A 461,373-nucleotide genomic window follows, 5' to 3' on the forward strand; every position below is an offset into this window, starting at 1 on the left:
CCTTGACTACTTAATGAGTGACGATGTTCAATCAGGCTTACTTGCTGAACAAGGGTACATCGCCGCAACGAAGATGAAGGTTGAAAGAGACGCAGAAGGAAATCAAACAGACCTATAAGAAATAGTTGAACCCGGGTAGTGCATAAGGCACTACCCGGGTTTTGTTGATTGGAGGCTTGAGAGCGGTTCTTTAAAAGTCAAAGGAAATTCTATAGTTTTTATAGTTCGTTTTTTTGCTTTTGGCGTTATAGTTAAGAGTGGAAGGAGGTTAGTGTTGGAAAATTTGTAAGCGCTTTACTATAATTTGTCGAAAATTGTGGGAGGGAATGTAGTAAATGGGTAAAAAATTGAAAAAAAATATTTCGGTATTACTGATTATTGCTTTAGTTGTTCCATCAGGATTATTCGGACCACTATTGCAAGTCGATGCCACGTCTACTACCGTATATCAAGAAACATTCGCTAATGGTCAAGGAGCGGCAACGCAGTCTGGTAATGCGACATTAACAGCGGTTACGGACAAATTTTTCACTGGTAATGATGACGGGGCTGCTTTATATGTAAGTAATAGAACAAATTCCTGGGATGCAGCCGATTTTACTTTTGCTGATATAGGATTACAAGACGGCAAATCGTATTCGATTAGTGTAACTGGCTATGTCGATTCGGGTGTAACGGTACCAACTAATGGCCAAGTGGTTTTATCTGCAGTTGGTAGTTATTCTTGGTTATCGAACGTAAACTTCGTAGCTGGGGAAGCATTTACACTGACTGGTGAGTACACAGTTGGATCGAATGCTAGTGATACTAAATTTCGTGTTCAGTCCAGTGATGAAGGGGCTACAGTTCCATTCTACATTGGAGAAGTGATCATCACCGAGAATCCATCCTCAGGCACACAGACACCTGAGACCTCTAGAGAGCCAAGTATCGATTTTACTACGGTTACTTTTGAGGATCAAACAACGAGCGGGTTTGAAGGACGTGCCGGCACAGAAACATTGACTGTGACTAACGAAGCTAACCATACCGAAGGCGGTTCATATTCGCTCAAAGTGGAGGGCAGAACACAAGCGTGGAATGGTCCAGCGTTACGTGTTGAGCAATACATTGATGAGGGATATGAATATAAGATTTCTGCATGGGTGAAGTTGATTTCTCCGGAAAGCTCTCATCTTCAGCTTTCGACTCAAGTTGGAAATAGTAGCCCAAGCTATAATAATATATTGGGTAAAACGATTACAACGAATGATGGCTGGGTTTTATACGAAGGGACATTTCGATATAACACAGTAGCAGATGAGTATGTGACGATTTACGTGGAAAGCTCCAATAATAGTACGGCATCATTCTATATTGACGATATTAGCTTTGAGCCAACTGGTTCCGGTCCAATAGCTGTTCAGACAGACCTGACGCCGATCAAAGACGTTTATCAAAATGACTTTTTGATTGGTAATGCGGTATCGGCAGCAGATCTTCAAGGTTCTAGATTAGACCTGCTTAAGTTACATCACAATGTCGTTACGGCAGAGAATGCCATGAAACCAGGTAGTCTCCAGGCTGAAAAAGGTGTGTTTACGTTTGATGCGGCAAATGCACTTGTTAATGAAGCGCTTGCTAATGGTTTGCAAATGTACGGGCATGTCCTCGTTTGGCACCAGCAGTCACCTGATTGGATGAACCTAGCTGCTGATGGGACACCATTAAGCCGTGAGGAAGCGCTTACTAACATGCAAACCCATATCCAAACAGTGATGGAAAACTTCGGTGATAAAGTGATAGGTTGGGATGTTGTTAACGAGGCAATGAACGATAACCCTCCGAACCCAACGAATTGGAAGGCCTCATTACGTCAATCAAATTGGTACAAATCAATTGGAGCAGATTATGTTGAGCAGGCATTTTTAGCTGCGAAAGAAGTGGTTAAACAAAATGGCTGGGATATCAAGCTTTATTACAACGATTATAACACTGATAATCAAAACAAAGCGGAAGCGATTTACCAAATGGTTAAAGATATCAATGACAGATATGCAGCTAATAATAATGGTGATTTATTAATTGATGGAATTGGTATGCAAGGGCATTACAATTTAAACACAAATCCTGATAATGTCGATAGCTCTTTGGAAAAATTTATTTCACTTGGTGTCGAAGTAAGTGTTTCTGAGTTGGATATTCAAGCAGGAAGCAATGGTGTGCAAACAGAAGAAGAAAAAATCGCTCAGGGCTATTTATACGCTCAATTATTTAACATCTATAAAGAGCATGCTGACAACATTGCGCGTGTCACTTTCTGGGGCTTAAACGATGCGAATAGCTGGAGGGCTTCTGCTAGTCCATTAGTGTTCGATAAGGATCTCCAAGCAAAACCGGCCTACGACGCAATTATCGATCCTGAGGCGTTTATAACCGATAATCAGCCGGCGGAGATTGAAACGAAGCAATTGACAGCAGCTTTCGGTACACCAACGATTGATGGAACGGTTGACAGTGTTTGGGCGAATGCGACTGAAATTCCAGTTGATCAGTACCAAATGGCATGGCAAGGGGCAACTGGCACAGCAAAGGCGCTTTGGGATAGCGAAAATCTTTACGTGCTAGTCAATGTAAGTGACTCCCAATTGGACAAAACGAATACGAATGCTTGGGAACAGGATTCTGTCGAAGTTTTCTTAGATCAAAACAATGGCAAAACATCTTCATATCAAGGTGACGATGGTCAATACCGTGTGAACTTTGATAATGAAACTTCTTTTAATCCTACAAGTATCGCAGAAGGATTTGAATCAGCAACAAGCGTTTCTGGTACGAACTATACAGTGGAAATGAAAATCCCACTTAGTGATGTTTCACCTAAAAACGGCTCTACACTTGGTTTTGACGTTCAAATTAACGACGCAAAAGACGGCTCGCGCCAAAGTGTTGCAACATGGAACGACCCGACAGGAAGTGCTTATCAAGATACATCCGTGTTCGGTGAATTAACATTGACGGGTCTTGTGGCACCTTCTGCCCCAACAGCTTTAACTGTGAAAGTTGGGAACGATAAGTCAGTTATATTGGAGTGGGAGTATCCTGTTGACGACACAGTCACATTTACTGTTTATCGTTCAAACTCAGTGGATGGTACTTATACAGAAATAGCTACTAACTTGAGTGAGTCAATTTTCACGGATACTAATCTCGATTCAGACACAGAGTATTTTTACTATGTAAAAGCTGTTAGAGCATATCTGGAATCGGATGCAAGTCAACCTGTTTCTGCTTTAACGAAAATGGCACCAATGACAAATGTAATTGCATCTGCCTTGAATCATCATGTAATTAAAGTGAAATGGGATAAATTAGGTGAACCAGCGACCTACCGCGTTTACCGAAGCAGTAGTGCTGATGGGCAATACGTATTGATCGCAGAAAAGATGGATGACAATGTCTTTGTCGATAATAAATTGGATGCTTCAACGACTTATTACTATAAAGTGGTTGCAGTAACAAAAAACAATGTTTCTACACCTCAGATAACAGAAGCAATAACTAAAGCTAAACAAGGTAATCTAAAGAAAAATTAACAGATAGATAACAGGTTCCTCGAATTATTAACCGAGGAACCTGTTTTTTAAAAAAAATAAATCAATGATGACTTGTCCCAAGCAGACTGGATTCTTAAGTGAAGTATCTTTGGGAACAAAAGAGTCTCAATCCCCACCAGCAGTGCCTTCAGTTACTCCCTTGATTGCACGTTTTTCGATTCGGGTAAGTTCATTAATGGATTGTTCGATATCATCTAAAATTTCTAAGGTAATAGGGTTTCCCATCACAATTGGATAGATGTTTAAATCCCAGACATCATAGGCATAATGGTCAAGCGGCGTTGAGCGGCCTTGTGATGGCTTGTTCATTATTTTGTTGAAAATTTCATTCACGTCCTGGTAACCAAAGAAAGAATTCTGATCTGAATATTGATACATACCAGACATTTGTTTCGCTGTAAGTTGAATAAACTCCCATGCTAATTTTTTTTGATTACTGAAAGACGAGATGGCAAGCGACCTTCCTGTTTCTTTGTCTAGACCGTTCATTCCAAGTGGTAATTGTGTAATTCTCCATTTTCCACTTTGATTAGGAACCCAAGTTTTTAGCAAATCTACGCCATAAGAAGGTAAATAGAACATCACCTGTTTATCCTCAGCTAACGCTGTTGTTCCGTCCTCATTCCAAATATTCACTTTTGATTCTAGGTTACTTTCAACAGCCAAATTGATTGCTTTAGCTACTTCCCTAACACCCTGGTTATTGGCTAAATAATTTAACTCATCGTCAAAATAGTAAGTGGTACTATTCAAAATGGATAATAAACTATGATTTGTATCCATCATGTAATGACCATTTTCTTTTAACTTGGCGCCCATTTCTAACCAATTATCTGTCGTTTTGATAAAATTGGCTAATTGGACAGGGTCACTCGGGAAACCTTCTTCTTCCAATATGTCAGCCCGATAATAGGTGACATAAGGAAAGTGCATAAATGGTAATGCAAACAAGAAATCTTCATTTGCAAACTGCGTATAATTTTTAACTAAATCTGGTGAAAAAAATTGTAATGTTTCGTTTGCAAAGTAAGGTTCTTCATATAAATTTTCCAAACCATTTATTCCGGTGAAAGCACCCAGATAACGGTCTTCTATCATGAAAATGTCAGGTGTTTTTTGGTTAACAATACTATCCATATACGTTTCCACAAGTTCACGGCGGTCTATCTTAATTATTTCAATGTTTATATTTGGATATTTTTGGTTAAATTGCTCGACTGCATAGCTAAAGATGTCCTCTGTAGCCCAAATAGTTAAAGTAGAATCTGCTTTAGTTTCTTGATCAAACGTTTGAACAGTAGATTCATATTCTTCTAGTTGAATCGTTGCAGATGTAGGGCGACAACCGACTATGATTAATGTGATAGACATTATGACAATAATAGTCTTAATTCTCACATCTTTTCCTCCCCATCGCTAAATAGTTTAACGCCATCTCGACCACTACTTTTTACTTCGTACATAGCTGTGTCTGCATTGTTCATAAGTTCTTCCACATTTGTACCGTCTTCTGGGTAAAAACTAACACCTATGCTGATGGAAATTGTAGTGATTGTTTGATGGATGGTAACAGGCTGTTTGACCACTTGAATTAATTTTTCGCAAAAGTTCCTAATCTCTTGGGAGTTTGTCTCCTTATTAATGATGACAAACTCATCACCCCCTAATCGATAAAGGGCTACATTCTCGTAATCTATCAGAAATGCCCTTACTTTTTCAGCGAATTGTACTAAAAGTTCATCGCCACCAAAGTGGCCATATTGGTCATTAACTTGCTTAAACTTATCGATATCAATAAATAATAAGGCGAATTGGGATCGATTTGATTTCTGGTCCAACTCTGTCATCAATTTTTGTAAGTCCTTCTGAAACTTTTGTCGGTTAGGAATCCCTGTTAGTATATCAAAATGGGCAAGCTGGTAAAGCTTTTCTCGAGAAGAAATGAGTTGTTCTGTTCGGTTCGTTAAAAGCTCATTTTGTTCCCTTGCTTCTTGAAACATTTCCTTCAGTTTTTGAGCAATTGCTTCAATGTTTGTTCCTAAAAAGTTAAATTCCTGGATGGTGCTTTTTTCCCACGTTATCAGTTGATTTTTCTGAATCCGAGTAGGAATATTGGTTGCGAGCGTGATCAATCTAGTTAACGATTTAGAGAGTATATATTCACAAAGAAAGGTAAATAGATAGATAAGTCCAAACAAACTTAAAATAATTTTGAAATAGTCAGAAAATTTATTCGCTAAGGATACAAGCTCATTTTTGAGCGGAATGATAACGAAAAAGGTTAAATCATGTAAGTTAATTTGTGAATAAAAATATCCTTCTGACCAAGTGTATACAGTTACTGCTTGGCTTGGCATCCAAATATTAAACTTATTAGCTATTTCAGCCTGGTAACCGTTATCAAAAAGAGTAAAAGACTGAGTGGTTTGGGTATCCACCCCACTAGCTACGTAAATTTGATTGTAACGATCAACTACATAAATGGAAGCAGTCGTCACATCTGTAATACTATCAAAGAGTTCTTTCAGCACGCCTTTTTGAACAACTGAACCCAACTTTAATTGTTGCACTTCTTGATAATCCAGTTCGGTTAACTTATTTGTTATCTGATTCGTATAGGAGTCTATTTTCATTTTGTAGTAATCAACAATTTTACTTTCTTCATAGTTGCCGTTAAAAATCGTATAGTAAAACAAAGGAATAATGGCAGCGCAAAGGCTGATATGTGTCATGATTTTGCTGAGATGTAAACGAGGACTAGTGGATAATATATTTTTCATGACTGGAAGTGCTGGTAAGTACTCTGAGATGATATCAGCAATCAGCGCATTTAACAGGACATTAATTAATAGCTTTAAGGTAAGTAAGACTGTTATCTCTGATTCAAGACCTGGCATAATAACTGTAGGGAGTAGAAAGTAAACAGGGATAGTAAGAATTAACCAAAAGAGAGCATCCCAACTTAACATTGACTTCCCGTAAGAACGGTAAAGTCCACCAACAACAATAACCTCTAACACCATTAGGCTAAGATATACTGGATGTACGTTCATCCACACCCCAATTAAAACGTACAAACCAACTGTAAAAAGTGCTTTACGATACCCGAAAAGTCGGATGGATGTTAGGTAGAATACAGATACAAATAGAAATTGGATATTAAAGAACAAGTAAATGGGATAAAAGTAGACGATTATTCCTAAAATAATGAAGATAATATAAAGTAGTTGGTTATACCATGACCTTGCCAATGTTTATTACCTCCCCCTGAAACGCCCTGTGTCATTGAGTTTTTGTGAATCGATAGACTTATCTAAGAATAACGAAAAAAAGATACCTCCTTAACTAGGTACCTCTTGACTGAAAGTGTTCAGTTGTGGCAACCCAGCCATCTTAGCTTAAAAGCCTTAGACCTGTAGCTTTGCGCCCTTTACCTTTCGTAGTTTGCCATTATTCAACATAATTCGACCTTCATCTAAACTATATCATATCCATCAACCCATTCCAATAACAAATAGTGTTCGAGAGACTGACGACCAAAGTCGAATTGGATAAGTATTTACTTAATACTAGGAATATCGACCGTATATGCCAAAGGTTGGTATAACTTAAGTGTTAAAGGTAACTATAAGGAAAACTAGTTAAAGATAAGAAATAAAAAGTGTTAGAGGTGTGGTCGTATGAAAAATTATCGATGGTTACTTATTCTAATTATGCTTGTTCCGTGGTTAACCGTTCCTTTGCTAAAAAAAGAAGCAATCAAAAGATTTTTGCCAGCAACTATTTTTATTACGCTATTTGTGAGACTGGAAAATTATTTAGCTGACAGGTTCACTTGGTGGTTTTGGTATAAAAAGCTACACCCAAAGGTATGGGGTGAATTGCCAATGAATCTTGGCCCGTTTTTTGTTAGTTCGCTTTGGATACTAAAATGGACGTACGGCAAGTTTTGGTTATATCTTATAGTCAACCAAATCATGCACATTTTTTACGCGTTTCCAATTGTGGAACTTGCAAAGAAGAAAGGATTTGTCTCAATGGTTCGAATCAAGAGGTTCCAATTCATGCTCATTTTCCTGTTTAAAGCATTACTTCTTTATGGATTCCAATTTGCATATGAAGGCCTGACAAGAGAGAAGGGAAAGCGAAATGAACAGCAAGTTAACGGAGATGTTTCACCTCCGATTTGAACGCTTGCCTAGGGTAAATATGATTACAAGGTTACCTAATTTGAAGTGCACATCAATTTTGTGCACTATTTTAGTCAATATTGTTCCTCTTTTTTTGATGAGGTTGCCTTTATAATAAAACTTGTAAGCGTTACCAACAAGGAAAGGTAGTGTGAAATGATGAAAACAGATGTTGGTATGAAAAATACTAGTGAAACGGCAAGGGATACGCCTAAGGCACAAGTTAGGAATCGTCATGTGCGAATGAAAAAGGTTTTACTTTATGCGGCATTTGTTGGGCCGGCATTATTATTCTTTTTAACCATTCAAATCGCACCGTTCCTTATGGGGGTCTATTATTCATTTACATCATGGAATGGGGTCAGTTCTTCCATTGAATGGGTTGGTTTTGACAACTATGTCAAGATTTTCACAAGTGATGAAAAATTTCTTAATTCCTTCTGGTTTACAACTCGATTTATGCTCGCCGCTGTTGTGATCAGTAATTTAATCGGTTTCTGTTTTGCCTTATTGCTAAACGGACCGTTGAAATCGAAAAATGTACTACGGACAGTCTTTTTTATTCCAAATGTTATTGGTGGATTGTTACTAGGGTTCATTTGGCAGTTTATTTTCATTAAAGGTTTTTCTTCACTAGGTAACATGACAGGTTTATCCTTTTTCAATCAACCTTGGTTGGGCGATGAAGTGACAGCGTTCTGGGGCATTGTGATTGTGTTTGCTTGGCAGATTAGCGGTTATATGATGGTTATCTATATCGCTGCCTTGCAAGGGATGGACCGTTCGCTTATTGAAGCAGCTAAAATTGATGGTGCTTCACCATTACAGATGTTAACAAATATCATCATTCCATTAATTCTGCCTGCTTTTACGATTTGTTTTTTCTTAACGATTTCGATGGCGTTTAAGATATTCGACTTAAACATTTCTTTAACAGGTGGAGGACCATTTAACTCGACCGAATCGGTTGCGATTAATATTTATGATGAAGCTTTCCAAAACAATCGCTACGGGTTAGGTACAGCAAAATCGATTCTATTCTTTATCGTCGTTGCCTTGTTTACCACGTTCCAAGTAATGATGACGAAGAAGAAGGAGGTTGAGTCATAATGCGGGAGAAATATACGAAAAAAACGTTTCTGCTTGAAATAATTGGGATTTTGTTAGCTATTATCTTTCTTATTCCGTTTTATTTTGTGATAATCAATTCCTTAAAAGGCTTCTCGGAAATATTACTTGATGCTGCTGCTTGGCCAAAGGAACTGTTATTCAGTAACTATGCCAAAGTTTGGGATGTGCTGAATTTTCCGAAAGCGTTTATGAATTCGTTGATGATCACCGTATTTAGTATTGCTGGGATTGTTTTGATAAGTTCGATGGCTGCATGGAAAATGGTCAGAACACCGGGCAAACTTAGTTCGATTCTATTTATCTTGTTTGTCTCTGCAATGGTTATTCCGTTCCAAGCAGTTATGATTCCATTAATGAAACTTGGTGGTATGCTGGGGCTGATGAACAGTATTCCGGGTATTGTCTTGATGTATTTTGGGTTTGGAGTGCCATTATCACTCTTTTTGTTCCATGGGTTCGTTAAAACGATTCCACTAGAAATCGAAGAATCTGCGAAGGTTGATGGTTGTACACAATTTGGTGTGTTTTGGAGGATTGTTTTCCCATTATTAAAACCGATTACGGTAACAGTGATTATTTTGAACACGCTATGGATTTGGAATGACTACTTGCTTCCGTTACTAGTGTTACAGGATGCAGAGTTACGGACGATTCCACTTGCAACAAGTTCCTTCTTTGCCCAGTACACAAAACAATGGGATATGGGACTTGCTGGGCTTGTGCTTGGTATCGCACCAGTTATTGTTTTCTTCTTATTTTTACAAAAGCATATTATTAAAGGAATTGCAGCTGGGTCTATTAAGTAGTTATTAACTCTTGTAAACTAACAAGAGTGTAATAAATATAAACACATACACAAGGAGGTCAATTCGTATGAAACGTTATGCATTCTTATTATTATCGTTCATTCTTTTCGTTGGTTTGTTAGTCGGTTGTGGCTCTAAGGACTCAAACGACACTAGTTCAAGTGGTGGAGATTCAGAAGGTGGAAAATCGACAGAAAGTAATTCAGAAGGTTCAGATGATGAGGTAGTTACACTTAACTTTTTCCAATTCAAAGTAGAAATCGCTGACCAACTACAAGCGATGATTGATGAGTATGAAAAGGAAAATCCAAATGTAAAGATTAAGCTAGAATCTGTTGGTGGTGGTGCTGATTATGGTGCTGCATTGAAAGCGAAATTCGCATCCGGTGAAGAGCCAGATATTTTTAACAACGGTGGCTTTAAAGAGTTAGAACTGTGGAAAGAACGTTTAGCAGACCTTTCTGATGAGCCTTGGGTCGAGAACGTGCTTCCAATCGGAAAAGTTCCGATGACGGATACAGATGGTAAGCTTTATGGTATGCCTGTAAACTTAGAGGGGTATGGGTTCGTTTATAATAAAGATTTATTTGAGCAAGCTGGTATTACAGAACCACCAAAAACGTTATCAGAATTAAAAGCAGCAGCGCAAAAGCTGCAAGATAATGGAATTACTCCGTTTGCGGCAGGCTACGGTGAGTGGTGGGTAATTGGTCAACACCTGCTTAACATTCCGTTTGCCCAACAAGACGATCCAGTTGCATTTATTGAAGGATTATATGATGGATCAGAAACAATCGTTGGTAATGAGAAATTTGAACAATTCCAAGAAGTGATTGATACGGAAATTGGTTTTGGAAATGAAAATCCAATTACGACTGATTACAATACACAAGTAACGTTATTTGCATCAGGTGAAACAGCGATGCTACAACAAGGTAACTGGACGGAAAATATGATTTATGAAATTAACCCGGATATCAATATGGCATTTTTACCGATTCCGTTAAATGACGATGCGGATGCAGACCGTTTACCTGTTGGTGTGCCAAACAACTGGGTGCTTAACAAGAACTCTGAGAACTTAGATGAAGCAAAAGCATTCTTAAACTGGATGGTTTCGTCTGAAACAGGCAAGCGATATATCACGGAAGAATTTGCGTTTATTCCAGCATTCGATAACATTGAACCAACTGGCTTAGGTGCATTAGGTCAATCAATCTTAGAATATTCTAAAGATGATAAGACAATTCCTTGGACATGGTTTAGATGGCCAGATGGGGCAAATAAAGAATTTGCTGCTAAAATCCAAGAGTATGCTGCTGGAAGAATTGAGTACAGCGAAGTGTTAGAACAATTCCAAGCAATTTGGGATGAGATGAAGTAAGATGTTTTTTTCTAAGAGTTAGCTAGTGAGGAAAAGCATGTCCGATTGGGCATGCTTTTTCGCCTGTAAGGTAAGAAATTATAAAAAAATCCTAGCATGGATAACATTCAGGGATAGCCACGTCCAGCTTCCGCGCCTACCCCTCCCGAGTCGTAGTCAATCCTCTACATGGCACAGACCGCCATTCCCAGGCTTGTCTTACGCTTTTCGGGGTTGGACAAGTGCATTCTTGGGTTTTGTAGGGGATCTTAGATTCAGGATACTTTTTAACGCCCGATCGAGCCGTGCCAGCAGTCAAACGGTAGTCAAAGAACGCTAATGACGCCCGATCGAGCCCTGTTAAGTATCAAACGGTAGTCAAAGAACGCTAATGACGCCCGATCGAGCCCTGTTAAGTGTCAAACGGTAGTCAAAGAACGCTAATGACGCCCGATCGAGCCCTGTTAAGTGTCAAACGGTAGTCAAAGAACGCTAATGACGCCCGATTGAGCCCTGTTAAGTGTCAAACGGTAGTCAAAGAACGCTAATGACGCCCGATCGAGCCGTGTTAAGTGTCAAACGGTAGTCAAAGAACGCTAATGACGCCCGATTGAGCCCTGTTAAGTGTCAAACGGAAGTCAAAGAACGCTAATGACGCCCGATCGAGCCCTGCCAGCAGTCAAACGGTAGTCAAAGAACGAAATTAACGCCCAATCGAGCCGTGCCAGCAGTCAAACGGTAGTCAAAGAACGAAATTAACGCCCAATCGAGCCGTGCCAGCAGTCAAACGGTAGTCAAAGAACGAAATTAACGCCCGACCGAGCCCTGCCAGCAGTCAAACGGAAGTCAAAGAACGAAATTAACGCCCAATCGAGCCGTGCCAGCAGTCAAACGGTAGTCAAAGAACGAAATTAACGCCCGACCGAGCCCTGCCAGCAGTCAAACGGTAGTCAAAGAACGAAATTAACGCCCGACCGAGCCCTGCCAGCAGTCAAACGGTAGTCAAAGAACGAAATTAACGCCCAATCGAGCCGTGCCAGCGGTCAAACGGTAGTCAAAGAACGAAATTAACGCCCAATCGAGCCGTGCCAGCAGTCAAACGGTAGTCAAAGAACGATAATAACGCCCGATCGAGCCGTGCCAGCAGTCAAACGGTAGTCAATTGTGCTCCACTTCGTAGCTTGCCTAGTCTTCCAAGGCGCGACTTGCGCTTTTGTTATTGTTGCCTAGCGATTGATAAAACCTCGCTTGCTGTGGAATAAGGCTCACATTCTAGTAACTTGAACCTCTATTCCTGCACGTTTACCATTCATGTTAAACTATATAGTACTACAAACTTCGGAGGTGCCATATGTTTAAAACGAGTATTCGAAATCGACTAATTGCCATTTTACTTATTATTACAACAATTCCTTTTGGTACCTCTATTATCATCACTTATTTTTATACAAAGGATTCCATTAAAAATCAGTATATAGAAGAAAACGTCAACCTTCTCTATCAAGGAAGGGTAAATATAGAAAGCTACATTAATGATTTTAAAGATTTGACAGTCTCTTTTTATAATAATACGGACTTTATGAGATACATGAGGTCCAAAGGTGAAACAGCTGATTATGTTATGCTTAGTACACTAAAAGACGTGATGACTTCGATTTTATATGCGGATAGCAGCATTAACCGGGTAGTGATTTCATTCCCGGAAAATGAAATGGGGTTACAAAAGTACATCTCTGTTTCTAAACAGTCAACCTTGTCCTTTACTACAGTGAGTAATAATCCAAACAAGAAATATTTCCAAAAAGCTGAAGCCAATGAGTATTACATGTATATGGAACCGGCTGATCAGGGTCGAGATGTGATTACATTACACCGCGTGTTAATGGACGCCCCTTCTGTTGACGTATTAGGCTTTATTTCGATTGATATTTATCCTGAAAAAATAGCAGAGATAAGTAATAATTTGTACGATAAACGCGCCGAGGACTTTTACATTTTATCAGAGGAAGGCGACGTAATTTTTAGTTCTCAAGCTAATTCCGCAGCAAATGCGGATTTTGACTGGTTTGATAGTATTGTAACGAGCGGTAACGAACGGGGGATGCAAGAATGGAGCGACCCCACGTTTACCGGTATGATTGTCTATGATAAGCTCCCGGAGTCTTCTGGTGGGTGGTTGCTCGTGAAAAAAATTCCGTACACGACCTTGTTTAAAGATGCAATTAGTGTTGCGAAGCTTAATATTGTTTTCGGTGTAATTGGGCTAACGTTAGTTATTCTAGCCACGTTATTTGTTTCGTTTAAAATTACCTCCCCCATTCGCATCCTGCTAACCAACATTAAGCAAGTGGAACGTGGCAATATGGAAGTACAGTTTGAGTCATTGGGTCAAGATGAAATTGGTATTTTGGGTGAGCGGTTCCGAAAGATGATGAAGCGAATCAATGAGCTAATCAATCTTGAATACAAGTTGAAGTTAGAAAATAAGACGAATCAGTTGAAGGTGCTGCAATCGCAGTTGAACCCGCATTTTCTAAACAATGCCTTGCAATCGATTGGTACGCTTGCATTAAAGAACAATGTTCCGCAAATATACACGCTCGTTAATCACCTTTCAAAAATTATGCGGTATGGCATGAACATTGAGGAGGATATGGTTCCGTTAAAAAAGGAAAAAGATTATATCCAGGCCTATGTGTTATTGCAAAAAGAACGGTTCGGTGATGATTTATCTTTTTCGATAGATTTTGAACCGGAGATGCTCGATAAATTGATCCCGAAAATGCTTCTGCAGCCTATTGTGGAAAATTATTTCAAGCACGGCTTTGACATTCGTGATGGGCAAGGGGAAATAGATGTAAAAGGGTCGATGGAAACAGATCATCTAGTTATTACTGTTCGTGACACTGGCACAGGTGTTTCCGAACAGAGATTAAAGGAAATCACACATTACATTTATCAAGCGGAGTCACAAGGTGGTAAGGAAGCAAGTTTAGGTTTGAAAAATATCCATGACAGGCTTCATTTGTATTACGGCGAAAAGGCATCAATGACTTTTGCTAATCACCGGGAAGGTGGCTTTGTCGTAACATTAATACTTCCATTCGAACAGGTAGGTGAGATAAATGAAAGCAATCATCGTGGATGATGAGAAGCATGTGAGAGAAGGAATTTTACTTTTAGCGGATTGGAAAAAGCATGGGATTACAGAGGTACTTGAAGCGGTAGATGGGGAAGAGGCGATTGCTTTAATTGAAGCGCACCGTCCTGAGATCATTTTTACGGATATGAGTATGCCTAACAGAGATGGGATCTCGCTACTTCGGTGGCTGCATTCGGCAAAACTGGATAGTAAAGCAATCGTCATCAGTGGCTATGATGATTTTGACTATATGAGAAATTCAATTTTGTATGGAAGCTTCGACTATATTTTGAAGCCGATTGATCCGGATACTTTAAATGAAACGTTAGAAAGGGCTGTGGATAAGTGGAAGGAGCAAGTTGAGCATCAACAATCAATTTTGGAAAAGGACCAGGTCATTATTGATGTCAAAGAGTATTACTGGGATCAGTTATTTTCGGGATTAATCGATGAAAAGGCAAATGTGGCTTCAGTTCTGAAAAAGATAAAAAAAGCTTTTGGGATTGACATTGCCAGTGCGAGGGTGATGGTTTCGGTTCTTCCTGTCCATCCGTTGTTAGTCAACCGCTTCAACGCTGACAGGGACCTTCTTTCATTTGCATTGTTGAATGTAGTTAATGAAGTGCTTGAACAGGCAGGAAACGGTGTTGCTTTTCGAAACATTAATAAGGATGATGAGCTTAATATTCTTTTATGGAATGCAGTCCAGCCTGAGTTTGTGTTGGAGAAGATTCACCAGACGATTTATCAGTATTTGGAAGTGAGGTGCACGATTTTTAGTGGCGATGTGAAGGGTCATTTTGTTGAGTCGTATGCAAATGCAAAGCGGGCACAGCAGACGTATAACTTATTAACAGAACCTGCGCCAAAGCTGTACCGGGCTAAAGAAGTTGTAAATAAGCCGTTATTGCACTTGCTTGACCATGGGCAGGAAATAAAGTGGGCGTTACAAAGTGGCCGTGAAGAGCAAATCGATGCGGTATTAGACAAATTGTTTGAACAGCTAAAGGAAAACAACCATTTGTCATACGAGCAGCTTAGGTTATGGGAAAGTCAGTTTGGATTGCTCCTTGGGAATTGGCTTGAGGAATTTGGGATTAAAGAACAGCTCGAGGAGGAATGGATGCGGGATTATTGGAATGCGGATGGAACGTTTTCCTTTCTGAAATTCAAGCTGCAAGCGAAGCAGGATTGTTATCGGCTGATTGATGCACTAAAATCAATTAACTACCAAAAAGAGAAGGATAGTATTCAACAAATTGCAAGCTATCTAAAAGATAATTACCAGCAGGATATTACGCTACAGGACATTGCAGACAAATTTTTTCTTAGTAGGGAATATATTTCTCGGAAGTTTAAGCAAGTGTATAAAGTTACCATTACCGACTATTTAACAAAAATAAGAATGGAGAAGGCGTGTGAGCTGCTGAAAAATCCTAATCTTAAAATATACTACATCGCATTTGAAGTCGGCTATAAAAATGAAAAGTACTTTAGCAAAGTATTTAAAAAACAATACGGACTAACACCAAACGAATACCGGATGGGATAGTGTGAGCGAGGGACGGTTCTTTTGCTTCTGAAAGGAAGTGAAAGAACCGTTCATATATTTTTTGTGAGATATCCCAAATTGGTTGCGGATAAGTTTGGGAGTTCTACTATATTTTTAAGATTATTGATAATTTATTATGAAATTATTAGTTCAAATTTTCTGATTAAGGGGGAAAATGTATGAATATGAAAAAATTAGTCGTTTTTTTAGCTTTTTTATTTGTAAGTTTTGTCATGGTTGCATGTTCATCACCAGAGGGGACAGGCTCAGACAACAAGGAAGCAGATAACGGTAAACAAACCAACGATAGTAACGATGCGAATGAAAACAACGGAGAAGATCAACCTAGTGGAGAGCCGGTCGTAGGTGGTGAACTTTCTATCGCCGATTTAAATGACGCACAAGGGTTAGACCCACACAAGGAAACAGGCGCACAGTCGATGCGATACATAGAAAATATGTATAACACGCTGTTTAAGTACAAAACAGGTACTTACGGTGAAATCGAAGGGGAACTAGTCGAGGATTATGAAATATCTGAAGATGGTTTAACATACACTTTCACATTAGTCGATGGTGTTACATTCCACAATGGCGATCCATTAACGTCTGAGGATGTAAAATACTCAATCGAGCGGATTGTTGAGATGGTTTCTCGTGCGCCACAGTTTGAGCAAGTTGACAAAATTGAGACACCAGATGAGACAACAGTCGTTGTAACATTAAAAGAACCTGTCGCACCATTCTTAACATTTTTAGCCAATCCGATGAATGCGATTGTTAACAAAAACATCGTCGAAGAAAATGATGGTAGCTTAGACCGTGTTGATGCAGGTAGTGGACCATTCCAATTAGTAGAATGGAAGAAAGATGAGCAAATGGTTTTGGAGAAATATGATGATTATTTCAAAGAAGGTTTGCCTTATCTAGATAGGATAGTTTGGAAAGCTATTCCAGATGAGACAGCTCGTACAACAGCAATTAGAAATGATGAGTTAGATATTATTTTGCAATTGTCACCAAAAGACATTCAATTACTTGAAGGAAAAGATGGCATTAATGTTGAGTCTGTAACTGGAAGCTATTGGGAATATATTGGACTTAACGTAAACAGTGGTCCATTAAAGGAAAAAGCAGTTCGTCAAGCTATTGCGTGGGCAGTAAACCGTGATGAATTAAATGATGCTGTTAAGTTTGGCCAAGCTACACCATTAACAGGCGGACCAATTCCTCCGGGACACTGGGCATATGGAGAACTTGATACGTATCCAATGCAAGATGTAGATAAAGCAAAAGAATTACTAGCTGAAGCTGGATATCCAGATGGTTTTGACATAACGGTAAAGGTTGGACAAAACCAAGCACAAGTTGATGCAGCTCAAGTAATTAAACAGCAGTTAAAAGAAGTCGGTATCAACGTAAAAGTAAACCAATTAGAGGATAGTATTTTCTTCGAAGACCTAGGCAATAAAGAATTTGACATGGCTATCGTTGGTTGGGTTGGTTTTGTTGACCCAGACGAATTCCTGTACAACATTTTCCATACAGGGGCTATTTACAACCAACAAGGATATTCAAATGAAGAGGTCGATGCTTTACTAGAAAAAGGACGTAAAACAATCGGTGAAGAGGAACGAAAAGAGATTTACACAGAAGCACAACGACTTATCGTTGAAGATGCACCAATGGTATTTTTATATGCAAACCAACAAGCTTCTGCCCTACGCGATGATGTCAAAGGGTTTGATGTTAATCCAACAGTAACGACGATTTCTTTAGAAGAAACTTGGATTGAACAATAATTAGTTATGATAGGGGGTGGAAATCATCCCCTTATCCTTTTTACTATAAATCTATTGTCTAGCTGCGGCGCCTACGCTTTTCTATTATGTCTAGCTGCGGCGCCTACGCTTTTCTATTATGTCTAGCTGCGGCGCCTAGCCCCTCGAGGTCTTAAGTGAAATATCTTTGTGGCAAAGAGCACCACATAGATATTCCACTTAAGCTTGTCGGGTCTACCAAGGCGCCTACGCTTTTCTATTAAACTGGAGGTGAATAGGGTGGGTCGATATATTTTAAAGAGACTATTAATTGCAATACCGGTGCTGATTGGAATTTCGTTTATTTCTTTTTTTCTCGTAAGACTTGTACCAGGGGATACTGTTACTGCTTTGCTTGGATCGAATTATAATGAAGAACAGGCCCTGATATTACGTGAAAAATTAGGACTCGATCAGCCACTAATCGTTCAATATGGATTATGGATGGCCAATGTGTTACAAGGTGATTTAGGTTATTCTTCCTTCACTAATCAACCCGTAGCAACTGCACTAATGGAACGCCTTCCCATTACCATTGAACTGACTGTCATTAGTGTTGTTTTTGCACTCATTATTGCTATTCCACTTGGCACGTATGCAGCGGTAAAGCGTAATTCACCTATGGATTACGGTGCAAGTTTTTTTGGTATGTTTGGAATTTCGGTCCCTAACTTTTGGCTTGGGACAATTATGATTCTCGTATTCTCACTGCACTGGGGAATTCTACCATCTGGTGGATTTGTTGGACTTGCCGAGGATTTAGGTGGCAATATCCGGTCGATGGCGATGCCAGGGATTGCGCTTGGAACAGCGGTTGGAGCGGTTGTGATGCGAATGACGCGCTCATCGATGCTTGAAGTTGTTGGGGAAGAATATATGAAAATGGCAAAAGCCAAGGGTGTCTCGCAATCTCGGTGGATCTGGAAGCACGGATTAAAAAATGCGTTAATTCCAGTAATTACGGTTGTCGGGATTCAAACAGGTTATTTACTCGGTGGGTCAGTAGTTATTGAACAAATCTTCTCCTTACCAGGAGTTGGAAGACTAGCATTACAAGCGATTGCTAACCGAGACTATAGTTTACTGCAAGGTGCAATTCTATTAATTGCAACGACATTCGTTATCATCAATTTAATAGTAGATATTTTATATGCATATTTAAATCCGAAAATAAGGTATGACTAGAATGCCAATAGATTTGGAGGTGACAACATGATTGATTTTTGGAAACGATTTAAACAAAACCACATGGCTGTTATAGGCTTTGTTATTATTTTAATTATTTTATTAACTGCTATTTTTGCAAAATGGCTAACACCATATGACCCGTATGAAATGGATCCGGTCAACCGTCTTCAATCACCGAATGGAGAGTTTTGGTTTGGAACCGATCAATTTGGTCGCGATATTTTCAGTAGAATTGTGTATGGGGCAAGAATTTCACTTCAGGTAGGAATTATTGCCGTAGGTTTTTCTTTTATTGTTGGAACGATTATGGGACTCATTGCCGGCTATTCAGGTGGATGGGTTGACAACCTTATTTCGCGAATTACTGATGTCTTGTTTTCTTTTCCGGACATCTTACTAGCGCTAGTAATTATGGCTATTTTAGGCTCAAGCTTAAACAATTTGATGCTAGCAATTGGAATTGTCTATGTACCGATATTTGCCCGGATTGCACGGGGAACGGTTTTGAATATAAAAGATTCACTTTATATTGAAGCGGCGCGTTCGATGGGGGTAAGGCCAATCACAATTCTGTGGCGCCACATCCTGCCAAATGCGATGGCGCCACTAATTGTGCAAATTACGCTCTCGTTTGCGTTTGCGATATTGGCCGAAGCGGCATTAAGCTTCCTTGGCCTAGGGGTGTCTCCGGATACGCCGTCATGGGGGATTATGTTAAGTGAAGCAAAAGACTGGATGGAACTGTCTTGGTGGACAGCAATTTTCCCGGGGATAGCAATTACACTAGCCGTATTTAGTTTTAATATTATGGGTGACGGGTTGCGTGATGCCCTTGACCCTAGACTTCGAAATGAAAAATCATAAGGAAAGGAGAGGCTAGCCATGGAAGATGTCCTGTTGGATGTAAAGGAATTAAAAACACACTTTAAGACAGAAAAAGGCGTCGTCAAAGCCGTCGATGGCATCTCCTTTCAGGTAAGACGAGGAGAAATTCTTGGTATTGTTGGGGAATCTGGTTGTGGAAAAAGCATAACATCTCAATCGATTTTACGCCTAGTAGGCTACAAGCGAAATGAACTTGTTAGTGGGCAAGTTTTATTTGAGGGTGAAGATTTACTCACAAAGAAAGAAAAGAACATGCTTGCCATTCGTGGAAGTAAGATTGGTTTAATTGCCCAAGACCCGATGACCTCGCTTAACCCTGTATATACGGTAGGGAATCAAATTGCTGAGGTGCCGATGATCCATGAGAAGGCGTCAAAGAAATCTGCTTGGCAAACCGCGATTGCAATGCTTAAAAAGGTTGGAATCCCATCCGCGGAAGACCGAGCGGACCAATACCCACACCAATTTAGTGGAGGTATGCGCCAACGCGGTGTCATCGGTATGGCGCTTGCCGGAAACCCATCCCTATTGATTGCCGATGAGCCAACGACAGCGCTTGATGTGACCATTCAAGCACAAGTATTAGATTTAATGTTGAAGTTACGTGACGAGACAAATGCTGGCATTATTATGATTACCCACGACTTAGGCGTTGTTGCTGAGATTTGTGACAAGGTTGCTGTCATGTATGCGGGAAAAATTGTCGAACAGGCGCCAGTCGAAGAGCTATTCGCAAATCCTAAGCACCCATATACAAAGGGGTTATTAAAGTCCTTGCCAAAGCTTGGCGATAAGGAAAGGCTACAACCTGTTGAAGGTCAGCCACCAAACTTAAACGATTTACACGAAGGCTGCCGATTTGCTGATCGCTGTCCGTTCGTGTTTGATAAATGTCATACGGAGCACCCGCCGTTATTTTCAACCGATTCGAATCACCGTACCGCTTGTTATTTGTACGATGAGGAGGCAGAATAATGCAGACGAAAACAAAAGAATTAGTTCGAGTAGAAGGCTTAAAAAAGCACTTTAAACTAAGCGGCGGTGGCCTGCGTAAAGAGCCTGAACAAGTCGTTAAAGCAGTTGACGATCTAAATTTTTCCGTTTATGAAGGGGAAACGTTAGGGATTGTTGGCGAATCTGGCTGTGGGAAATCCACAATGGGACGCCTGCTGTTGCGGTTGTTAGAGCCGACGGAGGGAAATATCTATTTTGAAAACCGCGATATCACGACATTTTCAAAACAAGAGCTGAGAGAAAAAAGGCGTGAATTCCAAATGATTTTCCAAGACCCGTACGCATCGCTCAACCCGAGAATGACGGTCAAGGAAATCATTGAAGAACCGCTTCGAACATACAAGGAAAAGCAAGCTGAGCGCTCGAAGCGAGTACAAACATTGCTTGACGCGGTTGGAATACCAGAAAGCTACAAAAATCGTTATCCGCATGAATTTTCTGGTGGACAACGTCAGCGAATTGGGATTGCCCGTTCGCTTGCGTTAAATCCGAAATTCATCGTAGCTGACGAGCCGGTCGCTGCACTAGATGTATCGATTCAAGCACAGGTATTAAACTTGATGAAGGATTTGCAGGATGAGTTTGGCTTTACGTATTTATTCATTGCCCATGACTTAAGTGTCGTTAATTATATTAGTGATCGTATCGGTGTGATGTATTTAGGGAAAATGGTAGAATTAGCGGACAGTGATAAGCTTTACAACAATCCAGTTCACCCATATACGCAAGCGTTATTGTCGGCGATTCCGGTCCCAGATCCAACGCGGAAAAAAGAGCGAGTGATGCTTACTGGTGAATTGCCAAGCCCAGTTAATCCTCCTTCAGGCTGTAGGTTCCACACCAGGTGTCCATTAGCACAGGATATTTGTAAGCAAGTAGAACCAGAATGGATTGAAGTGGAAGAAAATCATTTTGCTGCATGTCACGTTGTTAAGGAGCGGTTATCATGACCTTTTCTATCGTCGCAAGGTGTAAAGAAACAGGGAATTTCGGTGCGGCAGTGTCCTCGTGTTTTCCGGCAGTGGGGGCCTATTCACCCACGATTAAACCAAATATTGGGATCATCGCTTCCCAGGGCTGGGTCAATCCAAAGCTTGGACCGGTTGGTATGACTTATTTAGAAAAAGGAAAGACTGCGAACGAAACATTAAATACGTTATTAATGAAAGATCCGGGCCGTGAGTTACGTCAGCTAATTGTGATGGATCACTTTGGCAACAGTGCAGTTTACACTGGGGTCGAAAATGACGATTATAAAGGGCACTTTGTTGGCGACCAATATGCGGTCCAAGGCAATTTGCTTACAGGTGAAGACGTACTAACCGTCATGGCTGAAACGTTTGAGCAGACAGATGGACTGTTAGAAGAGCGTCTGCTTGCAGCATTAGTTGCAGCTGATAAGGTCGGTGGTGATAAACGTGGAAAGCAAGCGGCGTTAGTAAAAGTTGTGGCAGAGGATGGCTTCCCGTACGTTGATTTTCGTGTCGATGATGACGATGAGCCTGTCCAATTGTTAGCGAAGATGTATGAGACTAACCGAAACGTATTGATTGATCGATATTATGAATGGGTGGAAGCAGTTAAGACGGGTGTGAAATTCCGTTAATTTAATTAAAAAGGAGAGAGTATCATGCGTAAGGATCAGTTAGAAAGATTAATTGCAAACTCTCTCCAAATGATCAATCAACTTCCAGGAAAATACAATAATGAATATTTTTACCATGAAGTGTTACAGACCGTTGTTGCGTTCCTTCCAAACGCGGATGCCGGTTTTTTCTTTATGTATGATCATAAAATGGGCAAGCTGCTCATCGAAGCAGCGATAGGCTATGATTCGGCAAGTTACCGGAAGACGAGATTGTCGGTTGGTGAATCTATTACCGGATCGGTTTATCAAACAAAACAGACGCGATTGGTGAACGCCCAAATCGATGTCATCGAGGCAATGGCTGCTATGACTGAGGAAAACAAAGTCTATTATGAGGAAGCATTGCTTGCGGATAACTACCCTGAAGCAGCTGTATCGTTTCCTATTATGTCTGGAGAAGAAGTATTAGCTGTCTTAACGATCAACAGCTTCACCGCTTCATTCGATGAGTCAATTACGCTGTTGCTTGATGAAATTGCACCGTATCTATCGGTGCTTTGTGCCCAGTATCAACTGAAAATTAAAGAGGCAGCGCTTGAAAAGGAGCTTGAGCTGACATATAACGCGTTAAGAAACGAGCATCAGCAGCTGCAACGTACGACCGATTTGTACAATAATTTGGCGTCGTTAATGTCACAAAACAAAAGCATTGATCAAATGATGCAAGCGATTAATATGAGTACAAAAACACCTGTTGCTTTTTATGATGAGTTACTGTATCCAATTGCTTCCTTTGGTAAATCAGCTGAACATCGCTTACCTGATAACTTTTTGGCATCGAGAGAAGTCCAGTATACGTTGTCAGTGAAAAAGTGGCAATTGATCAGTCAAGTGAACGAGTCGATTTTAGTTATGCCTGTTGTTGGTGCCCAAACGGTTATTGGCTTTTTGTGTGCGTGGATTGACGAAGAGAGCTTTAATGATGGAAACAGGCTGTTGCTTGAATACAGTGCATCGATGTTAGGGCTTGAATTAATGAAAAAGCGTTCGATTGAAGAGACACACCGGAAGCTCGCCGGGGATATTTTTGAACAACTAATTACCGGAAACTATAGCGATGATGTTGTCCGTCAGGCAAAAAATCTGGACCTCGATGAAACAGACTATTTTGCGATTTTAATATGCGAAGGCAAGCTAGAGACAACTGGCTTTAATCAATATTTTATTAAAGATTCGTGGACAAAGTGGATCCAACAAGCGATGAAAGTAGCGGGCATGGACGGACTCGTTACGCAACGGGGCATGGACGTTATTGCCTTTTTAACCGTTGATGGGGAAAAAGATAAATCGTTTGCTAGAAATAAGCTAAAATCCTTTACGAAGCAATTAGAACAAATCCCATTTCCGGTTAAAATCGGGATTGGCCGCGTGTATCAAGGCTTCGTTCATGTTCGAAAATCGTATGCCGATGCCAAGCAATGTATAGAAATGTTAAATAAAAAGAAGTCTGGCAAAGTATTACGCTTTTCCGATGGCGGTATTTATCGTTTGTTATTGGACCACGATAAGGATGAATTAGACTTGTTTGTTCATGACCACATAGGTCCATTGCTTGAGTGTAAGACAAAAAAAGATAAAGAATTACTTGATACGTTATTAGCTTATGTAACGTTCAATCGGGATTTAGCTACCGTCACCAACAAACTATCGATTCACCACAACACACTCTATTATCGGATTAAAAGAATTGAAGAAAGTTTACACGTATCCTTTGCCAATCATGACGAATGGTTCGACATTTCGGTTGCCTGTAAAATCTATTTATTTTTAACCGAATAGGTAGGTGCGTTTTTGCGGTTGAGGGATAAGAACTAAAAGAGAGAAGGCTTTACGATGAAGGGAATAAAAAATATTGCTGTCGAAACGGTGACAGCTGGGTTTATCGAAGATTGCGTTATTATTTATGATAAGACGATTAACTATATTGGTTCGCTTTCGGATGCGCCAGATTTTGCTGAAGAGATTGAATGGACAGACGGCAACGGGCAAATTGTTTTCCCAGGCTTCATTGACGTCCATACTCACCTCGGGATTGATGAAGAAGGTGTTGGTAAGGAGGGGGATGATTTCAATGAGACGTCTAACCCAATTACTCCTCATCTCCGGGCGATTGATGGGATTAATTCCTTTGATTCGGGGTATTATCGTGCCCTAAAGGCCGGGATTACGACGGTACAGGTGTTACCTGGCAGTGCTAATGTGATTGGTGGGTTAACGGCGATAATTAAGGTGAAGCCGGACCGTCCAATCGAACAGCAATGCATCAAGTCACCGGCAGCATTGAAAATTGCCTTTGGTGAAAACCCAAAACGTTTCCATGCGAATAATGGAGTGGTAACAAGAATGGGTGTAGCAGCCAAGATACGCGAGGCCTTTTGGCGAGCGAAAAATTGTCCACCACAGTCCTTAGCAGAGCAAGCTTTGGCTGATGTGTTTGCCGATGACTTGCCTGTTCGGGCGCATGCTCACCGTGCCGATGATATTTTGACCGCAATCCGGATTGCCGATGAATTCGGGTTTGCTTTATCGATTGAGCACGCGACCGACGGTATTCGGATTGTCGATCAAATTAAAGCGTCTGGCTACAATGTCGTTGTTGGGCCAACAGCAACAGGGAAATCCAAGGTTGAGTTAGCCAATCAATCATGGGATACGTACCAGGCGTTTGAGCGAGCGGGCATCCCGTTTGCAATTACGACCGACCATCCAGTCATTCCAATTGAGGAGTTGCTCACGGCTGTCCGCCATGCAATCGCACACGGACTAAGCGAAGAAGCTGCGCTGAAATCTATTACGATTCAAGCAGCCAAGCACCTCGGTATTGATGACTGCGTTGGGTCAATTGAGGTTGGTAAAGACGCTGATTTTGTCCTTTGGTCGGCATCACCATTTGATAATTTTCGTGCCAAGGCAACGACTGTCATTATCGACGGAGAAACAATCCAATAGTGTAAGCGAGGTGACGGTTCTCTTGTTTCCAACGGAAGTGAAAGAACCATCCCCACGCTTCCTATAATTCTAGGTTTAGGTTACTAGATTTCGTGATATAAACTAGTATCCGAATAATTCCAATAGAAAAGGGGAATAGGATGTCTAGTTTACATTCTCTTAGTAATCACCAGTTAATTGAGGCTTATCAAGATGCAATTAAAATGGAGTTGGATGCAGAATTTATTAATCTACTAGAAGAGGAATTGAAAGATAGAAATATAACCATTCATTCAATAAAAGCAATTAGTGTTTAATGGAATATAACAGGTTTAGTAGCTCCAAAAGGATAGAGCTATTAAACCTGTTTTTTATTTGAAGATAAGAAACCACCATAGCTTTTTGTTGCCACCATCTAGTATGAAAAAAGGATAGCATTTATTAATTTTGAGTATACTGTATCTTCGGTTAACCGGTAACAAAAAACAATATACACGCCCGAGTGAGCCCTTTGAATGGTTAACCGGTAAAGACTGCCACGTCATGGATTGTCTTATGTCTACCTTAGGCCCCTTAAGCTTTAGCTATAAAATCTTGTTCTCAAAACTTTGAAAACGTTTTTATAGTTAATTGCTGGAAATGTGATAAAATAGTTAAAAGAAGATCTAAGTTTAATCATTTTAAAAATGTAAGTGCATACATAGGGGATTGGTAAGCTATTTGCGTTTATCCCGCAAATCAAATTCGTTCGTGATTAAATTGTTTTTTACCCATTATTACAAGGAGGATTCCACTAATGAAAAGTATAGTTTTAGATAATTGGAAGTTCAAAGAAAGTACTAGTACAGAATGGCTTGAAGCTAAAGTTCCGGGCTGCGTGCACGCGGATTTACTACACAATAACAAAATAAGTGATCCGTTCTATGGTAAGAATGAAATGGACCTACAATGGATTGACAAAAGGGATTGGGAATACAACACAACATTTGATATACCAACAGATCTCCTCAATCAGCCCAATTTAGAGCTTTGTTTCGATGGACTTGACACCTATGCAGAAGTTTATTTGAATGAACAGCCCATTCTATCAGCACATAACATGTTTCGCGCTTGGACCGTAGATGTGAAGGATGTTGTGAAAAAGGAAGGTAACTCCTTACGCATTTATTTTCGCTCCCCGATAAATGAAGATTTAATCAAATTAGAAAAGCTAGGATATGGTTTGCCGGCGACGAATGACCATTCAGAAGACGGTGGACTTGGTGATAAGAAGTTAAGTGTTTTTGCTCGAAAAGCACCCTACCACTACGGTTGGGATTGGGGGCCAAGATTCGTTACTAGTGGAATTTGGAAGGAAGTGCGCCTAGCCGGGTGGACAGATAGTCGGATAACAGACCTCTATATTCAACAGAATAAGGTAACTGAATCTGTTGCAGAAATGACTGCTGTAATAGAAATTCAGTCTGATCGTACTGGCGAAGCAAAGATTCGCCTTGCAACAGAAGGTCTTCATATCGAAAAAGAAATAGCTTTAACTAAAGGAATAAATCTAGTAGAGGTGGACTGTAAAATAAACGATCCGAAACTTTGGTGGAGCAGGGGACTTGGCGAACAGAATTTCTACCAATTCACTGCAATAGTAACAAAAGAAGAGAAGGTTATTACAGAAAAGACAGTCAGGACTGGATTAAGATCGATTAACTTAATAAGAGCAAAGGACGATGAGGGAACGAGTTTTTATTTTGAATTAAATGGAGTCCCTGTTTTTGCTAAGGGTGCAAACCACATCCCAAATGACAGTTTTGTCACAGATGTAAGCTACGAGCGATATCGTCATGAAATAGCTAGCGCTGCTGAATCCAACATGAACATGCTACGTGTTTGGGGTGGTGGTATTTATGAGCATGACCTATTTTACGACTTATGTGATGAATATGGAATGCTAGTTTGGCAAGATTTTATGTTTGCGTGTAGTATGTACCCGGGTGATCAAGCGTTTCTTGACAATGTTCAAATAGAAGCGGAAGAGAATATTAAGCGCTTAAGAAATCATCCTTCGCTTGCCTTGTGGTGCGGTAACAATGAAATCGATGTTGCTTGGGCGCAATATGATGAACAGTTGGGATGGGGCTGGAAACAGCAATATTCCAAAGCTCAACGTGAAGAAATATGGAGCGCTTATGAGGAAATTTTCCATAAAATTCTTCCGGATGCTGTGGCGAGCCATGGCGCGACTATCGATTATTGGCCATCTTCACCAATGAGTGATTTATCCGGAACTTCTAAGCAACACTCCACTTATCAGTCTACAAGTGGGGATATCCATTATTGGGATGTCTGGCATGGGTTAAAACCAATGGAGGATTATAAGAATTATGTAGGTCGTTTTATGAGTGAGTACGGCTTTCAGTCATTTCCAGAGTTAAAAACAGTCAAGACCTATGCCGAAGAAAAGGATATGGAATTAGAATCAGATGTGATGCTACACCATCAAAAGAATGGTTCAGGAAATCGACTAATTAAAGAGTATATGGATATGTACTATAAAGAACCGAAGAATTTCCCTTCATTTTTATATATGAGTCATATCTTACAAGCGGATGCTATTAAGACAGCTATCGAAGCACATCGCATCAATAAACCTTATTGTATGGGCACGCTCTATTGGCAAATAAATGACTGTTGGCCTGTTGCATCATGGGCAAGTATGGATTATTACGGAAGATGGAAGGCATTACAGTATATTGCAAAACGGAGCTTCAAAGATGTTGCGGTAGCGATTGATCGGAAGGAAACCAGATTAGATTTCTATCTTATTTCCGATATTCTCTCCGATTTATCTGGGACATTAGCGGTTAAGCTTTATGATTTTGAAGGGAATCTATTAGTTGAAAAAAGCAAAGATGTAACGATTAAAGCTAATAACTCGAGTTTAGTAGAATCGATCCAGGTAAAAGCATTGCTAAACAATCAGGATGAGCATAAAGTAGTCGTTTATGCATCCGTTGTAACGGATGAAGAGGTGCTAGATAGTAAAGAATATTTCTTTGTGCCGATGAAAAACATTGACCTTACTAATCCGGTGATTACGGTGGAGGAAGTGGAAGGTACTGGTGGAACCGAATTCGACCTAACGACAAATGTCTTGGCCAAAAATGTTTGGCTTGATGCGGCCAATGAAGGCGTCTTTAGTGATAACTATTTTGATCTAATTCCAGGTATTTCAAAACGGATTACTTTTTTGGCACGTGGGAACGTGAATGGTCACAATGCCTTTGTTAAAGCAAGCCCTGGCAAGGTTTCGGTTAAATCGATGGTTGATTTCATTAGCCAAGATTAATGGAAACAAAGAGGACTAATTTCTCACCGGATAGAAATTATAAAAAAAACAAGAACTTTCCAGCTTCAGTGCCTAGCCCCTCGGGACATAAGTCAATCCCTTCTGTGGCAAGGACCGCCACATCAGGTCTTGTCTTATGCCTGTCGGGTCTACCAAGGCGCTTACGCTTTTCTTATTGTCTAGCTTCAGCGCCTAGCCCCTCGGGACATAAGACAATCCCTTTTGTGGCAAAGGCCGCCACGTCAGGGCTTGTCTTATGCCTGTCAGGTCTAGCAAGGCGCTTACGCTTTTCTTGAAAGGAGTAATGTATGTTGAGTGAAATGAAAAGTAGAACGATTACGGTCAATCAAATAGGATATCCAACAACAAGCAAGAAGATTGCGATGTTTACAGGACAAGGTGGAACATTTGAAGTAATTAATGAGGCTTCGGAAGTAGTGTTTCGTGGGGTAACAAGTAATCCAGTTAAGGATGAAGTAAGTGGAGTAATGGTCTGTTCAGGTGATTTTTCTGCGCTAACAACGACGGGGAAATATCGAGTAAGACAAGATGAAGCTGTTTCTCCTATGTTTTTAATCACGGAGAAACCTTATCAACATCTTCACCATGGGCTATTAAAAGCATTTTATTATTTCCGTTGTGGGATGGAGTTAGAAGAGGAATTCGCCGGTCCTTGGAAGCATAAAGCTTGCCATACAACGGAGGGTATTGTTCATGGACAACCAGATCGTAGGCTTGGAAGTTTCGGAGGTTGGCATGATGCAGGTGACTATGGGAAATACACAGTCGCAGCAGCTAAGGCGGTTGCGGACCTATTACTTGCTTATGACCTATATCCGAATGCATTTGCAGGACCTGTACCGCTTCCGGAAACAGATAATTTAACACCTGACGTATTACATGAATGCCGCTATGAACTAGAATGGCTGTTTACCATGCAGGAAACTGATTCGGGTGGTGTGTTTCACAAGCTTACCACATTACATTTTCCGGGGCTGGATGTGATGCCGGAGGAGGATCTAGCAGATTTGTATTTTTCGCCAATTTCAGCAACAGCTACTGGTAGCTATGCAGCGATCATGGCAATGGCGTCTCGTGTGTATCAGCCATTTGATGCTAGCTTTGCAGCGCGTTGCCTGAAAGCTGCAATCCACGCAGAGGAATGGCTGGAGAAGCATCCTGAAGTTGAAAGTTTCAAAAATCCAGTGGATATTACTACAGGGGAATACGGTGACTCCAAGGACATCGATGAGAGATATTGGGCTTTTTGTGAGCTATATCGAACAACAGGTGATGATAAATATCACCATAAAATTCAGAAACTAAGTAGACAACCATTTGATAAGTGTCAGTTAGGTTGGGCAGATGTCGGTGGTTATGGTACATTAGCCTATCTATTAAATGATGAGACGAATGTAGACCGCGCGCTTTACACGGAATTAAAAACCCTTTTTCTAGATGAAGCAAACCAACTTATTTCCCGAAGCAAAGAGGACGGCTATCTAATTTCATTAACAGAGGACGAGTATATTTGGGGAAGTAATATGTTAGTTATGAATCACGGAATGATCCTTTTGTTTGGTTACCACTTAACAGGTGACAAGAAATATGAAGCGTGCGCCCTCGATCACCTTCATTACTTGATGGGGCGAAACGTCCTCGATATTAGTTATGTAACAGGCTATGGTGAGCAACCAGTTATGCACCCACACCATCGTCCATCTGTTGCTGATGATGTCGTTGATCCTGTTCCAGGGCTTGTTGCGGGTGGCCCTGACAGAGGCCTACATGACGAATATGTAAAAGAACACTTACAAGGGAAAGCACCGGCCCAATGTTTTGCCGATCATGAAGATAGTTATTCTACAAACGAAGTAACAATTTATTGGAATTCTCCGGCAGTGTTTGTTGTGTCACATTGGGTGAGGTAGGTACTTACTTCTAGTTTTCAGCCTACTGAAATGAGTCACTTTAAGACTGATAATATAATAGTATCCTATAAAAAGGAGTGGCATTACAAATTGAAATTCACTAATGGGAACTGGCTAGTAAGGGAAGGCTTTTCGATTCATCATCCTCAGGTTGTCCATGATGTCGAGATTACAGATGAGGGTGTTACACTGTACGCACCATGTAAACAGATAAACCATCGAGGTGCTACGCTTGATGGGCCGTTGCTTACTATCCATTTATCTACACCAATGGAAAATGTAGTTCGTGTTCGTACCTGGCATTTTAAAGGTGGAGCGAAAAAATATCCTAATTTTAATGTAACCGATCACCATCGCTCCTATCAATTAGATACGAGTGATGAAGAAATCACTTTTACTAGTGGCGATTTACATGTGAAGATAAATAAAAATCAATTTGGTATGGAATTCTTTAATAAGGATCAAAAGCTAACCGAGGCAGATTCGAAGGGGTTAGCTTGGATTAAGGGGCCAGAGAAGACAACCTTTATGCGGGGCCAGCTTAGTTTGAAGGCTGGTGAACAATTATATGGCTTAGGTGAACGCTTCACGCCGTATGTGAAAAATGGTCAGTCTGTCGATGTTTGGAATGAAGACGGTGGCACAAGTTCAGAGCAGTCCTATAAAAATATCCCTTTTTACGTGAGTAACAGGGGGTATGGTGTGTTTGTTAACCATCCTGAGCAGGTTAGTTTTGAGCTGGGGTCAGAAGTCGTTTCTAGGTCACAGTATAGTGTGAGTGGCGAGTATTTAGATTACTATATGATCAATGGACCAACACCAAAAGAAGTGGTTAGTCGTTATACAGAACTAACTGGTAAACCAGCACTGCCACCAGCCTGGTCGTTCGGATTATGGCTATCAACGTCATTCACTACCGATTACAACGAAGAAACAGTAAACCATTTCGTTGATGGCATGGAAGAACGCGGTATTCCGTTAAGCGTGTTCCACTTTGATTGTTTTTGGATGAAAGAATTTGAGTGGAGTAACTTTGTTTGGGATGAAAGAAACTTCCCGGACCCCGAAGGTATGTTAAAACGACTAAAAGATAAAGGTCTTAAAATTTGTGTTTGGATAAACCCATACATAGCGCAAAAGTCAAAACTGTTTGCCGAAGCAGTAGAACATGGCTATTTATTAAAAAGGCCAAATGGCGATGTATGGCAGTGGGATCTTTGGCAGGCGGGCATGGGTATCGTCGATTTTAGTAATCCAAAGGCATGTAGCTGGTTTGCGGAAAAATTAAAAGTATTGCTAGATATGGGTGTAGATTCCTTTAAAACCGACTTCGGCGAACGGATTCCTACAGATGTCGTGTATGATGATGGTTCTGATCCATATAAAATGCATAACTACTATTCCTATAAATATAACGAAGTAGTATTTGATTTGTTGAAAAAAGAAAAAGGTGAAAAAGAAGCAATCGTGTTTGCGAGGTCTTCGACAGCCGGTGGTCAAAAGTTCCCAGTTCACTGGGGTGGAGATTGTGATTCCACGTATGAAGCAATGGCTGAGAGCTTACGCGGTGGCCTGTCGTTAACTATGTCTGGGTTTGGCTATTGGAGTCACGATATCGGTGGATTTGAAAATACAGCTACACCAGATGTGTTCAAACGTTGGACTGCCTTTGGATTGCTTTCTAGTCACAGTCGATTTCATGGCAGTTCATCTTATCGGGTTCCATGGAAGTTTGACGAGGAAGCAGTCGATGTTGCACGTCATTTTACTCAACTAAAAAATAGTCTCATGCCTTATTTATATCATGCAGCGGTTGAAAATAGCCAAACAGGTATTCCTGTGATGCGTTCGATGCTACTCGAATTCCCAGACGATCCTTTATGCGATACACTAGATCGCCAATATATGCTTGGTGAGTCTATCCTCGTTGCCCCGATTTTTAATGAGGAAGGAATCGGATCTTACTACTTGCCAAAAGGTAAATGGACACATCTTTTAAGTGGCGAAATAGTCGAAGGTGGAACATGGAGAAAAGAGTACTATAATTATAGGAGTCTACCTCTTTTTGTGAAGGAAAATACCGTTTTACCATTAGGTGCTGTCCATAATAAGCCTAACTATGATTATGCGGACGAAGTAACATTCCGTGTCTATTCTTTACATGATGGAAAAGAAATTCGTACCATTATTAACGATGTAAATGGAGAATTGGCAGGCTCCATTTTAATAGCACGCCAAGGCGGGCAAATTTTAGTTAGCGCAGATATGAATAATAAAGCATACTATATTGTTTTAAATGGACTAAGTTCGATTAAGTCAACAACAAGTGGTACATGGTCCAAGGAATCAGGTGGTGTAAGGATTACTCCAGATCCATCAATAGAATCATTTACGATTACGTTGGAATAAAGTTAAGTTATATAGCCACTTTGGCATGGTTAAAAATAAACTTATTAAGATCATTATGCAGGTAAGCTTGTAAGGACAGGTCACAGGCGCAAATAAGCCAAGAGACCTGTCCTTTTTTAGATGTTTGATAAGGATGGTGAGCCAATTGTCCTGATCTCTTGATTATCCAAATGATTCCAAGTACCGATTTTCGCTGAAAATTGTAGTAATAGTTTGAATATTATGCTATATTTCTTACATTCATTTACCATAAAAGGAAATGAGTTGCTATAATATTACATAATTTAGGAGGAATGTCATGTATAAGAAACTAACAGCAGTTGCTCTTTCATTAGCGCTCATCGGCTCACTCGGGGTTGCAAACGGCTGGAGCACAACAAAGGCAGAGGACACAGATCGTAATATTACACGTGCTAATTATGTTGGAGCTGCACCAGAACTAGCAGAGTTAGCGAAGGAATTGGGGAAGGATTTATCTAAGTCAGACCCGGCAGCAAAATTAGAAAATAAAGGAACAAAATTTGAACAAGCAGGAGAAAGCCGTGTTGCCACGCAAGAAGCTACAGGGGATGTACCTGTATTGGTTGTGTTGGCAAAGTTTAAAGATGGGGACGCACCGATTGGTGACCCAGAAGGAGTAGTACCAGCTAACTATTTTGAGGACTTAATATTTGGCACGGAATATAATCCATATGAATTGGAGCAGTTTGCTCAATATAAAGAATTTGATGGTGTGAAGGCACCAACTGATAGTACGATGCAAAATATTTATAAAGAATCAAGTTATGGAAAGGTCAATTTAGTGCGTAAGGAGGACACTGACTATGCTTGGGTAGAATTACCTAAAGGCGCATCCTACTATTTAGATCAAGATGGTACATACGCTGAAAATGGCACTTATGTAAACGGTAACGAAAATGGTGATGCACATATGGGCGAACTTGTTCGTGATGCACTAAAAGCTGCAGATGATCAAGTGGACTTTTCTAAATATGCAGTAGACGGCGAAGTACCAAATGTATTCATTATTCATGAAGGAACGGGGGCAGAATTTAGTCGGGATCCAGCCCAAATTTGGTCCCATAAATGGAACTTGTTGAGTGCGCTATATTATGGGAAGTATTATGAGACCGGTGAAACAGCACCAGTTGCAGAAGGCGTCCCAGTTAATGAGTGGATTAACGAAACAATTGCAGAAGACATGACCTATGATGGCGTAATTGTTGACAACTACAATATCCAACCAGAAATTGGTGGTAACGTCGCAGGTTTCGATTTAGCAACTGGCGAATATAAAGAAGAAAAGGTAACAGGACCATATCCGGCACAAGCAGGCGTTTATGCACACGAATTTGGTCATTCGTTAGGCTTGCCAGACTTCTATGATACGCTTTATAGCTCGGAAGGCGTTGGTAACTATTCAATGATGGCTGGTGGTTCATGGATGAGTTTTCCAGATGCAAATGCCTATGGCGGTAACTCACCAACCCATTTCGATCCATTTTCTAAGACATTCCTTGGATGGGTGAACCCAATTGAGGTAACACCTGAAGATGGCGTGCAAGAGCTCACCTTACCATCTATTGATCAAGCGAATGCAGATAACGGCATCGTGAAAATGGAAGTTCCGGGTTCAAATGGAACCGAATATTTCTTGTTTGAAAATGCGCAACAATCCGGCTTTAACAAGGGCTTTAGTAATCAAGGCGAAGACTCTCATGGATTACTCGTTTGGCATGTCGATGAGAATATTCTTAATTTATACCAAACGGCTGGTTTCCGCCCGAACAATGTGGAAAACTGGATGAACAAGCGTTTCCAATCAAATCAATCTGAGGTTGCATCAGATGGAACAGTTGTTACGCATTACGGATTATCAGTCGTGCAAGCTGATGGAAACTATGACCTTGAAAAATATGTGAATCGTGGTGATGCTGGTGACTTCTTCCAAACAGGTGACGAAATTACACCAAATTCTAGTAACGTTCACACTGGTTCTTATTATTTCTGGCAAGAAAATAGTGCAGTCCCAGCAAGCTCCGGCATTAATGTAACAGATATCGTTGAAAATGAAGACGGTAGTATCACGGCAAAATTTTTCTATCAAACAGACAAAAAATAATAAATGAAGAAGCACCCGCACGTAGAATAGTACGGGTGCTTCTTATTGTAAAGATAAAAAAATATCAAAATCTGTCTAGCTCCTCGGGGTCTTAAGCAGAGAAACTTCGTGGCAAAGAGCTCGACATAGATTTTTTTCTTAAGTTTGCCATAGCAAGGCCGCCCTACGCTTTTCTTAGTTTAACAGGTTAGTGATTAACTGTTTCAGGTGTTCCAATTGGCTAGAATCAATCGACTTTGCCTGGTTGAGTGAATTCACTGTCGTTTGGATTAAAAAGGCACGTGGATGTTTCGCTTGTAACAATTCCTCTTCGATTAAATCAAGCAGTTCGACATATGGACGTTGATCTTCTGCTATCAAAGATTTTTTCAAGCTGGTTAGTAATTGCTTCAATTCTTCTTGCAATCGGTTGCTATCTGTTTGGTCGTTTGGAAACCATTTGTCAACCAAGCTAGGCTGATTAAGTTGCTCGCGAGTGTGGGCAAGGTCCTCAACAATAGTTGCCATTCTTTTTACACTATATTGAACGACAGGATGAATGCTCGCGTCCTTGTCATGCCAGGTAATATAGTACTTCATATTTTGATGAAGGATGCCGACGAACATAATGGCTGAATCTAATAAATAAGGTTGTTTTTCCTCGCCGAAAATTTCAAGCAACCGTTCGTATATCCATATAACGACCTTCATTTGTGACTCTTTTACAAAATGCTTGAGCTCAGGATCGTTTGAAATCAATACCTCTTCAAACAGGGTGAAAATGCGATGTTGTTTGTTGATCTTCATCGATAGTTCAATTTGTTTGGTAAATACATCAAGGTCAGCAGGGTCTTGTCCTATCATAATTTCATTTCGTTTATCACTTAAAATTTCAGCCAACTCTTTAAAAATCGAAATAAGTAACTCATTTTTCGAACTGAAATAATTGTAAAAGGTCCCTTTTGAAATGCCGCTATAATCCAATATGTCTTGAATAGATGTCGCTTGGTATCCTTTTTCAATAAATAATTGCTGTGACTTCTTAATTACTTGCTGCTTCCTAGAATTCATTTCGATCACCTTTTTAAATAATTTAACAAGCGCACATGCTTGGAATTGTACTACTAGTCTACCATTATCATACCTGAACATTTGTCGGTTCACAAACCTAAATATAATAGGAAAAAATAGGTATTGCAATTACTGTACCGTTAGTATAATATATTGGAATGTGAACAACGAGTATAAAATAATGAACTCATAGTATAGGGGGAGCGTCAAATGAATGAAACAACACAGAAAGCAAGTGGTCCGAAGTATGGTGTGCTTGCGGTTTTAATGATTGGAGCTTTTATCGCTTTTTTAAATAATACGTTACTTAATATTGCATTGCCTTCCATAATGAAGGATTTACAAATAGAGACGGCGACGGTTCAGTGGTTAACAACAGGATTCATGCTTGTAAACGGCATTATGATACCAGCTACTGCCTTTTTAATTCAAAAATATTCTGTTCGCAAACTTTTTATTACGGCAATGGGTTTGTTTACACTCGGTACAGTGATTGCTGGTATGGCAGATGTGTTTCCGTTGTTACTTTCAGGAAGAATGCTTCAGGCATCAGGGTCAGCGATTATGATGCCATTATTAATGAATGTTATGTTAGTTAGCTTCCCAGTTGAGAAACGGGGAGCGGCAATGGGAGTGTTTGGACTTATTTTAATGGCTGCACCAGCAATTGGCCCGACTTTATCTGGATGGATTATCGAGCACTACGACTGGAGAATGCTATTTCATTTTGTGACACCGATTGCGGTTATTGTGTTACTTCTTGGTGTTTTCTTGTTGAAGGACAAGAAGGAAAAGGTAAAGATGCGTCTCGATGTCGTTTCTTTACTCTTATCAAGCGTTGGTTTTGGCGGGATTTTATACGGATTTAGTTCTGCCGGCAGTAAAGGATGGGACAGTCCACATGTGTACGCCACGATTATTGTTGGGGCTGTTTCCTTAATCACGTTTATTGTTCGTCAAACAAAGCTTGAACGACCAATGCTTAACTTCGGTATTTATAAGTATCCGATGTTTGCTCTTTCCTCATCAATTACGATGGTATTAAATATGGCCATGTTCTCAGGGATGCTACTGCTTCCAATCTATGTCCAAACAATACGGGGCATTTCCCCATTTGATGCAGGTTTATTGATGCTTCCGGGTGCATTAGTGATGGCGTTGATGTCACCAATTACTGGAAGGCTGTTTGATAAGATTGGTGGAAAAATTTTAGCTGTTGCAGGCCTTGCTATCGTAGTTGTGACAACTTATTTATTCAGTAAACTATCGTTAGATTCTACGTACAGCTATTTGGTTGTGTTGAATTCTGTCCGGATGTTAGGTATTTCGATGGTAATGATGCCTGTTTCAACGAATGGATTGAATCAACTACCGGCTAAAATGTACCCGCATGGAACTGCGATGAACAATACGTTAAACCAAGTTTCCGGTGCAATTGGAACAGCACTGCTTGTGACGATTATGTCAAATAAATCTGAATCATCTGCAACTAGCTTAGTCGCACAATATGGGGCGGATGCAGCAGCTAAACAGCAACAAATTATGCTTGAGTCGATGCTTGAAGGAATAAATTTTGCTTTCTACATTTCTTCCTTGATTGCCGTTGTGTCGCTAATTTTAGCCTTTTTTATTAAACGTGCAACACCAGCAGATGGACCAATCGAATTCAAACCATCCGATGATCAAGAAAGTAAAGTAGTTCCAGAAACAGTCTAACCTAGGCAGTATTCTAGCTTATAGTATGTTGAATGGAAGAACGGTTTTCATTTCCCTTTAGTAAAAGGATTTGAGAACCGTTTTTTCTTTTAGATAAGAGAAGAGGAAAAAGTGTCGATAAGGAGGCCTATTATCGACAGATTGGATTTGAGAAGAGGAAAAACTGTCGATAAGGAGGTCTATTATCGACAGATTCGAGTTGAGAAGAGGAAAAAGTGTCGATAAGGAGGTCTATTATCGACAGATTCGAGTTGAGAAAAGAAAAAACTGTCGATAAGGAGGTCTATTATCGACAGATTGGATTTGAGAAGAGGAAAAAGTGTCGATAAGGAGGTCTATTATCGACAGATTCGAATTGAGAAAAGGAAAAACTGTCGATAAGGAGGTCTATTATCGACAGATTCGAGTTGAGAAAAGAAAAAACTGTCGATAAGGAGGTCTATTATCGACAGATTGGTGAAGAGAAGAGGAAAAAGTGTCGATAAGGAGTCCTATTATCGACAGATTGGTGAAGAGAAGAGGAAAAACTGTCGATAAGGAGGTCTATTATCGACAGATTCGAGTTGAGAAAAGAAAAAACTGTCGATAAGGAGGTCTACTATCGACAGATTGGATTTGAGAAGAGGAAAAAGTGTCGATAAGGAGGTCTATTATCGACAGATTCGAATTGAGAAAAGGAAAAACTGTCGATAAAGAGGATTTTCACCTATTATGGCAGCGAAGGGAGAATATTTATTGATAAGTAGTAAATAACTACCTAAAACAAATAGAACGGGAGCGCTTGCATGAAAATATATTTGTTATTCGCAGATAGATTGTTGGCAAGCCATAGTCTTTTAGGGATGTTGGAACATGAATACTTACGATAAAATCATCCAAAACAAAAAAGAGGCGATCGAGTTACATAATAATTATTGGTTGAGTGAAGTTGTCTATAGTTATCAATGGTGGTTGATTATAACCTTATTAATTGTGCCTTGGATATTGTGGTTTATATTAACAGACCGAAGTAGGAAGAAGAAGCAATTAATTGTTGGTTTAATCGTGATGATAGTAAGTTACTTAATGGATCAAATAGGTTCTGCTATGCTATTGTGGCATTATCCATACACGTTAACACCATTAGAGAGATCTGTGTTTGACCCAGTAGACTTATCTGTTTTACCTGTTAGCTATATGTTGATTTATCAATATTTCACAAAAATAAGCAGCTACCTGACCGTTGCAGTCCTTTTCTCTTTTTGTGCTGCATTCATCGGTGGTAATTTAGCTGAGGCGATTCATGTCTATGACATAATTAATTGGCAGCATATATTTTCAGTTCCGATTTATTTTAGTATGTTTGTGCTATTACGGTTAATTGTCAAAAAACTCGAGTAATTCATTGGGGACGCGTTAACCAAATTAAGTACCGAATAAGCCGTCCCCAATAGTCAAATCAGCGGTATTTTAATCGAGTGACCATACCGCCAGGGGTTACGCCGTTGTTTGATTTGTGGAACATCCTTGTACCGTTTACTGGCCAGACACCCGGGTTATTAGCGATGAATTCGATATCATATCGTTTTCCTGACCCAATAATGATTGTATCATCATACAACCGGTCCCGTGGAAAACCGTCAATTTCAGCAATTTGAAAGTTATGGCCGTGGATATGCATCGTATGGTTGCCATTTGTTTTGTTTAGAAAACGAATACGCACTTTTTCACCATAAGATGTATACATCGGTGTTGTATACGGAAAACTTTTTCCATTTAATGTGAAAAAATTAGGGTTATTACAAAATTTATCAGGTTTATACGTTCCAGGGTAAACTTTACCTGTGTCTGGTTGGTCGATTTGCCACTGTTGAATAATCTGAACATAATCATGAGATGGAATAGAAGTAGGGTCTATATACCCATCTTGTGGTAAAACAACGAGTGGACCTAATAAACCAAGGTTTGCTTGAAATCCCATTGTAGAGTGATAGAAAAAAGTTCCGGTCCGAAGCGCTTGGAACTTGTAAGTATAGCTCTCCCCCGGGTTAATTTTTGGAGTTGGTTCAATGTCTGGCGCACCATCTTGGCTGTTTGGCTTTGGGATACCGTGGACATGGACAGCGGTAGGTTCGTCGAGGTTATTTTCCACCTCAAGAAACAACCACTCGCCGTGTTTTATAACTAAAAGTGGTCCAGGTGTTGATTGGTTAAACCCATAGGCATCTATCGTTATGTCTGATAGGATTGGTTGCTTAATCTTATCGACGGTTAATTTGAAGTATCGGAAATTTTGACCTTGCTGATACTTTGCAATTGCTAAATCAGGAATGCTCATCCGTTCTTCCCAGACAGTCATGATGTTTTTCCTCCTTAAAAAAGCTTCAACTAAACTATATGCAAGACTTGATTAAAATATTTCAACTGAATAGAATGACGTGGATTTTAATCATATGGGTTGACAAAAGATCCACAGCGCCTTACGATGGTATGTAATCGCTTCCATTTAACTGTATTGTAAAATGAGATTCTTTTCCAAAGTCCAGAAATTATACGAGTTTTATTTGGAGAAACTGCGTGGAGTGCGCTTAACTTTGCTTGTTATTGGAAAGTTATCTCTTTTAGAGTCCGGCTTAAATATAATCGTTTACAAAGATAGGTTTAATAAATTTTACATAAATAAAATAAAGGAGAGGTTCCGATGGAAAATAGACCAGTAGCAGTTCAAATGTTTACATTGCGCAATGAAAGTGAGAAGAACTTTGTTGGGACGTTAGCAAAAGTAGCAGAAATAGGGTATGACGGAGTGGAATTTGCAGGCTATGGCGGACTAACAGCGGTTGAACTTAGACAAGCGTTAGACGATCTTGGCTTAAAGCCTGCTGCAAGCCATGTGCCACTAACTATGTTAGAGGAAAACTTGGCAGAGGTGATTACATACCAACAAACACTCGGAAATAAGCATCTCGTCTGTCCATTTCTACTACCAGATAGACGCAGTCAGGAAGATTATCGACAACTTATTTCGACCTTAAATGAGGTTGGTCAAAAATGCCGTGAAGAAGGTATTACCTTTTCTTACCACAACCATGACTTTGAACTAGTGACATTAGAAAATGGGAAAAAACCACTCGAATGGTTACTTGAAGAAACAAATCCGGAATGGGTCCAAACAGAGCTAGATGTTTATTGGTTAACAAAAGCAGGGGAGGACCCGGTGAATTGGATAAAACGGTACCGTAACCGAACACCATTGATCCATTTAAAAGATATGACTACAGATGAGGAACAATTTTTCGCCGAATTAGGAACTGGTGGTGTCAATCTTGATGGTGTAATAACCGAAGCGGCCAAGTCAAATGTAGAATGGTGGGTTGTGGAACAGGACCAAAGCAGGCGCACGCCACTAGAGAGCATAACGATTAGTTATCAGTATTTAGCTGCACATCAAAATATACTTAAAAAGTGAGGCGTCCCAAGATGGGTGAAAAGTTAAACGTTGGATTGATTGGTTGCGGGAATATTAGCAGTATTTATTTAAAAAATTTGCCTACATTCGGTGTGATTGATGTCGTAGCATGTGCGGATATCGATTTGGAAAGGGCAAAAAAACAAGCAAACGACTTCGGTGTACCAAAGGCTTGCTCGGTGGATGAGCTTTTGCAGATGGAGGAAGTTGACATTGTTGTTAACTTGACGATTCCTAGCGTGCATGCTGAAATCTCGATTCAAGCATTAGAAGCTGGGAAACATGTGTATGTTGAAAAACCACTCGCTGTCACCAGGGAAGATGGGAAACGAGTGCTTGAGAAGGCAAAGGAAAAGGGGTTATTTGTTGGTAGTGCACCAGATACTGTGCTTGGTGGTGGCATTCAAACGTGTCGGAAGCTGATTGATGACGGCTGGATTGGTAAGCCTGTTGCAGCAACTGCATTTATGATGGGGCATGGGCCAGAGAGGTGGCACCCAAACCCTGATTTCTTTTACCAATTTGGTGGTGGGCCAATGTTTGATATGGGTCCATATTATCTGGCAACGCTCATTCATTTACTCGGACCAATTAGTAGAGTGACGGGATCTGCTAGCATTTCGTTTGAGGAGCGAACTGTGACCAATCCAGACAATTACGGGAAAAAGATTCCAGTTGAAATTCCGACACACATTGCTGGGGTATTAGACTTTGCTAGTGGTGCAGTTGGTACATTGATTACCAGTTTTGATGTGTGGGGGTCAAACACACCATTTATTGAAATATATGGATCAACCGGTTCACTTAGTGTGCCAGATCCAAATACATTTGGTGGCCCGATAAAAATTCGGAAACAGTTTAGCGCCGACTGGCATGAGATCCCAATTACGTTCGATTATACCGAAAATATGCGAGGACTAGGGGTAGCTGACCTTGCAGAATCGATTTTAACTGGTCGAAAACCAAGAGCAAATGGGGATGTTGGCTATCACATTTTAGATATCATGCATGCTATCCATGAATCATCGGAAATCGGAGCACATCGTGTGATAACAAGTGACTTAGAACGACCAACTCCAATGGGAGAGTAGTTCCCTGCTCCTTTCGTTACTTTTAAAGGAAGCGGAAGAACATGTCCCCCTTATCCGTCCGTGCTATAATAGCGTTAGGAAGGGGTGTGTATCGTGGGAAAGGGTTATTTTTTTGATTTATATTCTATTGCGTTAGCTGCTGGTAAGGAAATTATGTCTGTGTATAAAGATGATTTTGCTGTTGAGGTTAAGGCTGATGATTCGCCAATAACGGTAGCGGACAACCGAGCTAACCGTGTTATTCTAGATGGTTTAAAGCGATTAAATCCTGATATTCCTGTGTTAAGTGAAGAGGGGAACGAGACTTCTTTTGATGAACGCAAGTCTTGGCAAAAATTTTGGCTCGTTGATCCATTAGACGGTACGAAGGAATTTATTAAGAAAAATGACGAGTTCACCGTAAATATAGCTTTAATCGAGAGTAACTACCCAACACTTGGAATCATTTATGCACCGGCATTAGATGTTGTATATTTTGGTGCAGAAGGCGTAGGTGCATTTAAGCTAGAACACGCAAGTACTGCTTTTATTCAGGATAATGAAGATTTATTACGCAAAAGTGTTCGGCTTTCTGGGATTGGTTCAAAAGATGTGACACGCATCGTCGCTAGTCGGTCGCATATGTCGAAAGAAACAGAAGCATTTATTGAGGAAATTAAAGCAAAATATGGTCAGGTCGAGGCTGTCTCATCTGGGAGTTCGTTGAAATTTTGCTTAGTTGCAGAAGGGAAAGCTGACTTTTATCCAAGATATGCGCCGACAATGGAGTGGGACACCGGGGCAGGACAGGCGATTGTTGAAGCGGCGGGTGGAAAAGTGAGTCGCTATGAGGATGGCGCTCGGTTTTTTTACAACCGAGAGGATTTGCGTAATGGGTGGTTTCTTGTCGAGAACAATCATTGAAATGACTATTGAGAAAAAAGTGAAATGCGCTAAACATTAGTGACATACATAGTTGGTTATAAACCACTAGCTGCATATTTTCCTACTTCTGGGTTATTCTAAGATTGTGTTATGAAGGCTTTTCAAATGCTTTTGTTCTAATCTTAGAATCTAGATGGAGGGAATCACATGCCAGGTGAACAACATCAAGGAAAACCTAATTTTAAAACAACAAACCCGGATATGAAACGCCCGCCGGAACAACAAAGAGGGAAAGCGAAATCTAATTCTCGTGGAAAGCCACGCTAGGATGAGATTTGCCGTTGTTGTTAACACTACTCAAGGAGTCATGGGGATTGTCTCATGGCTCTTATTTGACTTATTTTTCCTGTCATGATATATTTGTTTTCGATATTTACTAACTGCAAAAGACAAACAAGTATGGCTTTTGCAGGGGTAAAGCATATATATAGTAATTGTTTTGCTGAATAGAAAGGTAATCCAAGGCTAGAAGATCATTCATTTACATGGATTTTCTAGTCTTTTTTGCTGTCTGGGAAATTATAATAATGAAAGCGTTGTCTGAAAAAGATTGAAAAAAAGAGGAGGTGGATATTGGTTGAAGACGAAGGAAATCGAAAACGAATTATCAAATCTTTTTTCTAAGTATTATAAGGAAGTAACTGGTAGAGGACCAATTGATATATCAACGAATATAGTTGGTCACACCATTTATATGAAAATGAATTGTTCGTTTACGTTGCTAGAAAAATCAATGTACCAATTCATTATCGATCACAACGGAATGCAGGTTTCTAATACACGGTTATTGGAAGAGGGGAAAAAGATTACCAATAAACTGTTAGAGGATTTTGGTTTTCCAATTAACACAGAGGATACGTTGGTTTTTCCTGACATTGAACGAGAATATGTCTATCTGATTTTAATTTTAAACGAAAATCTTGAAAAAGAGATTCGCAAGCTTTATGAAGGAAGGTAGGAGTAGGAGGAATGTCAGGTTCGTTAACGTCTTTGAATGATACTTGTTTGTTAAACGCATACGAAAAAGCAATATTGATAAACTTAGAGGATGATTTTATTGAGTTATTATACGATGAGATTTGTCGAAGAGGGTTAATAACTTGATGTCTAAAGCTAGAGAAATCATGACAAGCAAATGTTCTTTTTCGTCACATAAGAAACATCAAGGAGCGTATGTTTTCTTTTCTAAACAATAATTTTTTTTTGGAAGGTTATAAATGAATAATTTTACCATGGTAACACTATTGTTTATCGGTAAGACGGTATTTTTTCTTATTTTGTTCTTATTATTCAGGAAGTATCGTAATTGATCAAGCTATCTTCGAAAAAGATAGTGGCTAAAGGGATAAGTCCTATTCCCCAAGTTGGGCTAAAAGACTTCTCCCTTCGACCATTCTATCATTAACAGCAATTCCCTGTTTCACCTAACAAAGATAGGCCTTTACTGTCGCCGCTAAGGTCAACGACAAGGTCTTCGGTGTTTGGCTTAATCTTTGGGTCGATTGCTACTTTAACATCGTTAATTGTCTCGATTACATCATCTGTATTTGACTCATCCAGAGCCAGTGCTATTTTGGGTTGGCCTCAGCCAAAGCCATTGAAATAAACACGGATATTCTTCACCTTTTGAGATTGTAAGAATTCACGAGCGCCATCTGTGATAACCACTTTTCCTCCCCCTTTTTCTAAAAAACTAATTAACTAGTCTATCATAAAGGAAAAAAGTAGATTTGCCAACGAAGAGCAGTCTTACGATTTACTTTGAAACATGGTTGTCATCATTTTTTAATTATTTTGTTATTCTTTTTGGTGAAAACGCTTGATACAATAGGGGTAGGGGCAGAAGCAGTAACTAAGTCTTATAAAATTGGCATTATTCCTTATCCCTTATTCAAACCATCCATTGCATACACGAATCTTAGCTCCAAAAATTTTCTAGGAGGCGTATAAGTGAAGTGTAAAAGTTGTGAAGGTATCGGTATGATTAAATGTGATGCCTGTTCAGGTGAAGGGGTTGACTATGGTATTAGCAAGTGTAGTAAATGCTCCGGAGAAGGTGAATATACCTGTTCAACCTGTGAAGGTAAAGGTAAAGTCGGATTCTTTGCTTGGTTAAAATCTAGCTAAGATGTTCATGGGGCAGGTCTCTTGTATTAATCTGCAGGTGGTCTGTCGATGTTCCAGGACAGGTTTTATCCTCATCCTCCTCATCAGTTTAGCCAATAACTTATGAAAAATAGATTGGCTGGGAGCTGGAATATAATTATTTTAGTTTCAAATAAATTGAGCAAATAAAGGAGGTTGATGCCATCATTTATCGCTCCTAGTTTGATTTACAGTGTATCGTAACAAATCTTCTTCTTTGTCCATCCACCTTTTTATAACTTTTGTAATCTTCTTACCACAAGCATATCTTTCCTAGTTCAAGTATTCGGAAACTTATTTTAGTAAACAGATTTAATTGCATCTTTCATTTTTAGGAGGTAATTAATTTGAAGTGTAAAAAATGCGATAGTGCAGGTTTCACGTTGTGTAAGACATGCTCAGGAGATGGAGTTGATTACGCCAAAAGGAAATGTAATATATGTGGCGGAAAAGGTAAAATTGACTGTTCGGCATGTAATGGCAAAGGTAAAATAGGATTGTTTAATCGATTCAAAAAAACAAGTTAACGCTTTTTAATACATGATCTCATTGCCTCATCGGAGTGGGATCTTTTTTTTTGAAAGATAAGGTATAAAAAAGTCCAGGAGCTGTTTTTCGTAGTTAATCGATAAATATTCCTATTCTATGTTTCCCTCATTATAGCGATAGTGCTATGATATTGGAAATGGGTAAGAGGGGGACAACGACAATGCAGACGATAATATTCGACGTGGATGACACATTATATGACCAAGCCTTATCTTTTCATAAAACATTTAGAAAGCTAATCGATGAAAGCTTTACCTATGACGAAATAGATAAGATTTACCGGGCAAGCAGGAAGTATAGTGAAACATTATTTGATCAAAGTGAAGCTGGTGAGATTACAACCTTCGAATGGCAAATCGGTCGAATTATGATGGCCTGTCAAGATTTTGCAATTCCAATTGACGAGAAAAATGCGGCTTTATTTCATCAAACCTATGTTTCTGAGCAGAAAAATATTGAGATGTTTCCGGAGGTAGCCCAACTGCTCGATCTCCTCTCAAAGGAAGGGAAACAACTAGCAGTTCTTACTAATGGCGAGGAAAAACATCAATCAATGAAAATCAAACAGCTTGAACTTGAGAAATGGATTCCGAAACAAAACATTTTTATTTCCGGTACCTATGGTCATGCTAAGCCAAAACGAGAGATTTTTGAGATTGTCGAGCAACAGTTAGGGCTTAAAAAGGCAGAGACCGTTTATGTTGGAGATTCCTATGAAAAAGATGTGATTGGAGCAAAGAAAGCTGGATGGAAAGCAATTTGGGTGAATCACCGGAAGCACAAGTTGCCAACAAACGCTACCACCAAGCCAGATAAAGAAGTACATGATGTCAAACAATTGTTATCTGAATTTGGGGATAGTGGTGTGGTGTCTTTTAGCTAACACAAGTATCATCGTTAAGAAAATAAGTATTGTCCGCGAGTATTCAAAAAATGGGACTTAGTGTTGTCGAAATTTCCCAGGAAATATCTGACGCTAGGGAGAGGGCAAGATTTTTGTAGAATCGAGAAGGATGAAGAAAAGTTGCTTCACGCCAGGTCTAGTGGCGTGTCAAAAAGGAAAGGTGTAGTTACTTGAACTACAAGCTAACAAAAACCTTTTACAAAAAAACATAAAAAACAGCCCTTGCATGGGATTAACCAAGGGCTGTATGGAGAGCAATTGTTAAGTTTTTACATTAAGTCGTAAACGGATTCTTCGAAATAGAGCCAGTGGAAATACTCGATTTGTTCGTCAGTCATTTTGATGATCGTATCTTTGTTGAACTTATTCTTTTCCAATAGATGTTCGATTTTGAAATTACGTTCTGTTTGGCTCATCCTGAAATCCTCCTCAAACCTTCTGTGAAAGAAGTATTTGTTTTTTAGTTATTGTAATCGCTTTCTTGTTGTATTTTTATTATATATCTCATTTTGCGATAAAACAAATATCATTTTGAGATTGGATTTGCAGGAAGTCATATTAAGTGGTTATTGTTTAGCTTGAATCAGGCGCTACGACTGGGTTTGTGCAATTAATAAGATTAAACCCAATTGTGATTCACGGACTTTTTTCTTGAAAAGATAAAAAGTATAAAAAAACAATGCGCCTGCGCTTTTGTATTATGTCTAGCTCCGGCACCTAGCCCGCTTGAGGTCATAAGTCTGATCAAGGCGCCCTACGCTTTTCTTATATGTCTAGCTTCAGCGCCTAGTCCCTCGTGTCATAAGTCAATCCCCTCTGTGGCAAGGACCGCCACGTCAGGTCTTGTCTTATGCCGGTCGGGTCTACCAAGTCGCTTACGCTTTTCTTATATATCTAGCTTCAGCGCCTAGCCCCTCGTGTCATAAGTCAATCCCTTCTGTGGCAAGGACCGCCACGTCAGGTCTTGTCTTATGCTTGCCTTAGTCTGACCAAGGCGCCCTACGCTTTTCTTATTCAGTAACAACTAAATCCTTTAACACATAGTCTTCAACCACTTTTGCCACGCCATCATTCGTGTTTGTATCCGTGACAAGATCAGCTATTGATTTAATATCAGCTGGTGCATTGCCCATTGCGACGCCAAGTCCAGCAAATTCAATCATTTCTTGGTCGTTATAACTATCACCCATCGCAATCACTTCTTCCTGTTTTATACCAAGTGTTTCAATAAGCTTGTTTAAGCTAGTGCCTTTTGTTACCCCTTTTTCAGTAAATTCAAGGAAAAAAGGCTTGGAACGCATGATGCTAAAGTCAGACGCTAGTGCTGCTTTAAGCTTTGTTTCAATCGGTTTTAACTTTTCTTGCGCTTCAACCATCAACACTTTAACAACAGGCTCTGGTACACCTTCAACAAAGTTATCGACAACTGAAATCGGAAGTCCGGTTAGTTCTGATTCAATGGTTGTGTATGGGTTTGCTTTTTCCGTTATGATTTGATCGCCAACATAAGTGTGAATAAAAACATTCTCTTGAACACTAATCTCATACAATTTCTCAACTGCAGATACTGATAAAGTACTGCTAAACAGCTCTGTTTGCGTCTTCCAATTGATGATCTTCCCACCATTGAACGATAGAATAAAGCTTCCGTAGTCCGCTAAATTAAGCTCATCGGCAACTTGTCTCATACCAAATGTTGGTCTACCGGATGCGAGCACGACCTTTACGCCATGTTGTTGCGCTTGCATAAGTGCTTTTTTGGTGCGAGCAGAAATGGTGTGGTCATCACGGAGCAGCGTATCATCCATGTCTAAAACTACCATTTTATATGTCATGTTAGATTTGTCCCCTCTTTTTGCAATTTATCTCCATTATACCATAGGCAGTTTGGGTGAGCCCGTTCTCATTTTTTCACGTTTAAATTTTAAATTTAACAAAAATGAGACAATGAACAGGCCCTATGTCCGAATAGAAGCAATAGAACCGGCCCAGGTTATCGTCAAAACTCAATTTTATAGAAAAAATCTAATAACTTTCCTTCAATAATTGTCTGAAAAGTATTAAACTAGAATAGTTGATATAATTTTTTTGTTAGATTTTTTAACATGGTAGCTAGTGTGAATGGTATTGCATCACTTATACAACATTTAAGGAGGAGTAAATCTAATGTCTAAAGAGAATGAAGAACAGCAAGTGTTTTCAGATGCTGCCCAGGGGGAGCGTGAGCTGCTTGAGCAGTTGTTAGATCCTAAGGTGCAGGAATCTTTGACTGTACTTGTGAAGGAATTACCAAAGTTAACTGAATTAGTTAGCATTCTATCTAAATCCTATGATACAGTTCAGTCGCTAGCTGCGGATGATGTATTTAAGAGTGATACAGTTGGTGCTGTTTCTGAGATGGTTGGTCCAGTTAAAGGTTCTGTAAAAAACATTGCGGCTACTTTAATTGAAGCAAAGGATGAGGCTGACAATAGTGAAGAAGTAATAGGCTTGTTTGGCTTATTGAAAATGTTAAAGGATCCGCAAGCGCAAAAGCTTTTCCGTTTTGTAAATGCCTACTTAAAGGTCGCATCTGAAAAAAGTAATCAAAAGTAATTAACTGTAACAATAAGCTAAGAATGGAGGATTCATTAATGTCTAAAAAAATCGTCATCTTAGGTGCTGGTTACGGGGGTTTACTTTCTGCTTTAACTGTACGTGAACATTTTAGCGTTGAGGAAGCAGAAGTAACTGTTGTCAATCAAACACCAACACATCAAATCATTACCGAGTTGCATCGTCTTGCGGCAGGGAATGTTACTGAAAAAAGAATCTCTTTGTCCCTTGAAAAACTTTTTAAAGGGAAAGATATCGAACTTCGTGTTGACTCTGTTGATACGTTTAACGTGAACAATCAAGAAGTCATTCTATCTGAAGGCTATCACTTATCCTATGACGCGCTAGTGGTTGGGTTAGGTAGTAAAACAGCTTATTTCGGTATACCGGGTCTTGAAGAAAATAGCTTTGTTTTGAAATCTACTGAAGATGCGAATAAAATTCGTGCACATGTGGATGGGCGAATTAAAGAATATGCTCAATCGAAAAAAGAAGAAGATGCAACTTTCCTAATCGGTGGTGGTGGACTAACTGGTGTCGAGTTAGTCGGTGAATTAGCTGATGAACTACCTGATCTTTGCCGTAAGCATGGTGTCAATCCACAAGACATTAAACTGAAGTTAGTCGAAGCGATGCCAGGAATTTTAGCGATGCTCTCCCCTGAACTAGTGGAGCGTGCCCAAACTAGTCTAGAAAAACGTGGCGTTGAATTCATCACAGGCGTACCTGTAACTAATGTGGAAGGTAATGTTGTTGATCTAAAAGATGGCCAGCAAATCAAAACAAACACATTCGTCTGGACTGGTGGGGTCCAAGGCAATCCGTTAGTCGGTGAATCTGGACTAGAAGTTAATCGTGGTCGTGCATCAGTAAACCAATACTTACAGTCTGTTTCACATGAAAATGTATTTGTTGTTGGGGATAGTGCTGTCTACTTTAAACCAGATGCGGAACGACCTGAGCCGCCAACAGCACAAATTGCTTGGCAAATGGGTGAGTTAGTTGGCTACAACCTGTTTGCGTACCTTGAGGGAAGAGAAATGGAAACATTTAATCCAGTTAATTCCGGTACACTTGCAAGTCTTGGTCGTAAAGATGCGGTTGCAAGCGTTGGTGGGAACGGAACAGAAATGAAAGGATTACCTGCTTCCCTGATGAAAGAAGCAAGTAACATTCGTTATCTGACACATGTTAAAGGGCTGTTTAGTTTAGCTTACTAATTCATCTCGGTGTTAGCATAACAATTCTAATAAAGTAAGACAGAATGAAAGACCTTTTCCGATTCCGATTGGAAAAGGGTCTTTTTATGCGAAGATTTTTATGCGAAGATAAGAAAATATAAAAAAATCCAAGCGGGGATAACATCCAGCAACAGCCACGTCCAACTTAACTTATGTGCCTGTTTTTAAACCAGAACTAATAGGCAGTCTATTGTTAAATTTCAAAAAGCTATTGACGTTCAGTTAGCATGTCTGTTATTGTGTTAATTGTCTAATAATTTAAACCAATTAAATAGTATTAATTTACTCTTATCACGAGTAGGCTGAGGGATTTGGCCCTATGACGCCCGGCAACCGCCCTTTTGGGAATGGTGCTACTTCCAACAGGCAGAGATGTCTGAAAGATAAGGGGGCGAAGCGAGTACTTAATTTATGACTTCAACCCTCTTTCTTTTAGAAAGAGGGTTTTTTAACGGATTGCTAAATAAATAGGTAGGGGAAGAAACTGTCCCCAATCCAGGGAGGAGTTTGGTAAAGATGAGTGTTGTGATAGTAGGGGGGGTCAGGACGCCGTTTGGAAAGTGGAAGGGAATGTTGGCTGACCTAGATGCAAAAGAAATTGGCGCCTATGCGGTTTCCGAACTAATCAACCGCGTACCTGAGGCGAAGGAAGCAGATGGAGTCCTGCTTGCGCAAGTTCTGCAAGCGGGGCAAGGACAAAATCCGGCACGTAAAGTAGCTACAGATGCAGGGGTAAGTCTTTCAACTCCAGCAATTACGCTGAACAATGTCTGCATCGCCGGTCTTGCCGCTGTCTCTGACGCGGCCCGCCGCATTCATGTTGGTGAAGGAGACTTATATATCACTGGAGGATTTGATTCGATGACGAATGCTCCGTATGTGGCGCCGTTTCGAAAGGAGCAGTCGATTGGTGCACTTGCCTTAACGGACACCTTACTGCATGATGGGTTATGGTGTTCGCTGGCAGACCAGGGGATGGGACTTCTAACTGATAACAAAAACAAAGATTTTCAGATTGATAGAGAGGACCAAGATGCCTTTGCCCAGCTTTCACAAGAGCGAGCATCCGATGCACAGCAACAAGGACACCTTCAAGAGGAATTATTTTCACTTACGTTCAATGGCAAAGTACTCGATCAGGACGAAGGAATCAGACACCATTCTTCGCTTGAGAAATTAGCGACATTACGCCCAGCCTTTACTAAAACAGGAACGATTACTGCGGGGAATGCCTCGCAAATGACTGACGGAGCGAGTGTTGGAATTATCGCATCCGAACGAAAAGCAGAAGCACTTGGCAAGACGCCACTCGCTAGAATCGTAGGTTGGGCAGACGTTGCAGGTCCTGATACTAGTTTACACACGAAACCAGCGCAAGCAATTAAAGCTGTTTTGGCGAAAAACAATTTAAGCATGGATGATATTGATTTATTCGAAATTAATGAGGCTTTCGCCAGTGTGGTGGTGGCGAGTTGTCGCGAGCTAGGAATTGGCTATGACCGTGTGAATGTCAATGGTGGTGCGATTGCAATTGGTCATCCGCTCGGTGGAACAGGATTCCGCCTCGTGCTTACTCTTGCACACGAACTAAAGCGGCGTGGTGGTGGCAGAGGAATTGCCTCGTTATGCGGCGGCGGTGGTCAAGGCATGGCAGTGTTGATTGAAGTTCCGAAAAACTGGTAACTAGCAAGCTAACACACGAGAAGTTTTGCCTAAAACCAAGTTAACCTATCAAATTTATATAAATTCAAAAAAAGGGGATTTTATTATGTTTACTACTTATTTTAGTCTCATCGCATTATGCTGGGCAGTTGGACTTGTGATTTGGAAGATATCTTATTCATCTAAAGGGGAGGGGAATAAATAATGGAATCTGTTACAGGTACTTTATTTTGGACAATTATTATCATTTTAGTTGCTTATTTTGGAGTTGTTGTATGGATTGGGCAAAAAGGCAATCAGTTTAGTAAATCAATGACTGGCTTTGCGACTGCACGAGGTAAAGTTAACCCATTGGTCGTTGGTGCGAGTTTTGCTGCATCCTACTCTAGCGCGAACCTGTTTATTGGTGTGCCGGGACTAGCGTATCAATATGGTACATCGGTGCTATGGTACACATTAGGATGTTTTGGGGTATCTTGGATTGCCTTATTACTTTTTGCCAAAACATTTTGGCGTTACGGGAAAAAATTCGGTGGGGTATCAACGTTACCGGAATGGCTTGGTCGTCGTTACAACAGTAAAGCGTTACAAGTGTTAGTGACCTTATTAATTTTATTTAATGTTTACTATATTGTTGGTCAAAACGTCGGCTTAGCAACTATTTTTGAAACAGTACTTAATATACCGTACACTTGGGGAATTATTATTGGTGTAGTCATAACGATTGTTTACATTGGTCTTGGTGGGGCATTCGCCCAGCTTGTAACAGACGGGTTACAAGGGGTTTTGATGGCAATTACATCTGTACTTGTTTTAGTTTCTTTATTATGGACAATTGGCGGTGGGTTTAACGTATTTGGACAACTGTCAAATAAGCTTGAAGCAATTGACCCTAGCCTGATTGGCGCGTTATCCAACGGTGGACCTTATAATAGTACCGTAGCGATTGTAGCTGTTCAATTCTTACTATTTAGTTTCGTATTAATGCCACACCTATTAAATAAAGTATTATCAGTCGAAAAGGAAGAGGATTTAGCTCCGTTCACCTTATCAGCTGGAGTTGTTTTATTCTTAATTTCAACATTAATGGTTATTGGTGGCTTAGCAGCAAGAGTGGTTGCGCCAAACTTAGCAAGTGTTGACTCAGCAATACCTGTCTATGTCCTTGAGGCATTCCCTCCGTTTGTTGCAGCTATCATTGTCGTTGGAATTATTTCTGCGATTCTTTCTAGTACGGATAGCTTATATCTTGGTATCACTTCTAGTATTGGAAATGATTTTTACAAGGTATTGGCACCAATTTTTTCGAAAAAACAGCTCGCAGCAGACGTGCTTGACAAAAATGCCGTCCGTGTCGCAAAGGGTTCACTCGTGTTCGTTGGTATTGCCACGTTATACGTTTCCTTAGACAGACCTGATTCGTTAGCAGTTTTAATTCAGTTCAGCTTTTCGGCGATTATTAGCGGTATCATTGCACCAATCACACTTGGCTATCTATGGAATAAATCGAACGGTCCGGGAGCAATTGCTTCATTAATTACTGGTACAGCATTGTATGTTCTGTTTACTAGTCAAAATATTATTGAAAACATCTTTATCGCAATGTTCTTTGCTTCCCTTATTGCATTTGTAGTGATGGGCGTAGTAAGTTTGTTAACGCAAAAGCAAACAGTAGCAAATGATCAAGTATTGACGATTAACAAATAAGGGGCAATTGACGCATCGTTCACCAAGCCCCTTTGAACAAAATAGCTAGGCAAGATAATAAATTTGATTTTGAAAAACAGGGGCTTGGTGAACGTCCATTATTACCAAGGAGGAAGACAAATGATTGAACAACCGAGTGTAGTTGATTCTACTATATTATGGCAGCCGAATGATACATGGATCAATGAGTCCAATCTGAAGAAATTTGCAGATAAAGTTGGCTTAAGTGTCCAGCCCTATGACCGGCTGCACCGCTGGTCGATAGCTGACCCAGGTGCGTTTTGGTGTCATGTTTGGGACTTTGCTCAATTAGTTGGCGAAAAAGGAGAGGTTACCTACATCCCGGCTAAGGATGGTGGGATGCTTGGTGCTAAATGGTTCCCAGAAGCCCGTCTTAATTTAGCTGAAAATTTACTGCGTGGAGACGGACTACGCACGGTTGTTTATGAAGCGACAGAGCATGGCGTGACAAGAAGAGTAACGCTAGATGACCTCAGAAATTTGGTTGCCAAAGCCCAAACCGGTTTGCGAGCACTCGGTGTTGGGCAGGGTGATCGGGTCGCCGGTGTGACAACAAATGGTGTTGAAGGCTTGGTGGCTCTTCTTGCTACTTCTTCCCTTGGTGCAGTTTTTAGTTCATGCTCCCCTGATTTTGGTGCAAAAGGGATCATTGACCGAATTGGTCAGGTGCAACCGAAAGTATTCATTGCTTCTGTAAACTATGTGTATAATGGTAAATCTTTTGACATCACTGAAAATATTGCTGCGGTTTGTAACGAGCTTAATAGTTTAAATGCAATCGTAACATTGTCTGAAGCGGTTGAGCTCACACAAGCTAAAGCCACAGGTGCAAAGCAGCTAACATGGGCTGAATTAACCAAAAACGATGCCGATGAGCCAACGTTTACTAGGATGCCATTTAACAGTCCGCAATATATTTTATACACGTCAGGTACAACAGGCTTACCTAAAGCCATTGTTCACTCAGTTGGTGGGACATTGCTACAGCACGTCAAAGAACATCAACTACACTGTGACTTAAAAAAAGGTGATGTACTGTCGTGGTACACCAATACGGCGTGGATGATGTACCCATGGCTCGTGTCTGGTCTTGCTAGTGGTGCTGGGATCTTGTTATATGACGGCTCGCCAATTCCAAAAGACAGAGTCGGCATCCTGTTTGACATTGCTGAAGAAATTGGTATTAGCCATTTTGGCACAAGTCCTAAATACCTAGCAACCTTGCAGAAATATGGCTACCAGATTGGGCAAAAGCATCAGCTACCTGCCCTTCGTAGTGTACTATCGTGCGGTGCCCCACTAATGGATGAACAGTATGACTGGATGTATCAAACGATTAAACAGGACCTATTTTTGGCTTCGATTTCTGGTGGAACAGAAATCATTGGTTGTTTTGTAATGGGTTCGCCGGTCCATCCAGTCAGAAGAGGTGAAATTTCGTGTAAAGCACTTGGCATGGCTGTCGATATTGTTGACGAGCGAGGTGCATCGGTTATCGGCAAAAAAGGTGACTTAGTTTGCACCGAACCTTTTCCGAGCATGCCACTGACCTTCTGGGGTCATGGTGGGGATGAACGTTATTTCAACGCGTATTTTGCCGAAAGAGATGGGATATGGACGCACGGAGACTTAGCAAAGCAAACGATTAATGGCTCACTAGTTATTTATGGTCGGACAGACACGACGTTAAATCCTGGTGGTGTCAGGATTGGCACAGCGGAAATATACCGTGTCGTCGAGCAAATTCCTGAAGTGAAAGACTCGATTGTGTTTGGTTTTCCAATCGAGAATGATGAGGAAATTGTTCTTTGTGTGGTAACGGATAACGGTCAGTTAGACCAAGCTGTTGCCGAACAAATTCGTCTTGATGTGCGGAAAAAAGCTTCACCACGCCATGTACCGCGTCGTATTTTTGTCGTAAAAGAAATTCCTTACACGAATAATGGTAAGAAGGTCGAAGGTGCGGCCCGTTCAACGGTTCGCGGTGAAGAGGTGAAAAATAAAGCATCATTAGCAAATCCACAATGTCTAGCAGAATACGCTCGATTGTCTGAAAGGAGTTATTTTTAAATGGGGAAACGTAGCGGAGCTAAACCTGCGATTGTTGGTCTCGGAGAACTGAAGCCTGTTCGCTATACCGAAGGCCAAACGACGCTAGGGATGATTGCTGAATCGGTCAGGTTAGCGGCCTTAGATGCTGGGATTGAAAAAGGTCAGATTGACGGCTTGCTCGTTGGCCCACAAGTAGGGGAAACGCCACAGCACGTTCCGGCGACAGTTAGTGAATACCTTGGGCTAGAGCCGCGGATGTCCAATGTGGTGGACCTTGGTGGTGCAACTGGTGCTGGGATGCTGTGGCGCGCCCAAGCAGCAATTAATGCTGGTATGTGTGAAACAGTTGTCTGTGTCCTCGCCAATACCCATGAAAAAGGGAAAGTGTCCCGCTCACCTAACCGAAATCCAATTCGTGAATTTGATGTACCGTTCGGGGCTTCCGGTGCAAATACATCTTACGCTTTGCTTAAACAAAGGCATATGGAAGAGTACGGCTCGACCCAAGAACAATTTGCCTTGATTGCGCACTGGGCACGTAAAAATGCCCAGCTCCATCCGGATGCAATTTTTTACAGGAAACCAGCATCGGTCGATGATGTGTTGGCGTCACCTCTGATTGTCGATCCACTCCATTTGTATGAGATTGTCATGCCTGTTGGGGGCGGGGCTGCGGTTATCGTGACATCGAACGAGCGAATCATCGATGCTAATAAACATCCACCTGTCTATTGTTTAGGGGCAGGGGAAAAAGTTACTCATCGTGCCGTTAGCCAAGCACCAGCATTAGAAGCTGCCCCATTAAGCTATGCGATTGCACATGCCTTGGGTCAAGCTCGTCTTAAGGTGGAGGAGATGAATCTGCTTTCCTTATATGATTGTTATACGAGTGTAGTAGGAACAACACTTGAAAATGCTGGACTGTGTCCGCCGGGGAAGTTTGGCGAGTGGATGAAGCACCATTCGTTTGGTCATGATGGCGATTTCCCGCTCAACACCCACGGTGGGCAGCTTGGGTTTGGACAAGCAGACTTGGCTGGTGGGATGTCGCATATAATCGAAGCTGTTCGTCAGTTGCGAGGCGAGGCTTACGGTCGACAAATCAAGCGGGCTCGGTATGCGTTAGTAACTGGCAATGGCGCAACGTTAAGTGAAGCCACTGCTTTAGTGTTAGGAGGCGAAGCGTGATGGAGGATAAGTTTATCGATTTAACTGTTCCTGGCCCAACGATAACACCAGTAAGTAAGCCGTTTTGGGATGCGCTTAGTCAGGATGAGTTTGTCGTGCAAAGGTGTCTCGATTGCACACGTTGGGTCTTTTATCCACGGAATCTTTGCCCGCATTGCTGGAGTAACCAGTTGGAGTGGCAACAAGCTTCCGGTAAGGCTCGGCTAAAAACGTGGTCGATTGTCCATCGCCCCGGTCATCCCGCATGGCAAGCAGTAGCCCCATACGTCGTTGCCATCGTTGAACTAGAAGAAGGTCCATCGATGATGACTCATTTGTTAGTAGATGTGAAGCAAAAACTTGATATTGGTACGCCACTTGAGCTTTGTTTGACGAAGGTAAATGATAGGAACATGCCTTTCTTCCGAGTTGTCGATTAATAACAGTGTCAGTCAATTGCTGTTTTTAATCGGCTATTTTTTACTATGGTTCTGGCTAGTATAATCTGTCGATGAAGACCCCACTCATCGACAGATTCAGTTTCAATAAGTAAAAACTGTTGATGGATAAGCCTCTCACCACCGTTAAACCTAGGTGGCGGTAGTCCTGCTCCTGTCTTGCCACTATTCCCAATCCTCCTACTGAAAAATGAAACACAAGCAATCTCAGATGCTATGAATGCTTGTTCTACCAAGCTATAAAAGCCAACCCACAAAAACTTTGATCCTTGCGTAAATTTTCTTTTAATTTGTAATTGACATTGAGAATCATTCTCTATTATAATAAACACTGGAAATGCAATTGATATTCATTCTCATTAAATGGCGTGCATACATAGTATGAGAAATATATTACAGGGGGAAATGGAAATGACATTGAACAAGAAATTATTTAGTCTAATTACTTTACTATTTTTGGTTGCTTTATTAGCAGCATGTGGTCAACAAGAAACTTCAGGAAAGACAACGGACGAAGAAAGCGCTAGTGAAACAACCGATACATCAGCAGAAACAGAAGCAACGGAAGAAGAAGAGGAAGACGAAGAAGCAGAAGAAGAAGAGGTTGACGTTGCTGCTGTGTATCAGTCAGGGTTAGAAGAATTAGCGAAGGTTAGTGAAGGTGCTGAGGTTGATTTCCAAAAGGTAACCGATTTATATAATGAAAACTTACAAAGCCTTGTTCAACAACGTGATAGCCAAAATGAAACAACGATTGATCAACAAATTTTAGCAGCTTTATCTGCTGGTGCAGATGGAAGTCTAGATGGAAGTATTGTGAAACAAATTTTTGATAAATTACTGCAAAATGTTTTCTATAACACAATTAAAGCAGAATTTAATGAAGTAACAGAATACTGGGGAGATACAGAAGAAGTTAATGCAGAAATAGAAGAAGCAAAAGAATATTATGCCATATTAAAAGGAACGGTTGAAAAGCGCGACAATGCTTATGGTACGAAACTAGTTGACCAAATCGACGCTGGTTTTAATGAAATTGAGCAAGCAATCGCTAATGACGACGAGCTTGGATTCCAACTCGGCAAGCAGTTAGTTGATAAAACATTAATGAAAACATTTTATTTAGCAACAGGAGCCCTTGAAAATGGCTATGCATCGAAAGTAGCCAAAGCAGTTGAAGCTGGTGAACTAGACAAAGCACGTGCCGAACAAGCAGAAGGATGGGCGTTTTACCAATCGATTAAAGGATATATTACTCGCCACTCAGAAGAAGACGGGAATTTCATCGAACAACAATTCAATCTAGAAACAGATGCAGCGGAACTTGATCCAACTGCAGTAAATGATGCGTTTGTTCGTGGTTTTGCACAAATTGCATTTAACGAGTTCAAGGAAAGTGAAGAAAATATTACAAAAGATAAAGGTGTGATCACAGCGCTAGAAGGTGCGTTGTTCATTAACATAATTGACGGAGACATTAAGCGTATCCTTGGTGAAGAGGCGTTTGTAACCTTAGAGGAACAAGCGAATAGCTACCTGGAAGATGTAAAAGCAGGTAACAAGGATGAGGCATTAGCGACGTTAGAAGAGATGAAGCCAACGTTATCCGGACTACTTGAGCAAGGTAAATAAGCGGTTGGTAACACAAGCTAAAAAATAGCAACGTCACCTACTACTAAAGTGAAGCCTTGTTCTAAAGTTGAACAAGGCTTCCTAATATGACATGGACTAGACCGAGGAGAGAATAAACATGAATGTACTTGTTACCGGTGGAGCAGGCTTTATTGGGAGTCAATTAGTTCGGCGGTTGTTACTTTTAGGTCATCACGTGGATATCGTCGACAACTTACATCCCTATTATCGCAATAGTCGAAAAGAAGATCACCTTCGTTTACTAAAACAGACTGGTACGTTTCATCTATTCCAACAAGACTTACTTGACCAAGATGGCACAGAAGCATTATTTGCGAGACAAAACTATGACATCGTCTATCATCTAGCAGCCCTTCCAGGTGTATCCTATTCGATTGAAAAACCACTAGAATATGTCGACCAGGATATTAAAGCTACCATTAACGTATTAAAAGCTGCTGGTGAAGCAGGAGTGAACCATGTCGTGTTTGCCTCTTCCTCGTCGGTTTATGGTGACAAACACAGCCAACCGCTTCGGGAAGAAATGGCAGATGGAAGAGTAGTTTCGCCGTATGCTGCTTCGAAGTACGGTGCGGAGTCGTTTTGCCATGCCTACCAAAGCTTGTATCATTTCCAATTGTCGATTGTCCGCTTTTTTACTGTGTATGGTCCGTGGGGAAGGCCTGACATGGCTATTTCGAAATTTGCAAATAAGTTACTTAATCAGGAACCGATTGAAATTTTTGGGCAAAAAAGTGCACGCGATTACACATACATTGATGATATTGTGAGCGGCTTACTTGCACTTCTCACAGCCAAACACACTAGTGAAGTGTTCAATTTAGGTTCAGGAAGACCTGTTTCCATTGAACAATTATTGACGATTTTTAAACGCCATTTTCCGACAATGCAAGTAGTAGAGAGGCCATGGCGAACTGGCGATGTCACGACAACATGGGCGAATATTGATAAAGCAAAAGCATTGCTTGACTTTGATCCGACAACATCGATTGAAGTAGGAATTGAGAAGACGATCACATGGGCAAGCAATTATGGGCAAACATAAACGGTTTTTCTTTGTAACGATACGAATAGCGGTTGCATGTATTTTTCTGTTTTTAGTCGTTCAATTCTTTGACTTTGCCGAAATTAGTGAAAGTACTGGAAAACTGCTTGATCAGCCAATCTTGTTACTTATGATGGTAATTGGCTATTGGTCATCTTTTTATTTGAAAGCAAAGGCATGGATGGTTTATGTGGAAGACGATGGGCCGGTTAAAAATTACTTGGACGCCATTTTTTATAGCTTGGTCATCAATCATCTTTTACCAGTCAAAGGTGGCGAATTGGTTAGAGTCGGCTACATTCACCACAAGAACAAGCTAAGCTTATCACTTGCGGCCGAATCAACCGTAGCAATGCGTCTGTTAGATTTAGTTATTTTAGGAGTGATTGCTGCCTCGGGTTCATTTCTATTCGGCATTTCGATATCGTTTCAGTTAGTGGCAGGACTAATAATCGGCTGTGGATTGTTGTTACTCGGGTTAGTTGCCTATACAAGGTTCCGCCCATTCATAATTAGCTATTTAGAAAAACTAAGCAAAATCGTCCTGTCCAAGAAAGGCTTGAAAATGGTCACACTAGTGTTTGTGAGTTGGTTACTTGAAGCAATTGTCATTTACTTGATTGTCTTTGCGTCCTTTAAACCAATACCGATACTAGATGCGATTTGGGTTAACAGCTTTACTATTGCTGGCCAAGTCTTCCAATTTACACCTGGTGGGATTGGTACGTATGAAAGTTTTATGAGTATCGCGTTAAAGACTGTAGGCTATCCGTTAGCAACAGGGTTAACGATTGCCGTTGTTACACATGCGGTTAAATTTATCTTTTCCTTTGGATGCGGCTTGTATGTACTATTGTTTGCACCGATTAGATTGGAGCAAATCGTATTCTGGTTAAAAAAGAAAAGGGGTTCACAATGAAACAAGCATCTCGGTTTGAAGTTATTGCGGCACGTTGTTGGAATTTATTAAATGAGGGAAAACCATTTACGCCAATTTTTGTTGTCGGAACATTCTTGCTGTTCCATCTATCAGACTTGGCGTCACCGCTATTTTGGCAACAAGCGCTGCTTGGACTTATCCTCCTTGCACCGATAATCGCCATTTTTGTTTCCTATGATTTCCCACTTTTCCTACGTAATTATCTGTGGTTACCATTTATTGCTTATCTCATGATTTGGGAAAATGTCAATGTAGCTTTATTGTTTACTGCAGTCGGACTTTATTTCTTTTTTACCGTCTTTTTTTGGGGGACACTTTATTATCATTTACGGATTGGGACAGACTGGCTTAATTTCACACGATTTTGGAAGCTTGTCTTAAAAAATAGTGACTCAACGAGTGGGAATGCGCAAGAGCAGCTCCCTAAGTTCTTATTGCTTTTGACGTTTTGGGAGTTATTTGTAACTGATTTCCCTCAAGGAGGAGCGCTTGTTTCTTACGGATGGTTTGTTGTTGCATTAGTCGTGTTTAGTTGGATATTGCACCATTACCTGTTTGATTGGAAGCCGGTCGAGCATCTTCCATTTACTAATAATGCAGCAGAAAATAACGAGCCCCTAACGAAAAAGGTCGTAATGATTGTCGTTGATGGGATGCGGAAAGAACGGTTTCAAGAAGCTAATACACCTTTTCTTGATAGCCTCCGGAACAACGGGACGGAATACACACAAATGGAGACAGTTTATCCAGCGCGTACGGTTGTTTGTTTTTCTTCGATGATGACTGGTACGTATCCAAAAGAGCATGGAATCAAATCAAACATGGTTTGGAAACTTGGAGTTAACACAGAAACCATTTTTGACTCGTTACGAAAAATAAATAAAAAAGGCCGACTATTAGGGATTGCCCATTTGATTGATTCAATGGGTGATGATGTGGATGCAATTACGGCTGTGATGGATAAAGATGAAGCAGATCGTAACATTATCGAACGCGCTAAGCACATCATGCTCAATGAAGACCCTGATTTTATTAATATCCAATTAATTGGAACCGATCAAATCGGACATAGTCGCGGTGTATTGTACGATGATTATATTGAAAAAATTGAAGAAGCAGACCGACTAATCGAGGAATTCGTTAGCTTTCTAGACGAAAACGGACAGATGGAAGATACTACTATTCTGATTTGTGCTGACCATGGTCAAGCAGATGGTATTGGTGGACATGGCCATCTCGATGAGGGGGAACGGTTTGTCCCGTTTTTCTTATATGGTAATGCGATTGAACAAGGGAAAAAAGTTGAGGACCGTCATAGCTTAATTTCAACAGCTCCAACCATTGCCTACTTACTAGGTGCACCGTACCCAAGTCATAGTAGAGGACCAGTCTTACTTGAAGCTGTAAAAGAAAGGATGAACACCGAATATGAAACAAAAGTTAATCGTATTTCTTCCGGCATTTAACGAAGAAGAATCATTACCAATTGTGTTGTCAAAAATTCCAAGAAATATTAGTGACGATATCGATGTTGAAGTATTAATTATTGATGACGGCTCAACAGACAATACTGTCACAGTAGCAAAGCGTCACGGAGCAGACCACCTTGTTTCTTTTGCTGAAAACAGGGGGCTCGGTGCCGCCGTTCGAGAAGGTTTACGAAAAAGTGCGGAGTTAGGCGCTGATATTGCGGTCATGATAGATGCGGATAATGAATACCCGGCTTGGCAAATTCCTGAATTAATTGCTCCAATTGTAGCGGGGGAAGCAGATTATGTAATGGGCTCTCGTTTTTTAGGCACGATTAACGGCATGAAGCTGAATCGTAGACTAGGAAACTACTTTTTCACCGCACTCCAGTCGCTGTTATTACGAAGGTGGATCTATGATGGCCAATCAGGGATGCGTGCTTTTTCACGACAGGCAACTGCCCATGCGGAAATTATTCATGATTACAACTATGCCCAAGTACTGACTCTTAATCTTGTTCGGCAAGGGTTTCGGGTCAAAGAAATTCCAATTGATTATCAAGTCCGGACAACAGGGCAGTCGTTTATTAAATTTAAAGCGTACATGATGTCTGTTTTCCCTGCGATTATCCGTGAGATGCGAACGAAGCGGACGAAAGTAAAGGTTAATGATACTAGGAATACGGTAGAAAAAGAACGCCAAGTTGGTTAACGGCTAAAATAACAATGAAAAGGGCTATATGAAATAGCGCTGAAGCAAGACTTTGGATTGTATATCTTCTTAAAGCTTAACAAAAAAATCTGACATTTTTGCAAAAAACTAGTTGACTATGAAATTGATAATCATTATCATTGAAAGGGAGGAGTGAAGCTGGATGAAAAAAATCAGCTTTGGACTAATTACGATGCTTGTCGTATTTTTTTCCACTCAAATAACCGGATTTGCTTATTCTTATGGAGATCCTAATAAAGAAAAAATTGCAGATGTATATGAACAAATGGTTGTTAAATTAAATGAATCGCCACCAAACTTTGCTGATGCTAAGGCATTATTCGAAACGATTAGAGAAGAGGAAATTGTGCTTCACATGGGGGAGGCCCCAGCTCAGGTCGTGGAAAAAAACATAGCAGATGAAGATAAAGAAGCAGTTATAAGCAATATGCAAAAGATATTAACATTGAATATTTCTAGACGGCTCGAAGCATTAGAAGACGATTTTGAAAATTACGATTTAACTAAAAAACTGTTAGCCAAAGCATTCGCTACATATAAAGTAGTATCTCCTGTTGTCGAAGAAAAAGACGGGGAGCTCGATCAACAAATAAGAGACCAATTTGATCTTGCGCTAGAATCACTTGGTAATCCGGGTTTATTTGGAGTCGGGGAGAAAGAGCCAAACAAAGACCAGTTTATCGAAAGTAAGACATTTATTCTTGAAGCAATAAAAGAGCCGTTTGGCATTGAAGATTATACGACAGGCCACTTTGTCGACCAAGTTCAAAAGGCAGAGAAGGCGGAGCAAAATGAGGATAAGGCAGGAAGCACCTCAAACTGGACAGATTATTCTAATTTAAAAAACTGGTTACCTATTGCCATCATCGGCCTAGGGATCATCGTAGTAATTATTTATTTCATCCGTAAGCGGAAACGTTCATCCTAGATTGGTTTAGTAGAAGAGGAGGAGACTAGATGCAAATTCAAGCGTTACTTGTTATGTTGCGTGAAGTGTTTGAAGCAGCCTTAATTGTCGGAATTATTATCACGTATTTAAAGCGAACTGATAATGGGAAATTCACAAAATATGTTTGGCTTGGTACTGGGCTAGCCGTTTTAGCTAGTGCTGGTGTAGCGTTACTTTTTCAAGTGGTCCTAACCGGGTTTGCAGCAATGGCTAGTGAAATCTATCTTAAGGTTGCCATCATGCTCATTTCATCCGTTTTATTGACACAAATGGTGTTTTGGATGGCAAAAAACAACCGTGATATGAAGAACAACATTGAAGGTAAGTTAGGTGAACTAGTGACAGCGGGCAGTGTTATCGGCATGGTCATTCACACCTTTTTAGTTGTTGTTCGAGAAGGTGTCGAGACGGTCTTCTTTTTTGCTGCTATTACCGGAGGCAATATTCAGAAAGGCTTTGAAGGATGGGGCGCAATAAGTGGTGTTGTTATTGCATTGTTCATTGCCTATCTTTTCTTCAAAGGAACGATGCGGATTCCACTCAAGACGTTCTTTAAGATTACTAGTGCATTTATCGTGATGATTGCGGCAGGTTTACTCGTTCAAGGAATTGCAATTTTACAAGATTTAACGATTGTCGGAAGCGTCATGCCAGAAGTCTATAACTTGACTTGGCTGCTACCTGAGCATCCAATTGATGCAGCACAATATTTACGTAATACAGGTGTCGAACCACAACTTTCTGGTGAAGTTGGAATATTCTTAAAGGCCTTATTTGGCTATTCTGCGAATCCATCGTTAGAAGAGGTTGTTGCTTACCTTGGCTATTTTGTAGTCGTTTATCTACTTGTGACGGTTAAAAATAAAGAAGGGGCAGCAGTACGAAAGGTTGCAACCACGAAAGTTAAAAATCCCAAAGCGTTTACTAATGGTTCGATAAGCCAGAATGCTTATAAATAAAGACTAAAAAAGGTGGCAGTTGCCGCCTTTTTTAATTAGATAAGGAAAGTATAAAAAGATCCAAGAGCTGTCTAGCAACGTCAAGGCTTGTCTTACGCTTGTCGGGGGTGACCAAGGCACTTTCGCTTTTCTAATTGTCTAGCTACAGCGCCTACCCCCTCGAGTCGTAAGTCAATCCTCTACATGGCAAAGACCGCCATTACGAGGCTTGTCTTACGCTTGTCGGGGGTGACCAAGGCACTTTCGCTTTTCTTGTAAAGGGGGATTAGAATCAATGAGTAAAAAGCGGTGGTCAGCTGGTCTTATCGTTACAGGCATATTTACTACTGGTTTCATGGTTCTTCTTACATGGTTGCGCTATCGCTATGCTAGTTCCTATGCTCGGAGCTGGGATCAAGTTGATTTTGCGTTAGGGGTGCAAAGTTTTGACCTGTTTCAGATGCAACCTCATTTTCCAGGCTATCCGTACTTTATATTAGGTGGGACGCTCGTTAACCAATGGATACCGAACCCGGCTGAAGCATTAGCATACGTTAATATTACACTGATGACATTAGCAGTTATTCCTATCTTTCTACTATGTCGGAGAAGGTTATCTGTTGTATATAGTCTAATCGGAGTCGTTGCTGTGCAATCACTAGCATATTTGTCGATAATGACGGTGGAACCAATGAGTGGTGCTGCTGCCACAGCGGTATTGTGGTGGTATATTTGGAGCTTAGTCGTCGCTTGGGAGAAGAATCGTTCCAATCCGACTCGATTTTCAGCAATTGCTGAGTTGTTACCACCGTTATTGTTTAGTATTTTACTAGGTATAAGGCTTTCCTATTTTCCGTTTGGATTAGGTTTTATTTTGTTGTGGATTGTTCATTGGAAAAATGTACCCAATCGACGGCTCTTTTACGATTACTTAGCAAGACAAATCATTTTCACTGTTGTCTTTCAACTTATTTGGATTGTCGGACTGGTTGTATCGGTTGGAGGAGTTGATTTTTTTGTTGCTTTAGCTGCTGGATTTATCGAGGGGCACTTTTCCAATTGGGGTGGAGCTGTCACGACTGATTCGCAACCGGTTGGTAATCGCTTTATGAAATTAATCGGGGAAAACTTGGTTTGGGTAGGTATGACTTTAAAGTCAATTTTCGCTGCGATTACGTTTGGGCTAATGATCGTGGTGACCGCGATGACTAGATCGACACCATCCTCAGGTAGGAAGAGTGCACCGCCAATGGAGCGGTGGATAATCATCCTCTCAGTCGGCTATTTTGTCTGGGCTTTACTTGGCCAAAATGTAGACAAGACGAGGCATATTCTACCACTAATTGGATTAATTATGCTACTCCTTGTCTTGCGTTTATTGGCTAGTAAGTTTAAAAAGGTTGCGGTAGTTGTTGTCGTCCTATCTAGTATGCTGCAAGTCTATCAAGGTTATGGTTACATGAAAATCGGGGCGACGGAAAGGCCATCAACCTACCAGCTTGCTTCCCGGCTTGAACAGCTCAGGCAGCCGTTCATTGTTTATACGTGGGAAGAGGAAAGGGTGCTTGACTACCTAAACGCACCCTATGATTATAAAAAAATATACACGTATGAGTTGTTTTTAGCTGATATAAGCTATCGAGGCAACCGCGACGTTTATTTAACGAATATGGTAGTTGAGGGGTTTTTGCAACAAGGCCATGATGTCAGTGATTCGATTGAAGAGGTCGACGTATTTAAGTCCGACCCGATATTTGATCCTGTTTATCATACGATTACGTTATACAAATGGACAAACAATGGTGTTAGGGGTGGTTAATCATGCGCATTACGATGGTCGGGCTTGGGTATGTTGGGTTAGTTACTGCTGCAAGCTTGGCAGAAATTGGTCACCACGTTACATGTGTTGATCAAGATGAGAACAAAGTTCGTCAATTAAAGGAAGGTATTCTGCCATTCTATGAACCAGGCTTACGCGAACTGATTACAAACCTTACTAGTAAAAGCAGCTTAACGTTTACAACAAGCCTTGAGAGAAGCTGTTTAGGAGCAGAAGTCATCTATATTGCGGTTGGAACCCCGCCAAACGATGATGGTACGGTTGACCTAAGTAGTCTGGAAACCGTTGCACTTCAACTAGCTGGGTATATAAAGGCAGATGTCATTGTCGTGATTAAATCAACTGTTCCGGTTGGGACAAATGACTATGTTAAGCGGTTAATCGATGAACATTTACCTACACCTGTATCCGTTGATATCGTCTCGAATCCAGAATTTTTACGGGAAGGTACTGCCTTACATGACACCTTTTTCGGTGACAGGATTGTTATTGGGGCAAACAATCCCGATGCAGCTAAGGTGATAGAAGAAATCAACAAGCCGTTTAACGTCCCGATTGTGAAAACGACATTGCAAAATGCTGAAATGATTAAGTATGCATCGAATGCTTTTTTAGCGACGAAAATTAGCTTTATTAACGAAATAGCTAACATTTGTGAAAAAGTTGGAGCTGATATTGCTGATGTTGCCAAAGCAATGGGTATGGATAAGCGAATCGGTCCGCAATTTTTGCAAGCAGGGATTGGTTATGGTGGGTCTTGTTTTCCAAAAGATACAAGAGCACTAATGCAAATTTCTGGCAATGTGGCACATGAGTTTGCTTTATTAAAGGCTGTCATTGACGTCAACAATAAACAACAAACTTTGTTAGTTGAAAAGGCTAAACAACGATTTGGTAAATTAGACGAGCGACGGATAGCGGTGTTAGGCTTAGCGTTTAAGCCGAATACCGATGATATTCGGGAGGCTGCATCACTGGTCGTCATTGAACAGCTTCTTACGGAAGGGGCAACGGTTACCGTATATGACCCAGTGGCGATGAACAATGCAAAGCTGGTGCTAAACGATCAAGTGCTTTATGCCGAATCAGTCGAAGCCGCGTTGAAAGAGGCCGATATGGCGTTGATTGTAACGGAATGGGAAATAATTAAACAAGCTGATTTACCGAAATGGCGGAATCTAATGAACGAACCGATTATTTTTGATGGTCGCAATTGCTTTGACCCAAGTAAAATGGCGGAACACAACATCGAATATCACTCGATCGGCCGTCCTGTTTCGATGCATCTAAACTAAGACCCTAGCAAAAACGGAAGTGTACCGACAGTTAGGCTCGCTTCCGTTTTTGTTTGATGAGACCAGTGATATAGACGGTGGTTGGAATGACTAAACAGACGATGTAGGTGAATGGGTAGAAAAAGACTTCACTAAATTCCACTTGTTTCATCGTTGTTGAAAACATTAATGTAGCAGTAACAATAATGAGCATCCCGATTGGAAGAGTCAGTGGTCGGTAGTCTTTTAGTTTAAAAATAGATTGAAGCCCTGAAGTTAATACATATACCGTCACCGCCAGTTTAAAATAGATACTTAGAAACCAAATAATCGCGATAAACACTTCAACTCGTTCTAAAATGTCAGCAATCGTTACCTTTTTCCCTAATACATAAAAAGGAAAGGAATTTCTTTCGGTAAAGTCTGCGCCTAACACGAGTATGCAAAAGGTGATTGCAATCGTTAATACTAAACCACCAATTAGTACACCTTCCATAAACGAATGTTTTACCCTTTTTTTCGTTTTCACATAGGGTGTAATCATTAAGAATGTAAGTAATTCTAAAAACGGAAAGGATAAAAAATAATAGCTTCCATATACAATCGATTGGATTCCGCCTTCGAAAACCGGGAGCAGGTTTTCCGTTTCCAATGACCCGATAAGAAAAATTACCGTTAAGAACATCAAGCTTAATATCCATGGAATAAATATTTCGGATGACCGGGCAATGCTTTCAAGCCCTGCCCTGACACCAAAGATTACCGTCATCATAAACAGGATGAAAATAACTGTGATAGGAGTGTTGACTAGTATTTGCGTTTTTAAAAAATCACCGATATTCCATAAAACTAACACACTCAGAAAGAAAAAGAAGATATAAGTTATAGCGATGACGAAACCGCCGAGCCACTTACCAAGAATATGTTTAACGCAGTCGAAATAATGTTTATCTGGATGTAAACCAGCTATTTTACTGTAAAAAGTGACGAGAACAAGTCCGATAATAACGGTTAGAATAGCGGAAATCCAGGCGTCTTGCTCGGCTGCTTCCGCTAACTTTCTCGGTATAATCAAAATGGAGCTTCCAACTGTAAACAGGACAACGAGTGTGGAAAATTGTAGATTACTAATAATAATTTTCTGGGATTTCATAGCTTAATACCCCCCTTCACCTTAAAAGACGTCCTGTTTCTAACCCGATTGGTGAAAACAAGCGGATTAGCATGTCGGCTGGGTTTGGAACAGGGACACCTATCACCATCAAGACAGCTAATCCGGTACTGATCGAAAGGAAAAAAGTAAACAGGATTAGCTCCTTTTTCATTTTTTGCTTGCGCATTTTCGGTACTTCATACCAACAAATGAGGGTCACGATAATCAAAATACCAATAAGTTTCATTTAATCTTCACCATCACTTTGGAACGATTCGCCAATGGTACCTGTCCGCTTAATGTTAAATTCTGCCTTCACATCAACTTCTAAATTGACAAATCCTTCTTCATCCCAATTTTCTTTCACCCTTTGCCATAGCTTTGGCTTTTGTTGGTAGATTTTTTCGCCAAATCCAAAGATATCGGTTTGCCATTTTTTAGCTGTTTCAATCGTATCTAAAGACATCTTTTCCTTCTTTTTCGCAAAGGATGCCTCTAGTTCGTTGATCGTTCTTTCATCTAAAAATTGATTCTCGCACTGCACTTCACCAATTGCCGCCTCTGAAGTCAATGTTACTTTTACTTTTGGTTGGCCATTCTCTTCAACTACCTTTATATCTGTTGCAGAGTTGTTTATTTCAATCGTTACATTTCCACCTGTACACGACTGAACTGCGACGGTATTCGTTACATTGTCAGTCAAGTAATTATAGGCTTTGCTTTCGCTCTCAGTTAGCCAACCGACGAGTTTATCACCTTTAAAAGCTGCTAAGTTTTGCAGCTTTAACAGCGATGGTGACGGTATTCTTTCTACATTCTGTAGGCTTCCACCAAATTCAGTATCACCTTCGATATAGACTCCAGTCAAAACAGGATTGTTTCCTTCAGAAATTAACGTGGAAATTAATTGGTCTAACTTCACCCCTAAGGTTGGAGCCCAATTTTTTTGGGAACTCTCGATCGATTGATACAGTTTGTTTGTTGGAATTTTATCAATCGGTGTCAAGACTTTTAATATACTTGAAGCATCTTTTTCTTCCGAGACTAAAAGGAAAAAGTCAGTACGAACTTCATGGTCTCTTGATAAAAAATCTAACGTATCCTCAATTCCTTGTTCAGCTAATTGTTTGCCCAAAACAACAATTCTAAGATGGGCTAAATATAGCTTTCGCGGTGATGAATCGGTAATTTTACGTATTGCTTCGAATAGACTATCACCAGTTGCTTCATAGGTAGACACGGCAACACGGTTTGTTTGAGCCTCACCAGCGATTTCGGCTGGATTTAGTATTTGGGCTGTGACACGATACCCTTCTTCCGCTTGGTCGATAGCGAGACCAGTTAGGATAGCTAATTCATTTAATTCCTTTTTGTCCCAACAGCCAGATAAAACGGGCAGAAGTACCAAAAAGAATAAGATTAAGACAAGCTTTTTTCTCATAAGCTTACTCACCCTCACCTTTCAAATCTTCAGAATTTTTCGGCTCTGGTGCTGGTGTCTCCTCCCTGATGTAATCATCTTGTGCAATCATTTTAGGTCGGGAAAACAGTGCCCACTGTGGTAAACGGATAAGGCTGTCTTTTTGTCCCTCTTTGTTAAATGGTGCCATTGGTGATAAGTAAGGAACACCAAATGATCGTAAGCTTGTTAAATGAATCACCATCATGATCAAGCCAATAATAATGCCAAACATTCCGAATGATGCCGCAAGAAGCATGAAGAAAAACCGCAGTAAACGAACTGCAATTGCTAGGTTATATTCTGGTATGACAAAGCTACTAATCGCCGTAATCGATACGACAATTACCATAACGTTTGAGACAATACCGGCGTCAACCGCGGCTTGTCCTAACACGAGTGCACCAACGATGGAGATTGCTGAACCAATTGCTCGTGGCATCCGTACCCCTGCCTCACGGAGAATTTCAAAAACAATTTCCATTAATAGTGCTTCAATAAAAGCCGGGAACGGGACCCCTTCTCGTTGGGCTGCTAAACTTACTAATAAGGTGGTTGGAAGCATATCTTGATGAAACGTTGTAACAGCAATGTAGGAAGAAGGGATAAGTAATGCAAGCATAAACGCTACAAATCGTAATAATCGCAAGAAAGATGCCATATCTGCTCGTTGATAGTAATCCTCACTCGATTGTAAAAATTGGACAAATAGTGCAGGTGCAACTAAGGCGAACGGCGTCCCATCAATGATAATGACCACTCGACCTTCTAATAAATTAGAAGCGGCAGAATCTGGTCTTTCTGTGTTATAAATGGTTGGAAACGGTGTAAATGTTTCGTCTTGAATCAGTTCCTCGAGCGAACCACCTTCAAAAATCCCGTCAACTTGGACTCGTTTTAAGCGAGTTTTTACCTCGTCTAATATTTTTTGATTAACAATCCCGTTCATATAAAGGATCGCTATATCTGTTTTTGTCTTTTGTCCAATTTGGATTTGTTCAATCCAGAGGTCTTCGCTTTTAATTTTCCGCCGAACTAATGCTGTATTAGTCCTTAGCGACTCGACAAATCCCTCTTTTGGTCCTCTTACGACTGTTTGAGTGGATGGTTCTTCTATGCTACGGCTCGCCCAACCTTTCGTATCAATGGAAAAGCCGACACTCTCCCCGTTAATTAACAGAATCGTATTACCTGATAACAAATCATGCTTACTATTATCTAAATCGGTTACCTTTGTAATTTCACCACCTGGTAGCGTATGGTTCTCGAATAATTCTGAGAGCTTGGATTTGTTTTCGTTCTGTAAATAGGCTTCCCGTATGTCAACAAGTAACGTTTTTATAATCACGTTTTGGACCGTTTTTGTATCAACGAGACCATTCGTATAACAAATAGCAATTTGGTCGTTACCGCTTGAACCTATATTCATTTTTCGTATAACAATATCTGCACTATTACCTAAGTCCTGCTTAATCGTTTGTATGTTTTGGTCTATGTTGGTGGATAGAGGAATAGGTGTTTTGTTTTTTTTATCGGTATTGTTTTGCTGTTGTTCCTTTTGTTGCTGTTTTTTTTGCACTTTCACTCTTCTTAATTGAATACCTTTTTTCACTCCAAACCAACCCCTATAGACACATTACCGCTATTTTTTATCCAGTATGGACTAGAAAATAAATAATAAACGTTAGATTAAGAAAGGTTTTAAGTTAATAAAACAATCAAGTCCAAATGCGGTGCTTGAAACAAGGTTATTGCTTCTATTCAACTAATCTATCGACTCGGCAACAGGCAGGAAATTGGCCTGGAATGGAGAATATGTACAGTACAGTGCAGAATGATACAAGAGGGAAGTGGAGATAACGATGGATATGTTGAAAGTGATTGGCAATAAAATTACGCACCAAGATGGAAGCGCTGTCCAATTGCGAGGAACGTGTGTTGGTGGTTGGATGAATATGGAGGACTTTATTAATGGCTTTACTGGGTCAGAGCACGGGCTACGGGATACGGTTGCAGAGGTAATCGGTAAGAGTAAGGCGCACTTTTTGTTTGAGCGGATGCAGCATTATTTTTTCGGGGAAGATGATATTGAATTTATCAAAAGTTGGGGAGGTAATACGATTCGCCTGCCGCTTAACTATCGTCACTTTGAAGATGACGAGGCGCCATTTGTTTATAAAGAGGAAGGGTTCCGTAAACTGGATGAAATTGTTGCACTTTGTGAAAAGCATCGAATCTACATCATATTAGATATGCATGCTGCCCAAGGCTTTCAAAATACACATTGGCACTCAGACAACGATATCAGGCATAGCTTTTTTTGGCATGATAAAACGTACCAAGACCGTTTTATCGCGCTATGGGAGGAATTTGCGCGACGTTACAGAGGAAAAGCCGTTATTGCTGGGTATAATCTAATGAATGAACCGTGTGTCAATACACCACACGGCGATTATCCGCATACGTTTTTCGGTAAGTATAAGCCGGATTGGGAGCGGATGAATCGCATTTACCGTCGTTCGGTCGATGCAATTCGTAACATAGACCCTGAGCACATCATTTTTCTTGAAGGGGATATGTACTCGAAAGTATTTGACGGATTGGAGGCACCTTTTGCCGAGAATCTAGTGTACAGTAGTCACAATTATACAGCAGCAGGCTTTGGACCTGGCGAGTACCCAGGTATTTCCGATGCAAAAACAGCACGAATTGATAGTGGGTTGTACTGGGACCGTGACAAGCAGGTGCAAGTGTTTACTGACCATCAAGGGACCAAATATACAAAGAAGCACCAGGTTCCGCTTTGGGTTGGTGAATTTGGTTCGGTTTATAATGGTCCAGCAGAAGAAGTGCCGTACCGGTTACGGGCAATGGATGACCAGATCAGTATTTTTGAAGAATATGGTGCGCACTGGACAACCTGGACATACAAGGATGTTGGTGTAATGGGGCTTGCGACGTTGCATCCGGAATCTGAGTATATCGAACGAATTGCTTCAATTGTGAAGATGAAGCATCAGCTCAACACAGATGATTGGATGATTTGGCTACCTGGCATGGAAGCGCGGGGCCATGTTGATAGGCTTGCAACCCATTTGGAGGATGTGATTGGTGATGAAGACATCAATCATGCCTTTAATGTTGCGGCGTTGTCTCAACAAGTGTTAACCGTTTACACTGGCGCACTGATTCAACCAGCCTATGCGAAGCTATTCAAAGGCCTATCAGAGGAAAAGGTTGACGATATCATGTCATCTTTTGCTTTGAAAAACTGTAACATTAATCAAGGGCTTGTTGACGTCTTGAAAAAATATACCTAATCGATGAGGCGTGGAGATATGAGTAGGATGCCCTCTTTAGGCCTGCCTTTGCTGCGAGAGCTTTTCTCTATAGCCCATGGCAATAAACCTAGTATGCTATGTTCTAGCAAATGCCTAGTTTTTGTCTGGGGTAGCCGCTTTCGATTTACCTTTGTGGTCAAATATGATACAATGATAATAGCGTAATAGGGGAGTAGCTTTAGCAGTAAATGTCGTCATTTCAGAGCAGATGCTCTCGGCATTACTGGCGGCGACTTAATCGTTGTTAGCAAGACCTTTGCCAATTGGGGGCAAAGGTCTTTATTTTTTTCTAAAAAATACCAGTTCCCTGTGGTGCGCTACATATCTGGAAGTATTCCTGAGGGGTGAATAAAATGGATTCAATATGGTTGGAGTATGGATGGACCTTATTAGTTCTGATTGGACTAGAAGGTTTGTTGTCAGCAGACAATGCTTTGGTATTAGCAGTTATTGCAAAACATTTACCAGATGACGAGAAAAAGCGAGCAATAAGCTATGGAATAATTGGTGCTTTTGCTTTCCGATTTGCGGCAATTTTTGCTATTTCTTTTCTAGCTAACGTGTGGCAGGTGCAGGCAATTGGTGCAATTTATCTTATTTATTTAGGGTTAAAGCATGTATTTGGTCATTATTTTAGTAAAAAGAAAGCAGGAGAAGCTAAAGCAGATAATGGTGTACCGACAGGGAAGGGCTTTTGGCCAACTGTAGCTAAGATTGGATTGGCCGATCTTGCGTTTGCCATTGACTCGATTCTAGCAGCGGTTGCGCTTGCTTTGGCCTTACCAGATTCACCACTTCCTGCGTTTGGTGGTATGGACGGTGCTAAGTTTACGATTGTTGTGCTCGCTGGATTAGCGGGGTTAATTTTAATCAAATATGCTGCGACATGGTTTGTGCAACTACTGGACGTACGTCCGGGCTTGGAGACGACAGCCTACTTAATAGTTGCCTGGGTCGGGGTAAAACTCGGAATTATTACTCTGTCACACGAACGTGTTAATGTATTACCGAATGAATTTCCAGAAAGCTTAGCTTGGACGCTTGTGTTCTGGGGTGTCCTGCTTGGCACTGCGATTGGTGGCTGGTTCTTATCAGGAAAACCGGTACGTGAATCGAACCAAAGCAAGCATGAAGAAACAGAAACAAAACGACAAAAAGCTGCAAACTAGCTTGATCATCACAGGCGCCTTGCTCTACTACTAGAGTCAGGGGCCTGTTTTTTGTTTAAGTGAATAAAAACAGTCGATAAAGTGGGTAATCATCGACAGAAAGAAGTCCAAATTAATAAAAACTGTCGATGAAGCCCCTAATTATCGACAGAAAGAAGTTCAAATTAATAAAAACTGTCGATAAAGCCCCCAATCATCGACAGAAAGAAGTTCAAATTAATAAAAACCGTCGATGAAGCCCCCAATCATCGACAGAATTAAGTCCAAACTAATAAAAACTGTCGATGAAGCCCCCAATCATCGACAGAATTAAGTCCAAACTAATAAAAACTGTCGATGAAGCCCCCAATCATCAACAAAATGAAGTTCAAATTAATAAAAACTGTCGATGGAGCCCCCGATTATCGACAAAATGAAGTCCAGATTAATAAAAACTGTCAATGAATCCCCCGATTATCGACAGAAAGAAGTTTAAATCAGTAAAAACTGTCGATAAAGGCCCCAATCATCGACAGAAAGAAGTTCAAATCAGTAAAAACTGTCGATAAAGCCCCGATCACCGCTAAATTATTTTCCTTTGCCGTGAACAACGATTTAGGGCAAATCTACAGGCGAAGTTCCGGTGCTTTGGCTCCTTGACATCCGTTTGAAAACGTATTAATGTAAAGTTAACAAACTGGAACAGTGTTCCGTAATAAGGAACGAATGGGAGGCAGAGAGATGGGGGAATCGGTTCAGTCAGTCAATCGGGCCCTTACTATCCTAGAAATTTTGCGAAAGCAGCCAAATGGACTTGGGGTCACGGAAATTTCAAACCAGTTAGGGATTGCCAAGAGCACCTCACACCGGTTGTTAAGCTCCCTGATGCAACATGGTTTTGTACAAAAAGACACCAGTTCTGGAAATTACCGCTTAGGCTTAGCACTGCTTCATCTAGGTAGTGAAGTATCAAAATCCTTTGATGTACGACGAGTTGCCTTGCCTTTTCTGAATCAGCTAGTTACGGAGACAGGTGAGACGGCTCACTTAGCCATTTATGACCAGGGGGAAATCGTCTATATCGATAAACTAGAAAGCCCTGCATCCCTTCGAATGTATTCGCAAATTGGCGGGAGAGCACCTGCTCATTGTACAGGGTTAGGAAAGGCAATCCTGTCGTTTCAAGTAGAAAAAGAAATAGATTGGTTGATTGAGAACAAAGGGCTAAAGCAATTTACACCTACAACACTAACTTCTAAAGAAGCATTAATGAAAGCGTTAACCGAAGTGAAAAGAGCCGGGGTTGCGTTCGATGAGGAAGAACATGAGAAAGGTATTCGCTGTGCTGCTGCACCAATTTTTAACCATAACAATGAAGTCGTTGCTGGGATTAGCGTTGCAGGACCAACAACAAGAATATCAAAAGCAGAATTAACAAAACTAGCTAATCAAGTAAAAGATGTAGCACGCCAAATATCCCGGCAAATGGGTAGATAAATAGATAACTAGGATAATCAAGCTGTTGCTAAATACAATCAAGAGACAAAAAAACTGCAATTAAGATGCAAACCAACCAGATGTAGTTATCCTGGAGTAAAAGATATTTGGGACAGCTTCAGTGGCATTTGCGATAACGAACCAGGCATAAGAGCTGTCCCCCAATCATCATGTAGAAAGGAAGGCGAGACATGAATAAAGTGTTAGATGCGATTCATCAGCACAAAATCATTTCCATCATTCGGACTGATTCATCAAGGGACCTTGTAGAGGTTGCTGGCCACTTATATCGAGCAGGAATTCGTGTGCTTGAGGTGACGATGAATACTCCCGGTGCGCTAAAGGGCATCGAACAAATCAAGGAGACGTATTCGGATATGTGGATTGGTGCCGGAACAGTCCTCGATTCCGAGACTGCCCGACTAGCAATTTTAGCTGGTGCAACATTTTTGTTAGCGCCAACATTGAAACAAGAAACAATCGAGATGGGTAACCGCTATAATGTCCCTGTTATTCCTGGAGTTTTCACACCAACCGAAGTGTTAACAGCCTATGAATTAGGTGCTAATGTCGTCAAGGTTTTCCCGGTCGGCTCCCTAGGTGCAAAGTATATAAAAGAGCTAAAAGGTCCACTGAATCAAGTCGAAATGATCCCGGTCGGCGGGGTAACAACAGAAACAGCACTTGATTTCCTGCAAGCAGGCAGCTTCGCACTCGGTGTTGGCTCAGCAATTGTGAGTAACAAGCTTGTGGAGGAGAAAAAATTCACAGAAATAGGTAAACGCGCTAAACAACTAATTGACATTGTGAAGACATTTCCGAGTCGGTAAAAGTAGGTAGGTAAGCAAAGCTTTCACGGCCGGCCGATTGTTACTAAAAAAAATCTATAAATCAAGTAAACAGGAAAGGGTGGGGAAGATGAAGATTACGGGTTTTGAGCTTTACAAAGTTACACCTAGGTGGCTTTTTCTGAAAATTGAAACAGACGAAGGTATTGCTGGCTGGGGTGAACCAGTCATTGAAGGACGAGCGCATACTGTAAAGGCGGCAGTAGAGGAGCTGATGGAATATCTGATTGGGAAAGACCCGCTCCGAATCGAGGATCACTGGAACATGATGTACCGTTCTGGGTTTTACCGTGGCGGTCCAATTCTAATGAGCGCTATTGCTGGGATTGATCAGGCGCTTTGGGATATCAAAGGGAAATATTACAATGCTCCAGTCTATCAATTACTCGGTGGTGCATGCCGCGATTCGATTCGAGTCTACTCATGGATTGGCGGAGACCGTCCGTCAGATGTCGGTGAGGCTGCTAAAAAAGTAGTCGACGTTGGCTTTACTGCAGTAAAAATGAATGGAACAGAAGAATTACAATACATTGACTCTTACCAAAAAATTGATGAAACAGTCGAGCGGATTGCTGCCGTGCGTGACGCTGTCGGTAATGACGTAGGAATTGGTATTGATTTTCATGGTAGGGTTCATAAACCGATGGCAAAGGTGCTTGCCAAAGAGCTTGAACCATATCGACCAATGTTTATTGAGGAACCCGTTTTACCAGAAAATAACGAAGCGTTACGCGAAATCGCTAATCACACCCACATTCCGATTGCTACTGGTGAAAGAATGTTTTCAAGATGGGATTTCAAGACGCTACTCTCGGATGGATACGTGGATATCATTCAACCCGACCTATCCCATGCTGGTGGAATTACTGAAGTGAAAAAAATTGCATCGATGGCTGAGGCGTATGATGTAGCATTAGCGCCACACTGTCCACTAGGCCCGATTGCATTAGCAGCATGCCTGCAAGTCGATGCCACATCACATAACGCCTTTATTCAAGAACAAAGCCTCGGCATTCACTATAATCAAGAAAATGACATTCTTGATTACGTCAAAGATCGCAGTGTGTTTGATTACAAGGATGGCTATGTAAAAATCCCGCAAGGCCCTGGTCTTGGCATCGAAATAGACGAGGAGTATGTAAAAGAAAAAGCGAAAGAAGGCCATAACTGGAAAAATCCAATCTGGCGGCATAAAGATGGAAGCATTGCTGAGTGGTGATATTGTCTTAGAATTTACATTGCTACTTAACATGGCAATAACAGTAAAGTGCGCCAATGAAGTCTAAGACGTCATGTATACAGGGTTAGCAAGATACCCGCGCCTTTGTCGTTAAGAAATCAGTTGAACCTATCTTAAACATCCTCTCCCTTTTTTGATGTGAAACAAGTATAATAAAGAAACCAAATAGCGATACTAGAATACTATAAATATTCAGTGAAAATTTTATTACCTTATGTCTATCATAAAATGAAGATTTTTACCAATAGTTGAATAATTGACAAATGATTAAAAATAAGTAAAAATATTAGTAAAATATTTTACTAATTGCATGTGTGTGAATTACTGTTTATTGCAAGGAGTTCCTCTAGGGGGGATAAGATGGTGACAATAAAGGATGTGGCAGAGAAGTCAGGGGTTTCTATTACGACGGTTTCTCGTGTATTGAACAATGATCCAAATCTCTCTGTTACTGATGAGACGCGTGAAAAAGTTTATGAGGTTGCGGATAAACTGAATTACAAAAAGAAAATGGTAAGGCCACTTGTTAAGAATGTGGTGTTTTTATATTGGTTGACAGATGTTGAGGAACTTGAGGACGTTTATTTTAAAGCGATGCGATTGGAATTGGAAAAGCTTGCGAAAAACTTTAATGTTGAGCTAACGACGTATAAGATTGGTCAGGGGATAGGGAGTATTCCAAGAGATATAGAAGGCTTTGTTGCTGTTGGGACGTTTTCTGATAGAGAGCTTGCGCATCTTAGAAGTATTACTCAACACGGGGTTTTTCTTGACACCTCACCAGACCCGATTCATTTTGATTCGGTAAGACCAGATCTTGCTCAGGTCGTTCGAAGATCAATTGATTTTCTAGTAGGTAAGGGACATAAGGAGATTGGGTTCATTGGTGGAACTTATCATAACCCGAACACAGATGTCGATGAAATGGACTTGCGAGAAGTGGCGTTTCGTCAATACATGGCTGAAAAAGGTTTGCTTAATGAGAGAAATGTGTTTATTCATCGTGGGTTCTCGGTTGATAATGGGTATAAGTTGATGAAACATGCTGTCAATACACTAGGGGACGAGTTACCGACTGCCTTCGTTACGGCAGCGGATCCTATTGCAGTCGGTTGTTTACAAGCGCTAAATGAAGCTGAAATATCAATACCGAGTAGAGTGTCCGTCATAGGAATTAATAATATTAGTGTTGCCAAATACGTTTCACCACCACTTACTACTTTTGATATTGACTTACGTGAAATGTGCAAAAGTGCTTTACAACTCTTAGTTGAACGAATCGTTGAAAATCGAAAAATTACTAAAACATTATTTATTGGACCTGAAATGATTATTAGAAAAAGTACAAATTAGCGGATAGAAAAGAGACTGTCTAAGTGAAAAGCCTTAAGATTGTCTCTTTTTTTGTGTGCATCTGCATTGTTTTGTTTTGTTTAATTACGTTAGAAAACTCCATCCTAAATGTTTATATGCAAAACATCATTTAATCTTTTTAGTAAAAATTTTTACTTAAATGAGTAAAAAAATTGTTTACTAATTTTATTAGCTATGCTATATTAATTGCATAAAACGTTTTCATCTATTTTGGAAGCGTAATACAATACAACGATGAAGGGATGTTAATCGGTGAAAAACATCAAAAAGATTTTGGGGATTTTTAGTTTATTGGCTTTAGTTTTTGCTTTAGTAGCGTGTGGACCACAAGAAGATAGTGGACAAGCTACCGGTGATGAAGGAAAAAAGGAAGATAACAATAAAGAATATGATTTACTAGTGTGGGAAGATGTGGAAAAGTCTGAAGGAATTGCGGATGCAGTTGCTAAGTTTGAAGAAGAAAACGATGTTAAAGTAAAAGTGGTAGAGAAAGCTTATGCGCAACAAATTGAAGATCTACGTTTAGATGGACCGGGTGGAACTGGCCCAGACGTTTTCACAATGCCCGGTGACCAAATTGGTACAGCGGTTGTCGAAGGTTTACTAAAGGAACTTAACGTAGGAGAAGATGTAACTTCTATCTATACAGAAGCTGCAATGAATTCTCAAACAGTGGATGGAAAAGTTTACGGTCTACCGAAAGCGGTTGAAACTACAATGTTGTTCTATAACAAAGACATTGTATCAGAAGATGAATTACCTACTACTCTAGATGGTTGGTATGATCTTTCAAAAGAATTAACAGATGGTGAGAACTTTGGATTATTGGCATTGTTTGACCAAATCTATTATGCAAACAGTGTATTAAGTGGATATGGCGGGTATATTTTTGGTCAAGATGAAAATGGTAACTACATTCCAACCGATCTTGGACTAAACAATGAAGGTGCAATCGAAGGTGCCAATCAGATTCAAAAGTTCTATGCAGAAAAACTATTTCCATCTGGAATCATTGGTGAGCAAGGTATTCAAGTACTAGACTCACTTTTCTCAGAAGGTAAAGCAGCAGCTGTTATCTCAGGTCCTTGGAACTTAGGGCCATATGAAGAAGCAGGCATCGATTACGGTGTTGTAAAGCTACCGGAATTGGCTAACGGTGAAAATATGAGTGCATTCGTTGGAGTGAAAAGCTATAACGTAAGTGCTTACTCTAAAAATGCTGAACTTGCTGAAAAGTTAGTAGTATTTTTAGCGAATGAAGAAAACTCTAAAACAAGATATGAACTTACAAAAGAAGTACCAGCTGTAGCTGCATTAGCTGATGATCCGGCTGTAACAGAAAGTGAAGCAGCACAAGCCGTAGCTGAACAATCTCAGTTCTCTGAATTAATGCCAAACATACCTGAAATGAACTCTGTTTGGGATCCTGCTGATGCTGCACTTCAAACAATTGCAACAGGAAAAGCTGAACCTAAAGAAGCGTTAGACCAAGCTGTTGAAACAATAAAAGGATCGATTGAAGCTGCAAATAGCAGTAAGTAATTAAATTAGCATACATGGTGTCAAACTTATGTTTGGCACCATTCCATTACTAAGGTAATTTTTTCATTTATACTATCAGCTAGTTTGAAGCGGATAGCTGATAGTGTAAGTGGAACGACAAGACAAATACTACTTCTTAACTTTTCAGCATGAAAAAGCGAATAGCTCGGGCGCTTAGCTCCTCGGGGTCATAAGGTAATTCCTTTTGTGGCAAAGAACGCCACAGGGCTTGTCTTATGCCTGTCGGGTTTACCAAGACGCCTACGCTTTTCCTATAAAAGGGGTGAAATCATGCAACATCGTACACGTGCATTAATACTTTCGATTATACCTGGGTTTGGACAATTTTATAATAAGCAGTGGGTGAAGGGTCTTGTGTACCTGGTGCTAACTGCATCGTTCTTTATAGTATTTAAAGATCTGTTAAATATGGGATTATGGGGAATTGTTACGTTAGGTACAGAAGTGCCGAGAGATAACTCCATTTTCTTGTTAGCAGAAGGTATTTTAGCAGTAATAGTAACTGTAATGGGTTTATTTATTTACTATTTAAACTTAAAAGATGCATATAAAAATGGAAGATTAAGGGATGAAGGGAAACTTCCAAATACGTTACGTGATCAGTATAGAAATTTAGTAGAACAAGGCTATCCTTACGTCGTGGCCGGACCTTCACTATTTATTCTGATTTTTGCTGTCGTGTTTCCGATTCTTTTTAGCATTGCTTTAGCATTTACCAACTATGACTTATACCATTCTCCACCTGCTAAATTAATAGATTGGGTTGGATTAGATACATTTGCCAATATCTTCACTGTTGATATTTGGCGTTCTACTTTTTTTGATGTTCTTGCATGGACAGTTGTTTGGACGCTGTGTGCGTCGACACTTCAAGTAAGTCTAGGTATTTTCTTGGCAGTAGTTGTTAACCAAAAGGATCTACGTTTTAAAAAGTTTATTCGTACAGTTCTTGTCCTGCCATGGGCAGTGCCAGGATTTGTTACAATTCTAGTTTTTGCTGGTTTATTTAATGATAGTTTTGGTGCAATTAATAATGATATTTTAGCATTTTTCGGGATTGATCCCGTTCCATGGTTAACCGATGCCAATTGGTCAAGACTAGCGTTAATCATGATGCAAGGTTGGTTGGGATTTCCTTTCGTCTTTCTTGTAACAACAGGTGTTTTACAATCCATTCCTGAAGAATTATATGAGGCCGCAACGATTGATGGAGCATCAATTTTTGCGAAATTTAAAAATATCACGTTTCCAATGATTTTGATTGCGATGGCTCCAATTATCATTACACAGTTCACATTCAATTTTAATAACTTTAATATTATTTATCTATTCAACGGTGGTGGACCAGCGATGCCTGGAACAACAGCTGGCGGAACAGATATTCTAGTTTCGTGGATTTATAAATTAACCATGCAGTCAAGTCAGTACTCACTAGCTGCAGCACTTACTATTTTGTTATCCATTTTTGTTATCGCGATTGCGTTATGGCAATTCAGAAAAACGAATTCATTTAAGGAGGAATAAGAGATGATTTTAAACGTGAAGAAAAAGAATTTCATTCGACTATTCGTCTCTTATCTCATCGTATTTTTTATGGTCGTAGTCATTATCTATCCATTGATATGGACGGTGGGTGCAAGCTTTAATCCTGGTAACAGTTTGATTAGTACCTCAATCATTCCGAAAAATCCAACCTTGGATCACTATAAAGAACTATTTGCTGGAAAAGAAAGTTTGCAATACGGACAATGGTATTTAAACTCATTGAAAATTAGTATCTTTACCATGATTGGAACGGTAATTAGTGTTTCCTTTACCGCTTATGCCTTTTCTCGTTTCCGCTTTAAAGGTAGAAAAAACGGATTGGTCCTATTCCTATTATTGCAAATGATTCCGCAGTTTTCTGCACTAATTGCGCTATTTGTTTTTGCGCAAATGCTCGGATTAATGAACAGTCACTGGTTACTAATCTTCCTCTATATTGGTGGATTAATTCCGATGAACACGTATCTAATGAAGGGATACTTAGATGCCATTCCGGTGTCATTAGATGAAAGTGCTCGAATTGATGGGGCGAGTAACACAAGAATTTTCCTGCAAATTCTTATGCCATTATCAAGACCGATGATTGCCGTAATAGCGATGAACGGTTTCACAAACCCGCTCGGTGACTTCGTTTTATCTTCGGTGATTTTAAGGGATCCAGAATCCTATACGTTACCAATCGGCTTATATAACTTGGTCAATGACGTTATGGGTGCAAGCTACACAACCTTTGCTGCTGGTGCAATTTTAATTAGTATTCCAGTTGCTGTTATCTTTGTCATGCTCCAGAAGCATTTCGTTTCGGGACTCACAGCCGGTGGTACGAAAGGTTAAATCAGATCAAATAGGGCGAGTTTTCTTTATCGTTACGAATATAGAATGACCCGTCCTTTCCTAACCAGTGGACAAAATTAGAAATACGAGGAGAGGGTAATATGCCAAAACAACCAAAGAAATCAGTTACTAAAGCAGATTTTATGCTTCATGGCGGCGACTACAATCCTGATCAATGGCTAGATCGTCCAGATATTTTATCCGATGACATCAAATTCATGAAGTTATCGCATACCAATACATTTTCGGTGGGCATATTTGCTTGGAGTGCACTTGAGCCTGAAGAAGGTGTCTACACGTTTGAATGGTTAGATGAAATTATTGATAACATTTACAGCATTGGTGGTCGTGTTATTTTAGCTACACCAAGTGGGGCCCGTCCTGCTTGGATGTCGCAAAAGTATCCGGAAGTGTTACGAGTAAATGCAAGACGTGAAAAACACTTGCACGGTGCTAGGCACAACCACTGTTTTACATCCGAGGTTTACCGAGAAAAAACACAAACAATAAACCGTTTGCTTGCAGAACGATACGGGGAACATCCTGCATTAATCATGTGGCATATTTCCAATGAATACGGGGGGGAATGTCACTGTGGCAAATGCCAAAACGCCTTCCGTGAGTGGTTGAAAGTAAAATACAACAATGATTTAAAGGCATTAAACGACGCATGGTGGGGACCGTTTTGGAGCCATACCATCTTTGATTGGTCGCAAATTGATTCACCATCCCCAATTGGAGAGAATGCTGTTCACGGCCATAATTTGGATTGGAAAAGATTCGTAACAGACCAAACGATTGATTTTTACAAAAATGAAATTGTGCCTATTCGTGAGATAACACCAGATATTCCGATAACTACTAATTTTATGGCGGATACATTCGACTTAATTCCGTTCCAAGGCTTAGATTATAGTGAATTCGCAGAACACCTTGATGTAATTAGTTGGGATGCCTATCCAGCTTGGCACAATGACTGGGAAACTACTGCTGACCTCGCGATGAAGGTAGGTTTTATTGATGACCTTTATCGTAGCATGAAGCAGCAGCCGTTTTTGCTTATGGAGTCAACACCAAGTCACGTGAACTGGCATGAAGTCAATAAAGCAAAACGTCCAGGCATGCAACTCCTTTCATCGATGCAAATGATCGCGCATGGTTCAGATAGTGTCATGTATTTTCAATGGCGTAAGTCGCGTGGGTCATCAGAAAAGTTCCATGGCGCTGTTGTTGACCATGATAACAGCCCAAATAATCGTGTGTTTCAAGAGGTAGCTGAAGTTGGTAAGACGCTTGAAAAATTGTCAGATGTAGTTGGAACAAACCGCAAAGCTGATGTTGCAATTTTTTATGATTGGGAAAGTAATTGGGCATTAAACGATGCACAGGGATATGGATTAAAAACAAAGCGGTATCCACAAACATTGCAAGACCATTATCGTACGTTTTGGGAAAATGATATCCCGGTTGATGTCGTTACAAAGGAACATGACTTTTCTAACTACAAGCTACTAGTTGTTCCGATGCTTTATTTAGTTAGTGAAGATACGATAGCTCGTTTGAGAAAATATGTGGCAGCCGGCGGACGTTTAGTTATGACATACATTAGTGGCGTGGTGAACGAACACGACCTAACATACCTTGGTGGTTGGCACAAAGACCTGCGAGAAATGTTTGGTATTAATCCAGTCGAAACAGATACGTTTTTCCCGAATGATCGAAACGCGATTACCTATGCAGGTAAAACGTATGAAGTAAAGGATTATGCGACAGTTATTGAACTAGGAAATGCACAAGCGCAGGCTGTCTATCATGATGATTTTTATGCGAATACACCAGCTGTAACGAGCAATTCTTACGGTGAAGGAAAGACCTATTATATAGGTGCACGCTTAGAAGATGATTTTCATCGTAATTTCTATCAACAGTTGATTGCTGAACTAGGGCTTGCGCCAGTAGTAAAAGTAACCCATGGTAAAGGTGTTTCCGTTCAAACGCGCCAAAGTGAAGATACTAACTATGTGTTTGTGATGAACTTTACCGAGGAAGAACAAGTCGTTGGACTGGAGTCGCCAGTGACCGATCTAGTAACAAAAGAATCTCTTTCCGGTGAGATTACACTTAAACGATATGAAGTTCGTATTCTAGAAGCGAAATAATATTGGTTTTGGGCAGGTTCTTTGGTCAGAATGGCTGAGGGAACTGTCTTTAAAGCCACTCCGTTTGTAAGCGTTTCATAAAATTGAGGATTGAAAGGCGGAAGAGTGTTATGGGCATAAAAAAAATAGTTCGTTTGTTTCTTGTGTTTTTGTTAGTGTTTAGTACGCTTGGAGTTACTCCGAAAAAAACCGAGGCAGCTACGAATATACTAGATAGCGGCGGATTTGAGACTAATTTTTGGGAAGATGGGTCGTGGAATGTAACGACTTCAAATTGGGATGGTTTAGATATCCAGCATTTTAATTATACTGATGATCAATGGATAACAGCAGATACCGGAAACTATGCACTTAAATATTGGGTGAAAGATACGGTAACTGGTAATCAGTCCTTTTCAGTTAGCCAAACGGTTACAAGTCTTCCGGCTGGTAGCTATCAGCTTTCCGTTCGTTCGATGGGTGGCGCTGACAATGAGGCAGGTAGTATAACTGTATTTGCTGGCGACAGTACTACAGCTGCTACGTCAACAACTGGCTACAATAGCTGGGAAACAGTGACGTTAAATTTTGATATTGCTGAAGATACTACAAATTTCCAAGTGGGAGCAATAGTTGAAGGTGCCCCTGACGCTTGGGGTATTTAGATAGCTTTCAATTAGTAGAAAAAACTGATGATGGAGGTGATACGGTGCCGGTACCAGATCCAGTCCAGTCTGATATTTTTGTAGAAAGAGTAGATGGTATGACTGATGACTTTATTAAGGGCGTCGATGTTTCTAGTATTATTTCTTTAGAAAACAGTGGGGTAAAGTTTTATAATGAAGCAGGCAAAGAACAAGACATTTTTACCACGCTTGCAGATGCTGGAGTAAACTATGTTCGAGTTCGGGTCTGGAATGATCCGTATGATGCGAAAGGTAATGGCTATGGTGGTGGTAACAGCGATTTAGCAAAGGCTATCCAAATTGGACAAAGAGCTACAGCAAATGGTATGAAGTTACTTGTTAATTTTCACTACTCTGACTTCTGGGCAGACCCAGCAAAACAGCAGGCTCCAAAAGCATGGACTAATTTAAGCTTTAATGACAAGAAAACGGCGCTTTATAATTATACGAAAAATAGCTTACAGTTATTACTTGATGCAGGTGTCGACGTTGGTATGGTTCAAGTGGGGAATGAAACAAATGGCGGCGTTGCTGGTGAGACAGATTGGACGAAAATGAGTGCGCTATTTAATGAAGGAAGTCGGGCAATTAGAGCAATTGATCCAAACATTTTAGTTGCACTACATTTTACGAACCCAGAAACAACAGGGAGATATGCATCTATTGCTAAAACATTAGACGATAATAACGTAGATTACGATGTGTTTGCAAGTTCGTATTATCCATTCTGGCATGGAACGCTTGAAAATTTAACTGATGTTTTATCAAATGTGGCAGAAACATATGGCAAAAAAGTGATGGTAGCGGAAACATCTTATGTGTACACGGCAGAAGATGGTGATGGTCATAGTAATACGGCTCCACAGGATTCTGGACAAGTATTGAACTATCCAATTACTGTTCAAGGTCAAGCGAATGCTGTTCGAGATGTAATAGAAGCAGTTGCCAATGTAGGTGACGCTGGTATTGGTGTTTTTTACTGGGAACCAGCGTGGATTCCGGTGGGACCAGCTGAGCAATTGGAGCAAAATAAAGTGATTTGGGAACAATATGGCTCTGGTTGGGCGACGAGTTATGCTAGTGAATATGACCCGGAAGACGCTGGCAACTGGTACGGTGGTAGTGCAGTCGATAACCAGGCACTGTTTGATTTCACTGGAAAACCACTTCCGTCTTTAGATGTTTTTAAATATGTAGATACTGGCGCGGTTACGGAGCTTAAAGTTGACGTAGTTAATGACGTTTCAATAAGTGGAACAGTTGGTGAAGAAGTAGTGCTACCAGACGTTGTGACCGTTGTTTATAATGATGGTAGTGAAGGGCAAGTTCCGGTAACATGGGATGAGAAACAATTGAAAAGCGCAATGAAAGCAGGCGTTGGTAGTTATGCTATTAATGGGACAACACAGGACGGTCCAGCAGTAGTTGCAAAACTGGTAATAAAGCTGGAAAACTTTGTGGTGAATCCAAGCTTTGAATCGGGTGATCGTAGCATGTGGTCGATTGATTATCCTGGTGGAGTAGAAGCCCATACAGATTATCAAAATAAGGCGGCAGATGCTAAGACTGGTGACTACTCCCTGCATTTTTATTCAGGAATAGACGTTGACTTTACAGTTGAACAAACGATTACTGGATTAGAACCAGGTTATTATAACTTGTCTATGTTCGTGCAAGGCGGAGATGCTGATGGTTCAGAGATGTATTTATACGGGAAGACAGGTTCAAATACCTACCAAGCGGACACAAGTGTTAACGGTTGGGTAAATTGGAGTAATCCGGAAATTAAAGAAGTTTTAGTTCTAGATGGTACCATTACAATCGGTGCAGCCATCAAAGCGGATGCGGGCGCTTGGGGTACGTTAGATGATTTCGCGTTAACCTATGTTAGAGATTATAAAGTATCAGAGGATAAAAAGGCTGACATTGCTAAAGAAAGACAAAATGAACGTGCTTTATATAAGAAAAAATAGTTAAATTTCGAAGATGGTTTTTGCGGCCTGCTTTTTGGGACTGCATGAACCATCTTTTTTAAAAGATAAGAAAGTATAAAAAGATCCAAGAGCTGTCTAGCTCCGGGCGCCTACCCCCTCGAGGTCTTAAGCAGAAAATCTTTGTGTCAAAGAGCGACACATAGATTTTCTGCTTAAGCTTGTCGGGGGTGGGCAAGGCGCCCTGCGCTTTTCTTACTTGTCTTAGCTTCAGGACTAGCCCTCGACAGAATTGAGTTCAAAAAAGTAAAAAGAGTCGATGAAGGTGTTCATTATCGACAGAATTGGGTTCGAAAAAGTAAAAAGAGTCGATGGAGGTGTTCATTATCGACAGAATTGAGTTCGAGAAAGTAAAAAGAGTCGATGATGGGCTTCATTATCGACAGAATTGGGTTCGAAAAAGTAAAAAGAGTCGATGAGGGGCTTCATTATCGACAGAATTGAGTTCGAAAAAGTAAAAAGAGTCGATGGAGGTGTTCATTATCGACAGAATTGAGTTCGAGAAAGTAAAAAGAGTCGATGGAGGTGTTCATTATCGACAGAATTGGGTTCGAAAAAGTAAAAAGAGTCGATGAGGTGTTCATTATCGACAGAATTGGGTTCGAGAAAGTAAAAAGAGTCGATGAGGGGCTTCATTATCGACAGAATTGGGTTCGAGAAAGTAAAAAGAGTCGATGAGGGGCTTCATTATCGACAGAATTGAGTTCAAAAAAGTAAAAAGAGTCGATGAAGGTGTTCATTATCGACAGAATTGGGTTTGATAAAGCAAAAAGAGTCGATGAAGGTGTTCATTATCGACAGAATTGGGTTCGAAAAAGTAAAAAGAGTCGATGAGGTGCTTCGTTATCGACAGAATTGAGTTCGAAAAAGTAAAAAGTGTAGATGAGGGGCTTCATTATCGACAGAATTGGGTTCGAGAAAGTAAAAAGTGTAGATGAACGAGCCGATCATCGACAGAATTAGGTTCACATAAGTGAAAATTATCTACAATGACACCGATTACTATTTAAAGAAGCTTGCGTTGGCTTGAAATTAACGTACCCCATGATTGGACAGTATATCAAACGACAAGCTATAGAAAACCGCCCTAAATTAACAACGCCGTTCCATTGCACGATCTGTGTATGGATAGGGTCTTTATACCTGTAAGTTGACCTCTTACTAGAAATGGTCCTAGTTTGGAAGGGAGTCTCGAAAATTGTCGACGGAGTCATCTTTTTGTCAGGCGCGTCTTATGGATGGGCTTATTAGATTAATCAATTTTAATGCCGGAACGAGTTAATAGACTGACTTTTTGTGCCAAAATCTACTTAATATCGACAAACTAGCTAAAATGACCCATTAATTTTACAACATTTACAAAACTTCAATCCGTGCTATCATTTCTTATCTTTTAATTTGGAGGGAGATAAAGCCTTGGAAAAGAAAAAAGTATTGTCTATGTTGTCAGTTGGAACACTTGCTCTATCATTACTAGTCCCAATATCATCTAACGGTAGTCTTGAAGTACAAGCAGAAACAACTACACCCGAGTGGAATGTCGAACGTTATGGTGACCGTGTCGGTATTGATGAAAAGCTTGCAAGCCTTGCGAAGGATGAGGCATTTTTACAACAAGCAGAAGAAGGGATTAAACAACAAGCTGCTGAGTTATTTGGGAATGCTACCAACAAGAATACTACGAAAGGTAATGGTAAAGGTAAAAATGCAGATGAAAGCACTGCGACTGAAGGGTCATCTAGTGAGAGTAGCTTCACTTATGATGGTGGAACAAAATATTTTTTAAATCGTGATTTGGAGTTTAAAACATTTACACTCCGGAGCATTGGAGAAAACGTGGAGGTTTGGGTGGCAAACGATCTATCATTCCCAGATTCTCGTCCAACGCCTATAGTTACACAAGAGCAAGTCGACACGCTTCGTGACGAATTTGACAGTAATATTTATCCGGTCGCAACAGAGTTTTTCGGGACACCGGACCAATTGGATGGTTCTCGTTCTCCTTTAGTTGATTGGGGTTATTTCCCGGAAGGATATTATGAAACTAGTGATAAAGTAATTATGTTAGTAGACAATATTAAAGACGAAGGGTACTATGACCCGTCTTACCCATTCTTTGTTGCTGGGTTCTTTTGGCAAACAATTGAGAACTATATGAATAGAAATATCGTTACGATTGATACAAACAGCTGGGAAACGCGTTTAGAATCTACTTTCTTTGGAACTACGATTCATGAATTGCAGCATCTTATTCATGCTGATTACGATAGTGCTGAGGAATCTTGGATCAATGAAGGCTTGTCAACATTCTCTGAATTTCTTGGTGGTTATGGCCATGATGCAGGTTCGATTAATTTTTATTTAGATCATCCGGAAAACTCTTTAGTAGCTTGGGATGAACACTACTCTGCAGAAACTGGGCCAGAAACAATTGCTGATTATGGGCAAGCTTATTTGTTTACGCTTTATATGTACGATAAACTTGGCAAGGAATTTATTCAAGATGTTGTCAAGGAAAAAACTCAAGGGATTACTGGCGTCAATGCAGTTTTAAAAGCATATGGGTCTTCCCTTGACTTTGAACAACTTTATCAAAATTTTATTACTGCGGTAGCTATTGATAGTAGTGATAGTGACCATAGTGGTGTCTATGATATTGATAGTATTGACCTCCGTGATCTACCGGTTGATAGCGTGGGGACAAAGCGAGGCATGACGGTTAGTTATGAATCAGCATTAACGTATGAAAAAGAAGGTGTTCCTGCCTGGGGTGGCGACTTTAAAGAGTTAGATTTTGATGAAAAAATAAGAAACATTTCCTTTGATGGAGTAGACTTCTTAGCAACACCTTGGACATCTGTTTCAGATCCACTCGGCTCTAGTGACCAAGTGCTTTGGGGTGGGAATGGAGACGAGGTGGATAACGAAATTGTATTCAAAGCTGATTTAAGCTCTGTTAACACGGCAACACTAACCTTTGATAATTATATCGAAATTGAAGAAGGATGGGATTTTGGTGTTGTACAAGTATCGACTGACGGTGGCCAAACGTGGAACAGTCTAGCAAATGAAAATACTCGAAGTGATATTGTCGCGGAAGGTTATCCAAAAATCAAAGAAAACGTGCCAGGATTCACAGGTTATTATACTGATTGGCAAAAAGAAACATTTGACCTCAGTGCATATGCAGGCCAAGAAGTGCTCATCGCTTTCCGTTATATGACAGACTGGGGCTATAATGACGCTGGCTGGTACGTTGATGATATTGCTATTCCTGAAATTGGCCTGGAATTTGATGGAACTTCAATCGATGAATTTAAGTCGTTTGCAGAGTTAAGCGGTGAATATGTGGAGTACACCGTTACTTTCATCAATGAGAGAGAAGCTAGCTCTGGAACAAAATTTAGAACAGTAACTGTAGATCCGTTCCATGTGACAGAAGAAGATGCACTACAATTAAGACAGCTTTTCCAAAATGGAAGGAATACAATGATTACTTCCTATGCTGCACCAGTGGACAGTAAGATACCGGTCGAGTTCACATACGAAGTAACCCTTAAAGAACAAGGACCAAAAGAATAAGCTAGCAATACAATCAGGGACAGTAGATGTGGCCTTCACTAGTTGAAAGATTGGTCATAATCGCTGTCCCTGCTTTATTTTTTATCATTCATCCCACTCCATTGTTTGTCCATAACCTCTAGTATAAGTCTATCCAATTCTTGAGAAATTTTAATTACGTGGTCACCATCGGGATCATTGGAATAGGCTTTATACATTTCCAGCCGCAACTTTTCAATTTTGCTTTCCACACCTTTTTCCATTGATTCCACGACCTTTTCCAAATAGTAGATAGGTAGAAACACATACTAGTTAATAGTAACAGAATTTTATAAAAACTACCAGGATAGGCGATGATCCTTTCCTACTGTTACAGGAGGAATTATGACAAATTCAGTAGTTAATTGACAATCCAAGTGAAGTGGGACATGGGGACAGGCGCCGTGTCCCGTTACCTGTCTTTAGTTTCTTAGTTTCTTGAGGTTTGGCAGCAGAATATAGTGCTTATCATGCAAAAATTACCATATGACTACTACTAATCCTCTGATTTTGACCAATTACAATTCTTTCTTTTTAGTCTCTTAATTTATTTCAAGATCGTTATAAGAGTGAAGTGGTAGACACCTCTTGATATCTTTTATAACAGTACTAAGATATATCCACCAAAATCCTTTCAAAGCAGGAATGATCAATGCGTGGATGGTTGGAAAAAATTAAACTGACTGATGCTGAAGTTGGTGGACTAAATCGTAGTTTTGGTATATCTACAAGCATGCTTCAAAACATGGAAAAGTCCTCAGGGGATGAGATATTGTTAGATTTATAAAATATAGAAGGGATTTCAATCAGGCACCTGTCAAGAGTTACGGGGATATCCGAAAGTGTCATCTGTCGATTATTTTAATACGCAGCGTTTTGTAGAGGGACAGGTACTTTGTTTAGGGACAAGGTGCCTGTCCCTCTGTCCCTTTTGAATAGACGAATCGTTAAACAAACAGAGAAAAAACAAGGTGAATTTAACTTTGCGTAACCCTTGTGTATGAGGGGTGTAAACGGTTTGCTCATGAAACAATTATCTGAATAATCAACAAAAAGTATGTTAGATTATCTAACACCAATATAGAATTGACTTAACATCAAGTGTTAAGATGATGCTTGTAAGATAAATTAACAAAAAACTTTTGGAGGGGACAAAATTTGAAGAGAAAAATGTCAACAAAATATTTGTTATTATTGTTCGTCTTATCAATTTCCTTACTAGCAGCTTGTTCTGCGGCAGATAATGCAGCTAACGCTAACGAGCCAGAAGAAGACCAAGCGAGTGAAGCGACAGAGACAAAGGATAGCTCGAATCAGGAGTCTGAGGACACAATTAAAGTTGGGGTTTTGCATTCATTAAGTGGAACAATGGCGATCAGTGAAACATCTGTAAAGGATGCGGAACTTCTTGCGATAAAAGAAATTAATGAAAACGGTGGGGTGTTAGGCAAACAGATTGAACCAGTTATTGAAGATGGTGCTTCTGATTGGCCAACCTTCGCTGAAAAAGCAAAGAAATTACTACAACAAGATGAAGTAGCAACCATCTTTGGGGGATGGACTTCTGCAAGTCGTAAAGCGATGTTGCCAGTTGTAGAGGAAAACAATGGATTACTTTGGTACCCAGTTCAATATGAAGGAATGGAAGCATCTCCAAATATTGTTTACACAGGTGCTGCACCTAACCAACAAATTGTCCCTGCAGTGGATTGGTTGTTAGAAAATCGTGGAAAAAAGTTTTTCTTGTTAGGTTCTGACTACGTATTCCCAAGAACGGCCAATGCGGCAATCAAAGCTCAACTAGAAGCGAAAGGTGGAGAATTAGTTGGTGAGGAATACACACCACTAGGACACACAGATTACAACACATTGATTTCAAAAATTAAAAGTGTAGAGCCTCAAGTTATTTTCAATACGCTAAATGGTGATAGTAATGTAGCTTTCTTTAAACAATTGCAAGATGCTGGTATTACATCTGAGGATGTTACGGTATTGTCTGTAAGTGTTGCTGAACAAGAAATCAAAGGTATTGGTGCAGACGTAATCGAGGGTCACCTTACTAGCTGGAACTATTACCAGTCTACCGATACACCAGAAAATAAAGAGTTTGTAGCGAACTATAAAGCAGAGTACGGAGAAGACCGTGTTACAGCAGATCCGATGGAAGCAGGTTATTTCGGGGTGTACTTATGGGCAAAGGCTGTAGAAGCAGCAGGAACGACTGATGTTGATGCTGTTAAAGAAGCAATTAAAGGTTTAGAGTACGATGCACCAGGTGGCCCGGTTAAAGTAGACGGCGATAACCAACACGTCTATAAAACCGTTCGTATTGGTGAAGTCGGGAGCGATGGACAAATTAGTGAACTATGGAACTCAGGTGAACCAGTTAAACCAGATCCATACCTAGAAACATATGATTGGGCAAGCGAGTTAAGTGAAGCGTTAAGCCAGTAATAGAAGGAGACAAGCGGGGGGATTACCCCTTAACCTTTATTGATGAAATAATAAAAGCTGCTAGATGTGGGTATCAAGTGAAAATTGCCACGTCCAGCTTCAGCGCCTACCCCCTCGAGGTCTTAAGTCAACCCTCTATGTGGCAAATAACGCCACGCCGAGGTTTGTCTTAAGCTTGTCGGGGGTGACCAAGGCGCTTACGCTTTTGTTCTTACTAGGAAAGGAGCAGACACAAAATGACGGACTTAATGGTGACACTTTTTAACGGACTAAGTTTAGGTTCTATTCTTTTATTGATAGCTTTAGGGCTAGCAATAACATTTGGTTTAATGAACGTTATAAACATGGCGCATGGTGAATTAATTATGATTGGTGCTTATGTAACTTTTGTCATGCAAAACATCTTCATCAATTATATCCCCGAGCAGTACTTTGACTTATATTTTATTCTTTCTATTCCCATTGCGATGGTCGTTGCAGCTGCGTTCGGTATGCTGATGGAAGTTTCATTGATCCGCTATTTATATAAACGACCTCTAGATAGTTTATTAGCGACATGGGGTGTTAGCTTATTGCTTCAACAATTGGCACGCACTATTTTTGGAGCGCCAAATGTTGGGGTGAAAAGTCCCAGCTTTCTAGAAGGTGGCGTTGAAGTAGGTTCGATGTACTTTGCATATCCACGATTATTTATCTTAGGTCTAGCGTTAGTTTGTTTGGCTGGTATTTATCTTTACTTTTATAAAACAGGAAATGGTCGAAGGGTTCGTGCGGTTATGCAAAATAGACAAATGGCTGAATGTTTAGGTGTATCAACCAGAAAGGTAGACTTAATCACATTTGCGATAGGGTCAGGGTTTGCTGGAGTTGCAGGATGTGCCTTAACCTTGCTTGGCGCGATTGGACCAACGATTGGTACGAATTACATTATTGATGCATTTATGGTCGTTGTTGTAGGTGGTGTTGGTGCATTGTTCGGTGCGGTAGCCGGTGCGTTCGGAATTGGATTTTTTAATACGGTCTTTGAATTTTGGACAAATGCATCGCTCGGAAAGGTATTCATTTTCTTATTAATTATTGCTTTCCTCCAATGGAGACCATCCGGACTTGTAACAACTCGGTCAAGATCACTAGATTAATCGTTTCATAAAGAAGAAGGTAAGGCGTAATTCATGATACCAGTACGACTGGATATCTACGATGAAGGGCTCTTACTACAAAATATAAGAGGAGGAGCTGTTGGCATGAGTAAACTGCTTGTTCAGTCGTCCACGAACAAAAAAGTTATTTTATTGTTGATATTAGCCGTTTTATTATTGGCACCGTTATTTTTGTCAGATTTTCGTTTGAATTTATTAGGGAAATTCTTGGCGTTTGCCATCTTAGCAATTGGTTTAGATTTGTTATGGGGCTATACGGGTGTTTTAAGTTTAGGTCACGGGATCTTTTTTGGGATAGGTGCCTATAGTATGGCAATGTATCTAAAGCTCGAGGCAACTGGTGGAGGACTACCAGACTTCATGGCTTGGAGTGGAATGAAAGAATTGCCACTGATTTGGTTACCGTTCCAATATCCAATGATAGCCATTATGCTCGGAATGATTGTACCTGCAGCAATTGCCTTTTTATTAGGCTGGTTAACGTTTCGAAACCGTATTAATGGTGTTTATTTTACGATTTTATCTCAAGCGTTAGTTTTAGTAGTTGTTACATTGCTAATTGGTCAACAAAATTTAACTGGCGGTACAAGTGGATTAACTAACTTCCAAACATTTTTTGGTTATCCTGTAAACTCCCCGACAACACAAACCGTGGTTTATTTAGTTACTGTTGTTGCATTAGCAGCTATCTTTCTTGGTTGTAGCAAGCTAGTAAAAGGAAGATTAGGTCGAGTATTAGTTGGTATTCGTGACGGTGAAAACCGCATGCGTTTTTTAGGGTATAACACATCTGTTTACAAAACATTTGTTTACACAGTATCTGGGGCTATAGCTGGTTTAGCTGGTATGTTATTTGTGCTTCAAGTGGGAATTATTTCACCAACAATGATTGGCATTGTGCCTTCGATAGAAATGGTGCTTTGGGTAGCACTAGGTGGACGCGGTACTATCATCGGTCCAATTATCGGTGCCGTTTTTGTTAATGCTGCTAAAACAGGATTGAGTGAATCTTATCCAGATATGTGGACTTACTTTATTGGTGCCTTGTTCGTCATTGTTGTTATCTTCTTACCAAAAGGAATCGTGGGATTATTTGAGAAGTTTCAAGAAAGGTGGAAGCGAGCAGATGTCAAAGATGTCAAAGAGCCAAGCGGTGTTACAGTCAGAAAAAATTACAGTAGACTTTAGTGGCTTTAAAGCAATCAAAAATCTAGATTTTCAAGTGAAACCTAACACTGTTCATTTTGTTATCGGGCCAAACGGTGCGGGAAAAACAACATTATTAGATGTTATTTGCGGGAAATCAAAGGCAAGTGAAGGGAAGCTAACGTTTAAAAATAAGTATGATTTAACGAAGATGACGGAATATGGCATTGTCCATAAAGGAATATCACGCAAGTTTCAAGCGCCATCGATCTTTAGTAAGTTAACCGTGTTTGAAAACTTAGAAATTGCTATGAAACAGAAGAAGAGTTTATCCGGTATTCTTTTTGCAAAATTAAAAAAAGATAACAAGAAAAAAATTGATGACATGCTAAACTTAATCGGATTGTCAGAGGAGCAAGATAAAAAAGCAGGGTCTTTAGCACATGGTCAAAAGCAGTGGTTAGAAATTGCGATGGTATTAATGCAAGAACCGGATCTTGTTTTGTTGGATGAACCGATTGCGGGAATGACAAAAACAGAACGAATGAAAACTGGTGAACTGATTACACAAATCGCAAAAGACCGAGCAGTGTTGATTGTAGAGCATGACATGGATTTTGTAAAAGAATACGCGGATGTAGTTACCGTCATGCACGAGGGCCAATTACTTCGCGAAGGATCGATGGAAGAAGTGCAAAACGACCCGCAAGTTCGTCAGGTTTACTTAGGGAGAAAGGTTGAGGCACATGCTTAAATTAGCAGATTTAGAAGCTGGGTATGGCGAGAGCATGGTCATTCGTAACATTGATTTAGAAGTGAAAGAAAACCAAGTCGTCTGCATAATGGGGCGTAACGGTGTTGGCAAGACGACGCTATTAAAGACAATTATGGGAATAATTAGCCCCAAAAAGGGTGAAGTCAATTATCAAGGTAATGATATAACGAAAAAGCGGCCGTCTTTTCGTGCTAAGCAAGGGATTGGTTATGTTCCGCAAGGCCGTGAGATTTTTCCAAAGCTAACAGTCTATGAAAATTTATTAATAGGTCTAGAGGCTGGTAACGAGAAAGAAGTTAATGAAAAAGTATATGAATATTTTCCGATTTTAAAGGAGTTTCGGAATCGGAATGGAGGCGACTTGAGTGGTGGCCAACAGCAACAGTTAGCAATTGCTCGTGCACTTGTCTCCAATCCTTCTTTTCTTTTACTAGATGAGCCAACAGAAGGAATCCAACCGAATATTGTTCAAGATATACAAGGGGTTATAAAAGATATTAAGGAAAACTCTCAAACTTCAATGATTTTAGTAGAACAAGATTTAGAGTTTGTGAAAAGTGTTGCTGACTATGTGTATGTTGTCGATCATGGATCAATAGTCTATGAAAAAGCCGCACATGAAATCGATGATGAAGAAGTTTATCAGTACTTAAGCGTCTAAGTTAAAAGGTGGAATGATTTATGAAACTATCGCCAGTAGAGATGGAAAAATTGTTTCTGTTTATGGCAGGTGAATTAGCTCAAAAACGTAAGGATAAAGGAATTAAGTTGAATTATCCAGAAGCAACAGCTTTGATTAGCTGCTATTTATTAGAGGGAGCCCGAGAAGGAAAGACAGTTGCCCAACTAATGCAAGAAGGAAAGCAGGTACTATCAGCGGACGATGTGATGGAAGGTGTACCTGAAATGATAGAAAGCGTCCAAATTGAGGCGACATTTCCTGACGGGACGAAGCTCGTGACTGTTCATCAGCCGATTATTTGATTGAAAAGTAGAATAGCGACACGTTTATGTTAAGTCCTAAGATAGATTCATACAGATAGGACAAAAATAGTAACGAGGTTTGTGTTTTATAAAATAGAGACACAAGTTGGCTATGACTTTAAAAGAGGAGGACAAAAGCCGCATGATTCCGGGAGAGTATCGATTGAAGTCAGAAGATATAGAAATTAATGATGATAGAAAAACGTTCCAGCTACTGGTAGCTAATACTGGCGATCGTCCAGTCCAGGTTGGATCACACTTTCACTTTCCAGAAGTGAATCGTCACCTTGCTTTTCAGAGAGAGAAAGCAATCGGATATCGTCTAAATGTTGCTGCTGGGACAGCTGTCCGCTTTGAACCGGGTGAAGAAAAGGAAGTGGAGCTCGTTGAAATTGCAGGTAGTCGTCACGTTTACGGATTAAACAGCTTAACGGATGGAAGTGTGAAAGACGTCGAAACGATTACAAAAAAGATTCAAGAAAGCGGATTTAAAGGGATTGGTGATAAATCATGAAATTAACTCGTTCGCAATATGCAACACTTTATGGACCAACAGTAGGTGACCAAGTCCGACTAGGTGATACAGATTTATGGATTGAAATAGAAAAAGACTACACCACCTATGGGGATGAGAGTGTTTTTGGTGGTGGAAAAGTTATTCGCGATGGGATGGGACAAAGTAGCACGCGAACAAGAGACGAAGGTGTACTGGATTTACTATTAACGAATGCCATTATTATCGACTATACCGGAATCGTCAAAGCGGATATAGGTGTAAAAGACGGGCGAATTGTTGCAATTGGTAACGGTGGTAATCCGGACGTGATGGAGGGTGTAGATCCTAACATGGTCATTGGGGCATCCACAGAAGTGATTGCCTGTGAAGGGAAAATCGTAACAGCTGGCGGGATTGATGCACACATCCATTTCATTAGTCCACAACAAATTAATGTAGCGATTGCATCGGGCGTGACAACGATGCTTGGTGGTGGAACAGGACCTGCAACTGGAACAAACGCAACAACGTGTACACCAGGGGAATGGAATATTCACCGGATGCTTGAAGCTGCCGAAGAGTTTCCGATTAACATTGGCTTTTTAGGAAAAGGAAATGCATCCACGAAAGACCCACTTCGTGAACAAATCGCAGCAGGAGCAATTGGACTGAAGCTACACGAGGACTGGGGAACAACGCCAGCAGCAATCAGCCAATGTTTAGCGGTTGCTGATGAGATGGATGTGCAAGTTGCGATTCATACCGATACGTTAAACGAAGCCGGTTTTCTTGAAGACACGGTTAAAGCGATCGGGGAACGCGTTATCCATACCTATCACACAGAAGGTGCAGGTGGTGGTCACGCTCCAGATATTATGCAAATTGCATCGTATCCGTACGTGTTACCATCTTCCACCAACCCAACAAGACCCTACACAAGTAATACGATTGATGAACACTTAGACATGTTGATGGTTTGTCACCACTTAAGCCATAATGTACCGGAAGATGTTGCGTTTGCTGATTCACGAATACGACCTGAAACGATTGCAGCTGAGGATATTCTTCACGATTTAGGTGTGATTAGCATGATTGCATCTGATTCTCAAGCAATGGGGAGAGTCGGCGAAGTTGTGATTAGAACGTGGCAAACAGCTGACAAGATGAAGAAGCAACGTGGATTTTTAACAGAAGACGAAGCCGCACAAAACGATAATCATCGGGTCAAGCGTTACATAGCAAAATATACAATCAACCCTGCCGTTACGCACGGGATGGGACACGAGATTGGCTCGGTGGAACCTGGTAAACTAGCAGATCTCGTAATCTGGGATCGCAAATTTTTTGGGGCAAAGCCAGAAATTATTTTGAAGGGTGGTTTAATTAGCTACGCACAAATGGGTGACCCAAATGCATCGATTCCTACACCACAACCAGTGTTTATGCGCCCAATGTTTGGTGCATTAGGTAGTGCGAAATACAGCACAAGCTTAACGTTCATGTCCAAGGCTGCTTATGATCATAAGATTCATGAAAAATTAGGACTAAAAAAGAAAATTGGTATCGTAAGCAACTGTCGTGAGCTAACAAAGCAAGATTTGCCGTACAATACGGCTACACCAACGATTGATGTGAATCCAGAGACCTACGAAGTAAAAGTTGATGGAGAATTAATCACCTGTGAACCGTTCCAAGAAGTGGCGTTGGCACAAAGGTACTTTTTGTTTTAATTGACGCCCAAAAGCGCTCGCCCGAGAGTATTCGGTAGTCAAACGAATTAACCAACCTAATTTCTGTAGGTAATTTTATCAAAACTGCGCTATAAGCAACTTATTCAAATAACAGAGGTGACGGAGCATGTTAACCAAACAAGTAATTGGAAATATTGATAACGATGAAAACATCCATGCCAATCGAGAGTGGATCGAGCTTGATTGGGAGGAATTAAATAAACGAATTTTGCGTAAAAAAACCAATAAAGGTACAGATATTGCTATTTCATTAGAGGAACAAGAACCACTAAAGGTTGGTGACATTATTTATCAAGACGAATCAATGCAAGTGGTTATCCGGACCAAAAAGGAAAAAGTGTATATCATTTATCCAGTGTCGAATACCCAAATGGGCAAAATGGCGTTTGAACTAGGTAACCGCCATACCCAATGCTTGATATCGAGTGATGAAATTATTGTTCGCTATGACGAAACGCTAGTTAGGCTTTTTGAAGAAGTAGGTGTTAAATATGAAGAAACAGAGCGTAGATTCAAGCAGCCCTTTAAATACCGAGGGCATAAACACTAACTTTCTATATTTAATGCACATTCACGATTCTGCTTTTCCGATTGGATCTTATACGCAATCGTTTGGAATGGAAACGTATATTCAATCCGATGACATTCTAACTAAACAGAAATTATTTAGTTTTCTGAAAGCTTATGTAAGCGAAAATCTACTATTTACGGATGCAATTTTTGTTAAAGAAGCATACGAGCATTTTCAAAACGATGATTGGAACGCGATTGTACGGTTGGAAAACATCTGTGACGCGAGTAAAAATGCAACCGAAACAAGAGAGGCAAGTAAGATGATGGGTAAGCAATTTTTGCGAGGCATCTTACCTGTTTTTCCTGACGAAGGTTTAACGAAGTGGAAAGCAGCTTTAGATAATGGGCAGGTGAAGGGTCACTTCCCGATTGTTTACAGCCTGTACACGTTAAAAATGGCGTTTGACTTATTTACGACTATTTTAACTTATTTATATTCTTCGACAATTTCATTGGTTCACAACGGGGTTCGGGCCATTCCGCTTGGCCAAAAAGCCGGAATCGAAATTATTCATAAACTAATACCTGAAATTATCGAAGCTGCAAAAAAGGCGATGAATCTTAATCTGGACGATCTATCAAACCATGCAGTTGGTTTAGAAATTGCATCGATGCAGCATGCGTATTTACATTCTAGATTGTTTATTTCTTAAAATTAATGGAAAGGATTGTTAAACATGAAACCAGTTATTATTGGAGTTGGAGGACCGGTTGGTTCAGGGAAAACAGCGCTTGTCGAGCGACTTACTAGAGAAATGGCGGCTGATTACAGTATCGGTGTCATTACCAATGATATTTATACGAAAGAGGACGCGGAATTTTTAACAAAAAACGGTGTATTGCCGAAAGAACGAATTATTGGCGTAGAAACCGGGGGATGTCCACACACAGCAATTCGCGAAGATGCATCGATGAATTTTGAAGCAATTGATGAATTGAAGCGCCGTTTTGACGATTTAGATATTATTTTACTTGAAAGTGGTGGAGATAATTTATCTGCGACATTTAGCCCGGAGTTAGTCGATGGCTATATTTATGTGATTGATGTAGCAGAAGGTGGAGACATTCCTCGTAAAAGAGGCCCTGGTGTTGCACGCTCTGACTTATTAGTTGTTAACAAAATTGATCTTGCACCATATGTAGAGGTTGATTTGGATAAGATGCGCGAAGATACGAAAAACGCCCGTGAGGACCGCCCGTTTGTGTTCACCAATGTGAAAAAGGGTGTGGAAACAGATAAAGTAGTCAATTGGATTAAGTATTACATGTTGCTTGAGGACAGCACAGAAGAGGTTGCGAATGTCAGCAGTAACTAAAGCTGCACCGTCACACGGAAAACTAGATATAAAGTTTCGCAATGTTCGAGGTAAAACGAGTTTAGTTGATTGTTATCAGCAACCGCCACTGAAAGCCAGTCGTGCATTATATATAGAAGGAACTAGGAAAGCAACTGTCTATTTAATGGAGTCTTCTGGTGGCCTGGTTGCTGGTGATCGAAATGATTTTACTGTTGAACTAGAGGAAAATACAGAAGTCGTACTGAAGCCACAATCCGCAACAAAAGTATATCCTGCTTTTAATAATCAGCCAAGTGAGCAGACAATTACGATTCATATCGGAGAAAATAGTCATCTTGAATGGAATAGAGATGAAATTATTCCGTTTGAGCGCGCGAAGTTTAATGGTAAATCTCGCGTTCAAATGACCAATTCCTCAAGCCTTTTATGGAACGAAATTATTTATTCCGGTCGGGAAAAAAGAGGGGAAAAATTTGCTTTCCAGGAATGTAACACGCATCTTGAGGTATGGATGGAGGCAGAGTGTGTCGTTTATGATTCTCTGAAATTACATCCGAAAGAGCAGGAGCTTCAGCAATTGAGTGTGCTAGAGGACTTTAATTATATCGGGAATTTATGGTTTATTTGCTCAGAGGCAAGTAAGGTTGACAGTACGGAGTTTCAGAAATTACTTGTCCAAACCGAAAACCATAAATCAGGCATCTCCACACTAGACGGTAAAGGTATTTTAGTACGCTGGTTATCTAACAACTTACCACTGATAAAACGAGAAATGGAAACTCTAGATATGCATTTATTGACCAAGTAGCTACGAACAATGACTTATAGGTTCTTTAGCGCTGATTAAGGAGAGGGATCTGTCTTAATTTCTACAATAAATTTAAAATACTTCTCATTGAATTAAGATGCAAGGGAATGCTTATGGTGTATTGGTTCAAAATGATGCACGTATTAATGATGATCAGAAAAACTAAGAAATTTAGACCTTACAACATAACTCTTATTGGTGAAAAATTAATAAACTAGATAAAAGCCGTCTCTGTACATAACAAGTTCGAGTCGGCTTTTGGTGTTTTATAACTTCTGTCTGAGAAACCCTAGCTCGAAGACGAAGGAGCGACCGCACAGATGTTTCACTTATATAACTGAGCTCCCAAAATTAATGAATCAATAAATTATTAGTACAGATCATGACAAATTTAGTAGGTAGTTAATTGACAATCCAAGTAAAGTATTGGAAAATATTACTATAAATAATACCCGATACACAGTCTACCGTAGGAGGGATGTGTAAATTGGAATCTATCGCACATATCCGAGAAGATGATAAACAAATACAGACAGTAGAAGACCACTTATTAGAAGTTAAGGAATTGGCTGAATCTTATGGTGAGAAAATAGGAATAAGGCATATAGCTGGTCTTGCTGGAATGTTACATGATTTAGGGAAGTATACGCTTGAATTTAAATCATATCTTCTGGAAGCTGTTAATAATCCTGATCAACCACCAAAAAAAGGAAGTGTCGATCATTCGACGGCAGGGGGAAAACTTTTATATGAACTACTACATACCCAAGAGACTTTACGGGAGAACATGTATAAAGTTTTTTTATCGGAAGTAGTTGGTAACGCTATCATTTCTCACCATTCCTACCTCCATGATTTTCTAGACCCTGAATTGAATTCAAAGTATTTAAATAGGGTGGCAGACAAGGAACTTTCGGAATTCAATTTAACGAAACAATGTTTTTTTAATCGTGTCATAAGTGAAAAGGAATTTAGTCTTTATGTTGACCAAGCTGCTGAGGAATTAGAAGAATATTTGTCTAGACATCCACAAGATAAGTGGTGGGAACAACTCATGTTTTTAACAAAATATATTTTCAGCTCATTAATTGATGCAGATAGAACCAATACACGACTTTTTGAGGAAAACAATAAATTTAAAGAAACACTAGACGTCAATCAATTATTCCAGCAATATTACCAAAGGCTAATGAAAAAAATAGAATTCTTTAAAAATCAACAGAATGTAAATGAAAAAATAAACGTACTTAGAAGTCAAATGTCCGATCGATGCGATAAATTTGCTGAGAGACCTTCAGGAATTTATACGTTATCCATCCCAACTGGCGGAGGGAAAACGCTTGCTAGCTTAAGGTACGCGCTTAAACATGCAAAATCATATAATAAAAAACACATTATTTATGTTGTTCCTTATACAACAATTATTGAACAAAATGCCGAAGAGGTACGAACAATTCTAGAAGATGATGTTAACATTTTAGAACACCATTCCAATGTAATTGAAGATAGAAAAAATGATGATGAATCACAGGATGGTATGATTACTACCCAACAGAAGCTTAAACTTGCCAAAGATAATTGGGATTCACCGATTGTTTTTACTACATTAGTACAGTTTCTCAATGTGTTTTATGCAAATGGAAGTCGAAACATAAGGAGGCTACATAATTTAAGTGAGTCGATTATTATCTTTGACGAGGTGCAAAAGGTTCCTGTCTCCTGTATTTCTTTATTTAATCAAGCTGTGAATTTTTTGAAGAACAATTCCAATTCAAGCATCTTACTTTGTACAGCTACCCAACCAGCTCTTGACTTTGTCGAACATAAATTAGATATAACTTCAGATGCTGAAATAATTGAAGATCTTGATAGTGTAATTCAGGATTTTAAACGGGTAGAAATTGTAGATAATGCTAGCTATACATCCTTTACTAATGATAAAATTATAGATTTTCTAAAGAAGAAGGCTTTAGAGGTTCAAAGTATGTTAGTCGTTTTAAATACAAAATCAGTAGTAAAGAATCTATATAATCTTTTGAAGGAAACAGAATGGGATATACCAATCTATCATTTAAGTACGTCGATGTGTGCCGCACACCGGAACATTATATTGAAGGAGATTAGAGACTACCTAAATAAGGGCAAACCTATCATTTGTGTGAGTACGCAGTTAATAGAAGCTGGGGTTGATGTAAGCTTTGATTGCGTGATTCGATCTTTGGCGGGGCTTGATTCGATAGCTCAAGCAGCAGGAAGGTGTAACCGCCACGGGGAACATAGCATACAAAATGTCTATGTTATTGATCATGAAGAAGAAAATCTTAGCCGATTAAAAGAAATTAAAGTTGGTAAACAAATCGCTAAACAAATTCTTGTTGATATTCGCGGAGATCACAATGCCCACGGGGGAGATATTTTGTCGAAACAGGCGATGGACAGATACTTTAAAGAATATTATCAGATTCTAAAGTCGGATTTAAATTATTTTATTCCAAAATTAGATATCGAGATGACCGAGTTACTGACATCCCCAAGACATCTAAATAACTATCATAATGCTTTTCAAAAAAAATATAACAAATCAATCGAACTACTTATAACTAATAGTTATCGTACTGCTGCAGAAAATTTCCGCGTTATTGCTCAAAATACAATGCCTGTCATTGTGCCTTATGGAGAGGGAAAAGAGATAATAGCGGAATTAAATAGTTATCGTACTATTGAGGATCTTTCAAAATTATTAAAAAAAGCACAACAGTATACGATTAATCTCTATGATTTTGAAAAAGATCACTTGATTAAAAATGATGGGATAGTCAGTTATCTAGACGGTAATGTTTATGCTTTGAAAGACGGTGGATACAACAAAGAATATGGTCTTGTTATGGAGAATGACAATGATTTGGATTCCTTGGTATTTTAAAAACCTATCACTTAAAATGGATAGGTTTTTAAATCAAATCATATAATATATTTTTCAATCCACGCTTAAAAAGCGACACTGTAGTATATCATAAAATTAAAAAAATATATTAGTTCATATAATATATAATTTAAATTTTTTGATTATGGATGTATAGTTATTATAAAGTTTAAAGGAGGTGGTAAACATGAGAAATGCAATTGAATTCGAAGTTTTTGGTGACTATGCTTTATTTACTGATCCTCTCACGAAATTAGGCGGGGAAAAATTATCATACCAAGTTCCAACTTATCAAGCGTTAAAAGGTATTGTCGAATCAATATATTGGAAGCCGACACTACTAATGGTCATTGATGAGGTTCGTGTAATGAACGCAATTCGTATGGAATCGAAAGGTGTTCGACCAATTGAATACGGTGGGGGAAATACATTAGCTAATTACACATATTTGCGAGACGTAAGGTATCAAGTGCGAGCCCATTTTATGTTTAATCCGTATCGCCCTGACCTGGCTTTTGACCGAAATGAAAATAAGCACCACAACATCCTAAAGCGCTCGCTCAAAGCGGGAGGACGCCGAGATATTTTTTTAGGTGCTAGAGAGTGCCAAGGGTATGTAGAACCGTGTGAATTTGGTGAAACGGAAGGGTTTTATGACAATTATGGTGGTGAGATTCACTTAGGGACGATGGTTCATGGAATCAATTATCCAGATGAAACGGGTAGAGATGAAATGGAAGTTCGTCTTTGGAGTCCGGTAATGAAAGATGGCGTTATTTCTTTTATTAAGCCGAATGAATGTACGCAAATACGCAAGATTTCAGATATGCAACCGAAAGTCTTCAAAAAAAATAATATTGAATCTGTAGATGAGTTATTCAGCCAATTGGAAGAGAGGTGAAGCGATGAGCTGGTTATTACAATTGTATAAAACCTATGAGGCTAATCTTGACCAGGTAGGTATCATTGAAAAAAAGGCAAATGACAAAGAGTATACACTTTTACCTGTTGCTCACACGACCCAAAATGCACATATTGAAGTAAATATTACAGAAGATGGCAACTTCCATTCTGCTTTTGTAATTGACAAAATAAATACAGTGATTCCAAGCACAGAAGAATCAGCTAGTAGGGCAGGCTCAAAAATTGCTCCATACCCTCTCCATGACAAGCTAAGTTATGTGGCTGGTGATTTTGTTGCCTATGGTGGTAAGGTGAAAAAAGAAGAGCCCTTTACATATTATATTGAACAGTTAGAGAACTGGGCGCTATCACCTTATAGCAACGATAAAGTAAAAAGTATATATAGCTATTTAAAGAAACAACAATTAATAAAAGATTTAGTGAAGGAAAACATCCTCTATCTAGATAAGGATGAAAAGCTGATTGAAGCATGGGATAAGAAATACGAGTCGTTACATGGAGATAAACCGGCAATCTTTTCGGTAATAACAGGTGGACAAGAAAGTGCCTTTATTCGTTTTAATGTCCATTCATCAACGAGATTGCTAGAAAAGGTTTGGAATGATACGGCGATGTACGATTCCTTTATCAAGTATTATAACAACTTATTGGGGGGCGAGGATTTATGCTTTGTAACTGGACAAAAGCTACCGAGTACAGAAAAGCACGCTAATAAAATTAGAAATGCCGGAGATAAAGCAAAACTGATTTCTGCTAATGATAAAGCAGGCTTTACTTATAGGGGAAGATTTAATAAAAGTATTGAAGCGGCTAGCATTAGTTATGAAGTATCTCAAAAAGCTCACAATGCATTAAAGTGGTTAATTAATCGCCAAGGTAAAGCAATCGACAATCGTGTGTTTTTAGTTTGGGGAAACGAGGGTTCTCCATTACCTAGTCCGATAGAGGATACATTTGATATAAGTAGGATGATGCCTGGTTTATCCGGTGAACCAACACAAACGCTGTTTACAAATAAAGAGTTTTCTCGAGAGTTTGCAAAAGCACTAGATGGATATAAAAATGACTTATCCACCCAAGCAGATGTTAATATTTTGATACTTGATTCGGCAACTACTGGTCGCTTGGCGGTTCTTTACTATCGGAATTTTAATAAAGAAATCTACTTAGACCGTTTGAAAAAATGGCATTCGACATGTGTGTGGCACCATGGTTACAAAAAGGGTACTTCATTTATAGGTGCTCCTGCGACTAAAGATATCGCATATGCAGCTTATGGACCAAGGGCAAATGAGAAAATTGTCAAAGGATTAATGGAACGACTGCTTCCGTGTATTGTAGATGATAAAAGAACACCTAAAGATATCGTAAAAAGTTGCCTACAACGGGCATCTAATCCTGCTTCAATGGAAAAATGGGAATGGGAAAAAACACTAAGTGTAGCTTGTGCAGTCATAAATAGAGAGGAGGGGTTTGAAGTGGCTTTAGATAAAGAAAGTAAGGACCGTGACTATTTGTTTGGGCGTTTATTAGCAGTTGCAGATGTGTTAGAGAGAAGAGCATTGGGGTCTGAAGAAACAAGATCAACAAATGCGATCCGTTATATGAATGGGTTTTCTAAGCATCCTGCTCGAACATGGAAAACAATTCAAGATAGTCTTCAACCATACCAAGCACGATTAGGGACCAATGGGTTATATTTAACAAAACTAATGGATGAAATTGCATCGAAAATAGAACTAGATGATTTTAATAATAAACCACTTTCAGGAAAGTATTTGTTAGGGTTATATAGTCAACGTCATGAATTGTATCAGAAAAAGGAAGCGAAAGAACCAGTTGAAGAAAACTCAAAATGAGGAGAGAAAAAAATGACAATTTTAGATCATAAAATCGATTTTGCTGTAGTCTTATCGGTCTGCAATGCTAATCCAAATGGTGATCCATTGAATGGAAATCGTCCTAGACAAAATTATAACGGTCATGGAGAAATATCTGATGTTGCAATAAAAAGGAAAATAAGAAATCGTCTTCAAGATTTAGGAGAAGCTATTTTTGTTCAATCAAATGATCGAAATACAGATGGCTTTTCTAGCTTAAAGGAACGTGCAGAGGCAAACACTAAACTTGACGAAATATTAAAATCAAAAGAAAGCAAGAATGATGAATTTGCTAAAATTGCTTGTTCTGAATGGATTGATGTGCGTAGTTTTGGACAAGTTTTCGCTTTTAAAGGGAAAGGAAAAGGCTCAGGAGTTTCGGTTGGGGTAAGAGGACCGGTATCGATTCATACAGCTACAAGCATTGACCCAATTGACATTACAAGTATGCAAATTACTAAAAGTGTTAATTCAGAATCAGGTAAGGAGCGGGGCTCAGATACAATGGGTATGAAACATCGTGTTGATTACGGATTATATGTTTTTTATGGCAGTATAAACACACAGCTTGCTGAAAAAACTGGTTTTACCAAAGAAGATGCTGAAAAGATGAAGCAGGCATTAATTAGTTTGTTTGAAAATGATGCTTCAGCTGCAAGACCAGAAGGAAGTATGGAAGTTTACAGGGTTTATTGGTGGGAACACAATACTAAACTAGGACAATACTCCTCTGCTAAGGTTCATCGGTTATTACAAATAGAATCAAAAGTGGAAGAGCCTGCTACTCTTGCAGATTACCAAATTAATTTAGAGGAACTAGAAGGATTGGAAGTAGCTGTTTTAGATGGAAAGTAACAATCAAGAGGAAGATTTTTTGTTGTTATCAGGAATCCAACACTTCCAATTTTGTAAAAGGCAGTGGGCATTGATTCATATTGAACAGCAATGGGCTGAAAACGTAAAAACCACTGAAGGGCAGTATCTACATCGGAAAGCAGACCAACCACTTATCAGAGAAAAGCGAAAAAATAAACTTATAGTCCGCGCCATGCCGGTAAAGTCAAATGAACTTAAAATTAGTGGTGTGTGTGACGTGGTAGAATTTATAGAAGATAAAAACGGAATACCGATTAATGGTGCTGAAGGGAAGTATCTCACATATCCAGTCGAATATAAACGTGGCAAGCCGAAGATGAAAGATGAAGATGTTTTACAATTAACAGCTCAAGCTATCTGTTTAGAGGAAATGCTACTTTGTGAAATTGAAGTGGGATATTTATACTATAATGAAATAAAACACCGCGTAGAAGTCCCTCTAACAGTTGAATTGAAAAACAAAGTAAAAACTATTGTTACTGAAATGGAGAAATATTATAAAGACAGATATACACCGAAAGTAAAAACAGGCTCGTTTTGTAAAAGCTGCTCCCTTCAAAACATTTGTTTACCAAAGCTGATGAACAAAAGATCGGTGAAAAGTTATATTGAAGGGAAAATAAAAGATGAGAAAATTACTTAACACATTATTTATTACACAACCTGATGTATATCTATCATTAGATGGAGACAATATTGTTTTGCTTAAGGAAAAGGAGCAATTAGGAAGAGTCCCACTTCATAACCTAGAATCGGTAGTTTCTTTTGGTTATACTGGTGCAAGTCCAGCGTTAATGGGTTATTGCGCAGATAAAAGCATTGCTTTAGTATTCATGACGATAAACGGGCGCTTTCTTGCTAGAGTAATAGGTGAGAGTAGAGGAAACGTTGTGTTGAGAAAAAAGCAATATCGTGCTTCAGATGACGAGAAGATGTCTGCCGAAATTGCGCGAAACTTTATTATCGGTAAAATTTACAATAACAAATGGATTATTGAAAGGATGACAAGAGATTACCCTTTGCGTATCGATGTAGATAAATTTAAAGAAACTTCCAAACACTTATCGTCTATTATGGTAGAGGTAAGGGAGTGTATTGATCTTGAAAGGTTAAGAGGCTTAGAAGGACAAGCGGCTATAAGTTATAATAGATTAGTTGATGAGATGATTCTTCAGCAAAAGGAAGACTTTTATTTTCACTCACGTTCTCGAAGACCACCACTTGATAATGTAAATGCCATGCTATCTTTAGCTTATACACTATTAGCAAATGATGTTGCAAGCGCATTAGAGGGGGTTGGTTTAGATGCTTACGTTGGATTTTTACACCGCGATAGACCAGGTAGGGCATCGTTAGCACTAGACGTAATGGAAGAGTTGCGGGGTGTGTACGCAGATCGTTTTGTCCTTTCCTTAATAAATAAAAAAATTGTTAACAAAAAAGATTTTTTCGAGAAAGAAAGTGGAGCTATTATCATGACAGACGATGCAAGAAAAAAGTTCATAAGTGCATGGCAGAATAAAAAACAAGAAAAGATTACCCATCCATACCTTGGGGAAAAAATATCGTGGGGGCTAGTACCCCATTCCCAAGCTCTCTTGTTAGCGCGCTATTTAAGGAATGATTTAGATGAGTACCCACCGTTTTTATGGAAGTAGGTGATAGTTGTGTTAGTTTTAATTACCTATGATGTAAGTACGATAAGTAGTGCCGGTCGTAAAAGACTTCGTAAGGTAGCAAAAGTGTGTCAGAATCATGGCCAACGTGTGCAAAATTCAGTTTTTGAATGTGTAGTTGATTCAACTCAGTTTACTGCATTAAAATTTGAACTAATTGATTTAATTGATGAAAATCAAGATAGTCTCAGGTTTTATCAATTAGGAAATAATTATAAAAATAAGGTAGAGCACGTTGGGGTCAAAGATGCGCTTGATTTAGATGAACCGTTAATTTTTTAGTGCGAGTATATAGTGAACACGTATTACTTAGTAGTTTCGCACCATCTATTTGAATTTTTTAATCAATATTTGACTGTTTTTTTGTAGAAATTCGTTCTTTTAGTTAAAAAAATAGCAATTTTCTTTAAAAATAAGCTTCTATAGGCTCATTTTAAAGGAAAATCGCTGTCGCACCTAACATAGGTGCGTGGATTGAAATCGCTATAAGAACCAGTGATATGAGCGACAAGAAGTCGCACCTAACATAGGTGCGTGGATTGAAATATCTGCAAATGCTGAACAATATCTAAACTCGTCTAGTCGCACCTAACATAGGTGCGTGGATTGAAATCGTAACTTGCAGGGAGTTATTAAACTGGCCGGAGGTCGCACCTAACATAGGTGCGTGGATTGAAATTGTTAAATTTAGCGTTTCTAGTGCTTTTAAAATTGTCGCACCTAACATAGGTGCGTGGATTGAAATTAGGGTTGGGCGAGATGTTGGGGTTTACTGATAAGTCGCACCTAACATAGGTGCGTGGATTGAAATATGACCGAAATCCTGCCATTGTCCTTCAGGTGGTAGTCGCACCTAACATAGGTGCGTGGATTGAAATTAAAATCTTTTGTCGGCAATGACAAATGTTTAATGGTCGCACCTAACATAGGTGCGTGGATTGAAATTTCCCTTGCCCTGTCTTTGGCCCCTTTTTCAAGTGGTCGCACCTAACATAGGTGCGTGGATTGAAATAGGCATTTGTTAAACCTCCTTTTCATAAATTAAAGTCGCACCTAACATAGGTGCGTGGATTGAAATTGGCATGAACGAATGTTGTTTAACTGCGTACTTAGTCGCACCTAACATAGGTGCGTGGATTGAAATTGAACTTTGCCATAAGTACCACCATCCTTTTTTGGTGTCGCACCTAACATAGGTGCGTGGATTGAAATATAGTCTAGTCCGTGGGGAATGAAATGATTATTTGTAAGTCGCACCTAACATAGGTGCGTGGATTGAAATGTCCATAGATAGCTTTCTCAATCGTTTTGACATAGTCGCACCTAACATAGGTGCGTGGATTGAAATCTCATCATGAACCAGACAAGTGGGAACTATTTAAAGTCGCACCTAACATAGGTGCGTGGATTGAAATTTACATTGGTCAAGACAAGTAATTATCGATATGGGTCGCACCTAACATAGGTGCGTGGATTGAAATATTCCGTTATTATAAAATTATCTGCTCCATCTATCGTCGCACCTAACATAGGTGCGTGGATTGAAATTCTTGTAACATAAGAGGCAAACAATAGTATCTCTAGTCGCACCTAACATAGGTGCGTGGATTGAAATAAACCTAATATTGCTAACAACATTGATACGCAGGTCGCACCTAACATAGGTGCGTGGATTGAAATTGAAAGAGCATGCTATATATGAGGATAAATACTTTGTCGCACCTAACATAGGTGCGTGGATTGAAATTTACTAGAACTGTATAGGTGATAGTGCGGTCCAGCGTCGCACCTAACATAGGTGCGTGGATTGAAATATCACCAAGCTCTTTCATCATTCGGAGCTCGGTCTGTCGCACCTAACATAGGTGCGTGGATTGAAATTAAAACGGCCATACGAAGCTTATTTGCTGTTTCTGTCGCACCTAACATAGGTGCGTGGATTGAAATTTTGGTTTTTGATGGGGAAAGCACAGCCACTGTTAGTCGCACCTAACATAGGTGCGTGGATTGAAATAATTTATATAGCACCCCCTTTATCTTTTGGAATAGTCGCACCTAACATAGGTGCGTGGATTGAAATCCAGTCGTAAAAATCGACCAACACCACCGGCATTTGTCGCACCTAACATAGGTGCGTGGATTGAAATTTCTGGTTCGATATCCAAGGATGGAAACATGTCCGTCGCACCTAACATAGGTGCGTGGATTGAAATACCTTAAGAGACGGTAGGATGGCAACTTTCCGTTAGTCGCACCTAACATAGGTGCGTGGATTGAAATAGTTTTGATAGATTTCAAGATACAGAGGAATTTAAGTCGCACCTAACATAGGTGCGTGGATTGAAATAATATAGGATTAGAAGTGGAAGAAGGGACACCTAGGTCGCACCTAACATAGGTGCGTGGATTGAAATTATCAACGTGCACATGGCAGTGAAATTGCAAAAAGTCGCACCTAACACAGGTGCGTGGATTGAAATCCACATCTTGCCGAAGTCACCCGTAAAAAGACCTGCGTCGCACCTAACATAGGTGCGTGGATTGAAATATCCAAATCACGCACGACACGTATTACAACACGTCGCACCTAACATAGGTGCATGAATTGAAATAGGAGCATAGAAGCTGATTCCCGTCACAACTTTCATTGGTAACCGGTTAATCGGGGTGGGTCAATGAAATTGTTACGATAGTTCCAACAAGGAGTGGCTCTAGAATAGAGATAAGCGAATTCCTTGTGATAAATTCAGATTAGTTATAGGGTAACTAGAAGCTCTGGAAGCTCATCTTACGTGGATAAGAGAACAGGAGTTTTTTTGAAAAAGAAGAAACATAAAATTTAATCCCAAGCACCTAGCACCACAGAGTTCTTAGTCAATCCCTTCTGTGGCAAAGACTGCCACAGAAGGGATGTTTTATGCCTGCCTTAGGATAAACAAGACGTGCTGCACTTTTATTCAAAAACCTACATCTTAAAGTATAAGTGTGCATGGTTTTTACACCCAGGGTTAAACGAGCCTTTACAATCTGGACACGAGGAGTTATTTGTTAGGTACTCGTGAATAGTTAGTTCTGTCCCACAACTGCCACACAAAATAGCTTTCCCGTCAAATTGCTCTTTTTCCCACTGTTTTGCAGGGTGGTCGGCATGTTCTTGATGGCATTGGTAACAAGGATAGTAGGTTTGACAACATTTGAATTTTATCGCAATAATATCAACATCTTTCTGATAGTGGAGGCATCTGGTTTGTTGATCAAGTACAGCGCCATTCACTTTCACACCATGAATAAACATATTTATCATCCTTTCTATCAGAACTAATACGGTTCTGTCTCAGACGCTCTCTTGATTTAAAAGACTTGTAACTAAGCTATCGTCTCTTTGTCAAACACATTAGTAATCTTATGAATGTTCTTTCGCAAGCGAAGTGCTAGGACTCCAGCGGAAATGGTTAGGATAATGTCTTTAGGTAGTGGTACAATCATCCATGTCCATGCAAGTTTATAACTAATTGCGTCAGTAGAAGCTAACCATTTATAAGCAAAATACATCCAATTTGTGCCAAACCCATAATTAATTATCAATCCAACAATCGCTGCAAAAATGAAACTTGTGCGCGAAGAACGATTTTCTGCAATTTTACCTACGACAAACGCTACCAGAATATAAGATAAAATAAAACCAAACGTAGGGCTTACCATGACAGACAATCCTCCGGAAAAATTAGCGAAAACTGGTGCGCCAGCTAGTCCAATAAGTGCATAAACGGTCATTGAAACCGCCCCTAATCGACTACCTAATAATAGCCCTGCTAAAATACTAAAAAAGGTTGTCAATGTGATTGGCACGCCCCCAACAATAAGGAAAGAGGTAATGTTTGAACCAATCGCCATCAGTGCTGCAAACATTGCTGACATCGTTAAATCAATTGCTCGAAACTTCATATTAGTTTCCTCGCTTTCTTATAAACTTTATGTACGAGTAAACTATAGCGTAAATTTATTTTAATTGTCAACTATTAATTATTTTGGTTAACGTTAAAGGTGGAAAAGCTAAAGGAAATAGATTATGGGATGGAGTATTTATGGGATTGATATCTTAGAAAATGCACTTCTACAAACGCTTATATTACAATATTTTTCATGTTTTTCTTCATGCAAAAAACACGTTGTTGTGGGAATGATGGGGTCTGTGAAAGGCTAATAAACAACACTAAAAACGGTTGTCTTAGCTGTAGTGGGCTAAGACAACCGTTTTTTTTTGCCTCTATCACATCAATCCATAATTTCCCAATAAGCGGGCTTTACGTTGTAATCAGGATCAAACACAAATGGAGCGTCTTTACCAATACCATCATTGCTGTATTGGCTTGCCCGATCATCTAACCAAGTATGGTCGTCTGCAATGCCCCAAAAGGTTACATTACTAATAATATCCTGATTTCTTTCATATAATTTAAATAGGTCATTATATCGATCCGCTTGTTGTTGTAAAACATCATCTGTTATTTCTTCATAAGTATTAAATTCTCCACTCGGTGGCCAGCCATAAATACTTACATCAAGTTCGGTTATTTGATTCTCTAACCCTAGCTCAGCGAACATTTGATACGTTTCTTCCATAGCATCTGTAGACGGCCAACCTAATTGAATGTGTGATTGGTGCCCCACACCATCAATAGGTACTCCATCTTCGAGTAAATCTTTAACCAATTCGTATAGTGCAGTTCTTTTTGGATCAACTTCTGTATTATAGTCATTTATGAACAGTTTCGCATCCTCATCCGCATACTTTCTTACTGTTTCAAATGCAGTTTTAATGTAGTCCGTCCCAGTTATTTTGTACCAAGGAGATTCACGAAGATTTCCGTTATCATCAACTACCTCATTTACCACATCCCAAGAATCTACATCATCCTTATAACGCTTAACTATGGTTTTAATATGTTTTTCAAGACGTTTCAACAATAGTTGTTTATTTTTTTCTTGCTGTTTTGGATCAGTTTCATCTACCATTGAATTTCCTTTTTTATCGATGAAAAACCAGTCTGGCACCTGGCTATGCCATACAAGCGTGTGAAAACGTAACTCCATGTCATTATCTTTGGCAAACTGAACGATTTTGTCTGCTTCTTCAAAGTTGAACTTACCCTCTTCAGGTTGGATGGAAATTGGCTTCATTACATTTTCAGCAACAATGCTACTATAATGACGTTTGAGAATTTCTCCTTGCTCACCCTCTAATTGATATGGTTCTACTGCAGCGCCTATATCAAACGAGTCTTCGTACCTATCCTTGATAGGATCTGCTTCAATAGCGCTGACCGCTTCTTGCGTATCGCTTTGTGCAAAGATGTTAGTCGTTCCGATTGAAAGAATTAACGACAAAGCCATTCCTGTTATCACTGTATTACGTAATTTTTTGCTCAACATCTCCATTCTCCTTTTCCTTTTTATTGCTTATCAGCTGAAAGCACTTTCATTGTAACTTAGTTTGTTCAATATATAAACTAATATTCACATATTTACCAAAAACAGTAAATTAGTTCCAGGTCATAGTTCCTAAAGAAAGGATCATGTAGTAAAAAATAGAACTTAATTATTATTAGAATAATCAAATGACATCGCTTTCAATTAACGGTATAATAAACTATTATCACACTAGGGAGTGAAAGTCTATGATTAATATGGAAATGAAAATCTGGGAAAATACAAAGCAATGGAGAGTGGAAGATACTAATATACCAAGGCTAGAAACATACGTGTTAAAAGGGGAAACAGAGCGGCCGGCAGTTCTTATTTGTCCTGGAGGTGGATATGCCCATCTTTCCGAACGGGAGGCAGAGCCGATTGCACTGGCTTTTAATGAAGCAGGGTTTCATGCGTTCGTGTTGTATTATACGGTAACCCCGAAAAATTATGAACAACCAATCCAAGATGTTGCTCGTGCAATGTGCATCATTCGCGACCGTGCTGAAACTTGGAAGGTTCAGTCAGACAAAATCGCTGTTTGTGGGTTTTCGGCAGGGGGGCACTTAGCAGCGAGTCTTGGTGTTCATTGGGATAAAGAACACCTTTATCAAGTGGAAGGAATCGAAGTAGGGAAAAACAAACCAAACGCATTAATTCTTAGTTATCCTGTCATTAGTGCAGGGCCTAATCGTCATCAAGGTTCATTTGACAATTTATTAGGAGACAGTGCTTCTGAAGACTTGTATCAGGAAATGTCTCTCGAAAATCATATTAGCCCTCAAACGCCACCAACATTTTTGTGGCACACCGTTGAAGACGAAGCAGTCCCGGTTGAAAATAGTTTGTTATTTGCCCAAGGATTAAGGAAAGTTAATGTTCCATTTGAATTACATATCTATCCAAAAGGGGTACACGGGTTGTCACTCGCAACAAAAGAAACAGCTACCAATGAACGAATGGCAGATCCACATGTTGCTACGTGGATGAAACTTTGTAAAGAGTGGTTAACGGAGACTTTTGAATAAACAAAAAGTCCAGGTGGTGTCGTCCAGCCTGGATTTTGTTGATCTTAAAATGTTTTTAGGGTTTTAGACTTTCACCTCTAAGCGAAGCATAGTGGGAATTTCCAATCAGGTGGAGTCGAGACTCCATTTGATTCCCCTATGTTTCAGCTTGCTGAAACGAGTTCGCTTTGATTACCAACGATATATGTAAAGTGATGGTATAATTAAAAACGACTTGATTGCGAATGGCAATCAGGTCGTTTTTTTTCTTTTTTTTGCGTAGTGTACCCACAAGCCGTTAATTCAGTTGGTGGAAACCCAACCCAACCCGATTCGTCAAGAAAACCTTTGGAGGATTGTCTTTTGTAAAGAATGCAAGAGATATCTAGCTACAGCGCCTAGCCCTCCTTGAGGTCATAAGTCAAACCCTTCTATGGCAAAAACAGCCACGTCAGGTCTTGTCTTATGCCTGCCTTAGTCTGACCAAGGCGCCTACGCTTTTCTTAATTATTAATCACCAAAAGAACTACCTACTTAATTGATGGAACAAAATTGCACTAATATAAAAGATACCTTGTATGGAAGTAATAAAAAAGCTGATAGGTAGATCAGTATAATACCCGAGCGTTAAGCCAATCCAAACACTTGCAACAGATAAAAGAATGGAACAGATAATCATTTTAAATATAGAGGGAGTTATTAATCTTGCTGTTGATGCTGGTATGGTCATAAGTGTAAACACGAGTAAAGCTCCTACAATTTGCACAGCTTCTGCGACAGCGATGGATAATAATACAAGAAAACCGATAGAAATCTTGCGTACTGGTAGACCGGCAGCTTCTGCTCCTACTGGGTCAAATGAGTCGAACTTCAACATTCGATATCCTACAATCAAGCACATAAAAACAATCGATGATAATATTGCAATCTTCCATACTTCTTTCATTCCAATACCAACTACACTTCCAAATAAAATGTTGGAAACAAAAGAAGCTTGGTTCGTAGACAAGGCTAAAAATAAAATACCCATTCCTAAAAACACACTCAAAATAACATTAATTGATGCATCTCTACGAAAGTATTTGACACCAAGCTGACCAACTGAAACGGCGCTAAGTGTTGTGAAGAGAAGTAAACCGTTAAATGGGTTCCACCCCATGAATACTGCAAATGCTGCCCCAGAAAAACCAATATGCGAAAAAGTATGAGTGATAAAGGATAATCCTCTTGCTATCACAAAAACACCAATAAATCCTCCCATTATTGCTACGATCGTTCCTGCCAGAAAGGCCTGACGCATAAAATCGAAAGCAAACATGCAATCCCTCCTCTACTCCGTCCCATTGTAAGAATAACTACTGATGGGTTCACTTTGATTCGATTGAGAAATATGAAAAGAATTCCCATCCGCGTTTGCTTCCACTTTTGTTCCATACAATTGGGATAAAACAGATGACTTCATCATTTCCCCGACAGTCCCAATTGCATAATTCCCTTTTGTTAAATAGAGGATTCGATCCGCATATTGGGAAACAAGATTTAAATCATGGCTAATAAAAATAACACCAATTCCTAGCTTATTTGAAGTGTCTCGAACAATTGATGTTACTTGTTCCTGTGCAGCCGGATCTAAGTTAGATGTCGGTTCATCCAGAAGCATTATTTTTGGCTGCCTTGCCAATGCCTGTGCTAAATAGACTCTTTGCTTTTGACCACCTGACAATTCACTGATGGATTTATGAGAAAATTCACCGATTTGTGTCAATGCTATAATTTCATTCACCATATGCTTTTCCTTTTTTGTAAGCCATGGGCGAATAGAATGTGGTAAACCCATGCTAACAAAATCTTTAACCGCAATTGTATTTCCCATATCCATCGGCCTGGATTGTGGCACATATCCAATCACAGAATTTTTGTTCTGCGGGGTAATTCGCCCTTTATTCGGTTTAATTATCCCAAGTATTACCTTCAACAAGGTTGATTTCCCAGCCCCATTTGGTCCTATTACCCCTAAAAATTCTCCTGCATTTAGTGTAAAAGATACATCCTGTAAAACTTGTTCATTACCTAGGTGAACAGAAATATCCTCTAGAGAAAGTTGATAACCCATCCTCACGCCCCCCTCTCATTTTCATCGCTTGCCTTCAATGCTAAAACAAAACTATTTTTCCTTCATTACTTTTTCCATCTGTTTTAATAGGTCCGTTATCCATCGGACGTAATTCTTTCCCTTTGGATTTGTTTCTGTTACTTCAATAACGGGGACATCATTCTCTTTCGTTAGCATTACGAGATTTTGAATGATTGGACTATCACTTTGAATATTATTCACAAAAAATGCTATCCTTTTCTCTTTTATATCCGATTGGACGGCAGCTAAATCTTTTGGTGAGGGATCCGTTCCTTCCGCAATTGCTAATTCAAAATCCGGATTATTCACTTCAAAGTTCAGAGCCGCTAGCATATAATCAAACACTGGTTCCGATGTATCAACTAGAACAGGTTCTGATTGTTTTAGACGATCGATCAGCGTATTTAATGGCTGAAGCGAAGAAATAAATTCACTAGCATTCCGATTGAAAGTATCCTTTTTTTCTGGCATAATCTCCGATAGTTGAGCGGCCAATTCATTCGCGAGTTTGGGCATCGTTTCTGGATGATACCAAACGTGTACATTTTCACCCGGCTGGACTCCCATTAAATCTGGTGCAACGATTATTCTTTTGATATTTTCATTGTTGGAAGAAGCATTCCAAAGTTTTTCCATCCAATCGTCATAACCTGCTCCATTATAGACAATTAAATTGGCTTTACTAACGGCTTTAGACACTGAAGGAGTTGCTTCATAATCATGAGGGGCAATATTTGGATCATCGATAATAGACATAACTTCTACTAAATCTCCTCCAACTGCCTCTACAATTTCCCCATAGAATCCTTCCGCTGCAACAACACTGATGTCCGTTCTAGAAGATTGATTATCATTATTTGCACTACATCCTGCTAACAAAACGCTAATGATAATGGTAAATAAAAAATAAAAAACTTTCTTTTTCATCTTTTTCCACACCCTTGATTTACCCATTTATGATACATTAATGGTAAAGTTTACGATTAATCAGATGTGTTAATCATAATGATTACGATTAGTAGTGTCAAGATGTTTTTTTATTCAATTAATTGATTGACAGTGCTTTTAGTGTTGTTCATGATAAAAGAAACAGATATAGGGGGAAAAAAAGTGAGTCAAAGTGAAGTGAAAAAAGATATGCTTGGGGCTATGCGGACAAAGGGTTGGCGAATAACAGATCAAAGAAAAGAATTAGCTCGATTATTTTCAAATAAAGATTATTTAACTCCGATGAATGTATATGAAGAAATGTCAAAAAAATTCGCTAATATAAGCTTTAATACCGTTTATCGAAATTTAAACAGACTATTAGATATTGGTGTTTTAGAGCAGTTTCATTTTCCTGATGGCGTTAAATTTAAAATGTGTCATCTATCATCTCACCATCATCATGCTATTTGTTTAGAATGTAAAAAGACGATTCCACTTGAATTTTGCCCAATGGACATCACTCCTTCCTTACCTAAAACCTTTAAGGTAGATAGTCATCATTTTGAGATCTACGGCTATTGTAAGGACTGTAGAAGTTAATCCAGGGGCAGGACATGTGAGGGCCCACCTTCACAGATTCTACACATTTTCATGTTATTATATTAGCTGTTTATATGAAGCATAAATGAAGGGGTGACTTAAGTTGATAGGTAATGATTTGTTTAGTATAGGTGGTGTCACGTTATCCATGCACGGTTTAGGAATGGTTGTTGCGTTCCTTCTTGCAATGTGGTTATCAGTAAGGCTTGCGAAAAAGCAAGGCTTTAATCCCGACCTTGTGTATGATTTTATGACTTATGCGATGATTGGGGGGGTTTTAGGGGCGCGCTTATGGTATGTGCTTCTTAATATCGGTTATTATGGGCAGAATCCTGCCAAAATATTTGCTGTTTGGCAGGGTGGACTTGCAATTCAAGGTGGTATTTTAGGTGGTATTTTGGTCGGGTTTTGGTTTGCCAAAAAGCGGAAGATCTCTGCTTGGGAGTTTGCTGATCTCCTCGCACCAGGACTAATTCTTGGTATGGCAATTGGCCGCATAGGGGACTTCTTGGCGGGTGGGGAATACGGAATCGTATCAGAAACGTTTGGCTTTGTTTATCAACAACCCGGCACGGAAACATATATAGCTAATGGTCCTGTTCCTCTTATTCCAACGGTTTTATACGAAGCTGTTTTGGATTTAATGATTATGTGGTTCTTACTCGCTTTTAAAAGCAAAAAAATGTATGTAGGCTTTAGATTTCTTTGGATGCTCATTCTATATTCAATTGTTCGCTTTTTGACCGAATTTATCCGTGGTGATAGTATATTAATATTTTTTGACTTACGCAGCGCGCAGGTAACCAGTGTAGTGACAATTATAATTGCTGTGGCGATCATAATTCGACGCAACAAGCAAATAAGTATGAAAATCAGCTAGTGTTTTCAAATGATACTCTGTGATAATGAAGAAGGGTAGACAATTGAACAAAACACAGATTGTAATTTTGGTAGTGATAGTTTTTAGTTTTTTGTAACTGGTGGATTCTGAGTTAACAGAATTGCCAGTTTTTTATTTTTTTAAGATGGCGTAATCGAACAAGAAAATTATTATTATTTATCACAAAATTGATATGATCAAACAAAATTAACTATTGAAATAGTCGTGGAGAATGCTTTATTGCAAGGTTTTTGGAAATGTGTCGATTGATATTTAATGAATATTATTTCTGATAAGGCAGACATACTATACTCGATACGGACATTAAAAGTTGTCCTTATTGGCTATGATGAATGCGTTTACATGATTTACTATAATAACTAACCAATTGGTTGGGGGTGAGAGGTGCTCAGTAATAACAGTAAATAAGGATGAAAGGTGGGTCAAGATGTTAAAGGTTGCTGTCGTAGGGGTTAACAAAATAGGAAAACTCCATTGCCAATACTACCATTTACATCCTGAAACAATGCTCGTTGCTGTTTGTGATCTAGTAGAAGAGAGAGCTAAACATGCAGCAGAAGCATATGGTGTTGCTTGCTATACAGATTTACAACGGATGCTTGAAGTAGAAGAAATAGATATAGTAAGCGTTGCTACGGCAGGAGAAGAAAATGGTAGTCATCACTATTTACCAGTCATGACGGCAATTAAAGCTGGTAAGGATGTCTTAGTTGAAAAGCCAATCTCAAATAAGATTGAAGAAGCAAGGGAAATGGTTCAGCTAGCTAAGGAAAAACACGTTCGGTTCGGTTGTAACTTGAACCATCGATTTGTCCCTGCAGCCTACAAAGGCAAGAAGTTAATTGAAACTGGAGAATTAGGCTCGTTACTATTCATTAACATGAAGCTAACGATTCAAAATCCAAAGGACTTGACACCATGGTTCCATATGCGTGCCCTTCATCCCCATTCCATCGATGTGATGCGCTATTTTGGTGGCGAAATAAGCCGTGTTCAGTCCTTTATGACTAAAGCCCCAGGTAGGGAGACATGGTCAACAGTTTCTGTTAATATGGAATTTGAATCTGGAACTGTTGGACATTTGACGGGTAGCTATGATATGTCAAGAAGGCATCCAATCGAGTATTGTGAGGTTGCTGGTGACAATGGCCGGTTTGAAATTGATAATGTTTATGAAAGATTTACTTTTTATCCACACCAACGAGACGAACTTATTGCGACACGAAATTCTATTATGACAGGCGTTGGTAAATTCCACGATACATTTGCTAATCGTTTTGATCAGTTCATTCGTGAAGTGAAAAACGCCGTCCCACCTGAAGAGATAAGCGCTTCTGGAGCAGATGCTCTTGCCGTGCAAGAAGTGATTGAAGCTGCAATAAAGTCCCATAGTAACCAGGGGTCTGTAGTGGAAGTGCCACAAATAAATCAGCATATCATCTCATGAAACTCTACTAACTTATCCAAGTTTCTAAAAAAGTACCCTGAATAGCTAAGTGTAAAAAACAATTTGTAAGCGATTACAACTAATTAAGGGGTTGTATTATAAATAAAGGGAGGAATTGTTAATGCGTCAGGTCAAACTAAATTGGCTCACGTTTCTAGTTGGTGCAGTTCTATTTATGTTTTTGCTTGTAGGATGTAATAGCTCGGAAGGGGAAACTGCTTCAGGAGATGATAGTGGGGGAGAATCTGGTAGTGAAACATCTTCAGGCAGTGATGATGGAGGTACATCAGATGAGCCTGTTGAATTAAGTATTTTGGTTTCAGAAACTGCATCTACACCAGGTTTTAAAAAAGTTTTAGAGGGCATTGAAAGGGATTTGAATATTAAAACAAAAGTAGAAGTTCGCCCCGGTGGTCCTGAAGGGGAAAATATCGTTAAGACCCGTCTGGCAACTGGTGAAATGTCAGATTTAACTTTATTTAACTCGGGGTCTTTGTTAATGGCATTAAATCCAGAAAAGTATTTTGTTAATCTGTCTAATGAACCATTTATGGATCGTATTATGGATTCCTATAAACCTGTAGTTACAAGTAACGGAAAATTATTTGGAATTCCAGCGAGGTCAAGTCAAGTCGGTGCATGGCTCTATAATAAAAAGATCTATAAAGAGCTTAATTTGGAAGTACCAAAGACATGGGATGAATTAATGGAGAACAATGAAAAAATCAAAGCAGCAGGAAAAACAGCTGTTATTGGTACTTATGGAGAAACCTGGACTTCCCAGCTTCCAATTCTAGCCGACTACTATAATGTACAGGCTGAGGTTCCAGACTTTGCTGATAGCTATACAGAGGGTGAAGCAAAGTATTCTAATACCCCTCAAGCTTTACGTGGATTTGCTCGAATTCAAGAGATTGGTGAAAGAGGATTTATGAATGAGGATTATACTGTTGCTACTTACGATCAGGGGATGAAGATGTTAGCGGAAGGAACTGGTGCACATTATCCAATGCTGACACAAGTGTTGCCACTAATAGCTGAAAATTTTGGTGATAAGGTTAATGATATCGGTGCATTCCCGCAACCAAGTGACGATCCGTCAGTTAATGGTCATACGGTGTGGATGCCGGACGCTATAATGATTAATAAAGAGACTGAAAAATTGGAAGCTGCGAAAAAGTGGCTAGAGTATTATATTTCTGAAGAGGGAATAGCTGCATATCAGGAAGGTGACAAGAGTATAGGGCCGTTTGTTATAAAAGGTGTAGATTTACCAGAGGATGCTTATCCGGCTGTAAAGGAACTAGTTCCATATTTTGAATCTGGTAATGTTGCCCCGGCACTTGAATTTGTTTCTCCGATTAAAGGACCTAACCTACCGCAAATTTGTACTTCAGTTGGAAGCGGACAAATGACAGCTGAAGAAGCAGCTAAAATGTATGACGATGATGTAAAGAAACAAGCGAAACAATTGGGACTAAACTGGGATTAAGTTCCAATAAAATTTAATGGAACTCTGTATTTGACGGAGTTCCATTTCCTCTAAAGAAAGGAGCTGAAGATATTTGAACAACTCAATGAAAAAGATTTATCCGTTGTACTTTCTAATTCCTGCTGCTCTAATTTATTGTACGTTTTTTTTGCTTCCTACTTCAATGGCCTTTTTTTATGGTATGACTTGGTGGACATTAGATGATTGGGAATTCATATGGTTTGACAACTATATTCAATTTTTTAAAGAACCATCTTTACGAATTGGTTTTCAAAATACACTAATATACGCTTTTAGCACGATGGGTGGAAAGGTTATCCTTGGCTTATTATTAGCAGTTTTTCTTTGTTCAAAGATTAGGAACAAAAGCCTATTACGGTCAGTTGTATTCTTTCCAGCATTACTTAGTACGATTGCAGTTGGTTTCACATTTAGCGCCATGATGCATCCAACGAATGGCCTTATAAATAAAGCACTAGGAATATTGGGGATTGAAGGACCTAATTGGTTAGGTAATCCGAAAATTGCTTTATTATCTGTTGCATTAACTGATATCTGGAAAGGTGTAGGGATTGCGACTGTTATATTTATTGCAGGAATAATGGCTATACCAAAGCATTACTATGAGGCGCTGAAAATTGATGGCGGAAATGCTCTTCAATCATTTTTTCATATAACGTTGCCACTTTCCCGTCCAGCAATGAACACTGTAATCATTTTGGCTCTTATCGGTGGACTTCGTACATTTGATTTAGTTTGGGCAATGACTGGCGGTGGGCCAGGATTTAGTACGGACTTACTAGCCTCCATCGTTTATAAGCAGTACGCCAGTGGTTTCTTCGGATTAGCAACAGCAGGTAATGTGATGTTATTTGTCTTTGTTGCCCTAGTTGCATTCCCAATCTTCAGATTCCTAAATCGGAAAGAGGTGGATCTATGAGTTCAAAACAAGAAGAGATTATTACGCAATATCAACAGGAGTCTTCAGTTCAAGTGGTCAAAACAATGGCGAGGAAAAAAGTTAATAAAGGATTAATTCTAATTGAGTCCTTTGCGTTTTTAATTGCCATAATTTTTTTCGGGATTCCCTTTTATTTTGTCATTATTAATTCTTTGAAAGATAGTGGTGGGGCTGCGGAGTTAAATCTTTCATGGCCTGATAATTTTCAATTTTTACAGAACTATCAAGAGGTTCTTACACTTAATGATGGAATAGTTTTAAGAGCTTTTCTAAATAGTTCTCTAATTACTATCAGTTCTATTATTGTAATTATTTTCATTTGTTCGATGGCGGGGTTTATTCTTTCACGTCGTCAAGGAATGGCTAAAAAACTAAATTACGTTATTTTGATAGGACTAATGATTCCGCCTACTATTGTCCCTACCATTTGGCTATTACAAAAAATTGGGCTATTTAAGACATTTCCAGGGATTATTTTTTTGGAGTCCGCCTTACAATTCTCGTTTGCGTGTTTACTCTATACGGCATTTGTTGCAACGATACCAAAGGAACTAGATGAAGCTGCTCTAATGGATGGGTGTGGACCGTTTAGCTTATTTTTCAAAATTATTTTTCCGTTACTAAAACCTGTTACTTCAACTGTAATCGTGTTATCATCAATTCAAATCTATAACGATTTTGAAAACATGCTTTACTTTTTCCCTGGTGCAGATAATGCGACTGTACAGTTAACACTGTATAACTTTACTGGTATTTACGGAACGTCCTATCATTTATTATTTGCTGACGTCCTGTTAATTTCAATTCCTCCATTAGTTTTATTTATTTTCTTTAACAAAAAGATCGTTGATGGGATGACAGCTGGTGCTGTAAAGGGGTAATTAGAATCCTGTAGCAGCAGCTTGGGCTCTATTACCCAGCTTGTGTCCTCATTGACCAAGATTAAGGCGTAATAAACCATGAATGATTGCTCAGGAACCATTATGATAAATATATACCATAAGGTTTAGGCAAGACATCAGAAAGAAATGTCTTTTAATTGAAAATTGTAAGCGCTTAATAATGTTGAAAAAACAAGGGGGAAACGTGATGAAACTAGGTGTAAATTCAGTACTTTTTAGTGGTTATGACTTACAGACGGCAATTGAATACATCAAATTCAGTGGATATGATGGATTGGAATTGTCTTCTATTGTTGGAATGGTAGAACACCTGACTGATACGGCCGGTGATCATGAGTTAAATGAGATTAGAAAAGTGGTAGATGAAGCTGGATTAGAGCTATATTGTGTCGAGGCGGCTACAAATATTCTTGTTCCAGAGAATAGGGAACGAACTAAGCGTGTATTTGAACGTGCAGCAAAGCTCGGCATTCCGATGGTAACGACAGGAAGTGCTGGGAAATCGGATGATGAAGAAACGACAGAGGCTTCCATTCGAGCCATTGAAGAACTGGCGCAAGCAGCTAGTGACGTCGGTATACGCTATGCATTAAAGCTCCATTATGGTCAGAGCATTTATAACACCAAGACAGCACTACGTCTCATGGATGAAGTAAAACATCCAGGACTCGGACTCAATTTTGACGCGACACATGTCGGGCGGGTTGGAGATAATCCGGTCGAGGCGATTGGTGCCCTTCACAAATACATCATTCACACACACATTCGCGACACATTTATAGAACAATTGAAAATAGCTGCACCAGAGTTCCAGACTGCTGGTCGTGGAACAGTTCCATTAAAGGCCGTGGTAGACAAAATGATCGAAACAGGCTACGAGGGTGCGACTGTACTTGAAATTATCGGTGCAAAGGATTATAAGCTTCCAGAAGTAGTCGCAATTGCTGCTGAAAGCCGTGGTTACTTAAGTCGATTATTTGAAGAAGCAAAGGAAAAAAGGGAGGAATTACAAATATGAAGGTTGCAGTAATTGGTGTAGGAAATATCGGTAAAATTCATTGCCGTTATTATAGTGAAAATCCTGATGTTGAGCTTGTTGCAGTTTGTGATTTAATCCCTGAACGTGCAAAAGCGATGGCTGATTTGTACGGATGTAAAGCGTATGAAGACATGCACTTGATGCTAGAAAAAGAAGAGATTGATATTGTAAGTGTTGCTACAGCTGGTGAGGAAAATGGTGGAGATCACTATGAACCAGCAGTTCTTGCAATTGAGGCTGGTAAAGATGTGTTGGTTGAAAAGCCTATCTCAAATAATATCGAGCACGCTCGTGCATTGGTGCAGCTAGCTAGGAAAAAAGGAGTTCGTTTAGTGAGTAACTTAAACCACCGCTTCGTTCCTGCTGCGTACAAAGGGAAAGAATTGATTGAAAAAGACGAACTAGGCACGCTGCTATTCTTAAATATGAAATTAACCATTCAGAATCCACAAGAGTCTAGTCCATGGTTCCACCTAAGAGCACTCCATCCGCACTCTGTTGACGTTATGCGCTACTTTGCAGGTGATATTAAGCGGGTACAGGCATTTATGACTAAAGCACCAGGAAGAGAAATTTGGTCAACTGCATCCATTAACATGGAGTTTGAATCAGGGGCCGTTGGTCACTTGACTGGTAGCTATGACATGGCTGGCCGTCATCCAATTGAATACTGCGAGGTGGCTGGAAATAAAGGACGTTTTATTATTGATAACGTCTACGAAAATTTCACCTTTTATCCACATGCAAGTGATGAGCTATTAGTATTGCGTAATTCGATTATGTCTGGGGTTGGAAGCTTCCAAGAAACATTTAAAAATCGGTTAAACCACTTTATCCAGCAGGTCAAAGAAGGTGTTGCGCCTGAGGATATGGAAGCATCTGGTGCCCATGCACTAGCAGGCCAAGAAGTAATAGAAGCAGCTATTCAATCACATCTAACTAATGGTGCTGTAGTCGATGTGCCAAAATTAGGAGAGGAAATCACGTTATGATTGGAAAGAAAAAATGGATTATTCCTGATGGATTTTTGCAACCAAAGAGTACTGGAGACCAAATTAGTCATGAGGCTGTCTGTGTTCTTAATTTAGAGGATACGGATGCAGAAATTAAACTAACCTTTTATTTTGAAGACAGAGAGCCAATGACAGATTTTGTGTCAACCTGTGGTGCGAAGCGTACCCACCATATTCGCTTAGATAAATTAACAGATAAACAAGGGCAAGAAGTACCTAGGGGAATTCCTTATGCGATTGAGGTTGATAGCAATGTTCCAGTTGTTGTCCAACATAGTCGTCTCGATACCTCACAAGAAGCGCTGGCATTGTTTACAACAATGGCTTACTCGGGCTGAGCAGAATCTTTAGATTGGTTGAGCTGGGCGCTGTAGAAATATTGGAGTACGACTCGAATTCCTACTCCTAATCTACTTTACAAATTCCAATCTAGTAGAAGGGCGGAATGAATATATGAGGTTAAGAGGTAGTCAATTTATGAGTGAGAAGGATTTTCCCTTTTGGATTAACCATAAAATTCACACAGACAGAAACTTGCCTCCTATTCATGGACACGATTTCGTTGAGGTTGTTTATGTAACGGACGGAGAAGCAGAGCATATTTTTGAAGGGGAGTTGTATCACGTATCGGCTGGTGATGTGTTTATCATCAATCCTGGCGAGGTCCATACTTACAAGCTAAAAGAAGATAGTCAGCTAAGTATTATTAACTGTCTATTTATGCCGACACTATTTGATGAGGTTTGGTTGAGAGGATTAGGAATTTCTGAATCGATGGACTATTTTTACGTACACCCTTTCTTAGATAAAAGTGAGCGATTTCACAGGTGCTTAAATCTTCGTGGTCAGGAAGCAGAGGAGACGTATCGTTTGTTACAAAATATGATAAATGAGTTTGAGTCAAAAAGGAACGGTTATGCAACCTTGATTCGCCTTCAATTGGTGCAGTTGTTAGTCCAATTATCAAGGATGTATCAAAAGGTAAATGGTGATTCGCGACAAACGAACGTGAAAAGTGAGGAACGGAAAACATTTATTCAGCGCATTTGTGGATACTTGGAGAGACATTATGATCAAAAGCTTACCCTTACGATTCTTTCTGAATTATTCAATATCAGCTCAAGGCATTTAAATCGAATTTTTAAAGAAGAAACCGGTAAAACCGTTATTGAATTTGTTCACCAGGTAAGAATTAACCGAGCAAAAAAACTATTAACCGAATCCGATGCGAAAATTATTTGCATTGCGATGGATGTAGGATATGATGATCCAGCTTTTTTCACTCGTTTATTTAGTCGGATGGTTGGATGTTCTCCGGGTAAATACCGAGAAAAAATAAACGGTAATGTAGTTGTTAATGGAATCACTTTAGACGAAACGAGTGTAACCGAATCACATATCCAAACCATCTGTTAACCTATCAAGGTAATGATAACGTAAATAGGAATCGACAAAAAAATAGAGCTGACTAGCTTGTCTATTCCTGTCGGGTCTAGCAAGGCGCCCTGCGCTTTTCTTAAATAAAGGAGGATTTCTATGAGGAAACCAAATGTAATTGTTTTTGGGATTGATAGTTTACGTCGTGACTTTATGAGTAGTTATGGTTATCATCGCTTGACGACACCACATATCGATAAAATAGCAAGTGAAGGCGTATTATTTGAGAATCACTTTAGTCCAAGTATTCCAACAACTCCAGCATATGCTTCGATGTTAACTGGGATGGATTGCTTTGGCACGGATGTCGTTGCGCTTAGGCACCAAGGTGGGTTAGGTAATCATGTAAAGACACTTGCTGAAGTGCTAGAGGATAATGGGTATAACACTACTTGTGTTGGTTTTTCAAACAATCCATCTTCTCGTGGATTTCAGAACTACTTAGATTATGAAGCATGGGTAGCAGATGAAACTGGTAGATGCCCGAAAGCGGAAAATTTGAATGAGGTGGCTATTCCTGAATTAAGACGGTTAAATGAGGAAGGTAAACCATTCTTTTTGTTCTTACGTCATATGGATCCACACTCCCCGTACCTTCCGCCCAAACCATTTGAACGAATGTTTTATGATGATGATGAAAAGGATCCTGCCAATGATTCAATGGAACCGGTGTATAAATTCAAGCCTCATGCCGACTTTTTAAAATCATGGATTCCAGAAGGAGTAACGGATGAAAGGTATGTAACGGCACAATATGAGGGTGCAATTGCGTATATGGATGTGTGCATACAAAATATTTTTGCGACTGTAGAAGATTTAGGGATTGAGGAAGAGACGTTAATTGTGATTACATCAGACCATGGTGAGACGTTGTATGAACATGATTGTTATTTTGACCATCACGGCATGTATGATAACTGTCTCGTTGTTCCTCTCATTATGAAATATCCTGGTAAGCTTCCATCTGGAAAAAGGATGAAAGATGAAACATTAATCCAAGACATCATGCCAACTATATTGGATGTAATGGGAATTCAAACCGATATTCCTTTTACTGGTCGGAATCTAGTTGACGTTGTTAATGGGAAAGACTTGCCTCAAGTTTCTGAGTTTTACATTACAGAATGTACGTGGATGCGGAAGCACGGCTGGCGTACACCGGAATGGAAATTGATTCAATCGTTAGAGCCAGATTTCCACTTTAAACCCGAGATCGAGTTATATAACTTGATCAAAGATCCAGCAGAAAATCATAACGTTGCTGAACGCGAGCCGGAAGTAGTTGCTTTATTGCAAAAACGGATGGAGGACTATATCGTGAGGCGTGAAGCGGAAACTGGTCGAATAAACCCGATCTATACAAATGTTAATTATCATGGATTAGGGACTGGTCCATTTAAATCTTCGGAAGATGCCTACAATCATTTGTATTTAGGCTCGATTACGAATGCGCGGAAACTACAATCGAAATAGAACAATGTGAGGGGACTGTCTTTTAGGCAGCTCCCTTTTGGACTATGGGAATGAGTGCTTGAGCTTATAATTGGAGGCTTTTGATGGGGGCTGTTAATAAAGTGACAGCCATGAATAATAGGTTGCAATTGTAATCAAAGCAAATAGTTTGGGCCAGAAGTCACGTCTAACGAACTTGAGGGGGAAATGATGGGGATATTAAAAATTCCAGAGTGGATCATTAAGTTTACCTATGTGAATTTATTGTGGTATTGCTTTACCGTTGTTGGATTATTTTTCTTTGGCTTTTTCCCAGCAACAATGGCGCTCTTTGCGATAATTAGAAAATGGATCATGGGCGAAACGGACATACCGACCTTTCGAACATTTTGGCATTACTACAAAAAGGATTTTGTTAAAAGTAATGTTGTTGGGTTTATGTTAACGATTAGTAGTGCTATGCTTTATTTGGATTATGTGCTGTTAGAACAAGCTAGGGGTCTCATTTTTAACAGTTTGTTTGCGTTATTATTGCCGATTATTTTTATGTTTATCTTTACGATATGTTATAGCTTCTCCGTATTCGTTCACTATAATTTCCGTCCAGTAAAGGTAATCCATCAAGCCTTTTTGGTGATGATTGTTTCTCCATTATCTACATTGATGATGATAGCAGGTATGGTCATCCTGTATTTCTCTTTACGTGGTTTTCCGGGGTTAGTAGTCTTGTTTGGGCCGAGTTTGCTTGCATTATTAGTGATGTATTCGTCGTACCTTTCCTTTGAAAATATTTTGAATAGAAAACAGAAAGATTCAGTTGAGGTTGGTAGTGCACAAGATCATCATTCATAGATTATCGTTTATTAGTTATTTTAGCGTCAGTTGGCATCTCAACGAATCAAATGACTCCCGTTTACAAAAATGAAAGCCCGGCTTTAGTCCGGGCTTTTAACAATAGGTAAGAAAGTATAAAAAACCAAGAGCTGTCTAGCTCCGGGCGCCTACCCCGCATGAGGTCTTAAGTCAATCCTCTATGTGGCAAAGACCGCCACGTCGAGTCTTGACTTAAGCTTGTCGGGGGTGACCAAGGCGTCCTGCGCTTTTCGTATCATTTGCCATTAACTCATCCATTTTCCCCTTTGATGGATTTAGTTTCCACTCTTCAAAAGTAAGTCCTACTGTTGCTAGGATAGCTTCAATCCTTCGTCGAAAAGGCAATCCTTCTTTTTCGAGCTGGATTGTCAGTGGATCAGGCTTGCCTTGTAAGGTAAGCCTGACCCACTCATCTATTTCATGTTCAAATTGTAGGACTAATGGCTTATTTTGTTCCGCTAGATTATGAGATTCAGTTGGATCACTTGTAATATCATATAACTCACAAACTGGTCGGGTAAATGGACCACTGTCATAGTTTCGGATAAATTTATAACGGTCAGTTCTTATGCCACGGGCTGCTTGCCAGGCACACTCACTTAAGAAAACCTTGGATACAGTCCTATCTTTCTCACCAAATATTGTTGGCCAGAGACTTTTGCCATCCAAATTATCAGGGGGTAGTGGAGCTGTGACCGAAGGATGATTATTTTTTTCAATTGCCTCTAAGATAGTTGGTAATAGATCCACTTGTTGCGTCAGTCCCTTTACACGTTTTCCTTCAGGGATAACGCCTGGCCATCTTATTAATGTCGGTACACGAACGGTTGTGTCATACAATCCGCAATGGTCCCAGTAAATATCGTGTTCGGTTAAACTTTCTCCATGATCACCGAAAATAACGAGTAAGGTATCTTCCTTAATTCCTAAATCATCAAGGTGGTTATCCAATTCTTTTAACCGCTCATCGAGATAACGAACCTCGGCGTCATACAAAGCATTAACATAATCTGCATCGGTTACATGGCCAATCAAATCAAAGTGGTGGTGTTTAAAAAAAGGATAGGCGAGGTGATTATAGGCGCCATCCATACTGTTGTTTCCCTTGTCATAACGATCCTTTTTACTATCATAAAATTGGTCGATGTACTCCTTTGGTGGTAAATAGGGTGTGTGTGGATCCCAGTAGTGTAAAAATAAGAAAAAGTCCTCGTCTTTATGTTCTTTTATCCATGGTTTGGCTAGGTTGTTAACTGTTTTCCCGTCAATCCAGCGATTTTCACCTACACTATTAATGTAGTAACGAAATCCTCTGGCGAACCATTCTTTTAGCTGGTACAAATTGTCAACGGCACCAGTAGTGAAACCAGCGTTACGGAGCATGGTCGGCAACCATTCGGTAGATTTAGGTAAATGAGTTAAACTAGAGCCGTGCGAGACAATTCCGGTACGAAGGCCAACTTTGCCAGTGAAGATAGCGGTATGAACTGCTTCCGTTGGGATATCAGCTGCAAACATATTTTCAAACAATACGCCTTCTTCGGCAATTTTATCTAAATAAGGGCTCGTTGGTTTATGATAGCCATAACAGCCTAACCGATTAGCCCGGAGTGAATCGAGAGAAATCATGATAATTTTCAAAGCGAAGAACCTCCTTGTATCATACTACAGTAGGGAAATAGTAATAAATACGTTTACTCTATTTTACTATTTGTGATGACTATACTCGACCCTTATTCGGCCATTTGTCATGGTCGATTGCGCCATGGTTCGTTTTTTGTTTGATAAGAACTGGAACGAGTTTTGATTTTATGCCACAATAATGTTGGGATAAATGGAATAAGTTTGTATTAATTAGTCGTTGGAGGTTGAAACATGGCAGAGCCGAAAATTACGGTTGTTGGAAGTATTAATATGGACTTGGTAATTGGGACTGATCGAATTCCAAGGCAAGGGGAAACGATTATAGGTTCTGGTTATAGCACTTTTCCGGGCGGTAAAGGCGCTAATCAAGCAGTGGCTGCAGCGCGACTTGGTGGATATATGACGATGATCGGAGCAGTTGGCAATGATAGTTTTGGCAAAGAACTATTAAGAAACTTGACATTAAACAGGATTAATACAGACGCAGTTACTGTCTATGAGCATGAAAAATCAGGAATGGCGTTTATTATGTTGTCTAAACGGGATAACCGGATCATTGTTAGTCCAGGAACAAATCATCTTGTCGATAAGCACCTGATTAAAAAACATCACGAGATTATATCAGCTAGTGACGTTCTATTACTTCAACTAGAAATACCGCTTGAAGCTGTGATGGAGGCAGCAACAATCGCTAAGCAAAGTGGTGTGAAGGTTATCCTTAATCCAGCACCATATAGGTCTTTACCGATAGAATTACTCAATCAAGTTGATTATTTAACCCCAAATGATCAAGAAGCGGAAAGGTTACTATCTGAAATTGATGACCCGTCAAAAATCGAAGACAAGTTAGTCGTAACGAAAGGGAAACAAGGTGTTAACATGTTTGACCATAAGAAATGTATAACTATTCCCGGTTATGATGTCGAGGTGGAAGATACAACTGGTGCAGGTGATACGTTTAACGGGGCATTTGCTTATTGGATTGCTAAAGGTGATTCGCTTGAGATGGCGTGCCATAAAGCCAATGCTGCTGCAGCCTTATCAGTTACTAAAAAAGGTGCACAAAGTGGGATGCCGACGATGCAGCAGTTAGACAATTTTTTAGCTAATAACTAATAAGCAAACTTGTTCTAACAATAACTTCTTTGAAAGACTGCTCGGACGTTCTTGCAGTCTTTTGCTTTTAAAAAGGAACTACCTTTAAACAAGGTAGTTCAACTATACTCGTAAGATAAGATAGTCGCCATCCTTTGTTTTTACAGTATCAGCTTTCATAGCTTTGGCAAGGTCTTGTGCCATTCGCTTTTGTTGTTCCTCCTCCTCGGCAAACAAGGCAAGCGGGCTACCGGTAATCACTCGGTTTCTGGTCATCGTTACAATCGCAAGTATTTGATAATTCGGTCTTTCGGAAGATTCTCGCCCCATCTTTATTCCCTCCCAACATATTTCGTTTTCATCAATGAGCTACTTTTCTTAACACTTTCAAGCACTGGTGCGTTTTTAACTGTATCAATTAACTTGTTAATATCTCCAGTAATAGGGACTAGTGTGATGACAATTCTGCCCTCATCATATTCCTTTCTACTAAAATGATACCTTTTTCCACCCAATGCTCGTGTTGCCTCAAATAGAATGGCTTGTCTTTGTCCGAAATTATCTAACCCAATTCGGTAATGCTCTTGATGGGGGTAGATGACGACAGCAAGACCTTCTTCTTCGTACATCTTCGCTGCATTATCACTTCCAAGAAGATTAGAAACATATATACCATCAACAAATAGTTCCGAGCCTTTAATTTCTACTTTTCCTTGCTTTACATCAGCAATGTCACCAATGCTTTTCCCTTTGGAAAATCGATTAATGATATAGAAGGTAATTCCACCAACAACTATTGCAGCAATAACATTAATCCACATTTGATCAAGGTTCAAAATTTGGATCGTTAAGGAAGAGACAAGGGCCACAACTAATGCAAAATAATTTCTGGCTTCAAATGTTTTAGCGATACCATCAATGTAGGCATCCCCACGATATGTATATTCCGTGTTCTCAAGGTCTTTTAAGCTTTCTCTTTCTGACCTTCTTACGTCACGGAATTGTTGAATGGCAAGTGTTAAAAAAGTGACTGCGACAAAGTTTTTAGTCATTAATGCTGGTATTGCAACGGCTCCAAGCGAGGCTGCTATAAAGCCTGTTATTACATGAATTAAATATCCGTTTGGATAACTAGGGTATTGACGATAATCCGCTTTGATTGTTAGAAGTCGGGCCGTCGTTCCAAGAACTACTCCAGTTACAATCATTACGAGATACTGTGTTGAAATCATTTCATTTTCCATGATGAACCTCCTTGTGAAGGATATAGAGAAATTAGTAATCTTTAGTTATTATGTTACTGTAGGAAAAATTTATTCATTTTAATCAGTTATCCATGGTGTCTAACGTGACATCTGCATACAGCCTACATTAATCTGATATTGTATTTTATAAAAATAAAGAGAATTGAAGCATGAATATCTTTTTTCTTTGTTTATGCAGTAGACAAACTTTGAATGTCGTTGTTATAATAACTTTACATAAATTGTAATTGTAATAATTATTATGTAAACGCTAACAAATATTGAGTTGATTCTTTTATATGGTATTAATCATATGAATAACAAAATTGTTGACTTAATGACAATAGAAAAGAGGTAAAAAGATGGCTCGAGTTACAACTATTGGTGGCCTTTATCGCTTGTTGGAGTGGCTAATGTGGATTTGCTATATCAATTTATTGTGGATTGCGGCCTCCCTAATTGGGCTGCTGTTTCTTGGGATTTTTCCTGCAACGGTTGCTACTTTTACTGTTATCCGAAATTTACTACTTAAAGATAGTACCAAAGGAATATTTAGTTTGTTTATTAAAACTTACAAGCAAGAATTTTTAAAAGCAAATGCAACTGGTTATATTCTCTTATTAATCGGCTACATTCTTTACCTTGACTTTTTATTTATTGGTAATGTAAGTGGGATATTGTTCTATGCTCTGCAGACGGCGTTGTTATTCATTAGCGTGGTTTACCTAATTACCTTTCTTTATATTATTCCGGTATATGTACATTTTCAATTGAAATTTTTTCAATATTTTAAACAGGCTGCTTTGATTGGAATTTTTAGTCCGGTCATGACAATAATTATGGCTGTTTGCTTAGTTGTTCTATATTATATATTGCTGTGGATTCCTGGACTAATTCCATTTGTCACTATGGGAGTTGCTTCCTTTATCATAATGGGGATAGCTTTATTCGTTTTTAATAAACTAGAAACAAAACAACAGGACCTCCAAACACCTAAAAGTTGAGCTTCCTTAAACCAATTAAGGAGAGATGTTGATGGTATATCGAGTTTTTTTGGTCGACGATGACCGCTATGTTAGAAAAGGTCTTCGTAGTTTAATAGACTGGAACAGTTGTGGGTTTGAGGTTTGTGCTGAAGCAGATAATGGAGAGGATGCTCTATATTACATTAAAAATGAAAATCCTGATTTAGTTATTACAGATATCCGTATGCCAGTACTTGATGGTCTTGCATTAATTAAGCATACCGTTGAGTTAACCGACTCCAGTTCCAATTTCATTATTATTAGTGGATATAGTGATTTTAGTTACGCACAAAAAGCTGTTCGTTACGGTGTTCATGACTTTATTTTAAAACCTATTGATAAGGACGAGCTTGAATCCACATTGAAAAAGGTTTCGTATAAGATCAAGAAAGAACGTGAACGGAATGAAAGTAACGAGCACATGATTCGTAATTCAATTCTAAATGACTTACTAACAGGGAAAATGGAAGAAGCAATTCAGAAGGAAAACTTGGAAAAACTTCGTTTGCAGCAAGGAAGACTACTTTGTTACATGTTTTTTGAATTAAACAAGCCAGTTTCAATTTCATCATTTCGTGAGGTTGTTGATGGTGTTATTTCTTCAAATAAGCACTCTTTTTATATTCGGGAGCACAGTCGGAATGGAATTGGATTATTAGTTACGTTTGACCCAGACACTAACTTTATTGGTAGTAATGGAATAGCTGAAGTTTTACAAACTAGGCTGAGGAAAGAATTTGATACAGCAGTCACTGTTTTCGTCGGAAAAACGATTCAAGACCATGAAGAATTAAGACAGTCTTATGAAACAGCTGTTATGGCTCTCCAGTATAAGTTCATTGAACCTGAAGAAAACCCAATTATTTTTGAAAATATAGCAGAAAAAGCGATTAACTACATTGAACTAGATCAATCTTTTTACGATGCCTTTATGGAAGAGATAGAAGAATTCAATGAAACGTCGATTGTCGATACAGTTGAAAGAATGATGAGGGAGTTCCAAGAAAAGTCGTTTTCTATGTCAGCAGTGGAAACATCAATTAATCGTGTTGTTCATGAAGTTGTCACGAAAATTAAATCCTTAGATGGGGACGAGTCGCAGGTAACTACTTTACCGGCAATGCTGCACTGGGAAGAGCATCCACTAACTCATAAGCAAATCAAGCAGCTGTTATCAGATTTTGTGTTAGAATCAGCTGAATTGATTTTTGAATTAAATAAAAATAATGCAAAAGGGAACATTGTTCGCATTAAAAAGTACATTGATACAAATTTCCGAGAAAACCTAACCTTGAAAGGGATCGCAAAAGAATTTTATATGAATCCTGTTTATATGGGCCAATTGTTCAAAAACACTTTTGGTATATACTTTAAAGATTACTTCCTTCAAGTTAGGATGAATGAAGCTAAAAAAATGCTTCGACAAACTGATATGAAAATTTATGAGGTTGCTGAGAGTGTTGGATTTACCAATCCAGATTATTTTGTTATACAATTTGAAAAATTGGTGGGCATGTCACCGTCTAAATACCGCAACAAAGTGAAAGAAAAATAATCAAAAGAAGTGGCGGATAACATGAAGCGGTTTCATATTAACAATGTTAAATTAAAAAACAAATTGCTAATAGTATTTATTATAGCTGTAATTATTCCTGTTGTTTTAACAAATGTAATTTTTTATTCTGTTACGACGGAAAATGTTAAAGCACGAAAGATGAAGGATTTAAATCTTTCACTTGAACAAGTTGCAAACGAGTTTGAACGGGCGATTGAGGATGCAGTAGAGGTTTCGACAGTACTCTATGCAGATAGCTACCTTTATGGTTTCCTTGAGAGACGATATGACAAAGAAATTGATTTCATTGTCGCTTACAATTCATTTTTCCGCGATATGAACAAGTTCACACCTATTTATTCTTCGGTCCATTCAATTAGTTTATATACCAACAATGATTCTGTCCTGTTCGCTGGTGGGATAAACCGAATAACTAACGATATAAAAGGCAGCCGTTGGTATAGCAGAATGCTTGAAGCAAGAAGCTTATATCCTGTTGTTACACGTACGATTGGATCATCAGGTAATTTTGACACATTTAGTGTTATTAGAGAATTAGGCTATTTCAGTGAATCGTCGACTCAAAAGATTATCAAAATTGATTTGAATATGGCAGTAATTGAACAAGCTTTTCAAAACCTTACGTTCCAAGGTGATATCTACCTTGTTAATGCAAATGGAATCATTGAATATTCAACTAATCCAAGAGTTTTTTGGAAAAAGACGTTTAAACCATTCGACTCGGTTTCAATTGCAGACAATCGAGAAGTGATAGAACAATTATACAAAACGAATTATTTGAACGGATGGAGAGTAGTTGGCGTAGTTAGCGATGATGCGTTAGTAAAAGAGGTTACAAGTTCACGGAAGTCTATTATTTATTTAACTCTGTTAAATATCCTTATTCCATCCCTAATTATTATTTATATTACTAGTAATATTCATCGTAGATTAACGCGGGTTATGAGGCATGTTCGTAGACTCGAAAGTCAAAAATTTGAAGTAATGGACGATGAGTACTATAAGGATGAAATTGGTGTACTAACAAGTGAATTTAATCGGATGACGAAAAAAATTAAAGAACTCATTAATGATGTTTATGTCGCAAGTATACAGAAAAAAGAAATTGAATTGCAGCGAAAGCAAGCGCAGCTTAGTGCATTGCAAAGCCAGATTAATCCTCATTTTCTGTTCAACGTTTTGGAAACAATTCGGATGCGTAGTTTAATGAAAAATGAAACAGAAACATCCAAAATTATCCATAATATGGCTGTCATTCTCCGAAGATCATTTATTTGGGGGAAGGATTGGGTAACTGTAAAAGAGGAAATTCATCTCATCACCTGTTTTCTAGAAATTCAACATTACCGGTTTGACGATAAAATGCAATATCAAATTAACGTTGATAATACAGCCTATGATGCTATCATTCCGCATATGTCATTAATTCCATTTGTTGAAAATGCGAGCATTCATGGGATAGAGCCTTTAAAGGAACAAGGATTAATAACAATAACTATTAAAAAACAAGAGGAATCGTTAGTGTGCGAAATTAATGATAATGGAATAGGGATGGATCAATCAATGTATAATTCCCTGTTTGATTCCCTGCAAAAAGAAGAGTTAAGTGGCGAAAGTATCGGGGTGAGGAATGTATATCACCGCTTGAAAATGCAATATCAAGACCATTTTTCCTTTGACTTAAAGAGTAAAAAAGGAGAAGGAACAACGGTAAGACTCGTTCTCCCCTATCAAAAACAGTAAAGAAGTATAGTATTTGAGGGCTGTAGATTAATCTTCTACAGTCTTTCTTTGTTAAGATAACAAATCCAAACGAGTGTAACATTCAGCGATAGTCATGTCTTGCTCCATGGTCAACCTCCTCGAGAGCTTAAGTGAAAATCTTTGTACTTTTTGTTTCGATTAGATATCCAGACATGCTTTAGCTTTTATTACATGAATTTAGATTTAGAGAGTATTAAAAAGTTAACCATTAAACCCTCAAAATACTATAAAAAACATCGTTTACCTAAACTTTGCAAAGTTTTATCTATAGTTTGAGGGGTACTTGAAAAAAACAATAAATTATATAATGAAAGTGCTTACATCATTAAACCTTATGTAAAGCAATAGATAAAAGGGGGAGTACCAAGATGTTTAGTAAGAAACGTATTATGTTAGGTATTACACTTTTGTTCCTTTTACTAACTGTTGTTGGTTGTCAGAGTAAAGCAGAAAATACAGACGCCAATGGTGAAACAAAGGATAGCGGTGAGGAATCAGGTTCAGATGAAGTAGTTACATTCTCTTATTTCAACGGCTTTGGTCCAGGGAAAGACATTAACACAAGTGAAACAAAACTCGGAAAAATGTTTGAAGAAGAAACTGGCGTTAACTTCGACATCGAGAATATTGTTGGTGACGTAAATACTAAAATTGGAACAATGATTGCTAGTGGTGAATTTCCAGATGTCGTACAAGCTCAACAAGCAACTACCGCGATGATTGATGCTGGTGCTTATGTACCACTAAACGATTTAATTGAGGAGTATGCACCAAATTTAAAGAAATTATATGGTCCTTACCTTGAACAAATGAAAAGTGAAGATGGTAATATTTATCTAATTCCGTTTGGTGCAGATAATGGATATATTGCACCACCAAACGTAGTTCAAGGAGCTTTCTGGATTCAACGTCAAGTATTAAAAGACATGGGATATCCAAATCCAAAAACACTTGATGACTATTTTGCTATTCTTGAAGAGTACTATCAAAAGAACCCGAAGATTGATGGTGCAGATACAATTGGATTTACTGCTTTAACATATGACTGGAGATTTTTCGCATTCTCTAATCCAGCAATGCACTTAGCTGGTTATCCGAATGACGGTGGTGTACTTGTTGATATGGATACACGTGAAGCTACTGTTTATACAGACAAAGAAATCCAAAAGCGCTGGTTACAAAAAATTAATGAGATAAATGCAAAAGGTTTATTTGATAGAGAGTCGTTTACACAAAACTATGATGAATATTTAGCGAAAATTGCGTCAGGTCGTGTACTAGGTTTCTTTGATTACCAATGGCAAGTATCTCAAGCTTTAAATAACCTTGCAACTGGTGGTGACCCTTATAAGGAATATATGGCATTTCCAGTTGTATTTGACGAAGATATTAAAGATCAATACATGGATCCACCAGCGTTCGTAGCTTCACCGGGACTTGGTATTACAGTAAGCACAACAGAGGAAGAGCGTGTGAAAATCATTAAGTTTATGGACCACATAGCTAAAGAAGATGTACAAAAGCAAATTATGTGGGGTCTTGAAGGTGAAACATACGAAGTTGATGAAAATGGTAGATACTACCGTACTCCAGAACAGATTGAAAAAGTTGCAGATCAAAAGTTTAGAGAAGAGTTTGGCTTCGCTTATTTCGAATGGAACTGGCCACGTGGAGAAGGCGTATTCTCTGATGGAAACGCATGGGAGCCGCGTAATCAACCAGAAGTAGCTGCTTTAGCATATGACGAAACAGATAATGAATTTTTAGAAGCTTATGATTTAACAGTATTCACAGATTTATTTGCTGAACCGGAAGAAAGACCATGGTATCCTGCTTGGGATACGCCAATAGAACAAGGTTCACCAGCACAGATCTTCCAACAACAATCAGATGATTTAATGAAGCAAAGCTTCCCTAAGATTGCTTTGGCTTCACCAGAAGATTTTGAAGCAGAGTGGAACGCGTTTGTTGATCAATACAGAAAGCTTGATTACAAAGAATATGAAAAGGTTCTGACAGAATCTGTGAAAAAGAAATACGAAATGGTTAAAGGAAAATAATTAATCTAGCAGGAAGGCTGCAAAGTTCCGAAAGGTCATTTTCAGCCTTCCGCTTACCTTTTTACTTTTAGTTAACTATGAAGGCAATAAGCTTTCGCCGATTTTTATTAAGTAAGACACGAGGAGGGGCAGAAATTGGCAACACCATCGATTAATTCTGTAAAAACGACACCGGTTCCTGTACCGGAAACAAAGTTCAAAAAATTTATGAAACAATGCTCTGAGCAAAAAGCATTGCTATTTATGACTATACCGTTTGTCATTTGGTTGATAATCTTTAAGTACGTTCCAATTTGGGGTTGGACAATGGCATTTCAAGATTTTAAACCAGCTCGTAGTTTTTCTGAACAAGAGTGGGTGGGGTTTAAGCACTTCCAATTTTTGTTTACTGACGAACGATTCCTAGGTGTGCTTAGAAACACGCTCGCGATGAGTATGATTAATCTTGTATTAGGATTTGTGACAGCAATTGGTCTTGCTGTATTAATTAATGAAATTGCAAATATGGGTTTTAAGCGTATTGTTCAAACAATCAGTTATATGCCACACTTCTTATCATGGGTGGTAGCAGCGAGTTTAGTTTCTGTTACTTTATCTGCAGACGGAATTATTAATGAGATTCTTGCTACTCTTGGTTTGGCTGATGAACCAATTCTTTTCTTAGGGATTGGTGAAATGTTCTGGGGTATTCTTGGTGCAGCGGAAACATGGAAAAACGTAGGGTGGAACGCAATAATTTATTTAGCAGCTATTTCGATGATTGACCAAGAGCAATATGAAGCAGCTAAAATTGACGGTGCATCTAGACTTCAACGTATTCGTCATATCACGATTCCGGGGATGAGAAGCGTAATTGTTATTCTATTAATTATGAATATCGGTTATATCCTTGAATCAGGTTTTGAACCACAATATTTATTAGGTAATCCTATGAACGTGCAATTTTCAGAGAATATTGACGTTTTTGTTATTAAATATGGTATTTCTATGTTTAACTTCTCGCTTGCAACTGCTGCAGGTATTTTTAAAACAGTAGTAAGTTTTGTATTTTTAATTGCAGCCAACTCATTTGCGAAAAAAATGGGCGAGGGTGGACTATTCTAGGAGGTGCAGCAACATGAGTAAAGAAAAACTTCGTTCGGGAATTGGTATAAGGAGAACAAGAGAGGATGTTATTTTTGATTCGATAAACTATTCATTCATGGTTCTACTTTGTATTGTGATGCTTTATCCATTTATTAATCAATTTGCTGTATCAATTAATGAAGCAAATGATTCAATCAAAGGTGGTATTTATTTATTACCAAGAGAATTCACATGGAACAACTATGCTTTTGTCTTCCAAGAAGCTTCCGTTGTTCAGTCGATTGTCATTTCTGTATTACGGACTGTAGTTGGAACTGCAGTTTCGCTATTTTGTACAGCAATGGTTGCGTATGCAATTGCACAACCGAATTTTATGTTCAAAAAGTCTGTCACCATTATCTTTGTTATGACCATGTATTTTAATGGTGGTTTAATACCTACTTTTCTATTAATGAGAGACTTACAATTGATTGGAACGTTTTGGGTATACATTTTACCAGGTATAATTGGTGTGTTTAATTTGATTGTAATGCGTTCTTTTATTGAAGGTTTACCAATAAGTATTTTTGAATCAGCCAAAATCGATGGTGCTGGTCATTTCACCATGTTCTTCCGAATTGTTTTGCCGTTGTCATTGCCAGTAATTGCAACAGTTGCTTTATTCGTTGCAGTATTCCAATGGAATCAATGGTTTGACGTATTCTTATATAACTCTAGTAACCCGACCTTGACCACTTTACAATATGAATTAATGAAAATCTTACAAAACTCAAATGCCAATATGAGTGCGACTGCAGCATCAGCTTTTGCCGGGTCAGGGTCTGAAAGTAATAGTGCAAATATGGTAAGTCCAACGTCTATTCGAGCGACAATGACAATCGTTGCCAGTGTTCCAATTATAATGGTATATCCATTCTTGCAGAAATACTTTGTTAAAGGTATGACACTAGGTGCAGTAAAATAAATCTCATTGCCTGGGGCACTTTCTAATGCCTTATTCGGCTTTTAAAGCCAATACGTAAGGAGTGTAGGAACATGTCAAACAAACTTAAAGGAAACGATATCCCTTCGTTAGCGAAAGTCTATCAGGGTTATTTTCTTATCGGTGCAGCTGTGAATCCTGCAACAATAAAATCCCAGTCAGAATTAATAGAAAAACATTTTACAAGCATTACAGCTGAGAACCAAATGAAATTTGAACAATTACATCCAGAGGAAGACCGTTACACTTTTGATGTAGCGGATAATATGGTCGCTTATGCCAAAGGACAGGGAAAACAAGTTCGCGGGCATACACTTGTATGGCACAACCAAACTTCTGACTGGATCTTCCAGGATAAAGATGGACAAGAGGTTACACGTGAAGTGTTGTTACAGAGAATGAAATCACACATTACCACGGTCATGCAACATTACAAAGGTGATATTTATGCATGGGATGTCGTTAACGAAGCAATAGCGGATAACGGTCCAGAGTTACTTCGGGAGTCAAAATGGCTGTCGATTATCGGGGAAGACTTTATTGAAAAAGCATTTCAATACGCACATGAAGCTGACCCAGGTGCGCAACTTTTTTATAACGATTACAATGAATCTGACCCAGAAAAGAGCCAAAAGATATACACACTAGTTAAAAGATTAATAGATAATGGTGTTCCGATTCATGGGATAGGACTGCAAGCGCATTGGAACTTATATCATCCGCCGTTAGCTGATATTAAACAGGCAATAGAGAGATATGCATCGCTAGGATTAAAACTCCACATTACTGAAATGGATGTTTCGGTATATAGTCACGGCGATAAACGAACCGATGTAACCGAGCAATCAGAGGAAATGAAAGCACTACAGGCAGACAGGTATGAACAATTTTTTACCTTATTTAGAGAATATAAGGATGCTATTGATTCTGTTACCTTTTGGGGGGTTGCAGATGACTATACATGGTTGGATCATTTCCCTGTTAGAGGCAGGAAGAACTGGCCTTTTGTATTTGATGCCAATCACCAACCAAAGGACTCCTTTTGGAAGATTGTTAAGTTTAAATAACGAATACTTTTTCGTCTAGTCCTAATTATAAAAGCTTGGTGATATAAGTGAAACAGTTAGTTCTTTTACTTCTAATGATAATAAGTGTTACAGGTTGTTCATCACAAGCAGGGGATGATCGAGTTGGGCTTTACTTTTTTGCAGACCTACCAACAACAGTTTCCGATGACATTCTAAGTATCCTAGAAGAAGGTGGAATTGGTCAATCTGAAACATTCGAATTAAGTATTCTCCCGATGTTCCATGAGAAAGTTTATGCTGAACTAGCAGCTAAAAATGGAGACATTTATTTTATTAAACAAGACTCTGTAAAAGGTATCATTGATCCAATTGGTTTTCTGCCACTGGATGAACTGGTTACGGATAAAACCTTTTCATCCACCAATTCAACTGACTATCAAGCAGTTGATCCGGAAACTAAGGAAGAACGTACTTACTTAATTCCGGTCGGAAATGATTCACTTCTACTTAGAAAGCTAGGATTGGAATTAAATACACCACTAGCAGCATTCATTCCTGCTTATAGTGAAAATCAGGATAAGGCACTTGAAATATTAGCATATTTAACCGGAGAATAAACTTGATAATTTAAGGGTGGTGGACGTACATCACCCTTAAATCTATAACATTGAATATGCTATAAAAGTTGAGTAATATTTTAAAAAAGAAAGATTGGAATTTACCTGTGAAAGAATAGGGTAGTAATACTTAACTATCTACTATTGTCACCTTCGCCCAAGTCCTCGTGATTTCATGCCCCAACTCATTTGACAACCACTACTCCATACATATTGCAACAAAGTTAGTTACTTCATTTAAACATCATTATTTGGTTTCCACATGTCACATTGCATGAATATAGCCTAAATTGAATAAAATGATTAAATATGTTAGAAAATTTTGATTATCATACATAATTTTAGGGAAAAACTATATAACGAAATTATTTATATAGGATACGTTTAGAAAGGGGAAAAAATATGCAGTACGGATATCCGAAGGCCCAAGGGTTGTATCATCCTGATTATGAACACGATGCGTGCGGAATAGGAATGATTGCCAACATTGATGGCACAAAGTCACATGATATTGTTCAGTCTGCTGTTACGATTTTGTGTAACTTGGAACACCGTGGTGGTCAATCTGCAGACATTAGCACGGGCGATGGTGCAGGCATTCTTACCCAAATCCCACATAGTTTTTTTCAGGATAAATGTGAGGATTTAGAAATTGAGTTACCGGAAGAAGGTAAGTATGGTGTTGGAATGGTTTTTTTACCACAAGACCCAAAAGCTCGGAAGCGAAGTGAAAAAAAGCTAGAAGCAATTATCGAACAGGAAGGGCAATATGTACTTGGGTGGCGGACTGTTCCTGTGAATGATGCGTTTGTCGGTGATTATGCGAAAAAAGTAAAGCCCTTTATTCGTCAAATCTTCATAAAACCACAAGACGACATTGCTAGTCGTGATGCGTTTGAACGCAAACTCTATATTATTCGTAAAAAAGCAGAGAATGAACTACCAGGTTTAAAGGAAAAAGAGGATGACCAAAACACTTTCATTTGTAGCTTATCGACTTCTACGATTGTCTATAAAGGCATGTTAATTCCCGAGCAACTAGATTCTTTTTACATAGACTTGAATAACCCTGCCTATAGGTCTGCACTTGCAATCGTTCACTCTAGGTTTAGTACGAACACGTTCCCAAGCTGGGAAAGGGCCCAACCGAACCGCTATATTGCCCACAATGGGGAGATTAACACAATTCGTGGAAACGTTAATTGGATGCGAGCACGTGAAGCATTATGTGAGTCTGCGTCTTTTACTAAGGAAGAGCTTGAGGAAATAACTCCAATTATTGATACTGATGGCAGTGACTCGACCATGTTTGATAACTGCTTTGAATTCCTTCATTTATCTGGTCGGTCACTTGCCCATTCAGCCATGATGATGATTCCAGAGCCATGGGTGAATGATAAACATATCGATGATGAAAAACGTGCCTTTTATGAGTATCACAGTACGCTAATGGAGCCGTGGGATGGACCAGCCGCTATTATGTATACGAATGGTAGGCAAATTGGAGCCTGTCTTGACCGTAATGGATTAAGGCCAGCTCGTTATTATGTTACAAAAGACGGCAAAATTGTCTTAGGTTCGGAAGTAGGTGCCTTAGATATCTTACCAGAGGATGTCCTTTATAAGGATAGACTAAGACCGGGTAAAATGCTTCTTGTTGATTTGGAAGAAGGTAAAGTGATTCCAGATGAAGAGATCAAAGGAAGCATTGCCAAAGAAAAACCTTATCAGGACTGGTTAAATCAGTACAAATTAAAGTTAGAAGATATTGAAACACGAACAAGTAGTCATCCGATTTTAACCGATCAAGAATTACTAGAGCACCAGCGAGCATTCGGTTATACAACCGAAGAATTAAACAAAATTTTAAAGCCGATGGTCACCGACAAGAAAGATCCTGTTGGTTCAATGGGATATGATTCACCGTTAGCTGTATTATCAAAGCGGCCGGAACTGCTTTATAACTATTTCAAACAACTATTTGCCCAGGTGACAAATCCTCCAATTGACGCGATTCGAGAGGAGATTGTTACTGCGGTTGAAACGACAATAGGAAAAGAAGGAAACTTGGTACAGCCTGAACCAGAAAGCTGTCGGCACATTACGCTTAAGACACCAATTTTAACAAATCAGCAGCTAGAAACGTTGCGTCAAAATGAGTTAGAGCATTTTCAGGCAAAGACGTTGTCGCTATTATTCGATGCAAAAAAGGACATCGACTTGGACGAGGTAATGGATGCGTTATTTAAAGAAGCAGACCAAGCTACCGGTGACGGGATAAGTCTTCTTATTTTGTCTGATCGTGGAATGAATGCGAAGAAGGCTGCTGTTCCAGCGTTACTTGCTGTATCCGGCCTACATCACCATTTAATCAGACAGGGGCAGCGGACAAAGGTAAGTATTTTAGTTGAGACAGGGGAAGCACGCCAAGTCCATCATTTTGCGACATTACTTGGATATGGTTGTGAGGGAATTAACCCTTATCTCGCCTTCAGGACGCTAGAAGGCCTGATTGAAATGGACGATATTCGGGATACAACACCTGAACAAGCAATCGAAACGTATATCAAATCAGCAACAGATGGTGTGTTAAAAGTGTTATCAAAAATGGGAATTTCGACGATTCAAAGCTATCGTGGTGCACAAATTTTTGAAGCAGCAGGGATTCAACATGACGTCATCGATAAATATTTTACTAGAACGGCATCACGCCTCGGCGGAATTGGAATGGACATCATAGCAAAAGAGGTGTTGATGAGGCACAAAACTGCCTACAACCGGGACCGTGGTGCAAATAAGGGATTAGAAACTGGTGATGACTTTCAGTGGCGACAAAACGGGGAAGATCATCAGTATAATCCACTGACAATACACCTGCTTCAGCATGCTTGTCGTACGAACAGCTATGAAACATTTAAACAGTATTCGAGGATGATTACCGATACAGACAAGAATTTACAGTCGTTACGTGGGTTACTTGCATTTAAAGAACAACAGTCGATTCCAATGGAAGAAGTGGAATCCGTGGAGAGTATTTTTAGGCGCTTTAAAACAGGGGCAATGTCGTACGGTTCGATTAGTGAAGAAGCCCATGAGGCATTAGCAATTGCGATGAACAGGATTGGTGGCCGGAGTAATTCCGGTGAAGGTGGGGAAGACTCAGACCGCTTTACTCCAGATGAAAATGGTGATTTAAGACGAAGTGCTATAAAACAGGTTGCTTCCGGTCGCTTCGGTGTTAATAGCCATTATTTAGTTAATGCAGATGAAATTCAAATTAAAATTGCCCAAGGTGCGAAGCCAGGTGAAGGTGGACACTTACCAGGGAAAAAGGTTTATCCGTGGATTGCTGAAGTACGTGGTTCCACGCCTGGTGTTGGCTTAATTTCACCACCACCGCACCATGACATCTACTCGATTGAGGACTTAGCTGAATTAATTTTTAATTTAAAAAATGCCAATCCAAAAGCAAGAATTAGTGTCAAGCTCGTGTCTGCTGTTGGAGTAGGAACGATTGCTGCTGGTGTGGCAAAAGGTCGGGCAGATCTCGTCTTAATTAGTGGTTATGACGGTGGCACAGGTGCTGCGCCAAGAACAAGTATTCAGCACACAGGCATGCCGTGGGAAATTGGTTTAGCGGAAACCCATCAAACCCTATTAATGAACAGGCTCCGTGACCGCATTGTCGTTGAAACAGATGGGAAAATGATGACAGGTCGTGACGTTGTTATTGCTGCGCTTTTAGGTGCAGAGGAATACGGGTTTGCTACCGCTCCACTTGCTGTATTAGGTTGTGTGATGATGCGTGTTTGTCACTTAAATACTTGTCCGGTTGGGATTGCAACCCAAGATCCTGATTTAAGGAAAAAATTCACTGGTAAAGCAGATCACGTCGTCAACTTTATGCACTTCATTGTACAGGAAGTTCGAGAGTATATGGCGAAGTTAGGATTCCGAACAATTGATGAAATGATTGGCCGTACCGATGTTTTAGAAAAAGCAGAAGCAATTGATCACTGGAAAGCTAAAGGTGTTGATTTAACACCACTGTTATACCAACCGAATGTATCAGACAAAGTTGGTCGTTATCAAACCACAGAACAAGTGCATGGCTTAGATAAAATGCTCGATAGGCAAGAGCTTATTCCGTTATGTATCGATGCCATTGAGAAAAAAGAACCAATCAAAGCCTCGCTTGGTATCCGTAATATAAACCGGGCAGCAAGTACGATGCTCGGTAGTGAAATTACTAAGCGTTATGGCGCAGAAGGCCTACCGGAGGACACGATTCGTCTACGGTTTAGAGGTTCTGCTGGTCAAAGCTTCGGTGCGTTTATCCCAAAAGGAATGACGTTAAATCTCGTTGGCGATGCCAATGATTATGTTGGCAAAGGATTGTCTGGGGGGAAAATCACTGCTCGTCCATCAACGAAATCTTCGTTTAATCCAGAGGAAAATACAATTATTGGAAATGTTGCCTTTTACGGCGCAACAGCTGGAGAAGCATATATTTACGGAATAGCTGGTGAGCGCTTTTGCGTGCGTAATAGTGGTGCAAATGTTGTGGTAGAAGGTGTTGGTGACCACGGTTGTGAATATATGACTGGAGGTCGTGTTGTTGTTTTAGGTCCAACTGGAAAGAATTTCGCTGCAGGGATGTCGGGTGGTGTCGCTTATGTGTTAGATGAGAACGGCACTTTCGATGATAGATGTAACATGGAACTTGTCCAATTGGGTGCAATAGATGATGAGGTAGAGGCAGAAGAGATTCGCCAAATGATTGAAAGACATGTCCAATATACTGGTAGTAAGAATGGCGAGAGGATTCTTTCTGACTGGGAAAATATTCTACCAAAATTTGTTCGTGTTATTCCGAAAGATTATTTGGAGATGAGAACGATTATTGCACAGTTAGAAGCTAGTGGTTTATCAACAGAAGATGCACGAATGACTGCGTTTATGGAAGGAAAAGAAGCAGTTCGAGCAATTAAATAATTTGAATTGGAGGGTAAATGAATGGGTAAGATTACTGGATTTAAGGAATATGAACGACGCGTGACACCCGAGCGCGACCCTGCCGAAAGAGTGAAGGATTGGAACGATTATAAGCTACCAATGTCTGATGATGAGGCAAAGGTCCAAGGTGCTCGTTGTATGGATTGCGGCATTCCAACTTGTCATATGGGAACAGACCTTGCGGGGATGACTTCTGGCTGCCCGGTTTATCACTTGATTCCGGAATGGAACGATCTTGTTTATCAAGGACAATGGAAAGAAGCGCTGGAACGTGAGCTAAGAATGAATAATTTTCCAGAATTCACCGGGATTGCTTGTCCGGCACCATGTGAAGGGGCTTGTGTGCTTGGTATTAATGAGCCTCCTGTCGCAATCCGGTCAATCGAACGGGCAATCATTGAAAAGGGATTTGAAGAAGGTTGGGTAAAGCCTGAGCCTCCAACGATACGGACGGAAAAACAAGTAGCTGTCGTTGGCTCTGGTCCTGCTGGGCTTGCAGCGGCAGCTCAGCTAAATAAAGCTGGACACAATGTCACGGTTTACGAGCGTTCGGACCGGATTGGTGGCTTGTTAACATACGGGATTCCGGAAATGAAGCTTCCTTATGAAGTGGTAGAACGTCGCATTGATTTAATGGAAAAAGAAGGGATTACCTTTGTGACCAATACGGAAATTGGCAAGGATTATCCTACCGAAGAATTACAAAAGGATTTTGATGCTGTCATTCTTTGTGGTGGAGCAGCGAAGCATCGTGATTTGAGAATGGAAGGAAGAGAGCTAAAAGGTATTCATTTTGCGATGGACTTTTTACATCAAAATACAAAGAGCCTACTCGATTCTAATCATGAAGACGGTAATTTTATTTCAGCTGAAGGTAAAGATGTAATTGTTATTGGTGGTGGGGACACTGGTACAGATTGTTTGGCAACGAGCATTCGTCACAACTGCAAGAGTCTAACCCAGTTTGACTATCACGACCGAAAGCCAGACACACGTCAAGAAGCAGAAAATCCATGGCCGCAATGGCCGGTTATTCATCGTACAGAATATGGCCATAAAGAAGCGCAAGCAGCCCTTGGTAAAGACCCACGTGCCTATACTGTTGTTACGAAAAAATTTGTTGGCGATAGCAATGGGCATGTAAAAGAAGTTCATACGATTGAGGTCGAAGAAGTGATTGATGAAAACGGCAACCGGATGAAAAAAGAAATTTCTGGGACAGAAAAAGTCTGGCCGGCACAGCTTGTGTTGCTCGCGATTGGGTTCACTGGTCCTGAACAAGAATTAATCAAAGAAATGGGTTTAAAAACCGATCATCGAACGAACGTCAAAGCGGACTATGGCCAGTACAACACAAATATTAAGGGTGTATTCGCTGCAGGTGATATGCGCCGTGGCCAAAGCTTAATCGTTTGGGCGATTAACGAAGGAAGAGAAGCAGCCAGAGAATGTGATCGATATTTAATGGGAAGTACACAGTTACCTTAAGAAAAACCGGGCGGGGTTTGCCCGGTTTTTCTTACAAGATAAGAAGAGGTATAAAAAAATCCAAGAGCTGTCTAGCTCCGGGCGCCCTTCGCTTTTCTTATGTGGTACGATGGTTAGATGAGGGGGGATAAAAGTGGAGACAATTATTTTTGATGTGGATGACACACTTTATGATCAAACATTACCTTTTAAAAAGGCTTTTACTCAGGTAATTCAAGAGCCGTTTTCAGATGAAAAGATAGATAAAGTTTATATAGCAAGCCGGAAATATAGTGACGCCCTGTTTGACGAGTGGGAAGCGGGTGAGGTGTCTACCCAGCAGTTACACACATATCGGATCACTGCAGCATGCGAAGAATTTGGGATTGGATTGTCTGAACAAACGGCAATTGCTTTTCAAGCTGCTTATTACAGGGAGCAACAAAGGATTCAGCTCTTTGATGCGGTAGAGCAATTATTAGACCTTCTTCATCAGGAAAATAAACAACTCGCTGTTTTAACGAATGGTGGGGAACATCACCAGCGGATGAAAATGGATCAATTAGCGATAGAACGGTGGATCCCAAAAGAGCATATTTTTATCTCGGGTGCACTCGGTCATGCCAAGCCAAAACAAGAAGCGTTTCATTTCATCGAAGATAAACTTAAGCTTGATAAAGCTCAGACTGTTTACATTGGTGACTCTTTTGATAATGATATTGTTGGGGCAAAACAGGTCGGATGGAAAGCGATTTGGCTTAATCACCGTCACCGTAAGTTACCTAAAAGTAATGTAAGGTCAGATGCGACCGTATTTAGCGCTAAAGAGCTATTGGATTTGTTTTCCACATCCATTCATTGGGTTTGATTTAACGCTGAATGCACCAAAAAAAAGCGACTAAATTAGCCGCTTTTTTCTCTTTTTCTTAGTTAGGCGAGTTACTTTAACTCATCATAAACCTTCGATAATAATACATCATCTTTATCTTGGCTAAGCTCCCAGATCATCGCACCACCTAGGCCCATCATTTGAATATAAGCTGTTTTATATCCAATTGATTTTTCATCAGAATAGCTAACAAAGGTAGAACCGTTAAACAAGTAAGGTACTTTGGTATCCTCGTCCCAGTAACGGGTGAACCCGCGCCTGTTTAGGTAATCGTTCGTTATCTTTTTATAACTAACAGAACGACCGCCCGAAAAAGGCTGGTACAAGCCATTATTCGAATTAGTCACATTGTAAAACTCTCGGCCGTAAAATGCGAGTCCCATCACTAATTTACCGGGAGTGATACCACTTGCTATATACGTTTTGACTGAGTCGTCGACACTCCAATCCCAGTAGAATTTACTATCAGGGTCACGGAATAACGGAGCGTTAAACCCAGACATTTGGTCCCATTCTCCGTGAATGTCATAAGTCATTAGCTGAATATAATCAACGTATTCAGCTATTTTCTCTAACTCTAGATTACTAGCATGTTTATTGCTAGAGCCAGCGGCAATAGTTAGTAGATAATCGTTGCCATCCTTCTTCGTTTGAGCATCGAGTGCTTTTCGAATGTCTTCTAAAAGCAAGGTGAAGTTTTGTTTATCTTCAGGACGACTCTTATTACCAGGTTTACCTCCACCAACTGGGTATTCCCAGTCAATGTCTACACCATCAAACTGATACGTTGTTAAAAAATCGACAACACTATTAGCGAAAATAGTTCGGGACTCATCACTTTGTGCCACATCAGAAAATTTATCTGACCAAGTCCAACCACCAACTGAAATAAGTGTTTTTAAGTCGGGGTTTTGTTCTTTTAATTTAGTTAATTGATTAAAATTTCCTTTAAAATCTTGGGTCGCCGTATCACCGGGAAAAGCTTTTTCAGTATCTGCTTCATCACCGACAATCATTTTTCCATCGTCAGAAATAGTAGCAAAGGCATAGTTAAGGTGTGTCAGTTTACTCGCATCAATATCTGACACTTGGTAACCAGAATAGGTAGCCCAACCAGCGTAATAGCCAACACGCTTATAATTTTCAGGCGCAATATCTGTTGGTGGGTTATCGATTGTGTACAAAGTATTGTCATCACGTTTATTCATATAATTTACTAGAAAAAGAGCGAAGTGCGCGCGACTGATTTGTTCATGTGATTGGAAGGTATAGTCAGGGTAACCAACTGTAATTTCATTCGTAGCGAGTGCATTAATTGGCTTGAATGCCCAGTGACTCTTTGGCGTATCAAGAAACATAACCTTCCCATTTCCTACGAGCTGATAGGCATTGGTCATGATTGCTGCCATTTGTCCTCTCGTTAACAAGCCTTGCGTATCAAAAGTTGTACCACCATTCTTACCAGTAATGATGCCAAGTTCTACTGCTTTGGCCACGTATGGATAACCATAGTCGAAAGGCCCGATATCGCTAAAGCCTGGGTCTTTTGCGTCAAATTGTTTGACACCCATTTCATTTAAGATCATTTGGACAGCTTGTAACCTTGTAATTGACTTGTTTGGTTTAAATGTACCGTCTTCGTATCCAGTAATAATGCCTTGGTCACTTAGGTAATTAATCTGTTCACTGTAAATCGATACATCGGAAAATTTACTTTCTGCTTGAGTTGTAGTTAGTTGCCAAGTAGTAAAACTAGTAAGCAATATCAAAGGAAACAAAATTGCCCAAAAATAGTTTGCTTTTATCTTAATCCCCTCCGAAAAAATTCTCTCTACTACTAGTCTAGTAGACACGCACGAACAATGTAACCGGTAAATTATGGTGTCTATCATTACCTGCATTTAGCAAACAAATCTCCGCTGTTAATTAAATAAAAAAATGCTAGCACATTTTAAAAGCGCTAGCCATTTTCCAGTTCTATTTATTTTTTTAACTAAACCGGAGATATGAAGGCAAGTTAACTCTCGTTTAAAATTTATTTGGGCAGTTGGCTTCTACTTACGGTGCGTTACTTCGATGCCAGCCCATTCTTCATAGCATTTGATAATTGAACTCATGTCTTCTTTGCCAAGTCCTTTGGCACGAGCTAATTGGAATAACTCTTTTACAACGGAAAGAACGGGTACTGGTAAATCTAGTTCTTTTGCAACATCACTTGCAAGCCCTAAGTCTTTGTGGATTAAATCGGTCATAAAGTGTGGGGAAAAGTCCCGGCTCATTACTTTGTCAGCCTTATTTTCCATCATTCCACTACGCGCCCCGCCACCACTTACGACCTTAACAAATAATTCTGGATCAATCCCAGCTTTGGTCGCCATCGTAATTGCTTCTGAAAATGAAAGGAGATTAATAGCGCCCATCGTATTGTTTGCAAGTTTCGTATAAGAGCCAGCACCGCTTTTCCCCATGTAAAAGGATTGCTTACCCATCACTTCAAACAATGGTTTACATTGTTCGTAAATGTCTCTGCTTCCGCCAACCATAAACGTTAAAATCCCATCGATTGCTTGTGGTTCACTGCCTGTCACAGGTGCATCCAACATGTCTACGCCTTTTTCAGCAAGTGTGGAGGCTGCTTCTTTACTTGTTTTTGGTGAAATCGTACTGCTATCCACGACGATTAAGCCTGGATGTGCACCATGGATAATCCCTTTATCACCAAGTATTACCTCTCGTACAGCAGCATCCGCAGTAAGCATTGTAAAAACAACATCACTTTTTAATGCAACTTCTTGTGGGGAAGTAGCAATTTCTGCACCTTGTGTTACTAACTTATTGGCTTTTTCCTTTGTCCGGTTATAAATGGTTAATGGATAGTTTGCCTCAAGCAGATGACCTGCCATCGGAAGTCCCATCGTTCCTAAACCGATAAATCCTATTCTTTTCAAGTGAGTTCCCTCTTTCCATTCGGTTTTTATGATGAAAGGTAAATTGGTGTGAAATCTAACTTCATCATAGCAAATAAAGTAAACGCTTTCTATTGAATTGCCTCTTTTAGATTTTCTGCTTAAGCCTGCCTTAGTCTGACCAAGGCACCTGCGCTTTTCTTATTTGGAAAATAATAGTGTATAATAGAGTGGATAGATTAATAGAAAAGAGTCGATGATATGACGTCAAAATTGTATTCTTATTTGTTTCTGGTTTTTGTCGGGACGGTTGTGATGCTATTAAGTTTTGTCTTTCAAGAAGGACAAAGTCAGGATGAGGTCCTGAAAGAGGAACGAGAATTGTACCTGCAAGCAGTAAAGAACATTCAAAATACAGAAGCAATCGATGAAACCCTGTTAATTTTTGAATACTTTACTGAAAAGTATCCCGAAAGATACGAGATATGGAGGAATCAAGGGTTAGCCTTAGCCGTTAAACAAAATTATCAATCGTCGGTTGATTCCTTTAGCAATGCACTAGAACTTCAACCTTTCTTAATAACTGACCCAGTTTTTGACTTGCAATATGCGAACAGTTTAATTAACTCGAAAGTGTATGACAAGTCGAAAGTTTTGTTGGAGGTAGCGCAAGAATCGGGAGGTCTTCCGCAAAAATATGAAGAAAATGTAGATAAACTAATGAAAGAAATAGAAGAAAATACAGGTGACCAAGATGATTGAAATGATGAGTAATGAAGAATTAATGTATCAAGATAAACTGAAAAGAATCGATAGACTGCTGTTTTTGGGGCTGTTACTTACTGTTGCCATTACACCACTAATTATTGTAAACCATACAATGCCGTTTGTTGGACCGTTTGTCGATAACGCCACGATAACAACAGGATTGAAGACAAACTTTTATACCTACTATAAGTTTTGGTTTTTAACAATTATGACTGGATTATTGCTCATTATTTTCCTATACAAAGTTGTAGTCGTTGGATATCGTTTAACTAACATAAAGCTAAATGTAATTTACTGGTTATTAGGAATGTTCCTTACCTTCTCGGCAGTGGCATCGAATCATAAAACAATTGCACTTTTTGGCCTTTACGACCGGTTTGACGGAACCATTACATACCTGTGTTATATTACATTATTTTACATTGCAGCTAATATTAACATCAATCGTGAAAAATTGATTTGGTTCATCTACGCCTTAATTCCATTCATTTTAGTAAATACAATTCTAGGAGTCATTAATTTTTATGGGTTTGATGTGCTAGATTATGACTGGCTACAATCGATTTTGTTTTTTGATATGCCAGAAGGGTATTCCATTAATTCGGATTCTAATCTAATGAGTACGCTCAATAATCGAAACTTCATGAGCGGATTTTCTGCAGCAACAGCTAGTATGTTTTTGTGCGTCGCTTTACTTAGTAAATCGAATAGGGAAAGGGCTATCCATTTTTGCTTTGCAATTTTGTCCTTTATGTTAGTAATCTTTTCCTTGTCGAGCAACGGATTTGTGACACTGTTTGTCATGCTTGCTGTTTTATTTTTGTTAACGCTATTGTTGAAAAGTAATGGCATGCCGCTACTGTTGTTTGGTGCCTACCTTGTTATTTGTGGTCTATTGCTGTCGATTTTTGGTGCGCAAAATCCTAATGTATGGGCCGAATCGATCGGCGTGTATGGAAAAGAAACAGGGAAAATAACGCAGTCTACAGAAACAGTGGAAGAAAATAATCAAGTAGGCTTTCTCACGTTACCAAATTCGGGGGTTGCACCAGGTTCTGGGCGATTTTATATCTGGGACCGGACCATTTCGTTAATTGCCGAGCAGCCTGTGTTAGGTTATGGACTTGACACAATTGCATACGAATTTCCACAAGACGATATCGAGAAGCAGGCAGGTTTAAATACATATAAAATCATTGTCGACAAGCCACATAACATGTATTTGGGTATTGCTTATGGATCAGGAGTGTTTGCGTTATTGTTGTTTTTATCCATTGTCGTTATCCTTATGTTTTCCTACATTCGGATGATTTGGCAAAAACGAGATGAGCTCAATTCAACTTACTATCTTGCAATAACCGGTATGTTTGTCGGTGTGCTAGCCTTTTTGTTCCAATATTTGTTTAATGATTCATTACTTGGTCCGACAAATGTGATGTGGGTGTTTATCGGTATTCTATTTGGAGCTACTTGGTTAGATAAGCCAAATAAGACAGGATAAATGAATGGAAAAGGAACAATCATCATTTGTGATTGTCCCTTTTGTCTAAGATAAGAATAGTAAAAAAGATCTAAGATCTGTCTAGCTCCGGGGCCTACCCGCCTGAGGTCTTAAATACTCATAAATAGCTTTCTAAGTTTTGGTTTGGCGAGGCGGGCCCAGTTTTTAACAGCATCTATGGTGACTTGCTCCTGTTCTGCAATCTCTTTAACCGACAATTCTTCTAAGATATAACAACTAAACCACTTCATTTGATTATCTGTTAGGACAGATTTGATTTGTTCGAAAAGATAAGGGTCAAACGCAATATCCTCCATCAGCATGCATTCGCTGGTATCGATGGATTCTATGACCTTTTCTGTTTTCTCTTGCATTCGATTGCGCTGATGGATGAGTGCGATTAATGCCTTCTCCATTACCATATAGGCATAAGAAGAGAACTTGCCCTTGGTTGAATCATACTTAAGTTGAGCTTTCCATAGGGCGATTACTCCTTCTTGATAAAACTCTTCATTTTGGTCACGAATTCCAAGCTTATGGATCAAGTGGTAAATAATTTTTTGATGATCTTTCACTATTTCTTCAAAATTATCCTCTAACATACTTGCCTCTCTCTTGAAAAGGCGCCTACTTCATCAGTATTCCGCGGTAAGCTAACAATAACTGAATTACTCCGTTTATTCACACCATGAAAAATGAAGTTTGAGGGGGGCTAATAGCTGAAAATAGATGATTTTTAGTTTTTTAGAGTGATAAAATTCGTTTTCTATCTGTTTGCTAGGAAGCTTTACTAGAATAACGGGATGAATACTAACTAGAAATATGGACAGATTTTCTGCTATAATAGTAATGTTGTTCCGTTAAAAAGATAAGAAAATATAAAATCTCCTAGTTGTCTTATCGCACTCTTCTTAATTTAGTAAAGAGACCGGGTGTAAGCGCTTAAAGTCTAAGGAAGGAGACTAAGATGACAAGAATCAAGTTGTTACTCATTGGTGTGTTGGTAATCGCTTTTGGTAGTGGTTGTACGGTAAAATCAAAAGAAGATGAGATGTCCAAAGTAGCACAAACTGCTGAGAGAGCCTTTGAACAAGATAAGATGGAAACGACGGTTGATTTTAATGGTTTTTCTTTATACCTTCCAAATAAGTTTGAAGTTGTGGAGGAAGGTTCTAGTAATTTTATCTTACAAAAAGGTGATCAAGTCTACATCCTTTTTCATAATCCACTAGAAGACAGCAAAAGCCAGGTTAATCTCGATACAACGATTGAAAATAGTAATTATAGCTTGCTAAAGACTTTTGATGCTAAAGACAAGTTTGGCTATGTCTTAGCTTTACCTAGAAATGAAGATGAATTTGAATTGCAAATTGGTGTAGGGGGAGTCAAGCTTACTACCATTACTAGCCTGCATAATCTTGAAAAAGACGCAGAGGTTATGATGCAGATGGCCAATTCCCTATCGTATCAATCAGAAGTACAATAGAAAACTTTTGGGAGGAAACAAGCGTGACAAAACGATGTCGCCAAATTCTATCTAATATTCATCCATATAAAAAACTAATTGTAAGTGCTGTAATGGCAAGCTCGGTGTTGATTACTCCCGTTTTTGCAGCGGAAACGACTCAACTAAATTATGATGATTTCAAACCTAACGAATATTGGTCCGATGACATGATTTGGGCAACAGAGCAAGGCTTAATCAAAGGGTATATTGATGCTCGTCATCCGATTACAGATAAAAAGGGAAATTGGTTAAATCCTTATGGCGATCTGACAGAAGCACAGATGCTTTCGGTATTATTTCAATATTTTGCTAAGGAGGAGCTAGCAGCGAGTGGGTCTACGCCAGGTTTTTGGGCGTTAGCACAGTATCAATTGGCAGACGAATATGACGTTATGACCAGGGGGATTTCATCCTCAAACGATACAATGACCAGAGGCGAAGTGGCAATGGCGCTTGCAACCATCCATTTTGGACGCAAGGTTGATTTGGAAACCGCTATTCAATTTATGTATGATTCAGGGTTGTCTACTGGTTATACGGATAAAAACGGGGAAAAACCTAAAACGTTTGCATCCTATGGTGCAACTGATCCAGTTAGAAGAGCCCATATCGCAACCTTTTTACATAAGTACGATCTGTATGTAAAGGAAACTACAGTGAAAAGTGAAACTACTGATACGTCTTCTATGCATATGGAAACAATTGATCAAATTGTTCAGCTTGTGAATCAAGAGCGTTCTACAAGGGGGCTTCGTCCGCTTCAATTATATTCTGGTTTACAATTAGTCGCAGAAATGAAGGCAAAGGATATGGCAGACAATAATTATTTTGATCACGAATCACCAACGTACGGATTTTTTAGTGATCTGCTTTTGGAAGCGAGCGTTGATTACGATAAGGCCGGTGAGAATCTAGCATATGGTTATCCTGACGCTGAAGCAGTAGTGAAAGGATGGATGGCAAGTGAAGGTCATCGTAAGAATATACTAGACCCTACGTTTACGCATATTGGTGTAGGTGTGTATGAGGATGACCAAGATAAAAGATATTATGCACAAGTATTTATTGATGAAAGATAAGTACATACAACTTGGTCTTTTTTCGATATTTATACTTTAATTCCAAGCCGACAACGTATAGCTAACTGAAGAAGGTGTCATATATGGATATTGCTTTGCGATTGAAGAAATACGGAATTCTATTGGTTGCACTCGTCTTTTTCACTGGGATGGCGGGCACACGTCCATTGGTCCCGCTTTTGTCTGATCAACTAGAAGCAAATAAAGCGGAGATCGGTTTGATTGTTGCGCTGTTTGCTTTACTTCCTTTTTTCTTTGCAATTAAAATAGGACAGATTGTTGATCGAATCGGATATAAGAAACCAATGATCTTTAGTGCGTTGTTCAATGGCTTGGCGCTGTCTTTACCTTTTTTTATGCCAAGTTTATCCATGGTCTACCTATCACAGCTTGTTGCTGGTATTTCCCACACTGTTTTCGCAGTTTCGGCTCAATCGTCTGTCAGTCATTCAGGAAGAAATCGGGAAGGGATCATGATTTTTAGTATTGGTGTTGCCCTTGGCAGCTTTACTGGTCCAATTTTAGGTGGGATTATTGCGGATTATTTTGGTTATCCTGTCGCGTTCTTCGTGTTAGGCTGTTTTGGTATCATTGCCGGGGTCCTTGCTAGTTTTCTAAAAGAAGTAACAGTAACAAAAAGAGTAGAGAAAAGTTTAAACCTACTCCATTCCTTACAATTACTTAAAATGAAGAATTTGAGAGTTGCTTTTTTGGTAAGTGTCATTGTTTTGTTAGGGAAAGATATGTACACAGCCTATTTTCCGTTGTTAGCTCAACAGTTTGGCCTTACTAGTTCTGTTATCGGCTTCATTGTTTCGATTAACGCACTTGGTGGAATCTTTATTCGCTTTTTTATGACTCACTTGTCAGATAAGTTTAGTACGAGAAAAATAATGGTAGGATCGATTTTTCTTTCAGGTGTATTTATGACCTTAATCCCGTTGTTTAGCAGTGCAATCCTGTTAGCATTATTGTCTTTCGTGCTTGGGCTTGGCCTAGGGATTGGACAACCACTATCTATTTCTACAACTGTTGATGCTTTACCAGAAGAACGGGTAGGAGAAGGCTTAGGATTGCGATTAACAGCGAATCGTCTGACGCAACTATCTGCCCCAGTTGTTTTAGGTGGAGTTGCACAGTTAGCTACTATCTCTAGTGTCTTTTGGGTTGTTGGAGTTGTAATTTTATTCGGTGGTTTCAGGGTGAAAACTTCCTAATCAATAATCACCTAATCTTTATTATAAACACGGCATCAGTCGTATTCTATCCAAAGAATATGACTGATGCCGTAGTTGCTTAATATCCTCTTCCGTACTTCTCTCTCTTCTCAAGATAAGCATAATACGTTTGTGCTGCTTGGGCACGTGTTACATTCTCATCAGGTCTAAACGTATTGTTTGAGCCAACCATAATACCAAGGTGGCTGACAATTGCAACCGTACCAGGGTTTTCAATTGCTTCGGCATCGTCGAAATCTAATTGAAACATATCGTCCACATCGGCAATTTTGTCATAGTCAAGTGCTTTAACAATCATTTCTGCGAGCTCCTCACGGGTAACTGGATCATCTGGATTAAATTCATCGCCGGACTTGTCGATGAGTCCTTCTCTGACGGCAGCTTCCACATATGGGAAATAAGCAGAATCTGCACTTACATCATTGAAAGTTGCAGCTCCACTAGCCGTGGCCATCTCTCGATAATAGTAAGGGTTTGGATTTGATGATAGCATCATCATTTTTATGATTTCACCACGTGTGGCTACGGCATTTGGTTTAACTTCTCCCTGTTCGTTTATGTTTATTGCTTGATATTCCAGCATTAAACGTAATGCATTTTCTGCCCAATGGCCACTAATGTCTGTTGGTTCTGGAGTATCAATCATTGGTTCACCAGTTTCTACGGACAACCAGGCACCAGTAATTGCGTCTAAGAAGGTAGGCTCATCCGTTTGATTGAATCGAAATGTGTAAGCCAACAATAGCTCTTGGTCTTCTGCTTGTTGTGCTGCATCAATTGGATAATAATCTTGCTGATATGGTTGGATATATTCTAGTTGAATGTCCATTGCATCGAAATAAATTTGCTTTGCTTCTTCTTTTGAGACAATGGAATCAGGATTAGGAAATTCAGCATTGGTTTGCCAATTTTGATAGAAGCGAATTAATTCTCCAGTTTCTGCAGAAAAGGCAATACTAATATATTGGTTTGGAACGGGAATACCGTTAACGAGACGTTGGAAAGAAAAATTAAATTTTTTCTTTTTTTCTACATCCATTGGTGCATTTTCGACTGGATTTAGAGTGATTTGATCTGTTTTCCAAGGAACCATTTCTTTTACCGCATCGATTGCTTTTTGCTTTGCTTCTTCATAGGTAAGGACTTGCTCGACTTCTTCATTTTGTGGTTCATAACGATAATTGTTAAAGTCTACTAATTCTCCTGTTTTGGCGTTAACGCTACCGTAAGTAAATGCCTGTTCTTTTTCATTTCTCCATTCAAATATCCAAAATGAATCAGCGTTATTACTAGATTGCTCTTGATAGCTAGCATTTTGTAATTCCATATCATCTAGAACATCAACATAGCTCTTAAAAACATCCATCGCTTGTTGTTGTGTTAGATTATCTCCACCGGATGGTTCTTCAGCAAGTGGTTCTTCCGTAAGCGGATCTTGTCCACCGAGTGTATTTTCGTCTAGGGGCTCTCCATTCCTGCTAACCCATGTCCCTTTTTTTGCATCAAAATAAACACCATATCCTAAATTTTCATAAGCATATTCTAGTGCGTACTGCCTTTTCTCACCATCTGTTGGACCGTAATAGCGATTTATCCCTGGTATCATTCGATACTGCAAACGAAGTGGTAAAGTTGCTTCCATTCTTTCAGTTGCTTCTGCTTTGGTTAATAATCCAGAAGTGTCGGGGAATTCGATACTGTTATTCCAACGATAATTTAACCCGACTAACTGGCCGTTTCCATTAATGCTAACTTCGATAAAGTTGTCTTTGAATGGGATACCATTAACCTCTTGGTTAAAACGAAGGTTGTAGACAACGCTTCCACGTAAAGGTGTTTTCTGATTGTAATTTTCATAGATTAATTGGTCTTGGATGTCAGGGAATTGTTCTTTAATTAGGGAAAGGGCAATCGTTTTTGCTTCGTCTCTGTCCACTTTTGGTGGATAAGAGGTATCTAAATCTGGATCTTGGAAATTACGGTTCATGCCAACAATGTTTCCGGAATTCGCATCTATTGTTATATTGATGTAGCCATAGGCGTTTTCCTCTTGCTTACTCCAACTAATAGACCATACGCTAGAATTGTTTCCGTACCAATTTGTTTGGAAGCTAATATTATCTTGCTTATAACCAGATGGAACGTCTAGAAAGTCCAATGCAACCTTTAAGGCTTCTTCTTTACTAATGTTTGCTTCATCCATTAATTCTTGTTTTTCTAGGGCACTAATCGTTTTGGTGCTTGGTACTTCTGCTTTAATTAAAAAATCTGGATTTGTTGAAGTTTGTGCGTGTAAGACTGGCCCGCTATAGCCCAATAATCCGGGTAAAACAAGGACAGTTCCTAGCAATGTAACGGTTCGTTTTTTCACAACCAATATTCCCCCTCATATTTTTTGATATATAATCAACGTGGAAAATATATCTAAATGATTAGACGAACTGAATCGTAGATAAGTTTCAGATAATTATAGTTTTTTTGTTTGTGCTTTCCTTGACAGAGTGAGGTGCATTAAACTAATAGTTCATTCACGAATGTTTTGACCGAATAATAAGATAATTTTAAGGGAAATATTACTTTCTATGTTGATTTCCTACAAGAGATGGGTATGATAATAGAAAGGGATATTGTTTAAATAGATTGAAGGAGGTGGATGGGTATCTAAGGCCGGTTACATTTATTTTCAGTTTTTTGCATAATTTGATATTAGAATCATATAGCTTTAATTAGTGAGCTTAAACTAAATACTAATCCGAAAGCGGGGTGCGTTTAGATGATGTCTGAAAGTAATAATGTTATTAGTTTCAACGACTATAAACGGAAAAAGTTTGGATTAGATAGACCCATTTTTAAAGAACCAGCGAACATTAAGTTAGGTAACTCTAAAAAAGGTGAGCAGGGAACGTACACTGTGGTCTGTAACTTAGTTTATGACTACCGTCAATTTATCGCACTAGAACGAGAGGATAGGCCAGAGAAGTTATATTCACTGGTTGAAGGAATTGTCGAAAATGGTTCACTTGTTGAAGTTGTACCAATCACCGACGAAGAATACCCCAAAATCGAAGCTAAATTTAAAAAAGTATTTGCACAGGTTAATAACAAATCTTAGAAAGAACATGTTGTTCAGGCAAGATTTTTATGCAATCTTTTAGATATGTGCCACCCTTTTTACGGCGAAGGGTGGCTTTTAGTTTTACAAGTGATTTTTCTTGTTTCGAAGGTAAAATAAATCTGCCGGTGACTGGCAACCAGTTGGTGATTACTATTTACCCGCCTTGGGCATTTTTTAAACAATAAAATGCTATCAAAAGAGTTGTCATCTCATCCCAAGTCCATTATGATATAAGTAAAGGGGGAAGAGACTATGGAAAATCACCAATCCTTTAACTACTTAAAATCAAAGTTTGAAATTGCGCTGGACAGACAGCTAACGGAGAGAGAAATATTATTTGTGAGGTGGTTAATAACACTTCAATAAAGTGCAGTTTGGTCCTTAGCGAATGATGATAATACCTCTCTTATCAAGTTCATTTTTGAGCATAAGAATAAAATCTGTATCAAGTTCCATTTCCAGTGACTTCAAATAAGAGTCAACCAACATTTCATCTTTCAAGTCCTCAAAAGCTCCCACAAGGTTCATCCTTTTTTAAATAGAGTGTTACATAAAGTGTACTACAACAATACTTAAGAGTATATATGTTTCTTTTTTTACTATTTAAAAGTATAGTTATGTTGATTGAAATTGGTCGTTTAACGGTGAAGCTTTCAACTACGATATAATAGACAATGAAACTAATGAAAGCGTTTAATATTTTAATCAATCCAATACGAAAGGAGACGAAGCATATGTCGACAACAATAATCAATCAAGCATTTGAGGCAGGAGAAGGCGTGTTCCGTCTAGTACCAAATTTTATCCCTAGACGTTTCGGGGAGCCGGGTCATCGTTTGCGACTGCATCCAGATGACTATTATCCGTTTGGGCTAAAACGTGGTGCCATTAAGGAACGGTGGTTTTGCTCGGTCGTTCCAGCAATGAATGGGGAGGACGCACCAGACGATGAGGGATTAAGCTATGTCGTAGTCCCAGGGAGTGAAAATGAGCGCTTTTCTTTTCGGGAGGCTGTTTCATCATTAGGAAAAGACCTCATTGGTGATGAGTTATATAGGAAGCATGGGACGTGGCCAATGTTTGCGAAATTTTTTGATTATAAGACGCCGCTTTTTCATCACCTTCACCCAATGCAAAAGCACGCAGAACTGGTCGGGAAAATGGCCAAGCCGGAAGCTTACTACTTTCCTAGACAGTTAAACAATCATCCGGGTGATTTTCCAGTAACGTATTTCGGATTTGACCCTAGTGTCACGATTGAGGAAGTGAAGGAACGTTTATTACAGTTTGAAGCGACAGACACAAGAATTACAGAATTGTCTCGAGCATTTCGCATCCAGCTTGGGACAGGCTGGTACATCCCAGCAGGGGTTGTCCATGCACCAGGTTCCTATTTAACGTATGAGCCACAGTTAAATAGTGATGTGAATGCCGTGTTTGAAAATGTCGTTGCTGGTGACAACTACGACTACCATTTCTTAGTAGAAAATTGTCCACCTGAAAAGCAGCAGGATATTGATTTTGTTTTAGAATTAATGGACTGGGACAAGAATATTGACCCAGATTTTAAAAAGCACTATTTCCGACCACCGGTAGAAGTACGGGCGGAATCAGGTCTGTATGATGAAAAATGGATTACGTACGGCAACGAATATTTTGGTGCAAAAGAGCTAACAATCGAACCAGGTCAAACCGTCACGTTAAAGGATAGTACCGCATATGGGGCTGTCGTTATTCAAGGGCATGGTAAGTTTGGAGCTCATGACTGTGAAGCAGCTCAAATGATTCGTTTTGGCAACCTAACAGCAGATGAATTTTTCATAAGTGAAACTGCTGCAAAACAAGGGATTGTCATTACTAATCATAGTAAAACAGAGCCACTTGTTATGTTAAAGCATGTTGCGGAAAATAATCAAGAGTTTCCGAGATAACGTGAAATAGACGATGAAAGGGGTGGTGCATGTTAATGCACCACCCTTCTTAAACATTATTTAACAGTTATAGTAGTTGTAGCTCTAAACTTTTGTCCGTTGGTTAGTTTACCAGTAACCACTAATTCTTGTTCCCCTTGTTCGAGAATATTCAGTAGTTGTTGACGTGGAAAAACTACTTTGTATTCTTTCACACCATCATCGTCAAAATCCACGATTGGATCATTCTTTTGTTTCGTAGCTGGAGCCACTTCGTCATTTAGCAAGATACTATCAAAATCGATGTCATCTAGTATGCTGTCATTGGCAAACTGAACATATGCAGTTAGAGCAGCATTGTTATTTTCTTTAGCTTTCTCACTTTTCTTTTCGTTAAGCTTTAAGACAGTTGGACGGAATTCGACTTCAGCCATAACATTTGGTATATAAGATAAGAAATCTCCCCAAATAATATTTGCTTCTAATCCAGCTACCGTCTTATCTCGTTCATATGGTATTTCCGGATTAAGACTTACAAAGTTTTCTTCGGTCAAAATATCACCAGAAGCATTCTTAGATATTTCTCCATCGAAGAAGTAGTTATCATCTGACTCAGCATATTCAGGATATGAATCTGGTGTGTTGATAACGTTTTGATAGGACATAACACCACTTAACTGAAACGCTTCTTCAATTCCATCGTAAGTAGAAAAGTCAATATTTTTACCATTGTTGTAAGCGACGATATTTTCTGCAATTACACCTGGATTACTGTTGCTAGTGAAGCCAGTTGCACCGTTGTTAAACGCGATACTGTTACGGATAATGTGTGGTACGTAAACACCTTCACCACCCAGTTTAAACCCGTTCTTGTCACCTTCACCAACCGTGCCATCTGTTAGTGTGCCGTTACCATAAGCGATACTGTCCTCAATAATTACAGCACCAATGGCGCCTGAGCCAACTTTAGTATATAAGTCATAACCGTCGTCAATGTTGTTGTGAGAAATGGTTCCGCGGAAAATATTACCATCACCAACTGTTAATTTTGCTGCAAATCCATCACCATTATTTTGTGAAGGATCAGCATTATCAAACGACTCACTGTTTAAAATGAGGTTGTTTGATGGCCATTCAGCCCGTGGTGCACTTGCATCTGTTCTACTAATCTGTAGTCCGGTGTCACCGTTTTCATAGAATCTGCTGTCCTCAACAATGTTATTGCTTCCGCCGACGACAAATCCTTTTGTATTGGCAGCAGAACGAGCAAAATCAATACCTTTTACATGCCAGTAGTTACCACTGAGTATGCCGCCTTCTGAGCGCTTGTCGAAGTCAATAACAGGGCGTGCGCCTTCAGCTGCTACTAGATATTTTCTTGCATCAGCTGTACCGTCATTGTATTTAGAGATTTCTAGTTTGGAATCTCTTACATAGTTACCACCTGCAACAATAATTTTTTGACCTGGTTGCACGTATTCAATGGCAGTGTCTAAATCAAGTGGGTTGCCTGCAGTTCCGTCGCCATCACTTGTACCATCTGGAGCAACATAGATATCAGCCCCATCTCGGAAAGTTTTCATAGAAACAGTAAAGTTCTTTACAATCTTTTCGTAGGAAGTTAAATATTGTGTATCATCTGGCAAGAACGTTATGCTGAAGTTTGTGTCAGTATTTTCAGTAAGCTTAGCAGGTACTTCAACCAGTTCCCCTTGTGTAACTTCCAAGTTGCTACCAATTACTTCTTGACCAGCCTTAACGGTTACTGTTCCGGCAACATTAGATTTTAATAATAGTTCATAGTCTTCCTCAGATGCTTTATCACGAGATACGATATCAAGAGTTGGTGCCACTGGTTCAGCAGGTGGATCCACTTTTGGTGCATCTGTTGCTGCTGCAGTAACATCAAAGTCTATATTGTACACTTCAATGTCTGCTTTACGTGCTGTATAGAATCCTACATAAATTTTGTCATCTTGGACGTTTAGAATGTCTGGCTCAAAGAAAATAGCTTCTTCGCCATCATTTATTTGGCCAGTGAATCCACTGTTTGTTTTAGATAATGTTAAACGGTAATCTTGGGCTGGATAGGTATTTTCTGTTGTAGGCTTTCCTACTTGTAGCATTTGCTTTTGAACACCTTTACTACCAGCACCATCAGAAGATTCTACCCCAGTACGGATGAATAATTGTGTACCATTATCCTCTTGTGTACCGCCGCTAAATCCACCAACAGCTGCAATGTTAGAAGCAAACACACTACTATTGTCATTTTCGCCAATGGCGTCACGGGCCATTATCCCAAATGATTCTTGACCATCGTGTGGATCTTTTGCGTAATCGTTTACTTTAATGTCAGCAGATAGAGTGAAATTATCATCTTCCGCATCGATTTCAGTGTAATAGAAGGTAATACCGTCATGGTCGCCAGTAATTTTTCCTGAACTATTACCTTCTGCAACAATCTTGATTCCACCATTGTCAAGTTCTTCGATGTAGTTCGTATCTGATCCAGTTGACTGTCCAAATTGGATTTCTTTCCATTCGACATTTGCTTCATCACGAACAGTTACATCATAAGAAGTGGGTTCAATCGTTGTGTCTTTCGGGTTAACAGTAATTGTATACACGCCAGCATTTTCACTAACAAAGTTGGAAGAGTCAACTCCATAATCATCTGAAGCCAAAACTTCTTCGTCACCGTTATCATATACTTTAGATACCTCTAGACTATCAGAATTGAAAGTATCACCAACGGTAAATGTTGTTTGAGGATAGTCGGTAACACGAATCTCGACAAGCTCCTTTTCCTTTACGTTGACAGGGAATGTTGCTTCTTTGTTTTTGTGATACACCGTTACTTCTTTATCACCAACTGTAGAAGTATCAAGCTCTGAGACGGCAAATTCATCACGTGTTAACCGAACAGAAGCCCCATCGCTATATTCAGCTTCAACAACAATTCCATCCAAGTCTAACTCATCACCAAGATAATATTGTATTTTTTCGGGGAGCTGAGTTACTTCCAAGGTTTCTAACGTTGCATCACTTACATTCACGTTAAATTCGGTTGTAACACCTTCAGCTTCTGTTGATCGAATAGTAACAATTTTCTCGCCGGAATCATCAAACGTAAAGTCTGAGTCAATTGCTACTCCACCGATTTCAAACGTATAGTCGTCACTTGATAATACTTCCGTGTAGTATCCGTCATTATAAGATCCTATAACGACCAAGCCTAGTGAATCAAAACGATCTCCTAAATAATAATCTGATTTAGCTGGATAATATTTCACTTCCATATTTGTCAAAGCAAGTTCAATTATTTCTAAATTAACGGTTGTTTCTGCACCGTTATAATTAATCGTAATCGTGTTTGTGCCCGGAGAACTACTGTCAAAGCCAGTGACGATTAAGTCTTGTGCGGAAACCTCAGTTTCGGTATTATCATCATTCACAGCAGTAACTTTTAATCCATCTAACTCAAGCTCTTCACCTACGAGATACTCTGTCTTCATGTCAGAGGCATCAGCATCAAGTGAAGAAGTTTTCACATCAGAGACATTTACCTCGGTATTAGAGAAAGTGATTTTGCCGTTTCGGGCAACAAACAAACCGACATAGATTTGTTCTGAGAGAGCATTTTCTAATTTAAACGTTTCACTTTCACCATTCGAGGTGACTACAAAGGTATCTCCTGATTTTCTAATTTCTAAATCATAAGACTCTCCAGTTGCAGGTCCAACATTGTCTTGGAAAACATCTAATTTAGTTAGACCGCCGCCATTGTATCCGTCTTTACTGTAAAATCCACGCATGTCCCCGTCTAATCCACCAACCGCTACATAGTTATGACGATTCTTACCACCAGTATCTTCACCAATTTTGTCAAGTATCATTAGACCAAAAGCTCGCTGACCATCGGGACTGTAAGAATCAGCATATGCCGTTGTCTTTATTGTGAAATTATCAGCGGCATTCAAGGTTAAATATTGCAAAGACACGCCTATTTCATTACTTGCGATTTTTCCACCCTCAGCAAGCATTGTAAGTGATCCATCACCATTGTTTGTCGGGGATTGATTTTTGCTATCGCTTGTATTAGAACCAAATGAAGCAAAATTCCAATCTGTACTATTGTTATAGGTTGTTGCAAACACTGTTAGATTCAAGTTGGCAAACAGCATGAAAAAGATAGCAATAATTGCTATGTTTCTGCTCGATCGTCGTTTTTTCATCCAATAATCGCTCCTTATTTAATTTTTTAGCTACAGCCACGTCCAGTTTCAGTGCCTAGCCCCTCGGGGTCGTAAGTCAATCCTCTACATGGCATTCTTAAATCAGCTTAAGTATTAGTAAGCTCGAGTCCAACACCTCCTATAAAATAATTAAGATTACTAGGCCTAGTATCTTGGGTATGCTTCGATTCGGAATGTGATTCATGGAGTTAAGTTAGTGGTTGAATGTGGAAGTACTTCAAAATAACAACGTTGTGATTATAAATTATCTAATTATGTAAGCGCTGTCAATGGAATCTCTGAATTTTAGAGTATACTTTACTGACTTTTAAACATATATAGGCCAAAGGTTTCAGATAGAGGTGGGACATTTGGTATTAAATCTTTATAAATACTTGATAATGATAATTAGACCACTATATTTGTATCTTAGCGTAGAAAAAAACCCGCTTTTGGCGGGTTTTACAATGATTCACATTTTCTATTTACTCAAAGTCAATCGTAATTGGAATCTGTTGGTATGATTCTCCGTTCAAGTCCATTGTGTACCATTGGTAGGTTTCGTCGCTTTCATTATATCCAAAGTGATAGATTAAATTATCCAAGATCATTGGAAATACTCTGTAGTTTTGATCAGAAAGCTGCGTTTCTTTAGAGGTACTAAGAAAATATTTAAACATCGTACCGTCTTGATAGTCCGCATAATAAATGACCCCGTTCAAATAGTTATAGCTTTGGGCAGGAGTGGCAATCACTTGTTCATTACCGGTTCCATCATCATTCACTCGATAAATAGTGCGTCCGTCACTTTCATTCAGATAAAAGATTGACTGGTCTGCATGAATTAACGACAATGCGTCGACACCATCAATTAGCTGCTTTTTATTTTTACCATCTAAATCGAGTTGATAAATGCCATTCTTGTCAGAGAAATAAATTTTCCCTGCATCAACGATAAATGTTAAATCAGATCCATTTCCATCGACGAGAAGGCGAGTATCTGTTCCATCCATTTTTGCTTTGTAGATGGCCTGGTCATCTCGACTATAGTAATATAACCAGTCGTTATATAGTTGAAGTTCATATGCTTGGCCTTTAACTATTCTTTCTTTATTAGAGCCATCTGTTTTCATCCGATATATCGAGAAATTATCTGCGGCATTGACATAATAGAGTTGATTACGAACAACGTTTAGAAAGATAACATTGGACGATTGATCATCAGCAAGTCGGATAATATCAGATTGGTCTCTGTTGTATTTCCATATCCCAACGTCACCATAGAAGGTCCAGTCACCTTTAACAGCAAAATTAGCACCATTGCTAATGTTTCCGTGGTAATTGCCAACAACAGGTGTCTTAAAAGAGTCATCTAATAGTTTTGCCATAAATACTGCAAAATGGGCTCTACTAATATTTGCTGAAAGTTTAAAAGTATTGTTCCCATACCCATTAGTAATATTGTTGGCTGCGAGCTTTTGAACATACTCCCTTTTTGGGTCGTCAGCTGGGATATCGTCAAATTCTCCACCATACTCTCCGTCAAGTTGATAGGCATTTACTAGAATGACAGCCATTTGTCCTCGAGTTAGTGGAGTAAACGGATCGAAGCTACCATCTGGTTTTCCTCTAATGAATCCTAACTCTACTGCCTTAGCAACTTCTTCATAGCCGTAATCTCCTGGCTTCATGTCGCTAAACCCAGGATTAGTTGTGTTGGTAATGTCCACACCCATTTCATTTAAAATCATCTGAACCGCTTGAAGTCGGGTAACCGGGTTATTTGGCTTAAAAGAACCATCCGGATACCCTTTAATCACCTGACTGGTAGCTAGAAAGTTAATTTCTGCTTCATATAGATCCACGTCATTAAAGCTATTGGCGTTCACTGTCTTGGGCAATAAGGAAAGGAAAGCTATCATCCCAATTGTAAAAAGTAAAGAAACTAGATTTCTATTCATCTTTTTTTCCTCCATAATTTAACTAATAGGTTAAGCGTACCATAGAATAATTATGTCTAGGGATGGTAGTTTTTGGTTTTTGAATGAAGCTGTGAAAAAAATCATATAAGATAAGGAGAAGACATGTTTGGAAAGGGTGGTTTTTTGTTTCAATGGATATTTGGAAATAGGAATAAGTGTTTTATTTGTAACAAGAAAGCATATCAACCACAAATGTATTTGGATGACCAAGGCAATCGTGTGAGAGTTTGCTATAAATGCGTCCCTTACGCAGAAAGACGTGCACTTAGAAAACTTTAAAAAGACAAGAAAAATTCCAAGAGCTGTCTAGAGCGGGGCTCGCTTAGCCCACCTGAGTCTAAAACAATAATTTACATGGAAAAGACCGCCATTCCGCGGCTTGTCTTACAATTTTCATGGGTGGGCAAGTGCGTTCCTGGGTTTTGTAGGGTATCTTAGATTCAGGATAACTTTTTGACTACCGATTGAGCATTGTTAACGGTCAAACGGTAGTCAAAGACCGCTATTAACGCCCGACCTACCCCTCGTGGCGGTCAAACGGTAGTCAAAGACCGCTATTAACGCCCGACCTACCCCTCGCAGCGGTCAAACGGTAGTCAAAGACCGCTATTAACGCCCGACCTACCCCTCGTGGCGGTCGAACGGTAGTCAAAGACCGCTATTAACGCCCGACCTACCCCTCGTGGCGGTCAAACGGTAGTCAATTGTGCTCCACTTCGTACTAAATAATGGGAAATATTTCGTATATCTATTTTAATTGGGAAGCCTTACAATACTGTTGTATTAGAAAATACATTTAAAAGGGGAATTTTCCAAATGGGCAAATTTAAGACACTAACGTTAGCAACAATAACTGCGGTAGCCATGACACTTGCAACTGCACCAGCAGTTTTTGCGAATGAAGATAGTAGTAATTCTAGTTTTTCTGATGTTAAAGAAGGGGAATCCCATTACGAATCAATCACATTGTTAGCAGAAGCTGGTATTATAAAAGGATATCCTGACGATACCTTTAAGCCAAATAATCCATTAAGTCGTGCCAATGCTGCTGTATTGTTTGCTAATGCATTAGGGCTTGCGCTCCCGGAAAAATCGGTAGTGGAAGACTACTTTGGGGATGTATCGGCAACTCACACTTATGCAAGTGAAATTGCTGCGGTAGCTGAGGCTAAAATTTTCAAAGGGGCAAACGGTAATTTTCAAATTAATAGTCAATTGACTAGAGAAGCAATGGCCTCAACACTTGTCAATGCCTTTCAACTAGTAGATACAGGTGAAGAAATTGATGTGAATGTATCCAATGTATCTGAGACGCATAAAGCGAGTGTTAAGATATTAGCGCAGGCTGGGATCACTAACCAACTAGATGATTTTAAGCCGAAAGAGATTGTTACTCGCGGGCAATTTGCAACCTTCTTATATAAAGCGATTATGTATCAGTTTGAAAGTGGCGGATTTATCGAATATGAAAAACCAATTGCGATTGCCGATGAAACAACAAAAGAAGCCGTAATCATTAATCTATTTGAAAACTATAATGAGGGTGACCTAACAACTGTTTCCGTTTTTGGTTATGACCAAAATGGTGAAGTTATTGCTACACCATTAGTCTCTGAACAAATAAATATCGTGGACGGTTTAGTCGAAGGTATTGTTGATGTATCAACATTTGAAAATGGGACGTATCTAGCTGAAGTTGCTTATGGTGATAATGTATACCAAGTTGAATTTATTATTGATTTTACAGAAGTTGACGAGATAGTAGCATCAGTTAATGCTGCAACAACAGAGGAAGAGTTATTCCAGGCCTTATCGAATGACTATTTCTATGATGTTGAAGAGGCACTCGTTGCGGATTATATGGCAGCAATTGCTAGTACTGAATTTAACTTGATTTATGATATTCAAACAGTTATCGATGAGATAAACATAAATAATCTTTAACAATAACAGTAAATTTCAAAAAAATCAGGGATGCCTAGCATTCCTGATTTTTTTGAAAAGATAAGAAAGTATTAAAAAATCCAAGAGCTGTCCACTCCGCTTCCTAGCCCCGAACAGGCATAAGTCAATCCCTTCTGTGGCAAAGACTGCCACGTCAGGTCTTGTCTTATGCCTGTCGGGGCTTAACAAGGCGCCCTTTGCTTTTCTTAACTTTACTGGTATTATTCTGTCACTTTAATAATGCTCTGCTTTTCCTAATCTAGCATCTAAGTTGTTGTTTTCGTCATTTACTTTTTATCTAACAACAGTAGGGCTGAAATTCCTAATACATTCACTAGTGCGATACAACTGCATTTTTAAAACGTGAACAGTTTCTTTCATCAGTAATTGTTGTCCATTTTTAAAAATAACAACTGAATGATGACTTGATGATAGATTAGGCGGAATCTCTCGAATTGTGCCAATATGGTTAAAGAACAACCAATGGCAATCCGGATGATTACCGGAATGGCTAGGGAATGCAAAGATACGTTTGACAAGATTAATTGGAATAGGGACTTTCTTTTTTAACCCTGTTATGTGTATTACTGCATCTCTTCGTCCATCATAGGAAGCTCCAGAAGCAAGACATGACGATCTGATAATCTGTAGTGGGGTTTGCTTAACATAAAGTGTTTGGTCTTGTTCCCAGACAATTGTTTGATAATCGGTATGAAAACTAGGAATTAGGGTAATCGTAAGCTCATTTGCATCATACGTTTCTAATAGATTAATCATTATGTATACTCCCTTAATAGATTAGTTACAAAAAAGACTTTGCTAAAATATTTGTGCTAAGGAGTAACAGAGTTAATCAAAGTGAAATTCCAAGGTGTCGTACATACCATATATACATAATATTCCATTAGCAAAAAATGTCAATAGATTAAAGTGGTATAAATTAACAATTTTATAATTCTAGATAAAATTAAGCTTGAAATAAAAATACAACAACCATCAATTACTATGGCGATGACAGTTTTCATTCTTTTGGCAACTTCCGATAACGGTATGGGATATTTAGCTCAGTGGTTGTTCGGTACATTCCGGTAGTCCTTCATCTCTAGTAGTCTCTGCTTCTATTATGGCATCTGTTTGGTCAGTCTGCTTGTTTGACCTGTTCACATATACATACATCAAGCTTGTAAATTGAAGTAGGAATAAACAAAAGGAAATCTTCATACGATTGGATATTTCATTCATTATAAAGGGAAATGGGGAATCTGATGAAAGCAATAAATATTATTCCAATTACGTTAATGTTTTTTCTGGCGTTTAACCAGGAGATTGTGCAAGCAAAGTTAATTAAAAATGTTCCACATATCCAACAAAAGCCTGAGCTTCCAAGAGGATGTGAGGTGACAAGTTTTGCGATGATGCTCCAATACGCAGAAATAAATGTAAGTAAAATGACTTTGGCTGAAAAAATTAAGAAAGTACCTTTTTGGGATGATGGGTTTCGTGGTGACCCTAATCAAGGGTTTGTTGGAAATATGTACACTTTCTCCAAATCGGGATATGGTGTGTACAATGGTCCAATCTTTGACTTAGGCAAGCAATATCTGCCTGACCGAATGCTAAACCTGACAATGGAACCAGTAGAAAAAATCTATGAAATGATTGATTTAGGCAGTCCTGTGTGGGTGATTACAACGGTTTCGCTTGGTCCTTTACCTGATTGGAATTTTACCACGTGGAAAACAAAAAACGGTGAAGTGAAAATCACCTATAGTGAGCATAGTGTTGTTGTTACCGGATATAACGCTGACTATGTGTATGTTAATGATCCACTGTATGACAAGGCAAATCGAAAAGTTAACCGTGATTCGTTTGAAGCTGCCTGGGAACAAATGGGGAGTCAGGCAGTTAGCTTTATCCCTAGTGATCAGAAGTACTTTTTTGATACGAGAGACCATTGGGCAAAGTCAGCTATTTCATACGTTTATGCGAAAGGATATATGAGGGGGAAATCAGATTATTTGTTTGGTCCAGATGAAGCCGTAACCCGAGGACAGCTTGCAGCTACACTGGTTAACTATCTTCCACAAGAAAAGCTTGAAAAGAAAACAGCAGTAAATTTCCAAGATATTAAAGGGCACTGGGCAGAAAATTCAATCAAACGATTGGCTTTGGCAGGTTATTTGCCACCAGGTATAGATAGAAACTTCCGTCCCAATCAACCCGTGAGTCGAGCAGAATTTGCTGTAATTATTGACAAAGTATTGGAGCTTCAGGTTGCTTTATTTATTCCATACCAAGATATTGCTCAAGATTTTTGGGCAAGTACAGCGATTCAGCGTGTTCGAACAGCTAACATTATGACAGGTACAGCCACCCAGTTCTATCCAAATCGAGACTTAAAGCGAGGAGAACTTGCCACTATCTTAAAACGGATGGACAGTTATGCAGAGATGAACGAAGAGTAGTTGAATGAAGCGGGAGGCGTATTACCTCCCGCATATGGAAGAATAATTCCTCTGTTAACGTTTAATAGAGGGATTAAGGCAAAATGAGGTTTTGATCTAGTGCTAGAGAACTATTTTTGTTTATACGTGTCGAATTGACTAGAATTTAGTTCCTTTTGGTAAAATTTTCTGCTATTCTAGTAGTGGGTACAGCCAAAGAAATTTGGTGTCACAAAGCAATAGGGGCTAAGGGTTTTCCTAGGCTAGCCTGCTGCCGTTACTAAAAGGAGGAATAGTAATGAAAAGAAAAATGCTAAAAGTATTTGTCGCATTTCTGGCTGTTATGTTGGCGTTTTCAACGCCCGTATTAGCCGCAAAGCCAGACGATGCAGGAAAGAAAGAGAAAGCGGAAAAAGTAGAAAAGGTACCTAAGCTGGAAAAAGTAGAAAAGGTAACAAAACCAATGAAGGCCGGCAAATCCGATAAGGAAAATGCTAAAAAAGGAAAGCCTGCTAAAAAAGAGAAAACATACAAAACAAAAAAGGTCGATAAGATTAAGAATAAACTAAAAGAAGATAGAATTACTAGACATTTAGATAAAGTGGAAGCTAAAGTAACTGAGGTAACAAAGGCTGCAGATGACTATTTTGCTCGTGTAGCAGTGGAGACAATCGAACCAACACTAACTGCTACGGAAGCGGATGTACAAATCGAATTGGATCCAGCTGTTAATGAAACGCTAACAGAGACAGAGCTAAGTGTACAAGGTACGACTTTAGTAGACCAAGAGGAAGAAGAACCTACTACTGATTTAACAACTTCTGGGATAGAATTAATAGACAACGAAACAGAAAATCAAGTAGCAACAGAAGAAGATACACAAGACGAAGCTGAAGCTACAGAAGATGATGAAGACGTGGTTGACAGTTTTATTGGTAAACTTCGTAGCCAATTAAATTATTTATATGCTATTCAAATGCAATTGTCTAGGTACAGTCAATCAATGGAAGATACAGAATACGTTCAGGCATTACAAGCTAGAATTGATGGATTAGAAACTACAATTACTTCTGAAATTACTAGAATAAAAGAACAACAACAAGCGGTTGAAGTTGTTGTGCCAACAGATGTAGAAGCTAGTGAAACAGTTGTAGATGAAAATATAACCTCTGACTCGAATACAACAGCAGAAGCAGCAAATACTACATTAGAGTCAGAAGCAACACCCAATTCGTCTTCAACAGATGAAATAAATTTACAATCATCAACATCAACAGATTCAGTTACTCCATAACATTCATAATCTGAAAACAGCCTGGTTAAGCCCTGGCTGTTTTTTTACAAGAAAAAAAGTATAAAAAAAGAGCTGTCTAGCAAGGCGCAACTTGCACTAGTCCTCAAACAAAAAAGAGTTGCTCCTTTTTAAAGGGAGCAACTCGCAAAGTCAAGCAATTAGTCAATAAACTGTGTATCAATCAAGTCTTCGAAGTCAGGCTTTTCTTTTAAAAATTCTAAGTCGTAAGAAGAGTCACCAAATGCTTGAATAGCTTCTTCATCTACTTCATATGTGAATCCAATATTTTCCCACGAGCCATCAATTACTTCTTTACTTAATTCTTGGTTTGTAATTTCTTTAATATCATTAATCGCAATGGCTTTTGCTTCTTCAGGATTTTCGTTAATGAAGTCTGTAGCATCTTTGTGTGCATCAACAATATTTTGAATTAATTCAGGGTTTTCTTCAATTAAAGAACCAGAAGTTACTAAAACGGATGCTGGTAGTGTTTTACCAAACGACACTTCATCAGCCGGAATAATGACCTTTGCGCCAGTTTTTTGTTGTAAAACTGAAGCCCATGGTTCAGGTGCAACAGCAACATCAACTTTTCCAGTTTCAAACATTGCTTGATAGGTAGCTGGTTTACCTGTTTGGTGAATCATTGTTCCATTAATACGTTTAGAGGTGATACCAAGCTCTTTCATATATGTTTCAAATTGTACATCGTGCGTACAACCAACACGTGGTGTAATGAATGTTTTGCTTGCAATGTCTTCTACTGTCTCAATACCACTACCATCTCTTGCAAGAACTACTGTACCACCAGTTGACCCAGCTGCGATAATCTTAACATCTGCGCCATTTGTATAGTTGTTCATAGCAGGTCCGGGTCCAACTAATCCCGCTTCAATTTCCCCTGTTTTTAATGCATCCATAAATGATGCACCATCTGGGAATGTTTGATACTTAATCTTAATATTGTCACCTAAACGATCTTCATAATATCCTTCTGATTTTGCGACCATTGCCGGAACGTGGTTAATATTCGGGAAGTATCCGATTGTAATTTCTTTTGTTTCCTCTGCTGAAGAATCTGACGATGAACCAGAAGAAGCATCTGAAGATCCACAGCCAACAAGTAATAATGCGAAAGTTAGCATCATAGCCAACGTAAATAAGATTTTTTTCATTTTGTTTTCCCCCTAAATAAATTACATGTCTTTGATAGACAATGTCTGTTTAAACTATAATTAACTACTTAATCCCCAGCGTTTAGCAACAGATTTTTCAATTCGCTGGAAAATAAGTTGATCAACAATTGCCCCAATTGCCCCAATTATTATCATGACACCTATCACCATGCTCATGTCACCAAAATCTGATGCATAACGAAGCGTATAACCCAAACCGGGGCCTGTAGTAAGTAGTTCCCCAGCAATTAAGGCACGCCAAGCAAATGCCCATGCAAGTCTAGATCCTGTTACGAAATAAGGAATCGAAGCTGGAAAAACCACACGAATAAACAGGTCCAGACCTTTTGCCCCCATTGTTTGTGCTGCCCTGATATACAAAGGTGGGACGTTCTTTATACCAGTTCGAACGTTAAGAGCCATTACAAATGTTCCACCTAGCACAACAACGAAAATGACCGCTTTATCATTTAAGCCAAACCACATCATTGCAAGTGGCAGCCAAACGATACTAGGAACGCTTTGAAAGGCAAGTAAGGATGAGCCAATTGTGTCATCAGCTGTTTTTGATTTAGCGATTAAAACACCTATACTCGTGCCAAGAATTAATGCTATTGCTAACCCGACTGCAAGGCGCCTAAAACTTGCCAATAAATCATATAGTAACGTCATATTTTCAATTCCGGAATATAAGGAAACAATTACTTTTGAAGGTGCAGGCAAAATAATTTCTGTCCACAGACCTAGTCTTGCACCAAGTTCCCATAAGCTAAGGATAATACCAAAAAAGATTATTCGTTTAAACACTGGTTTCATGATTTAATTCCTCGCTTACAACTTTGTCAATTTCCTTTTTTAAATACCCCATGACGTGCTCTTCAATTTCAATCATTTTATCCTTATGTTCACTCCTGGGTCGTGGTATGTCTACTTTAATATCTGTTAAGACGGTCCCTGGCCTAGTGCCCATGACGATAATGCGGTCGGATAGTTTGATAGATTCAGAGATACTATGGGTGACAAAAAGGACAGTCTTTTTCGTTTCCGTCCATATATCTTCTAGCTGATCATGTAACCTTGTACGTGTTTGTTCATCTAAGGCACCAAACGGTTCATCCATAAGCAAAATATCTGGATCCATAGCCAATGCTCGAGCAATTGCAACTCGTTGCTGCATTCCACCAGATAATTCATGTGGATAATGCTCTAAATAATTACTTAACTGAACCATCTTAAGGTACTTTTTTGCTTGGTCTGTAGCTTCTTTTTTAGACATTTCCTTTTTTAATGGAAACATGACATTTTCAAGTACATTAATCCAAGGAAAAAGCGCTGCTTGTTGGAAGACCATACCTCTGTCCTTACCAGGCTTCGTTATTTTAGTTCCATCAACAATGATCTCACCGCTAGTCACGTCTGTTAAGCCAGCTACAATCGATAACAACGTAGATTTTCCACAACCGGATGGTCCTAAAATCGATACAAACTCGCCTTTTTCAATAGCTAAGTTTATGTCTTTAAGCACAGTAGACGGATTTCCATTTTTATCTGTAAATTGCTTATTCAATTGATTTATCGAAATAAACATTTGCTTCTCACCTAATCTCATAATTCTTATCATTTTAATCGGAATTAACTATTTGAATGATATATATATTTAGCGAATTTGTCAATATGATTGCACTATTTTGGGTAAATATAGATTAAGGGACAATATAAAAGGTATGCCATAATTATCGCGGTATTGTTTATCCGTGCTTTTTTCAGCTATTACGAAGCAACATGACAAATGTCATATTGAAATCCTGACAAATATGTCTTTAATGAAACACTAAAAAAAATTAATATTAAGTTATTCAATTACGAGGAGGCTGTTTATGAGTAGACAGAAACAATCTCAACTTAGAAAAAACGTGAAACCTTATGAAACGTCGAATAAAAAATCGAGTATCCGACAACTAATAAACACAATACCACCTTTTTTCTTTATGTGGTTTTTGGCCTATCAGAGTATCGAGGTATCTGTTTGGTTAAGTATCGTATGTTCCGTCATTGCCGCAGCATTCGTTGTGCGCATCTTTATTATTTTTCATGATTGTGCCCATTTATCATTTTTTGAAAATAAAAAAGCAAATCGAATTCTTGGAACACTAACTGGGATTATTACCCATTTCGCCTATGAAAAATGGAAAAGAAGTCACTCTATCCACCATGCAACAAGTGGGAACTTGGATAAACGTGGGGAAGGTGACATATGGATTATGACGGTGGATGAATACCTGAAGGCATCAGTATGGACAAGACTTCAGTACCGTTTGTATCGTAATCCATTGGTTATGTTTGGGTTTGGACCAATTTTTTTATTTATAGTAAATAACCGGTTTAACCGTAAAGGTGCAAAGCGAAAGGAACGCCTCAATACGTACATTATTAACGTATCGATTGTTCTTATTTACACTGCCTTAATTTTAACAATTGGCTTACAAAACTTCCTGATTGTTCAATTACCAATCTTGTTTGTATCGGGAGCACTTGGAATTTGGTTGTTTTATGTTCAGCACCAATTTGAAGATACCTATTTTGAAAACGAAGATGAGTGGGACTATGTAAAAGCAGCTGTAGACGGTAGCTCCTATTATAAATTGCCGAAATTGTTACAATGGATTACAGGAAATATCGGATTTCACCATGTGCACCATTTGGCACCAAGAGTTCCAAATTATAACTTGGAAAAAGCACATGAATCAACTCCACCACTACAGCATGCAACAACGATTACGCTTAAGACTAGTTTAGAATCAGTCCGGTTTCGGTTGTATGATGAAAAGAATAAACAATTTATTACATTTAAAGAAGCAAAGCGATGGATGGCGAAACCTAGCTTGTATTTAAATAGCAGGAAGCCAAGCTTTCAAGACGAATAAATAGCATTTTTTAAGGCTCGGAAACGATATCCCGAGCCTTTTTAATTGTCTAGGAAATTATATAGGCTGCTTGATGTGGAAGGCGGCGACTTGCGCTTTTCTTATTGTCTAGCTCCAGCGCCTAGCCCCTCGGGGTCAGCAAGGCGCGATAGCGCTTTTGTTCCTGTTGTTCTAACCTTTTGGATGGTGTAAGATGAAAAGGAAGTATCTTGTAAAGTAAGGGGAACTTTATGCAGAATTGGTTTCACATTTTTCCGAAAAATACTGGTCTTAGCTTTTACATATGGTTAATATTTTGTATCCTGCCATTTTATTTTATTTTCAGATCTTCTTCTAAAACGGAAATTATCATTGGAATCTTGATGACAATTCTATTTTTTACTTCGTACCGGCTGTCATTTTTATCTAAAGGTTGGCCAGTCTATTTATGGGTTAGTATTGACATTGGTATTAGCCTTGCAATGACTTGGTTATTTGGGTATATTTATTTTTCACTGTTTTTAGCATTTTTTATTGGAAATATTCATAATAAAGCTGGCTTTATAACATTATACATTATTCATCTTATAACAACTATCACTGCAATAATCATTGGCTTTTTTATGCACCTAGATATATATTTCTCGCAAATCCCTTTTATTGTTATTTGTTTAATAGGCGTTATTTTATTACCTTTCACTATGTTTAATCGAATCAAACAGGATCAATTAGAACACCAGTTACAGGATGCGAATGAACAAATTTCCGAGCTTATGGTTTTAGCAGAAAGACAACGGATTGCACGTGACTTACATGACACACTTGGTCAAAAGCTATCACTGATTGGCTTGAAGAGCGATTTAGCAACTAAACTAATGGTAGCAAAGCCGACCGCTGCAAAGAGTGAGCTAGCTGATATTCAAGCAACAGCGCGCATGGCGTTAAAGGAAGTTCGGGAAATGGTGTCAGATATGCGCGGTACTCGGATAAAAGAAGAAATTATTCACGTAAAAGAAATTCTAAAAGCCGCCCAAATAAACCTTCATCTGTCAGGTACTGTTGAGCTTAACCAAACACCTTTGTTTGTCGAACATGTGCTTAGTATGTGTTTAAAGGAAGCTGTCACAAATATTGTCAAACATAGTGAAGCAAATGATTGTTATGTTCATATTGAACAAAACCCAAAAGAAGTGATTATCGAAGTCCGTGATAATGGGGTTGGTGTTGAAAGAAAAAAGAAGTCAGACGGTCACGGGTTAGAGGGGATGCAAGAACGAATTGATTTTGTTAATGGAAATTTGAAGTTTGATTCGTCAGATGAAGGAACAATACTCACTATTCAAGTACCAAATGTTATAAAATAGGGAGTAGGCGGTTTGAGGGGGGAAAGATGTGATAAGAATCGTAATAGCAGAAGATCAACGCTTATTACTTGGTGCATTAGGTTCTTTATTGGAGCTAGAAGAGGACATGGAAGTAGTTGGCCAGGCGAACAATGGGGAAGAGGCGTTGCAGCTTGTACATAAGCATCAACCAGATATTTGTATCATGGATATTGAAATGCCACTCAAGACTGGACTAGATGTTGCCGAAGAGCTAAAGGATCATCCCTGTCGGATCATTATCCTTACTACGTTTGCAAGAGCTGGATATTTTGAACGAGCAAGAAAAGCAGGAGTTGCTGGTTACTTGCTAAAGGATAGCCCAAGTGAAGAATTAGCTAGTTCTATTCGTGTTATTATGGACGGACGTAAGGTGTATGCGCCTGAATTAATTGATATGGCTTATCATGAATCAAACCCATTAACTGAACGTGAGGAGCAGGTAATAAAACTAATGGCTGATGGGAAAAACACAAAAGAAATCGCCAAGCAACTTCATATAACAAATGGTACAGTGAGGAATTACATCTCTATTATTTTAGATAAGCTAGAAGTAAGTAACCGAATCGAAGCAATAGCGAAATTCAAAGAAAAAGGTTGGTTCTAAGTTTCGGGTGATGCCTGTTGTCACCTGAAAAAACGATATACGCGCCCGAACGAACGCATCCAGCGGCCAAACGGTAACAAACCCCGATATACACGCCCGAACGAACGCATGCAGCGGTCAAGCGGTAGTCAATTGTGCTCCACTTCGTAGCCTGCCTTAGTCTAGCAGGGCGCCCTGCGCTTTTCTTAATGTTCCTTGGTTTTTAGCTTATCAGCTCAAATCACTAACTGAATTTTTTCGAGGAAATTAAATACTGCCAGTCTCAATAATTTTTTTCATCATTTGCGTATTTGGATAGTGACTGTCCTCGTATTGACGAATCGTTTTGTTATAATCATAAGCAACTCGGCGATGGCTAGTGCTGATTGTTCCACCGCTTACCTCAACAATCGCATAGGATGCCTTCGTTACACCGTCAAAAGGGAGACCGACGCTGCCAAGGTTAACGACTGTTTTACCGTTTACGACCCGTGTGTATGCTTTGTGTATATGGCCATATAGGTAAAGGTGTGCATCCTTTTCACAGAAAAGCTTTGTTTCTAGTTTATCCTCTGTAGCGTCAGGGAGAACGACATCAAATAGACTTGTTGGTGTGGCGTGAAAAGCCTGCATCGTTACTCCATCTACTTCAATGATTGCTTCTGTAGGTAGTCCTGCAAGAAAATCGATGTCAACTTGGTCGATTCGATTAACAATCCACTCTCTCTCCAAGTTCATTAATTCTAGAGCCTGATCAGGGACCTCTCCTTGCCTTACACCACGAACGACCCACTCATCGGCATTTCCTTTAACCACTGTTGTATTCAAACTTTTAATTAATTCAATCGACCGTTTTGGTTCTGGCCCACGATAAGCAATGTCACCCAATACAATAATCTTATCGACACGTTGTTTATTAATATCGTCTAAAACGGCATCTAATGCATTCGCGTTTCCATGAATGTCAGATATAAATGCATATTTCATTCCATTCACACTCCTTTCTCAAATTATTTTAAAGACCGGGATGCATTCCAACTAAGGTGCAACTATTTGCGTGAAGCGAACTCCCACCTAGAACTAAGACAGTTTGTAAATGTCTGGTCTGCGATCAGTGAAAATTGGGATTGTACTCCTAACTTCATCGACTTTATCTGGTTCAATTTCTCCGTACAGAATCGTCTCTTCATCATTTGCCTCTGCGATGATTTCTCCCCATGGCCCAACTATAATCGAATGTCCGCCAAATTCATTGTTCGGATCAGCTCCAACCCGGTTACACGCAACGACATAACACTGGTTTTCAATTGCTCGGCTAATCAGAAGTGCTCGCCAATGATCGATTCGAGGTTTTGGCCATTCAGCAACGACATACAACACTTTTGTATCTGCGAGCATTTGGGTGCGAATCCACTCAGGAAAGCGAATATCATAACAAATGACGCCAGCACTTAATGTATTTTCAAGCTCAAATAAGCCATTATCATTACCTTCGATTAAATGCTTCTCTTCATCCATTAAGCGGAACAAGTGTGCTTTACTATATTCCTTAACTACTTTTCCTTCCCGGTTGACAACAAATAGCGTATTCGTCACATCTGTATCTGATAATCTTTTTGCAATCGAGCCTGCTACCACATGAACCTGATATTTTTTTGCAAGTTGACTAATATATGCAAAAGAAGCTTGCCCGTCTTGGTCAGCTATTTCATCAAGCCGTGTTAGATCATAGCCAGTTGTCCACAACTCTGGTAGAACAACAATATCAACATCTTTCTCTATTTGTTGAAAAAAAGCTTCTACCTTTTTAAAATTGGCTTTCGGGTCGCCAAAAGCGATATCGATTTGACAAAGTGCAACTTTTAATCCCAAAAGATCCCCTCCAAACACAAGTATAGTATTGCATACAATAGTTTAATCAGCGAGTAACTATTTCTTCTACAAACCTAATTGCCTCTTCCACTTGGTGTGGCGCTGTGACATGCATAAGACGGATAGATTCTCCTTCTTTCGTAGCCGCTGCTGCAATTTGGCTAATGGCCCATTCTTGATTAGTTGTTATCCCAAGCTCTGTTATGGAAATTGGTAGATTTAATTGCTGATAGAAAGGTAAAAGGAGTTCAATTTCTTCCGGTCTATTTTCTATTGCAAGCTGGACCAAGATGCCATAAGCAACTTTATTTCCGTGTAAGTGAGGATGGGTTTCAGGTATCGTTGTAAGGCCATTATGAATCGAATGGGCACCAGATACTCTACCGTAATGGTCGCCATACCCGCCAACCATTCCCCCGGCCATTATGATCGTTTCAATCACACGGGTAAAAGCGGTAGTAACTTCGCGTTTTTCGACTGATGAAATAGCCTCGATCCCTTCCTCAAGTAAAACATCACGACATAACCGAGCTGCATGCATTGCTATTTCAATCCCAATCGGCATTGTATTAAGTTTTCTTGTTAAAATGTCTGCTTCATACCATTTCGCGATTGTATCGCCTATTCCTGCTCGTAAATAAGAAACAGGAGAATTAACAATAATCGTAGGTTCGACAAGTACCATAAATGTGTTATGTTCAAAAATGGTATAATGAAGAAAGTTACCTTGTTCGTCGTAAAATACGCTTAGAGGTGTCCAAGGTGCACAATTCGATGCAAGTGTTGGGATTAAGATAACAGGTAGGCCTGTTTCATTTCCACAAGCCTTAGCGATATCCATTACTTTACCTCCGCCAACCCCAAGGATAAAGTCTGTCGCTTGATCGTGTGCGATTTGGCTAATTCGTTCCACTTCCTGAAAAGTACATTCCCGGTTGTATCGGACTTTTGTTAAAGGGGTTTCTAATCTAGGGAAAAAAGGAAGAGCAGCCTCCCAAGATAAGTCCCCGTGAATTAACATACCTTTTGTGAAATCATTTTTTGCTAATTTTTGATCCAATGTATCAAGTACACCGGGATAGCACTCATAAATACTCGGTGAACCTTTTATCAGAATCTGTTTCATGGTGTCCTCCTAAAAAACTCTTCCAGGACGGAAGAACTCAATTGCTCGATAGTCTGTTAGTAAACTAAGTATATACCATCTAGATAAAAATGTATAAAAAACCATTGCCTAAAAGTTGTTTGGGAAAGCCATTCATCCTAGGGTATCACCCTGGTTGTGTTAGAAATTATTAAAAATATGACAGTAGGTGTTAACAGCTTTACAAAAATAGATGAAATAGCTATGATAAGTAACTAGAATTTAGTGACGAATGGGAGTGTGTTGTTCGTGCAACGGTTTAATCAGTCGGAGCTATTAAAGAGGCTGCCAGAACAGTTTTTTGCAAGTCTTGTAGCTAAGGCAAAAAAGTTAAAAGACGAGGGTCATGATTTAGTCAACTTAGGGCAAGGAAATCCTGATTTACCAACGCCACCACATATTGTCGAAGAGTTAAACGCTGCTGCAGGTGATCCTTTATATCATAAATACTCACCATTTCAAGGGTTTCCCTTTTTGAAAGAAGCAATTTGTTCGTATTATAAGCGTGAGTATGATGTTGAATTAGATCCAAATTCTGAAGTTGCCATCTTGTTTGGGGCGAAAACAGGACTCGTTGAAATTAGTCAGTGCCTGTTAAACCCGGGGGACACGGTGCTTGTGCCAGATCCAGGGTATCCTGATTATATGTCTGGAATTGCGCTTGCTAACGCTAAAGCTACGATGATGCCATTACTAGTTGAAAATGACTTTTTACCAGACTATTCAACACTTCATCCATCGACTTTACAAGAAGCGAAGCTGATGTTTTTAAATTACCCAAATAATCCAACATCAGCAACAGCAACGAAGCCATTTTTTGATGAAACAGTCGAGCTTGCACGTAAACACAACATTTGTATTGCTCATGATTTTGCCTACGGTGCGATTGGCTTTGATGGGGAAAAGCCAACTAGCTTTCTTCAATCAGATGGAGCAAAGGATGTAGGAGTTGAGTTTTATACGATGTCAAAGACGTATAATATGGCAGGCTGGCGTGTAGGATTTGCGGTAGGTAATCAGTCTGTCATTAAAGCTATCGAACTATTACAAGACCATTTATATGTCAGTCTATTTGGTGGTATCCAGCATGCCGCAGCAAAAGCTTTATTAGCAGATCAAACATCTGTTACAGAACTAGTAGCTACCTATCAACGCAGGAGAGATGTCTTTATTGGAGGGCTCAATAAAATTGGTTGGAAAGTGCCGCCGTCCAAAGGAACATTTTTTGTCTGGTTACCAGTACCACCGGGGTATACTTCAGAACAATTTTCAGAAATGTTAATGGAAAAGGCACATGTCGTAACAGCCCCAGGCAATGGGTTTGGTTCATCTGGTGAAGGGTATCTACGCGTTGGGTTACTTGATAGTGAAGAACGATTGCTTGAGGCTGTTGACAGGATTGATAAATTAAATCTCTTTTAAACAATAAAGAAAGGGGTGTGGATCTTGATTACTTTGGAAAAAGTCGCAAAGATTTATGAAACAAAGTCCGGACAAGTAGTAGGTGTCGATAATGTTTCCTTAACGATAAATAAAGGGGAAGTATATGGTATTGTCGGGTATAGCGGAGCAGGAAAAAGTACATTGCTTCGGTGCATTAATATATTGGAAAGGCCAACTTCAGGTAAAGTCATTGTAGATGGCGTAGACTTGTTAAAACTTAAAAGTAAGCAGCTCCGGGTTGCACGTCAGTCGATTGGTATGATATTCCAAGGCTTTTACCTCGTTTCCTCAAAAACAGTTTTTGAAAATGTTGCATTTGCGTTAAAGGCTGCAGGAGTGGAGAAAACGAAGCGGAAAGAACGGGTACTAGAACTGTTAGAATTAGTTGGGTTGTCCGATAAAGCAGACCATTATCCTACCCAACTAAGTGGAGGACAAAAGCAACGAGTGAGCATTGCGCGTGCGTTAGCGAATAATCCAAAGGTGTTGCTGTGTGATGAAGCAACTTCTGCGCTAGACCCTAGTACAACTAAATCGATTTTAGCTTTATTAAAAAAGATTAATCTTGAACTCGGGATTACGATAGTCATTATTACGCACGAAATGGAAGTGGTAAAAGAAATATGTGATCGATGTGCTGTCATGCAGGATGGAAAAGTGGTGGAAGAAGGCCCGACCTATGATATGTTCTCAAACCCAAAAGAACCTTTAACACTCGACTTTATCAAGACTGTGCTTGACTTTGAATTACCACAAAAGCTTCTTGATTCGATCTCTGGAACATTAGTCCGTCTACAATTTCGCGGGGAGCTAGCAGAAGAGGCCGTCGTTTCGGACATGTTACAGAAATTTTCGGTAAAAGGAAATATACTCCACGGAAAAGTTGAATATATCAAGGAAACGCCACTAGGGATTTTCATCATGGAGCTCGTCGGTGAAAAGACTGAACAAGAGAAGGCACTTGCCTATTTAAAAGATAGAGTAAAGCAAGTGGAGGTGATTTAAACGATGTATCTCAGTAGTATAGTTAGCCTTTTACCTGAATTAAATGAAGCGTTCTTTGAAACACTATTAATGGTTGGAATTGGGCTATTAGTCGCTTTAGTGGTTGGCATGCCACTAGGAATAGTGTTGTATGTTACGGATCGCGGCCTCTTTTTAGAAAAACAAACAGTGAAGGTAGTAGTAGGAATGATTGTTAACTTAATCCGTTCTATCCCATTTATTATTTTGTTAGTTTTCTTATTGCCATTCACTGATTTTATCCTTGGTACGACAATTGGTCCATTAGCAGCGTCTGTTTCGTTATCTGTTGCTGCCATTCCTTTTTATGCTAGAATTGTCGAAGCGGCTGCAAGAGAAATCGACCGTGGCGTCATTGAAGCAGCTGTTGCTGTTGGTGCATCACCATGGATGATTATTAAGGATATAATTCTTCCTGAGGCTAAGCCAGGTTTCATTAGTGGATTGACGATTACAGCAATCAGTTTAATAGGTTACTCAGCAATGGCAGGAACCGTTGGTGGTGGAGGGATTGGCGACTTAGCAATCAGGTATGGCTATTATCGTTATGATGATACTGTTATGTTTACAACGGTTATTGTTCTGATTGTCTTAGTTCAGCTTGTTCAATATATCGGCGACTTTATCGCCAAATCGGTAAACAAACGGTAGTGGTACCTGCCACTAGCCACAGATCAAAAATAGAGGAGTGTAGAAAGATGAAAAAGAGTTTAGTCTTGTTATTGTCTGCGTTGTTCATCATCATTTTAGCTGGATGTGGTGGTGGAAACGATGAAGAAAAGTCTGATTCAGAAAGTGGACAAGCAGAAGAAAAAGAAACCATTCAATTCGGAGCAACAGTTGGTCCGTATAGTGACATGGTAACAAAAGCAATTGCACCAATCTTAGAAGACAAAGGCTACAAAGTTGAGAATACTGAGTTTACTGACTATGTTCAACCGAATAAATCACTAGGAAATGGCGATTTAGACGCAAACCTATTCCAACATAAAATTTATATGGAAGCATTTGCGGAAGAGAACGGATTGGATTTATCCGAAGTAATTATCGTACCAACTGCCCCAATGGGTTTATATTCTAAAACATATGAAGCAATCGAAGATATTGAAGATGGTGCAACGATAACAATTGCTAACGATCCAACAAACCTAGCTCGAACACTTGTTATGTTAGAAACAGAGGGCTTAATTACCATTAGTAAAGACGTTGACCCATTAAAAGCATCTGTCAAGGATGTTACAGACAATCCCAAAAATATTGATTTTCAAGAAATCGAAGCGGCACAATTACCACGTATGGTTGAATCAGAAGATGCTTCAGCAGTACCAGGTAACTATGCACTTGCAGCTGGTATGAACTTACTAGATGCCCTTGCCTTAGAAAATATGCCTGATGATTATCGTAACCGTGTTGTTGTGAGAACAGAAGATTTAGATAAACAATGGGTAAAAGATATTAAAGCAGCAGTTGAGTCAGAGGAATTTGAAAAAACAATCGATGAACAATTCCAAGGCTTCGGAAAACCAGAATGGATGAAAAATAGATAAAGGTTACTTTAGGTAGTTCGGCAAACAAAATCGATGAATAAAGTGAAAACAGAAACGTTTAGACTAATAGACGTTTCTGTTTTTTTAGATATGGCCACTTTTTATGATATAGTGCCTAATTAGCTCTGTTAGAAAGAATTCAAAGGGTAAATAGTAGGATTTGAACATGACAGGAAGAGAGAAAGCCAAAAGTTGATTTTCTCTCTGCTTCGTACTAAGTAATGCTTGTTTGTGTTAGAAGGCACCTAGTACTTTCCTCATTCAATTGTTTTACGTTTTCTGGAAAATAGGTGGACTAGTTTGCCAATCGTATCTTCCACAAATAAATAGGCAGTTGGAATCAGTATTAAGGTAAACAACGTGGAAACCGATAAGCCAAAGATTACCACAATGGCTAGCGGTTGTTGGGTTTCTGTTCCTTCACCAATACCTAGTGCCAATGGAAGCATACCTAGAATGGTTGTTAGTGTTGTCATTAATATTGGACGTAATCGACTTGCACCAGCTTCTAAGATAGCTTCAGTACGATCTATCCCTCTTCCCCTAAGAATATTAATGTAATCTACTAATACGATGGCGTTGTTAACGACAATTCCAGCAAGCATAATAATCCCGATTAGCGCAGTAATACTTAATGGCTTTCCGGTAACAAATAATCCGCCAAAAATCCCAACAGCAGTTGCAGGCATGGAAAACATAATAATAAACGGTTGAACGAAACTTTCAAACTGGATAGCCATCACTGCATACACTAAGAAGATGGAGAAGATTAATGCCAAACCTAAGTCTGAAAAGGATTCAGCCATATCTTGTGCTTGACCACCGATAGAGTAGGAATATCCATCTGGGAAATTTAACGTATCTAATTCTGATTGGATATCCTTTGTTATACTTCCCAAATCTCTACCGACAATGTCACTGGATACAGTGACACGACGTTGTTGGTTTTCACGAGTCAGTGTTGCAGGTCCTTGCAGTTGTTTAAGTGACGCCACGGTTTGTAGAGGTATCATGCTTCCGGTTTCTGTTTGAATCTGCAGGTTTTCTAAATCACTAATGGTTTTCCTTTTATCCTCAGGGAAAATAATATTGACATCAATCTCATTTCCGTCTTCCCTGTATCTTGTTGCTATTTGGCCTTTAAACGCCATCTGAACTTGTGACATTACCTGTTGATAGGTCAGTCCATACTGTGATGCGTTGTTCCGGTCAACATTTACTTGTATTTCAGGGCGACCTTCTGCTGTAGATGACTCAGGATTATGGACACCGTCAATAGTACTAATTAGATAGACTACTTGGTCTGAAAGTTCTTTTAGCACCTCATAGTCTTGCCCGGTCAGTTGGATACTTATCGGTGATCCGCCACCTAATCCTGCTTCCATTGCGCTTACTGTAATTTCGGCACCAGGGATATCTTGAACTGCCCCTGTTAACTCAGTGATCACCTCGTCGGTTGTTTTAGTTCTATCCTCTGAAGAAATTAGTTGAATCGTATAATTCGCCATGTTTTTACTACCACCGAAGCCAGCACCATTTCCACTAGAGCCAATTGCAAGGTAGTTCGATTCAATAATATCTGAATATACACCTAGCTCTTTGTTGACTTGATTAGTGACATTCTCCGTATCGTCTAATTTGGAACCTGTGGGAGTCTCTACACTAATACTTATTTGTCCTTGGTCACCTGCTGGAATGAATTCAGTTCCAATCATCGGAATGAGCGCAAGACTTCCAGCTACTAAAGCAGTAGTTATCGCGAGTGTAGTCTTTCGCCGTTTCAGTGAAGAGAGTAAGGCCTTCTGATACATTCGGATTACACGGTTTAACAATCGATCAAACCAATAACGCCGTCCGTTTTCTTCTAAAGCTTTTGTCAAAAACTTTGAGGAAAGCATTGGAATTAATGTTATAGCAACGACTAACGATGCGACAAGTGAGAAGGACACAGTTAGTGCTAACGATGTAAATAAATCGGAAGCAATCCCCTCTACGAAAACGATTGGTAAAAAGACAACCAGTGATGTTGTCGTTGAAGCAATAATCGCAGGGGTAAGTTCTGATGCCCCCTGTTTAGCAGCTTCGATGCGACTGTAACCTTTTTGCCTGTAACTAACAATACTTTCTAATATAACAATCGAATTATCAACCATCATTCCTATCCCGAGTGCTAGGCCACCCATCGTTAACATGTTTAGTGTGTTGCCGGTAAAATACATGAGGGCGAAGGTTGAGATAACAGCAATCGGAATCGATAGACCAATGACAATCGTCGCACGAAAACTCTTTAAAAATAGTAACAAGACTAAAATTGAAAATATTCCACCATAGACCATGTTCGATAAGACAGAACCAATCGATTGATTGATGTAGTCTGCTGTATCAATAATCACTTTTTGTTCCACACCATCTGGCAAGGTATCCTCAATTTCATTCATTGCCTTTTGTACATTAGCAGATACTTCTACAGTATTTCCACCAGACTCTTTTAAAACTGATAGGACAACAGCTGGTTCGCCATTTACTTTTGAAATACTTGATACTTCTTTAAATGTATCTTCAACTGTTGCAACATCAGCTAGTTTTAACGTTGCTCCGGTACGAGTGGGTATCAATGTATTGCTAATGTCTGCTACAGATGTATATTCTCCTTCGACTCGAACCTGTAAGTCTTTATCCCCTTTTTCCAAAACGCCCGCCGATGCCGATTGATTGGCGGTGTTAATCGCTTGAACAAGAGAAGAGGGGGTTAATCCGTATTGGATTAATTTTGATTGGTTAATTTCGACTTGAATCTCTCTCGTTTTTCCACCTTCTAAAGTGACTGATCCGACACCCTCCTGGCGTTCATAAACCGGAATAACAAAATCGTCTGCAATTTCTTCCAATTCTTCGACTGATTTTCCAACAAGTCCAGTATAAATCACGGGTGTCTGTTGTGGATCAAACCTTAAAACACTGGGATCCCCGGCATCTTCTGGAAGCATCCCTTTTATTTGATCAATCTTTTCGCGTACATCTAATAAAGCATTATCTAAATCTGTACCACTTTGAAACATCATCACAACTAAGGAGGAGTTTGGTTGTGATTGTGTTTGAACAGTATCAATCCCTTGAACCGTACTAATGGCCGATTCAATTGGCTTACTTACTAGTTGTTCTACTTCTTGGGGGGCAGCACCTTCGTAAGTTGTCGTAACAACAGCAATGGGTAAATCTATTTCTGGGAACAGGTCAATGGCTAAGTTACGTAAGGAAATAGCACCTAACGCTATAATTGCAACAACAATCATAATTACCCCAACTGGCCGTTTTACGGACACATCTACTAGCTTCACTTCGCGGCCTCCTCAATAACGGTTACTTTGTTGCCATCAGTTAAGGTCACTTGCCCACTAGTCACGATTTGGTCACCTTTTTTGATTTCACCAGTAATAGCGGTCAAATCAGATAGTGACTTAACAATTGTCACTGATTTCTTCATTGCACGTTCTTCATCAATCACAAAGATAAAGGCACCTTCTGTTTCTTCGACAAGTGCTTCAGTTGGTACTAGAGTTGCCTTATCAACAATCGTTGTTGGAAGTTGGAAGGATATCGTCATCCCTGGTTTTATTTCTTTATTCTCATTAGGAAGTTCAGCCTCTATTTGATATAGACCAGATTCATTAGTAATAGGTGAGATGTAGACGATTTTCGCATCTGCTGTTTTGTCTAAAGCATCGAGATAAATTTGAATTTCTTTGTCTTTTTCAAACAAGCTTAATTCCTGGTCACTAACATTTGCATTAATTTGAATTGGGTCAAGGGAAATAATCGTACCTAGTGATTGTGAAGTGGAAACAAGTTCACCAACTTTGCTATTAAACGCCGTAATCTCGCCAGCAATCGTTGCTTTTATTGTTGTATCAACCAGTTGGTCCTTCGTTTGGTCCAACTGAATTTGGGCTTGTTCCACTTGAAGACGTGCTGCGTCCTCTTGGATTTGTGCTGATTCAAGTTGTAATTTAGCATTGTCGACGGCAATTTCAGCTTGCTTTATACTGGATTTTCCGTTTACTTGCTGTTCACTTGCTTGGGCCTGATCAAGCTGTTCTTTAGCGTTTTTTAAGCCTTGTTCAGCAAGTTTCCTACTAACGATTGCAGATTCCAGTTGTTTTTCTGCAGATTTTACACTTATGGTTTGTAAACGAACGTTCGCTTGGATATTTCCTGCATTAATCTTACCAATTGCTTGCCCCTTTTCAACCGTATCCCCTTTTTGAACAAATAATTCAACGAGTTCACCTGAAGTTTTTGGAATAATCTGGCCTTGTGAACTTACAACGGCAGTCCCATTTATTTCACGTTCCATTTGTAAGTCACCCTCGGTTACAGTCGCGACAAGAACAGGAGTTACTCGTTCTTGCTTTTCTGTTGTTTCACTTGAGTCGGTTTGTGAACATGCGGATACTAATAAAAGTAAAAAGGTTAAATATACTATTTTCTTTCTAACCATATGGTCTCCTCATTTCGTTATGTATTCGTAAATTAGATGAAAAGCTATTTATCTAACTTTTTCAAAACAAACTGGTATGGATCATTCATTTCAGATATATCAGCAAAATGGCTGAGCATGCCTTTAATAATTACCGGTCGTGGCTCGTTGTGAGATACTTCTTCAATTAGCACATCAATGGCAGTATTTAAATCACGCTGTTGTGACTCTGAAATGTGTAGTAAGGAAATTTTGTCTTTCATCGATAGGAACGTTTCTTTTAATTGTTCGTTTGTTATTTGTGTTTGATCTGGCATATGTTTCATGACTTGAGTTGGTTTTATTTGAGGTTCTTCGTTTTCTTTTAGTAAGCCTTGGATACAGTCGTCAACTCTTCTGGAAATATAGTGGGAGAGTCTGGTTGTGTTGACGGTCACATTATCAATAATCATCCACTGCAAATAACCGTTAATAATACCTTCTAGGAGGCTTGTGGCATCCACAATGTAAGGCTTTAGTTTTTCACCGTAAATGGCAAATAAATTCTCACTATTCCATTTGAAGTTCTCATTTTTGATATATTGGATGAAATGGTCCACCTCACTACCTAATGAAATGTTTTCGCGCATGTGCATAATAATAAATTCCTTATTCTCGACAAGCGATATCAAGAATACCTCGATCTGTTTGGCTAACGATTCAGTAGGGTCTGTCGAATTTTGTTTGGCAATATTAATTTGATTCATTACATTTTGATAATAGTGTTTAAAAATTTGCAGTGTTAAATCTTCTTTAGATTTAAAGTGTAAATAAAACGCTCCTTTTGATACACCACTTTTTTGAGCGATCTCTTGAATAGTTGTACTATGAAAGCCTTTTTCGGAAAACAATGTCATCGCCGTTTCCATCATATGTTTCTTTTTCTCGTGCAAAGATAATCCCCCTTTTGAGCACCTTGTTTGAATGACCAGTTAGTCATCAAGGACATGACTACGCGGTCACTGTGTATTAATATACAGGATTTCAACTGAAATAACAACGGTTGTCCTCGTTGAAAATTGGATATTACGGTAAAACAGTGAACAACAGGTCATGTGCATGGATTCCTTATTTTGGTAAAAAACAGGAACAATACCCCAATGTTTTCGGGCTAGAAATCTAGTATAATGAAGATAAGTAGATAGAAGGGGAGGTTGTAATGTTGAAAAAATCATCACTTATCATCGTATTATTATGTGGCTTGATGCTGGCAACGCCTGTGTCAGCAGCTTCATCTGAATCTAGTAATCTGTCTATAGAAGAAATTAAAGAACAGATTACGACAATCGCGCTTAAGTATGATATTCCACCAGAAATAATGAAGGCGATAGCGTTTGTTGAAACTGGGTATTCGCAATTTAAGTCGGATGGTTCGCCAAACGTGTCTGACGATGGTGGCATCGGTATCATGCAGGTCACACCTACTGATATTGATTTACCTGTAGACGAAGAAAAGTTAAAGACTGATATGGTGTACAACATCGAAGTTGCTGCACAAGTGTTAAACCGAAAGTGGGAGTTAAGTTATTTACCAGAAATAAATGATCGTGACCGGTCTGTATTAGAAAATTGGTATTTCGCAGTTATGGCGTATAATGGCCTATCCAAAACAAATGATCCAAATTTAAACCCAACTACGGCTTACCAGGAGCGTGTGTATAATCGGATGGAGGGTTCTTCCCTTATTTACTGGAGCGAGGATCTATTTGAATTTCCAACCTTTGATATTCGTTATGAAGATGGTAGTAGTAAGATGAAATTCGCCGAGGGTAAACATTATACAACGAACACTATTACCAGGTCTCAACAAATGTATAAACTTGGTGATATTGTTTTTATTGATGAACGCGATGGATCTGTTAGTTTACGTCCTGACCTTGTTCAGGGACAAGTCACGACGAAATTATGGCCCTATACACCACTAGAGATCGTCGCAACTCCAAAGGAATCCTCTTCATTAGAAAATGATTTTGTTTATTACAAAGTGAAGGGTGTTTCAGCTGACGGCTATGTTGCATCAGCTTATCTCAACAAAGGATCAGAAACAATGATGTTTGAAGACTCTAACGATGATAAACGAGCAGCAGCTTTAGCATTTATGGCCTTAAACGGTTATGCAACCGGTTATCCAAATGGGAACTTCGGTTCGTTTGATCGGATAAAAAGAGAGCATGTTGCTGTCATCTTGGACAATATCCTTGATTTAGACATGCCGTCCGATTATCAGATGGAAGCGGATGATGTAAATGTGGTTAATCCTTATTTTAATCAATTAGCAAAAGTGGAGTATAACGGGTTGCTTGGGGCAGGTGGTATGCTAAGGCCGAAAGAACTTCTAACACGTGCGCAAATGGCACAAGTAATGAGTACATCCTTTGCCGCTTATTATGAAAAGCCAACTACAAACCATACTTTTAAAGATCAACAAGCAATTTGGAATCCAGAAGCAGTTAATTTAATTTATTATAATGACGTAACTGTTGCGGATCCTTTTCAACCAAATGAGGATATAACGAGATCACAGTTTGCGATTTTCTTGTATCGAACAATGGTAAACTACTAAGAAGAAAAGAACAGGACGATTATCGAAAATCGTCCTGTTCTTTGTTTATAAGGTAAGAAAATATAAAAATTCAAGAGATGTCTAGCTCCGGCGCCTAGCCCCTCGGGTCATAAGTCAATCCCTTCTGTGGCAAAGAGCGCCACGTCAGGTCTTGTCTTATGCCAGTCGGGTCTAGCAAGGCGCCTACGCTTTTCTTATTGTCTAGCTCCGGCGCCTGCTCATTTGAAGCGTGTACTGCAACAACACTCTTCAAGAAAACAGCTAAAATCGATAACATTCTTACGGACTAAAGTATGATAAAATAAAAGGGTAGATTACTAGATTTGCAAAAGGAAAAATACATAATTAACAAGGAATGATGAGATGGGAACCCAAACAAACCGTTTAACAGCAATTATCATTACCATTCTATTGATTTTTTCGATACCTACATTTGTTTTCGCTGATAATTACTCTATGCCATTACATAAGGAAGATAGGAAAGACCTAAGCCCCAAATTATCAAACGAAGGTAAAACAAAATCAATTATGACCGGAGATTCAATTAATTTGGATGAAGTGAATAGACGCAGAATTTTAGTTAAGTTAGCAAAGGGTGCATCTGTTGACTTTCAACAATTTGGCTTAAACCAAGAGGAGACATCAGATTCCTTAGTTAAAAGGGGTTATCAAGTTGTTTCTGTTCCAGAGGGTATCAATTTTTCCAAAGCTTTAAGCGTGTTAAGCGGAACAAATAGTATAACTTTTGCAGAGCCTGATTACAATCGAAACATGAAATTTGTACCAAGTGATCCAAACTATAACAAACAGTGGTACTTAAACAAGCTAAATATGACAAAAGCATGGGATGTTACTAAAGGTTCAAGTGATGTCACTATTGCAATCCTTGATACGGGGGTTGATGCAAGCCACCCGGATTTACAAGGAAGGTTATTGCCTGGGTATGATTTTGTTGAAGATGATAATGACCCAAATGATGAACATGGGCATGGTACGCAAGTTGCAGGTGTTATAGCAGCTAACTCCAATCAAATTGGTATCACTGGTATCGATTTTAAAGCGAAAATATTACCAGTAAAGGTAGCAAATAAAGAAGGAAAAGCAGCTATTTCAGATGTAGTTGACGGTATTTATTACGCGATTGACCAAGGTGCAGATGTTATCAATATGAGTTACGGAACCTATGAGTTTAGTTCCTCAGAAAATGAAGCTTTGTGGGAGGCTTACGATGCAGGTATCGTTCTTGTCGCCGCTGCGGGTAACGATGATACCACTGAGCTGTCTTATCCAGCAGCATATACTCCTGTAATCTCTGTAGGTGCGATTAACAAAGTAAATGAGCCTACAATCTTTTCTAATTACGGACCAACAACAGATGTAGCTGCACCAGGGGAAAACATTTTAAGTACGTATTTGGACGAATCTTATGCCTATGATTCTGGTACGTCTTTCTCAGCGCCAATGGTCAGTGGCTTGGCTGGACTATTAATAGCAGAGCATCCAACATGGACCCCTGCACAAATAGAGTGGGTACTTGAAGCGAGTGCATCACATAATGAGCAATCAGAATGGGTAGAAAAAGGGGGATATGGTGTTGTCAATGGATACAAAGCATTAATGATGACTAATTTACCATCGCTTGACACCGATGCCCCTGATGTTGAAGAAAGTGCAATAGCCATTCGGTTAAATCAAACAAGGGAAGAAAAAATAGAGTTACCGATGGACGTAGACTGGGTGAAATTCAAAGTGGAAAAAGAAGGACAAGGAACTATTTCAGTGACAAACGTTGCTAGTCAGCTAGATTTAATTGGAGAACTTTATCAATATGAAGACGGCAAGCAAGTTAAATCCTATGAAATAGATGAACATGACATGGGTGAAGATGAAAGTCTTACAATGAACTTTCAACCAGGGACATACTATTTAGCTATTTATGATGTTTACAATCATTGGGCTACTCAAGCTTATCGCTTAAAGGTAGCTTTTGAGGGGATTGGCATTTATCCGGATGTCCTATCTTACCGTAAAGAAATTGAATTTCTAAGTGACAAAGGCATCATTCATGGTTTTCCTGATGGAACCTTTAAACCCACAGAAAACGTGACAAGACTACAAGCTGTACAAATGATTCTTAATCAGATGGGAATTAATATAGAAGACGAAGTAGTCCGAGACCCTGGTTTTACTGATATTCAAGAAGGTATGTATGGGTACAAAGCAGTAGCTAAGGCAGTTGAATTAGGATTTATAACTGGGCGAGAGGATAGTACGTTTGACCCAACCGGGGAATTAACAAGAGCTCAAATGGCTGTTATCATGGCAAAAGCATTTGAATTAGAGGGAAGCGGGACAGCCGCTTTTGAAGATGTTCCGGCTGATCACTGGGCATTTGAGGAAATTGATGCGTTAGCTTATAATGGAATTGCGAAGGGTTATCCAGATGCTACCTTTAAACCCAATGAAAAAATAAGTCGTGAACATTTTTCCATTTTCATGTATAAATATTTGACTAATTTGTAATATTATAGTAAACTAATAGTAATGAACTTGTAAAACTTTTAATCCCTTAGTAATAAATATAAAGATGGACCCCATAAACTATTGTTTGTGGGGTTTTTTCTTGTTGTCTAGCTCCGGGCGTCTAGCACTTCGGGCATAGGTCAATCCCTTTTGTGGCAAAAGAGCGCCACGTCAGGGCTTGGCTTATGCCTTGATATCGTTCGAGAATGGTTTATATCGATTTCCTTTACTTTCCAGTCGAAAAATAGTAGTTTTTGTCCTTCCAAGTCGAACCCTTATCGTTTAATATAAAGGAGACTAGATATCGAAACAAACAAGGGAGGACAATTTAAACTATGTTTAACAAGATCGCGAAGAAAGTTATGGTTATCTCTTTATCCGTTTCCTTAGCTGCAACTGTATTTGCCTCAAGTGTGTCAGCAGCAGTAACTTTTACTGATATTAAAAAAGGAGACTCTCATTTTGAAGCTGTCAATTCTTTAGCAGCTGCTGGAGTAATAAAAGGCTATCCAGGAGGAACGTTTGGTCCTTACAATGAGCTACAACGTCAGCATGGTGCTGTTTTATTTCAAAAGTCTCTTAACTTAGCAATTCCGACAGATTATTTAAGTAGATTATCAAAGTATTATACAGATGTTGATGAGACTAATGATTATGCGGAGCAAATAGCTGCTGTAACCCCGGACATTTTCACTGGTGGTGGTGGGGCGTTTAGACCAGTTGAAAAAATGACTCGTGAACAAATGGCTACAACAATGGTAAAAGCCCTTGGATTAAAGGATAATGGTAAAGAAACGACAATCAATTTAAATAATGTTAGTGATTCGCATAAGCAAAATGTTAAAATCTTTGCGCAATATGGTATTACGAATCAATTACAAGATTTTAAACCAAGAGATCCGGTCACACGTGCACAGTTTGCAACATTTTTGCAAAAATCATTATTAGTAGCAATTCCGCATAGTATTAACTTAAATTCTGGTATAACGATGTTTGATCGTGCAGTAGAAATTACACTTAATGTGTCAAATCCTTCTAATTATCAAGTATTTGTTGATGGCAAAGAATTGCTATACAAAAATGGTAAATTTGTTGGAGTAGTAGAAGCAACGAAAACCGATGAAGTGAAACAGAGCTTAGTCATAATTAAGAAGTAATAACCTTGGGCATATGCTTACTATAGAGTAGGACATGCCTGTCTTATCTTTTAAAAAAAGACTTATCCTCTCTTACTTAGTAGAGGATAAGTCTTTTTTCTATCGTAGGTAATGATGTTAACTAATTATAGGCCCAATGTTATACAGACGCGTTGGCAAGAATTGATTACCGTTTGTTACTCGGTTGAAGATTCAGTTTGTTGATTGTCTAATTGTAAATGTGATTGTAACATTTGTTTCTTCTCAGCTAAATCTTCTTCATCTAGTTGGTAGTAGTACACGTCCTCAGGCCAATAGTCATAACCTTTTAGTGTAAACGATTCAATATCGATTTTTCCTTTTGCTCCATACGATGCAAGATTTTTCATTTCACTGAATTTCATGTTTGTTTCCATGTTGTTACCAACTGCATCAATAACATTATCAATCTTGAAGATTGATCCTAGCGAAGTACCTTTATCAATAATAGCCTTTAAGATTTGCTGCTGGCGAAGCCCGCGCTGAATATCATTGTCCATCTTTCTTGTTCTAGCGAGTGCCAATGCCTCTTCACCGTTTAATTCTTGTTCACCTGGTAACAAATGAATGGCATTCTTTACGTCTTTTGAATTTTGCTCCCACACTTCTTTTTGGACGTCGACAGTTATGCCGTCTAATGCGTCAACAACGTCGATAAAAGCATTAAAATTCATTTTAACATAATAGTCGATAGGAATATCAAATAGCTGTTCTACTGTTTCGATTGTTGCTTGTGGACCTCCATATGCATGAGCGTGTGTTATTTTGTCCTTATACCCGACTTCAGGAATATAAACATAGGAATCTCTAGGAATACTTAACATCTTTACACTTTTATCTTCGCGGTTTAAGGTAGCAAGAATAAGAGCATCCGATAAAGCATTTCCATTTGTTCCTCTTTTTTTACTAGCGTCGACGCCAATAAATAAAATCGAAACATTTTCTTTAGATTTGTCTGATTTCTTTTCATCTGAACTATTCTCTTGATCTACTTTATCTCTTTCAAGCGGATTATAAGAACCATCGGCTGCATCAGCAGCTTTATTGTAGATATACGCTCCATAGACTGAGGTAGCCCCTGCTAGAAAGAGAAGGGGGACAAGTATCCAAAAAATTCTTTTTCTTGTTTTATGTTTAGCCTTGCGCTTTTGAACTCGTGACTTATTGTTATAATTAGTTGGTTTCATTTAACAAACTCCTTTTAATGCACATGCTACTGTACATTTTACTACGAATTTATCTCTTCGTAAATTCATATTTATGTTACAATTCATGTCGAAATGATTACAATTTCGTGAAAAGTATAGAAGATTCGCGGGAAATCGGTCGAAAAATTAAATAAAATCTTTATATCTTTGATTACTTTTTAATAGATAAGTCATTCGACAAGACTATAAAACGAATTGGATTAAATTGAAATGATTTGTTTGTCGGCCCCTTTAACACGATTACTTATTTCGAATAGTCTTTAGTACAGCAAGCGAATGGGGGATAATGATGACCAAACTGAAAACGGAACAGTTAAAAAAACTATTGTTACAAATGCGTGAAATGGGAAATGACGGGACATCTTTTGAAGATATCATGTCAGAAATTGAAAGCTATCTTGTTCGAGTCGTGAAAGAGTAGACGGATGTAATAAGCAAAGCGCAAGTCCTTGGTCAGACCAGAGGAGCTAGGCGCTGTAGCTAGACAGCTCTTGGATCTTTTCTTATCTTTTCAAAAAAAGGTCTCCCAATTATGAGTGGGGAGACCTTTATTAAAACCAACCTTTTCGTTTAAACCAGATATACATCAGTAAGGCGATAATTCCCATTAAAATCAATATCGTGAAATATCCATATTGCCAAGACAATTCAGGCATGTTGGTAAAATTCATACCATAAATACCAGCAATAAAAGTTAATGGAGCGAAAATAGACGTAATAATCGTTAACACTTTCATTACTTCATTTGTTTGGTGGGAGTTGATGGATAAATAATTGTCACGAATATCATTCGTTATTTCGCGGTTGGAGGATACCATTTCGGATAATTTAAGCAGATGATCATAAATGTCTGCGAAATATTCTTTTCTTTCCTTAATCCCCTCTAGGTGACTAGAATTCAACATGCGATAAAAAAGATCTCGAACTGGGTTAATTGTATGCCTTAATCGCAGTAACTCGTGGCGAATATCAAATAAGCGGTCAAGGAGAATATCCATTGATTCATCGTTTGTATTATCTTCAATGTCGTTTAACTCATCCTCAATTTCGTAAATGCTTGGAAAATAGTTATCGACAATCTTATCCAATACTTCATAAAAGATTCGGTATTCATCCCATTTAGATAAATCCTGTATTTTGGCTAATCGATTCCAAACTTGGTCGATTTCTCTAGAAGATTTATTATGATAAGTAACAATGTAATCATCCCCTAGGAAGAAATCGTGCTCTTCTTTAGTAAGGTCAGTTGGATTAATGGCGTGAGTGATAAAAAAAGAAAAGTCATCGTAATAATCCAATTTCGGCCGTTGTAAGCTATGGATACAGTCCTCAATAGCTAAAGGGTGGAAATGAAGTTCAGAATCTAACTGATTAATTTCTTCTTCGGTAGGTTCATTAAAATCAATCCAAAACCAATCGTAGTCCAAGGATTGTAGTTCATTAATGGATGGAAGCTCTATTCGTTTCAATTCTTTTGTAATAGCGACTATTTTGATCATGTTGGAAAAACCCCTTCTTTATTTAGTTTATCGCAAGGTGAGGGGTGTACTCAAGTCCGGTGTAGTTCAATTAAGAAAAGCGCAGGGCGCCTTGGTCTGACCTCAGGCGGGCTAGGCGCTGTAGCTAGACAGCTCTTGCATTTTTTACTTAAAAAAAGACGACAAATCAATGTCGTCCACCAACTAATTCTTTTGTATGAAATCTTTCTACAGGAGTTCCGGTAATTTGGAAATAATTGTTATCTGCTGAAACAATTTTCAAGCCATATGTATTGGATTCTGTAGTTTCTTGAGACCAGATTACTTCACCAAAAATTTGGTTGTGGGAAGAAGAACTTAAACAACTTAAACAAATATCTAAAACAAGGTGCTGTCCGATTGTAAATACCTTCTCAGTTGAAAAACTTAAGGTTTCGGGACCAAGGCTATCCATACGTAGTGGTAAAGATTCTTTTCGTAAAGATAATCCCTCAACTGTTGTCACAGTCGCATCCAATATTAAAGGCTGGTTTAAGCAGGCTGCATTATTAAGCTTGTCCAACTTTTAATCATCTCCCTCATATTAAAAAATTTAAAAACAACAAACAGATGCTATTAACACTAACTTTAATTTATTAAGTTGTCAATATTGTCAGAAAAGTAAAACATTTATAGCAACAAAAATAATCTGACTCTCTAAAAAGAGAGCCAGATTGGACTAGAAGGGATATTTATTCTTTTGGCTCGAACGTTTGGCAATCTGTTTCGCGTTGATTTGCAGCTTGCTTTCCGGAGTGACTAACAACGTAAATAGCGTCTGCGGCACACTTATTTCCTTGTGCCCAATAGTGACAGTTTTTTACCTCACATAATACATCTTGAGCCAATTGAAACACCTCCTGTAACTATATCATGCGAAAAAATGCTTTCAGTCATTCCTGTAAAAAACTACATATTTTTAAGCGAAGTTGGATAAATTAAGAAAAGCTCAATATAGCACCTGCGCAAGACAGTTCATGTCTAACTTATAAATAAAACCAGCCCAAATGGACTGGTTTAACAATTACTTTAAGAAGCTTCCGTAGCCTGCAAAATGTTGACTCCAATAAGGGTTGCTTAAACTTGATTTTTGAACACCACTTGAGCTTGCGTGTACAAAGGAGTTGTCTCCGACGTAAATTCCCATATGGCTAATACCACTTTTGTACGTATCTTTGAAAAATACTAAGTCACCCATTTCTGGACTGGACAATTTAGTTGATTGTTTGTAGTAATCAGCGGAAGAGACGCGAGAAATATCAAGACCTGCCTTATTAAAGGCGTACCAAATAAAACCACTGCAATCAAATCCAGATGGTGTAGTACCACCCCATTTATATGGCGTGCCGATTAATTTCGTTGCTTGTTCAACTACCAACTGGCTTTTGCTCACTGAAGCAATCTTAGCTGTTGGTTCTGATGATGCTGTTTCACCTTTTAAGTTTAGGCTCTGACCCGCATAAATCATATCTGACTTTAAATTGTTAAACTGCTTTAGATTAGTGATTGTAACTCCAGTTGTATTACTAATTTTCCAAAGCGTATCACCAGCTTTAACTACATAAGTAGACCCAGTTGAAGTAGACTCGCTAGTTTGTAATTGTTGATTCGGGAAAATGACATTACTTGATAGATTATTAACCGATTTTAACTGGTTGACAGTTGTCCCATATTTCTGAGCAATCGACCAAAGGGAATCACCTGATTGAACAGTATAAGTTGCGGCACTAGCGGTAGAGGAAAATCCAGTTCCGATTGTAAACGCTGTCGCAAGTGAAAGTAACGTCTTCGTAGTTTTCTTCATTCATTCCATCTCCTTGTTGTTAGATCATGTTGTTAAATCGAGTATAGCATGGAATTGTCGAAAAATAGCGAATGTTATAGATTTGTAACTCTACTTAACGAATTTGACATAATAGTGGGGAAAATTGCTAGAATTGGATCTTTTGACCATAAATTGATCTATATAAGCTAGACAGATTTTTTTTGTTATTTAACAAAAAAAGGACTAGAATCTACTAGTCCTTAAATCTACCATATGAGTAAAAGTGTTCACTCCAATAAGAATTACTTAAGCTAGAAATTTGAACCCCATCTGAGCTCGCATGAACAAATGAATTATTACCTATGTAAATTCCCATATGTGATATACCTGGTTTGTATGTCCCTGCAAAGAATACAAAATCACCTTTTTCAGGTTTATCTAACTTGGTTGACTGCTTATAATAACTTAAGGATGATTTACGTTCCACATCTTTTCCAGACTTGTTAAGAACATAATAAATGAAACCACTACAATCAAAACCACTAGGGGAAGAACCACCAAACACGTATTTCGTTCCAACTAACTTTGTAGCTTCATTTATTAGGTTTGTAACGTCTTTGTCTACATCTGCAGCAAGTTGAACAATTTCTTCTTTATCACTGTCGCTAGTTAACTTTAATACTTGTCCAATTCTGATAACATCAGATGAGAGGCTGTTAATTTTTTTTAGATTTGTAACAGATACACCAGTTTTTTTACTAATTCCCCAAAGCGTATCACCCGCTTTAACTGAATATGTATTTGCTGATGCTATGGACGCAGTAGATTTAGCATCTTGTTTGTTATTCGTAGCTACTAGTTTACTAGAGATGCCGTTAGGGTATGTTTCTTTTATAGAGATGGCTTGTTTAGTTGCAGTTGCTGCTTCTACATAAGGTGAAAAACCAAATGATGTAGCAATTAAAGCGGTTGCAGTAATCGTCATTAAAGTCTTTTTCATTACAACTTTCTCCTTTTTCTTATACCATTTTTTAAATTAAAGCCATTATAGCATAGGAATCTAGTGAAAATGGTAGTTGTAATAGAATTGTAAAGTTTGTGCTTAAAATGTAATCTTTGACAAAATTAGCAAATTTAACGTCCAAGCAAATAAGTGGTTGAAAGAAATGAAATTATTTAGGATGGAATGGAAAACAGCTTAGGAAGGGAAGTGATGAAGTGAATAAAATAAATGCTACGGTAGAAACGTATCGTCGGCCTGATTACGACATTAACCTGACTTTTGTTAATCGGTGGTCACCGCGGTCTTTTTCGGAAAAAGGGGGTAGTCTAGGTATTACTGCAGAGCTGTTTTCGTACTTTATTTTGTAAGTAATGACGTTGGATATAAATGATAAGCTATAACAATAATCCTGTTTAAAAAACAGCCTGATAAAATAAAAAAATAAAAAAAGTGGTTTAGCGGTTCATAAACCAGGGTACATACTCCCTAGAGGAAAAGAAATTCTGTTTTAGAATTATTCCTCTCACCATTTTCTCACCATTTTGAAAAGCTCGACATCTAAAAAAACAACTTGTTTATTAGGAGGATACCTCCCTCAAGGGGTTTTGGGTTATCTGGGGTTATGATAGGTTACTTTCAATTGCCATATACACTTCACCGTATAAATAAGCACCCAACGTAGTGGGTGCTTGTACCTATCAGTTATTCGATTGTGATACATTACCCAATCCTCCTAATTAAACAAAAAAAGATAAGTTCGGTAACTGGCTGGCATAGTTTCCCTTAGCCCCTATAGCTTTGCGTAATTACTTTTCAGTAAGGTTGCCTTTATCTCTCTATCTTTTACAATAAATCCGATTTATTCATCTATTCGACTTATCGTTCTACTACCCGACTAACAGCTTTAACATGTTATTTATTAGGAGTAGGTACGACGATAAATTCATTGATTAATTTGTCCAGTTCTTGAGAGATGGTTACAACTTCTTCACCGTAACGGTCATCTTGGAAAGACTTGTACATTTGTAGACGTAATTTTTCTAACTTACTTTCACGGTCTTTTACTTTCACCATTTTAAAAAACTCCTATCTTAATTCTTTTCTTAAATGATTGCTTTGTTTCTGTTAAGTCTTAATGTTTAAATGCAATCTCGAATCCCTTACATAAGCTTTCTAAAAGCCTTCACGTAACACGGTTTTGCCTCCTTACAAAAAATTAACACGTTATTTAGTTTATAACGCCCGTCCTTACTGTAAACATGTGTATTTTTTGTTTTTTTGTCGAAATTACACTTTGATTGTTGATTGTGGTAGAAAAAATAATAAAAAATGATAATGATGTAAAATTGTTGAAGTCATCCTGCAAATTATATGGACAAGTTGGGTGAAAGAAAGGCGGTAAATACGTTCTATAAGATTGGAAGATGTTCGCAAATAGTAGTGTATAGGTTCCAACAACTGTCGACTACCTTCCGAGACGAGTCACTAATTGTCTTATTAATTTCTTATACACTTATAAAAACGCGGCATTTAATATTGCAAAAAAAAGAGCCCCTAAGAAGGGGCAAGTGGGGGATAAAGTGTCAGTTAATCATTAATTACCCGTTTATTGATTATGCTAAACCAAGTATTTATATTTCTTTCAAGATCAAAGAATAGACCTATGTCATAATCCTCGAAAACCAAGGGACTTTATACGGTCCATTTTAATTGTTCGGGTTTTCCCAAATAGTAACCTTGTGCAAGGTTTATTCCTAATGACTTTGCCGTATCAACTTCCCGTTCATCCTCAAGACCTTCCAACACAAGGGCAATCTCATTATCGTGACAATAGCTTACAAAATTTGATACAACAGTTTGTTTCTGTTTGGAGACATGTAATCCCCCAGATAAATATCGGTCCAATTTAATGAAATTTGGATGTAGCTCAATGATCGATTCAAAAGTGAAATATCCATGTCCAATATCATCTAATGCAATTTGAAATCCTTTTGCTTTAATTGCGTCGACTTGTTTTTTAAATGCTAGTAAATCGGGTATGTACTCAGCTTCTGAAATTTCAAGAATTATTTGTTGGCTAGTCAGTTTGAACTCAGCAATAATCTTGTTTAGAAATGAACTGAATCTTGGGTTTAAAATTGTCGATGGGAAGATATTCACAAATAAATTTTGCTGCTCTTCTTTCAAAAAACCAGCTCTTTGATAGGCTGATACAGCCTTATGAATGGACCGCGAATCCAATTCATATAATCGATTTAATTTTCGAGCGGTATTAAAAATGAATTCAGGATTTGAATAATGACTCGTTCGGAATAATGCTTCAAATCCTAACGGTTGATTTGTCTCAAGGACATAGATTGGTTGAAAATAATGAAAAAAATCTTCTTGGCCAATTAAACCGCTTATAGACAATGACAATCCTCCTTAATAAAAATAAAAAAGCAAGCCCTAAGAAAATAGGCTTGCTTTTCACCTGTCCTCTTCGGCGACCCGGCTACCAGTAGCAAATGTTTTGCTGTAGGCCCGTGGCTTTGCGTCCTTACCTTTCGATAAGTTTGCCTTTATCGGTTTCAAATTATTGGTAATATTATACCACAATTACTACATTTTCCAATAGTTTTCGACAAAAAAGTCAGTCAAATGTCATGATTTGTATCGGTATATAGGTTTAATTGCCCATGTTTGCGGAACCTTGTTGCTGTTTATCCTTCCATAGCAAAAATAGATAAAGAATCATTGCTAGTAATATGGAAAAAGCACTTGCCAAGTAAATGTAATTATAGCCAAAACTAAAGGCAATTTGCCCAAACGTAATGGCACCGACGCCAACACCTAAATCAAAAAAGGAGAAAAAGGTAGCATTCGCCATACCTTTGCGATTTCCTGGCGCTTCGTTAACTGCCCAGGCCTGAAGAGCCGGTTGGATGGTACCAAATCCTAATCCGTATAGTCCAGCTGCGGTAAATAAAACGAGTGAGTTCGGTAACCAAAGCAATAATAGCATAGCCGTAAAAATCATCAATGTACCAGGTAGGAAAACGACTATATGCCCTTTGGAGTCGTATAACCTTCCTGCAAAAGTTCTAGAAATTAATAGGAATAAAGCATAGATCAAAAAGTATGTTTCGATGCCGGCTATCCCTTTTTGAACTGTATAAAGTGGAAGAAACGATGCAATACCGCCAAATGTAGTCGTTATAAAAAACAATAACATTGAAGGTTTTATCGCGCTTTTTTCAAACACATCGAATCTTGGTGTTTTTGTTTGTTCCTCTGACTTTTCGACTTGTTTGTACCGAATTTGTGTGGATAACAAAAAAGCTACAAGGCCTAACGCAGAACAAATCAAAAACAATTGCATGAAAGATAGATAACCGGCAAGCGTTAAACCAAGGGAAGGGCCAAATGCTAATGCAATATTGCCGGATAGTCCAAAATACCCCATCCCTTCCCCTCGACGTTTCTCAGGGATTAAATCTGTTGCAATGGTTCCTGTTGCTGTCGTTGAAAATGCCCAACCGACCCCCTGCACAACCCTCATGATAAACAAAAAGAGGATACTTGCAATTAATGCGTAAGAACCAACAGAAAAAACAAAAATTGCTAGTCCGAGCATGTAAACAAATTGACGTCCTTTTGATTCTAACGAATGGCCTGCATAAGGTCGAACTAATAAGGCGGAAAAGGTGAAAACCCCCGTAATCACACCAATTAGCTTATCAGTTCCACCGAGTTGTTGAACGAAGAGAGGGATAGTCGGAAGTGTCATTTGAAATCCTAAGAAAATAAAAAAGTTTGCCGCACAGATAAGGGCAAAGTCTCTCGTCCAAATTTTTTCTTTTTTTGCTTGTTTTGTTAATGATTGGTCCAATAGATAGCTCTCCTTTTCTTTCGTGCCTCGAAATTTATTATATCGTATTATAAAGTGAAGTGAAAATATTTAGCAAATTAAATGAAACCACTATAAAAACTCTATGATGTCATATATTGGATTCCTGCTTTATTTGATGCTGCACTTTCTTATTGTGAATGGAAGGGGACTTTATAGTTGCTTGAGACTGTGTAAAGACAAAAAAAGTCCGAACCATAAGTTCGGACGGAGTGTTAATTTTTATCTAAACTAGCTTTTCGTACTTTTTCGTTAAGTGGAGGAATAGCTATTGGTTGCTTTCTTTCTGTTCCAATCCATACTAATCCTAAGACAATGATTAACCCACCAATAATTTGCGGCAACATAATTTGCTCATTGAAAAATAGTACACCAGAAGCGGCAGCTGCAACTGGAACAAAGTATCTGTAAAAGTTGGCTTTTGCTGCTCCAACTTTTTTCATTGATAAATTCCATAATACAAATGCAGCAACGGTACATAATACAACGTTATAAAAAACAGCGCCAAATGTAATTGGTGAAATATCATTCCATGCAACTTGGCTCCAACCAGAAATAGTAACTGGAATTAAAAACAAAGACCCAAACAGTACGTACCAAGAAGTTACCTTCATTGGAGAATATTTATCCATTAATGGCATGCAGGCAAGGTTAAACAATGCCCCAATTAGACTAATCGATAGTGCAAGAAAGTTACCAAGCATATATTCAGAACTTAAATTAAATCCGTCTTTACCACCCAATATAATGAGTGTAACCCCAATAAGTGCAACGATGCCTCCTGAAGCTAATCGTAACGTCATTTTTTCCCGAGTGAAAAGGGGAGCAAATAATGCTGCAAATATTGGCCAAGGAGCAACATTCAATAACGAAGCATTGGCTAATGTTGTATATTTAATAGAATACATGACCAATATTTCTAATAAGGTGACCCCGATTAAACCAATTAATGCTAATTTAACAATATCTTGTTTGTCTACCTTAACCGATCCTTCCGTTAGTTTTAATACGATAAAAAGAATTGGTAAAGCTAAGCCGAATCGCAAAAAAACAAATACTTCAGCAGGGAACACTTCCATAGCCCACCGTGATATACCAAAGTTAGCACCCCAAATGACTGCTACGATAATTAGCCCTAAATAATGAAACACATTTGAATTAACCATATTTTTTTCCTCTCCTGAAAAATAATACCTTAGTCATTATCGCATTTTACGAGGACAGTTACCATACCAATTTTTGAAAATATGTAACTTGTTCGGACAAATGTAATAGGTTGAATGCTGAAGCAATTATGAATAACCTTCACTGATTTTTTGCGAATTTTCTCTGTCTTTTACTCATATTTTCACCAGGCAATGACAAAGCTAAAGGAGACAAAAGGAGGTATGGATGATGGTTAAAAAGGTTAGCCAAGAAGACGCCAACAAAGTTGCAGAAAAAGTGTACAGCCCTGCGGATTATCAGTCAAATGACCCTTTATCGCAAGGAATGGCAATCACTCATGAACAGTCAACTGATTCATACACAGAAGGTACAATCAACGGTAAAATTGACAATGTAGACAAAAATGGTTCGTTAAAGAGTGGGGAAGGTAGAGATATACAAAAATAAACGACACAAGCCTGTGCTTTTCGATGCACGGGCTTGTGTTTTTTCTTAAAAAGATACAAAAGTATAAAAAAATCCTAGTCAGCGCCTACCCCGCCTGAGGTCTTAAGCTTTTCTTATTCAAACAATGGGCTTACTGGTAGTTGTTCATATATACGAATAATCGCATCACTTAGTAGGGGAGCGACTGAGAGTTGGGTTACTTTCTCGATTCTTTTTTCATCTGTAAGTGGTATCGTGTTCGTACATATAACTTCTTTGATTAGTGATTCTTCAATTCGCTTTATCGCTGGTCCTGACATGACAGGGTGGGTACAACAAGCATATACTTCTTTGGCACCATTTTCGATTAGCGCTTTTGTTCCTCGTGTGATCCGTGTTGCTGTGTCAATGATATCATCAATTAAAATAGCAGTTTTCCCTTCAATATTGCCAACAACATTGACATTTGTTTCACCGGGAATATATTCTCTTGGTCCCCGGCGGTCAATAATCGCAATGGGTGCTTTTAATAGCTCTGCCATTTGCCTTGCTCTCGTTACACTGGCATGGTCTGGAGATACAACAACAATATCATCTAGTTGTTTTTGATTTACGTATTCGGTTAAAATTCGAACGGCAAGCAATTGATCAACTGGTATATCAAAAAAACCTTGTGCTTGTGGAGCGTGCAAATCAACAGAAAGTACGCGGTCTGCACCGGACACTTGAATAAGGTCAGCAATTAGTTTTGCTGTAATTGGTTCTCTAGCTCTTGCTTTCCTGTCTTGTCGTGCATATCCATAGTATGGAATGACCACGTTTATTGTATTTGCTGACGCTCGTTTTAATGTATCAATCATAACAAGTAACTCCATAATATGTTCATTTACCGGGTCACTTGTAGACTGAATAACAAAGACATCACAGCCACGAACACTTTCTTCGATATTAATCTGAACTTCTCCATCACTAAACTGTTTGACAGAACTTTTCCCGAGCTCAACACCAATATCTGCAGCAATTTCTTCTGCAAGAGGACGATTTGAACTTAGAGAAAACACTTTTAATTTTGAATTTTGGTATGTATTCGACAATGTTGGAACCTCCAATAACTAAAGCAATCATCACTTCTACTTTTACCTATATTCTATAGTATATAAGTGAAAATTAAAAATAAAAGGCCAATAAATTGACGAAAATTGTAGAATGAGCCTCATGCAGTAAAGTGATATCAATTAATTTGAATGGAAAAATCGACCTCACTGCCAGTGGGGTCGAAGAGTGGGAGTATATATATTCTTGAAATATAAGAAAGGAAAACCAGAGGTGTCTAGGTTTGAACGATTGTCTAATTTGGATCCGTTTCTAAATCTTCAATCCTTTTTTCAATATATTGAGTATCTTTATAAGCAACATACGTCTCTGCCTTTTCTAGTGTTGCGGTGGTGTTATATTCTGGAATCTTCGCATGTTCTTCATAAACACCTTTTGGGATTAGCACATTTCCTTCAGGCCAGTGCAGCTCAAGGTTACCAGATTTTAGTTGGACATATTTTGCTGTACCATAGAATGTGCCATGATCATTATAAACAACTACAGACTCACCTTGCTTTATCTTGAGTTTTTTGGCATCTGCCTCATTCATTAAAACATCGAAGCGGTCAGCGTTGTTAAACGGGTCAACTTCATCATAAATCATTGAATTGAATTGTTTTCCGCGTCTAGTTGTAACATAGAATTCATCTTCGGATTTTCTTCGTTCAGGAATGTCGATTGCAAGTAAGTTTGCTTTTTTATCTGGGGTTGGAAAAATGCCACCTTCGCAAAGCCAGGCCCCTCCCCATTGAAACACGTCACCTTTATCATCTAAATACTGTATTCCATCATAATTTGGGGCTGTATGGGCAATTTCTTCTCGGATGTGTTGTACATCTCTAAAATCGATGAGATGTGTTTGTTCAGGTTTGACTCGCTTGGCTAGTTCAAGGTAAATATCCCATTCAGCCCGAGCCTCACCAATTCGTGGTCCCTTGATTTCTGGTGAAAGATAAACCATTCTTTCTGTTGATGTAGATGTCCCGCCACCAGGCTGTTCATACCTAGTCATCGCAGGCAAAACGATAACAGCTTCTTTTGCATCAAAAAGTGTTGACGTATTGAAAATAATGTCTTGATGAACACGAATATCAATATTTTCTAAACACTGTTTCACGTAGTCTGGGTTAGGCATTGTTTCGAGGAAATTTCCGCCTGACATGTGATAAAGCTTCAATTTACGTTCGTGGTCTTCAGGTAATAAAGCATTCTCTAAAGATGGTCCGACAGTGTCTCCCTGCCAATCAGGTAGGTCAAATCCCCAATACTTTTCGATCCTGTTTCGATTATTTTGATCATTTGCACCACCTGGTAAAGAAAAGGGATCTGCACCCATTTCACTAGAACCTTGAACACCAGAATGTCCCCGAATTGGCATTAATCCACAATGCTCTCGGCCGATAAAGCCGCGAAGTAAGGCGAGGTTGGCAACTTGAGATACATTATCCGTTCCAAACCGATGTTGAGTTAGTCCCATTGACCAAACAAATACAGCTGATTTTGCTTTTGCGAGCTGTTCGGCAAATTCAACTATCCTTTGCTTAGACAAACCAGAAGATTGTTCTAATTCGTCCCAATTGTAGGAGATTGCTTTATGTTTGAGTTGTTGATAGCCATTGACATGCTCGTTAACGAAAGGATGATTGATTGCAGAACCGGGGGTTACTTCTTCCATCTCAAACCAGTGTTTCATAATACCGTTCATGAAGGCGATATCTCCACCAATAGTTACTTGATATACATCATCAGCAATTTTAGTTCCAAAGAGAGCAGACTCTGGAATAGAGGGAATCCAATAATTTTTCATGGATGGTTCATAGTAAGGATTGACTATCACTATTTTTGTACCTTTTCGTTTTGCGGCATACATATATTTCGTTGATACAGGTTGGTTATTTGCAGCAACAGATCCAAAGAACACAAGGACATCTGTTCCAATCCAATCTTTGTAATTACAACTTGATGCGCCAATTCCGAGTGACCTAGTTAAGGCAGTTTTTGAAGGGGAGTGACAAATTCGTGATGCATTATCAATGTTATTTGTGCCTAAAAACCGTGCAACTTTTCCAGCAGTATAATACGTTTCATTCGTAATTCCTCGAGAAGTTAGATAGAAGGCTGACTGTGTTGGGTTAATAGCGTTCCATTTATTTGCAATCAAGTCTAATGCATCATCAAATGAGAGGCGACTAAATCTATTTTCACCTGGTTTACGAATGAGCGGGTACGGAATTCGGCCAAGTTTACGAAGTTCCGCACTACTCAATTTACGTAACTCGTTAATATCCTCATGGATATATTTTTCCTTCATGGCAGGCATTGTGTTTAATCGTAGAACATTTAATCTTGTGGTGCATAGGTGGGGGCCTTTTAATGTCTCATCTTTCATACCTAGTACACCGAGTGCACAACCATCGCATACGCCTTTAGTTAAGATTCGGTTAGCAAACCCAAGATTGTCTCGATTTTCCCAGATAACTTTTAACGTATCACGCAGATGGTGAGGTTTTACTGTTCCAAGTCCAAAGGGTGTTTTACTAACCCATAAACGAGGGTCAGGCAGCTTTGGCAATTTGGTTGGGCCACTATGTTTTGTTTTTCCCATAAAAATCCCTCCGCATCAATATTCATCTGTAAGGTTCTTCATTAAACAATACTTCGAACTGTAAATGGAGTATTCAGTCTTTTTTTACGCATGGTGAAAGTGTCATATGTGTTAATTTGAAAGTATAAAAAAATCCAAGAGCTGTCTAGCTCCGGGAGCTTTGCGCTTTTCTTAAAAGAAGTGGAAGATAGGTAAGGCGTTTAGTGGTGGGGTTGCTTACTTTCTATTATAATATGAAGGGAATAATCGGATATGATTAGAAAACTGTCTTTATGAAAAGAGAAATAGTTACCCACTTGGTTTATAAAGATATTGATAAAGACTAATTGAATTTTTGTAATAATTAAATCAAAACAATGTTTGACAGTGTTTTAAAAGCATACTATCATAGTTTGTAATCGATTACAGATTTTGGGTAGAAAGTAGGAGAATATGGTGGCAAATATTCAGGAAGTTGCAAGAAAAGCAGGAGTTTCCGTCGCCACGGTTTCACGAGTAATTAACAACTATAGTGGAGTAACAGAGAGAACTAGGCAAAAGGTCGAAAAAGTGATTGAAGAGTTAAATTATGAACCTAGTATGTTAGGACGTAATTTGCGTACATTAGAAAGTAAGCTAATTCTTGTCTTAATTCCTAGTATATCTAATCCTTTTTATACCGAAATTATCAACGGAATAGAAGAAACGGCGATAAACTTAGGTTATAATATCCTACTTTGTGAGACTGATTCTAATCCGGAACATGAACAAAGGTATTTTGGTTTATTAAAAAAAAGAATGGCTGATGGAATTATATCAATGGACCCTGCTGTAAACAAAGCAAAACTAGCGGAACTTGCTGAATCCTATCCGATCGTACAATGCAGCGAATATGATGAGGATATTAACATACCATATGTGACGATAAATAATGAGCTTGCTGCTTATCAAGCGGTTAAACATTTGGTTAAACTTGGACATGAAAAAGTTGCACTCATTTCATCGGATGAACGATACTTATATGCAAGAGAGAGAAAGTGTGGTTACGAGCGGGCCCTAAACGAATTTGGCATTACTGCTAATGAAGCGTTCATTTATCATACAGAAAGTATTAGTTTTGAGTACGGGCAACATGCTATGCGAAAGTTACTTGATTTAAAGGACCGTCCAACAGCGGTTTTTGCCTTATCCGATATTCTAGCAATAGGTGCATTAAAGGAAATCAATTCTAGTGGACTGCTAGTTCCTAAGGATATCGCATTAATAGGTTTTGACAAAATTAGCTTCTCCAATATGACCTATCCAGCACTAACTACCGTTGCACAACCTATGTTTAAAATGGGGGCTGCTGCTACAAATATGCTAATCAATCGTATCAAAGGCATGCGGGTGGAGAGTATGGTGATGGAACATGAGCTAATAATCCGTGAATCGACATAAAAAAAATCACGGTAAATTAGCTGAAGTTTGCTAAAACCAATTGACAAGGGTTTCATATCCTGTAAAATGTAAAGTAGTAATGTAATCGATTACAAATCAAGGCCTAGGAGAACCGCCTAAGGTCCAAGGGGGATGTAAACAATGAGAGTTACGGTGTGGAATGAGAATCGCCATGAGCAAAAGAATCCGGTAGTTGCAGAAATTTATCCAGAGGGAATTCATGGTGCGATCGCTAACTTTTTGCGTGAGGAAGGTTTGGATGTTGGTACAGCTACATTAGATGAAGCAAGTCATGGTCTAACGGATGAAGTACTTGATCAAACAGATGTCCTTGTATGGTGGGGGCACTTGGCACATGACGAAGTAGCTGATGAAGTGGTGGAAAAGGTACATCAACGTGTGTTAAAAGGTATGGGATTAATTGTACTTCACTCTGGTCACTTTTCGAAAATCTTTAAAAAATTAATGGGAACTTCATGTGACTTGAAGTGGCGAGAAGCCGATGACCGCGAGCGGCTTTGGGTAGTAGACCCGACACATCCAATCACAGAAGGAATTGGACAATATATCGAATTAGAAAAAGAAGAGATGTACGGTGAACATTTCGATATCCCAACACCAGATGAATTAGTATTTGTTAGCTGGTTCGAAGGTGGAGAGGTTTTCCGCTCAGGCTGTACATACCGACGTGGTAATGGAAAAATCTTTTATTTTAGACCTGGTCACGAAACGTATCCGACCTATCATAACGAAGAGGTACAACGTGTCATTCGTAATGCAGTACATTTTGTAAAACCAGTAAATCGCGAATATCCAACGTATGGAAATCACAAACCAATTGAAAACATATCCGAAAAATAAGAAAGGGTGTAGAACCAATGACTAAATTAAAAGTAGGAGTAGTTGGCTGTGGTAGTATTGCAACTCATCGTCACCTACCAGAGTATTTTCAAAACAAAGAAGTAGAAATTGTTGCTGTTTGTGATGTTGTCGAAGAACGAGCAACAGCTGCTGCTCAAAAATATAATGCAACAGCTTATACAGATTACCAACAATTAGTACAACAAACCGACATCGATGCAGTAAGCGTTTGTACACCGAATTATTTACATGCACCGGTTTCGATTGCTGCTTTAGAAGCTGGCAAGCATGTCTTATGCGAGAAGCCAATGGCCACATCTCGCGAAGAAGCGGACAACATGATTCTAGCTGCTGAAAAAGCGGGTAAAGTGTTAATGATCGGCCATAACCAACGTTTCGTAGCTTCTCACCAGAGGGCTAGGCAGTTAATTGAACAAGGGGATTTAGGTAAAATTTATAGCTTCCGAACCGCATTTGGACATGGTGGCCCAGAAGGTTGGAGTGTCGACGGAGCATCTAGCTGGTTCTTCAAAAAAGACGAAGCGTTTATCGGTGCCCTTGGGGACTTAGGCGTTCATAAGGCAGATTTAATTCGGTATATTTTAGGGGAAGAAGTAACAGAAGTCTCCGCATTTATTGAATCAAACGCCAAGCAAAATAGTAATGTAGATGATAATGCTGTCTGTTTGTTACGGACAGAATCCGGTATTATTGGTACCCTTGCAGCGAGTTGGGCATACGTAAGTGCGGAAGATAATTCAACCATTATCTATGGAGAAAAAGGGATTATGAGATTAGAGGATGATCCAGTCTATTCTTTAGTTGTTCAATATAAAGACGGCTCGACAGTTAATTATGAGCTTGGTCAAATCCAATCGAATGAATCTGGTGGCCAAACAAATACAGGTGTAATTAATCATTTTGTTGAAAGTATTTTGGATAATAAGAAACCATTAATTGATGGTGACCAGGGAAAACAATCATTAGAAGTAATTTTGGCAGCATTAGAATCGCATGAACAGAAGAAAAATGTTCAAATCTAGAAAACTAGACATATATTTTAATGGATTAACTAGAGAGGAGCGTTCAAATGAAACTAGGTGTGTTTACGGTATTATTTGCAGATAAGAGCTTTGAAGAAATGCTCGACCATGTGAAAAAAGCAGGTCTTGACGCTGTTGAAATTGGGACAGGAGGTTATCCAGGTAATGCCCATTGTGATTTAACCACATTGCTAGGAAGTGAAGAAGCTCGTAAGGAGTACTTAGCTGCTGTGGAATCGCGTGGGTTAACGATTAGTGCGTTTAGTTGTCACGGAAATCCTCTAACACCTGACCAAGTATTCGCTAAGGAGAGTCATGAAACGTTACTAAAAACAATTGAACTAGCAAATCTAATGGGTGTTCCTGTTGTTAACTGTTTCTCAGGGACTGCTGGTGACCATGAAGGAGCTAAGTATCCAAATTGGCCTGTAGCACCGTGGCCAAATGAGTATTCAGATGTTCTAAAATGGCAATGGGAAGAAAAATTAATTCCTTATTGGAAAGAAGTAGGACAATATGCGGAATCAAAAAATGTGAAAATCGGCTTAGAATTACATGCAGGATTTTTAGTTCACACGCCATACACGATGTTAAAGCTACGTGAAGAAACGTGTGATGCGATTGGGGCAAATCTTGATCCAAGTCATCTTTGGTGGCAAGGAATTGACCCTGTTGCTGCGATTAAGATCCTTGGTAAAGCGGGGGCAATCCACCACTTCCATGCAAAAGATACGTATATTGACCAAGATAATGTTAATATGTACGGATTAACTGATATGCAACCTTATAGTAATGTACAAACACGGGCTTGGAGTTTCCGCTCTGTCGGTTGTGGTCACGGGTTAGAGGATTGGTCAAACATGATGAGTGCTTTAAGAACTTATGGATACGATCATGTTGTCAGCATTGAACATGAAGACCCAATCATGTCGATTGATGAAGGCTTTGAGCGTGCTGTCCAAAATTTAAAAGCTGTATTAATTAGAGAACAACCTGCTGATATGTGGTGGGTTTAACAACAAGATTTCCCCTTTTGGACTAGTTCGAAAGGGGTTTTTGTTAAAGGTATCCATGTATAAATCTAGGAGCTACTATTAGCTGTCTAGCTCCGATTAATTAAAAAGGAGTGTTACTAATGGGGAAATTAAGAATTGGAATTATCGGTGCTGGTGGTATTGCTTCAGATGTACATATTCCAAATTATTTGAAGCAGTCTGAAAAAGTTGACATTGTGGCTGTAGCTGATGTCAATGAGGAGAGAGCAAGGAGTGTAGCAAAGCAATTTGAGATCGCACATTCATTCGGCTCCTACGAAGAAATGCTTAATAGTGTTGAGCTTGATGCAGTCAGTGTTTGTGTCCCAAATAAATTTCATAAAGATGCTACGGTGGCGGCGTTAACAGCGGGTTGTCACGTGTTGTGTGAAAAGCCGCCAGCAATGAAGGAAGAAGAAGCGAATGAAATGCTACAAGTTGCTAGGGAAAGTGGCAAAGTATTAACATTTGGTTTTCACTACCGACATACGGCCGATGTTCAGGCAGCCAAACGATTTATTGATGCTGGGGAATTAGGGGATATCTATTCTGCACGTGTTCAAGCGATTAGACGGCGAGGTATCCCGGGTTGGGGTGTATTTACTAATAAAGAACTACAAGGTGGCGGACCATTAATTGATATTGGTGTACACATGCTAGATACTGCACTTTACCTAATGGGTTATCCCGAACCTGATACAATTCTCGGTAAAACACATCAACAAATCGGGACGAAAAAAGGTGTTGGTCTTCTAGGTGATTGGGACTATGAAAACTTTACCGTCGAAGATATGGCTGTTGGTATGATTACATTTAAAAATGGCGCATCACTCGTGCTTGAGACAGCGTTTGCGGCTAACGTAGAAAAACGTGACACGATGCAAGTGTCTTTAATGGGAAATCAAGGTGGCGCAGATATTTTCCCACTTAAAATGTATCAAGAAAAGCATGGGGCATTAATTGATAGTACACCAGCCTATTTACCAAATGTTGGTGGGCATGAGCAAGAAATAAAGCATTTTGTTGAATGTTTGCAGGAAGGAAAACAGCCGATTAGTACACCGGAACAAGGTGCTATTATTCAGCGGATTATTGATGCATTGTATCGATCTGCTGAAACCGGAAAAGCAATTAATTTCTAATTGGTTGTTCAAAAAAGCTAAGGGAGAGGATTGTTAGTGGGGAAACTTGGGATTCAATTATATTCAGTCCGGGATAAAACGCAAGACAACTTCTTAGACACTATCCATGAGCTTGGAAAAATGGGTTATGATGCCGTCCAATTTGCAGGTTTTTTTAACACGGATGCAAAAACAGTAAGGAGCGTAATGGATGAGTCTGGCGTTATCCCGGCAGGAAGTCATACGCCTTTTGACCAACTTAAGGACGACCAACTTAGTGGTACATTAGAATACAATGAGACGATTGGAAATAGGCTTGTCATTTGTCCATCACTACCGAAAGAACTGCAAGGTAGTACGGATGGATTTAAACGAGCAGCAGCGGCTTTAAACGAGATTGGCAGAAAGTGTAAAGAGCAAGGCTTTACATTTGGATATCACAACCATCATTTTGAATTCGCTGATTTGGGTGACGGAAAGCATGGCTTTTCAATCTTATTTGAAGAAACAGACCCAGCCTACGTAAAAATGGAGCTAGATTGTTATTGGGCGCTTCATGCTGGTTATGACCCTGTTAAGATTATTGACGAACACACTTCTCGTTGCGTATCTCTTCATTTAAAAGATATGAAACGAGAAGATGGTAACAAAGTAACAACTGAAATTGGGGAAGGTGAGTTAGACCTAACTACAATTCTTGAGAGAGCGAGAAATTTAAGCATTCCATGGTTAACGGTCGAACAAGAGGATTTTGATAAAGATACATTAGAAAGTGCTAGATTAAATATTGTTAACCTACAGAAGTTGTGGAGTAGAATATAGGTCAATAGGTTATTAAAATAAGAATGGGGCACAAAATCGCCTATGATTTTGTGCCCTCCCTTTTTTTATAATGTTAATAAGTAGTTAAATCGGCGTCGGCGTTCCTACTGTTCTTATAGGAATTAAGATTGCTCTTGATTAACAATTTAACGTATGATTTTTTTCAAAAAGGTTAACAATGGTTATTACTCGTTAGGTGAGAAAGTCTAACTAGTAATTACGTAAAAAAAGGTAGTGTTAATCTTGTATGCTTTGTTAATCATCTGGACGCTATTTATTTTTGTTGCTACATGTACGAAAGAAGTAAATGCATTTGTTCAACGGGGAGAAATAGCGTTTGATTTTACTACTGAACCAAAGTGGCTTGATTTGTTTCAAGTTCTTCCAAGTAATCCGGCTAAAATAGAACTAATAGGTCATGCGTTTATGTTTATGGTGTTGACCTTGCTCTTATTTACCGTTATTCAGCGCATAGGTGTTGTCTTATCGCTAGCAACTTTCTATGGGATTGCTACTGAAATAGCACAATTATTTTTTAACCGTGGTGGGGTATGGTATGATTTTGTTGCCGATAGCGTTGGTGTTGTAGTTGGACTATGTATTTATTTGGCAGTAAAACGAATCACCCAAGATTCAGGGGAGAAAGGCTATGGATCAATAGTAAATAAACGTCCAATAGGATAGTTAAGGATTGAGTATGAAATTGTGAAGGTTTTGTACTCTTTTTTAAAAGGATAAGAAAGTATAAAAAGATCCAAGAGCTGTCTAGCTCCGGGCGCCCTGCGCTTTTCTTACTAGGTAAGAAGGTATAAAAAAATCCAAGCGGGGATAACATCGAGCAACAGCCACGTCAGGTCTTGTCTTATGCTGCCTGGGCTTAGCGAGGCGGAGGAGCTTGACGTAGCTGGCTTTAATGCTATCCACACCGAGCGGATTTTATAATTTACTAGTCAACAAGAAAAATGGTCACCAACCCCATTTGATGACCATTTTGATAAAATATATTTCCACTATCCAAACCTAATTGCCATTATTGCCTCACTTCATCTGCTAGAAGATCTGTTAGCTTTCGATAGTTACTTGATACTGTCGTTGCAGATGTCCCGTATTCATCGGCGATTTCCTTTTGTGTTGGCTCAGCATGAACAAGAGCCGTTTGAATAAAGTAATCGAGTGCTGCTGCATATGGAGAAGCTTTCTTCAAATTTGGATTTTTCTTCTCACAATAGAGGTTCCACAGCCGGACACCTTCTGTTGCTATTTTGCCATCGAGACCTTTTTCGTTTGCGTGGTTTAAAAACATTTCCGCAACTTCCTCATGTTCCTGCTTGTGCCAATCTAATTGATTGGAAGGCTCTACTAACATTTCCTTTAGTAAATCAGGATAGTGCTGGCGTAATCCGCCGACCTGGTTAGACAGACGCTCTAGCACTTGTCTAATATGTTGTTCTTGGTGTGAATCTATTTCTAAAGCAGTTAAGAAAAAGTTATAGTGGTTTACATAAGGAATTAAAATACCTGTAAGGAAGTCACCAGGTGTAAACTCACCCTGCAGTAATGGTAACAAGTAATTTTCACCGTTTAATACATCTATCACTTTAACTTTATATTTTTGTGATTGGTCGATGGAAGCAATTTTCACAACTACAGGTGCAGATGTGGACCATCTTTGTGAAATGTCCTTGGTCCTAGTATGCTCAACTTTAACACTTGCAAGGAACGTTTCAGCAATTGTCTTTCCCTCATTTTCAATTGGCACGTTTAATATCGTCCAGACGTTTAAGCAAGACGTATAAGCCTCTCTTGTATCATCATCCAAGTTGGTAGGCATATATTTGTTTAATTGATTTGTAATCGTTTCTTTATAGTTGGTAAATGCATATGTTATGAGCTCACCATGAATCCGATCTAATTCGTTATTGTATACATCGTAGTTGAGATCGATGACATTTGCTCCACAACATTTTTTGTATTTTTTACCACTGCCGCATGGGCAAGGGCTGTTTCTTTTTGGTTTACTCATCAATATCCACGCTCCGAGTATTTATTCCAATAGTTAATTATGGACAGATTCTTGTATTAACGCAAGGGTTAAGTTCTAATTTACCATAAATTATGTTAGATTTATGCTGTAATTATTGGAATTTATTTTATTATTGTGTCAAATTCCGTTAAAGAATGTATGTTTTTGCAAAAGATTCATTCTGATCAGGGCCAAAGGGAAGAGTAGACTCTTTATGGAAAAGCCTGAGCTATGTTGACAATCTCGCGAATCAAAATCATGTTCCAATTGTACTTCTCTCGGTTAGTCTCTGAAGGAAATGCCGAACTACACAAAGTCTTTTCGGGGTACTTTTCGATTGTATGACCGACCATTATTTTAGAGAATTATATCAAAAATATAGATGAACTGCTATTTACTTAAGCAGGAAGGGTTATGCACCTGATTAATTCGTTAAAATTATATAGATAGGTATTTTAAATTATCGATGAAGTTGTTATATTAGAAATAGGTCATCATAGGTTACCTTTTCATTCTTTCCTAAGCTATTAGTGTTTTGACCTATAGAACATTAAACAGTAAAGAAGTGAATGAAAAGGAGTTAATCATGAAAAAAAGAAAATGGCAAGATGAGGAAATTAATTATTTGCGAGATTCCGTTGGAAGTATAAAGATTTCTACTATCGCAAGGAATCTTAATCGATCAGACACAGCAGTAATTTTAAAAATGAAACGGCTTGGTCTATCAAATACGAAAGAGGCCATTGGTAGTCTTACTATGCACCAATTAGCTGGACTTTTAGATGTAGACCCAACCGTAGTAAAACTATGGATACAAAAGCATGGTTTACCGTACCAAAAAAGAGTTACTCGTTCTTCTCGGAAATTTTATTTCATCGACCAATTAGAATTTTGGGCTTGGGCTGAGCTTAATAAAGAACGGATTGATTTCTCAAAAGTTATCAAAAACAGTATTGTGCCCGAACCAAAATGGGTGGACGTGGAAAGACGGAAAAAAAGAGAAGTTGCTTACCGGAATTGGACAACTGGTGAGGTGAAACTAATGTTACACTTACATACTTCTGGTGATAACTTTCATTCCATAAGTAAACACTTAAATCGCAGTGTAGTAAGTGTGAAAAGGAAATATCAACGTACAATGGAACAAAGATGACATCCAGTCCTATACAAAAGGCAAAGTTGTCGAAAGACAGTGACGCAAAGCCAAGGGCCTAAAGGTATTTCTACCTATGGCAGCCGGCTGCTATAGAATGGAAGGTAATCTTTTGATGACAAGTTTTAAACTATATGGGATTTAATTGTAAAAAAGATAAGTGAGAAGGACTATTTAAAAATTACTCTATTTTGATTGATAATTATATGGTATTCATAAAAACCGCACGATAAAGGCAAACCCATTGAAAAGTGGTGACGCAAAGCTATAGGGGCTAACGCAAAGTGCAATGCTAGCCAGCTTCCAAATCGGACTCCGTCGGTTTTTTTCGAGGAGGATAAGAAATGAGGAAAGTGTATTACCGCATGAAGTACAATTGGCACTTATCAAAGTTTAAAAGACTAAAAGAGCTAAGGGATTCGTTACATAATGCGGCAGAAATTACCAAACTCGATCATCAGCTGTTACAACATGAACGAGCGGCATTTCATTATATGTTTAAAGGATAAGCACCCGAGTTTGGGTGCTTTTTAAAAAGATAAGAAAGCAAAAAAACTTCAGGAGATTGCTGCCTTAGGCTGAACAAGGCATTCTCGCTTTCCTTAAATGTATTTTTCTGGATATTTTGTAAACCGATTGGCGTACCCGGATGCAACAAAAGATTCTGGCTTTACCACTGGTTCAAGGCCAATTGATTCAACCCGAGCCATCATTTCACTTGCTAAGAATCGTGATAAGGATTTCTTACTAAGCCCAACATCGATGTGTCCTTCCATTGTGAAAGAACTACCTCTATATAAATATGGTAATACGATATCAATCATTTGGTTCTTTTTTTCTTCATCAAATAGGTAAGCGACTTGCTCGGTTAAAGATGTTTCCGTCGATATCTTTTCGTGTAAGCTGTTATATTTCCGTTTTATTTTAATTGGCAAAATGCATCCCCACGCGCCCTTACCTTCCCGTAAAATGACAACACCAGTAACGAAAACGGTATGACGCTGATGAACTTGCGAATCTGTTCCAACAATTAATCGATAATTCGCATTAGGTTCTTTTTTCATAAATTGAATGATATGCTCAAAAACTTCTTCGAATGACATCTTACTTTTTGAAAGGTTTTTAAAAGGTGAAGCAGCTATATCAGGAAGGACACCATCCTTCATGGTTATTTGCTCCTTTCAATCGATAAGAGAAAATAGTTTTCTATGCTAATAGCTTATTCTAAAGATATGATTGATGTGTGTAGATATGACTATAAAAAAGTCAAAAGAAAATGGAGTGCTGGGGTTTACGACTAGGCTTGTCCTACTTTTCATTGGAGGGTATAAAGTTAATGAAGGCTGCCGAGAATTTTCTCGGCAGCCTAAAGACAAGGAATTAATTAGTAACCATATCCACCCGTTGGGTAGTTGTTACCTACAATCACTAATAAAACAAATAATACGACAAGTAAAATAAAACCGTTTTGTCCGCCAGCAAAACTCACAATATCTACCTCCCAATTAGTTAATTTTTCATAGATTGGCAAGCTTAGGGATTAATACCCAAAGCCATAGTCACCGCCAGTTGGGTAGTTGTTACCTACAATCACTAATAAAACAAATAATACGACAAGTAAAATAAAACCGTTTTGTCCGCCAGCAAAACTCACAATATCTACCTCCTAATTAGTTAATTTTTCATAGATTGGCAAGCTTAGGGATTAATACCCAAAGCCATAGTCACCGCCGGTTGGGTAGTTGTTACCTACAATCACTAATAGAACGAATAATACGACAAGCAAAATAAAACCGTTTTGTCCGCCGATATAACTCATGAAATATAACCTCCTAATAAGATTAATTATTTGGTTAGTTATCTTTATTATTCAGCGTCGCCTGCGATTGGGTAGTTGTTCCCAACAATTATTAATAAGATAAACAGAACCACAAGTAGAATGAATCCATTGTTTCCTCCGCTTACGGGAACGTAATTTCCACAACCGTGGCCATATCCATAACCATGACCATAACCATATCCGTATCCATTAAAGTAACCCATGTTTGCTTACCTCCTTTTAACGATGTACTTCTATCCTATGGAAAATCAAAGCAGATGTTATAGGCGGATGGACCAAAGAGGGAAATTTGGGCTATTAAGAAAAGGGAGAAAAACTAATTTTTGTTATAGACTACCTTACTTTTCTTTATTAAACTGAAAGCGATTACAAGTTAAAATAATAATGTAATAACAAAGGAGGAGGAAGAAAGTTGAAAAAAATATTTTACATTTGTTTGTTGGCAATTATGTCCTTTCTAATTGTATCGGGATGTAGCTCAAACTCGTCTGGTGATGGGGGGAATGAGTCGAAGGATTCTGCAAGTGAATCACTCGGTGACTCTTCACAAGATGAATCAAGTGAACAATCCGAAGAATCAGACGATGTTATTGAATTACGTGTTGCGTGGTGGGGTGGCCAAGAACGTCACGATCGCACATTAAAAGTAATCGATTTATTTGAAGAAAAATATCCCAATATTAAGATTGTTGCGGAGTATTCAGGATTCGACGGTTATTTCGATAAATTAACTACACAGTTTGCTGCAGGAAATGCACCGGATGTAATTCAATATGGTGGTAATCTTAATGATTATGTATTAAAGGATGTAGTACTCCCGTTAGATGAATTTGTTGGTAATCAAATTGACATTAGTAAGCACTCTGAAAGCATGCTTGATGCAGCTACATTCGATGGGAAACTGTACGGTCTAACATTGGGAACTACTGCGTGGGGTGTATTGGTAAATAAAACTGCTTTTGATAAAACGGGAGTGTCTCTACCAAGTAAGGATTGGACTTGGGAAGATTTTAGAGACTTAACACCAAAATTATCAGAAGGACTTGATGGTACTTACGGGACTGCTGATTTTGAAGAAGACGGATTTGGTGTATTTTTAGCTCAACGAGATAAGTTCTCCTATTTAGATGGTGAGATTGGTTTTGAAGCAACTGATGTAGCAGACTGGTTCCAACTGTGGAAAGATTTAAGAGAAAGTGGTGGAGCTGCAGTTCCTGAAATTCAAGTATCAGCCTCACAAACACCAGAACAATCATTAATTGTTCAAGGAGATGTAGCGATTGAATCTGTTGCAAGTAATCAATATGGCGCCTATTCAAATGCTACTAAAGATGAGTTTTTATTGTACCCATATCCTTATGACTCTGAAACTGGCAAAAATGGTGTTTCATTGCGTCCAAGCCAATTTTTTGCAGGTAACAAAATGACCGAACACCCAGAAGAGGTTGCAAAGTTCATTGACTTCTTTGTGAATGATTTAGAAGCTACAGAAATCCTGGGCAATGATCGTGGTGCACCCGTTAACTCTGATGTCCGTGTTAATTTAATTGACAAAGCTGATGAAATTGACCAAGCAATTTTTGAATACATTGACCTTGTCAGTGAAACTTCCGATGCACCATATATTCCTAACTATCCTGGATATAATGAAAATACACAATTGTTTAAGGAAACTGCCGAGAAGATTTACTTTGATCAATCGAGTGTAGAAGATGCAGCAAATAATTATTACGACAAATTAATCGACAATATAAAAAAATATACAGAAGAATAAGTACAACAAATAAACTGAAGAAAGTGACTGTGGTTGCAATTATCAAGTCACTTTCTTCTATATATAGGAGGATGGACATGGAAACAAGCACAGTTAAACAAAAAAGTGTACCTAATCTACGTCCAAACCAATACAAAAAAACACAAACAAGAAAAAATTATATTATTGCTTACATTTTCTTATTACCTTGGTTAATAGGTTTTTTTAGTTTGGTACTGGGCCCGATGGTCAGTTCTTTATATTTATCTTTTACTAAATTTGATCTGCTAAACCCACCAGAATGGATAGGCTTAGCTAACTATCAGGACATGTTTAGTGATGATAAATATTGGGCTTCGGTAAAGGTAACTCTTCAATTTGTCTTTATCGCTGTTCCAACGCAATTAATCGCAGCATTACTGGTTGCTGTATTACTAAATAAGGGAATAAAAGGTGTCGGTATCTACCGGACCGTTTATTATTTGCCTTCTCTACTAGGTGGAAGTGTAGCGATTGCTTTACTTTGGAAAAATTTGTTTGGAATTGATGGAATTATCAATCAAGTATTGGGATTTTTTGGCATAGCCGGGCAAGGTTGGGTGTCTCATCCCGATTATGCACTTGGAACAATAATTATCCTAGCAACTTGGCAGTTTGGAGCTTCAATGGTTATCTTTTTAGCAGGTTTAAAACAAATTCCATCCGAACTATATGAAGCAGCAGCAGTAGATGGGTCGAGTAAGGTCAACACATTTTTTAAGATAACATTACCGTTACTTTCGCCAGTTATTTTCTTTAATTTAGTAATTGAATTAATTAAATCGATCCAAGTGTTCACTTCTGCTTACATCATAAGTGAAGGAACTGGCGGACCGATAAATTCGACATTGTTTTATACACTTTATTTATATCAAAGAGGATTTTCATATTTTGAAATGGGATTCGCATCTGCTATGGCTTGGGTATTAGTTTTTGTTCTTGGTGTAATGACCATTATGATATTTCTATCCTCTAAGTTCTGGGTCCATTACGAAGATGGGGGGAAACTATAATGAATCATCGTTTATCCTATAGTAAAGTAGTTACACATGGATTCATCATAACGTTAGGTGTTTTAATGTTGTACCCGGTCTTATGGATGGTATCTAGCTCCATTAAGCCTGAAAATCTAATTTTTTCATCCCCTGGGTTATGGCCAAAAGAGATAACCTTTAATAATTATATAAATGGTTGGAATGTTGTTCGTGACGTGTCATTTGGATTGTTTTTTAAAAATTCTTTTATTATTAGCGTTATTAGTGTTGTTGCAAATCTAATAACATGTTCCATGGCTGCATATGCATTTGCTAGATTGAAGTTCCCATTAAAGAAACTATGGTTTGCTTGTATGTTAATGACTATTATGCTACCTGCCCATGCAACATTAATCCCGCAATACACAATTTTTCACAATTTAGGTTGGATAAATACAATTTTGCCTCTTACCGTACCAAAACTGTTAGCAACAGATGGTTTCTTTATCTTTTTGATGGTTCAGTTTTTTAGAGGGATACCAAGAGAGCTAGATGAAAGTGCTATTATGGACGGGTGTGGAGTAGTAAAAATATATACTCGAATTATTATTCCGTTAGCAGTGCCAGTATTAATTACGACAGCTATTTTTACTTTTATCTGGACATGGGATGATTTCTTTAGTCAAATATTGTATTTGAATACCGTTGATAAATTTACTGTTCCGTTAGGATTAAGGTTGTTTTTAGATTCGCAAGGGGAATCTTCTTGGGGAGCAGTATTTGCTATGTCAGTCTTGTCCATGTTACCTATCACACTTATTTTCTTTACATTCCAAAGGTATATTGTAGAAGGCATTGCTACTAGTGGGATTAAGGGTTAATATTAAATTAACAGAAAAGTAAAACTATTAAACTAAGAAGGATCTGCGATGATTAAAAAACTAACAACGATAATGGTAGTCAGCTTTTTATTGGTAAATGCGCTTTTCTTAACCGCAATTACGTTTATTTCATACAAGACCTTTTTAGATATTAGTTCCAAAGATATAAGTGAAACAAGATTAGCGTTATTAAATGAAAGTACCAATAATCTTTCGAATTATATTACAAGTGTTAGTGAAGCAGGTAAATATGTGGCAGCTAATCAATCTGTTATTGAAACCTTTTCCAATCAACCAAAGAGTGTTTACGGTGCAATAACTGAACAAAGAGAATTAGCAAAATTATTAACTGGAGTAGCAAGTTTAAAGCGGGATATTGACTCGATTGAACTGTTCACAAATCGATATATTGATTATCCCAAAATAGATGGAAATGTCATTTACACGATGGATATGATTAACAAAGAACCATGGTTCGATATATTTGCAAGTATGGATAGTGCTTGGATTCCAAATCACGTATCACCTGTGAACAATCAAGAGATGATTAGCTATATCCATTTGATTCCTGACCAAAAAGGACAAACTGTGGCTTTTTTAAAAGTGAATGTATTAACAGAGAATTTTTTTGCTAATACTTCTGAATATAATTTAACTGGAAACGTTAGTGAATCAGTTATGGTGTTGAACACCGGTGGAAAGGTTATTGCTAAGCTTGGATCTCCTCAATCTATCCAAGCATTAAACAATGTAATTACATCCATTGATGGCGAACCATCAGAAAGATTGATGGACAAATATATCAAGCTTTCTAATCAGTACCAAACGATCTCCTACAATAACGAGGATTATTTATTTTTGGTCTCAGAAACTAATTACAACCAGTGGCGGCTTGCACAATTGATTCCAATGGAAGAATTATTCGCAGATACAAGAAAAACTAGCTACTATATCTTGTTTTTAGGTATTGGCGCATTGTTGTTGTCAATTCCACTTGCGTATTGGGTTGGAAGGCGGATTATGCATCCGTTGCAAAGAATTATTCATGGAATGAAAAAAGTTGAACAAGGTAAATTTGACGTCAATGTAGGTTCTTTTTATATCGAAGAATATGACATCCTTGCCAAAAATTTTAATCAAATGACCTATCAATTAGAGGAATTATTTAAAAAATGGGAGCTAGAAAGTAAGTATCGTAAAGAAGCAGAACTTAAAGCATTACAAAGTGAGATTATGCCACATTTTTTATATAATACACTAGATATGATCCATTGGAAGGCGATGGATCACAACGCTAAGGAAATAAGTTTTATGGCTAACCAATTAAGTAAAATGTTTCGTATTGGATTAAGTGGTGGGAAAAAATTTATTCCCTTAAGAGATGAGCTAGAACACGCAAATAGTTACAATCAAATTCAGCGTGCTCGAATCTCAAAGTCTATCAACTACGATTTAAAGGTGCCTGCATCAATTAAGGATTTCTATGTCCCGAAAATTATATTGCAACCATTTATTGAGAACAGCATGATTCATGGCTATCCAAATCCTGAGAAAGAAACTGTTATCATAAAAGTGTTAGCAAAGTGTATGGTGGAAAATGGGAACGAAGTGTTGCTAATAACAATTATTGATCATGGAATAGGACTTCCAAACAACTGGGATATTAAAAACTTATCAGGTGTTGGAATAACAAATGTTAGAGAACGCATCTGGCTATACTGTGGGAAAGCTTATGGAATCAGGATGGAAAATCGACAAGAAGGAGGAACTGCTGTTCAAATAAAACTTCCTGCAATTAAAAATAGAGAAGAATTAGAGGCTTGGTTAGTAAATCAACGAGATTGGGTAGATGGAATTGGAAAGGACCGATTTTAATGAGATCTGTAATGATTATTGATGATGACCAAAGTGCAATAAATGGTTTAATTAGTTACGTATCATGGGAGAAACTAAACTTACATGTGATAGGTACTGCCAATAATGGTGAAGATGCTTTAGATTTAATCATACAAAATCCACCTGATATCTTAATCACTGACATTTATATGCCGAAAATGACAGGACTAAATCTCATTAAACAGCTGTTTAAAACATTTCCTGAAATTAATATTATTATCCATAGTGGATATAATCATTTTGATAATGCTAGGCAAGCTATCCAATATGGGGTAAAGTACTTTTTTTTAAAACCAGCCACAATTGATGAAATAGAAATGGTGCTTGAAGATGTGTTGCAGGAAATGGATGCACATGAAAAACAAAAAAAAATTATGGATCAACACAATAAGCGGCTGAATGAATACTTATTATATACAAAACAAGCGCTCATTCGGGAAATGATTAATGACCGCTATTCTTCTGCAAAAATTGCTAAGGAAAAGTTAGAGTTATTGGATTTAATGAATATGGAACAAATTGTAGTAGCTAGTTTATCAATGATCCGGCCACCTTATTTATCTAAATCAAAAGAAGAAGAGTGGCAATTGATTAAATTCAGTTCGACAAACATTATTCAAGAAACAATTAAAGAATTTTCTTTACCACGATCACTCGAAAGTTATATCGTTGATTATTCGGATTCAACTTTTGTTCTTGTATTTTTCTGTAAGGGTGTGTCAGTAGAGAACCTGGATTACCTTATTAAAAATCTGACTCAAAAAATAGTTAACAATATTTTATTGTATTTAAAAGTCTCTTCCAATGTCGGTATTGGAAGAGAAACATTATCTATTCACGAATTACATCAATCTTTTTTAGAAAGTCAACGTGTATTAGAAGCGGTAGAATTTCAAGAGTTAAATAAAGTTTTTTGTTTTGATGAAGTAAATGACAAGGAAAAAATAGGTGCGTTTCAATATCCATTAGAAATATTAAAACAACTGCACAATGCAATAGCTGAAAAAAATGTTGAGGAAGTTATTGAAATATGGAAAAAATTCGATGAAGAAATAACTGAAAATGAATTACCTCTTTTCGTCGTTCAAAATATATGTATTAGCACTGTTAATGCATTAATGATTGATCGGTATAACTACAATCAGTTAGTGGTTGATTCAAAAACTGTATATGAATTGGTAACTACTATTTATTCCCAACCATCTACGAAAGAATTGAGTGATTGGATGAAAAAACAATCTTGTGAGTGGATGGCTCAGATGAAAGAAGAATTGACAGGGAAAAAAAGTCACAAATTAATTCATGAAGTAAAGCAATACGTCCAAGACTATTATGATGAAGAAATTACCTTGGCTGAAATAGCAGAATCCTTATATATAAACAAAAATTATTTATCTCAATTGTTTAAGAAAGTCACTGGAGAAACATTTGTAAACTATTTAAATAAGTTTCGCATTGAAAAAGCAAAAGAGAAGCTAAAAGAACAAAAATATATGATCTATGAAGTTAGTGAAATGGTCGGCTATCAGAATCCTACTTATTTTAGCAAGGTGTTTCGATCGATAACTGGTACTAGCCCTTCTGACTTTTATATGTAGTTACTAAATTTTGCGAGGTGAACAGAATGATTGATAGAAAAGGGGTAGTTAGTCGTCATTATCCACGGATGACAGCGGTCAACCCATTATCTCCACTTACGGTTGGCAATGGTGAATTTGCCTTTACTGCTGACATTACAGGCTTGCAAACATTTCCAGAAGCATATCAAGTTCCACTAGGCACACAGGCACATTGGGGTTGGCATTTTACAGGAAGGTATGACCAATACAGCTTGGATGACATTGCTTTTCAACAACTCGACACATATGGGCGAGAAGTGGGGTATCCGCTTTATCCTGAAAAACAGGAGGAAGCGTATCATTGGTTAAGGCAGAATCCACACCGCGTACAACTTGGTCAACTGTCGTTTCAATTGTTGTCTAGTAGTGGAGAAGAAGTACAAATAGAAGAGATTAAGAACATAAATCAAGTATTAAACTTATGGGAAGGTGTGCTTTATAGTGAATTTGCTGTAGAAGATATACCTGTTTCAGTCACTACTGTTTGTCATCCAGCTACAGACCAAGTTAGTGTCAAAGTAAATTCTCCTTTAATTCCCCAGGGTCGACTAAAGGTTGTTTTGCGCTTTCCATCCCCGGATATGACTGACAGAAGGTGGGAAGAATCTATTTTCCTTAACTGGGCCAATCGAGAAGGTCTTAAATCGTTGTTAGGTGTAAACAAGGAAAATTCAGCCTTGATTAAACGCCAAATCGATGAAGATAGTTATCAAGTAAAATGGGAATGGAATCAAGGGAATATACAGCAAACAAATACGCATGAATTTACCCTTTTTCCAGAACAACAGGAAAATCTAACTTTTTCGGTAGGCTTTGGAACACAATCTTCCAAATTACATTCATTTGATGAAAGTTATTCAACTAGTAAGGAACATTGGTCAAGCTTCTGGCAAAGCGGTGGAGCGATTGATTTTTCCGGGAGTAGTGATTCGCGCGCGAATGAACTAGAAAGACGCGTTGTCTTGTCCCAATTTGTAACCGCCATCCATAGTGGCGGCAGTACCCCGCCGCAGGAAACCGGATTAATTTACAATAGCTGGTTTGGTAAATTTCATTTAGAAATGCATTGGTGGCATGGCGCACATTTCCCAATTTGGGGACGAGAAGCAATTTTAGCAAAGAGTTTGACGTGGTATAACGCGATTTTACCTCGAGCAAAAGAGGTAGCAGATTCACAAGGATATTCTGGTGCAAGGTGGCCGAAAATGGTCGGAGTAGAAGGGGCGCAAACTCCTTCACCAATTGCACCTGCTCTCATCTGGCAACAACCCCACCCGATTGCATTAGCTGAACTTTGTTATCAAGCATCAAAGGCTGATGATGATTTAGATAAGTGGAAGGAAATGGTGTTTGAAACAGCAGATTTTATGGCTGATTACGCGGTTTGGGATGAAAGTAGAGCAGCATACGTTTTAGGCCCTCCATTAATCCCAGCACAAGAGTGCCATCGACCAGAAGACAGTATCAATCCACCATATGAATTAGAGTATTGGAAATACGGATTGGAGACAGCAATGTTGTGGAAAGAACGGTTAAATGAAACCGTTCCGACTATATGGAAAGATGTTGCGGAGAAATTAGCTAAGCCTCCCCATCAAAATGGCGTATATTTAGCCCACGAAAACTGCCCAGATACATTCGAAACCTATAACCATGACCACCCTTCCATGGTCGGAGCGCTTGGAATTCTGCCTGGAAAGATGATTGACTTTCAAATAATGAAACAAACGCTTGACCGTGTTTGGCAAGATTGGCAGTGGGACACGGGATGGGGCTGGGATTTCCCAATGTGCGCCATGACTGCTGCTAGATTGGGTGAAGGTTCAATGGCGGTTGATTTTTTACTAATGGATAAAACCAAAAATACGTATCTACCTAATGGGCATAATTACCAGCATGCTAGTTTAACAGCTTACCTGCCTGGGAATGGTGGCTTATTAACTGCTGTCGCAATGATGGCGTGTGGTTGGAACGGATTAGCCGATGAGCACGCACCAGGTTTTCCAAAGGACGGAACATGGATCGTAAAATATGAAGGACTTCATCCGATTTTATAAAAAGACTGTTTTATCCACCATGTCCTTAAGTTATACAAAGGATATTGCAACTGTCTATTGGGAATAAGATTCCACTACTGACTTTAAATCGGGAAACAGGAGTTAAGCTAGGATGTTAACTCCCGATTGGCTCAACCATTGGATAAAACAGATGCTAAGCTGATTCCCCTCCTTAACGTGAAATAAAAGCTAATCAAATTATTAAATCAGTTATGTCTCATTATCAATTAGAAAAGAGGGAAGCAGATGATTAAAAATAAGGATATTCAAATTCGTGATCCATTTGTTTTTACGGACGTAAACAGTGGGAAGTATTACTTGTTTGGTAGTACAGACAAGAATATTTGGGGCAAGGGTGTTGGCTTTGACTACTATGTAGGGAAAGACTTAGAACATTGGGAGGGCCCATTTCAGGCGTTTCGACCAAATGAGCGTTTCTTTTCTGAAGACAATTTCTGGGCTCCGGAAGTTCATGAGTATCAAGGTAAGTACTATATGTTTGCAACGTTCATGTCAAAGCAGTCAAGAATTAGAGGAACAGCTATTTTAGTCGCAGACAAGCTAACTGGCCCTTATCAACCACATAGTAACGGCCCTGTCACACCAAATGATTGGCAATGTTTAGATGGAACACTTTATGTAGATCAGGACGGAATCCCGTGGATGATTTTTTGTCATGAGTGGGTACAAGTAGGAGATGGAGAAATTTGTGCGATTCAACTAGCTAACGACTTAAAAGAGTCAGTTGGAGAGCCACAGAAGTTATTTAATGCATCAAACGCTCCATGGCCAACTTCTTTTCAACATGAACGTTTTCCTAATCAAAAAAACTATGTGACCGACGGACCATATATCTATCAGACTAACGACAATGATTTATTATTGCTGTGGGCTAGTTTCGTAGATAATGTCTATGCGCAGGGAATTGCACGATCTTTAACCGGTAAAATTACAGGACCTTGGGAGCATGAAAAGATACCGATTTATCAGCAAGATGGTGGCCATGGGATGATTTTTAAAACATTTGAAGGAAAGTCGATTCTCACCCTTCATGCCCCTAACAAAACACCAAATGAACGGCCGATTTTCATTGATATCGTTGAACAAGATGGGAAGTTAATCGTTCAAAAATAGACATGGATAATGTCATGTAACACGGTAAAAGTCGGTTACTCACTAATAAAGCTAAAGCAAGCCTAACTGCCCTTTTGATTTCATTGATTAGTTCAATCAGGAAACATTGGGGTTTTTTTTAAAGTGCAAAAGGGTATGATAGTTAGTTTGATTGCAAACCATCCAAGACTTGACGCCCTTGTAATAAGCATAAAACGAAAAATAGTGAATATATAGGATTTGTGAAGCCCATCTATAACCTGTTAAGGAAAGTGATAAAAATGCTAAAGCCGGTAAAAATAATTTCTCAATTAAATCGATTGGTTTTTTCTTTGGATGTCGTTGGTGAGCATAGTCATGACCCTGGTTGGTCTCGACCTGCCAGAAAGCACAAGTTTTATACCTTATGGCTAATTACAAAGGGTAAAGTTGAAATTGTTATAGATGGACAAAAGCATATTGGTGAACCAGGGATGATATTTGTGTTTGTACCTGGGATGGTTACAGAGCGTAGAGTGCTTAACACCGAACCATTCGAACATTATTTTATCCGCTTTTCGTTTATGGAGGCTTTTCAAGAGCAAGGGTATTGGCAGACTAACAAGAGTGAAGAAACCGTTTTTCCGTTACAAGGTGGTTATAAAATCCAAAACGTTCCGAACGTCCTGCAAAAGTTTGAACAATTGATCCAATTTTGGAAACAAAAGGGTCCTATGATGCTGATGCGGAAAAATATCCTTTTCCAAGAGCTATGGCTAACCATTGCCCAGGATTTCCGGGCGCAAAAAGTTGCGGGGGATACAACTGTCTTGATTGATTCGACGATTGATTATATGGTAAATCATTATAATGAAAGCATGGAGTTAAATGAATTGGCTTTACTTGCAGGGTTAAGTAAAAGCCATTACGTTAGACTATTTAAAAAATATACGGGTTATAGTCCTATCGAATATCTAACACAGCTTCGAATTGGTAAGGCAAAGGAACTTATGATGGTCTCGGACTACAGAATGAAACAAATTGCCCATGCAGTTGGTTACAACGATGAATTTTATTTTAGTCGAATTTTTAAAAAGCATGTAGGTGTTTCACCATCTGAATACCATGAAAGGAATGGTGCGATCACAAAGGAATAGTATTAATATAATTTAGGTCTAGTCAATGTTTCCGATTATAATAATGTACATTGTCTCAGAACGAGATTGGGCAAGAAGCACTGACCCCAACGTTTAACGCTTTCTAAATGGCGAATACACGTAAAAAAAACTTACGCTCAATATTCCATTCCCCCCCTTAAACCGCGTACATTCTCGTTTCGGTACTCCAAGAATAATTTTTATAAACAGATAAGAATGTTTTAAAGAGATGTCTAGCTCAAGCGTCTATCCCGCCTGAGGTCTTAGGACAAGCCTCTCTCTGTGGTAAGGAACACCACTGCTAGGCTTGTCTTACGCTTTTCAGGGGTGGGGAAGTGCATTCCTGGGTTTTGTAGGGGATATTAGATTCAATATACCTTTTTGACTACCGATCGAGCCCTGTTAAGTGTCAAACGGTAGTCAAAGAACGCTAATGACGCCCGATCGCCCCCTGTTAAGTGTCAAACGGTAGTCAAAGAACGCTAATGACGCCCGATCGAGCCCTGTTAAGTGTCAAACGGTAGTCAAAGAACGCTAATGACGCCCGATCGAGCCCTGTTAAGTGTCAAACGGAAGTCAAAGAACGCTAATGACTACCGATCGAGCCCTGTTAAGTGTCAAACGGAAGTCAAAGAACGCTAATGACGCCCGATTGAGCCCTGTTAAGTGTCAAACGGTAGTCAAAGAACGCTAATGACGCCCGATCGAGCCCTGTTAAGTGTCAAACGGAAGTCAAAGAACGCTAATGACGCCCGATTGCCCCCTGTTAAGTGTCAAACGGAAGTCAAAGAACGCTAATGACGCCCGATCGAGCCCTGTTAAGTGTCAAACGGAAGTCAAAGAACGCTAATGACGCCCGATCGAGCCCTGTTAAGTGTCAAACGGTAGTCAAAGAACGCTAATGACGCCCGATTGAGCCCTGTTAAGTGTCAAACGGAAGTCAAAGAACGCTAATGACGCCCGATCGCCCCCTGTTAAGTGTCAAACGGAAGTCAAAGAACGCTAATGACGCCCGATCGAGCCCTGTTAAGTGTCAAACGGTAGTCAATTGTGCTCCACTTCGTAGCCTGCCTTAGTCTACCAAGGCACGACTTGCGCTTTTCTTAAGAGCAATATAATCCATGGAAAATGGTAAGTCTATACATGGTTATTTATGGAACTAAAAGATAAAATTAGATTTATCCAAAAAAACAGAAAAATAAAGCAAGGAAAGGTTAAGCAAGATTGTCCAGATGTTAAAGAGGTTTAAAACCAAATTTACTGGAGGTTAGATAGTTGAAGGATTTTTTAAAAATAAAGTCGTTCTTTATGCCATACAAACGATACTTCGTATGTGCCTTCTTAGCTTTAATGGTCACTACTTGTGTCAGTGTAGCTGCTCCACTTCTACTAAAATACCTGGTGGATGATGTCATCTTAGAGGAACAATACCATCTAGTTCCAATGGTTTCGTTAGCAGTTATCGGTGTTGCAATTGTTCAAGGTGTCTTTTCCTATCTATACCAATATCAAGGCCAGTGGTTTGGGATTAAGACAGTGTATGATTTAAGAAACACTCTATATCAAAAGCTACAGTACTTATCATTAGGTTACTATAGTAGCGCGAAAACAGGAGACTTAATGGCCCGGCTCACTGGGGATGTAGAGAAAATTAGAACATTCTTATCTGGTGGTATTTTTAATTTACTAAAGACCTTTTTTCTTTTTATCGCTGGCTTAGCAGTTATGTCAATCTATAGTATCAAGTTAACGTTAGTGACTTTTGTTGTATTAGGATTATTAATTGCGTTATCTTATCGGTTTCAGAAAGTCGTTAGGCCTTCTTTTCGTACGATAAGAAAAAGTGTAGCCGACCTTACTACCATCATCCAAGAAAATATTATGGGGATTAGGACAGTAAAGTCATTCGGTCACGAAGATTTCGAAGTTGATAAATTTGCTAAATATAACCACGGTTTTAAAGATGCACAATTAAATAGTGCCCAGATTTGGTCACGGTATTTTCCGGTCATGGAAATGTTAGGTGGATTTTGTGTAGTTATTTTATTAGGGTATGGCGGTTTATTAGTTCTAGGCGACGAACTTTCGATCGGTGCCTTAGCTGCCTTTTTTAGTATTATTTGGCTTGTTATTACACCGCTTACGAATATTGGATTTTCCATCAACCAATTTATGGAATCGGTCACATCTGCTGAACGCTTAAATGAATTGTTAGAACTCAAGGAAGAGATACGGACAAATAGTGACCCACTCCCTTTAGTAGATGAGAGTACAGACATTAATCTAAAGAATGTCTCTTTTGGTTATAAAGAATCAAATGATACTCTATCTGATATCAACCTTCATGCTTTTTCAGGAAAAACAGTCGGAATTATTGGTGCAACCGGATCAGGAAAATCTAGTATTATTCAGCTGTTGTTCCGTGGCTATGATACTACAGAAGGTGCTGTATATGTGAATGGAACGGATGCACGTAAACTTCCTCTACCCAACTTACGCAGAAAGATTGGCGTTGTGATGCAAGAGCCGTTTATATTTTCTGCGAGTATTAGAGACAACATTGCATATGGCAATCCATATGCTTCGATGGACAAAATCATCGAAGTAGCTAAATTAGCAGACGCGCATGAATTTATTTCAGAGCTCCCGAATGGATACGACACGGTAGTGGGTGAGCGTGGTCTTGGATTATCAGGTGGGCAGAAACAACGAATTTCGATAGCTCGGGCCCTTCTCATTGAACCAGAAATTCTTGTGTTAGATGACGCAACTAGTGCACTAGATATGGAGACTGAATACCAAATTCTATCAAACTTGAAAGCGATGGATAGGAAACAAACGATATTTATTATTGCACACCGTATTTCATCACTAAAAAATGCAGATGAAATTATTGTGCTAGATAAGGGGAAAATCGTGGAGCGAGGCAGGCATAACAGACTACTTGAACAACGAGGAATCTATCACAAAACCTATCAGGTACAGCATGCAAGCCAAATCGAAAGCATCCAAACGCAAACAAAAAGGAGTAGAGCATTATGAATGGTTCAGCGGAGGCGATAGAAAACCAACATACGAGTAAAAAAAGAGATCGGTTTGTTTATCCTAACGATAACGCAATTGAAAAACCATTCAACTGGTCGATCATGGTGAAACTATTGCAGTTTATTAAACCGTACCGAAGGACATATCTTCCTATTGCAATTATCTCGTTATTGCTTAGTACAGCAGTTAAGCTCGTTATTCCTTTTTTAATAGGCTATGGTGTCGATTACGCCTTACGTCCAAAAGATGTTGATTTATTAACTACGCTTGTTATAACGATTGCTATCCTATACTTACTCCAAGGAATCTTCAATATGTTTCGAATTCGCTACACAACTACATTAGGGCAAAGTGTTGTTCTTGATTTAAGAAAAAAGTTATTTTCACACGTAGAAAATCTTTCGTTTCGTTTTTTTGATAAGCGTTCGGAAGGCTCGGTTATTGTTCGGCTAAACAATGATGTGAATAGCTTACAAGATTTGTTTACGAACGGACTGATTAATATCATCATGGACATGATCATGTTAGTTGGGATTATTACAATCCTATTTTTCTTAAATGTGAAGTTGACGATTGCGGTCATGGTTGTCGTCCCTATAATGGCCTTTCTTTCTACCAAAGTAAGAAGGAAAATAAGACGAGGATGGCAGCGCGTTCGACTTTACCAATCTGTGATGAATTCCCATTATAATGAGTGTATTCAAGGGATAAGAGAAACACAGACATTTGTCCAGGAAAATGAAAATATCGGCTATTTTAAAGGCTTGAATATGCGCAATACTAAAGCGCTCCGTCAAGCGACAAAGATGAGTGCTATTTTACCTCCTGCCGTAGAAGTAACAGGTGCAATCGGTACAGCCGCATTGTTTTGGTACGGTGCCCATTTACTTCAAGCTGGGGAAATTTCGATAGGGATTATTGTTGCTTTTGCTAGTTATATCGGTAACTTCTGGCAGCCAATTTCACGTCTAGGTCAAATTTACAATCAATTACTTAAAGTGATGGCATCGTCTGAACGGATTTTTGAATTTTTAGCAGAAAAGCCTCAAGTAACAGATAAAAAAGATGCAAAAGAGCTACAAGTGAATCAAGGGAAGGTTACCTTTGATCAAGTGAAATTTGCCTATGAAAAAGACCGAGTGGCCTTAACCGATTTCTCCTTAGAGGTAAATCCTGGCGATACTGTTGCGTTAGTAGGCCATACTGGATCAGGGAAATCGACGGTTATTAACTTGCTTTGTCGGTTCTATGATACTACTTCAGGTAAGATTTTAATTGATGATCAAGATATTAAAGATGTAACGATAGCTAGTTTGAGGAAAAATATGAGTCTTGTCATGCAAGATACCTTTTTGTTTTCTGGGACGATTATGGAAAACATACGGTATGGAAGATTAGATGCGACAGATGAAGAAGTTATCGAAGCAGCCAAAGCAGTACATGCTGATTCCTTCATAAAACAACTAGCGAATGGTTATCATACTGAAGTAGAGGAACGAGGTAGAATGCTATCTGTCGGCCAAAGGCAGTTGATTTCATTTGCTCGTGCGCTACTCGCAGAGCCAAAAATTCTTATCCTAGATGAAGCAACATCAAGTATTGATACTGAGACGGAAATGAAGATTCAAGATGGAATGAAAACGTTGATTAATAACCGGACATCTTTTATTGTTGCGCACAGGTTATCAACGATTCAGAATGCGGACAAAATTGTCGTGTTAAACCAGGGTGAAATCGTAGAGATTGGGAATCATGATTCATTATTAGAGAGAGATGGCGTGTATGCTAATTTAATCAAAGTTCAGAATCGGTTTTTAACTGGGGAATAACAATTGGAAAGATTTGAGAATCGAACCTGTCACATAACAATTTCTGATGTGGCAGGTAAGTTATAAAAGTATAAAAAAATCTAAGAGCTTGCCTTCGGCCGGGCAAGGCGCCCTTCACTTTTCTTAAAGGCAATGATACTTGTATAATGCTGCTGTAAAAATTAGAATGAATATGTCGGGCATGGACAACAAAGGGGGGGCTTTTATGGGTGAAACTAAGGGGTATGTCTGGTAGGTCACATAAGTCCGAATACGTGCTCGATTCGGACAGAGAAAGCGCAAATCGGTCACCTAAGTCCGAATACTCCGGGAAATCACCGCAGGGCAGCGCATGCTTCAGCGCCTATACTTATCTTATGCCTACCTTAGTCTGACCAAGGCGCCTTGCGCTTTTCTTATCGTAAATACGAAACCGTGGTACAATAGAATAAAGTTAACCGGGAGGATTCCTACAAAAGCCCTCGAATTAGTATCCAGTAATGTCTGAAACAGAGGGCCCATAGCTTAAAGATTTTGTTAGAAAGGGTAGGCGCTCGGAGCTAGACAGCTAGTTATTCTTATCTTGTTAAGTATCGGAACACACTATTTTGTTAACGCTTTCTTGTATCGGGTAGCTAAAGTTAGAGGTCAGATTTAAAAGCAGGGACAAGGAACATTGGAGTAACAACTAGTAAAGGAAGGGTTTGATTAAATGAGGAAACGGAAGGTTTATGTTACCGACTGGGAGTACGAGGATTTACGTTATGAAGAGGCTGCATTAAAAGACGACCGGATTGAACTGGTTCCGGTCCAATGTGAAACAGAAGAAGATGTGATACATAAATGTAAAGATGCCGATGGACTAATTAATCAGTATGCACCGATAGGTCGGAAGGTTTTGGAAGCGTTACCGAATTTGAAAGTCATTTCTCGGTATGGAGTGGGTGTCAATACAATAGATTTAGAGGCTGCTACTGAAAGAGGAATTTGTGTGGCAAACGTTCCTGATTATTGCGTCGATGAAGTATCGGATCATGCCCTTGCATTATTAATGAGTTGGACGAGAAAGGTGGTTGTGACAAACAACCAAGTGAAACAAGGTAAATGGGATTTTAAAGTTAGTAAACCAATCTATCGATCAAGGGGTCAAGTGCTAGGGTTAGTTGGCTTTGGGAAAATACCACAGGCATTAGCGTATAAAGTACAGGCCCTGGGAATAAAAGTAATTGCCTATGATCCTTATTATCCTGAAGATAAAGCTTTGGCACTAGGGGTTACCCTCGTTTCACTGGACAATTTATGCCAACAGGCAGATATTATTTCGGTTCACGCACCACTAATGGAAAGTACAAGAGGAATGATTGGTAAAGAACAATTTAGCCAAATGAAGCCGAGTGCGCTTGTAATTAATACTTCAAGAGGCCCGGTAATTAACGAAGAAGCAATTATCGATGCGCTTAGGAAGGGGTTAATCAGTGGTGCTGCTTTGGATGTAGTTGAAACCGAACCGATCCATCCTGACAATCCGCTTCTTCACATGGACAATGTTATCTTAACTCCTCATGTTGCTTGGTATTCAGAGGAAGCAGAAGAAGAAATGCGAACGAAAGCAGCACGAAGTACACTAGAGGTCTTACTTGATCAGCAATATCCAACATACCTTGTCAATCCTGAGGTGAAAGACAAACTTACGTTACATTAATCATCTATTTCTTCATAAAAACAAATATCAGTCTAATAGATTAGCCCAACTCCTACTTAAGATGTATGACAGAATGTAGCAAAATTGGTATAACTAGTATGTAAGCAAATAAGAACTCATCTTGTTTGCATTCTAATCAAAACGCATGGGCAAAAGACAAAGTGACCTCCCCAAGGAAACAAGTCAGATCCCATGCGTTTTTTACTGTATCCAAAGATCAAATCAACAGAAGGGAAGAAGTTAAATGGGTTCTGTAAAAGTTATTCAAATAGGCATCGGTGGTTTCGGCTTTTCTTGGTTAGAAATAATTAACAATTTTGAAGGAATTGACCTTTTAGGAGTAGTCGATCTAGACCCGCAAAATATTGAAAAGGCAAAGTCGATCATAACTGATTCAAATGTGAAGTTTTTTCATAGTCACCTAGAAGCGTTCGAGGAGCTAGAAGCTGATATAGCAATTATTATTACACCACCACAAACGCATAAGACACTTGCTTTAGATGCATTGAAAGCAAACTTGCATGTTTTTATGGAAAAACCAATTACTCAGGATTTTCATGAAGCTGTCGATCTATTATATCAATCCCGACATTTTGAAAAATTCATCATGATTAGTCAGAATTATAGATGGCGCCCTGAAATTCAAGCGATTAAACAGTGTATAGAAAACGGAGAGATTGGAGCTGTTGAGTACGGTGAGTGGAATTTCAGACGTGCGACTAAATTTGGTGGTTGGAGAGATGAGTATAAAGAAATTTTAATCGAAGACATGAGCATCCATCATTTTGACATGCTCCGCCATATTTTAGGACGGGATGCAACTTCTATTTACGCGCAAAGTATGCGGCCATCATGGAGTTGGTTTGGTGGAAACCCAGTTGCAAGTGCTTCGATAACTTTTGATGATCGTATCCTCATTAATTATTTCGGAAGCTGGGTTACACGCGGGAAGGAGACGTCTTGGAACGGGGAGGTTAGATTGGTAGGAGAAAAGGGAATCATAGAGTTAATCGACGATGTGCCAATACTAACAACGATCAACGGGACAAATAAGCAGTTACAACTACCAAATTTAGCCTACACGGATAGGGAATATTCGATAAATGAAATGGTAGAAGCAATCCGAGAAAATAGACGTCCAATCACTTCAATAGAAGATAATATCAAAAGTTTTTTGATGGTAGGAGGGGCTTTGGAGTCAATTAATCAAGGGACTGTTGTCGATTTACGCCACTTATTAAAGAGTGCTTTTTAGGCAATAATAGAGATGAATTTCTAACTAGAAAGGGGATTTCCATGATGGAGAGGGACCTAATCATTTATATCTTCCTTGCTTTTTTATTATGTAGAATCCCCTTAGTCGGTGTTTATGTTCGATTAATTAACACGGTAGTCCATGAAATTTTTCATGTCCTTGTCGCAAAGCTTACTGGTGGAAAGGGCTATCGTATTTCACTACAGCCCGACACATCAGGACAAGCACTAGTCAGCTCTTCCTCTTGGTTGAGTACAATCTTTACAGCGTATGCGGGATATACCGGATCGTCGATCATGGCCTTTGTAATCTTTTATTTGTTATCGGAAAATTATTACGTTGCTGTCATCTGTCTGTTTTTCGGGCTTCTTCTCCTGTCGGCTTTGTTATGGATTCGTAATTTTTTTGGTGTTAGTTGGGCACTTTCATTAGCTGCTATCCTTGGATTTTTACTCTATTATGAGCAAAAAGATATATTCATTCCATTAGCGTACATGATTGCTTCGGTTATTTTAATTGAATCAGTTTATAGTGCACTTCAGGTAATGATTATCAGTTTCCGTTCTCCAAGTCAAGCAGGTGATGCAGCTAGTTTGCAAAAACTGACGTTAATTCCAGCGTTTCTTTGGGGGATGCTGTTCTTCATCCAAGCGCTCTATATTGGGTACAAAACAATAGTAAATTTTGTCATTTAGTTTAATTTTTGAAGATTATATTTAACAAGTGAATTAAAAAGTAGATTCGAGGTAAAAAGTTATTTTGCCGATTAGAAAAAAGCCACTATTAGGTGGCTTTTTTCTATGGATCTATGTGACTTGAAAAATTTAATCGTTTTTGATTAAAAGTTATTAATCTTCAACTTATTTGAAATAAAAAAGCAAAGATTTAAAAAAATGCATTGAAAGCGCTTTCTGACTTTGGTATTGTTAGTATCATGAACAGATAAATAACAACGTTTTCATTGTAATCTCTATATGTACATCTTTCTAATTCTTTTAGGCAACCTTTTCAAAATTGCGTTTATTTAGGAGGTTCGTATGGAAAAGCAAATTTGTATTACTACAAATAAAATCCTTGAAAAAAGTAAAATTAAAGTGGAATATAACAACTCTTGGCTCAAAACGCATTGGCCCTTACATTGGCATAAAGGCTATGAAATTTATTACTTTCAACAAGGTGATGCCAATTACATTATTGGTGATAGAGTTTACGATCTACAACCAGGTGATATGTTGATCTTTAATGGGGAAAGACTGCATCGTGTTAATCCGTTTGGGGACACATATAGAAGGAGTTATATTAATTTTGTTCCAGAATACGTAAGTGATTATTTGAAGGAGGATCTATTCACAAAAATAATCGTACCGTTTGAATCCGAAAATGGTTTATTAATTAAGTGGACATTATCAGAAAGAGAAGAGGTTGAACTTATCTTGGCCCGTATACAAAAGGAGAAGGATAAAGAGACTATAGGTTATGAATCGATGATGCGTTTTTACTTATCGCAGTTACTAATTAAGGTGTACCGTAAAATAAGTGGCATGGACTCGAATTTAGAGGATGACGGATCTGCCTATAATCCACAAAGTTATCACGTCCAACGGATTTTAAAATTTATCAACCAAAATTATACTAATCCAATTTCATTAGATACTATTTCTAAGTCATTGCACTTAAATAAGTACTATATGTGTCATTGTTTTAAAAAAGTAACTGGGGAAACTATTAACAAGCACTTAAGTAATAGGAGAATTGAAGAAGGGAAAAAACTATTAGTATCAACTGAACAATCAATAAGCTCCATTTCAGATGAGATTGGACTGAGCAATCCAATTCATTTTAGTAGATTGTTTAAACAAACAGTAGGGATGTCACCTAAAGAATACCGTCAAAAACAAATAAAATCCCATTAAAAGTAGGTGTTGAAGATGGAAGTTTACGGATATTGGGGAGTTATCAACAAATATTGTATTTGGGTTTTAAAATTTATTTATACCAATGTATTATGGTTAGCTTTTTCCATTTTGGGTTTAGGTGCTCTAGGACTAGCCCCATCGACTACGGCGTTATTTGCTGTACAAAGACAATGGATTAGAGGTGAAACAGAAATACCTGTTTTCAAATATTTTTGGAATTATTATAAAAGCAGTTTTATAAAATCTAATTTCCTGTTTTATATCATGATGCTACTTGGTTGGATAATTTACTTTGATTTGAAGTTCTTCATGGCTAGGGATGGTTTGATATTTCAAACAATTAGCCTGTTGCTCTTTATTTTATCTATTTGGTACATGATTGTTTTCGTGTATTTATTTCCCATTTTTATTCACTTTGAATTATCACTTTTACAGTATATACGATTTGCATGTATAGTTGGTCTATTACACCCATTCAATACAATCATCATGTTAATAACAGTAGGGTTAATCTATTATTTTATGTTATTGTTTCCAAATTTCTTTTACTTAGGTGGAATAAGTCTTTTGACATACTGTATTATGCTTTTCTCTTATAAATGCTTTAATTCAGATAAACTAATTAAAGCAAAAACATTAAAAAGAGATTCAAAATAATATGCTGGTATTTACTGAGCAATAGACTTTCTAAAGGCTGTTCAATCTTGAGTGATGTACTACGATAATTGCTGTAGAATTTCAACACGTTTGACAAGAGGTTTGGCTCGTTTTAAGTTCATATAAATGTATTTTGTGCAATTTCAAATGATAAGTTGACATATTCCGACGAATTACGGTGATTAATTGAAAAAAATCTAAAAGCAATTTTGGTTAAAATATACACAATAATTGTTAAATATTATAGCGAATCTTTTGCTATAATTATTTCAAGGTAAGTTGAAAAAATATTTAAAATATTCAAATTAGTTAAAGGCGTTTCTTCAAACTGGGTCTTTCATTCACCTAAAAAATGTAAGTGCTTACAAATTAGGTTGAATATATGAAAATTAAAGGGGAGGGAAAGGTTTTGAAAAAACAGTTAAGTAGATGGATGTTGATGCTTGTTATGTTAGTAGTAATGGGGGCTATTGTAGCATGTAGCTCATCTGAAGAAGCTGGATCTGATCAGGGGGCTACAGATAATAGTACTGATAATGCCGAAAATAGTGAATCAGATTCATCAGATTCAGATGGAGAAAAGGTAGAGTTGCGAATGATGTGGTGGGGTTCTCAAGATAGACATGATCGTACGTTAAAAGTTATTGATTTGTATGAAGAACAAAATCCTAATGTGACTATTAATCCCGAATTCACTGGTTGGGATGGATACTGGCAAAAAGTGGCTACACAAGCAGCAGGTGGTAATTTACCAGATATATTGCAAATGGATTATGCGTACTTATCTGAGTATGCTGGTAAAGAGTTGTTGGCAAACTTAAATCCATTTTTAGATTCAGGTATCCTAGATTTAAGTGATTCAGATGATGTTTATATTGATGGTGGTAAAATTGATGGTAATTTATATGCGGTAAACATCGGGGCAAATGTATTTGCGGCTGCGTATGATCCAACGTTATTTGAAAAAGCTGGGGTAGAACCGCCAAAGCCAGGCTACACTTACGAAGATATGAAAGCAGCTGCACAACAAATATCAGATAACTTAGATGGTGTTTACGGTCTTCAGCCAGATGTTGGTATTGCAACGTTTAATATTTTTGCAAGACAATTTGGTGGATCTATCTATAATGAAGAGGGTACTGGATTAAATTATGATGACGAGCAGTTAATAAATTTCCTTCAACAGACTGTTGATATGTTAGATTCAGGTGCAGCAGCACCACCAGATGTATTTATGGACGCAGGTTCAAATATTGAGCAACAACCTATTGTAAATGAACAAACAGCTATGCTTCTTGCTATTTGGAGTAACCAGTTGGTTGCCTTGGAATCAGCTGCTGGTCGACCACTTGAGCTAACCCTTCAACCGTTAGTTGAGGGTGGAGAGAAAGGTCATTTCCTAAAACCAGGTCAATTTTTATCTGTGACAACTGACTCAAAACAACAAGAGGAAGCTGCCAAATTTATTGATTTCTTCACAAATAGTGTTGAAGCTAATAAAATTTTGAATGCAGAACGTGGTGTTCCAATTGCAGCTAAAGTACGTGAAGCATTGAAAGAAAACCTTGATGAAGCTGGGATCAAAATGTTTGAATATGTAGAAATGGCACAAGAATATTCAAAGAAAGTTGACCCGCCGAACCCTCCTGGTTCATCTGAAGTAGAAAAAGTTTGGGAAACAGAAGTTGAGCAGCCAATCTATTATGGGGAAGTAACCCCAGAAGAAGCAGCAAAAGTTTTTAGAGAAAAGGCAGAAGAAATACTAGCAAAAAACAAGTAAGTTAAGAGAATACAAGCCATCTTTTATAGATGGCTTGTTATTTTTAAAAAAGTTTTGGCCGTTTTCGCTTTTTATAATAAAAGGGGGGTATTATATGGAAACTAAGGTCGATTTGAATCAAAAAATACAGACTAACAAAAAGGCAAAACTGAGAAATCAGTTTAGAGTAGACTTAATTGGATTTACCTTTATTGCACCTTGGTTAATAGGTTTTGTGGGGTTTATTGTCGGACCAATGATAGCTTCACTATATTTTTCATTTACAGATTATGATTTGTTATCTGCACCGACTTGGGTAGGGTTTGACAATTATATCAACATGTTTACTAACGATGATCGATTTTGGCAAGCAATTAAAGTTACGTTTATCTTTGTATTTGGTTCAGTCCCACTTAAGTTAGCATTTGCGTTATTTGTAGCAATGCTTTTCAATACCAAACGTCGTGGTGTAGGTGTATATCGAACACTATATTATGTACCTTCCATTCTTGGTGGTAGCGTTGCTATCGCCGTCGTATGGAGGCAGTTGTTTGGTCGTGAGGGTGCAATTAACGATATCCTTGGTATATTTGGTATCCAAGGAATGAACTGGATATCAAGTCCGGACTTTGCCTTATCTACCTTAATCTTGTTAGTAGTTTGGCAATTTGGTTCTCCGATGTTAATTTTTTTAGCAGGTTTAAAAGCTATTCCAACTGAACTATATGAAGCTGCTGCAGTTGATGGAGCTGGCCCAGTGTTAAAGTTCATAAAAGTAACACTACCAATGTTGTCGCCAGTAATTTTCTTTAACCTGGTAATGCAAACGATTCAAGGTTTTATGGCATTTACCCAGAGCTTTTTAATTACACAAGGCGGACCGATGGATAAGACCCTATTTTATGCTGTCTACCTGTATGAGAAAGCTTTTGCATATTTTGATATGGGTTATGCATCCGCACTTGCTTGGATTCTACTTTTGATTTGTGCGATATTCACTGCCTTTATTTTCAAAACGGCTAAAAATTGGGTGCATTATGAATCTGAAGGAGGGAACTAGGAATGAAAAAGTCTAAATCGGCGAGAACAGTAATATATCATTCAAGTATTATTGCACTGGGATTTCTTATGATTTATCCAATACTTTGGACTATTGCTAGTTCTTTAAAGCCTGAGAATGAAATTTTTCGTAACTCTTCATCATTAATACCTTCCTTTTTAAAATGGGAAAATTATGCTGCTGGATGGGAAGGGTTTGGAGGATTAACCTTTGGTACCTTTTTCCTCAATTCAACTTTTGTAACTACAATGGTAGTAATAGGAACACTGTTTTCATCAACTTTAGTTGCTTTTGGATTTGCCCGTGTTAATTTCCGTTTTAGAACTCCATTATTCGTTTGTATGTTAATTACATTGATGCTACCGCAACAGGTAACATTAATCCCGCAGTACATTTTATTTCACAAATTAGGTTGGGTAAACACATACTTACCATTAATCGTACCATCTTTTATTGGAGGTATTCCGTTTTTTATTTTCTTGATGGTTCAATTTATTCGTGGAATTCCACGTGAATTAGATGAAGCAGCATATATGGACGGTGCAAGTACTTTCGGTATTTTCTGGAGAATTATTCTCCCTTTAACTACACCTGCATTAGCGACAGTAGCCATTTTCTCTTTCTATTGGACTTGGGATGATTTTATGACACCATTAGTTTACCTAAATGACACTAAGTTATATACTGTTGCGCTTGGTCTTCAAATGTTTACTGATCCATCAGCTTTATCTGCATGGGGTCCAATGTTTGCAATGTCTGTGGTTTCGATATTGCCACAGCTTTTAGTGTTCCTATTCTTCCAGAAGTATTTAGTGGAAGGTATCACTGCTGGTAGTGTGAAAGGATAATGATGCTCTTCTCATAAGAGTACTATATAGATTTTTAGAAAGGGTGTTTGATAGATGAATGAGGTAAGGATAGGTATCATTGGAGTAGGAAATATGGGTAGCTCCCACGCAAACTATTTATTGAAAGGAAGCGTAGATAAGGCAAGGCTTACTGCTTTACTTGAAAAGGATGAGCAGAGGAGTGAGGTTTTGAAGGGGAAATTTCCTGATAACGTTACAGTGTTCACGGATCGTAAAGCTTTTTTTGAATCGGGACTAGTGGACGCAGTAATTATTGCTACTCCTCATTATGATCATGTGGAAATTGCTAAGGAGGCGTTTGCGCATGGATTACATGTATTATGTGAAAAACCTGCTGGTGTTTACACTAAACAAGTACGGGAGATGAATGAGGCAGCTAAAAAAAGCGGGAAAGTATTCTCGTTAATGTATAACCAGAGAACGAATCCGATGTACCAAAAGCTAAGAGATTTAATTCAATCTGGTGAATTGGGTGAAATAAGAAGAATTAATTGGATTATTACAGATTGGTACCGTTCTCAAAGTTACTATGACTCGGGAAGCTGGCGAGCGACCTGGGCAGGTGAAGGTGGCGGTGTTTTAATTAATCAGTGCCCACATAACCTGGACTTATGGCAATGGATGACGGGAATGATGCCGAAACGGATACGAGCATTTTGTAACTTTGGCAAATATCGTAACATTGAAGTGGAAGATGAAGTAACTGCTTATGCAGAATACGAAAATGGTGCAACAGCAGTATTTATTACGACTACAGGTGAAGCTCCTGGTACGAATAGATTAGAAGTAGCAGGTGACCGTGGAAAAGTAGTGATTGAGAATGGTCAAATGGATTTTTGGCGCCTCCGAGTGCCTGAACCAGAGTTTAACCGCGAATACAAAGGTGGTTTTGGCACACCAGAATGTTGGAAGGTGGAAGTGCCGATAGTAGGAAAAGAAACAGCACATCCAGGTATTACGCAGAATTTTGTTCGGAAAATCGTTGATGGGGAAGCATTACTAGCACCTGGGGAAGATGGGGTAAAAGGGTTAGAGCTCTCTAATGCGATGCACCTTTCTACTTGGCTAGATGATTGGGTAGAATTCCCGGTCAACGAAGAACTTTATTTGGAACATCTCCAAAAGCGAATCAAAACATCGACATTTAAGGAATCAACGGCAACAGTGTTAGATGTTGAAGGGACTTATTAAGGATAGGAAGATTTGAGGGGGAATGATCATGAGTAATCAAGATGGTATGAATTATGCACCAAAAGGAAAACCAAACAAGGTAGTGACTGAAGGGGAATTTACTTTCGCTGCGATGGCTTTAGATCACGGCCACATTTTTGGCATGTGTAATGGGTTAACAGAAGCTGGTGCACAATTAAAATGGGTATACGATCCAGATTCTGAAAAAGTAAAGAAATTTAAAGAAAAGTTTCCGCAAGTCAAAATTGCAAATTCTGAAGAGGATATTTTAAATGATGAAGAAGTGAAATTAGTTGCTGCAGCTGCAATCCCTTCGAAGCGTTGTGAACTGGGCTTGCGAGTAATGGACCACGGCAAGGATTACTTTACTGATAAAGCACCATTTACAACACTTGAACAATTAGCACAAGCTAAGGAAAAAGTGAAAAGTACAGGAAAAAAATACATGGTTTATTATAGTGAAAGGTTACATGTAGAGAGTGCAATTTTTGCAGGGCAATTAATCGATGAAGGTGCGATAGGAAGAGTTATTCAAGTGATCGGAACTGGACCGCACCGATTAAATGCACCTTCTCGTCCTGATTGGTTCTTTAAAAAAGAGTATTATGGCGGAATTCTTTGTGATATTGGTAGCCATCAAATTGAACAGTTTTTATTCTTTACAGGAAATCAAGATGCAACAGTACAAGCTAGTAAAGTAGGGAACTATAATAATCCGGATTATCCAGAACTAGAAGACTTTGGGGATGCAACATTAATTGGGGTAAATGGTGCGACAAATTACTTTAGAGTAGATTGGTTTACTCCTGATGGGCTGCGGACATGGGGCGATGGAAGAACGATAATTTTAGGTACTGAAGGGTATATAGAGATTAGAAAATACATCGATGTTGGAAGAGAAAATTCTGGAAATCACTTATTCCTCGTTACACAACAAGGGGAAAAGTATTTCAACTTGACTGGCAAGGTAGGCTTTCCATTCTTCGGAGAGCTTGTCCTTGATTGTATCAACAGAACGGAAAACGCAATGACCCAAGAACATGCTTTTAAAGCGGCTGAACTATGCCTATTGGCACAACGAGATGCCATAACAGTAGAATAGATCTAGTACCTATCACAAAGAATCGGATGGACCCTTTCTCCACCCGATTCTTTGTCTGTTAATCATGTTTCGTTACTTGTGTTCGACAGGTTTAACTGTTTTATGAGTGGTTTAATCGTTAAGCCTTGGAAGATTAATGAAAACAAAACAACTGAAAAGGTTAGAATCAACACGGTATCTCGTCCTTCAAATTCAATAGGTAAACTTAAGGCAAGGGCTATGGACAAACTTCCTTTTAGCCCGCCCCAATTTAGTAAGATTCTCTCTTTTTGGTTTAACTGTTTAGTGTGTAGCGTACTGATAAATAAAGCTACGATTCTGCCGATTAAAACAATAAAAATCGCCAATGCAATAAGATGCCAATTTCCTTCAAACGATATATTTCTAATTTCTAGACCTATTAATAGAAAGATGAGGGAGTTAGCGATTAACGTTATTACATCCCAGAATGTATTTATATTTGTCCTTGTTTGTTCTGACATACCAATTTTCCCGCCATAATCTCCAAAAACAAACCCTCCAGCCACAACTGCGATAACACCTGATACGCCAATACGTTCTGCGATAAAATAACTACCGAAAAATAACAAAGCCGATATAGCAATTTCAAAAGGGTAGTCATCATAGAGCCTTACAATTTGAGAAAAGATAAATCCTAATAAAACGCCAAGCAGTGCGCCACCAATACTAAACTTGAGGAACATAAATAACCCATTTCCAAACCCCTCCCACCCAAGTTCGAGATAGGTGAGTAAATAAACAGAAGAAATTTGGAATAGCACAACTGCAATCCCATCGTTAAACAGGGATTCACCTTCCATAACTGTCGAAAGCTTTTGCGATACCCCGAGAGATTTAAAAATGGAAATAACACTAATCGGGTCAGTGGCACTCATTAATGCCGCAAAGGTAAAAGCAACAGAAATTGGTAAGTCCAGAATATAATAGGTAGCAAAGCCAATAACAAGAAATGAAAGGAAGGTTCCGACTAAAGCAATTCCGGCTACTTCATTCCTATAAGCATATAAATGGTGGAAAGGTAACTTTAAGGTAGCATCACCAAGTAAAATAGGTAGAAATAACGATATGATAATAGCTTGAAATACTTCGGATTGTGTTGCAAAAGCAGCTGCTTCGTTTACAAGTGAAAAAGGGACATCAACAATTCCCAAGACTAACCCAACTAGGACAAGTGCGATGGTGTAAGGTTGTTTTAAATGTTTAGATATCCCGATTACCGTAATCGAAATACCTAATAAAATTAACAGTTGAATAAACACTTCATTAAATTGATGCATATTCACACTCCTTCATAGTTTTATCATACTCGACTAGGACAAAAATTAAACATTTAGATGGATTTGCACTGTGCATTATTATTGCCTTCTTAGTATGATTTCAGATAAAAATTTTGAATAAAAAAACTAACGAAACTCCAAATGGTACTCGGAGATTCGTTAGTTTTATAAGTATTTCATTGCGTTATTTAGGCAAATCAACCAGTGTTGCGTAGTCCTGCTGCAACCCCGTTAATCGTTAATAATACTTCGTTTAATAGATCGTCCGTATCTTCTTCATCTTTTAGGTTTTCTTGACGTAATTCAGAAACCAGTTTCACTTGGAATAAATTTAACGGATCGACTAATGGGTTACGTAATTTAACGGACTCGCGAATATTTGGCTTGTGATCCATTAATTCAGCTTGGTTAGTAATCTGCAACACGACAGCTTTTGTCAAATTGTACTCCTCTGTTATTTGACCAAAGATGCGCTTTTGTATTGCTTCATCCGTAACCATTTTCGCATATTCTTTCGCAGTTGTTAGGTCAGCCTTTGTGAGCGCCATTTGTAAATTATTGATGGTAGCTTGGAAAAATGGCCATTCTTCATACATTTGTTGTAGAAGCTCTAAGTTACTATTGTTCTTAATAATTTCATTAAGACCAGTACCTGCAGCATACCACGCTGGTAGTAATTGACGACTTTGCGTCCATGAAAATACCCACGGAATTGCGCGAAGGTCTTCGAAGCGATTACTACCTTTCCGTTTCATTGGTCGCGAACCAATATTCAAGTCACCAAGTTCATGCAAAGGTGTTGATTGGTTAAAATAAGTTAAGAAGCCTTCATCTTCAAACACTAGGGAAGAGTACTTTTTCAGAGCAATTTCAGATACCTCACTCATTAAATTGGCTGCTTCTTTGGTCGGCATTTTCTTCGCTTTTTGCGTGCCAATCCCCATGATAGCTGTCATCAGTGTTGAAGTAGCTTGTTCTAAGCTACGATAGGCAATATCTGGGAGCAAGTATCTTGAAGAGAGAACTTCCCCTTGCTCAGTAATTTTAACGCCATCCCCTAACGTTACTGGGGGTTGAGATAATAAGCTTGCGTTTAATGGGCCACCACCGCGGCCAAGGGAACCACCACGACCGTGGAAATATTTAAGTTTTACGCCATATTTAGAAGCGATGTCATGAATATCTTCTTGTGCTTTATACAATTCCCAGTTTGCTGTAAGTGTTCCGCCATCTTTACTACTATCGGAATAACCAAGCATAATTTCCTGCAACTCGCCTCTAGCCTTTAAGTGACGACGGTACAACGGAATATCAAATAACTGTTTAATCATTTTCGGGCCGTTTTTAAGGTCCTCAATGGTTTCTAATAATGGAGCAACATGTAATTTACTCTTCACTGTGCCATCTGGATAAACACGATAAAGCCCAGCTTCTTTCGCCAATACAAGTACCTCTAATAAATCACTAACAGACCGCGTCATCGATATTAAATAAACTTCAATTGCTCTGTCTCCAAATGTATCATGAGCACGCTTAATCATCCGAAAAGTATTGATTACTTCTTGTGTCGAATCAGTAAACGTATCGTAAATAGAAACCATTGGTCTAGGATCTTGAAGAACTTTAATTAACGTATTAACTTTATCGTCCTCATCAAGTGATTTGTAATCAGCGGAAATATTGACTAGGTGTAATATTTCTGCAATAGCAGATTCATGCTCACCACTATGATTTCTTATATCTAGTGAAGCTAAATGGAAACCAAATAATTCAACTTGACGTATTACTTTACGAAGAAGTTTAATCGGATTGTGCTTTGGATGATGGTTTTCCAAGCTTTTCCGAATAATGTGTAAATCCTCTAGCAGTTCTGCAGCATGTTCATAGCCATGTTCATGATCTTCAGCAGTATAATCTAGCTTCTTAATCATCATCGATACTTTGACACGGTACACTTCATCGTCTTTTCTCCATGCAAACGAACCAAGATGCTTTTTATCTTGTTCAATGGATGCAAGTAGTTCTTCACTAATGTTAACCTTTTTACCAGAATGACTAAGTAATTCTCTTAATTTTTGTAACGATTCTTTATACTTTCTCAGCACCAATGCGCGGTGGGTTTTTAATGTTTCAAATGTAGTTGTAGCCTTTACATTCGGATTACCGTCACGGTCTCCTCCAATCCATGATCCAAATCGTAAAAATGAAGGAACATGGAATCGTTGTTGATACTTTTCATATAAAAGGTCCTCTAAATCCTGATGAATTCGAGGTAAAACGTCAAACAGAACCTTATCAAAATAATAGAGTCCGTTGGATACTTCTTTCATAACAGAAGGCTTTTTCTCGCGGATTTCTGCCGTTTGCCATAAAATGGTTATCTCGTTAGAAATCGTTTCTTGAATAACTTTCTTTTCGTATCGTGTAAAGGCATAATCCATTGCTTTTAACAAATCAGAAATGCGTTGGTGAATTTGTAATATTGTTCTTCTAGTTGCCTCTGTTGGGTGAGCTGTAATAATAAGCTCCAAAGATAATGTTTCGAGTAATGTTGTTACCATCTCAGGAGTTACATTGTTTTCAAGTAATTTATTTATGCCATCTTCTAGTGATCCTGGTTGAATAAGGTCCGTATCCTGCGCGTGGTACTCCCGGCGACGTCTACTACGATAATTTTGCTCAGCAATGTTAAATAAATGAAGGTGAACGGAAAAAGCTCGGATTACATTTTGTCTTAATCCAGGTTCAAGTTTATTAATCTCTTCTTTTATTTGCGTGTCTACAGCTAGATCTTGCGTTTCTCTAAGTGATTTAGCAAAGTTTCTAATTTTGTTAACTGTTTCTAGTAATTTGTCTCCGCCTTCATAAAGCAGTACATTATCAAGCAACTCACTTAAGTATTCGACATCTCGGTGTAACGAGACTGTGCTTTTTTCTTCTATTTTTGTCTCCATGTTTCGCACTTCCTTTCATCGTCATACTAATAGATTTATAGTTGGTTTATTTTACTTGGGGAAAACGCTTTAAGGACTAGGTGTTTGTTTCCTAAATACACATTTGAAGAGACATACTTATAATAACATGTTTTTCAGAAAAAAATAAATTTTTAACTTTTTTCTTGTCTGAAAACACAAGAGATTAATCAATTATATCGAATGGTTATCGCTTAATTAATGTCGTAGCGAGATTGGTTGTTGTTTTCTTCCATTATGACTAGCTTAGGGTAAATCACTGTTACATCAAGTTTTGTTGGGTGTCTATTGAAATCCTATAGAACAGTGGTAACTTTTTTCATCACTTCTTAAAAAAAATTTAAAATTGTCGAAATATTTAATGGAGATACGACGAAAAGTTGCAAACATAATCGAAAAAAGTCCAACTGTTAAGTCGGACTAGTCCCTCGAGTCGTAAGCTATAAGTTTTAGTTAGGAGGAAAGCGCTCGTTTCCTATGTGTATTCTTGGGATAGGCGATACGATGTGCTTGATTAATTAATTGGTCTAATTGTTGAGAAATTTTTAGGACTTCATCACTAGATTGGTTTGTTCTGTATGTTTCGTACATTTTATTACGTAGCTCTTCCATTTGCTCTTCTAGTTGATTTTTAACTTTAACTTTAACCATCTAAGTCAGCCCCTCCACTAAAAAGTATGAGCTATTTGAAATAGGACTTTATACATATTATATACCAAAAAATAACAGATTTATCAACTAAATGATGAAAATTATGTAACAATGCTTTTTATTTAAAAGCTAAGAAAGTATAAACAAATCCAAAGAGCTGTCTAGCAAGGCGCGACTAGCACTTTTGTTCACAGATAAGAAAGTATAAAAAGATCCAAGAGCTGTCTAGCTCCAGGCGCTTTTCTTAATTTTAATGAAGTTGTCGGAATTGATCTGGTGTTATTCCGAAGAGTTTACGAAAGGTTGCAACGAAATGGCTAGGTGAACGAAATCCCACATGATTAGCGACTTCTTTGACTGACAGGTGTTTTGATTCTATTAATAATTGCTTGGCAACCCGCAGCCTTAAATCGATAAAATAAGCATAGGGTGAGGTGGAAAACATCTCACGAAACATTCCGTTTAAACTTCGTGGGGATAGCTTTAAATAGGATGCAAAATCTTCTAAACCAATGTTTGGATTCGAAATATTTTTATGCATCCACGTAATTAATTGTTGAATTTTTGCTAGATTTTCTGATACTACTGGTTTTTGTGTCCTAGCATAACTATTTAACATAAGCAGAAACTGATAAATATTTGTCGATGCCTGTGTTCCAAATACATCCCCAGGTTGGTCCATCCTTTCTATCCATCTGATCAGAATGGTTTCGATTGGATTATGTTTTTCCCATTGATAAATTGCATCTAACTTCAATCCGGTATATGAAATTAATTCGCCGATAATTGGACCGTTAAAGGTAATATAGGCAGTCTGCCATTTGTTTGAAATCGCTCGGTAGGAATGGCTAACGTTTGGCCGGATAAGCATTCCGCTATTTTGAGGTAGTAAATGCTCTTGCCCATCAATTGTGAATACCCCTTTTCCTGAAATGGTTTGTAGCCAGTGATAGTATGGATACCCATTTTCGCGTTCGATTTTCTCTTGTTCAGGGTTAAAGCCAATTGTCTCTACATAAATGGGGAGCGGATTTCCTTGAGGTGGGGTTAATATTATCCGTTTTAATCTCATCCGAAGCACTCCAATCTTTGCCAGATTATTATATTTAATACAAAAATTTTATATATATAATGATAATGAAAACGAATACAATAGTTATATAATTATATCACAAAGGGTGAAGAATAGATGTTAAATGAGTCATTACCAAAAATTTGGTACGGGGGAGATTACAACCCTGAACAGTGGGATGAACAAACATGGGATGAGGATATAAGGATGTTTAAATTGGCCGGAATTGATATTGCAACACTAAATGTCTTTTCTTGGGCACTGAATCAACCGGATGAAACTACATATAACTTTGAATGGTTAGATGACAAAATTGAACGACTTTATCAACATGGAATATACACGTGCTTAGCGACGAGTACAGCAGCACATCCTGCTTGGATGGCAAGGAAATATCCAGATGTGCTACGCGTTGACTTCGAGGGACGTAAAAGGAAATTTGGTGCAAGACATAATTCTTGCCCGAATAGTCCAACCTACCGGAAATATTCGAGCAGAATTGCTAGTAAACTCGCAGAACGGTACAAGGATCATCCTGCCGTACTAGTTTGGCATGTTTCTAACGAATATGGTGGCTATTGTTATTGTGAACAGTGTGAAGCAGCTTTTCGTGAATGGCTACAACAGCGCTATGGTACATTAGAAGCTGTTAATAAAGCTTGGAACACATCGTTTTGGGGTCATACCTTTTATGACTGGACAGAAATCGTTTCACCAAGTGCACTTAGTGAGGAAAGACCAGGAAATGTTAGCTTTTTCCAAGGTATATCCTTAGACTATCGACGATTTATGTCTCAAAGTTTACTAGATTGTTACAAGCTTGAATATGATGCGATTCGAGAACAGGATAGTAAAACACCAATTACAACAAACTTAATGGGTACGTTTTTGGACCTTGATTACTTTGAATGGGCGAAACATTTAGATGTCGTCTCTTGGGATAATTATCCGCGAATTGATACACCGGTAAGTAGAACAGCTATGACACATGATTTGATGCGGGGCTTGAAAAGTGGACAACCATTTATGTTAATGGAACAAACGCCAAGCCAACAAAACTGGCAAGCGTATAATTCGCTAAAGCGTCCTGGAGTTATGAGGTTGTGGAGCTATCAATCCGTTGCTCGTGGAGCAGATACGGTTATGTTTTTTCAATTACGACGATCTGTTGGAGCAACGGAGAAATATCATGGCGCTGTTATTGAACATGTTGGGCATGAGCATACGAGGGTTTTCCGCGAAACGGCTGCATTAGGTAAAGAGCTTGAGCAATTATCTGACCAGTTACTAGATGCGAGAACAAATGCCCGCGTTGGTATCGTTTTCGACTGGGAAAATCGTTGGGCAATCAACCTATCTAGTGGACCAACCATCGCCCTGGATTATGTTGGTGAAGTTCATAAATATTATGATGCATTTTATCAACAAAATATTCAAGTAGATATGATTGGTGTGGAAGAGGATTTAACGAAATATGACATTGTTATTGCTCCGGTCCTTTATATGGTCAAGGAAGGTTATGCTAGAAGGTTGGAAGAATTTGTTTCGAATGGTGGTACTTTTATTACGACTTTCTTTAGTGGCGTTGTAAATGAAAATGATCTCGTCACGCTTGGTGGGTATCCAGGTGAATTACGGCAATTACTCGGTATTTGGGCAGAGGAAATTGATGCCCTGCATCCTGATGAAAAAAATAAAATAGTGATAAAAGACGACGTGGGAAGTCTATCTGGTGAATACTCCTGTAACATTTTATTTGATTTAATTCACTCAGAAGGTGCAGAAGTAATTGCTGAGTATGGGGATGATTTCTATCAGGGGATGCCTGTCATAACTAAAAATAAGTTCGGCAAAGGGAGTGCCTGGTATGTTGCTTCTAGCCCTGATGCAGACTTCCTGCAAGACCTTGTTACAACTGTTTGTAACGAAAAAGGAATCACTGGTTTAATTCAGGCAGACCATGGAGTGGAAACTGCTGCACGTGAGAAAAACGGTAAGTCTTTCTTGTTTATCTTGAACCACAATACGAACGCTAGTACATTTGACCTAGAGGATAAATACATGCGCGACCTGTTATCAGGACAAAAATTAACTGGAAAAGTTACTATCGAAGCTAAAGATGTGATGATACTGACAGAGGAAAAATTGGGTGATTTATAAAAGCACTGGCCCTTGTGCTAGGTTTTGTTCAAAGATAAGAAAGTTGTTGCTTACTTAATCGTCATCTTTCATCCCCACTTTCACTTTTTTGGTTACTAGATGAAACTCTCTCACTGTGTGGGGGGGGTTAAAAAATAGTAATATTTACTAGTCGTAGCAACGAATCTGGTGATAAAATTAGAACTAGGGGATTGGGGGGCGGCCTGTGAATAGTAGAGAAGTAGATTTAGCTAACAAAGGAATAAGATTATATGAAAGTAAGCATCGTGACGGTGATTTAATTGATGAACACCATCATGATATCCACCAGGTTCTCTATGCCCTTGAAGGCGAGGGCTCTATTTATTTAAACCGGAAAAACTATAGTTTTCGCCAAGACAATTTAGCTGTTATTACACCAAATACTTCTCATTCAATTATCTCTGATTCTAAATTAACCGTTCTTGTTCTCGCGTTTGATAAAGACATTTTGGAGGAGTCGATTAAGCAAGATTTACTCGATTTGTTTTTTAAAACGACCCGATTTATCGAGCTTAACCCATTTGATAGTAGTAATCTTCGGCAGATTCTTCGGCAGATGCTATACGAACAATCTTACGGTGACTCAATTAACTATGTTGCGATAAAAATCTATTTATCAGAGCTTTTATTAAAATTAGCACGCTCACAAGAACAGCCAGAAATATTTGATGCCAATGTTCTAAGGGCAGAACGGTTGCGCAATTATATAGATACACATTTTTATGAGATGATCAGTGCCGATGACTTAGCGACAAAATTAGGTATGAGTACAAGACATATGAATACGATTTTTAAAGATAGGTATCAAGTGACACCGATACAATATTTAACTGAGGTGCGAGTAGGGTTAGCTAAAAAAATGTTGGTGGAAACCGATAAAGATATTGCTTCCATCTGTTTTGAGGTTGGCTTTGAATCACTATCAACTTTTTATCGTACCTTTAAAAATTCTACCGATATTTCCCCGAACAAATACCGAAATGCTTATAAAGAAGAGTAGGCTAAGGACCGCTGGAACGTTCAAGCGGTCTATTTATAAAGTATAAGAAAACTTCAATTCTTTTTGCTATGGAAAGATAAAGTGTAGTAAAGATAGATAGTGAAGATCTGATGTTATTTCCGATTTTAAGAAATCCGTTCTTAGATTAATAAGACGGATTTTTTTTATCTCGTTATGATGGAGATACAAACTTTCGAAAGGGGAAAACATAAAAGATGGCACAACACAAAATTGGAATTATTATGAATGGTGTAACAGGACGAATGGGGACAAACCAACACTTGATTCGTTCGATTGTAGCGATTAGAAATCAAGGTGGAGTTAAACTTGCAAATGGCGATTTGCTTTTGCCAGATCCTATTTTGGTAGGGAGAAACGAAAATAAATTACAAGCATTAGCATCTGCACATAACATAGAACGCTGGTCCACTAATCTAGAAGAGGCACTTGCTGACGATTACAATGAAATCTATTTTGATTCACAAACAACAGTAAGAAGAGCAGAAAGTATTAAACAAGCAATCGCGGCAGGGAAGCACATCTATTGTGAAAAACCAACAGCTACTAGTTTAGAAGGTTCACTAGAATTAGCGAAATTGGCAAAAGAAAAAGGCGTGAAAAATGGTGTTGTTCAAGACAAACTATTTTTACCAGGTTTACTTAAACTAAAGCGTCTAATCAATTCTGGCTTTTTCGGCAAAATTTTATCCGTTCGGATGGAGTTTGGCTACTGGGTTTTTGAAGGTGATTGGCAAGAAGGGCAGCGTCCGTCTTGGAATTACCGCGCGGAAGATGGCGGTGGAATTATTGTTGATATGTTCGCGCACTGGCGTTATGTAATTGACAACCTATTTGGGCCGATTCGCACGGTATCTTGCTTAGGTGCAACTCATATTCCGGAGCGTGTCGACGAAAATGGTCGGACATATAAAGCAACAGCAGACGATGCAGCATATGGAACGTTTGAATTAGACGGTGGGATTGTTGTTCAAGCTAACTCTTCTTGGGCTGTAAGGGTTAACCGTGATGACTTGTTAACTATTCAAGTCGATGGAACAGAAGGTAGTGCAGTAGCAGGTTTACGTGATTGTAAAACGCAGCACCGCGTGAATACACCAAAGCCAACATGGAACCCAGACATTCCGAATCCGCACGATTTCCAAGCACAGTGGGAAGATGTGCCAGACAACCAAGCGTTTGATAATGGTTTTAAGGTCCAGTGGGAGCTTTTCTTAAAACACGTATTTGCCGATGAGGCATTTCCTTGGGATTTACTCGAAGGTGCAAAAGGTACACAACTATCTGACCTTGGTCTTCAATCTTGGAAAGAAAGACGCTGGTTGGATGTTCCGGAACTAAAGATATAAGGGAGGACTTGACTTGGCTAATACGCTTATCTTACCAAACAAAGATCGAACGCTATATAACTATCAATTAAAAAAGAACCAATTATCCTTTGATATTCCAAAGGGCAAGTCGTTTGAGAAGAGAACTGCTTTCTCGGCGGCGCACGTTGTTAGTGATCCGTTAGCAGATACAGATCCTCTATCGAACGGTCAGATTGATTGGGACACAACGATGAAGTATCGCCACCATCTATGGTCACTTGGATTATCAGTAGCAGAAGCAATGGACACTGCTCAACGTGGTATGGGCTTAAGTTGGGACCGTGCAAAGGAATTAATTTCCCGTTCTGTAAAAGAAGCAAAATCTGTTGGTGGAAAGATAGCTAGTGGAGTTGGTACGGACCAGCTTGTGCCAGGAGCGCATGTCACATTAGAGGATGTCGAAGCTGCGTATGATGAACAGTGTTCATTCGTGGAAAGTGAAGGTGGTCAAATTATTTTAATGGCTAGCCGTGCGTTGGCCGCTTGTGCGAAAGGACCGGAAGATTATCAACGTGTTTACGGGAAAATATTAAACAATGTTTCTGAGCCAGTAATTCTGCACTGGCTTGGGGATATGTTTGACCCTGCACTAAAGGGGTATTGGGGCCATGAAGAAGATTTAGATGCTGCAATGGATGTTTGTTTAAAGATTATTAGGGATAATGAGGATAAAGTGGATGGAATCAAGATTTCTTTATTAGATGAAAACAAAGAGATTAAGATGCGGCGGTTATTACCTGACAGTGTTCGAATGTATACAGGTGATGACTTTAACTATCCAACGTTAATCAAGGGGGACGCGCAAGGGTATAGTCACGCACTGTTAGGTATATTTGATGCAATTTCACCTGCTGCATCTGCGGCATTACATGCGCTTGACCAAGGTGATCTTGTGACTTATGACCGGTTACTCGAAAAAACAGTACCGCTATCACGCCATATTTTCCAAAGGCCAACATTCTCCTATAAAACTGGTGTAGTGTTTATGGCTTATTTAAACGGGCATCAAGACCATTTCCGAATGATTGGTGGTGCAGAAGGTTCTAGGTCAATTACGCATCTAGCGGATCTATTTGTCATGGCAGACGATGCAGGACTGCTTGCTGATCCAGAATTAGCAGCAAAACGGATGAAGCTTGTCCTAGAACTAGCAGGGATAAATCAGGAGGGATAAAATGAGCCAAGGAGCGTTAGACAGATTAAGTTTAAATCAGATTACGACGGAACAATGGAATCTTAAAGAGGCTATTGAGGGATGTATCAGACATGAGGTTCCATGGATTTCTGTATGGCGCCATAAGATAGAAGAATTCGGACTTGCTGAAAGTGCGCGGATGATAAAGGATTCTGGACTTAAAGTATCAAGTCTATGTCGTGGCGGTATGTTTCCAGCTGCGACAGCTTCGGAAAGACAAGGTCGGTTAGAGGATAATTTTCGTGCTGTGGAAGAGGCTGCTGAATTAGGCACAGATACGTTGGTATTAGTTTGTGGACCTGCCCCAGATCGGGATATTGACCAAGCAAGGAAGTGGGTGGAAGAAGGTATAGAAAAGCTAGTTCCATTTGCCGAACAGCATGGAGTAAAGCTAGGCATTGAGCCACTACATCCGATGTACGCTGGAGACCGTTCTGTTGTCAATACTTTAGGGCAAGCTAATCAGATGGCGGAAAAATATAACCCCTCCCAGGTTGGGGTAGTTGTCGATGTCTTTCATGTCTGGTGGGATCCTGATTTATATAATCAAATTACTCGTGCAACTGGGAAGATATTGGGATTTCATGTTTCTGATTGGATTTTACCTGTTCCGGATATCTTCAAAGGTCGTGGCATGATGGGGGATGGTGTGATTGAGATCAACCGGATTCGCCAGGCTGTTGAGAGGGCAGGTTATTTAGGGCCAATCGAGGTAGAGATTATTAATCAGTCGATTTGGGACCGCCCAGGTGATGATGTGTTAACAGAAGTGAAACAGAAGTTTGCGGAACATGTATAACGTCGAAAGGATGACTTTGTCAGTCATCCTTTTGCTTTAAATTTTTCGAGTCCAGTTTTATACCATCAAGAAATAATGTCCAAGCAGCTTCATTGACAACTCCTTTTGTGGTGAAAAATCACAATAAGGCTTGACTTATGTCTATCGGGGCTAGCAAGGAACGACTGGCGCTTTGGTGTTTATTTCTCCCAATCTTCAAACAGTCCGCTACCATTGCATCCAGGGCAGTGTAAAGAGCTTCCATAAAAGTGTTCATAGGCGTACATTTCAACACCTCGACCTGAACAATCAGGGCATTTGCCTTCTTCTTTCATTTTAGCTACTCGCTTTTGGTACCTTCCATCAACCCAATCAGAAACAGCATTAAATATACTGATTTTTCTCACCTCGAATCTTTTTTAATAAAAAAATAAGAAAAAATCCAAACGTGAATAGTCCAGCAACAGCTACGTCCAACTTCAACGCCTGTGCTTCTGTTCATAACATGTGCAATTTTTAATAAAATATGTATATTTACTAAAAAGGTAAATGCTGCTTCAGAGGGGCTCTGCATGAAAGAATAGTGGCATTCCCTGAGAGAAAATAAATCGGAGAAGTCTTTATAAAACACAAAAAAATAGCACCCGTTTCCGGATGCTCCATAGGGGGACAATCTATTTTGAAAAAAATACTGTACATAAGTTCAATAACTAACCGCTAGTGAGATGGCTAATGTATTGAAAACAGTATATGTACACTCACCTCATGTGTTGTAACCGTTTTCAGTATATAACAGAATATCTGCGTTTACATCAGACTAAAGTCCTGTTTATGCTGTAAAAATCAAAAAAAAGAAAGTTGAGCTTTATCATAGGAACCGGGTGCATAATTTAGTCCAACCCTAAAAAAGTTTATACTTTGCTCAAAACTCCAATAGATGTATAAACATTTTAAGTTCCATAACTTAGCTATAAAGTTCGAACCATTTTTATTCTACTTCTAAACTTAAACAAATCTAACGGAAGGGGATAAAGGAGTTTATTCTACCAAAGAATGACCAATTATATTGGAAGAAAAAAAAAGAATTGTTTCAAATTGTTTTTTTTATATAACTTTTTGTTATTTGTTGCCTAATAGCTGTTAGATTGAACTAAATAAAATGTTCGTATTGTATAATGAATTATACTCTTTAACTATTTAGGAGACAGAGAGAAGGAATTGAATGATAAAATTTGGAATTGTTGGTTGTGGTCGGGTAGGAAAGGTGCATGCGGCGGCCGTTTATGAAACAAAGGGTTCATTATTAACCGCAATATGTGATTTGGAAGAGGGCAAATTAAAAACTCTAACTAAAGAATTTCGTGTGTCTAACGTTTATAAAAATTATACTGAAATGTTAGAAAATAAAGATATAGATGTGATTAATATTTGTACACCAAATGGTTTGCATGCTGACATGGCTATTGCGGCAATAAAGAAAGGAAAGCACGTCATTATTGAAAAACCGATGGCCACTAGCCTCGAGGATGCGCGTTTAATTATAGAAACAGCAAAAAAATATAACGTGAAAGCAACTGTTGTTCACCAGAATAGATTTAATGAAGCAATCCAAGTAACTAGGGAAGCTTTGTTAAAAGGTCGTTTTGGTAAACTCTCCTATGGTACTGCTAGTGTCAGATGGACTAGGACTCAAGATTATTATAATCAAGATGATTGGCGTGGTACGAAAGAAATGCTGGATGGTGTCTTGATGAATCAGGTCATTCATACAATTGATTTGCTAATATGGTTAATGGGTCCGGTGAAAAGTGTTTTCGGAAGGGCAGTAACACGTCTCAGGGAAATAGAAATGGAAGATGTAGGTACTGCTATTTTGGAATTTGAAAGCGGATCCATTGCAGTTGTGGATGGAACAGGAACTATATATCCAGTTGATATTGGTGCAAATATAAACTTATTTGGTGAGTGTGGTACTGTTTCTATTGGTGGAAATGCAGCTAATCAGATAGAGAGATGGCGTTTTTCTGAATCCTTTGAAAAAGAAGAACAGGAGATGATTGAAAGTAATAAAGCTATGCCTTTAAGTGTGTATGGAAATGGTCACAAGCAAATTGTGGAAAATTTTGTTGAATCTATTAAGGAAAACAAAGATCCTTATGTTTCTTTAGAAGCTGGGTTTAATGCTGTAAAGGTAATTTTGGCAATCTATAAATCTTCTATGTCGGGTCAACCAGTCTATTTTGAAAATGAAGTAGTTTCATCTGGTATTAAATAGATTCAAAGAAAATATTCCTGAAAGTTACTATTTTAGAAAGGGTGTATTAGAAATGAGAGATGTCCGAATTGGCATCATTGGGGTCGGAAACATGGGTTTCTCACATGCTAAATATCTACAAAATAATGAAATTGAAGGAACTAGATTAACTGCGGTACTAGATAGTAGTCCAGAAAGATGCCAATGGTTAAGAGAAAATTTAAATAGTCCCATAAAAGTGTTTTGTGATGAGGATTCATTCTTTGAGTCTGATTTAGTTGATGCTGTAATAGTTGCTACTCCTCACTATAATCATCCACAAATGGCAATTAGGGCCTTTGACCATGGACTACATGTTTTATGTGAAAAGCCAGCAGGTGTGTATACAAAGCAAGTTCGCGAAATGAATGAAGCAGCTAAAAAGAGTGGTAAAGTGTTCTCGATGATGTATAATCAGCGAACAAATCCTTTATATCAAAAATTAAGAGAGCTAATCCAAGATGGTGAGCTTGGTGAAATTCGTCGAATTAATTGGTTAATCACAAATTGGTACCGTTCACAGAGCTATTACGATTCTGGTGGTTGGCGCGCTACATGGTCAGGCGAAGGTGGTGGTGTTTTAATAAATCAGTGCCCACACCAACTAGATCTGTGGCAATGGATGACTGGGATGATGCCATCTAGAATTAGAGCTTTTTGTTCGTTCGGTAAATATAGAGATATTGAAGTAGAGGATGACGTAACTGCGTATGCAGAATACGAAAATGGAGCAACGGCTGTTTTTATTACAACAACTGGTGAAGCGCCGGGAACCAATCGATTAGAAATTTCTGGTGATCGTGGTAAGGTTGTTGTTGAAAACGAAAAGATGGATTTTTTTCGGCTACGTATTCCAGAACCAGAGTTTAATAAGGGATACAGGGGTGGTTTTGGTAGTCCGGAATGTTGGAAGGTTGATGTGCCAGTAAAAGGAAAGGAAACTGCTCATCGTGGCATCACTCAAAATTTTGTTAATTCAATTTTGAAAGGAACTCCTTTACTTGCACCAGGTGTAGATGGTATTAGGGGTCTTACATTATCTAATGCAATGCAATTGTCCACCTGGGTAGATGGTTGGGTTGACTTGCCAATTGATGAAGAGCTCTACTATAAACATTTAAAAGAGAAAATAGCTAAATCAACAGTGGAAAAAGATACGAAGTCGGTAACCTTAGATGTAGAAGGAACTTATTAGGCAATTGCCTGTAAATATAACAATTCAATGAAGGGGATGGAAAAACGATGAAATTCTCAGTTTTTACTGTAATGGCTCCAGATACAACACCAAAAGAATTGGTAAGCTTGTTGAAGGAAACAGGATATGACGGGGTGGAATGGCGCTTTAAGGAAACCCCAGAATATTTAAAATTAGAAGAACCTAGTTATTGGGGGAACAACCTCTGTACAATTTCACCATCTATTAATGATGAAGAGCTTTCAGATTTGGCAGCTTATACAAAGGAAAAAGGTATAGAAATTACAAGTGTTACACCTTATCTAACTGCTGGTGATCTTGAATCAACAGAACAAGTCTTACGTGTCGCAAAAAAATTAGGTGCATCGACAATTCGGGTTGGGGTACCTAAATATGATCGTTCCGAAAATTATAATGATTTGTTTAACCTAGCTGTATCTTATCTTGGAAACGTTGAAGAAATGTGCAAAAGGTACAATATTAAAGGACTAGTAGAAACTCATCATATGACAATTACTCCTAGTGCAAGCCTAGCCCATCGCTTGGTTAGTCAATTTGATCCTAATCATATTGGTGTTCTTTATGATCCAGGAAACATGGTCCATGAAGGGTATGAAAACTACCGTATGGGTATGGAGCTTTTAGGGCCATATTTAGCGCATGTTCACATTAAAAACGCTATATGGCAAGTGACAAAAGAAAATGAAGATGGAACTACTGATTGGGAAGTTAAGTGGGCCCCAATTGAAAAGGGAGCAGTAGATTGGAGACAAGTATTCCAAGATCTTAAAGCGGTAGGTTATGATGGTTATGTTGGAATGGAGGATTTTAGCAATGTTTATCCTACAAAAGAATCTCTAAAGCATAACAAGGAATGGGTGAAAAAATTATTAAATGCAGAATTGGTATAACTCGTATCAATTCCTCTATTAAGTAAATAGGAGAAGGGGTTTTTTCATGAGATTTGGAGTTTGTGCAGATATCAATAGGGCTTCGGAAATCTATAAAGCAGGTTACGATTTTATTGAATGTACAGTGATTTCGTTAGTTCCGGATGATGATAGACAATTTTCAGAGCTGTTTCATCAATACAAGGAAAGCCCAGTTCCAATAGAAGCTTGTAATGTATTCCTGCCAGGAAATCTTAAGATTGTTGGAGATTCAGTAGATGAAGATTCAATAAGAACTTATCTTGAAAAGGCTTTACCGAGAGTCAAGAAAATTGGAGCAGATACTGTTGTATTTGGTAGTGGTGGGGCAAGAACTTTACCTATAGGGTTTGAGCGTAGTAGAGGAGAAGAACAAATTGTCCAATTTCTCAATTTAGTGGCAGATTACGCTGATGACTTAGAACTAACAGTTGTAATTGAGCCTTTAAATCGAAAGGAAAGTAATATCATAAACAGTGTTACTGAGGGGTTAGAATTTGTAAACAAGGTCAACAGGCCATCAATAAAATTGCTAGCCGATTTCTACCATATGGATGAAGAAAATGAATCTTTAGTTAATATAGTTGTTTCTAAAGAGCATATTAGACATATTCATGTAGCAGATACTGGACGACTTGCTCCTGGCACTGGTCATTATCCGTATGAACAATTTGTGAACACTCTATCCACTGCTAATTATGATGGTCGTATTTCAATTGAGTGTAGTTGGGATGACTTTGAAAGAGAATCAGTTGCAGCATTACAGTATCTCCGAGATACATTTAGTAAATAGGTTCCAAGGCCAGAAATCCTACATTGTCAATTAGTTGAAAATATATATTTAAAAAGTTTGGCAATTCTGATAATATAAAAGCTATTAAAAGGGGAAAGGAAGGAGAATAATGGCTGAGAATGTGCAATCTTATTATCGAATGAGGGATACAGTTATCACAAAAAGTGATTATGCCTATCACTCGCACGATAGATTTGAAATTTATTATTTTCATGGAGGAAGTTGTCGCTATCTAATATCAGATAATATCTACGACCTACAAGATGATGACATTATTATTATGAATGGAATGACACTTCATCGTGCAAATCCCGAAATCGGAACAACTTATGAAAGAAGTGTTATTGAATTTTCAGCAGAATGGGTAACTCCTATTTTAGTAAATTTAAATGTTCCAGAAATTTTAACTCCTTTCACAAAATTAAGTAACACCCTATTCCGTGGTGTAGATAAAGAAACACTTGATGAAATAAAAGAACTGTTTAGAAAAATCTCACTCATCAATGAAAGTCCTCCTAGTAATGACAGATATAAAAATAGGTTAAAAGAAGGTCAAATTACGGTTCTATTAGTGCAACTCTTGTTTATTATCTATGATCTTAGTAAATTAAGACTTGTAAAACTGCCTTCAAAGAGGACAGAAAAAAACATCCATGTTAACAGAATCGTCTCGTGGATTGACGAGAATTTCAAAAATGATATTACCTTAGATAGTATTGCTGATAGTTTGAATATTAGTAAGTACTACATGTCTAGAATTTTCAAAGATGTAACCGGTTACACAATAATGCAATATTTGATGTCATGTCGATTTAATCGAGCAAAATATCTACTTGAAATGTATCCCGATAAAACAATCTTAGAAGTTGCCCTAGAATCAGGTTTTGATAATTGTTCTCATTTTAGTCGTTTTTTTAAAAAACAGTTGAACATCACTCCTTCAGAATATCGTAATCGTCGATCTAATAAGTATAACTCTTGTTCAGCTAGTCAATAACTATCTCTATCGTTCTTTTAATGATGAGCAATAAATGACAACTTTCCTTTAAAACAACACAATCCTAATCAAGAGTAATGAAAGTATATTTATTATAATTGGAATAACAAAAACATTTAGTTTTATCATACTGATATGATTTAAATTAAGAACCACTTTTGTAAGCGTTACCATGCGATGATGCGGTTTAATTGAGGTCTAGAAAAAGTGGTTTCAGGAAAGGAGAGAACATATGGCTAAAAACAGTTTGGAGTTAGAAACTACGTCTGGACCTAATTCTCAACTTAAAAGTGAGGTTGAAACAATTCGGCAAAAGAAAAGAAAATCACAATTAACCTGGTATATCTTTTTAATTCCTAGTTTTTTAGGAATCTTACTCTTTATGGTTTACCCAATATTTGAATCATTGAGGTTAAGTTTCTATCAATCCAATGGAACTATCGAGAATTATATCGGTCTTGCTAATTTTAAAACTGTTTTAACATCTGGCCCGTTTTGGAATTCGGTTTGGAATACTTTCTTTATAGGTATCTTTCAAATCATTATCACAATTCCACTAGGATTTATATTTGCTTCGTTAATTAACTCTACACCTAAGGGACAGAATTTTTTTAAAGTTATTTACTTTTTACCAAATGTTACTTCCATTGTTGCAGCATCTATGATCTTCGCATTCGTATTACATCCTGAAATGGGGATAGTAAATTATGCTTTAGATTCTATTGGGTTACCGACACTGAAATGGTTAGCTTCCCCTGATACATCTAAATGGGCAGTAATATTATTAGCTGTGTGGCATTGGATAGGATTTGTAATTATCATTTGTCTTGCAAACTTGCAAGCAATATCTCCAGAAATGTATGAAGCTGCAAGAATTGATGGTGCAAGTGGGATTCAACAATGGCTTTTCATTACAGTTCCAAATATGGCTGGAACATTTGCATTTTTATTAATTACTGGATGGATCGGAGCACTTCAACGTTTTAATGAAGTATATGTGTTGGGTGGTCCAAATGGAAGTCCGGCTAGATCAATTCAAACGATGGGCGCATTCATTTACGAACGAGGCTTCACAGGATTCGAATTTGGTATTGCATCTGCAGCAACTTATATCATGTTTATGATTATCCTTGTATTTACGTTTCTAAATTTAAAAATTTCTAAAATGAAGCTTTAGAAGGGAGGGGAATTTGTGAATAGTATGTCCCACAAAAAGGCAGAAAAGATATCAATGTACTTTAAATTCTTTATATTGTTAATCTTCGGATCCTTGCTAATGGCACCTTTCGTATGGATGGTTAGTGTTGGTTTTGATCGTACAGCAAATATAACGATGCCATTTCCACCACGTTTAATTCCTGAAGAACCCTCAGGTTTTAACTATGGTATTGTTTTTGAAAATGGGAGGTTAATACAGTCCTACATTAATTCAGCTATAGTAACAATCAGTTCTGTATTGATAGGTGTATCGTCTTCCTTGTTAGCGGGTTACGCATTTTCAAAGGGTAGGTTTAAAGGAAAAAAAGCCATGTTCATTATTGTACTTTGTACGTTGATGATACCAATGGAACCACGACTTATTCCATTATATAAACTATTTAATAGTGTTGATATGTTAAATACCTTTTGGCCATTAATTTTGCCACCAATAATTAACGGGATGTTGATTTTTCTTTGTAAGCAATTTTTTGATCAATTACCAGATACACTCAGAGAAGCTGCTCAAATTGATGGAGCAGGAGAGTTTAAGATTTTCTTTAGAGTCTACTTTCCTCTTTCTGGTCCTATTGCCGCAACAATGGTTATTTTAGCATTTATATGGAGTTGGAATGACTTTTTATGGCCACTAGTTGTTTTAAATAATCAAGAGTTACACACAGTTCCATTATATTTAGCTAGTTTCTCCTTAGAGAATGGTACTAGTTTAGGGGGACTTACAATGGCTTTAGCTACAGTAAGTATTTTACCAATCATAGTACTTTATCTCTTTTTACAAAGATACATTATTCAAAGTATTGCCCTTAGTGGTGTGAAGGGGGAATAGGAGAGATTTTTAAAAGGAATGTCAATATACTAACAGGGGGTAAGAAAATGATTAAATGTTCATTAACAAAAGGGTCGTCTTTTATATTAGCTTTTTTCTTATTAGTATTATTAACACTTGTTGGCTGTAGTTCAGACTCAGGTGGAACCACTGATTCGGGGGCTAGTTCAGGTGGAGATAGTACAAATGGAGAATCAGCAAGTGGTGGCGAATGGGCTGGTCAAACGGTAAAAGTTCAGTTGATTGGTGATTTTTCTATGGAAGATTCGACGGATCCAATCACCGGGGTCAAAACTCCTGGATTAAAAAACTTAAAAGATGAATTTGAGAAGCAATACCCTGGGGCAACTGTCGAGTTTATTATAATGCCTTGGGAAGGCTATACTGAAAAGACCCAAGCAATGCTAACCTCTGGTGAAGCAGATGTATATCAAATGCCCGGTATTGCAGACTTTGCTGCACAAGGATTGTTAGAACCGCTGCAACCATATATTGATGCTGATAGTGAGTTTAGTCTAGATTCGTTTATTGATAATCAAGTAGATGGTTGGAAAGCGTTAGGACCTGATAGTAGTGAATTAGATATTTTTGGGTTACCGTTCTTAGGTGATGCTCGTTTTATTACTTATGATAAGAAGATATTTGATGACTGGGGAGTTGAATATCTCTCAGAATTCCCAACAATGGAAGAAATAAGTGAAAAAGCTGCTAAAATGACAGGTACTAATCCTGTTACTGGTGAACAAAACTATGGTGTTTGGTTCCGTGGAGATTGGTCATCTGCTTTTACACTAGTCAATGCTGCGGAAGGGCTTGGCGGTAAGTGGGGAACTGGTTTTGCTTGGGATGAGATTGAGTTTCAATTTAATTCACAAGAAATGGTGAAAGGACTAAACTGGTTACTTGACATGCAGAAACTAGCACCTGAAGGTATTGTAAGTAACCAAGGTAATGAGAAATGGTTAACAAAAGATAATAATATAGCAATTATGTTAAATCAAGGACCAGGGGATCTTGTACAACAAACCTACGCTCAAGGTTTAGAAGATCGTATTGCCATTGCTCAAGAATTTAAAGATGAAAATGGCCAAGGTGGACTGTTTGCTGGTAGCCCAATAACTATTGCTAAGGATAGTGAAAATAAAGAATTGGCATGGGAATGGTTAAAGTTTGCAACTAGTGACTTTGCACAACAATATGTCTATGAAACTGGTGCATTTCCTGCTGTGAAATCTGCAACTGAATGGGAAAGTGTAAAGGAATATGAGAGTTTATTAGGGCCGGTATTTAAGGCAATGAGTACACCTTATACACCAAGATATCCGTGGGGATCTGCTCAACCTCGTTTCATCTTAACATCAGAAATTGAAGCTGCTCTTACTGGGAAAAGAAATGCACAAGAAGCATTAGATAAAGCTCAAAAGGAAAGTACAGAGTGGTTGGAAAATAGATAAGAAAATAATTAAACAAAGAGAAGGAGGAAATATTCTTCCTTCTCTTTTTCAATTCTATTTTGAGGATCTTACATGGATCGAATAATTATGAAAAGATCTCGAGAGGCGAGGTGATACGATAGATGGAAACAGGTGTAACGAGTGGATTTTATAACTTATGTCTTTGGATTTTTAGATTTGCATATTTAAACATAATCTGGATTCTATTTTGTGTATTGGGTCTTGTCATAGTTGGTTTTTTTCCAGCAACTACTGCTATGTTAATGATAGAAAGAAAATGGCTAAGCGGAGAAAAAGATATTCCTATCTTTCAAACATTTTGTTCCCTGTTTAGGCAGGAATTCCTTAAAAGTAATTTACTCGGATTTCCTTTAATTACTTTTGGGATATTACTATACCTTAATTATTTAATGTTGACATCATTGAATGGACTAATTGTAGATGTCCTAACATTGTTTTTAATTGGTTTAGTTTTTCTTTATGCTATTGTAGTTATTTACATTTTTCCGGTGTATATTTACTACGATGTAAAATATATGGATAATGTTAAATATGCTTTCTTTATCGGAATCTCTTCTCCACTTATGTCCCTCTTTATTTTACTTAGCGTAGTAGTCTATCTTTATATCGGTTCTATATTTCCAGGTATTATACCTCTTTATTCTGGGAGCGTCATAAGTTTTGCAGTAATGTGGTTTACCTACTGTGCCTTCAAAAGAATTGAACAAAAACATATAATCATGTTTGACGAGGGAAGAGGAAAGGGTTAATAAGAATACTGTATTGGTTTCCTAGAATTCTCTGTACAAGATTAATAAATAACAAAAGGATGATTACATTGATAAAAGGTTTGTTTATCATGAATAAAGAGCCATTTGACTTAGTATATCCCGAAGAAGTAAGGAAAGAAATTGAGAGTCTGGCAGACATATATGCTAAACAGATGACTACTAAAGTTATTCAAAAGGATTTGTCTATTTTAGAGGATGTAGAAGTTATATTCTCGGGATGGGGAGGACCGCAGTTGAACCGAACATTACTAGATGCAGCTCCAAATTTAAAGGCTTTCTTTTACGCTGCAGGCTCATTGAAAAATATCGTAACAGAAGAATCATGGAATCGAGATATACTTATTACTAATGCCGTAAAAGCTAATGCAATTCCTGTGGCAGAATTTACACTTTCGCAAATCTTATTCTGTTTAAAGAATGGGTGGGAGTTTTCAAGGAAATTTAGAAATACAAGACAATATCCAACGAAACCCTTTGATGTTCCGGGTGCCTATAAAAGTACTGTAGGAATAATTTCTTTAAGTACGGTTGGTCGATTAGTTTGTGAGTTATTAAAGCCATTTGATATCAAAGTAATCGCTTATGATCCATTTGTAAAGGAAGAAGAGGCTAATCGCTTAGGTGTGGAATTATGTAGCTTAGAAGAAATATTTATAAATGCAAATATTGTTTCTTTACATACCCCATTATTAGATGAAACTAACGGTATGATTGGAAAGGAACATTTCACTAAAATGCTACCAAATTCTAGTTTTATTAATACAGCTAGAGGCGCGATTGTCAGGGAATCAGAAATGATTGGTGTTTTACGAAGTAGGTCCGATATTACTGCTATTTTAGATGTAACTTTTCCAGAACCACCTAATCAAGACTCTCCTCTTTTTAGTTTTGAAAATGTTATTTTAACTCCCCATTTAGCTGGGAGTGAAGGGAAGGAATGTGGTAGGATGGGTTTTTATATGCTTGAGGAATTTAAACGATATTTAAATGGCGATAGTCTAAAGTGGCTGATAAATAAGAAGGACTTTAGTATGTTGGCATAAATATAATGTAAATGAGAAACGGAATGACTCTAAGTAATGTGATTTTGTTTAACCACATCAAATCCTATTTCAGGCTCATTGATTTTGAACCTAAATATGTAAAATGTATAACGCTTATATTGAAAAACGTTTTAACAATACAAACTTAGTTTGATATTATATAACATTCTGTAGTATAATAATTAATGAATAGGCTTACATTTTTTGTTTTAAATTGAAGGGGTAAACATTATGCCAATTATACAATCATTAGACCGGGCTCTCAGAATATTGGATCTATTTGATGAACATAACAAAGAGTTAAAAATCACCGAAATAAGTAGTACATTACAACTTAATAAAAGTACTACTCATTCCTTGTTAAAAACACTAAAACAACACAACTATATTAAACAGAATTCGGACAGTGGCAAGTACAGCCTTGGATTAAAATTTATTGAAAAAGGTCAGCTTGTTTTAAACAGTATGGATATTAGAACAGTTGCAAGAGACTATTTAATAGACTTGTCTACGTCCACTGGCCAGACAGCACACTTAGTTATCTTGGAAGGTAAATTTGGCGTTTATATTGACAAGGTAGAGGGAGCATCAACAATCGTTTATTCTAGAATCGGTCGCCGTGTACCAATTCACTCAAGTGCTGTCGGGAAAGTATTGATTGGCTATAAACCGAAAGATGAGATTGATAACTTGTTAGATAATTATGATTTTCACAGGCAAACTGAAAATACGATTCTTTCTAAAGAAGCCTTTATGAACGAACTTCAAGAAGTAGTCCAAAAAGGTTTGGCTGTCGATAATGAAGAAAATGAGCCGGGAGTTTACTGTCTTGCTGTTCCAATTTTTAACCATGACGGAGCAGTTATTGCGGCGATAAGTGTATCTACTACAATTTTCTCGTTAACTGATGAGCTTAAGGGAAATATTGTTACGAACCTAAAAGAGATTGGCTTAGCAATTTCCTACCAATTAGGTTACCGGCAGTCTAGTTAATTATGTTGTGTTAAAAGATAAGATAGTAAAAAATCCAAGAGATGCTAGCTCCAGGCGCCTAGACCTGCGCTTTCTTATTTTTTACAATATATAAGAATGAATATGGGGTTATATAACAAAATGGAGGGGATTAAATGAGAATAATTAGTTACAAGTTAACAGAAGAAAGAAATCAGTTGGCAGCTCTTACTGATAATGACCAACTGTATCCACTGCCTTTTACTAGTTTTCTAGAATTTATGAATCACGTAGAAAATAGGGACCAATCATACCTAACTGCAGTAAATGAGATGATAGCAGATAGCCTTCCAATTGAAGCGAGATTAGAAGAGTTAGATTTGCAGTTGCCTGTGAGGTCCTATGAGGTATGGGCTTGTGGCGTTACGTATTTAAAAAGCAGGGATGCTAGAAATTTAGAGGCAAAAGTTACAACGAATTCCTATTATGACAAAGTTTATGATGCAAAACGGCCAGAGTTGTTTTTAAAATCAACCGAAAGAAGAACCGTTGGACCTAATGATCCTGTCTTTATCCGCTCAGATTCCAATTGGCAAATTCCAGAGCCGGAATTAGGCCTAGTCCTAAATAAAACTGGTAAAATTATTGGTTACGTTATTGGTAATGACATGAGTAGTAGAGATATTGAAGGGGAGAATCCTCTCTATTTACCACAAGCGAAAGTGTGGAAGCATTCCTGCTCCATTGGGCCAGCAATTCGCTTAGCAGAAACAGTTGCTAATCCATATGATTTTGATATTACGTGTCGAATTTTTCGCAATGATCAGTTAATTTTTGAAGGAAGCGCCAATACTTCTCAATTAAAGCGGCGTTATGAAGAGTTAGTTTCTTATTTAATGAAGGATAATGAAACTTTTGATGGAACTGTATTATTAACAGGGACATGCGTTATCCCTCCTGATGAATTTACCCTTCAAGAGGGAGACCAGATTGAAATAGAAATTCCTGAGATAGGTGTTCTTTCAAACCCTGTCCGACAATTAGCAGCTGTAAAGAATTAAAAAGTCAATGCTTGAAAAATAAATTAACTAATCTAGGAGGATGATCAATGACTACACAAGTAGCAGCAGAAACCTTTTTAAACTTTGTCAATGGAGAATGGAAAGCTACGTTATCTAATGAAACAATTCCTAGCTTTAACCCGGCAAATAAAACAGAAATAGTAGGTAACGTACAAAACTCGACACGTGCAGATTTAGATGAAGCTGTAAAAGCAGCAAAGCAAGCACAACTAACATGGAAAAAGTTATCAGGAGCAGAACGTGGTAACTACCTCTTTAAGGTTGCCGATATTCTTGAACAAAACACCGATGAAATTGCTGAAACGATGACAAAGGAAATGGGGAAAACGTTTCCTGAGGCAAAGGGTGAAACAACAAGAGGTGTTGCGATATTGCGTTATTATGCCGGGGAAGGGATGCGTAAAGTTGGAGACGTGATTCCGTCGACAGATAGCTCGGCATTAATGTTTTCAAAGCGTGTTCCACTTGGGGTTGTAGGCGTTATTACCCCTTGGAATTTCCCTGTAGCTATTCCAATTTGGAAAGTGGCACCCGCACTCATTTATGGAAATACGGTAGTACTGAAGCCTGCAACGGAAGCGGCAGTGACAGCAGCGAAAGTAGTAAAATGTTTCGAACAAGCTGGAGTTCCTAGTGGTGTGATTAATTTTGTCACAGGTAAAGGCTCAGTTATTGGTCAAGGCCTGGCCGACCATAAAGATGTTCATGCTGTGACATTTACTGGTTCTAACAATGTAGGCAGTGGGATTGGACAAACGGTTGCTGCACGCGGTGGGAAGTACCAATTGGAAATGGGGGGTAAAAACCCAATCATCGTTGCTGATGACTGTGATATTGATCTTGCTGTAGATGCAGCAATTAGTGGAGGGCTTAAATCTACTGGTCAAAAATGCACATGCAGTAGTCGGGTCATTGTCCAAAGCAGCATATATGATACATTTAAAGACAAATTGTTGGAGAAAGTTGCTCAAATTACTGTTGGAAGTGGTCTTGAGCAAGGAACGTGGATGGGGCCGTGTGCTAGTGAAGGTCAATTTGAAACAGTTAAGCATTATATTGCTAAAGGAATTGAAGATGGTGCTGATTTAATTTTTGGCGGGGATAGTCCATCGGATGAAAGTCTGCAAAATGGTTTTTATATCAATCCAACTATTTTTGAAAACGTTACAACCGATATGACTATCGCGCAAGAAGAAATTTTTGGACCAGTACTTGCTCTAATGAAAGTAGAAACCATTGAGGAAGCAATTGAATTAGCAAATGACGTGGAGTTTGGCTTAAGTGCGTCTATTTTCACACAAAATATAAATCATATTCTTTCTTTTATTGATGATATAGATGCAGGTCTTGTGCGAATAAACTCAGAGACTGCTGGAGTGGAATTGCAAGCTCCATTTGGTGGAATGAAGGCTTCAAGTTCTCATTCCCGTGAGCAAGGGGAAGCTGCCAAGGAGTTCTTTACAACTGTTAAAACTGTTTTTGTTAAAGGTTAAAAATCACATAAATAACAGTAACAAGGAAGCTTGTGATTATACTATGGGCTTCCTTGTTTTTTAATAGAAAGAAAGTAATATATTCGCTAAAATGGAACTGAACAGAAAAAGGAGTTATGTCAGATGAACGACGATTTAGGAATTATTACGAAGGTGGATACGGAAGCAAAAATGGTTGCATTTACATTTGATGATGGGCCAAATCCAACGTATACACGTGAATTGTTGGATATATTTAATGAGGTGTCTGGTCATGCAACTTTCTTTATGATTGGAGAGCAAATGGAACGCCACCCTGAAGTAGTAGGGGAGGTACCGAAACAGGGACATGAAATAGGAAATCATACGTTTACCCACGCCAAACTGACGGAGTTAACTGATGAACAATGCTTTGTTGAGTTGGATAAAACCGCAAAGTTAATAAAAGAATTGACAGGAGATGTGCCAAAGCATTTCAGACCTCCATTCATCGATTATAACAGAGCTACTAAAAAGGTTGTGGAAAGATTCGGATATGATACGATTGGAGCGTTAAATGTTGATGCGCTCGATTGGGAGCAACCAGGGATTGAGCATATTTATACCAAATCATTAAACCATGTGGCTAGCGGTAGCATTCTTATATTCCATGATGGGTTTGGCGATCGGTCACAATCCATTGAAGCGGTTAGACGTTTGGTAAAAGAGTTGACTAGTCAGGGATACCAGCTTGTGACTGTAAGTAAACTACTAAATCAAAGGTAAGATTAAAAAAACTAGGTTTGCCAATACAGGTAAACCTAGTTTTTAAGATTGAACAATTTTACTCCTTGTTCTTTAATGCTTCTTCACCTGCTTTTAGTACTTCGATAATTCGGTCAACGTCATATACGCTACCTTTCCAAATGCCTCCACTAACCGTTTGAAGGGCTGCCCAGAGTCTTGTGTCATCAGGTAGGTCAGGATGTGGTGTGATTTGCTCGTTTTGGGGACGATTTGTTAGAATGGTTGCACCTTCTTTAGCGGATACTTCCTTTTCAGAAGTTCCGACAAAGTTAATGTCACCTTCAAGATGGATTGTATCTATACGAACCTCGATCACATCACCATTTTTAACTTTTCCAATCGGACCGCCAGCTAAACCTTCTGGCCCAATATGCCCTACACAAGCGCCCGTTGAAACACCGGAGAACCGTGCATCGGTGAGAAGGGTTACATATTTTCCATAAGATAAATGTTTTAGAGCAGATGTTAGTTGATACGTTTCCTCCATACCAGTTCCTAATGGTCCGCAACCGGAAACAACCATGATGTCTCCTTTGGTAATTTGTCCATTTTTTATTGCGTTAATTGCCTCATGTTCACTTGTGAAAACTTTAGCTTCACCTTTGTGATAATAAATACCTTTGTCATCAAGACGACTGGGATCAATCGAAGTTGATTTTATGATAGCGCCCTCTGGAGCAATGTTTCCAGTAGGAAAGGTAATCGTAGGCGCAAGTCCTCTTTCCTTCGCTTGTTCGGGTGACATGATTACTTGATCAGGCTCCAGGTTGTCCGCTTCTCTTAGTCTATCTTTCATTTTCTGTCTTCGCTCGGATTGTTCCCACCAGTCGAGGTTTTCCTTTAATGTTTTTCCTGTAACAGTCAAGACAGATTCATCAAGAATATTTAGAGATCTAAGATGAAGCATAACTTCTGGTACACCGCCAGCCAAATAGGCACGAATCGTAGGGTGATGATCTGGCCCGTTTGGAAGTACACTGACAAGTCTCGGGGTCAATTGATTTACTTCCTTCCACTCATCAACAGTAGGTATATCACAACCAGCAGCGTGTGCTATTGCTGGAATATGCAACAACAGATTAGTAGAACCGCCAAATGCTGCATGAATAATCATTGCATTTCGTATTGATGCATTCGTAATAATATCTTTGGTAGTTACGTTATTTCGTTCCATTTCTAAAACAGCTCTTGCTGATTGTCTAGCCATCTCTTTCCACACTTCTTGCCCTGATGGTGCGAGTGCAGCGTGTGGAATGGAGAGTCCTAACGCCTCACTAACAACTTGAGCTGTCGCTGCTGTACCTAAAAATTGACATCCTCCACCAGGAGTTGCGCAAGCCCGGCAGCCGAGCTCTGCTGCCTCTTCTAAACTCAATTCATTATTGGAATATCGCGCACCAATTGTTTGGATTTTGCCAGCATCTTCTCCGTAAAAAGGAGGAAGTGTAACACCGCCAGGGATTATGATGGTAGGAGAATCATGCATCGATGAAAGAGCCATCATCATCGCCGGCAATCCTTTATCGCATGTGGCAATTCCGATAACAGCATCTCTTGTTGGAAGAGACCGAATTAGTCTCCGATAAACCAGTGCAGCATCATTCCGGTAAGGAAAGGAATCGAACATACCTGTTGTACCTTGAGACCTTCCGTCACAAGGGTCACTGACATAGGCTGCAAACGGAATACTATTATGGTTAGTAATTTCCCTTGCAGCTTCTTTCATTAGCAGATCTACTTCCCAGTGGCCAGTATGATATCCAAGTGCAATTGGATTACCGTCGTTATCCTTCATTCCGCCTTGGGTACTTAACAATAGTACTTGTTTTCCACTTAAATCATCCGGTTTCCAACCCATGCCGACGTTTTGAGATAGGCCAAACAGATTTCCACTAGGAGATGTACGTAACATTTGATCTGTTAATGGTAACTTCCCCTGTGGTCCTGGTGCTTTCGTCTTTATATCATAAATTGCTTCCGGTGCTTGCATGAGTTGATCTAATCTAGTCATAGAATCGCTCCTTTACTGTGGCAGATTTTTAAAGAAAAATAGCTTATCTGGACAAATTTTATAAAACGCTTTCATTTCCTGTTGACAATTATAAATTTTTCTAGGTATAATGTCAATATAACCAAAATGAGTTTTATATTATAGAACACTTATTTTGTGATATACCTTTCTATTCCAGTGATGAAAACTGTTTTATTTAATCCATCATCGAAGAATAGATTGTTAACTTCATTCAGCTAGAATCGTACATATTAAATGCTTCTCAATATTTTTCTGAAAGCTTTACGGACGACCAATCAAAAGTCAATAACAATATTAAATTGTTATAGATATTTAAATTTGAGGTAGGTGAGAAATTTAGTTATTTAAATTGCAAGCGCTAACAAAAATAAGGGGAGAGATGATTAAATGAAGAAAAAATTGATGTTTTTATTGGTACTTGTCTCGTTACTATTCGTTGTTGCATGTAACTCTACTTCTTCTGGATCAGACTCTGAAAAAGATAATACAGATTCTGGACAAGAAACTGGTTCTTCATCGGAAAATAATAGTGGAGAATCGAAGGGGGATTCAGGTGCTGACAAAACGCTAACCCTATGGCACATTGAAACCGGACCATCTGAAGAGGCAATCAATCAAGCTGTAGAACGTTTCGAGGAGAAGAATCCAGGTGTAACTGTTGAAGTTTCACAAATTGAGAATGATCCATATAAATCTAAACTAAGTGTTGCAATGGGTGGTGGAAATCCACCAGATGTATTCCATTCTTGGGGAGGTGGCTGGCTAAAGCAATTCGTTGATGCCGGTCAAGTTAGGGAAATTGGAAATGACATAGACACTAGTATTTATAATGAGGCTGCACTTTCTGTAGCAACTTTTGATGACAAAGTTTACGGTGCACCAGTAAGTATGGATGTGGTACCAGTATTTTATAACAAAGATATTTTTGCTAAATATGATTTAGAAGAACCCGAAACATACGATGAATTATTAACTATTGTTGAGACGTTAGAATCTAATAGAATCATTCCATTTACTCTAGCAAATCAGTCTAAGTGGACAGGTTCATTCTATATGATGTATCTTGCGGAAAGATTTGGTGGACCAGAATTATTTAATGAGGCGTTTGGGCGTACTGGAAGAGGATTTGATGACGAAGCATACGTGAAAGCTGCTGAAAAAATTCAAGAGTTAGTTAAAATGAATGCGTTTCCAGATGGTGTTAATGGAATGAACTATGACACTGGGCAATCACGTCAACTTCTTTATGCAGAAAAAGCAGGCATGCAAGTAATGGGCGGATGGCTATTAAACAACGTCAGAGATGAGATGCCAGAGTTTGAAGATAAACTTGGTTTCTTCTTATTCCCAGCTGTGGATGGTGGAGAAGGTAAAAAGAACCATGTCGTCGGTGGTGTTAGTCCAGTATTCTCTGTCACTAAGTCAAGTGAAAACCCAGATTTAGCAGCTGAATTAGTAAAGGAATTAGCTAGTGTAGAAACTGCTGAATACATGTCAAATAAAGCCGGCTCGATTTCAGCTGTAAATGGAGTAGAATATGAAGACCCTTATATTCAAAAAATGAGTGATGTATTGGCTAATTCGGAGGCAATGCAAACGTACTATGATCAAACACTTCCTCCCGAGTTAGCTCAAGTACATTTAGATACAACTCAAGCTTTATTTGGATTGTCGATGACACCAGAAGAGGCTGTTAAAAAAGTAGAAGAAAAGGCAAAAGAATTGTTAGACAAATAATCATCATTAGTAAAATCAAAATAAATGGATAGCTACATTAAGGATCTTCCTTAGTGTAGTTTTCCATTAAATTGAGGTGAGAACTTTGCTAGAAAAAGTAGAAAAGCTGTCTGCTCAACAAGTGACAACAAGCACGCTTATTAAGAAAGCAAAGAAACGGAAAGAAATTTTGACCATCGTAGGATTTATAGCTCCAGCATTAATTGTCTATGGAGTTTACGTAGTCTATTCAATTTTCATGACTTTTTATTACAGTATGTTTGATTGGTCTGGAATTGATAAAAATCTAGTTTTCTTAGGATTAGATAATTATATAAAACTTTTCCAAGACGATATATTCTGGAAATCACTGGGGAATAATTCATTGCTTGTCATTACGTCTTTGCTAACACAAATACCTCTTGGATTAATTATGGCACTATTATTGTTTAGCCCAATTAGAGGGATGAGGTTTTTCCGATCTATTTATTTTATGCCATTTCTAATGTCAACTGTTGCTATAGGGATACTTTTTATATTTATTTACGATGGAAACTTCGGTTTGCTTAATGGTTTATTGGGAGCAATTGGTCTTGAATCTTTACAGCAAGCATGGATTGGTAATGAACAAACAGCAATTTGGGCAGTAATAGCTACAGTTTGTTGGCAATTTGCACCTTTTTATATGATTCTGTTTAGAGCAGCTATTGTTGGGATACCTGAAGAACTATATGAGGCTGCGGATATTGATGGTGCCAAAAAATGGCAGCGGTTTAAAAACATTACGCTTCCATTGTTGATGCCAATCATCATCACTTCATCTATTTTATCAATTATTGGATCGCTTAAATATTTTGATTTAATTTACGTGATGACAGGTGGAGGACCAAATAACTCAACAGAATTAATGGCAACCTATATGTATCGACAAACCTTCACTAATTTCAATATGGGATATGGAAGTACTATTTCCTTTTCGATGTTCATGATAGCTCTTGGTGTTACAGTTGTCATTCTGTTGGGTGATAAAAGAAGAAGAGGTGAAGAATAGTGATTAAAAGAATTAGTCAAATGCCACTATATCTACTATCAATTTTATTACTTTTGTTTACAGGACTGCCATTTTTTATTATGGTTAACACTTCCTTCAAACAACAGTTTGAGTTTATGTCATCTCCATGGTCACTTCCGGAAAACTTTTCTTTTGCTAATTATGCTTTAGTATTTGAATCAAGCTTTTTGAAGTACTTCACGAATAGTTTAATATTAGCTGTCGTATCAGTTGTTTTAACAATTGTTTTAGCTGCTATGGCAAGTTATCCTTTATCACGAATGAAATTCAAATTGAATAGACCAATCTTTTTATTGTTTACGGTCGGAATGATGATTCCGATTCATACTACTTTAATTCCTATTTATATTCTTACTTCTAAAATAGGACTATATGATTCACTTGCTGGCTTAATCGGGCCTTACGTAGCTTTTGCATTACCAGTATCAGTCATTATCTTCACTCAATTTATGAAAGACATTCCAAAGGAATTAGAGGAGTCGGCAAAGATTGATGGTTGTGGTCACTTTCGCTTGTTTTGGAGAATTATATTTCCATTGCTGACTCCAGCTGTTGCAACAGTAGCGATCTATAATTTCATTCAGATATGGAATGAATTTATTTTCGCACTCGTCTTAACTAACTCTTCAGAAACTGCAACATTACCTTTAGGATTAAGGGAATTTTATGGAGAATTTTCTGTTAATGTACCTGGCATAATGGCTGCTTTAACATTAGGTAGTTTACCGCTTTTACTTGTCTATTTCGTAGCTCAAGAAAAAATTGTGAAAGGGCTTGCTGCTGGTTCTGTGAAGGGGTAATGTTAGAGAGGATTATAAAATTTTGCTAAGGAGATGTGTTAAAATTGCCAACAATCAACAACCCCGTCCTACCAGGCTATCATCCGGATCCTTCTATTTTACGTGTTGGAGACGATTATTATATCGCTACGTCGACGTTTGAATGGTTTCCGGGAGTTAAATTACATCATTCCAGAGACTTAGTTAACTGGGAACAGCTTCCTTATCCGCTGACGAGAAAATCGCAATTGGATATGATTGGAAATGTCAACTCAGGTGGAATTTGGGCACCGTGTTTGTCTTATCACAATGGTACGTTTTATTTGATCTTTACCGATGTTAAAAGTAGAATGGGTGCTTTTAAAGACACTCATAATTATCTTGTAACAGCGGAGGATATTAATGGACCATGGTCTGATCCAATCTATTTAAATAGTAGTGGTTTTGATCCGTCGCTTTTTCATGAAGATGATGGAACGAAATGGTTAGTTAATATGATCTGGGATCACCGTAAAGGTACAAATTCTTTCGCTGGAATTGCTTTACAACAATATTCAGTTGAAGAGAAAAAACTAGTAGGCCCGATAAAAAATATATTTAAAGGGACGGAGTTAGGTTTAACAGAGGCTCCACATCTATATAAGCGCAATGGTTACTATTATCTCCTTACTGCAGAAGGTGGTACATGGTACACACATGCTGCGACAATGGCTCGTTCTACATCATTATTTGGTCCGTATGAAGTAGACCCAACGAATCCAATTTTAACTTCTGATAAAAATGACCCGAATCAACTGCAAAAAGCAGGTCATGGTAGTTTAGTAGAAACGCAAGATGGTGAGTGGTATATGGCACATTTGTGCGGTCGGCCTACAATTGATGATAAATGTACGTTAGGAAGAGAAACTGCAATTCAAAAATGTTACTGGACAGAAGATGGTTGGTTACGAGTGGAAGGTGGAAATCATCCTAAAACGATTGTTGCTGCACCTAATCTACCAGAATTTAAAGCGCAAAAAGAAGATGCTAGAGATGACTTTGATAGCGATAATTTAAAATTATACTGGAATTCGCTAAGAAGAACGTTCACGGATGACTGGATTTCTTTAACCGAAAGGCCTGGTTTTTTAAGACTACGTGGACAGGAATCGATGCAATCGATTCAACGTCAAAGTATGTTAGCTAGACGTCTGGAAGCATTTCATGTAGATATAGAAACAGCTGTTGATTTTGAACCTGTTAATTTTCAACAAATGGCGGGGGTAATAGCATACTATGATACAGATGACTATGTATATTTGCGTGTAACTTATCATGAAGAATTAGGAAAGTGTTTAGGGATTATCGAATCAAAGCACGGTAAGTATGATGAGTTGTTAGATAGTGATATTAGCATTCCGGACAACGAGCCTGTTTATTTAAAGGCAACGATTGACCATCATCTCTTACAGTTTTATTATTCCATCGACGGTAAGGATTGGAAAATAATTGCTGGGAAAATCGATATTGGCCATCTTTCTGATGACGATGCAGACTACATTCGTTTCACCGGGACGTTTGTAGGGGTGTGTGCACAGGATCTCAGTGGACAATGTTTACATGCTGACTTTGATTACTTTAATTACGCCGAACGCGATAATAACTAGGCCTTGCTTGAATCTTTACCTGTTGTACAGTCTTTCTGTACAACAGGATTAATGATTATCAAATTCCTCAACAGTTGATGTTAATTTTGAAAAAAACGACTCTAATCTCAGAATTGGATTTAGAATTTTTACAGAGAAAAATTGGATTGACTTTCAAAATATCATCACGTAGAATACTACTAACTAATAAATAACAACAACTAACCGCTAATATTTTTTTATTTCTACACCGATGAAAGCGTAAACAAACTAACAAGAATTCCTTCATTGTCATCAGAAAGATCAATATCCTTCATCATAAAGAAAATAGATTACTCCAAGAAAATTCAAATCATATGTTTAAATGGAAAATATCAATTATCACAGACTTCATCAATATGTAGTCAAGGGTTTATTTGGGTTAATAAATTTCTTGATTTTGTTAAAACAATAATTAGTCAAAGGGTGTTTTAAATGAAAAAAGCTTTAATATTTCAAGGTGGATGGCAAGGACACGAGCCGGCAGAAGTTGCTCACATATTATCAGGTGTATTAGAAGAAGAAGGCTTTGACGTAAAGATTACCGATACATTAAAAACGCTAGAAGAAGATGATTTGACCAAGTATGATCTTATTGTTCCTAATTGGACACAAGGGACGATTGAAAAAGAGGCCTTACAGGCGTTGATGACGGCAATTGAGCAAGGAACAGGTCTTGCAGGATTACATGGTGGTATGGGTGATTCATTCCGCTTTGAGACTGATTATCAGTTTATGGTGGGTGGACAATGGGTTGCACATCCAGGAAATGATGGAATTACTTATAATGTCCACATTTTAGATGCTGATCATCCTTTAACGGAAGGGATGAAAGATTTTACAGTAACATCAGAACAGTATTATATGCACGTTGATCCTGCTGTTAAGGTTCACGCAACAACAAGGTTTCCAGTTGCAAGTGGACCATATGAAGCAAATGGGGAAGTGGATATGCCCGTTATATGGACAAAAATGTGGGGAGAAGGGAAAGTATATTACTGTTCCTTGGGACACGTGGCAGAAATTGTTCGGATGCCTGAGGTAATCGAATTGATGCGTAACGGAATGAAATGGGCTAGCAGATAATCATGCAACAATTTGAGGGGGTGAACAAAGTGTTAAGAGCTGGTTTAATAGGGTGTGGTAATATAAGTAAGATTTATCTTGAAAATGGAAAGAAATTTCCTACATATGAAATTGTTGCTTGTGCTGACCTTGATATAGAAAGAGCTCAAAAAAGTGCTGAAGAATATAACATAGCAAGGGCATGTACAACCGAAGAATTACTAGCTGACCCAACCATTGATTTAGTTATTAATTTAACAATACCTAGTGCACATGCAAAGGTTGCTTTAGCAGCGTTGGCATCTGGGAAACATGTTTATGGTGAAAAGCCACTCTCAGTAAGTCGTGAAGATGGACAAAAAATATTAGAACTTGCAAAACAAAAACAGCTTTATATTGGAAATGCTCCTGATACTTTTCTAGGAGGTGGGATTCAGACATGTAGGAAACTGATTGATGATGGTTGGATTGGTGAGTCTATATCTGCAACCGCTTTCATGATGAATCGGGGACATGAGCATTGGCATCCAGACCCAGCATTTTATTATCAGGAAGGTGGAGGTCCGATGTTTGATATGGGACCTTACTATATCACGGCACTAGTGTCTTTACTTGGGCCAATTGAACGGGTAACGGGATCAACTCGGGTGACATTCCCAGAAAGAAAAATTACAAGTCAGCCAAAATTTGGGGAAAAGATTCAAGTAAATACACCAACACAGATTAACGGTGTAATCGATTTTCAAAGTGGTGCAATTGCCTCGATTATAACTAGTTTTGACACGTTGCACCACAGACTACCGAATATTGAAATATATGGAACAGAAGGGAGTCTCGTTGTTCCTGATCCTAATACGTTCGGGGGCGGGGTGTTGGTCCGGAGAAGTGAACAAACAGAATGGACAGAAGTTCCGCTGACCCACGGTTTCACAGGGAATAGTAGAGGGTTAGGTGTTGCGGATTTGGCTTTTGCTATATACCACGGTACAAAGGCAAGGGCTAGTGGTGATTTGGCCTATCATGTGCTAGACGTAATGCATGGTTTTCATGACTCATCTAAAAATGGAAGGCATTATCAACTTCTTAGTTCATGTGAACAACCAGAGGCATTGCCGGTAGGAATTAATGAGGGGAATTTTATGGATAAATTACAGGGGAATTTTGTTGCCGGGGGGAGTAAACAATGAAATTAGGCGTATTTGCCGTATTATTTGGGGATCGTCCATTAGATGAAGCACTTGACCTTATTTCATCACATGGGTTAGAAACAGTCGAGATTGGAACTGGTGGTTACGTTGGGAATGCACATTGTAATCCGGTAGAATTATTAGAGAATCCTACTAAGTTACAAGCTTTTCAGCAACTATTGAAGGAAAGAAATTTAGAAATAAGTGCGCTTAGTTGTCATGGTAACCCGTTACATCCAAATGAAGAATTAGCTAGAGCAGATCATCAAGCTTTTCGTAACACGGTATTGCTTGCGGAAAAGCTAGGTGTTGAAACAGTCGTCACTTTTTCGGGATGCCCAGGAGAATCAGAAAATTCTAAGTTCCCAGTTTGGGTGACTTGTACATGGCCAGATGATCATGCGACTGTTGTAGAGTGGCAATGGAAAGAAAGGGTTGTTCCATACTGGACGGAACAAAGTGAATTTCTAAGACAACACGGTGTTCGAGTTGCGATTGAACCACATCCAGGTTTTGTTGTTTATAACAATGAAACAGCATTAAGACTACGCAACGAATGTGGGAACAATATCGGTGTAAACTTTGACCCAAGTCATCTGTTTTGGCAAAATATGGATCCAGTTGCGAGTATTAAAGAGCTTGCTAAGTATGATGCTTTATATCATTTCCATGCCAAAGATACAGCTATTGATGAACAAAACGTTGCGACAAATGGTGTGCTAGATACGAAACCTTATAGTGACGAGATGAATCGTTCCTGGATTTTTAGAACAATTGGATATGGTAATAGTGAAGATACTTGGAAAAAAATCATAAGTGCTCTCCAGTTAGTCGGTTATCAAGGTGCAATCAGTATTGAACATGAAGATAGTTTAATGTCCGTTGAGGAAGGATTTCAGAAAGCTGTCGGACTGTTGAAGAACTCCATTATTAAAGAAAAAGTGGGTGAGATGTGGTGGGCGTAATGAACAAAGAAGTTGGAATTGGAATGATAGGTTACCAATTTATGGGTAAAGCCCATAGCCATGCTTACCGTGACCTACCCTTTTACTTTGATAGCAAGCTAACTCCTGTATTAAAAGTAATTTCTGGTCGGAATGAGTCAGCAGTAGCTGAGGCAGCTGAAAAGATGGGATGGCAGTCGTATGAAACAGATTGGCGAAAAGTAATTGAGCGCGATGATATCGAAATTGTTGATATTGTCACACCAAACCATACCCATGCCGAAATTGCCATTGCTGCTGCAGAAGCTGGTAAGCATATCATTACTGAAAAACCATTAGCATTGACATTGGATGAAGCAAAACGAATGTATGAAGCGGTGAAGAAAAATAAGGTGAAGCATATGATTTGTCACAACTATCGCTTCGCCCCTGCTGTCCAATTTGCCAAAAAATTAATAGATGATGGAAAAATAGGACGAATCTATCATTTTAGAGCTAATTACCTGCAAGATTGGATTATGGACCCTGACTTCCCGTTAGTTTGGAGACTTAAAAAAGAAGTATCTGGGTCTGGTGCTCTAGGTGACATTGGTGCCCATAGTATTGATTTAGCAAGATTCCTCGTAGGAGAATTTGACGAACTAGTAGGTACAATGGAAACATTTATTAAACAAAGGCCAATTAGTGAAATGTCTGGAGGGCTAAGTGCAAAAGCAGATAAGAGCCAAATGGGTGAAGTAACGGTTGACGACGCGGTAGCATTTATTGCAAAGTTTGAAAACGGAGCACTAGGAACATTTGAAGCAAGTAGATTTGCAGGTGGAAATAGAAATAAAAACAAAATAGAAATAAATGGAGAGAAAGGTTCGATTCGCTGGGATATGGAAAATATGAACAATCTAGAAGTCTATTTAGCTAGTGATGAACCTGGTCTTCAAGGATTTAGATTAATAAACTGTACCGAGGAAATTCATCCGTACGCAGGAGCATATTGGCCACCAGGTCATATTATTGGATATGAGCATACGTTTATTCACCTTATCCATGAGTTCCTGAGTGGTATTGCTGAAAATTACCAACCGAAACCAAATTTCGATGATGGCGTGAAAAATCAACAGGTGTTAGTTGCAATTGAAAGATCAACCGAATCAAAACAATGGGTGAAAGTGGGAGAAATGAAATAAGTAGAAATAGTGGATAGGTAAAGGGGTGATAATAGGGGAATTCAATGTTGAGTTCCACAGAAATGAAAGCCTTTACAAAAGAGTATTTTTATATTTTAAAAAACGGAGGGTCATGATGAAGAATTTATTCAGCTTTAATAAAGGAGTCATGGTAGTTGTAGGTCTAATTTTATTTTTCAGCTTAATTGGTTGCAGTAACAACTCTTCTGGGTCCGGGGACAACGGAGGCGGTGATAAGCCTGTCAAGTTAACCTTATGGTTGTGGACTGGTACAGGATTAGAAGATCAAATAGAACAATTTAACGAAGAAAATGATGATATAGAAATTGATGTTCAAACGTCAGAATTTGCAGCTGTTCACACCAATCTCACGACAGCATTGGCAGCGGGAAGTGGAGCACCTGATATTTCGTTAGTTGAGGTTAAAGGGATTAATAAATACAAAACAAATCCTGATAACTTTTATAACTTATTTGATCTTGGTGCAGATGAAATTGCTGGTGACTATCTTGATTGGAAATGGAAAGATGCTCAAACACCTGATGGTCAATATCAACTAGGAATTCCAACAGATATTGGACCTATAGTTATGGCATATAATAAGGAGATTTTTGAGGCAGCAGGTCTCCCTACTGATCGGGATGAAGTATCTGCTATGATTCAAACATGGGACGATTATATTGAACTTGGAAGAACAATAAAAGCGAAAACTGGAAGTGCACTTTCAGGAAATCCATCTAGATTCTACAGTGTCATCGAGGGGCAAGGAGATCAAAAATATTATGATAAAGAAGGTAACATTATTGTAAAAGACAATGCTCAATTAAAGAAAGCATATGATTCTGCGATAACATTAATTGAAGAGGGATTGACACTCGGTCTTGATGGTAATGATCCTGAATGGATAACAGCGTTACAAAATGGAGACTTCGCTACATTTATAACACCTGCTTGGGATACAAAAAAACTTACTGAGAACGCACCAGATAGTGCTGGTAAGTGGGATATGACGTCTATACCTGGTGGAGGAAATATGGGAGGTTCGTATTTAACTATTCCTAAGCAAAGCGAATATCCAGAAGAAGCCTATGAATTTATTAAATGGATACTTTCACCAGAACAACAAATAGTAACATTTAAGAAAAATGGTAACTTCCCATCAACACCTAGTGTATATAATGACTCTGCAATTACTGAATTAAAAAGTGAATACTTTAACAACGCCCCAGTTGGAAGTCTTTTTGCGAAGGCAGCTGAAGGAGCAAACTTTGTAGTTGAAGGTCCTGATTCTATATCGATTGAACAATCTATTAATGATGCAATAACTAGAGTTGTAGATGGTCAAGCGTCACCAGAGGAAAGCTGGCAAATGGCGTTAGATGAAATTGAACGCTTACAAGCCCGATAAAATTAAATAGAGACTAACCTTTTTAGGTTAGTCTCTTTACAACAAATGCAAAGGAGGATTTAGATGAATGTGAATTTAAAGACTCAAACTACTAATAAATCATTAAAATTGTCAAAAATGAAAGGCTTGAATCAAACGAAAAGAGACCAAATTGCTGGTTATATTTTTATTTCACCATTTTTTATTTTATTTAGTATTTTTGGTGTTTTTCCCATTTTTTTTACTGCATATGTATCCCTTAATAAATGGAATATCCTAGGCGATAAAACATTTGTTGGTTTTCAAAACTACCAAATGCTTATGAGTGATCCTTCTTTTTGGAAGTCATTGGGTAACACCTTTAGTATATGGTTTTTGTCCACACTACCACAGCTGTTTCTCGCTTTAATCCTGGCGTTCATTCTAAACCAGGTATTTATTAAAGGGAAAGATTTCTTTAGATTATCGGTTTTTATGCCTAACATAACCTCTGTTGTTGCGGTAGCTATTATTTTTGGTGCAATATTTGGAGAACGGTATGGCATATTAAATTACTTCTTATCTTTAGTTGGCATGGATCCTATCAATTGGAAAGGCGGGGTACTTGGTACACATATTGCCATTTCTACAATGGTCATGTGGCGGTGGACGGGGTACAACTCCATTATTTATCTAGCTGCTTTACAAAGTATTCCAAAAGACTTATATGAAGCTGCTACGATTGACGGAGCTTCAAAGATTCAACAGTTCTTTAAGATTACGATTCCGATGATTAGGCCGATGATTATTTTCACAGTAATTGTTTCAACTATAGGAGGAATGCAGATTTTCTCCGAGCCATTAATTTTCTCAGGCGCTGGTGGAGGTAGTGTTAAGCAAGGTTTAACAATGACCCTTTATTTATATGAAGAAGCTTTTACAAGAAGTAACTTTGGCTATGCGTCAGCCATTGCGTGGTTATTATTTATCATAATTGTTCTATTCTCGTTAGTTAACTTATTTATAACAAGACGAATTAATTCAGCAGATTAAGGGGTGTGAGAAAATGAATTCCAAGCGATTTAATATTGGAAAGGTTATAACTTATATCTTTTTAGTGATAATAACTCTAATATCAATTTTCCCTTTTTATTGGATGTTTGTCATTGGATCTAATGATACTTCAGCGATAAATAAATTCCCTCCTGCATTTATTCCAGGCTCGAACTTTATGGAAAATGCAGCAAATGTTTTTGAAAGGATTGATTTTTTACAAGCAGTGCTAAACTCGTTTATTGTCTCCACACTAGTTACATTTAGTGTATTGTTTTTCTGTTCCTTAGCAGGCTTTTCCTTTGCTAAAATGCGTTTCAAGGGAAATAAACAGTTATTTATATTTGTCATTGCTACGATGATGGTTCCTATTCAATTGGGGATAATCCCATCTTATATGATTATTAGTAAGTTTGGATGGATCAACGATTTAAAGGCAGTTATTGTCCCGTGGGCTGTAAATGCGTTTGGTGTTTTTTGGATGAGACAGTATATTGCATCAGCTATCCCAGATGAATTAATTGATGCAGGAAAAATTGATGGTTGTTCTAATTTTAGAATTTATTGGAACGTTGTAGTCCCATCCGTACGACCTGCAATAGCTACTCTCGGGTTAATAACATTTATGCAAGTTTGGAATGAATTTTTATGGCCGTTAGTTGTATTAAAGGATACAAGTGTCCACACTATTCAAATTGCGTTAAGGAATTTAAATAGCAACTACTATACCGACTATGCAATGATTTTAAACGGTACTTTCTTAGCAACTATTCCAATTTTAATCGTCTTCCTCTTATTTAGTAAACAATTTATTGCAGGTTTAACAGAGGGGGCTGTAAAAGCGTGATAATTGTACAGAAGAAATATTATATAAAGAAACCGATGTAGAAATCATGAAACAACGACTCATCAATTTTTTAAAAAAAGTAGCTGTCCTCTATTGAAAATAAGGGATAGCTACTTCTCTGCAATTTATTATCTATTTTCAATCTTTATGGGGTGTTTCATCTTTTTAAAAACACTATTACAAAGTAGATAAACGAAATAACTACAAGTACTAAACATGATTAAAAATAAGATTGGGAATACAACAAAGCCTAAGTAAGTAACTATTATTAATAGTAGAGCGAAAAAAACAATATGTAGATGGCTAATTCCTAAAAGAAAAGAATTCTTAATGATTGCTTTCCATTCCAATTCAAAATTAACAAGTACAGGGAACAAAAAAACGGACGTAAACAAATAGATAAATCCTAAAGCAAAAAAGAAAGGAAATAAAAAATATTTAATGTTTGTATCAATATTAGTAACAAAATAAAAATCTACTACTAAGATTAAAAGAATGATCAACCAAATCACACTTAATTGAATACTTATTTTAAAGTTTTGCTTAAAATAAGTGAAAAACAGACGAAATACACTTGTTTCATTATTTAATTTCCATTGTCTTACAACACCAAACATTCCTGTAGTAGAAGGGAAGATAGTGAAAACAGGAATACAGAAAATAATCCATAACAAATTTAATAGAAAAAAGTTAGTAATAATATTTAGGAATTGATAGAATCGAGAGTCAACCGAAAAAATGTTCATTATGTCACCCAACTTTTGTGAAAGATACTATTAAAGTATCATAATCTGCAAGATAAATAAAGCGATTACACAAAATCGATACATGGGTGATGATTTTTTGCAATAGATTCAGATTAAAAAATAAAAAAGAGGGGTCTTATAAAAATGAAATTCATCAAAATTCCTGGTATTAATAAGAGGGTTTCAAAATTAATTTTAGGAACTATGACTTTTTCACCTTCAAAGATGGATCAGGTTAATAGTTTGTTAGATTCCTTTTTAGAATCTGGAGGGAATACTCTTGATACTGCACATATTTATAATGACGGTAAGAGTGAAAAGGCGATAGGAAAATGGCTAAAAGGAAGGGGGAATCGAAATAAAGTTGTGATTATAGATAAAGGGGCTCATCCTGACGAATACGGACCGAGAGTAAATCCAGAAGCAATTACAACTGATTTGTATGAAAGTCTTGACCGGCTCCAAACGGATTATATTGATATTTATATGCTCCATCGTGATAACCCCGATATCCCTGTAGAAGTGATAATTAATACCCTCAATGATCATTATAATGAAGGAAGAATTAAAGCAATTGGTGTTTCCAATTGGACGAATCAAAGAATTGAAGAGGCCAACAACTATGCAAAGAAAAATGGTTTAATTGGTGTTTCGGCCAACAGTTCTAATTTAAGCCTTGCAAAACCAAATGAACCGATGTGGCCAGGCTGTATTTCCGTTGATGAATGTAGCTTAAACTGGCATGAAGCTGTTCAAATGCCATTACTATCGTGGTCATCACAAGCTGGTGGCTTTTTTACAGGCAGGTATAGTCCAAATGCGGTGAGCGATGAAAATATTGCAAGAGTTTATTATAGTGAAGAGAACTGGGAAAGGTATCGTAGAGCAACGGAACTTTCAGAGCAGATAGGTGGAAACACGAATCAGATAGCCTTGGCATATGTTTTGCAGCAGCCGTTTCCGATCAGTGCTTTAATCGGATCTCAAAATAAAGCGGAATTGTATTCAAGTATAAAAGCATTAGATATTCACCTAACAACCGACCAACTCAAATGGCTTGATTTAAGGACGAAGTGTAGAGGAAGAATGGGGCGGGGATAATATGGCAACACTAAAAAGTCGAACAAATGGCTCTAATAGAGATTATGTCTATCAAATCATAAAGGAACAAATAATCAATTGGCAACTAAAACCTGGTACAAAGGTTTCAGAAAAAGAAATCGGAAATCAGTTAAATGTTAGCCGTACACCTGTTAGAGAAGCATTTCTTAAACTGGCACAAGAAGAATTAATTGGAATTTTTCCACAAAGTGGCACAATAATTTCTAAAATAGATTTAAATTTGGTTGAGGAAGGACGATTTGTAAGAGAGCATATCGAACGTGCCGTGGTGCGAGAAGCGTGTCATAGATTAGACGATGAACATTTATTCCAATTAGAAACAAATGTAACTATGCAAGAGCTTTGTGTGGAAAAAGAGTCCTACCAGCGGCTGTTTGACTTAGACGGGCAATTTCACCGTATCTTGTTTCATGGATGTAACAAAATAAAAACATGGTATATGGTTAGTCAAATGAACAGCCATTTTGACCGGGTTAGAATGTTGAGGCTAGCATCCAATCCAGACTGGAACGTTGTTGTTAACCAGCATAAGGCTTTGTTTGAAAGAATTTCAGAGAAGAATGCTGAAGAAGCAGAGAAGTTAATGAGTAGTCATTTGAAGCTTATTAACTTTGAAAAAGAACAACTTAAGGAGAAGTATCCTTCTTACTTTATTTAAAAACAGAGTTAATCCTCTGTTTTTATTTTTTTTTAGCTTTAACACCGGGAATTGGTAAAAGAAACTTGTATGGCAATAAGTTAGTTTGTTTGGTGGACTAACTTATATTAATAGATGTATTTCTCTATTTGAAAATAATTAATAGATAAAACGACCGGTGAAGCTAAAATTATTTGGATTCATGTGAGAAAATGGTTGTAAAAAGGTGAAGATATTTTGGCATTTATGGTGCTTATGTTTGGGTTAGTTAAAAGGGAACATAATCTAAACTTCAGTAATACCAAGCTTTTCAACAGTTTTTACATAAAAATTAGTGCTTTGAACACTTTGTTCATCAACTAGACAAACAAGGGGGCGTTTGCTATTATAAAACCTGTAAAAACATAAAAGATAGAGGAAACAGGGGGAATGACAACTATGAACACAAAGAAAGCGTTTTCAACTATTTTTGTAGTTCTTGTAGCATTGTTTTTACTAGCGGGATGTGGGAGTAATGGAGATTCTGCTAGTAAAAATGATGGTGCGAGCTCAGATTCAGATGATTCCACAGTCATTAACTTCATGCACCAATGGACGGAAGGAAGTTCTGCTAAACAAAATAAATTAGTTAACGACATCATTTCAGCATTTGAAAAAGAAAATCCTGGCGTTAAAGTAGAACAAGAAGTTTTAAGTGCTGAACAATACAAAGACAAACTAAAGGTTTTGGCGGCATCTAATGAGTTGCCAGACGTTGGTCAAGCTTGGCCGGGGGGATGGTTAAAGCCTTACGCTGAAGGAAATAAGTTCGCTTCGTTCGATGACATTTTAGATGACGAATTTAGAAACAAATTTGCTGGAGGTACACTAGAATCCTTTGAAGTAGAAGGAAAAACTTATGGATTGCCAGAGGAAATCAACATTACTGGAATCTTCTATAATAAAGCAATTTTTGAAGAAAATGGTGTTGAGGTGCCGACAACATTGGCAGAATTAAAAAATGTTGCCACAGTCTTGAAAGACAATGGTGTAACACCGATCGCGTTGGGTAATAAGGACAGATGGACAGGGTCAATTTGGTATATGTATTTAGCAGACCGAATTGCTGGACCTGACACCATTGAAAATGCGGTTAACCGTACCGGCACTTTCGAAGATCCTGGTTTAATCGAAGCCGCTGCACAAATTCAAGAATTGGTTGGTCAAGGCGCATTTATTAAAGGTACGAATGGAATGACTAACCTAGAAGCAGAGAATATGTTTATGAATGGACTAACTGCGATGTACTTAACGGCATCCTGGTCATTGCCGAATTTTACAACAAATGAAGATACTCCCCAAGAATTTAAAGATAATGTAGGCTATTTTAAATTCCCTACTGTTGAAGGAGGAAAAGGTGATATCGACAGTTTTGTAGGCGGAACAGCAGGAGTCTTCGTTGCTGAAAAGTCTGAAGTGAAAGAAGAAGCAAAACAGTTCGCAAAATTCTTTGTGGAAAAATTAGCTGAAAGCTCCCTTCAAGATGCTGGGATTATTCCTGCGATGAAGTTAGATACAGAATCACTTGACCTACCACCACTTGTGTCACAAATGCTTGGAGATCTAGCGAATGCAAGTGATATTACTTTATTTGCTGACAATATTATGACCGCACAACCAGCTCAAGTACACTTAGATATGATTCAGTCGTTATTTGGTGGTAATGTAACACCTGAGGAATTTGTCGAAGCACATGAAGAAGCACTATCAAATAATGAATAATTGTGATTAGATTCACTAGAAGAGGGCATATTCTTAATATGTGGGGATTGTCCTTTTCTACTCTATATAATTTCTAAGGAATGTGAACAGTTGTAGGGAAACTATGAAAGGGGTTGAAAGTACATGAAAAAAGTAATGTCTAACAAATTGATGATAGCGCTCTACATATTGCCGGCACTATTATTAATTGGAGTATTGATTTATGTACCATTGGTGTTAACTGGGTACTACGGTTTAATGAAATGGGACGGAATCGGCGATATGACATTTATTGGATTGGAAAACTATATGGAAGCAATAAAAGATGAGGATTTTTGGAGCAGTGCATCACACTCATTTTTGTTGGCAGTTTTTTCAACATTGAGTTTGGCGATTTATTTAATAATATCACTCATTTTAGCTTCGAAAATTAAAGGATCAGATATTTTAAGGAAAATATACTTAATCCCAATGTTGCTTTCATCTGTTGCAATCGCTCAGTTATGGATTAAAGTTTACAATCCAATCAATGGTATGTTAAATAGCCTTCTGATGACTTTGGGAGTAGATAATCCTCCTGCTTGGTTAGCAGAACCAGATATTGTATTATATGCCATATTCATTCCGATTCTATGGCAGTATGCTGGTTTCTATATTTTGATTTACTATGCTGCGCTGAAAAACATTCCTGAAACGTTAATTGAGGCGGCAAGAATTGATGGAGCAACCGCATGGCAAATAGCTTATAAAATTAAACTTCCTTTAATTATGGGAGTAGTAAAAGTAACAATTGTTCTAGCAATTGTTGGGTCACTTAAGTATTTTGATTTAATTTTCGTTATGACTGGTGGGGGACCTAACGGAGCTAGTGAAGTAATGGCTTCCTATATGTACAAATTAGCATTTGCAAGCTATGACTTTGGGTATGGTAGTGCGATTGGTTTCTTACTATTAGTTATTACTTTAATTGTTACAGTCATTATCCAAAAACTTACTGAATCTAAAGATGAACTGCAATACTAAAAGGAGGGCGCGTTAATGGGACGTTTAGGTTATTCGATTTTGTATGTTTTTCTAGCTATTGTTGCGGTTATTCAAGTCTTTCCGCTTGTGTGGCTATTCATGTTCTCGTTGAAGGATAATAGTGAAATCTTTGGTTTGTCTCCTTTTGCCTTGCCTACAGATCCAAAATGGGAGAACTATGTGAAAGCATGGCAGGGTGACATTGGTTTATATTTCTTCAACAGTATCTGGATTACTGTTTTAGCTATTATTCTTACTGTTATCTTAGCAAGTATGGCAACGTTTGCAATTACAAGGATGCAGTGGAAGTTAAGTGGTTTCGTGTTAATATTGTTTATGGTCGGATTAATGATTCCGGTTCAGTCTGCACTCATTCCGTTGTTCAGTATGTTTTTAGGAGTGAATTTAATTGACAATCCACTTTCAATTGTTATCACCTACACGACATATAATTTACCGATTACAATGATGATTCTTTTAGGTTTTTACTATACACTGCCACGTGAAATTGAAGAGGCAGCAGTTATTGATGGCTGCTCGATTAACCGATTATTTTTCCAGATTATTTTACCGATGACTACTCCAGTAATGTCAACAACTGTTATTATTAACATGATTTATAACTGGAATGAGTTTATTTTCGTTAACACATTTATTAATTCTAACAAGTTTAAGACGTTAACAGTTGGGATTCAGAATTTTATCGGTCAGTATCAAACCGATTGGGGACCAATTGGTGCAACCCTAATCATTAGTATCGTACCAGTATTAATACTGTTCTTTTTCTTTAGTAATAAAGTTGTCGAAGGGATTTCTTCGAGTGCAGTAAAAGGATAGATAGAGAAAAAAAGTAGGAAACTTATAGGTTTCCTACTTTTTTGCGTTTAGGTGATCAGAAAAAAAGCGTGTAGAAAGCCTATACGCCATTTGCATAATTAGAAAAGCGCAGGGCGCCTTGCCCAGAACTCGAGGGGGTAGGCGTCCGGAGCTAGACAGTTCTTGCATTTTTTATACTTTCTTACCTTATAAAATAAGTCGCTGATTCCCGTAGCACCTTTAAGGGTTTGTAACTAAGTCAGATTTAAAGAAATTTTCAATAATAAAGGCTGCTACCCCTAATGAGGTAGAATGTGTAGTCAATTCGGAAAACTTAATTTCTAACTCATCTCGATTAAATCGAAGTGCGTAATTATTGACGCGGTCATCTAATGAAGACTTAATCCATTTTTCTGATGTAGCAAGCCTGTTACCTATAATTATTTGTTGAGGATTAAACGTATTTATAATGTTGTTGATCCCAACTCCAAGAAAATCACCGATACCACTTAATAGTTGAATTGTTTCCATATGTCCGTTTTCAGCTAATTCATTTAATAGGTCTAAACTAATGGTCTGGTCGCTTGAAACTAATTCGAGTTCTTCGGCCCGCTTTATCAATGCTTGTTCAGAAGCATATAACTCCCAACAACCACGATTACCGCAGCGGCATTTCAACCCATTTATTTCAATCGTCATATGACCAAGTTCACCGGAGAATCCGTTATTCCCCTTATATAAGCTATCATTTAAAATTAGTCCAACACCAATACCTATGCCAACACTAATATAAATGATGTTTGAAAAGTCCTTTCCTGCGCCGAACATTTTTTCACCATAAGCACCAGCATTTGCTTCGTTTTCAATAATAACAGGGAGGCCAAATGTTTCTTCGATTACTGTTTTCAAATCAATGTTTTCCCAGCCTAAGTTAGGCGCTAAAAGAATGCTGCCCTCATTACTTACGATACCTGGCACTCCAATACCAATTCCTATAATACCGTAAGGGCTTTCAGGAGTGGACGACATTAAATATTCAATCGATTTGATTAGTTGCTTTAAGACAGATGGATAGGAGAAGTCATTTATCGAAACTTTTGTTTCATATATAATATTTCCATTTAGATCGGTCAATACTCCTAACAAGTAGTTAACACCTAAATCAAGCCCAATCGAGTAACCAGCATTTTGATTAAACAGCAGCATTACCGGCCTTCTTCCACCACTTGACTGTCCGGGCCCTGATTCATAGATTAATTGTTCGTCGATTAGTTCACTTACTAAAGAAGAAACAGTTCCCTTGTTCAATCCAGTAACTTGAGCGATATCAGCTCTTGAGATAGGGGATTTAACTTTAATTACTTCGAGTACAAGTGTCTTATTTTCCTTTTTGACTACATGTTGATTCCACGTTTGATTCACCGCATATCACTCTCTCGATTTTTTGTACTGTTATTTTAACATAAACTTAGTTCATTCGCTAGACAAACTATGAGAACGTTGCTATAATGAACACATAAAGTTAAATAATATTATCATTTGGAGGTTTTAGTAAATGGCATACTTTGAAAACGTTAACAAGATTCAATATGAAGGAGCAAAATCAAACAATCCTTTTGCGTTCAAATTTTATAATCCTGAAGAAAAAATCAATGGTAAAACAATGGAAGAGTTCTTGCGTTTTGGTGTTGCATACTGGCACACTTTCACAGCCGGTGGTACTGATCCGTTCGGTTCTGCTACAGCAATCCGTAATTGGGACAAATATACAGGAATGGATTTAGCTAAAGCAAGAGTAGAGGCAGCATTTGAATTTTTCGGAAAATTAGGTGTTCCATATTTCTGTTTCCATGATGTTGATATCGCTCCAGAAGGTGATACGCTAGCAGAATCAAATAAAAACCAAGACACGATTGTTGCAATGATTAAAGATTACATGAAGGATAGCGAGGTAAAGTTACTTTGGAACACAGCAAATAACTTTACAAATCCGCGGTTTGTACACGGTGCTGCTTCTTCAAACAATGCTGACGTATTTGCATATGCAGCAGCTAAAGTTAAGAAACAATTAGAAATTGGTAAAGAACTAGGTGGAGAAAACTTTGTATTTTGGGGTGGACGTGAAGGGTATGAGTCACTACTTAACACTGACCTTAAGTTAGAGCAAGACAACCTTGGACGTTTCTTCCAACTAGCAGTTGATTATGCAAAAGAAATCGGTTTCGATGCACAATTCTTAATTGAGCCAAAACCAAAAGAACCTACTACACACCAATATGATTTTGATGTAGCTACAACAATTGGTTTCTTAAGAACGTATGGTTTAGAAAACGACTTTAAGTTGAATATTGAAGCAAACCACGCTACACTAGCCGGGCATACTTTCGAGCATGAATTACGTTGGGCAAGAATTAATGGCATGTTAGGTTCTGTAGACGCTAACCAAGGCGACCCACTTCTTGGATGGGATACAGATGAATTTCCAACAGATCTATACTCAACTACATTAGCCATGTATGAAATTATTAAAAATGGTGGTTTAGGTACTGGTGGATTAAACTTTGATGCGAAAATTAGAAGAGGATCATTCGAACAAGACGATCTTTTCCATGCGCACATTGCTGGTATGGATGCATTTGCTATCGGAACAAAAGTAGCTAACAAATTAATTGAAGATAAGGTGTTTGATTCATTTGTTGAAGAGCGCTATGCTAGCTACACTACTGGTATCGGTAAAGATATTGTAGACGGAAAAGCAACCTTTACATCATTAGAAGACCATGCACTTAAGATTGGCGAAGTTACGCCAAATAAATCTGGTCGCGTAGAAAGCATTAAAGCGACCATTAACAAATATTTAGTTACTTCCCTTGCTGAGTAATTACTAAAAGAGAGGTGTCCTAAAATGAAGTACGTAATTGGTGTTGATTTAGGAACAAGTGCTGTAAAGTTATTACTTGTCAATCAAATGGGAGAAGTTACTTACGAAGTATCGAAAGACTATCCTTTGATCCAAGAAAAAACGGGATATAGTGAACAAAATCCTGAAGAGTGGGTGAGTCAGACAGTTGCAGGACTGTCTGAACTCATCAATGATTTTGGTGGGGATGTCCACGATATCGAAGGAATGAGCTTTTCCGGACAAATGCATGGACTTGTTCTTTTGAATAAAGACAATGAAATATTAAGAAATGCAATTCTATGGAACGATACGCGAACAACAAAACAATGTCGAGATATTTATGACAAGGTTGGACGCGAGCGATTTATTGACATTACCAAAAATATGGCATTAGAAGGATTTACTTTGCCGAAAATTTTATGGGTTAGAGAAAATGAACCAGAAATTTTCGAACAAGCAACTCTATTCTTATTGCCAAAAGATTATTTAAGATATCGTTTAACTGGTCAATTACACATGGATTACTCTGATGCTGCAGGTACGAGTTTGTTAGACGTGAGTGCAAAAGAGTGGAGTAAAGAAATATGCGAATTACTTGATTTAGATATGTCTATTTGTCCACCATTAGTCAATTCCTATGATGACGTTGGTGCTTTATTACCTGAAATCGTTCAACAAACAGGCTTGAATGCTTCAACTAAAGTGTTTGCTGGTGGAGCAGATAATGCTTGTGGTGCAGTTGGTTCAGGGATTTTGTCAGAAGGAAAGACTTTTGCAAGTATCGGTACATCTGGTGTTGTTTTGTCCTATGAAGAAAACGGGGATAAGGACTACGAAGGCAAGGTTCACTATTTTAATCATAGTGCTCCGGATGCTTACTACACGATGGGTGTTACGTTGTCTGCTGGTCACAGTTTATCTTGGTTTAAAAATGTGTTTGCGGAAAAGGAAGATTTTGACACTTTATTAAGTGAAGTGGGAAACGTTCCGGTAGGTTCTCACGGATTACTGTTTACTCCATACCTTGTTGGTGAAAGAACGCCTCATGCAGATTCAACTATTCGTGGTAGTTTTATTGGCATGGATAGTTCACATCGCCGTCGTGACTTTGCTCGTGCGGTGCTTGAAGGCATTACGTTCTCCCTTAACGAATCGATTGAAATTTTTAGGGGAAATGGCAAACAAATCGATGAGATCTATTCAATAGGTGGAGGAGCTAAGAATAAAGAATGGTTACAAATGCAAGCTGACATTTTTAATGCCAAAATTATTAAGCTAACGAGTGAGCAAGGACCTGGTATGGGTGCGGCGATGCTTGCTGCTTATGGATGTGGCTGGTTTACGACGTTACAAGCTTGTGCAGACGAGTTCCTGCAAGACGCTGAAACATATGAACCAATAAAAGAGAATGTGGAGAAGTACAAAACACTATTCTCCGTTTATAAAAAAGTGTATCATCAAACAATTGAGATTAATCAAGAGTTAATGGATTTTAGATCGTAACGGATAGTAAAGATGAGCAAAAACACTGTTTACATATAGTTAAACAGTGTTTTGTTTCACGTAAGCCAAGTTTATAAGTGAACATGAAAATTGCTACAGATTAACCCGATATTTTGTACCCCAACCATCATTATTTCTCTCATAAAAAAACTTCCAGATTATTGTAACGGAAAAACGTAAGGATGATTGCTGTGTTTTCAGTAGGAAAATTAAATACACTTAGAAATCAAATTCTGTTTGTCTTTGTGATAGTGATGGTAATTGTGCTCGTAATCGTTGGCATTATGACATTCAACAGAGTTTCTGCAATATTAAAAAATAATGCAGAGGACCAAATGAAACAAGTTGCTGCGGAAGCAAGTGGTAGGTTTGATTCTCTTTATGAACAAATTAACATGGTTACGAAACAAATCGCAACGAACGAAGATGTTCAACAGTTACTAAAGTTAGAAAATCAAGGGATAAAGACGACATTTAGTCAACGGCAATCCTTAATGGATATTACCAATACATTGCAAGCTAATGCAGATGGAATTTATTCTGTTGAACTGTATACAAGTAAATTTAAAAAAATTCTACCCCTATCAAGTGGATCGTTGCTAAATCGACTTGACGGTCGTTCAATATTCCAAGCAAATCAAAAAAAAGGTGGCCTAGTATGGGTTGGACAAGATCCAAAATTTGAAGATTATTTCTTAGCGATTCGGCAAGTAAGTCTAATGGATAATTCTTTCCGTAATGGTGGCTATTTACTCATTCAAATTAACAAAAGTTATTTCAAATATAATGCACCACGACAAACAGTCGAAAATCAATTGATGATTGTACTAGATCAACGGTTAAACCCGGTTGTAAGTAATTATTCAGGTCGCGAACAAGAACTGCTAAATACACAAAAAGAGACGGTTACAATCAATAATACAGAATATATGATTGTCTCAAACAAGTCTGATTCAACTAATTGGACGTTACTCATTTTAACTCCTGTTCAAGAGTTAGTAAAAGGGATGGATGTACTTAGGACGATTATTATTGTCTCAGGTCTTGTCGGCTTTGTCTTTTTCTCCATTTGTTCGCTTTTTTTGACAACATTTATTACTAGGCCAATTATTCAGCTAACAAATACGATGAGACAAGCAAGTAAGGGAGCATTGTCACAAAACCCATCGACTCCTTCAACAGTTGAAATTCATGAATTAAACAATACCTATAATCAATTAGTAGAAGAAACAAACCATTTAATCCAAATGGTTTATGAGAAGGAATTAACCAAAAACCGATCAGAGTTAAAGGCACTACAAGCGCAAATTCATCCCCATTTTTTATTCAATACATTAGACAGTTTATATTGGGCATTGGATGAAAAAGAGGAGAACGAATTAGCAGAATTGGTGCTAGCGATGTCCAAATTATTTAGGTATACCATTAGTAAAAATTTAGAAGGGGAATGGGTTTCAATAAAGGAGGAAATGGAACAAATCGACCGTTACATGCTAATCATGAGGATGCGTTTTGGGGAACGTTTGAAATGGATAAAGGACGTTCCGGAACAATGGGAACGGGTAAAAATCCCGAAACTTCTTATCCAGCCGTTAGTTGAGAATGCAATCCTTCATGGTGCAGGAAATAAGATAGGTGACTGTCATGTGTGTGTAACCGTCACACAATCAGAAAAATCTAATCGATTACTCATAACGGTACAAGATGACGGTCCTGGCATGGATAATGAAACAATCGAATGGATTTATAAGACGATGAACGTTGCGGGAGTGAACTCCGAAAAGGGGAGTGGCATCGCTATTTCAAATGTTCATAAACGTTTGCATTTATACTTCAGTCATGAGGATGTAAATGGATTAATAATAGAAAGTCAGAAAAATAAGGGAACAAGGATTTATTTTGAGATACCGATTTATGGGGGGGAGAGTCTAAATGCAAGGGAAAACGATTTTAATTGTTGATGATGAACCGAGGTCAAGAGAAGGAATTAAGAAAACATTGGATAATTGGGCAGAGGGGAAACTTAATATATTAACAGCAGCCAGTGGACATGAAGCAATGGAGAGAATGAACAATAATAAAATAAATTTATTAATCACTGATATCCGCATGCCTGAAATTACAGGATTACAGCTATTAGAGGCAATGAAAAAGCAAAATAAATTACCGGTAGTGATTGTTATTTCTGCCTATTCAGAATTTCAGTATGCACAAGAAGCATTAAGGTTGGGTGTTGTTAATTATTTGTTAAAGCCAATCAGTAAACAAGAGTTGGTTGAGGAAGTTGAAAAAGCACTAAAATTAGATGAAAAACAGGAAAGGGCTGGAATTATTGAACAAGTAGTAGATGAAAAATTACTTGATTTAAATTTAGATGGAAGGTTTGTGCATAAATCGATTAAAGAAGCGATCAGTTTTGTTGAAGAGAACTATGCCATGGAATTATCGTTAAAGGAAGTAGCCAACTACGTCCATTTAAACCCGAGTTATTTCAGTGCCCTATTTAAAGAACAGACAAATTTAACATTTAGTGAATACCTTACGAGATTTCGTCTACAAGAAGCGAAACGACTATTAATTACAACGAATAAAACGGTAAATGAAATTGCTGAAGATGTTGGGTATAAAACAACGAAATATTTTATTCGCCTATTTAAAGAATATGAACAAGCAACACCAAGTTCCTATCGTAAACAACCTTAAAACCCCCCTGTTTTTATTGAAAATAGGGGGGCTACCTCTTTTGAAAACCCTGCTTAAGCTTGCCTTAGGCTGGGCAAGGCGTCCTGCGCTTTTCTAAATGTTTTGGAAGCGGTTTCCAAATAAAGTAGTATTTTGTCCAATTATTGTTACCTTATATTTTTTAGGTGCGAGTGGTAGACTAAAAATGTAGAAATATTACTATAAGGGGGCTAAAACATGTTAAAAAACAAAACGTTGTTAATAATGTTAACGTTTGCAGCATTGCTATTCATAATTACCGGTTGTGGCGGTGGAAATGAATCAGATGATGCAAAAGGCGGAGATAGTAATGCAGAAGCTGGAGATAACAGTGGAAATGTCGAAGAAAAGACAATTACATTCATGAACTTGTGGCCTGAAGGAAGTTCAAAGCAGCATTACAACATTATACAAGGTATCATTGATGAATTTGAAGCAGCCAATCCAGGCGTGAAAGTGGAATCGCAAGCTCTTGGTAACGAGCAATACAAGGGTAAATTAAAAGTACTATCCGCTTCTAACGAGTTACCTGATGTAGGTATGACATGGGCAGCTGGATTTTTAACACCTTACGTGGAAGGCGAGAAGTTTGCACCGCTTGATGATGTATTAGAAAATGGATTAGCTGATTCATTCGTACCCGGTACTACAGAAGCTTATGCAATTGACGGTAAAACTTACGGATTACCACTAGAGCTTAATATTGCTCCAATTTATTACAACAAGCAAATATTTAAAGACAATGGTTTAGAAGTTCCAACAACATACGAAGAATTCAAAAATGTTATTCAAACATTAGTAGATAATGGAATTACTCCAATTACAGTAGGAAATAAAGATGCTTGGACAGGTTCATTATGGTACATGTACTTAGCTGACCGCATTGGCGGACCTGAAACAATTACGAATGCAATAAACCGTACTGGTTCATTTGAAGACCCTGCTTTAATACAAGCAGCTGAAGAAATTCAAAATCTAGTTGACATGGGTGCGTTCGTTAAGGGCTACAACGGTTTATCTAATGATGAAGCAAAAGGCTACTTTATGAATAACCAAGCTGCAATGTACTTAATGGGTACATGGGAGCTTCCGAACTACACGACAAATGAAGATGTACCTCAAGAATTTAGAGATTCGATTGGTTACTTTAAGTTCCCTACTGTAGAAGGTGGAGAAGGCAACATCGATAGCTTTGTTGGTGGCCCTGGTGTTGGTTTATTTGTATCAGAAAAATCAGAGGTTAAAGAAGAAGCAAAAGATTTCGTATCATTTTTTGTTAAGCGTTGGGGTGAGCAATCAGTTACAGATGCAGGTGTAATTCCTGCTACAAAGGTTGATACATCAGAAACTGAATTACCACAACTGTATGTTGATATTTTGGATGCCTTAAGTAATGCATCTAACATCACTCTATATGCTGATGTTCAAATGAACCCAACTGTTGCTCAAGTGCACTTAGATATGATTCAATCATTATTTGGTAAACAAGCAACTCCAGAAGAATTTGCTAAAAAGCAAGAAGAAGCATTGGCTGAAGAAGAATAAGTAAATAGTAAAGAGGTTGCCAAAGGAAGGTTTTTTCCAGTGGCAACCTCTTTTGATTTAAAGAGAAATATGAGAAATCAGATACCTAGCGGAATGAAACTTCGAACCAATTAGTTCTCGTTATCTTGTTTTTTCTTGTCGATTTTTTCAAATGCACGTAAGGCTGGCCACATGAAAATATAAGTTAGAAAACTTCCGCCGAAGAAAAATACAAGTCCAGGGATTGTTGTTAATGCAAAATAGACGGTGATTACACCAATAATCATCAAAAGATTGTATAACGGATTGATCATCATAATCAAAAAAGCATTTTTAAACTTCTGGAAGAGATTAATGTCATAATGAACGTAAACTGGAAATAAATAAAAAGTAGTCAAAATAAAGGCAAAAATAAATAAGTAAATTGGAATTTGCACAAGTGCAGTGATGCTATTATTGCTTAATTGGATGAATCTTAAATCGACAAGGATGATAAATCCCAAAATGACTAGGATTAATCCCAGTAGATTTCCTTTTACAAATTCTTTCTTATAATGGCTCCAAAAGGTTTGAAAAACGGGCAGCTCTGTCTCACCCATAATCCATTTTCGGACTATGGCAAACATAGCGATTGTGGCCGGGAAAAATCCGAATAAAAGCAACCCTAACAGCGAAAATACTAGCCATAATATGTTGACATATGCAAAACGTGTAATCCATTCAGTTATCGTATAAAAAAATCCCATGTTGCTGGATTTAGCCATGTATAAGTCCTCCTGGAGATAAAAAATATTCTCTATCTATTTATTTTAACACATACTGGTAAGAAACGCGCTCGCTTTTTGAACAAATCTTATTGACATTTCCCACATGGTTGATTAATCTTTATACTATATTTTGAAAACGCTTCCTTTTATAGGTGGTAGGAGGATGGAGTAATGATTGATTCTTTTTTTGAACAAATTTATCTTGATACGGTAAACGAAACGGGGAATGGTAACGGTGAACTTCAAAGGAATAAAAGGAGACAACAGATTGATGCATTAATGGGTGACTTTCGAGACTACAACGTCAAGGTTACTAATGTACAAGTCGTTGGAACAGTTGAATATGACGAATATACACGTCAAAAGTTAATGTTTCAATTTGCTAAGGACTTAACCGGTTCTACCTATGTGTTGACACCAAAAAACGACAGGGATATTCACCCAACCGTCTTAGCAATACATGGGCATGGCTATGGAAATAAAGAAATTGTTGGTTTAACGAAGGAAGGTGAAGAAGACAACAACAACCAGTCCGGTATTTATCAACACTTTGCTGTTCAATTGGTCAAAAGAGGGATGAAAGTAATAGCACCGGAAGTATTAGGATTTGGTGAAAGGAGGTTGTCTGAGGATATAGAGGATGATAAACCTTCTTCGTGTGAGCCAATGGCTACCCAATTACTAATGACAGGCAGAACACTTGCAGGTCTTCGTGTAACAGAAACAAGACGATTGATTGATTGGGTGGAAACAATGGAGGATGTGGATAAAAAAAGAATCGGAATGATGGGTTTTTCTGGTGGTGGACTAATTGCAGCATTTACTGCTGCACTAGATAACCGAATAAAGGCAACTGTAATTAGTGGATTTACTAATACGTTTAAAGGAAGTATTTTGGCTATTCATCACTGTATTGATAACTATGTTCCTGGAATATTAGAAATTAGCGAATTGCCAGAAATAATTGGTTTGATTGCACCTAGGGGGTTATTTGTTGAAGGGGGACATGATGATCCTATTTTTCCGGTAAAGCATACTAAGCTGGCTATAGCCCAACTGGAAGCGATCTACCGAGATATGTACGATTATCCTGATCGATTTAGTTATGACATCTTTGAAGGAAGTCACCAAATCGGTGGGGAAAAGTCCTATGATTGGCTTCGTAATTACTTATTAAACATTTGAAATAGAAGCTTTTTTTTAAAAAGATAAGAAAGATAACAAATGCAAGAGCTGTCTAGCAAGGCTCGACTTGCGCTTTTGTTCATAAACCAGGCCCTCGTTCGTAATTGAATGAGGGCTATTTCCATACAGAATGACAGAATACTGTTTAATTCTCCTACTTGTTTATTATTTCCGAATTTAAGAATTATCTTCTTAGAATTATAAGACGTGAGCACTTTAATCGATTATTGTATATGTATGCTACAATTCCAACTTACCCTTTTTAAATCTCAAAAATATAGGTGAATTTTCTAAAAAGAAACGGTTACAAAATCAGGGAGGATGAGCTATAATTAAATAAGTGCATGTAAGTACATTTAGATTAAAATTACCAATATTATATTCGGTTGTACGTATATGAGTTTGGTGAACGAAAAGAATCTTTCTATAAAAGGAGTGGGTAAATATTGGTTGAGTATATTCATATTAAAGAAAATGGGTTCTATTTGGCTTTTAGGATAGGTGGACGAAATATTCGATTGCTTCATTTTGGTACAAATGAAAATGTACCTAAGCAGGAATGGATAGAGAAAAATAGTAATGGGCAACCATTGGTCAAAGCAACCAATAATTCAGATTTCCAGCAGGAGGAAAATCGAATAAAATATCAAGATTTAATCGACAGAAGAAACGAAAATGGCAGAGAGATTGTTTTCTATTTATACGATCGAGTAGAGGGCGTAACGATTAAATGTATCTTCCTATTTATCAGCAAATATCAAGTTGTAAAGATGTGGACAGAAGTTGGGAAAGAGGAAAACAGTAATCTTGTTTACGAAACATTCTTGCAGGAAAGTTCCAAGGAAGTAACCATTGAAACCTTTAATGGACAGAAAAACACGGTTAAAGTAGCTTTTCCTACCAAAAGGAAAATAAGTTTCCAGTGGGATGAGAAAAAGGAAACACTTGGTTTTTCCACGGACCAACAGGATAATGAACTAGTAAGTTCAATTTCATGACTTTGTTTTTGTCCCCTAAATCATCTATAATGGAGAGAGACCCAGGAAGGGGGACGTCATGTGGCTTATTATAATAACAGGAAAGAGCCTGTAGAACAAGTAGAAACGATGGTGTGGTCATGCACTAGTGAAACGTGTTCAGGCTGGATGAGAACAGACTATTCTTTTGACAAAGAACCAGTTTGCCCACTTTGTAAATCAGAAATGAAAAAGGAAGAGCGTTTACTTCCGAAAATCGATTAAGTATGATGAACTTTCTCTTGTGATGTAAAAAAGAAGACCTGAATCGGTCTTCTTTTTTACATCACAAGAAAGAAAACATAAAAAGTCCAAGAGCTGTCTACTTCGCATCTAGCTAAACAGGGTAATCCACGCGGGAATAATTATCATATTTCTAAAAGTAAGAATTTTCTTCTAAGAATGATAAGACACTTCTTCGTCTTCCATGTAAACTATTTTTAATGTTGGTTAAACAGTTGTAATTAATAACAACGTTGTTAATTAACTTCTTCTCGTGGTAAACTTGAAATAATCGGCAAAGTGGGAAAAAGGTGGGGGTTTATTGAAAGAAAATAAAAGCCAATTCACGTATAAAATGCTTCTGGCATTTTTCTTACCATTGGGTCTAGCACAGAGCCTAACCTCAATTACTCATGTAATTATTAATGGAACGTTAAGTCGGGGAGAAAATGCTGCATTTATTGTTGCTAGCTATGCGGTAGCCTTTTCTATCTATGGAATTATTGAAAAGCCTATGCTTGTCTTCCGCCAGACTTCTTCAGCACTAGTTACTAATAAACAGTCTATCAGAGCACTTACTAAATTTTTTATCGGAGTAACAGTAATTCTCATTTTCGTGTGTGTAATTATTGCTTATACTCCGGTAGGCGGCTGGGTATTTATCCATTGGTTTAATGCAAGTGAAGATATGGTACAAACAATAGCCGATGTATTTAAAGTGATTATGTTTGTGATTTTTTTCTCGGGAATTCGAGGATTACATCAGGGGGTTATTATCAATCACTTCCAAACGAAATGGTTGACAGTTATGGTTGTTGTTCGTTTGATCACCATGTTTATGGTTGCTTTTGTGTTAGTTACCTTCGATTTCATTACTAGTATTGGTGGTGCATTCATTTTACTATCAGGGATGATGGTTGAATGTATCATTAGTGTTTGGAAAGGGAAAAAATTAATGAAACGTCTGCCTGAGTCAAATAAGGTTTTAAAAACCTCGCAGATTTTTCAGTTTTATAGCCCAATTGTTTTTTATTTTGTGTTCCAAACGCTTGCTATTCCGATTATTTATATTTATTTAGCGAAAACAAATGATATGGAACTAGGAATCGCTTCGTTTGCACTCGCACATAGTGTGACAAACATGGTATTAAGTTTTTTTATGTATTCGCATCAAGTCGTATTGCAGTTTTATACGAAACATAGTGTAAAAGTCATTCGGTTCATGATTGGGGTTTGCCTTATCCCGTCAATGCTTATTGGGGTTCTTTCTTTTACCTCGTTAGGAGAAATCTTCATGAAGAATTTAATGGGGGCAGACGCAGAGCTAACGGCTGCAACAATAGAGGTATTAAAACTTTACATGATTAAAACACTAGTTTTCCCGTGGATTGATTTCCTAAATGGTTTCCTCATGCTAAAAAGAAAAACACAACGAATGATCATTGCTCAAAGTATGAATTTACTAGTTACTGTTGTTGTAATGGTTGTATTAGTAAGAATGCTACCGGAATGGAATGGGAAAATTGGCTCTCTTGCTGTGTCATTAGGCGAGGTAGTTGCACTAGCTACTGTTGGTGGACTCGTTTACTCGTTCACTAAAAAGGAAAAAGTAGCTACTTCTGATAAGAAGGGCTATTCCTATAATCAATAGAGGGAAAGTGGTACTTTTGTAGAATAGTTACTTAACATATATTTTACAAAAGGAAGGGACGAGATGTTCTTAAAACAGTTTTATAGCAATTTAAAAATAAAAGATAAAATCTTTTTTATATCTCTATTGCTCTTATTCATATTTGGCAGCATCGGGCTCGTATCTTTTCAGTACTTCACCAAACTATATGAAAAGAGAATCTATCAAGAATCAGCCAATATGCTTAATATGTCTTCAACAATTATTGATAATGAACTGAGGGCAATTGAGGACCTTTCTTTTCAAATAAGTACAGACGATATGATTCAAAAATATTTAAAAAGTATCCAAGGATCAGAATTTAATTATGAAATGTATGTAAATCGAACTAATTTGATTTTAAGATTGGGAACGTTTGCCTCATCTGAAAGATATATCTCATCTATTCAAATTGTTGATAGCTTTGGTGCCAACTATTTTATTGGTTTTGATTCAGAAATTGGAAATGCTGAAATAGACCTTAACCAATTATTGGTTGACTCGAATGGGGCAAATGTTTGGTCGAACATCGATAATGAGAATCGTATTATTTCAGCAAGAATTATTAGACAAAAGGAAAATCTATCCCTACAAGAACTCGGGACATTAATTATTGAAATTGATATGGATATATTAATGGACCAATTGATTAATTTATCGCCTAATCGCTATGTAATAACCCAAGGGGAAGAATTGTTCTATCAAAATAGTGATAGTAATGTTGCTACTAATGAGTTTACGCAAGGTCTTTTGGATAGCGGTTACAATGTTGAAGAAATAGACGGGGATGATTTTCTTGTTTCCTATAAGCAATCGCGTTATACCGACTTAACGTATTATAATTTTTTGCCTTATAGTTATCTCACCAGTCAAACCAATTTGATTAAAATTATAGTTGTAATTTGTTTATTGATAATGTTTGGCTTTACTATTTTTTTAAGTAGAAGAGCAGCCCAAAACATAACGAAGCCACTTGAAGATTTAACAGCAAAAATGAAGCAAATTGAGAAAGGGAATTTTGATGGTTCCGTGGCTCGGTTTTCAAATTATCATAACGATGAAATAGGTCAACTCCAAGTAGATTTCAAAATCATGTTGGACAAAATAAATGAGTTAATCCGAGAAAACTACCAGAAACAATTAGTGATAAAGGAGACAGAATACAAAGCATTACAGGCACAGATTAATCCACATTTTTTATACAACACATTAGACTCTATTAATTGGTTTGCAAAAATAAATAAACAAGAGAAAATATCTATTTTAGCTGAGTCTCTAGGTAATTTGATGAGAAATATTATTAGCAAAAAAGAGCCTCTAATAACGATTAAAGACGAATTAGAAATAGTCCATAATTATGTGACAATTCAAAAGTATCGTTATACAAATCGGTTACAATTTGAACTACACAGTTCACAAAAGTTTCAAAATAGTAGAATACCAAAGCTATCGATTCAGCCGATTGTTGAAAATGCTATTCAACATGGACTAGAAGAGATGATTACAGAGTGTAAAGTATCTGTGATTATCTCTGAGTTTGATGATGATTTAATTATTACAGTAGCTGACAACGGTCCTGGCATGGATGAGGAAACCATTCATTCCATTTACGCTGGGGATGTTAAGTCAAAAAGCTCTGGAATTGGCCTGAACAATATTAATGAGCGGATCAAGCTAATGTTTGGCGAGTCGTACGGGATAGTGATTGACAGTGAAAGAGGCGCCGGGTCAAAGATTAGTATTATATTGCCATTTCTGAAATAGGCATTTAATAAGAAAAAGGGTGGAAAACGATGAGGAAAAAGGTAGCGGTATTATTAGTTGGTATTGGTGGATATGGAAATATTTATGTGAAAAAATTATTAGATGAAAATCACGATGCGTATATTGTTGGTGCTGTCGATGTTAATCCGAAAGTGTGCAAGGACTATGATCGACTAGTTGAAATGGACATTCCGATATTTCAAACGATGGATCAGTTCTTTGCGAAGCACCAAGCAGATTTAACAATTATTTCGACACCGATCCATTTACACAAGTCGCAAACGTGTCTCGCCCTAGCAAATGGTAGTCATGTTTTATGTGAAAAACCAATTAGTGCAACTTTAGAAGATGCACAAGAGATGATGCTTGAGCGAGACCGTTCCGAGAAGTTTTTAGCGATTGGATTTAATTGGTCATTTTATCCTTCTGTTCAACAATTAAAGCAAGACATATTAGATGGTTTATTTGGCAGACCAAAGCGTTTGAAAACAATCGTGTTATGGCCAAGGAATAAAGCCTACTTTGAGAGGTCAAATTGGGCCGGAAAAAAATATAGTTCAGCTGGGGACCTGATCCTTGATAGCGTTGCAAACAATGCCACAGCACATTTTTTGCACCACATGTTCTACCTTTTAGGGCCAAGTACGGAACAGAGTACCTCGCTGAAAAATGTAACAGCGGAACTGTATCGTGCAAACCTAATCGAAACATTTGATACGTGTGCTTTAAGGATGTATACAGAAGATGACGTGGAGCTATTGTATTATGCAACCCATGCGGTGGAAAAAGAAGAGGGTCCAAATTATCTGTTTGAATTCGAGCGTGCAACCATTTCTTATCAATCAGGGGAAGATATTATTGCAACGTTTCATGACGGTACGAAGCGCGTCTATGAAAATCCGCAAAAGGATCATTTTGCAAAATTACCCGTTCTAATTGAACGTGCAAAAGAAAATAGTCATGATATTTTATGTGGCGCAGAAGCATCATTAACTCATGCAATTTGTATTAGTGCGATGCATCGCTCTGTTCAAAATATTCCGACATTTCCTGCAGAAATAATAAACGTGAGGGATACCGATCAATTAACTTGGGTATCAGGCCTCGAGTACGGATTAAAGCAAGCATACGATAATTGGTCACTTCCAAATGAACTTGGAATGGACTGGGCAACATCTGGTGAGACGGTATCAATCAAGGATATTGTGAAAAGTTAAGTCAAAGTGGTTATCCAATTTACAATTCGATAACAAGGCCTGGTTTACAAGATAAGAGAAAAATCCAAGAGCTGTCTAGCGCAGGGTACGCCCTGCGCTTTTCTTAATTAACAGGGATATTTTTCTTGTCTGCAAATTGAATTTACCTAGGAAGTGTTGTCTGATAACATCGTTCCGTAAGTAAGTATCGGAACAAATCGAAAAAGATGGGCACAGTTAAAATCCAGGGATGCAGACCTTACCGAAGTTTAGACGATAAAAGGAGGATATGTTGATGAGTTACGTCGATTTTAGTAAGAAATTAGAAACAATCTCAGGTATTACTGTTACCCCTTTTAAACAAGGTACGAAGGAAATTGATTGGCAAGGTGTAAGAGACAATGCAGAATACCTTGTAAACAAAGGGATTAAAGTAATTGTTCCGTGTGGGAATACGAGTGAGTTTTACTCTTTGACAGTCCAAGAGGCAAAAGAAGAAATAAAAACTGTCGTTGAACAAGTAGATGGTCGTGCAACTGTAATTGCTGGGATTGGCTATGCTGTAGACACAGCAATCGAATTAGGAAACTATGCCAAGGATGTAGGGGCAGACGGTGTAATGATTCACATGCCAATTCACCCGTATATCACGAATGAGGGGGCTGTTGATTATTTCAAAAAAATTATCGAATCGGTTGATTTACCGTCCATTATTTATTTCAAAAATGCTAGTCTAAGTGACAACGTTTTACATCAACTAGCACCGTTAGAAAAATTGGTAGGTGTGAAATATGCAGTAAATGACTTACCAAGGTTTGCTCATACCGTCCAAATAGCAAATCCAAATCATCATGTGACCTGGATTTGTGGCACAGCGGAAAAATGGGCGCCGTTTTTTTATCAGGCAGGGGCTAAGGGATTTACGTCTGGTCTAGTCAACGTCTATCCAGAAAAGGCATTAGCATTACTTGAGGCTTTATCCAAGAATGAGAGGGAAGCTATTTGGGCACTATGGGAGGAAATTCTACCATTTGAAAACCTTCGGGCGAAATACAATAGTGGTAATAATGTTGTTGTTGTCAAAGAAGCAATGGAGCAGATCGGATTAAATGCAGGTGTGACAAGGGAACCGGTTGCCACACTTAACAAGGAAGATAAAGAAGCAGTCGAAGCTTTGATTAAAAAGTGGGGCCTTAAGTTACAAGCTATTTAGTCAATAGTGATACCAGTTACCGGTTACTTAGCTTCTAAATGAGGAGATGAAAAAAATGAAGATTGTTGATTTGAAATTAACAGTTGTCGGTGTTCCGAGGCATACTGGTTTTGTAAATAAGCATGTCATTATTGAACTTTTTACTGATGAAGGACTAATAGGAATTGGTGAGATGTCTGACTTTTCACATTTACCAAGGTATGCCGTTGATGTGAGTGATCTTACCAATGTTTTACGTTCCATTCTAGTTGGGAAAGACCCATTTGATATTTCGCTTATCAATCAAGAACTAATTGGTAATTTTCCTGAAGCGATGTATTACTATGAAAAAGGTAGCTTTATTCGCAACGGGGTCGATGCTGCGCTACACGACGTATGTGCGAAATATTTAAATATTTCCGTTTCCGAATTGTTAGGCGGACATGTGCGAGAAAAAATTAAGGTGTGTTATCCAATCTTTAGACACAGATTTTTATCAGAGGTTGAAGGAAACTTAGCAACAGTTAGAAAACGCTTTAACCAAGGGTTTGATGTGTTCCGTTTATATGTAGGTAAGAATCTTGATGCTGACGAAGCATTTTTAGACGGGGTTGCAAAAGAATTCGGGTCAAAAGTAACGATTAAGTCACTCGATTTCAGCCATTTGTTAGATTGGAAAGAATCACTCCGTGCCGTTAAGCGGTTGTCCAACTATTCCTTTGAATTAATAGAAAGTCCAGCTTTGGCCAACGACTTTGATGGGTTAAGAGAGTTTAGAACGAGAGTAGATGAGCCAATTAGTGAACACGTTTGGAGCTTTCGTCAGCAATACGAAATGATTAAGCGTGATTCCGTTGATATCTTTAACATTTCACCAATTTTTATCGGTGGATTGACTGCCGCGAAAAAAGCTGCTTCCGCTGCAGAAGTTGCCGGGAAATCTTGTCTGTTAGGAACGACCCAAGAATTATCGATAGGTACCGCAGCGATGGCTCACCTAGGAAGTACACTACTTAACTTAAATTATACATCAGACCCAACAGGTCCAGAATTATATGTCAGTGATATTGTGAAAGATAAAATCACCTATGAGAATGGCTACCTTAATGTACCGAGTAAAGGGGTAAAAGGTCTAGGAGTAGAACTAGACCCTGATAAAATTGAGAAATACCGGGTGGATGACTTAAGCTGGGGTAAGGTAACGGTCCACCAACTTCAAGATAGAACAAGCGAGTGCAGCGGTGAAAAATTAAAATAGCAAAGGATGGGTTTGTTGTGCGAATTGTCGATATCAAAGAGAAAGCTGTCTCAATCAAATCAACAATAAGTAATGCCTATATTGATTTTAGTAAAATGAATGTTTCAGTTGTTGCTGTCGTGACCGATGTTGTTAGAGATGGAAAACCAGTCATCGGTTATGGATTTAATTCGAATGGTCGTTATGCACCTAGCGGAATGCTTCATGACCGATTTATTCCAAGATTACGAGATGCAAAGCCAGCAGAGTTACTTAATGATGCAGGAACTAATTTTGACCCACACCGAATTTGGGATGTTTTGATGAAAGGAGAAAAGCCTGGTGGTCACGGGGAGCGGTCTGTTGCGGTAGGAACACTCGATATGGCGATTTGGGATGCTGTTGCTAAAATAGAAGAAAAGCCGTTGTATCAGCTGTTAGCAGATTGGTATGGGAATGGAACGCCAGATGAACAAGTATTTGTCTATGCAGCAGGAGGCTATTACCAACCAGGGAAAGGGTTGCAGGAGCTACAGGACGAAATGCGAAACTACTTAGACATGGGCTACTCTGTCGTCAAAATGAAAATCGGGGGAAGTTCGCTTGATGAGGATTTACGTAGAATCGAAGCTGTGTTAAAGGTAGTGCCTGACGGGGGTTCACTTGCCGTCGATGCAAATGGTCGCTTTGATTTACCAACAGCAATTGACTATGCAAAGAAACTAGAACCTTATAATCTGTTTTGGTACGAAGAAGCAGGTGACCCACTTGACTACCAACTCCAAAATGAGCTAGCAAACTATTATAAAAATCCAATGGCAACAGGGGAGAACCTATTTTCGATGCAAGATGCTAGAAACCTTATTCGGTACGGTGGAATGAGATCCGACCGGGACTACTTACAGTTTGATTGTGCACTAAGCTACGGGTTAGTAGAATATATGCGAATCCTAGATATGCTAAAGGAATATTCCTGGTCACCGAGAAGGTGTATCCCTCATGGAGGACACCAAATGTCACTTAATATTGCTGCTGGTCTTGGTCTTGGTGGTAATGAATCGTATCCTGGCGTGTTTGAACCATTTGGGGGCTTTGCCGATAATATTCCAATCGAACATGGCTATGTGAAGTTGCCGGACATTCCTGGTGTCGGATTTGAAGCAAAGGCAGACTTAATTGAGTTAATGCGAACAGTTGCGAAATAATAAAGCGTAGGGCTTAAATCGCTAAATCTCAATTTCTATAGGAAATGTATAAAAAAATAGTGAAGGAACCTAATTGTCTGATTATTGTACATGGACCACTGTAGATTTTATTTAAAGAGATAGATAGATATATTATGATATATCTGTAAACGCTTTCAGTGGTTACAAAAAACAAAGGGGAGAGTGAAACATGAAGAAGTTCTTATTGATGCTGTTATCCATCGCTTTTGTACTTGTTATGGCTGCGTGTAGTAGTGGCTCTGATGAAAATGCATCTGGTGACAGTAAAGGAGACAGTTCAGAAACAGAAAATACTGGTGATTCTTTGGAATCTAGCGGAAGCTCTGATGATGGGGGAAGTGATGAAGGCTCAGATGAGCAAATTACACTACGAATGGCGTGGTGGGGTTCACAGTCACGTCATGACATGACAAATGAAATTATTAAGCTTTATGAAGAACAAAACCCTAACATCAAAATTCAAGCAGAGTTCACTGGTTTCAGTGGCTACTTTGAAAAAATGGCTGCACAAGCGGCAGGTAATAACCTTCCTGACATTATGCAACAAAACTTTGGTGAGTACGTAAACCAATACGCAAGTCAGGATTTACTGGAAGATTTAGGACCATATGTTGAAAGTGGTGCCATTGATCTTGAAGGCGTTTCAGATACTATTATTGATGCTGGTAAAGTAGGTGGAACATTAGTTGGTATTCCAACAGGTACGAATGCTTTATCTGCTACTATTTCAACAGCCGCACTTGAAGAAGCAGGGATTGAAGTACCAACAAATGATTGGACATGGCAAGATTTTGTGGACATTGCTACAGAATATAAAGAGAAAACAGGTAAATACGGTGCTCGTCTACTCGAGCCTGGTAATATGTTTGATTACTATGTAAGAGAGCAAGGATACCATCTATTTAATGAGGATGGCACTGGCCTAGGCTATGATGATGACCAAGTTCTTGTTGACTACTTTACAATGGTTAAAGACATGGTAGACGCAGAAGTAATGCCTGGATATGACGTTATTTCTCAAATCAAAGGTTTAGAGGATGAATTAATCGTTCGTGGGGAAGCTGCGATGGATTTGTCTAACTGGTCTAACCAAATTGGTACACTTGAAAAAACGGCAGGAACTCCAATCGAAGCACGAGTTCTACCTGGTGAAGGTAATGACAAAGGTATGTTCTTAAAACCTTCCATGCTTTGGTCAATTCCAAAGAGTTCTGAGTATAAAGAAGAAGCAGCAAAATTCATTAACTTCTTCACTAATACATTAGAAGTATTTGAAATTATTGGAACAGACCGTGGTATTCCGATTAAGCCAGAAATTGCTGGAGAATTAAAGCCAACGTTAAGTGATGTTGATCAGAAAGTATTTGATTACATCGAGTATGTAACAGACAATAGTTCTCCTGCAGACACGAACTTCCCGCCGGCAGCGAGTGAAGTATTAAGTAAGCTTGAGGATATTGACGAAATGATTATGTACGGTGAAATGTCACCAGAGGATGGCGCGACCCAGTTTAGACAGCAAGCAGAATCTATCCTAGGAAATTAATAGAATGGGTAGAGATGGACCGGGTCCCTTACTGATCGGGTCCATCTTTTCCTATCTAATACATTCTGAAAAAAAGAGGTGTGAAAATGGGACAAGAGACGACAAACTTAGAGACAAACATTCAGAATGAAAAGCAAGTTCCAATTAGTCCAAAACCTAACAAACGACCGAAAAGGAAAAGAGTCGGTGCAGATATTGACAATAGAATGGGGTATTTGTTTATCTCCCCCTTTATTATCGGAACTGTGATCTTAACGTTGTTCCCGATTTTGTATTCCTTATATTTATCGTTCACTGATTTTAATTTAATCGGAACTCCCGAATGGGCTGGCTTGGATAATTACAAAAAAATGTTCACAGGTGGAGATATGCTTTTTGAGAAATCACTTGGAGTGACATTCTTTTATGCAGGAATTGGTGTTCCGGCACGACTCGTATTTGCGTTATTAGTTGCGATGGCCTTAAATAAAGTAATTGAGGCAGCTGGTGTTTACCGAACACTCCTTTACTTACCTTCCATTGTTGGTGGAAGCATTGGGGTTTCCATTATGTGGAGACAGTTGTTTGGAACTGATGGTGCACTAAACTCCTTGTTAACAATGATGGGGCTTCCAACTCATTCCTGGCTAGGTGATCCTGACACCGCAATATGGACATTGATCGTTTTATATGGTTGGCAATTCGGGTCATCGATGCTCATTTTCTTGGCAGGGCTTAGAAATATCCCAAAGACCTTTTATGAGGCATCTTCTGTTGATGGAGCTCGTCCGATTCAACAATTTTTTAAGATCACTTTACCAATGCTAACACCAGTTATTTTATTTAATACAGTTATGCAAACAATTCAAGGGTTCATGGCATTTACCCCGAGTTTTATCATTACCAATGGTGGACCAATGAACAGCACTTTACTATACATTTTGTACATGTATCAAAACGCGTTTGAATACTTCAAAATGGGCTATGGTTCTGCATTAGCTTGGTTTATGCTACTTATTATCGCCTTATTTACAGCACTAATATTCAAGTCTTCTGAGTACTGGGTTCACTATGAGGATAATTAAAAGGGAGGTTATCGGATGAATACCAAACAAAAGAAACTAACGAAAAAAGTCGTGCAGCACGTATTATTATCCCTTTTTACTTTAATCATGCTTTATCCATTACTATGGATGGTTGGAAGCTCGTTCAAGGAAAGCTCAGAGGTATTTGTTAAGGCTTACCAACTGTTTCCGGATGAGTGGAAATTTTCAAACTATTCAGAAGGCTGGCGTGGTTTTGCAGGGATAAGCTTTTCAACCTTTTATAAAAATACGTTCATTATCGTTATCTTGGCTACTGTTGGGAGTATTTTATCTTCAACAGTCATTGCTTATGGGTTTGCAAGAATCAATTTCCGTTTTAAGAAGATGTGGTTTGCAATTATGATGGGGACAATGATGTTACCATTTGAAATGACGATGATTCCGCAATATGTTATGTTTAACTATTTTGGCTGGGTTGACACCTACTTGCCATTAGTTCTGCCAACATTTTTTGGTGTTCCGTTTTTCATCTTTTTGATTTTACAATTCATGAGAACAATTCCAAAAGAATTAGACCAAGCAGCTCGAATCGATGGTTGTAATACTGTATCTATCTTTACTAGAATTATCGTTCCGTTAGTAGTTCCGGCAATGATGACATCGGCCATTTTCTCCTTCTACTGGCGTTGGGATGATTTCATGGCTCCGCTCTTGTATTTGCAGACACCAACGAAATACCCGGTGTCACTTGCATTAAAATTATTCTCTGACCCAGAGGCTGTCACAAACTGGGGAGCAATGTTTGCGATGACTACGTTAAGCTTGTTACCGATTATGATCATATTTTTCATTTTCCAACGATACATTGTTGATGGAATTAGTACTAGTGGTTTAAAAGGATAAATGGATTAAAAAACTGGGGGGATTTCTAGAATGAAAAGGTATGCCGTGTGTGGGGTTAGTAAACGTGCAATAGGTATGTTTATTACACCAATGATCAATAATTTTTCTCATACAGCTAAACTTGTTGGGATGCTTGACATCGATAATAAGAGATTTGAAGTATGCAAGGAACAAATTCCTGAAACAGAAGCTGTTCCAACTTTTAACAATTGGGAATTTGAACGAATGGTAAAAGAAACAAACCCAGACGTCGTCATCGTCACTAGTCGCGATGATACGCACGTAGATTACATTATTGCTGCCTTGGAGCAAGACTTAGATGTAATCACGGAGAAACCGATGGCAACTACAGCCGTAGATTGCCAAAGGATTATGGATGCCGAACAAAAGAGTAATGGCAAGGTAACGGTAACGTTTAATTATCGCTACAGCCCATACCATATGAAAATAAAAGAACTCATACTTGAGGGGAAGATTGGGAAAATAACTTCGGTCGATTTAAATTGGTACATTGATACGTATCATGGTTCTAGTTATTTTCAACGTTGGAATAGGCAAAGAGAATTGTCAGGAGGCCTTTCAATCCATAAAAGTTCCCACCATTTTGACCTAGTAAACTGGTGGTTGGACCAAACACCTGTCGAGGTATTTTCGTTTGGAGCGAGAAATTATTATGGGGATGAAAGTCCATGGAATCCAAAAAAAGAAGATGGAAGGTACTGTATCACCTGTGATGTAAGCGATTCTTGTCCCTATTATATGCGTTGGAATACCCGGAGTAACAGTGCAACAGTAAAAGATGACCATATCGATTCCGATTTGAAACGTCGTGATGGTTATACCAATTATCGTACTGACCAATGTATCTTTGATTCAGAAATTGAAATTGAAGATACGTATACTGCGACAGTCAAATATGACAAAGGTGCCCTTTTAAGTTATTCGATTAATTTCTCGCTACCTTATGAGGGATACCGTCTAGCTATAAACGGGACAAAGGGAAGAATTGAAACAATGGAATACCATGCCCCGTCTCGTGTCCCATTTCCAACACCAACGCAAGTAATTGAATATTACCCATTATTTGGATCAAAAGAAACGATCCATGTCGTTGAAAGGGAAGGTGGCCATGGCGGTGGAGACCCAGTAATTCAAGAAGATATTTTCCTTGGTGCCGATCCGAACCGGCATTATGATATTTTGTCAGGTAGCAAAGATGGTGCCTATGCTGTCACAACCGGTGAAGCTGTCTGGAAGTCTGTTAAACATAAGCAGCCATTCTTTATTGAAGATTTGTTGGCAGGTAAAGCAATAACAAACGGGTAGTCAAGTCGGGGTTTGTTATACTTGTGGATAATGATGAGGGTTATCCAAAGTGTGAATAACGTTTTTTATTGCCCTTTCATTATGGATAACAAATTCCGACTCTAAACAGATACTAAATCATAAATGCAGCTTAAAGAAGGGGGATTAGAAGTGATGTATAGCCGGTTTGCTTCAGGACTGCATAAGTTTTGCCAATGGGTTTGTTACTTCTTTTATTTAAACATCATGTGGATAGCTTGTACACTATTGGGTGGTGTCGTATTTGGTCTAGCGCCTAGTACGGTATCGTTATATTCAGTTGCACGCAAAACAGCAATGGGTGATGAAGAAATACGGGTTTTTCATCATTTTTGGCGAACGTACCGAGCGGAATTTTTTCGTGCCAATGGACTCGGATTTTTATTAGCCACTTCCGGTGTTCTTATCTTCTTTAATTTTTACTTTTTTAATAACTTTGCTGGAGCAGTCTACACGGCACTTAAAATCTTTATGATTATTGTTGCTGTGACTTATGTTATTTTACTTTATTATATATTTCCAGTTTACGTTCATTATAAAATGAAATTACTAGATTACCTGAAATATTCGATTGCTTTTGGATTCTTACATCCAGGTAATTTCATCCTAATGATTATTACGTCAGTTACCGCCTATTTTTTCCTGGCTTATTTCCAAGGGTTTATCCCATTAATAGGGGTTAGTTTACTGGGCCAGTTAAATATGTGGTTAGCCTATCAATCATTTAGACGAATTGCTGAGGTAAATGTTAGAAATGTCCACATCAACTACAATTATGATAAAATCTTATCGGAGAAAAGGTGAGCAGCTTGTTACAAAAAACAAATCAATTTCTTGAAAAGGCTATGCCATTTCTTATCCCAGGCATTGTAGTTCTGGGAATAACTATTTTTTCAGGAGTGAGTTCTATTTCCCACTGGGTTCAGTGGATTTTTGCGTTTATAAGCTTTTCAAGTTGTTTAGGATTTAAGCTTAGCGAATTGAAAAGAGCTGTTTCAAAACCACTACCAGTCTTTACGTGTTTTCTCATATTGCAATTAGTCATGCCTGCAATTGCTTATGTTGCAGGGATTGTTTTTTTTCCGGGCGATGATTTAACCATTACCGGCCTTGTGCTGACTTTTACAATACCTACTGGAGTTGTAACTTTAATGTGGGCATCTATTTATGGTGGGAATATTGGGTTGTCCTTGTTAATTGTCTTGGCCAATACTTTAATGTCGCCGATCCTTGTTCCTTTTACGTTAGAGTTATTAATGGGAGCAAAAGTATCGATTGATGTTTATGGGCTCGTTTTAGGTTTACTAAAAATGATTGTTATTCCTTCTATTTTAGGTGTCATAGTCAATCGAACATTAAATGAAAGGTCAAGAAGTTTAAGTAAAGTGTTGGCGCCATTTTCAAAAATAAGTGTTATGACGGTTATTTTAATTAATAGTGCAGTCGTTTCTCCATTTTTCCAAGATGTTAATCCGCGATTATTGTTCCTTTTCTTGATTGTGTTTGGATTGGGGTGTACGGGTTATTTACTAGGTTTTTTTATTTCGGTTCTCTTCAAATGGGAGAAAGGTTACATGATTAGTATTATGTATAACAGTGGGATGAGAAATACTGGAGTAGGAGCAGCACTAGCGGTAACCTACTTTGCGCCAGCGACCGCCTTACCAATAGTACTGGCTATCATTTTTCAACAGTTTATTGCCTCCATTGCTGGCCAACTTGTGAAAAAATATTATGTGAGTGACGAAAAGGATATTAGGTTAGCAAAACAAGCATAGAGTTGAAGCGCTTTCATTTCCTTGAAAATATGATATAATGTAAACGCCACTATATCCACCAAAGCGGGGTGTTTTACGTTATAAAAAAATTTGTCATCATTGTAAGCGATGTGAGAAGATGGAATGCATTACCTTTCGTGAAGGGGTGAAAGCGCATGTATAATGTATTATTGGTCGATGACGAAACGAATATTCTCGATGGAATTAGCGAATTGGTGAACTGGAACGCTTGTGATACACACCTACAAGGAAAGGCAACTAATGGGCTTATGGCATTTGAGATGATAGAAGAAAGTCAGCCTGATATCATTGTCACTGATATCAAAATGCCTGGAATGAATGGGATAGAACTGATTGAAAAGACGCACACCATCTATCCAAATATCCAATTTATTATTCTTTCTGGTTACGATGAGTTTGAATACGCGAAAACAGCAATGCGATTCGGTGCTAAGCATTATCTTCTAAAACCAAGTAATGAACAGAAAATTGAGGACGCGTTAAAGCAAGTTGTTGCAGAAATGAAGCAAAAGGATGAAAAAAATCGGTTTGAGGAAGAAGTACGACGTAGCTACTTACCAAAAGCGAAAGAGCAACTACTTCGAGAATTAATTACGAACAAAATCGGTGTAACAGAGTGGGAGGCACACCGCAAATTTGTTGATCTATCTCCTGCTTATGACAATGATTATGGATTAGTCGTGTTGAAGCTTGATGGAACATTCGATTATGAACAATTATTTCATTTAAAGGAATTAGTCGTATCCAAGCTTGAAGCTATTCAACCTATTATTTTATCTACTATTCTTTCGGACTACGTTGTTATGTTGGGTAAAAATTATCAGGAAAAATCATTAAGAAATAACTTATATGAATTAATAGAAGCTTATAAGCAGGAAAATAACGTATTGTTTTCAGCTAGCATTTCAAGAAAAGGCAATATAGCTGACCTTCACAAAATCTATAATGAAGCATTAGAATATTTACGATACAAGTTTTATTTAGGTAAAGGGAGCATCATTACTCCCAACCAGTTATACAATCGAATGGAGGAATTAAAAGAATTACATTTTGACCATGAAACGTTTTTACGTGAAATAAAGCGTGGCGATGTTGATAAGGTACGTGGCTTATTGTATGAGTTCTTTTCAGAATTAAGGAAGTCACGATTTGATGTAGATTCAGTTCGTTATCATTGTCTAGGGATTTTCATGTTAATTAGTAGACAAGTAAAAGGTGAAACGAAAAAAAAGCTTTTAGCAAAGCTTACTCTATTTAATGAGTTTACAACGCTCGATGAAATGGAAGCGTTTATTATGGATATTGCGATTGAAATTGCTTTTGATAATGCAGAGGAAAAGAGGAAATCACAGCACAAACTAGTACGTAAAATTGAGGAGTACGTGCTAGAAAATTTACACGACGACACTTTGTCCATTACCAAAATTGCAAATGAAATTTTTTATATGCATCCTGATTATTTAGGGAAATTATTTAAAAAAGAAACAGGAGAAAAGTTTTCTATCTATTTAATTAAACGACGAGTTGAACGGGCAATTGAGTTATTTCGTGAATCAGACGAGATATCAGTTCAGGAGGTTGCAGAAGAGGTTGGGTTTGGGAAAAATCCTCGTTATTTTGGTCAAGTATTCAAAAAACATACTGGATATACCCCATCTAGCTATCGGAAAATAGTTTCCTAAATTAAATTTGAGAAACAAATCAAGCCCATTGTATGATAGAGTATAAGTAATAAATGATGGGGGAGATTTAGGTTGAGGACACTTTATTTTGATTGCTTTTCAGGAATAAGCGGGGATATGACGCTTGGTGCACTTATTGATGCGGGAGCTGATCCTCAATTTTTAAAGAAAGAGCTATCTAAATTAAAAATCGAAAGCGAATATGAGCTCCACATTGAAAAAGTGTTACGAAATGGAATTACTAGTACAAAAGTAGATGTTCTAGTAAATAATGCCGAAGAACGACTAACAAATCAGCACACCAACCACCATTCACATGGGCATCACCACAAAGAGCATAATCCTCATGACCATGAACACGACCATCATCATAGCCATGGTGTCGAGCACGACCATCATCACAGTCATCGGTCCTATCAAGATATAATTGAAATGATCTTAAACTCGGGACTAACTGATCGTGTCAAGCAGCTTTCTCATTTAATATTTAAAAAAATTGGGGAAGCGGAAGGGAAAATTCACGGTGTACCCCTCGAGAAGGTTCATTTTCATGAAGTAGGTGCTGTTGATTCTATTGTTGACGTTATCGGAACAGCCATTTTGGTTGAACAACTAGAAATAGACAAGATAATCGCTTCAAAAGTTCCTGTAGGCTCTGGAAGCATTCATATCGACCATGGAGTTTACCCAGTTCCAGCTCCAGCAACATTGGAGATTTTAAAACAAGTTCCAATTCAATCAAGTGCAATAAAAGCAGAATTATGTACGCCAACAGGTGCTGCAATTGTAGCAGTTCTTGCGGATGAGTTCGGAACATTACCAACGATGACCGTAGAGGCGATTGGGTATGGAGCAGGCACAAAGGTATTTCCAAATCATCCAAATGTATTGCGTGTGATCATAGGAAAGTCATAGATTTGACTGCGCCTTTATATGGCCATAGTCTCTTTCCTTCATCTATCCAAGCACTTTTCTGCTTTATTGAATGCTAATTATATGATCGCTTTTCTTTGGAAAAGTGCTATTATTAATAACAACGTTATTATTGATGATATCCACTTCACCACGTTGCCTAAAATCGACGTAATAGTTATTGAGCGTAGTTAAAACAGTCTTTAGAAAAAATAACAGAAAAGGAGTAGATGTTTATGGAAGTTATCGACAAGCTGGTAAAGGATATTCCTGTTCCAAGTATGGTTAAAGTAAAACAAACATTTGATGATGCACAAGTAGAAAATGTAACGACTGAACTCAATCAGCAATTAAACCAACAGGTAATTAAAGAGAAGGTCAAGCCAGGAATGGAAATAGCGATTGCTGTAGGGAGTCGTGGATTAGACCGAGTCGTAGAGCTGACAAAAGTAACTGTTCAGTTTTTACAAGAATTGGGCGCACAACCTTTTATTGTACCAAGTATGGGGAGTCATGGTGGTGCAACTGCGGAAGGTCAAAAGAATGTGTTAAAGCATTTGGGGATAACCGAAGACACGGTAGGCGCTGAAGTGAGGTCTTCGATGGAAGTAATTGAACTTGGCAAGCTAGAAAATGGTTTACCAGTATATATGGATAAACTGGCAGCAAATGCTGATGGAATCGTTGTAATAAATCGTGTTAAGCCACACACAGCTTTCAGAGGTCCAATTGAAAGTGGTATCATGAAGATGATCAGTATCGGTTTGGGTAAACAAAAAGGCGCAGAAACGTGTCATCAATTGGGCTTTAAGCACATGGCAGAACATGTACCGGCAATGGCAAAGCTCGCCCTAGCACAAAAGCCATTCCTCTTTGCAGTTGCCACAGTTGAAAATGCTTTTGATAAAATTGCAAAGGTAGCCGTATGGAAACCAGAGGAAATTGAAAAAGAGGAAACTAAATTTTTAAAGCTAGCAAAGGAATCGCTTCCAAGAATTTTCTTTGATCAAATTGATGTGCTAGTTATCGATAAAATTGGTAAAAACATTAGTGGCGACGGGATGGATCCGAATATAACTGGGCGTTATCCGACCCCATATGCCTACGGGGGACCAGATGTGACGAAAATGGTCGTTTTAGATTTGACCGAGCAAACAGAAGGAAATGCCAATGGCGTCGGCACAGCTGATTTTACAACCCAACGTGTTTACGACAAAATGGACCGTGAAACAACGTATATAAACGGCTTAACCTCCACAGTTGTTGGTCCAACCCACTTGTCGACTGCACTTAAAAATGACGAAACAGTTATAAAAGCAGCGATAAAGACGTGCAATATCCTTGACTTTACTAAGGTAAGGCTAGTAAGGATTAAAAACACGTTAGAAATTGGCGAGATTGAAGTATCAGCAGCGATGGTAGAAGAAGTGAAGGCAAACGAGAATTTACAGCAGCTGTCAGAACCTTATCCACTCGTTTTTAATGAAAATGGAAATTTATTTGAATAAAAGACAGTCTCTTAAATGTAGATGTATAAAAAAGAGGGGAGAAACAAATGGGGAACTTATTTGATTTAACTGGGAAAGTTGCAGTAGCTATTGGAGGAAATAGTACATTAGGCGGTGCGATTTCTAAAGGACTTGCAGAGCATGGTGCAAAGGTAGCAATTGTCGGTAGAAATTTAGCAAAAGCAGAGGATGTTGTGAAGCAAATTGAAGACATCGGTGGCGAAGCTAAAGCGTTTGCTGCAGATGTTAGTGATTTAACAACCATTGAGCGCGTAGCTGGAGAAATTGAAGAGTGGTCTGGTGGCTGGGATATTATTCTTAATGCACCAGGTAAAAACAGTACGACACCATTTTTTGATTTAGCGACAGAAGAATGGGACGATATTATGAATGTTAATTTACGTGGTGTTGTTTTTTCGACACAAATTTTCGCGAAAAAAATGGTGGAACAAAACCGTAAAGGCAGTATTATTAATATTTCGTCCGTATCATCAACAATTCCGTTGTCCAAAGTATTTACGTACTCTGCATCTAAGGCAGGAATAAACAGTGTCACACACTTTTTAGCACGTGAATTTGCTCCACATGGAATTCGGGTAAACGCCATTATTCCAGGCTTTTTCCCAGCTGAGCAAAATAGAAAAATCTTAAGTGAAGAGCGAGTGAATTCGATTATGAATCACACGCCAATGAACCGTTTTGGGGAACCAGAAGAACTACAAGGTGCAGCAATCTATTTAGCGTCGGATAAAGCATCTGGGTTTGTGACAGGTGACTTGTTACGAGTTGACGGTGGTTTTGAAAGCATGACAATTTAATGGGGGATTAAACGAATGGTTAAAGAGTTAGTTATCGGATTAGATATTGGTACAACTAGTGCTAAAGCAGTTTTATTCGATATAGAAGGAAAAATTATAGCAGAAACAGAAGAAATGATTGAAACTATTCATCCAGAAATTGGTTGGGCCGAACAAATTCCTGATGATGTGGAGCGTTGTGCAAAGGAAGCGTTAAAAAATATTATTAAGCACATTGACCCATCATCAGAAAAATTACTTGGTGTCGGCTTTTCGTGTGCGATGCATTCGCTTCTTTGCCTGGATGACAAGATGGCGCCACTATCAAATGTCATTATCTGGTCAGATGGTAGAAGTAGCGAACAGGCAGATAAGTTAAACAAAGCTGAAGGAAAGACTGTTTATTTAAACACAGGAACACCAATACATCCGATGTCACCATTTGTGAAATTGGTTTGGATGGACGAGACAAACTATGAAGCTAAACACGAAGCAACTTACTTCGTTTCGATGAAAGAATATATACTATGGAAGTGGTTTAAACAACGTGTCGTTGATTATTCGATGGCTTCAGCAACAGGTCTATTTAATATTAATACGTATCAGTGGGATAAGCAGGCACTAGCTCTTGCTAACATTAAAGAGGAGCAGCTGTCTGAAATCGTCTCGCCGGAAACCATTTTAGCTAAGCTCGACAAACAGTTAGCAAGGGAAATTGGCTTGTCAGAAGATGTACCTTTTGTCATTGGGGCAGCAGATGGCCAATTGGCAAACCTTGGCGATGGTGCAATTGAACCTGGTGAGGTTGCGATTTCCGTTGGGACAAGTGGGGCAATTAGGCAATTCGCAAAAGGAGCACCAATCAATCCCAACCGAGAAACGTTCACCTATGCATTTGCAAACGATACATCAATTATTGGTGGTCCAACGAATAATGGTGGCATTGCATTACAATGGTTAAAGGAAATCCTTAATTTTGACGGGGATCACGCTGCCCTCATTGCCAAGGCAGAGAACGTTCCGACTGGTGCTGATGGATTAATCTTTTTACCATATGTGAATGGGGAGCGTGCTCCTGTTTGGAATCAGCGCGCCAAAGGTAATTTTTTTGGGCTGCAAATTGAACATAGAGATGGTCATCTAGTCAAGGCAGTATTAGAAGGAATTGCTTTAAATTTATATCATATTAGCCAATCGTTAGAAAAAGTCGCTGGTGAACCGAACCGAATTTGTGTCAATGGTGGGCTTGCAAAGTCAGAGCTATGGGTACAAATTCTTGCCGATATCTTTGGTAAAGATGTTCATTTATCAGAAACCCATCACGGTGCTGCATGGGGAGCAGCGTGGACTGCATTGGTGGGTGTTGGTAAAGTACAGTCATATCAAGACATCAAACAACATATTGCCATAAAGAAAGTTATTCAACCGAATCAAAGCAACCACGAACGCTATCAACAAATATTTGCGAAGTTTGTTGGATTATCAAAAGATATAGCAAAATATTTTTAAGGTAGAAGACACATGAACATGATTGAGGTGCAACTAGGATGATAGATGACATTTTAAACCAGATTAAAGATGGAAAACTTTCGGTAGAAGACGCAAAAAAGCAATTAAACTCTTTTGAGAATCTTGGATTTGCAAAAGTAGATCATAACCGTAAAGAGCGAACAGGCTTCCCTGAAGTTATTTATGGAGAAGGCAAAACACCGGAACAAATTATTTCGATTATAAAAGCGATGCAAAGCAGAAATGATGATGTCCTTGCAACAAGGGTATCCAAGGAAAAAGCAGATGTGATTCTACAGCAATTGCCTGAATGTTCCTATTCAGAAATAGCAAGAGTCCTCTACTGGAAAGAGGACAAGCCTTTGCAAACAAAAGAGGATCGTTACATCGCAATTATTTGTGCAGGAACTTCAGACCTAGCGGTTGCTGAAGAGGCAGCCTTAACTGCGGAACTATTTGGTAGTCGTGTTCACCGTATATATGACGTTGGTGTTGCTGGACTTCATCGGTTGTTACATCATTTAGAGGAGATACAGGGGGCAACTGTCTCTGTTGTCATTGCTGGAATGGAGGGAGCACTTGCTAGTGTAGTTGGTGGACTTGTTTCCCATCCAGTCATTGCTGTTCCGACAAGTGTTGGCTATGGTGCAAATTTGCAAGGAATTTCTACATTACTAGCTATGTTAAATTCTTGTTCATCAGGAACAAGTGTCGTGAATATTGATAACGGATTTGGCGGAGCCTACAATGCTGTTATGATTGACCGAATTGCACGCGGTATGGCTATTGACTAGATAAAGAGGTGTTTATCATGCAATCAACCCCCCCACCTAATAATGAACATATTGACGACCAAATGGTTAAAGTAGAGGTGAATCTTGACGACACGCCAGGGGAATGGCTTGGATATGTGATGGACTTATTACTTCATAAGGGTGCTAATGATGTCTATTACACTCCTATCTATATGAAAAAAAATCGACCTGGTGTTCAACTTCAATTATTATGCTCACATGATAAAGTTGACGACATGAAATCCATTCTGTTTAGTGAAACAACCACCTTAGGTATCCGTTATTATCCACTTATTGTCCACCGGGCGGCACGGAAATTTATACAAGTGGAAACGAAGTGGGGGCCTGTCACGGTAAAACAGGGAATCCGCGGTAACAACGTGTTTCAATCCTCACCTGAATATGAGGAGTGTCGAGCTATCGCTGAGAAATATGAGGTTCCATTAAAGGCTGTCTATGAAGAAGTATGGAAAAAAACAAATCTTAGTTATAAATAGAAGCGGATTCGAGTTATTTTGCGAAAGTTATGTACTTTTAAAAAATAGTATGATATAGTAATTGAAAATTAAATACGTGTAAGAGTTGGTGTCAAACTACGGTTTGACTTAAAAGGGAAGAACGGTTCAAATCCGTCGCTGTCCCGCAACTGTAAGTCTGAGTTAATCACAAAAACCACTGTCTTAAGACGGGAAGGTGTGATAAAGCGTTGATGACAAGCCAGGAGACCTGCCAATCTCTAGTACACACCAAAACCTACGTGGAAATAGGTGGTGAGACTGCTTGTACGATTATTTGAACGTGCCGAATAAAGGCATGCTTTTTTACATGCGATTTAAGCTATTTCCTAAAGTATAGGGATAGCTTTTTTTTTGTTGTTAGGAAGCTACCAATATTAATATGGCTTGCGTCATGCTATCGCTTTTTATGTGGAAAAACACTACTAGGAGGATAAAAGAGTGAAATTAATTAGTACGTCAATCGGGTACCCATATATCGGGAAAAACAGAGAGTGGAAACGTTATTTAGAAGGTTATTGGAATAATAGGATTTCAGAGGATGAGTTCCGCCAAGAGATGAAACGGATGCGCTTAGGAAATCTGAAGCATCAACAAGCATTGGGGTTAGATTTTGTTACGGTCGTCGGGGACTTTACATTTTATGACCGCATGCTTGACTTAGCTACTATGTTTGGTATGGTTCCAAATCGTTATGAATATGCAGGTGGATCTGTTAATTTATCTACATATTTTGCGATGGCTCGCGGGGCGAAAGGTGTTGTTGCCTGTGAAATGACCAAGTGGTTCAATACAAACTATCATTATATTGTACCTGAGTATGAGGGTGAATCCTTACAGCTAACTAATAACTATCTTCTAGACTACTTTACCGAGGCAAAAGAGGAGCTTGGACTTATAACAAAGCCTACCATAATTGGACCGTTTACGTTTGTCAAATTAACAAAAGGATATGACTCAAAAACAATAGCAGAATTTTTACTTAAGCTAATGCCGCTCTATATCAAGACGTTCCGGCAGCTTTGTGATGCTGGTGCCGAATGGATTCAAGTTGAAGAACCTGCACTCGTACTATCCCTAACTAACGATGAAGTGCAATTAGTGAAAGAAATCTATCGACAGTTTTCCGAACAATTGCCATCGGCTAGGATTATGCTACAAACCTACTTTGAAGGCCTATTTGCTTATGAAGAGCTCTCTAATCTTCCAGTTGCAGGGCTTGGGCTTGATTTCGTCCATGGTGAAGAGGAAAACATGGCTTCCTTACAGATGCATGGCTTCCCAGCTGACAAAGTATTAGGGATTGGAATCATAAATGGGCGTGATATTTGGCGTGCAAACCTAGCCGAGAAGACAAGTAAGGTAGAGGCGATTATGGCTATTTGTTCCGCAAATGAGGTATGGATTCAATCTTCATGTAGCCTACAGCACGTACCTGTTACGAAACAATCTGAAAACAAATTGGAATCTACGTTAAAAGAGGCATTGTCCTTTGCAGATGAAAAAATAATTGAATTATCGCAATTGACTTCATATATCAGTGACAAACACTGGTCAGGAAACAAATGTGTTTCTGAAAGTATGACAGCAATTGAAGCATTAGCATTAGATAAGGCGAGAAAGAATAAACAGGTAGAGGACTTGATTTCACAATTAGGACCTGCCCATTTTAAGCGGCCAATGATTTATAGTAATCGAAGACAATTACAGCAGAAAGTACTGCAGTTACCCGATTATCCGACGACGACAATCGGAAGTTTCCCACAATCTGCTGAGGTCAAAAAAATAAGAAAGGCTTGGCGAAACAACGAAATTACTACTCCTGAATATAAGCAGTTTTTGAGAAACGAAACAGCTCGTTGGATAGAAATTCAGGAGGATATTGGTTTAGATGTGCTCGTCCACGGAGAATTTGAACGGACTGATATGGTTGAGTTTTTCGGGGAAAAACTAGAGGGATTTGCTTTCACCGATAATGGATGGGTAGTGTCCTATGGCTCAAGGTGTGTAAAGCCCCCAATTATTTATGGTGACGTAGAATGGACTGTTGAAATGACTGTTGAGGAAGTTGTTGAGGCACAAAAGCTAACGAATAAACACGTGAAAGGAATGCTTACTGGTCCTGTTACCATCTTAAATTGGTCGTTTACACGAGACGATATAGCACGAGAACAAGTGGCAAAACAAATTGCATTAGCATTAAGGCAAGAAGTGAAAGCATTAGAAGAAGCGGGAATATCAATCATTCAAGTTGACGAACCAGCTTTACGTGAGGGATTACCACTACGTAAGGAAAAATGGGATTCCTATTTAACCTGGGCTGTTGACACATTTAAATTAACAACATCAGTTGTCAAGAATCAAACACAAATCCATACCCATATGTGTTATTGTGAGTTTAATGATTTTATCGAACCAATCCGAGCGTTAGATGCAGATGTTCTGTCTATCGAAACGTCAAGAAGCCATGGGGAACTTATTCAATCGCTTAAACACAACCGATACGACCTCGGAATAGGATTAGGTGTTTATGATATACACAGTCCACGCGTCCCTAGCGTGGAAGAGATTACTAGTATTCTTCATGATAGTAAAGCAGTTATTGCAAAGGACCAGTTTTGGGTTAACCCAGACTGCGGTCTGAAAACTCGTAAAGAGGAAGAGACAGTCGCATCACTTCAGAACATGGTTCAAGCGGCCAAAAGACTTAGGGAGAACAAACAGCAGACAGTTAACTAGACTTGTCAGAACAAATTTTCATCCTTGCAAATACAATATAAATAGCAAATCTATTCACCCCAAGAGATCAACAATTGTTATCTTTTGGGGTATTAATTTAAAGTATAAAAAAATCCAACCATGGATAACATTCAGCGACAGCCACGTCTAGCTTCAGCGCTTTTGTTCATTAGTGGTTCGTATGTTCTCGTCCATCCGAGCAGGCTAAGGATTTAGTATTAGTTATTCTGGGAGGAATTTTGTTAGGCAAGCTATTAAAAATAGTTGATGTATAAAGTGAAATGCTTTATCATATAAATAACAACGTTGTTAATCAGAAGAAGGACTATCTACCTTCTATTTCTTTCAGAACGAATGAAAACGTTAACAACTAAATAAAAGGAGCTGAAAAGTATGGGTAATTTAGTACAAGAAAATTTGGTTTCCATTTTGGGTGCTTTAAAGACCGGGAAACCACAAGGAAGCGAAACAATTAAAGTCTATGAAAAATCGTATACAGAATATGAAAATGTGAAACTAGTTATGGTTAAAAATAATCAGGAAAGATTACTTTTAGCAACAGGCGAAGGAAGCCTTTATGACGAGTTGGTAGGGGAAGCAGTTGCAGAAGGTAAGGTTTGCCCACTTTCTTATGAAAACCGTTTAGTACTAAACAAATATTTTGACTACACGGTTCCTAAAGCCTTTGGAACAAAGGTTGCAACGATGGGGCTTGGTGACCGCTTAGGCTTAGCGTCGCCAGGACATATCGAAACAGTCCAAAACCGAAATGTAAAGCCTGTGCTTGCACAACAAAGTATTCGAGAATTAAACCTTACCAATCGCAAAATGACAGACATACTAGATGCTGCAGCTTTTGCTGTTTTCCAGGAAGGATATAAGGATGGATTTGGTTGGGACGGCGACCATATTAAAGAAGAAGAGGACATAAAGGAAGCGTTAGAGTTGGGTATTTCAATGCTAACACTTGATTGTTCTGATCATATTCCTAATGAAGTCGAATCTGCATCCGATCAAGAAAATCGACAGCAATTTGAAGCATTAGACAAGGAGAAGCAGGATTACTTTAACGATTATTATCTAAATCAGTCCTTTAAAGTTAATGGCCTAACAATTAGTTATGACGAGAACACGTTGATTAAAAACGTGTTGCTTTATGGTAGTGCGATTGATTATATGGAGCATGTTGGTAGAACGTACTTCCAAAATCCTAACAAGCCATTAGATTTTGAAATTTCTATTGATGAAACTGCGACCGTTACAACACCAAACGCCCACTTTTTTGTAGCAAATGAACTTAAAAGACGTGGCGTTGAGGTTGTTAGTCTTGCACCTCGTTTCTGTGGTGAGTTCCAAAAGGGGATTGACTACATAGGGGATATCGAACAGTTTGAAAAAGAATTAAGTGAACACGCATTAATTGCTAAATATTTCGGATATAAACTAAGCATTCACTCTGGAAGTGATAAATTTAGTGTCTTCCCGATTATTGGAAAATACACCGATGGTATTGTCCATGTCAAGACAGCTGGTACAAACTGGTTAGAAGCTGTTCGCGTTATTGCTGATCAAAACCCTAACCTATACCGGAAAATGCATGCATATGCGGAGGAACATTTTGAAGAGACGTTAGCTTATTACCATATCACGCCAGATTTAGCGAGCGTTGCTCCGTTAGACAGTAAATCGGATGAAGAACTTCCAGAGTATATGAACCATGACGCTGCGAGACAATTGTTACATGTAACTTTCGGTATTTTATTAACAGCTAAAGATGATGCTTTTAACTTCTTGTTTAAAGATGAATTCTTTAAGACATTAAATGATAACGAAGAAGTTTATCGACAAGCATTAGTTAAGCACATTGGCAAACATGCCGATTTATTAGGCTTTTAAGCTTGTTTTTGACTAATTAAAAGAGGTTTGTTCAAAAAGAGATACAAATCGAAGGGAGAATGAGAAATGAAACACTTCATGGATGACAAATTTTTACTCGACAATGAAGTTGGGGAGAAGCTTTATTTTGAATATGCAAAGGATTTACCAATTATCGACTATCATTGTCATTTAAGCCCGCAAGAAATCTATGAAAATAAAGAATTTAAAAATATTACCGAAGTTTGGTTATATGGGGATCACTATAAATGGCGGGCAATGCGTGCCAATGGCGTAGAAGAAGAGTATGTAACTGGTAATGCTAGTGATTATGATAAATTCTTAGCTTGGGCGAGAACGCTTCCGATGTTGATCGGTAATCCGTTATACAACTGGACACATTTGGAATTACAACGTTTTTTTGATGTGTACGATGTATTGAATGAGCAAAATGCACCAAAAATTTGGGAACAGGTCAACGCTAAATTAACAAGCGGTGAATTTCGTGCCCGCGACTTTATTACAAAATCAAATGTTGAGGTTGTCTGTACGACTGATGACCCTGTTGATAATCTCGAATACCATATTAAATTAAAAGAAGAGAATTTCGATGTAAAAGTACTACCTAGCTTCCGACCGGACAAAGGTTTAGAAATCAATCGAGACGGATTTCAAGATTGGGTGAAAAAGCTAGAGGGTGCATCAGGGATAACGATAACTAGCTATGATGATTTTCTGCAAGCGCTTGAGTCAAGAGTTGAGTTTTTCGATTCGATCGGTGGTAAGTTATCTGACCATGCCATCGATTCTATGATGTATGCAGAGACAACGAAAGAAGAAGTAGCTAATTTCTTTACGAGTGCGTTAAAAGGAAAGAAAGTATCGCTTGAAGAAGAGAAGAAATTTAAGTCCTATACACTTACTTTCCTTGGAAAAACGTATGCCAAGTTTGATTGGGCGATGCAATTCCATATTAATGCGTTACGTAACAATAATTCTAGAATGTTTGGTGATTTAGGGCCTGATACAGGCTTTGACTCGATTAACGATGAATTAATTGCAAAACCATTAGTAGGCATACTAGATTCGATGGAAAAAGAAAATGGGTTACCTAGAACAATCCTTTATTCTTTAAATCCACACGACTTTAGTACGATTGCTTCGATTATGGGCAGCTTCCAAGGTGGAGGTATTCCAGGGAAAGTTCAATTAGGAACTGCATGGTGGTATAACGATACAAAGTTAGGTATGCTTAATCAAATGCAAACACTTGCTGACATTGGGGTGTTTGGCCGATTTATCGGAATGCTTACCGATTCACGGAGCTTGTTGTCATACCCGCGTCATGAATACTTTAGAAGACTAATGTGTTCCCTTGTTGGAAAATGGGTAGAAGATGGCGAAATTGCCTATGACCTTGATTCACTAGGAAGCATTGTAAAAGGTATTTCCTACTACAATGCAAAAGAATACTTTAATTTCTAAGGGGAAATCCTTCAGGAGAAAGTGTGAAAGGCTACTAGTGTTTTCATTCTCCTTCAACAAATTGAAAAAACTTAAATAAAAAAACAGGGGCATACCAAATCAGATTGGTATGCCCTTTGGTTAAAAGATAAGAAACCACCATGGCTTTCTGCAGCCGCCATCTATGATGAAAAAAGGAGTATTTATTAATTTTTGAGTATACTGTAATTTTTTGGGTATACTTATTTAACAACGATTGGGGTTATCTAATCATTGTTTCCACATCCTAAGAACGTTTTTGTTAGTTTATGATGATAATAATTTGTCCTATGAAAAAGAAGGACTAACAAATTCAGCTTCTAACTGTTGGAAGGAAAAGGAGAAAGAACCTGCTTGGATACTAGAAGCACATTTGCTAGTCCTCTTTCGTGCAATAATGGAGATCTTTAAACCCTATGGCATTGCACACTTTATCTTATGGTCAAGAACAAAGATAGAACCAGCACTTGTCATTAATTAAACAAAAATGGTTGTCCGTCTATCATTTGTTGGAAGTAAGCGATATTCCGGACTGCTGAAGGCAATCTTGTAATTTTTTTAAAAAAGATAACGTATGAGGGTTGTCTCCATGTACACAAACTGTATCAGCTTGGATGGGAATGACTTTCCCAGTGGTACTGGTAACACGCTGGTCAAGAACCATTTGCTTTACCTGTTCAATTGCTTGCATTTCATCGTTAATCACTGCATTTGGGTGGTGACGAGGAGTTAACGTACCATCAGATTGATACGTTCGATCAGCAAAGACTTCGTGCGCTACCGTTAATCCTAGCGCTTCTCCTGCGTTTGTTAGCGCGCTATTCGATAGGCCGATTAAGGTTAAAGTCGGGTCAAGCTGATAAACAGCTTCAGCAATAGCTGTTGCTAACTGCTTATCTTTTGCTGCCATATTGTACAATGCACCATGAGGTTTGACATGGCTCAACTTGGCACCATTTGCCTGTGTAAATGCTTTTAAGGCACCAACTTGATAGAGAGTTAATTGGTAAGCCTCTACAGGCAAGATAGCTATGTTTCTTCTGCCAAATCCTTGCAGGTCGGGTAAGCCTGGATGGGCGCCTATGCGGACATGATGTTTGTCAGCAAGCTTAACGGTCCTATCCATCGTGGTAGGGTCACCAGCATGAAAGCCGCAAGCAATGTTTACCGATGACACATAGCGGATTACCTCTTCATCGTTACCGAGTGAGTATTGCCCAAAGCTCTCGCCCATATCGCAATTAATGTCAATTGTCCTCATCATTCATACTCCTTCCACTTAAGGTTGCAAAATGCTTTCACTTGTTTCATCTCTTGTTCTCGTTTAATAAGCCTTTCGCGAGCTTCGTCTATGCTACATCTGTGAAATGTGATTGTTTTTGACGGCCGAAGCTGACTGATTATTGGTAAGTCTGTCTCAATGATTTGCCCAATTTTCGGATAGCCACCAGTTGGTTGCCGGTCAGCCATAAGAATAATTGGTTCACCGCTAGCTGGAACTTGGATGGTTCCGAGAGGACTTGCCTCGGTTAATAACTCACTTGGTTTCGTTAAAGATAATTGCTTTCCGGTTAGCCGGTAGCCCATTCGATCAGATTTAGTTGAAAGTTGGTAAGACTCTGTCTCAAATCGGCGTTTACTTTCAGACTGAAACCAGTTATATTGTCGACCCTCGATAAACTGAATGACGGAATTGTCTACGGTGATATAATCAAACAGCGTGTGACTTAGCCCAAAACGCAAAGGAGAAACAACTGTTGGAGTAAAGATTGGCAAATAGTCACGAGGCTGCAACGGTCTTCCTTTAAAGCCACCAATTCCAATCTTAGTGTCAGTACTTTTACTGCCCAATACATTGTCTAATTGGAAGCCACCTTTAACTGCCAAATAACTGTACATGCCTGTCTTTGCCGTACCAAGTGATAAAGTATCCCCTTTTTTGACTTGGAGGGGCCTTGCCATTGAGATATATTTATCATTTAGTTTTGGTGTCATATCTGCACCAGTTAAGGCAATTACCATCTCTTGTTCAAAGGTTATACTTGGGCCAACTAAACACATTTCAAGCACTGCTTCATCTTCTTCATTGTTTAACACAATATTGGCTAGTCGCATCGCTAATTGATCCATTGCACCGGTCACGGAGAAGCCAAGTGACTGTAATCCAAACCTTCCCAAGTCCTGTACGGTTGTAAAAAATCCACCATCTGTGATTACCATTCCCATAATAACTCCCCCTGTTGGTACAGCATAAATTCATCTTTTGAAATGGCTTGAAAGTTAAGTTTGTCACCTGGGTGTAAAATGGTTGGTGAGGACTTTGACAAATCTACTAGTGGGATAGGTGTTCTTCCAATTATTTTCCACCCGCCAGGCGTAGGGCTAGGATATATACCAGTTTGTCGTCCTGCAATTCCCACTGAACCAGCTTCAATCCTTATTCGAGGAGATTTTTTTCTAGGGGTAGCAATCCGTTGGTCCATCCCACCTAAGAAAGGAAATCCAGGGGAAAAACCTAAAAAATAGACATGATAGGTTGGTTTTGTATGTAATTCAACTACTTGTTTACTAGTTAGTTGATGATAATCGGCGACTTCTTGTAAATCAATCCCAAATTCTGGCTCATAGCAAACCGGTATCGTGAATGATTTTGTCGAATAATTTGTTTCTGATTCTACAGTTATCGCATATCGTAGTTCGTCTATTAGCTTTGTATGATCTAGCTCTATACTTGTCGGATCAAAGTAAATGGTAAGTGTTGAATAGGCAGGTACACATTCGACAAAGCCTGGAAAAGGATTACTTGTTAACTGATTAGTAAGGCTAAGTAATCTCTTATTTTGATCTATGTCAAACGATTGGCCAAAGTCAATCATGATTGCTGACTCACTAAGTGAAAAAAATCTAATACTCTCCATTGTACCCCACCTTTTCGTATGTATTAATAGGTCTGTTTTACCTTTTCTATTTTAACAATCTTTTCATTAAATGTCTTCGGAGACAATCTATTATTCATTGTGTAATAAAAATTGACCATTGGACGTATAAAAGATGAAAAAATTAATAGAATAATAAATAAACAATAGATTATAAGGATGGATGACGTGAAAAAAATTCTATTATTTTTTGTTTTGTTAATAGTAAGTGGCTGTGGAACGGCGATATCAGATACTAGTGAAAATCAAGGCGGAGTAACGAATGATAAATCGATGGTTTTGACAGCAAATGCTACAAATCAACCAATCTCTAACACTGAAGAAGCTATCATTGATGGTTACTCCGAGAAAGAGTTGGTAAAACTACTGGACCAACTAGGTAATGTGCGACGTCAAGTAGTTGATAGAATCGAAGAAAAGGGGTGGTATGAATCGATAAATGAAATAAAACCAAGTGAAGTGGAGTTTACAAAGGAAATAAAACCAATTCTAACGGATACGTTTACGGAAGCATTTGTTAACAAAGAAGTTATTAATAAGATGGAAGTATTTTTCTGTTTTTGTGATGCTCCAACCCCATTGCAAGGATCACTCATACCAGATGTAACTAGTATTAGCTCAAAAGACGAGACCAGTCTTCAAATTGATGCATACCGGCCAGCAAATGGGGTGAATAGTGGGGCGAAATTAACAGTAGATTTAAAATTTGAACAAGGTGTATGGAAAATTGATCAAATCACTCAACAATTTGGAACATACGAACAATCCTTTCAGTTAACAATCGAAGAAATCATCGCATATTATCAGTACCAAGGTATAGATTTAGAACATATGCAAACAGTACAATCCCCTAGTTCAGACGCTGATGTGTTCGTATTCCAAGAGAAAGAGACAGGTGAATGGATCGCTATTCAGGAAAATGACTGGTACCTAGTAAGAGGAAAATCATTAATTAACCAATATTATGGCGAAAAAGAAGGAGTCCACTTCGATAATGAAGTGTAACTCCGTTAAGTGTCTTTATTTAATAAGGATTCTACTAAGTTATAAATCGATAATATTTCATAAAGGATGATGATTTCAGCTGAGAAAAAGTTCCTCTCTCCTTGTTGGTGTTCAGCAGACTGTTGTTTACTTTCCCAAAACTGATCCATTAGCCGTTGGACATGTAGGCGATGTTTTTCTAAATTAAAGAGACTTGGTTCTTTCATCGTGTCAGCTAATGTTGAAACAGTATTAATTAATTGCTCACACTCTGTTTCGTCCCAACTTAACTGATGAAGCGGCGTGTTGATTAAATTTCCAATATGATAGTGGATCAGTCTAAGGCTTTGCAGCTTTTCTTTTTCCATCTCATATAGCTTTCTAGTTTGTTCGTCAAAGCGGTGATATTTAGATTCTGCTTGTTGAAAGTTTAAGAGTATTTCTGTTTTGTCTAGTTTCTTTTTTAGAATGGAAAATGTTTGCTTAATGATCTGTTCGTTGCTATCTTTTTTATTTTCACCTAGAAAAATGGCTTTGGTCAATGTTTCTAGTTCTTCACCAGTTGTTTTGAGTAAATTATCAATATTCGATAAAATTGTTTTCGAATAATTTGGGGGGAGAACAAACATATTGACTAGTGTAGATATTATTAACCCAATCGAAGTGGTACCTAATCGAATGAAGAAGGAAATAAAGAAATTAGTATGGATGACTTCGATCATTGCAACTGATGTTAGTGTTGCTACTAAAAGCCCTTCGTGTAAGTTGAGCTTAAAGCAAGTAACAATTGTAAACAGAGCAGCTAAAGTATAAGTGATTGGTGAATTACCGAATAAAAAAATGAATAGTACTGCATATAAAGACCCAATAGCTGATGCAGGAAAACGGATAATTCCTTTCTTGATTGAATCAGCTACAGTTGGTTCTATCGTAACAATTGCCGTTATTACTGCAAAAACAGCGGGCCAATTAAGTAATTGGCAAATGAGTGATGTTAGAAAAACAGCGATTCCTGTTTTAACAATTCTGCTTCCAAAAAATTGAAATTTAAATTTGAAGTTTTTCATACGTGCCACCTTTAAATCCGTGCTATAATAAGTATAACGAATATTAAACAGAAAAACAGTGGTATTTTTGTTTAAAATGATAAAATGCTGCTAGCGAGAGCATTTAACATAGCTGAGTCTAGCTATTAAATTTTTCTTTCATATTAAATGTAAACGCTGTCACAACAGGCGTGACGAACAAATTTTATTTTTTTTAGACAATACCGTTAACTTTAATCGGAAGTATTTCATATACTGTATTAACTCATCGTTATAGTTAACTGAAAGGATACAAGTACTTGCCTATATTACACCTAAGGGGGTGAAGGGATGCTTTCTGTTAAGATGTTGAAACCTTATTACGTCAAAGAAGAAGAGAATTGCATACGTGTTGTTTTAGCATACCAATATTTTTCGCTATCGTTAGATGATAAGGTGTATCAGTTTGTTCCATTGGAGTCAAGGGAAATTAGAATCAACAGAGAGACGCAGAAGGTGGAAAATGAACAGGATGTTTTCGTATTTCAAAAGGGGAAAGAATATAGTCGTGTCGCATTATCAGAATTACTAAAATTGAAAGACTTCATGGCGCATCTAAATTCCATCATTCATCCTTATTTAAACGGTGATAAAACACCGATTGAGCAAGAAGAAGTGGATTTAGTAATTATTGAACTGGAAAAGCAAAATATTAAACGAGTCATCGATTATGCGTTAGAAACGAATGATTATCAACTATTTCTCGATTATACGAATAAATTAAATGACATGTAAAATGAAGTGGAAGCTGGTTATGCAAAACAGCAGAAGCCTTTGGTTTCTGCTGTTTTGCATGGGTTGTTGAGAAAGTTAGAAAAAGTGTAAACTAAAGGTAGGAAAAACGAAGGGGGGATCAGCATGGATTTACATGTTAAAGGTAAATCGGTAGTTGTAACAGCAGCAAGTAAAGGACTTGGACGAGCATGTGCTTTGGAGTATGCAAAAGAAGGAGCACGTGTTCTGATTTCAAGTAGGAATCAAACCGAAGTCGAGCACGCAGCAGAAGCAATTAGAAAAGAATCAGGTAATCAACAAATTAAAGCTGTTGTTTGTGATGTTAGAAGTGCCAAGCAAGTAAAAGACATGGTTCAAACAGCGCTTGATTGGAATGGGACTGTTGATGTTTTAATTAACAATGCAGGAGGCCCACCAGCAGGAACATTTGATCAGTTTAGTGATGAAGATTGGCAAAACGCATTTGAATTAAATTTGTTAAGCTTTATTCGTACAATAAGAGCAGTATTACCAACGATGAAGCAACAAAAGTCAGGACATATTGTAAATATTGCATCCTCATCCATAAAGCAAACGTTAGATAATTTATTATTATCTAATACATTTAGGCCCGGGATTGTCGGGCTAGCGAAAAGTCTTTCACAGGAGCTAGCAGCAGAGAACATTTTGATTAATACTGTTGGCCCTGGAATAATTGAAACAGACAGAATTGTGGACTTAAACAAAACAAATGCTCAAAAAACTGGGCTAAGTCTTGATGAAGTAAAATTACAACTAGAACAATCTATCCCAATAAAACGAATGGGACAACCAGATGAATTTGCTAAAGCCATTTTATTTCTAGGGTCTGGTGCGAATACATACATTACTGGTCAATCCTTTATCGTTGATGGAGGATTAATAAAAGCGTTATAGTTGCGTGTTCAAAAAGGAGGATAAAAACGAAGAAATTCGATGTGCCGTTTTTACCGGACTTTTTGGAACGTATTGCCTAATATATAAGTACTCGAGAGGAGAGGTAGTATGACAAAGTTAAAATGGGGAGTTCTAAGTACAGCCAAAATCGGAAGGGAACAAGTAATTCCGGCTATTCAACGATCTAACAATGGTGAAGTCGTTGCCATTGCTAGTCGGGGTGATTACGTTTTGGAAGTGGCAAAGGCATTTGGTATCCCGAAAACATATACAACCTATCAGTCGCTTTTAGAGGATGACACGATAGAAGCGGTTTACATCCCGCTACCAAACAGTTTGCATAAAGAATGGGTAATCAAGGCAGCAGAACATGGTAAACATATTTTGTGTGAAAAGCCAATTGGTTTGAACGCGGCTGAATTAGAGGAAATGGTAGCTGCCTGTCAACAACATGGGGTAACGTTAATGGAAGCGTTTATGTACCAATTCCATCCGCAACATGACAAAGTAAAGACGCTCATTGCTGACGGAGAAATTGGTGATGTTCGTTTTATCCGCTCCAGTTTTTCTTTTGTCTTAAATGGCGACAATAACATTCGATTGAACCCTGAGTTAGGTGGAGGCTCTTTATATGATGTTGGTTGTTATACGCTCCATATTGGACGCTATATCCTGGACGCAGAGCCAACAACTGTCTATACAAGTGCAAAAATTCATCCGGAGTTTAATGTGGAAGTATCTGCAGCAGGAGTGTTAACTTTTGCCGGTGGGGTCCATGTTTTATTTGACTCTAGCTTTGAATCGACATTTAGACAATCCTACCAAGTAGTAGGCTCAAATGGAACAATCGATGTTGACGGTGCTTTTCGTCCAGATACAATGGATGGTGGTGCTGGAAAAATTATCTTAAAAAAGGACAATGGCGATGTGCAACAATTTGAAGTGGAGGCTGACCAATACAAGCTCCAGGTAGAGCACTTTGTCGATTCGATAAGGGCTAATCAGGAACCGAGCTATTCAGTTGAAAAGATGAGAGGCCAAATGAAAGTGTTAGACGCCTGTCTAGCGTCAATCAAGACAGGGACTGCTATACCCTTGAAATAGTGTATCTAATAGCAAAAAAACTGTTCAGCAGGTTATACAAATGCTGAACAGTTTTTTTCTTTCAAGATCGTAAATAATGACTGGATTACGTTTACTTATCATCAATCCGAGGTTAGTGTCGAGGCGCTTGGGATAAATGGGTTTATTGAATTTTTCATTCATAAGGGTGCACATGTCACTGTATATTTGATCTTAATGATTTTGTTTTTTATGGCAATCAATACTTGGCGAAATAACCAAATTGCAGCCAGATTAGGATTTATCTTAACTGTCGGTTATGCGATTTTTGATGAGATACACCAAGGTTTTACACCGAATCGTACCCCTTATATTGGTGATGTCTTTTTAGATGCCTTTGGAGCAGCGATTGGGTTTGTGTTGTTGTTTTTTTTCAAAAGATAAGAAAGTATAGAAAAAGCAAGAGCTGTCTAGCTCCGGGCAAGGCGCCCTGCGCTTTTCTTACTAAAAAGAAACTGACCACTACGTAAACTTCCAATTATTCACAAATTATCCAACAAAATTCCCCTATTAATCTCCACTTTGTGCTATATTAGTGATTATGAACTAAAATGTAATTTCTTCATATGCTATAGTGGGAGTGTATTGGAGGATTAAAATGAGGTGATAAGTTGGAGGAGCAAGAGATATATCAGAACGTTCTAAAGAAGCTAATTGATCAGACAGAACGCCTACAAATAAACAATTCAGAAGAGCTTATTCAACGATTAATCAATGAATTAAAATATTATGAGTTACCTAGAATGAGATAAATATTTTAAAAAAGCATGGAAATTGTTCCGTGCTTTTTTAATTGGTCTAGGAAATAAAAAATTTGCTTGATGTGGATTATGTAGCAAGAGTTATTTCAAAGAAAGAATAGGAAATTTGTCGACTAGGATTGTGTCCTTTTATCCTATATAATTAATAATATGACAATCTTGGAATCTACTCGCGTTACTTTGACAAAATACGAGTAACAGAACATGAATTTTTGTAACTTTTCGTAGTTTTAAAGAGTCTTAATTAGTAGCAAATAGAAATTTTATCAATAGAAGAAAGGAAAGGTCTTAGAATATGCTACATAAACTTCTCAGAAATTCGTATTTTTATATCCTTATTATCGTTATTTTGTTTTCAATGATTCCAAGCCAAGTTTGGGCACAGGGGGGGAGTTTTGTTGTTTCACCAGGTATCTCGTATAATCGAATCGAGACAACCTATCAAGATATGAAAGAACAAATCAATATGTTATCGATTGATTTAAATAATCAATATGCAGGAATTGAAATAGGTGTACCAGACCCTCTAAATTCATTAGTCCGTCCTACTCAGTTAGCAAAGGAAAAGACTAACCCTGGTCACCGAGTGGTTGGCGCGATAAACGCCTCTTTTTTTACGTATAACCGAAAGCTACCAATGTATTTACTGATGCGGAACGATAGTATAGTAAACACTGGTATTCTTGGTAAAGGGAAAGATAGCTATGCGAGTGAACCAATTGCATTTGGTATTGACGCACAAGGTAAGGCAAAGATTGACCGATTTAATCTAGACATTTCATTTACCCATGAGACAAATACCTATGACATATACAGTATCGATTATCCAAGATTTGAACAAAAAATTTACTTATATACACCAAATTATTACGAGCAAAAATTAGATACGAATCAGTATGGTGTTGAACTATTGATTCAGAATACAAGTGATACACCGTTTGAATCTATTAATATAGGACAGTCTATCCAAGGGAAAGTACTAGATATTAGAAAATATGGTGAAACAAGACAGTTTGAGATTCCAGATGACGGGTTTGTGATTTCTGCTGCTGGTGGTACTTATGCAACCGAATTTGCTGGGATTAGTGTTGGTGATCCGATTTCGATTCAGACGTCGATTGATGATACTTGGAAAGACGGTAAATTTATGCTTGGTAGTGGGCCAATGCTTGTGAACAATGGACAAGTTGATCTATCGATGGACCCTAACAGTTCGAGGGCTTTGGAAGTTGCTCCTAGAACAGCCGTTGCAATTGATCAAGATAATAACAAAGTATTTTTTATAACTGTTGATGGACGAAGTACGACTAGTAAAGGAATGAACCTCATTCAGTTTGCTAATTACTTGAAGAGTTTAGGTGTTGACCAAGCCCTCAATTTAGACGGTGGTGGGTCAACAACGATGGCTGTCCGCACGTATGGTGATGAAAATGTACGGTTAATCAATCGTCCATCAGATGGATGGGAACGAGCTGTGTCTGCTAGCTTACAAGCTATATCCTATGCACCTACAGGACAAGCTGAAACGATGCTAATGAAGCCACTTGTAACTGGGTCTGTGCTTAAAGGAGCAACGATTGCTTTACAACCAGATACAACGTATATACTAGATAAATATTTTAATAAACTTCCTGTTGAAGAAAGTAAGTTCCAGATCCAATTGAAAAATGGTGTTGGTCAAGTGGTAGGTGACACATATAATGCAACATCAACTGGGGCAGCAGCCATTTCTGTTAATTATGAAAATGCTACATCCCTTCATTCCTTTCAAGTTGTTGCACAACCAACTAAGCTTAGCTTGACATCTGCTAACACTGTCTATGATCAAGGCGAAGTAGCATCGTTATCTGTTAAGGCAATTGATGACAATGGGAAAGTAATCCGCTATAGTGGAGATCAAATTGATTGGATTATCCCAGACGGTTTAGAGATGGTATCTAATGGTAGATTCCGAGTAACTACATTGGAAAAGAAACAAGTCCAAGTTACTGCTAAGTTAGCAGGTAAAATCGCGGCATTAACACTCTATTTAAATCCAACTAATCTATTATTAGAAGACTTTGAAACAACAGATGGTTGGGAAACAACGGCAACCCAATCTGTTTCTACTATTTCTCAGTCAATTGGTTTTGAGCCTATAGCAGTTGGTGACCATTCGTTAAAATTAACATATGACAGCAATGCTACGTCCGGAACGAGTGTGAACTATGTTAATCCAACGAAACCGATAACTATTAATGGTAATCCCAACGATATCGGAATGTGGGTATATGGAGATGGCCAAAGTGGCTGGTTGCGTGGAAAGATACAGGACGCTAATGGTGACGAGTACTATCTTGGATTCACTGAATATAACGGTCTTACTTGGAAGGGATGGAAATACGTGAAAGCGGAGGTTCCAACCGGAGCGGTAAGTCCTTTGAAGTTAACGACTATTTACTTAGCTCAAAGTAATGGATTGCTGAAGTCTGATGGAAGTATTTATCTTGATCAGCTAGAAGCAATCTATACAGAAGATTATCAGCCAACGATAAACACTCCTAAAGTTTATCAATCAGGACCAGTTGGCAAAACATGGACGGTCGAGTTTAATACAAGAATTGATGAAAGAACAGTGTCTAATCAAACTGTCTATGTTTTAGATGAAAATGGACAACGAGTGAAGGTAGATGTTTCTTTAGACACAACTAGAAAGAAAATACTAGTAAAACCTACCACTAACTATGTAAAACATGATTTTTATAAACTAGTTATTACGAAGAATATCAGTTCTTTATATGGTGTTCCTGCTAAAGTAGGAAAAGAAATGATTTTCCAAGTGAATTAAAACGAAAGCAGGAAGAAATAGGAAGTAAGTGATTTACTGTACATCATTCCACTGACTAGATCTGTTTGCTATAATGAATCATAAGTCTAAGTAAATAATGCTCGTCAGTAACAGATGACAAGGGGAGTTCAATGTGAACAAGTATTTGTCTTTTTGCTTTACGCTAGTGATACTTACAATCATAGCAGGGTGCACAAACAACGAAGAAAAAGTAGTAAGTTTTGCTAAGACTAACATAGAAACTAGTTTAGCAGATAAACAACCTATATCCATTGAAAGGCAAACACAACATTTACAGCAGCAAAAGCCAACCGATAAAATAAGTGCGGGACAATCAGATACTACGACCGGTTCTAATTCTACAGTTGCATCTGTTCAAACAAAAGACAATGTTGAAGAAAAGACAGCGGGAGAGGATAGTCAAGAAGAAACCCAAGCCCCTCCTTATCGTGCAACAATTAAGAGCGGCCTTATTGCCCAACAACGCTTAGTAGAGGTTAAACTAGATGTGGAACAACCGGAAAATTATCAAGTATTGGTCCGAGATGAGCCTTTGAAATATCGAAAAGAAGTAGGTTTATTTGTAGGTTTAATTAATGCGATGGATGATGAAGCAATAACAAATTCTATTCATATAACGAGAGATTAGAGAAAAAAGAGAACTATTTTCTCTTATTTCTTACATAACATCAATCGAAGGGGGAGCTATAAATGAGATTAATAGGCAAGGTTACTACAATCATTGCGTGCCTTCTAATTACATTTGGAGTAAGTGGACAATCAATCGTTAGTGCTGGTTCAAGTGAGGAATATGTCGTAAAAGTTGGCGAGCAGTACTATTCCTATAATGCAGAGGACTTACAAGAATCATTTTTAGATTATACGTATGGTGGAGGAAGTTCTAGTTTATATCTTGACTTTAAGTCAAAAAGGGTTTCTGGTGACTTTCATGCAATCATGAATGTATCGGGTAAATACATTAGCTATAAAGCAATCGAGAATGCCTTTTTGAATGATCAGGATAACTTCTCGCTGACTAATTATATGAATTCCGAAAAGGCACAAAAAGCAACAATGCCGTCAAGGATTACATCAGTATATGCAGATAATAGTGGAGCTGTACAAACGACCACGATTCAAATTGACAATGGTATTGTCCCGGAAGTTATTAATATTTATTAAAGTGAAAGCCGTTACCATGCTGGTAACGGCTTTATTTACAAAGATAATAAACATGGATAAATTTAAGTGCTTTTCTGCTTTTCCTCGTATAGAGCGAAGGGCCTGTAGATGATATTCTAAAAAGAGGTGAGCAATCGATGGCGCCAATTGTACTTTTTGACGGGGAATGTCATTTCTGTGATAAGAGTGTCCAATTTATCATAACAAGAGACCCGACAGGCTATTTCAAATTTGCTTCTTTACAAAGTAATATTGGAAGGCAGCTATTAAACCAATACAATGTTCCACAAGATATCGATAGTTTAGTGTTACTAGACAATAACACGTACTACTTAAAGTCAACAGCAGCACTACGAATATGCAGTAAGTTAACAGGAGGGTGGAAGTTCGCTTCTGTTTGTTTCATCATTCCAAAGCGAATAAGAGATATCTGTTATGATAGCTTTGCTAAAAATCGTTATCAATGGTTTGGTAAGAAACACGAATGTATGTTACCGACAAAAAAACAGCGCGGCCGTTTTTTGTGAACTCCAGACAGCAGTTCAAAGGAGATGAAGTATGTACCAATACTAAAAAGGAGCATTTCAGTGTAGCTACACTGAAGTGCTCCTTTTTTACTATTGGACTGGGTAGACTTTCCACTTACTTAAGTCAGGTTCTTTCGTCTGAATTAAGGATTGTGGGAAAATAAACGTCCATGGTTTGCTTGTATTGGCTTTCACTTCAAACTTATCTAATTTAAAGTTACCTTGGGCAACAAGCTGTCCGTTTGCATCCTCTACTTTAAGTGGAATTTGTTCAAAGTAAACATTTTTCTCTGAACCGTTTCTTAAAAGGATCGTAACAGCAAGGTCTCGGTTTTCATTGAATTTAGCACTAATGCCCATGAAGTTCATTTCACCTGGCTTTAATGGTGTTGCGTTGGCAACCAATTTTTCTAAACTTGCAATTGATTCATCGGCGAGAGACTTTTTCCATGATTCATCTAAGTCAAGCTGATTTTTCCGGCTTGTTGGTTTTAATTCAAACGCGAGTGACCAATTATCTGCTGGAATCTCATCTTTGATAAATAAATCATTCGGTGTAAAAATAAATTGCCATGGTCTACTGCTTTTTGCCGGAATAACTCCGGCTTTTTCTAAATCAAACACTTTTCTTCCTAACTTTTGGTTGTCGGGACCAATTAGTAAAATCGGTGTTTCTTTCAATTTTATATCCTTGCTTAATGTTTGACGAATAAATGCAGTAACTACGTAATTTTTTCCATTCTTTTCAATATCAATCCCATAAAGTGACAGCTGATTAGGCTTTAACGGTGCACACTCACTGTTATGGAATGCATAAACATAACGTTCCTCTGCTGGGATATCCCAATCCGGATGAAAGGATAATTCAGTATCGACTTCCTCGCTGTCCTGAATATCCGAATCATTTTCCTCCGGAAACAGTTGATTGGCATCTATCGCATTGTCATCAACTGCTTTATTAACCTTTTCCTTGTTTTTTCGTAAAAATGGAAACATGTTTTCCTCCCCTTAACGAACAGTGTAGTTAGGTGGGAATAATGAAATCCCACTGACTAAATTTACGCCTTTGTTCTGAAGATGTTTAGTTGCTTTTCTTAAAAGGCAAAAAAGTATAAAAAGATCCAAGAGCTGTCTAGCTTCGGGCGCCTACCCCCTCGAGGTCTTAAGTAGAAAATCTTTGTGGCAAAGAGCACCACATAGATTTTCTGTTTAAGCTTGTCGGGGGTGATCAAGGCGCCCTACGCTTTTCTTATTATGAAATGACCTTATCACATTGGTCACTTGGAAGCTTAAGTCAAATTCAATTTGATTGTACATGATTGTGAACAACTCAAGACCTTCTTTTTGATACAATTGGATTGGGTCTTCTTGTTGGTAATGGCGCATGCCAACCCCTTCTTTTAATCGGTTCATCGTATCTAAGTGCATTATCCAATTTTTATCGATAATTGATATAGCAAGACCCTTAATGCTTTTTTGGATTTGTTCATTGTCTGTATAGACTTGAAGATTTTCCATATGATCGTTTAATAAAGGTCGGACGATCTCCTTAACATCTTGATTACTTTCGAAGTTATTATTAAATTCGATCGGTTTAGTTAGGAACAAAATACTCTCAAGTCGATTCTTTAAAGTAGCAATGTCCCAATCTTCAACAACCGCGTCCTCTTTGCAATATTTTTCAATTAAATAGTCAGGAACGCTTTTCATGTGCTTCATTAACAGGGATAAAATATTATCAGATTCTAATAGCGAATCTCTTAACCCGTAGATCACTTGGCGCTGGTCGTTGATAACGTTATCTAGCTTTAGGTTATACTCTCTAATTTGAGAATGGCTACCTTCACTTATCTTTTGAATCGTATCAATAAATTTCTGTATATCCTTATTTAACACTAACCCGTCTTTAGCTGTTTTTAATGATGGAAGTTTATTTTCGACATCTTCTTTAGCGTAACGGTTCATCATGTCATCTTCCATCGAAATAATAAACTGGGTAGACCCAGGATCACCTTGTCTGCCTGACCGTCCTTTCAGCTGATTGTCAATACGACGGCTTTCATGACGCTCTGTACCAAGTACGTGCAAACCACCTAATTCTGCGACCCCTTCACCTAACATAATATCTGTGCCACGACCAGCCATGTTAGTCGCAATTGTAATTTGATTTAACTGACCAGCAAGTGAAATAAGATTTGCCTCTTGCTCGACACTTTTCGCATTTAACAGCTGATAAGGTAACTGTTCTGCGTCCAAATATTCTGCAACCTTTTCAGATTGTAAAATGGAAGATGTCCCAATTAGAATTGGTTGTCCTGTTTCATGTCTCTGTTTTACTTCTTCGACCATCCGTTTATACTTTTGTTCTTTCGTCATGTAAACTAAATCGGGCATGTCCTGTCTAATGATTGGTTTATTCGTTGGAATTTGGACAACATCCATATTGTAAATGTGTTGGAATTCACTTTCTTCCGTTTTAGCTGTTCCTGTCATACCGGACAAAATCGGATACATTCGAAAATAGTTTTGCACGGTAATTGATGCTTGTGCTTTATTTTCTTCCGTTATCTTTAAATTTTCTTTCGCTTCAATTGCCTGGTGAAGACCGTCACTCAAGGAGCGACCTTCCATAATTCGTCCAGTATACATGTCAACGAGCTTTATTTCACCTTTATCAACAATGTAATCCACATCTCGCTCGAACATAACATGAGCCCGGAGTGATTGCATCATGTAATGGTTTAATGATTGATGCTCTAGATCATAAAGGTTTGAGATTCCAAATGTCTTTTCAATTTTGTTTATCCCTGCTTCGGTTAAGCTGACCGTTCTGACTTCGCGGTCAAATGTATAGTGCTCATCCTCTTTAAATGATTTGGTTAATTTTGAACAGACATTGTGCAAGTTTTCACTGGGCATTGTTTTACCAGCAACGATAAGTGGTGTTTTTGCCTCATCAATTAAGACGCTATCAATCTCGTCGACAATAGCATAAAAGTATGGACGTTGCACCTTTTGTTCAAGTGAATAGGCCATATTATCACGCAAATAATCAAAGCCAAACTCGGTACCAATCCCGTAAGTAATATCTGCTTTATATGCATCTTTCTTTTGATTTGGCTGGAGTCCTGGAACATTTAATCCAACAGTTAGTCCCAGAAATTCGTGTATTTTACCAATTAATTCATGGTCCCGTCTCGCTAAATATTCATTTACGGTGATTACATGGACCCCTTTTCCTTCCAAAGCACGAAGATAACTTGGTAATGACGCAACTAACGTTTTTCCTTCACCGGTAGGCATTTCGGAAATGTTACCTTCTAATAATACTAGCCCGCCAATTAACTGAACATCAAACGGCCGCATACCTAAAACGCGTTTTGATGCTTCACGCACTACAGCAAAAGCGTCCACTTTTAGCTCATCAATTGTCTTGCCTTTTGCTATGTCATGTTTAAATGTAGTTGTCATTTCTCTTAATTGTTGGTCGCTATATGTTTCATATTCCGCTTCTTTTTCATTTATCTTATGAATGACTTTTTCATATTTTTTAAGGACACGTTCTTCTTTACGTTGATTCCAAAGTTCAACAACTTTCACTGTGTATACTCCCCTTATATCAAATGGTGACAATTCATAATCTCTATCGACTAGTATATCATGAATAAATAGGAGAGACACCCATATCGGGGATAACCAATATATAACAGAATTATAATTTTTAGTTAATATTTCAAGTGATGTGTTTTCACTATCGAAAATCGTGGTACAATATAATAATGGAATCATGTATGAATCCTATCATTATCGCACTATTACATATTTTGACAAAATGAACGGAAACTATAAAACAAATTAAGGTTACTGCGACTAATAACAATATAAGTTTATCCGCAGTTATACTCCCTTATTTTTTTAAAAAAAAGCGCAAGTCGTGTGCTGCGTTAGACATCTTAGAATTATATACAATTGTATCTTATAAAAAAAGGATTGAAGTCTTTATGGCGATGGCGATTGGCATTGTCGGGAATTATGGAAACAATAACAAGGGTGATGAAGCAATTCTACAAGGCATCATAATACAGCTTAAGAAGTATTATCATATAAGTCCTGCAGATATCGTCGTTTTTTCCAACCATCCCGAGCAGACACGGAAGATGTATGGTGTACAAGCTGCACCACTTTATTACAAAAAAAATAATAACTATTTAACGTTGGTAACAACAATGAGGAAAAACTTTTCCGTTATAAAAAAGCTAGATTTACTCATTGTTGGTGGTGGCGGTATTTTAATGGACTTATATGGTAGCGAAGCATTTCTGTTTGGGATGTATGGATGGCTTGGAAAGCTGACAAAGACACCCGTGGTCATCTATGGAGTTGGTGCTGGCCCAATCCTTTCTAAACAAGGTGAGTTGCTGCTCAGGTCGTTAGCCCATATTGCAAGGCTAACGACAGTAAGAGACCCTGAATCGAAAAAATTACTTCAGTCTATCGGAGTGAAATCGCCGATTCACGTTATTGGGGACCCTGCTTTTCAGTTGCCTATGCCAATAGAAGTAAATCGACAAAAGAAGCCATTGAAAATTGGTGTGACTGCTGTTCCATTTTACCATGGCAGCTATTGGCCAGAGGAAAATCTTTCGTTATATCAAAATTACATAACTGGTATGGCGGAAAATTTAGATAGGATACTTCATAACTATCCAAACGTAGAAGTCAATTTTTTTGCAACGAAATACCCACAGGATTTAATGGTTACGAAAGAAATTAAAGCATTGATGCAATATAAAGATCGTTGCACCATTAATGAACACGTAATGGAACCGAATGACATTGTCGGTTTTGCTGCCGAACAAGATATAGTTATTGGTACAAGGTTACATTCGTTGATTTTATCACTCGTCTCCGAGACACCTGTTATCGCTGTTTCCTATCATCACAAGGTGCTAGACTTTATGAACATGATTGAATGTCAAGATTACGTCGTTCCGATTGAAGGACTTCATGACCAAACAGATTTATTTCTCCGTCCATTTGAGCAGATGGATAAAGATTGGGACAAAACAACGAGCATGTTTAAACAGGTTGCCGACAAGATGAAATACAAGGCAGATAAAGGTATGCAACTTGTGAAACAACAAACTGAAAATAAGAATAATCCTAACGTGCTCGTGTTAAGTAACATGTATCCATCTAAATATTCAAAAACATTTGGAATATTTGTCAAAAATCAAGTCGAGCTTTTACAGGAAAAAGGCGTAACAGTTGATGTTTCGGCAATTTCGGACCCTAGAAAAGGAAAGATTCGTGTCATTAGCAAATATCTATCTTTTTTCGTGAAAAATATCGGTACACTATTGTTCAAAGGCGGGAAATATGATGCGGTGCATGTTCATTATATTTTCCCAACAGGCTTAATCGGTCTTTTGTATAAACGTCTATTTAATACGCGGTTAATCGTTACTTCGCATGGTGGCGACATCGATCAAATGATTAGGAAAAGTTCACGGGCAAGAAGGTATACAGACCAAATATTACAGCAATCCGACCATGTGATTGCTGTTGGAGATAAACTGAAACAGGATATCCATGAGAATTTCTCGGTAGAATTGGATAAAATTTCTGTCATCAACATGGGCGTTAACCGTGATGTTTTTCATCCTATAGATCAACAAACGGTACGACGACAGCTAGGAATTGCGCCTGAGGAAAAATTGCTGTTGTTTGTCGGTAATTTAATTGAAGCGAAGGGACTAATGGATTTAGTCGATGCCTTTAAGCTCGTTAAACAGTACGAACAGAAAGCTGCCCTTCATTTAATTGGGGAACCTAAAAATGCAGCTTTCTTTAAGAAATTAAAAGAGACGATTGCTGACGAACGAGACATAACAATCCATGACGCATTGCCACAGCAAGAGATTGCACAATGGATGTCTGCTGCAGATATTTTTGTCTTACCTTCTCACATTGAAGGGTTTGGTTTAGTTGCACTAGAGGCGATGGCATGCGAGATACCGGTAGTTGGTACAAACATTGGAGGATTAACTTATTTATTAGATGAAGGACGCGGGTTAAAAGCAGAAGTGAAAAACCCTGAAGGTCTGGCTAAACAAATCATTACCCTACTTGGTGACCCGGAGCTTAAAAAGCAAATCATTAAACGGGCACTGCGGAAAGTAGAAGAATACGATCAACAAAAACTAGTCGACGACGTCATTAAGTTATATACAATCAGAAAAGCGTAAGCGCCTTGAAAGTCCCGACAGGCTAGGCGCTTACGCTGGACGTGGCTGTCGCTCGATGTTATCCACGCTTGGATTGTTTTTATACTTTCTTTTCTTGTAAAAAAAGGAAGAGCTTCTATGAAAAATAGAAGCTCTTCTTACATCAGTGCTTGAAGGAAAGGGGTGTTCTATTGCAATTTTTAAAAATTGTTGGAGCAGTAGCTGCTATTAATATGGTAGCGAGGCTATTTGGTTTTTTTCGAGAGGTAGTTATCGGTTATCAATATGGCACAAGTTATCAAGCGGACAGTATCATTACGGCCTTTACTATCCCTAATTTTCTATATTTAGTGCTCGGTGGAGCAATTACAACAGCATTTATCTCTATTTACAGTAAATTAGAGGACAGGCGTGACGAAGCATTTTTGAAGACGTTGTTTACAGGACTAACCGTTGTCGTTGGTGCTGTAACTTTATTATTTATGGTTATTCCAAATTTTTGGATCAAATTGTTTTTCGCAGGTATGTCAGACGAAGCATATCTACTCACGCGTGACTTATTTGTGTGGATGGCACCGTCGACTTTTTTCTTAGTTATTTCCATGTGGCTTAGCGGTGTACTTAATGTCCACAATAAATACCAATTTTCTGCTTTTTCAACATTAGTATTTAATGGCCTTTTTCTAATTGCTGGAATTGTTTTTTACCCAACCATTGGAGCGTTTGCTTACGGAATTGGTGCAACAATAGCAGCAATACTGATGGCTGTTGTATTGTTTTGGTATGTGAAGAGGACAAAGATAGTTCCACTTAGCTTTGGTTTTGAAAAAATGCCTGAGTTAAAGCGGTTCTTGAAGCTTGCATTACCGATCCTGTTTGGCGGGGCGACCCTACAGTTCTATTTTTTCATCCAACGAATTTATGCGACTGGTTTACCGGACGGGGCCATCGCTTCTTTGAATTATGCTTCCAAAATGACACAATTTCCACAAGCTATTTTAATGACAGCAGTTACAACGGTTATTTATCCAATGCTTGCCAAACTAACAGCGAGTACGGACAGGGGGAAATTGGAAGCACACTACCGAAAAGGAATACGCTTGCTTTTTGTTCTATTAATTCCGGCTACCGTGTTTGTTTATGTTTATGCAAAAGAAATAATTACGGTTATCTTTCAATATGGCAATTTCACAGTGGATTCAACGAACCAAACCTATCCATTGTTACAAGTATTCTCTTGGTCAATGGTCGCACTCGCTATTAACATGTATATAACAAGATTCTTTTACGCGTTAGAAAATTCTTACTTACCAGTTGTATTTAATATATTGTCTGTGTTTGGTGTTAACATTCTGGTCATTCAGTTGTTTATCGAAACGCAAGGGGCTAATGCGATTGCCTTAGGTACGTCAATTAGTACTATTTTTAACATGATTTGTATGATGCTCTTAGCGAAAAGGATGTACCATTTTTCCTTATTTACTAAAAAGATTGGTATGAAAATGATTGGTTATCTGCTACTCTCAACAGCACTAATCGCTGGCTTTTCCTTTGTTGCGATACCGTTTATGCTAGTTGACGTAACCATAGGAGGGGTTATCACAGCTATCTCTATAGTAATCGGGATGAAAGTCTTTCAATAATAACGTTACTGAAGCGAACTCGTAAACTGGGTTCGCTTTTTCTAGCAAGATAAGAAGGTATAAAAAGATCCAAGAACTGTCTAGCTCCAGGCTTCTTGCGCTTTTCCTGCTTTGATGCTCAAATCCAGTGCTTCCATCAAAAAAGTTTTGACTAAAAGGACTAAAACTGACAGGATTATACATGGTAATAAAAAAACTTGAGTCTTCCTATCTATTTTTGCCATTTTTTGTAGAACTAATGACAAATTTCATGATATTCTATCATTACTAGACACGAAAAAAATAAGAATCATAACTTTGATGATAGAGCATGGGGGGTAAATAATGGCAAACAGGAAGATAGTGACCGGATTATTGACAGTGATAGCCTTAATAAGTCTTTTTCCAACAATTGTATTAGGTTCGACAGACACAGATGCAATCCAAACGGTAAAATCCTATGATTCTGTTCAACCAACAAAGGAATGGACAATAGAATTTAATACGGAAATGGACGACGAATCGATTAACAATCAGACCATTTATGTAGAAGACAGTAATCAAAATAAAATACCGGCAACCGTTTATTTGACCGATGATAAACGAAAAGCAAAGGTAATCCCTCCAAATGGCGGATATGCAGCAGGTGAAACATATAAGCTGACTGTAACTGGTCAAGTTTATTCAACAGATAAACTATTGATTAAACAGGGCTATGCGATCGAATTCACGATTGAAGCGAAAGAGGTAGCTTCAGATAAGTCAGTTGTTTCCTTTGGTGTCGTTACTGCTGATATCTTGAATGTTCGGGGTGGACCAAGTACAAGTTCTGAAAAACTAGGTAAACTAGAATACGGGGATGTTGTCGAAATATATTCGTTTGATGGGTCTTGGGCCAAAATCGAGTACAATGGCCAAGATGCGTATTTACATAAAGATTATTTGAAACTTAAAAGCGTAAGTGGGGCCACAGTAATTGAAGGTCTAAATGTTGTGATTGATGCAGGCCATGGTGGGCAAGACCCAGGAGCATTAAAAAATGACTTGCAAGAAAAAGACCTCAATCTAGACGTCTCACTCAAAGTTGCAGACAAGCTTAAAGAATTAGGCGCGAATCCTATATTGACAAGGTCGACAGATGAATTTTTAGAGCTTTACGAACGAGTAAAATATTCAAATAATAATCTTGGGGATATTTTTGTAAGCATTCATGTTAACTCAGCGGTATCTACAGCAAGTGGAGCAGAAGTTTATTACAATGAGGGGAAGGGATTAAACGAGATGGAGAGTATACTTCTAGCTCAAAAAATCCAAGACCAGCTTGTTGAGCTAGTGGATATGCACGACCGTGGGATTAAGCAAGGGGATTTCTATGTGATCCGAGAAAACGAAACACCAGCAGCATTAGTTGAACTCGGTTTTATTACAAACGATGATGATCGTAAAAAACTAGAATCCGACGAATACCGCACATTGTTTGCAGAAGCAATTACCCAAGGAATTGTCGACTATTTTAAGGAAGCAGTCAATTAATAAAGTATATAAATTGTGTGGGGGAACAGATTTCGATGTTTCTCTAGGTATTTCCCAGGAAATATCTGTCGATTATTGATTGTTGTTTGTCAGTCACTAGCTTAAGGTGCCGAAGTATTTGTTAAAATGTGTAGAATTACCCTATTAAATTAAATCTAACAATAATATAATAATAGATATGTGAAAAAGCGGGATAGGGAGGATTACAACTACATGAGAAAACAAATACTGCTTGCACTTCTCTTTACTATGATTCTATCAATCGCTATTACCCAAATCAGTTCGACAATTGTTTCAGGAGAAAGTGATGGGAAGTCAGATCAACAGACAATTAAGCAATGGGATGGTAAATTTGGGGTCGCCGAGGATAAGGTGTGGACAATTACCTTTAATACGAAAATGGATGGGGCATCTTTTACAAATGACAATGTTTACGTTATTAACAAGGAAACAGGAAAGAAGCACCCAATTACATATCAATTGAAGGATGATGGAAAAGCACTTACTGTTACACCAAAAGAGCCATATGCCTTCCATCAAACATACACACTTTACATCGGGAGCACGGTGAAATCAGCTGAAGAAATGGTTATGTCTAAGGCGATTGAAATGTCCTTTTTCATCTCCAAGCCTTATGTCGTTGCGGACATGAGTTATCAGCCAATTAACTCCTTTGATAGCTTACGAGAAGCAAGAGCAAACGTAAACCCAGATAACCAGGTTGTCATGAAAGATGGGAAAGTCAGATGGATGAAATCAGGAATTGTTCGAACCAACAGATTTACAAACATATATGATAGTGAACTTCTTACATCTAACAGTACCTATGTCGCTGGCCAATCGGAAATGGAATATGTAGGTTCAACGGAACGAGCGATTGCTATCCGAGTTGCTGGTCGGGCAGGGTTTGTCTCGCCGGATGACGTTTCATTAATTCCAACCAAGCTCATCGGTGGAAACCAATCATTTTACAAAAATATCAACGGCGATCTATACCATTATGTTTTTGCAAATGGTGAGTTCGGTGTTTATAAATATGGCAAATCACCAGCAACAATTAATGAAGGCGAAACGGTTTATAGTTGGGATGGAAAAACCTTTAAAGGGAAAACGTATAGCTTTTTAAACCAATATAATTTACGTGAAAAATCCTTTGCAACCGCGGAGCAAATTGATGCCTATATTAAAGCGCAAAAGCCTGATAGCCCGTTAATCGGCTTAGGAAACGTATTTGTTGAGATGCAAGAGAAATATAATATTAATGCCCTATATTTAATGGCGCATGCCATCCATGAGAGTGCGTGGGGATTAAGTAAGATTGCCAAAGATAAGAATAATCTGTACGGTATTAAAGCGACAGATAGCAACCCGTATGGAAACGCAGACGTATTCAACTCGTTTGAGGATTCTGTTAGATATGCGGCTCAGTTCATTTCTTCTACCTATTTAACAGAGGGAAACTTCCGTTACAACGGCACCTATTTAGGTAACAAAGCATCTGGTATGAATGTTAAATATGCAAGTGATCCATTTTGGGGGCAAAAAATTGCTGGTCAAATGTACCGAGCAGAAATGTGGATGAAAACTAATAATGTCATAGACAAATAGGAAAGAATACAACCTAGAGAAAACCCTACTAAGTGTTTAGTTAGTAGGGTTTTAATTTTAGAGATAAGTATAAAAGGATCTAAGAGCTGTCTAGCTTCAGCGCCTAGTCCCTCGGGGTCATAAGTCAATCAGCTATACATCAATTTCTAAATATTTTCGTTCACCGTTGCTAAGGTTGACTTGATCACTTGTTAAGTCAATTATCCAATCGGTGAAGGCTTGTTCCTCACCGCTCCAAACGGCAACGTGGATAATAACTTGATCGGTATAGTCAATCTTTTCTAAAATATAGGCAGTATGATTTCGTAATTCGTTTTCAAGCTTTCCTAATAAAGAGTAATCTGCTGCCACGAGCATTGTTTGCATTAATTGTCGCTTCACTATACCAGTCGTATTAAGTGCCTGGGAGGTTGTACTAGCATAGGCGCGAATTAATCCACCAGCTCCAAGCTTTATTCCGCCGAAATATCTAGTAACAACAACAGCAGTATCCTTTAATCCTCTTTTTTTAAGGACTTCTAGCATTGGCACGCCAGCAGTTCCGCTTGGTTCACCATCATCATTCGCCTTTTGAATTTGGTCATGCTCCCCAATCAAATAAGCAGAACAATTATGGTTAGCATCGGAATGTTTCTTTTTTATTGCTTGGATGAATTGTTGTGCTTCTTCTTCGGTCTCGACTCGTTTCACATAACCGATAAAACGGGACTTTTGTATGATGATTTCATCTGATCCTTCAGGTTTAACTGTAAAATATTTGTTTAACATTAACAATATTACCTCCTGAAAATTAATTATATAGAGTATCGCTAATCCCCGCAATGTATTATACTTGTCTTAGGTTTTATTCGTGAAAGTTCGACAAAATCCTCCGAAAGCACTAAAACACACCCATAAATTAGTAAACTACTTTTTTAGTTCATACCCCCTAAAGATATTTAACTATTACGAATGATATAACTAGGAAGACAGGTGGATGATGGATGATAAAAAAAATCGAGGAAAAAACGTTAGATTTTATTATTAATGACATGATCGACGCGGTGGAAAATAGCAAAGACGAGATTTTCAATATTGGTGAGGAATCTCGGAAAGAGCATGAATTACTTGAAGCTGAATTGAACCACATTAAGATAGAAGTCATTCAAGTAATTGAAGAAAGTGATAACCTTGAGCGAAAGGTGAGACAATCTCGAATACGGTTGTCAGAGGTTAGTAAACATTTTAATGACTATAGCGAAGACCAAATTCGTGAAGTGTATGACCAAACACACAAATTACAGACAGAGCTTTCGATGAAGCAAGAAAAAGAAAGAAATCTTCGAGAAAAAAGAGACGAAATCGAGCGAAGGTTACTTGCCCTTCAACAAACGGTTGATCGAGCAGAAGGATTAGTCGGAAAAATATCAGTTGTGTTAAATTACTTAAACGAGGACTTTAGACAGGTTAGTGAGATATTACAAGATGCACAAGCAAAGCAAGAATTCGGTTTAAAAATCATAGAGGCGCAAGAAGAAGAGCGCAGGCGACTTTCACGAGAAATGCATGATGGACCTGCCCAAATGCTTGCCAATATCTTGTTACGAGCTGAATTAGTTGATCGAACGTTTCGTGAACGCAGTGTTGAGGAAGCACTAGTTGAAATTCGTAGTGTTAGGTCTATGATTCGTTCTTCGCTTTATGAAGTGAGAAGAATCATTTATGACCTTCGTCCAATGGCACTCGATGACCTTGGTTTAGTCCCTACTTTGAAAAAATATTTGGCCAACACAGAGGATTACAACGAAATTAATATTGACTTTGTTTACCTTGGAACGGAAAGACGCTTCCCATCAAAATATGAAGTTGCGCTGTTTAGACTTGTCCAGGAATCTGTACAAAATGCGGTTAAGCACGGGGAACCTAGTCAAATTACTGTTAAGCTTGAAGTGAGAAATAAAAAAGTGCTCATTGTCGTTAAAGATAATGGTAAGGGTTTTGATGTGAAGAAGAAAAAAGAAAATTCGTTTGGTCTTTTAGGAATGCGTGAGCGTGTCGAGATGTTAGATGGTGATTGGACAATAAGATCAGTAATTGGTGAAGGAACAACCATTTTATTCCAAATTCCTCTTATCCAAACTTGAAGATCTAATGCAAATATTTTCGATTCATGTATAATAAAAAGCAAAAAATCCCGTACGCATTTAGTGAAATAAGTATAACTAAATACTTCTTGATTCGGTGAAATTTTTGATTGAAAGTATAGGAGGAGCAGAAGTATGGCAACCAAAATAATCTTAATTGACGACCATAAATTATTTCGTGAAGGTGTTAAGAGAATACTAGAATTTGAGCCTTCTTTTCGTGTCGTAGCAGAAGGTGATGATGGGTCATCAGCATTACAGTTGGTAGAGCAATTCAGACCTGACGTTGTCTTAATGGACATTAACATGCCGTATTCCAATGGGGTCGAAACAACAGCTGAATTACTAAAGCATTTTCCTGATACAAATGTAATTATTCTATCGATTCATGACGATGAAAATTACGTAACCCATGCACTAAAGTCAGGTGCACAAGGGTATTTATTAAAAGAAATGGATTCCAACTCGTTGATCGAAGCGATTAAAGTCGTAAGCGCAGGCGGGTCGTACCTCCATCCAAAGGTTACCCATAATTTGGTGGAAGAATATCGCCGTTTAATTAAAGAAACGTCGAATAGGCTATCGGATAAAGTGATCGAATATCGAAAACCACTTCATTTGTTAACTAGACGTGAGTGTGAAGTATTGCAATTGTTAGCTGATGGAAAAAGTAATCGAGGTGTAGCAGAAGCACTCTATATTAGCGAAAAAACAGTAAAAAACCATGTGAGCAATATTTTGCAAAAGATGAATGTCAATGACCGGACCCAGGCTGTTGTTACTGCTATTAGAAATGGTTGGGTTGAAGTAATATAAATCCTATTTATAGGTAGAAAGCGTGTTGCAACAATAAAAAAAGTAGCAGCACGCTTACGGCATCACGTTGATGCTACCTCCCCGTCCCTTTAGTAACTATTTTTCCCTTAAGCCCACCAATATAACCCATTATCCCCATACTATCAATTTATCTTGTCTTTATGTAAAATGATATAGGATAGCTTAAATTCTTGATAAGAAAGGTACGATGATTATGAAGGTTGCTGTACTAACAGATAGCACCGCCTATATTCCTGCATCGATTCGAGAACAGTGGAATATACACATGGTTCCTCTTAGTGTTGTCTTCGGTGATGAAGTATATCGTGAAGAGCTAGATATAACGGCAGAGCAGTTTTACGAAAAGGTAAAACACGAAAAAGAATTACCGAAAACGTCACAACCATCAATAGGCTTGCTTACCGAAAAGCTCGATCAGTTGTCACAAAGCCATGATGACGTCGTATGTATTCACTTATCAAGTGGAATTAGCGGGACATATCAAACGGCAATTTCTGCTGGGAATATGGTGGAGGGTATCACGGTCCACCCATTTGACTCGGAAATTAGCACAAGAGTCCAAGGGCTATACGTCATCGAAGCAGCCCAAATGGCAAGCGTTGGTGCGAGTGCAACAGAAATAATTAATCGCTTGAACGAAATGAAACAATCGATGCGTGCCTATGTTATGGTTGATGATTTGAGCCATCTTCACCGCGGTGGTCGATTAAATGGGGCTCAGGCACTGGTCGGTAGCATGCTCCAAGTGAAACCACTCCTCCACTTTGTTGATGGTAAAATCGTTCCATTTGAGAAAATTCGAACACGGAAAAGGGCAGTGAAACGAGTAATGGAATTGTTTGACGAGGATGCCAAGACAGGCAAACCAATTGTTGGGGTTGTTATTCATGGTAACCAAGAACAAGAAGCAGTTACATTCAAAGCAGAACTTGAGAGCAACTATGCTAACGTCGAGATTACCACAAGCATCATTGGTCCTGTCATTGGGACGCATCTTGGTGAAGGCTCATTTGGATTTGGATGGTATGTAAAGTAACTAGCACTTATTTCTTACTAAATATTTATAATTATCTGTAGACGGCCCATCAATCAGATGGGCTAGCTTTAAGGAGATGACCCCTCATTGATAAATAGCATCATTCCCTCATTGCGTGCTTACTTCTCCCCGAGTTATGATTGGATTCCCAAAGCAACGAGTAATTTAGTAGCTAATCAACCATTATCCCTGCGCTATGGAGGGAAATTATTACTGCGTGAAGACATTGAGCTAGATGATACGACATTTGACACACTCTGTAGGCAAAGTTATTTCCAAATGATTCCAGCATTAGAACAGTATTTATCAGGATATAGATGCAAGCGGTGTGGCAATAAGACGCAGCACTTGTTTGCAAAGTTTGCCTGTGCTAGATGCGGTAACTCCCACCACTATTGCCGGAAGTGTGTGGAAATGGGGCGGGTGTTAGCATGTCAACCGCTTTACTATTGGACTGGTCCACCTCCTGTCTGGGAAGGCTGTGATGATCCCTTATTATGGAATGGTACACTAACGAAACATCAACAGCTAGCATCTAGTGAGATTGCACATGCCATGGAAAAAGGACGGGCTGAATTGCTTACGTGGGCGGTATGCGGGGCAGGGAAAACAGAAATGTTGTTTTATGGAATCGCTAACGTCTTACGGGCAGGAAAGCGGGTTTGTCTAGCTACACCAAGAGCTGACGTTGTTCGAGAACTGTTACCACGCTTTCGACACGTTTTTCCAAAGACAACGATTGATGGCTTGTATGGTGGCAGTGAAGACAAAGCAGGAACGGGGCAGTTGATTATTGCAACGACCCATCAGTTGATTCGTTATGCCCAAGCGTTTGATGTCGTCATTATCGATGAAATTGATGCATTTCCCTATCACGCCGATCCTACCCTGCCGTTTGTGACGAAACGGGCAGCCAAGCCAAGCGCTGCGATGATATACCTCACCGCCACTCCCAGGCATAACCAATTACAAAGAATTCGGACGAACAGGCTCCCTGTTGTATTCGTTCCTGTCCGGTTTCATGGCCATCCATTACCAGTTCCCACCTTTTGCTCATGCTCACGTTTGAAACAAACATTAGCAACCAGCCAAGCACCACAGGCATTTTACCAGTGGTATTACAATCGAAAAGAAAAGGAGCGGCAGTTATTAATTTTTGTTCCGAGGGTTGATTTAGCGGAGCGGATGGTAAGTTCACTGAGTGCTAATTTAAGCGTCTCCGCTATTTCAGCTGTCCATGCAGCAGACACAGATCGTGCAGACAAAGTCCAACAGTTTCGCGACCGGAAGCTTTTTGTTCTTGTTACAACAACGATATTAGAGCGAGGCGTAACTTTTCCATCGGTTGATGTTGCGGTCATTGATGCTGGCCATTCCGTGTTTGATCAAGCCGCACTCGTCCAAATTGCCGGTAGGGCTGGCAGAAGTCCAGATGACCCGACCGGTGAAGTTGTCTTTTTTCATGATGGAAAGTCTGAGGCGATGGTCGGTGCCGTTAAAACAATCAAAGCAATGAATAAAAAAGGAGAGCAAGCTTAATGCATTGTTTATGGTGTGACAAGCAGATAATTGTCGAGGTTACGTGGGACAATTTTCTATACCCAGACAAGCCTAAGAAATTATGCATAGAATGCAAAAGTCAGCTTACCAAAATTACCGGAGCTATTTGTAAGCTGTGTGGCCGGAAGTCAGAGGATGAACAATGCAAAGACTGTGAACGTTGGGGCGGAAATAGACAATGGTCAAAAGTATTATCGTTTAATCGGTCGGTGTACTCCTACAATCCAATGCTTCAAGCGATGATTGCTAAGTGGAAATACCGAGGTGATTACCAATTAGTTGAAGCATTTCAAACCGATTTTCGCGAAGCATTTAAACAAATCGTTCGGGCATGTCCTAAAGATACTGTTGTTGTCCCTATCCCACTTAGTGATAAACGGCGTTATGAGAGGGCCTTTAACCAAGCGGAAGCACTTACTCAATTACTGGAAGTACCATATCAATGCCTTCTTACAAGACGAGAAGGAGAAAAGCAGTCAAAGAAAACGAGACAGGAGCGTCTCTCAAGTACAAATCCATTTCAGATTATCGAAGTGGTGAGGAATCCTATTATCTTAATCGATGATATTTACACTACTGGAATCACGATTCGTCATGCGGCGAAATGTTTGATTGATGCCGGTTGTCCGACAGTTTATTCATTTACTTTAGCAAGGTGAACCATGGAAAAAAGTCGTTATATTCATGCGTTCATGCTGTGCTATAATGATAAAAAACAAGTTTCGGAGGGAATAGCAATGGTAGGTGAACTTAGTAACTGTTCAGTGTGTGACAGCCTTTTTGTAAAAACAAATCGAGATAGTTGCCCAGCATGTATCAAGAAGGAAGACCAAGCCTTTCAAACGATTTATGATTATATGAAAATAAGGAAAAATAGAACAGCCACGATCTCCCAAATTGTCAAAGAAACTGGCGTTGAAGAAGACTTAATCATTAAATTTGTTCGGGAGAAACGACTTAGACCTAGTGAGTTTCCGAATTTAACATACGGATGTGAAAGGTGTGGCAGTCCAATTAATAATGGAAGACTATGTCAACCGTGCTCAGACGAACTATTAAAAGACATAAAAACACAAGAGGCGATTGATCAAATTCCCGAGAATAATAAAGCACAGCAAACGTCAAAAGCAAAAACATACTTTTCAATAAGAAAAGAAAACCATTAAACATTTTAAAGTCTCTAGCCGATAATGACAATAGAGATAAGATCGCTGGAGGAAGAGGTGATAGTCTTGAAAATTCAAGGACCAAACCATACAAAGGTAAATCCATATCAACAACAACTACAAAAGCAAGACCAAGTAAAAAATGACTCGGTTAAAAAGGCTGATCAACTACAAATATCCGATGAGGCAAAAAAGCTTCAGGAGCAAGGTAGCCCAGAAGCAGCAAGAAAAGCGGAGGTAGCAGAGCTTAAACGAGCTGTACAGTCCGGCAATTATCAAGTCGATGCCAAGCAAGTTGCTGCCAAAATGCTTGAATTTTGGAAGAAATAAAAAGGAGGACGTACAATGTCTGTCCAAGCAATTGTTGATACGTTAACTAAAATCACCCAATTACATCACAGTCTATTAAGTGTGTCACAAACGAAAACAGAAGTTCTAAAAGAAGGTGATACTGCTAAATTACAGACGTTGTTAGTCCAGGAACGGAAACATGTTCAAGCCATTGAACAGCTTGAGTTAAAGAGAATCGACCTAGTCAAGGCGTGGGCAACGGCAAACAAGCAGGACACGGATACGACTACTGTATCGGCTATGCTCGACGTGTTAACTGACGGACATGAGAAAGAATTGCTCGAACAAGCAACGGTTGGTCTAGTTGATGTACTTGTTTCGTTACGGAGTCAAGAGCAGTTAAACCATGAACTAACGCAGCAATCCTTGCAATATATTGAACTATCGTTAAATATGCTTTCACCGTCACTTAAACATTTAAATTATAACAATCAGTCCACGCAAACAACGGTACCTAACCGGTCCTTGTTTGATTCGAAGGCTTAAGGAAAGGAGCCGTTCAGATGGTTTCGACATTTAACGGTTTAGAAGTAGCAAAGCGCGCGCTATTTACTCAACAATCTGCCCTTTATACGACTAGTAACAATATTGCCAATGCCAACACAGAAGGATACACAAGACAACGGGTCAATTTTGAACAAACCGGTGCCTTTCCACCCGCATCGCGTAATCGACCGCAAATACCCGGACAGGTTGGCAGTGGGGTTCAAGCTGGGTCGATTGAGCGTGTTCGCGACCAGTTTTTAGATGTACAATATCGTGGTGAAAATAGTAAGCTTGGCTATTTCGATTCTCGTGCCGATGCGTTAAAGCAGATGGAAGGAATTATGAATGAGCCGTCAGACCAAGGCTTGTCTAAGACACTTGACCAGTTTTGGCAATCGCTTCAGGATGTATCAGTGAACCCAGAAGACGCTGGAGCCCGCTCAGTTGTAACACAGCGCGGTATAGCAGTTGCTGAAACGTTTAACTATTTATCCGATTCCTTGCAGGGTGTTAAAACTGATTTGCAAAATGAATTGAACATCTCAGCTACTGAAACAAACTCCTTAATTAATCAAATTAACAATGTGAACCAACAGATTGGAACAATTGAACCAAATGGCTATTTGCCAAATGATCTCTATGATGAGAGAGATAGGTTGATTGATCAGTTATCAACACTTGTTGACATAAAAGTAACCTATACGAAAAGTGATGGACAAGCAAATCCAATAGCAATAGGGAAAGCATCGATTGAATTGATAAATGCTAATGGACAGCCAACAGGATTGAAGCTAGTTGACGTTAAAAATGATGAACCAGATGTTATTAACGAAATGTACATCAACTTTGATTCAAATAATAATATGGAAAGTATGATTTTATACAATCCCAATGATTTAGCTGCAATTAACACGGACCCAGACAATCCAAAAACACCGGAAGATATTGATCCATCACTTGTTAAAACTATACCTGGATCAGAGATTACTAATGTAGCTAATTTTTCCAATGGGAAAATGAAAGCATTGGTGGAAATGAATGGGTATGTGGAAGGTACAGAGGTAAAAGGTGTATTTAATGACATGCTAAGCGATTTAGATAAATTGGCATATGAATTTGTCGAAGCATTTAACCTGCAGCACTCCAAGGGTGCAGATTTAGCTGGTAATACGGGTGTTGATTCGAATCAAGCATCTACAGTTAATGACTTCTTCAATCAATTATCAGGCGAATCAGGAGCTGCTGGTCGTATTTCCGTTAACGAGGCTATTATTAATGATAGTGATTTGATTGCTGCAAGTTCAAATGGGGACAGTGGTGACGGACTAAATGCAAAGAATTTAGCAGGGGTAATGAGAGAAAGTCTTACAGGCTTAGGTAATAACACATCGATAAAAAGCTATTATGCTTCGATGGTCGGTGAGATGGGTGTTGATGCACAAGAATCATTACGAATGGTTAATAATGCAACGGTCCTTAGGCAGCAAGTAGAAGAAAACAGGCAATCAGTAAGTGCTGTATCCTTAGACGAGGAAATGACTAATTTGATTAAGTTTCAACAAGCGTACAATGCAGCGGCACGAAGTATGACGACAGTAGATGAAATGCTCGACCGAATTATCAATAACATGGGCTTAGTTGGAAGGTAGGTGAATCTAGATGCGCGTAACGCAAAGTATGTTATCAAACAATATGCTTCGAAATCTTAGTAATAGCTACGACAGTCTTGGCAAATATATGGACCAGCTCTCGACAGGGAAAAAGGTAAACCGACCATCGGATGATCCGGTTGTGGCGATGAAAGGGATGGACTACCGGACACAATTGGCTGATATTGAACAATATCAGCGTAATATCACAGAAGTAAACACGTGGATGGAAAATTCCGATGCAGCACTAGATGAAGCAACCCAAGCGATGCAACGTTTACGTGAGCTCGCTGTACAAGGGGCAAATGGAACATATGAAGAAGGGCAGCGTAAGAACATTGCATCAGAAGTCGATCAGTTAAAGTCACAGTTAGTTGACATAGCAAATACAAAAGTTAATAACAAATATATTTTTAACGGGACAAAAACGACGGGAACAGTAGATGCCAATGGTGACATTACACCACCAGTTATCGTTGATGATGCTACCAGTAAAGTGACGAATACTGCTGCTAGTTCTGATCCTGTCTTTATTGAAGTTTCTAATGGAATAAAACTTCCTGTTAACGTGAATCCAGGTAATGTGTTCGGACCGAAATTATTTGCCGATATAGAAGCTTTTTCCAAGGCATTAAAAGATAATGACCAAGCAGGCCTTGAGACAGCCTTAACGAACATTGATTCAAATATCGATCGTGTTGTCAATGAGCGTGCGGACTTAGGTGCTAGGATGAACCGATTGGAATTAATTGAAAACCGGATTGAAAGTCAGTCGATTACAGCTACAAAAATGATGTCAGATAACGAAGATGCAGATATGGAAAAGGTAATGATTGACCTAACTTCCCAAGAAAGTGTCCACCGGGCTGCATTGAGTGCTGGGTCTAGGGTTATTCAACCGACATTACTAGATTTTTTAAGATAATTGATTATAATGCACTTGCCATATTATTGTGGCAAGGCTTTTTCGTGAAGAAGAGGAGGTGCTGAAAGTGGAGTTAGCGCAAATTCGGATGCAATCGCAAATGGCAAAACTAACACTTAATCGGGCAAGTCCTGTTCAGTCGATCGAACAACCTGGCCCAATAGTTAGTATCGAGCAGCCGAAAGGGGAACTAACAATCAATCGTACTCCTTCTAAACTAACGATTGATCAGTCACAAGCCTGGTATGATATGGATTTGAAAAGTGCACCGGTACGTACTCGGGAGGCTGCCCAGTTAGGGAAGCGGGATGTACTAAAAGGCATTGCAAGAAGGGCCCGTCAAGGTGAGGAATTGATGAAAATTGAAAATGGTGGAAATCCAATTGTTAGCCAAGCAGTCGAAAATGGCTTTGATCCACCAAAGCAGTTTAATATTGGGTGGATTCCTTCACCCGGATCGGTGAAGATAGATTATCAGCCTAGTAAAGTCGACATTAGCTATCAACCGAGAAAACCGGTTATTGATATCCAGGCGCAAAAAGCGATTACCGACTATACCCCAGGTTCTGTTGAAATAAGTCTAGGTCAAGAAAAGAGTTTGTCGATAGATTTTGCAGACTTAAAGTATAAAGGATATAGATTCGAAACATTGATATAAAGGTGGTTAACCATGTTGATTGAGACGAGATATTTTGGTGAAATTGAAATAAATGAAGATACAATAATTCACTTTCCAAAGGGAATCCCAGGATTTGTAGACGAAAAGCAGTTTGTGTTACTAGATGTAGAGGACAACCCTGTCTTTCAAGTGTTGCAATCAACGAATAATGTTGACCCAGCATTTATCGTAACCAATCCTTTTCGAACAGTTCGAGATTATCAGTTTGATTTAGATGAAAATACATTGGAGCTACTTGAAATAGAAGCGGAAGAAGAGGTTGGTGTACTATCGATTGTGTCGTTAAAGGATCCACTGAACGATAGCACGATTAATTTGCAGGCACCGATTGTTTTAAATACGAAAAAGCTTTTAGGAAAACAGTACATAACCAATCTAAAAAGCTTCTCGACCAAAGCAAGCTTGTTCCCTCATTCTATCGAGGAGAAGGTGAAATAATCATGCTAGTGTTAACGAGAAGAAGTAATGAGGCGATTAAAATTGGTGACGATATCGAAATAAAAGTACTCAGCATTGATGGGGACCAAGTAAAGTTAGGTATTTCAGCACCGAAACATATTGATATTCACCGGATGGAAATCTATTTGGATATCCAGAAGGAAAATAACGAAGCAGCAGCCGTTTCGACAGATTTATTGAATTTATTGAAAAATAATCCAAAAAACGATTAAACATTTGGTAGATTCCTCCGATAATAATAGTGTAAGGCTAAAGGCGGCCGACTTTAGTCAGTAACCACAAGGATGTGGGCAATAATATAACTCAAGGAGGAAACAAGAAATGAGAATTAATAGTAATATTGCAGCACTCAATACTTATCGACAGTTGAATACTGCTCAAGCAAACCAATCAAAATCAATGGAGAAGTTATCTTCAGGTCTACGAATCAATCGTGCTGGAGATGATGCTGCAGGTTTAGCAATCTCTGAAAAAATGAGAGGGCAGATTCGTGGATTGGATCAAGCACAACGTAATGCACAAGACGGTAAACTAGAAATGCCGCTCTAAGTAGTAATGCTTAGATGAAAACTCCGTGAATTCGGTGGAACCCCAAACCAGCCTTTAAGCGGATGGTGGGCAATACCGAGCCGAGCCTAATGAAACGGTAATTAGTAATTAGGAAGGTGTGACGGTCAGGTGGTGAGGAACCGTACCAATAACCCACCCACGAGCGCGGGGCACCCATATCTTATTGGGTGAAGATATGACCTGAACTTTATGGAAACATAAAGAAGCAGCGGATAAAAAACCACTGCGATAACATATTGATTTCATTAATTCAAACAGCCGAAGGTGCTTTAAACGAATCACATAGCATCCTTCAACGTATGCGTGAATTAGCAGTTCAGTCTTCAAATGATACAAACACCGCTGATGATCGTGAAGAAATTCAAAAAGAAATTAATCAATTGACTGATGAAATTGATCGAATTGGAGATACAACCGAATTTAATACAAAAAACCTATTAAATGGTGGAGCTGGATTAGAAGTTAATTTTTCAGCTGAAACAGTAAGTGGTAATAATGCGGATTGGATAAAAGTTGTTGGTGGTACTTCTGAAACTACGGCAGATGGAGCTAATATAGCAATTACTGATGCTACAGCTGCTACAGCTGCCACAGACAGTACGGTTACTGCTTCTGTTACTGATGGAAGCACACAGTCCTTTACTTTAAATGGGAAGACAATTACTTATACTTCTGGTACTAGTGCCACGACAACTGGTGACGCGATTGCAGCAGCTGTAAACCAATATTCAGATGAGTTGGGAATTACTGCATCAAATTCATCAGGTACATTAACATTTACTACATCTGATACTGGATCAGATGCCAACATTGATTTAGACGCTGCAGCAGGTGCATTAGAAGCTACTGCTGTTGCAATTGATGTAAATGGTAGTGACGCCGATATTAACTCAACTCAAATAGCTGATACAGATTATGTGGCCTCTGGAGATACAATTAAAGTTGTAAGCGGTACTTATAAAGGATTGGAATTGAAGTTAAATGCCGATACAATGTCCACTATTGCAGCTGATAATGATGCTACATTCTCAATTGACTCGAATGGCTCTTTATCTTACCAAATAGGTGCAAATGAAGGTCAAGATATGGATATTACTATCAATGATATGAGAGCTGCAGCCCTTGGAGTCAATAATATTGATGTTACGACCACTGAAAGTGCTAAAAGTGCAATCACTACTATTAATGATGCTATTCAGCAAGTATCAGGTGAACGTTCTAAATTAGGTGCATACCAAAACCGCTTGGAGCACACAATCAATAACTTAGGAACGTCTGCTGAAAACTTAACAGCAGCAGAATCACGTATCCGTGACGTAGACATGGCGAAAGAAATGATGAACCAAACAAAGAATTCAATTCTTGGACAAGCAGCACAAGCAATGTTGGCTCAATCTCAGCAATTGCCTCAAGGAGTATTGCAACTTCTTAGGTAATGTTGAAAGGGCGTCTCATCTAGTAATGGATGAGAGTATAACTGGGTGAATTGCTGGAACTACCTAAAGCTCCTTCAACCACAACGTAACTGGAAACGGTAGGCGTGATGGTTTGAAAATGAAGGAGATAAATGGTTAATCAGCAGCCAAGCTCCTGTCTCGAAAGAGTGGAGAAGGTTCAACGACTAGAGGAAACCGTCTAAGGTTGATAAACTATGACTATGAACCTCGTAGGACAGAGTAACTTTGTTCGAAGTGCCCAGCCCCATAAAAAAGTGGGTGAAGATATAGTCTATTCTATGATCGAAAGACATAGTGGCAAAGCAAGCCAACCAACAACCACAAGGAGTTCTACAACTTCTTCGTTAATTTTATATTTTATAAGAGAGACTCTAGCACTTTGCTAGGGTCTCTCAATGCATAACCATTCCATGAGCCCCTTGATTAAAGAATTACCTCAAACCAAATTTCTTCCCATTAGTGTTCTCGGTTACAATAATTATAGGTAGGCTTAGAATAATTTAAATATTGTCTGGAGTGAATCAAATGAAGTCCAAAAAACAACCAAACCAAATTAAAGAACAAGGCCAAACTTATGAGGACTATGCCCAACTCTCAGATGATGGGACAAGATTTGAACTAGTAAACGGTGAACTAGAAGCTATGTCCCCTTCCCCGCATCCATTACATCAACTGGTTTGTCAGGAGTTATTCAGTACTCTAAAACAAACCTGCCAAAAAGAATATGTTGCATTTGTTGCCCCAATTGATCTAATTCTGTCAGAAAAAGAGGTTAGGCAACCTGACCTAGTCATGCTTCATCAATCTAGGATAGACATTGTTACGAATCGTGGAATTGAAGGTGCACCTGACTTAGTGGTTGAGATTTTATCTCCTACTTCCATTAAACGTGATCGCATCGGCAAATTTGAAACATATGCAAGCTTCTCAATCCCAGAATATTGGATTATCGATCCTATCCACCAATCGTTGGAGCAATACCTCTTAAATAAGAACAACTACAAGCTTGTTGATGTTTATCAGGATGGTCAATGCGTTTATTCTCATCAATTGACCTGTGTTTCATTTTCAGTCAACGATATTTTTTCAAACATTCCACACCTACCAAACGCCTAGCTATTCCTTCATATATAATATTAACATTAGTATCTGTGAGATTTTTTATCTGTTTTTCTTCAAAATAAATTAAAAACAGCCGATATAAAAAGAAACAAATCCTAAAAGGGGCTGCAAGGACATGAACGTTGGGAAAATCATTTCAGGATCCCAACTCTTGCAAAAGGCTGAGCGCATCGGGTTTCCATCATCTGCACGAGAAAGATCCGTCATAGAAAAGTCGGTTCAAACAAGCGAAGAAATCAAGCAAGCATTAAATGATGGTGAAAAAGATTTAAACAAAGACGAAGTAAAAGAAATGGTTAAAAGTATGAACGACTTTCTTGGAGCGACCCATACAGCGTTAAAGTTCCAATACCACGACAAGCTTCAAGAATATTATGTATCGATTATTGATGCCGAAACAAATAAAGTAATTAAAGAAATACCACCGAAAAAGCTATTAGATGCGTATGCATCGATGGCTGAATTGATGGGATTTATTGTCGATGAAACAGTATAAAGGTTGTGAAAACAAATGGTAGAAAGTATTAATACAAGTAGAATATCTGGTCTAGCATCGGGAATGGACACGGAAACAATGGTCCGTGATTTAATGAAAGCAGAGCGTGCACCATTAGACAAAATGCAGCAGGAAAAAACATGGATGACATGGCAACGTGATGCATACCGGGATATGAACAAGCTTTTTTTCGACTTAGATAACCAAATGTTAGACATGAAATTACAAAAAACGTACAGTCCGAAAACATCGTCGTCAACCAACTCTGGTGCAGTTACGGCAACTGCATCCGCATCTGCTCAGAACGGGACGTATGATATTAACGTTACCCAGTTAGCATCTCGAGCAGCAAACTATAGTCAAACAGGAATTTCTGCAGACCCAGCTAATAAAATTAACTTAAATGGAAAGTTAATTGATCAAAAGTTCGCATCTGGTAATATTACGGCCGGAACACAGTCATTTAATTTTTCCACGTTTGATAAAACTGGATCAGAGACGGTTCATACTGTTGAATTTACCGATCAAAACACGATGAATGAAGTTTTCCAAAAGATTAAAGATGCATCTGGCGGAAAGGTCCGTGCGTTTTACGATGGCGAACAGGACAAGGTTATTTTGGAAAGAACGGAGTCAGGGGACTTTAATCAATCTGGCTTATATTATGGAGCGGAAATAGGCTTTACGAGCACTTCTGCTAGTTTTCTAACGGATACCCTTCAAATTGCAGCCGAAAAGCAAGTCGAGCAGCCTGATGGTACTTTTGTAACGACGAGGGCTGAAACCGGTGGAACGAATGCCAAATTCACCTACAATAACGGCTATCAAGTGGAAACTACGAACAATTCGTACACCTTGGATGGCATCACGTACAATTTCACGAACGTCACCAATGGGAATGCAACGATTAGTGTGAACAATGATGTTGAAGCATCGATGAAAAGTATTACCGAGTTTGTGGACCAATACAATACACTAATAGAGACGGTCAATGGGAGTCTGCGCGAAGAAAGATACCGTACCTACAAACCACTTACCGACGCACAAAAAGAAGAAATGTCTGACAAAGAAGTTGAACTATGGGAACAACGGGCAAAAAGCGGGGTACTTAGAAGTGATAGTATATTATCTGGCGGGCTAAATAATATGCGCCAGGACTGGTATTCATCCGTTGAAAATGGTGGACAGTTCAGCCATTTATCCGAAATTGGAATCGAAACATCCTCTAATTATCGTGACGGTGGCAAGCTAATCATCAATGAGGATAAACTACGCCAGGCACTCCAAAATAATCCAGAAGACGTTCGTAAACTCTTTTCTAACGATGTAGAAGGAAATGGCCGTGGCATTATTAATCGGTTAGAAGATTCGATTGAGAAAACAATGAAAAATATTGAAGGAAGAGCAGGGAAAAGTACGCAGACATTAGAGCAATATACAATGGGGAAGCGGATGAAGTTTCTCGACACCCGAATTAATGCCTTTCAAGATAAATTAGTACAAATTGAAGACCGCTATTGGCGCCAATTCACAGCAATGGAAAAGGCGATTCAACGAGCGAACCAACAATCAGCATATTTAATGAACCAGTTCGGTGGAATGTAAAGAAGGGGAGTATTCAAGTCATGTCTTACCAACAGTATCAACAAGCCTACCAAACCAATTCAGTAACGACAGCCTCACCAGGCGAGTTAACACTTATGCTCTACAATGGGTGTCTTAAGTTTATTAAGCTCGCAAAGCAAGCAATGGAGGACAAGGACTATCAAGTAAAGAATACTAATATTCAAAAAGCACAGAAAATTATACAAGAATTAATGATCACATTGGATGAGGGTGCTGACATATCAAAACAAATGATGCCAATCTATGATTTTATCAATCGTCGCTTAATGGAGGCTAATATACAAAACGATTCGGCAATATTAGACGAAGCGTCTGATCTTGTGGCCGAGTTTCGTGACACATGGAAACAGGTGATTCAATTAACTAGAAGTACCCAAACACAAGGTGCGAACGTCTAATGAATCGTTTATTAGCACTACACGAAACAACAGTTCAGCTGCAACGAATCTTGTCGAAAGAAGTTGTCGAAGGAGAGCGAGATGCAACACTCGAGCAGATTAACGTGCTCCTTGACGAGCGTGAGCAACAACTCAACATCGTCCAACCCCCATTTTCTGAAGATGAGCAGGAGGTTGGGGAAAAGTTGCTTCCAATCAATCAAGATATTCAAGTAAAAATGGACGAGCTCTTCAGTCAAATTAAACAAGATGTGAAGTCAATTAAAACACAGAAGCGGTCCAATCAAACATATACCAACCCTTACCAAAGCTTATCCAACTATGATGGGATGTTCTTAGATCATAAGAAATAGCTGCAATAATTCAGTGATCCAATAGTTTCGCCTATACACAATTCATTTAAACTACAAAGTGTCTAACAATTTTGTGTCAGAGTTACAGATAAATATAAAAAAATATTCTGCAAAGGCAGGAATTTAAGCATATTTTCTAGTATACTATAGACATAGGATGAAAGGAGGACACTTTTTATGAACTATAACATCCGAGGGGAAAATGTTGAGGTAACAAACGCAATCAAGGAGTATGTTGAAAAGAAAGTAGGCAAGCTAGAGCGTTATTTTGATACACCGCCAACATCAGATGTAAATGTCAACATAAGTGTCTATAATGATGAACAGCAAATCGAGGTTACAATTCCAATGACGAATCTATTGCTTCGTGGTGAGGAACGACACATCGATTTGTATGCTGCCATCGACCTTGTAGTAGATAAGCTTGAACGTCAAATTAGGAAATACAAAACAAAAGTTAATCGCAAATTCCGTCAAAATGGCGCACCTAAACATGTTTTTGCACAAATGGAAAGAGAAGCATTAGCAGTGAAAGATGTGGAAGACGAGGACGAAATTGAAATTGTACGTACGAAGCGTTTTGATTTGAAGCCAATGGATTCAGAAGAGGCGATTTTACAAATGGATATGCTAGGACACGCATTTTACGTGTTTACGAATGCGATTACTGGTGATACAAATGTTGTTTACCGTCGTAAAGACGGCAGATATGGTTTAATTGAACCCAGCTAAACATAAGTAATTAACATATGAATATACAAAACTTCAGGTGATCCCGAACAGGGGTCGCCTTTTTACATCTCCTAGTGATTGTGCAATGGGTGCGGTGTGTAACCGGATTTGATAAAAAATTTTAAATTTTATCAAAATTCTATTTTTTTCGCGAATGACGGTGCAAAACGAACAAACCGGTGCACAAAAGTAAAGTATCAACCTTCATTTCTTAAGTTTGGGCCTTCATTTTCCAAAATTACCAACTGGCGCAATGTCTCTTAATTGTGTATAAATAAACTAACCACAAAGGAAGGGGGGCGTACATAATGAAAATGAATTGTCCTGAATATGAGATCCTATCACAAAAGCTAAAGCAGCATGAAAATACCATTACGCAATTATTAGTTATTCTTGCTGCAAGTAATAAAAAAATAAGTGATCTCAATAAACGGCAAATCGACTTAGAGCATCGAGTCACTTTCCCTTTAAGCTCACCACCTGTCGAGTTTGTCATAGAAACTACCCCTAAGCCCTTCATGACGCCCCAAATGAAAGAGTAGCTCTCTGTCCACGAGCTACTTTTTTATTTTCGAGTAAGTATAAACCCTTTTGATATAGACATGTAATGTCAGCCGTATGTAAAACTTCGGCCTCAAACTTGGTTTGGCTGTATTCTACTAGGGTAACTTCGGTATTCTTGTCTTTACTAGATGCTAGTGTTATTATTAAATTTGGAGTAAAAGTATTATCAGACAATTGATTTTACGAATACAGAGGAGCGTTTTATCATGCGTGGATTACTAAAGAAAGTCTTTGGGGATGGTAACCAACGGCAACTTAATCGTCTACAACAAACAGTCGATCAAATTGAAGCGCTGGAAGCCGACATTGAAAAATTATCAGATGATGAATTAAGAAAAAAAACAGAAGAATTTAAAGAAAGATATCAAAAAGGCGAAAGTCTAGATGATATGTTAGTTGAAGCATATGCCGTCGTTCGGGAAGGCTCGAAGCGGGTACTTGGTATGCGACCTTTTTTAGTTCAGCTTACCGGTGCTGTTACCCTTCATAATGGTGATATTGCCGAAATGAAGACTGGTGAAGGTAAAACGCTAGCGTCAACAATGCCAGCCTATTTAAACGCTCTTACTGGAAAGGGCGTCCATATCATTACTGTCAACGAATATTTGGCTGATCGTGATGCGAACGATATGGGTAAGCTCTTTGAATTCTTAGGCTTAACGGTTGGATTAAATTTGAATAGTATGTCAAAAGAGCAAAAGCGTGAAGCATATTTAGCTGATATAACGTACGGTACAAACAATGAATTTGGCTTCGACTACCTTCGTGATAATATGGTGCTTTACAAAGAGCAAATGGTGCAACGCCCACTTCATTTCGCCATTATAGATGAGGTAGACTCAATTTTAATTGATGAAGCAAGAACACCGCTAATTATTTCGGGTTCTGCGCAAAAATCAGCAACCTTATATCAACAGGCGAACAGCTTTGTTCGGACATTAAAAAACGAAGAAGATTATACGTATGATGAAAAAACGAAAGGGGTTCAGTTAACCGAAGAAGGGATTAATAAAGCGGAAAATTACTTCGGGATTGAGAACCTGTTTGATTTAAATCATGTAACATTGACCCACCATGTCAATCAAGCATTAAAGGCACACGTATCGATGCACCGTGATACGGATTATGTGGTGGAAGATGGACAAGTTGTTATTGTCGATCAATTTACTGGTCGGTTGATGAAAGGCCGTCGTTATAGCGATGGACTTCACCAAGCAATCGAGGCAAAAGAAGGCTTGGAAATTCAAAATGAAAGCATGACCCTTGCATCGATTACGTTCCAAAACTTTTTCCGTATGTACGAAAAGCTTGCCGGTATGACTGGTACAGCTAAAACAGAAGAAGAGGAATTTCGAAATATTTATAACATGGATGTTATTGTGATTCCAACTAATAAACCAATTGTCCGCGAAGATAAGCCAGACTTAATATATAAAACAATGGAAGGCAAGTTTAACGCAGTTGTTGAGGAAATCAAACAACGTTATGAGAAAGGACAACCTGTGCTTGTTGGTACGGTGGCTGTTGAAACGTCTGAATTAATTTCGCAACTACTTAAAAAGAAAGGCGTCAAACATAACGTATTAAATGCGAAAAACCACTACCGTGAAGCGGAAATTATCGAGGATGCTGGTCAACGTGGTGCCGTTACAATTGCCACAAACATGGCTGGTCGTGGTACCGACATCAAGCTTGGTGAAGGTGTCAAAGAGCTTGGTGGACTTTGTGTCATTGGTACAGAAAGACACGAATCACGCCGGATTGATAATCAGCTTCGTGGTCGTTCTGGGCGTCAAGGGGACCCAGGGGTAACGCAATTTTATTTATCGATGGAAGATGAGTTAATGCGCCGCTTCGGTTCTGATAATATGCGTGCTATGATGGACCGTTTAGGTATGGATGACTCACAGCCAATCGAAAGTAAGATGGTTTCCCGTGCGGTAGAATCAGCACAGAAACGTGTTGAAGGTAACAACTTTGATGCACGTAAAACAATCCTATCTTATGATGATGTTTTGCGTCAGCAGCGTGAAATTATTTATAAACAGCGGTTTGATGTAATTGAATCTGATAACTTACGCGAAATCATTGAACAAATGATCCGTACGTCGGTTGAAAATACGGTCCACTCCCATACCCAAGACGATTTAGATGATAATTGGGATTTGAAAAGTATTGTTGAGTATTTGAATGCCAATCTACTAAGTCCCGGTGACATAGCTGAAAATGATCTAAAGGGGAAAGACCCTGAAGAGATGATTGAGCTGACTATGGCTAAGATTAAGGAAAAATACGATCAAAAAGAAGAAGATCTTACGCCTGAACAAATGCGGGAGTTCGAAAAGGTTATTTTGCTTCGTACCGTTGATACGAAGTGGATGGACCACATTGACCAAATGGATCAGCTTCGCCAAGGGATTGGGCTTCGTGCCTACGGTCAAAACGATCCATTACGTGAATACCAAATGGAAGGCTTCGCTATGTTTGAAGCAATGGTTGAGTCAATTAATGAGGAAGTGGCTCGTTATGTGATGAAGGCTCAAATCCGCGAGAATTTACAACGTGAAGAAGTTGTCAAGGATGCTAAAGCTGTATCTGGTGGCGATGATGCCAAGCCAAAGGTGAAAAAGCCGTTTAAGAAAGCAGAAGATATCGGTCGTAATGATCCTTGTCCATGTGGAAGTGGCAAAAAATATAAGCATTGTCATGGTCGTTAATTGGGAATAAACATGATAAGGAGACACTTCTTAATGGAAGTGTCTCCTAAGTTGTGTGCTGTAGGTAAATTTTAATGAGGTGAATTATATGGAAATGGTAGAAATTAGGCAAGAATTAGATAAAATTACTAAACGTTTAGCTGACTTCAGGGGGTCTCTTTGACTTAGAAGAGAAGAGAGCGCGGATTGCTGAACTAGATGAACAGATGAGTGCCCCGACTTTTTGGGATGACCAACAAACGGCACAAAAAGTAATCAATGAAGTGAATGGTTTAAAGGACCTCGTTCAAACCTTTGATAAACATGTCGAGCAATTAGACAATTTAGAAGTTTCTTATGAGTTAGTTAAAGAAGAAGATGACGAGGACCTCCGCGAAGAATTAGAAACGGAAGTACAGGTGCTTACAAAACAGTTAAATGAGTTTGAATTATTAATTTTGTTAAGTGAACCGTACGATAAAAATAATGCAATCCTTGAGCTTCATCCAGGTGCTGGTGGAACAGAGTCACAGGACTGGGCAAGCATACTCCTTCGAATGTACACGCGCTGGGCAGAATCAAAAGGATTCAAAGTGGAAACAATGGATTATCTTCCAGGTGAGGAAGCGGGCGTTAAGAGTGTTACCCTTTTAATTAAAGGCCATAACGCTTATGGTTATTTAAAAGCAGAAAAAGGTGTCCACCGTTTGGTGCGGATTTCACCATTTGATTCATCTGGCCGTCGTCATACCTCGTTTGTCTCTTGTGAGGTAATGCCGGAATTAGATGATGACATTGATATTGAAATCAGAACCGAAGACATTAAAGTTGATACGTATCGTGCAAGTGGTGCAGGTGGTCAGCACATTAATACGACTGATTCCGCTGTTCGTATTACGCACCTACCAACGAACTCGATTGTAACGTGTCAATCAGAGCGTTCGCAAATTAAAAACCGGGAACAAGCAATGAAAATGTTGAAGGCTAAGCTTTATCAATTAGAAATTGAGAAGCAACAGCAGGAGCTTAATGAAATTCGCGGCGAACAAAAGGAAATTGGTTGGGGAAGTCAAATTCGTTCCTATGTTTTTCATCCGTATTCAATGGTAAAAGACCACCGCACAAACTTTGAGGTAGGGAATACGAATGGTGTAATGGACGGAGACCTAGATCCATTTATCGATGCATATCTACGCTCACAAATGAAGTAATAGAGAAGGAGAACATCGACAGGGATGGTTCTCCTTTTGTTCTAAAAAGAAAGTAAAAAAAGACCCAAGAGCTGTCTAGCGCAGAGCGCCTAGCCCTCGGGGTCATAAGTCAATCCCCTCAGTAGCAAAGAGCGCCACATAGATTTTCTGCTTTAGCTTGCCTTAGGCTGGGCAAGGCGACTTGCGCTTTTCTTATTCCTTGTGAAAAGGATTTTGGTGTGTGATTTCTTATGGTAAAATAAGTAATTATAATGGAGAGAGGACCGTGTCAGAATGGCAATCAAGAAAGCAATTATTCCGGCAGCAGGGTTAGGGACAAGATTTCTCCCGGCAACGAAAGCAATGCCTAAAGAAATGCTACCAATTGTAGACAAGCCAACCATTCAATACATAGTCGAAGAAGCCATTGCGTCGGGGATAGAGGATATCATCATTGTCACTGGGAAAGGGAAGCGTGCGATTGAGGATCATTTCGACCACGCTTTTGAGCTTGAGGATAATTTATTTAAGAAGGGAAAGTTTGAATTATTAGATCAGGTTAAAGAGTCGTCAACCGTTGATATTCACTACATTCGTCAAAAAGAACCAAAAGGTCTTGGTCATGCCATTTGGTGTGCACGAAAGTTTATTGGCAATGAAGCTTTTGCTGTTTTACTCGGAGATGATATTGTTCAATCGGATACTCCTTGTTTAAAGCAGTTGATTGACCAGCATGAAGTGACACATAATACGGTGATTGGTGTAAAGCAGGTTCCAATAGAGGAGACTTCACGGTACGGAATCATTGACCCGAACGAAAATATTGGCCCGTTATATAAGGTGCGTTCATTAGTTGAAAAACCTTCTGTGTCAGCTGCACCGTCAAATTTAGCTATTATGGGTCGATACATTTTAACTCCTGAAATTATGGATATTCTTGAACGACAAGGTACTGGTGCTGGTGGAGAAATCCAATTAACTGATGCGATTGCTAAACTTGGCCAGATGCAGGATGTATATGGGTATGAATTTGAGGGAAAACGTTATGATGTTGGAGACAAACTTGGCTTCATCCAAACAACAATAGAAATGGCACTAGAACGTGACGACATGCGGGAAGATGTTACAAGTATGCTGAAGGAAATAATGGATAATCATGTGCGCCACAACTAATTAAAAACAAGGAGAGAATTCAGCCGATTGGTTGAGTTCTTTTTCTTTTTTTTATACTGCGCAATAACTAAGCTATGCCTGTTTTCCAATCCATGCAGCGTTCGTGATTATCTACAGAATGGCCGAAACGAAACCCAAATCTGTCGATAAGAGGCATCATCATCGACAGAATGGCCGAAACGAAACCCCAATCTGTCGATAAGAGGCATCATCATCGACAGAATGGCAGAATCGGAACACAAATCTGTCGATAAAGGGTACCATCATCGACAGAATGGCAGAATCGGAACACAAATCTGTCGATAAAGGGTACCATCATCGACAGAATAGCCGAAACGAAACCCAAATCTGTCGATAGATGCTTGTCCATACTATACTAGTTTGGATAAGGTTATTCTCTTAACTCACAAGGCAAAAAGAAAATGGAATGATTAAGGCGTGTATCGATGATAATAATGAAATATCGACGCGTGCCGATGCCGCCATATCTTGTACCTATCCTGGAATATTCATTCGTAGTTGTAGGATCGTTTTTTGTAGCCGTTTTATTCAATGTGTTTTTATTGCTAGGTGGTGTTGCTGGAATTAGCACCATCCTTAAATACCTATTCAATTTCAAGGGGAGCTTAATGTGCCACTATTTATTGCTGGCTGAGGGGTACATCGCATGGTTTGTACTCTTAATTAAGCTTCTTTTTTTCGTCAAAAATCGAGAAAAGTCTACCTATCTACACCAGCAATCTAGTAATTTATGAAATGAAAATGTAATATTTTATAGTCTAATAAAATGACAAAATAGATGTTATAATGTAACAGACCCTGCTATTTCGACAGAACGCGCAGGATTTTTACGTCATTTGATATTGTTCTTGGTTAAGTGGTAATACAAATTTCGTGTTATTTCACATGCAGACCTTGATTTTTGACCGTAACAGATAGAGTAAGTCATAACAATAATGCTTGGAAAGATTAAGGTGATCAATAAATGATAGCTATGGAAAATGTTTATAAAACGTACCCAAATGGGGTAACAGCAATAAATGGAATAGATGTAACGATTGACCAAGGTGAATTTGTATATATTGTTGGCCCAAGTGGTGCTGGTAAGTCTACTTTTATCAAGCTAATGTTTCGTGAAGAAGTTCCTACGAAAGGTAATATTGTCATTAATAATAGAAATCTAGCAAAAATGAAATGGAAGGAAGTCCCACTCTTAAGAAGGGACATTGGGGTTGTTTATCAAGATTTTAAACTACTTCCAAAACTAACAGTCTATGAAAATGTTGCATTTGCTTTAGAGGTGATTGAGGAAACACCACGTAATATTAGAAGGCGAGTAATGCAAGTATTAGACCAAGTAGGCTTGAAAAATAAAGCACGGTTCATCCCAGATGAACTATCAGGTGGGGAACAACAACGTGTTGCGATTGCCCGCGCGATTGTTAACCATCCTAAATTACTCATTGCGGACGAGCCTACTGGGAATCTCGACCCTGAAACGTCTTGGGAAATCATGAGGATTTTAGAAGAGATTAATGCTAGTGGAACAACCATTATCATGGCAACCCACAGCAAAGAAATCGTTAATACGATTAAAAAACGTGTCATTGCGATTGAAGGCGGACTTATCGTACGGGACGAACACCGAGGTGAATACGGCTATGAGATTTAGTACATTACAGCGTCATGTTCGTGAGGGTTCTAGGAATATATGGCGAAATGGTTGGATGACAGTCGCGTCAGTTGGTGCTGTGACAACAACCTTAGTTTTAGTAGGTGCATTCTTAGCACTTATGCTTAATTTGAGTAACATAGCAACAAATTTAGAAAAGGATGTCCAGATTAAGGCACTGATAGATTTAACTGCAGACCAAGCAGAAATTGATGCAGTAGGGGATGCCATTCAACGGATTCCTGAGGTTGCTAGTGTTACCTTCTCAAGTAAGGATGAAGAATTATCGAGTCTTATCGATAGTTTAGGAGAAGAAGGGAAAGTTTGGGAGATGTACGAACAGGACAACCCCTTAAACGACGTCTATATTGTTAAAACAACAGACCCTTTAGACACGATTTCCGTAGCAAAAAAGATAGCTTCGATTACGAATGTCGAAGAAATAACGTATGGACAAGAGGTTGTACAAAACTTATTTAAATTTAACCAATATGCGCGGAACATTGGACTAGTTTTAATAGTTGGCTTAATTTTCACCGCAATCTTCCTAATTTCAAACACGATTAAAATTACAATCATCGCCCGTAGACGGGAAATTGGAATTATGAAGCTTGTCGGTGCAACAGATTCGTTCATTCGGTGGCCGTTCTTTATTGAAGGGCTATTGCTAGGTGTTTTAGGAAGTATTGTACCAATTCTGATTATAACTACAGGTTATTATTATTTGTCACATAGTGGTAATGCACTAACACAGTTCAGCTTCGTTGAATTATTGCCATTTAGTCCATTTGCTATCCAACTGTCTTTAGTCATTCTAGCCATTGGGGCAGGAATCGGTGTATGGGGAAGTGTGATGAGTATCCGAAAATTCTTAAAGGTTTAATTTTTGATACAACCAATAGGAAAATCGAAATTCAAAGTGGGGAAGGGGAAAGAAGCTGATGAGGAAAGTGTTAGTTATTGCTGTTACTGTTTTACTTATCATAGCAGGAACGCCTGTTTCTAAAACGGTATTTGCAGAAGGGATATCAGACATCCAAAAGAAAATAAATGAACTGAATAGACAGCAAAATAATATTAAAAAAGAAAGTGGAAATATAACGAATGAAGTAAAAAGTACCAATGGGAAAATTGAAGCTAATTTAGCAGAGCAAGACGAGGTTACAGTACAAATTGCTGCCATCGATAAAAACCTTCAGGAAACACTTGAAAAATTAAAAGCAAAAGAAGAAGAAATTGCTAAAACCAATCAACAAATCAACCAAACAGAAGCAGATATTAAACAACTAAAAGCAGATATTGTTGTATTAATTGATCGAATTGAAACAAGGGAAGAACTACTGAAGAATCGCTTACGCACTTTACAACAAACAGGTGGGGACGTTACTTATTTAGAAGTTATTATGGGCGCACAAAACTTTAGTGACTTTTTAAATCGTGCTACTGCCGTGAATAAAATTATGGGACAAGACAAGAAAATCATGGATACCCATTTAGCTGAGCAACAACAACTAGAAGATAAACAAGTAGATCTCGAAGATAAAAAGAAGAGTCTAGACGAGAAAAAAGCTGATCAAGTAACACAAAAAGAAGAGTTAGAGACTTTGAAGGCACAGCTTGATAAACAAATGAACGAAAAAGAAGTATTAATGGAACAGTTAAAAGAAGAGCAGAAAGAACTAGAGAATTATCAAATTAGCCTTCAAGACGAACAACGAATCTTACGTCAACAAGAAGAAGCAGTAAGCCGAGCTATTGAAGAAGCTAACAGGAAAAAAGAACAGTTACAACAGCTTTCCAAGTCAAATGGTGATAAGCCAAAAGAAAGTGACGGGACTTTTGTTTGGCCAACAGAAGGAACTATTACATCAGGGTATGGTCCTCGTTGGGGAAGCTTTCACCCTGCACTAGACATTGCGAACAAGACAGGAACCTCTGTAAAAGCTATGGCTGATGGGATTGTCATCTCAACGAATACTCCATGGGACGGACAAATGAACGGCTATGGAAATGTTATTCTTATCGCACATTCTGTGAATGGAACAGTGTACACAACATTGTATGCTCATTTAGATAGTATGTCTGTTACTGCTGGACAGTCAGTGAGTAAAGGTCAAACCATTGGAAAAATGGGTAGTACAGGAAACGTAACTGGACCACACCTCCATTTTGAGGTTCATAAGGGTGGATGGAATGCAGCAAAAAGTAATGCAGTTAACCCGATGAATATGTTACCATAAATAAAGACGAACCACTTATTGCTTTTTCACAGAAAACCATATTTATAGACATGTTTGGTTCACGTGTGGCATAAACTAAATTTAGACAAAAGGCATCGCAGGATTGGTTGTGATGCCTTTTGTGCCATACATAGAGAATGCATCAAGAGGGATCAAATCTTATCGAGGTGAATAAACGTTGAATTTTAAAAAGAGTTATATCGTAGTATTAATGGTTGCTGCATTACTATTAGGTGCTGTAGGGTCATACGTTGGTGTTAAACTTGCACAACCAAAAATTTCTTCGAATGGGTCCAACGCTGAAAAATTTATTGATTTAAGTCCTGATCAACAAGAGAAGCTTTTAAAAAGTGAAACCGGGACGGCAAGTATGGCCAAGGTCATGCAAGCCTACAGTTTAATTCAAGAAAGTTACCTTGAAAAGGTTGATGACCAGCAATTAATTGAAGGTGCCATTCAAGGGATGCTTGATTCTTTAGGTGACCCATATAGTGTATATATGGATAAAGAAACTGTCCAAGAATTTAATCATCAAATTGAATCCTCATTTGAGGGGATTGGTGCGGAAGTAAGTATGGTAGAGGATAAAGTGACAATTATTGCACCAATTAAAGACTCCCCTGCTGAAGAGGCGGGTTTGAAACCAAATGATCAAATTTTAAAAGTTGATAACGAGAGTGTTGAGGGACTTGATTTGTTCGAGGCAGTTTCAAAAATTCGTGGTGAACAAGGAACTGAAGTCACATTGGAAATTAACAGACCAGGGGTGGAAGACCCATTGTTAGTCACATTAGTTCGCGATGATATTCCACTTGAGACAGTTTATAGTGAAACGAAAGAAGTCAATGGTAAAAAAGCAGGTTTAATTGAAATCACTTCCTTCTCAGAGAACACAGCAGATCGATTTAAAGAGGAATTAACAAAGCTAGAAGAGGAAGGTATTGAAGGGTTAGTGATTGATGTTCGCGGAAATCCTGGTGGGTTACTACCGTCTGTTGAGTCTATCCTGAAAAACTTTATTCCAAGTGATAAGCCGTATGTTCAAATCGAGGACCGTGATGGGAAAAAGTCCCGGTATTTCTCTGAGCTAGAAGAACCGAAAGAATATCCGGTTAGCGTGTTGATTGACGAAGGTAGTGCGTCAGCGTCAGAAATTTTAGCAGTATCGATGAAAGAGGCTGGCGGCTACGAGATTGTAGGTACGAAAAGCTTTGGAAAAGGTACAGTACAACAAACAGTCCCAATGGGGGATGGAAGTACGATTAAGTTAACCTTATTTAAGTGGTTATCACCTGAAGGTAATTGGATTCACAAAAAAGGTGTAAAGCCAACAATTGAAGTGAAACAACCAGACTATTTCTATACAAGTCCAATTCAATTAAAGGATGAAGAAACGCTTTCCTCTAACCAGAGCAGTGATAAAATAAAAAATGCTCAGATTATGTTGAAAGGCCTTGGTTATGATCCGCAACGTGAAGATGGCTTCTTTAGTGAATCGACTACACGTGCTGTTAAGCTGTTCCAGGCAGATGAGGGAATTGAGGTAACTGGTGAGATAAATACCCAAACAGCAGAACGTCTTCAAACGAACATTATTGAAAAAATTAGAAGCGGTGAAAACGATAAGCAAGAAGAAAAAGCGCTTGAAGTTTTATTTGAATAATCGAAAGCTAATTCATGTAAGGGCCTAGTTATCTATACTAGGTCCTTTTCGTTATGTTCCAAGCCCACCGGTTGCGTGTAGCCCGGTTCATTCAGTAGTGCCTGCTTTTAATCTATGGCTAAAAGTATTTATAATTTATGTGTGTGCCACAAAAAAACCTTCAAGGTCAAGTCCCCAAAAAAATCCAGTTATTTTTTTACGAAGAAGTGTATCTTGTTTAAGCAAGTTTTTGTTATTATTGATACAATAGAGACAAGTGTATCTATCATGAGTTAACGAGGTTGTTGTGGAAGGGGTCTAACGATGGAAGCTTGGTTACTAGAAATCGCAAAAGGAATCGGGAAATTTTTTCTACACCCTTTAGTATATTGGTTTTTGATTGTAACTTTTCTTGCTACATATGCGAGAATTAAGCGTGAAAGACGATCGTTTGGTTCGAAAGTATATCCTTTCTTTGCGGAAGCAAGTCAAACATTGGTCCTCTCACTATGTGCTGGAGTTGTATTATCTTTACTAGCAATTGGGCTTGGGGTAGTTTTCAGTTTTCCTGTACTACTACTAATGACTGTAATAACTGTGCTCGTAACAGTGACAGGTCGGTTTTCCTGGTTATCGGCTGCTTATACTATGGGTTTTACGTACCTACTTTTATTTTTACTACCAACATTACCAGCAGGCACGCTTCCTACTGGCTGGCAAGAAGCATTTAAACGCGTCAATGTTATCAGTTTTACCGGTATATTAGGACTGCTCATCATTATTGAAGCAATTTTAATGCTCCAATTAAAACGAAGAAATACTTTTCCCGAATTGGTAAAAGGCAGCCGCGGAAAATGGATTGGCCAACATCGGATCAAGAAAATCGCCATGATTCCTTTTTTTACATTAATCCCAGTTGGTGGAATCGTGCCATTTGCAAGCTGGTGGCCCATCTTTCCTGTTGGAGGGGAGAGCTTCGGTATTTTGCTTCTGCCGATTTTAATTGGTTTTGAGCATGTTTCCAAGGGAACAGCCCCATTGAAAGCAAGTCGCCGGTTAGGACAATCCTTACTTATTTTAGGATTTCTGACGACTGGCATTGCTATGGCAGGCTACTATTTCCCGATTTTAACGTTAGTAAGTGTTGCTGTTGCGATTATTGGTAGGGAAATGATATCCTATCAATTCAAATGGAAGGATGGACAAAAACAACCATTCTTTAGTCCAGATGAAGCCGGATTACTCGTGTTAGATGTTATGTCGGGTACACCTGGGGAGCGACTAGGTTTAATGCCTGGGGAACGTATTATCAAAGCAAATGGTCAAGTGGTTATTAATGAACAACAGTTTTATGAAGCACTGCAAATTAATAGTACCTATTGTAAATTGGATATTCGTGATGAGCGCGGGGAACTACGATTTGCTCAACGTGCACTATATCAAGGGGAACACCATGAACTTGGCATTATCTTTGTCGAAGCAAACTATTTCAAAAAAAATCATATAAGTAAAGGTAGAAAAAAAGCAGAATAAAAACAAAAGCATGGAAGCTTGACGTGGCTGTCGCTGAATGCTATCCATGCTTGGATTTTTTCTTATTAAGCTTTTATTTTGAATAGTTCTCTAATTTCTTTTTCGCTCAATCCAGGTAGCATCCTTAAAAATACCCTAACGATATAGGTTTCTGTTCCCCGGACTTGTCCACGCCAGCTGTTTATCGCCGGGTTATAGCTTGAACCATAAACCCTACCTTTTTGACAGTAGTCGTATCCTCGTTTGAAAAATCGCTCTCCAGTTATTCGGATGATGTCGTGTTTATCTAAGAAAAAGGTTCGCACCTTGGATCCCTTCCTTCTAATCTATCGCAAAGTAGTTCTATTTCTATCTATCAAATTAGCCTATCGTCCTTTTATTATAGCAAAAATCAGCTAGACTAAGTTGCGCCGTAACCTGGAAATATAAGGGGATAGCCTGTTGACTTTCTACTTCGAATCATGCTATCTTCAACTATTAGATAGTATACAATATTGACAGGTCCGGGATAAAAGGCGTCTTGTATCAGGCTTGTCGGGGGTGACCAAGGTGCCTGCGCTTTTCTAGCCCCTCGGGGTCATAAGCCAATCCCTTCTGTGGCAAAGACCGCCACGTCAGGGTTTGTCTTATGCCTGTCGGGGCTGACCAAGGCGCCTGCGCTTTTCTATTGTCTAGCTCCGGGCACCTACCCCCTCGAGGTCTTAAGCAAAAAATCTTTGTGGCAAAGAGCGCCACATAGATTTTCTGCTTAAGCTTGTCGGGGGTGACCAAGGTGCCCTGCGCTTTTCTTGTGTAAGACTAATTTAATTAGGTAGGGATTATTGATGAAAATAAACGATGAAGTTAGTAAGAGAAAGACATTTGCTATTATCTCTCACCCGGATGCGGGTAAAACAACTTTAACTGAGAAGCTATTATTGTTTGGTAATTTAATCCGTTCAGCTGGAACGGTCAAAGGGAAGAAATCGGGTAAGTTTGCTACGTCAGACTGGATGGAAATCGAGAAACAACGTGGGATCTCTGTTACTTCCTCAGTGATGAACTTTCCTTATAAAGACTATCAAGTAAATATATTAGATACGCCAGGACACGAAGACTTTAGTGAGGATACGTACCGAACCCTAACTGCTGTTGACAGTGTGGTCATGATTATTGATGCGACCAAAGGGATTGAGGCACAAACATTAAAGCTTTTTAAAGTATGCCGAATGCGTGGAATTCCTATCTTCACATTTATTAATAAACTTGACCGAGAAGGTAGGGAGCCGTTAGAGCTGCTTGAAGAAATTGAACAAGTATTAAACATTCAGACGTACCCAATGAATTGGCCAGTCGGAATGGGAAAGCGTTTCTTAGGCATTTTTGACCGTTATAATAAACAATTTGTCCGTTATAATGGAAACGAAGAGGAAACGTATATTCCTTATGCTGACCTAGACAATCCAGCCTATCAAAGTTTAGTTACCGATCCCACGTACAAAGAAACCGAGGATGAATTACTTTTGTTAGATGAAGCTGGAGATAATTATTCCCTCGAAGCAATTCTTAAGGGAGAGCAAACACCAGTATTCTTCGGGAGTGCGCTAGCGCCATTTGGCGTTCAAACCTTTTTTGATACGTTTATTGAGATGGCTCCAAATCCAACTCCAAGAAAAACAACAGAAGGGATAACAAGTCCTGACAACCCTGAATTTTCTGGATTCATTTTCAAAATTCAAGCTAATATGAATCCAGCCCATCGCGACAGAATTGCATTTTTACGTGTTTGTTCTGGAAAATTTGAACGCGGGATGAGTGTTAAGTTGGCCCGAACAGATAAAGTGATTAAACTATCACAATCCCAACAGTTTGTTGCTTCAGCAAGGGATACGGTTGAGGAAGCGTATGCTGGCGATATTATTGGTATCTATGATCCGAATATATATAGAATTGGAGATACGTTAATCGAAGGTAAGGAACATTATGAGTATGACGAGTTGCCGCAATTTCCACCGGAACTATTTAAGAAAGTAACAGCGAAAAACGTCATGAAAGGAAAGCAATTTAAAAAAGGCTTGGAACAGCTTGTCCAAGAAGGTGCGATTCAGTTGTTTAAAAGTCATCGAACAGATTCTTATATTATTGGTGCGGTTGGGGAGCTTCAGTATGAAGTATTCGAATACCGGATGAAAAACGAATACAATGTAGAGATTTTACTAGAGTCGATTGGGGAGCGAATACCACGTTGGTTAAAAACAGACCAAGTTGATGAATCCCTATTTGATGACCGCAATTTACTTGTGAAAGACCGTGAAGGAAATTATCTTTGCTTGTTTAAGAATGATTTTGCACTTCGTTGGTTTGAGGATAAACATCCAAAGATAGAGCTTATTGATTTGTTCGAAGTAAATCAATACGACCAAAGCTATGTTAATTAAAAGGAAAAGCGCCTAGTAACGGCGCTTTTCCTTTTCCATATCAGTCCCTTCCGCTTAGTGACGATTAACTACAACCTTTGAGCCAAAATGCTATTTCGTTTGAAAACAGTGCATACCGTGTTATCTTATAGGTGAGAATTGTCGTTTTGTAACAAAAGTGTAGATGCAGAGTAGACGTGGATCACCTTACACGTTATCGACATCAAGCGATTTTATAATTCCCTAGATAACCAAAAAAACGAATGTTCGTTCGTGTTTCTTTAGGCAATAGTGTATAATAGGATTACTTAAAAAGGTGAACGGAGGTTAAGGTAACGTGGAAAATAAATTTGAACTTGTCTCTAAATACAAACCAGACGGCGACCAGCCAAAAGCAATCAAAGAGCTTGTTGCGGGGGTAAATAAAGGGACAAGAAACCAAACACTACTTGGAGCAACAGGAACAGGGAAAACCTTTACGATATCAAACGTTGTCAAAGAAATAAACAAGCCAACGCTAGTAATAGCGCATAATAAAACGCTAGCTGGCCAATTATACAGTGAGTTTAAAGAGTTTTTTCCGAACAATGCTGTTGAATATTTTGTTAGTTACTATGACTACTATCAACCAGAAGCTTACGTCCCTTCAACTGATACGTTCATTGAAAAGGATGCAAGTATTAATGATGAAATAGATAAGCTTCGCCACTCGGCTACGTCATCTCTTTTCGAACGAAGAGATGTATTAATTGTCGCTAGTGTGTCTTGTATATACGGGTTAGGTTCGCCAGAGGAATATCGGAATCAAGTGGTGTCGATTCGAACAGGTATGGAAAAGGATCGTGATGAGCTATTGCGTAATCTCGTTGATATTCAATATGCAAGAAATGATATTGATTTCCAACGTGGTACATTTCGTGTTCGAGGTGACTCGGTCGAAATTATTCCAGCATCCCGCGAGGAACACTGTGTTCGCGTGGAATTTTTTGGTGATGAAATTGATCGGATTAGGGAAGTTGATGCCTTAACCGGTGAAATTATTGGTGATAGGGACCACATAGCGATTTTCCCAGCATCCCACTTCGTAACAGGAGAAGAAAAATTGAAGATTGCGATTAAAAATATTGAACAAGAATTACAAGAACGCCTAAAAGAATTACGCGCACAAAATAAATTGTTAGAAGCACAACGAATCGAACAACGGACGAACTACGACTTAGAGATGATGAATGAAATGGGCTTCTGTTCCGGAATTGAGAATTATTCCAGACATTTAACATTACGCCCTGCTGGTTCAACACCATATACATTGCTTGACTATTTTCCAGATGACTTCATGATTGTTGTTGATGAGTCACACGTTACATTACCACAAATTCGAGGTATGTTTAATGGAGACCAAGCTCGCAAGCAAGTATTAGTCGACCACGGATTCCGGCTCCCGTCGGCAATGGACAATCGTCCGCTTACCTTTAAAGAATTTGAACAAAAAGCTAGTCAAATGATTTTCGTTTCTGCTACACCTGGACCATATGAATTAGAGCATACACCGTATATGACGGAGCAAATTATTCGTCCGACAGGATTGCTTGACCCAGAAGTTTCCATCCGACCAATTGAAGGACAGATTGATGATTTAATCGGTGAAATTAATAAGCGAGTAGACCGTAATGAACGGGTGCTTGTCACGACATTAACGAAGAAAATGTCAGAAGATTTGACTGATTATTTGAAGGAAATTGGGATTAAAGTCGCCTATTTACATTCAGAAATAAAAACATTGGAGCGAATTGAAATCATTCGAGACTTACGTGTAGGTAAATATGATGTACTAGTTGGGATTAACTTGTTAAGAGAAGGTCTAGATATTCCAGAAGTATCGCTCGTTACTATTCTTGATGCTGACAAAGAAGGATTTTTACGTTCGGAACGTTCATTAATCCAAACGATGGGACGAGCAGCACGTAATCAACATGGTCAAGTTATTATGTATGCTGACAAAATAACGGATTCCATGCAAAAGGCAATTGATGAAACGACTCGCCGTCGCGAAAAACAGCAGGCATATAATGAAGTGCACGGAATAACACCTCAGACAATCCGTAAAGAGGTTCGCGACGTCATTCGAGCAACAGTCGCTACCGAGGATACAGGGGAGAAGAAGAAGGAAACACCAAAGCTTGCCAATATGTCAAAAAAAGAAAAAGACAAGTTAATCGAACAAATGGAAAAAGAAATGAAGCAAGCAGCCAAGGAGTTAAACTTCGAACGTGCAGCAGAGCTTCGTGATCTAGTTCTAGAACTAAAGGCGGGAGGGTGACCATAGATGGCAACTAAATCAATAACGGTTCTTGGAGCAAGAGCCCACAATCTTAAAAACATTGATGTAGAAATACCAAAGGATAAGTTAGTTGTTCTAACCGGGTTGTCAGGCTCTGGTAAGTCTTCACTTGCGTTTGACACGATATACGCAGAAGGACAAAGACGATATGTCGAATCCTTGTCTGCTTATGCCAGACAGTTTCTTGGTCAAATGGATAAACCTGATGTTGACGCTATCGAAGGTTTATCACCTGCTATATCGATTGACCAAAAGACTACAAGTAAAAACCCGAGATCAACGGTGGGAACAGTAACGGAAATATATGACTATTTGCGGTTGTTATTTGCTCGTGTTGGCCGGCCAACATGTCCCATACATGATATTGAAATATCTTCGCAAACAGTTCAACAAATGGTTGATCGCATTTTAGAGTATCCAGAGCGAACAAAGCTTCAAATTCTATCACCTGTTGTGTCTGGGAAAAAGGGTGAACACGTTAAAGTATTGGATAACTTAAAACAGGAAGGCTATGTCCGCCTACGTGTTGACGGAGAAATGCGCGAGATAGCAGAGGAAATCAAATTAGAAAAGAATAAAAAACATTCCATTGAAGTCGTCATCGACCGAATTGTTGTAAAGGATGGAATATCGACACGGTTAACCGACTCCCTTGAAACGGCCTTAGAGCTTGGAAACGGAAAAGCAATTGTTGATGTGATAGACGAGGAAGAGCTGCTGTTTAGTGAGGAACATGCTTGTCCAATTTGCGGTTTTTCGATAGGAGAATTAGAACCACGCTTATTCTCATTTAATAGTCCGTTTGGAGCTTGCGACCGCTGTGATGGACTTGGTACCAAGTTAGAGGTGGACCTAGATTTAGTTATTCCAGACAAGGAACTGTCGTTAAAGGAAGGTGCGATAGCTGCTTGGGAGCCGACTAGCTCCCAATATTACCCGAAGCTACTCGAAAGTGTTTGTAGTCACTTTGGAATTGATATGGAAGTACCGGTAAAGCAACTGCCAAAAGACCACATGGATAAAATTCTCGATGGAAGTGGTAAAGAACGAATCCATTTCCGCTATGAGAATGATTTTGGTGTCCTTAGAGAAAACGATATTTTGTTTGAAGGTGTTATCGCCAATATTGCACGGCGTTACCGGGAAACAAGCTCTGACTTTATCCGTGAACAAATGGAAAAATATATGGCACAAAAACCGTGTCCAGCCTGTAATGGTTACCGGCTAAAAGAAGAAGCAATGGCTGTACTTATCAATGGCCTACATGTTGGAAAAGTGACTGAGTTGTCTGTTACAGAAGCAAAAAGCTTTTTTGAAACACTTAGCCTTACTGAAAAAGAAAAACAAATAGCAACTATGATTTTGAAAGAAATTAGTGATCGATTAACGTTTTTAAACAATGTTGGCTTAGATTATTTAACATTGTCTCGTTCTGCTGGGACACTTTCCGGTGGAGAAGCACAACGGATTAGACTTGCAACGCAAATTGGATCGGCCTTAACAGGTGTGCTTTACGTTCTAGACGAACCTTCAATCGGGTTACATCAACGAGATAACGATCGATTAATTGGAACTTTACAGCGGATGCGCGATCTTGGCAATACGCTCATTGTTGTTGAACATGACGAGGATACGATGTTAGCTGCTGATTGGTTAATTGATATTGGACCTGGTGCAGGTGAGCACGGAGGACAAATTGTTGCGAGCGGTACTCCTAAAAAAGTGATGAAGGATAAAAATTCGTTAACTGGTCAATATTTATCAGGTGAAAAGTTTATTCCGGTCCCATATCAACGCAGGAAACCAGACAAACGAGTGATTGAAATTGTCGGTGCAGCAGAGAACAACTTAAAAAATGTAAATGCTAAAATCCCAATTGGTATATTGACAGCTGTAACTGGTGTTTCTGGTTCTGGAAAAAGTACGCTCGTCAACGACATATTGCACAAAGGCTTAGCGATGAAACTAAATCGAGCCAAGCAAAAACCAGGGAAGCATAAGGCTATTAAAGGGACAGAGCATTTAGAGAAGGTAATCGATATTGATCAGTCTCCGATTGGAAGAACCCCTAGGTCCAATCCGGCAACTTATACTGGTGTATTTGATGACATTCGTGATGTGTTCGCCCAAACGAATGAGGCAAAAGTAAGGGGTTATAAAAAGGGAAGGTTTAGTTTTAATGTGAAGGGTGGCCGTTGTGAAGCTTGTCGTGGCGACGGGATTATTAAAATTGAAATGCATTTCTTACCTGATGTATATGTACCGTGTGAAGTATGCCATGGCAAACGGTACAATCGTGAAACGCTTGAGATTAAATATAAAGGGAAAAATATTGCTGATGTACTCGATATGACAATGGAAGAAGCTCTTGGATTTTTCGCAAACATCCCGAAAATCAAGCGGAAGCTCCAAACGGTTTTTGATGTAGGGTTAGGGTATATTCGCCTAGGACAACCAGCAACGACATTGTCCGGTGGAGAAGCACAACGGGTGAAACTTGCTAGTGAATTACACCGGAGATCAAATGGTAAAACTTTTTACATTTTGGATGAACCAACAACCGGGCTACATGTTGATGACATCTCACGCTTGCTTGAGGTACTTCAACGATTAGTAGAAAACGGCGATTCGGTTCTTATTATTGAGCATAATCTTGATGTTATAAAAGCAGCAGATTATTTGATTGATTTAGGTCCAGAGGGTGGTGACCGCGGCGGAATGATTATAGCGACTGGTACACCAGAAGAAATTGCGAACCATCCAGATTCACATACTGGTACGTATTTGAGACCAATCCTCGAGCGGGACCGGAAACGAATGGAAGAAAGAATGAATGAAAAGGAAAAGGTAGCACAAAGTTAGATGGATATTTTAGGCTGAAGCATGTTGGAATTTATTTGTTTCAGCCTTTTATTTTTTTCTAATGTACAGGCTTGAGTGACAAGTTAAATATCCCCCAAGTGCTTTGCTTGTTGGGGACTGCTATAGGAAGCTATAATAAGAGTAGCAATGGCTTTTTTTAAGAAGGAGAAGGAAAGGGTGAATTGGATGGAACAAATCCATATCGATAAAGTACAAACGGAGTTAAACAGATTTCTAAATAAAGAGGTCTATGTTCATTTGGAAACTACTAACGGAGCATATGCAAGTCACTTCGATGATAAAGCCTACAATGTTGGTGCTTTTATTCGTAATGCGAAAGTAACATATCAGCACGCCAAAATTGTTGGAATAAACGGAGCCTATCGTGTTGGACTTAAAATGGATATTGGCTGGGTCTACGCTGAAGGGATTAACCAATATGAGGTAGACAATCAGAACCGATTATTAATGGCAGGTCATGACCGAGAAGGAAGATTGATGGTTACATTAGAAATTAGTGAAACGCCTTTTAGTTATTAAACGAGAGACGCATAAATATAATCTAAGTAAGGGAGAAGTGTGTAATAGTGGAAAAACATGTGGTTGTAATCTATCCCCACCCAGATGATGAGGCATTTGGAGCCTCAGGTACGATTACTAAGTTTAGAAAAGAAGGTATTCCAGTTACCTATTTGTGTGGAACATTAGGAGAAATGGGAAGAAATATGGGCAATCCGACGTTTGCTAATCGCGAAACTCTTCCGGAAATTAGAAAAAAGGAATTAATAGAGGCATGCAAGGTATTAGACGTAGAGTTACAGATGTTAGGCTATCGTGACAAAACTTTAGAATTTGAGTCTCGTGATGAAGTAGCAGAAAGATTAAAGGGAATCCTGGAAAAAATCGAGCCGAGTCTAGTCATTACCCACTATCCAGAACATGCAGTCCACCCTGACCACAATGCATTTGGGGCTGCTGCGGTCGAGGCGGTTAGTAGAATGGACAAAAACAAACGCCCAACCGTTTGGGCTCAAGCAATTTCGATGACACATATCCAAGATTTAGGCGAACCAGATATCGTCAATGATATTACTCCCTATTTAAAGACGAAAATGAACACAATTTTAGCACACAAATCACAAGCACAAGGCATGATTAGTAAAATGAAACAGGACTCAGAGGATTTTGAAGCAACAGTCAAAGCCCGGTTAGGGACAGAAAGCTTTTATACTTGGAAATTCTAAAGCTCTAAAGGGGATTTGTTAATGAATGAAGAGCGAAGGAAAATTTTAAAGATGGTAGAAGATGGAATGTTAAGCTCAGAGGAAGCTGAAGAATTGTTTGAGTCAGTAGATAAAACTGAACAAGCTGCAAACAATCCTTATTCCATTAGTGAGAAGGTTAATTGGGAAGAGCGCCCAAACGAGTATCAAGGAAATAGCCGTGAGAAAGGTACTGCAGCAAAATTGTTAGGCTATCTAGAAGAGGCATTTACTAAAATCAAAAATGTTGATTTAGATTTGAATTTTGGCAACTTTTATTCCATCTCACACGTTTTCCAAATGAACGATACGCGCTTTTCAAAAATGGATATAGATATTGCCAACGGAAACGTTCAAATTGTTCCATGGGATGAAGATGTCGTTCGGATAGCGTGTGAAGCGAAAGTCTATCAAGTGAACAATCAAGAGGAAGCTAGACAAAAGTTTTTAGAGCAGACCGATTTCTCGATTGACGACGGAATTCTTCATTTTATCATCTCAACAAAACAGGTTAAGGTTGATACGACGATACGAATACCAACGAAATTCTATGAAAAAGTTAGTCTACATTTGTTTAATGGTTCCATTAATGTGGAATATTTAAAAGGAAAACAGCTACGAACTAAAACGACCAATGGTTCGATTGATCTTCATTCGATTGAAATGAAAACAATCAATGCCCAAACCGTTAATGGTAAGCTTAAAGGTGGCAATCTTTTGGCGGATACTATCGAAGCAGAAACAATCAGTGGTTCGGTTTACTTAGTAGGGGATGTGAAAAAGGTAGATGCGCAAGTCGTCAATGGTAGTATCCATTGTACTTGGCACAGGCAACCGGAAATTGCTTTTTTAAAAGCGACAACAGGTAGTATCCGGCTTCATGTTCCAGAGGATAGTGTCATTGATGGAAAACTAGAAACGAATATCGGTAATCTTCATTGTAATTTAACGAACTATAAAATCTACGCCGAAAAAAAAGATATGGTAAAACGGGCACTTCATTTTGAAACAGAAGCTCACCAGAAGGAGCAAGTCTTTCATCTAGAGGCAGAGACAAAAACAGGCTCGATTTGGATCATCCCACATGAATTAACGTAAAGTAAACCTATAAGGGGGAAGGTTCTTGTGAAGAAATTAGTTCGTCCAAATGACCAACGAATGTTAGCTGGTGTGTTGGGTGGAATTGCACAGTATTTTTCCATTGATGCAACCATTATTCGAATAGTCTTTGTTGTTGGTTTAATTTTCACGACATTTTTCCCTTTAGCGTTGTTGTACCTTGCAGGAATCTTTATCATTCCGAATGAAAGGGATAGGTAAACGATGAAAAAGTGGATGTTATCAATTCTATTAAATGCCGTTGCCTTAATTGTTGTTGATCAGTTATTTGCTTCCTTTTATTTGGAAGGTTTCGGTACAGCATTATTAGCTAGCGTGATTTTATCGGTGCTAAATATTTTCGTCAAACCTTTACTTGTGGTACTGACCTTACCTATTACTATTGTGTCTTTTGGATTGTTCCTTTTCGTCATCAATGCTATTACATTAATGATTACCCAAGTGTTACTAGGAAGTTCTTTTGTAATTAGTGGGTTTGCTATGGCAATCGGTGCTGCTGTTATTTTGTCGATTTTAAATCTTATTTTACAACGATTAATTAAAGATACAATCTTGGTACAGCGTAGGTAAACCAAACCTGCGCTGTTTTATATTAGGCTAATTGGAACTATTCTTCCTTCCTATTATTTAGACTAAGAAGCTTGCTATTGATGGTGCTTCCCTAGTGAAAAAATGCTACAATAGTTAACAATGATTGACATCATTTAGGCAAGATGGAGGGAAAAGGGTATGGTGAAGGTTCGTACAGAGGATTTATTAAATCAGTTTCAACTCGAATTACTAGCAGGAGAAGATGGAATCCATCGAGAGATTTTCATGAGTGATATATCTCGTCCTGGTATTGAAATGACAGGCTATTTTAAATATTACCCGAAAGATAGACTTCAATTGTTAGGTAAAACAGAATTATCCTATTTTGATGACTTAACCAGTGAGCAAAAGCGAAATCGTGCTTTACGTTTATGCACAGACATCACACCAGGGATAGTTATTACTCGTGGGATGGACATTCCTGAAGAATTAGTGGAGGCGTGCAACAAATCGGGTGTTCCGTTAATGCGCTCCCCGTATAAAACGACGAGAGTAATCAGTCGGTTAACTAACTTCTTAGAAGCTAAATTTGCACCATTTACCGCTGTGCACGGGGTACTTGTTGATATTTACGGGATTGGGGTCTTAATAACAGGTCAAAGTGGTGTTGGTAAAAGTGAAACAGCACTAGAATTAGTAAAGCGTGGTCATCGACTGGTTGCAGATGATAGCGTTGAGATTAGACAAGAGGACTATGATAGGTTAATCGGTACGGCCCCGCCATTAATTGAACATTTACTTGAAATAAGAGGTCTAGGGATTATCAATGTGATGACATTGTTTGGGGCAGGCTCTGTAAGGTCTTATAAGAAAATATCACTTGTTATAAACTTGGAGATTTGGGATCAGAAAAAAACGTATGATCGCTTAGGGCTTGATGAGGACACCATGAAAATTATTGATGTTGATGTACCTAAAGCAACTATTCCAGTACGGCCAGGTCGTAACTTAGCAGTTATTATTGAAGTGGCAGCAATGAACTTCCGCTTAAAACGTATGGGAGTTAATGCAGCAGAAGAATTTTCCGAGCGATTGACGACAATGATTGAACAAGAGAAAAGTACACTAGATATGGATTTAGATTAAGGAGAGTGAAAGACTTTGACTTGTAGTGCACCCGCAATAGATCGGGTATTTCTTGAACTTGGGCCTTTTACTGTCTATTGGTATGGGGTAATTATTGCGACAGGGGCTTTTCTAGGTTTGTGGTTAGCTACGCGAGAAGCTGACCGCCTAGGTTTACAGAAAGATACGTTTGTTGACTTAGTAGTATTTGCCATTCCAATTGCGATTATTTCTGCTCGAATTTACTATGTTGTCTTTGAATGGGATAGATATGTCGGGGCGCAGTGGTGGGAGGTTTTTGCTGTATGGAAAGGCGGAATTGCCATTCATGGGGCGTTAATTGGTTCTGCTATAACAGCGATTATTTTTACTCGGGTAAAGAAACTGTCCTTTTGGCAAATCACTGATATTGCTGCACCAAGTCTTATTTTAGGTCAGGCAATTGGTCGTTGGGGCAATTTTATGAACCAAGAAGCACATGGTGGCCCAGTTTCGGAAGCTACATATCAAAACGTTTTGCAATATTTACCGGATTTCATTACCAATCAAATGTGTATTGGTGGAATTTTGTATCACCCAACCTTCCTTTATGAATCTGTCTGGAATATACTAGGCATGATCTTCTTGCTTATATTGCGTCGTTACAATCCAAGACGAGGAGAGATCTTTTTAAGCTACCTTATTTGGTATTCGGTTGGAAGGTATTTTATTGAAGGCATGCGTACGGACAGTTTATATATTGTTGCTAATTTAAGAACAGCACAAGTAATTTCCATTCTTTTAGTACTTGTTGGTATCGCACTTATCATCTATCGACGTAAAGCAGGTTTAGCTAACAAGCGGTATGATGGCGAGAAAGTATAATGAAAATTCCCTGTTGGGCCCCTTTAAGTGCGTGTTTAAAAAGGAGGATAAAAAGGACCGAGAAGTTCGAGGCGGCGTAGCTTTGAGCACCGGAATGTACGCAAGTAGGTACATGAGGAGCGGAAAAGTAAGCCAATGAAGAAATTCGATGTGTCATTTTTACCGGACTTTTTAAACAACCTCTTTAAACATTACTTAGAACAAAGCAGACAAAGGAAGAGAAAGGAGCAAAGGACATCGATGACGATTCGAACGATACTCTTTGATTTAGATGGAACGCTTATTGACACGAATGAATTAATTATTGCGTCGTTTACACATACACTTTTGCACTATGCCCAAAACCAGTATAGTCGGGAGGATATTCTGGAGTTTATTGGACCACCACTTGCTGACAGTTTTCGGTCGGTTGATCCAAACCGAGTGGAGGAAATGATTCAGACATACCGGGAACATAATTTAGCAAATCATGATAATTATGTTACTGCATATCCGACTGTAGTAGAAACCATTCACAAACTAAAACAAGCTGGTTTTCAATTAGGTATTGTCACGACAAAAGTGAAAGATACTGCGCTTAAAGGACTAGAACTAACAGGTATGGGTGATTTATTTGAAGTGGTGATTGGTTTAGACGAGGTTGAACACGCCAAGCCACATCCTGAACCAATCTTTAAAGCGTTGGCACAATTGGATGCGAAAGCAGAAGAAACACTAATGGTAGGAGATAACACCCATGATGTGATGGCCGGGAAAAATGCAAACACAAAAACAGCTGGTGTCGCATGGACGATTAAAGGCCGGGAGACTTTAGAAAAATTAGCACCAGATTATATGTTAGAAGAAATGAAGGATCTTTTACCCATTTTAGGGGTGTAATCAATGCGGAACACACAAAGATACCAAGTTGAAAAGGCAAACTCACTTTGGCAAATATACCAAACGGTTCCATTTTTGAAGGTGATGAAAAACTTCATTATTATCCAGCTAGCACGCTATACACCGTTTTTAGGAATTAAAAACTGGCTGTATCGTACGTTTTTACGCATGAAAGTTGGTGACAAAGCTGCATTTGCTTTAATGGTCATGGTAGACATCATGTTTCCGGAGAAAATATCTGTTGGTAAAAACAGCGTAATAGGCTATAATACGACGATCTTAGCACATGAATATTTAATTAAAGAATATCGTTTAGGGGAAGTAATTATTGGTAGTAATGTGATGATTGGAGCGAACTCAACGATTCTTCCGGGGGTTACAATTGGTGATGGGGCGATCGTGTCGGCCGGAACCCTTGTCCATAAAGATGTGCCTCAAGGCTCTTTCGTTGGTGGAAATCCAATGAAGATTATTTATACAAAGGAAGAAATGGAAGAACGTCTAAGGAAAGATGAATTTTTCAAAGGATAGGATTTCCATTAGCTTACGTGGAAAACTTAAACCGAGGGAGGAATCTAGGTTTGGAGAAGTTGATGATGGCTTTAGATCAGGGAACGACAAGTTCTCGGGCGATTCTATTTAATCATGATGGGGAGATTATCGAGGTTGCCCAGCGTGAATTTGAACAATTTTTCCCGAAATCTGGTTGGGTAGAACACGATGCCAATGAGATTTGGACTTCCATTACAGCGTGTATGGCAGAAGTATTACGGAAAGCGGATATTGGCCCAGCCCAAATTGCAGGGATAGGCATCACCAATCAACGAGAAACAACGGTAGTTTGGGACCGACATACGAACAAGCCAATCCATAAGGCAATTGTTTGGCAATCGCGCCAGACAACAGACATTTGTAAATCGTTAATCAATCAGGGGTACCAAGATACCTTTAGAAAGAAAACAGGACTGTTAATGGACCCGTATTTTTCCGGAACAAAGGTCAAGTGGATTCTTGACAATGTCGAAGGGGCAAGAGAGAAAGCGGATAATGGTGACTTAATGTTTGGCACGATTGATTCATGGCTGATTTACAAGTTAACAGGTGGAGAAGTCCACGTCACCGATTATTCTAATGCTTCACGCACACTATTATTCAATATTCATGATCTAAATTGGGATGATGAGTTATTGAGTATTTTAGACATACCGAAAAGTATGTTACCTGAGGTAAAGTCATCATCAGAAATATATGGAACAACAATTGATTACCACTTTTTCGGTCACAATGTACCAATAGCAGGTGTTGCTGGTGACCAGCATGCCGCATTGTTTGGTCAGGCTTGTTTTGAACAAGGAATGGTGAAAAATACGTATGGGACTGGTTGCTTTGTCCTAATGAACACTGGAGAAAAGGCAGTTGAATCCAACCATGGGTTACTAACAACCATTGCCTGGGGGCTTGATGGAAAAGTTGAGTATGCCTTAGAAGGTAGCATATTTGTTGCTGGTTCTGCTGTACAATGGCTACGTGATGGGTTACGAATGTTCACCGACGCAAAACAAAGTGAGGAATATGCCACTAGAGTAACAAGTTCAGACGGTGTCTATTTAGTTCCTGCATTTGTTGGATTAGGGACACCGTATTGGGATAGTGACGTACGCGGTGCAATGTTCGGCTTAACACGTGCAACAAAGAAAGAGCATGTGATTCGCGCAACGTTAGAGGCGCTTGCTTATCAGACGAAGGATGTTGTGGAAGCGATGGTAGGCGATGCTGCCATTCCACTAAAGTCGTTACGCGTTGACGGTGGGGCTGTTAAGAATAACTTCTTAATGCAATTTCAAAGTGATATGCTTGGGGTAAACGTGCAACGACCCGTAGTAAATGAGACAACAGCCCTTGGAGCTGCGTATTTGGCAGGATTAGCAGTCGGTTTTTGGGATAGTAAACAACAAATAGCCTCACAGTGGAAAATTGACCAAACATTTGCACCCGCCATGCAGCAAGACGAGCGTGACCAACTTTACAATGGTTGGAAAAAAGCGGTCGAAGCTACGCGTGTATTTAAATAATAATAGGTAGCCTAGAGCGTGTGGCACGCTAGAACTTTTTAAAAGTTATGTGGGATTATATCCTATTATCTGGGTAGTATGTGTTTGTAGGATAAAGGAGTAGTGGTTAGTTATGGTAAGGTTCTCAAATTTATACCGGAATGATATTTATGAGTCTTTAACGAATGAGAAATTGGATGTTTTAGTCATTGGTGGGGGGATCACCGGTTCAGGTATAGCGTTGGATGCTGCATCAAGAGGATTGAAAACCGGGCTTGTTGAGATGCAAGATTTTGCATTCGGTACATCAAGTCGTTCAACTAAACTAGTCCATGGCGGATTAAGGTACCTCCAACAAATGGAAGTGCAAATGGTTGCTGAGGTTGGGAAAGAGCGAGCAGTTGTCTATGAGAATGGTCCGCATGTGACCAAACCAGAGTGGATGATGCTCCCCTTTTACAAAAAGGGCAATTTCGGCCCACTTTCGGCAAATGTAGGTCTTCGCTTTTATGATTTTTTAGCACAAGTGAAAAAGACTGAAAGACGAATGATGCTATCGAAAAAAGAGGCATTGAAAAAGGAACCATTACTTAAGAGCGAGCATTTAAAAGGCGCTGGCTACTACGTAGAATATAAGACAGATGATGCCCGTTTAACGATTGAAGTGCTGAAGAAGGCCATTGAGTTTGGTGCTCAAGCACTCAACTACTGTAAGGTGACAGAGTTCATTTATAATGAACAAAATAAAGTAGTCGGTGCAACTGTTGAAGACCAAATCGGGGGCCAACAGCATCAGTTGTTTGCCGAAAAAATTATTAATGCTGCAGGTCCTTGGGTTGATGAGTTACGGGAAATGGATGGGTCTAAACAAGGGAAAACACTTTATTTAACAAAGGGAGTACATCTTGTGTTTGATCAATCTACATTTCCGTTAAAACAGGCTATCTATTTTGATAATGAGGATGGAAGGATGATATTTGCCATCCCTAGAGACGGTAAAACGTATGTTGGAACTACCGATACGCCGTATGATGGTGATATCGCTCATCCTACTATAACGAATGATGATCGCGATTACATCCTTCAAGCCATCCATTACATGTTCCCGACCTTATCGATTACGAAGGATGACGTGGAATCAAGCTGGGCGGGATTGCGACCACTAATTGGTGACGAAGGAAAAGACCCTGATGAAATTTCTAGAAAAGATGAGATTTTCGTATCGGATTCTGGCCTATTATCGATTGCAGGCGGTAAGCTAACCGGTTATCGGAAAATGGCAGAAAGCGTTATCGATTTAGTCACGAAACAGCTGAAAAATGAAGTTGGTATTTTATATTCTAAATCAGAAACGAAACAGATTCCGATATCAGGTGGAGAAGTGGGTGGTTCGAAAGGATTTAGTCGCTTCAAGCAACAACAAATGAACCATGCAAAGGCACTTGGAATACATCTAAGTCAGGCAGAGATATTAATTAGTCGGTATGGGGCCAATGTGGAAAAGGTTTTTGAAAAATATGAGAGCTTAACAAACGAAGCGTTACAGGCTGGGATAGATCCAATTGTGTTTGCTGAGCTTCGTTACGCGATTGATGAAGAGTGTGTGTATAAGCCAGTTGATTTTTTTATCCGTCGTACGAGTGCGTTATTTTTTGATATAGCATGGGTGGAGAAGTACCGAAAACCTGTTAGCAATTATATGGGAGAGGTTCTCCACTGGACCCAAGAAGAAATGGGGTACTATGCTAGAGAACTGCAACAAATGCTAGATGTAGCTACGATACGTGAAGATTAACAAAGCCTGGGTTACTCACAAAGGAGTTAACCCAGGCTGTTCATTTAAAAGAAAAGAAAGTATAAAAATGCAAGAGCTGTCTAGCTCCGGGCGCGACTTGCGCTTTTCTTATTGCTTTGCATTTTCGAAGGGCTTGATTATTCCATATATTGCATCGGTGTATGGTAAAGTTAGTCCTTTTTGTTTCGCTAAACGTAGTGCTCCACCGTGTATGTGTTCTACTTCTAGTTGCCCACCTTTTCGACGGTCCTGGTGCATGGAAGAGGTTGCTTCGTCTGCAAGTGAGGCTAAATTAGACATTGCTTTACCTACGTGTTTACTTGTTAACGGGATGTCATATGCATTTGCTAACTGTTGCATTTCAATTAATACTTTGTTCGCTATTTCCAGTGTGGCAGGATTTCTTCTTATCTCTCCAATAGCTAGGTTAGTAGCTGTTGTGATTCCGGAGAACGCCGTTATAAACATATATTTGTTCCACATTTCAAGAACAACGTCATCTGAAACGACAACATTCATGTTGGCATTATGTGCGCTTTCGGCAAACTTATTACAGATTTCCTTTTGCGATGGGTGAAGAGGTCCTAGTCGTAAATCATGGAAACTACTGGAATGGACCACATCCCCATCAGAGTTAAGAGTGGATATAATAAAGCATAATCCCCCGAGTACCGCTTCTTGGCCAAGTTTTTCTTGTAAAATAGATATATGTTCCATCCCATTAAGTAATGGAAGTATTTTGGCTCCTTTATTAACTAAAGTTTTAAGTTGGGCAATGGAATTTTCCAAGTGGTATCCCTTTACACCAAATAAGACTAAATCGACTTCATCTATGTCGTTCGGGCTTGTAACTACTTTCGGTTCCTTAATTGCATAATTTCCTTCGACACTAGTAATAATTAATCCTTGGCGACTCAACTGGCTAGCGCGTTTTTCTCTAACAAGAAAGGTAACATCCTCTCCAACCTGTTCTAGCCTTGCACCAAAATATGCACCAACTGCTCCTGCTCCTACTACAACAATTTTCAAAATAATTCCTCCTATTGAACTTCATGCATTCTCTTGTGTGCTAGTTCGCATCATTAGATGTTCGATTCAGGTGTAATGACCTGAATGCCCTTTTTTCTGTTTTCGCTTAGCTGATTTATTTTGCATTTGAAAACCAGCCGTGGGTAACGTGCAGTTTCTAGAAAAATACAGGTATTGATCTGCAGCTAACCACTACTAAACATTACTATGCAAAAAATAGAAAAAAAATCACGGTATCCCCAAAAAAAGATGTAAGGGAGGACTGACTTTATTTCGCTATATATTAATAGTTAGAAATATGATATACTTCATACGGTAAAACTCGCAACTATAGATTACTAATGAAGTTGTTCAAAAGGGTGGTTTTCTCCTCTTGGACGATTGTAAGGGGGAGACTTAATGATTACCACAGAGGAAATTAGCATAAATGAAAAACTAGATAAAGTCATCCCATTTATTCCTGAAGGAGACTTCTATTTTACTAAAGGAGTAGAGGCCTTTCAAAAAAGAAAATTTGATCTAGCATTAAAGTGGTTAAAAAAAGCGGTTGAACTAGAACCAGATGAACCATTATACCAATGTCAAATGTCAATTATCTATACCGAAATTGGTGCTTACCATGCTGCCAATCAAATGTTAACTAAAGTACTCGCTGTAAATGGAGATAGTTACATTGATTGTTATTACCTCATTGCAAATAATTATGCGCATCTCGGTTTGTTACAAGATGCTAAAAAATATATAGAAACCTATTTAGAGAAAGCACCGGATGGTGATTTTCGTGTAGATGCTGAAAACTTGCTAACTGTTTTAGATATAAGTGAGGACGATGAAGATGATTGGGCTTTTGAGGAGGAAGATGAATTATTAGTCTACCAAGAAACAGCCTTTTTTCATTTGGAACGAGAAGAGTGGGAAACTGCCCTGCCATTATTAGAAGATATGATGGCTATGTTCCCGGAACATGTATACGCTAAGCACGAATATAGCTTTGCGTTATTTTTTGCTGGAAACGAACAAGAAGCACTAAATTTGGAAAGAAAATGGTTGAAAAAGGACCGACAATCATTGTTTAGCCATACGAACTTAGCCGTTTTTTATCATCATCGACGACAATATAAACTACGCGATCGTCATATTGAGGCACTTATGAAAGTATTTCCAATCCACGAACAACAAAAATTACGAATTGCACTTGTTCTAGCTCGTACCGGTTATTATGAAGAAGCTCTGCTTCGTTTTATGTCGTTACCCAAGTCTCAATTGCTTGGTCATATTTCCTATTATAAATGGTATTCGCTTGTACTTTATCGGGTTGGTCAAGTGGATAAAGCTAAGTTACTGTGGGAGGAAGGTTGTATGAAGCATCCCACTTTATTAGAAGTTCGCGCACCTTGGATATGAATAATGTAACCTCATCTTACAAAAAGTATGTAACATGAGCAGAATATTAGACCTTATATCATAAATAATTGATAATAATGTAGAATATTGCTTTTAAGGTGAAAGGGGCGAGTGGAGAATGTCCGAAGATCATATTTATGATGTAATTATTGCAGGTGCAGGCCCAGCAGGAATGACTGCTGCTGTGTATACATCTAGAGCGGATTTAGATACATTAATGTTAGAACGAGGTATTCCTGGTGGCCAAATGGCTAATACGGAAGATGTAGAAAATTATCCTGGATATGACCATATATTAGGTCCAGATTTATCTAATAAAATGTTTGAACATGCTAAAAAGTTTGGGGCAACATATGCTTATGGTGATATTAAGGAAGTTATTGATGGCAAAGAATATAAAACAGTAAAGGCCGGCAATAAGGAATATAAAGCTCGTACTGTCATTATCACAACTGGTGCACAATACAAAAAACTCGGTGTACCAGGCGAAGAGGAATTAGGTGGGCGTGGTGTTTCCTACTGTGCAGTCTGTGATGGGGCATTTTTTAAGCAAAAAGAGCTCATTGTTGTCGGTGGCGGAGATTCTGCTGTTGAAGAAGGCGTTTATTTAACACGTTTTGCAAGTAAAGTAACAATTGTTCACCGTCGTGACGAATTGCGCGCCCAGAAAATTCTTCAAAAACGTGCGTTCGACAATGAAAAAATAGATTTCATTTGGAATACGACAGTAAAAGAAATAAATGGCAAAGACGGTAAAGTCGGTAGTGTAACATTAGTTACAAATTCCGGTGAAGAATATGAACACCCTGCTGATGGGGTCTTTATCTACATTGGGATGAACCCACTAAGTGAACCATTTAAATCACTTGGAATCACTAATGAAGAAGGGTACATTGTGACGAATGAACGAATGGAAACCTCTGTGCCAGGAATCTATGCAGCTGGTGACATTAGAGAAAAAGATTTACGTCAAATTGTAACAGCAACAGGTGACGGAAGTGTTGCAGCACAAGCAGCGCAAGCGTACATCGAAGACTTACTAGAAGAGCTAAATGCTGTAGAGGAATAAAGTGCCTTTCAGGGGTTACCAAGGCGCCCCGCTTTTCTTACAAGATAAGAAAGTATAAAAAAAACCAAAAGCTGTCTAGCTCCGGGCGCCCTGCGCTTTTCTTATTAACCGTAATTACAATTTAACCTGGTTGTAACACGTACGAAATATAAATTGGGTATAATGTAATTAACTAATTGACCCCCTTTTTATAAATATAGATGAAAGCACAGGTGTATTTCGCCTGTGCCGTTTTTTTTTTTTACTTAGCTTTTTGGCGCTTTGAACTTTATAAGGAAAATATAAGCTGGACTACATAAACAGTATTTCTAAATCATTGTTTGTGAGAATATAAATGTTCATTGTATAATAAAGAAAGATTGTCTCTTCAAAAACGACTATCTTTTTAGAAAGAGTTGATAAGGATTGCGTCGAGTAACAAATTGTATATTGCGATATAAGGATCATGTATTACTATTGAAAAAACCGAAACGTGGTTGGTATGCCATGCCTGGTGGTAAGATGGAGCGTGGTGAATCGATTAAGGAATCTGTGATAAGGGAAGTTAAAGAAGAAACGGGTTTACAAATAAAAGAACCGAAGTTACAAGGAGCCTTTACCATACTTGTAAAAAATAAAGAAGAAATAATCCAAGAGTGGATGATGTTTACCTTTTTTTGTAGCCAATTTGATGGAAAACTTTTTAAGAAAAGTGATGAGGGTGAACTGGAGTGGGTACCTGTTTCTGAAGTTCTGAATAAACCGATGGCAGAGGGAGACCGCTCTATCTATAAACATATCCTTGAAAACGATCAAATGATATATGGAACGTTTACGTACACGGAAGATTATCATTTACTAAATGTCCGATTAGATCCACCAAGCGATAGTAAGCCTTAAAAAAGGAGAGGTCAACGTTGGCTGCTAAGGAACAAGAAACGAAGCTTGTAATTATCACAGGAATGTCCGGAGCTGGTAAAACAGTTGCAGTACAAAGTTTTGAAGATCTTGGCTATTATTGTGTCGATAATTTGCCTCCCGCATTACTTCCGAAATTCCTCGAACTAATGAGAGATGCTTCGAATAATATTCACCGTGTTGCGTTAGTTATGGACTTACGTGGCAGGGAGTTTTTTGATTCTTTATTTGAAGCACTAGACAAGCTCGGGAAAGAACAATGGCTAGAAGAACATATTTTGTTTCTAGATGCGGATGATCAATCGTTAGTATCAAGGTATAAAGAAACAAGAAGGTCCCACCCACTTGCTCAAGAGGGTCTCCCGTTAGAGGGAATTGAACAGGAAAGACGTATATTAGATGAGTTACGAGGAAGAGCGCAAAACATTATAAACACGACCAATTTAAAGCCAAAAGAGTTGCGGGAGAAAATTGTTAAAAAATATGGTGGAAACGGACAAGAAATATTTTCTGTCCATTTTGCTTCTTTCGGGTTTAAATATGGACTCCCGATCGACTCAGATCTAGTGTTTGACGTACGTTTTTTACCTAACCCTCATTATGTGGAACATATGCGTCCGTTAACCGGATTAAATGAAGAAGTATCCTCCTACGTATTTAAATGGTCTGACACACAGATCTTTTTGGAAAAGGTTAGTGATTTATTGCGTTTTATGCTACCTCAGTACAAAAAGGAAGGCAAAAGTCAATTAGTTGTTGCGATTGGTTGTACTGGAGGCCAACACCGTTCTGTGGCAATTGCAGAGCATTTTGCGAAGCAATTTTCTACTAACTATATTACACATGTTAGTCATCGTGATATAGATAAAAGAAAGGGACGTTAATTGTATGACTGTTATTAAAAAACGAAATGTGGCTGTTTTAGGTGGCGGGACTGGTATGCCAGTACTCCTTCGAGGCTTGAAAGACTATCCGATTGATCTATCTGCAATTGTTACCGTTGCAGATGATGGTGGAAGTTCAGGCCGGCTACGTAACGAAATGGCAATGCCAGCACCTGGTGATATAAGAAATGTAATAGCTGCGTTATCTGATGTAGAACCAATGCTGATGGAATTATTTCAACATCGTTTTAAAAATGGTAATAGCTTGTCTGGTCATTCGATGGGAAACCTACTACTTGCAGCAATGACATCTGTTACTGGGGACTTTTATAATGGGATTAAGGAAATATCGAGAGTGTTAAATGTGAAAGGGAAAATTTATCCTATTGCCAACCAAAACATGTATTTACATGCTGAAATGGAAGATGGCGAAATAATCACTGGTGAGTCGAACATCCCACTTGCAAATAAAAAAATTAAGCGAGTCTTTCTTCAGCCTGAACCAGTACTGCCGCTACCGGAAGCAGTCCAAGCTGTAATAGATGCAGATCTCGTTGTCATTGCCCCTGGTAGCTTATATACGAGTACCTTACCGAATATGATTGTACCGCAAATTGGAGATGCTTTAAGAAATACAACAGGTAAAGTTGTTTACGTTTGTAATGTGATGACACAACAAGGGGAAACAAGTGGCTATACTGCTGCAGACCACGTCCAAGCTATAACAAACCATGTCGGTGAAGGATGCATTCATTCAATTATTGTAAATAATAAGCCAATTGTCAGTGATGTCCGTAAAATATACGCCGAAGAAAACGCGGAGCCAGTTGTTTATGATACGGACCGGTTACGAAGAATGGGACTAGAAATAATTGAAGCAGATATCATTGACCACAGCAAAAGAATGCTCCGTCATGATACGGGAAAAGTTGCAAAATTACTTTATTCCTTGTTGTAAAAAAGCCAAACAACAGGTTAAACCACTGGGGAGGTGATGGGCTTGTCGTTTGCTTCAGACATAAAGAAAGAGCTCACTCAGATTACGAATGATTCTTGTTGTACGCAGTCCGAATTGGCTGCATTAATCCGAATGAATGGTGCTATTTCCTTTTCAAGGCAAGAATATGTTTTAGATGTCCAAACAGAAAATGCAGCAATTGCAAGACGAATTTATACGTTAATTAAATCGTTATATTCGTATCCAGTCGAGTTACTTGTTCGAAAGAAAATGAAATTGAAAAAGAATAACGTTTATATCGTCCGGATGGCAGAAGGAGTCCGTCCGATTTTAGCCGACCTTGAAATATTGGAAGAACCGTTAAAATTAATCCGATCAATCTCGAATAAGTTCTTAGATAAGCTTTGTTGTCGTCGAGCTTATTTAAGAGGAGCGTTTTTAGCGGGAGGTTCGATTAACAACCCAGAAACATCCTCGTATCATTTAGAAATATCAAATTTTTATCAAGAGCATAACAATGCTATTTGTGAACTGATGAATTCCTTTAACCTGCACGCTCGCATTTTAGAACGAAAAAAAGGTTTTATTGTCTATCTGAAAGAAGCGGAGAAAATAACGGAATTCCTCAATTATGTTGGTGCACACCAAGCTTTATTGAAATTTGAGGATGTTCGAATTGTTCGAGATATGAGAAACTCAGTCAATCGGTTAGTGAACTGTGAAACTGCTAATTTAAACAAGACAATTGGAGCTGCATTCCGTCAGGTCGAAAATATTCGGTTCATTGAAAGAACAGTAGGTCTTGATGCGTTACCTGATAAATTAAAAGAAATAGCAGTCTTACGTGTTGAGTATCAAGAGATGTCTTTAAAAGAGCTTGGCGAACTTGTGTCGACGGGTAAGATTAGTAAATCAGGAATTAATCATCGATTACGTAAAATCGATGAATTTGCTGAAAAGGTAAGAAAAGGTGAAGTGATTAATTAAAATGGGAAAATTGTCCTATTCGATTTCTTGTGGATAATTTAATATACATGCTATAATAGAAAATATCTCTCTTCCGCTGGACAGAGAGAATATTTTTTACATCTCTATGATAGCGCTTTCTAAAGGGGGGGTTAATTTTGATTGAAAAATCTGTTGTTGTAGAATTAGAATCTGGGTTGCAAGCAAGGCTAGCAGCCGAATTTGTCCAAAAGGCAAATGGATATGTCTCTGAAGTTTTTTTAGAGAAAGATGGGAGAAGAGTTAATGCAAAAAGTATCATGGGTCTTATGAGCTTAGCGATTACGTCTGGAGAACCAATTACAATTATTGCAAATGGAAAAGATGATGAAACAGCTGTTAATGAATTGACTAACTTTGTCAAAAACTAACTACTCACTTATTACTACGTAAATACAGCACCTTCCTTACAAATGTAAACCCCAGGAACGACAAGTAAATATGCCAATTATAGGCTATCCCTACAAGTTCATTAATGAGAATCTCACTACCCGGGCTATTAATTTTAAAGAATACGAAGAAAAGGGAGGATAAATATCCGCCCTTTTCTTCAAAGTTAAGAAAGTATAAAAAAATCCAAGAGCTGTCTAGCTCCGGGCGCCTCCCCACCTGAGGCCATGAGTCAATCCCTTTTGTGGCAAAGACCGCCACGTTAGGTCTTGTCTTATGCCTGGCGGGCTAGCAAGGCGCTTGCGCTTTTGATCTCGACTTCTTGTTATTCTTTTATTCTGTAGGTTTTTTCTCCATTACATTATCAATCAAACCATAATCTTTTGCTTTTTCAGCTGACATGAAGTTATCGCGTTCTGTATCGCGTTCAATGACTTCTAATGGTTGACCAGTTCGTTCTGATAAGATTTTGTTTAGCTTACTACGCATTTCAATGATACGATTAGCATGAATTTGGATATCTGTTGCTTGACCTTGTGTTCCACCAAGTGGTTGGTGAATCATTACTTCACTATTTGGTAATGCGTAACGCTTACCAGGCTCACCTGCTGCAAGTAAGAATGCACCCATTGATGCAGCCATACCGATACAAATAGTCGATACATTTGGTTTAATAAATTGCATTGTATCGTAAATCGCCATACCAGCTGTAATCGAGCCGCCAGGAGAGTTGATGTACAACGAAATATCCTTATCAGGGTCTTCAGCTGCTAGAAATAATAGCTGAGAAACAATGCTATTAGCAACATTGTCATCAATACCGCTTCCTAACATAATAATTCGGTCTTTCAATAGTCTTGAATAAATATCATATGCACGTTCCCCGCGGTTCGTTTGTTCAATTACTGTAGGTATTAAGTTCATTCGAATTTCCTCCTCTAACTTTATTAGTGTCGTTAAATACATTTGTAACTATGCTAATCTTAACTAATTGGTCAATAAAGGTCAAACAAAATGCAATGATTATGTATGTATTTTTCTAAGTAGCCTGTTTCGTTTGAATGTGGGATATCTTTGTACGCTTTTAAGTGAGGAACTTCCTACTATAACCAATTTTCTCCTATAAGTATCGTATCCGCTTTTCGTTGGAAATAAACCTAAATAGAGTTTTTTTATTTTAAAATAGCCAAGTTATTCTAATTTATGATTTGAAATAACTAGGTATGACACCTTGTCTAACTTATTCATCATTTGGTTATCATAGAATTGAATTTGATACGCCATTTGATATTTACCGATGGATGTTTTAAACTTTGACATCGAATTCTCTCCTCAATCATTGTTTAACTGTATAACTTATGTAGGAAAGTTGTCTATTGATAATAATTGCTCATTGGGTTTGGATTGAAATCATTTTACTAAAAGTTTGTTGAATTTTATATAATTATCCGTTATAATAAACTTTGTTCGATTTTTTGCTGAATACTGAATAAGTATTTTTTTTTGTGCGCCCGTAGCTCAGGGGATAGAGCAATGGTTTCCGGTACCATGTGTCGGGGGTTCGAATCCCTCCGGGCGCGTTAAGTTTAAGCGGATGTGTCTAGTGTTGGTGGACGTTGACAGAAAAAAACAACCATGCTAGACTACATTTTAATAAAAAACTAATTTACTAATTTTATATTTCTTATCCAGAGAGGTGGAGGGACTGGCCCGATGAAACCCGGCAACCATCAAGTTTTTCATGAACTTGAAAAGGTGCCAATTCCTGCTAAGCACAGTATGCTTGGAAGATAAGAGGAGAGCTGTACATAAACCTCACTATCTTCTTAGTGAGGTTTTTTTATAAGATAAGAAAGCATAAAAAGATCCAAGAGCTGTCTAGTGCAGGGCGCCTAGCCCCTCGGGGTCATAAGTCAATCCCTTGTGTGGCAAAGACCGCCACGTCAGGGCTTGTCTTATGCCTGTCGGGTCTACCAAGGCGCTTGCGCTTTTCTGTTTGTCTAGCTACAGCGCCTAGCCCCTCGGGGTCATAAGTCAATCCCTTTTGTGGCAAAGAGCGCCACGTCAGGGCTTGACTTATGCCTGTCGGGTCTAGCAAGGCGCTTTCGCTTTTCTATTTGTCTAGCTACAGCGCCTAGCCCCTCGGGGTCATAAGTCAATCCCTTTTGTGGCAAAGAGCGCCACGTCAGGGCTTGACTTATGCCTGTCGGGTCTAGCAAGGCGCTTTCGCTTTTCTCAGTCTAACGAAAGGTGGTGGTAATTCCTATGAAAATGAAAGTTGGCTTATCCCGGGATACAGGAACAATTTTAATCGGTGACCTGCAGCTTGAATCTGGAAAAATACTTACTAACGTGGAACTTGCCTATGAACGAGTTGGTTCAATAAATAACCCCGTTATCCTTGTCTGTCACGCATTAACAGGTACGCAATTTGCGGTCGGTAGTAATGATAGACCAGGGTATTGGTCTAAATTAATAAAATTAGGTGGATTTATAGACTTAGAGAAATACCAAGTCATCTCATTTAATGTACTTGGTGGATGTAATGGGTCAACAGGACCGCTTAGCCTTAATCCGGAAACGGGTGAACCATATCAAACAACCTTTCCATTTGTGACGATTCGCGATATCGTTAAGTCACAATACATGGCACTTGAGAAAATGGGAATTACACACCTGAAGGCAGTGATTGGTGGATCACTTGGTGGAATGCAGGCACTAGAATGGGGGCTATGTTACCCGGACATGATGGATGGACTATTTCCGCTTGCTGTTACGCCATATTTGAATGATTATGCAATCGCCTTTAATAATATTGCGAGGTTGTCGATTCTGCAAGACCCGAAATGGAACAATGGTCGCTATACACAAGACAATAGACCGGAGCACGGTCTAAGCCTTGCTCGAATGGTAGGGATGATTACATACCGGTCTAGTGATTTATTTAATGAGCGATTTGGTAGAGAACAACGCGGACCTGTTGGTGTTTCCCACGAAGAAATAGCCTACGAAATTGAATCATATCTAGATTATCAAGGAAAGAAGCTAACGAAACGTTTTGACGCGAATAGCTATTTATATTTGTTAAAAGCGATGGATACTCACGATATTGGCAGGGGGCGAGGTGGGTGGCAAACAGCTGCTAAAGGCTTCCAAGCTCCAGTATTTGCGATTGGCTTTACAGGTGATTCTTTGTTCCCAACTAAGGAATATAAAATTTTAATTGATTACTTACAACAGTTAGACATGACAAGTTCCTTTGAGGAAGTAGTAACCCAGTTTGGTCACGACGGCTTTTTGGTTGAATTCGGAAAATGGGGAAACTTGATTCAGGAGAAGTTGCAAAGTATTTAAATAATTTTAAAAATAAAAAAGTTTTTGACAAAATTCGCGCTTCATAGTAAAGTGAATAAAGACATTACAACTAAATCAATTAATTTTGGATCTCTTATCCAGAGAGGCAGAGGGACTGGCCCGATGATGCCCAGCAACCATTAAGTTAGTTCATTGTAACTAATTTAACAAGGTGCTAATTCCTGCAGGAAGCATACTCCTGAAAGATAAGAGGAGGATAACTAACGTTAAGCCCTCTTCTTATGAAGTGGGCTTTTTTATTGTCTACTCGGCTTCCTAGCCACTCGCGGCTTAACGCCAAGTGATTGATTGCAGAAACAAAGGGGGACTTTACATGACAAATTCTAAAAATTCAACGTATGACCTTGAAACACTATCATTACACGGTGGGCAGGCACCTGACCCAACAACAGGTTCGAGAGCTGTTCCTATCTATCAAACAACGTCGTATGTGTTCCATGATACAGAGCATGCTGAAAGGTTATTCGCCTTAGATGAACCAGGAAACATTTATTCCCGACTTGGAAATCCTACTGTTGATGTTTTTGAAAAACGAATGGCCCTTCTAGAAGATGGCGTTGCAGCAGTTGCGACATCCTCAGGAATGTCAGCCATAACTCTATCAATCTTAAATTTAGCTAGTGCAGGAGATGAGATTGTAGCTGCTGTAAATTTATATGGAGGTACTTACAACCTATTTGCTGTTACATTACCGCGGTACGGTATCAATGTTAAGTTTGTAGACCCGCAAGATCCGAATAGTTTTAAGGGAGCTATCACAGACAAGACAAAGGCTTTGTACGGTGAAATTATCGGAAACCCTGGATTACAAGTGTTAGATGTTGAAGCGGTAGCGGATATCGCACACGAAGCTGGGATCCCACTAATTATTGATAATACATTTGCTACACCATATGTTTGTAAGCCGATTGAACTTGGAGCAGATATCGTTGTTCACTCTGCAACCAAATGGATTGGTGGTCATGGTACGTCAATTGGTGGCATCATCATTGATGGGGGAAGGTTCAACTGGAACTCACCAAAATTCCCAACTTTCACTGAGCCAGATAATAGTTATAACGGAATTATATATGCAAAGGATTTTGGTACATTGGCTTTTGCAACGAAGGTTCGTGTGCAGTTGTTACGAGATTTTGGTGCTGCGCTTAGTCCTTACAATGCCTTTCAGTTATTACAAGGTCTTGAGACTCTTCACCTTCGTGTCGAGAGGCACAATCGCAACGCTGCAGAATTGGCTGAATATCTAATCAACCATCCAGCAGTCGAGTGGGTTACGTATCCAGGGTTAGAGAATCATCCATCCCATGAATTAGCGAAACAGATTTTGAGAAATGGATTTGGCTCCATGATTGTCTTTGGTATTAAAGGTGGCAGAGAAGCAGGCCGTGATTTAATCAATAACGTTTCGCTTTGGTCTCATGTTGCAAATGTAGGGGATGCAAAGTCATTGATCATTCACCCTGCATCTACTACGCACCAACAGTTAAACAAAGAGCAATTGAAAGAAACTGGTGTATCAGAAGAGTTAGTTCGTTTATCCGTTGGAATTGAATCGATTACTGATATAAAGAATGACCTTAATCAGGCACTTGCCAAAGCAACAGGAATTTCCACTGGCGAAACAGATGAAATAGTAATCAACGATGAAGGGGTTATCCGCTGGGCACTAACATCACCAAACGAACGCTACGTGGAAGATGGCGTAGAAAAATCAAGACAAAAGACGTTGGCGATTGTTGGTCTAAGTTCAAAAGAAGGTAGACCGAGTCTGCGTTTAGCTAGAAAAATGCAACGTTTAGGCTACAAAGTCGTACCAGTAAATCCGAATGAAACAGAAGTGCTAGGTGAGAAAGCTTACCCTGATTTGAAAAGTGTTCCATTCCAAATCGATGTTGTTCAAGTTTTTAGAACGCCGGAAGTAGCTGTTGAACTTGCTAAAGAAGCATTAGAAGTTAAGCCTAGAATATTCTGGTTGCAAGAAGGGGTATTTTCGCCAGAGGCAGCTGAAGTAGCAAGAGCAGGTGGCCTTCAAGTTGTCCATAACCGATGCACATATAAAGAAGCACAAAGACTACGTGGGTCGATTTCGACTTACGCTTGTGAAATATAAAAACAAATTAAAATGGGGGATGAAAATGAAAAAGATACCTTTTATTGATATTCGAAGTTTCTTAGTTGTTCTAGTTTTAGGATTAGTGTTAGTGGTTGCAGCTGGATGTTCGTCCACTGCAAGTTCGGAGGGGAAACCAGAGCAAATTAGATTGGATTATGCTTATTATTCGCCAACAAGCTTAGTACTTAAGAAGTTTGGTTGGGCAGAAGAAGAATTTGCAGAAGATGATATTGAAGTAACTTGGACATTAAGCCAAGGTAGTAATAAAGCCTTAGAATTTTTGAATAGCGATAGTGTTGATTTTGGTTCTACTGCAGGTGCTGCTGCTTTAATGTCAAAAGCAACTGGTGCACCAATCAAGAACGTCTATATTTACTCTAAACCTGAATGGACAGCTTTGGTTACTAATAAAGGTTCTGGTATCAAATCGGTTGCAGACCTTAAAGGGAAAAAAGTAGCAGCGACACTCGGTACAGACCCTTACATCTTTTTGCTTCGTTCTCTAGCTGCTGAAGGTGTTCCGGCTGATGAAGTGGAAATTGTAAACTTACAGCATGCTGATGGTGGTTCAGCGTTAGTTTCTGGTGATGTGGATGCATGGGCAGGACTGGATCCAACCATGGCTCGCCTTGAATTAGAAGAGGGTGCTCAACTTTTCTACCGTAATGCTGATTTCAATACGTATGGTTTCTTGAATACAAGAGAAGAGTTTGCGAAAGATTATCCTGACTACGTGAATCGTGTAATAAAAGTCTATGAAAAAGCAAGAAACTGGGTGATTGAGAATCCGGAAGAGGCTGCAGAACTTCTTGCAGAAGAAGCTGGAATTAACGTAGAAGTAGCAAAGAAACAATTAGAGCGTAATGATTTCTCTAACCCAGTTCCTGGTGAAGTTCACGTGAATGCACTTGTTGAAGCAGGTAAGGTGTTGCAAGAGGGAGAAGTTATTAAGCCTGACGTTAATATTGAAGAAACAACAAACAATTTAATTGATCCTTCATTTGCTGAAGAAGTAATTGGAAAATAATTAGATGGTAGGAGGGAAATACAATGGCGAAAAATCTTGAGGCACTCACGTCAGGTCAACTTACCGGAAAAGCAGCAGCAAAAACAAACAAGACAAAACGAAATAATGGAAAGCTAAAGCGTGTTGTCTTAGGAAGTATTTTACCAGTAATCTTAATCGTGGTCTGGGAGTTGCTAAGCCGAATGGGAGTCTTTCCTTCCTATCAACTTCCAGCTCCATCCGTAATTTTTGGAACAATCGTTGACATGGCTCAAAAAGGTACGTTATGGGGACACATTGGTATAACCACTTACAGGGTTTTTGCGGGTTTTGTCCTCGGAACAGTAGTAGCAATTGTGCTAGGTTCATTTGTTGGTTTTTACCGGAAAGCAGAACAAATCTTTGATCCGATGATACAAGCGTTTCGTTCAATTCCGTCATTAGCATGGGTTCCACTATTCATCTTATGGATGGGGATTGGAGAAACATCAAAAATTACAATGATTGCGGTCGGGGTTTTCTTCCCGGTTTATTTAAACATTGTTAGTGGGATTTTGGGAGTTGACCGCAAGCTCATTGAAGTTGGGAGAATGTATCGATTAAATACATTCCAATTAGTGAGTCGGATCATCTTACCTGCATCATTACCTTCATTCTTGGTTGGGCTACGGAGTGGCTTAGGATTAGGTTGGATGTTTGTTGTGGCCGCGGAATTAATGGGAGCAAGCCAAGGATTAGGTTTCTTACTTGTATTTGGTCAAAACATGACACAACCAGAAGTAATTCTTGCATCTATTATTCTATTTGCTATCATTGGTAAATTATCAGATTGGGTTCTTAAAATAATTGAAGAGCGTTCACTACATTGGCAAGATCGTATGGTCAAATCGTAAGAGGAGGTTAGCGTAATGAGCCTTGAATTAAGAAATGTGAGTCGGACATTTGATGGAAAGACAGCTGTGCAAAATATATCCGTTTCAGTCAAACCAGGCGAAATCGTTGGCCTTCTCGGAACAAGTGGATGTGGCAAAAGCACACTACTCCGGGCTATATCTGGACTCGATAATGACTATGATGGTGACATTGTGATTAATGGTGACACAACCAAAGGAATTCATGATACAACGGGTTTCATTTTCCAAGAACCGCGTTTGTTACCTTGGTTAACGGTTTTAGACAATGTAACATTTGGTTTGAAAGGGAAAAAAGAAGAAAAGGAAGCACGTGCAAGGCAATATTTAGAAAGTGTTGGACTTAGTGGCAATGAACATTTATATCCGAGACAACTGTCTGGTGGAATGGCTCAACGGGTTGCTATTGCGAGAGCGTTAGTGACTTCACCTGAAATTTTATTGCTTGATGAACCATTTAGTGCCTTAGATGCCTTTACAAAAATGCAGCTTCAAGATTTATTACTCGATGTATGGAAAACGTATCAATCAACAATTGTTCTTGTCACACATGACATTGATGAAGCGACATACCTTTGTGACCGAGTCATTATCCTTCGGGGCCAACCGGGTGAAATTGATCGTGAAATAATAATTTCTGACCAACGGCCACGGCCTAGAGGTAGTGAAAGACTGGCAAGCTATAAAGCTGAGATCTTAGATAGCTTAGATTTAAATAAACGATAAAGTTGTACCCGACATCAGTGGTTAATCCCACTGATGTATCTGTATAGACAAAAAAAGAACATAAGGGGGACAAAAAATGGCTTCGATTGCACAAACGACAATATCACCAGTGAAAGGTAGCTTTAATCTTTCAAACTATGATTGCGTCCGAAAATCATTTGATTGGGAAGATGCGTCAAAGGAATTACATTTTTGGGAAAGTGGTAAGGTTAATGCGGCATACGAGACAATCGATCGCCATGTAGTTGATGGCTATGGAGATAAAATTGCTCTTCATTATATTAATGAAAATGAAAAGCGTTCCCTTACATTTAGTGAAGTAAAAGAAAAGACAGACCATTATGGACGGATTTTAAAACAACATGGAGTGAAAAAAGGTGACCGGGTATTCATTTTTCTGCCAAAGACTCCAGAGTGTTATATATCAATATTGGCAGTAATAAAAATTGGAGCAATTGCAGGACCGCTATTTGAGGCATTCATGGAAGATGCAGTTAAAGACCGAATCAATGATTGTAAAGGTACCGTCTTGATTACTGATAAGGATTTAGTACAACGGGTGCAACGAGCAGATATTCCTTCCTTAGAGACGATTTTATTTTCTGAAGATATCGAAGCTACACCTGTAGAAAACGACAGAGAAGAAGTAGTGGAATGGTTAGGCAAAGAGGATGGTTTAATTATTCATTATACAAGTGGCTCAACAGGGAAGCCAAAGGGTGTATTACATGCGCACCGTTCGATGATTCACCATCTTCAATCAGGTAAATGGGTCCTTGATATTAAGGATGATGATGTATACTGGTGTACATCGCATCCTGGTTGGGTGACTGGAAGCGTATATGGATTGTTTGCTCCGTGGTTAAATCGAGCAACGATTGTCATTCAAGGTGGGCGTTTTAAGGCAGAAAACTGGTATCAATTAATGGAGGACTTGAAAGTTACTACATGGTACAGTGCCCCAACAGCGTTCCGGATGTTAATGTCACAAGGTGATTTGTTTAAAAATTATGATTTATCTTCACTGAGGCATATATTGAGTGTCGGTGAACCGCTTAATCCTGAGGTTATTCACTGGGCATGGAATAATTTGGGACTTAGAATTCATGATACATGGTGGATGACTGAGACAGGTGGTCACCTTATTGTTAATTTACCTGCAGAATTGATAAAACCGGGCTCGATGGGTCGGCCATTCCCAGGGATAACAGTAGGGATTTTAGACGATGAAGGAAACGAATTGCCACGCGGTGAAGTTGGACAATTGGCAGTTCGTGCTCCGTGGCCAGGTTTGATGAAAGAAATTTGGGGGAACAAAGATAAATTTGATTCCTACTTCAAATATGAAGGTTGGTATAGCTCTGGTGATTTAGCATTACAGGATGAGGACGGTTATGTCTTTTTTCAAGGCAGAAGTGATGATATGATCAATTCCGCTGGGGAAAGAATTGGACCATTTGAAGTAGAGAGTAAACTCATTGAACATCCTGCTGTTGCTGAGGCTGGTGTAATCGGAAAACCAGATGCATTACGTGGGGAATTAGTTAAAGCATTCATTACATTGCGGACTGGTTTTCAAGAGTCAGAAGAATTATTAGAGGAAATTAGATTATTTGTTCGGAAAAATTTATCTGCACATGCTGCCCCTAGAGAAATTGAAGTAATGAATGAGCTTCCAAAAACGAAAATAAGTGGTAAAATTCTTCGACGTAAATTGAAGGAATGGGAGATTCAGAAGGTTCAATAAGCTGGAGGAATAAAAATGAAAAGCGTAATTTTATACTCAAAAATAGACTGCCCCATTTGTGAAGAGGCAAAGCAGCTAATTTTAACGCTAAAGGACGCGTATTCCTTTACCCTAGATGAAGTCGATATTTATAAGGATGATCTATTGCTAGAAAAATATCAGTTGATGATTCCTGTTGTTGAAATAGACTGCAATGAAGTTGATTTTGGCCAAATAGAATTGGGTAAAATTATCAATGCCTTATCGAGCTAAAGGTGAATTGGGGGAGTGTGAAACGGGTTCCCCCTAATATTTGCCGTTTTCAAATGTCGAAAATTCAGAAAATATAGACTAGCCAGGTTTATCTTGTAGAAAAAATAGTTGTGGGAATAATAGCCATCTGTTACAATGATTACTGTAAGAGGATTTTTTTTGCCGCATGCGGGACGTATTATGACTAGCAGGGACAAATTTATCCCAGTAAAAGATGCGAGCCGTAAATCGTACAAAGGAGCAAAATAATGAGACAGTTGATTGAAATTCAACAAAAATTATTCCCGGATTTGCTCGAAGTCATGCAGCGAAGGTATAAAATCCTTCATTATATTCAATTAATGGAACCGATTGGAAGAAGAAGTCTAGCCGATAATATCGAATTGGCTGAACGAGTCGTAAGAAGTGAGATTGATTTCTTTAATAAGAATGGATTCATTGATGTTACAGCCAAAGGCATGCATCTTACGAATTCTGGCAAAATAATTCTAAATCAACTCGCCGATTTCATGAAAGAAATTTCAGGCTTTAGTTTGATAGAACAGCATTTAAAGGACAAACTACAATTAGATCATGCCATTGTTGTCCCTGGCAATAGTGACGATCATGATTGGGTTAAACAAGACTTAGGAAAAGCCTGTGTCCAATACTTAAAATCTATCTTAAAGCAGAAGCAAACAGTGGCTGTAACCGGTGGGACAACGATGGCAGCTGTTGCTGAGATGATCAAGCCTTTTCCTGGGGCAAACAAGTGTATGTTTGTACCAGCTCGTGGTGGCTTAGGGGAACGTGTGGAAAATCAAGCGAACACCATTTGTGTAGAAATGGCTAAAAAAGTACATGGTGAATATCGGTTGTTGTACGTTCCAGATCCGATTAGTGAAGAAGCATATCAATCAATAATTGGGGAACCTTCTATAAAAGAGGTATTGGAGATTATTCGAGATGCTAATATTGTTATCCACGGTGTTGGCGATGCGGTCACAATGGCCAAGCGGAGAAAAGCTTCACACCATATCCTACAAAAGATAATAGATGGGCATGCTGTAAGTGAAGCATTCGGCTATTATTTTAACGAAGAGGGAAAGGTTATTCACAAGGTTCGAACAGTTGGAATTCAGTTGGAGGATTTATACAAAGCAAATTGTGTTATAGCTGTTGCTGGGGGAAAATCAAAGGCAAAAGCGATTAACTCCTACTTCAAACAAGGAAAAGGCAATGTGCTGATTACTGACGAAAGTGCTGCGAAAGAGTTAATAAGGGGATTTTCCCTTTAATATATATTTATTGCAAATCATAAGGAGGAAATAGAAGATGACAGTAAAAGTTGGAATTAATGGTTTTGGTCGTATCGGGCGTAACGTGTTTCGCCAGGCTTTAAAAAATAGTGAGGTAGAAGTAGTAGCAGTTAACGATTTAACAGATGCTAATATGCTTGCTCACTTATTAAAATATGATACTGTGCATGGAAAGCTTGAAGAAGAAGTAGTTGTTAATGGATCAAACCTAGTAGTTGCTGGTAAAGAAATCAAAGTACTTTCTGAAAGAGACCCAGCTAACCTTGGATGGGGAGACCTTGGTGTTGAAGTTGTAATCGAATCGACTGGTCGCTTTACAAAGCGTGAAGATGCTAGTAAACACCTTGATGCTGGTGCTAAAAAAGTAGTTATCTCTGCACCTGCTAATGATGAAGACATCACAATTGTGATGGGCGTTAACGAAGACAAGTACGATGCAGCAAGTCACCATGTCCTTTCTAATGCATCTTGTACAACGAACTGCCTTGCACCATTTGCCAAAATACTTAACGATAAATTCGGTTTAAAGCGCGGTATGATGACAACTGTTCACTCATACACAAACGACCAACAAATCTTAGACTTACCACATAAAGATTATCGTCGTGCTCGTGCGGCTGCAGAAAACATTATTCCTACAAGCACTGGTGCTGCTAAAGCAGTATCGTTAGTACTTCCTGAACTTAAAGGTAAATTAAATGGTATGGCAATGCGAGTACCTACTCCAGACGGTTCATTAGTTGACTTAGTTGCCGAGCTTGAAAAGGATGTAACTGCTGAAGAAGTAAACGCAGCATTTAAAGAAGCTGCTGAAGGTCCATTGAAAGGAATCCTAGGTTATTCTGAAGAGCCATTAGTATCAGCTGACTACGTTGGCGATCCACATTCTTCCACTATCGATGCTCTTTCAACGATGGTAATGGAAGGAAACATGGTTAAAGTTGTGTCTTGGTATGACAATGAAATGGGCTACTCCACTCGTTGTGTAGACTTAGCAGTATTCTTAAAGCAACAAGGCCTATAAGATTGCATAATAGTTAACACTATAAGGAAGTCTTAATTGGGAGGGGGATCAGTCCTCCTCCCAATTTTTAAAACTAGGTACTACATATTTTAGAATCACAAGGAGGTTGACAAAGTCGATGAGCAAAAAAACAGTGCGTGATTTTGATGTGAAAGGTAAAAAAGTGTTTTGCCGTGTGGATTTTAACGTACCAATGGCTGACGGTGAAGTTACCGATGATACTAGAATCAGAGCAGCATTACCGACCATTCAATATTTAGTTGAACAAGGTGCTAAAGTAATTCTTTCTAGTCATTTGGGGCGACCAAAAGGTCAAGTTGTAGAAGAACTCCGTTTAGATGCTGTAGCAAAACGGTTAAGTGAACTGCTTAACCAAACAGTAACAAAGACTGACGAGGTTTTTGGACCAGAGGTTGATAAAGCATTAGCAGAACTAAATGATGGTAATGTACTATTAATTGAAAATGTTCGCTTCCATCCAGGTGAAACAAAAAATGATCCGGAATTAGCGAAAGAATTTGCTAAAATGGGTGACCTTTATGTTAATGATGCATTTGGGGCTGCACACCGTGCTCACGCTTCGACTGCAGGAGTAGCTGAACATCTACCTGCAGCAGCTGGCTTCTTGTTGGAAAAAGAACTTGAGGTCCTAGGTAAAGCATTATCGAACCCTGAGCGTCCGTTCACTGCAATCATTGGTGGAGCAAAGGTTAAAGATAAAATTGGCGTTATCGAAAATCTATTAGATAAAGTAGATAACCTTATTGTTGGTGGTGGATTAGCATATACGTTTGTCAAAGCTAAAGGTTACGAAATTGGCAAATCCTTGCTAGAGGAAGATAAAATTGATTTAGCGAAAGAATTTATGCAAAAGGCTGAAGAAAAAGGCGTCAATTTCGTCTTACCAGTTGATGTTATCGTAGCTGATGACTTCTCCAATGATGCAAATAAAAACGAAGTAGATATCGATAGCATTCCGGCTGATTGGGAAGCACTTGATATTGGACCAAAAACGCGTGAAAAATATGCAGATATCGTCAAGGGTTCAAAACTAGTTATCTGGAATGGACCAATGGGCGTGTTTGAATTAGATGCATTTGCTAATGGTACAAAAGCTGTTGCGGATGCCCTTGCTAAAACAGAAGGATATACAGTTATTGGTGGAGGGGACTCTGCTGCTGCTGTTGAGAAGTTTGACTATGCAGATAAGATGGATCACATTTCCACTGGTGGCGGTGCGTCTTTAGAATTCATGGAAGGTAAAGTACTTCCGGGCGTAGCTGCATTAAATGATAAATAAAGAATGGACGAGGTGTTCACATGCGTAAGAAGGTTATCGCAGGAAACTGGAAAATGAACAAGGTGCTAAAAGAGGCTGAGCAATTTGTAGCTGATACAAAGGACAAAATCCCTGGACATGACGCGGTTGAATCTGTAGTCTGTGCACCGTTCCCTTTCCTAGCTACTTTAGTAGAAAAAGCAGCAGGATCAGATTTGAAAATTGCTGCACAAAATATGCACTTTGAGGATAATGGTGCCTTTACTGGTGAAGTAAGCCCTGTTATGTTAAAAGACTTAGGTGTTTCTTATGTTGTGTTAGGTCACTCGGAACGCCGCGAGTATTTTGCAGAGACAGATGAAACAGTTAACCAAAAAACAAAAGCTGCTTTTAACCACGGCTTAACACCAATTGTTTGTGTGGGGGAAACATTAGAACAACGTGAAAATAATGAAACAATGGCACTAGTCGAAGATCAAGTGAAAAAAGCATTGGCTGATCTTACTGAAGAACAAGTAAAGGCTACGATTATTGCTTATGAGCCAATTTGGGCAATCGGTACAGGGAAGACAGCAACGTCTGAACAAGCAAATGAGGTATGTGCACACATTCGCAACGTAGTAAAAGCTGCTGTATCAGCAGATGCTGCAGAAGCTGTCCGCATCCAATATGGTGGAAGTGTGAAACCGGCAAACGTTGATGAACTCTTAGCACAGTCTGATATTGATGGTGCACTGGTAGGTGGAGCGAGTTTAGAAGCAGAATCATTTTTAGCATTGGTGGAGGCTGGTGCAAAATGAGTCAAAATAAATTAGCTGCACTCATCATCTTAGATGGGTTTGCTTGCCGGGATGAGGAATTCGGAAACGCAATAAAACAAGCCAATACACCAAACTTTGATCGTTACTGGAACAAATATCCTCACAATCAGCTAACTGCAAGTGGGGAAGCGGTTGGACTTCCAAAAGGTCAAATGGGAAACTCTGAGGTGGGTCACTTAAATATCGGAGCTGGTCGTATTGTTTACCAAAGCTTAACTCGGGTTAACTTATCGATTCGTGAAGGAGACTTCTTTGATAATAATGTCCTATTAGAAGCGGTTAAAAACGCTAAAGATAAAAATAAGGCATTGCATATCTTTGGTTTACTTTCTGATGGTGGCGTTCATAGTCATATTGAACACTTATACGCTGTTCTTAAAATGGCAGGCAAATATGAACTCGAAAAAGTATATGTACATGGATTTCTAGATGGACGCGACGTAGGACAAAAAACGGCTGAAAAGTATATCCAAGCAACCCTTGACACCATGAAGGAATACGGTGTTGGAGAATTTGCTACGATTTCTGGTCGTTATTACTCGATGGACCGTGACAAGCGATGGGATCGTGTGAAAAAAGCTTACGATGCAATGGTATATGGGGAAGGCCCAACTTATCATGATCCATTAGAAGTTGTGAAAGACTCTTATGAAAATGGAATCTACGACGAATTTGTTTTACCGTCTGTCATCACTAACGAAGATGGTGCACCAAAAGCAACAATCGAAGACGGAGACTCTGTTATTTTCTATAACTTCCGTCCTGACCGTGCCATTCAAATTTCACGGACGTTTGCAAATGAGGATTTTCGTGACTTTGACAGAGGCGACAAAGCACCAAAAGATATTCACTTTGTCTGCTTAACAAAATTCAGTGAAACGGTTAATGGTTTCGTTGCTTACGAACCGGTTAACTTAGACAATACTGTTGGAGAAGTTCTTGCACAGAACAATCTAAATCAACTAAGAATCGCCGAAACGGAGAAATATCCTCACGTTACCTTCTTTATGAGTGGTGGTCGTGAAAAGGAGTTTCCAGGAGAAAAACGTATTTTAATCGATTCTCCGAAAGTTGCTACCTATGATCTACAGCCGGAAATGAGTGCATATGAAGTTACCGATGCCTTGTTAAAAGAACTTGATGAAGGTAATCAAAACGCCATTATTTTAAACTTTGCCAACCCAGACATGGTTGGGCATTCTGGCATGCTTGAGCCGACAATTAAAGCAATCGAGGTTGTTGATGAGTGTCTGGGTAAAGTTGTTGATAAAATAATTGAAAAAGGTGGGCAAGCTATTATTACGGCTGACCATGGTAATTCTGATGAAGTACTTACATTAGAAGGAAAGCCGATGACAGCCCACACAACCAATCCAGTACCAGTCATTGTAACAAAAGATGATATTAACCTACGCGATGGAGGTATTTTGGGTGACTTAGCACCAACCTTATTAGATTTACTAGATGTTGAAAAACCAAAAGAGATGACAGGTTCATCCCTAATTAAAAAATAACAGGTAAAAGGAGAGAATTAAATAATGCCATATATTACAGATGTATACGCACGCGAAGTATTGGACTCCCGTGGTAACCCAACCGTTGAAGTTGAAATTTTTACAGAATCAGGTGCTTTCGGTAAAGCACTAGTACCAAGTGGTGCATCTACTGGTGAACACGAAGCAGTTGAGTTACGTGATGGTGATAAAGAACGTTACTTAGGAAAAGGTGTTCTTAAAGCGGTTGAAAACGTAAATGAAATTATTGCACCAGAATTACTTGGTTTAGATGTAACACGCCAAGTAGTAATTGATGAGCTTCTTATCGAATTAGATGGCACGGAAAACAAAGGTAAATTAGGTGCCAATGCAATCCTTGGAGTATCAATGGCTGTTGCACATGCAGCTGCTGACTACCTAGGAGTACCATTATATACTTATCTTGGTGGATTCAATGCAAAAACACTTCCAACACCAATGATGAACATTGTAAATGGTGGAGAGCATGCCGATAATAACGTAGATATTCAAGAATTTATGATTATGCCTGTAGGTGCTCCAACTTTCCGTGAAGCACTTCGTATGGGTGCGGAAATCTTCCATTCACTTAAAAAGGTGCTTGGTTCGAAAGGCCTTAATACGGCAGTAGGTGATGAAGGTGGATTTGCTCCAAACCTTGGTTCAAACGAAGAAGCACTTTCTACGATTATCGAAGCAATTGAAGCAGCTGGTTATAAACCTGGTGAAGAAGTGAAGCTTGCAATGGATGTTGCATCTTCAGAATTCTACGAAGATGGTAAATACAACCTTAAAGGTGAAGGCGTCGTACGTACTTCTGAAGAAATGGTTGCATGGTATGAAGAAATGATCAACAAATACCCTATCATCTCCATTGAAGACGGTCTAGATGAAAATGACTGGGAAGGCCACAAGCTTTTAACTGAGCGTATTGGTGACCGCGTACAGCTTGTAGGGGATGACCTATTTGTTACAAACACGAAGCGCTTGAAACAAGGAATTAAGCAAGGTGTAGGTAATTCAATCCTTGTTAAAGTGAACCAAATTGGTACCCTTACAGAAACGTTTGAAGCGATTGAAATGGCAAAGCGTGCAGGATATACAGCAGTTATCTCTCACCGTTCTGGTGAAACAGAAGATGCAACGATTGCTGACATCGCGGTTGCGACAAACGCTGGTCAAATCAAGACAGGTGCCCCATCACGTACAGACCGTGTTGCGAAATACAATCAATTACTACGGATTGAAGACGAGTTAGTTGGAACAGCTATCTACGCTGGTAAAGATGCGTTTTATAACTTGAATAAATAATCAACATATCAACCGCTAAGGACTAACCCTTAGCGGTTTTTTCAAAAAGGTATGAAATTATTGAAGGTAATGGAGATATCCACACACATAAAAACCCCCCACAAAATTAATTGTGGGGGAGTTTTGCTTAAGCTTGCCTTAGGGTGGGCAAGGCGCCCTTCGCTTTTCTTATAAATTGCCTTTTAATTCTTGATAAGAACTCTTTAACTGTTCTAATTCACGACGGTGAAAGTCGAGAGCTTGTTGGTTTTCCGTAGTTTGTTCTGATTGTGTAAGTGATCTTTCCGCACGTTCTAAGGCTTGATTAATTTGAGCATCTAGATTTGCTTCAGCATTCGGATTGCTTTGTGCCTGTGTAATGGCATGCTGTAAATGAAGAATCGATTGTTGTGCTTGTGTCAGCTGTGTTTGATCATGGGAGCTAGAAATATTATTTCCTTTCATCACATAACCCTCCTTTTTCCTTCATTAATAATGTGCTTAAAACAGATATTTATATACATGATAAAAATGAAGAGGAATCTATTGTAAACCTAAAAAAACCATAGTATTATTAATGGATTAATACGCATCTTATTGAAAGTAATTACCGTGCATGTATTAAAATAAAATTTTTAGGAAAGAAGGAGAAATGGCAGATTGAAAATTCGCGTATCAGCAGTTCAGTACCATCTTCACAGTATTAACACCTTTGAGGACTTTGCGAATCAAGTTACCCATTACGTCAAATCGGCAGCTGAATTTAATTCAGATTTTATACTTTTTCCAGAATTCTTAACTACCCAATTATTATCAATCACCGATCAAAAAGATCGTACTTATACAGGATTATCAGCATATACAGACCGGTATTATGAGTTGTTTACTTCTCTTGCAATGGAAACTAAAACACATATTATTGGAGGTACACACATTGTCGAAAGAGATGGTAAATTTTATAATGTTGCCCATATGTTTTATCCAGACGGTCGGATTGAAGACCAAGCTAAATTACATTTAACGCCTTGGGAATTAACAGAATGGAAACTAACACAAGGTGAAGGTGTTCAAATATTTAATACTGATAAAGGTAAGGTTGCAATCCTTACTTGTTATGATATTGAATTTCCGGAGATTGTTCGTATGGTGAGAGGAATGGGAGCAGATATCATCTTCGTGCCTTCTTGTACAGACGACCGTCATGGATTTCACCGAGTCAGATATACTTGTCATGCACGAACGATTGAAAACCAAGTCTATCTCGTAACAACAGGCACAATTGGCGCATTACCAACTGTGGATTTCATGAGATCAAACTTTGGACAAGCAGCGGTAATTACCCCTAATGACATTCCTTTTCCAAAGGCCGGTGTTTTGATGGAAGGGGAAATTAATTCTGACATGGTAATTACAGCTGATTTGGATTTATCTTTATTATATGACGTCAGAAGTCATGGTTCTGTTACAACCTGGAGAGATCGACGCGTTGACCTTTACCCAGACTTAGGCAAAACAAAGCTAGAGCGAGCAATATCAACATACTCTGAGTAGTGTAAAATGGATTATTGCTTTCTACCAATGGGAAAAATCGGTGTCTGAATGTAGTCATTCAGACACCGATTTTATTTTTCCGAGTAGAGGCAGTATTCGGACAGGAGAGAGAAGATAAAGCCTTATGAGTCCGAATGAGTGAGGCGCGACTTGCGCTTTTCTTATAAAAAACTCCCCGCTTGAAATAAGTGGGGAGCGTGAACAATTATTGATTTGTTTTTTCACGAATAAATGCTTCAACCTCATCAGCGGTACTCATTGACAACAATTGCTCCTTATAAGAAGCTAATTCCTGTTTAGAGAGACCTCTGATTTGAGTGCGTGCTGGTAAAATGGAGGTAGCACTCATACTAAATTCGTCTAATCCTAAACCAAGTAAAATAGGAATTGCGATTGAATCACCAGCCATCTCACCACACATACCAGCCCATTTACCTTCTGCATGAGCAGCTTCAATCACATTATTGACAAGGTTTAAAATTGCTGGATGATAAGGCTGATACAAGTATGACACTCGTTCATTCATTCGGTCAGCTGCCATTGTATATTGGATTAAATCATTCGTTCCAATACTAAAGAAATCAACCTCTTTAGCAAACTGTCGTGCGATCACTGCTGTAGAAGGTATTTCCACCATAATACCAATTTCGATATCATCGGAGACAACGGTACCTTCTGACTTCAGATTATCTTTTTCCTCAAGCAATAGTGCTTTGGCTTGACGGAATTCATCTAATGTAGCAATCATCGGGAACATGATTTTTAAGTTTCCATATACACTAGCGCGCAGTAAGGCACGTAGCTGTGTACGAAAAATATCATCGCGTTCTAAGCATAATCGGATCGCACGGAATCCTAAAAATGGATTCATTTCTTCAGGTAGCTTTAAGTAACTTAATTCCTTATCGCCACCAATGTCCAACGTGCGTACAACGACAGGCTTGTCTCCCATTTGTTCTAGAACCGATTTATAAGCTTCATATTGCTCTTCTTCTGTCGGTAATTTACTTTTACCCATGTACAAGAACTCGGTACGATAAAGCCCAACACCTTCGCCACCATTATTCACAACACCAGTAACATCTTCAGGTGTACCGATATTGGCAACAAGCTCGACGTGGTGATTATCAGAAGAAATAGTAGGTTCATCTTTAAGCTGTGCCCAGATTTCTTTTTGCTTCTCAAATTCTGCGTGCTTTTGCTTATAAGACGTAATCTGTTCTTCCGTTGGGTTTAAGATAACATCACCATCAATACCGTCAACGATAATTAAGTCATTTTCTTTGGCATCGCTCATAATTGTTTTTGTTCCAACTACGGCTGGAATTTCAAGAGAACGAGCCATGATTGCAGAATGGGATGTACGTCCACCAATGTTTGTAGTGAACCCCTTAACGAACTGTTTGTTTAATTGTGCTGTATCTGAAGGTGTTAAGTCTTCAGCGACAATAACAACTTCTTCGTCAATTAATGCAGGATTAGGGAATGTAACATTAAGTAAGTGTGCCATCACACGTTTTGTTACATCCTGGATATCAGCGGCACGCTCTCGCATGTATTCGTTATCCATAGCCTTGAACATGTTGATAAACATGTTCGCCGTTTCTTCTAGTGCTGCTTCTGCATTAACCTTCTCAGATTTGATTTTGTCATGAATCGGATGAATCATTTCAGGGTCGCTAAGAACAAGTAAGTGGGCAGAAAAAATCTCGGCATGCTCATCACCTAAAGATTTTTTAGCATTTTCTTTGATGATTTCTAGCTCTTGTTTTGATACTTCAAGTGCTTGTGATAGTCGATTGATTTCTACTTCTGGATTTTCCACGGTTTTTTGTTCTATTGTTAAGTCCGGAACCGCAAGCTTATATACTTTAGCAATTGCGATTCCGCTCGATGCTGCTATGCCGCGTAAATTACTCATTAACTATTACTCTCCTAGTCCTTCTTGTTTAATCGCATCAACAATTGCATCCAATGCTTCTTGCTCATCGGAACCTTCAGCAGAGATGGTAATTTCTGAGTCTTTAGGGATGCCTAAAGACATGACACCCATAATAGACTTAAGGTTTACTTTTTTACCGTTGTATTCAACATTTACTTCTGATGCGAAACTACCAGCTTTGTTAACTAGAACTGTTGCAGGACGTGCGTGAACACCTGTTGGATCTGTAATTGTTACTGTTTTTTCTACTGCCATTTAAAAAACCTCCTATAAAATAAATTAATTCGGATACACTACAACATAATTTTACTCTTTTTCTAGGTCCTTTTTCAAGAATCCTATAAGAAAAGCACTGATAATTGTACCAATTAATATAGCGAGAAGATACAATAATGGATTTCCGTCGACTAATCCAGCTACAACAATACCACCATGAGGGGCACGAAGTCCAATATCAAACAACATCGACAACCCACCTGCAGCTGCGGAACCGATAATAATTGAAGGAATTACTCTTGCCGGGTCTGCTGCAGCAAACGGGATTGCCCCTTCAGTTATGAAGAAAGCACCTAGTGCATAGTTTGATTTACCTGCTTGACGCTCTTGCTCTGTAAACTTATTTTTGAAAATATTTGTCGCTAATGCTGTTGCGAGCGGCGGTACCATACCACCAGCCATGATCGCTGCAATAAATTGGAACTGATCTGCATCAAGCATCGCAATCCCAAACGTATAAGCGGCTTTATTTATTGGACCACCCATATCGATTGCCATCATCCCACCTAGGATAATTCCAAGCAGAACTAAGTTGGCATCTCCAAGTGCTTGTAACCAATCAGATAATCCTGTATAAATCGTTGTTAACGGTGGATTGATGATTAACATCACCAAACCAGTCAAACCAATCGATAATACTGGGTATAGTAAAACAGTTTTTAAACCATCAAATAATGTCGGGAGTACTTCCAATCCTTTTTTAACGAGTAGTGTTAAATAACCTGCAAGAAATCCTGCAATTAAACCACCTAAGAAACCTGATCCAGACGTTCCTTCAATTCCAGAAGTTATCGCTATTAATCCACCAACCATCCCTGGAGCAAAGCCTGGTCGGTCTGCAATACTAGAAGCAATAAAACCAGCCAAGACAGGAACCATTAAATAAAAGGCGTTACTTCCACCAATCGTCATCAACATCTCAGCAAACCGGTTATATTGGTCGCTTGTTGGGTCTGCAGAATAAATCCCGAAAAGGAAAGAGATTGCAATTAAAATACCGCCACCAACAACAAATGGTAGCATGTTAGAAACACCATTCATTAAGTGTTTATAAAAACCGGTTCTTCCCTTTGCATCAGCATCACTACTACTAGACCCACCACTACCTTGATAAATCGGCGCATCTTTTCGAACAGCTCGTTCGATTAATTGGCGCGGCTCGTGAATCCCTTTTGCAACAGGAACTTGAATAAGCGGTTTTCCTTTAAATCGCTCGGTTTCAATTTTGGTATCAGCCGCAATAATAATCGCGTCTGCTTTCTCAATTTCCTCTGGTGTTAAACGATTTTTTACTCCACCAGAGCCATTGGTTTCTACTTTAATCGACACGCCCATTTCTTTTGCAGTAGCTTTTAATTTGTCTGCTGCCATAAAAGTATGTGCAATTCCGGTAGGACATCCAGTAACGGCAAGGATGTTTCCACCAGTTGATGGAGCATCTTCTGGGATGTCATCCTCAGCTTCTTTTTTTTCCTTTGCATTAACAATTTCCATGATTTCGTCTGCACTTGTTGCTTTTTCAAGTTTTTTTCTAAAGTTATCGTCCATTAAAAAAGAAGATAATCGAGATAATGTTTCTAAATGTGTTTGATTCGCACCTTCTGAAGCTGCAATCATAAAAAATAGGTGAGAGGGTTGACCATCTAAGGAACTGTAATCTACCCCTTGCTTAGATCTACCAAAGGCTATTGCTGGCGTCTTTACGGCACTTGTTTTTGCATGTGGGATGGCAATTCCTTCACCAATGCCAGTTGTACTTTGTGCTTCACGTGCAAGGATAGCTTCTTTAAATTTTTCTTTATTGTTTAGTCGTCCTGCTTGGTCTAACTTGGTGACTAATTCATCTATAACAGCTTCTTTTGAATTAGAGCCAAGGTCGAGTAGTATTGTATCTTTTTTTAGTAAATCTGTAATATTCATTAATAACCCTCCTTAATCAATCGATGTAACCAAAACTTGGTCTAGTATTTTTTTGACATCGTCTTTCGTACAAAGGTCGTCACTAAATGCAGTTGCACTGCCTGACGCAATCGCATATTGAAACGCCTTTTTCGGATTTGCACTCTTTGTGTATGCTGATAAAAACCCTGAAACCATCGAATCTCCGGCACCGACTGTGTTTTTCACTTGTCCTGTTGGGGCTTTGGCGTAATAGGACTCGTGCTCACCAACGTATACAGCACCATCTCCACCCATTGAAATAATGACATGAATTGCTCCCTTTCTTTGCAATTTTTTTCCAAAGTGGACTGCGTCTTCATAAGAACGAATGGTTGTTTCAAACAATTCTCCTAATTCATGATGGTTAGGTTTAATCAAGAATAACTTTGAACCAATTATTTCTTTCAGTGCTTGGCTTGAAGTATCAACAATGAAGTGAACGTTATTTTGTTCACAAATACTTGCAAGCATACTATAAAAATCAGTTGGTACTGTAGTTGGAATACTGCCCGATGCTACAAGGTAATCACCTGCGTTTATTGCTTTTATTTGAGATAAGAGTTCATCTAGTTCCGCTTCTGAAATGATGGGACCTGGGCCATTTACTTCCGTTTCCACGGAAGACTTTAGTTTTAAGTTAATCCTAGTATCCCCTGAAATAGAAATAAATGAATGTGCAATATTTTCACTAGAAAGTTTTTCGTCGATATAAGTCCCGGTAAAACCTCCAAGGAATCCAAGTGCGGTATTATCCACTCCCAATCGCCTTAGAACGCGTGAAACATTAATTCCTTTGCCTCCTGGATAATAGGAAGGCTGATATCCGCGGTTCAATTCTCCAGTTTGGAATTCATCTACATGGAGAATATAATCAACCGAAGGATTTAATGTACATGTGTAGATCATGTTGTCACAACCTTTACGAAAAGATAATTTAGAAGAATGTCTTCCATTCACTGGAAAATTACGAAAGTCTGAATGTATCCTCGTATCCTCTATTTGTAGCGTTTGCAAATCATTAGAAGGAAATACGCTAAGATACTCATCTACGAGGTAACCGCATTTTCAATTTGAATGTTGTTCAGCTAACATAATATAGCAACCAGATTATTTTTTCAATCACAAATAATCATTTTTGGTCAAAAACAATCATTTGTGTTCAAAAAACAGCCAAACACGAAGTTTGGCTGTTTCCCGAATTTCCCTAAGGTTAGATTTGCTCAGTTATCCACTTTACAATATCTTGATATACTTCTCGTTTATTCGTTTCGTTCAATAGTTCGTGTCTAGCTCCAGAATAAACTTTATGCTGAACATGATCTATTCCTGCTGAATGATAATGTGTCGCAACTTGTATTTGGCCTTTCCCGAATTTTGTGACCGGATCACGTTCCCCGCTTAATAACAATATAGGCAAATCTTTCCGAATTTGTTCATTCCATCGCTTCTTTTGAACGTTAATCATCCCATCAAACATATCGTGGAAAAACGACGTACTTGGGATGAATCCGGTATGTTGGTCATCGAGATATTTTGTTACTTCTGTTTGATCACGAGTTAACCAATCAAAATCAGTTACAGCGTCACGAACAGTTTTTTTATATTGTCCAAAGATAAGACGGTTGAATAGGTAAGAAGGAGAAGCTTTACCATTTCTTTGTAAAAAATTAGCTAACAGTTTTGACATGGACAGGACAGCGTTTGATTCCTGCCCCGTTCCAATTAAAATGACTCCATCAATCCTGTCACTATATTTCTGAATAAAGCGTCTTGCTAAAAACGAGCCAAAACTATGGCCTAATAGAAAAATAGGTGTGCCGGGATAGTTGGTTTGCCAATCCTTCGTAACTACCAATAAATCTTCTACTACCTTTTCAAACCCATCAGCGTCTGCTAATACACCAAGCGAGGAAGTCTTTTCTCCGGTCTTTCCATGTCCACGGTGATCATTTCCGACTACTGCAATTTGGTGATCGGTTAAATAACGAGCAAATCCGTCATATCGGTCGATGTGCTCAACCATGCCGTGGGCAATTTGCACAATTGCTTTTGGCTGTGACAGTGGCGTCCAGCCCTTTACAAAAATTTGTACCCCGTCAGATACAGGTAACCAATAGTGGATGTCTGGCATTACGTTACCTCCTTTGTTATTAATTTTTTAAAGTTAATGATTATATTACCTATCATAGCGCTTACACGTGTGGTTTGAAAATACTAAGTTTAACTTGCACTAGTACAAGTCATATGCTACATTAACTATATGTAATAGTGCGTCTTAGGAGGTGTACGCAACATGGCAGGAGTTGCGATAACGTTATTAGTAATTGATGCAATAGCTCTTATAATCCTAGTCCTTCTTCAATCTGGTAAAAGTGCTGGTTTGTCTGGTGCAATTTCAGGTGGGGCAGAGCAATTGTTTGGTAAACAAAAGGCACGTGGTATTGATGCAGTATTGCATCGTGCAACCGTTGTGGCAGGAGCATTATTGTTTGTCTTAACTTTCTTGTTAGGCTATGTCATATAAGGATAATCATAAACCCCTTACTAATTTAAAGTAGGGGGTTTTGTTCATTTTTCATAGGGGATTACTCATGAAAAATCAATGTTTGTGTATTTTAGGAAAGACTTTGATACGATAGTGGTAGAAAAGTGACAGAGGAGATGAACGTTTCAACATGAAAATAAAACAACCTCAACCATTTACGTTTGAAGCAGGTAAACGTGCGGTATTATTACTACATGGATTTACTGGTCATACTGCTGATGTACGAATGCTAGGAAGATATTTGCAAAAACAAGGCTATACGTGCCATGCACCAATTTATCGTGGACACGGTGCACCTCCAGAAGAGTTAATCAAGGCTACCCCAGAACAGTGGTGGGAAGATGTTTTAAAGGCAATCGATCATTTACGACGAATCGGACATCGTAAAATTGCCGTTGCGGGATTGTCGCTCGGTGGTGTCTTAGGTTTAAAACTTGCATACTCTGAGGCAATAACGGGCGTTATGCCGATGTGTGCTCCTATGTTTTTTGATAACGAAACACAACTTACTAAAGGATTTAAACAATTTGCTACCGAATATAAACAATTAGAGAAGAAAGATGAGACGACAATTGTGCAAGAGGTGGACACATTATTGGCAAACTCCAAAGCTTTATTTGATGAATTGGGTGGGTTGATTAAAGAAGTCAAGGCAAATGTCGATACGATTTATACGCCTACCTTTGTCGTCCAAGCACGAAACGACCAGATGATTAATACATCAAGTGCTACATACATCTACGAGAATGTTGAATCAGATAAGAAGGATATCAAATGGTATGAAGAGTCAGGTCACGTAATCACATTAGATAAAGAAAAAGAACAACTCCATGAAGATATCTATCGATTTTTAGAATCATTGGAATGGAATTAGCCAATAATAAAGACAAACTTGTCAAAAATAAAGGAAGGTGAGCGCTTGAATAGTAATGAAATGAAACAGGTCATCTTGGATTACTTCAGGGACAATGCATCTAAACCTTTGTCTGTTCAAGAGATCGAGGAGATATTAGATTCACAAGATGCTGACCAATTTACGACGCTAATGAAAGTACTTAATGAATTAGAAGAGTCAGGAGAATTAGTTCGAACTAGAAAAAATAGGTATGGTCCACCGGAAAGAATGAATTTGATTCGAGGGAAAATTCAAATGCATGCGAAAGGTTTCGCATTTCTAATTCCTGATGATGAAGACCAGGACGATGTGTATATTAACCATGCTGACCTACAATCAGCAATGAATAATGACCGCGTGTTAGTTCGGATCGATGGTCGTGACGAACTAGGAAAACGACCAGAGGGTGTTGTTATCCGTATTTTAGAAAGGGCTGTGACCGAGTTAGTTGGTACGTATGACGATAACGGAGCATTCGGTTTTGTCATAGCCGATGACAAGCGGATTACAAATGATATTTTTATCCCGAAAAATGCTTCCAAGGGTGCTGTTAACGGACATAAGGTAATTGTTAGAATTACTAAATATCCAGAGGCACGAATGAGCGCTGAAGGGGAAGTTGTTCAAATCCTAGGGCATAAGAATGATCCTGGTATGGATATCATTTCTATAATTTATAAACACGGGATTGCGATTGATTTTCCAGAAGAGGTATTGCAGCAAGCTGCTAACACTCCAGACCAAATCAAGCCTTCGGAAATTGAAAATCGTCGTGACCTTCGGGATGAAAAGATTGTGACGATTGACGGTGCAGATGCTAAAGACTTGGATGATGCTGTTACCGTGAAAAAGTTAGCAAATGGCAACTATAAACTTGGGGTCTATATTGCTGATGTTTCCTATTATGTTGAGGAAGGCTCCCCAATTGATAAAGAAGCGGCAGATCGTGCTACTAGTGTTTATTTGGTGGATCGTGTTATTCCAATGATTCCTCACCGCTTATCAAATGGGATTTGCTCCTTGAATCCGCAAGTGGACCGTCTAACATTAGGGTGTGAAATGGAAATCAATCAACGTGGAGAAGTTGTTAATCACGAAATTTTCCAAAGTGTAATCCGAACTAATGAACGAATGACGTACCATGATGTTAATCGAATCCTAGTAGACAAAGATGAGAAATTGATTGAGCATTATAAAGAATTGGTGCCTATGTTCCAAGACATGGAGGAACTGGCCTCTATCTTGCGGAAAAAACGGTTCGGACGTGGAGCAATCGACTTTGACTTTAAAGAAGCAAAAGTGCTTGTCGACGATGACGGAAAAGCAACAGATGTCGTCATTCGGGAACGTTCAGTTGCTGAGCGGTTGATTGAAGAGTTCATGTTAGCTGCTAATGAAACAGTTGCGGAACATTTCCATTGGATGGATGTTCCATTTATTCATCGTATTCACGAAGACCCTGACCCGGCTAAACTACAAAGCTTTTTTGAGTTTATTGCCACATTAGGCTATGTCGTAAAAGGGACATCAAATGAAATCCACCCACAAGCATTACAAAAGGTACTAGAAGAAGTCCAAGGTGAGCAAGAGGAAATGATTATATCTAAGCTAATGCTTCGTTCGATGAAACAGGCAAAATATGATCCGCAAAGTATTGGTCACTTTGGCCTTGCAACCGATTTTTATACACATTTTACTTCACCAATAAGACGGTATCCGGATTTAATTGTTCACCGCCTGATTCGTACCTATTTAGTAAATAAACAGCTCGATGCAAAAACGAGAAATCATTGGAAAGATAAAATGCCTGAAATCGCCAAACATTCTTCGGATAAGGAACGAGCTGCAGTTGATGCGGAACGTGAAACAGATGATTTAAAGAAAGCAGAATATATGCAGGATAAAATCGGCGAAGAGTTTGATGGGGTAATTAGCTCAGTAACAAATTTTGGATTGTTTGTGGAACTTCCGAACACGATCGAAGGCCTTGTGCATGTAAGCTATTTAACTGATGATTATTATCACTTTGATGAACGATCTCACGCAATGATCGGGGAGCGTACAGGTAACATCTTCCGAGTTGGTGATGAAATTACAGTTAAAGTAGCCAATGTTAATTTGGAAGAACGAGTAATTGACTTTGAAGTTGTTGGAATGAAACCGCGCAAGGAACGAATTACTTTTGACAGGCCAAAAGTAATCTCTACTCGTAAAGCGACTGCCAAACAAGGTGGTCCGAAACTAGGTGGCGGTTCCGGAAGAAAGCCAAGAGGAAATGTAGGCCCTCCGAAAGGGGCACCCAAGAATAAAAAAAGCGGGAAAAAGCGGAAAAAAAGATAGGGGTGGAAGACGCGTCTCCTTTTCCCTTTTTAAAGGACTCATCAAGAGCTATCCAGCTTCAGCGCCTAGTCCGCCTAAGGTTATAAGACAATCCCTTCTGTGGCAAAGAGCGCCACGTAGGTCTTGTCTTATGCCTGCCTTAGTCTAGCAAGGCGCCCTGTGCTTCTTAAAGTTGAAATATCGTTATTTTATCTGTTAAAATAAGTTGCACGGATAAAATAGGAGGAAGCGGTTATGCCAAAAGGTCAAGGGAAAGTATTAGCCCAAAACAGAAAAGCGAGTCATGACTTTTTTATTGAAGAGACATATGAAGCTGGTATTGTTCTTCAGGGAACAGAAATAAAATCTATTCGAAATGGAAGAGTTAACATGAAGGATAGCTTTGCCCGCGTGGATCACCGAGGGGAAGCATGGTTACACAACCTGCATATATCGCCATATGAGCAAGGAAATCGGTTTAATCATGACCCTACACGTGCAAGAAAGCTGTTGCTACATCGTAAAGAAATTGATAAGTTAATCGGTGAAACCCAACAGCAAGGGTATTCACTTATTCCTTTAAAGATGTATATTAAAAATGGGGTAGCGAAAGTTTTAATTGGCCTTGGTAGGGGTAAAAAGAAATACGATAAGCGTGAAGATTTAAAACAGAAGCAAGCGAAGCGTGACATTGACAGGGCGATTAAAAGTAGCTTACAGTAAAAGGCACTACCAGTCATTACCAACGCAGAAGACTTGAAAAGTTTATGTGATTTGTTATAATGAAATATGTCGATATTAGACATAACAACTTAATAAGCAAGAAAGCTCATATTCTTGTTTTCCGCACGACCCTTTTATCATGGGGACGTTACGGATTCGACAGGGGTAGGTCGAGCTCAGGTTGCGTGCCGAGGTTACGACTCGTAAAACGTTAACGCCAATAATAACTGGCAAAGAAAACAATTACTCTTTAGCAGCTGCGTAAGTAGCACTAAAGGATCCTTCCTACCATCGCCCATGTGGTAGATAGAAGGGTCTCAAATGAAGTGGGCTACGCTATCGTCCTCCGCCTGAGGATGGATAGAAGAGATTAATCAGGCTAGCTGCTAGGAAGCCAGTTGGTAGGCTGAATAGTAAGCGAATGATAATATATCAACTATGCATGTAGACGCCTGAGTGCCGATACCTCTGGACGTGGGTTCGATTCCCACCGTCTCCACCAATACATAATTGGTGGTTTTTTTGTGTTTTCATTTTGATGTTAAGCATTTAGGAATCCATCCAGAAAAAGTTGCTTACGTTTAATTGTGCTGCATATTAACCATCTAAATGTCGATATGTGATAAAGTGTGCATATATTGACATCAGTAGTTGCTACAACTACAATAAATATGAATGATGATGATTTTTATATGTTAATATGTTTATATGAGAATATTTACAATAAACAATATAATATATCGCTAAGTTGATGTATGATCACTCGCATTGTTGTACGGTGAGAGTGAGAATGCAACATACTTTACGATAGCTAATTTTTATAAAGTGTAAAGGAGGGAATTTCGTGTTTGGACAAGTCATGTCTTCTTATGATTTTACTGATTTCTGGGATTTGAAGTGGATGATATTAGCTGGCTTGATTGGGGCTATCTATCTGTTGCTCACCGGAACTTTCAGGAAATACTTTGAGCAATCAAAGCCAGTAAAACTTTATCGAAAGGTGCTTTTTTTGTCAGGCATAGTAATAGGCTACATAACAATTGGTGGGCCGTTAAGCATACTTAGTTCCTATTTATTCAGCGTACATATGTTATCAATGTCATTGCTTTACTTTGTCATGCCTCCGCTTATTTTCTTCGGTATTCCCGATTGGATGTTAAGGCCACTATTTAACGTAGGGGTAATAAAGAAAATTGTCACAGCCTGTAATCGTCCTTGGATAATTGTTGTTGTATTTAATGCGTTAGTATCCTTTTACCATTTCCCAATTATCTTTGATTATTTTACTGAAAACCCTGGGTTAGGCTTATTAGCACGTACAATTATGCTGATTATGGCGTATTGTATGTGGTGGAACATCATTTGTCCATTACCAGAAATGGAGTTGTTTAGCGATTTATTAAAACTGGGGTATATTTTACTGAATGTCGTGTTGTTATATCCTGTTTGCGTGATGATTATGTTTTCAAGTTCACTCATGTTCCATGCCTACACCGGTGTTCCACAGCTATTTGGCTTTTTACCGCCGCTTGAAGATCAACGAGCAGGTGGGATATTCATGAATGTCATACAGGAATTCACATTAGCCATCATACTCTTACCAATTGTTTATCGATGGGTGCAAAAACAGAAAGCATTACATCATAAAGTAGACCCGCTCCCGAGTGAGGATAATGGAAAGTGAGTTAAACTTAAGAGTGAAGTACCGTTTATCCCTGGTAGCTGTTTTTTGTATAATGTAATAAAAAACAGTTGGTTAGGATGAAAAAAGATGCTCATAACAACGGCAGGAAGATCGACAAGTGAATTAACAACGAAAGCGAAAGCATTAGCTGCTTCTTATTCTATTCGATACATTGAAAGAACTGGTGTTTCTGTTGCGTCTTTGAAAGACAGGTATCAGGCAGATATTGTCGTCGTTGGAAAAAATCAACTGTATATATCCCCACTACAAAATGGTGCTAAATTATTCTTTCATCCTAATCTTGCCATGGTTAGGGCGAAGCGGCTTTTTAAAGGAGAAGCTGATCCTTTTATTCAAGCAACAAAATTAAAAGAAGGTATGTCCTTATTAGACTGTACACTAGGACTTGCTTCAGATAGCATTATTGCAAGTATTGCAGTTAGCGAAAGGGGAGTAGTAACAGGTATTGAGGGTAGTCATTTACTATACTTTTTAATTAAAGAGGGATTACAGTCCGTCTCAACTACATCAAAGCCATTTGACCAGGCTATGAGAAGGATTAACGTTGTTCATAGTGATCATTTGTTATATTTAAAAAAGCTAGAAACTAATTCATTTGATGTTGTCTATATCGATCCAATGTTCCAAACTGGCATTGATACATCCGACGGGATCAATGTGATTAGAGAACAGACACTATCTAGCGATATATCTTTTGAGCTGATTGAGGAAGCCAAACGAGTTGCCAAATCTCGGGTAGTTATCAAAGATCATTGGAAAAGTAAACGATTCGTCGAACTAGGTTTTACGCAACAAAAGCGAAAAACCTCCTTGTTTCACTATGGAATAATTGAGTTATAAATGTACTCTTATTCATAGATAAGAAGATCCCAGGGCTGTTTGGCCTCGGCTCAATTTTCTTTCTGTTATGTCAGAAATGACTTTAACAGTCTAGTTAAAAAACTAGAAATAAGGTATGATGATAATTAAAGTTTTTTAACGAAATAGAACGCTAGGAGG

The 461,373-nt window shown here is 38.6% G+C and carries 385 protein-coding genes, 1 tRNA gene, 1 other RNA gene, 2 pseudogenes, 1 CRISPR repeat array and 10 riboswitches; of the genes and pseudogenes, 308 read left to right on the plus strand and 81 right to left on the minus strand.

Annotated elements, in window-relative coordinates; all coding sequences use genetic code 11:
• Positions 1 to 335 precede the first annotated feature (335 nt).
• Positions 336 to 3,575 carry an endo-1,4-beta-xylanase gene (locus NC799_RS02680; protein ID WP_272444788.1) on the plus strand — a complete coding sequence of 1,080 codons (3,240 nt, stop codon included), beginning with the start codon at positions 336 to 338 and terminating at the stop codon, positions 3,573 to 3,575.
• Positions 3,576 to 3,701: 126 nt separating this feature from the next.
• Here the strand turns inward: NC799_RS02680 and NC799_RS02685 are convergent, their stop codons facing one another.
• Both NC799_RS02685 and NC799_RS02690 read right to left on the minus strand, forming a co-directional pair.
• Positions 3,702 to 4,994: an ABC transporter substrate-binding protein gene (locus NC799_RS02685; RefSeq protein ID WP_272444789.1), complete on the minus strand. Its 1,293-nt coding sequence runs from the start codon at positions 4,992 to 4,994 to the stop codon at positions 3,702 to 3,704.
• Complete coding sequence (locus NC799_RS02690; protein ID WP_272444790.1) at positions 4,991 to 6,847, minus strand: GGDEF domain-containing protein; 1,857 nt, start codon at positions 6,845 to 6,847, stop codon at positions 4,991 to 4,993. The genes NC799_RS02685 and NC799_RS02690 overlap by 4 nt, the downstream gene beginning before the upstream one ends.
• A 124-nt stretch (positions 6,848 to 6,971) precedes the next feature.
• Positions 6,972 to 7,055, minus strand: a riboswitch (cyclic di-GMP riboswitch).
• A gap of 221 nt (positions 7,056 to 7,276) precedes the next feature.
• On the opposite strand from NC799_RS02690, the gene NC799_RS02695 reads away from it, so the two are divergent.
• The 19 genes from NC799_RS02695 to NC799_RS02785 all read left to right on the plus strand — a co-directional run bounded on the left by NC799_RS02695 (position 7,277) and on the right by NC799_RS02785 (position 35,065).
• Positions 7,277 to 7,786, plus strand: a complete 510-nt coding sequence (locus tag NC799_RS02695) for a hypothetical protein (RefSeq protein WP_272444791.1) — start codon at positions 7,277 to 7,279, stop codon at positions 7,784 to 7,786.
• A gap of 243 nt (positions 7,787 to 8,029) precedes the next feature.
• Complete coding sequence (locus NC799_RS02700) at positions 8,030 to 8,896, plus strand: carbohydrate ABC transporter permease (RefSeq protein ID WP_272445195.1); 867 nt, start codon at positions 8,030 to 8,032, stop codon at positions 8,894 to 8,896.
• Positions 8,896 to 9,723, plus strand: coding sequence for a carbohydrate ABC transporter permease (locus NC799_RS02705; protein ID WP_272444792.1), 828 nt, complete (start codon positions 8,896 to 8,898; stop codon positions 9,721 to 9,723). Before NC799_RS02700 ends, NC799_RS02705 begins: the two co-directional genes overlap by 1 nt.
• 67 nt (positions 9,724 to 9,790) lie before the next feature.
• On the plus strand, positions 9,791 to 11,107 hold the full coding sequence (locus tag NC799_RS02710; RefSeq protein ID WP_272444793.1) for an ABC transporter substrate-binding protein: 1,317 nt from the start codon (positions 9,791 to 9,793) through the stop codon (positions 11,105 to 11,107).
• 1,330 nt (positions 11,108 to 12,437) lie between these two features.
• The gene (locus tag NC799_RS02715) at positions 12,438 to 14,234 is read left to right on the plus strand and encodes a sensor histidine kinase (protein ID WP_272444794.1); all 1,797 of its coding nucleotides are present in this window, start codon (positions 12,438 to 12,440) and stop codon (positions 14,232 to 14,234) included.
• The gene (locus tag NC799_RS02720; RefSeq protein ID WP_272444795.1) at positions 14,212 to 15,780 is read left to right on the plus strand and encodes a response regulator transcription factor; all 1,569 of its coding nucleotides are present in this window, start codon (positions 14,212 to 14,214) and stop codon (positions 15,778 to 15,780) included. Before NC799_RS02715 ends, NC799_RS02720 begins: the two co-directional genes overlap by 23 nt.
• A 179-nt stretch (positions 15,781 to 15,959) precedes the next feature.
• The gene (locus tag NC799_RS02725; RefSeq protein ID WP_272444796.1) at positions 15,960 to 17,582 is read left to right on the plus strand and encodes an ABC transporter substrate-binding protein; all 1,623 of its coding nucleotides are present in this window, start codon (positions 15,960 to 15,962) and stop codon (positions 17,580 to 17,582) included.
• A gap of 258 nt (positions 17,583 to 17,840) precedes the next feature.
• A complete protein-coding gene (locus NC799_RS02730) occupies positions 17,841 to 18,785 on the plus strand; it encodes an ABC transporter permease (RefSeq protein WP_272444797.1) in 945 nt (314 codons plus the stop codon).
• Between the two features lie 27 nt (positions 18,786 to 18,812).
• Positions 18,813 to 19,652, plus strand: coding sequence for an ABC transporter permease (locus tag NC799_RS02735; protein WP_272444798.1), 840 nt, complete (start codon positions 18,813 to 18,815; stop codon positions 19,650 to 19,652).
• Between the two features lie 18 nt (positions 19,653 to 19,670).
• Entirely contained in the window at positions 19,671 to 20,648 is a 978-nt protein-coding gene (locus NC799_RS02740; protein ID WP_272444799.1) for an ABC transporter ATP-binding protein, read from the plus strand.
• Positions 20,648 to 21,637, plus strand: a complete 990-nt coding sequence (locus tag NC799_RS02745) for an ABC transporter ATP-binding protein (protein WP_272444801.1) — start codon at positions 20,648 to 20,650, stop codon at positions 21,635 to 21,637. Before NC799_RS02740 ends, NC799_RS02745 begins: the two co-directional genes overlap by 1 nt.
• Positions 21,634 to 22,293, plus strand: a complete 660-nt coding sequence (locus NC799_RS02750) for a DUF1028 domain-containing protein (RefSeq protein ID WP_272444802.1) — start codon at positions 21,634 to 21,636, stop codon at positions 22,291 to 22,293. Before NC799_RS02745 ends, NC799_RS02750 begins: the two co-directional genes overlap by 4 nt.
• A 24-nt stretch (positions 22,294 to 22,317) precedes the next feature.
• Positions 22,318 to 24,114 (plus strand): helix-turn-helix domain-containing protein, encoded by a 1,797-nt coding sequence (locus NC799_RS02755; protein ID WP_272444803.1) that lies wholly within the window; start codon positions 22,318 to 22,320, stop codon positions 24,112 to 24,114.
• A gap of 54 nt (positions 24,115 to 24,168) precedes the next feature.
• Positions 24,169 to 25,284 carry an amidohydrolase gene (locus NC799_RS02760; RefSeq protein WP_272444804.1) on the plus strand — a complete coding sequence of 372 codons (1,116 nt, stop codon included), beginning with the start codon at positions 24,169 to 24,171 and terminating at the stop codon, positions 25,282 to 25,284.
• 140 nt (positions 25,285 to 25,424) lie between these two features.
• Positions 25,425 to 25,580 carry a sporulation histidine kinase inhibitor Sda gene (gene sda / locus NC799_RS02765; RefSeq protein WP_272444805.1) on the plus strand — a complete coding sequence of 52 codons (156 nt, stop codon included), beginning with the start codon at positions 25,425 to 25,427 and terminating at the stop codon, positions 25,578 to 25,580.
• A gap of 479 nt (positions 25,581 to 26,059) precedes the next feature.
• Positions 26,060 to 28,603, plus strand: a complete 2,544-nt coding sequence (locus tag NC799_RS02770) for a beta-mannosidase (RefSeq protein WP_272444806.1) — start codon at positions 26,060 to 26,062, stop codon at positions 28,601 to 28,603.
• A 320-nt stretch (positions 28,604 to 28,923) separates the two neighbouring features.
• Complete coding sequence (locus tag NC799_RS02775) at positions 28,924 to 30,534, plus strand: glycoside hydrolase family 9 protein (protein WP_272445196.1); 1,611 nt, start codon at positions 28,924 to 28,926, stop codon at positions 30,532 to 30,534.
• A 90-nt stretch (positions 30,535 to 30,624) separates the two neighbouring features.
• Positions 30,625 to 32,943, plus strand: coding sequence for an alpha-xylosidase (yicI, locus tag NC799_RS02780; RefSeq protein WP_272444807.1), 2,319 nt, complete (start codon positions 30,625 to 30,627; stop codon positions 32,941 to 32,943).
• A 298-nt stretch (positions 32,944 to 33,241) separates the two neighbouring features.
• Positions 33,242 to 35,065 carry a M6 family metalloprotease domain-containing protein gene (locus NC799_RS02785; protein WP_272444809.1) on the plus strand — a complete coding sequence of 608 codons (1,824 nt, stop codon included), beginning with the start codon at positions 33,242 to 33,244 and terminating at the stop codon, positions 35,063 to 35,065.
• 174 nt (positions 35,066 to 35,239) lie between these two features.
• Here NC799_RS02785 and NC799_RS02790 read toward each other — a convergent pair whose 3' ends face one another.
• The gene (locus NC799_RS02790) at positions 35,240 to 36,115 is read right to left on the minus strand and encodes a TetR/AcrR family transcriptional regulator (protein WP_272444810.1); all 876 of its coding nucleotides are present in this window, start codon (positions 36,113 to 36,115) and stop codon (positions 35,240 to 35,242) included.
• 210 nt (positions 36,116 to 36,325) lie between these two features.
• On the opposite strand from NC799_RS02790, the gene NC799_RS02795 reads away from it, so the two are divergent.
• Complete coding sequence (locus NC799_RS02795) at positions 36,326 to 37,831, plus strand: DHA2 family efflux MFS transporter permease subunit (RefSeq protein WP_272444812.1); 1,506 nt, start codon at positions 36,326 to 36,328, stop codon at positions 37,829 to 37,831.
• Positions 37,832 to 38,683: 852 nt separating this feature from the next.
• Complete coding sequence (locus tag NC799_RS02800; RefSeq protein ID WP_272444813.1) at positions 38,684 to 39,211, plus strand: CBO0543 family protein; 528 nt, start codon at positions 38,684 to 38,686, stop codon at positions 39,209 to 39,211.
• A 58-nt stretch (positions 39,212 to 39,269) separates the two neighbouring features.
• On the opposite strand, the gene NC799_RS02805 is transcribed toward NC799_RS02800, so the two are convergent.
• Positions 39,270 to 40,169: a multicopper oxidase domain-containing protein gene (locus NC799_RS02805; RefSeq protein WP_272444814.1), complete on the minus strand. Its 900-nt coding sequence runs from the start codon at positions 40,167 to 40,169 to the stop codon at positions 39,270 to 39,272.
• A gap of 342 nt (positions 40,170 to 40,511) precedes the next feature.
• On the opposite strand from NC799_RS02805, the gene NC799_RS02810 reads away from it, so the two are divergent.
• From NC799_RS02810 to NC799_RS02845, 8 genes are all read left to right on the plus strand, one after another.
• Positions 40,512 to 41,279: a sugar phosphate isomerase/epimerase family protein gene (locus tag NC799_RS02810; RefSeq protein WP_272444815.1), complete on the plus strand. Its 768-nt coding sequence runs from the start codon at positions 40,512 to 40,514 to the stop codon at positions 41,277 to 41,279.
• An 11-nt stretch (positions 41,280 to 41,290) separates the two neighbouring features.
• Positions 41,291 to 42,370, plus strand: a complete 1,080-nt coding sequence (locus NC799_RS02815) for a Gfo/Idh/MocA family protein (RefSeq protein ID WP_272444816.1) — start codon at positions 41,291 to 41,293, stop codon at positions 42,368 to 42,370.
• 93 nt (positions 42,371 to 42,463) lie between these two features.
• Positions 42,464 to 43,273, plus strand: coding sequence for a 3'(2'),5'-bisphosphate nucleotidase CysQ (gene cysQ / locus NC799_RS02820; RefSeq protein ID WP_272444817.1), 810 nt, complete (start codon positions 42,464 to 42,466; stop codon positions 43,271 to 43,273).
• A 598-nt stretch (positions 43,274 to 43,871) separates the two neighbouring features.
• Positions 43,872 to 44,252, plus strand: a complete 381-nt coding sequence (locus NC799_RS02825; RefSeq protein WP_272444818.1) for a Na-translocating system protein MpsC family protein — start codon at positions 43,872 to 43,874, stop codon at positions 44,250 to 44,252.
• A gap of 11 nt (positions 44,253 to 44,263) precedes the next feature.
• Entirely contained in the window at positions 44,264 to 44,398 is a 135-nt protein-coding gene (gene sda / locus NC799_RS02830; protein ID WP_272444819.1) for a sporulation histidine kinase inhibitor Sda, read from the plus strand.
• Between the two features lie 846 nt (positions 44,399 to 45,244).
• Positions 45,245 to 45,421, plus strand: coding sequence for a hypothetical protein (locus tag NC799_RS02835; RefSeq protein WP_272444820.1), 177 nt, complete (start codon positions 45,245 to 45,247; stop codon positions 45,419 to 45,421).
• A 365-nt stretch (positions 45,422 to 45,786) separates the two neighbouring features.
• A complete protein-coding gene (locus NC799_RS02840; RefSeq protein ID WP_272444821.1) occupies positions 45,787 to 45,966 on the plus strand; it encodes a hypothetical protein in 180 nt (59 codons plus the stop codon).
• Between the two features lie 182 nt (positions 45,967 to 46,148).
• Positions 46,149 to 46,871 (plus strand): HAD family hydrolase, encoded by a 723-nt coding sequence (locus tag NC799_RS02845; protein ID WP_272444822.1) that lies wholly within the window; start codon positions 46,149 to 46,151, stop codon positions 46,869 to 46,871.
• 290 nt (positions 46,872 to 47,161) lie between these two features.
• Here the strand turns inward: NC799_RS02845 and NC799_RS02850 are convergent, their stop codons facing one another.
• Together NC799_RS02850 and NC799_RS02855 are read right to left on the minus strand one after the other, a co-directional pair.
• Complete coding sequence (locus NC799_RS02850) at positions 47,162 to 47,308, minus strand: BH0509 family protein (protein WP_272444823.1); 147 nt, start codon at positions 47,306 to 47,308, stop codon at positions 47,162 to 47,164.
• Between the two features lie 594 nt (positions 47,309 to 47,902).
• Entirely contained in the window at positions 47,903 to 48,727 is an 825-nt protein-coding gene (locus NC799_RS02855; RefSeq protein WP_272444824.1) for a Cof-type HAD-IIB family hydrolase, read from the minus strand.
• Between the two features lie 331 nt (positions 48,728 to 49,058).
• On the opposite strand from NC799_RS02855, the gene NC799_RS02860 reads away from it, so the two are divergent.
• The 7 genes from NC799_RS02860 (at position 49,059) to NC799_RS02890 (ending at position 57,777) form a co-directional block, all read left to right on the plus strand.
• Complete coding sequence (locus NC799_RS02860; protein ID WP_272444825.1) at positions 49,059 to 49,487, plus strand: DUF1641 domain-containing protein; 429 nt, start codon at positions 49,059 to 49,061, stop codon at positions 49,485 to 49,487.
• A 38-nt stretch (positions 49,488 to 49,525) separates the two neighbouring features.
• Positions 49,526 to 50,707, plus strand: a complete 1,182-nt coding sequence (locus NC799_RS02865) for an NAD(P)/FAD-dependent oxidoreductase (protein WP_272444826.1) — start codon at positions 49,526 to 49,528, stop codon at positions 50,705 to 50,707.
• 306 nt (positions 50,708 to 51,013) lie between these two features.
• Positions 51,014 to 51,118: riboswitch (SAM riboswitch) on the plus strand.
• A gap of 126 nt (positions 51,119 to 51,244) precedes the next feature.
• The gene (locus NC799_RS02870; RefSeq protein ID WP_272444827.1) at positions 51,245 to 52,411 is read left to right on the plus strand and encodes a thiolase family protein; all 1,167 of its coding nucleotides are present in this window, start codon (positions 51,245 to 51,247) and stop codon (positions 52,409 to 52,411) included.
• A 183-nt stretch (positions 52,412 to 52,594) separates the two neighbouring features.
• A complete protein-coding gene (locus NC799_RS02875) occupies positions 52,595 to 54,097 on the plus strand; it encodes a sodium:solute symporter family protein (protein ID WP_272444828.1) in 1,503 nt (500 codons plus the stop codon).
• A 120-nt stretch (positions 54,098 to 54,217) separates the two neighbouring features.
• Entirely contained in the window at positions 54,218 to 56,188 is a 1,971-nt protein-coding gene (locus NC799_RS02880; protein WP_272444829.1) for an acetoacetate--CoA ligase, read from the plus strand.
• Positions 56,189 to 57,358, plus strand: coding sequence for a thiolase family protein (locus NC799_RS02885; RefSeq protein WP_272444830.1), 1,170 nt, complete (start codon positions 56,189 to 56,191; stop codon positions 57,356 to 57,358). It begins immediately after the preceding gene.
• A complete protein-coding gene (locus NC799_RS02890; protein WP_272445197.1) occupies positions 57,358 to 57,777 on the plus strand; it encodes a Zn-ribbon domain-containing OB-fold protein in 420 nt (139 codons plus the stop codon). Before NC799_RS02885 ends, NC799_RS02890 begins: the two co-directional genes overlap by 1 nt.
• Positions 57,778 to 57,785: 8 nt before the next feature.
• Here NC799_RS02890 and NC799_RS02895 read toward each other — a convergent pair whose 3' ends face one another.
• Positions 57,786 to 58,031: a hypothetical protein gene (locus NC799_RS02895; protein ID WP_272444831.1), complete on the minus strand. Its 246-nt coding sequence runs from the start codon at positions 58,029 to 58,031 to the stop codon at positions 57,786 to 57,788.
• 175 nt (positions 58,032 to 58,206) lie between these two features.
• Between NC799_RS02895 and NC799_RS02900 the strand changes: the two genes are divergently transcribed.
• The 9 genes from NC799_RS02900 (at position 58,207) to NC799_RS02940 (ending at position 68,657) form a co-directional block, all read left to right on the plus strand.
• Entirely contained in the window at positions 58,207 to 59,427 is a 1,221-nt protein-coding gene (locus tag NC799_RS02900; protein WP_272444832.1) for a hypothetical protein, read from the plus strand.
• Positions 59,428 to 59,545: 118 nt separating this feature from the next.
• Complete coding sequence (locus NC799_RS02905) at positions 59,546 to 60,493, plus strand: NAD-dependent epimerase/dehydratase family protein (protein WP_272444833.1); 948 nt, start codon at positions 59,546 to 59,548, stop codon at positions 60,491 to 60,493.
• Positions 60,480 to 61,412 (plus strand): lysylphosphatidylglycerol synthase transmembrane domain-containing protein, encoded by a 933-nt coding sequence (locus NC799_RS02910; RefSeq protein WP_272444834.1) that lies wholly within the window; start codon positions 60,480 to 60,482, stop codon positions 61,410 to 61,412. Before NC799_RS02905 ends, NC799_RS02910 begins: the two co-directional genes overlap by 14 nt.
• The gene (locus NC799_RS02915; RefSeq protein ID WP_272444835.1) at positions 61,409 to 62,899 is read left to right on the plus strand and encodes an alkaline phosphatase family protein; all 1,491 of its coding nucleotides are present in this window, start codon (positions 61,409 to 61,411) and stop codon (positions 62,897 to 62,899) included. The genes NC799_RS02910 and NC799_RS02915 overlap by 4 nt, the downstream gene beginning before the upstream one ends.
• Entirely contained in the window at positions 62,862 to 63,614 is a 753-nt protein-coding gene (locus NC799_RS02920; RefSeq protein WP_272444836.1) for a glycosyltransferase family 2 protein, read from the plus strand. The genes NC799_RS02915 and NC799_RS02920 overlap by 38 nt, the downstream gene beginning before the upstream one ends.
• 163 nt (positions 63,615 to 63,777) lie before the next feature.
• Complete coding sequence (locus NC799_RS02925) at positions 63,778 to 64,563, plus strand: hypothetical protein (RefSeq protein ID WP_272444837.1); 786 nt, start codon at positions 63,778 to 63,780, stop codon at positions 64,561 to 64,563.
• A 29-nt stretch (positions 64,564 to 64,592) separates the two neighbouring features.
• The gene (locus NC799_RS02930) at positions 64,593 to 65,543 is read left to right on the plus strand and encodes an FTR1 family iron permease (RefSeq protein WP_272444838.1); all 951 of its coding nucleotides are present in this window, start codon (positions 64,593 to 64,595) and stop codon (positions 65,541 to 65,543) included.
• A gap of 274 nt (positions 65,544 to 65,817) precedes the next feature.
• Positions 65,818 to 67,341, plus strand: coding sequence for a nucleoporin-interacting protein (locus NC799_RS02935; protein ID WP_272444840.1), 1,524 nt, complete (start codon positions 65,818 to 65,820; stop codon positions 67,339 to 67,341).
• Positions 67,342 to 67,343: 2 nt separating this feature from the next.
• Entirely contained in the window at positions 67,344 to 68,657 is a 1,314-nt protein-coding gene (locus tag NC799_RS02940; protein WP_272444841.1) for a UDP-glucose dehydrogenase family protein, read from the plus strand.
• A gap of 31 nt (positions 68,658 to 68,688) precedes the next feature.
• Here NC799_RS02940 and NC799_RS02945 read toward each other — a convergent pair whose 3' ends face one another.
• From NC799_RS02945 to NC799_RS02960, 4 genes are read right to left on the minus strand one after another with little or no spacing between them, the layout of a single operon-like run.
• Positions 68,689 to 69,789 (minus strand): GerAB/ArcD/ProY family transporter, encoded by a 1,101-nt coding sequence (locus NC799_RS02945; RefSeq protein ID WP_272444842.1) that lies wholly within the window; start codon positions 69,787 to 69,789, stop codon positions 68,689 to 68,691.
• Between the two features lie 16 nt (positions 69,790 to 69,805).
• Positions 69,806 to 70,036 carry a hypothetical protein gene (locus NC799_RS02950; RefSeq protein ID WP_272444843.1) on the minus strand — a complete coding sequence of 77 codons (231 nt, stop codon included), beginning with the start codon at positions 70,034 to 70,036 and terminating at the stop codon, positions 69,806 to 69,808.
• Positions 70,037 to 71,230 (minus strand): Ger(x)C family spore germination protein, encoded by a 1,194-nt coding sequence (locus tag NC799_RS02955; RefSeq protein WP_272444845.1) that lies wholly within the window; start codon positions 71,228 to 71,230, stop codon positions 70,037 to 70,039.
• Between the two features lie 4 nt (positions 71,231 to 71,234).
• Positions 71,235 to 72,860: a spore germination protein gene (locus NC799_RS02960; RefSeq protein WP_272444846.1), complete on the minus strand. Its 1,626-nt coding sequence runs from the start codon at positions 72,858 to 72,860 to the stop codon at positions 71,235 to 71,237.
• A gap of 250 nt (positions 72,861 to 73,110) precedes the next feature.
• On the opposite strand from NC799_RS02960, the gene NC799_RS02965 reads away from it, so the two are divergent.
• The 13 genes from NC799_RS02965 (at position 73,111) to NC799_RS03020 (ending at position 93,035) form a co-directional block, all read left to right on the plus strand.
• On the plus strand, positions 73,111 to 74,568 hold the full coding sequence (locus tag NC799_RS02965; protein ID WP_272444847.1) for a glycoside hydrolase family 5 protein: 1,458 nt from the start codon (positions 73,111 to 73,113) through the stop codon (positions 74,566 to 74,568).
• A 374-nt stretch (positions 74,569 to 74,942) separates the two neighbouring features.
• Complete coding sequence (locus NC799_RS02970) at positions 74,943 to 75,758, plus strand: TerC family protein (protein ID WP_272444848.1); 816 nt, start codon at positions 74,943 to 74,945, stop codon at positions 75,756 to 75,758.
• Between the two features lie 720 nt (positions 75,759 to 76,478).
• Complete coding sequence (locus tag NC799_RS02975; RefSeq protein ID WP_272444849.1) at positions 76,479 to 77,234, plus strand: IclR family transcriptional regulator; 756 nt, start codon at positions 76,479 to 76,481, stop codon at positions 77,232 to 77,234.
• A gap of 191 nt (positions 77,235 to 77,425) precedes the next feature.
• Positions 77,426 to 78,064: a bifunctional 4-hydroxy-2-oxoglutarate aldolase/2-dehydro-3-deoxy-phosphogluconate aldolase gene (locus NC799_RS02980; protein ID WP_272444850.1), complete on the plus strand. Its 639-nt coding sequence runs from the start codon at positions 77,426 to 77,428 to the stop codon at positions 78,062 to 78,064.
• Between the two features lie 88 nt (positions 78,065 to 78,152).
• A complete protein-coding gene (dgoD, locus tag NC799_RS02985; protein WP_272444851.1) occupies positions 78,153 to 79,301 on the plus strand; it encodes a galactonate dehydratase in 1,149 nt (382 codons plus the stop codon).
• Between the two features lie 381 nt (positions 79,302 to 79,682).
• Positions 79,683 to 80,675, plus strand: a complete 993-nt coding sequence (locus tag NC799_RS02990; RefSeq protein ID WP_272444852.1) for a LacI family DNA-binding transcriptional regulator — start codon at positions 79,683 to 79,685, stop codon at positions 80,673 to 80,675.
• A gap of 273 nt (positions 80,676 to 80,948) precedes the next feature.
• A complete protein-coding gene (locus NC799_RS02995) occupies positions 80,949 to 82,238 on the plus strand; it encodes a sugar ABC transporter substrate-binding protein (protein ID WP_272444853.1) in 1,290 nt (429 codons plus the stop codon).
• A 291-nt stretch (positions 82,239 to 82,529) separates the two neighbouring features.
• The gene (locus NC799_RS03000) at positions 82,530 to 83,783 is read left to right on the plus strand and encodes a sugar ABC transporter permease (RefSeq protein WP_272444854.1); all 1,254 of its coding nucleotides are present in this window, start codon (positions 82,530 to 82,532) and stop codon (positions 83,781 to 83,783) included.
• A 3-nt stretch (positions 83,784 to 83,786) separates the two neighbouring features.
• Positions 83,787 to 84,638, plus strand: coding sequence for a sugar ABC transporter permease (locus NC799_RS03005; RefSeq protein WP_272444855.1), 852 nt, complete (start codon positions 83,787 to 83,789; stop codon positions 84,636 to 84,638).
• A 101-nt stretch (positions 84,639 to 84,739) separates the two neighbouring features.
• Positions 84,740 to 86,797: a beta-galactosidase gene (locus NC799_RS03010; RefSeq protein WP_272444856.1), complete on the plus strand. Its 2,058-nt coding sequence runs from the start codon at positions 84,740 to 84,742 to the stop codon at positions 86,795 to 86,797.
• Positions 86,798 to 86,907: 110 nt separating this feature from the next.
• Positions 86,908 to 87,441, plus strand: coding sequence for a hypothetical protein (locus NC799_RS18365; protein WP_334313840.1), 534 nt, complete (start codon positions 86,908 to 86,910; stop codon positions 87,439 to 87,441).
• The gene (locus NC799_RS03015) at positions 87,429 to 89,435 is read left to right on the plus strand and encodes an arabinogalactan endo-1,4-beta-galactosidase (RefSeq protein ID WP_334313841.1); all 2,007 of its coding nucleotides are present in this window, start codon (positions 87,429 to 87,431) and stop codon (positions 89,433 to 89,435) included. Before NC799_RS18365 ends, NC799_RS03015 begins: the two co-directional genes overlap by 13 nt.
• 1,434 nt (positions 89,436 to 90,869) lie before the next feature.
• Complete coding sequence (locus NC799_RS03020; RefSeq protein WP_272444857.1) at positions 90,870 to 93,035, plus strand: choice-of-anchor J domain-containing protein; 2,166 nt, start codon at positions 90,870 to 90,872, stop codon at positions 93,033 to 93,035.
• A 74-nt stretch (positions 93,036 to 93,109) separates the two neighbouring features.
• On the opposite strand, the gene NC799_RS03025 is transcribed toward NC799_RS03020, so the two are convergent.
• Positions 93,110 to 93,277, minus strand: coding sequence for an aspartyl-phosphate phosphatase Spo0E family protein (locus tag NC799_RS03025; RefSeq protein ID WP_272444858.1), 168 nt, complete (start codon positions 93,275 to 93,277; stop codon positions 93,110 to 93,112).
• 428 nt (positions 93,278 to 93,705) lie between these two features.
• Between NC799_RS03025 and NC799_RS03030 the strand changes: the two genes are divergently transcribed.
• The 20 genes from NC799_RS03030 (at position 93,706) to cas2 (ending at position 113,059) form a co-directional block, all read left to right on the plus strand.
• Positions 93,706 to 93,840, plus strand: a complete 135-nt coding sequence (locus tag NC799_RS03030; RefSeq protein WP_272444859.1) for a hypothetical protein — start codon at positions 93,706 to 93,708, stop codon at positions 93,838 to 93,840.
• A gap of 383 nt (positions 93,841 to 94,223) precedes the next feature.
• On the plus strand, positions 94,224 to 95,507 hold the full coding sequence (gene urtA / locus NC799_RS03035) for an urea ABC transporter substrate-binding protein (RefSeq protein WP_272445198.1): 1,284 nt from the start codon (positions 94,224 to 94,226) through the stop codon (positions 95,505 to 95,507).
• A gap of 236 nt (positions 95,508 to 95,743) precedes the next feature.
• Complete coding sequence (gene urtB, locus NC799_RS03040; protein ID WP_272444860.1) at positions 95,744 to 96,646, plus strand: urea ABC transporter permease subunit UrtB; 903 nt, start codon at positions 95,744 to 95,746, stop codon at positions 96,644 to 96,646.
• A gap of 105 nt (positions 96,647 to 96,751) precedes the next feature.
• Positions 96,752 to 97,855: an urea ABC transporter permease subunit UrtC gene (urtC, locus tag NC799_RS03045; protein WP_272444861.1), complete on the plus strand. Its 1,104-nt coding sequence runs from the start codon at positions 96,752 to 96,754 to the stop codon at positions 97,853 to 97,855.
• Complete coding sequence (gene urtD / locus NC799_RS03050) at positions 97,803 to 98,567, plus strand: urea ABC transporter ATP-binding protein UrtD (RefSeq protein ID WP_417006665.1); 765 nt, start codon at positions 97,803 to 97,805, stop codon at positions 98,565 to 98,567. Before urtC ends, urtD begins: the two co-directional genes overlap by 53 nt.
• A complete protein-coding gene (gene urtE, locus NC799_RS03055) occupies positions 98,560 to 99,249 on the plus strand; it encodes an urea ABC transporter ATP-binding subunit UrtE (RefSeq protein WP_272444863.1) in 690 nt (229 codons plus the stop codon). Before urtD ends, urtE begins: the two co-directional genes overlap by 8 nt.
• Positions 99,250 to 99,269: 20 nt before the next feature.
• On the plus strand, positions 99,270 to 99,572 hold the full coding sequence (gene ureA, locus NC799_RS03060) for an urease subunit gamma (RefSeq protein ID WP_272444864.1): 303 nt from the start codon (positions 99,270 to 99,272) through the stop codon (positions 99,570 to 99,572).
• Positions 99,573 to 99,714: 142 nt separating this feature from the next.
• Complete coding sequence (locus tag NC799_RS03065) at positions 99,715 to 100,086, plus strand: urease subunit beta (protein ID WP_272444865.1); 372 nt, start codon at positions 99,715 to 99,717, stop codon at positions 100,084 to 100,086.
• Positions 100,083 to 101,798, plus strand: a complete 1,716-nt coding sequence (gene ureC / locus NC799_RS03070) for an urease subunit alpha (protein WP_272444866.1) — start codon at positions 100,083 to 100,085, stop codon at positions 101,796 to 101,798. The genes NC799_RS03065 and ureC overlap by 4 nt, the downstream gene beginning before the upstream one ends.
• A 127-nt stretch (positions 101,799 to 101,925) precedes the next feature.
• Positions 101,926 to 102,369, plus strand: a complete 444-nt coding sequence (locus tag NC799_RS03075; RefSeq protein WP_272444867.1) for an urease accessory protein UreE — start codon at positions 101,926 to 101,928, stop codon at positions 102,367 to 102,369.
• Positions 102,311 to 103,045, plus strand: coding sequence for an urease accessory protein UreF (locus NC799_RS03080; protein ID WP_272444868.1), 735 nt, complete (start codon positions 102,311 to 102,313; stop codon positions 103,043 to 103,045). Before NC799_RS03075 ends, NC799_RS03080 begins: the two co-directional genes overlap by 59 nt.
• A 24-nt stretch (positions 103,046 to 103,069) precedes the next feature.
• Positions 103,070 to 103,708 carry an urease accessory protein UreG gene (gene ureG, locus NC799_RS03085; RefSeq protein ID WP_272444869.1) on the plus strand — a complete coding sequence of 213 codons (639 nt, stop codon included), beginning with the start codon at positions 103,070 to 103,072 and terminating at the stop codon, positions 103,706 to 103,708.
• Positions 103,692 to 104,498 (plus strand): urease accessory protein UreD, encoded by an 807-nt coding sequence (locus NC799_RS03090; protein ID WP_272444870.1) that lies wholly within the window; start codon positions 103,692 to 103,694, stop codon positions 104,496 to 104,498. Before ureG ends, NC799_RS03090 begins: the two co-directional genes overlap by 17 nt.
• 478 nt (positions 104,499 to 104,976) lie before the next feature.
• The gene (gene cas3 / locus NC799_RS03095; RefSeq protein ID WP_465248822.1) at positions 104,977 to 107,421 is read left to right on the plus strand and encodes a CRISPR-associated helicase Cas3'; all 2,445 of its coding nucleotides are present in this window, start codon (positions 104,977 to 104,979) and stop codon (positions 107,419 to 107,421) included.
• A 187-nt stretch (positions 107,422 to 107,608) separates the two neighbouring features.
• Positions 107,609 to 108,322 carry a type I-C CRISPR-associated protein Cas5c gene (cas5c, locus tag NC799_RS03100; protein WP_272444872.1) on the plus strand — a complete coding sequence of 238 codons (714 nt, stop codon included), beginning with the start codon at positions 107,609 to 107,611 and terminating at the stop codon, positions 108,320 to 108,322.
• Positions 108,323 to 108,326: 4 nt separating this feature from the next.
• The gene (gene cas8c, locus NC799_RS03105; protein ID WP_272444873.1) at positions 108,327 to 110,204 is read left to right on the plus strand and encodes a type I-C CRISPR-associated protein Cas8c/Csd1; all 1,878 of its coding nucleotides are present in this window, start codon (positions 108,327 to 108,329) and stop codon (positions 110,202 to 110,204) included.
• Between the two features lie 12 nt (positions 110,205 to 110,216).
• Entirely contained in the window at positions 110,217 to 111,080 is an 864-nt protein-coding gene (gene cas7c / locus NC799_RS03110; protein ID WP_272444874.1) for a type I-C CRISPR-associated protein Cas7/Csd2, read from the plus strand.
• Positions 111,070 to 111,744, plus strand: coding sequence for a CRISPR-associated protein Cas4 (gene cas4, locus NC799_RS03115; protein ID WP_272444875.1), 675 nt, complete (start codon positions 111,070 to 111,072; stop codon positions 111,742 to 111,744). The genes cas7c and cas4 overlap by 11 nt, the downstream gene beginning before the upstream one ends.
• Positions 111,728 to 112,759, plus strand: a complete 1,032-nt coding sequence (cas1c, locus tag NC799_RS03120) for a type I-C CRISPR-associated endonuclease Cas1c (RefSeq protein WP_272444876.1) — start codon at positions 111,728 to 111,730, stop codon at positions 112,757 to 112,759. Before cas4 ends, cas1c begins: the two co-directional genes overlap by 17 nt.
• Positions 112,760 to 112,768: 9 nt before the next feature.
• The gene (gene cas2 / locus NC799_RS03125) at positions 112,769 to 113,059 is read left to right on the plus strand and encodes a CRISPR-associated endonuclease Cas2 (protein WP_272445199.1); all 291 of its coding nucleotides are present in this window, start codon (positions 112,769 to 112,771) and stop codon (positions 113,057 to 113,059) included.
• 167 nt (positions 113,060 to 113,226) lie between these two features.
• Positions 113,227 to 115,389: direct repeats of the CRISPR family, unit length 32 nt; unit sequence GTCGCACCTAACATAGGTGCGTGGATTGAAAT.
• Positions 115,390 to 115,742: 353 nt separating this feature from the next.
• Here the strand turns inward: cas2 and NC799_RS03130 are convergent.
• From NC799_RS03130 to NC799_RS03140, 3 genes are all read right to left on the minus strand, one after another.
• Positions 115,743 to 116,072, minus strand: coding sequence for a CHY zinc finger protein (locus NC799_RS03130; RefSeq protein ID WP_272444877.1), 330 nt, complete (start codon positions 116,070 to 116,072; stop codon positions 115,743 to 115,745).
• A gap of 71 nt (positions 116,073 to 116,143) precedes the next feature.
• On the minus strand, positions 116,144 to 116,722 hold the full coding sequence (locus NC799_RS03135; RefSeq protein ID WP_272444878.1) for a biotin transporter BioY: 579 nt from the start codon (positions 116,720 to 116,722) through the stop codon (positions 116,144 to 116,146).
• Positions 116,723 to 117,052: 330 nt separating this feature from the next.
• The gene (locus NC799_RS03140) at positions 117,053 to 118,207 is read right to left on the minus strand and encodes an endo-1,4-beta-xylanase (protein ID WP_272444879.1); all 1,155 of its coding nucleotides are present in this window, start codon (positions 118,205 to 118,207) and stop codon (positions 117,053 to 117,055) included.
• Between the two features lie 248 nt (positions 118,208 to 118,455).
• Between NC799_RS03140 and NC799_RS03145 the strand changes: the two genes are divergently transcribed.
• Positions 118,456 to 119,274: an alpha/beta hydrolase gene (locus NC799_RS03145; RefSeq protein ID WP_272444880.1), complete on the plus strand. Its 819-nt coding sequence runs from the start codon at positions 118,456 to 118,458 to the stop codon at positions 119,272 to 119,274.
• 505 nt (positions 119,275 to 119,779) lie between these two features.
• On the opposite strand, the gene NC799_RS03150 is transcribed toward NC799_RS03145, so the two are convergent.
• Genes NC799_RS03150 through NC799_RS03160 form a run of 3 tightly spaced genes read right to left on the minus strand, consistent with a single transcriptional unit; the run spans position 119,780 to position 122,314 of the window.
• A complete protein-coding gene (locus NC799_RS03150; protein ID WP_272444882.1) occupies positions 119,780 to 120,571 on the minus strand; it encodes a metal ABC transporter permease in 792 nt (263 codons plus the stop codon).
• Between the two features lie 12 nt (positions 120,572 to 120,583).
• Positions 120,584 to 121,366: a metal ABC transporter ATP-binding protein gene (locus NC799_RS03155; RefSeq protein WP_272444883.1), complete on the minus strand. Its 783-nt coding sequence runs from the start codon at positions 121,364 to 121,366 to the stop codon at positions 120,584 to 120,586.
• Between the two features lie 51 nt (positions 121,367 to 121,417).
• Positions 121,418 to 122,314, minus strand: a complete 897-nt coding sequence (locus NC799_RS03160) for a metal ABC transporter solute-binding protein, Zn/Mn family (protein WP_272444884.1) — start codon at positions 122,312 to 122,314, stop codon at positions 121,418 to 121,420.
• Positions 122,315 to 122,497: 183 nt separating this feature from the next.
• On the opposite strand from NC799_RS03160, the gene NC799_RS03165 reads away from it, so the two are divergent.
• The 12 genes from NC799_RS03165 (at position 122,498) to NC799_RS03220 (ending at position 134,413) form a co-directional block, all read left to right on the plus strand.
• Positions 122,498 to 122,917 carry a Fur family transcriptional regulator gene (locus tag NC799_RS03165; RefSeq protein WP_272444885.1) on the plus strand — a complete coding sequence of 140 codons (420 nt, stop codon included), beginning with the start codon at positions 122,498 to 122,500 and terminating at the stop codon, positions 122,915 to 122,917.
• Between the two features lie 103 nt (positions 122,918 to 123,020).
• Positions 123,021 to 123,797: a prolipoprotein diacylglyceryl transferase gene (gene lgt, locus NC799_RS03170; protein ID WP_272444886.1), complete on the plus strand. Its 777-nt coding sequence runs from the start codon at positions 123,021 to 123,023 to the stop codon at positions 123,795 to 123,797.
• A gap of 448 nt (positions 123,798 to 124,245) precedes the next feature.
• Complete coding sequence (locus NC799_RS03175; protein WP_272444887.1) at positions 124,246 to 125,265, plus strand: Gfo/Idh/MocA family protein; 1,020 nt, start codon at positions 124,246 to 124,248, stop codon at positions 125,263 to 125,265.
• A 121-nt stretch (positions 125,266 to 125,386) separates the two neighbouring features.
• Positions 125,387 to 126,757, plus strand: coding sequence for an ABC transporter substrate-binding protein (locus NC799_RS03180; protein WP_272444888.1), 1,371 nt, complete (start codon positions 125,387 to 125,389; stop codon positions 126,755 to 126,757).
• A gap of 85 nt (positions 126,758 to 126,842) precedes the next feature.
• Complete coding sequence (locus tag NC799_RS03185) at positions 126,843 to 127,697, plus strand: carbohydrate ABC transporter permease (RefSeq protein WP_417006666.1); 855 nt, start codon at positions 126,843 to 126,845, stop codon at positions 127,695 to 127,697.
• Positions 127,694 to 128,599 (plus strand): carbohydrate ABC transporter permease, encoded by a 906-nt coding sequence (locus NC799_RS03190; protein WP_272444890.1) that lies wholly within the window; start codon positions 127,694 to 127,696, stop codon positions 128,597 to 128,599. The genes NC799_RS03185 and NC799_RS03190 overlap by 4 nt, the downstream gene beginning before the upstream one ends.
• 208 nt (positions 128,600 to 128,807) lie before the next feature.
• Complete coding sequence (locus NC799_RS03195) at positions 128,808 to 129,638, plus strand: sugar phosphate isomerase/epimerase family protein (RefSeq protein WP_272444891.1); 831 nt, start codon at positions 128,808 to 128,810, stop codon at positions 129,636 to 129,638.
• Positions 129,635 to 130,651, plus strand: coding sequence for a Gfo/Idh/MocA family protein (locus tag NC799_RS03200; RefSeq protein WP_272444892.1), 1,017 nt, complete (start codon positions 129,635 to 129,637; stop codon positions 130,649 to 130,651). The genes NC799_RS03195 and NC799_RS03200 overlap by 4 nt, the downstream gene beginning before the upstream one ends.
• Positions 130,648 to 131,010: a sensory rhodopsin transducer gene (locus tag NC799_RS03205; protein WP_272444893.1), complete on the plus strand. Its 363-nt coding sequence runs from the start codon at positions 130,648 to 130,650 to the stop codon at positions 131,008 to 131,010. Before NC799_RS03200 ends, NC799_RS03205 begins: the two co-directional genes overlap by 4 nt.
• 139 nt (positions 131,011 to 131,149) lie before the next feature.
• Complete coding sequence (locus NC799_RS03210; RefSeq protein ID WP_272444894.1) at positions 131,150 to 132,088, plus strand: AraC family transcriptional regulator; 939 nt, start codon at positions 131,150 to 131,152, stop codon at positions 132,086 to 132,088.
• Positions 132,089 to 132,208: 120 nt separating this feature from the next.
• On the plus strand, positions 132,209 to 133,582 hold the full coding sequence (locus NC799_RS03215; protein WP_272444895.1) for a sulfatase family protein: 1,374 nt from the start codon (positions 132,209 to 132,211) through the stop codon (positions 133,580 to 133,582).
• Between the two features lie 189 nt (positions 133,583 to 133,771).
• The gene (locus NC799_RS03220) at positions 133,772 to 134,413 is read left to right on the plus strand and encodes a YesL family protein (RefSeq protein WP_272444896.1); all 642 of its coding nucleotides are present in this window, start codon (positions 133,772 to 133,774) and stop codon (positions 134,411 to 134,413) included.
• A 213-nt stretch (positions 134,414 to 134,626) separates the two neighbouring features.
• On the opposite strand, the gene NC799_RS03225 is transcribed toward NC799_RS03220, so the two are convergent.
• Positions 134,627 to 136,075: a sulfatase-like hydrolase/transferase gene (locus NC799_RS03225; protein WP_272444897.1), complete on the minus strand. Its 1,449-nt coding sequence runs from the start codon at positions 136,073 to 136,075 to the stop codon at positions 134,627 to 134,629.
• Positions 136,076 to 136,309: 234 nt separating this feature from the next.
• Between NC799_RS03225 and rbsK the strand changes: the two genes are divergently transcribed.
• Positions 136,310 to 137,194 carry a ribokinase gene (rbsK, locus tag NC799_RS03230; protein ID WP_272444898.1) on the plus strand — a complete coding sequence of 295 codons (885 nt, stop codon included), beginning with the start codon at positions 136,310 to 136,312 and terminating at the stop codon, positions 137,192 to 137,194.
• 102 nt (positions 137,195 to 137,296) lie between these two features.
• Here rbsK and NC799_RS03235 read toward each other — a convergent pair whose 3' ends face one another.
• Positions 137,297 to 137,503 (minus strand): capping complex subunit for YIEGIA, encoded by a 207-nt coding sequence (locus NC799_RS03235; protein WP_272444899.1) that lies wholly within the window; start codon positions 137,501 to 137,503, stop codon positions 137,297 to 137,299.
• Positions 137,504 to 137,505: 2 nt separating this feature from the next.
• Entirely contained in the window at positions 137,506 to 138,417 is a 912-nt protein-coding gene (locus NC799_RS03240) for a YIEGIA family protein (protein ID WP_272444900.1), read from the minus strand.
• 362 nt (positions 138,418 to 138,779) lie between these two features.
• On the opposite strand from NC799_RS03240, the gene NC799_RS03245 reads away from it, so the two are divergent.
• The 11 genes from NC799_RS03245 (at position 138,780) to NC799_RS03295 (ending at position 155,906) form a co-directional block, all read left to right on the plus strand.
• A complete protein-coding gene (locus NC799_RS03245) occupies positions 138,780 to 139,421 on the plus strand; it encodes a YesL family protein (protein WP_272444901.1) in 642 nt (213 codons plus the stop codon).
• Positions 139,422 to 139,452: 31 nt separating this feature from the next.
• Positions 139,453 to 140,997 carry a response regulator transcription factor gene (locus tag NC799_RS03250; protein ID WP_272444902.1) on the plus strand — a complete coding sequence of 515 codons (1,545 nt, stop codon included), beginning with the start codon at positions 139,453 to 139,455 and terminating at the stop codon, positions 140,995 to 140,997.
• Positions 140,998 to 141,018: 21 nt separating this feature from the next.
• Entirely contained in the window at positions 141,019 to 142,761 is a 1,743-nt protein-coding gene (locus NC799_RS03255) for a cache domain-containing sensor histidine kinase (protein WP_272444903.1), read from the plus strand.
• Positions 142,762 to 143,150: 389 nt separating this feature from the next.
• Positions 143,151 to 144,842, plus strand: a complete 1,692-nt coding sequence (locus tag NC799_RS03260; protein ID WP_272444904.1) for an ABC transporter substrate-binding protein — start codon at positions 143,151 to 143,153, stop codon at positions 144,840 to 144,842.
• Positions 144,843 to 145,049: 207 nt separating this feature from the next.
• Positions 145,050 to 145,946, plus strand: a complete 897-nt coding sequence (locus tag NC799_RS03265; RefSeq protein ID WP_417006667.1) for an ABC transporter permease — start codon at positions 145,050 to 145,052, stop codon at positions 145,944 to 145,946.
• 13 nt (positions 145,947 to 145,959) lie between these two features.
• Positions 145,960 to 146,892 (plus strand): carbohydrate ABC transporter permease, encoded by a 933-nt coding sequence (locus NC799_RS03270; RefSeq protein ID WP_272444905.1) that lies wholly within the window; start codon positions 145,960 to 145,962, stop codon positions 146,890 to 146,892.
• A gap of 71 nt (positions 146,893 to 146,963) precedes the next feature.
• On the plus strand, positions 146,964 to 147,977 hold the full coding sequence (locus NC799_RS03275) for an endo-1,4-beta-xylanase (protein WP_272444906.1): 1,014 nt from the start codon (positions 146,964 to 146,966) through the stop codon (positions 147,975 to 147,977).
• A 47-nt stretch (positions 147,978 to 148,024) separates the two neighbouring features.
• A complete protein-coding gene (locus NC799_RS03280) occupies positions 148,025 to 148,555 on the plus strand; it encodes a hypothetical protein (protein WP_272444907.1) in 531 nt (176 codons plus the stop codon).
• 402 nt (positions 148,556 to 148,957) lie between these two features.
• Positions 148,958 to 153,550 (plus strand): glutamate synthase large subunit, encoded by a 4,593-nt coding sequence (gene gltB / locus NC799_RS03285; protein WP_272444908.1) that lies wholly within the window; start codon positions 148,958 to 148,960, stop codon positions 153,548 to 153,550.
• Between the two features lie 21 nt (positions 153,551 to 153,571).
• Complete coding sequence (locus NC799_RS03290) at positions 153,572 to 155,059, plus strand: glutamate synthase subunit beta (protein ID WP_272444909.1); 1,488 nt, start codon at positions 153,572 to 153,574, stop codon at positions 155,057 to 155,059.
• A 133-nt stretch (positions 155,060 to 155,192) separates the two neighbouring features.
• The gene (locus tag NC799_RS03295; protein WP_272444910.1) at positions 155,193 to 155,906 is read left to right on the plus strand and encodes an HAD family hydrolase; all 714 of its coding nucleotides are present in this window, start codon (positions 155,193 to 155,195) and stop codon (positions 155,904 to 155,906) included.
• Between the two features lie 71 nt (positions 155,907 to 155,977).
• Here NC799_RS03295 and NC799_RS03300 read toward each other — a convergent pair whose 3' ends face one another.
• Positions 155,978 to 157,828 (minus strand): glycosyl hydrolase family 18 protein, encoded by a 1,851-nt coding sequence (locus NC799_RS03300; protein WP_272444911.1) that lies wholly within the window; start codon positions 157,826 to 157,828, stop codon positions 155,978 to 155,980.
• Positions 157,829 to 157,981: 153 nt separating this feature from the next.
• Positions 157,982 to 158,875: an NAD(P)-dependent oxidoreductase gene (locus tag NC799_RS03305; protein WP_272444912.1), complete on the minus strand. Its 894-nt coding sequence runs from the start codon at positions 158,873 to 158,875 to the stop codon at positions 157,982 to 157,984.
• Between the two features lie 219 nt (positions 158,876 to 159,094).
• Between NC799_RS03305 and NC799_RS03310 the strand changes: the two genes are divergently transcribed.
• Both NC799_RS03310 and NC799_RS03315 read left to right on the plus strand, forming a co-directional pair.
• Positions 159,095 to 159,595: a tetratricopeptide repeat protein gene (locus NC799_RS03310; RefSeq protein ID WP_272444913.1), complete on the plus strand. Its 501-nt coding sequence runs from the start codon at positions 159,095 to 159,097 to the stop codon at positions 159,593 to 159,595.
• Positions 159,588 to 161,102, plus strand: coding sequence for an O-antigen ligase family protein (locus NC799_RS03315; RefSeq protein WP_272444914.1), 1,515 nt, complete (start codon positions 159,588 to 159,590; stop codon positions 161,100 to 161,102). Before NC799_RS03310 ends, NC799_RS03315 begins: the two co-directional genes overlap by 8 nt.
• A gap of 110 nt (positions 161,103 to 161,212) precedes the next feature.
• On the opposite strand, the gene NC799_RS03320 is transcribed toward NC799_RS03315, so the two are convergent.
• Positions 161,213 to 161,704 carry a sigma-70 family RNA polymerase sigma factor gene (locus tag NC799_RS03320; protein WP_272444915.1) on the minus strand — a complete coding sequence of 164 codons (492 nt, stop codon included), beginning with the start codon at positions 161,702 to 161,704 and terminating at the stop codon, positions 161,213 to 161,215.
• Between the two features lie 365 nt (positions 161,705 to 162,069).
• Here NC799_RS03320 and NC799_RS03325 point away from each other — a divergent pair, with 365 nt between their 5' ends.
• The 3 genes from NC799_RS03325 (at position 162,070) to NC799_RS03335 (ending at position 164,905) form a co-directional block, all read left to right on the plus strand.
• Positions 162,070 to 162,588, plus strand: a complete 519-nt coding sequence (locus NC799_RS03325) for a hypothetical protein (protein WP_272444917.1) — start codon at positions 162,070 to 162,072, stop codon at positions 162,586 to 162,588.
• Between the two features lie 23 nt (positions 162,589 to 162,611).
• Complete coding sequence (locus tag NC799_RS03330; protein ID WP_272444918.1) at positions 162,612 to 163,688, plus strand: CAP domain-containing protein; 1,077 nt, start codon at positions 162,612 to 162,614, stop codon at positions 163,686 to 163,688.
• A gap of 83 nt (positions 163,689 to 163,771) precedes the next feature.
• Positions 163,772 to 164,905, plus strand: a complete 1,134-nt coding sequence (locus tag NC799_RS03335) for an MFS transporter (RefSeq protein ID WP_272444919.1) — start codon at positions 163,772 to 163,774, stop codon at positions 164,903 to 164,905.
• A gap of 79 nt (positions 164,906 to 164,984) precedes the next feature.
• Here the strand turns inward: NC799_RS03335 and NC799_RS03340 are convergent, their stop codons facing one another.
• A complete protein-coding gene (locus NC799_RS03340; protein WP_272444920.1) occupies positions 164,985 to 167,297 on the minus strand; it encodes a YcdB/YcdC domain-containing protein in 2,313 nt (770 codons plus the stop codon).
• Positions 167,298 to 167,699: 402 nt separating this feature from the next.
• Between NC799_RS03340 and NC799_RS03345 the strand changes: the two genes are divergently transcribed.
• Complete coding sequence (locus tag NC799_RS03345) at positions 167,700 to 168,038, plus strand: hypothetical protein (RefSeq protein WP_272444921.1); 339 nt, start codon at positions 167,700 to 167,702, stop codon at positions 168,036 to 168,038.
• A gap of 384 nt (positions 168,039 to 168,422) precedes the next feature.
• On the opposite strand, the gene sda (NC799_RS03350) is transcribed toward NC799_RS03345, so the two are convergent.
• On the minus strand, positions 168,423 to 168,560 hold the full coding sequence (gene sda, locus NC799_RS03350) for a sporulation histidine kinase inhibitor Sda (protein ID WP_272444922.1): 138 nt from the start codon (positions 168,558 to 168,560) through the stop codon (positions 168,423 to 168,425).
• Positions 168,561 to 168,775: 215 nt separating this feature from the next.
• Between sda (NC799_RS03350) and NC799_RS03355 the strand changes: the two genes are divergently transcribed.
• Positions 168,776 to 169,972 carry a cupin domain-containing protein gene (locus NC799_RS03355; RefSeq protein WP_272444923.1) on the plus strand — a complete coding sequence of 399 codons (1,197 nt, stop codon included), beginning with the start codon at positions 168,776 to 168,778 and terminating at the stop codon, positions 169,970 to 169,972.
• Between the two features lie 56 nt (positions 169,973 to 170,028).
• Here the strand turns inward: NC799_RS03355 and NC799_RS03360 are convergent, their stop codons facing one another.
• Positions 170,029 to 174,189 carry a bacterial Ig-like domain-containing protein gene (locus tag NC799_RS03360; protein ID WP_272444924.1) on the minus strand — a complete coding sequence of 1,387 codons (4,161 nt, stop codon included), beginning with the start codon at positions 174,187 to 174,189 and terminating at the stop codon, positions 170,029 to 170,031.
• Positions 174,190 to 174,674: 485 nt separating this feature from the next.
• Complete coding sequence (locus tag NC799_RS03365; RefSeq protein WP_272444925.1) at positions 174,675 to 176,150, minus strand: DUF5050 domain-containing protein; 1,476 nt, start codon at positions 176,148 to 176,150, stop codon at positions 174,675 to 174,677.
• 837 nt (positions 176,151 to 176,987) lie between these two features.
• On the opposite strand from NC799_RS03365, the gene NC799_RS03370 reads away from it, so the two are divergent.
• Positions 176,988 to 178,115: an S-layer homology domain-containing protein gene (locus tag NC799_RS03370; RefSeq protein WP_272444926.1), complete on the plus strand. Its 1,128-nt coding sequence runs from the start codon at positions 176,988 to 176,990 to the stop codon at positions 178,113 to 178,115.
• 294 nt (positions 178,116 to 178,409) lie between these two features.
• On the opposite strand, the gene NC799_RS03375 is transcribed toward NC799_RS03370, so the two are convergent.
• Positions 178,410 to 178,892 (minus strand): competence protein ComK, encoded by a 483-nt coding sequence (locus NC799_RS03375; protein WP_272444927.1) that lies wholly within the window; start codon positions 178,890 to 178,892, stop codon positions 178,410 to 178,412.
• Positions 178,893 to 179,380: 488 nt separating this feature from the next.
• On the opposite strand from NC799_RS03375, the gene NC799_RS03380 reads away from it, so the two are divergent.
• Together NC799_RS03380 and NC799_RS03385 are read left to right on the plus strand one after the other, a co-directional pair.
• Positions 179,381 to 180,580, plus strand: coding sequence for a C39 family peptidase (locus NC799_RS03380; protein ID WP_272444928.1), 1,200 nt, complete (start codon positions 179,381 to 179,383; stop codon positions 180,578 to 180,580).
• 175 nt (positions 180,581 to 180,755) lie between these two features.
• A riboswitch (cyclic di-GMP riboswitch) is annotated at positions 180,756 to 180,838 on the plus strand.
• A gap of 19 nt (positions 180,839 to 180,857) precedes the next feature.
• A complete protein-coding gene (locus NC799_RS03385; RefSeq protein WP_272444929.1) occupies positions 180,858 to 181,853 on the plus strand; it encodes a hypothetical protein in 996 nt (331 codons plus the stop codon).
• 158 nt (positions 181,854 to 182,011) lie between these two features.
• Here the strand turns inward: NC799_RS03385 and NC799_RS03390 are convergent, their stop codons facing one another.
• Genes NC799_RS03390 through NC799_RS03400 form a run of 3 tightly spaced genes read right to left on the minus strand, consistent with a single transcriptional unit; the run spans position 182,012 to position 184,616 of the window.
• Entirely contained in the window at positions 182,012 to 183,028 is a 1,017-nt protein-coding gene (locus NC799_RS03390) for an aliphatic sulfonate ABC transporter substrate-binding protein (RefSeq protein WP_272444931.1), read from the minus strand.
• Between the two features lie 60 nt (positions 183,029 to 183,088).
• Positions 183,089 to 183,844 (minus strand): ABC transporter permease, encoded by a 756-nt coding sequence (locus NC799_RS03395; protein ID WP_272444933.1) that lies wholly within the window; start codon positions 183,842 to 183,844, stop codon positions 183,089 to 183,091.
• A complete protein-coding gene (locus NC799_RS03400) occupies positions 183,828 to 184,616 on the minus strand; it encodes an ABC transporter ATP-binding protein (RefSeq protein ID WP_272444934.1) in 789 nt (262 codons plus the stop codon). The genes NC799_RS03395 and NC799_RS03400 overlap by 17 nt, the downstream gene beginning before the upstream one ends.
• Before the next feature lie 289 nt (positions 184,617 to 184,905).
• Here NC799_RS03400 and desA point away from each other — a divergent pair, with 289 nt between their 5' ends.
• The 3 genes from desA (at position 184,906) to NC799_RS03415 (ending at position 187,920) form a co-directional block, all read left to right on the plus strand.
• On the plus strand, positions 184,906 to 185,952 hold the full coding sequence (gene desA, locus NC799_RS03405; RefSeq protein ID WP_272444935.1) for a Delta(5) desaturase DesA: 1,047 nt from the start codon (positions 184,906 to 184,908) through the stop codon (positions 185,950 to 185,952).
• A 230-nt stretch (positions 185,953 to 186,182) separates the two neighbouring features.
• Complete coding sequence (locus NC799_RS03410) at positions 186,183 to 187,295, plus strand: sensor histidine kinase (RefSeq protein WP_272444937.1); 1,113 nt, start codon at positions 186,183 to 186,185, stop codon at positions 187,293 to 187,295.
• 28 nt (positions 187,296 to 187,323) lie between these two features.
• Positions 187,324 to 187,920: a response regulator transcription factor gene (locus tag NC799_RS03415; protein ID WP_272444938.1), complete on the plus strand. Its 597-nt coding sequence runs from the start codon at positions 187,324 to 187,326 to the stop codon at positions 187,918 to 187,920.
• A gap of 246 nt (positions 187,921 to 188,166) precedes the next feature.
• On the opposite strand, the gene NC799_RS03420 is transcribed toward NC799_RS03415, so the two are convergent.
• From NC799_RS03420 to NC799_RS03430, 3 genes are all read right to left on the minus strand, one after another.
• Positions 188,167 to 188,886, minus strand: coding sequence for a metallophosphoesterase family protein (locus tag NC799_RS03420; protein WP_272444939.1), 720 nt, complete (start codon positions 188,884 to 188,886; stop codon positions 188,167 to 188,169).
• A 93-nt stretch (positions 188,887 to 188,979) separates the two neighbouring features.
• The gene (locus NC799_RS03425; protein WP_272444940.1) at positions 188,980 to 189,771 is read right to left on the minus strand and encodes a carbon-nitrogen family hydrolase; all 792 of its coding nucleotides are present in this window, start codon (positions 189,769 to 189,771) and stop codon (positions 188,980 to 188,982) included.
• 46 nt (positions 189,772 to 189,817) lie between these two features.
• A complete protein-coding gene (locus tag NC799_RS03430; RefSeq protein ID WP_272444942.1) occupies positions 189,818 to 190,897 on the minus strand; it encodes an iron-containing alcohol dehydrogenase family protein in 1,080 nt (359 codons plus the stop codon).
• A gap of 267 nt (positions 190,898 to 191,164) precedes the next feature.
• Between NC799_RS03430 and NC799_RS03435 the strand changes: the two genes are divergently transcribed.
• Genes NC799_RS03435 through NC799_RS03450 form a run of 4 tightly spaced genes read left to right on the plus strand, consistent with a single transcriptional unit; the run spans position 191,165 to position 194,928 of the window.
• The gene (locus NC799_RS03435) at positions 191,165 to 192,337 is read left to right on the plus strand and encodes a pyridoxal phosphate-dependent aminotransferase (protein WP_272444943.1); all 1,173 of its coding nucleotides are present in this window, start codon (positions 191,165 to 191,167) and stop codon (positions 192,335 to 192,337) included.
• A 24-nt stretch (positions 192,338 to 192,361) separates the two neighbouring features.
• Entirely contained in the window at positions 192,362 to 193,363 is a 1,002-nt protein-coding gene (locus NC799_RS03440; protein ID WP_272444944.1) for a methionine ABC transporter ATP-binding protein, read from the plus strand.
• A 3-nt stretch (positions 193,364 to 193,366) separates the two neighbouring features.
• The gene (locus NC799_RS03445; RefSeq protein ID WP_272444945.1) at positions 193,367 to 194,032 is read left to right on the plus strand and encodes a methionine ABC transporter permease; all 666 of its coding nucleotides are present in this window, start codon (positions 193,367 to 193,369) and stop codon (positions 194,030 to 194,032) included.
• A 47-nt stretch (positions 194,033 to 194,079) separates the two neighbouring features.
• Positions 194,080 to 194,928 carry a MetQ/NlpA family ABC transporter substrate-binding protein gene (locus NC799_RS03450; RefSeq protein ID WP_272444946.1) on the plus strand — a complete coding sequence of 283 codons (849 nt, stop codon included), beginning with the start codon at positions 194,080 to 194,082 and terminating at the stop codon, positions 194,926 to 194,928.
• A 257-nt stretch (positions 194,929 to 195,185) separates the two neighbouring features.
• Here the strand turns inward: NC799_RS03450 and NC799_RS03455 are convergent, their stop codons facing one another.
• From NC799_RS03455 to NC799_RS03465, 3 genes are read right to left on the minus strand one after another with little or no spacing between them, the layout of a single operon-like run.
• Positions 195,186 to 198,266 carry an efflux RND transporter permease subunit gene (locus tag NC799_RS03455; protein WP_272444947.1) on the minus strand — a complete coding sequence of 1,027 codons (3,081 nt, stop codon included), beginning with the start codon at positions 198,264 to 198,266 and terminating at the stop codon, positions 195,186 to 195,188.
• Positions 198,263 to 199,426 carry an efflux RND transporter periplasmic adaptor subunit gene (locus NC799_RS03460; protein WP_272444948.1) on the minus strand — a complete coding sequence of 388 codons (1,164 nt, stop codon included), beginning with the start codon at positions 199,424 to 199,426 and terminating at the stop codon, positions 198,263 to 198,265. The genes NC799_RS03455 and NC799_RS03460 overlap by 4 nt, the downstream gene beginning before the upstream one ends.
• 44 nt (positions 199,427 to 199,470) lie before the next feature.
• Positions 199,471 to 200,337 (minus strand): TetR/AcrR family transcriptional regulator, encoded by an 867-nt coding sequence (locus NC799_RS03465; protein ID WP_272444949.1) that lies wholly within the window; start codon positions 200,335 to 200,337, stop codon positions 199,471 to 199,473.
• Positions 200,338 to 200,603: 266 nt separating this feature from the next.
• On the opposite strand from NC799_RS03465, the gene NC799_RS03470 reads away from it, so the two are divergent.
• The 3 genes from NC799_RS03470 to NC799_RS03480 all read left to right on the plus strand — a co-directional run bounded on the left by NC799_RS03470 (position 200,604) and on the right by NC799_RS03480 (position 205,687).
• Complete coding sequence (locus NC799_RS03470; RefSeq protein WP_272444950.1) at positions 200,604 to 202,007, plus strand: S-layer homology domain-containing protein; 1,404 nt, start codon at positions 200,604 to 200,606, stop codon at positions 202,005 to 202,007.
• Positions 202,008 to 202,370: 363 nt separating this feature from the next.
• Positions 202,371 to 204,530, plus strand: a complete 2,160-nt coding sequence (locus tag NC799_RS03475; RefSeq protein ID WP_272444951.1) for a S8 family serine peptidase — start codon at positions 202,371 to 202,373, stop codon at positions 204,528 to 204,530.
• A gap of 335 nt (positions 204,531 to 204,865) precedes the next feature.
• Positions 204,866 to 205,687, plus strand: a complete 822-nt coding sequence (locus tag NC799_RS03480) for an S-layer homology domain-containing protein (protein ID WP_272444952.1) — start codon at positions 204,866 to 204,868, stop codon at positions 205,685 to 205,687.
• A gap of 176 nt (positions 205,688 to 205,863) precedes the next feature.
• On the opposite strand, the gene NC799_RS03485 is transcribed toward NC799_RS03480, so the two are convergent.
• The gene (locus NC799_RS03485) at positions 205,864 to 206,892 is read right to left on the minus strand and encodes an LCP family protein (protein WP_272444953.1); all 1,029 of its coding nucleotides are present in this window, start codon (positions 206,890 to 206,892) and stop codon (positions 205,864 to 205,866) included.
• 310 nt (positions 206,893 to 207,202) lie between these two features.
• Between NC799_RS03485 and NC799_RS03490 the strand changes: the two genes are divergently transcribed.
• Positions 207,203 to 207,334, plus strand: coding sequence for a hypothetical protein (locus NC799_RS03490; protein ID WP_272444954.1), 132 nt, complete (start codon positions 207,203 to 207,205; stop codon positions 207,332 to 207,334).
• Between the two features lie 130 nt (positions 207,335 to 207,464).
• Here NC799_RS03490 and corA read toward each other — a convergent pair whose 3' ends face one another.
• The 5 genes from corA to NC799_RS03515 form a co-directional block, all read right to left on the minus strand.
• A complete protein-coding gene (corA, locus tag NC799_RS03495) occupies positions 207,465 to 208,412 on the minus strand; it encodes a magnesium/cobalt transporter CorA (RefSeq protein ID WP_272444955.1) in 948 nt (315 codons plus the stop codon).
• A 166-nt stretch (positions 208,413 to 208,578) separates the two neighbouring features.
• The gene (locus NC799_RS03500) at positions 208,579 to 208,953 is read right to left on the minus strand and encodes a hypothetical protein (RefSeq protein ID WP_272444956.1); all 375 of its coding nucleotides are present in this window, start codon (positions 208,951 to 208,953) and stop codon (positions 208,579 to 208,581) included.
• A gap of 169 nt (positions 208,954 to 209,122) precedes the next feature.
• Positions 209,123 to 209,278, minus strand: coding sequence for a DUF1540 domain-containing protein (locus tag NC799_RS03505; protein WP_272444957.1), 156 nt, complete (start codon positions 209,276 to 209,278; stop codon positions 209,123 to 209,125).
• 176 nt (positions 209,279 to 209,454) lie between these two features.
• On the minus strand, positions 209,455 to 210,234 hold the full coding sequence (locus NC799_RS03510; RefSeq protein ID WP_272444958.1) for a C40 family peptidase: 780 nt from the start codon (positions 210,232 to 210,234) through the stop codon (positions 209,455 to 209,457).
• A 214-nt stretch (positions 210,235 to 210,448) separates the two neighbouring features.
• The gene (locus NC799_RS03515) at positions 210,449 to 211,195 is read right to left on the minus strand and encodes a C40 family peptidase (RefSeq protein WP_272444959.1); all 747 of its coding nucleotides are present in this window, start codon (positions 211,193 to 211,195) and stop codon (positions 210,449 to 210,451) included.
• Between the two features lie 218 nt (positions 211,196 to 211,413).
• Here NC799_RS03515 and NC799_RS03520 point away from each other — a divergent pair, with 218 nt between their 5' ends.
• On the plus strand, positions 211,414 to 211,566 hold the full coding sequence (locus tag NC799_RS03520; protein WP_272444960.1) for a hypothetical protein: 153 nt from the start codon (positions 211,414 to 211,416) through the stop codon (positions 211,564 to 211,566).
• Between the two features lie 388 nt (positions 211,567 to 211,954).
• Positions 211,955 to 212,035, minus strand: a riboswitch (cyclic di-GMP riboswitch).
• Positions 212,036 to 212,110: 75 nt separating this feature from the next.
• Here NC799_RS03520 and NC799_RS03525 read toward each other — a convergent pair.
• From NC799_RS03525 to NC799_RS03540, 4 genes are all read right to left on the minus strand, one after another.
• The gene (locus NC799_RS03525; protein WP_272444961.1) at positions 212,111 to 212,272 is read right to left on the minus strand and encodes an aspartyl-phosphate phosphatase Spo0E family protein; all 162 of its coding nucleotides are present in this window, start codon (positions 212,270 to 212,272) and stop codon (positions 212,111 to 212,113) included.
• A gap of 618 nt (positions 212,273 to 212,890) precedes the next feature.
• Positions 212,891 to 213,610 carry an EAL domain-containing protein gene (locus NC799_RS03530; RefSeq protein WP_272444962.1) on the minus strand — a complete coding sequence of 240 codons (720 nt, stop codon included), beginning with the start codon at positions 213,608 to 213,610 and terminating at the stop codon, positions 212,891 to 212,893.
• 69 nt (positions 213,611 to 213,679) lie between these two features.
• A riboswitch (cyclic di-GMP riboswitch) is annotated at positions 213,680 to 213,768 on the minus strand.
• A gap of 98 nt (positions 213,769 to 213,866) precedes the next feature.
• Positions 213,867 to 215,069 carry an MFS transporter gene (locus tag NC799_RS03535; protein ID WP_272444963.1) on the minus strand — a complete coding sequence of 401 codons (1,203 nt, stop codon included), beginning with the start codon at positions 215,067 to 215,069 and terminating at the stop codon, positions 213,867 to 213,869.
• Positions 215,070 to 215,302: 233 nt separating this feature from the next.
• Positions 215,303 to 216,253, minus strand: coding sequence for a DMT family transporter (locus tag NC799_RS03540; RefSeq protein WP_272444964.1), 951 nt, complete (start codon positions 216,251 to 216,253; stop codon positions 215,303 to 215,305).
• A gap of 229 nt (positions 216,254 to 216,482) precedes the next feature.
• Between NC799_RS03540 and NC799_RS03545 the strand changes: the two genes are divergently transcribed.
• Positions 216,483 to 216,701 (plus strand): YozQ family protein, encoded by a 219-nt coding sequence (locus NC799_RS03545; RefSeq protein ID WP_272444965.1) that lies wholly within the window; start codon positions 216,483 to 216,485, stop codon positions 216,699 to 216,701.
• A 113-nt stretch (positions 216,702 to 216,814) separates the two neighbouring features.
• Here NC799_RS03545 and NC799_RS03550 read toward each other — a convergent pair whose 3' ends face one another.
• Entirely contained in the window at positions 216,815 to 217,774 is a 960-nt protein-coding gene (locus NC799_RS03550; RefSeq protein ID WP_272444966.1) for a ribose-phosphate diphosphokinase, read from the minus strand.
• 254 nt (positions 217,775 to 218,028) lie between these two features.
• Positions 218,029 to 220,380: an FdhF/YdeP family oxidoreductase gene (locus NC799_RS03555; RefSeq protein WP_272444967.1), complete on the minus strand. Its 2,352-nt coding sequence runs from the start codon at positions 220,378 to 220,380 to the stop codon at positions 218,029 to 218,031.
• 435 nt (positions 220,381 to 220,815) lie between these two features.
• On the opposite strand from NC799_RS03555, the gene NC799_RS03560 reads away from it, so the two are divergent.
• From NC799_RS03560 to NC799_RS03590, 7 genes are all read left to right on the plus strand, one after another.
• On the plus strand, positions 220,816 to 221,799 hold the full coding sequence (locus NC799_RS03560; RefSeq protein WP_272444968.1) for a LacI family DNA-binding transcriptional regulator: 984 nt from the start codon (positions 220,816 to 220,818) through the stop codon (positions 221,797 to 221,799).
• Between the two features lie 141 nt (positions 221,800 to 221,940).
• Positions 221,941 to 222,660 carry a ThuA domain-containing protein gene (locus tag NC799_RS03565; protein ID WP_272444969.1) on the plus strand — a complete coding sequence of 240 codons (720 nt, stop codon included), beginning with the start codon at positions 221,941 to 221,943 and terminating at the stop codon, positions 222,658 to 222,660.
• A 17-nt stretch (positions 222,661 to 222,677) separates the two neighbouring features.
• Positions 222,678 to 223,703 (plus strand): Gfo/Idh/MocA family protein, encoded by a 1,026-nt coding sequence (locus NC799_RS03570; protein WP_272444970.1) that lies wholly within the window; start codon positions 222,678 to 222,680, stop codon positions 223,701 to 223,703.
• 47 nt (positions 223,704 to 223,750) lie between these two features.
• Complete coding sequence (locus tag NC799_RS03575; protein WP_272444971.1) at positions 223,751 to 224,719, plus strand: sugar phosphate isomerase/epimerase family protein; 969 nt, start codon at positions 223,751 to 223,753, stop codon at positions 224,717 to 224,719.
• Between the two features lie 119 nt (positions 224,720 to 224,838).
• Positions 224,839 to 225,879 carry a Gfo/Idh/MocA family protein gene (locus NC799_RS03580; RefSeq protein WP_272444972.1) on the plus strand — a complete coding sequence of 347 codons (1,041 nt, stop codon included), beginning with the start codon at positions 224,839 to 224,841 and terminating at the stop codon, positions 225,877 to 225,879.
• 36 nt (positions 225,880 to 225,915) lie between these two features.
• Positions 225,916 to 226,680, plus strand: coding sequence for a sugar phosphate isomerase/epimerase family protein (locus NC799_RS03585; protein WP_272444973.1), 765 nt, complete (start codon positions 225,916 to 225,918; stop codon positions 226,678 to 226,680).
• Between the two features lie 243 nt (positions 226,681 to 226,923).
• Positions 226,924 to 227,364 (plus strand): VanZ family protein, encoded by a 441-nt coding sequence (locus tag NC799_RS03590; protein WP_272444974.1) that lies wholly within the window; start codon positions 226,924 to 226,926, stop codon positions 227,362 to 227,364.
• A 346-nt stretch (positions 227,365 to 227,710) separates the two neighbouring features.
• Here NC799_RS03590 and NC799_RS03595 read toward each other — a convergent pair whose 3' ends face one another.
• Entirely contained in the window at positions 227,711 to 228,703 is a 993-nt protein-coding gene (locus tag NC799_RS03595) for an SEC-C metal-binding domain-containing protein (protein ID WP_272444975.1), read from the minus strand.
• Between the two features lie 586 nt (positions 228,704 to 229,289).
• On the opposite strand from NC799_RS03595, the gene NC799_RS03600 reads away from it, so the two are divergent.
• Positions 229,290 to 229,856 (plus strand): DNA-binding protein, encoded by a 567-nt coding sequence (locus tag NC799_RS03600; RefSeq protein ID WP_272444977.1) that lies wholly within the window; start codon positions 229,290 to 229,292, stop codon positions 229,854 to 229,856.
• 9 nt (positions 229,857 to 229,865) lie between these two features.
• Positions 229,866 to 229,951, plus strand: a riboswitch (cyclic di-GMP riboswitch).
• Between the two features lie 129 nt (positions 229,952 to 230,080).
• Positions 230,081 to 230,164, plus strand: a riboswitch (cyclic di-GMP riboswitch).
• 36 nt (positions 230,165 to 230,200) lie between these two features.
• Complete coding sequence (locus NC799_RS03605) at positions 230,201 to 230,365, plus strand: hypothetical protein (RefSeq protein ID WP_272444978.1); 165 nt, start codon at positions 230,201 to 230,203, stop codon at positions 230,363 to 230,365.
• A gap of 93 nt (positions 230,366 to 230,458) precedes the next feature.
• Here NC799_RS03605 and NC799_RS03610 read toward each other — a convergent pair whose 3' ends face one another.
• The 5 genes and pseudogenes from NC799_RS03610 to NC799_RS18390 form a co-directional block, all read right to left on the minus strand.
• Positions 230,459 to 231,022 carry a ribonuclease H-like YkuK family protein gene (locus NC799_RS03610; protein WP_272444979.1) on the minus strand — a complete coding sequence of 188 codons (564 nt, stop codon included), beginning with the start codon at positions 231,020 to 231,022 and terminating at the stop codon, positions 230,459 to 230,461.
• Between the two features lie 218 nt (positions 231,023 to 231,240).
• On the minus strand, positions 231,241 to 231,345 hold the full coding sequence (locus tag NC799_RS03615) for a YjcZ family sporulation protein (protein ID WP_272444980.1): 105 nt from the start codon (positions 231,343 to 231,345) through the stop codon (positions 231,241 to 231,243).
• Positions 231,346 to 231,396: 51 nt separating this feature from the next.
• Positions 231,397 to 231,510, minus strand: coding sequence for a YjcZ family sporulation protein (locus NC799_RS03620; RefSeq protein ID WP_272444981.1), 114 nt, complete (start codon positions 231,508 to 231,510; stop codon positions 231,397 to 231,399).
• Between the two features lie 51 nt (positions 231,511 to 231,561).
• On the minus strand, positions 231,562 to 231,675 hold the full coding sequence (locus NC799_RS03625) for a YjcZ family sporulation protein (protein ID WP_272444983.1): 114 nt from the start codon (positions 231,673 to 231,675) through the stop codon (positions 231,562 to 231,564).
• 47 nt (positions 231,676 to 231,722) lie between these two features.
• Positions 231,723 to 231,818 (minus strand): annotated as a pseudogene (locus tag NC799_RS18390) (YjcZ family sporulation protein); the annotation flags it as partial.
• 290 nt (positions 231,819 to 232,108) lie between these two features.
• Between NC799_RS18390 and NC799_RS03635 the strand changes: the two are divergent.
• The 20 genes from NC799_RS03635 (at position 232,109) to NC799_RS03730 (ending at position 259,528) form a co-directional block, all read left to right on the plus strand.
• On the plus strand, positions 232,109 to 233,470 hold the full coding sequence (locus tag NC799_RS03635; protein WP_272444985.1) for an ABC transporter substrate-binding protein: 1,362 nt from the start codon (positions 232,109 to 232,111) through the stop codon (positions 233,468 to 233,470).
• 77 nt (positions 233,471 to 233,547) lie between these two features.
• Positions 233,548 to 234,501, plus strand: a complete 954-nt coding sequence (locus tag NC799_RS03640; protein ID WP_272444986.1) for a carbohydrate ABC transporter permease — start codon at positions 233,548 to 233,550, stop codon at positions 234,499 to 234,501.
• Positions 234,501 to 235,343, plus strand: a complete 843-nt coding sequence (locus NC799_RS03645; RefSeq protein ID WP_272444987.1) for a carbohydrate ABC transporter permease — start codon at positions 234,501 to 234,503, stop codon at positions 235,341 to 235,343. The genes NC799_RS03640 and NC799_RS03645 overlap by 1 nt, the downstream gene beginning before the upstream one ends.
• Positions 235,344 to 235,391: 48 nt before the next feature.
• Positions 235,392 to 237,218 carry a sensor histidine kinase gene (locus NC799_RS03650; RefSeq protein WP_272444988.1) on the plus strand — a complete coding sequence of 609 codons (1,827 nt, stop codon included), beginning with the start codon at positions 235,392 to 235,394 and terminating at the stop codon, positions 237,216 to 237,218.
• A gap of 11 nt (positions 237,219 to 237,229) precedes the next feature.
• The gene (locus NC799_RS03655) at positions 237,230 to 238,837 is read left to right on the plus strand and encodes a response regulator transcription factor (RefSeq protein ID WP_272444989.1); all 1,608 of its coding nucleotides are present in this window, start codon (positions 237,230 to 237,232) and stop codon (positions 238,835 to 238,837) included.
• Positions 238,838 to 238,863: 26 nt separating this feature from the next.
• A complete protein-coding gene (locus NC799_RS03660; RefSeq protein WP_272444990.1) occupies positions 238,864 to 240,915 on the plus strand; it encodes a glycoside hydrolase family 65 in 2,052 nt (683 codons plus the stop codon).
• A 246-nt stretch (positions 240,916 to 241,161) separates the two neighbouring features.
• Entirely contained in the window at positions 241,162 to 242,049 is an 888-nt protein-coding gene (locus tag NC799_RS03665; RefSeq protein WP_272444991.1) for a glycoside hydrolase family 43 protein, read from the plus strand.
• A 260-nt stretch (positions 242,050 to 242,309) separates the two neighbouring features.
• A complete protein-coding gene (locus NC799_RS03670) occupies positions 242,310 to 243,164 on the plus strand; it encodes an AraC family transcriptional regulator (protein WP_272444992.1) in 855 nt (284 codons plus the stop codon).
• A 1,275-nt stretch (positions 243,165 to 244,439) separates the two neighbouring features.
• Entirely contained in the window at positions 244,440 to 246,206 is a 1,767-nt protein-coding gene (locus NC799_RS03675) for an ABC transporter ATP-binding protein (protein WP_272444993.1), read from the plus strand.
• Positions 246,203 to 248,038 carry an ABC transporter ATP-binding protein gene (locus NC799_RS03680; protein WP_272444994.1) on the plus strand — a complete coding sequence of 612 codons (1,836 nt, stop codon included), beginning with the start codon at positions 246,203 to 246,205 and terminating at the stop codon, positions 248,036 to 248,038. Before NC799_RS03675 ends, NC799_RS03680 begins: the two co-directional genes overlap by 4 nt.
• Before the next feature lie 691 nt (positions 248,039 to 248,729).
• Complete coding sequence (locus NC799_RS03685; protein WP_272444995.1) at positions 248,730 to 249,719, plus strand: C-terminal binding protein; 990 nt, start codon at positions 248,730 to 248,732, stop codon at positions 249,717 to 249,719.
• A gap of 244 nt (positions 249,720 to 249,963) precedes the next feature.
• A complete protein-coding gene (locus NC799_RS03690; protein WP_272444996.1) occupies positions 249,964 to 250,974 on the plus strand; it encodes a Gfo/Idh/MocA family protein in 1,011 nt (336 codons plus the stop codon).
• A gap of 41 nt (positions 250,975 to 251,015) precedes the next feature.
• Complete coding sequence (locus NC799_RS03695) at positions 251,016 to 251,669, plus strand: M50 family metallopeptidase (protein ID WP_272444997.1); 654 nt, start codon at positions 251,016 to 251,018, stop codon at positions 251,667 to 251,669.
• 342 nt (positions 251,670 to 252,011) lie between these two features.
• Positions 252,012 to 252,887, plus strand: a complete 876-nt coding sequence (locus NC799_RS03700; protein ID WP_272444998.1) for an AraC family transcriptional regulator — start codon at positions 252,012 to 252,014, stop codon at positions 252,885 to 252,887.
• Positions 252,888 to 252,902: 15 nt separating this feature from the next.
• Positions 252,903 to 253,547 (plus strand): YesL family protein, encoded by a 645-nt coding sequence (locus NC799_RS03705; protein WP_272445000.1) that lies wholly within the window; start codon positions 252,903 to 252,905, stop codon positions 253,545 to 253,547.
• Positions 253,548 to 253,956: 409 nt separating this feature from the next.
• Positions 253,957 to 255,327: an ABC transporter substrate-binding protein gene (locus tag NC799_RS03710; protein WP_272445001.1), complete on the plus strand. Its 1,371-nt coding sequence runs from the start codon at positions 253,957 to 253,959 to the stop codon at positions 255,325 to 255,327.
• 94 nt (positions 255,328 to 255,421) lie between these two features.
• Positions 255,422 to 256,366: a carbohydrate ABC transporter permease gene (locus tag NC799_RS03715; RefSeq protein WP_272445002.1), complete on the plus strand. Its 945-nt coding sequence runs from the start codon at positions 255,422 to 255,424 to the stop codon at positions 256,364 to 256,366.
• 2 nt (positions 256,367 to 256,368) lie between these two features.
• Complete coding sequence (locus tag NC799_RS03720; RefSeq protein WP_272445003.1) at positions 256,369 to 257,214, plus strand: carbohydrate ABC transporter permease; 846 nt, start codon at positions 256,369 to 256,371, stop codon at positions 257,212 to 257,214.
• Between the two features lie 54 nt (positions 257,215 to 257,268).
• Positions 257,269 to 258,426 carry a Gfo/Idh/MocA family protein gene (locus NC799_RS03725; RefSeq protein WP_272445004.1) on the plus strand — a complete coding sequence of 386 codons (1,158 nt, stop codon included), beginning with the start codon at positions 257,269 to 257,271 and terminating at the stop codon, positions 258,424 to 258,426.
• A 28-nt stretch (positions 258,427 to 258,454) separates the two neighbouring features.
• Positions 258,455 to 259,528, plus strand: a complete 1,074-nt coding sequence (locus NC799_RS03730) for a Gfo/Idh/MocA family protein (protein WP_272445005.1) — start codon at positions 258,455 to 258,457, stop codon at positions 259,526 to 259,528.
• Between the two features lie 62 nt (positions 259,529 to 259,590).
• Here NC799_RS03730 and NC799_RS03735 read toward each other — a convergent pair whose 3' ends face one another.
• The 4 genes from NC799_RS03735 to NC799_RS03750 all read right to left on the minus strand — a co-directional run bounded on the left by NC799_RS03735 (position 259,591) and on the right by NC799_RS03750 (position 265,521).
• Entirely contained in the window at positions 259,591 to 260,826 is a 1,236-nt protein-coding gene (locus NC799_RS03735) for a cation:proton antiporter (protein ID WP_272445006.1), read from the minus strand.
• A 197-nt stretch (positions 260,827 to 261,023) separates the two neighbouring features.
• Positions 261,024 to 263,780 carry a phosphoenolpyruvate carboxylase gene (gene ppc / locus NC799_RS03740; protein WP_272445007.1) on the minus strand — a complete coding sequence of 919 codons (2,757 nt, stop codon included), beginning with the start codon at positions 263,778 to 263,780 and terminating at the stop codon, positions 261,024 to 261,026.
• Between the two features lie 471 nt (positions 263,781 to 264,251).
• Positions 264,252 to 264,449, minus strand: a complete 198-nt coding sequence (locus NC799_RS03745; protein ID WP_272445008.1) for an aspartyl-phosphate phosphatase Spo0E family protein — start codon at positions 264,447 to 264,449, stop codon at positions 264,252 to 264,254.
• 250 nt (positions 264,450 to 264,699) lie between these two features.
• The gene (locus tag NC799_RS03750) at positions 264,700 to 265,521 is read right to left on the minus strand and encodes an AraC family transcriptional regulator (protein ID WP_272445009.1); all 822 of its coding nucleotides are present in this window, start codon (positions 265,519 to 265,521) and stop codon (positions 264,700 to 264,702) included.
• A gap of 117 nt (positions 265,522 to 265,638) precedes the next feature.
• On the opposite strand from NC799_RS03750, the gene NC799_RS03755 reads away from it, so the two are divergent.
• The 5 genes from NC799_RS03755 (at position 265,639) to NC799_RS03775 (ending at position 272,084) form a co-directional block, all read left to right on the plus strand.
• Positions 265,639 to 267,681 carry a beta-galactosidase gene (locus tag NC799_RS03755; protein WP_272445010.1) on the plus strand — a complete coding sequence of 681 codons (2,043 nt, stop codon included), beginning with the start codon at positions 265,639 to 265,641 and terminating at the stop codon, positions 267,679 to 267,681.
• A 205-nt stretch (positions 267,682 to 267,886) separates the two neighbouring features.
• Positions 267,887 to 268,702, plus strand: a complete 816-nt coding sequence (locus tag NC799_RS03760) for a helix-turn-helix domain-containing protein (RefSeq protein WP_272445011.1) — start codon at positions 267,887 to 267,889, stop codon at positions 268,700 to 268,702.
• A gap of 215 nt (positions 268,703 to 268,917) precedes the next feature.
• Positions 268,918 to 270,069 (plus strand): Gfo/Idh/MocA family protein, encoded by a 1,152-nt coding sequence (locus NC799_RS03765; RefSeq protein ID WP_272445013.1) that lies wholly within the window; start codon positions 268,918 to 268,920, stop codon positions 270,067 to 270,069.
• Positions 270,070 to 270,082: 13 nt separating this feature from the next.
• Positions 270,083 to 271,264, plus strand: a complete 1,182-nt coding sequence (locus NC799_RS03770) for a dihydrodipicolinate synthase family protein (RefSeq protein ID WP_417006663.1) — start codon at positions 270,083 to 270,085, stop codon at positions 271,262 to 271,264.
• Between the two features lies 1 nt (position 271,265).
• Complete coding sequence (locus tag NC799_RS03775) at positions 271,266 to 272,084, plus strand: sugar phosphate isomerase/epimerase family protein (RefSeq protein WP_272445014.1); 819 nt, start codon at positions 271,266 to 271,268, stop codon at positions 272,082 to 272,084.
• Positions 272,085 to 272,263: 179 nt separating this feature from the next.
• On the opposite strand, the gene NC799_RS03780 is transcribed toward NC799_RS03775, so the two are convergent.
• Complete coding sequence (locus tag NC799_RS03780) at positions 272,264 to 272,470, minus strand: methionine aminopeptidase (protein ID WP_272445015.1); 207 nt, start codon at positions 272,468 to 272,470, stop codon at positions 272,264 to 272,266.
• Between the two features lie 815 nt (positions 272,471 to 273,285).
• Here NC799_RS03780 and NC799_RS03785 point away from each other — a divergent pair.
• From NC799_RS03785 to NC799_RS03850, 14 genes are all read left to right on the plus strand, one after another.
• Positions 273,286 to 274,338: a Gfo/Idh/MocA family protein gene (locus NC799_RS03785; protein WP_272445016.1), complete on the plus strand. Its 1,053-nt coding sequence runs from the start codon at positions 273,286 to 273,288 to the stop codon at positions 274,336 to 274,338.
• Between the two features lie 52 nt (positions 274,339 to 274,390).
• Positions 274,391 to 275,551: a Gfo/Idh/MocA family protein gene (locus NC799_RS03790; RefSeq protein ID WP_272445017.1), complete on the plus strand. Its 1,161-nt coding sequence runs from the start codon at positions 274,391 to 274,393 to the stop codon at positions 275,549 to 275,551.
• A 47-nt stretch (positions 275,552 to 275,598) separates the two neighbouring features.
• Positions 275,599 to 276,462, plus strand: a complete 864-nt coding sequence (locus NC799_RS03795) for a sugar phosphate isomerase/epimerase family protein (RefSeq protein WP_272445018.1) — start codon at positions 275,599 to 275,601, stop codon at positions 276,460 to 276,462.
• Positions 276,463 to 276,508: 46 nt separating this feature from the next.
• Entirely contained in the window at positions 276,509 to 277,273 is a 765-nt protein-coding gene (locus tag NC799_RS03800) for a sugar phosphate isomerase/epimerase family protein (RefSeq protein ID WP_272445019.1), read from the plus strand.
• A gap of 109 nt (positions 277,274 to 277,382) precedes the next feature.
• Positions 277,383 to 278,270 carry an AraC family transcriptional regulator gene (locus NC799_RS03805; RefSeq protein WP_272445020.1) on the plus strand — a complete coding sequence of 296 codons (888 nt, stop codon included), beginning with the start codon at positions 277,383 to 277,385 and terminating at the stop codon, positions 278,268 to 278,270.
• Between the two features lie 232 nt (positions 278,271 to 278,502).
• Positions 278,503 to 279,447, plus strand: coding sequence for a carbohydrate ABC transporter permease (locus NC799_RS03810; RefSeq protein ID WP_272445021.1), 945 nt, complete (start codon positions 278,503 to 278,505; stop codon positions 279,445 to 279,447).
• A gap of 24 nt (positions 279,448 to 279,471) precedes the next feature.
• Entirely contained in the window at positions 279,472 to 280,314 is an 843-nt protein-coding gene (locus NC799_RS03815; protein WP_272445202.1) for a carbohydrate ABC transporter permease, read from the plus strand.
• 47 nt (positions 280,315 to 280,361) lie between these two features.
• Entirely contained in the window at positions 280,362 to 281,768 is a 1,407-nt protein-coding gene (locus NC799_RS03820; RefSeq protein ID WP_272445022.1) for an extracellular solute-binding protein, read from the plus strand.
• Positions 281,769 to 281,890: 122 nt separating this feature from the next.
• Entirely contained in the window at positions 281,891 to 282,538 is a 648-nt protein-coding gene (locus tag NC799_RS03825) for a YesL family protein (RefSeq protein ID WP_272445023.1), read from the plus strand.
• Between the two features lie 59 nt (positions 282,539 to 282,597).
• Positions 282,598 to 283,602 carry a hydroxyacid dehydrogenase gene (locus NC799_RS03830; protein ID WP_334313842.1) on the plus strand — a complete coding sequence of 335 codons (1,005 nt, stop codon included), beginning with the start codon at positions 282,598 to 282,600 and terminating at the stop codon, positions 283,600 to 283,602.
• Between the two features lie 231 nt (positions 283,603 to 283,833).
• On the plus strand, positions 283,834 to 284,595 hold the full coding sequence (locus tag NC799_RS03835; RefSeq protein ID WP_272445025.1) for an IclR family transcriptional regulator: 762 nt from the start codon (positions 283,834 to 283,836) through the stop codon (positions 284,593 to 284,595).
• 134 nt (positions 284,596 to 284,729) lie between these two features.
• Positions 284,730 to 285,614, plus strand: coding sequence for a fumarylacetoacetate hydrolase family protein (locus NC799_RS03840; RefSeq protein ID WP_272445026.1), 885 nt, complete (start codon positions 284,730 to 284,732; stop codon positions 285,612 to 285,614).
• A 47-nt stretch (positions 285,615 to 285,661) separates the two neighbouring features.
• A complete protein-coding gene (gene gucD, locus NC799_RS03845) occupies positions 285,662 to 287,128 on the plus strand; it encodes an alpha-ketoglutaric semialdehyde dehydrogenase GucD (RefSeq protein WP_272445027.1) in 1,467 nt (488 codons plus the stop codon).
• Positions 287,129 to 287,251: 123 nt separating this feature from the next.
• Entirely contained in the window at positions 287,252 to 287,872 is a 621-nt protein-coding gene (locus NC799_RS03850; RefSeq protein ID WP_272445028.1) for a polysaccharide deacetylase family protein, read from the plus strand.
• Positions 287,873 to 287,930: 58 nt separating this feature from the next.
• On the opposite strand, the gene NC799_RS03855 is transcribed toward NC799_RS03850, so the two are convergent.
• Positions 287,931 to 289,904: a YjhG/YagF family D-xylonate dehydratase gene (locus tag NC799_RS03855; protein WP_272445029.1), complete on the minus strand. Its 1,974-nt coding sequence runs from the start codon at positions 289,902 to 289,904 to the stop codon at positions 287,931 to 287,933.
• A 408-nt stretch (positions 289,905 to 290,312) separates the two neighbouring features.
• Here NC799_RS03855 and NC799_RS03860 point away from each other — a divergent pair, with 408 nt between their 5' ends.
• The 11 genes from NC799_RS03860 to NC799_RS03910 all read left to right on the plus strand — a co-directional run bounded on the left by NC799_RS03860 (position 290,313) and on the right by NC799_RS03910 (position 302,802).
• Positions 290,313 to 291,662 (plus strand): extracellular solute-binding protein, encoded by a 1,350-nt coding sequence (locus NC799_RS03860; RefSeq protein ID WP_272445030.1) that lies wholly within the window; start codon positions 290,313 to 290,315, stop codon positions 291,660 to 291,662.
• Between the two features lie 76 nt (positions 291,663 to 291,738).
• Complete coding sequence (locus tag NC799_RS03865; RefSeq protein WP_417006664.1) at positions 291,739 to 292,692, plus strand: carbohydrate ABC transporter permease; 954 nt, start codon at positions 291,739 to 291,741, stop codon at positions 292,690 to 292,692.
• Positions 292,692 to 293,513, plus strand: coding sequence for a carbohydrate ABC transporter permease (locus NC799_RS03870; protein ID WP_272445032.1), 822 nt, complete (start codon positions 292,692 to 292,694; stop codon positions 293,511 to 293,513). The genes NC799_RS03865 and NC799_RS03870 overlap by 1 nt, the downstream gene beginning before the upstream one ends.
• Before the next feature lie 44 nt (positions 293,514 to 293,557).
• Positions 293,558 to 295,138, plus strand: coding sequence for a glycoside hydrolase family 43 protein (locus tag NC799_RS03875; protein ID WP_272445033.1), 1,581 nt, complete (start codon positions 293,558 to 293,560; stop codon positions 295,136 to 295,138).
• A 453-nt stretch (positions 295,139 to 295,591) separates the two neighbouring features.
• The gene (locus tag NC799_RS03880; RefSeq protein WP_272445034.1) at positions 295,592 to 296,242 is read left to right on the plus strand and encodes a ThuA domain-containing protein; all 651 of its coding nucleotides are present in this window, start codon (positions 295,592 to 295,594) and stop codon (positions 296,240 to 296,242) included.
• A 20-nt stretch (positions 296,243 to 296,262) separates the two neighbouring features.
• Positions 296,263 to 297,408: a Gfo/Idh/MocA family protein gene (locus NC799_RS03885; RefSeq protein ID WP_272445203.1), complete on the plus strand. Its 1,146-nt coding sequence runs from the start codon at positions 296,263 to 296,265 to the stop codon at positions 297,406 to 297,408.
• Positions 297,405 to 298,373: a sugar phosphate isomerase/epimerase family protein gene (locus tag NC799_RS03890; protein WP_272445035.1), complete on the plus strand. Its 969-nt coding sequence runs from the start codon at positions 297,405 to 297,407 to the stop codon at positions 298,371 to 298,373. Before NC799_RS03885 ends, NC799_RS03890 begins: the two co-directional genes overlap by 4 nt.
• Positions 298,373 to 299,536: a Gfo/Idh/MocA family protein gene (locus NC799_RS03895; protein ID WP_272445036.1), complete on the plus strand. Its 1,164-nt coding sequence runs from the start codon at positions 298,373 to 298,375 to the stop codon at positions 299,534 to 299,536. The genes NC799_RS03890 and NC799_RS03895 overlap by 1 nt, the downstream gene beginning before the upstream one ends.
• A gap of 115 nt (positions 299,537 to 299,651) precedes the next feature.
• On the plus strand, positions 299,652 to 300,944 hold the full coding sequence (locus NC799_RS03900; protein WP_272445037.1) for an ABC transporter substrate-binding protein: 1,293 nt from the start codon (positions 299,652 to 299,654) through the stop codon (positions 300,942 to 300,944).
• Between the two features lie 63 nt (positions 300,945 to 301,007).
• Positions 301,008 to 301,955: a carbohydrate ABC transporter permease gene (locus NC799_RS03905; RefSeq protein WP_272445038.1), complete on the plus strand. Its 948-nt coding sequence runs from the start codon at positions 301,008 to 301,010 to the stop codon at positions 301,953 to 301,955.
• A 13-nt stretch (positions 301,956 to 301,968) separates the two neighbouring features.
• Positions 301,969 to 302,802, plus strand: a complete 834-nt coding sequence (locus NC799_RS03910) for a carbohydrate ABC transporter permease (protein WP_272445039.1) — start codon at positions 301,969 to 301,971, stop codon at positions 302,800 to 302,802.
• Between the two features lie 128 nt (positions 302,803 to 302,930).
• On the opposite strand, the gene NC799_RS03915 is transcribed toward NC799_RS03910, so the two are convergent.
• Positions 302,931 to 303,548 carry a YesL family protein gene (locus tag NC799_RS03915; protein ID WP_272445040.1) on the minus strand — a complete coding sequence of 206 codons (618 nt, stop codon included), beginning with the start codon at positions 303,546 to 303,548 and terminating at the stop codon, positions 302,931 to 302,933.
• A 144-nt stretch (positions 303,549 to 303,692) separates the two neighbouring features.
• On the opposite strand from NC799_RS03915, the gene NC799_RS03920 reads away from it, so the two are divergent.
• The 5 genes from NC799_RS03920 (at position 303,693) to NC799_RS03940 (ending at position 308,907) form a co-directional block, all read left to right on the plus strand.
• Positions 303,693 to 304,649 (plus strand): aldo/keto reductase, encoded by a 957-nt coding sequence (locus NC799_RS03920; protein ID WP_272445041.1) that lies wholly within the window; start codon positions 303,693 to 303,695, stop codon positions 304,647 to 304,649.
• 1 nt (position 304,650) lies between these two features.
• Complete coding sequence (locus NC799_RS03925; protein WP_272445042.1) at positions 304,651 to 305,328, plus strand: GntR family transcriptional regulator; 678 nt, start codon at positions 304,651 to 304,653, stop codon at positions 305,326 to 305,328.
• Between the two features lie 417 nt (positions 305,329 to 305,745).
• Positions 305,746 to 307,068: an extracellular solute-binding protein gene (locus NC799_RS03930; protein ID WP_272445043.1), complete on the plus strand. Its 1,323-nt coding sequence runs from the start codon at positions 305,746 to 305,748 to the stop codon at positions 307,066 to 307,068.
• A 123-nt stretch (positions 307,069 to 307,191) separates the two neighbouring features.
• Entirely contained in the window at positions 307,192 to 308,070 is an 879-nt protein-coding gene (locus tag NC799_RS03935; RefSeq protein ID WP_272445044.1) for a carbohydrate ABC transporter permease, read from the plus strand.
• A gap of 15 nt (positions 308,071 to 308,085) precedes the next feature.
• Positions 308,086 to 308,907 (plus strand): carbohydrate ABC transporter permease, encoded by an 822-nt coding sequence (locus tag NC799_RS03940; RefSeq protein ID WP_272445045.1) that lies wholly within the window; start codon positions 308,086 to 308,088, stop codon positions 308,905 to 308,907.
• Between the two features lie 219 nt (positions 308,908 to 309,126).
• Here the strand turns inward: NC799_RS03940 and NC799_RS03945 are convergent, their stop codons facing one another.
• Positions 309,127 to 310,308 carry an ROK family transcriptional regulator gene (locus NC799_RS03945; protein ID WP_272445046.1) on the minus strand — a complete coding sequence of 394 codons (1,182 nt, stop codon included), beginning with the start codon at positions 310,306 to 310,308 and terminating at the stop codon, positions 309,127 to 309,129.
• 133 nt (positions 310,309 to 310,441) lie between these two features.
• On the opposite strand from NC799_RS03945, the gene xylA reads away from it, so the two are divergent.
• From xylA to NC799_RS03970, 5 genes are all read left to right on the plus strand, one after another.
• Positions 310,442 to 311,767 (plus strand): xylose isomerase, encoded by a 1,326-nt coding sequence (gene xylA / locus NC799_RS03950; protein ID WP_272445047.1) that lies wholly within the window; start codon positions 310,442 to 310,444, stop codon positions 311,765 to 311,767.
• Positions 311,768 to 311,791: 24 nt separating this feature from the next.
• The gene (gene xylB, locus NC799_RS03955) at positions 311,792 to 313,291 is read left to right on the plus strand and encodes a xylulokinase (RefSeq protein WP_272445048.1); all 1,500 of its coding nucleotides are present in this window, start codon (positions 311,792 to 311,794) and stop codon (positions 313,289 to 313,291) included.
• Positions 313,292 to 313,473: 182 nt separating this feature from the next.
• A complete protein-coding gene (locus NC799_RS03960) occupies positions 313,474 to 315,252 on the plus strand; it encodes a cache domain-containing sensor histidine kinase (RefSeq protein ID WP_272445049.1) in 1,779 nt (592 codons plus the stop codon).
• On the plus strand, positions 315,224 to 315,994 hold the full coding sequence (locus NC799_RS03965; RefSeq protein ID WP_272445051.1) for a response regulator: 771 nt from the start codon (positions 315,224 to 315,226) through the stop codon (positions 315,992 to 315,994). Before NC799_RS03960 ends, NC799_RS03965 begins: the two co-directional genes overlap by 29 nt.
• 216 nt (positions 315,995 to 316,210) lie before the next feature.
• Positions 316,211 to 317,557: an extracellular solute-binding protein gene (locus NC799_RS03970; RefSeq protein WP_272445052.1), complete on the plus strand. Its 1,347-nt coding sequence runs from the start codon at positions 316,211 to 316,213 to the stop codon at positions 317,555 to 317,557.
• Positions 317,558 to 317,667: 110 nt separating this feature from the next.
• On the opposite strand, the gene NC799_RS03975 is transcribed toward NC799_RS03970, so the two are convergent.
• Complete coding sequence (locus tag NC799_RS03975; protein ID WP_272445053.1) at positions 317,668 to 318,300, minus strand: YesL family protein; 633 nt, start codon at positions 318,298 to 318,300, stop codon at positions 317,668 to 317,670.
• 174 nt (positions 318,301 to 318,474) lie between these two features.
• Here NC799_RS03975 and NC799_RS03980 point away from each other — a divergent pair, with 174 nt between their 5' ends.
• The 25 genes from NC799_RS03980 (at position 318,475) to uxaC (ending at position 349,443) form a co-directional block, all read left to right on the plus strand.
• Positions 318,475 to 319,488: an alpha/beta hydrolase family protein gene (locus NC799_RS03980; protein ID WP_272445054.1), complete on the plus strand. Its 1,014-nt coding sequence runs from the start codon at positions 318,475 to 318,477 to the stop codon at positions 319,486 to 319,488.
• Between the two features lie 446 nt (positions 319,489 to 319,934).
• On the plus strand, positions 319,935 to 320,486 hold the full coding sequence (locus NC799_RS03985) for a hypothetical protein (protein ID WP_272445055.1): 552 nt from the start codon (positions 319,935 to 319,937) through the stop codon (positions 320,484 to 320,486).
• A 60-nt stretch (positions 320,487 to 320,546) separates the two neighbouring features.
• A complete protein-coding gene (locus tag NC799_RS03990) occupies positions 320,547 to 320,729 on the plus strand; it encodes a cold-shock protein (protein ID WP_272445056.1) in 183 nt (60 codons plus the stop codon).
• A 319-nt stretch (positions 320,730 to 321,048) separates the two neighbouring features.
• Positions 321,049 to 322,377: a multi antimicrobial extrusion protein MatE gene (locus NC799_RS03995; protein ID WP_272445058.1), complete on the plus strand. Its 1,329-nt coding sequence runs from the start codon at positions 321,049 to 321,051 to the stop codon at positions 322,375 to 322,377.
• 63 nt (positions 322,378 to 322,440) lie between these two features.
• Positions 322,441 to 324,159 (plus strand): sensor histidine kinase, encoded by a 1,719-nt coding sequence (locus NC799_RS04000; RefSeq protein ID WP_272445059.1) that lies wholly within the window; start codon positions 322,441 to 322,443, stop codon positions 324,157 to 324,159.
• Between the two features lie 29 nt (positions 324,160 to 324,188).
• A complete protein-coding gene (locus NC799_RS04005) occupies positions 324,189 to 325,376 on the plus strand; it encodes a Gfo/Idh/MocA family protein (RefSeq protein WP_272445060.1) in 1,188 nt (395 codons plus the stop codon).
• Between the two features lie 274 nt (positions 325,377 to 325,650).
• Complete coding sequence (locus tag NC799_RS04010) at positions 325,651 to 326,568, plus strand: dihydrodipicolinate synthase family protein (protein WP_272445061.1); 918 nt, start codon at positions 325,651 to 325,653, stop codon at positions 326,566 to 326,568.
• 55 nt (positions 326,569 to 326,623) lie between these two features.
• Positions 326,624 to 327,805 (plus strand): mandelate racemase/muconate lactonizing enzyme family protein, encoded by a 1,182-nt coding sequence (locus NC799_RS04015; protein WP_272445062.1) that lies wholly within the window; start codon positions 326,624 to 326,626, stop codon positions 327,803 to 327,805.
• 17 nt (positions 327,806 to 327,822) lie between these two features.
• Entirely contained in the window at positions 327,823 to 328,989 is a 1,167-nt protein-coding gene (locus NC799_RS04020) for a mandelate racemase/muconate lactonizing enzyme family protein (RefSeq protein ID WP_272445063.1), read from the plus strand.
• 190 nt (positions 328,990 to 329,179) lie between these two features.
• Entirely contained in the window at positions 329,180 to 330,556 is a 1,377-nt protein-coding gene (locus tag NC799_RS04025) for an ABC transporter substrate-binding protein (RefSeq protein WP_272445064.1), read from the plus strand.
• A 206-nt stretch (positions 330,557 to 330,762) separates the two neighbouring features.
• Positions 330,763 to 331,620 carry a carbohydrate ABC transporter permease gene (locus NC799_RS04030; protein WP_272445205.1) on the plus strand — a complete coding sequence of 286 codons (858 nt, stop codon included), beginning with the start codon at positions 330,763 to 330,765 and terminating at the stop codon, positions 331,618 to 331,620.
• Positions 331,621 to 331,635: 15 nt separating this feature from the next.
• Positions 331,636 to 332,484, plus strand: coding sequence for a carbohydrate ABC transporter permease (locus NC799_RS04035; protein WP_272445065.1), 849 nt, complete (start codon positions 331,636 to 331,638; stop codon positions 332,482 to 332,484).
• 30 nt (positions 332,485 to 332,514) lie between these two features.
• Positions 332,515 to 333,810 (plus strand): Gfo/Idh/MocA family protein, encoded by a 1,296-nt coding sequence (locus NC799_RS04040; protein WP_272445067.1) that lies wholly within the window; start codon positions 332,515 to 332,517, stop codon positions 333,808 to 333,810.
• A gap of 153 nt (positions 333,811 to 333,963) precedes the next feature.
• On the plus strand, positions 333,964 to 334,632 hold the full coding sequence (locus tag NC799_RS04045) for a YesL family protein (protein WP_272445206.1): 669 nt from the start codon (positions 333,964 to 333,966) through the stop codon (positions 334,630 to 334,632).
• A gap of 5 nt (positions 334,633 to 334,637) precedes the next feature.
• A complete protein-coding gene (locus NC799_RS04050; protein ID WP_272445068.1) occupies positions 334,638 to 335,606 on the plus strand; it encodes a bile acid:sodium symporter family protein in 969 nt (322 codons plus the stop codon).
• A gap of 155 nt (positions 335,607 to 335,761) precedes the next feature.
• A complete protein-coding gene (locus tag NC799_RS04055) occupies positions 335,762 to 337,309 on the plus strand; it encodes a response regulator (protein ID WP_272445069.1) in 1,548 nt (515 codons plus the stop codon).
• 72 nt (positions 337,310 to 337,381) lie between these two features.
• Entirely contained in the window at positions 337,382 to 338,224 is an 843-nt protein-coding gene (gene larC, locus NC799_RS04060; protein WP_272445070.1) for a nickel pincer cofactor biosynthesis protein LarC, read from the plus strand.
• A 233-nt stretch (positions 338,225 to 338,457) separates the two neighbouring features.
• Complete coding sequence (locus tag NC799_RS04065; RefSeq protein ID WP_272445071.1) at positions 338,458 to 339,729, plus strand: nickel pincer cofactor-dependent isomerase, group 22; 1,272 nt, start codon at positions 338,458 to 338,460, stop codon at positions 339,727 to 339,729.
• Positions 339,730 to 339,776: 47 nt separating this feature from the next.
• Positions 339,777 to 340,547, plus strand: a complete 771-nt coding sequence (locus tag NC799_RS04070) for an SDR family oxidoreductase (RefSeq protein ID WP_272445072.1) — start codon at positions 339,777 to 339,779, stop codon at positions 340,545 to 340,547.
• A gap of 15 nt (positions 340,548 to 340,562) precedes the next feature.
• Positions 340,563 to 342,035 (plus strand): gluconokinase, encoded by a 1,473-nt coding sequence (locus NC799_RS04075; RefSeq protein ID WP_272445073.1) that lies wholly within the window; start codon positions 340,563 to 340,565, stop codon positions 342,033 to 342,035.
• 38 nt (positions 342,036 to 342,073) lie between these two features.
• Positions 342,074 to 342,829, plus strand: coding sequence for a nickel pincer cofactor biosynthesis protein LarB (gene larB / locus NC799_RS04080; protein WP_272445074.1), 756 nt, complete (start codon positions 342,074 to 342,076; stop codon positions 342,827 to 342,829).
• 17 nt (positions 342,830 to 342,846) lie between these two features.
• On the plus strand, positions 342,847 to 343,326 hold the full coding sequence (larC2, locus tag NC799_RS04085; RefSeq protein WP_272445075.1) for a nickel pincer cofactor biosynthesis protein LarC2: 480 nt from the start codon (positions 342,847 to 342,849) through the stop codon (positions 343,324 to 343,326).
• Between the two features lie 69 nt (positions 343,327 to 343,395).
• Positions 343,396 to 343,577, plus strand: a riboswitch (cobalamin riboswitch).
• Between the two features lie 208 nt (positions 343,578 to 343,785).
• Positions 343,786 to 346,083 carry a 5-methyltetrahydropteroyltriglutamate--homocysteine S-methyltransferase gene (gene metE / locus NC799_RS04090; RefSeq protein ID WP_272445076.1) on the plus strand — a complete coding sequence of 766 codons (2,298 nt, stop codon included), beginning with the start codon at positions 343,786 to 343,788 and terminating at the stop codon, positions 346,081 to 346,083.
• 393 nt (positions 346,084 to 346,476) lie between these two features.
• Positions 346,477 to 347,979 (plus strand): tagaturonate epimerase family protein, encoded by a 1,503-nt coding sequence (locus tag NC799_RS04095; protein WP_272445077.1) that lies wholly within the window; start codon positions 346,477 to 346,479, stop codon positions 347,977 to 347,979.
• 66 nt (positions 347,980 to 348,045) lie between these two features.
• Entirely contained in the window at positions 348,046 to 349,443 is a 1,398-nt protein-coding gene (uxaC, locus tag NC799_RS04100) for a glucuronate isomerase (RefSeq protein WP_272445078.1), read from the plus strand.
• A gap of 520 nt (positions 349,444 to 349,963) precedes the next feature.
• Here uxaC and NC799_RS04105 read toward each other — a convergent pair.
• The 3 genes from NC799_RS04105 to pxpB are packed head-to-tail and all read right to left on the minus strand — an operon-like array spanning position 349,964 to position 352,379.
• Positions 349,964 to 350,722: a LamB/YcsF family protein gene (locus tag NC799_RS04105; protein ID WP_272445080.1), complete on the minus strand. Its 759-nt coding sequence runs from the start codon at positions 350,720 to 350,722 to the stop codon at positions 349,964 to 349,966.
• The gene (locus tag NC799_RS04110; RefSeq protein ID WP_272445081.1) at positions 350,722 to 351,687 is read right to left on the minus strand and encodes a 5-oxoprolinase subunit C family protein; all 966 of its coding nucleotides are present in this window, start codon (positions 351,685 to 351,687) and stop codon (positions 350,722 to 350,724) included. The genes NC799_RS04105 and NC799_RS04110 overlap by 1 nt, the downstream gene beginning before the upstream one ends.
• Positions 351,675 to 352,379 (minus strand): 5-oxoprolinase subunit PxpB, encoded by a 705-nt coding sequence (gene pxpB, locus NC799_RS04115; protein WP_272445082.1) that lies wholly within the window; start codon positions 352,377 to 352,379, stop codon positions 351,675 to 351,677. Before pxpB ends, NC799_RS04110 begins: the two co-directional genes overlap by 13 nt.
• A gap of 186 nt (positions 352,380 to 352,565) precedes the next feature.
• Here pxpB and NC799_RS04120 point away from each other — a divergent pair, with 186 nt between their 5' ends.
• Complete coding sequence (locus NC799_RS04120; protein WP_272445083.1) at positions 352,566 to 353,402, plus strand: hypothetical protein; 837 nt, start codon at positions 352,566 to 352,568, stop codon at positions 353,400 to 353,402.
• Between the two features lie 5 nt (positions 353,403 to 353,407).
• Here NC799_RS04120 and NC799_RS04125 read toward each other — a convergent pair whose 3' ends face one another.
• Positions 353,408 to 354,448 (minus strand): aromatic acid exporter family protein, encoded by a 1,041-nt coding sequence (locus tag NC799_RS04125; protein ID WP_272445084.1) that lies wholly within the window; start codon positions 354,446 to 354,448, stop codon positions 353,408 to 353,410.
• A gap of 309 nt (positions 354,449 to 354,757) precedes the next feature.
• On the opposite strand from NC799_RS04125, the gene NC799_RS04130 reads away from it, so the two are divergent.
• The 9 genes from NC799_RS04130 to NC799_RS04170 all read left to right on the plus strand — a co-directional run bounded on the left by NC799_RS04130 (position 354,758) and on the right by NC799_RS04170 (position 362,535).
• Positions 354,758 to 355,201 carry an IDEAL domain-containing protein gene (locus tag NC799_RS04130; RefSeq protein ID WP_272445085.1) on the plus strand — a complete coding sequence of 148 codons (444 nt, stop codon included), beginning with the start codon at positions 354,758 to 354,760 and terminating at the stop codon, positions 355,199 to 355,201.
• A 123-nt stretch (positions 355,202 to 355,324) separates the two neighbouring features.
• Positions 355,325 to 356,116 carry an SDR family oxidoreductase gene (locus NC799_RS04135; protein ID WP_272445086.1) on the plus strand — a complete coding sequence of 264 codons (792 nt, stop codon included), beginning with the start codon at positions 355,325 to 355,327 and terminating at the stop codon, positions 356,114 to 356,116.
• A gap of 108 nt (positions 356,117 to 356,224) precedes the next feature.
• Positions 356,225 to 357,220 carry a Gfo/Idh/MocA family protein gene (locus NC799_RS04140; protein WP_272445087.1) on the plus strand — a complete coding sequence of 332 codons (996 nt, stop codon included), beginning with the start codon at positions 356,225 to 356,227 and terminating at the stop codon, positions 357,218 to 357,220.
• Between the two features lie 84 nt (positions 357,221 to 357,304).
• Complete coding sequence (locus NC799_RS04145) at positions 357,305 to 357,622, plus strand: VanZ family protein (protein ID WP_272445207.1); 318 nt, start codon at positions 357,305 to 357,307, stop codon at positions 357,620 to 357,622.
• A 227-nt stretch (positions 357,623 to 357,849) separates the two neighbouring features.
• Positions 357,850 to 357,990 (plus strand): hypothetical protein, encoded by a 141-nt coding sequence (locus NC799_RS04150; protein WP_272445088.1) that lies wholly within the window; start codon positions 357,850 to 357,852, stop codon positions 357,988 to 357,990.
• A 304-nt stretch (positions 357,991 to 358,294) separates the two neighbouring features.
• Positions 358,295 to 360,826 carry a phosphodiester glycosidase family protein gene (locus tag NC799_RS04155; protein ID WP_272445089.1) on the plus strand — a complete coding sequence of 844 codons (2,532 nt, stop codon included), beginning with the start codon at positions 358,295 to 358,297 and terminating at the stop codon, positions 360,824 to 360,826.
• A gap of 133 nt (positions 360,827 to 360,959) precedes the next feature.
• Positions 360,960 to 361,475 (plus strand): hypothetical protein, encoded by a 516-nt coding sequence (locus NC799_RS04160; RefSeq protein WP_272445090.1) that lies wholly within the window; start codon positions 360,960 to 360,962, stop codon positions 361,473 to 361,475.
• 62 nt (positions 361,476 to 361,537) lie between these two features.
• The gene (locus NC799_RS04165) at positions 361,538 to 362,008 is read left to right on the plus strand and encodes a hypothetical protein (protein ID WP_272445091.1); all 471 of its coding nucleotides are present in this window, start codon (positions 361,538 to 361,540) and stop codon (positions 362,006 to 362,008) included.
• 137 nt (positions 362,009 to 362,145) lie between these two features.
• Positions 362,146 to 362,535, plus strand: coding sequence for a thiol-disulfide oxidoreductase DCC family protein (locus tag NC799_RS04170; RefSeq protein WP_272445092.1), 390 nt, complete (start codon positions 362,146 to 362,148; stop codon positions 362,533 to 362,535).
• Positions 362,536 to 362,625: 90 nt separating this feature from the next.
• Here NC799_RS04170 and NC799_RS04175 read toward each other — a convergent pair whose 3' ends face one another.
• Entirely contained in the window at positions 362,626 to 363,531 is a 906-nt protein-coding gene (locus tag NC799_RS04175) for an accessory Sec system S-layer assembly protein (protein WP_272445093.1), read from the minus strand.
• 213 nt (positions 363,532 to 363,744) lie between these two features.
• Positions 363,745 to 366,135 carry an accessory Sec system translocase SecA2 gene (gene secA2, locus NC799_RS04180; RefSeq protein ID WP_272445094.1) on the minus strand — a complete coding sequence of 797 codons (2,391 nt, stop codon included), beginning with the start codon at positions 366,133 to 366,135 and terminating at the stop codon, positions 363,745 to 363,747.
• Positions 366,136 to 366,536: 401 nt separating this feature from the next.
• Between secA2 and NC799_RS04185 the strand changes: the two genes are divergently transcribed.
• From NC799_RS04185 to NC799_RS04200, 4 genes are all read left to right on the plus strand, one after another.
• The gene (locus NC799_RS04185) at positions 366,537 to 368,783 is read left to right on the plus strand and encodes a polysaccharide pyruvyl transferase family protein (RefSeq protein ID WP_272445095.1); all 2,247 of its coding nucleotides are present in this window, start codon (positions 366,537 to 366,539) and stop codon (positions 368,781 to 368,783) included.
• A gap of 170 nt (positions 368,784 to 368,953) precedes the next feature.
• Positions 368,954 to 370,405, plus strand: a complete 1,452-nt coding sequence (gene murJ, locus NC799_RS04190) for a murein biosynthesis integral membrane protein MurJ (protein WP_272445097.1) — start codon at positions 368,954 to 368,956, stop codon at positions 370,403 to 370,405.
• Between the two features lie 324 nt (positions 370,406 to 370,729).
• Entirely contained in the window at positions 370,730 to 371,917 is a 1,188-nt protein-coding gene (locus tag NC799_RS04195; protein WP_272445098.1) for an N-acetylmuramoyl-L-alanine amidase, read from the plus strand.
• A gap of 213 nt (positions 371,918 to 372,130) precedes the next feature.
• The gene (locus NC799_RS04200) at positions 372,131 to 373,525 is read left to right on the plus strand and encodes a glucosaminidase domain-containing protein (protein ID WP_272445099.1); all 1,395 of its coding nucleotides are present in this window, start codon (positions 372,131 to 372,133) and stop codon (positions 373,523 to 373,525) included.
• 132 nt (positions 373,526 to 373,657) lie between these two features.
• On the opposite strand, the gene NC799_RS04205 is transcribed toward NC799_RS04200, so the two are convergent.
• A complete protein-coding gene (locus tag NC799_RS04205) occupies positions 373,658 to 374,293 on the minus strand; it encodes a YigZ family protein (protein WP_272445100.1) in 636 nt (211 codons plus the stop codon).
• Positions 374,294 to 374,508: 215 nt separating this feature from the next.
• Here NC799_RS04205 and NC799_RS04210 point away from each other — a divergent pair, with 215 nt between their 5' ends.
• The 44 genes and pseudogenes from NC799_RS04210 to NC799_RS04425 all read left to right on the plus strand — a co-directional run bounded on the left by NC799_RS04210 (position 374,509) and on the right by NC799_RS04425 (position 421,485).
• Positions 374,509 to 375,648 carry a sensor histidine kinase gene (locus NC799_RS04210; protein ID WP_272445101.1) on the plus strand — a complete coding sequence of 380 codons (1,140 nt, stop codon included), beginning with the start codon at positions 374,509 to 374,511 and terminating at the stop codon, positions 375,646 to 375,648.
• Positions 375,649 to 375,783: 135 nt separating this feature from the next.
• Positions 375,784 to 376,464, plus strand: a complete 681-nt coding sequence (locus NC799_RS04215; RefSeq protein WP_272445102.1) for a response regulator — start codon at positions 375,784 to 375,786, stop codon at positions 376,462 to 376,464.
• A gap of 214 nt (positions 376,465 to 376,678) precedes the next feature.
• Positions 376,679 to 377,521: a DegV family protein gene (locus tag NC799_RS04220; RefSeq protein ID WP_272445208.1), complete on the plus strand. Its 843-nt coding sequence runs from the start codon at positions 376,679 to 376,681 to the stop codon at positions 377,519 to 377,521.
• Positions 377,522 to 377,608: 87 nt separating this feature from the next.
• Positions 377,609 to 379,060: an ATP-dependent helicase ComFA gene (locus NC799_RS04225; RefSeq protein WP_272445103.1), complete on the plus strand. Its 1,452-nt coding sequence runs from the start codon at positions 377,609 to 377,611 to the stop codon at positions 379,058 to 379,060.
• A complete protein-coding gene (locus NC799_RS04230) occupies positions 379,060 to 379,740 on the plus strand; it encodes a ComF family protein (protein WP_272445104.1) in 681 nt (226 codons plus the stop codon). Before NC799_RS04225 ends, NC799_RS04230 begins: the two co-directional genes overlap by 1 nt.
• Before the next feature lie 78 nt (positions 379,741 to 379,818).
• Positions 379,819 to 380,247, plus strand: a complete 429-nt coding sequence (locus NC799_RS04235; protein WP_272445105.1) for a TIGR03826 family flagellar region protein — start codon at positions 379,819 to 379,821, stop codon at positions 380,245 to 380,247.
• A 57-nt stretch (positions 380,248 to 380,304) separates the two neighbouring features.
• Positions 380,305 to 380,577: a flagellar biosynthesis anti-sigma factor FlgM gene (gene flgM / locus NC799_RS04240; RefSeq protein ID WP_272445106.1), complete on the plus strand. Its 273-nt coding sequence runs from the start codon at positions 380,305 to 380,307 to the stop codon at positions 380,575 to 380,577.
• Positions 380,578 to 380,592: 15 nt separating this feature from the next.
• Entirely contained in the window at positions 380,593 to 381,084 is a 492-nt protein-coding gene (locus tag NC799_RS04245) for a flagellar protein FlgN (protein ID WP_272445107.1), read from the plus strand.
• Between the two features lie 17 nt (positions 381,085 to 381,101).
• A complete protein-coding gene (gene flgK, locus NC799_RS04250) occupies positions 381,102 to 382,733 on the plus strand; it encodes a flagellar hook-associated protein FlgK (protein ID WP_272445108.1) in 1,632 nt (543 codons plus the stop codon).
• Positions 382,734 to 382,743: 10 nt separating this feature from the next.
• Entirely contained in the window at positions 382,744 to 383,658 is a 915-nt protein-coding gene (flgL, locus tag NC799_RS04255; RefSeq protein ID WP_272445109.1) for a flagellar hook-associated protein FlgL, read from the plus strand.
• 67 nt (positions 383,659 to 383,725) lie between these two features.
• Positions 383,726 to 384,316 (plus strand): DUF6470 family protein, encoded by a 591-nt coding sequence (locus tag NC799_RS04260; protein WP_272445110.1) that lies wholly within the window; start codon positions 383,726 to 383,728, stop codon positions 384,314 to 384,316.
• 12 nt (positions 384,317 to 384,328) lie between these two features.
• Complete coding sequence (fliW, locus tag NC799_RS04265; RefSeq protein ID WP_272445111.1) at positions 384,329 to 384,775, plus strand: flagellar assembly protein FliW; 447 nt, start codon at positions 384,329 to 384,331, stop codon at positions 384,773 to 384,775.
• Between the two features lie 2 nt (positions 384,776 to 384,777).
• Positions 384,778 to 385,008 carry a carbon storage regulator CsrA gene (gene csrA, locus NC799_RS04270; RefSeq protein WP_272445112.1) on the plus strand — a complete coding sequence of 77 codons (231 nt, stop codon included), beginning with the start codon at positions 384,778 to 384,780 and terminating at the stop codon, positions 385,006 to 385,008.
• Between the two features lie 109 nt (positions 385,009 to 385,117).
• A pseudogene (locus NC799_RS04275) lies at positions 385,118 to 385,324 on the plus strand (flagellin N-terminal helical domain-containing protein); the annotation flags it as partial.
• A gap of 278 nt (positions 385,325 to 385,602) precedes the next feature.
• Positions 385,603 to 386,802, plus strand: coding sequence for a flagellin (locus NC799_RS04280; RefSeq protein ID WP_272445114.1), 1,200 nt, complete (start codon positions 385,603 to 385,605; stop codon positions 386,800 to 386,802).
• A gap of 546 nt (positions 386,803 to 387,348) precedes the next feature.
• Entirely contained in the window at positions 387,349 to 387,939 is a 591-nt protein-coding gene (locus tag NC799_RS04285; protein ID WP_272445115.1) for a Uma2 family endonuclease, read from the plus strand.
• 121 nt (positions 387,940 to 388,060) lie between these two features.
• Positions 388,061 to 388,441: a flagellar protein FlaG gene (gene flaG / locus NC799_RS04290; protein WP_272445116.1), complete on the plus strand. Its 381-nt coding sequence runs from the start codon at positions 388,061 to 388,063 to the stop codon at positions 388,439 to 388,441.
• 15 nt (positions 388,442 to 388,456) lie between these two features.
• Complete coding sequence (locus NC799_RS04295) at positions 388,457 to 390,046, plus strand: flagellar hook-associated protein 2 (RefSeq protein ID WP_272445117.1); 1,590 nt, start codon at positions 388,457 to 388,459, stop codon at positions 390,044 to 390,046.
• Between the two features lie 20 nt (positions 390,047 to 390,066).
• Positions 390,067 to 390,465, plus strand: a complete 399-nt coding sequence (gene fliS, locus NC799_RS04300) for a flagellar export chaperone FliS (RefSeq protein ID WP_272445118.1) — start codon at positions 390,067 to 390,069, stop codon at positions 390,463 to 390,465.
• Entirely contained in the window at positions 390,465 to 390,818 is a 354-nt protein-coding gene (fliT, locus tag NC799_RS04305; RefSeq protein ID WP_272445119.1) for a flagellar protein FliT, read from the plus strand. Before fliS ends, fliT begins: the two co-directional genes overlap by 1 nt.
• Before the next feature lie 177 nt (positions 390,819 to 390,995).
• Positions 390,996 to 391,550 (plus strand): ribosome hibernation-promoting factor, HPF/YfiA family, encoded by a 555-nt coding sequence (hpf, locus tag NC799_RS04310; protein WP_272445120.1) that lies wholly within the window; start codon positions 390,996 to 390,998, stop codon positions 391,548 to 391,550.
• 308 nt (positions 391,551 to 391,858) lie between these two features.
• A complete protein-coding gene (locus NC799_RS04315) occupies positions 391,859 to 392,092 on the plus strand; it encodes a hypothetical protein (protein ID WP_272445121.1) in 234 nt (77 codons plus the stop codon).
• Between the two features lie 228 nt (positions 392,093 to 392,320).
• Positions 392,321 to 394,831, plus strand: a complete 2,511-nt coding sequence (gene secA, locus NC799_RS04320; RefSeq protein ID WP_272445122.1) for a preprotein translocase subunit SecA — start codon at positions 392,321 to 392,323, stop codon at positions 394,829 to 394,831.
• Between the two features lie 88 nt (positions 394,832 to 394,919).
• Positions 394,920 to 396,021 (plus strand): peptide chain release factor 2 gene (gene prfB / locus NC799_RS04325; RefSeq protein WP_272445123.1). Its coding sequence is split into 2 segments (ribosomal slippage): positions 394,920 to 394,991 and positions 394,993 to 396,021, totalling 1,101 coding nucleotides; the frame shifts between segments, so codons are not numbered across the junction.
• A gap of 273 nt (positions 396,022 to 396,294) precedes the next feature.
• A complete protein-coding gene (galU, locus tag NC799_RS04330; protein ID WP_272445124.1) occupies positions 396,295 to 397,173 on the plus strand; it encodes a UTP--glucose-1-phosphate uridylyltransferase GalU in 879 nt (292 codons plus the stop codon).
• Positions 397,174 to 398,158: 985 nt separating this feature from the next.
• Positions 398,159 to 398,845, plus strand: coding sequence for a cell division ATP-binding protein FtsE (ftsE, locus tag NC799_RS04335; protein ID WP_272445125.1), 687 nt, complete (start codon positions 398,159 to 398,161; stop codon positions 398,843 to 398,845).
• Positions 398,835 to 399,728, plus strand: coding sequence for a permease-like cell division protein FtsX (gene ftsX, locus NC799_RS04340; protein WP_272445126.1), 894 nt, complete (start codon positions 398,835 to 398,837; stop codon positions 399,726 to 399,728). Before ftsE ends, ftsX begins: the two co-directional genes overlap by 11 nt.
• A gap of 58 nt (positions 399,729 to 399,786) precedes the next feature.
• Complete coding sequence (locus NC799_RS04345) at positions 399,787 to 401,085, plus strand: murein hydrolase activator EnvC family protein (protein WP_272445127.1); 1,299 nt, start codon at positions 399,787 to 399,789, stop codon at positions 401,083 to 401,085.
• Between the two features lie 178 nt (positions 401,086 to 401,263).
• The gene (locus NC799_RS04350; RefSeq protein ID WP_272445128.1) at positions 401,264 to 402,748 is read left to right on the plus strand and encodes a S41 family peptidase; all 1,485 of its coding nucleotides are present in this window, start codon (positions 401,264 to 401,266) and stop codon (positions 402,746 to 402,748) included.
• Between the two features lie 303 nt (positions 402,749 to 403,051).
• Positions 403,052 to 404,260: a PDZ domain-containing protein gene (locus NC799_RS04355; RefSeq protein WP_272445129.1), complete on the plus strand. Its 1,209-nt coding sequence runs from the start codon at positions 403,052 to 403,054 to the stop codon at positions 404,258 to 404,260.
• Positions 404,261 to 405,084: 824 nt separating this feature from the next.
• Positions 405,085 to 406,677, plus strand: coding sequence for a peptide chain release factor 3 (locus NC799_RS04360; RefSeq protein ID WP_272445130.1), 1,593 nt, complete (start codon positions 405,085 to 405,087; stop codon positions 406,675 to 406,677).
• 316 nt (positions 406,678 to 406,993) lie between these two features.
• The gene (gene uvrB, locus NC799_RS04365) at positions 406,994 to 408,976 is read left to right on the plus strand and encodes an excinuclease ABC subunit UvrB (RefSeq protein ID WP_272445131.1); all 1,983 of its coding nucleotides are present in this window, start codon (positions 406,994 to 406,996) and stop codon (positions 408,974 to 408,976) included.
• Positions 408,977 to 408,982: 6 nt separating this feature from the next.
• Complete coding sequence (gene uvrA / locus NC799_RS04370; protein WP_272445132.1) at positions 408,983 to 411,859, plus strand: excinuclease ABC subunit UvrA; 2,877 nt, start codon at positions 408,983 to 408,985, stop codon at positions 411,857 to 411,859.
• 186 nt (positions 411,860 to 412,045) lie between these two features.
• Entirely contained in the window at positions 412,046 to 412,399 is a 354-nt protein-coding gene (locus NC799_RS04375; RefSeq protein ID WP_272445209.1) for a YojF family protein, read from the plus strand.
• Between the two features lie 47 nt (positions 412,400 to 412,446).
• Positions 412,447 to 413,103, plus strand: coding sequence for a bacillithiol biosynthesis deacetylase BshB2 (bshB2, locus tag NC799_RS04380; RefSeq protein WP_272445133.1), 657 nt, complete (start codon positions 412,447 to 412,449; stop codon positions 413,101 to 413,103).
• A gap of 21 nt (positions 413,104 to 413,124) precedes the next feature.
• Positions 413,125 to 414,219, plus strand: coding sequence for a DUF4097 family beta strand repeat-containing protein (locus NC799_RS04385; RefSeq protein ID WP_272445134.1), 1,095 nt, complete (start codon positions 413,125 to 413,127; stop codon positions 414,217 to 414,219).
• Positions 414,220 to 414,246: 27 nt separating this feature from the next.
• The gene (locus tag NC799_RS04390) at positions 414,247 to 414,441 is read left to right on the plus strand and encodes a PspC domain-containing protein (protein WP_272445135.1); all 195 of its coding nucleotides are present in this window, start codon (positions 414,247 to 414,249) and stop codon (positions 414,439 to 414,441) included.
• Between the two features lie 3 nt (positions 414,442 to 414,444).
• Complete coding sequence (locus tag NC799_RS04395; RefSeq protein ID WP_272445136.1) at positions 414,445 to 414,810, plus strand: phage holin family protein; 366 nt, start codon at positions 414,445 to 414,447, stop codon at positions 414,808 to 414,810.
• 159 nt (positions 414,811 to 414,969) lie between these two features.
• On the plus strand, positions 414,970 to 415,917 hold the full coding sequence (gene hprK, locus NC799_RS04400; RefSeq protein ID WP_272445137.1) for an HPr(Ser) kinase/phosphatase: 948 nt from the start codon (positions 414,970 to 414,972) through the stop codon (positions 415,915 to 415,917).
• A gap of 15 nt (positions 415,918 to 415,932) precedes the next feature.
• Entirely contained in the window at positions 415,933 to 416,760 is an 828-nt protein-coding gene (gene lgt / locus NC799_RS04405) for a prolipoprotein diacylglyceryl transferase (RefSeq protein ID WP_272445138.1), read from the plus strand.
• Between the two features lie 240 nt (positions 416,761 to 417,000).
• Positions 417,001 to 417,639 (plus strand): pyrophosphatase PpaX, encoded by a 639-nt coding sequence (gene ppaX / locus NC799_RS04410; protein ID WP_272445210.1) that lies wholly within the window; start codon positions 417,001 to 417,003, stop codon positions 417,637 to 417,639.
• 3 nt (positions 417,640 to 417,642) lie between these two features.
• Positions 417,643 to 418,170 (plus strand): acyltransferase, encoded by a 528-nt coding sequence (locus NC799_RS04415; protein WP_272445139.1) that lies wholly within the window; start codon positions 417,643 to 417,645, stop codon positions 418,168 to 418,170.
• A gap of 62 nt (positions 418,171 to 418,232) precedes the next feature.
• Positions 418,233 to 419,711 (plus strand): glycerol kinase GlpK, encoded by a 1,479-nt coding sequence (glpK, locus tag NC799_RS04420; RefSeq protein ID WP_417006668.1) that lies wholly within the window; start codon positions 418,233 to 418,235, stop codon positions 419,709 to 419,711.
• Between the two features lie 112 nt (positions 419,712 to 419,823).
• A complete protein-coding gene (locus NC799_RS04425; RefSeq protein ID WP_272445141.1) occupies positions 419,824 to 421,485 on the plus strand; it encodes a glycerol-3-phosphate dehydrogenase/oxidase in 1,662 nt (553 codons plus the stop codon).
• 108 nt (positions 421,486 to 421,593) lie between these two features.
• On the opposite strand, the gene NC799_RS04430 is transcribed toward NC799_RS04425, so the two are convergent.
• Positions 421,594 to 422,514: a ketopantoate reductase family protein gene (locus NC799_RS04430; RefSeq protein ID WP_272445142.1), complete on the minus strand. Its 921-nt coding sequence runs from the start codon at positions 422,512 to 422,514 to the stop codon at positions 421,594 to 421,596.
• A 399-nt stretch (positions 422,515 to 422,913) separates the two neighbouring features.
• On the opposite strand from NC799_RS04430, the gene NC799_RS04435 reads away from it, so the two are divergent.
• The 7 genes from NC799_RS04435 (at position 422,914) to NC799_RS04465 (ending at position 429,102) form a co-directional block, all read left to right on the plus strand.
• Complete coding sequence (locus NC799_RS04435) at positions 422,914 to 423,918, plus strand: tetratricopeptide repeat protein (protein ID WP_272445144.1); 1,005 nt, start codon at positions 422,914 to 422,916, stop codon at positions 423,916 to 423,918.
• Positions 423,919 to 424,036: 118 nt separating this feature from the next.
• Positions 424,037 to 424,987, plus strand: a complete 951-nt coding sequence (trxB, locus tag NC799_RS04440; RefSeq protein ID WP_272445145.1) for a thioredoxin-disulfide reductase — start codon at positions 424,037 to 424,039, stop codon at positions 424,985 to 424,987.
• Positions 424,988 to 425,392: 405 nt separating this feature from the next.
• Positions 425,393 to 425,866, plus strand: a complete 474-nt coding sequence (locus NC799_RS04445) for an NUDIX hydrolase (RefSeq protein WP_272445146.1) — start codon at positions 425,393 to 425,395, stop codon at positions 425,864 to 425,866.
• A 17-nt stretch (positions 425,867 to 425,883) separates the two neighbouring features.
• On the plus strand, positions 425,884 to 426,768 hold the full coding sequence (rapZ, locus tag NC799_RS04450; RefSeq protein WP_272445147.1) for an RNase adapter RapZ: 885 nt from the start codon (positions 425,884 to 425,886) through the stop codon (positions 426,766 to 426,768).
• A gap of 4 nt (positions 426,769 to 426,772) precedes the next feature.
• On the plus strand, positions 426,773 to 427,726 hold the full coding sequence (locus tag NC799_RS04455; RefSeq protein ID WP_272445148.1) for a gluconeogenesis factor YvcK family protein: 954 nt from the start codon (positions 426,773 to 426,775) through the stop codon (positions 427,724 to 427,726).
• 42 nt (positions 427,727 to 427,768) lie between these two features.
• Positions 427,769 to 428,713 (plus strand): DNA-binding protein WhiA, encoded by a 945-nt coding sequence (gene whiA / locus NC799_RS04460; RefSeq protein WP_272445149.1) that lies wholly within the window; start codon positions 427,769 to 427,771, stop codon positions 428,711 to 428,713.
• 137 nt (positions 428,714 to 428,850) lie between these two features.
• Entirely contained in the window at positions 428,851 to 429,102 is a 252-nt protein-coding gene (locus NC799_RS04465) for an HPr family phosphocarrier protein (RefSeq protein ID WP_272445150.1), read from the plus strand.
• Between the two features lie 352 nt (positions 429,103 to 429,454).
• Here NC799_RS04465 and clpP read toward each other — a convergent pair whose 3' ends face one another.
• Entirely contained in the window at positions 429,455 to 430,045 is a 591-nt protein-coding gene (gene clpP / locus NC799_RS04470) for an ATP-dependent Clp endopeptidase proteolytic subunit ClpP (protein ID WP_272445151.1), read from the minus strand.
• A gap of 267 nt (positions 430,046 to 430,312) precedes the next feature.
• Positions 430,313 to 430,441 carry a hypothetical protein gene (locus tag NC799_RS04475; RefSeq protein ID WP_272445152.1) on the minus strand — a complete coding sequence of 43 codons (129 nt, stop codon included), beginning with the start codon at positions 430,439 to 430,441 and terminating at the stop codon, positions 430,313 to 430,315.
• Positions 430,442 to 430,628: 187 nt separating this feature from the next.
• On the opposite strand from NC799_RS04475, the gene NC799_RS04480 reads away from it, so the two are divergent.
• The 14 genes from NC799_RS04480 (at position 430,629) to eno (ending at position 446,498) form a co-directional block, all read left to right on the plus strand.
• Positions 430,629 to 430,701: transfer RNA gene (locus tag NC799_RS04480), tRNA-Arg, on the plus strand.
• A gap of 101 nt (positions 430,702 to 430,802) precedes the next feature.
• Positions 430,803 to 430,918, plus strand: a riboswitch (SAM riboswitch).
• Between the two features lie 468 nt (positions 430,919 to 431,386).
• On the plus strand, positions 431,387 to 432,475 hold the full coding sequence (gene metX, locus NC799_RS04485; protein ID WP_272445154.1) for a homoserine O-acetyltransferase MetX: 1,089 nt from the start codon (positions 431,387 to 431,389) through the stop codon (positions 432,473 to 432,475).
• 91 nt (positions 432,476 to 432,566) lie between these two features.
• Positions 432,567 to 432,688, plus strand: a riboswitch (SAM riboswitch).
• A gap of 121 nt (positions 432,689 to 432,809) precedes the next feature.
• Positions 432,810 to 434,606, plus strand: coding sequence for a PLP-dependent aspartate aminotransferase family protein (locus NC799_RS04490; RefSeq protein ID WP_272445155.1), 1,797 nt, complete (start codon positions 432,810 to 432,812; stop codon positions 434,604 to 434,606).
• 25 nt (positions 434,607 to 434,631) lie between these two features.
• Positions 434,632 to 435,636: an aliphatic sulfonate ABC transporter substrate-binding protein gene (locus NC799_RS04495; RefSeq protein WP_272445156.1), complete on the plus strand. Its 1,005-nt coding sequence runs from the start codon at positions 434,632 to 434,634 to the stop codon at positions 435,634 to 435,636.
• 23 nt (positions 435,637 to 435,659) lie between these two features.
• Positions 435,660 to 436,508, plus strand: a complete 849-nt coding sequence (locus tag NC799_RS04500) for an ABC transporter permease (RefSeq protein ID WP_272445157.1) — start codon at positions 435,660 to 435,662, stop codon at positions 436,506 to 436,508.
• Between the two features lie 15 nt (positions 436,509 to 436,523).
• Positions 436,524 to 437,252, plus strand: coding sequence for an ABC transporter ATP-binding protein (locus NC799_RS04505; RefSeq protein ID WP_272445158.1), 729 nt, complete (start codon positions 436,524 to 436,526; stop codon positions 437,250 to 437,252).
• Positions 437,253 to 437,328: 76 nt separating this feature from the next.
• Entirely contained in the window at positions 437,329 to 438,999 is a 1,671-nt protein-coding gene (gene acsA / locus NC799_RS04510; protein ID WP_272445159.1) for an acetate--CoA ligase, read from the plus strand.
• A gap of 15 nt (positions 439,000 to 439,014) precedes the next feature.
• A complete protein-coding gene (locus NC799_RS04515) occupies positions 439,015 to 439,251 on the plus strand; it encodes a glutaredoxin family protein (protein ID WP_272445160.1) in 237 nt (78 codons plus the stop codon).
• A 248-nt stretch (positions 439,252 to 439,499) separates the two neighbouring features.
• Entirely contained in the window at positions 439,500 to 440,528 is a 1,029-nt protein-coding gene (locus tag NC799_RS04520) for a sugar-binding transcriptional regulator (RefSeq protein ID WP_272445161.1), read from the plus strand.
• A 37-nt stretch (positions 440,529 to 440,565) separates the two neighbouring features.
• Positions 440,566 to 441,573, plus strand: a complete 1,008-nt coding sequence (gene gap, locus NC799_RS04525) for a type I glyceraldehyde-3-phosphate dehydrogenase (protein ID WP_272445162.1) — start codon at positions 440,566 to 440,568, stop codon at positions 441,571 to 441,573.
• Positions 441,574 to 441,691: 118 nt separating this feature from the next.
• Positions 441,692 to 442,873, plus strand: a complete 1,182-nt coding sequence (locus tag NC799_RS04530) for a phosphoglycerate kinase (RefSeq protein WP_272445163.1) — start codon at positions 441,692 to 441,694, stop codon at positions 442,871 to 442,873.
• A gap of 20 nt (positions 442,874 to 442,893) precedes the next feature.
• The gene (gene tpiA / locus NC799_RS04535) at positions 442,894 to 443,652 is read left to right on the plus strand and encodes a triose-phosphate isomerase (protein WP_272445165.1); all 759 of its coding nucleotides are present in this window, start codon (positions 442,894 to 442,896) and stop codon (positions 443,650 to 443,652) included.
• Complete coding sequence (gene gpmI, locus NC799_RS04540) at positions 443,649 to 445,187, plus strand: 2,3-bisphosphoglycerate-independent phosphoglycerate mutase (protein ID WP_272445166.1); 1,539 nt, start codon at positions 443,649 to 443,651, stop codon at positions 445,185 to 445,187. Before tpiA ends, gpmI begins: the two co-directional genes overlap by 4 nt.
• 24 nt (positions 445,188 to 445,211) lie before the next feature.
• Positions 445,212 to 446,498, plus strand: a complete 1,287-nt coding sequence (gene eno / locus NC799_RS04545; protein ID WP_272445167.1) for a phosphopyruvate hydratase — start codon at positions 445,212 to 445,214, stop codon at positions 446,496 to 446,498.
• Between the two features lie 168 nt (positions 446,499 to 446,666).
• Here eno and NC799_RS04550 read toward each other — a convergent pair whose 3' ends face one another.
• Positions 446,667 to 446,942: a hypothetical protein gene (locus tag NC799_RS04550; RefSeq protein WP_272445168.1), complete on the minus strand. Its 276-nt coding sequence runs from the start codon at positions 446,940 to 446,942 to the stop codon at positions 446,667 to 446,669.
• A gap of 195 nt (positions 446,943 to 447,137) precedes the next feature.
• On the opposite strand from NC799_RS04550, the gene NC799_RS04555 reads away from it, so the two are divergent.
• Positions 447,138 to 448,028: a carbon-nitrogen hydrolase family protein gene (locus NC799_RS04555; protein WP_272445169.1), complete on the plus strand. Its 891-nt coding sequence runs from the start codon at positions 447,138 to 447,140 to the stop codon at positions 448,026 to 448,028.
• 205 nt (positions 448,029 to 448,233) lie between these two features.
• Here NC799_RS04555 and ptsP read toward each other — a convergent pair whose 3' ends face one another.
• The 5 genes from ptsP to NC799_RS04580 all read right to left on the minus strand — a co-directional run bounded on the left by ptsP (position 448,234) and on the right by NC799_RS04580 (position 454,318).
• Positions 448,234 to 449,949 (minus strand): phosphoenolpyruvate--protein phosphotransferase, encoded by a 1,716-nt coding sequence (ptsP, locus tag NC799_RS04560; protein ID WP_272445170.1) that lies wholly within the window; start codon positions 449,947 to 449,949, stop codon positions 448,234 to 448,236.
• A gap of 6 nt (positions 449,950 to 449,955) precedes the next feature.
• Positions 449,956 to 450,225 carry a phosphocarrier protein HPr gene (locus tag NC799_RS04565; protein ID WP_272445172.1) on the minus strand — a complete coding sequence of 90 codons (270 nt, stop codon included), beginning with the start codon at positions 450,223 to 450,225 and terminating at the stop codon, positions 449,956 to 449,958.
• Positions 450,226 to 450,276: 51 nt separating this feature from the next.
• Entirely contained in the window at positions 450,277 to 452,166 is a 1,890-nt protein-coding gene (locus NC799_RS04570) for a PTS fructose transporter subunit IIABC (RefSeq protein WP_272445173.1), read from the minus strand.
• A gap of 12 nt (positions 452,167 to 452,178) precedes the next feature.
• Positions 452,179 to 453,093, minus strand: a complete 915-nt coding sequence (pfkB, locus tag NC799_RS04575) for a 1-phosphofructokinase (RefSeq protein WP_272445174.1) — start codon at positions 453,091 to 453,093, stop codon at positions 452,179 to 452,181.
• A gap of 304 nt (positions 453,094 to 453,397) precedes the next feature.
• The gene (locus NC799_RS04580) at positions 453,398 to 454,318 is read right to left on the minus strand and encodes an alpha/beta hydrolase (protein WP_272445176.1); all 921 of its coding nucleotides are present in this window, start codon (positions 454,316 to 454,318) and stop codon (positions 453,398 to 453,400) included.
• Between the two features lie 162 nt (positions 454,319 to 454,480).
• Between NC799_RS04580 and secG the strand changes: the two genes are divergently transcribed.
• The 7 genes from secG (at position 454,481) to NC799_RS04615 (ending at position 461,214) form a co-directional block, all read left to right on the plus strand.
• Complete coding sequence (gene secG, locus NC799_RS04585) at positions 454,481 to 454,711, plus strand: preprotein translocase subunit SecG (RefSeq protein WP_272445177.1); 231 nt, start codon at positions 454,481 to 454,483, stop codon at positions 454,709 to 454,711.
• A 151-nt stretch (positions 454,712 to 454,862) separates the two neighbouring features.
• The gene (locus tag NC799_RS04590) at positions 454,863 to 455,606 is read left to right on the plus strand and encodes an alpha/beta hydrolase (protein WP_272445178.1); all 744 of its coding nucleotides are present in this window, start codon (positions 454,863 to 454,865) and stop codon (positions 455,604 to 455,606) included.
• Positions 455,607 to 455,666: 60 nt separating this feature from the next.
• On the plus strand, positions 455,667 to 457,967 hold the full coding sequence (gene rnr, locus NC799_RS04595; protein WP_272445211.1) for a ribonuclease R: 2,301 nt from the start codon (positions 455,667 to 455,669) through the stop codon (positions 457,965 to 457,967).
• A gap of 234 nt (positions 457,968 to 458,201) precedes the next feature.
• The gene (gene smpB, locus NC799_RS04600; protein ID WP_272445179.1) at positions 458,202 to 458,669 is read left to right on the plus strand and encodes an SsrA-binding protein SmpB; all 468 of its coding nucleotides are present in this window, start codon (positions 458,202 to 458,204) and stop codon (positions 458,667 to 458,669) included.
• Positions 458,670 to 458,810: 141 nt separating this feature from the next.
• Positions 458,811 to 459,171, plus strand: a transfer-messenger RNA (tmRNA) gene (ssrA, locus tag NC799_RS04605).
• 342 nt (positions 459,172 to 459,513) lie between these two features.
• Complete coding sequence (locus NC799_RS04610) at positions 459,514 to 460,353, plus strand: cytochrome c oxidase assembly protein (protein WP_272445180.1); 840 nt, start codon at positions 459,514 to 459,516, stop codon at positions 460,351 to 460,353.
• 87 nt (positions 460,354 to 460,440) lie between these two features.
• The gene (locus NC799_RS04615; RefSeq protein ID WP_272445181.1) at positions 460,441 to 461,214 is read left to right on the plus strand and encodes a class I SAM-dependent methyltransferase; all 774 of its coding nucleotides are present in this window, start codon (positions 460,441 to 460,443) and stop codon (positions 461,212 to 461,214) included.
• The last annotated feature ends 159 nt before the right edge of the window (positions 461,215 to 461,373 follow it).

The organism is Aquibacillus salsiterrae, assembly GCF_028416595.1.
Taxonomy (GTDB): Bacteria; Bacillota; Bacilli; order Bacillales; family Amphibacillaceae; genus Aquibacillus_A; species Aquibacillus_A salsiterrae.

Coding starts and splice junctions, on each gene's coding strand:
- NC799_RS03260 (WP_272444904.1), top strand. CDS start 143,151: ATGTTTAGTAAGAAACGTATTATGTTAGGTATTACACTTTTGTTCCTT.
- cas5c (WP_272444872.1), top strand. CDS start 107,609: ATGAGAAATGCAATTGAATTCGAAGTTTTTGGTGACTATGCTTTATTT.
- NC799_RS03670 (WP_272444992.1), top strand. CDS start 242,310: ATGCTAAAGCCGGTAAAAATAATTTCTCAATTAAATCGATTGGTTTTT.
- NC799_RS02770 (WP_272444806.1), top strand. CDS start 26,060: ATGAAAAGTATAGTTTTAGATAATTGGAAGTTCAAAGAAAGTACTAGT.
- NC799_RS04135 (WP_272445086.1), top strand. CDS start 355,325: ATGGATTTACATGTTAAAGGTAAATCGGTAGTTGTAACAGCAGCAAGT.
- urtB (WP_272444860.1), top strand. CDS start 95,744: ATGACGGACTTAATGGTGACACTTTTTAACGGACTAAGTTTAGGTTCT.
- NC799_RS04435 (WP_272445144.1), top strand. CDS start 422,914: ATGATTACCACAGAGGAAATTAGCATAAATGAAAAACTAGATAAAGTC.
- NC799_RS04495 (WP_272445156.1), top strand. CDS start 434,632: ATGAAAAAGATACCTTTTATTGATATTCGAAGTTTCTTAGTTGTTCTA.
- NC799_RS03595 (WP_272444975.1), bottom strand. CDS start 228,703: ATGAGTAAACCAAAAAGAAACAGCCCTTGCCCATGCGGCAGTGGTAAA.
- NC799_RS03545 (WP_272444965.1), top strand. CDS start 216,483: ATGGTTAAAAAGGTTAGCCAAGAAGACGCCAACAAAGTTGCAGAAAAA.
- sda (WP_272444805.1), top strand. CDS start 25,425: ATGTCTAGTTTACATTCTCTTAGTAATCACCAGTTAATTGAGGCTTAT.
- NC799_RS02855 (WP_272444824.1), bottom strand. CDS start 48,727: ATGACATATAAAATGGTAGTTTTAGACATGGATGATACGCTGCTCCGT.
- NC799_RS04075 (WP_272445073.1), top strand. CDS start 340,563: ATGGTTAAAGAGTTAGTTATCGGATTAGATATTGGTACAACTAGTGCT.
- NC799_RS03245 (WP_272444901.1), top strand. CDS start 138,780: ATGGCTCGAGTTACAACTATTGGTGGCCTTTATCGCTTGTTGGAGTGG.
- NC799_RS03270 (WP_272444905.1), top strand. CDS start 145,960: ATGAGTAAAGAAAAACTTCGTTCGGGAATTGGTATAAGGAGAACAAGA.
- NC799_RS04245 (WP_272445107.1), top strand. CDS start 380,593: ATGTCTGTCCAAGCAATTGTTGATACGTTAACTAAAATCACCCAATTA.
- fliS (WP_272445118.1), top strand. CDS start 390,067: ATGTCTTACCAACAGTATCAACAAGCCTACCAAACCAATTCAGTAACG.
- gltB (WP_272444908.1), top strand. CDS start 148,958: ATGCAGTACGGATATCCGAAGGCCCAAGGGTTGTATCATCCTGATTAT.
- NC799_RS03795 (WP_272445018.1), top strand. CDS start 275,599: ATGAAATTCTCAGTTTTTACTGTAATGGCTCCAGATACAACACCAAAA.
- NC799_RS03030 (WP_272444859.1), top strand. CDS start 93,706: ATGCGTGGATGGTTGGAAAAAATTAAACTGACTGATGCTGAAGTTGGT.
- NC799_RS02815 (WP_272444816.1), top strand. CDS start 41,291: ATGGGTGAAAAGTTAAACGTTGGATTGATTGGTTGCGGGAATATTAGC.
- NC799_RS04580 (WP_272445176.1), bottom strand. CDS start 454,318: ATGCCAGACATCCACTATTGGTTACCTGTATCTGACGGGGTACAAATT.
- urtE (WP_272444863.1), top strand. CDS start 98,560: ATGCTTAAATTAGCAGATTTAGAAGCTGGGTATGGCGAGAGCATGGTC.
- ureC (WP_272444866.1), top strand. CDS start 100,083: ATGAAATTAACTCGTTCGCAATATGCAACACTTTATGGACCAACAGTA.
- NC799_RS04185 (WP_272445095.1), top strand. CDS start 366,537: ATGGCGATGGCGATTGGCATTGTCGGGAATTATGGAAACAATAACAAG.
- NC799_RS03835 (WP_272445025.1), top strand. CDS start 283,834: ATGCCAATTATACAATCATTAGACCGGGCTCTCAGAATATTGGATCTA.
- NC799_RS04105 (WP_272445080.1), bottom strand. CDS start 350,722: ATGAGGACAATTGACATTAATTGCGATATGGGCGAGAGCTTTGGGCAA.
- NC799_RS03300 (WP_272444911.1), bottom strand. CDS start 157,828: ATGCAGGTAATGATAGACACCATAATTTACCGGTTACATTGTTCGTGC.
- NC799_RS03275 (WP_272444906.1), top strand. CDS start 146,964: ATGTCAAACAAACTTAAAGGAAACGATATCCCTTCGTTAGCGAAAGTC.
- NC799_RS04375 (WP_272445209.1), top strand. CDS start 412,046: ATGGAACAAATCCATATCGATAAAGTACAAACGGAGTTAAACAGATTT.
- NC799_RS04385 (WP_272445134.1), top strand. CDS start 413,125: ATGAATGAAGAGCGAAGGAAAATTTTAAAGATGGTAGAAGATGGAATG.
- corA (WP_272444955.1), bottom strand. CDS start 208,412: ATGATCAAAATAGTCGCTATTACAAAAGAATTGAAACGAATAGAGCTT.
- NC799_RS02705 (WP_272444792.1), top strand. CDS start 8,896: ATGCGGGAGAAATATACGAAAAAAACGTTTCTGCTTGAAATAATTGGG.
- NC799_RS02905 (WP_272444833.1), top strand. CDS start 59,546: ATGAATGTACTTGTTACCGGTGGAGCAGGCTTTATTGGGAGTCAATTA.
- NC799_RS02885 (WP_272444830.1), top strand. CDS start 56,189: ATGGGGAAACGTAGCGGAGCTAAACCTGCGATTGTTGGTCTCGGAGAA.
- NC799_RS03155 (WP_272444883.1), bottom strand. CDS start 121,366: ATGGGTTATCAACTTTCTCTAGAGGATATTTCTGTTCACCTAGGTAAT.
- uxaC (WP_272445078.1), top strand. CDS start 348,046: ATGAAACACTTCATGGATGACAAATTTTTACTCGACAATGAAGTTGGG.
- ftsE (WP_272445125.1), top strand. CDS start 398,159: ATGATAGCTATGGAAAATGTTTATAAAACGTACCCAAATGGGGTAACA.
- NC799_RS03210 (WP_272444894.1), top strand. CDS start 131,150: ATGAGTGAGAAGGATTTTCCCTTTTGGATTAACCATAAAATTCACACA.
- NC799_RS03850 (WP_272445028.1), top strand. CDS start 287,252: ATGAACGACGATTTAGGAATTATTACGAAGGTGGATACGGAAGCAAAA.
- NC799_RS03705 (WP_272445000.1), top strand. CDS start 252,903: ATGGAAGTTTACGGATATTGGGGAGTTATCAACAAATATTGTATTTGG.
- NC799_RS03345 (WP_272444921.1), top strand. CDS start 167,700: ATGATGTCTGAAAGTAATAATGTTATTAGTTTCAACGACTATAAACGG.
- NC799_RS03255 (WP_272444903.1), top strand. CDS start 141,019: ATGAAGCGGTTTCATATTAACAATGTTAAATTAAAAAACAAATTGCTA.
- NC799_RS04215 (WP_272445102.1), top strand. CDS start 375,784: ATGGCAACCAAAATAATCTTAATTGACGACCATAAATTATTTCGTGAA.
- dgoD (WP_272444851.1), top strand. CDS start 78,153: ATGAAGATTACGGGTTTTGAGCTTTACAAAGTTACACCTAGGTGGCTT.
- NC799_RS02950 (WP_272444843.1), bottom strand. CDS start 70,036: ATGAAACTTATTGGTATTTTGATTATCGTGACCCTCATTTGTTGGTAT.
- tpiA (WP_272445165.1), top strand. CDS start 442,894: ATGCGTAAGAAGGTTATCGCAGGAAACTGGAAAATGAACAAGGTGCTA.
- NC799_RS03400 (WP_272444934.1), bottom strand. CDS start 184,616: ATGTTTATTTCGATAAATCAATTGAATAAGCAATTTACAGATAAAAAT.
- NC799_RS02935 (WP_272444840.1), top strand. CDS start 65,818: ATGAGTAAAAAGCGGTGGTCAGCTGGTCTTATCGTTACAGGCATATTT.
- NC799_RS03925 (WP_272445042.1), top strand. CDS start 304,651: ATGGCAACACTAAAAAGTCGAACAAATGGCTCTAATAGAGATTATGTC.
- NC799_RS02880 (WP_272444829.1), top strand. CDS start 54,218: ATGATTGAACAACCGAGTGTAGTTGATTCTACTATATTATGGCAGCCG.
- NC799_RS03540 (WP_272444964.1), bottom strand. CDS start 216,253: ATGGTTAATTCAAATGTGTTTCATTATTTAGGGCTAATTATCGTAGCA.
- NC799_RS04205 (WP_272445100.1), bottom strand. CDS start 374,293: ATGTTAAACAAATATTTTACAGTTAAACCTGAAGGATCAGATGAAATC.
- NC799_RS04530 (WP_272445163.1), top strand. CDS start 441,692: ATGAGCAAAAAAACAGTGCGTGATTTTGATGTGAAAGGTAAAAAAGTG.
- NC799_RS03880 (WP_272445034.1), top strand. CDS start 295,592: ATGAAAAAAGCTTTAATATTTCAAGGTGGATGGCAAGGACACGAGCCG.
- NC799_RS03605 (WP_272444978.1), top strand. CDS start 230,201: ATGAGGAAAGTGTATTACCGCATGAAGTACAATTGGCACTTATCAAAG.
- NC799_RS03265 (WP_417006667.1), top strand. CDS start 145,050: ATGAAACAATGCTCTGAGCAAAAAGCATTGCTATTTATGACTATACCG.
- NC799_RS04095 (WP_272445077.1), top strand. CDS start 346,477: ATGGGTAATTTAGTACAAGAAAATTTGGTTTCCATTTTGGGTGCTTTA.
- NC799_RS03075 (WP_272444867.1), top strand. CDS start 101,926: ATGTTAACCAAACAAGTAATTGGAAATATTGATAACGATGAAAACATC.
- NC799_RS02940 (WP_272444841.1), top strand. CDS start 67,344: ATGCGCATTACGATGGTCGGGCTTGGGTATGTTGGGTTAGTTACTGCT.
- NC799_RS03930 (WP_272445043.1), top strand. CDS start 305,746: ATGAACACAAAGAAAGCGTTTTCAACTATTTTTGTAGTTCTTGTAGCA.
- NC799_RS04210 (WP_272445101.1), top strand. CDS start 374,509: ATGATAAAAAAAATCGAGGAAAAAACGTTAGATTTTATTATTAATGAC.
- NC799_RS02875 (WP_272444828.1), top strand. CDS start 52,595: ATGGAATCTGTTACAGGTACTTTATTTTGGACAATTATTATCATTTTA.
- urtD (WP_417006665.1), top strand. CDS start 97,803: ATGTCAAAGAGCCAAGCGGTGTTACAGTCAGAAAAAATTACAGTAGAC.
- NC799_RS04475 (WP_272445152.1), bottom strand. CDS start 430,441: ATGTCAAAGTTTAAAACATCCATCGGTAAATATCAAATGGCGTATCAA.
- NC799_RS03810 (WP_272445021.1), top strand. CDS start 278,503: ATGGCTAAAAACAGTTTGGAGTTAGAAACTACGTCTGGACCTAATTCT.
- NC799_RS04065 (WP_272445071.1), top strand. CDS start 338,458: ATGGAAGTTATCGACAAGCTGGTAAAGGATATTCCTGTTCCAAGTATG.
- NC799_RS04285 (WP_272445115.1), top strand. CDS start 387,349: ATGAAGTCCAAAAAACAACCAAACCAAATTAAAGAACAAGGCCAAACT.
- NC799_RS03650 (WP_272444988.1), top strand. CDS start 235,392: ATGATTAAAAAACTAACAACGATAATGGTAGTCAGCTTTTTATTGGTA.
- NC799_RS03185 (WP_417006666.1), top strand. CDS start 126,843: ATGAAAAAGATTTATCCGTTGTACTTTCTAATTCCTGCTGCTCTAATT.
- NC799_RS03975 (WP_272445053.1), bottom strand. CDS start 318,300: ATGGCTAAATCCAGCAACATGGGATTTTTTTATACGATAACTGAATGG.
- NC799_RS03360 (WP_272444924.1), bottom strand. CDS start 174,189: ATGAAAAAACGACGATCGAGCAGAAACATAGCAATTATTGCTATCTTT.
- NC799_RS03065 (WP_272444865.1), top strand. CDS start 99,715: ATGATTCCGGGAGAGTATCGATTGAAGTCAGAAGATATAGAAATTAAT.
- clpP (WP_272445151.1), bottom strand. CDS start 430,045: ATGAACTTAATACCTACAGTAATTGAACAAACGAACCGCGGGGAACGT.
- NC799_RS03565 (WP_272444969.1), top strand. CDS start 221,941: ATGAGAGTTACGGTGTGGAATGAGAATCGCCATGAGCAAAAGAATCCG.
- NC799_RS03720 (WP_272445003.1), top strand. CDS start 256,369: ATGAAAAAGTCTAAATCGGCGAGAACAGTAATATATCATTCAAGTATT.
- NC799_RS04220 (WP_272445208.1), top strand. CDS start 376,679: ATGAAGGTTGCTGTACTAACAGATAGCACCGCCTATATTCCTGCATCG.
- acsA (WP_272445159.1), top strand. CDS start 437,329: ATGGCTTCGATTGCACAAACGACAATATCACCAGTGAAAGGTAGCTTT.
- NC799_RS03310 (WP_272444913.1), top strand. CDS start 159,095: ATGACGTCAAAATTGTATTCTTATTTGTTTCTGGTTTTTGTCGGGACG.
- NC799_RS02900 (WP_272444832.1), top strand. CDS start 58,207: ATGACATTGAACAAGAAATTATTTAGTCTAATTACTTTACTATTTTTG.
- hprK (WP_272445137.1), top strand. CDS start 414,970: ATGGTGAAGGTTCGTACAGAGGATTTATTAAATCAGTTTCAACTCGAA.
- NC799_RS02845 (WP_272444822.1), top strand. CDS start 46,149: ATGCAGACGATAATATTCGACGTGGATGACACATTATATGACCAAGCC.
- NC799_RS03390 (WP_272444931.1), bottom strand. CDS start 183,028: ATGAAAAAAATCTTATTTACGTTGGCTATGATGCTAACTTTCGCATTA.
- NC799_RS02965 (WP_272444847.1), top strand. CDS start 73,111: ATGGATATGTTGAAAGTGATTGGCAATAAAATTACGCACCAAGATGGA.
- larC2 (WP_272445075.1), top strand. CDS start 342,847: ATGCAATCAACCCCCCCACCTAATAATGAACATATTGACGACCAAATG.
- secA (WP_272445122.1), top strand. CDS start 392,321: ATGCGTGGATTACTAAAGAAAGTCTTTGGGGATGGTAACCAACGGCAA.
- NC799_RS04395 (WP_272445136.1), top strand. CDS start 414,445: ATGAAAAAGTGGATGTTATCAATTCTATTAAATGCCGTTGCCTTAATT.
- NC799_RS03690 (WP_272444996.1), top strand. CDS start 249,964: ATGGGTTCTGTAAAAGTTATTCAAATAGGCATCGGTGGTTTCGGCTTT.
- NC799_RS04295 (WP_272445117.1), top strand. CDS start 388,457: ATGGTAGAAAGTATTAATACAAGTAGAATATCTGGTCTAGCATCGGGA.
- NC799_RS03935 (WP_272445044.1), top strand. CDS start 307,192: ATGAAAAAAGTAATGTCTAACAAATTGATGATAGCGCTCTACATATTG.
- rnr (WP_272445211.1), top strand. CDS start 455,667: ATGAAACAGGTCATCTTGGATTACTTCAGGGACAATGCATCTAAACCT.
- NC799_RS03575 (WP_272444971.1), top strand. CDS start 223,751: ATGAAACTAGGTGTGTTTACGGTATTATTTGCAGATAAGAGCTTTGAA.
- NC799_RS04415 (WP_272445139.1), top strand. CDS start 417,643: ATGCGGAACACACAAAGATACCAAGTTGAAAAGGCAAACTCACTTTGG.
- NC799_RS02785 (WP_272444809.1), top strand. CDS start 33,242: ATGTATAAGAAACTAACAGCAGTTGCTCTTTCATTAGCGCTCATCGGC.
- NC799_RS03365 (WP_272444925.1), bottom strand. CDS start 176,150: ATGAATAGAAATCTAGTTTCTTTACTTTTTACAATTGGGATGATAGCT.
- NC799_RS03410 (WP_272444937.1), top strand. CDS start 186,183: ATGCAGAATTGGTTTCACATTTTTCCGAAAAATACTGGTCTTAGCTTT.
- NC799_RS03895 (WP_272445036.1), top strand. CDS start 298,373: ATGAACAAAGAAGTTGGAATTGGAATGATAGGTTACCAATTTATGGGT.
- hpf (WP_272445120.1), top strand. CDS start 390,996: ATGAACTATAACATCCGAGGGGAAAATGTTGAGGTAACAAACGCAATC.
- NC799_RS03785 (WP_272445016.1), top strand. CDS start 273,286: ATGATAAAATTTGGAATTGTTGGTTGTGGTCGGGTAGGAAAGGTGCAT.
- NC799_RS04040 (WP_272445067.1), top strand. CDS start 332,515: ATGAAAAGGTATGCCGTGTGTGGGGTTAGTAAACGTGCAATAGGTATG.
- NC799_RS03580 (WP_272444972.1), top strand. CDS start 224,839: ATGGGGAAATTAAGAATTGGAATTATCGGTGCTGGTGGTATTGCTTCA.
- urtC (WP_272444861.1), top strand. CDS start 96,752: ATGAGTAAACTGCTTGTTCAGTCGTCCACGAACAAAAAAGTTATTTTA.
- NC799_RS04615 (WP_272445181.1), top strand. CDS start 460,441: ATGCTCATAACAACGGCAGGAAGATCGACAAGTGAATTAACAACGAAA.
- NC799_RS03160 (WP_272444884.1), bottom strand. CDS start 122,314: ATGAAAAAGAAAGTTTTTTATTTTTTATTTACCATTATCATTAGCGTT.
- ppaX (WP_272445210.1), top strand. CDS start 417,001: ATGACGATTCGAACGATACTCTTTGATTTAGATGGAACGCTTATTGAC.
- NC799_RS03250 (WP_272444902.1), top strand. CDS start 139,453: ATGGTATATCGAGTTTTTTTGGTCGACGATGACCGCTATGTTAGAAAA.
- NC799_RS03855 (WP_272445029.1), bottom strand. CDS start 289,904: ATGACTAGATTAGATCAACTCATGCAAGCACCGGAAGCAATTTATGAT.
- NC799_RS02980 (WP_272444850.1), top strand. CDS start 77,426: ATGAATAAAGTGTTAGATGCGATTCATCAGCACAAAATCATTTCCATC.
- NC799_RS03775 (WP_272445014.1), top strand. CDS start 271,266: ATGAGCCAAGGAGCGTTAGACAGATTAAGTTTAAATCAGATTACGACG.
- eno (WP_272445167.1), top strand. CDS start 445,212: ATGCCATATATTACAGATGTATACGCACGCGAAGTATTGGACTCCCGT.
- NC799_RS03725 (WP_272445004.1), top strand. CDS start 257,269: ATGAATGAGGTAAGGATAGGTATCATTGGAGTAGGAAATATGGGTAGC.
- NC799_RS03600 (WP_272444977.1), top strand. CDS start 229,290: ATGAAAAAAAGAAAATGGCAAGATGAGGAAATTAATTATTTGCGAGAT.
- NC799_RS02810 (WP_272444815.1), top strand. CDS start 40,512: ATGGAAAATAGACCAGTAGCAGTTCAAATGTTTACATTGCGCAATGAA.
- NC799_RS04565 (WP_272445172.1), bottom strand. CDS start 450,225: ATGGCAGTAGAAAAAACAGTAACAATTACAGATCCAACAGGTGTTCAC.
- NC799_RS04550 (WP_272445168.1), bottom strand. CDS start 446,942: ATGAAAGGAAATAATATTTCTAGCTCCCATGATCAAACACAGCTGACA.
- NC799_RS02850 (WP_272444823.1), bottom strand. CDS start 47,308: ATGAGCCAAACAGAACGTAATTTCAAAATCGAACATCTATTGGAAAAG.
- NC799_RS02890 (WP_272445197.1), top strand. CDS start 57,358: ATGGAGGATAAGTTTATCGATTTAACTGTTCCTGGCCCAACGATAACA.
- NC799_RS03910 (WP_272445039.1), top strand. CDS start 301,969: ATGAATTCCAAGCGATTTAATATTGGAAAGGTTATAACTTATATCTTT.
- ppc (WP_272445007.1), bottom strand. CDS start 263,780: ATGGAGACAAAAATAGAAGAAAAAAGCACAGTCTCGTTACACCGAGAT.
- NC799_RS04035 (WP_272445065.1), top strand. CDS start 331,636: ATGAATACCAAACAAAAGAAACTAACGAAAAAAGTCGTGCAGCACGTA.
- urtA (WP_272445198.1), top strand. CDS start 94,224: ATGTCAACAAAATATTTGTTATTATTGTTCGTCTTATCAATTTCCTTA.
- NC799_RS03290 (WP_272444909.1), top strand. CDS start 153,572: ATGGGTAAGATTACTGGATTTAAGGAATATGAACGACGCGTGACACCC.
- NC799_RS02745 (WP_272444801.1), top strand. CDS start 20,648: ATGCAGACGAAAACAAAAGAATTAGTTCGAGTAGAAGGCTTAAAAAAG.
- NC799_RS03685 (WP_272444995.1), top strand. CDS start 248,730: ATGAGGAAACGGAAGGTTTATGTTACCGACTGGGAGTACGAGGATTTA.
- NC799_RS04165 (WP_272445091.1), top strand. CDS start 361,538: ATGAGATTAATAGGCAAGGTTACTACAATCATTGCGTGCCTTCTAATT.
- NC799_RS02990 (WP_272444852.1), top strand. CDS start 79,683: ATGGTGACAATAAAGGATGTGGCAGAGAAGTCAGGGGTTTCTATTACG.
- NC799_RS03370 (WP_272444926.1), top strand. CDS start 176,988: ATGGGCAAATTTAAGACACTAACGTTAGCAACAATAACTGCGGTAGCC.
- NC799_RS03315 (WP_272444914.1), top strand. CDS start 159,588: ATGATTGAAATGATGAGTAATGAAGAATTAATGTATCAAGATAAACTG.
- NC799_RS03090 (WP_272444870.1), top strand. CDS start 103,692: ATGTCAGCAGTAACTAAAGCTGCACCGTCACACGGAAAACTAGATATA.
- NC799_RS02740 (WP_272444799.1), top strand. CDS start 19,671: ATGGAAGATGTCCTGTTGGATGTAAAGGAATTAAAAACACACTTTAAG.
- NC799_RS03515 (WP_272444959.1), bottom strand. CDS start 211,195: ATGAAAAAGACTTTAATGACGATTACTGCAACCGCTTTAATTGCTACA.
- ptsP (WP_272445170.1), bottom strand. CDS start 449,949: ATGAGTAATTTACGCGGCATAGCAGCATCGAGCGGAATCGCAATTGCT.
- NC799_RS04015 (WP_272445062.1), top strand. CDS start 326,624: ATGAAGATTGTTGATTTGAAATTAACAGTTGTCGGTGTTCCGAGGCAT.
- NC799_RS02915 (WP_272444835.1), top strand. CDS start 61,409: ATGAAACAAGCATCTCGGTTTGAAGTTATTGCGGCACGTTGTTGGAAT.
- NC799_RS03980 (WP_272445054.1), top strand. CDS start 318,475: ATGATTGATTCTTTTTTTGAACAAATTTATCTTGATACGGTAAACGAA.
- NC799_RS03800 (WP_272445019.1), top strand. CDS start 276,509: ATGAGATTTGGAGTTTGTGCAGATATCAATAGGGCTTCGGAAATCTAT.
- NC799_RS02790 (WP_272444810.1), bottom strand. CDS start 36,115: ATGAATTCTAGGAAGCAGCAAGTAATTAAGAAGTCACAGCAATTATTT.
- NC799_RS04025 (WP_272445064.1), top strand. CDS start 329,180: ATGAAGAAGTTCTTATTGATGCTGTTATCCATCGCTTTTGTACTTGTT.
- NC799_RS02860 (WP_272444825.1), top strand. CDS start 49,059: ATGTCTAAAGAGAATGAAGAACAGCAAGTGTTTTCAGATGCTGCCCAG.
- NC799_RS03525 (WP_272444961.1), bottom strand. CDS start 212,272: ATGGTGAAAGTAAAAGACCGTGAAAGTAAGTTAGAAAAATTACGTCTA.
- NC799_RS03755 (WP_272445010.1), top strand. CDS start 265,639: ATGTTAAATGAGTCATTACCAAAAATTTGGTACGGGGGAGATTACAAC.
- ureA (WP_272444864.1), top strand. CDS start 99,270: ATGAAACTATCGCCAGTAGAGATGGAAAAATTGTTTCTGTTTATGGCA.
- NC799_RS02930 (WP_272444838.1), top strand. CDS start 64,593: ATGCAAATTCAAGCGTTACTTGTTATGTTGCGTGAAGTGTTTGAAGCA.
- NC799_RS02910 (WP_272444834.1), top strand. CDS start 60,480: ATGGGCAAACATAAACGGTTTTTCTTTGTAACGATACGAATAGCGGTT.
- gucD (WP_272445027.1), top strand. CDS start 285,662: ATGACTACACAAGTAGCAGCAGAAACCTTTTTAAACTTTGTCAATGGA.
- NC799_RS04125 (WP_272445084.1), bottom strand. CDS start 354,448: ATGAAAAACTTCAAATTTAAATTTCAATTTTTTGGAAGCAGAATTGTT.
- NC799_RS03320 (WP_272444915.1), bottom strand. CDS start 161,704: ATGTTAGAGGATAATTTTGAAGAAATAGTGAAAGATCATCAAAAAATT.
- NC799_RS04570 (WP_272445173.1), bottom strand. CDS start 452,166: ATGAATATTACAGATTTACTAAAAAAAGATACAATACTACTCGACCTT.
- NC799_RS02720 (WP_272444795.1), top strand. CDS start 14,212: ATGAAAGCAATCATCGTGGATGATGAGAAGCATGTGAGAGAAGGAATT.
- NC799_RS02710 (WP_272444793.1), top strand. CDS start 9,791: ATGAAACGTTATGCATTCTTATTATTATCGTTCATTCTTTTCGTTGGT.
- pxpB (WP_272445082.1), bottom strand. CDS start 352,379: ATGGAGAGTATTAGATTTTTTTCACTTAGTGAGTCAGCAATCATGATT.
- NC799_RS04195 (WP_272445098.1), top strand. CDS start 370,730: ATGGCAAACAGGAAGATAGTGACCGGATTATTGACAGTGATAGCCTTA.
- NC799_RS02735 (WP_272444798.1), top strand. CDS start 18,813: ATGATTGATTTTTGGAAACGATTTAAACAAAACCACATGGCTGTTATA.
- NC799_RS04590 (WP_272445178.1), top strand. CDS start 454,863: ATGAAAATAAAACAACCTCAACCATTTACGTTTGAAGCAGGTAAACGT.
- NC799_RS03940 (WP_272445045.1), top strand. CDS start 308,086: ATGGGACGTTTAGGTTATTCGATTTTGTATGTTTTTCTAGCTATTGTT.
- NC799_RS04515 (WP_272445160.1), top strand. CDS start 439,015: ATGAAAAGCGTAATTTTATACTCAAAAATAGACTGCCCCATTTGTGAA.
- NC799_RS02805 (WP_272444814.1), bottom strand. CDS start 40,169: ATGACTGTCTGGGAAGAACGGATGAGCATTCCTGATTTAGCAATTGCA.
- NC799_RS03860 (WP_272445030.1), top strand. CDS start 290,313: ATGAAGAAAAAATTGATGTTTTTATTGGTACTTGTCTCGTTACTATTC.
- NC799_RS02955 (WP_272444845.1), bottom strand. CDS start 71,230: ATGAGAAAAAAGCTTGTCTTAATCTTATTCTTTTTGGTACTTCTGCCC.
- cas8c (WP_272444873.1), top strand. CDS start 108,327: ATGAGCTGGTTATTACAATTGTATAAAACCTATGAGGCTAATCTTGAC.
- smpB (WP_272445179.1), top strand. CDS start 458,202: ATGCCAAAAGGTCAAGGGAAAGTATTAGCCCAAAACAGAAAAGCGAGT.
- NC799_RS02700 (WP_272445195.1), top strand. CDS start 8,030: ATGAAAAAGGTTTTACTTTATGCGGCATTTGTTGGGCCGGCATTATTA.
- NC799_RS03460 (WP_272444948.1), bottom strand. CDS start 199,426: ATGGTTAGAAAGAAAATAGTATATTTAACCTTTTTACTTTTATTAGTA.
- NC799_RS02750 (WP_272444802.1), top strand. CDS start 21,634: ATGACCTTTTCTATCGTCGCAAGGTGTAAAGAAACAGGGAATTTCGGT.
- flgK (WP_272445108.1), top strand. CDS start 381,102: ATGGTTTCGACATTTAACGGTTTAGAAGTAGCAAAGCGCGCGCTATTT.
- NC799_RS03555 (WP_272444967.1), bottom strand. CDS start 220,380: ATGGGAAAAACAAAACATAGTGGCCCAACCAAATTGCCAAAGCTGCCT.
- NC799_RS03840 (WP_272445026.1), top strand. CDS start 284,730: ATGAGAATAATTAGTTACAAGTTAACAGAAGAAAGAAATCAGTTGGCA.
- NC799_RS04455 (WP_272445148.1), top strand. CDS start 426,773: ATGACTGTTATTAAAAAACGAAATGTGGCTGTTTTAGGTGGCGGGACT.
- ureG (WP_272444869.1), top strand. CDS start 103,070: ATGAAACCAGTTATTATTGGAGTTGGAGGACCGGTTGGTTCAGGGAAA.
- cas1c (WP_272444876.1), top strand. CDS start 111,728: ATGAGAAAATTACTTAACACATTATTTATTACACAACCTGATGTATAT.
- csrA (WP_272445112.1), top strand. CDS start 384,778: ATGCTAGTGTTAACGAGAAGAAGTAATGAGGCGATTAAAATTGGTGAC.
- NC799_RS04010 (WP_272445061.1), top strand. CDS start 325,651: ATGAGTTACGTCGATTTTAGTAAGAAATTAGAAACAATCTCAGGTATT.
- NC799_RS02975 (WP_272444849.1), top strand. CDS start 76,479: ATGGGGGAATCGGTTCAGTCAGTCAATCGGGCCCTTACTATCCTAGAA.
- NC799_RS02920 (WP_272444836.1), top strand. CDS start 62,862: ATGAAACAAAAGTTAATCGTATTTCTTCCGGCATTTAACGAAGAAGAA.
- NC799_RS04355 (WP_272445129.1), top strand. CDS start 403,052: ATGGAAGCTTGGTTACTAGAAATCGCAAAAGGAATCGGGAAATTTTTT.
- NC799_RS03715 (WP_272445002.1), top strand. CDS start 255,422: ATGGAAACTAAGGTCGATTTGAATCAAAAAATACAGACTAACAAAAAG.
- NC799_RS03970 (WP_272445052.1), top strand. CDS start 316,211: ATGTTAAAAAACAAAACGTTGTTAATAATGTTAACGTTTGCAGCATTG.
- NC799_RS04175 (WP_272445093.1), bottom strand. CDS start 363,531: ATGTTTCCATTTTTACGAAAAAACAAGGAAAAGGTTAATAAAGCAGTT.
- xylB (WP_272445048.1), top strand. CDS start 311,792: ATGAAGTACGTAATTGGTGTTGATTTAGGAACAAGTGCTGTAAAGTTA.
- NC799_RS03915 (WP_272445040.1), bottom strand. CDS start 303,548: ATGAACATTTTTTCGGTTGACTCTCGATTCTATCAATTCCTAAATATT.
- NC799_RS04045 (WP_272445206.1), top strand. CDS start 333,964: ATGTATAGCCGGTTTGCTTCAGGACTGCATAAGTTTTGCCAATGGGTT.
- NC799_RS03190 (WP_272444890.1), top strand. CDS start 127,694: ATGAGTTCAAAACAAGAAGAGATTATTACGCAATATCAACAGGAGTCT.
- NC799_RS03235 (WP_272444899.1), bottom strand. CDS start 137,503: ATGGGGCGAGAATCTTCCGAAAGACCGAATTATCAAATACTTGCGATT.
- metX (WP_272445154.1), top strand. CDS start 431,387: ATGAAAATGAAAGTTGGCTTATCCCGGGATACAGGAACAATTTTAATC.
- NC799_RS04345 (WP_272445127.1), top strand. CDS start 399,787: ATGAGGAAAGTGTTAGTTATTGCTGTTACTGTTTTACTTATCATAGCA.
- cas4 (WP_272444875.1), top strand. CDS start 111,070: ATGGAAAGTAACAATCAAGAGGAAGATTTTTTGTTGTTATCAGGAATC.
- NC799_RS18365 (WP_334313840.1), top strand. CDS start 86,908: ATGGGCATAAAAAAAATAGTTCGTTTGTTTCTTGTGTTTTTGTTAGTG.
- secG (WP_272445177.1), top strand. CDS start 454,481: ATGGCAGGAGTTGCGATAACGTTATTAGTAATTGATGCAATAGCTCTT.
- NC799_RS03750 (WP_272445009.1), bottom strand. CDS start 265,521: ATGAGATTAAAACGGATAATATTAACCCCACCTCAAGGAAATCCGCTC.
- xylA (WP_272445047.1), top strand. CDS start 310,442: ATGGCATACTTTGAAAACGTTAACAAGATTCAATATGAAGGAGCAAAA.
- NC799_RS04490 (WP_272445155.1), top strand. CDS start 432,810: ATGACAAATTCTAAAAATTCAACGTATGACCTTGAAACACTATCATTA.
- NC799_RS03335 (WP_272444919.1), top strand. CDS start 163,772: ATGGATATTGCTTTGCGATTGAAGAAATACGGAATTCTATTGGTTGCA.
- NC799_RS04000 (WP_272445059.1), top strand. CDS start 322,441: ATGTTCTTAAAACAGTTTTATAGCAATTTAAAAATAAAAGATAAAATC.
- NC799_RS03790 (WP_272445017.1), top strand. CDS start 274,391: ATGAGAGATGTCCGAATTGGCATCATTGGGGTCGGAAACATGGGTTTC.
- NC799_RS03815 (WP_272445202.1), top strand. CDS start 279,472: ATGTCCCACAAAAAGGCAGAAAAGATATCAATGTACTTTAAATTCTTT.
- NC799_RS04155 (WP_272445089.1), top strand. CDS start 358,295: ATGCTACATAAACTTCTCAGAAATTCGTATTTTTATATCCTTATTATC.
- NC799_RS04315 (WP_272445121.1), top strand. CDS start 391,859: ATGAAAATGAATTGTCCTGAATATGAGATCCTATCACAAAAGCTAAAG.
- NC799_RS03625 (WP_272444983.1), bottom strand. CDS start 231,675: ATGAGTTATATCGGCGGACAAAACGGTTTTATTTTGCTTGTCGTATTA.
- NC799_RS03010 (WP_272444856.1), top strand. CDS start 84,740: ATGCCAAAACAACCAAAGAAATCAGTTACTAAAGCAGATTTTATGCTT.
- NC799_RS03730 (WP_272445005.1), top strand. CDS start 258,455: ATGAGTAATCAAGATGGTATGAATTATGCACCAAAAGGAAAACCAAAC.
- NC799_RS04140 (WP_272445087.1), top strand. CDS start 356,225: ATGACAAAGTTAAAATGGGGAGTTCTAAGTACAGCCAAAATCGGAAGG.
- NC799_RS04500 (WP_272445157.1), top strand. CDS start 435,660: ATGGCGAAAAATCTTGAGGCACTCACGTCAGGTCAACTTACCGGAAAA.
- uvrA (WP_272445132.1), top strand. CDS start 408,983: ATGGCAACTAAATCAATAACGGTTCTTGGAGCAAGAGCCCACAATCTT.
- NC799_RS04055 (WP_272445069.1), top strand. CDS start 335,762: ATGTATAATGTATTATTGGTCGATGACGAAACGAATATTCTCGATGGA.
- NC799_RS03490 (WP_272444954.1), top strand. CDS start 207,203: ATGACCAAACTGAAAACGGAACAGTTAAAAAAACTATTGTTACAAATG.
- NC799_RS03640 (WP_272444986.1), top strand. CDS start 233,548: ATGGAAACAAGCACAGTTAAACAAAAAAGTGTACCTAATCTACGTCCA.
- NC799_RS03570 (WP_272444970.1), top strand. CDS start 222,678: ATGACTAAATTAAAAGTAGGAGTAGTTGGCTGTGGTAGTATTGCAACT.
- NC799_RS03175 (WP_272444887.1), top strand. CDS start 124,246: ATGTTAAAGGTTGCTGTCGTAGGGGTTAACAAAATAGGAAAACTCCAT.
- NC799_RS03480 (WP_272444952.1), top strand. CDS start 204,866: ATGTTTAACAAGATCGCGAAGAAAGTTATGGTTATCTCTTTATCCGTT.
- NC799_RS04230 (WP_272445104.1), top strand. CDS start 379,060: ATGCATTGTTTATGGTGTGACAAGCAGATAATTGTCGAGGTTACGTGG.
- NC799_RS02945 (WP_272444842.1), bottom strand. CDS start 69,789: ATGAAATCCCAGAAAATTATTATTAGTAATCTACAATTTTCCACACTC.
- NC799_RS02870 (WP_272444827.1), top strand. CDS start 51,245: ATGAGTGTTGTGATAGTAGGGGGGGTCAGGACGCCGTTTGGAAAGTGG.
- galU (WP_272445124.1), top strand. CDS start 396,295: ATGGCAATCAAGAAAGCAATTATTCCGGCAGCAGGGTTAGGGACAAGA.
- NC799_RS04520 (WP_272445161.1), top strand. CDS start 439,500: ATGAGACAGTTGATTGAAATTCAACAAAAATTATTCCCGGATTTGCTC.
- NC799_RS03150 (WP_272444882.1), bottom strand. CDS start 120,571: ATGTTTGCTTTCGATTTTATGCGTCAGGCCTTTCTGGCAGGAACGATC.
- NC799_RS03215 (WP_272444895.1), top strand. CDS start 132,209: ATGAGGAAACCAAATGTAATTGTTTTTGGGATTGATAGTTTACGTCGT.
- cas3 (WP_465248822.1), top strand. CDS start 104,977: ATGTGTAAATTGGAATCTATCGCACATATCCGAGAAGATGATAAACAA.
- desA (WP_272444935.1), top strand. CDS start 184,906: ATGAGTAGACAGAAACAATCTCAACTTAGAAAAAACGTGAAACCTTAT.
- NC799_RS02755 (WP_272444803.1), top strand. CDS start 22,318: ATGCGTAAGGATCAGTTAGAAAGATTAATTGCAAACTCTCTCCAAATG.
- NC799_RS03695 (WP_272444997.1), top strand. CDS start 251,016: ATGATGGAGAGGGACCTAATCATTTATATCTTCCTTGCTTTTTTATTA.
- flaG (WP_272445116.1), top strand. CDS start 388,061: ATGAACGTTGGGAAAATCATTTCAGGATCCCAACTCTTGCAAAAGGCT.
- NC799_RS04110 (WP_272445081.1), bottom strand. CDS start 351,687: ATGGGAATGGTAATCACAGATGGTGGATTTTTTACAACCGTACAGGAC.
- NC799_RS03805 (WP_272445020.1), top strand. CDS start 277,383: ATGGCTGAGAATGTGCAATCTTATTATCGAATGAGGGATACAGTTATC.
- NC799_RS03420 (WP_272444939.1), bottom strand. CDS start 188,886: ATGAAATATGCATTTATATCTGACATTCATGGAAACGCGAATGCATTA.
- NC799_RS03820 (WP_272445022.1), top strand. CDS start 280,362: ATGATTAAATGTTCATTAACAAAAGGGTCGTCTTTTATATTAGCTTTT.
- NC799_RS03025 (WP_272444858.1), bottom strand. CDS start 93,277: ATGGAAAAAGGTGTGGAAAGCAAAATTGAAAAGTTGCGGCTGGAAATG.
- NC799_RS03080 (WP_272444868.1), top strand. CDS start 102,311: ATGAAGAAACAGAGCGTAGATTCAAGCAGCCCTTTAAATACCGAGGGC.
- NC799_RS04070 (WP_272445072.1), top strand. CDS start 339,777: ATGGGGAACTTATTTGATTTAACTGGGAAAGTTGCAGTAGCTATTGGA.
- NC799_RS02760 (WP_272444804.1), top strand. CDS start 24,169: ATGAAGGGAATAAAAAATATTGCTGTCGAAACGGTGACAGCTGGGTTT.
- NC799_RS03920 (WP_272445041.1), top strand. CDS start 303,693: ATGAAATTCATCAAAATTCCTGGTATTAATAAGAGGGTTTCAAAATTA.
- NC799_RS03700 (WP_272444998.1), top strand. CDS start 252,012: ATGGAAAAGCAAATTTGTATTACTACAAATAAAATCCTTGAAAAAAGT.
- NC799_RS03430 (WP_272444942.1), bottom strand. CDS start 190,897: ATGAAACAGATTCTGATAAAAGGTTCACCGAGTATTTATGAGTGCTAT.
- NC799_RS03825 (WP_272445023.1), top strand. CDS start 281,891: ATGGAAACAGGTGTAACGAGTGGATTTTATAACTTATGTCTTTGGATT.
- glpK (WP_417006668.1), top strand. CDS start 418,233: ATGATGGCTTTAGATCAGGGAACGACAAGTTCTCGGGCGATTCTATTT.
- fliW (WP_272445111.1), top strand. CDS start 384,329: ATGTTGATTGAGACGAGATATTTTGGTGAAATTGAAATAAATGAAGAT.
- NC799_RS02775 (WP_272445196.1), top strand. CDS start 28,924: ATGAAAAGTAGAACGATTACGGTCAATCAAATAGGATATCCAACAACA.
- NC799_RS03005 (WP_272444855.1), top strand. CDS start 83,787: ATGATTTTAAACGTGAAGAAAAAGAATTTCATTCGACTATTCGTCTCT.
- cas7c (WP_272444874.1), top strand. CDS start 110,217: ATGACAATTTTAGATCATAAAATCGATTTTGCTGTAGTCTTATCGGTC.
- NC799_RS03510 (WP_272444958.1), bottom strand. CDS start 210,234: ATGAAGAAAACTACGAAGACGTTACTTTCACTTGCGACAGCGTTTACA.
- NC799_RS04200 (WP_272445099.1), top strand. CDS start 372,131: ATGAGAAAACAAATACTGCTTGCACTTCTCTTTACTATGATTCTATCA.
- NC799_RS02800 (WP_272444813.1), top strand. CDS start 38,684: ATGAATACTTACGATAAAATCATCCAAAACAAAAAAGAGGCGATCGAG.
- NC799_RS03375 (WP_272444927.1), bottom strand. CDS start 178,892: ATGATTAATCTATTAGAAACGTATGATGCAAATGAGCTTACGATTACC.
- gap (WP_272445162.1), top strand. CDS start 440,566: ATGACAGTAAAAGTTGGAATTAATGGTTTTGGTCGTATCGGGCGTAAC.
- NC799_RS04360 (WP_272445130.1), top strand. CDS start 405,085: ATGAAAATAAACGATGAAGTTAGTAAGAGAAAGACATTTGCTATTATC.
- NC799_RS03965 (WP_272445051.1), top strand. CDS start 315,224: ATGCAAGGGAAAACGATTTTAATTGTTGATGATGAACCGAGGTCAAGA.
- NC799_RS02680 (WP_272444788.1), top strand. CDS start 336: ATGGGTAAAAAATTGAAAAAAAATATTTCGGTATTACTGATTATTGCT.
- trxB (WP_272445145.1), top strand. CDS start 424,037: ATGTCCGAAGATCATATTTATGATGTAATTATTGCAGGTGCAGGCCCA.
- flgL (WP_272445109.1), top strand. CDS start 382,744: ATGCGCGTAACGCAAAGTATGTTATCAAACAATATGCTTCGAAATCTT.
- NC799_RS03830 (WP_334313842.1), top strand. CDS start 282,598: ATGATTACATTGATAAAAGGTTTGTTTATCATGAATAAAGAGCCATTT.
- NC799_RS03145 (WP_272444880.1), top strand. CDS start 118,456: ATGATTAATATGGAAATGAAAATCTGGGAAAATACAAAGCAATGGAGA.
- NC799_RS03485 (WP_272444953.1), bottom strand. CDS start 206,892: ATGAAACCAACTAATTATAACAATAAGTCACGAGTTCAAAAGCGCAAG.
- NC799_RS03135 (WP_272444878.1), bottom strand. CDS start 116,722: ATGAAGTTTCGAGCAATTGATTTAACGATGTCAGCAATGTTTGCAGCA.
- NC799_RS04130 (WP_272445085.1), top strand. CDS start 354,758: ATGCTTTCTGTTAAGATGTTGAAACCTTATTACGTCAAAGAAGAAGAG.
- NC799_RS03000 (WP_272444854.1), top strand. CDS start 82,530: ATGCAACATCGTACACGTGCATTAATACTTTCGATTATACCTGGGTTT.
- NC799_RS02865 (WP_272444826.1), top strand. CDS start 49,526: ATGTCTAAAAAAATCGTCATCTTAGGTGCTGGTTACGGGGGTTTACTT.
- NC799_RS03355 (WP_272444923.1), top strand. CDS start 168,776: ATGTCGACAACAATAATCAATCAAGCATTTGAGGCAGGAGAAGGCGTG.
- NC799_RS03475 (WP_272444951.1), top strand. CDS start 202,371: ATGGGAACCCAAACAAACCGTTTAACAGCAATTATCATTACCATTCTA.
- NC799_RS03765 (WP_272445013.1), top strand. CDS start 268,918: ATGGCACAACACAAAATTGGAATTATTATGAATGGTGTAACAGGACGA.
- NC799_RS03960 (WP_272445049.1), top strand. CDS start 313,474: ATGATTGCTGTGTTTTCAGTAGGAAAATTAAATACACTTAGAAATCAA.
- NC799_RS03470 (WP_272444950.1), top strand. CDS start 200,604: ATGTTGAAAAAATCATCACTTATCATCGTATTATTATGTGGCTTGATG.
- NC799_RS03385 (WP_272444929.1), top strand. CDS start 180,858: ATGAAAAGAAAAATGCTAAAAGTATTTGTCGCATTTCTGGCTGTTATG.
- ftsX (WP_272445126.1), top strand. CDS start 398,835: ATGAGATTTAGTACATTACAGCGTCATGTTCGTGAGGGTTCTAGGAAT.
- sda (WP_272444819.1), top strand. CDS start 44,264: ATGTCAGGTTCGTTAACGTCTTTGAATGATACTTGTTTGTTAAACGCA.
- NC799_RS03610 (WP_272444979.1), bottom strand. CDS start 231,022: ATGAAGGATGGTGTCCTTCCTGATATAGCTGCTTCACCTTTTAAAAAC.
- NC799_RS03220 (WP_272444896.1), top strand. CDS start 133,772: ATGGGGATATTAAAAATTCCAGAGTGGATCATTAAGTTTACCTATGTG.
- NC799_RS03195 (WP_272444891.1), top strand. CDS start 128,808: ATGAAACTAGGTGTAAATTCAGTACTTTTTAGTGGTTATGACTTACAG.
- NC799_RS04425 (WP_272445141.1), top strand. CDS start 419,824: ATGGTAAGGTTCTCAAATTTATACCGGAATGATATTTATGAGTCTTTA.
- NC799_RS04030 (WP_272445205.1), top strand. CDS start 330,763: ATGGGGTATTTGTTTATCTCCCCCTTTATTATCGGAACTGTGATCTTA.
- NC799_RS03900 (WP_272445037.1), top strand. CDS start 299,652: ATGAAGAATTTATTCAGCTTTAATAAAGGAGTCATGGTAGTTGTAGGT.
- NC799_RS03380 (WP_272444928.1), top strand. CDS start 179,381: ATGAAAGCAATAAATATTATTCCAATTACGTTAATGTTTTTTCTGGCG.
- NC799_RS03660 (WP_272444990.1), top strand. CDS start 238,864: ATGATTGATAGAAAAGGGGTAGTTAGTCGTCATTATCCACGGATGACA.
- NC799_RS03665 (WP_272444991.1), top strand. CDS start 241,162: ATGATTAAAAATAAGGATATTCAAATTCGTGATCCATTTGTTTTTACG.
- NC799_RS03680 (WP_272444994.1), top strand. CDS start 246,203: ATGAATGGTTCAGCGGAGGCGATAGAAAACCAACATACGAGTAAAAAA.
- NC799_RS02725 (WP_272444796.1), top strand. CDS start 15,960: ATGAATATGAAAAAATTAGTCGTTTTTTTAGCTTTTTTATTTGTAAGT.
- NC799_RS04005 (WP_272445060.1), top strand. CDS start 324,189: ATGAGGAAAAAGGTAGCGGTATTATTAGTTGGTATTGGTGGATATGGA.
- NC799_RS02795 (WP_272444812.1), top strand. CDS start 36,326: ATGAATGAAACAACACAGAAAGCAAGTGGTCCGAAGTATGGTGTGCTT.
- NC799_RS02970 (WP_272444848.1), top strand. CDS start 74,943: ATGGATTCAATATGGTTGGAGTATGGATGGACCTTATTAGTTCTGATT.
- NC799_RS03445 (WP_272444945.1), top strand. CDS start 193,367: ATGTATCTCAGTAGTATAGTTAGCCTTTTACCTGAATTAAATGAAGCG.
- pfkB (WP_272445174.1), bottom strand. CDS start 453,093: ATGATCTACACATGTACATTAAATCCTTCGGTTGATTATATTCTCCAT.
- NC799_RS04235 (WP_272445105.1), top strand. CDS start 379,819: ATGGTAGGTGAACTTAGTAACTGTTCAGTGTGTGACAGCCTTTTTGTA.
- NC799_RS03745 (WP_272445008.1), bottom strand. CDS start 264,449: ATGGTTAAAGTTAAAGTTAAAAATCAACTAGAAGAGCAAATGGAAGAG.
- NC799_RS03735 (WP_272445006.1), bottom strand. CDS start 260,826: ATGCATCAATTTAATGAAGTGTTTATTCAACTGTTAATTTTATTAGGT.
- NC799_RS02925 (WP_272444837.1), top strand. CDS start 63,778: ATGAAAAAAATCAGCTTTGGACTAATTACGATGCTTGTCGTATTTTTT.
- rbsK (WP_272444898.1), top strand. CDS start 136,310: ATGGCAGAGCCGAAAATTACGGTTGTTGGAAGTATTAATATGGACTTG.
- NC799_RS03450 (WP_272444946.1), top strand. CDS start 194,080: ATGAAAAAGAGTTTAGTCTTGTTATTGTCTGCGTTGTTCATCATCATT.
- NC799_RS03395 (WP_272444933.1), bottom strand. CDS start 183,844: ATGAAACCAGTGTTTAAACGAATAATCTTTTTTGGTATTATCCTTAGC.
- NC799_RS03645 (WP_272444987.1), top strand. CDS start 234,501: ATGAATCATCGTTTATCCTATAGTAAAGTAGTTACACATGGATTCATC.
- NC799_RS04170 (WP_272445092.1), top strand. CDS start 362,146: ATGGCGCCAATTGTACTTTTTGACGGGGAATGTCATTTCTGTGATAAG.
- NC799_RS02695 (WP_272444791.1), top strand. CDS start 7,277: ATGAAAAATTATCGATGGTTACTTATTCTAATTATGCTTGTTCCGTGG.
- fliT (WP_272445119.1), top strand. CDS start 390,465: ATGAATCGTTTATTAGCACTACACGAAACAACAGTTCAGCTGCAACGA.
- NC799_RS03240 (WP_272444900.1), bottom strand. CDS start 138,417: ATGGAAAATGAAATGATTTCAACACAGTATCTCGTAATGATTGTAACT.
- NC799_RS02715 (WP_272444794.1), top strand. CDS start 12,438: ATGTTTAAAACGAGTATTCGAAATCGACTAATTGCCATTTTACTTATT.
- NC799_RS03325 (WP_272444917.1), top strand. CDS start 162,070: ATGACAAGAATCAAGTTGTTACTCATTGGTGTGTTGGTAATCGCTTTT.
- NC799_RS03200 (WP_272444892.1), top strand. CDS start 129,635: ATGAAGGTTGCAGTAATTGGTGTAGGAAATATCGGTAAAATTCATTGC.
- NC799_RS03205 (WP_272444893.1), top strand. CDS start 130,648: ATGATTGGAAAGAAAAAATGGATTATTCCTGATGGATTTTTGCAACCA.
- NC799_RS03180 (WP_272444888.1), top strand. CDS start 125,387: ATGCGTCAGGTCAAACTAAATTGGCTCACGTTTCTAGTTGGTGCAGTT.
- larB (WP_272445074.1), top strand. CDS start 342,074: ATGATAGATGACATTTTAAACCAGATTAAAGATGGAAAACTTTCGGTA.
- NC799_RS03890 (WP_272445035.1), top strand. CDS start 297,405: ATGAAATTAGGCGTATTTGCCGTATTATTTGGGGATCGTCCATTAGAT.
- gpmI (WP_272445166.1), top strand. CDS start 443,649: ATGAGTCAAAATAAATTAGCTGCACTCATCATCTTAGATGGGTTTGCT.
- NC799_RS03655 (WP_272444989.1), top strand. CDS start 237,230: ATGATTATTGATGATGACCAAAGTGCAATAAATGGTTTAATTAGTTAC.
- NC799_RS04505 (WP_272445158.1), top strand. CDS start 436,524: ATGAGCCTTGAATTAAGAAATGTGAGTCGGACATTTGATGGAAAGACA.
- NC799_RS03130 (WP_272444877.1), bottom strand. CDS start 116,072: ATGTTTATTCATGGTGTGAAAGTGAATGGCGCTGTACTTGATCAACAA.
- NC799_RS03905 (WP_272445038.1), top strand. CDS start 301,008: ATGAATGTGAATTTAAAGACTCAAACTACTAATAAATCATTAAAATTG.